At 60.6% G+C, this 436,713-nt stretch carries 481 protein-coding genes, 11 tRNA genes and 1 pseudogene (2 of these 493 running past the window's edge); 224 read left to right on the forward strand and 269 right to left on the reverse strand.

Translation table 11 applies throughout. The annotated features are described in order from the left end of the window. Together V5N12_RS10190 and V5N12_RS10195 are read left to right on the forward strand one after the other, a co-directional pair. On the forward strand, window positions 1–336 hold the 3' end of the coding sequence (locus V5N12_RS10190; RefSeq protein WP_332899060.1) for a sulfatase-like hydrolase/transferase. Its footprint begins 1,020 nt before the window's first position; only the last 336 of its 1,356 coding nucleotides appear in the window; the start codon falls outside the window, past its left edge; it ends in the stop codon at window positions 334–336. Window positions 337–367: 31 nt separating this feature from the next. Further along, window positions 368–1,771: an oligosaccharide flippase family protein gene (locus V5N12_RS10195; protein ID WP_332899061.1), complete on the forward strand. Its 1,404-nt coding sequence runs from the start codon at window positions 368–370 to the stop codon at window positions 1,769–1,771. A 25-nt stretch (window positions 1,772–1,796) separates the two neighbouring features. Here the strand turns inward: V5N12_RS10195 and V5N12_RS10200 are convergent, their stop codons facing one another. Together V5N12_RS10200 and V5N12_RS10205 are read right to left on the reverse strand one after the other, a co-directional pair. After that, window positions 1,797–3,230 carry a sulfatase gene (locus tag V5N12_RS10200; protein WP_332899062.1) on the reverse strand — a complete coding sequence of 478 codons (1,434 nt, stop codon included), beginning with the start codon at window positions 3,228–3,230 and terminating at the stop codon, window positions 1,797–1,799. Between the two features lie 107 nt (window positions 3,231–3,337). Continuing rightward, a complete protein-coding gene (locus tag V5N12_RS10205) occupies window positions 3,338–4,285 on the reverse strand; it encodes a glycosyltransferase family 2 protein (protein WP_332899063.1) in 948 nt (315 codons plus the stop codon). Window positions 4,286–4,474: 189 nt separating this feature from the next. Here V5N12_RS10205 and aglJ point away from each other — a divergent pair, with 189 nt between their 5' ends. Next, window positions 4,475–5,464 (forward strand): S-layer glycoprotein N-glycosyltransferase AglJ, encoded by a 990-nt coding sequence (gene aglJ / locus V5N12_RS10210; protein WP_332899064.1) that lies wholly within the window; start codon window positions 4,475–4,477, stop codon window positions 5,462–5,464. A 32-nt stretch (window positions 5,465–5,496) separates the two neighbouring features. Further along, entirely contained in the window at window positions 5,497–5,706 is a 210-nt protein-coding gene (locus tag V5N12_RS10215; RefSeq protein WP_276247388.1) for a CopG family transcriptional regulator, read from the forward strand. Between the two features lie 6 nt (window positions 5,707–5,712). Here the strand turns inward: V5N12_RS10215 and V5N12_RS10220 are convergent, their stop codons facing one another. Next, window positions 5,713–6,126 carry a hypothetical protein gene (locus V5N12_RS10220; protein WP_332899065.1) on the reverse strand — a complete coding sequence of 138 codons (414 nt, stop codon included), beginning with the start codon at window positions 6,124–6,126 and terminating at the stop codon, window positions 5,713–5,715. Window positions 6,127–6,318: 192 nt separating this feature from the next. On the opposite strand from V5N12_RS10220, the gene V5N12_RS17170 reads away from it, so the two are divergent. Next, on the forward strand, window positions 6,319–6,453 hold the full coding sequence (locus V5N12_RS17170; protein ID WP_442904938.1) for a DUF7503 family protein: 135 nt from the start codon (window positions 6,319–6,321) through the stop codon (window positions 6,451–6,453). Window positions 6,454–6,497: 44 nt separating this feature from the next. Here V5N12_RS17170 and V5N12_RS10225 read toward each other — a convergent pair whose 3' ends face one another. Then, window positions 6,498–8,561 (reverse strand): hypothetical protein, encoded by a 2,064-nt coding sequence (locus V5N12_RS10225; protein ID WP_332899066.1) that lies wholly within the window; start codon window positions 8,559–8,561, stop codon window positions 6,498–6,500. A 187-nt stretch (window positions 8,562–8,748) separates the two neighbouring features. Next, complete coding sequence (locus V5N12_RS10230; RefSeq protein WP_332899067.1) at window positions 8,749–9,432, reverse strand: hypothetical protein; 684 nt, start codon at window positions 9,430–9,432, stop codon at window positions 8,749–8,751. Between the two features lie 87 nt (window positions 9,433–9,519). Between V5N12_RS10230 and V5N12_RS10235 the strand changes: the two genes are divergently transcribed. Next, on the forward strand, window positions 9,520–10,200 hold the full coding sequence (locus V5N12_RS10235; protein WP_332899068.1) for a VOC family protein: 681 nt from the start codon (window positions 9,520–9,522) through the stop codon (window positions 10,198–10,200). Between the two features lie 3 nt (window positions 10,201–10,203). Here the strand turns inward: V5N12_RS10235 and V5N12_RS10240 are convergent, their stop codons facing one another. Both V5N12_RS10240 and V5N12_RS10245 read right to left on the reverse strand, forming a co-directional pair. Continuing rightward, window positions 10,204–10,494 (reverse strand): DUF5779 family protein, encoded by a 291-nt coding sequence (locus V5N12_RS10240; RefSeq protein ID WP_332899069.1) that lies wholly within the window; start codon window positions 10,492–10,494, stop codon window positions 10,204–10,206. Window positions 10,495–10,595: 101 nt separating this feature from the next. Beyond that, on the reverse strand, window positions 10,596–11,048 hold the full coding sequence (locus tag V5N12_RS10245; RefSeq protein WP_442904939.1) for a ferritin-like domain-containing protein: 453 nt from the start codon (window positions 11,046–11,048) through the stop codon (window positions 10,596–10,598). Between the two features lie 351 nt (window positions 11,049–11,399). Here V5N12_RS10245 and V5N12_RS10250 point away from each other — a divergent pair, with 351 nt between their 5' ends. From V5N12_RS10250 to V5N12_RS10290, 9 genes are all read left to right on the forward strand, one after another. Next, window positions 11,400–12,635 carry a LeuA family protein gene (locus tag V5N12_RS10250; RefSeq protein WP_332900090.1) on the forward strand — a complete coding sequence of 412 codons (1,236 nt, stop codon included), beginning with the start codon at window positions 11,400–11,402 and terminating at the stop codon, window positions 12,633–12,635. 320 nt (window positions 12,636–12,955) lie between these two features. Further along, window positions 12,956–14,716, forward strand: a complete 1,761-nt coding sequence (gene ilvB, locus V5N12_RS10255) for a biosynthetic-type acetolactate synthase large subunit (protein ID WP_332899071.1) — start codon at window positions 12,956–12,958, stop codon at window positions 14,714–14,716. Then, window positions 14,713–15,375, forward strand: a complete 663-nt coding sequence (gene ilvN / locus V5N12_RS10260) for an acetolactate synthase small subunit (protein ID WP_332899072.1) — start codon at window positions 14,713–14,715, stop codon at window positions 15,373–15,375. The genes ilvB and ilvN overlap by 4 nt, the downstream gene beginning before the upstream one ends. Then, a complete protein-coding gene (gene ilvC, locus V5N12_RS10265; RefSeq protein ID WP_332899073.1) occupies window positions 15,372–16,421 on the forward strand; it encodes a ketol-acid reductoisomerase in 1,050 nt (349 codons plus the stop codon). The genes ilvN and ilvC overlap by 4 nt, the downstream gene beginning before the upstream one ends. Beyond that, window positions 16,414–16,644, forward strand: a complete 231-nt coding sequence (locus V5N12_RS10270; protein WP_332899074.1) for a hypothetical protein — start codon at window positions 16,414–16,416, stop codon at window positions 16,642–16,644. Before ilvC ends, V5N12_RS10270 begins: the two co-directional genes overlap by 8 nt. Further along, window positions 16,637–18,058, forward strand: a complete 1,422-nt coding sequence (gene leuC / locus V5N12_RS10275) for a 3-isopropylmalate dehydratase large subunit (protein ID WP_332899075.1) — start codon at window positions 16,637–16,639, stop codon at window positions 18,056–18,058. Before V5N12_RS10270 ends, leuC begins: the two co-directional genes overlap by 8 nt. Further along, entirely contained in the window at window positions 18,055–18,666 is a 612-nt protein-coding gene (gene leuD / locus V5N12_RS10280) for a 3-isopropylmalate dehydratase small subunit (RefSeq protein WP_332899076.1), read from the forward strand. Before leuC ends, leuD begins: the two co-directional genes overlap by 4 nt. After that, window positions 18,659–19,639, forward strand: a complete 981-nt coding sequence (locus V5N12_RS10285) for an isocitrate/isopropylmalate dehydrogenase family protein (RefSeq protein ID WP_332899077.1) — start codon at window positions 18,659–18,661, stop codon at window positions 19,637–19,639. Before leuD ends, V5N12_RS10285 begins: the two co-directional genes overlap by 8 nt. A gap of 41 nt (window positions 19,640–19,680) precedes the next feature. Next, a complete protein-coding gene (locus tag V5N12_RS10290) occupies window positions 19,681–19,830 on the forward strand; it encodes a DUF7557 family protein (RefSeq protein ID WP_332899078.1) in 150 nt (49 codons plus the stop codon). Here V5N12_RS10290 and V5N12_RS10295 read toward each other — a convergent pair. The 4 genes from V5N12_RS10295 to V5N12_RS10310 form a co-directional block, all read right to left on the reverse strand. Beyond that, entirely contained in the window at window positions 19,827–20,282 is a 456-nt protein-coding gene (locus V5N12_RS10295; protein ID WP_332899079.1) for a DUF5799 family protein, read from the reverse strand. The two genes, V5N12_RS10290 and V5N12_RS10295, sit on opposite strands and share 4 nt — an antisense overlap. A 41-nt stretch (window positions 20,283–20,323) precedes the next feature. After that, window positions 20,324–20,749, reverse strand: coding sequence for an OsmC family peroxiredoxin (locus V5N12_RS10300; RefSeq protein WP_332899080.1), 426 nt, complete (start codon window positions 20,747–20,749; stop codon window positions 20,324–20,326). A gap of 73 nt (window positions 20,750–20,822) precedes the next feature. Continuing rightward, on the reverse strand, window positions 20,823–21,545 hold the full coding sequence (locus V5N12_RS10305) for a metal-dependent hydrolase (protein WP_332899081.1): 723 nt from the start codon (window positions 21,543–21,545) through the stop codon (window positions 20,823–20,825). A gap of 53 nt (window positions 21,546–21,598) precedes the next feature. Continuing rightward, window positions 21,599–21,793: a hypothetical protein gene (locus V5N12_RS10310; protein WP_332899082.1), complete on the reverse strand. Its 195-nt coding sequence runs from the start codon at window positions 21,791–21,793 to the stop codon at window positions 21,599–21,601. An 83-nt stretch (window positions 21,794–21,876) separates the two neighbouring features. Between V5N12_RS10310 and V5N12_RS10315 the strand changes: the two genes are divergently transcribed. Beyond that, window positions 21,877–22,251 (forward strand): ArsR/SmtB family transcription factor, encoded by a 375-nt coding sequence (locus V5N12_RS10315; protein ID WP_332899083.1) that lies wholly within the window; start codon window positions 21,877–21,879, stop codon window positions 22,249–22,251. After that, on the forward strand, window positions 22,248–22,523 hold the full coding sequence (locus V5N12_RS10320; protein WP_332899084.1) for a DUF7521 family protein: 276 nt from the start codon (window positions 22,248–22,250) through the stop codon (window positions 22,521–22,523). Before V5N12_RS10315 ends, V5N12_RS10320 begins: the two co-directional genes overlap by 4 nt. A 23-nt stretch (window positions 22,524–22,546) precedes the next feature. Here V5N12_RS10320 and V5N12_RS10325 read toward each other — a convergent pair whose 3' ends face one another. Then, window positions 22,547–23,119: a DoxX family protein gene (locus tag V5N12_RS10325; RefSeq protein WP_332899085.1), complete on the reverse strand. Its 573-nt coding sequence runs from the start codon at window positions 23,117–23,119 to the stop codon at window positions 22,547–22,549. A 137-nt stretch (window positions 23,120–23,256) separates the two neighbouring features. Here V5N12_RS10325 and V5N12_RS10330 point away from each other — a divergent pair, with 137 nt between their 5' ends. Then, window positions 23,257–23,991, forward strand: a complete 735-nt coding sequence (locus tag V5N12_RS10330) for a fumarylacetoacetate hydrolase family protein (protein WP_332899086.1) — start codon at window positions 23,257–23,259, stop codon at window positions 23,989–23,991. Here V5N12_RS10330 and V5N12_RS10335 read toward each other — a convergent pair whose 3' ends face one another. Beyond that, window positions 23,992–24,912 (reverse strand): alpha/beta fold hydrolase, encoded by a 921-nt coding sequence (locus V5N12_RS10335; protein WP_332899087.1) that lies wholly within the window; start codon window positions 24,910–24,912, stop codon window positions 23,992–23,994. A 93-nt stretch (window positions 24,913–25,005) separates the two neighbouring features. On the opposite strand from V5N12_RS10335, the gene V5N12_RS10340 reads away from it, so the two are divergent. Both V5N12_RS10340 and V5N12_RS10345 read left to right on the forward strand, forming a co-directional pair. After that, window positions 25,006–25,530, forward strand: coding sequence for a gluconate 2-dehydrogenase subunit 3 family protein (locus tag V5N12_RS10340; protein WP_332899088.1), 525 nt, complete (start codon window positions 25,006–25,008; stop codon window positions 25,528–25,530). Then, window positions 25,527–27,119 carry a GMC family oxidoreductase gene (locus V5N12_RS10345; RefSeq protein WP_332899089.1) on the forward strand — a complete coding sequence of 531 codons (1,593 nt, stop codon included), beginning with the start codon at window positions 25,527–25,529 and terminating at the stop codon, window positions 27,117–27,119. The genes V5N12_RS10340 and V5N12_RS10345 overlap by 4 nt, the downstream gene beginning before the upstream one ends. A gap of 11 nt (window positions 27,120–27,130) precedes the next feature. Here V5N12_RS10345 and V5N12_RS10350 read toward each other — a convergent pair whose 3' ends face one another. Together V5N12_RS10350 and V5N12_RS10355 are read right to left on the reverse strand one after the other, a co-directional pair. Next, the gene (locus V5N12_RS10350; protein WP_332899090.1) at window positions 27,131–27,751 is read right to left on the reverse strand and encodes a hypothetical protein; all 621 of its coding nucleotides are present in this window, start codon (window positions 27,749–27,751) and stop codon (window positions 27,131–27,133) included. A gap of 211 nt (window positions 27,752–27,962) precedes the next feature. Beyond that, complete coding sequence (locus tag V5N12_RS10355; RefSeq protein WP_332899091.1) at window positions 27,963–28,550, reverse strand: hypothetical protein; 588 nt, start codon at window positions 28,548–28,550, stop codon at window positions 27,963–27,965. Between the two features lie 163 nt (window positions 28,551–28,713). Here V5N12_RS10355 and hisC point away from each other — a divergent pair, with 163 nt between their 5' ends. Genes hisC through tpiA form a run of 5 tightly spaced genes read left to right on the forward strand, consistent with a single transcriptional unit; the run spans window position 28,714 to window position 32,179 of the window. Continuing rightward, window positions 28,714–29,787: a histidinol-phosphate transaminase gene (gene hisC / locus V5N12_RS10360; RefSeq protein ID WP_332899092.1), complete on the forward strand. Its 1,074-nt coding sequence runs from the start codon at window positions 28,714–28,716 to the stop codon at window positions 29,785–29,787. Continuing rightward, window positions 29,784–30,293, forward strand: coding sequence for an adenylate kinase family protein (locus V5N12_RS10365; RefSeq protein ID WP_332899093.1), 510 nt, complete (start codon window positions 29,784–29,786; stop codon window positions 30,291–30,293). Before hisC ends, V5N12_RS10365 begins: the two co-directional genes overlap by 4 nt. Next, entirely contained in the window at window positions 30,290–30,895 is a 606-nt protein-coding gene (locus tag V5N12_RS10370) for a CDP-alcohol phosphatidyltransferase family protein (protein WP_332900091.1), read from the forward strand. Before V5N12_RS10365 ends, V5N12_RS10370 begins: the two co-directional genes overlap by 4 nt. A 59-nt stretch (window positions 30,896–30,954) precedes the next feature. Then, complete coding sequence (locus V5N12_RS10375) at window positions 30,955–31,482, forward strand: multiprotein bridging factor aMBF1 (RefSeq protein WP_332899094.1); 528 nt, start codon at window positions 30,955–30,957, stop codon at window positions 31,480–31,482. Between the two features lie 52 nt (window positions 31,483–31,534). After that, a complete protein-coding gene (tpiA, locus tag V5N12_RS10380; RefSeq protein WP_332899095.1) occupies window positions 31,535–32,179 on the forward strand; it encodes a triose-phosphate isomerase in 645 nt (214 codons plus the stop codon). On the opposite strand, the gene V5N12_RS10385 is transcribed toward tpiA, so the two are convergent. Together V5N12_RS10385 and V5N12_RS10390 are read right to left on the reverse strand one after the other, a co-directional pair. After that, the gene (locus tag V5N12_RS10385) at window positions 32,176–33,693 is read right to left on the reverse strand and encodes an ATP-binding protein (protein ID WP_332899096.1); all 1,518 of its coding nucleotides are present in this window, start codon (window positions 33,691–33,693) and stop codon (window positions 32,176–32,178) included. The two genes, tpiA and V5N12_RS10385, sit on opposite strands and share 4 nt — an antisense overlap. Window positions 33,694–33,758: 65 nt before the next feature. Beyond that, window positions 33,759–34,031 (reverse strand): hypothetical protein, encoded by a 273-nt coding sequence (locus V5N12_RS10390; RefSeq protein ID WP_332899097.1) that lies wholly within the window; start codon window positions 34,029–34,031, stop codon window positions 33,759–33,761. Between the two features lie 81 nt (window positions 34,032–34,112). Between V5N12_RS10390 and V5N12_RS10395 the strand changes: the two genes are divergently transcribed. Further along, entirely contained in the window at window positions 34,113–34,931 is an 819-nt protein-coding gene (locus tag V5N12_RS10395) for an aldo/keto reductase (RefSeq protein WP_332899098.1), read from the forward strand. 1 nt (window position 34,932) lies between these two features. Here the strand turns inward: V5N12_RS10395 and dinB are convergent, their stop codons facing one another. Both dinB and V5N12_RS10405 read right to left on the reverse strand, forming a co-directional pair. Next, complete coding sequence (dinB, locus tag V5N12_RS10400) at window positions 34,933–36,189, reverse strand: DNA polymerase IV (RefSeq protein ID WP_332899099.1); 1,257 nt, start codon at window positions 36,187–36,189, stop codon at window positions 34,933–34,935. Between the two features lie 173 nt (window positions 36,190–36,362). After that, window positions 36,363–36,551, reverse strand: a complete 189-nt coding sequence (locus V5N12_RS10405) for a DUF7563 family protein (RefSeq protein ID WP_332899100.1) — start codon at window positions 36,549–36,551, stop codon at window positions 36,363–36,365. 458 nt (window positions 36,552–37,009) lie between these two features. On the opposite strand from V5N12_RS10405, the gene V5N12_RS10410 reads away from it, so the two are divergent. Then, window positions 37,010–37,708, forward strand: coding sequence for a mechanosensitive ion channel family protein (locus V5N12_RS10410; protein ID WP_442904973.1), 699 nt, complete (start codon window positions 37,010–37,012; stop codon window positions 37,706–37,708). 36 nt (window positions 37,709–37,744) lie between these two features. Here V5N12_RS10410 and V5N12_RS10415 read toward each other — a convergent pair whose 3' ends face one another. Beyond that, entirely contained in the window at window positions 37,745–39,346 is a 1,602-nt protein-coding gene (locus V5N12_RS10415; protein WP_332899102.1) for a COG1361 S-layer family protein, read from the reverse strand. A gap of 113 nt (window positions 39,347–39,459) precedes the next feature. Between V5N12_RS10415 and V5N12_RS10420 the strand changes: the two genes are divergently transcribed. The 6 genes from V5N12_RS10420 to V5N12_RS10445 all read left to right on the forward strand — a co-directional run bounded on the left by V5N12_RS10420 (window position 39,460) and on the right by V5N12_RS10445 (window position 44,374). Continuing rightward, complete coding sequence (locus tag V5N12_RS10420; protein ID WP_332899103.1) at window positions 39,460–40,353, forward strand: ABC transporter ATP-binding protein; 894 nt, start codon at window positions 39,460–39,462, stop codon at window positions 40,351–40,353. Then, window positions 40,346–41,146, forward strand: a complete 801-nt coding sequence (locus V5N12_RS10425) for an ABC transporter permease subunit (protein WP_332899104.1) — start codon at window positions 40,346–40,348, stop codon at window positions 41,144–41,146. The genes V5N12_RS10420 and V5N12_RS10425 overlap by 8 nt, the downstream gene beginning before the upstream one ends. A 47-nt stretch (window positions 41,147–41,193) precedes the next feature. Continuing rightward, window positions 41,194–42,165, forward strand: a complete 972-nt coding sequence (locus tag V5N12_RS10430) for an ABC transporter ATP-binding protein (protein WP_332899105.1) — start codon at window positions 41,194–41,196, stop codon at window positions 42,163–42,165. Beyond that, window positions 42,162–42,935, forward strand: a complete 774-nt coding sequence (locus V5N12_RS10435) for an ABC transporter permease (RefSeq protein WP_332899106.1) — start codon at window positions 42,162–42,164, stop codon at window positions 42,933–42,935. The genes V5N12_RS10430 and V5N12_RS10435 overlap by 4 nt, the downstream gene beginning before the upstream one ends. A gap of 413 nt (window positions 42,936–43,348) precedes the next feature. After that, window positions 43,349–44,026, forward strand: coding sequence for a peroxiredoxin-like family protein (locus V5N12_RS10440; RefSeq protein WP_332899107.1), 678 nt, complete (start codon window positions 43,349–43,351; stop codon window positions 44,024–44,026). 60 nt (window positions 44,027–44,086) lie between these two features. Next, a complete protein-coding gene (locus V5N12_RS10445; RefSeq protein WP_332899108.1) occupies window positions 44,087–44,374 on the forward strand; it encodes a hypothetical protein in 288 nt (95 codons plus the stop codon). Window positions 44,375–44,378: 4 nt separating this feature from the next. On the opposite strand, the gene V5N12_RS10450 is transcribed toward V5N12_RS10445, so the two are convergent. Genes V5N12_RS10450 through V5N12_RS10475 form a run of 6 tightly spaced genes read right to left on the reverse strand, consistent with a single transcriptional unit; the run spans window position 44,379 to window position 52,608 of the window. Next, entirely contained in the window at window positions 44,379–46,178 is a 1,800-nt protein-coding gene (locus V5N12_RS10450; protein WP_332899109.1) for an IucA/IucC family protein, read from the reverse strand. Further along, complete coding sequence (locus tag V5N12_RS10455) at window positions 46,175–47,503, reverse strand: lysine N(6)-hydroxylase/L-ornithine N(5)-oxygenase family protein (RefSeq protein WP_332899110.1); 1,329 nt, start codon at window positions 47,501–47,503, stop codon at window positions 46,175–46,177. The genes V5N12_RS10450 and V5N12_RS10455 overlap by 4 nt, the downstream gene beginning before the upstream one ends. Further along, on the reverse strand, window positions 47,500–48,093 hold the full coding sequence (locus V5N12_RS10460) for a GNAT family N-acetyltransferase (RefSeq protein ID WP_332899111.1): 594 nt from the start codon (window positions 48,091–48,093) through the stop codon (window positions 47,500–47,502). The genes V5N12_RS10455 and V5N12_RS10460 overlap by 4 nt, the downstream gene beginning before the upstream one ends. Then, window positions 48,090–49,781, reverse strand: a complete 1,692-nt coding sequence (locus V5N12_RS10465) for an IucA/IucC family protein (RefSeq protein ID WP_442904974.1) — start codon at window positions 49,779–49,781, stop codon at window positions 48,090–48,092. The genes V5N12_RS10460 and V5N12_RS10465 overlap by 4 nt, the downstream gene beginning before the upstream one ends. Window positions 49,782–49,840: 59 nt before the next feature. Next, on the reverse strand, window positions 49,841–51,262 hold the full coding sequence (locus V5N12_RS10470) for a pyridoxal phosphate-dependent decarboxylase family protein (protein WP_332899113.1): 1,422 nt from the start codon (window positions 51,260–51,262) through the stop codon (window positions 49,841–49,843). Next, complete coding sequence (locus V5N12_RS10475; protein ID WP_332899114.1) at window positions 51,259–52,608, reverse strand: diaminobutyrate--2-oxoglutarate transaminase; 1,350 nt, start codon at window positions 52,606–52,608, stop codon at window positions 51,259–51,261. The genes V5N12_RS10470 and V5N12_RS10475 overlap by 4 nt, the downstream gene beginning before the upstream one ends. Before the next feature lie 368 nt (window positions 52,609–52,976). Here V5N12_RS10475 and V5N12_RS10480 point away from each other — a divergent pair, with 368 nt between their 5' ends. From V5N12_RS10480 to V5N12_RS10490, 3 genes are all read left to right on the forward strand, one after another. After that, entirely contained in the window at window positions 52,977–53,678 is a 702-nt protein-coding gene (locus tag V5N12_RS10480; RefSeq protein WP_332899115.1) for a ferritin-like domain-containing protein, read from the forward strand. 109 nt (window positions 53,679–53,787) lie between these two features. Then, window positions 53,788–54,027: a hypothetical protein gene (locus V5N12_RS10485; RefSeq protein ID WP_332899116.1), complete on the forward strand. Its 240-nt coding sequence runs from the start codon at window positions 53,788–53,790 to the stop codon at window positions 54,025–54,027. Between the two features lie 360 nt (window positions 54,028–54,387). Next, a complete protein-coding gene (locus V5N12_RS10490) occupies window positions 54,388–55,521 on the forward strand; it encodes an NAD(P)/FAD-dependent oxidoreductase (RefSeq protein ID WP_332899117.1) in 1,134 nt (377 codons plus the stop codon). A 791-nt stretch (window positions 55,522–56,312) separates the two neighbouring features. On the opposite strand, the gene V5N12_RS10495 is transcribed toward V5N12_RS10490, so the two are convergent. From V5N12_RS10495 to V5N12_RS17175, 6 genes are all read right to left on the reverse strand, one after another. Further along, the gene (locus V5N12_RS10495; protein WP_332899118.1) at window positions 56,313–57,560 is read right to left on the reverse strand and encodes an outer membrane protein assembly factor BamB family protein; all 1,248 of its coding nucleotides are present in this window, start codon (window positions 57,558–57,560) and stop codon (window positions 56,313–56,315) included. Window positions 57,561–58,091: 531 nt separating this feature from the next. Then, window positions 58,092–58,269 (reverse strand) — tRNA-Trp (locus tag V5N12_RS10500). A gap of 129 nt (window positions 58,270–58,398) precedes the next feature. Then, window positions 58,399–58,776 (reverse strand): helix-turn-helix domain-containing protein, encoded by a 378-nt coding sequence (locus V5N12_RS10505; RefSeq protein WP_332899119.1) that lies wholly within the window; start codon window positions 58,774–58,776, stop codon window positions 58,399–58,401. Window positions 58,777–58,902: 126 nt separating this feature from the next. Next, on the reverse strand, window positions 58,903–59,553 hold the full coding sequence (locus V5N12_RS10510; protein WP_332899120.1) for a helix-turn-helix domain-containing protein: 651 nt from the start codon (window positions 59,551–59,553) through the stop codon (window positions 58,903–58,905). A gap of 3 nt (window positions 59,554–59,556) precedes the next feature. Next, window positions 59,557–60,015 carry a pyridoxamine 5'-phosphate oxidase family protein gene (locus V5N12_RS10515; RefSeq protein WP_332899121.1) on the reverse strand — a complete coding sequence of 153 codons (459 nt, stop codon included), beginning with the start codon at window positions 60,013–60,015 and terminating at the stop codon, window positions 59,557–59,559. 126 nt (window positions 60,016–60,141) lie between these two features. Beyond that, window positions 60,142–60,288, reverse strand: coding sequence for a DUF7560 family zinc ribbon protein (locus V5N12_RS17175; protein ID WP_442904975.1), 147 nt, complete (start codon window positions 60,286–60,288; stop codon window positions 60,142–60,144). A gap of 151 nt (window positions 60,289–60,439) precedes the next feature. Between V5N12_RS17175 and V5N12_RS10520 the strand changes: the two genes are divergently transcribed. Further along, window positions 60,440–60,901, forward strand: a complete 462-nt coding sequence (locus tag V5N12_RS10520; RefSeq protein WP_332899122.1) for a hypothetical protein — start codon at window positions 60,440–60,442, stop codon at window positions 60,899–60,901. Here the strand turns inward: V5N12_RS10520 and V5N12_RS10525 are convergent, their stop codons facing one another. The 3 genes from V5N12_RS10525 to V5N12_RS10535 are packed head-to-tail and all read right to left on the reverse strand — an operon-like array spanning window position 60,902 to window position 62,313. Beyond that, window positions 60,902–61,132, reverse strand: coding sequence for a DUF5795 family protein (locus tag V5N12_RS10525; RefSeq protein ID WP_332899123.1), 231 nt, complete (start codon window positions 61,130–61,132; stop codon window positions 60,902–60,904). A 44-nt stretch (window positions 61,133–61,176) separates the two neighbouring features. After that, on the reverse strand, window positions 61,177–62,106 hold the full coding sequence (locus V5N12_RS10530) for a DUF5794 domain-containing protein (protein ID WP_332899124.1): 930 nt from the start codon (window positions 62,104–62,106) through the stop codon (window positions 61,177–61,179). 6 nt (window positions 62,107–62,112) lie between these two features. Beyond that, window positions 62,113–62,313, reverse strand: a complete 201-nt coding sequence (locus V5N12_RS10535; RefSeq protein WP_332899125.1) for a hypothetical protein — start codon at window positions 62,311–62,313, stop codon at window positions 62,113–62,115. A 277-nt stretch (window positions 62,314–62,590) separates the two neighbouring features. On the opposite strand from V5N12_RS10535, the gene guaB reads away from it, so the two are divergent. Then, window positions 62,591–64,084 (forward strand): IMP dehydrogenase, encoded by a 1,494-nt coding sequence (guaB, locus tag V5N12_RS10540; protein ID WP_332899126.1) that lies wholly within the window; start codon window positions 62,591–62,593, stop codon window positions 64,082–64,084. Window positions 64,085–64,117: 33 nt separating this feature from the next. Here guaB and V5N12_RS10545 read toward each other — a convergent pair whose 3' ends face one another. Then, window positions 64,118–64,660 carry a GNAT family N-acetyltransferase gene (locus V5N12_RS10545; RefSeq protein WP_332899127.1) on the reverse strand — a complete coding sequence of 181 codons (543 nt, stop codon included), beginning with the start codon at window positions 64,658–64,660 and terminating at the stop codon, window positions 64,118–64,120. Between the two features lie 93 nt (window positions 64,661–64,753). On the opposite strand from V5N12_RS10545, the gene V5N12_RS10550 reads away from it, so the two are divergent. The 4 genes from V5N12_RS10550 (at window position 64,754) to V5N12_RS10565 (ending at window position 69,076) form a co-directional block, all read left to right on the forward strand. After that, window positions 64,754–65,143, forward strand: coding sequence for a pyridoxamine 5'-phosphate oxidase family protein (locus V5N12_RS10550; RefSeq protein ID WP_332899128.1), 390 nt, complete (start codon window positions 64,754–64,756; stop codon window positions 65,141–65,143). Window positions 65,144–65,200: 57 nt separating this feature from the next. Further along, window positions 65,201–65,953, forward strand: coding sequence for an endonuclease NucS (gene nucS / locus V5N12_RS10555; protein WP_332899129.1), 753 nt, complete (start codon window positions 65,201–65,203; stop codon window positions 65,951–65,953). Between the two features lie 197 nt (window positions 65,954–66,150). After that, complete coding sequence (locus tag V5N12_RS10560) at window positions 66,151–66,855, forward strand: universal stress protein (protein ID WP_332899130.1); 705 nt, start codon at window positions 66,151–66,153, stop codon at window positions 66,853–66,855. 40 nt (window positions 66,856–66,895) lie between these two features. Continuing rightward, on the forward strand, window positions 66,896–69,076 hold the full coding sequence (locus tag V5N12_RS10565) for an amino acid permease (protein WP_332899131.1): 2,181 nt from the start codon (window positions 66,896–66,898) through the stop codon (window positions 69,074–69,076). A 96-nt stretch (window positions 69,077–69,172) separates the two neighbouring features. Here V5N12_RS10565 and V5N12_RS10570 read toward each other — a convergent pair whose 3' ends face one another. Next, complete coding sequence (locus tag V5N12_RS10570) at window positions 69,173–69,376, reverse strand: hypothetical protein (protein WP_332899132.1); 204 nt, start codon at window positions 69,374–69,376, stop codon at window positions 69,173–69,175. A gap of 242 nt (window positions 69,377–69,618) precedes the next feature. Here V5N12_RS10570 and V5N12_RS10575 point away from each other — a divergent pair, with 242 nt between their 5' ends. Both V5N12_RS10575 and V5N12_RS10580 read left to right on the forward strand, forming a co-directional pair. Then, the gene (locus V5N12_RS10575; protein ID WP_332899133.1) at window positions 69,619–70,071 is read left to right on the forward strand and encodes a hypothetical protein; all 453 of its coding nucleotides are present in this window, start codon (window positions 69,619–69,621) and stop codon (window positions 70,069–70,071) included. Window positions 70,072–70,159: 88 nt separating this feature from the next. Next, window positions 70,160–71,248: a hypothetical protein gene (locus tag V5N12_RS10580; RefSeq protein ID WP_332899134.1), complete on the forward strand. Its 1,089-nt coding sequence runs from the start codon at window positions 70,160–70,162 to the stop codon at window positions 71,246–71,248. A 173-nt stretch (window positions 71,249–71,421) separates the two neighbouring features. On the opposite strand, the gene V5N12_RS10585 is transcribed toward V5N12_RS10580, so the two are convergent. Beyond that, window positions 71,422–71,907: a hypothetical protein gene (locus tag V5N12_RS10585; protein ID WP_332899135.1), complete on the reverse strand. Its 486-nt coding sequence runs from the start codon at window positions 71,905–71,907 to the stop codon at window positions 71,422–71,424. A 303-nt stretch (window positions 71,908–72,210) separates the two neighbouring features. Continuing rightward, window positions 72,211–72,284 (reverse strand) — tRNA-Lys (locus V5N12_RS10590). A 216-nt stretch (window positions 72,285–72,500) separates the two neighbouring features. Between V5N12_RS10590 and V5N12_RS10595 the strand changes: the two genes are divergently transcribed. After that, complete coding sequence (locus tag V5N12_RS10595; protein ID WP_332899136.1) at window positions 72,501–73,961, forward strand: DHH family phosphoesterase; 1,461 nt, start codon at window positions 72,501–72,503, stop codon at window positions 73,959–73,961. Here V5N12_RS10595 and V5N12_RS10600 read toward each other — a convergent pair. The 6 genes from V5N12_RS10600 to V5N12_RS10625 form a co-directional block, all read right to left on the reverse strand. Continuing rightward, a complete protein-coding gene (locus V5N12_RS10600) occupies window positions 73,958–74,248 on the reverse strand; it encodes a PRC-barrel domain-containing protein (RefSeq protein WP_332899137.1) in 291 nt (96 codons plus the stop codon). The two genes, V5N12_RS10595 and V5N12_RS10600, sit on opposite strands and share 4 nt — an antisense overlap. A 67-nt stretch (window positions 74,249–74,315) precedes the next feature. Continuing rightward, complete coding sequence (locus V5N12_RS10605) at window positions 74,316–76,487, reverse strand: LUD domain-containing protein (RefSeq protein WP_332899138.1); 2,172 nt, start codon at window positions 76,485–76,487, stop codon at window positions 74,316–74,318. Then, window positions 76,484–76,990, reverse strand: coding sequence for an LUD domain-containing protein (locus V5N12_RS10610; RefSeq protein WP_332899139.1), 507 nt, complete (start codon window positions 76,988–76,990; stop codon window positions 76,484–76,486). Before V5N12_RS10610 ends, V5N12_RS10605 begins: the two co-directional genes overlap by 4 nt. 44 nt (window positions 76,991–77,034) lie before the next feature. Next, on the reverse strand, window positions 77,035–78,138 hold the full coding sequence (locus V5N12_RS10615; protein ID WP_332899140.1) for a pyridoxal phosphate-dependent aminotransferase: 1,104 nt from the start codon (window positions 78,136–78,138) through the stop codon (window positions 77,035–77,037). 358 nt (window positions 78,139–78,496) lie between these two features. After that, on the reverse strand, window positions 78,497–78,808 hold the full coding sequence (gene cutA, locus V5N12_RS10620; RefSeq protein WP_332899141.1) for a divalent-cation tolerance protein CutA: 312 nt from the start codon (window positions 78,806–78,808) through the stop codon (window positions 78,497–78,499). A gap of 20 nt (window positions 78,809–78,828) precedes the next feature. After that, entirely contained in the window at window positions 78,829–79,011 is a 183-nt protein-coding gene (locus V5N12_RS10625; protein ID WP_332899142.1) for an HEWD family protein, read from the reverse strand. 153 nt (window positions 79,012–79,164) lie between these two features. Between V5N12_RS10625 and V5N12_RS10630 the strand changes: the two genes are divergently transcribed. After that, the gene (locus V5N12_RS10630) at window positions 79,165–80,850 is read left to right on the forward strand and encodes a thiamine pyrophosphate-binding protein (protein ID WP_332899143.1); all 1,686 of its coding nucleotides are present in this window, start codon (window positions 79,165–79,167) and stop codon (window positions 80,848–80,850) included. On the opposite strand, the gene V5N12_RS10635 is transcribed toward V5N12_RS10630, so the two are convergent. Then, a complete protein-coding gene (locus tag V5N12_RS10635; RefSeq protein WP_332899144.1) occupies window positions 80,841–83,387 on the reverse strand; it encodes a cation-translocating P-type ATPase in 2,547 nt (848 codons plus the stop codon). The genes V5N12_RS10630 and V5N12_RS10635 overlap by 10 nt on opposite strands. A gap of 85 nt (window positions 83,388–83,472) precedes the next feature. Here V5N12_RS10635 and V5N12_RS10640 point away from each other — a divergent pair, with 85 nt between their 5' ends. Continuing rightward, a complete protein-coding gene (locus tag V5N12_RS10640; RefSeq protein WP_332899145.1) occupies window positions 83,473–84,429 on the forward strand; it encodes an NAD-dependent epimerase/dehydratase family protein in 957 nt (318 codons plus the stop codon). On the opposite strand, the gene V5N12_RS10645 is transcribed toward V5N12_RS10640, so the two are convergent. From V5N12_RS10645 to V5N12_RS10655, 3 genes are read right to left on the reverse strand one after another with little or no spacing between them, the layout of a single operon-like run. Beyond that, on the reverse strand, window positions 84,426–84,785 hold the full coding sequence (locus V5N12_RS10645; protein ID WP_332899146.1) for a cupin domain-containing protein: 360 nt from the start codon (window positions 84,783–84,785) through the stop codon (window positions 84,426–84,428). The genes V5N12_RS10640 and V5N12_RS10645 overlap by 4 nt on opposite strands. Window positions 84,786–84,824: 39 nt before the next feature. Further along, the gene (locus V5N12_RS10650) at window positions 84,825–85,409 is read right to left on the reverse strand and encodes an HD domain-containing protein (RefSeq protein ID WP_332899147.1); all 585 of its coding nucleotides are present in this window, start codon (window positions 85,407–85,409) and stop codon (window positions 84,825–84,827) included. Window positions 85,410–85,411: 2 nt separating this feature from the next. Further along, complete coding sequence (locus V5N12_RS10655) at window positions 85,412–86,134, reverse strand: EthD domain-containing protein (RefSeq protein WP_332899148.1); 723 nt, start codon at window positions 86,132–86,134, stop codon at window positions 85,412–85,414. 112 nt (window positions 86,135–86,246) lie between these two features. On the opposite strand from V5N12_RS10655, the gene V5N12_RS10660 reads away from it, so the two are divergent. Further along, entirely contained in the window at window positions 86,247–87,092 is an 846-nt protein-coding gene (locus V5N12_RS10660) for a DUF7537 family lipoprotein (RefSeq protein WP_332899149.1), read from the forward strand. A gap of 67 nt (window positions 87,093–87,159) precedes the next feature. Beyond that, window positions 87,160–88,434 carry a M24 family metallopeptidase gene (locus V5N12_RS10665; RefSeq protein ID WP_332899150.1) on the forward strand — a complete coding sequence of 425 codons (1,275 nt, stop codon included), beginning with the start codon at window positions 87,160–87,162 and terminating at the stop codon, window positions 88,432–88,434. On the opposite strand, the gene V5N12_RS10670 is transcribed toward V5N12_RS10665, so the two are convergent. Then, window positions 88,431–88,916, reverse strand: coding sequence for a GNAT family N-acetyltransferase (locus V5N12_RS10670; RefSeq protein ID WP_332899151.1), 486 nt, complete (start codon window positions 88,914–88,916; stop codon window positions 88,431–88,433). The two genes, V5N12_RS10665 and V5N12_RS10670, sit on opposite strands and share 4 nt — an antisense overlap. Before the next feature lie 77 nt (window positions 88,917–88,993). Here V5N12_RS10670 and V5N12_RS10675 point away from each other — a divergent pair, with 77 nt between their 5' ends. Then, on the forward strand, window positions 88,994–89,998 hold the full coding sequence (locus V5N12_RS10675; RefSeq protein WP_332899152.1) for an LLM class flavin-dependent oxidoreductase: 1,005 nt from the start codon (window positions 88,994–88,996) through the stop codon (window positions 89,996–89,998). A 40-nt stretch (window positions 89,999–90,038) separates the two neighbouring features. Further along, window positions 90,039–90,596 (forward strand): class I SAM-dependent methyltransferase, encoded by a 558-nt coding sequence (locus V5N12_RS10680; protein ID WP_332899153.1) that lies wholly within the window; start codon window positions 90,039–90,041, stop codon window positions 90,594–90,596. Here the strand turns inward: V5N12_RS10680 and V5N12_RS10685 are convergent. Next, on the reverse strand, window positions 90,593–91,054 hold the full coding sequence (locus V5N12_RS10685; protein ID WP_332899154.1) for a hypothetical protein: 462 nt from the start codon (window positions 91,052–91,054) through the stop codon (window positions 90,593–90,595). The genes V5N12_RS10680 and V5N12_RS10685 overlap by 4 nt on opposite strands. Window positions 91,055–91,093: 39 nt before the next feature. Then, on the reverse strand, window positions 91,094–91,549 hold the full coding sequence (locus tag V5N12_RS10690; RefSeq protein ID WP_332899155.1) for an acyl-CoA thioesterase: 456 nt from the start codon (window positions 91,547–91,549) through the stop codon (window positions 91,094–91,096). A 118-nt stretch (window positions 91,550–91,667) separates the two neighbouring features. Here V5N12_RS10690 and V5N12_RS10695 point away from each other — a divergent pair, with 118 nt between their 5' ends. The 13 genes from V5N12_RS10695 to V5N12_RS10755 all read left to right on the forward strand — a co-directional run bounded on the left by V5N12_RS10695 (window position 91,668) and on the right by V5N12_RS10755 (window position 106,684). Beyond that, window positions 91,668–92,216 (forward strand): ribbon-helix-helix protein, CopG family, encoded by a 549-nt coding sequence (locus V5N12_RS10695; RefSeq protein WP_332899156.1) that lies wholly within the window; start codon window positions 91,668–91,670, stop codon window positions 92,214–92,216. 113 nt (window positions 92,217–92,329) lie between these two features. Beyond that, entirely contained in the window at window positions 92,330–93,691 is a 1,362-nt protein-coding gene (locus tag V5N12_RS10700) for an ABC transporter substrate-binding protein (protein ID WP_332899157.1), read from the forward strand. 66 nt (window positions 93,692–93,757) lie between these two features. Then, a complete protein-coding gene (locus V5N12_RS10705; protein WP_332899158.1) occupies window positions 93,758–95,806 on the forward strand; it encodes a hydantoinase/oxoprolinase family protein in 2,049 nt (682 codons plus the stop codon). Further along, window positions 95,803–97,467 carry a hydantoinase B/oxoprolinase family protein gene (locus V5N12_RS10710; RefSeq protein WP_332899159.1) on the forward strand — a complete coding sequence of 555 codons (1,665 nt, stop codon included), beginning with the start codon at window positions 95,803–95,805 and terminating at the stop codon, window positions 97,465–97,467. The genes V5N12_RS10705 and V5N12_RS10710 overlap by 4 nt, the downstream gene beginning before the upstream one ends. 4 nt (window positions 97,468–97,471) lie before the next feature. After that, the gene (locus tag V5N12_RS10715) at window positions 97,472–98,629 is read left to right on the forward strand and encodes an MFS transporter (RefSeq protein ID WP_332899160.1); all 1,158 of its coding nucleotides are present in this window, start codon (window positions 97,472–97,474) and stop codon (window positions 98,627–98,629) included. A gap of 49 nt (window positions 98,630–98,678) precedes the next feature. Beyond that, window positions 98,679–99,881 carry a branched-chain amino acid ABC transporter permease gene (locus tag V5N12_RS10720; RefSeq protein ID WP_332899161.1) on the forward strand — a complete coding sequence of 401 codons (1,203 nt, stop codon included), beginning with the start codon at window positions 98,679–98,681 and terminating at the stop codon, window positions 99,879–99,881. Then, on the forward strand, window positions 99,881–101,335 hold the full coding sequence (locus V5N12_RS10725) for a branched-chain amino acid ABC transporter permease (protein WP_332899162.1): 1,455 nt from the start codon (window positions 99,881–99,883) through the stop codon (window positions 101,333–101,335). Before V5N12_RS10720 ends, V5N12_RS10725 begins: the two co-directional genes overlap by 1 nt. Next, the gene (locus V5N12_RS10730; protein WP_332899163.1) at window positions 101,328–102,101 is read left to right on the forward strand and encodes an ABC transporter ATP-binding protein; all 774 of its coding nucleotides are present in this window, start codon (window positions 101,328–101,330) and stop codon (window positions 102,099–102,101) included. The genes V5N12_RS10725 and V5N12_RS10730 overlap by 8 nt, the downstream gene beginning before the upstream one ends. Beyond that, a complete protein-coding gene (locus tag V5N12_RS10735) occupies window positions 102,102–102,800 on the forward strand; it encodes an ABC transporter ATP-binding protein (RefSeq protein ID WP_332899164.1) in 699 nt (232 codons plus the stop codon). It abuts the gene before it with no gap. Between the two features lie 48 nt (window positions 102,801–102,848). Further along, on the forward strand, window positions 102,849–104,135 hold the full coding sequence (locus V5N12_RS10740; RefSeq protein WP_332899165.1) for a TraB/GumN family protein: 1,287 nt from the start codon (window positions 102,849–102,851) through the stop codon (window positions 104,133–104,135). Continuing rightward, the gene (locus V5N12_RS10745; RefSeq protein ID WP_332899166.1) at window positions 104,132–104,728 is read left to right on the forward strand and encodes a metalloprotease; all 597 of its coding nucleotides are present in this window, start codon (window positions 104,132–104,134) and stop codon (window positions 104,726–104,728) included. The genes V5N12_RS10740 and V5N12_RS10745 overlap by 4 nt, the downstream gene beginning before the upstream one ends. Before the next feature lie 51 nt (window positions 104,729–104,779). After that, a complete protein-coding gene (gene purM, locus V5N12_RS10750) occupies window positions 104,780–105,763 on the forward strand; it encodes a phosphoribosylformylglycinamidine cyclo-ligase (RefSeq protein ID WP_332899167.1) in 984 nt (327 codons plus the stop codon). Between the two features lie 96 nt (window positions 105,764–105,859). Continuing rightward, window positions 105,860–106,684, forward strand: a complete 825-nt coding sequence (locus V5N12_RS10755; RefSeq protein ID WP_332899168.1) for an alpha/beta fold hydrolase — start codon at window positions 105,860–105,862, stop codon at window positions 106,682–106,684. Here V5N12_RS10755 and V5N12_RS10760 read toward each other — a convergent pair. Continuing rightward, window positions 106,681–107,226 (reverse strand): CBS domain-containing protein, encoded by a 546-nt coding sequence (locus tag V5N12_RS10760; RefSeq protein ID WP_332899169.1) that lies wholly within the window; start codon window positions 107,224–107,226, stop codon window positions 106,681–106,683. The genes V5N12_RS10755 and V5N12_RS10760 overlap by 4 nt on opposite strands. A gap of 74 nt (window positions 107,227–107,300) precedes the next feature. After that, window positions 107,301–107,660 carry a DUF555 domain-containing protein gene (locus tag V5N12_RS10765; protein WP_332899170.1) on the reverse strand — a complete coding sequence of 120 codons (360 nt, stop codon included), beginning with the start codon at window positions 107,658–107,660 and terminating at the stop codon, window positions 107,301–107,303. A gap of 279 nt (window positions 107,661–107,939) precedes the next feature. Here V5N12_RS10765 and V5N12_RS10770 point away from each other — a divergent pair, with 279 nt between their 5' ends. The 3 genes from V5N12_RS10770 (at window position 107,940) to V5N12_RS10780 (ending at window position 109,679) form a co-directional block, all read left to right on the forward strand. Then, window positions 107,940–108,104 carry a hypothetical protein gene (locus V5N12_RS10770; RefSeq protein WP_332899171.1) on the forward strand — a complete coding sequence of 55 codons (165 nt, stop codon included), beginning with the start codon at window positions 107,940–107,942 and terminating at the stop codon, window positions 108,102–108,104. Between the two features lie 138 nt (window positions 108,105–108,242). Further along, a complete protein-coding gene (locus V5N12_RS10775; protein WP_332899172.1) occupies window positions 108,243–108,968 on the forward strand; it encodes a proteasome subunit beta in 726 nt (241 codons plus the stop codon). A 156-nt stretch (window positions 108,969–109,124) separates the two neighbouring features. Then, window positions 109,125–109,679 (forward strand): hypothetical protein, encoded by a 555-nt coding sequence (locus V5N12_RS10780; protein WP_332899173.1) that lies wholly within the window; start codon window positions 109,125–109,127, stop codon window positions 109,677–109,679. Window position 109,680: 1 nt separating this feature from the next. Here the strand turns inward: V5N12_RS10780 and V5N12_RS10785 are convergent, their stop codons facing one another. Beyond that, window positions 109,681–111,231, reverse strand: coding sequence for a hypothetical protein (locus tag V5N12_RS10785; RefSeq protein ID WP_332899174.1), 1,551 nt, complete (start codon window positions 111,229–111,231; stop codon window positions 109,681–109,683). A 64-nt stretch (window positions 111,232–111,295) separates the two neighbouring features. Next, window positions 111,296–113,122, reverse strand: a complete 1,827-nt coding sequence (locus tag V5N12_RS10790) for an SLC13 family permease (RefSeq protein ID WP_332899175.1) — start codon at window positions 113,120–113,122, stop codon at window positions 111,296–111,298. Window positions 113,123–113,208: 86 nt separating this feature from the next. Here V5N12_RS10790 and ligA point away from each other — a divergent pair, with 86 nt between their 5' ends. Together ligA and V5N12_RS10800 are read left to right on the forward strand one after the other, a co-directional pair. Then, window positions 113,209–114,858 carry an ATP-dependent DNA ligase LigA gene (gene ligA, locus V5N12_RS10795; protein WP_332900092.1) on the forward strand — a complete coding sequence of 550 codons (1,650 nt, stop codon included), beginning with the start codon at window positions 113,209–113,211 and terminating at the stop codon, window positions 114,856–114,858. Between the two features lie 36 nt (window positions 114,859–114,894). After that, the gene (locus V5N12_RS10800; RefSeq protein ID WP_332899176.1) at window positions 114,895–115,596 is read left to right on the forward strand and encodes an MBL fold metallo-hydrolase; all 702 of its coding nucleotides are present in this window, start codon (window positions 114,895–114,897) and stop codon (window positions 115,594–115,596) included. A 29-nt stretch (window positions 115,597–115,625) separates the two neighbouring features. Here V5N12_RS10800 and V5N12_RS10805 read toward each other — a convergent pair whose 3' ends face one another. Both V5N12_RS10805 and V5N12_RS10810 read right to left on the reverse strand, forming a co-directional pair. Further along, complete coding sequence (locus V5N12_RS10805; protein WP_332899177.1) at window positions 115,626–116,720, reverse strand: DNA topoisomerase IV subunit A; 1,095 nt, start codon at window positions 116,718–116,720, stop codon at window positions 115,626–115,628. Beyond that, window positions 116,717–119,140: a DNA topoisomerase VI subunit B gene (locus V5N12_RS10810; RefSeq protein ID WP_332899178.1), complete on the reverse strand. Its 2,424-nt coding sequence runs from the start codon at window positions 119,138–119,140 to the stop codon at window positions 116,717–116,719. The genes V5N12_RS10805 and V5N12_RS10810 overlap by 4 nt, the downstream gene beginning before the upstream one ends. A gap of 261 nt (window positions 119,141–119,401) precedes the next feature. Here V5N12_RS10810 and gyrB point away from each other — a divergent pair, with 261 nt between their 5' ends. The 4 genes from gyrB (at window position 119,402) to V5N12_RS10830 (ending at window position 125,773) form a co-directional block, all read left to right on the forward strand. Next, window positions 119,402–121,318, forward strand: a complete 1,917-nt coding sequence (gyrB, locus tag V5N12_RS10815; protein ID WP_332899179.1) for a DNA topoisomerase (ATP-hydrolyzing) subunit B — start codon at window positions 119,402–119,404, stop codon at window positions 121,316–121,318. Further along, window positions 121,319–123,835, forward strand: a complete 2,517-nt coding sequence (gene gyrA / locus V5N12_RS10820) for a DNA gyrase subunit A (RefSeq protein ID WP_332899180.1) — start codon at window positions 121,319–121,321, stop codon at window positions 123,833–123,835. It begins immediately after the preceding gene. Window positions 123,836–123,899: 64 nt separating this feature from the next. Further along, window positions 123,900–125,069: a tryptophan synthase subunit beta gene (trpB, locus tag V5N12_RS10825; protein ID WP_332899181.1), complete on the forward strand. Its 1,170-nt coding sequence runs from the start codon at window positions 123,900–123,902 to the stop codon at window positions 125,067–125,069. Window positions 125,070–125,281: 212 nt separating this feature from the next. Then, window positions 125,282–125,773 (forward strand): helix-turn-helix transcriptional regulator, encoded by a 492-nt coding sequence (locus tag V5N12_RS10830; protein WP_332899182.1) that lies wholly within the window; start codon window positions 125,282–125,284, stop codon window positions 125,771–125,773. Window position 125,774: 1 nt separating this feature from the next. Here the strand turns inward: V5N12_RS10830 and rocF are convergent, their stop codons facing one another. Both rocF and V5N12_RS10840 read right to left on the reverse strand, forming a co-directional pair. Further along, entirely contained in the window at window positions 125,775–126,695 is a 921-nt protein-coding gene (gene rocF / locus V5N12_RS10835; RefSeq protein ID WP_332899183.1) for an arginase, read from the reverse strand. Between the two features lie 39 nt (window positions 126,696–126,734). Then, window positions 126,735–127,652, reverse strand: coding sequence for an NAD-dependent epimerase/dehydratase family protein (locus tag V5N12_RS10840; RefSeq protein WP_332899184.1), 918 nt, complete (start codon window positions 127,650–127,652; stop codon window positions 126,735–126,737). Window positions 127,653–127,819: 167 nt separating this feature from the next. Here V5N12_RS10840 and V5N12_RS10845 point away from each other — a divergent pair, with 167 nt between their 5' ends. The 3 genes from V5N12_RS10845 to V5N12_RS10855 all read left to right on the forward strand — a co-directional run bounded on the left by V5N12_RS10845 (window position 127,820) and on the right by V5N12_RS10855 (window position 130,916). Next, on the forward strand, window positions 127,820–128,353 hold the full coding sequence (locus tag V5N12_RS10845) for an Rrf2 family transcriptional regulator (RefSeq protein WP_332899185.1): 534 nt from the start codon (window positions 127,820–127,822) through the stop codon (window positions 128,351–128,353). A 136-nt stretch (window positions 128,354–128,489) separates the two neighbouring features. Next, entirely contained in the window at window positions 128,490–129,647 is a 1,158-nt protein-coding gene (locus tag V5N12_RS10850) for an NAD(P)/FAD-dependent oxidoreductase (RefSeq protein WP_332899186.1), read from the forward strand. A 270-nt stretch (window positions 129,648–129,917) separates the two neighbouring features. After that, window positions 129,918–130,916 (forward strand): SMP-30/gluconolactonase/LRE family protein, encoded by a 999-nt coding sequence (locus V5N12_RS10855; RefSeq protein ID WP_332899187.1) that lies wholly within the window; start codon window positions 129,918–129,920, stop codon window positions 130,914–130,916. A gap of 24 nt (window positions 130,917–130,940) precedes the next feature. On the opposite strand, the gene V5N12_RS10860 is transcribed toward V5N12_RS10855, so the two are convergent. Beyond that, the gene (locus V5N12_RS10860) at window positions 130,941–131,756 is read right to left on the reverse strand and encodes a nucleoside phosphorylase (protein WP_332899188.1); all 816 of its coding nucleotides are present in this window, start codon (window positions 131,754–131,756) and stop codon (window positions 130,941–130,943) included. Then, window positions 131,756–132,142 carry a cytidine deaminase gene (gene cdd, locus V5N12_RS10865; RefSeq protein ID WP_332899189.1) on the reverse strand — a complete coding sequence of 129 codons (387 nt, stop codon included), beginning with the start codon at window positions 132,140–132,142 and terminating at the stop codon, window positions 131,756–131,758. Before cdd ends, V5N12_RS10860 begins: the two co-directional genes overlap by 1 nt. A 147-nt stretch (window positions 132,143–132,289) precedes the next feature. On the opposite strand from cdd, the gene V5N12_RS10870 reads away from it, so the two are divergent. Continuing rightward, window positions 132,290–133,045, forward strand: coding sequence for an SDR family oxidoreductase (locus tag V5N12_RS10870; RefSeq protein ID WP_332899190.1), 756 nt, complete (start codon window positions 132,290–132,292; stop codon window positions 133,043–133,045). Window positions 133,046–133,061: 16 nt separating this feature from the next. On the opposite strand, the gene V5N12_RS10875 is transcribed toward V5N12_RS10870, so the two are convergent. The 6 genes from V5N12_RS10875 to V5N12_RS10900 form a co-directional block, all read right to left on the reverse strand. Continuing rightward, window positions 133,062–134,135, reverse strand: coding sequence for an ABC transporter permease (locus V5N12_RS10875; protein ID WP_332899191.1), 1,074 nt, complete (start codon window positions 134,133–134,135; stop codon window positions 133,062–133,064). Next, window positions 134,132–135,286, reverse strand: a complete 1,155-nt coding sequence (locus V5N12_RS10880; protein ID WP_442904976.1) for an ABC transporter permease — start codon at window positions 135,284–135,286, stop codon at window positions 134,132–134,134. The genes V5N12_RS10875 and V5N12_RS10880 overlap by 4 nt, the downstream gene beginning before the upstream one ends. Before the next feature lie 29 nt (window positions 135,287–135,315). Then, window positions 135,316–136,863, reverse strand: coding sequence for an ABC transporter ATP-binding protein (locus tag V5N12_RS10885; RefSeq protein ID WP_332899193.1), 1,548 nt, complete (start codon window positions 136,861–136,863; stop codon window positions 135,316–135,318). Window positions 136,864–136,928: 65 nt separating this feature from the next. After that, a complete protein-coding gene (locus tag V5N12_RS10890) occupies window positions 136,929–138,044 on the reverse strand; it encodes a BMP family lipoprotein (protein WP_332899194.1) in 1,116 nt (371 codons plus the stop codon). A gap of 62 nt (window positions 138,045–138,106) precedes the next feature. Next, entirely contained in the window at window positions 138,107–139,459 is a 1,353-nt protein-coding gene (locus tag V5N12_RS10895; protein WP_332899195.1) for a phosphopentomutase/phosphoglucosamine mutase, read from the reverse strand. Between the two features lie 47 nt (window positions 139,460–139,506). Continuing rightward, window positions 139,507–139,968 carry a DUF5793 family protein gene (locus V5N12_RS10900; protein WP_332899196.1) on the reverse strand — a complete coding sequence of 154 codons (462 nt, stop codon included), beginning with the start codon at window positions 139,966–139,968 and terminating at the stop codon, window positions 139,507–139,509. Between the two features lie 96 nt (window positions 139,969–140,064). Here V5N12_RS10900 and V5N12_RS10905 point away from each other — a divergent pair, with 96 nt between their 5' ends. The 4 genes from V5N12_RS10905 to V5N12_RS10920 all read left to right on the forward strand — a co-directional run bounded on the left by V5N12_RS10905 (window position 140,065) and on the right by V5N12_RS10920 (window position 145,069). Further along, on the forward strand, window positions 140,065–140,565 hold the full coding sequence (locus V5N12_RS10905) for a DUF7549 family protein (protein WP_332899197.1): 501 nt from the start codon (window positions 140,065–140,067) through the stop codon (window positions 140,563–140,565). 81 nt (window positions 140,566–140,646) lie between these two features. Further along, on the forward strand, window positions 140,647–142,302 hold the full coding sequence (locus tag V5N12_RS10910; RefSeq protein WP_332899198.1) for a type II/IV secretion system ATPase subunit: 1,656 nt from the start codon (window positions 140,647–140,649) through the stop codon (window positions 142,300–142,302). Continuing rightward, window positions 142,302–144,386 carry a type II secretion system F family protein gene (locus V5N12_RS10915; RefSeq protein ID WP_332899199.1) on the forward strand — a complete coding sequence of 695 codons (2,085 nt, stop codon included), beginning with the start codon at window positions 142,302–142,304 and terminating at the stop codon, window positions 144,384–144,386. The genes V5N12_RS10910 and V5N12_RS10915 overlap by 1 nt, the downstream gene beginning before the upstream one ends. 38 nt (window positions 144,387–144,424) lie before the next feature. Further along, a complete protein-coding gene (locus tag V5N12_RS10920) occupies window positions 144,425–145,069 on the forward strand; it encodes a class I SAM-dependent methyltransferase (RefSeq protein WP_332899200.1) in 645 nt (214 codons plus the stop codon). Here V5N12_RS10920 and V5N12_RS10925 read toward each other — a convergent pair. Continuing rightward, window positions 145,056–145,457 carry a universal stress protein gene (locus V5N12_RS10925; RefSeq protein ID WP_332899201.1) on the reverse strand — a complete coding sequence of 134 codons (402 nt, stop codon included), beginning with the start codon at window positions 145,455–145,457 and terminating at the stop codon, window positions 145,056–145,058. The genes V5N12_RS10920 and V5N12_RS10925 overlap by 14 nt on opposite strands. Window positions 145,458–145,733: 276 nt before the next feature. Here V5N12_RS10925 and V5N12_RS10930 point away from each other — a divergent pair. Further along, a tRNA-Gly gene (locus V5N12_RS10930) sits at window positions 145,734–145,804 on the forward strand. 83 nt (window positions 145,805–145,887) lie between these two features. Here V5N12_RS10930 and V5N12_RS10935 read toward each other — a convergent pair. Then, entirely contained in the window at window positions 145,888–146,907 is a 1,020-nt protein-coding gene (locus tag V5N12_RS10935; protein ID WP_332899202.1) for a hypothetical protein, read from the reverse strand. Further along, window positions 146,900–147,109: a hypothetical protein gene (locus V5N12_RS10940; protein WP_332899203.1), complete on the reverse strand. Its 210-nt coding sequence runs from the start codon at window positions 147,107–147,109 to the stop codon at window positions 146,900–146,902. Before V5N12_RS10940 ends, V5N12_RS10935 begins: the two co-directional genes overlap by 8 nt. 82 nt (window positions 147,110–147,191) lie before the next feature. On the opposite strand from V5N12_RS10940, the gene V5N12_RS10945 reads away from it, so the two are divergent. Beyond that, complete coding sequence (locus V5N12_RS10945; protein WP_332899204.1) at window positions 147,192–147,962, forward strand: PHP domain-containing protein; 771 nt, start codon at window positions 147,192–147,194, stop codon at window positions 147,960–147,962. On the opposite strand, the gene V5N12_RS10950 is transcribed toward V5N12_RS10945, so the two are convergent. From V5N12_RS10950 to V5N12_RS10980, 7 genes are all read right to left on the reverse strand, one after another. Beyond that, on the reverse strand, window positions 147,959–148,339 hold the full coding sequence (locus V5N12_RS10950) for a DUF7522 family protein (RefSeq protein ID WP_332899205.1): 381 nt from the start codon (window positions 148,337–148,339) through the stop codon (window positions 147,959–147,961). The two genes, V5N12_RS10945 and V5N12_RS10950, sit on opposite strands and share 4 nt — an antisense overlap. A 75-nt stretch (window positions 148,340–148,414) precedes the next feature. After that, window positions 148,415–149,068 carry a cyclase family protein gene (locus tag V5N12_RS10955; protein WP_332899206.1) on the reverse strand — a complete coding sequence of 218 codons (654 nt, stop codon included), beginning with the start codon at window positions 149,066–149,068 and terminating at the stop codon, window positions 148,415–148,417. Continuing rightward, a complete protein-coding gene (gene thrC, locus V5N12_RS10960) occupies window positions 149,065–150,240 on the reverse strand; it encodes a threonine synthase (RefSeq protein WP_332899207.1) in 1,176 nt (391 codons plus the stop codon). Before thrC ends, V5N12_RS10955 begins: the two co-directional genes overlap by 4 nt. Window positions 150,241–150,279: 39 nt before the next feature. Beyond that, window positions 150,280–151,044, reverse strand: a complete 765-nt coding sequence (locus V5N12_RS10965) for an ABC transporter permease (protein WP_332899208.1) — start codon at window positions 151,042–151,044, stop codon at window positions 150,280–150,282. Then, on the reverse strand, window positions 151,041–152,012 hold the full coding sequence (locus V5N12_RS10970) for an ABC transporter ATP-binding protein (RefSeq protein WP_332899209.1): 972 nt from the start codon (window positions 152,010–152,012) through the stop codon (window positions 151,041–151,043). Before V5N12_RS10970 ends, V5N12_RS10965 begins: the two co-directional genes overlap by 4 nt. 60 nt (window positions 152,013–152,072) lie before the next feature. Further along, window positions 152,073–152,891, reverse strand: a complete 819-nt coding sequence (locus V5N12_RS10975) for an HD domain-containing protein (RefSeq protein WP_332899210.1) — start codon at window positions 152,889–152,891, stop codon at window positions 152,073–152,075. Between the two features lie 51 nt (window positions 152,892–152,942). Then, window positions 152,943–153,416, reverse strand: coding sequence for a redoxin domain-containing protein (locus V5N12_RS10980; RefSeq protein WP_332899211.1), 474 nt, complete (start codon window positions 153,414–153,416; stop codon window positions 152,943–152,945). Window positions 153,417–153,582: 166 nt separating this feature from the next. Between V5N12_RS10980 and V5N12_RS10985 the strand changes: the two genes are divergently transcribed. Then, window positions 153,583–153,936, forward strand: a complete 354-nt coding sequence (locus V5N12_RS10985) for a Sec-independent protein translocase subunit TatA/TatB (RefSeq protein ID WP_332899212.1) — start codon at window positions 153,583–153,585, stop codon at window positions 153,934–153,936. Between the two features lie 66 nt (window positions 153,937–154,002). Further along, window positions 154,003–154,075: transfer RNA gene (locus V5N12_RS10990), tRNA-Arg, on the forward strand. Window positions 154,076–154,287: 212 nt separating this feature from the next. Here V5N12_RS10990 and V5N12_RS10995 read toward each other — a convergent pair. Together V5N12_RS10995 and V5N12_RS11000 are read right to left on the reverse strand one after the other, a co-directional pair. After that, window positions 154,288–154,788 (reverse strand): cupin domain-containing protein, encoded by a 501-nt coding sequence (locus tag V5N12_RS10995; RefSeq protein WP_332899213.1) that lies wholly within the window; start codon window positions 154,786–154,788, stop codon window positions 154,288–154,290. A gap of 75 nt (window positions 154,789–154,863) precedes the next feature. Then, the gene (locus tag V5N12_RS11000) at window positions 154,864–155,580 is read right to left on the reverse strand and encodes a helix-turn-helix domain-containing protein (protein WP_332899214.1); all 717 of its coding nucleotides are present in this window, start codon (window positions 155,578–155,580) and stop codon (window positions 154,864–154,866) included. A gap of 83 nt (window positions 155,581–155,663) precedes the next feature. On the opposite strand from V5N12_RS11000, the gene V5N12_RS11005 reads away from it, so the two are divergent. Further along, a complete protein-coding gene (locus tag V5N12_RS11005) occupies window positions 155,664–157,193 on the forward strand; it encodes an aldehyde dehydrogenase family protein (protein ID WP_332899215.1) in 1,530 nt (509 codons plus the stop codon). Window positions 157,194–157,287: 94 nt separating this feature from the next. Here the strand turns inward: V5N12_RS11005 and V5N12_RS11010 are convergent, their stop codons facing one another. Beyond that, window positions 157,288–157,746: an ester cyclase gene (locus tag V5N12_RS11010; protein WP_332899216.1), complete on the reverse strand. Its 459-nt coding sequence runs from the start codon at window positions 157,744–157,746 to the stop codon at window positions 157,288–157,290. A 229-nt stretch (window positions 157,747–157,975) separates the two neighbouring features. Here V5N12_RS11010 and V5N12_RS11015 point away from each other — a divergent pair, with 229 nt between their 5' ends. After that, entirely contained in the window at window positions 157,976–158,158 is a 183-nt protein-coding gene (locus V5N12_RS11015) for a hypothetical protein (protein WP_332899217.1), read from the forward strand. Between the two features lie 10 nt (window positions 158,159–158,168). On the opposite strand, the gene V5N12_RS11020 is transcribed toward V5N12_RS11015, so the two are convergent. The 4 genes from V5N12_RS11020 to V5N12_RS11035 all read right to left on the reverse strand — a co-directional run bounded on the left by V5N12_RS11020 (window position 158,169) and on the right by V5N12_RS11035 (window position 161,232). Next, window positions 158,169–159,164 carry an MBL fold metallo-hydrolase gene (locus V5N12_RS11020; protein WP_332899218.1) on the reverse strand — a complete coding sequence of 332 codons (996 nt, stop codon included), beginning with the start codon at window positions 159,162–159,164 and terminating at the stop codon, window positions 158,169–158,171. Between the two features lie 44 nt (window positions 159,165–159,208). Continuing rightward, the gene (locus V5N12_RS11025; protein WP_332899219.1) at window positions 159,209–159,484 is read right to left on the reverse strand and encodes a MoaD/ThiS family protein; all 276 of its coding nucleotides are present in this window, start codon (window positions 159,482–159,484) and stop codon (window positions 159,209–159,211) included. 9 nt (window positions 159,485–159,493) lie between these two features. Next, window positions 159,494–160,534: an NAD(P)/FAD-dependent oxidoreductase gene (locus V5N12_RS11030; RefSeq protein ID WP_332899220.1), complete on the reverse strand. Its 1,041-nt coding sequence runs from the start codon at window positions 160,532–160,534 to the stop codon at window positions 159,494–159,496. 65 nt (window positions 160,535–160,599) lie between these two features. Further along, a complete protein-coding gene (locus V5N12_RS11035) occupies window positions 160,600–161,232 on the reverse strand; it encodes a uracil-DNA glycosylase family protein (RefSeq protein ID WP_332899221.1) in 633 nt (210 codons plus the stop codon). Window positions 161,233–161,354: 122 nt separating this feature from the next. On the opposite strand from V5N12_RS11035, the gene V5N12_RS11040 reads away from it, so the two are divergent. After that, window positions 161,355–162,398, forward strand: coding sequence for a succinylglutamate desuccinylase/aspartoacylase family protein (locus V5N12_RS11040; protein WP_332899222.1), 1,044 nt, complete (start codon window positions 161,355–161,357; stop codon window positions 162,396–162,398). On the opposite strand, the gene V5N12_RS11045 is transcribed toward V5N12_RS11040, so the two are convergent. The 11 genes from V5N12_RS11045 to V5N12_RS11095 all read right to left on the reverse strand — a co-directional run bounded on the left by V5N12_RS11045 (window position 162,395) and on the right by V5N12_RS11095 (window position 173,732). Then, window positions 162,395–164,401: an LVIVD repeat-containing protein gene (locus tag V5N12_RS11045; protein WP_332899223.1), complete on the reverse strand. Its 2,007-nt coding sequence runs from the start codon at window positions 164,399–164,401 to the stop codon at window positions 162,395–162,397. The two genes, V5N12_RS11040 and V5N12_RS11045, sit on opposite strands and share 4 nt — an antisense overlap. Before the next feature lie 142 nt (window positions 164,402–164,543). Next, complete coding sequence (locus tag V5N12_RS11050) at window positions 164,544–167,108, reverse strand: heavy metal translocating P-type ATPase (RefSeq protein WP_332899224.1); 2,565 nt, start codon at window positions 167,106–167,108, stop codon at window positions 164,544–164,546. 272 nt (window positions 167,109–167,380) lie between these two features. After that, window positions 167,381–167,653: a hypothetical protein gene (locus V5N12_RS11055; RefSeq protein WP_332899225.1), complete on the reverse strand. Its 273-nt coding sequence runs from the start codon at window positions 167,651–167,653 to the stop codon at window positions 167,381–167,383. Continuing rightward, the gene (locus V5N12_RS11060) at window positions 167,650–168,648 is read right to left on the reverse strand and encodes a DUF7490 domain-containing protein (RefSeq protein ID WP_332899226.1); all 999 of its coding nucleotides are present in this window, start codon (window positions 168,646–168,648) and stop codon (window positions 167,650–167,652) included. Before V5N12_RS11060 ends, V5N12_RS11055 begins: the two co-directional genes overlap by 4 nt. A gap of 57 nt (window positions 168,649–168,705) precedes the next feature. Continuing rightward, window positions 168,706–169,296: an AsnC family transcriptional regulator gene (locus tag V5N12_RS11065; RefSeq protein WP_332899227.1), complete on the reverse strand. Its 591-nt coding sequence runs from the start codon at window positions 169,294–169,296 to the stop codon at window positions 168,706–168,708. Window positions 169,297–169,337: 41 nt separating this feature from the next. Then, complete coding sequence (locus tag V5N12_RS11070) at window positions 169,338–169,742, reverse strand: cupredoxin domain-containing protein (protein ID WP_332899228.1); 405 nt, start codon at window positions 169,740–169,742, stop codon at window positions 169,338–169,340. 3 nt (window positions 169,743–169,745) lie between these two features. Next, complete coding sequence (locus V5N12_RS11075) at window positions 169,746–170,957, reverse strand: ZIP family metal transporter (protein ID WP_332899229.1); 1,212 nt, start codon at window positions 170,955–170,957, stop codon at window positions 169,746–169,748. After that, window positions 170,958–172,217 carry a multicopper oxidase domain-containing protein gene (locus V5N12_RS11080; protein WP_332899230.1) on the reverse strand — a complete coding sequence of 420 codons (1,260 nt, stop codon included), beginning with the start codon at window positions 172,215–172,217 and terminating at the stop codon, window positions 170,958–170,960. It lies immediately after the preceding gene. After that, window positions 172,218–172,910, reverse strand: coding sequence for a metal-dependent transcriptional regulator (locus V5N12_RS11085; RefSeq protein ID WP_332899231.1), 693 nt, complete (start codon window positions 172,908–172,910; stop codon window positions 172,218–172,220). 102 nt (window positions 172,911–173,012) lie between these two features. Next, a complete protein-coding gene (locus V5N12_RS11090) occupies window positions 173,013–173,579 on the reverse strand; it encodes a peroxidase-related enzyme (protein ID WP_332899232.1) in 567 nt (188 codons plus the stop codon). 24 nt (window positions 173,580–173,603) lie between these two features. Continuing rightward, window positions 173,604–173,732: a hypothetical protein gene (locus V5N12_RS11095; protein WP_332899233.1), complete on the reverse strand. Its 129-nt coding sequence runs from the start codon at window positions 173,730–173,732 to the stop codon at window positions 173,604–173,606. Between the two features lie 70 nt (window positions 173,733–173,802). Here V5N12_RS11095 and V5N12_RS11100 point away from each other — a divergent pair, with 70 nt between their 5' ends. Beyond that, window positions 173,803–174,264 carry a metal-dependent hydrolase gene (locus V5N12_RS11100; protein WP_332899234.1) on the forward strand — a complete coding sequence of 154 codons (462 nt, stop codon included), beginning with the start codon at window positions 173,803–173,805 and terminating at the stop codon, window positions 174,262–174,264. A 42-nt stretch (window positions 174,265–174,306) separates the two neighbouring features. On the opposite strand, the gene V5N12_RS11105 is transcribed toward V5N12_RS11100, so the two are convergent. After that, a complete protein-coding gene (locus tag V5N12_RS11105; protein WP_332899235.1) occupies window positions 174,307–174,558 on the reverse strand; it encodes an MTH865 family protein in 252 nt (83 codons plus the stop codon). 187 nt (window positions 174,559–174,745) lie between these two features. On the opposite strand from V5N12_RS11105, the gene V5N12_RS11110 reads away from it, so the two are divergent. After that, on the forward strand, window positions 174,746–176,518 hold the full coding sequence (locus V5N12_RS11110) for an acyl-CoA dehydrogenase family protein (protein WP_332899236.1): 1,773 nt from the start codon (window positions 174,746–174,748) through the stop codon (window positions 176,516–176,518). Here the strand turns inward: V5N12_RS11110 and V5N12_RS11115 are convergent, their stop codons facing one another. The 5 genes from V5N12_RS11115 to V5N12_RS11135 form a co-directional block, all read right to left on the reverse strand. Further along, complete coding sequence (locus V5N12_RS11115) at window positions 176,519–177,718, reverse strand: MFS transporter (RefSeq protein ID WP_332899237.1); 1,200 nt, start codon at window positions 177,716–177,718, stop codon at window positions 176,519–176,521. It abuts the gene before it with no gap. Between the two features lie 60 nt (window positions 177,719–177,778). Then, a complete protein-coding gene (gene rbcL / locus V5N12_RS11120; RefSeq protein WP_332899238.1) occupies window positions 177,779–179,026 on the reverse strand; it encodes a type III ribulose-bisphosphate carboxylase in 1,248 nt (415 codons plus the stop codon). An 89-nt stretch (window positions 179,027–179,115) separates the two neighbouring features. Continuing rightward, a complete protein-coding gene (locus tag V5N12_RS11125; protein ID WP_332900093.1) occupies window positions 179,116–179,700 on the reverse strand; it encodes a DJ-1/PfpI family protein in 585 nt (194 codons plus the stop codon). A gap of 68 nt (window positions 179,701–179,768) precedes the next feature. Continuing rightward, window positions 179,769–180,548: an HAD-IIA family hydrolase gene (locus tag V5N12_RS11130; RefSeq protein WP_332899239.1), complete on the reverse strand. Its 780-nt coding sequence runs from the start codon at window positions 180,546–180,548 to the stop codon at window positions 179,769–179,771. A gap of 46 nt (window positions 180,549–180,594) precedes the next feature. Further along, window positions 180,595–181,008, reverse strand: a complete 414-nt coding sequence (locus V5N12_RS11135) for a hypothetical protein (RefSeq protein WP_332899240.1) — start codon at window positions 181,006–181,008, stop codon at window positions 180,595–180,597. 107 nt (window positions 181,009–181,115) lie between these two features. Between V5N12_RS11135 and V5N12_RS11140 the strand changes: the two genes are divergently transcribed. Further along, window positions 181,116–181,847 (forward strand): class I SAM-dependent methyltransferase, encoded by a 732-nt coding sequence (locus V5N12_RS11140; protein WP_332899241.1) that lies wholly within the window; start codon window positions 181,116–181,118, stop codon window positions 181,845–181,847. Here V5N12_RS11140 and V5N12_RS11145 read toward each other — a convergent pair whose 3' ends face one another. Both V5N12_RS11145 and V5N12_RS11150 read right to left on the reverse strand, forming a co-directional pair. Further along, window positions 181,848–183,254, reverse strand: coding sequence for a hypothetical protein (locus tag V5N12_RS11145; protein ID WP_332899242.1), 1,407 nt, complete (start codon window positions 183,252–183,254; stop codon window positions 181,848–181,850). Beyond that, window positions 183,251–183,979: an ABC transporter ATP-binding protein gene (locus tag V5N12_RS11150; RefSeq protein ID WP_332899243.1), complete on the reverse strand. Its 729-nt coding sequence runs from the start codon at window positions 183,977–183,979 to the stop codon at window positions 183,251–183,253. The genes V5N12_RS11145 and V5N12_RS11150 overlap by 4 nt, the downstream gene beginning before the upstream one ends. Window positions 183,980–184,153: 174 nt before the next feature. On the opposite strand from V5N12_RS11150, the gene V5N12_RS11155 reads away from it, so the two are divergent. Further along, window positions 184,154–185,821 (forward strand): potassium channel family protein, encoded by a 1,668-nt coding sequence (locus V5N12_RS11155; protein WP_332899244.1) that lies wholly within the window; start codon window positions 184,154–184,156, stop codon window positions 185,819–185,821. On the opposite strand, the gene V5N12_RS11160 is transcribed toward V5N12_RS11155, so the two are convergent. The 3 genes from V5N12_RS11160 to V5N12_RS11170 form a co-directional block, all read right to left on the reverse strand. Next, window positions 185,818–186,390: a DUF998 domain-containing protein gene (locus V5N12_RS11160; protein ID WP_332899245.1), complete on the reverse strand. Its 573-nt coding sequence runs from the start codon at window positions 186,388–186,390 to the stop codon at window positions 185,818–185,820. The genes V5N12_RS11155 and V5N12_RS11160 overlap by 4 nt on opposite strands. Window positions 186,391–186,501: 111 nt before the next feature. Next, entirely contained in the window at window positions 186,502–187,953 is a 1,452-nt protein-coding gene (locus tag V5N12_RS11165) for a PH domain-containing protein (RefSeq protein WP_332899246.1), read from the reverse strand. After that, on the reverse strand, window positions 187,950–188,444 hold the full coding sequence (locus V5N12_RS11170; RefSeq protein WP_332899247.1) for a PH domain-containing protein: 495 nt from the start codon (window positions 188,442–188,444) through the stop codon (window positions 187,950–187,952). Before V5N12_RS11170 ends, V5N12_RS11165 begins: the two co-directional genes overlap by 4 nt. A 164-nt stretch (window positions 188,445–188,608) precedes the next feature. Between V5N12_RS11170 and V5N12_RS11175 the strand changes: the two genes are divergently transcribed. Next, entirely contained in the window at window positions 188,609–189,073 is a 465-nt protein-coding gene (locus V5N12_RS11175; protein ID WP_332899248.1) for a DUF6069 family protein, read from the forward strand. Between the two features lie 36 nt (window positions 189,074–189,109). After that, window positions 189,110–189,757: a helix-turn-helix domain-containing protein gene (locus V5N12_RS11180; protein WP_332899249.1), complete on the forward strand. Its 648-nt coding sequence runs from the start codon at window positions 189,110–189,112 to the stop codon at window positions 189,755–189,757. A gap of 200 nt (window positions 189,758–189,957) precedes the next feature. Here the strand turns inward: V5N12_RS11180 and V5N12_RS11185 are convergent, their stop codons facing one another. From V5N12_RS11185 to V5N12_RS11215, 7 genes are all read right to left on the reverse strand, one after another. Then, complete coding sequence (locus V5N12_RS11185; protein ID WP_332899250.1) at window positions 189,958–190,932, reverse strand: aldo/keto reductase; 975 nt, start codon at window positions 190,930–190,932, stop codon at window positions 189,958–189,960. Window positions 190,933–190,962: 30 nt separating this feature from the next. Continuing rightward, window positions 190,963–192,018, reverse strand: a complete 1,056-nt coding sequence (locus V5N12_RS11190) for an ABC transporter permease (protein ID WP_332899251.1) — start codon at window positions 192,016–192,018, stop codon at window positions 190,963–190,965. Further along, window positions 192,011–193,774 (reverse strand): PrsW family intramembrane metalloprotease, encoded by a 1,764-nt coding sequence (locus tag V5N12_RS11195; protein ID WP_332899252.1) that lies wholly within the window; start codon window positions 193,772–193,774, stop codon window positions 192,011–192,013. Before V5N12_RS11195 ends, V5N12_RS11190 begins: the two co-directional genes overlap by 8 nt. Then, a complete protein-coding gene (locus V5N12_RS11200) occupies window positions 193,771–194,646 on the reverse strand; it encodes an ABC transporter ATP-binding protein (RefSeq protein ID WP_332899253.1) in 876 nt (291 codons plus the stop codon). Before V5N12_RS11200 ends, V5N12_RS11195 begins: the two co-directional genes overlap by 4 nt. A gap of 92 nt (window positions 194,647–194,738) precedes the next feature. Continuing rightward, complete coding sequence (locus V5N12_RS11205; RefSeq protein ID WP_332899254.1) at window positions 194,739–194,972, reverse strand: transcriptional regulator; 234 nt, start codon at window positions 194,970–194,972, stop codon at window positions 194,739–194,741. Between the two features lie 191 nt (window positions 194,973–195,163). Then, window positions 195,164–196,504 (reverse strand): aminotransferase class III-fold pyridoxal phosphate-dependent enzyme, encoded by a 1,341-nt coding sequence (locus tag V5N12_RS11210; protein ID WP_332899255.1) that lies wholly within the window; start codon window positions 196,502–196,504, stop codon window positions 195,164–195,166. A gap of 52 nt (window positions 196,505–196,556) precedes the next feature. Continuing rightward, entirely contained in the window at window positions 196,557–197,831 is a 1,275-nt protein-coding gene (locus V5N12_RS11215) for an MgtC/SapB family protein (RefSeq protein ID WP_332899256.1), read from the reverse strand. An 84-nt stretch (window positions 197,832–197,915) separates the two neighbouring features. Here V5N12_RS11215 and V5N12_RS11220 point away from each other — a divergent pair, with 84 nt between their 5' ends. Then, window positions 197,916–199,073, forward strand: a complete 1,158-nt coding sequence (locus V5N12_RS11220) for an AI-2E family transporter (RefSeq protein ID WP_332899257.1) — start codon at window positions 197,916–197,918, stop codon at window positions 199,071–199,073. A 36-nt stretch (window positions 199,074–199,109) separates the two neighbouring features. Here V5N12_RS11220 and V5N12_RS11225 read toward each other — a convergent pair whose 3' ends face one another. After that, window positions 199,110–199,382 (reverse strand): helix-turn-helix transcriptional regulator, encoded by a 273-nt coding sequence (locus tag V5N12_RS11225; protein ID WP_332899258.1) that lies wholly within the window; start codon window positions 199,380–199,382, stop codon window positions 199,110–199,112. Between the two features lie 244 nt (window positions 199,383–199,626). On the opposite strand from V5N12_RS11225, the gene V5N12_RS11230 reads away from it, so the two are divergent. Beyond that, window positions 199,627–199,908, forward strand: a complete 282-nt coding sequence (locus V5N12_RS11230; protein WP_332899259.1) for an amphi-Trp domain-containing protein — start codon at window positions 199,627–199,629, stop codon at window positions 199,906–199,908. A 156-nt stretch (window positions 199,909–200,064) separates the two neighbouring features. On the opposite strand, the gene V5N12_RS11235 is transcribed toward V5N12_RS11230, so the two are convergent. The 8 genes from V5N12_RS11235 to V5N12_RS11270 form a co-directional block, all read right to left on the reverse strand. Next, window positions 200,065–200,211 (reverse strand): hypothetical protein, encoded by a 147-nt coding sequence (locus V5N12_RS11235; protein ID WP_332899260.1) that lies wholly within the window; start codon window positions 200,209–200,211, stop codon window positions 200,065–200,067. A 38-nt stretch (window positions 200,212–200,249) separates the two neighbouring features. Then, a complete protein-coding gene (locus V5N12_RS11240) occupies window positions 200,250–201,179 on the reverse strand; it encodes a DUF1028 domain-containing protein (RefSeq protein ID WP_332899261.1) in 930 nt (309 codons plus the stop codon). Between the two features lie 38 nt (window positions 201,180–201,217). After that, window positions 201,218–201,613 carry a DUF7528 family protein gene (locus V5N12_RS11245; protein WP_332899262.1) on the reverse strand — a complete coding sequence of 132 codons (396 nt, stop codon included), beginning with the start codon at window positions 201,611–201,613 and terminating at the stop codon, window positions 201,218–201,220. A gap of 159 nt (window positions 201,614–201,772) precedes the next feature. After that, window positions 201,773–202,765 (reverse strand): sulfite exporter TauE/SafE family protein, encoded by a 993-nt coding sequence (locus V5N12_RS11250; protein ID WP_332899263.1) that lies wholly within the window; start codon window positions 202,763–202,765, stop codon window positions 201,773–201,775. Window positions 202,766–202,767: 2 nt separating this feature from the next. Next, window positions 202,768–202,917 carry a DUF7512 family protein gene (locus V5N12_RS11255; RefSeq protein ID WP_332899264.1) on the reverse strand — a complete coding sequence of 50 codons (150 nt, stop codon included), beginning with the start codon at window positions 202,915–202,917 and terminating at the stop codon, window positions 202,768–202,770. A gap of 133 nt (window positions 202,918–203,050) precedes the next feature. Beyond that, entirely contained in the window at window positions 203,051–203,473 is a 423-nt protein-coding gene (locus V5N12_RS11260; RefSeq protein WP_332900094.1) for a YeeE/YedE family protein, read from the reverse strand. A gap of 23 nt (window positions 203,474–203,496) precedes the next feature. Then, window positions 203,497–203,991: a YeeE/YedE family protein gene (locus tag V5N12_RS11265; protein WP_332899265.1), complete on the reverse strand. Its 495-nt coding sequence runs from the start codon at window positions 203,989–203,991 to the stop codon at window positions 203,497–203,499. Window positions 203,992–203,994: 3 nt separating this feature from the next. Next, window positions 203,995–205,185 carry an MBL fold metallo-hydrolase gene (locus V5N12_RS11270; RefSeq protein ID WP_332899266.1) on the reverse strand — a complete coding sequence of 397 codons (1,191 nt, stop codon included), beginning with the start codon at window positions 205,183–205,185 and terminating at the stop codon, window positions 203,995–203,997. 220 nt (window positions 205,186–205,405) lie between these two features. Between V5N12_RS11270 and V5N12_RS11275 the strand changes: the two genes are divergently transcribed. The 5 genes from V5N12_RS11275 to V5N12_RS11295 all read left to right on the forward strand — a co-directional run bounded on the left by V5N12_RS11275 (window position 205,406) and on the right by V5N12_RS11295 (window position 208,112). Further along, the gene (locus V5N12_RS11275) at window positions 205,406–205,663 is read left to right on the forward strand and encodes a sulfurtransferase TusA family protein (protein ID WP_332899267.1); all 258 of its coding nucleotides are present in this window, start codon (window positions 205,406–205,408) and stop codon (window positions 205,661–205,663) included. 2 nt (window positions 205,664–205,665) lie between these two features. Beyond that, window positions 205,666–206,049, forward strand: coding sequence for a DsrE family protein (locus V5N12_RS11280; RefSeq protein ID WP_332899268.1), 384 nt, complete (start codon window positions 205,666–205,668; stop codon window positions 206,047–206,049). 74 nt (window positions 206,050–206,123) lie between these two features. After that, entirely contained in the window at window positions 206,124–207,137 is a 1,014-nt protein-coding gene (locus V5N12_RS11285) for an alcohol dehydrogenase catalytic domain-containing protein (protein ID WP_332899269.1), read from the forward strand. A 43-nt stretch (window positions 207,138–207,180) separates the two neighbouring features. Further along, window positions 207,181–207,357: a hypothetical protein gene (locus tag V5N12_RS11290; RefSeq protein ID WP_332899270.1), complete on the forward strand. Its 177-nt coding sequence runs from the start codon at window positions 207,181–207,183 to the stop codon at window positions 207,355–207,357. Window positions 207,358–207,401: 44 nt separating this feature from the next. Continuing rightward, complete coding sequence (locus V5N12_RS11295) at window positions 207,402–208,112, forward strand: DUF7117 family protein (protein WP_332899271.1); 711 nt, start codon at window positions 207,402–207,404, stop codon at window positions 208,110–208,112. Window positions 208,113–208,120: 8 nt separating this feature from the next. Here V5N12_RS11295 and folD read toward each other — a convergent pair whose 3' ends face one another. From folD to glyA, 4 genes are all read right to left on the reverse strand, one after another. After that, the gene (folD, locus tag V5N12_RS11300; RefSeq protein ID WP_332899272.1) at window positions 208,121–209,014 is read right to left on the reverse strand and encodes a bifunctional methylenetetrahydrofolate dehydrogenase/methenyltetrahydrofolate cyclohydrolase FolD; all 894 of its coding nucleotides are present in this window, start codon (window positions 209,012–209,014) and stop codon (window positions 208,121–208,123) included. Between the two features lie 343 nt (window positions 209,015–209,357). Next, the gene (locus V5N12_RS11305; protein WP_332899273.1) at window positions 209,358–209,567 is read right to left on the reverse strand and encodes a hypothetical protein; all 210 of its coding nucleotides are present in this window, start codon (window positions 209,565–209,567) and stop codon (window positions 209,358–209,360) included. 203 nt (window positions 209,568–209,770) lie between these two features. Then, window positions 209,771–210,088 (reverse strand): hypothetical protein, encoded by a 318-nt coding sequence (locus V5N12_RS11310; RefSeq protein WP_332899274.1) that lies wholly within the window; start codon window positions 210,086–210,088, stop codon window positions 209,771–209,773. A gap of 64 nt (window positions 210,089–210,152) precedes the next feature. Continuing rightward, window positions 210,153–211,400, reverse strand: a complete 1,248-nt coding sequence (glyA, locus tag V5N12_RS11315; RefSeq protein ID WP_332899275.1) for a serine hydroxymethyltransferase — start codon at window positions 211,398–211,400, stop codon at window positions 210,153–210,155. Window positions 211,401–211,494: 94 nt separating this feature from the next. Between glyA and V5N12_RS11320 the strand changes: the two genes are divergently transcribed. The 3 genes from V5N12_RS11320 to V5N12_RS11330 all read left to right on the forward strand — a co-directional run bounded on the left by V5N12_RS11320 (window position 211,495) and on the right by V5N12_RS11330 (window position 216,309). Continuing rightward, the gene (locus tag V5N12_RS11320) at window positions 211,495–213,576 is read left to right on the forward strand and encodes a hypothetical protein (RefSeq protein ID WP_332899276.1); all 2,082 of its coding nucleotides are present in this window, start codon (window positions 211,495–211,497) and stop codon (window positions 213,574–213,576) included. Window positions 213,577–213,746: 170 nt separating this feature from the next. Continuing rightward, on the forward strand, window positions 213,747–214,562 hold the full coding sequence (gene tbsP / locus V5N12_RS11325) for a transcriptional regulator TbsP (protein ID WP_332899277.1): 816 nt from the start codon (window positions 213,747–213,749) through the stop codon (window positions 214,560–214,562). A gap of 46 nt (window positions 214,563–214,608) precedes the next feature. Next, window positions 214,609–216,309: a YcaO-like family protein gene (locus V5N12_RS11330; protein ID WP_332899278.1), complete on the forward strand. Its 1,701-nt coding sequence runs from the start codon at window positions 214,609–214,611 to the stop codon at window positions 216,307–216,309. Window positions 216,310–216,320: 11 nt separating this feature from the next. Here V5N12_RS11330 and V5N12_RS11335 read toward each other — a convergent pair whose 3' ends face one another. Further along, entirely contained in the window at window positions 216,321–217,457 is a 1,137-nt protein-coding gene (locus V5N12_RS11335) for a DUF63 family protein (protein ID WP_332899279.1), read from the reverse strand. A 130-nt stretch (window positions 217,458–217,587) separates the two neighbouring features. Between V5N12_RS11335 and V5N12_RS11340 the strand changes: the two genes are divergently transcribed. After that, a complete protein-coding gene (locus V5N12_RS11340) occupies window positions 217,588–217,854 on the forward strand; it encodes a hypothetical protein (RefSeq protein WP_332899280.1) in 267 nt (88 codons plus the stop codon). A 230-nt stretch (window positions 217,855–218,084) separates the two neighbouring features. On the opposite strand, the gene V5N12_RS11345 is transcribed toward V5N12_RS11340, so the two are convergent. From V5N12_RS11345 to V5N12_RS11380, 8 genes are all read right to left on the reverse strand, one after another. Continuing rightward, a tRNA-Leu gene (locus tag V5N12_RS11345) sits at window positions 218,085–218,169 on the reverse strand. Window positions 218,170–218,218: 49 nt separating this feature from the next. Then, window positions 218,219–218,458, reverse strand: a complete 240-nt coding sequence (locus V5N12_RS11350) for a hypothetical protein (RefSeq protein WP_332899281.1) — start codon at window positions 218,456–218,458, stop codon at window positions 218,219–218,221. 43 nt (window positions 218,459–218,501) lie between these two features. After that, window positions 218,502–219,008, reverse strand: a complete 507-nt coding sequence (locus tag V5N12_RS11355) for a DUF7529 family protein (protein WP_332899282.1) — start codon at window positions 219,006–219,008, stop codon at window positions 218,502–218,504. Beyond that, complete coding sequence (locus tag V5N12_RS11360; protein WP_332899283.1) at window positions 219,008–220,084, reverse strand: ABC transporter ATP-binding protein; 1,077 nt, start codon at window positions 220,082–220,084, stop codon at window positions 219,008–219,010. The genes V5N12_RS11355 and V5N12_RS11360 overlap by 1 nt, the downstream gene beginning before the upstream one ends. Continuing rightward, window positions 220,081–221,277: an ABC transporter ATP-binding protein gene (locus tag V5N12_RS11365; protein ID WP_332899284.1), complete on the reverse strand. Its 1,197-nt coding sequence runs from the start codon at window positions 221,275–221,277 to the stop codon at window positions 220,081–220,083. The genes V5N12_RS11360 and V5N12_RS11365 overlap by 4 nt, the downstream gene beginning before the upstream one ends. Then, the gene (locus tag V5N12_RS11370; protein WP_332899285.1) at window positions 221,274–222,341 is read right to left on the reverse strand and encodes an ABC transporter permease; all 1,068 of its coding nucleotides are present in this window, start codon (window positions 222,339–222,341) and stop codon (window positions 221,274–221,276) included. The genes V5N12_RS11365 and V5N12_RS11370 overlap by 4 nt, the downstream gene beginning before the upstream one ends. A gap of 1 nt (window position 222,342) precedes the next feature. Continuing rightward, window positions 222,343–223,341: an ABC transporter permease gene (locus tag V5N12_RS11375; RefSeq protein WP_332899286.1), complete on the reverse strand. Its 999-nt coding sequence runs from the start codon at window positions 223,339–223,341 to the stop codon at window positions 222,343–222,345. A gap of 5 nt (window positions 223,342–223,346) precedes the next feature. Further along, window positions 223,347–224,966 carry an ABC transporter substrate-binding protein gene (locus V5N12_RS11380; RefSeq protein ID WP_332899287.1) on the reverse strand — a complete coding sequence of 540 codons (1,620 nt, stop codon included), beginning with the start codon at window positions 224,964–224,966 and terminating at the stop codon, window positions 223,347–223,349. A gap of 167 nt (window positions 224,967–225,133) precedes the next feature. Here V5N12_RS11380 and V5N12_RS11385 point away from each other — a divergent pair, with 167 nt between their 5' ends. Continuing rightward, complete coding sequence (locus V5N12_RS11385; RefSeq protein WP_332899288.1) at window positions 225,134–225,931, forward strand: succinylglutamate desuccinylase/aspartoacylase domain-containing protein; 798 nt, start codon at window positions 225,134–225,136, stop codon at window positions 225,929–225,931. Window positions 225,932–226,086: 155 nt separating this feature from the next. Continuing rightward, window positions 226,087–226,875 carry a succinylglutamate desuccinylase/aspartoacylase domain-containing protein gene (locus tag V5N12_RS11390; protein WP_332899289.1) on the forward strand — a complete coding sequence of 263 codons (789 nt, stop codon included), beginning with the start codon at window positions 226,087–226,089 and terminating at the stop codon, window positions 226,873–226,875. On the opposite strand, the gene V5N12_RS11395 is transcribed toward V5N12_RS11390, so the two are convergent. Next, complete coding sequence (locus V5N12_RS11395) at window positions 226,872–228,311, reverse strand: FAD-binding oxidoreductase (RefSeq protein ID WP_332899290.1); 1,440 nt, start codon at window positions 228,309–228,311, stop codon at window positions 226,872–226,874. The two genes, V5N12_RS11390 and V5N12_RS11395, sit on opposite strands and share 4 nt — an antisense overlap. A 143-nt stretch (window positions 228,312–228,454) precedes the next feature. Between V5N12_RS11395 and V5N12_RS11400 the strand changes: the two genes are divergently transcribed. Further along, entirely contained in the window at window positions 228,455–228,694 is a 240-nt protein-coding gene (locus V5N12_RS11400; RefSeq protein ID WP_332899291.1) for a hypothetical protein, read from the forward strand. Between the two features lie 47 nt (window positions 228,695–228,741). Then, window positions 228,742–229,224 carry a DUF309 domain-containing protein gene (locus V5N12_RS11405; protein WP_332899292.1) on the forward strand — a complete coding sequence of 161 codons (483 nt, stop codon included), beginning with the start codon at window positions 228,742–228,744 and terminating at the stop codon, window positions 229,222–229,224. On the opposite strand, the gene V5N12_RS11410 is transcribed toward V5N12_RS11405, so the two are convergent. Both V5N12_RS11410 and V5N12_RS11415 read right to left on the reverse strand, forming a co-directional pair. Further along, a complete protein-coding gene (locus V5N12_RS11410; RefSeq protein ID WP_332899293.1) occupies window positions 229,225–229,674 on the reverse strand; it encodes a UPF0179 family protein in 450 nt (149 codons plus the stop codon). Between the two features lie 25 nt (window positions 229,675–229,699). Beyond that, window positions 229,700–230,095: a DUF5820 family protein gene (locus V5N12_RS11415; RefSeq protein WP_332899294.1), complete on the reverse strand. Its 396-nt coding sequence runs from the start codon at window positions 230,093–230,095 to the stop codon at window positions 229,700–229,702. 541 nt (window positions 230,096–230,636) lie between these two features. On the opposite strand from V5N12_RS11415, the gene V5N12_RS11420 reads away from it, so the two are divergent. From V5N12_RS11420 to V5N12_RS11440, 5 genes are all read left to right on the forward strand, one after another. Then, on the forward strand, window positions 230,637–232,709 hold the full coding sequence (locus V5N12_RS11420; protein ID WP_332899295.1) for a PrkA family serine protein kinase: 2,073 nt from the start codon (window positions 230,637–230,639) through the stop codon (window positions 232,707–232,709). A 7-nt stretch (window positions 232,710–232,716) separates the two neighbouring features. Continuing rightward, complete coding sequence (locus V5N12_RS11425; protein WP_332899296.1) at window positions 232,717–235,002, forward strand: PrkA family serine protein kinase; 2,286 nt, start codon at window positions 232,717–232,719, stop codon at window positions 235,000–235,002. Next, complete coding sequence (locus tag V5N12_RS11430) at window positions 234,993–236,306, forward strand: YeaH/YhbH family protein (protein ID WP_332899297.1); 1,314 nt, start codon at window positions 234,993–234,995, stop codon at window positions 236,304–236,306. The genes V5N12_RS11425 and V5N12_RS11430 overlap by 10 nt, the downstream gene beginning before the upstream one ends. Further along, window positions 236,303–238,294 carry a SpoVR family protein gene (locus tag V5N12_RS11435; RefSeq protein WP_332899298.1) on the forward strand — a complete coding sequence of 664 codons (1,992 nt, stop codon included), beginning with the start codon at window positions 236,303–236,305 and terminating at the stop codon, window positions 238,292–238,294. Before V5N12_RS11430 ends, V5N12_RS11435 begins: the two co-directional genes overlap by 4 nt. A gap of 162 nt (window positions 238,295–238,456) precedes the next feature. Next, window positions 238,457–239,110 (forward strand): helix-turn-helix domain-containing protein, encoded by a 654-nt coding sequence (locus V5N12_RS11440; protein WP_332899299.1) that lies wholly within the window; start codon window positions 238,457–238,459, stop codon window positions 239,108–239,110. Here the strand turns inward: V5N12_RS11440 and V5N12_RS11445 are convergent, their stop codons facing one another. After that, window positions 239,111–241,090, reverse strand: a complete 1,980-nt coding sequence (locus V5N12_RS11445) for an AMP-dependent synthetase/ligase (protein WP_332899300.1) — start codon at window positions 241,088–241,090, stop codon at window positions 239,111–239,113. A 297-nt stretch (window positions 241,091–241,387) separates the two neighbouring features. Here V5N12_RS11445 and V5N12_RS11450 point away from each other — a divergent pair, with 297 nt between their 5' ends. Continuing rightward, a complete protein-coding gene (locus V5N12_RS11450; protein ID WP_332899301.1) occupies window positions 241,388–241,534 on the forward strand; it encodes a hypothetical protein in 147 nt (48 codons plus the stop codon). Window positions 241,535–241,739: 205 nt separating this feature from the next. Here the strand turns inward: V5N12_RS11450 and V5N12_RS11455 are convergent. After that, window positions 241,740–241,814 (reverse strand) — tRNA-Glu (locus tag V5N12_RS11455). A 151-nt stretch (window positions 241,815–241,965) separates the two neighbouring features. Continuing rightward, window positions 241,966–243,933, reverse strand: a complete 1,968-nt coding sequence (locus tag V5N12_RS11460) for a 3-hydroxyacyl-CoA dehydrogenase/enoyl-CoA hydratase family protein (protein ID WP_332899302.1) — start codon at window positions 243,931–243,933, stop codon at window positions 241,966–241,968. A gap of 156 nt (window positions 243,934–244,089) precedes the next feature. Here V5N12_RS11460 and V5N12_RS11465 point away from each other — a divergent pair, with 156 nt between their 5' ends. The 4 genes from V5N12_RS11465 (at window position 244,090) to V5N12_RS11480 (ending at window position 247,200) form a co-directional block, all read left to right on the forward strand. Next, window positions 244,090–245,244, forward strand: coding sequence for an acyl-CoA dehydrogenase family protein (locus V5N12_RS11465; RefSeq protein ID WP_332900095.1), 1,155 nt, complete (start codon window positions 244,090–244,092; stop codon window positions 245,242–245,244). 313 nt (window positions 245,245–245,557) lie between these two features. Further along, window positions 245,558–246,067 (forward strand): serine O-acetyltransferase, encoded by a 510-nt coding sequence (gene cysE / locus V5N12_RS11470; protein ID WP_332899303.1) that lies wholly within the window; start codon window positions 245,558–245,560, stop codon window positions 246,065–246,067. 38 nt (window positions 246,068–246,105) lie between these two features. Next, window positions 246,106–246,672: a DNA-3-methyladenine glycosylase family protein gene (locus V5N12_RS11475; RefSeq protein WP_332899304.1), complete on the forward strand. Its 567-nt coding sequence runs from the start codon at window positions 246,106–246,108 to the stop codon at window positions 246,670–246,672. An 81-nt stretch (window positions 246,673–246,753) separates the two neighbouring features. Continuing rightward, the gene (locus V5N12_RS11480; protein WP_332899305.1) at window positions 246,754–247,200 is read left to right on the forward strand and encodes an NUDIX domain-containing protein; all 447 of its coding nucleotides are present in this window, start codon (window positions 246,754–246,756) and stop codon (window positions 247,198–247,200) included. Here V5N12_RS11480 and V5N12_RS11485 read toward each other — a convergent pair whose 3' ends face one another. Beyond that, window positions 247,201–248,550: a RimK family alpha-L-glutamate ligase gene (locus tag V5N12_RS11485; RefSeq protein ID WP_332899306.1), complete on the reverse strand. Its 1,350-nt coding sequence runs from the start codon at window positions 248,548–248,550 to the stop codon at window positions 247,201–247,203. It lies immediately after the preceding gene. Window positions 248,551–248,638: 88 nt separating this feature from the next. Here V5N12_RS11485 and V5N12_RS11490 point away from each other — a divergent pair, with 88 nt between their 5' ends. The 7 genes from V5N12_RS11490 to V5N12_RS11520 all read left to right on the forward strand — a co-directional run bounded on the left by V5N12_RS11490 (window position 248,639) and on the right by V5N12_RS11520 (window position 255,093). Further along, window positions 248,639–249,682: a succinylglutamate desuccinylase/aspartoacylase family protein gene (locus tag V5N12_RS11490; RefSeq protein WP_332899307.1), complete on the forward strand. Its 1,044-nt coding sequence runs from the start codon at window positions 248,639–248,641 to the stop codon at window positions 249,680–249,682. 79 nt (window positions 249,683–249,761) lie between these two features. Next, on the forward strand, window positions 249,762–250,157 hold the full coding sequence (sdhC, locus tag V5N12_RS11495) for a succinate dehydrogenase, cytochrome b556 subunit (RefSeq protein WP_332899308.1): 396 nt from the start codon (window positions 249,762–249,764) through the stop codon (window positions 250,155–250,157). 1 nt (window position 250,158) lies between these two features. Next, window positions 250,159–250,527 (forward strand): succinate dehydrogenase hydrophobic membrane anchor subunit, encoded by a 369-nt coding sequence (locus tag V5N12_RS11500; protein ID WP_332899309.1) that lies wholly within the window; start codon window positions 250,159–250,161, stop codon window positions 250,525–250,527. Window positions 250,528–250,529: 2 nt separating this feature from the next. Further along, complete coding sequence (locus V5N12_RS11505) at window positions 250,530–251,399, forward strand: succinate dehydrogenase/fumarate reductase iron-sulfur subunit (protein ID WP_332899310.1); 870 nt, start codon at window positions 250,530–250,532, stop codon at window positions 251,397–251,399. Window position 251,400: 1 nt separating this feature from the next. After that, a complete protein-coding gene (locus tag V5N12_RS11510) occupies window positions 251,401–253,230 on the forward strand; it encodes an FAD-binding protein (protein ID WP_332899311.1) in 1,830 nt (609 codons plus the stop codon). Between the two features lie 336 nt (window positions 253,231–253,566). Further along, window positions 253,567–254,751 (forward strand): bifunctional sugar-1-phosphate nucleotidylyltransferase/acetyltransferase, encoded by a 1,185-nt coding sequence (gene glmU / locus V5N12_RS11515; RefSeq protein WP_332899312.1) that lies wholly within the window; start codon window positions 253,567–253,569, stop codon window positions 254,749–254,751. Window positions 254,752–254,904: 153 nt separating this feature from the next. After that, window positions 254,905–255,093, forward strand: coding sequence for a DUF7576 family protein (locus tag V5N12_RS11520; protein ID WP_332899313.1), 189 nt, complete (start codon window positions 254,905–254,907; stop codon window positions 255,091–255,093). A gap of 6 nt (window positions 255,094–255,099) precedes the next feature. Here V5N12_RS11520 and V5N12_RS11525 read toward each other — a convergent pair whose 3' ends face one another. The 3 genes from V5N12_RS11525 to V5N12_RS11535 are packed head-to-tail and all read right to left on the reverse strand — an operon-like array spanning window position 255,100 to window position 258,491. Then, window positions 255,100–256,377, reverse strand: a complete 1,278-nt coding sequence (locus V5N12_RS11525; RefSeq protein WP_332899314.1) for a DUF7405 family protein — start codon at window positions 256,375–256,377, stop codon at window positions 255,100–255,102. Window positions 256,378–256,416: 39 nt separating this feature from the next. Next, window positions 256,417–257,799 (reverse strand): hypothetical protein, encoded by a 1,383-nt coding sequence (locus V5N12_RS11530; protein WP_332899315.1) that lies wholly within the window; start codon window positions 257,797–257,799, stop codon window positions 256,417–256,419. Window positions 257,800–257,843: 44 nt separating this feature from the next. Then, window positions 257,844–258,491, reverse strand: a complete 648-nt coding sequence (locus tag V5N12_RS11535; protein WP_332899316.1) for a hypothetical protein — start codon at window positions 258,489–258,491, stop codon at window positions 257,844–257,846. 104 nt (window positions 258,492–258,595) lie between these two features. On the opposite strand from V5N12_RS11535, the gene V5N12_RS11540 reads away from it, so the two are divergent. After that, window positions 258,596–259,210, forward strand: a complete 615-nt coding sequence (locus tag V5N12_RS11540) for a metal-dependent hydrolase (RefSeq protein WP_332899317.1) — start codon at window positions 258,596–258,598, stop codon at window positions 259,208–259,210. Here the strand turns inward: V5N12_RS11540 and V5N12_RS11545 are convergent, their stop codons facing one another. The 5 genes from V5N12_RS11545 to V5N12_RS11565 all read right to left on the reverse strand — a co-directional run bounded on the left by V5N12_RS11545 (window position 259,211) and on the right by V5N12_RS11565 (window position 261,473). After that, window positions 259,211–259,729 (reverse strand): DsrE family protein, encoded by a 519-nt coding sequence (locus tag V5N12_RS11545; protein ID WP_332899318.1) that lies wholly within the window; start codon window positions 259,727–259,729, stop codon window positions 259,211–259,213. A gap of 14 nt (window positions 259,730–259,743) precedes the next feature. Beyond that, on the reverse strand, window positions 259,744–260,025 hold the full coding sequence (locus V5N12_RS11550) for a PadR family transcriptional regulator (protein WP_332900096.1): 282 nt from the start codon (window positions 260,023–260,025) through the stop codon (window positions 259,744–259,746). Window positions 260,026–260,111: 86 nt separating this feature from the next. Beyond that, on the reverse strand, window positions 260,112–260,453 hold the full coding sequence (locus V5N12_RS11555; protein ID WP_332899319.1) for a DsrE family protein: 342 nt from the start codon (window positions 260,451–260,453) through the stop codon (window positions 260,112–260,114). A gap of 34 nt (window positions 260,454–260,487) precedes the next feature. Then, window positions 260,488–260,682 carry a XapX domain-containing protein gene (locus V5N12_RS11560; RefSeq protein WP_332899320.1) on the reverse strand — a complete coding sequence of 65 codons (195 nt, stop codon included), beginning with the start codon at window positions 260,680–260,682 and terminating at the stop codon, window positions 260,488–260,490. A 41-nt stretch (window positions 260,683–260,723) separates the two neighbouring features. Beyond that, window positions 260,724–261,473, reverse strand: coding sequence for a CPBP family intramembrane glutamic endopeptidase (locus V5N12_RS11565; protein ID WP_332899321.1), 750 nt, complete (start codon window positions 261,471–261,473; stop codon window positions 260,724–260,726). 561 nt (window positions 261,474–262,034) lie between these two features. Between V5N12_RS11565 and V5N12_RS11570 the strand changes: the two genes are divergently transcribed. Then, window positions 262,035–262,202, forward strand: coding sequence for a hypothetical protein (locus tag V5N12_RS11570; protein ID WP_332899322.1), 168 nt, complete (start codon window positions 262,035–262,037; stop codon window positions 262,200–262,202). Window positions 262,203–262,234: 32 nt separating this feature from the next. On the opposite strand, the gene V5N12_RS11575 is transcribed toward V5N12_RS11570, so the two are convergent. The 3 genes from V5N12_RS11575 to V5N12_RS11585 form a co-directional block, all read right to left on the reverse strand. Continuing rightward, window positions 262,235–262,308: transfer RNA gene (locus V5N12_RS11575), tRNA-Thr, on the reverse strand. Window positions 262,309–262,319: 11 nt separating this feature from the next. After that, window positions 262,320–262,802, reverse strand: a complete 483-nt coding sequence (locus tag V5N12_RS11580) for a GNAT family N-acetyltransferase (RefSeq protein ID WP_332899323.1) — start codon at window positions 262,800–262,802, stop codon at window positions 262,320–262,322. After that, window positions 262,802–263,998: a phosphoglycerate kinase gene (locus tag V5N12_RS11585; protein ID WP_332899324.1), complete on the reverse strand. Its 1,197-nt coding sequence runs from the start codon at window positions 263,996–263,998 to the stop codon at window positions 262,802–262,804. The genes V5N12_RS11580 and V5N12_RS11585 overlap by 1 nt, the downstream gene beginning before the upstream one ends. 417 nt (window positions 263,999–264,415) lie before the next feature. On the opposite strand from V5N12_RS11585, the gene V5N12_RS11590 reads away from it, so the two are divergent. From V5N12_RS11590 to V5N12_RS11605, 4 genes are read left to right on the forward strand one after another with little or no spacing between them, the layout of a single operon-like run. Further along, a complete protein-coding gene (locus V5N12_RS11590) occupies window positions 264,416–265,360 on the forward strand; it encodes a branched-chain amino acid ABC transporter permease (RefSeq protein WP_442904977.1) in 945 nt (314 codons plus the stop codon). Between the two features lie 11 nt (window positions 265,361–265,371). After that, a complete protein-coding gene (locus V5N12_RS11595; RefSeq protein WP_442904978.1) occupies window positions 265,372–266,703 on the forward strand; it encodes a branched-chain amino acid ABC transporter permease in 1,332 nt (443 codons plus the stop codon). Further along, complete coding sequence (locus tag V5N12_RS11600; RefSeq protein ID WP_332899327.1) at window positions 266,696–267,517, forward strand: ABC transporter ATP-binding protein; 822 nt, start codon at window positions 266,696–266,698, stop codon at window positions 267,515–267,517. Before V5N12_RS11595 ends, V5N12_RS11600 begins: the two co-directional genes overlap by 8 nt. Continuing rightward, entirely contained in the window at window positions 267,514–268,221 is a 708-nt protein-coding gene (locus tag V5N12_RS11605; RefSeq protein WP_332899328.1) for an ABC transporter ATP-binding protein, read from the forward strand. Before V5N12_RS11600 ends, V5N12_RS11605 begins: the two co-directional genes overlap by 4 nt. A 191-nt stretch (window positions 268,222–268,412) precedes the next feature. Here the strand turns inward: V5N12_RS11605 and V5N12_RS11610 are convergent, their stop codons facing one another. The 4 genes from V5N12_RS11610 to V5N12_RS11625 form a co-directional block, all read right to left on the reverse strand. Continuing rightward, entirely contained in the window at window positions 268,413–269,777 is a 1,365-nt protein-coding gene (locus V5N12_RS11610) for an ABC transporter substrate-binding protein (RefSeq protein ID WP_332899329.1), read from the reverse strand. A gap of 96 nt (window positions 269,778–269,873) precedes the next feature. Continuing rightward, window positions 269,874–270,422: a CBS domain-containing protein gene (locus V5N12_RS11615; RefSeq protein WP_332899330.1), complete on the reverse strand. Its 549-nt coding sequence runs from the start codon at window positions 270,420–270,422 to the stop codon at window positions 269,874–269,876. 75 nt (window positions 270,423–270,497) lie between these two features. Further along, complete coding sequence (locus V5N12_RS11620; protein ID WP_332899331.1) at window positions 270,498–271,268, reverse strand: GTP cyclohydrolase III; 771 nt, start codon at window positions 271,266–271,268, stop codon at window positions 270,498–270,500. 62 nt (window positions 271,269–271,330) lie between these two features. Continuing rightward, entirely contained in the window at window positions 271,331–271,846 is a 516-nt protein-coding gene (locus V5N12_RS11625) for a redoxin domain-containing protein (RefSeq protein WP_332899332.1), read from the reverse strand. Between the two features lie 142 nt (window positions 271,847–271,988). On the opposite strand from V5N12_RS11625, the gene udk reads away from it, so the two are divergent. Next, window positions 271,989–272,648: a uridine kinase gene (gene udk / locus V5N12_RS11630; protein ID WP_332899333.1), complete on the forward strand. Its 660-nt coding sequence runs from the start codon at window positions 271,989–271,991 to the stop codon at window positions 272,646–272,648. Between the two features lies 1 nt (window position 272,649). Here udk and V5N12_RS11635 read toward each other — a convergent pair whose 3' ends face one another. Next, on the reverse strand, window positions 272,650–272,970 hold the full coding sequence (locus V5N12_RS11635) for a DUF5785 family protein (RefSeq protein WP_332899334.1): 321 nt from the start codon (window positions 272,968–272,970) through the stop codon (window positions 272,650–272,652). Between the two features lie 133 nt (window positions 272,971–273,103). Between V5N12_RS11635 and V5N12_RS11640 the strand changes: the two genes are divergently transcribed. Further along, complete coding sequence (locus tag V5N12_RS11640; protein ID WP_332899335.1) at window positions 273,104–273,754, forward strand: helix-turn-helix domain-containing protein; 651 nt, start codon at window positions 273,104–273,106, stop codon at window positions 273,752–273,754. Between the two features lie 43 nt (window positions 273,755–273,797). Next, entirely contained in the window at window positions 273,798–274,574 is a 777-nt protein-coding gene (locus V5N12_RS11645) for an HpcH/HpaI aldolase family protein (protein WP_332899336.1), read from the forward strand. A 9-nt stretch (window positions 274,575–274,583) separates the two neighbouring features. On the opposite strand, the gene V5N12_RS11650 is transcribed toward V5N12_RS11645, so the two are convergent. Next, window positions 274,584–275,888 (reverse strand): RimK family alpha-L-glutamate ligase, encoded by a 1,305-nt coding sequence (locus V5N12_RS11650; protein ID WP_332899337.1) that lies wholly within the window; start codon window positions 275,886–275,888, stop codon window positions 274,584–274,586. Window positions 275,889–276,079: 191 nt separating this feature from the next. On the opposite strand from V5N12_RS11650, the gene V5N12_RS11655 reads away from it, so the two are divergent. Then, on the forward strand, window positions 276,080–276,496 hold the full coding sequence (locus V5N12_RS11655; RefSeq protein ID WP_332899338.1) for an ester cyclase: 417 nt from the start codon (window positions 276,080–276,082) through the stop codon (window positions 276,494–276,496). 403 nt (window positions 276,497–276,899) lie between these two features. On the opposite strand, the gene V5N12_RS11660 is transcribed toward V5N12_RS11655, so the two are convergent. The 3 genes from V5N12_RS11660 to hutH form a co-directional block, all read right to left on the reverse strand. Beyond that, window positions 276,900–276,983, reverse strand: a tRNA-Ser gene (locus V5N12_RS11660). A gap of 44 nt (window positions 276,984–277,027) precedes the next feature. Beyond that, window positions 277,028–277,783, reverse strand: a complete 756-nt coding sequence (locus V5N12_RS11665; RefSeq protein ID WP_332899339.1) for a hypothetical protein — start codon at window positions 277,781–277,783, stop codon at window positions 277,028–277,030. Window positions 277,784–277,843: 60 nt separating this feature from the next. Next, window positions 277,844–279,418 carry a histidine ammonia-lyase gene (gene hutH, locus V5N12_RS11670; RefSeq protein WP_332899340.1) on the reverse strand — a complete coding sequence of 525 codons (1,575 nt, stop codon included), beginning with the start codon at window positions 279,416–279,418 and terminating at the stop codon, window positions 277,844–277,846. 139 nt (window positions 279,419–279,557) lie between these two features. Here hutH and V5N12_RS11675 point away from each other — a divergent pair, with 139 nt between their 5' ends. Then, the gene (locus V5N12_RS11675) at window positions 279,558–279,761 is read left to right on the forward strand and encodes a hypothetical protein (protein WP_332899341.1); all 204 of its coding nucleotides are present in this window, start codon (window positions 279,558–279,560) and stop codon (window positions 279,759–279,761) included. Between the two features lies 1 nt (window position 279,762). Here V5N12_RS11675 and V5N12_RS11680 read toward each other — a convergent pair whose 3' ends face one another. From V5N12_RS11680 to V5N12_RS11690, 3 genes are read right to left on the reverse strand one after another with little or no spacing between them, the layout of a single operon-like run. Then, a complete protein-coding gene (locus V5N12_RS11680) occupies window positions 279,763–280,395 on the reverse strand; it encodes a uracil-DNA glycosylase (RefSeq protein WP_332899342.1) in 633 nt (210 codons plus the stop codon). Next, window positions 280,395–281,549 carry a chorismate synthase gene (gene aroC / locus V5N12_RS11685; protein ID WP_332899343.1) on the reverse strand — a complete coding sequence of 385 codons (1,155 nt, stop codon included), beginning with the start codon at window positions 281,547–281,549 and terminating at the stop codon, window positions 280,395–280,397. Before aroC ends, V5N12_RS11680 begins: the two co-directional genes overlap by 1 nt. A gap of 60 nt (window positions 281,550–281,609) precedes the next feature. Then, complete coding sequence (locus V5N12_RS11690) at window positions 281,610–282,881, reverse strand: alkaline phosphatase family protein (RefSeq protein WP_332899344.1); 1,272 nt, start codon at window positions 282,879–282,881, stop codon at window positions 281,610–281,612. A gap of 264 nt (window positions 282,882–283,145) precedes the next feature. Between V5N12_RS11690 and V5N12_RS11695 the strand changes: the two genes are divergently transcribed. Continuing rightward, the gene (locus tag V5N12_RS11695; RefSeq protein WP_332899345.1) at window positions 283,146–283,391 is read left to right on the forward strand and encodes a hypothetical protein; all 246 of its coding nucleotides are present in this window, start codon (window positions 283,146–283,148) and stop codon (window positions 283,389–283,391) included. A 1-nt stretch (window position 283,392) separates the two neighbouring features. Here V5N12_RS11695 and aroA read toward each other — a convergent pair whose 3' ends face one another. Then, window positions 283,393–284,685 (reverse strand): 3-phosphoshikimate 1-carboxyvinyltransferase, encoded by a 1,293-nt coding sequence (gene aroA, locus V5N12_RS11700; protein ID WP_332899346.1) that lies wholly within the window; start codon window positions 284,683–284,685, stop codon window positions 283,393–283,395. 110 nt (window positions 284,686–284,795) lie between these two features. Here aroA and V5N12_RS11705 point away from each other — a divergent pair, with 110 nt between their 5' ends. After that, window positions 284,796–285,968 carry a M24 family metallopeptidase gene (locus tag V5N12_RS11705; protein WP_332899347.1) on the forward strand — a complete coding sequence of 391 codons (1,173 nt, stop codon included), beginning with the start codon at window positions 284,796–284,798 and terminating at the stop codon, window positions 285,966–285,968. 4 nt (window positions 285,969–285,972) lie between these two features. Here the strand turns inward: V5N12_RS11705 and V5N12_RS11710 are convergent, their stop codons facing one another. Next, entirely contained in the window at window positions 285,973–286,746 is a 774-nt protein-coding gene (locus tag V5N12_RS11710) for a hypothetical protein (protein ID WP_332899348.1), read from the reverse strand. An 89-nt stretch (window positions 286,747–286,835) separates the two neighbouring features. Between V5N12_RS11710 and V5N12_RS11715 the strand changes: the two genes are divergently transcribed. The 3 genes from V5N12_RS11715 to surE are packed head-to-tail and all read left to right on the forward strand — an operon-like array spanning window position 286,836 to window position 289,777. Then, complete coding sequence (locus V5N12_RS11715) at window positions 286,836–287,567, forward strand: prephenate dehydrogenase/arogenate dehydrogenase family protein (protein ID WP_332899349.1); 732 nt, start codon at window positions 286,836–286,838, stop codon at window positions 287,565–287,567. Continuing rightward, window positions 287,564–288,961, forward strand: coding sequence for a small ribosomal subunit Rsm22 family protein (locus V5N12_RS11720; protein ID WP_332899350.1), 1,398 nt, complete (start codon window positions 287,564–287,566; stop codon window positions 288,959–288,961). Before V5N12_RS11715 ends, V5N12_RS11720 begins: the two co-directional genes overlap by 4 nt. A 39-nt stretch (window positions 288,962–289,000) precedes the next feature. Next, on the forward strand, window positions 289,001–289,777 hold the full coding sequence (gene surE / locus V5N12_RS11725; protein ID WP_442904940.1) for a 5'/3'-nucleotidase SurE: 777 nt from the start codon (window positions 289,001–289,003) through the stop codon (window positions 289,775–289,777). 25 nt (window positions 289,778–289,802) lie between these two features. Here surE and V5N12_RS11730 read toward each other — a convergent pair whose 3' ends face one another. After that, the gene (locus V5N12_RS11730) at window positions 289,803–290,246 is read right to left on the reverse strand and encodes an ester cyclase (protein ID WP_332899351.1); all 444 of its coding nucleotides are present in this window, start codon (window positions 290,244–290,246) and stop codon (window positions 289,803–289,805) included. A 138-nt stretch (window positions 290,247–290,384) separates the two neighbouring features. Between V5N12_RS11730 and V5N12_RS11735 the strand changes: the two genes are divergently transcribed. Continuing rightward, the gene (locus tag V5N12_RS11735; RefSeq protein WP_332899352.1) at window positions 290,385–291,191 is read left to right on the forward strand and encodes an aminoglycoside N(3)-acetyltransferase; all 807 of its coding nucleotides are present in this window, start codon (window positions 290,385–290,387) and stop codon (window positions 291,189–291,191) included. Between the two features lie 13 nt (window positions 291,192–291,204). Here the strand turns inward: V5N12_RS11735 and V5N12_RS11740 are convergent, their stop codons facing one another. Both V5N12_RS11740 and V5N12_RS11745 read right to left on the reverse strand, forming a co-directional pair. Next, the gene (locus V5N12_RS11740; protein ID WP_332899353.1) at window positions 291,205–291,630 is read right to left on the reverse strand and encodes a DUF5367 family protein; all 426 of its coding nucleotides are present in this window, start codon (window positions 291,628–291,630) and stop codon (window positions 291,205–291,207) included. Between the two features lie 78 nt (window positions 291,631–291,708). Then, window positions 291,709–292,266: a hypothetical protein gene (locus V5N12_RS11745; protein ID WP_332899354.1), complete on the reverse strand. Its 558-nt coding sequence runs from the start codon at window positions 292,264–292,266 to the stop codon at window positions 291,709–291,711. A gap of 170 nt (window positions 292,267–292,436) precedes the next feature. Here V5N12_RS11745 and V5N12_RS11750 point away from each other — a divergent pair, with 170 nt between their 5' ends. Next, a complete protein-coding gene (locus V5N12_RS11750; RefSeq protein ID WP_332899355.1) occupies window positions 292,437–293,408 on the forward strand; it encodes a hypothetical protein in 972 nt (323 codons plus the stop codon). A gap of 89 nt (window positions 293,409–293,497) precedes the next feature. Next, window positions 293,498–294,178 (forward strand): carbonic anhydrase, encoded by a 681-nt coding sequence (locus V5N12_RS11755; protein ID WP_332899356.1) that lies wholly within the window; start codon window positions 293,498–293,500, stop codon window positions 294,176–294,178. Window positions 294,179–294,209: 31 nt separating this feature from the next. On the opposite strand, the gene V5N12_RS11760 is transcribed toward V5N12_RS11755, so the two are convergent. Further along, window positions 294,210–294,998 carry a 2-oxo acid dehydrogenase subunit E2 gene (locus tag V5N12_RS11760; protein ID WP_332899357.1) on the reverse strand — a complete coding sequence of 263 codons (789 nt, stop codon included), beginning with the start codon at window positions 294,996–294,998 and terminating at the stop codon, window positions 294,210–294,212. Between the two features lie 220 nt (window positions 294,999–295,218). Here V5N12_RS11760 and V5N12_RS11765 point away from each other — a divergent pair, with 220 nt between their 5' ends. After that, a complete protein-coding gene (locus V5N12_RS11765; RefSeq protein ID WP_332899358.1) occupies window positions 295,219–295,398 on the forward strand; it encodes a DUF1059 domain-containing protein in 180 nt (59 codons plus the stop codon). Window positions 295,399–295,474: 76 nt separating this feature from the next. Here V5N12_RS11765 and V5N12_RS11770 read toward each other — a convergent pair whose 3' ends face one another. Continuing rightward, complete coding sequence (locus V5N12_RS11770) at window positions 295,475–297,283, reverse strand: SLC13 family permease (protein ID WP_332900098.1); 1,809 nt, start codon at window positions 297,281–297,283, stop codon at window positions 295,475–295,477. A 205-nt stretch (window positions 297,284–297,488) separates the two neighbouring features. Then, window positions 297,489–297,956, reverse strand: a complete 468-nt coding sequence (locus V5N12_RS11775) for a GNAT family N-acetyltransferase (RefSeq protein ID WP_332899359.1) — start codon at window positions 297,954–297,956, stop codon at window positions 297,489–297,491. A 117-nt stretch (window positions 297,957–298,073) separates the two neighbouring features. Between V5N12_RS11775 and hisH the strand changes: the two genes are divergently transcribed. Continuing rightward, window positions 298,074–298,718 carry an imidazole glycerol phosphate synthase subunit HisH gene (gene hisH / locus V5N12_RS11780; RefSeq protein ID WP_332899360.1) on the forward strand — a complete coding sequence of 215 codons (645 nt, stop codon included), beginning with the start codon at window positions 298,074–298,076 and terminating at the stop codon, window positions 298,716–298,718. A gap of 35 nt (window positions 298,719–298,753) precedes the next feature. Here the strand turns inward: hisH and V5N12_RS11785 are convergent, their stop codons facing one another. Continuing rightward, window positions 298,754–299,422, reverse strand: a complete 669-nt coding sequence (locus V5N12_RS11785; protein WP_332899361.1) for an SdpI family protein — start codon at window positions 299,420–299,422, stop codon at window positions 298,754–298,756. Between the two features lie 186 nt (window positions 299,423–299,608). Between V5N12_RS11785 and V5N12_RS11790 the strand changes: the two genes are divergently transcribed. Then, window positions 299,609–300,814 (forward strand): CBS domain-containing protein, encoded by a 1,206-nt coding sequence (locus tag V5N12_RS11790; RefSeq protein WP_332899362.1) that lies wholly within the window; start codon window positions 299,609–299,611, stop codon window positions 300,812–300,814. 49 nt (window positions 300,815–300,863) lie between these two features. Here the strand turns inward: V5N12_RS11790 and V5N12_RS11795 are convergent, their stop codons facing one another. The 5 genes from V5N12_RS11795 to V5N12_RS11815 all read right to left on the reverse strand — a co-directional run bounded on the left by V5N12_RS11795 (window position 300,864) and on the right by V5N12_RS11815 (window position 303,337). Further along, window positions 300,864–301,292 carry a DUF7539 family protein gene (locus V5N12_RS11795; protein ID WP_332899363.1) on the reverse strand — a complete coding sequence of 143 codons (429 nt, stop codon included), beginning with the start codon at window positions 301,290–301,292 and terminating at the stop codon, window positions 300,864–300,866. 213 nt (window positions 301,293–301,505) lie between these two features. Beyond that, the gene (locus V5N12_RS11800) at window positions 301,506–301,790 is read right to left on the reverse strand and encodes a type II toxin-antitoxin system RelE family toxin (protein WP_332899364.1); all 285 of its coding nucleotides are present in this window, start codon (window positions 301,788–301,790) and stop codon (window positions 301,506–301,508) included. Continuing rightward, window positions 301,783–302,067, reverse strand: a complete 285-nt coding sequence (locus V5N12_RS11805) for a ribbon-helix-helix domain-containing protein (RefSeq protein WP_332899365.1) — start codon at window positions 302,065–302,067, stop codon at window positions 301,783–301,785. The genes V5N12_RS11800 and V5N12_RS11805 overlap by 8 nt, the downstream gene beginning before the upstream one ends. Window positions 302,068–302,228: 161 nt before the next feature. Continuing rightward, a complete protein-coding gene (locus V5N12_RS11810) occupies window positions 302,229–302,534 on the reverse strand; it encodes a chorismate mutase (RefSeq protein ID WP_332899366.1) in 306 nt (101 codons plus the stop codon). Then, window positions 302,492–303,337, reverse strand: coding sequence for a shikimate kinase (locus tag V5N12_RS11815; protein ID WP_332899367.1), 846 nt, complete (start codon window positions 303,335–303,337; stop codon window positions 302,492–302,494). The genes V5N12_RS11810 and V5N12_RS11815 overlap by 43 nt, the downstream gene beginning before the upstream one ends. A gap of 105 nt (window positions 303,338–303,442) precedes the next feature. Here V5N12_RS11815 and V5N12_RS11820 point away from each other — a divergent pair, with 105 nt between their 5' ends. Beyond that, complete coding sequence (locus tag V5N12_RS11820) at window positions 303,443–303,883, forward strand: DUF5796 family protein (protein ID WP_332899368.1); 441 nt, start codon at window positions 303,443–303,445, stop codon at window positions 303,881–303,883. Here V5N12_RS11820 and V5N12_RS11825 read toward each other — a convergent pair whose 3' ends face one another. After that, window positions 303,884–304,018 carry a DUF7128 family protein gene (locus V5N12_RS11825; protein ID WP_332899369.1) on the reverse strand — a complete coding sequence of 45 codons (135 nt, stop codon included), beginning with the start codon at window positions 304,016–304,018 and terminating at the stop codon, window positions 303,884–303,886. A gap of 77 nt (window positions 304,019–304,095) precedes the next feature. Here V5N12_RS11825 and V5N12_RS11830 point away from each other — a divergent pair, with 77 nt between their 5' ends. The 4 genes from V5N12_RS11830 to V5N12_RS11845 all read left to right on the forward strand — a co-directional run bounded on the left by V5N12_RS11830 (window position 304,096) and on the right by V5N12_RS11845 (window position 310,029). After that, on the forward strand, window positions 304,096–306,210 hold the full coding sequence (locus V5N12_RS11830) for an AAA family ATPase (RefSeq protein ID WP_332899370.1): 2,115 nt from the start codon (window positions 304,096–304,098) through the stop codon (window positions 306,208–306,210). Window positions 306,211–306,306: 96 nt separating this feature from the next. Beyond that, window positions 306,307–306,897, forward strand: coding sequence for a response regulator (locus V5N12_RS11835; protein ID WP_332899371.1), 591 nt, complete (start codon window positions 306,307–306,309; stop codon window positions 306,895–306,897). Then, window positions 306,881–307,573 (forward strand): RAD55 family ATPase, encoded by a 693-nt coding sequence (locus V5N12_RS11840; RefSeq protein WP_332899372.1) that lies wholly within the window; start codon window positions 306,881–306,883, stop codon window positions 307,571–307,573. Before V5N12_RS11835 ends, V5N12_RS11840 begins: the two co-directional genes overlap by 17 nt. 26 nt (window positions 307,574–307,599) lie before the next feature. Next, window positions 307,600–310,029, forward strand: a complete 2,430-nt coding sequence (locus tag V5N12_RS11845) for an ATP-dependent DNA helicase (RefSeq protein ID WP_332899373.1) — start codon at window positions 307,600–307,602, stop codon at window positions 310,027–310,029. Window positions 310,030–310,214: 185 nt separating this feature from the next. Here V5N12_RS11845 and V5N12_RS11850 read toward each other — a convergent pair whose 3' ends face one another. The 4 genes from V5N12_RS11850 to V5N12_RS11865 are packed head-to-tail and all read right to left on the reverse strand — an operon-like array spanning window position 310,215 to window position 316,600. Then, the gene (locus V5N12_RS11850; RefSeq protein WP_332899374.1) at window positions 310,215–313,064 is read right to left on the reverse strand and encodes a DEAD/DEAH box helicase; all 2,850 of its coding nucleotides are present in this window, start codon (window positions 313,062–313,064) and stop codon (window positions 310,215–310,217) included. Window positions 313,065–313,107: 43 nt separating this feature from the next. Then, window positions 313,108–313,851, reverse strand: coding sequence for a metallophosphoesterase (locus V5N12_RS11855; protein WP_332899375.1), 744 nt, complete (start codon window positions 313,849–313,851; stop codon window positions 313,108–313,110). Beyond that, window positions 313,851–315,335 carry an RPA family protein gene (locus tag V5N12_RS11860; RefSeq protein ID WP_332899376.1) on the reverse strand — a complete coding sequence of 495 codons (1,485 nt, stop codon included), beginning with the start codon at window positions 315,333–315,335 and terminating at the stop codon, window positions 313,851–313,853. The genes V5N12_RS11855 and V5N12_RS11860 overlap by 1 nt, the downstream gene beginning before the upstream one ends. After that, window positions 315,332–316,600 carry a Single-stranded DNA binding protein gene (locus V5N12_RS11865; protein WP_332899377.1) on the reverse strand — a complete coding sequence of 423 codons (1,269 nt, stop codon included), beginning with the start codon at window positions 316,598–316,600 and terminating at the stop codon, window positions 315,332–315,334. Before V5N12_RS11865 ends, V5N12_RS11860 begins: the two co-directional genes overlap by 4 nt. Window positions 316,601–316,690: 90 nt before the next feature. On the opposite strand from V5N12_RS11865, the gene V5N12_RS11870 reads away from it, so the two are divergent. Beyond that, window positions 316,691–317,359: a 2,5-diamino-6-(ribosylamino)-4(3H)-pyrimidinone 5'-phosphate reductase gene (locus tag V5N12_RS11870; RefSeq protein ID WP_332899378.1), complete on the forward strand. Its 669-nt coding sequence runs from the start codon at window positions 316,691–316,693 to the stop codon at window positions 317,357–317,359. 72 nt (window positions 317,360–317,431) lie between these two features. Here the strand turns inward: V5N12_RS11870 and V5N12_RS11875 are convergent, their stop codons facing one another. Together V5N12_RS11875 and V5N12_RS11880 are read right to left on the reverse strand one after the other, a co-directional pair. Next, the gene (locus V5N12_RS11875) at window positions 317,432–317,722 is read right to left on the reverse strand and encodes a DUF7545 family protein (protein ID WP_332899379.1); all 291 of its coding nucleotides are present in this window, start codon (window positions 317,720–317,722) and stop codon (window positions 317,432–317,434) included. Between the two features lie 120 nt (window positions 317,723–317,842). After that, window positions 317,843–318,904 carry an NAD(P)/FAD-dependent oxidoreductase gene (locus tag V5N12_RS11880; RefSeq protein ID WP_332899380.1) on the reverse strand — a complete coding sequence of 354 codons (1,062 nt, stop codon included), beginning with the start codon at window positions 318,902–318,904 and terminating at the stop codon, window positions 317,843–317,845. A 132-nt stretch (window positions 318,905–319,036) separates the two neighbouring features. Between V5N12_RS11880 and V5N12_RS11885 the strand changes: the two genes are divergently transcribed. The 4 genes from V5N12_RS11885 to V5N12_RS11900 all read left to right on the forward strand — a co-directional run bounded on the left by V5N12_RS11885 (window position 319,037) and on the right by V5N12_RS11900 (window position 321,107). Further along, window positions 319,037–319,321 (forward strand): DUF357 domain-containing protein, encoded by a 285-nt coding sequence (locus V5N12_RS11885; protein ID WP_332899381.1) that lies wholly within the window; start codon window positions 319,037–319,039, stop codon window positions 319,319–319,321. A gap of 95 nt (window positions 319,322–319,416) precedes the next feature. Continuing rightward, window positions 319,417–319,692: an ArsR/SmtB family transcription factor gene (locus tag V5N12_RS11890; RefSeq protein ID WP_332899382.1), complete on the forward strand. Its 276-nt coding sequence runs from the start codon at window positions 319,417–319,419 to the stop codon at window positions 319,690–319,692. 55 nt (window positions 319,693–319,747) lie between these two features. Next, entirely contained in the window at window positions 319,748–320,053 is a 306-nt protein-coding gene (locus tag V5N12_RS11895) for a hypothetical protein (protein WP_332899383.1), read from the forward strand. A gap of 169 nt (window positions 320,054–320,222) precedes the next feature. Then, a complete protein-coding gene (locus V5N12_RS11900; protein WP_332899384.1) occupies window positions 320,223–321,107 on the forward strand; it encodes a cupredoxin domain-containing protein in 885 nt (294 codons plus the stop codon). Between the two features lie 46 nt (window positions 321,108–321,153). On the opposite strand, the gene V5N12_RS11905 is transcribed toward V5N12_RS11900, so the two are convergent. Next, window positions 321,154–321,378 (reverse strand): hypothetical protein, encoded by a 225-nt coding sequence (locus tag V5N12_RS11905; RefSeq protein ID WP_332899385.1) that lies wholly within the window; start codon window positions 321,376–321,378, stop codon window positions 321,154–321,156. 132 nt (window positions 321,379–321,510) lie between these two features. On the opposite strand from V5N12_RS11905, the gene V5N12_RS11910 reads away from it, so the two are divergent. From V5N12_RS11910 to V5N12_RS11925, 4 genes are all read left to right on the forward strand, one after another. Then, entirely contained in the window at window positions 321,511–322,143 is a 633-nt protein-coding gene (locus tag V5N12_RS11910; protein WP_332899386.1) for a phosphoribosyltransferase, read from the forward strand. A 156-nt stretch (window positions 322,144–322,299) separates the two neighbouring features. Next, window positions 322,300–323,274 carry a transcription initiation factor IIB gene (locus tag V5N12_RS11915; protein ID WP_332899387.1) on the forward strand — a complete coding sequence of 325 codons (975 nt, stop codon included), beginning with the start codon at window positions 322,300–322,302 and terminating at the stop codon, window positions 323,272–323,274. 47 nt (window positions 323,275–323,321) lie between these two features. Then, window positions 323,322–323,501, forward strand: a complete 180-nt coding sequence (locus V5N12_RS11920) for a DUF7836 family putative zinc-binding protein (protein WP_332899388.1) — start codon at window positions 323,322–323,324, stop codon at window positions 323,499–323,501. Between the two features lie 232 nt (window positions 323,502–323,733). Then, a complete protein-coding gene (locus V5N12_RS11925; RefSeq protein ID WP_332899389.1) occupies window positions 323,734–323,970 on the forward strand; it encodes a UPF0058 family protein in 237 nt (78 codons plus the stop codon). A gap of 114 nt (window positions 323,971–324,084) precedes the next feature. Here the strand turns inward: V5N12_RS11925 and V5N12_RS11930 are convergent, their stop codons facing one another. Beyond that, window positions 324,085–324,468 (reverse strand): DUF555 domain-containing protein, encoded by a 384-nt coding sequence (locus tag V5N12_RS11930; protein WP_332899390.1) that lies wholly within the window; start codon window positions 324,466–324,468, stop codon window positions 324,085–324,087. Window positions 324,469–324,589: 121 nt separating this feature from the next. Between V5N12_RS11930 and V5N12_RS11935 the strand changes: the two genes are divergently transcribed. Together V5N12_RS11935 and V5N12_RS11940 are read left to right on the forward strand one after the other, a co-directional pair. After that, window positions 324,590–325,495: a DNA-3-methyladenine glycosylase family protein gene (locus V5N12_RS11935; protein WP_332899391.1), complete on the forward strand. Its 906-nt coding sequence runs from the start codon at window positions 324,590–324,592 to the stop codon at window positions 325,493–325,495. A gap of 37 nt (window positions 325,496–325,532) precedes the next feature. Further along, the gene (locus V5N12_RS11940; RefSeq protein ID WP_332899392.1) at window positions 325,533–325,811 is read left to right on the forward strand and encodes an acylphosphatase; all 279 of its coding nucleotides are present in this window, start codon (window positions 325,533–325,535) and stop codon (window positions 325,809–325,811) included. Here V5N12_RS11940 and V5N12_RS11945 read toward each other — a convergent pair. After that, window positions 325,801–326,289, reverse strand: coding sequence for a hypothetical protein (locus tag V5N12_RS11945; protein ID WP_332899393.1), 489 nt, complete (start codon window positions 326,287–326,289; stop codon window positions 325,801–325,803). The genes V5N12_RS11940 and V5N12_RS11945 overlap by 11 nt on opposite strands. Before the next feature lie 78 nt (window positions 326,290–326,367). Here V5N12_RS11945 and V5N12_RS11950 point away from each other — a divergent pair, with 78 nt between their 5' ends. Together V5N12_RS11950 and moaC are read left to right on the forward strand one after the other, a co-directional pair. Beyond that, the gene (locus V5N12_RS11950; RefSeq protein WP_332899394.1) at window positions 326,368–327,804 is read left to right on the forward strand and encodes an NAD(P)H-hydrate dehydratase; all 1,437 of its coding nucleotides are present in this window, start codon (window positions 326,368–326,370) and stop codon (window positions 327,802–327,804) included. Beyond that, entirely contained in the window at window positions 327,788–328,276 is a 489-nt protein-coding gene (gene moaC, locus V5N12_RS11955) for a cyclic pyranopterin monophosphate synthase MoaC (RefSeq protein WP_442904941.1), read from the forward strand. The genes V5N12_RS11950 and moaC overlap by 17 nt, the downstream gene beginning before the upstream one ends. A gap of 28 nt (window positions 328,277–328,304) precedes the next feature. Here moaC and hflX read toward each other — a convergent pair whose 3' ends face one another. Beyond that, window positions 328,305–329,594 carry a GTPase HflX gene (gene hflX / locus V5N12_RS11960; protein WP_332899396.1) on the reverse strand — a complete coding sequence of 430 codons (1,290 nt, stop codon included), beginning with the start codon at window positions 329,592–329,594 and terminating at the stop codon, window positions 328,305–328,307. Between the two features lie 222 nt (window positions 329,595–329,816). Between hflX and V5N12_RS11965 the strand changes: the two genes are divergently transcribed. Then, the gene (locus tag V5N12_RS11965) at window positions 329,817–330,134 is read left to right on the forward strand and encodes an FUN14 domain-containing protein (RefSeq protein WP_332899397.1); all 318 of its coding nucleotides are present in this window, start codon (window positions 329,817–329,819) and stop codon (window positions 330,132–330,134) included. A gap of 32 nt (window positions 330,135–330,166) precedes the next feature. Here the strand turns inward: V5N12_RS11965 and V5N12_RS11970 are convergent, their stop codons facing one another. From V5N12_RS11970 to V5N12_RS12000, 7 genes are all read right to left on the reverse strand, one after another. After that, a complete protein-coding gene (locus tag V5N12_RS11970) occupies window positions 330,167–331,030 on the reverse strand; it encodes a mechanosensitive ion channel family protein (protein WP_332899398.1) in 864 nt (287 codons plus the stop codon). Between the two features lie 49 nt (window positions 331,031–331,079). Beyond that, window positions 331,080–331,805: a ribosome assembly factor SBDS gene (locus V5N12_RS11975; RefSeq protein ID WP_332899399.1), complete on the reverse strand. Its 726-nt coding sequence runs from the start codon at window positions 331,803–331,805 to the stop codon at window positions 331,080–331,082. Window positions 331,806–331,908: 103 nt separating this feature from the next. Further along, window positions 331,909–332,655 (reverse strand): archaeal proteasome endopeptidase complex subunit alpha, encoded by a 747-nt coding sequence (gene psmA / locus V5N12_RS11980; protein WP_332899400.1) that lies wholly within the window; start codon window positions 332,653–332,655, stop codon window positions 331,909–331,911. 6 nt (window positions 332,656–332,661) lie between these two features. Continuing rightward, the gene (locus V5N12_RS11985; protein ID WP_332899401.1) at window positions 332,662–333,141 is read right to left on the reverse strand and encodes an Rpp14/Pop5 family protein; all 480 of its coding nucleotides are present in this window, start codon (window positions 333,139–333,141) and stop codon (window positions 332,662–332,664) included. Next, window positions 333,138–333,845: an RNase P subunit p30 family protein gene (locus tag V5N12_RS11990; protein WP_332900099.1), complete on the reverse strand. Its 708-nt coding sequence runs from the start codon at window positions 333,843–333,845 to the stop codon at window positions 333,138–333,140. Before V5N12_RS11990 ends, V5N12_RS11985 begins: the two co-directional genes overlap by 4 nt. Before the next feature lie 300 nt (window positions 333,846–334,145). After that, on the reverse strand, window positions 334,146–334,562 hold the full coding sequence (locus tag V5N12_RS11995; RefSeq protein ID WP_332899402.1) for an RNA-binding protein: 417 nt from the start codon (window positions 334,560–334,562) through the stop codon (window positions 334,146–334,148). Between the two features lie 34 nt (window positions 334,563–334,596). After that, entirely contained in the window at window positions 334,597–334,782 is a 186-nt protein-coding gene (locus tag V5N12_RS12000; protein WP_332899403.1) for a DUF1918 domain-containing protein, read from the reverse strand. Between the two features lie 431 nt (window positions 334,783–335,213). On the opposite strand from V5N12_RS12000, the gene V5N12_RS12005 reads away from it, so the two are divergent. Both V5N12_RS12005 and V5N12_RS12010 read left to right on the forward strand, forming a co-directional pair. Further along, on the forward strand, window positions 335,214–335,765 hold the full coding sequence (locus tag V5N12_RS12005) for a hypothetical protein (RefSeq protein WP_332899404.1): 552 nt from the start codon (window positions 335,214–335,216) through the stop codon (window positions 335,763–335,765). Window positions 335,766–335,876: 111 nt separating this feature from the next. After that, the gene (locus V5N12_RS12010) at window positions 335,877–336,440 is read left to right on the forward strand and encodes an NUDIX hydrolase (RefSeq protein WP_332899405.1); all 564 of its coding nucleotides are present in this window, start codon (window positions 335,877–335,879) and stop codon (window positions 336,438–336,440) included. On the opposite strand, the gene V5N12_RS12015 is transcribed toward V5N12_RS12010, so the two are convergent. The 3 genes from V5N12_RS12015 to pyrB all read right to left on the reverse strand — a co-directional run bounded on the left by V5N12_RS12015 (window position 336,426) and on the right by pyrB (window position 338,799). Beyond that, window positions 336,426–337,250, reverse strand: coding sequence for a hypothetical protein (locus V5N12_RS12015; RefSeq protein WP_332899406.1), 825 nt, complete (start codon window positions 337,248–337,250; stop codon window positions 336,426–336,428). The two genes, V5N12_RS12010 and V5N12_RS12015, sit on opposite strands and share 15 nt — an antisense overlap. Before the next feature lie 183 nt (window positions 337,251–337,433). Further along, on the reverse strand, window positions 337,434–337,895 hold the full coding sequence (gene pyrI, locus V5N12_RS12020; protein WP_332899407.1) for an aspartate carbamoyltransferase regulatory subunit: 462 nt from the start codon (window positions 337,893–337,895) through the stop codon (window positions 337,434–337,436). Next, a complete protein-coding gene (pyrB, locus tag V5N12_RS12025; RefSeq protein ID WP_332899408.1) occupies window positions 337,888–338,799 on the reverse strand; it encodes an aspartate carbamoyltransferase in 912 nt (303 codons plus the stop codon). Before pyrB ends, pyrI begins: the two co-directional genes overlap by 8 nt. A gap of 55 nt (window positions 338,800–338,854) precedes the next feature. Between pyrB and V5N12_RS12030 the strand changes: the two genes are divergently transcribed. Together V5N12_RS12030 and V5N12_RS12035 are read left to right on the forward strand one after the other, a co-directional pair. After that, complete coding sequence (locus tag V5N12_RS12030; protein ID WP_332899409.1) at window positions 338,855–339,511, forward strand: MinD/ParA family ATP-binding protein; 657 nt, start codon at window positions 338,855–338,857, stop codon at window positions 339,509–339,511. 25 nt (window positions 339,512–339,536) lie between these two features. Continuing rightward, window positions 339,537–340,163: an RAD55 family ATPase gene (locus V5N12_RS12035; protein ID WP_332899410.1), complete on the forward strand. Its 627-nt coding sequence runs from the start codon at window positions 339,537–339,539 to the stop codon at window positions 340,161–340,163. 74 nt (window positions 340,164–340,237) lie between these two features. On the opposite strand, the gene V5N12_RS12040 is transcribed toward V5N12_RS12035, so the two are convergent. Then, entirely contained in the window at window positions 340,238–341,203 is a 966-nt protein-coding gene (locus V5N12_RS12040) for an FKBP-type peptidyl-prolyl cis-trans isomerase (protein WP_332899411.1), read from the reverse strand. A 93-nt stretch (window positions 341,204–341,296) separates the two neighbouring features. On the opposite strand from V5N12_RS12040, the gene cyaB reads away from it, so the two are divergent. The 4 genes from cyaB to V5N12_RS12060 are packed head-to-tail and all read left to right on the forward strand — an operon-like array spanning window position 341,297 to window position 344,842. After that, window positions 341,297–341,842, forward strand: a complete 546-nt coding sequence (gene cyaB / locus V5N12_RS12045; protein WP_332899412.1) for a class IV adenylate cyclase — start codon at window positions 341,297–341,299, stop codon at window positions 341,840–341,842. 59 nt (window positions 341,843–341,901) lie between these two features. Then, on the forward strand, window positions 341,902–343,125 hold the full coding sequence (locus tag V5N12_RS12050; RefSeq protein WP_332899413.1) for a methionine adenosyltransferase: 1,224 nt from the start codon (window positions 341,902–341,904) through the stop codon (window positions 343,123–343,125). 47 nt (window positions 343,126–343,172) lie between these two features. After that, on the forward strand, window positions 343,173–344,366 hold the full coding sequence (locus tag V5N12_RS12055) for a tRNA sulfurtransferase (RefSeq protein WP_332899414.1): 1,194 nt from the start codon (window positions 343,173–343,175) through the stop codon (window positions 344,364–344,366). A 32-nt stretch (window positions 344,367–344,398) separates the two neighbouring features. After that, complete coding sequence (locus V5N12_RS12060) at window positions 344,399–344,842, forward strand: DUF5804 family protein (protein WP_332899415.1); 444 nt, start codon at window positions 344,399–344,401, stop codon at window positions 344,840–344,842. On the opposite strand, the gene V5N12_RS12065 is transcribed toward V5N12_RS12060, so the two are convergent. From V5N12_RS12065 to V5N12_RS12075, 3 genes are all read right to left on the reverse strand, one after another. After that, window positions 344,839–345,783: an alpha/beta hydrolase gene (locus tag V5N12_RS12065; RefSeq protein WP_332899416.1), complete on the reverse strand. Its 945-nt coding sequence runs from the start codon at window positions 345,781–345,783 to the stop codon at window positions 344,839–344,841. The two genes, V5N12_RS12060 and V5N12_RS12065, sit on opposite strands and share 4 nt — an antisense overlap. 42 nt (window positions 345,784–345,825) lie before the next feature. Beyond that, window positions 345,826–346,770, reverse strand: a complete 945-nt coding sequence (locus V5N12_RS12070) for a PLP-dependent cysteine synthase family protein (protein WP_332899417.1) — start codon at window positions 346,768–346,770, stop codon at window positions 345,826–345,828. Window positions 346,771–347,198: 428 nt separating this feature from the next. Then, window positions 347,199–347,981 (reverse strand): hypothetical protein, encoded by a 783-nt coding sequence (locus V5N12_RS12075; RefSeq protein WP_332899418.1) that lies wholly within the window; start codon window positions 347,979–347,981, stop codon window positions 347,199–347,201. Window positions 347,982–348,240: 259 nt separating this feature from the next. On the opposite strand from V5N12_RS12075, the gene V5N12_RS12080 reads away from it, so the two are divergent. Together V5N12_RS12080 and V5N12_RS12085 are read left to right on the forward strand one after the other, a co-directional pair. Next, the gene (locus tag V5N12_RS12080; RefSeq protein WP_332899419.1) at window positions 348,241–349,221 is read left to right on the forward strand and encodes a metallophosphoesterase family protein; all 981 of its coding nucleotides are present in this window, start codon (window positions 348,241–348,243) and stop codon (window positions 349,219–349,221) included. A gap of 49 nt (window positions 349,222–349,270) precedes the next feature. Then, window positions 349,271–349,633 carry a thioredoxin family protein gene (locus V5N12_RS12085; protein ID WP_332899420.1) on the forward strand — a complete coding sequence of 121 codons (363 nt, stop codon included), beginning with the start codon at window positions 349,271–349,273 and terminating at the stop codon, window positions 349,631–349,633. On the opposite strand, the gene V5N12_RS12090 is transcribed toward V5N12_RS12085, so the two are convergent. From V5N12_RS12090 to V5N12_RS12105, 4 genes are read right to left on the reverse strand one after another with little or no spacing between them, the layout of a single operon-like run. Further along, window positions 349,630–350,118 (reverse strand): universal stress protein, encoded by a 489-nt coding sequence (locus tag V5N12_RS12090; RefSeq protein WP_332899421.1) that lies wholly within the window; start codon window positions 350,116–350,118, stop codon window positions 349,630–349,632. The genes V5N12_RS12085 and V5N12_RS12090 overlap by 4 nt on opposite strands. A gap of 42 nt (window positions 350,119–350,160) precedes the next feature. After that, a complete protein-coding gene (locus tag V5N12_RS12095; RefSeq protein ID WP_332899422.1) occupies window positions 350,161–352,272 on the reverse strand; it encodes a thioredoxin domain-containing protein in 2,112 nt (703 codons plus the stop codon). A 49-nt stretch (window positions 352,273–352,321) separates the two neighbouring features. Continuing rightward, window positions 352,322–352,657 (reverse strand): hypothetical protein, encoded by a 336-nt coding sequence (locus V5N12_RS12100; protein ID WP_332899423.1) that lies wholly within the window; start codon window positions 352,655–352,657, stop codon window positions 352,322–352,324. Between the two features lie 32 nt (window positions 352,658–352,689). Further along, window positions 352,690–352,860, reverse strand: a complete 171-nt coding sequence (locus V5N12_RS12105) for a hypothetical protein (protein WP_332899424.1) — start codon at window positions 352,858–352,860, stop codon at window positions 352,690–352,692. 90 nt (window positions 352,861–352,950) lie between these two features. Here V5N12_RS12105 and V5N12_RS12110 point away from each other — a divergent pair, with 90 nt between their 5' ends. Both V5N12_RS12110 and purD read left to right on the forward strand, forming a co-directional pair. After that, the gene (locus V5N12_RS12110; RefSeq protein WP_332899425.1) at window positions 352,951–353,175 is read left to right on the forward strand and encodes a hypothetical protein; all 225 of its coding nucleotides are present in this window, start codon (window positions 352,951–352,953) and stop codon (window positions 353,173–353,175) included. A 70-nt stretch (window positions 353,176–353,245) separates the two neighbouring features. Then, complete coding sequence (gene purD, locus V5N12_RS12115; RefSeq protein ID WP_332899426.1) at window positions 353,246–354,535, forward strand: phosphoribosylamine--glycine ligase; 1,290 nt, start codon at window positions 353,246–353,248, stop codon at window positions 354,533–354,535. A 17-nt stretch (window positions 354,536–354,552) separates the two neighbouring features. Here the strand turns inward: purD and V5N12_RS12120 are convergent, their stop codons facing one another. Further along, window positions 354,553–354,756 carry a hypothetical protein gene (locus tag V5N12_RS12120; RefSeq protein ID WP_332899427.1) on the reverse strand — a complete coding sequence of 68 codons (204 nt, stop codon included), beginning with the start codon at window positions 354,754–354,756 and terminating at the stop codon, window positions 354,553–354,555. Between the two features lie 119 nt (window positions 354,757–354,875). On the opposite strand from V5N12_RS12120, the gene V5N12_RS12125 reads away from it, so the two are divergent. Together V5N12_RS12125 and V5N12_RS12130 are read left to right on the forward strand one after the other, a co-directional pair. After that, window positions 354,876–356,699 carry a DEAD/DEAH box helicase gene (locus V5N12_RS12125; RefSeq protein WP_332899428.1) on the forward strand — a complete coding sequence of 608 codons (1,824 nt, stop codon included), beginning with the start codon at window positions 354,876–354,878 and terminating at the stop codon, window positions 356,697–356,699. A 31-nt stretch (window positions 356,700–356,730) separates the two neighbouring features. After that, complete coding sequence (locus V5N12_RS12130) at window positions 356,731–357,246, forward strand: acyltransferase (protein ID WP_332899429.1); 516 nt, start codon at window positions 356,731–356,733, stop codon at window positions 357,244–357,246. Here V5N12_RS12130 and V5N12_RS12135 read toward each other — a convergent pair. Further along, window positions 357,243–358,025, reverse strand: a complete 783-nt coding sequence (locus V5N12_RS12135) for a mechanosensitive ion channel domain-containing protein (RefSeq protein ID WP_332899430.1) — start codon at window positions 358,023–358,025, stop codon at window positions 357,243–357,245. The genes V5N12_RS12130 and V5N12_RS12135 overlap by 4 nt on opposite strands. 3 nt (window positions 358,026–358,028) lie before the next feature. Further along, complete coding sequence (gene dacZ / locus V5N12_RS12140) at window positions 358,029–358,841, reverse strand: diadenylate cyclase DacZ (protein WP_332899431.1); 813 nt, start codon at window positions 358,839–358,841, stop codon at window positions 358,029–358,031. A 221-nt stretch (window positions 358,842–359,062) separates the two neighbouring features. Between dacZ and V5N12_RS12145 the strand changes: the two genes are divergently transcribed. From V5N12_RS12145 to V5N12_RS12155, 3 genes are all read left to right on the forward strand, one after another. Beyond that, the gene (locus tag V5N12_RS12145) at window positions 359,063–359,368 is read left to right on the forward strand and encodes a hypothetical protein (protein ID WP_332899432.1); all 306 of its coding nucleotides are present in this window, start codon (window positions 359,063–359,065) and stop codon (window positions 359,366–359,368) included. Between the two features lie 142 nt (window positions 359,369–359,510). Then, window positions 359,511–360,545 (forward strand): hypothetical protein, encoded by a 1,035-nt coding sequence (locus V5N12_RS12150; protein WP_332899433.1) that lies wholly within the window; start codon window positions 359,511–359,513, stop codon window positions 360,543–360,545. Between the two features lie 265 nt (window positions 360,546–360,810). After that, window positions 360,811–361,185 carry a PH domain-containing protein gene (locus tag V5N12_RS12155; protein ID WP_332900100.1) on the forward strand — a complete coding sequence of 125 codons (375 nt, stop codon included), beginning with the start codon at window positions 360,811–360,813 and terminating at the stop codon, window positions 361,183–361,185. A gap of 308 nt (window positions 361,186–361,493) precedes the next feature. Here V5N12_RS12155 and V5N12_RS12160 read toward each other — a convergent pair. Next, window positions 361,494–361,577, reverse strand: a tRNA-Leu gene (locus V5N12_RS12160). Between the two features lie 86 nt (window positions 361,578–361,663). On the opposite strand from V5N12_RS12160, the gene V5N12_RS12165 reads away from it, so the two are divergent. Then, the gene (locus V5N12_RS12165; protein ID WP_332899434.1) at window positions 361,664–361,972 is read left to right on the forward strand and encodes a transcription initiation factor IIB family protein; all 309 of its coding nucleotides are present in this window, start codon (window positions 361,664–361,666) and stop codon (window positions 361,970–361,972) included. 1 nt (window position 361,973) lies between these two features. Here V5N12_RS12165 and V5N12_RS12170 read toward each other — a convergent pair whose 3' ends face one another. The 11 genes from V5N12_RS12170 to paaA form a co-directional block, all read right to left on the reverse strand. Continuing rightward, a complete protein-coding gene (locus tag V5N12_RS12170; protein ID WP_332899435.1) occupies window positions 361,974–362,468 on the reverse strand; it encodes a phosphopantetheine adenylyltransferase in 495 nt (164 codons plus the stop codon). 49 nt (window positions 362,469–362,517) lie between these two features. Then, a complete protein-coding gene (locus V5N12_RS12175) occupies window positions 362,518–363,054 on the reverse strand; it encodes a winged helix-turn-helix domain-containing protein (protein WP_332899436.1) in 537 nt (178 codons plus the stop codon). Window positions 363,055–363,101: 47 nt separating this feature from the next. Continuing rightward, window positions 363,102–364,175, reverse strand: coding sequence for a glutamate--cysteine ligase (locus V5N12_RS12180; RefSeq protein WP_332899437.1), 1,074 nt, complete (start codon window positions 364,173–364,175; stop codon window positions 363,102–363,104). A gap of 86 nt (window positions 364,176–364,261) precedes the next feature. Then, entirely contained in the window at window positions 364,262–365,065 is an 804-nt protein-coding gene (locus V5N12_RS12185) for a DUF4397 domain-containing protein (protein WP_332899438.1), read from the reverse strand. A gap of 93 nt (window positions 365,066–365,158) precedes the next feature. Beyond that, on the reverse strand, window positions 365,159–365,785 hold the full coding sequence (locus V5N12_RS12190) for a fibrillarin-like rRNA/tRNA 2'-O-methyltransferase (RefSeq protein ID WP_442904942.1): 627 nt from the start codon (window positions 365,783–365,785) through the stop codon (window positions 365,159–365,161). After that, on the reverse strand, window positions 365,785–366,618 hold the full coding sequence (locus tag V5N12_RS12195; protein ID WP_332899439.1) for an NOP5/NOP56 family protein: 834 nt from the start codon (window positions 366,616–366,618) through the stop codon (window positions 365,785–365,787). Before V5N12_RS12195 ends, V5N12_RS12190 begins: the two co-directional genes overlap by 1 nt. Before the next feature lie 51 nt (window positions 366,619–366,669). Continuing rightward, complete coding sequence (gene paaE / locus V5N12_RS12200; RefSeq protein ID WP_332899440.1) at window positions 366,670–366,837, reverse strand: 1,2-phenylacetyl-CoA epoxidase subunit PaaE; 168 nt, start codon at window positions 366,835–366,837, stop codon at window positions 366,670–366,672. Window positions 366,838–366,839: 2 nt separating this feature from the next. Then, complete coding sequence (paaD, locus tag V5N12_RS12205; protein WP_332899441.1) at window positions 366,840–367,253, reverse strand: 1,2-phenylacetyl-CoA epoxidase subunit PaaD; 414 nt, start codon at window positions 367,251–367,253, stop codon at window positions 366,840–366,842. After that, window positions 367,243–368,085: a 1,2-phenylacetyl-CoA epoxidase subunit PaaC gene (gene paaC / locus V5N12_RS12210; protein ID WP_332899442.1), complete on the reverse strand. Its 843-nt coding sequence runs from the start codon at window positions 368,083–368,085 to the stop codon at window positions 367,243–367,245. The genes paaD and paaC overlap by 11 nt, the downstream gene beginning before the upstream one ends. Further along, the gene (paaB, locus tag V5N12_RS12215) at window positions 368,085–368,402 is read right to left on the reverse strand and encodes a 1,2-phenylacetyl-CoA epoxidase subunit PaaB (protein ID WP_332899443.1); all 318 of its coding nucleotides are present in this window, start codon (window positions 368,400–368,402) and stop codon (window positions 368,085–368,087) included. The genes paaC and paaB overlap by 1 nt, the downstream gene beginning before the upstream one ends. A 1-nt stretch (window position 368,403) precedes the next feature. Continuing rightward, the gene (gene paaA / locus V5N12_RS12220; RefSeq protein ID WP_332899444.1) at window positions 368,404–369,333 is read right to left on the reverse strand and encodes a 1,2-phenylacetyl-CoA epoxidase subunit PaaA; all 930 of its coding nucleotides are present in this window, start codon (window positions 369,331–369,333) and stop codon (window positions 368,404–368,406) included. Between the two features lie 86 nt (window positions 369,334–369,419). Between paaA and V5N12_RS12225 the strand changes: the two genes are divergently transcribed. Beyond that, entirely contained in the window at window positions 369,420–370,076 is a 657-nt protein-coding gene (locus V5N12_RS12225) for a helix-turn-helix domain-containing protein (protein WP_332899445.1), read from the forward strand. Here the strand turns inward: V5N12_RS12225 and V5N12_RS12230 are convergent. The 8 genes from V5N12_RS12230 to paaK all read right to left on the reverse strand — a co-directional run bounded on the left by V5N12_RS12230 (window position 370,073) and on the right by paaK (window position 375,546). Then, window positions 370,073–370,456 carry a PaaI family thioesterase gene (locus tag V5N12_RS12230; RefSeq protein ID WP_332899446.1) on the reverse strand — a complete coding sequence of 128 codons (384 nt, stop codon included), beginning with the start codon at window positions 370,454–370,456 and terminating at the stop codon, window positions 370,073–370,075. The genes V5N12_RS12225 and V5N12_RS12230 overlap by 4 nt on opposite strands. Before the next feature lie 25 nt (window positions 370,457–370,481). Then, entirely contained in the window at window positions 370,482–371,279 is a 798-nt protein-coding gene (locus V5N12_RS12235; RefSeq protein ID WP_332899447.1) for an alpha/beta fold hydrolase, read from the reverse strand. Next, complete coding sequence (locus tag V5N12_RS12240) at window positions 371,276–372,151, reverse strand: amidohydrolase family protein (protein ID WP_332899448.1); 876 nt, start codon at window positions 372,149–372,151, stop codon at window positions 371,276–371,278. The genes V5N12_RS12235 and V5N12_RS12240 overlap by 4 nt, the downstream gene beginning before the upstream one ends. Window positions 372,152–372,191: 40 nt before the next feature. Continuing rightward, on the reverse strand, window positions 372,192–372,635 hold the full coding sequence (locus tag V5N12_RS12245) for an ester cyclase (protein ID WP_332899449.1): 444 nt from the start codon (window positions 372,633–372,635) through the stop codon (window positions 372,192–372,194). A 78-nt stretch (window positions 372,636–372,713) separates the two neighbouring features. After that, window positions 372,714–373,151 carry an ester cyclase gene (locus V5N12_RS12250; protein ID WP_332899450.1) on the reverse strand — a complete coding sequence of 146 codons (438 nt, stop codon included), beginning with the start codon at window positions 373,149–373,151 and terminating at the stop codon, window positions 372,714–372,716. A gap of 88 nt (window positions 373,152–373,239) precedes the next feature. Beyond that, window positions 373,240–373,674, reverse strand: a complete 435-nt coding sequence (locus tag V5N12_RS12255; protein WP_332899451.1) for an ester cyclase — start codon at window positions 373,672–373,674, stop codon at window positions 373,240–373,242. An 89-nt stretch (window positions 373,675–373,763) separates the two neighbouring features. Continuing rightward, the gene (locus V5N12_RS12260) at window positions 373,764–374,225 is read right to left on the reverse strand and encodes a MaoC/PaaZ C-terminal domain-containing protein (RefSeq protein ID WP_332899452.1); all 462 of its coding nucleotides are present in this window, start codon (window positions 374,223–374,225) and stop codon (window positions 373,764–373,766) included. 40 nt (window positions 374,226–374,265) lie between these two features. Beyond that, window positions 374,266–375,546: a phenylacetate--CoA ligase PaaK gene (gene paaK / locus V5N12_RS12265; RefSeq protein ID WP_332899453.1), complete on the reverse strand. Its 1,281-nt coding sequence runs from the start codon at window positions 375,544–375,546 to the stop codon at window positions 374,266–374,268. Window positions 375,547–375,655: 109 nt separating this feature from the next. Here paaK and V5N12_RS12270 point away from each other — a divergent pair, with 109 nt between their 5' ends. The 4 genes from V5N12_RS12270 to V5N12_RS12285 are packed head-to-tail and all read left to right on the forward strand — an operon-like array spanning window position 375,656 to window position 379,946. After that, complete coding sequence (locus V5N12_RS12270) at window positions 375,656–376,828, forward strand: thiolase domain-containing protein (RefSeq protein WP_332899454.1); 1,173 nt, start codon at window positions 375,656–375,658, stop codon at window positions 376,826–376,828. Continuing rightward, window positions 376,825–378,237: a zinc ribbon domain-containing protein gene (locus tag V5N12_RS12275; RefSeq protein WP_332899455.1), complete on the forward strand. Its 1,413-nt coding sequence runs from the start codon at window positions 376,825–376,827 to the stop codon at window positions 378,235–378,237. Before V5N12_RS12270 ends, V5N12_RS12275 begins: the two co-directional genes overlap by 4 nt. Before the next feature lie 24 nt (window positions 378,238–378,261). Further along, on the forward strand, window positions 378,262–379,134 hold the full coding sequence (locus V5N12_RS12280; RefSeq protein ID WP_332899456.1) for a 3-hydroxyacyl-CoA dehydrogenase family protein: 873 nt from the start codon (window positions 378,262–378,264) through the stop codon (window positions 379,132–379,134). Then, on the forward strand, window positions 379,131–379,946 hold the full coding sequence (locus V5N12_RS12285; RefSeq protein ID WP_332899457.1) for an enoyl-CoA hydratase/isomerase family protein: 816 nt from the start codon (window positions 379,131–379,133) through the stop codon (window positions 379,944–379,946). Before V5N12_RS12280 ends, V5N12_RS12285 begins: the two co-directional genes overlap by 4 nt. Here V5N12_RS12285 and V5N12_RS12290 read toward each other — a convergent pair whose 3' ends face one another. Together V5N12_RS12290 and V5N12_RS12295 are read right to left on the reverse strand one after the other, a co-directional pair. After that, entirely contained in the window at window positions 379,947–380,660 is a 714-nt protein-coding gene (locus V5N12_RS12290) for a DUF2270 domain-containing protein (protein ID WP_332899458.1), read from the reverse strand. 34 nt (window positions 380,661–380,694) lie between these two features. Continuing rightward, window positions 380,695–381,810 carry a VIT1/CCC1 family protein gene (locus V5N12_RS12295; protein ID WP_332899459.1) on the reverse strand — a complete coding sequence of 372 codons (1,116 nt, stop codon included), beginning with the start codon at window positions 381,808–381,810 and terminating at the stop codon, window positions 380,695–380,697. A gap of 87 nt (window positions 381,811–381,897) precedes the next feature. On the opposite strand from V5N12_RS12295, the gene V5N12_RS12300 reads away from it, so the two are divergent. From V5N12_RS12300 to V5N12_RS12310, 3 genes are read left to right on the forward strand one after another with little or no spacing between them, the layout of a single operon-like run. Then, window positions 381,898–382,473 carry a DUF2391 family protein gene (locus V5N12_RS12300; RefSeq protein ID WP_332899460.1) on the forward strand — a complete coding sequence of 192 codons (576 nt, stop codon included), beginning with the start codon at window positions 381,898–381,900 and terminating at the stop codon, window positions 382,471–382,473. Between the two features lie 50 nt (window positions 382,474–382,523). Next, window positions 382,524–382,703 carry an HVO_2753 family zinc finger protein gene (locus tag V5N12_RS12305; protein WP_332899461.1) on the forward strand — a complete coding sequence of 60 codons (180 nt, stop codon included), beginning with the start codon at window positions 382,524–382,526 and terminating at the stop codon, window positions 382,701–382,703. Window positions 382,704–382,705: 2 nt separating this feature from the next. Then, window positions 382,706–382,972, forward strand: a complete 267-nt coding sequence (locus V5N12_RS12310) for an elongation factor 1-beta (protein WP_332899462.1) — start codon at window positions 382,706–382,708, stop codon at window positions 382,970–382,972. A 48-nt stretch (window positions 382,973–383,020) separates the two neighbouring features. Here the strand turns inward: V5N12_RS12310 and V5N12_RS12315 are convergent, their stop codons facing one another. Both V5N12_RS12315 and V5N12_RS12320 read right to left on the reverse strand, forming a co-directional pair. Further along, window positions 383,021–383,686 carry an MBL fold metallo-hydrolase gene (locus V5N12_RS12315; RefSeq protein WP_332899463.1) on the reverse strand — a complete coding sequence of 222 codons (666 nt, stop codon included), beginning with the start codon at window positions 383,684–383,686 and terminating at the stop codon, window positions 383,021–383,023. Window positions 383,687–383,716: 30 nt separating this feature from the next. Further along, complete coding sequence (locus V5N12_RS12320; RefSeq protein WP_332899464.1) at window positions 383,717–384,868, reverse strand: cystathionine gamma-synthase; 1,152 nt, start codon at window positions 384,866–384,868, stop codon at window positions 383,717–383,719. Window positions 384,869–384,986: 118 nt separating this feature from the next. Between V5N12_RS12320 and V5N12_RS12325 the strand changes: the two genes are divergently transcribed. The 9 genes from V5N12_RS12325 (at window position 384,987) to V5N12_RS12365 (ending at window position 392,184) form a co-directional block, all read left to right on the forward strand. Next, window positions 384,987–386,057, forward strand: coding sequence for a guanosine monophosphate reductase (locus tag V5N12_RS12325; protein WP_332899465.1), 1,071 nt, complete (start codon window positions 384,987–384,989; stop codon window positions 386,055–386,057). Window positions 386,058–386,121: 64 nt separating this feature from the next. Next, window positions 386,122–386,412 carry a 50S ribosomal protein L21e gene (locus V5N12_RS12330; protein WP_332899466.1) on the forward strand — a complete coding sequence of 97 codons (291 nt, stop codon included), beginning with the start codon at window positions 386,122–386,124 and terminating at the stop codon, window positions 386,410–386,412. Next, window positions 386,409–386,765 (forward strand): RNA polymerase Rpb4 family protein, encoded by a 357-nt coding sequence (locus tag V5N12_RS12335; protein ID WP_332899467.1) that lies wholly within the window; start codon window positions 386,409–386,411, stop codon window positions 386,763–386,765. The genes V5N12_RS12330 and V5N12_RS12335 overlap by 4 nt, the downstream gene beginning before the upstream one ends. 42 nt (window positions 386,766–386,807) lie before the next feature. Next, window positions 386,808–387,377 carry a DUF655 domain-containing protein gene (locus V5N12_RS12340; RefSeq protein ID WP_332899468.1) on the forward strand — a complete coding sequence of 190 codons (570 nt, stop codon included), beginning with the start codon at window positions 386,808–386,810 and terminating at the stop codon, window positions 387,375–387,377. A gap of 40 nt (window positions 387,378–387,417) precedes the next feature. Then, the gene (locus tag V5N12_RS12345; RefSeq protein ID WP_332899469.1) at window positions 387,418–388,305 is read left to right on the forward strand and encodes a 16S ribosomal RNA methyltransferase A; all 888 of its coding nucleotides are present in this window, start codon (window positions 387,418–387,420) and stop codon (window positions 388,303–388,305) included. Further along, window positions 388,302–389,489, forward strand: coding sequence for a mechanosensitive ion channel family protein (locus tag V5N12_RS12350; RefSeq protein WP_332899470.1), 1,188 nt, complete (start codon window positions 388,302–388,304; stop codon window positions 389,487–389,489). Before V5N12_RS12345 ends, V5N12_RS12350 begins: the two co-directional genes overlap by 4 nt. Then, window positions 389,486–390,064, forward strand: a complete 579-nt coding sequence (locus V5N12_RS12355) for a HemK2/MTQ2 family protein methyltransferase (protein WP_332899471.1) — start codon at window positions 389,486–389,488, stop codon at window positions 390,062–390,064. Before V5N12_RS12350 ends, V5N12_RS12355 begins: the two co-directional genes overlap by 4 nt. A 63-nt stretch (window positions 390,065–390,127) precedes the next feature. Beyond that, window positions 390,128–391,129: a 5-methyltetrahydropteroyltriglutamate--homocysteine methyltransferase gene (locus V5N12_RS12360; RefSeq protein ID WP_332899472.1), complete on the forward strand. Its 1,002-nt coding sequence runs from the start codon at window positions 390,128–390,130 to the stop codon at window positions 391,127–391,129. Then, window positions 391,126–392,184, forward strand: coding sequence for a methionine synthase (locus V5N12_RS12365; protein ID WP_332899473.1), 1,059 nt, complete (start codon window positions 391,126–391,128; stop codon window positions 392,182–392,184). Before V5N12_RS12360 ends, V5N12_RS12365 begins: the two co-directional genes overlap by 4 nt. A gap of 6 nt (window positions 392,185–392,190) precedes the next feature. Here the strand turns inward: V5N12_RS12365 and V5N12_RS12370 are convergent, their stop codons facing one another. From V5N12_RS12370 to rpl7ae, 5 genes are all read right to left on the reverse strand, one after another. After that, complete coding sequence (locus V5N12_RS12370; RefSeq protein WP_332899474.1) at window positions 392,191–393,009, reverse strand: class I SAM-dependent methyltransferase; 819 nt, start codon at window positions 393,007–393,009, stop codon at window positions 392,191–392,193. Between the two features lie 516 nt (window positions 393,010–393,525). Next, a complete protein-coding gene (gene ndk / locus V5N12_RS12375) occupies window positions 393,526–393,984 on the reverse strand; it encodes a nucleoside-diphosphate kinase (protein ID WP_332899475.1) in 459 nt (152 codons plus the stop codon). Then, window positions 393,981–394,286: a 50S ribosomal protein L24e gene (locus tag V5N12_RS12380; RefSeq protein ID WP_332899476.1), complete on the reverse strand. Its 306-nt coding sequence runs from the start codon at window positions 394,284–394,286 to the stop codon at window positions 393,981–393,983. Before V5N12_RS12380 ends, ndk begins: the two co-directional genes overlap by 4 nt. After that, window positions 394,286–394,510 carry a 30S ribosomal protein S28e gene (locus V5N12_RS12385; protein WP_332899477.1) on the reverse strand — a complete coding sequence of 75 codons (225 nt, stop codon included), beginning with the start codon at window positions 394,508–394,510 and terminating at the stop codon, window positions 394,286–394,288. The genes V5N12_RS12380 and V5N12_RS12385 overlap by 1 nt, the downstream gene beginning before the upstream one ends. Before the next feature lie 11 nt (window positions 394,511–394,521). After that, entirely contained in the window at window positions 394,522–394,884 is a 363-nt protein-coding gene (gene rpl7ae / locus V5N12_RS12390; protein ID WP_332899478.1) for a 50S ribosomal protein L7Ae, read from the reverse strand. Window positions 394,885–395,163: 279 nt separating this feature from the next. Here rpl7ae and tmcA point away from each other — a divergent pair, with 279 nt between their 5' ends. The 3 genes from tmcA to V5N12_RS12405 are packed head-to-tail and all read left to right on the forward strand — an operon-like array spanning window position 395,164 to window position 398,082. Next, complete coding sequence (gene tmcA / locus V5N12_RS12395; protein ID WP_332899479.1) at window positions 395,164–397,404, forward strand: tRNA(Met) cytidine acetyltransferase TmcA; 2,241 nt, start codon at window positions 395,164–395,166, stop codon at window positions 397,402–397,404. Further along, entirely contained in the window at window positions 397,404–397,877 is a 474-nt protein-coding gene (locus V5N12_RS12400) for a DUF456 family protein (protein ID WP_442904979.1), read from the forward strand. The genes tmcA and V5N12_RS12400 overlap by 1 nt, the downstream gene beginning before the upstream one ends. A 40-nt stretch (window positions 397,878–397,917) precedes the next feature. Then, entirely contained in the window at window positions 397,918–398,082 is a 165-nt protein-coding gene (locus tag V5N12_RS12405; protein ID WP_332899481.1) for a hypothetical protein, read from the forward strand. A gap of 1 nt (window position 398,083) precedes the next feature. On the opposite strand, the gene V5N12_RS12410 is transcribed toward V5N12_RS12405, so the two are convergent. The 5 genes from V5N12_RS12410 to mvk form a co-directional block, all read right to left on the reverse strand. Then, window positions 398,084–399,799, reverse strand: a complete 1,716-nt coding sequence (locus V5N12_RS12410) for a glutamate--tRNA ligase (protein ID WP_332899482.1) — start codon at window positions 399,797–399,799, stop codon at window positions 398,084–398,086. 66 nt (window positions 399,800–399,865) lie between these two features. After that, window positions 399,866–400,906, reverse strand: a complete 1,041-nt coding sequence (gene idsA3 / locus V5N12_RS12415) for a geranylfarnesyl diphosphate synthase (RefSeq protein ID WP_332899483.1) — start codon at window positions 400,904–400,906, stop codon at window positions 399,866–399,868. Next, window positions 400,907–402,253, reverse strand: coding sequence for a ribonuclease J (locus V5N12_RS12420; RefSeq protein ID WP_332899484.1), 1,347 nt, complete (start codon window positions 402,251–402,253; stop codon window positions 400,907–400,909). A 168-nt stretch (window positions 402,254–402,421) separates the two neighbouring features. Beyond that, on the reverse strand, window positions 402,422–403,168 hold the full coding sequence (locus V5N12_RS12425) for an isopentenyl phosphate kinase (RefSeq protein ID WP_332899485.1): 747 nt from the start codon (window positions 403,166–403,168) through the stop codon (window positions 402,422–402,424). Continuing rightward, a complete protein-coding gene (gene mvk, locus V5N12_RS12430) occupies window positions 403,165–404,157 on the reverse strand; it encodes a mevalonate kinase (RefSeq protein ID WP_332899486.1) in 993 nt (330 codons plus the stop codon). The genes V5N12_RS12425 and mvk overlap by 4 nt, the downstream gene beginning before the upstream one ends. 94 nt (window positions 404,158–404,251) lie before the next feature. Between mvk and V5N12_RS12435 the strand changes: the two genes are divergently transcribed. Next, the gene (locus V5N12_RS12435) at window positions 404,252–404,815 is read left to right on the forward strand and encodes an NUDIX hydrolase (RefSeq protein ID WP_332899487.1); all 564 of its coding nucleotides are present in this window, start codon (window positions 404,252–404,254) and stop codon (window positions 404,813–404,815) included. Between the two features lie 18 nt (window positions 404,816–404,833). Here V5N12_RS12435 and rpsB read toward each other — a convergent pair whose 3' ends face one another. The 14 genes from rpsB to moaA form a co-directional block, all read right to left on the reverse strand. Next, window positions 404,834–405,613, reverse strand: a complete 780-nt coding sequence (gene rpsB / locus V5N12_RS12440) for a 30S ribosomal protein S2 (protein WP_332899488.1) — start codon at window positions 405,611–405,613, stop codon at window positions 404,834–404,836. After that, window positions 405,610–406,806 carry a phosphopyruvate hydratase gene (gene eno, locus V5N12_RS12445; protein ID WP_332899489.1) on the reverse strand — a complete coding sequence of 399 codons (1,197 nt, stop codon included), beginning with the start codon at window positions 406,804–406,806 and terminating at the stop codon, window positions 405,610–405,612. Before eno ends, rpsB begins: the two co-directional genes overlap by 4 nt. Then, the gene (locus tag V5N12_RS12450; protein WP_442904943.1) at window positions 406,803–406,979 is read right to left on the reverse strand and encodes a DNA-directed RNA polymerase subunit K; all 177 of its coding nucleotides are present in this window, start codon (window positions 406,977–406,979) and stop codon (window positions 406,803–406,805) included. Before V5N12_RS12450 ends, eno begins: the two co-directional genes overlap by 4 nt. Window positions 406,980–406,984: 5 nt before the next feature. Next, the gene (locus tag V5N12_RS12455; protein ID WP_332899490.1) at window positions 406,985–407,179 is read right to left on the reverse strand and encodes a DNA-directed RNA polymerase subunit N; all 195 of its coding nucleotides are present in this window, start codon (window positions 407,177–407,179) and stop codon (window positions 406,985–406,987) included. Between the two features lie 12 nt (window positions 407,180–407,191). Next, window positions 407,192–407,587, reverse strand: coding sequence for a 30S ribosomal protein S9 (locus tag V5N12_RS12460; RefSeq protein WP_332899491.1), 396 nt, complete (start codon window positions 407,585–407,587; stop codon window positions 407,192–407,194). After that, window positions 407,581–408,018, reverse strand: coding sequence for a 50S ribosomal protein L13 (locus tag V5N12_RS12465; RefSeq protein ID WP_332899492.1), 438 nt, complete (start codon window positions 408,016–408,018; stop codon window positions 407,581–407,583). Before V5N12_RS12465 ends, V5N12_RS12460 begins: the two co-directional genes overlap by 7 nt. After that, complete coding sequence (locus V5N12_RS12470) at window positions 408,015–408,365, reverse strand: 50S ribosomal protein L18e (protein ID WP_332899493.1); 351 nt, start codon at window positions 408,363–408,365, stop codon at window positions 408,015–408,017. The genes V5N12_RS12465 and V5N12_RS12470 overlap by 4 nt, the downstream gene beginning before the upstream one ends. Before the next feature lie 26 nt (window positions 408,366–408,391). Continuing rightward, window positions 408,392–408,476 (reverse strand) — tRNA-Leu (locus V5N12_RS12475). Window positions 408,477–408,596: 120 nt separating this feature from the next. Next, window positions 408,597–409,343 carry a DNA-directed RNA polymerase subunit D gene (locus tag V5N12_RS12480; protein ID WP_332899494.1) on the reverse strand — a complete coding sequence of 249 codons (747 nt, stop codon included), beginning with the start codon at window positions 409,341–409,343 and terminating at the stop codon, window positions 408,597–408,599. Between the two features lie 2 nt (window positions 409,344–409,345). Further along, window positions 409,346–409,732 carry a 30S ribosomal protein S11 gene (locus tag V5N12_RS12485; protein ID WP_332899495.1) on the reverse strand — a complete coding sequence of 129 codons (387 nt, stop codon included), beginning with the start codon at window positions 409,730–409,732 and terminating at the stop codon, window positions 409,346–409,348. Next, the gene (locus V5N12_RS12490) at window positions 409,729–410,259 is read right to left on the reverse strand and encodes a 30S ribosomal protein S4 (protein ID WP_332899496.1); all 531 of its coding nucleotides are present in this window, start codon (window positions 410,257–410,259) and stop codon (window positions 409,729–409,731) included. The genes V5N12_RS12485 and V5N12_RS12490 overlap by 4 nt, the downstream gene beginning before the upstream one ends. Before the next feature lie 3 nt (window positions 410,260–410,262). Further along, window positions 410,263–410,754 carry a 30S ribosomal protein S13 gene (locus tag V5N12_RS12495; RefSeq protein WP_332899497.1) on the reverse strand — a complete coding sequence of 164 codons (492 nt, stop codon included), beginning with the start codon at window positions 410,752–410,754 and terminating at the stop codon, window positions 410,263–410,265. Between the two features lie 69 nt (window positions 410,755–410,823). After that, a tRNA-Ser gene (locus V5N12_RS12500) sits at window positions 410,824–410,908 on the reverse strand. A gap of 228 nt (window positions 410,909–411,136) precedes the next feature. Beyond that, window positions 411,137–412,108: a GTP 3',8-cyclase MoaA gene (gene moaA / locus V5N12_RS12505; protein WP_332899498.1), complete on the reverse strand. Its 972-nt coding sequence runs from the start codon at window positions 412,106–412,108 to the stop codon at window positions 411,137–411,139. A gap of 189 nt (window positions 412,109–412,297) precedes the next feature. Between moaA and V5N12_RS12510 the strand changes: the two genes are divergently transcribed. Then, entirely contained in the window at window positions 412,298–413,335 is a 1,038-nt protein-coding gene (locus V5N12_RS12510) for an Mrp/NBP35 family ATP-binding protein (protein WP_332899499.1), read from the forward strand. A gap of 2 nt (window positions 413,336–413,337) precedes the next feature. Further along, window positions 413,338–413,547 (forward strand): hypothetical protein, encoded by a 210-nt coding sequence (locus tag V5N12_RS12515; RefSeq protein ID WP_332899500.1) that lies wholly within the window; start codon window positions 413,338–413,340, stop codon window positions 413,545–413,547. Here the strand turns inward: V5N12_RS12515 and V5N12_RS12520 are convergent. From V5N12_RS12520 to V5N12_RS17180, 3 genes and pseudogenes are all read right to left on the reverse strand, one after another. After that, window positions 413,544–414,440, reverse strand: coding sequence for a hypothetical protein (locus tag V5N12_RS12520; RefSeq protein WP_332899501.1), 897 nt, complete (start codon window positions 414,438–414,440; stop codon window positions 413,544–413,546). The genes V5N12_RS12515 and V5N12_RS12520 overlap by 4 nt on opposite strands. A 98-nt stretch (window positions 414,441–414,538) precedes the next feature. Beyond that, window positions 414,539–417,520 carry a hypothetical protein gene (locus tag V5N12_RS12525; protein ID WP_332899502.1) on the reverse strand — a complete coding sequence of 994 codons (2,982 nt, stop codon included), beginning with the start codon at window positions 417,518–417,520 and terminating at the stop codon, window positions 414,539–414,541. A gap of 33 nt (window positions 417,521–417,553) precedes the next feature. Then, window positions 417,554–417,889: pseudogene (locus V5N12_RS17180) on the reverse strand (PKD domain-containing protein); the annotation flags it as partial. Between the two features lie 184 nt (window positions 417,890–418,073). Between V5N12_RS17180 and V5N12_RS12530 the strand changes: the two are divergent. From V5N12_RS12530 to V5N12_RS12540, 3 genes are all read left to right on the forward strand, one after another. Further along, a complete protein-coding gene (locus tag V5N12_RS12530) occupies window positions 418,074–418,259 on the forward strand; it encodes a hypothetical protein (RefSeq protein ID WP_332899503.1) in 186 nt (61 codons plus the stop codon). 67 nt (window positions 418,260–418,326) lie between these two features. Continuing rightward, complete coding sequence (locus V5N12_RS12535; RefSeq protein ID WP_332899504.1) at window positions 418,327–418,659, forward strand: NifU family protein; 333 nt, start codon at window positions 418,327–418,329, stop codon at window positions 418,657–418,659. A 32-nt stretch (window positions 418,660–418,691) separates the two neighbouring features. Next, on the forward strand, window positions 418,692–419,633 hold the full coding sequence (locus tag V5N12_RS12540) for a biotin--[acetyl-CoA-carboxylase] ligase (RefSeq protein ID WP_332899505.1): 942 nt from the start codon (window positions 418,692–418,694) through the stop codon (window positions 419,631–419,633). Here V5N12_RS12540 and V5N12_RS12545 read toward each other — a convergent pair. The 3 genes from V5N12_RS12545 to V5N12_RS12555 form a co-directional block, all read right to left on the reverse strand. After that, complete coding sequence (locus V5N12_RS12545; RefSeq protein ID WP_332899506.1) at window positions 419,621–420,061, reverse strand: universal stress protein; 441 nt, start codon at window positions 420,059–420,061, stop codon at window positions 419,621–419,623. The genes V5N12_RS12540 and V5N12_RS12545 overlap by 13 nt on opposite strands. A 149-nt stretch (window positions 420,062–420,210) precedes the next feature. After that, window positions 420,211–421,224: an amidohydrolase family protein gene (locus V5N12_RS12550; RefSeq protein ID WP_332899507.1), complete on the reverse strand. Its 1,014-nt coding sequence runs from the start codon at window positions 421,222–421,224 to the stop codon at window positions 420,211–420,213. Window positions 421,225–421,246: 22 nt separating this feature from the next. After that, window positions 421,247–422,470, reverse strand: a complete 1,224-nt coding sequence (locus V5N12_RS12555; RefSeq protein WP_332899508.1) for an HD domain-containing protein — start codon at window positions 422,468–422,470, stop codon at window positions 421,247–421,249. 158 nt (window positions 422,471–422,628) lie between these two features. Between V5N12_RS12555 and V5N12_RS12560 the strand changes: the two genes are divergently transcribed. From V5N12_RS12560 to asd, 8 genes are all read left to right on the forward strand, one after another. After that, window positions 422,629–424,227 carry a Na+/H+ antiporter NhaC family protein gene (locus V5N12_RS12560; RefSeq protein WP_332899509.1) on the forward strand — a complete coding sequence of 533 codons (1,599 nt, stop codon included), beginning with the start codon at window positions 422,629–422,631 and terminating at the stop codon, window positions 424,225–424,227. Continuing rightward, window positions 424,224–424,457 carry a DUF7513 family protein gene (locus V5N12_RS12565; protein ID WP_332899510.1) on the forward strand — a complete coding sequence of 78 codons (234 nt, stop codon included), beginning with the start codon at window positions 424,224–424,226 and terminating at the stop codon, window positions 424,455–424,457. The genes V5N12_RS12560 and V5N12_RS12565 overlap by 4 nt, the downstream gene beginning before the upstream one ends. A gap of 55 nt (window positions 424,458–424,512) precedes the next feature. Beyond that, window positions 424,513–425,502: a 2-phospho-L-lactate transferase gene (cofD, locus tag V5N12_RS12570; protein ID WP_332899511.1), complete on the forward strand. Its 990-nt coding sequence runs from the start codon at window positions 424,513–424,515 to the stop codon at window positions 425,500–425,502. Next, a complete protein-coding gene (locus tag V5N12_RS12575; RefSeq protein WP_332899512.1) occupies window positions 425,503–426,237 on the forward strand; it encodes a tRNA-dihydrouridine synthase in 735 nt (244 codons plus the stop codon). After that, complete coding sequence (locus tag V5N12_RS12580; RefSeq protein WP_332899513.1) at window positions 426,234–427,064, forward strand: triphosphoribosyl-dephospho-CoA synthase; 831 nt, start codon at window positions 426,234–426,236, stop codon at window positions 427,062–427,064. The genes V5N12_RS12575 and V5N12_RS12580 overlap by 4 nt, the downstream gene beginning before the upstream one ends. Beyond that, a complete protein-coding gene (locus V5N12_RS12585; RefSeq protein ID WP_332899514.1) occupies window positions 427,061–427,624 on the forward strand; it encodes a DUF447 domain-containing protein in 564 nt (187 codons plus the stop codon). The genes V5N12_RS12580 and V5N12_RS12585 overlap by 4 nt, the downstream gene beginning before the upstream one ends. A 41-nt stretch (window positions 427,625–427,665) precedes the next feature. Beyond that, window positions 427,666–427,851, forward strand: a complete 186-nt coding sequence (locus V5N12_RS12590) for a 30S ribosomal protein S17e (RefSeq protein WP_332899515.1) — start codon at window positions 427,666–427,668, stop codon at window positions 427,849–427,851. Window positions 427,852–427,974: 123 nt separating this feature from the next. Beyond that, window positions 427,975–429,009 (forward strand): aspartate-semialdehyde dehydrogenase, encoded by a 1,035-nt coding sequence (gene asd / locus V5N12_RS12595; protein ID WP_332899516.1) that lies wholly within the window; start codon window positions 427,975–427,977, stop codon window positions 429,007–429,009. A gap of 240 nt (window positions 429,010–429,249) precedes the next feature. On the opposite strand, the gene V5N12_RS12600 is transcribed toward asd, so the two are convergent. From V5N12_RS12600 to V5N12_RS12610, 3 genes are all read right to left on the reverse strand, one after another. Then, complete coding sequence (locus V5N12_RS12600; protein WP_332900103.1) at window positions 429,250–430,158, reverse strand: D-2-hydroxyacid dehydrogenase; 909 nt, start codon at window positions 430,156–430,158, stop codon at window positions 429,250–429,252. Window positions 430,159–430,257: 99 nt separating this feature from the next. Beyond that, the gene (locus tag V5N12_RS12605; RefSeq protein WP_332899517.1) at window positions 430,258–431,046 is read right to left on the reverse strand and encodes an enoyl-CoA hydratase/isomerase family protein; all 789 of its coding nucleotides are present in this window, start codon (window positions 431,044–431,046) and stop codon (window positions 430,258–430,260) included. A gap of 41 nt (window positions 431,047–431,087) precedes the next feature. Beyond that, window positions 431,088–431,237, reverse strand: a complete 150-nt coding sequence (locus tag V5N12_RS12610; RefSeq protein WP_332899518.1) for a DUF7563 family protein — start codon at window positions 431,235–431,237, stop codon at window positions 431,088–431,090. Window positions 431,238–431,437: 200 nt separating this feature from the next. Between V5N12_RS12610 and V5N12_RS12615 the strand changes: the two genes are divergently transcribed. From V5N12_RS12615 to V5N12_RS12635, 5 genes are all read left to right on the forward strand, one after another. Further along, window positions 431,438–432,805, forward strand: a complete 1,368-nt coding sequence (locus tag V5N12_RS12615) for an NAD(P)/FAD-dependent oxidoreductase (RefSeq protein WP_332899519.1) — start codon at window positions 431,438–431,440, stop codon at window positions 432,803–432,805. Window positions 432,806–433,166: 361 nt separating this feature from the next. Further along, on the forward strand, window positions 433,167–433,652 hold the full coding sequence (locus V5N12_RS12620) for an Lrp/AsnC family transcriptional regulator (protein ID WP_332899520.1): 486 nt from the start codon (window positions 433,167–433,169) through the stop codon (window positions 433,650–433,652). Between the two features lie 197 nt (window positions 433,653–433,849). Next, window positions 433,850–434,530, forward strand: a complete 681-nt coding sequence (locus V5N12_RS12625) for a PadR family transcriptional regulator (RefSeq protein ID WP_332899521.1) — start codon at window positions 433,850–433,852, stop codon at window positions 434,528–434,530. 166 nt (window positions 434,531–434,696) lie between these two features. Next, window positions 434,697–436,184 (forward strand): proton-conducting transporter transmembrane domain-containing protein, encoded by a 1,488-nt coding sequence (locus V5N12_RS12630; RefSeq protein WP_332899522.1) that lies wholly within the window; start codon window positions 434,697–434,699, stop codon window positions 436,182–436,184. Then, window positions 436,174–436,713 carry the start of a DUF2309 domain-containing protein gene (locus V5N12_RS12635; RefSeq protein WP_332899523.1) on the forward strand. Its footprint extends 1,872 nt past the window's final position, so the window shows 540 of its 2,412 coding nt (coding positions 1–540); it begins with the start codon at window positions 436,174–436,176; its stop codon lies beyond the right edge, outside the window. Before V5N12_RS12630 ends, V5N12_RS12635 begins: the two co-directional genes overlap by 11 nt.

Consider the following 436,713-nt stretch of genomic DNA (forward strand, 5'->3'; position numbering starts at 1 on the left):
CATAGCCTTCAGAGACTCATCAAGGACGATGAATGGAATCGTGTGTCTATCCTCGGCGATTGGGCGAATAGAGACTCCGGAGAAACTGTGTTTTCGTATCGTGATACCACCTGGAAATATATATTGACAAATGACGTTGCAAAACTTTATGATTTGAACACTGATCCCGATGAGCAACAAAATGTCGCCAAAACGTATCCAGATATAATACTAGAGCTACAGCAAAAAATCAATGCTCATAAAAAACACCTCGAATCAACGGCCACAGACATCGAGAGTGTAGAGATGGAGGAGTCAGTGAAACAACGCTTACGAAATCTCGGATATCACGAATGACGGTCAACCAGTTGGCTGTGAGACGGTTACGATGAAAATTGGACAAACTTCGTTTCTCGGTTTTGTTGCGCAGTTCGTTTCGTCAGTCATTGGTTTTATCGGGACAATTTATGTGACGAGAAATCTCGGCGCAGATGTGTTTGGAACGTATGCATTGGTTGTCGCTATTGTTCTCTGGCTTCATGTGATCGGGGAAGCAGGCGTTCTCTCCGCTCTCAAAACATATCTGAGCAGAGACTATGACAAAAATCGGTATTTTTCTGCTGCAGGTGTACTCCTTGCTCTCTCATTTACTACTCTTACCATTCTCGTGCTTGCCGCAGCAAACCTCATAAATCAGTATATTGGGGCTGAATTCGCTTGGACGATCCCAATCCTCCTGTTTTCGGTGCTCACTATGGCATACGTAATGTCAGGATTAGAAGGTGAACATTTGGTTCATATTGCTGGGTTACTGGAGCCAATGCAAATTTCGGTACGGAGTATACTGCACATCTGCGTTGTATTCTTTGGAATTGGCATTACAGGTCTATTAGTTGGCCACGCTATTGGTGGCATGATCGCAAGCATTATTGGGATATATTACATTAGCGCCCGGTTCACATCGCCTGATACTCGAGCTATCTCGGACATCATTTCGTTCGCACGATTTTCATGGTTAGGTACAATCAGCACGCGAACATTCGCCGCAATGGACACCGTTGTCCTCGGATTTTTTGTCTCAACAGGGCTCATCGGACAGTATGAGGTGGCATGGAGCCTCGCGTCATTACTTGCTTTCTTTGGCATTGCAGTCAGCAAAGCAGTCTTTCCTGAAGTAAGCTCTCTTTCAGGCGCGGGAAAACATAACCGGGTGCAAAATATCCTTCACGATGCACTATCGTTTGCTGGCTTTCTCTTAATCCCTGGTTTGGTTGGGAGTGTCGTGATTGGAAGAGGGATTCTTTCGATGTATGGCTCCGAGTTCCCCAACGCCTACACAATCTTGCTCGTTCTCATCTGCGCCCGACTTGTTTACGCATATGGAGAGCAGTTTAGTAGTGCTGCTACCGCGTTGAAACACCCAGAAATTTCTTTTAAAATCAACCTTGTATTCATCAGTTTGAACTGCTCGCTCAATCTTATTCTTGTGTACCTTTATGGCTGGGTGGGCGCGGCAGTAGCAACGTTTTTGTCTGCATTCTCAACGCTCATTCTCGGCTATACCCTCTTCTCGAAAATACTGGATATTTCATTTCCAATTACAGAAATTGGTTATCAACTGCTCGCAGCGACGATTATGGGCAGCGCTTTATACGGGTTAAAATCGTTCTTCGAGACAGATATTTGGTTTACCCTCGGTGCGGTTGTAGTTGGGGCTGGGCTCTATCTTGCTGTGCTCTCTGTACTTTCAGAAAAATTCCGAGTGACAATAGCCCGAAATATTTCGTTATAACGACACTGTTCGATATCTCAGCCGCTCACGCGTATCCAAGCTCCCTGAGCCTATTGAGGGTGGCATCATTGTATTCTTGCTGGCCCTCTCCATCAGTTAATGATTCAGTTTGGACGGACTTAAAACGTGTTTTAACATCTACATCACTAGCGTCAGCCGAAACCTTCCATTTCCCCCATTCTGTCACGTTCCATGTCGCGGCTTCCGAACCTCTCTTCATCACCTTCTGTATCTCGTCGTTGTGTTGTTCGTACACGACTTTGGTAGCGACTTCGAACGGTTTGGTGTCTATCAACTGTTGATACCGATTTGGAATCATGTGCAAATCCCCCGGTGACACGGAAGCATATGCACCGTTTGGTGTCGCAAACGAAGCAGCTGCATCATTCCGAACTGCTCGTACGACAGAAGGAAACGCCGTGAGCGTGCTCAGCTCTCGATTGACACTCCCTGTTGTTTGTTCGGGATACTTAACGACGAGGGGGACATGCAAGAGCTCTTCAGCTGCAAACCGGCCGTGGCCAACGATTCGGTGGGTTGGTGACACTTCACTTTGCTCACCGAACCCTTCACCGTGGTCGCTTGTGATAACAATGAGTGTTTCATCAAAAAGTCCCCGTTGTTTTAATTCGTTTATTAACTGGTTTACTGCTTTGTCTGCATCTCGAATAGAATCGTTGTATAATGGTTCCATGGCTTTTAGGAGCCACCATGGCTGCTGCTCAGCATAAAAATCCCATACGTAATTGTCGATTCGTTCTCGAAGCGAAACAAGCGTCTCGTCTCCCTCTACGAGCTCCGTTGGTTCGTAGGGAGTGTGAGCGTCCATCAAATTAACACAGGCTGCCCATGGTTCTGTCTGTGAATCAACCCACCCAAAGAAAGGTTCTACAAACTCTGTGCCTTTTGAGAGTGTTGTATTAGGAAAAAGCGGGATTTTCGGCCCCACATCTTCTAGTTTCCAATTCACTCCATTTGCAATAGACTTCAGCGGTTTGTCGTGCTTTAAACACGCCTTGAGAAATTCTGCATAGTGTCCAACTCCGTGGTCAATTACAAATTGTACGGGGTTGAGGCCGTCTTTGAATTTTACAGCCCTCCCCGATTCAACGTGGTCGAACCCATTTTTGAGCCCGTGAGTTGTCTCAACCAGAAATGGGTTATCAGAAAACACTCCAGTTGAATACCCATCTTTGGAAAGTTCTTCAAATATTGAATGGCCTGCTCGTAGGCGATTTGTGGTACTTATAACACCATGTGAATGTGCGTGTTCGCCAGTAAAGATGCTCACGTGACTCGGGAGACTCCACGTGGACGGGGCACGAGCCTGGGTGTAGTTGGTTGCGTTGTTAGCAAACGACGAGAGAAACGGTGTAGTGGTGACTGACGAGTTGTTGACTGATGTGTTCGCCGCCCGAACACTATCAAGAACAAGTAATAGAACATTAGGATTGCTCATAGGTTCGTTGGTAATTGGGGTAGCTTTAAGTTGCACATTGATTCAAATACCGTTTTTGTATTACTGATTGGCTACAGCTATTGAGGCGACGCAACGCTGTAGTATTGCTAGGACCCAAGCCGTTCAAGAATCCGCATTATTCGTTGGTGTCCGATAGGAAGCAAAGAGACGGCTAGAAGACTAACTCCCCGAATATCGACAAACCCTTTTTGTATCGAACTGAAAAGGGGGCCTCTTGCCGCACGGTAGTTTCCCGTTCTCAAAAGTCGCTTGCCTAGTTTGTACTCAGATTTCGCTTCGACTGTGCGACGATATGAGTTGAGCTCGGGAAATCTTGAACAAAGGTCTTCGATTATTTCCAGCTCGTCTTCGCAAAGACGGTATACGTCACTGGTTAGAGAGTTCTCTCGCCGATAATAATATGCCAGTGGTTCGTGAATCGCCGCTGGCTGAAATGCCCGAAATAATCTGACCCACATATGCATATCCTCGCCTACTCGAAGCGATTCATCAAAGTTTTCTTGTGAAAAGCACGATTTTCTCGCTACGATTGTAGAACAGGGAACCCCACCTTCTATGAAGAACTCAATATGTGGGTCATCCGAATCGGAGAGAGACAATGAGTTCAATCTGTGGTTGAACCCATCTTTCACAACAATAACATCTGAGTAAACGATATCAGCACCGTCCTGAATCGCAGTTAGTTGCTGAGTCAATTTCGTTGGGAGCCACTCATCGTCAGCATCGAGAAACGCAATGAATTCACCAGTTGCGACAGAGATACCATAATTTCTGGCTGAGGCGATACCGCTTGGCTCCTGATATTTATAAATAATATCCGTTCGTTCGGCGCCAAGCGTAGCGAGACGATCGCTCTGAGAACTATCAATTAAAACAATCTCGATTGGCTCGTACGTTTGGGCGTCAACGCTCTTGAGAGCTCTATCAATAACATCCTCATCGTTGAAATGAGGGATTATCACCGAAACTAGTGGATTTGCTACGCCCCCAGATTTTTCGTCATGGACACTTCCATGGCTCCCATTCGAATTCATTGGTTATTTTGTATAGCTCAATGAGTATAACGGTGAATATTTGTGAAGAGAAAGTACAACGTAAACATAACACGTTAGCAGGCAAGTTGGTCTCAATACGGTAAAAAGACCGAATGTAACTGTCCAACTCCCATATTAGAGCTTAGTGTAGGAGAAGGCTTTTGCAGGCCCGGAAACGACCAAAAAACAATGGAATCCCGCGACGACGTTTGTGTCCTCATCCCGACGCTCAACGAAGCCGCGACCATCGGGTCGGTCGTAGACGGCTTCCACGAGCAGGGATTGACGAACGTCCTCGTCGTGGACGGCCACTCCTCTGATGGGACAAGAGAGATTGCGGCCGACCACGGCGCACGGGTCATCACCCAGTCGGGCAGCGGGAAGGGACAGGCCGTCCGCGAGGCGATTCGGAAGATTTCGGTGCCGTATATTCTGATGGTTGACGGCGACGGCACCTACCGCCCGGAAGATGCAGAAGCCATGCTCGAACCACTGCTGTGGGGCGATGCACAGCACGTCATCGGTGACCGGTTTGCGCACATGGAGACGGATGCGATGTCGCGGGTGAATTCGGTGGGAAATCGCGTCATCAATCGGGCGTTTTCGCTCATTCACGGGCGCAATCTCAGAGACATCCTGAGTGGGTATCGCGCGTTCACTCGCGAGTCGGTCGAAGCGCTTGGCCTCTACGCAGACGGATTTGGTATCGAGACAGAACTCGCCGTCGAGTGCGTCAAACACGGCGTGACGACGACCGTCGTGGATATTCACTACGGCTCGCGTCCGGCGGCGTCTGATACGAACCTTCACCCGCTTCGTGACGGTGGCATCATTTTGATGACGCTGTACAAACTCGCGAAAACCAACAATCCGCTCTTTTACTTCGGGAGTGTGGCGGGGGTGAGCACCGTGATTGGCGTCATCATTGGGCTGTACGTGGGCGTCGAATACGTCACCATCGGGGTCTCTCACGAGGCGATGGCGGTTGTGTCGGCCTTTTTCATCCTCTTCGGGATGCAACTGTTGATGTTCGGCGTGCTTTCAGATTTGATTGTGACGCTCAACCGCGAACAGACGCGGCGACTCGAAGAAATTGCCAGACAGCGTCGTAACCCTGCTGAGCATGGGGAGCCACGGCGCGTCGAGTCGGCGTCGCCCGGCCCGGACGAACGGGCGTAATACCTATTTTTCGTGAACCCCTCGCGCCACACATGACGAAGTACACCTCGGTCTCTATCTCGAAAGAACTCGCTGATAAGGTCGAAGAGACGATTGAAGGAACGAGCTTTTCGAGCACGGGCGACCTCGTTCGCTTCTTGTTGCGGAGTATTGTGGTCCAACACCAGCGAAAAGGCGAGTTGACCGAAGCGGAGTTCGAAGAAGTCACGCGCCAACTGCGTGAGCTTGGCTACCTCAAGTAGCGAAAGTCACGGGAGCGGGTCTTCTGAGGGCGTTGCATCGACGATGGTGAGCGGCTGGACTGTGCCCGTCTCATCGTAGACGCGAATGGCGTCCTCGTCCCACGGTGGTGTCGCAACGAAGACGGGTTGGATGAACTCGATATCAGTGCGTGACTCGTCGAAGCCGTCGGGAGCGGAGATGAATCTGCCCTGTGGCGTTGTCGCTGGGCTGTTCAGGTCGACGCCAAAGACGGCTGAGACTGACGTGCCAGCATCAGCGAGGTAGAAGTGTGAAAACACCGCAGTCTCTGCGGGCAGGTCGAGTGTGTCGGTGAACGATCCGGCGGGAGTAGTACCGAGCGCGAACGTGACAGCCGCTGGTGTCGCCGTCTTCGCGTAGTCGAGGAGGACTGTGAGAAGCCCGTGTGTCGCATAGACCATGGTGGACAGACGCGAGCGTGCGGAATAAGAACACTGCTGCAATCGTGTGCGGTGGCCCAGCTCGCTGTACGTCCCAGCATTGCGTAGAATGGTGTGCGGCCGGTATATCAAAGTTTAAAATTGTTAGCACAGTAATTATATCACATATATTTAAATAATTATATATACAAATTTGCCTTCGTATTGGTTGAAATGTCCGATAAATCAGCTAAGAAATTTCTTGCAAATAATCCGCGAATGATGGGTATTCTCTTTACGATGACGCTCCTGCTAATGCAGGCTGGGAACACCATTGCGGGCGGTGGCTCAACGGTTGTCGGCCCCTGAACCGGCTCGTTCGACTCAACTCCGACTGTTGCGTTTGCCTGCGGTCACTGTTCGAGTGTAATCTCCGAACTCCACGTAAAGGTGCCATCGAGAATGACGGGCACTTCCTCTAATGCGAGGAAGTTTGAAAGTTCCTCACCGCTGAGTGTGAACGTTTTCAACTCCCCAGAACTCAAAAACTGAAGCTCGTTGTTCCCAATGTGTGGCCGATAGAGCGACCCAATCCCGATGTTTCGAGGCGGATACGTGCTAATGCTCACATCGTAGCTGTCGCCCCGAGTCCGAACGTCACAGAGGTAGGGCGTGAGGCTTTCTGCGTGGGCGATATCGACGTTTCCGTCACCGACGACGAGATAGCGACTTCCGACGATGGTCTGATTCGCCGCAATCGTGAGGGCAGCACGGAGCGGAAAGCCACGATTGAGGAGGCGGGCCATCGTGCTGCCGATTCTGTACGCTCCGCTGTCGATGACATCGTCGAGGGTAACGACGCCGCCGACGCTCCCGGCATCGATGAGGTGCATCCCTTGCGTGTACGACCGACAGGCGTTGAGGAGGAAGGCATCGACACCGATTGAATCGAGCGTCCTCGCATCGAGCTTTCCGTCGGTACACTGGAATCCATCGTCGTCGATGTGGCCGATGTAGTGGAGAAAGTCTACGTCCGATGCGAGCGTTTCAGCGAGTTCAGCGACGCTGAGGTTCGACGTGAGCGTGACGTTGTACGGTAGTTCTTCACGCGAGCCGTACACATCGGCGGCGACGGTGTGTTCGTCCACCATGGCCTCGTCGTTGCACACGACCGTGATATCGATGTTCTGGCTGGTCACATCGCGTTGCAACCGGTTGCGATAGGCAGACACCGTCGCCTTGGTCGCCCCCATCGGCACGTCGTCTCCGACCCATGCCTGTTCGAGGGAGTTCGTTGGCTCCGGTTGAACAACCGAAATAGCGTTTCGCTCGCCCTCGGTCGAAGACCGAACGAACTCGTCACGCATGAACTCGTCTATCGCAACCGTCTGTGCCGCCGGTTTCGTCACGCGATTCAGGTTTGGCGTTCGGATGACCGCGAGGTCGTTTACGAGAAACGGTAGAATCTCCACGTTCTCCGGCGTCGGGGCGATGTGCGTCGTCAGCTTCCACTTTGGCAGGTGTGGCTCGATGCGACTGAACGGCTGTTCGAGGTCTGCTTCGAGGTGCTCGCCCACCGACTGGTCGTAGCGGTGCTGTAACTCGAAGGTGAGGCAGTTTTCGACCTGCTCACGTTCGTGCAGGGAAACCTGATAGTAGCCTTCCGTGCGCGTGATGCAGTCTAAGAAGAACTGCTGTTTGAGAATACGCTCTACCTCCCGTTCGAACGCTTTTCCGGTTCCGAGTGGGTGGACGTAGCCAGTTTCAGTGACGATTCTCGCCGTTTCGCCGGGGATGACCCGTGCCCCGAGATAGTAGGCGAGTGGGGCGACGACGTAAATCGAGGCGAGGTCGGGGGGGACTTCGATTGAGACCCCGGTCTCCGGTGGTTCGAGACCGTCTGGAATCGCGAGCTCATCACCGAGTTCAATCGTCGGTGGATGCCCGCGAAGCGTTGGATACGAACGTTCACAGGAAGTCGTTTTGAGCGCAGACCCGAAACACGAAATTGCCTGCATCAGGTCTTGGGGGTCTGCCGTTGTCGTGATGCTGGTTGCGGGGTTGTCATGATACGACCGCGCGCCGACGGTGACGTCGGTGTCACTCCCGAAGTCGAACACCATCTCCGTCGCACCGGTGGTGACCGTAAGCGGTGCTGTCACCTGAATATACAGCTTGATGGGTGCGTGTAAATCGATGCTATACTCGCCAGCCGGGAGTTCGTGAACGGAAAAGTGGTCTGTCTCTGCAACCGTCTGGCCACACTCGTTTCGGATGTACGCTGCGACGACCTGTGGGAAGACGAGTTCGCTCGTTTCGATGGAGACTGCAGTATCGACAGGAAAGGTAAACCGGTCTGTATCCACGGGACTCGGCGTTACCGAACTCTCACTCCGGAGGGTGCACTGTCTGCGTTCAATGGGGTCTGCAATCTGCAAGCCGTGAGTACCCGTGCACGCCTCAATCGTGACGTACATCAGAGACAGCCCTCCCACATTGAATGCCGGCACCCGTGGACGGCATACATATACCCTTCTTACAGAACGATTTACCAAAAAAGTATCGTCGGAAATACGTGTTTACAGTAGCGAGGGTCGTGCTCGCCCGAGAGCGGGCGCATTTTGACCGATTCCTGCCTTCTTGCGTGGGATTTCGACGCCTCGGCTAAAACGGGAGAAAACTCTTGAGAGTTTGCATGTAGAGCTTTGGCGTGCGCTTTATTGACCCCGCGAGCGCATCGCGGAGCGCCCCCGTTGCGTCCGTTGAGATTCCCGGGCCGTGGCCAACGAGAATTCGCTCCGGCGAAAGTCCACGAAACGGGCGGCGTGGTGGGGTCAGACGCATCGCCGGGTGGACGCCCAACCGTTCGTTGCTCGTACAGTAATAGGAGACGGTTCCAAACGCCTCCGGGACGACGAGCGTGCCGGAGTCGGCGTCGTAGAGCGCGCCTTCGTTCCAGAAGGGGTTGTCGTACACTTTCAACAGGGTGTACTCGGTGTCGGCAAGCGCACCTTCGAACAGCGTTGTCGGGGCGTCGAGGTCGTCTGAGATGCCCGCCATCCATCGAGGGAGGTAGACAGAGACGTCGTGTCGGCGCGCAATCGCCGCCGCGTCGCGTTTGTGTCGGTCGAGCAACAGCACCACGCCACCGACGGGGCCGTACTCCGCGATGTGGTCGTCTAACCCCTCGAAGTCAACGGGGTCGACGAGCCAGACACGGCCGGCCGAGACGAGCGCGTGGCTCGCCCGTTGCATCCCCTCTTCTGGATGGGCAATCCAGCCGAAGCCACCATCCCACTCGTCGATTAGTTCCGGTTCGCCCGCCGTGCCGGAGGCTTTCATCGTCATACCACAACTCACGCGCGCAAGCCGGATAAACGACGGGCCTACCCGGTTCGGGAACCGCTTAAGGACAGCCCCGTCGTAGAGGCAGGTATGTTCTCGTCGCTCCGCTGGCTGGCGCTCGAAGTGAAATATCTCGACCCGGCGCTGTCGTTTTACCGCGAGCACCTCGACCTCTCAGTGAGGCATGAACGCGAGTCAGAAGCGGCGCTCGCCGTCGGAGAGACAGACCTGATTCTCCGTGCACCAAGCTCCGTGCCCCGCGGCGGCCTGCACACGCACTACGCGTTCTCGACGCCAGCAGGCGAGTACGACGACTGGTGGAACACCCTCTCCCAACAGTTCGACCTCACTGAGTTCAAGTTTGGCTCGGCAAAGTCGCTCTACTTCTACGACCTCGAAGGCAACTGCGTCGAGATTGGCCAATCAACCGACGAAGGTACGGGCATCACGGGAATTTTCGAAATCGTCCTCGAAGTCGAAGACTTAGACCGGGCGGTGTCGTTTTACACCGACCTCGGCCTCTCCGTCCGCGACCGCGGCGACAACCGACGACGGGTACGCCTCGACGCAGGCCCTTTCGACATCGAACTCTGGGAACCACAGCTTGGGCTTGCAGACGCCCGCGGCGGCGTCCATGTCGACATCGGCGTGACGGCCACAGCTGCGATGACAAAGGTAGACTCCATCACAGAAAAAGCGCTCTCGGTAGAAGAAACAGACACCGGCTATCGCATCCGCGACCCGGACGGCCACTACCTGACGATTGCGTGAGCCTCAGAGTCGTTCGGTGTTGATACCAACACCGGGTGGCGTGACGACGAGGAACTCACGAAAGTGCATGAGTTCGCCCTCTAAGTCCCGGATGTCGCGGGCAAACCCGGCAGCGAGGCTGTTCAGGTCGCCTTCGATGGCGAGAAACAGCGTTTTCCCCTCTTTGACAGCATCTACCCACTCGTCCGGTGGCGTCTGTCCATTTAACACGCCGAGTACAATCTCGCCGCTGCCCTGCCCTTCTTCTTCGAGTTCACTCTCTGCGGCTCGTAAATCGAGGTCGAAATCGCCCATATTGTAGGCTCGAAGGCGGGCGAGAAAAATATACTGTCGGTTGGCTGCGAGGCTGGTCGCACACGACGACGCGCAAAAAATGTCCTCCCGACGGTCGCTGCTTAGTCGTTGCGGTACTCTTTGCGGTAGCCGCGGAACTCCGTGCGGTGGGCCTCTTCGTCCGCGAGAATGGTGACGGCGAGGTCTTCGGTCACCGGGTCGTCTGCTTCCTTTGCGGCCGTGATGAGCTCTCGGTAGGTGTCGATAGCGTCGTTTTCTGCTTCGAGCACACCCTCGATGACCGAGAGCACGTCTGTCGAGTCTTCGGGTGGCTGGAGGCTCTGCTGGCGCGCTTCGAACTCGTAGGAACTCGGCGGTCGCTCGTCGAGTTGCTTCAAGCGCTCTCCGAGCAGGCGCGCGTGGGAGAGTTCCTCTTCTATGTCTACGTCGAGACTTTCTTTGATTTCTGCGGCACGAACCCCATCGAGGATGATGGCGTTCGTGAGGTAGTTCATGACCGTTTCAATCTCATCGGAATATGCGCGACGGAGGAGGCGAGTTACTTCTTCAGACATCACCTGAGACAACGTGCGCGAGCCTCATATTCTCTCGGGCCACATGGGAAATTGCTTCTTCTACCGTGGGCGTACACCCACTCTGTGACCGACCATCCGTCCAGTCAGCACCCGCCCAGAGCGCGCGCACCATTTATTCCGCGAATTAGAATGGAAAAGTTACTTTTTCATGATTATTTAGCGGAGGCGTTGACGGGATAGCATACCACAGTGTATAAGGATGTTTTGAGCATATTGAGGCATCGCAGTCGTGCGGTTTTCAAATTTCGCCGGTTTTTCTCGGAGCTGTCAGCGTGAAAGGATGACCGGTTCGAGCGACACTGTTATATATGCGTTAGATAGTTGGTTGCGATACAATGTCTCACCGACATACCGAGGAAACGTCGTCTCAGACGGCGGGTCGAGTTCTTCGAGGGCACGCTAACTAACACCACTGCCCCCGAGATTGACACGGTACGGATTTTCGACACCACGCTCCGCGATGGGGAGCAGACACCACGCACGTCGTTCTCGTATGAAGACAAACGCGAGATAGCGGCGGCGTTGGACGACATGGGAACCCACGTCATCGAGGCTGGCTTCCCGGTCAACTCGGACGCCGAGTTCGAGGCCGTCCGCGACATCGCAGAGAGCACGCACACCACGACGTGTGGACTGGCGCGGGTCGTCGACAAAGATATCGAAGCTGCACTGGACGCGGGCGTGGAGATGATTCACGTCTTCGCGAGCACCAGTGACATCCAGCTCGAAGACTCCATGCACGCCACTCGCGCGGAGGCAAAACAGCGCTCCGTCGAGGCAGTCAGGCGCGCAAAGGAGGCAGGCGTCACGGTGATGTACTCACCGATGGACGCGACGCGAACGAACCACGACTTCCTCATCGATGTCGTGGAAGCCGTGAGCGACGCGGGAACCGACTGGATTAACATCCCCGACACCTGCGGGGTGGCGACGCCCACGCGGATGGCCAAACTGGTCTCCGACGTGGTCGCACACACGGACGCCTACGTGGACGTCCACGCCCACGACGACTTCGGGCTGGCGACGGCGAACGCCATCGCCGGGTTCGAAGCCGGGGCCCACCAGGCACAGGTGTCAGTAAACGGCATCGGCGAACGCGCCGGGAACGCCGCCTACGAAGAGGTCGTGATGGCCGCAGAGAGTCTGTTCGGCGTCGATACCGGCATCGACACCACGCAGATAATGAAAATCGCGAAAATCGTCGAGGAGTGCAGCGACGTGCCGATTCCGGCGAACAAACCCGTCGTGGGCAAGAACGCCTTCGCCCACGAGAGCGGGATTCACGCCGCGGGCGTCATCGAGAACGCCTCCACGTTCGAGCCGGGCGTCATGACGCCAGAGATGGTCGGTGCAACCCGTGAACTGGTCATGGGGAAGCACACAGGCACTCACTCCGTGAGAAAGCGCCTGCAGGACGAAGGGTTCGACCCAACCGAAGAGCAGGTGCGCGCAGTGACGCGGAAGGTAAAGGACTTCGGCGCGGACAAACAGCAGGTCACCGACGACGTGCTCGCGCGCTTTGCCAAAGAGGTTGGCGTCAAAGAGAAGTCGGAGGTCAAAGCCTGAATTATGACTTCCGGCGTTTTTGCTCGTGACGAGCCTTGCGTGAACGATGCTCGAATGAGCAAGGTTTGCACGACGCACAACAGTTATAATGGGCGCGTCACATACCCGTCTACTAATGCAGACACTCGCCGCTCACACGCAGTCGCAGGCGACGAGCGGTGCTGCGGCTCAGCTCATTATTGTAGGGGTCTAGCTCCCCTACCTACCCCCATCTCCACCGATTTTTGCACTGACCTCAAAGCCACAGCACTTGCGCAAGCACACCCTGCGACCACGACCAAACCGATGACCAACCGACCCACACCAACGGAGGCCCGAACATGAGCGAACGGGCGACCTCCACCTACCCAGATTCGACCGAGGAATCGACCGACGAGAAACCCACACGCCGCCCCGTGACCAACGGCGCACAGTCCGTCGTTCGCGCGCTCGAAAACGCGGGCGTCAAACACCTGTTCGGCGTCCAAGGCGGGGCAATCATGCCCGTCTACGACGCGCTCTACGATTCAGAGATGACGCACGTCACGATGGCCCACGAGCAGTCTGCATCCCACGCCGCAGACGCCTACGGCATCGTGTCTGGTTCACCGGGCGTGTGTCTCGCCACTTCTGGGCCGGGCGCGACGAACCTCGTGACCGGCATCGCGGACGCGAACATGGACTCAGACCCCATGATTGCGCTGACGGGACAGGTTCCGTCGGACATGGTCGGTTCTGATGCGTTCCAAGAAACCGACACCACGGGCGTCACCGCACCAATCACCAAGGCGAACTACTTCGCCTCTGACACGGACACCGTCGGCGACGTGGTGGGCGAAGCGTTCGCCATGGCCGCGAGTGGCCGACAAGGGCCGACCCTCGTCGACCTGCCAAAGGACATCACCAATGCGCCGACCGACCGCGAGCCGGGACCGGGGCGCACGCCATCGACCTACAACCCGCGGACAGACCCCGACCCCGAAGAAGTGTCTGCGGCCGCGAGCGCACTCGCGGGCGCGAAAAAGCCCGTCATCCTCGCCGGTGGCGGCGTCATCAAGGCAAACGCGACCGAGCAACTGCGCGAGTTCGCAATCGAACACGACATCCCCGTCGTCACGACGATGCCTGCCGTTGGCGCGTTCCCCGAAGACCACCCACTCTCGATGGAGATGGCTGGCATGCACGGGACGGGCTACGCGAACATGGCCATCACGCACTGTGACGTGATGCTGGCCGTTGGCACGCGATTTGACGACCGGCTGACCGGTGGTATCGACACGTTCGCTCCGGAAGCCGAAATCATCCACATCGACATCGACCCGGCGGAAGTTTCGAAGAACATCTACGCCGACTATCCGGTCATCGGCGATGCGGGAACGGCGCTCACGCGCCTGTACGACGCGATGGCGAATGAGCCGGATGCAGACGACTGGCGCGAACAGTGCCAGACGTGGAAAGACGAGTACCCGATGGACTACCAGACGCCCGAAGACGAACCGCTCAAACCGCAGTTCGTCGTCGAGGCGTTCGACGCCGTGACCGACGACGACACCATCGTCACCACGGGCGTTGGCCAACACCAGATGTGGGCCGTCCAGTACTGGACGTTCAAACAGCCACGGACGTGGGTGTCTTCCCACGGTCTCGGAACGATGGGCTACGGCCTGCCCGCCGCCATCGGCGCGCGACTGGCCGCCCGCGACGACCAGACCATCATCAGCTTCGAAGGAGACGGATCGTTCCTGATGACCCTCCAGGAGCTGTCGGTGGCCGTCCGTGACCACATGGACATCACCGTCGCCGTCCTCAACAACAAGTACATCGGCATGGTTCGCCAGTGGCAGGACGCCTTCTTCGAAGGCCGCCACTCGGCGTCCGAGTACGGCTGGTGCCCCGAGTTCGACAAGCTCGCAGAAGCCTTTGGCGCGAAGGGCTTCCGCGTCGATGAGTACGACGAGGTCGCAGACACCATCGAGGCCGCGCTGGCCTACGACGGCCCGTCGGTCATCGACTTCCACATCGACCCCGCAGCGAACGTCTATCCGATGGTCGCAAGCGGCGCAGCAAACGGCCGGTTCGCGCTCTCGGAGGACCAACTATGACGCAAGGACTGCAAGGCCCCCGCCCAGAGGAGCGTCCCCACCCAGAGGGACGACGCAACGCACAGGGCGAACGTATCGACCCGGTTCAAGAAGCAAAACAGGAGACCCGACAGGCCACTGTTTCAGCGCTCGTCAAACACGAACCGGGCGTGCTATCGCTCGTTTCCGGGCTGTTCAGCCGCCGCCAGTTCAACATCGAGAGTTTGACCGTTGGGCCGACGACGGTTGACGGCCACGCGCGCATCACGCTGGTTGTCGAGGAAACCGACGCGGGTATCGACCAGATCAAGAAACAACTGGCGAAGTTGAAACCCTCCATCGCGGTTGGCGAACTCGGCACGGACGCCGTTCGCGCGGAACTGGTCTTGCTCAAGGTGCAGGGCCACGAGCCGGACAAGGTTCACGCCATCACGCAGATGTACGAGGGGCAGACGCTCGACGCCGGGCCGCGAACCATCACGGTGCAAATCACGGGTGACCAGCGGAAAATCGACGACGCCGTCGATGCGTTCCGCCAGTTTGGCATCATCGAAATCGCCCGGACGGGTCAGACCGCACTCGCGCGCGGCGACACGCCGACGACGCCGGGTGAATCGCCCGCTGCGTCAGCAGAGAGTACCGCTTCAGAAACGCAAGACAGTTCCAATACACAGCAATGACAGACGAATTTACCACAACCGTATATTACGACGACGACGCAGACGACGCACAGCTCGCAAACAAGACGGTAGCCGTCCTCGGCTACGGTAGCCAGGGCCACGCCCACGCACAGAACCTCGCAGACAGCGGCGTTGACGTGGTCGTTGGCCTCCGCGAGGAGTCCGCATCTCGACAGGCCGCAGAGGCAGACGGACTGCGCGTACGAAATCCAGTGCAAGCCGCAAAAGAGGCAGACATCGTCTCCGTGCTCGTCCCGGACACCGTCCAGCCAGCCGTCTACGAGCAAATCAAAGACGAACTCGAACCGGGTAATACGCTCCAGTTCGCCCACGGGTTCAACATCCACTACAGCCAAATCGAGCCAAGCGAAGGCATCGACGTGACGCTCGTCGCCCCGAAGAGTCCGGGCCACCTCGTCCGCCGCAACTACGAGGCCGGACAGGGCACGCCGGGACTCGTCGCCGTCCACCAGGACAGCACCGGCGAGGCAAAAGAAGAGGCACTCGCCTACGCGAAGGCAATCGGCTGTACGCGCGCCGGGGTCATCGAGACCACCTTCCGCGAGGAAACGGAAACCGACCTGTTCGGCGAGCAGGCCGTCCTCTGTGGCGGTGTCACGAGCCTCGTCAAGCAGGGCTACGAAACGCTCGTTGACGCGGGCTACAGCCCGGAGATGGCCTACTTCGAGTGCTTGAACGAACTCAAGCTCATCGTCGATCTGATGTACGAAGACGGCCTCGGCGGCATGTGGGATTCGGTCTCCGACACCGCGGAGTTCGGCGGACTGACTCGCGGCGACGAAATCGTCGACGAACACGCCCGCGAGCGCATGGAAGACGTCTTAGAGCGCGTCCAGAACGGCACGTTCGCCCGCGAGTGGATCGTCGAGAACCAGGCTGGTCGCCCGAGCTACAACCAACTGCGTGACGCAGAGAAGAACCACGAAATCGAGCACGTCGGCGCACGCCTGCGCGACCTGTTCGCGTGGAGCGGCGAGGAGCAAGAGGACACAAGCGAGAAGAAACGGGTGAAAACCGATGCCTGAAAAGGGCACGATGAAAGACGTGAGCCACACGAACCCCTACACGGGTGAGGCCTTTGGTGACAGCGTCGTGTATCGACGCGGCGTCGTCATCACCGACGGCGGCCACGACCCTGAACGGGAAGGCGAGGCAGATACGATGGAAGACGTAGACCACGAGCCACCGAACGGCGACGGGGCAAACCCCGTCTTCGAGCGCGGCCCAGACGTAGAAGACGATGAGTAACGGAACGCTGTACGACAAGGTGTGGGACCGGCACAAAGTCACGACGCTCCCGAACGGCCAAGACCAGCTGTTCGTGGGCCTCCACCTCATCCACGAGGTGACGAGTCCGCAGGCGTTCGGGATGCTCCGCGAGCGCGACCTCGAAGTCGCCTATCCGGAACGTACCTACGCGACGGTTGACCACATCATTCCGACTGCAGACCAGTCGCGGCCCTACGCCGACGACGCCGCAGAGGAGATGATGAGCGAACTTGAGGAGAACGTCCGCGAGGCCGGTATCCAGTTCGCAGACACGTCCACGGGCAATCAGGGAATTGTCCACGTCATCGGACCAGAGCAGGGCATCACCCAACCCGGCATGACCATTGTGTGTGGCGACAGTCACACCTCGACGCACGGCGCGTTCGGCGCGCTCGCCTTTGGGATTGGCACCTCGCAAATCCGCGACGTGCTCGCCACCCAGACCGTGGCGATGGAGAAAAAGAAGGTGCGGAAAATCGAGGTCACCGGCGAACTCGGTGACAGCGTCACGGCCAAAGACGTCATCCTGACCATCATCAGCAAACTCGGCACCGACGGCGGCGTCGGCTACGTCTACGAGTACGCGGGTGAGGCCATCGAGAGCCTCGACATGGAAGGGCGGATGAGCATCTGCAACATGTCCATCGAGGGCGGTGCGCGTGCGGGCTACGTGAACCCGGACGAAACTACCTACGAGTACCTGCGCGAGACGGACGCCTTCGCGGACGACCCCGAGAAATTCGAGCGGATGAAGACGTACTGGGAGTCCATCACGTCCGACGACGACGCCGAGTACGACGACGTGGTGACAATCGACGGCTCCGAAATCGAGCCGACCGTGACGTGGGGAACCACGCCCGGACAAGGCATCGGCATCAAACAGCCGGTGCCCGCCCCGCAAGACCTGCCTGCCGACAAGCAGGACACCGCACGTATGTCGCAAGAACACATGCGCGTCGAACCCGGCAAGACGATGGAGGGCTACAAAATCGACGTGGCCTTCCTCGGTAGCTGTACCAACGCCCGACTGCCAGACCTCCGTGCGGCGGCGGCCATCGCCAAAGGGCGGCAGGTTCACGAGGACGTTCGCGCTATCGTCGTCCCCGGTAGCCAGCGCGTGAAAGCCGCGGCCGAAGCAGAAGGCCTCGACAAAATCTTCACCGAGGCTGGTTTCGAATGGCGACAGGCTGGCTGTTCGATGTGTCTTGGCATGAACGACGACCAGCTGCAGGGCGACGAAGCCTCTGCCTCCTCGTCGAACCGCAACTTTATCGGCCGACAGGGGAGCAAAGACGGGCGCACCGTCCTGATGAGCCCCGAGATGGTCGTGGCAGCGGCGGTGACCGGCGAGGTCACTGACGTTCGCGAACTGAAGGAGGTGGCCCACGTATGACTGACGTACCGAGCGTCACCGACGCTTCCGGGACGGGCATTCCCATCCGCGGAAACGACATCGACACAGACCAAATCATTCCGGCGCGGTTCATGAAGGTCGTCACCTTCGAAGGGCTTGGCGAGTTCGCCTTTTTCGATAAGCGCTTTGACGAAGACGACAACGAGAAAGACCACCCGTTCAACGAAGCGCAGTATCAGGGTGCCTCGATTCTCGTCGTGAACAGCAACTTCGGCTGTGGCTCCTCGCGCGAACACGCCCCACAGGCGCTCATGCGCTGGGGCATCGACGCCATCATCGGCGAATCCTTCGCAGAGATTTTCGCGGGCAACTGCCTCGCACTCGGCATCCCGACGCTGACCGCAGACCACGACACCGTCTCCGAAATCCAAGACTGGGTCGAAGCGACCCCGGACGAGGAACTCGACGTTGACGTGGCCGCAGAGACCGTGACCTACGGCGGCAAGACCGTCTCCGTCACCGTAGACGACGCCCAGCGTCGGGCGCTCGTCGAAGGCGAGTGGGACACCACGGCGCTGCTCAAATCCAACGCCAAAGCCGTCGCAGAAACCGCAAACGCCCTGCCGTACATGGAGAGCGATGACTGAACAGATTGCCGTGATTCCGGGCGACGGAATCGGCCAGGAAGTCACGCCCGCTGCCGTAGAGGTACTCGACGCGCTCGACCTCGGCTTCGAGTTCGTCTCCGGCGACGCTGGCGACGCAGTCAAAGAAGAAACTGGCGAGGCGCTGCCGCAAGCGACGCGCGATCTCGTCTCAGCCTCGGACGCGACACTATTCGGCGCGGCGGGTGAGACGGCCGCGGACGTGATTCTCCCGCTTCGCAAACAGGTGGAGTCATTCGCAAACGTCCGCCCGGCGACGGCCTACCCCGGCGTCGATGCGCTCAAACCGGACACCGACCTCGTGTTCATCCGCGAGAACACCGAGGGCGTCTACAAGGGCATCGAATCGGAGATTGCCCCCGGCGTGACGACGCTCACCCGCGTCATCACCGAGGAAGCCTCACGCAACATCGCGGAGTTCGGCTTCGACTACGCAGCACAGAACGGCTACGACACGGTCACCATCGCGCACAAAGCGAACGTGATGCGCACGACCGACGGCCTGTTCTTGGAGACCGCAAAGCAAGTCGGCGACGAGCGCGGCGTGGACTACGACACAGCGCTCATGGACGCGCTGGCGATGCACCTCATCCTCCGGCCAGAGGAGTACGGCGTCGTCATCTGTCCGAACCTCGCGGGCGACATGCTCTCTGACCTGTCTGCCGGACTCGTTGGCGGCCTCGGCCTCTTGCCGAGCGCCAACGTCGGTCACGACAACGCGCTGTTCGAGCCGGTTCACGGGAGCGCCCCGGACATCGCAGGCCAAGGAATCGCCAACCCGACGGCGACGATTCTCTCTGGTGCGATGTTGCTCGATCACCTCGGCTACGGCGCGGAAGCCGAACGGGTTCGCAGTGCCGTCGAATCGGTGCTCGAATCCGGTCCGCACACGCCTGACTTAGGCGGCGAGGCGAGCACGGAGGACGTGACGGCGGCAATCGTAGAACGCCTGTAACGCCCCCTGATTTTATCCCCTATGGCGTGCTATTTGCTGGTATGCCCCGCGTGCATTTAGACGAGAAAACGCTCGAACGCTTAGATGGACTTCGTCAGGAAGACGAATCCTACGACGAAATCATCACGGAACTCATCAACATCTACCAAGCAGAAGAGCTGACGCTCCACTACAGCGGCGAAGAACTCTAAGCCTGCTGCGCGGCCACGCGGCGAATTTCCTCCCAGCGACCGTTCTCTTCTAAGTGGCGCTGGAGGGTTTTTGCGTACTCGTTTGCGAGTCGCTCTGCGGCACGAATCTCTTCTTCATCTACTGCCGGGTCAGAACTGCCGAGTCCGAGCGCATTTTTCACCGAGTCCATCATCCCGCCGGACTGTTTTTTCTTCGATGGGCCGCCCACACCGCCTTGCATCTGCTGGCGGATGTTGTCGAGTTCGGGGACGATTTCGGGCACCTTCTCGGTGTTTGCGACGAGTCGTGCGCGCTCTGGGTCGTCTGGATGCTCTATCTCCAAATCGACGGCCATCATGATGAGCCCCCATTCTTGGCGGGTGAGTTGTGATTCGGCGATGCGGTCTGTGAACAGGTTGTCGACCGTCATGCGTGCGCCGACGATGCGGTCTGTCCAAGGGCGCTCTGACATACACACCCCTAAAATAAGCGAACGTATCAGGGTTTCCCCGCTCAGATGAGTCCGGCGTTCATCTCGATGTCGATGGCACCGAGCGCCCGCGAGATGATGCAGTTTTCTTTCGCGCCGGTCGCGATTTCGAGGAACTCGGCTTCGTCCACGTCAGGGGCAGAGCCTTCTACGTCGACGACGATTTTCGTAATCGATTGGGTTCCATCGACTTTTTCTAGGTGAACGTTCGCCGTCGCGGTCACTTTCTCCGGATCGTAGCCCGCACGCTGGAGGTCTGCTGCGACCTGCATTGCAAGACAGGCGGCGTGGGCAGACCCGAGCATCTCCTCGGGGTTCGACTCGCTGCCGTCCTCGAAGCGAGACATGAACGTATAGGGCGCTTCGATGACGCCACTGCCGGTTTTGACTGTTCCTGACCCCTCGCGGAGCGTTCCCTCCCACACGGCCTCGGATGAACGTACTGGCATGGTACGTCAGTTGCATTGGTGACACGACACAATAACTGTGTGTGAACGAATCGCAGAAAAGGAGGAGACGAGATTACTGGGCGGCGAGGTCGAACGTCTCGTCGCCATCCAACACGACGACTTCCGTGCCGCTTCCGGTCGCGGTCACTTCTTTCTTGAAGTCTTTCGGGTCTTGTTCGATTGGCGGGAACGTGTCGTAGTGCATCGGGAAGGCGTAGTCCGCGTCGAGCCAGTCTGCGGCGATGGCCGCCTGCCACGGTCCCATCGTGAAGTGGTCGCCAATCGGGAGCGCCACGGCGTCGGGTTCGAGGTACGGGCCAATCACGTCGCGCATCTCGGTCATCAGGCCGGTGTCGCCCGCGTGGTAAAACGTGTAGCTGTCTTCGTCTGCGACCTGCGTTGGCTTTGTATCGCTGATGATGAACCCACCGGGCATCCCGCCAGAGTCTGTGTACTCGGACATGAGGCCGTTGGTGTGGTCTGCGCGGTGCATCGTGACGAAGGCGTCGCCGCATTCGACGGTGCCGCCGATGTTCATACCAATCGTGTCCTCGTGGCCGAACTCGTCTGCGACGTACGAGGCGAGTTCTGGCGTGGCGACGACGGTCGCGTCGGTGAATGCCCCAGCGTCTGCGATGTGGTCTGCGTGTCCGTGAGTAAGCAGCAGATAGTCCGGAGCTGGAACGTCTTCGGGTGATTTCTCAGTCTTTGGATTGTCGAAAAACGGGTCGATGAGGAGGCTCGTGTCGCCTACGTCCACGTACCACGTTGAGTGTCCGTACCAGGTAAGTTTCATGCCACGTGTGAATAGTGAGCAGAGCCACTTAACGACTGAGGAGGGCGCACGACTCACCGGAAATAGCGCAGATAGTAGCCGGCAGCGAGCGCGGCGACGAGGCCCGCACCGAGCGTGAAGCCGCTGAAAGGGGCATCGGTTGCGACGTGGGTCGCCTCGGTCGTGGCGGCCGCGACATCCGGGGAGACGGTCGTGAGTGCAGCCGCGCTTACGAGCAGGCTGCGTCCCACTAGCGGCGCGATTCGCATAGCCGACTGCTCTCTGGGACGCGACCTAAATGTTCTGCCGCGACGATGCAGTTATCACATGCGAGCGACATGTCCCAAACTGAATGGCGCGAGACGGCTGGCAGCAGACCCACCCAGACGTACAGACGGTTCTCGATACGTTAGACGACGCCGTCTGTCAGTCGCTGCTCAAAGAACTCACGTCCGAAAAGACGGTACAGGAACTCGCAGAAGTAGCAGACGTTCCGCGTTCGACCGCGTATCGGAAAATCAATCAGCTTGAAGCGGCATCGCTCGTAGAGGCATTCGTCGAGGTGCGAACCGACGGCCACCACACCACGCGCTACCGGCTCGATTTCGAAGACGTGACGTTCAGTCTCGATGCGAACCGCGAGTTGACGGTCGCCATCACGCGCCCACCAGACGCCCCAGAAGACCGGTTGGCGTCGCTCTGGAACGAACTGAGGAAAGAAACATGACCGAACTGTTCACCGTCGTCGTTGCGCTCAAAACAATCACACTCGTCCTTGGCGGGCTCATCACCTATTTCGCGTACAAAGCCTACCGTCGGACGAATGCCCCCGCACTGAGAGCACTCACTATTGGCTTTGGAATCGTTACAGCGGGGTCGTTACTCGCTGGTATCGCAGACCAGATACTCGGCGTCGATGCGAGTCTTGTCGCCGTCATCGAAAGTGGGCTGACGGCGGTTGGATTTGCGGTGTTAATGTACGCACTCTACGTCGAGTGAGTGTCGCAGAAAAAGTCGTGTGTTCAGCCGAAGATGTACTGCAGGCGTGGGTAGCGCTCGATGAGCGGTTCGCCACGGAACTCGATGCGTTCTAAGTAGGTGTCGAGGCCGAGGATGCGGCCTGCACCGAAGGCGGCCACGGCGAGGAAGACCAGCATGTACGCGAAGTCGCCGTTGATGACGCCGTGTTCGATGCTCCAGTTACCGAAGTAGAACATGAGCATCATGAACGCGCCGAAGAACGCCGCGAGGCGGGTCAGTGCGCCGACGATGAGTCCGAGACCGATGAGGAGTTCACCCCACGGGACAGCGATCGCGAGGAAATCAACGAACCACTGCGTCTGTCCCATCCAGAGGAACATCCCCTGCAGTGGGTTGCCGTTGGTTGCCGCGACGTTCAGCAGGTAGCCCTGTGCGCCCCAGCCAGCTGCGAGCACCTTGTCGAGGCCTGCGTTCAAGAACGCAACCCCCATCATGAGTCGGAGTGCGAGGACGAACCACGCGCTCAGGCTGTGTGCTTCACCGCGAACCGTGATGCCACCGAGGTGGCTTTCGAACGTATTTACGCCTTCGAGGGTTGGTCGAGTAGTTGCCATTTTTATCACCTTACAAGTACTGCTACGCGAACTGAGAGAATATAAACCAAAGCTGAGTCTCAATCCATGAGAATCGTCCCACTGTGAGCGTTTGCCACAGCACAAACGCTTAACCAACCACAGACACGACCGGACGTATGCGACATGTTCGATTCCGCGACCCGGCAGGGTCGGTACGAACTGGTGAGTGGACCGACGAGGGCATCGTTTTCGCGGGGGAAACCTACGACACCGACGAGGTGGACGTACTCCCACCGTGTGAACCGTCGAAAATCGTCTGTGTCGGGCTCAACTACGCAGACCACGCCGCAGAACAGAACTCTGAGATTCCAGACCGTCCACTGTTGTTTCTCAAACCCCCGAACACGCTCGCTGGCCACGGCGACGAAGTGACGCTCCCGGCGGGTAAAGAGCGCATCGACCACGAAGCAGAACTCGGCGTGGTCATCGGCACGCAGGCGAAAAACGTCGCCGCAGCAGACGCGATGGACTACGTGGCGGGCTTTACGTGTGTAGACGACCTCTCGAACCGCGACGACCAGCGCAAAGAACAGAACTGGATTCGTGGCAAGGCGTTCGACAACGCCGCGCCGGTCGGCCCGGTCGTGGCAACGCCCGACGAAGTACCGGCCGACGCGTCGGTCAAACTCTGGGTCAACGGCGAACTGCGCCAAGAGTCGTCTCGCGCTGAGTTTATCTTCTCGATTCCCGAACTCATCGAGGAGATTACGTCCTACCTGACGCTCGAAGAGGGCGACATCATCTCGACGGGGACGCCAGCGGGCGTCTCGCCGCTCGCAGACGGCGACGTGGTCGAAGTCGAAGTCGAGGGCGTTGGCGTGCTCGAACACGCCGTCCGGATTCCCGAATAGTTACGATACGGAATTGCTGACCGCATCGAATTTTCCGAAAAACGCTTCGAGTTCAGTGGCAACGCGTGCCGGGGCTTCGATTGCGGGCGCATGTCCCACCCCTTCTAGGACGACGAGTGCGGCGTCCGAACCGACGTCAGAAAGGGTGTGGTCTATCATTTGCCGGAGAATGACGCTGTCTTCGGTACCGTACAGGACGAGCATGGGCGCACGGAGGTGCATCCCCTCGCCGGTGCCTTGTTCGACACCGTTATCGACCGACGAGATGTTGAAATGGGCTGTCGCGTAGACGAAGTCGAGAAACCCCTCTTGGGTGAGCATCTCTGCAACGTGGTCGGCTAAGTTGAGGGCGTCCGGGAGTTGCTCGTTGAACACGAGCGTTTGCAGGTAGGCTGTGAGGAACTCGGCGTCGTTCGTCTCGATGGCTTCGAGGACAGGTGCAATCTGGAGGGCGTCTGCGGCGAGTTCGCCACGAGTGGCGAGCGGTTGTTGTGAGATGACGTTGCCCGCGTCGTCTTTTTTCAGGATGGGGTATCCGCGCGTGCTCACCGGAGAAATGAGGGTGTGTGAGCGCACGAGCGACGGCGCTTTGAGTTCTACCTGTAAGCCAATCGCCGCACCGCTTGACCACCCGACGACGTGGACGGGGCCGACGTCCAACGCCGCGAGAAACGCCGCAACATCGTTCGCAAAATCCGCAATCGAATCGACTGGTTCGAGGTACGACGAGCCGCCACAGCCTCTGAGGTCGACCGCGATGAGGTGATAACGCGGATCCAGTTCATCAAAAACGAGCTCCCAATGAATCGAAGACGAGCAGTTCGTATGGATGAACACCACAGGGTCTGTCTCGCCCATGCGCTCACGATAGGCGAGCTGCTCCCCGCTCGGTAGTGTGACCACATGAGTCTCGACAGTCATAGTCGGTTGTAGGAGCAATTACGTATAACGTTGCCGACACAAGTGATGTGGATGACAACGCATAAATTTAGGGTGGCCTAATTCTGCGCCAAGATGAAGCTGACACGTCGAGACGCGCTTGCGTCGCTTGCGAGCGTGGGAATCGTCGTCGGTGGGGGTGCGGCGTTCCTCGCGAGTGATACCGACGGCACCGACGTGTCACGGACGCAGCTTGTCGAAACGATGGCGGCCGTTGCAGAAGTTATCTATCCAACGGACGTGAGTGGGATTCACGCATTTGTTGAGACGTATGTGACGGAGAAAGCAGCCGCCCGACCGGCGTACAGAAGCCACCTCGGACGTGCGGTGGCCGAACTGAACGAGACAGCGGTCGAGTGGTACGACGCCCCGGTTTCGGCGTTGTCGGTCGAAGTCCGAGAACAACTCTTAAAAGAGATGGGGCTTCCCGAAGCCGACCCAAGTTCCGACCCGGACGCGACGACGGCGCGGCGACTTCGCTACTACATCTGGAACGACCTCCAGTACGCGCTCTACGCGTCGCCAACGGGCGGGCGTCTCGTGGGCATCGAGAATCCACAGGGCCACCCCGGCGGCTTGACCTACACAGACCAGCCATGACCCACACCACTGCCTCCCGCACTGACGTGTGCATCGTCGGCGCGGGGCCTGCCGGAGCCTTGCTCGCAGACACGCTTGCAGCGGCTGGCCACGACGTGGTGGTGCTCGAAGCCGGGCCGCGATTCGACCCCGAAGACCGCATCACGCAGATGGAACGCTCGATTCGACCGGGCGACAGCGACCACTCGGTGTGGGAGATGGGTGGTCCGCGCGATGCGTACACATCTTCTGGTGAGAACTTCTACCCGCTCAATCACGCCCGCGTGAAAGGCGTTGGCGGGAGTACGCTCCACTGGCAGGGGATGGTGATGCGCCTCCACGAGTCGGACTTCGCCGCCACCGGGCCGGACGGCGGCGAGTGGCCCATCGATTACGACGAGTTGCGACCCTACTACGCGAGCGCGGAGAAGGAACTGGGGGTCGCTGGTTCAGTGGATAACCCGTTCGCCCCGCCGCGAGACGAGCCGTATCCGATGCCTGCGTTCGCGCCCTCGCACTCGGATTCGATTTTCGCAGAGGCGTGTGAGGCGCTCGAAATCACCACCCATTCGGTGGGGAACGCACGCAACTCAGAGGCGTACGACGGGCGCTCTCAATGCGTAGGCTACGGGACGTGCAATCCCGTGTGTCCGTCGGGCGCGAAGTACTCAGCCGACACCACCATCGAGAAAGCAGAGGCAAAGGGCGTTCGCGTCATTGCTGAAGCCCCCGTCCAACGCCTCGAAACCACCGCATCCGGTGAGCGGGTCGAAGCGGCTGTGTACGCGAAAAACGGGCGGACGTACCGACAGGAAGCCCGCCAGTTCATCCTCGCGGCTGGCGGCGTTGAAATCCCGCGACTGCTCTTGCTGTCCGCTTCGGACGACCACTCGGACGGCCTCGCAAATTCGAGTGGCGCAGTCGGGCGCTACTTCATGGAACACCTATTTGCGGGCATGGGTGGCGTGCTCCCGGGCCGCGAGACACGGCAGAACCACATCGGGTTCAACACGACTGAAAGCCACCAGTTTTACGACACCGACGACCCCGACATCGGCCCTATCAAACTAGAATTCTTGAACTATGCCGGGCCCTCACCCGTCGAGATGGCGATGGATGCAGCCGAGTATGGTGACGAACTGCTCGAAACGCTCCAGGACTCGTACGGCCACGAACTCGGAATCGGGGCGCTCGTTGGCCAAGCGCCGCGCAAAGAGAACTACATCGGCCTCGACACGGCGAAAACCGACGACCACGGCAACCCCGTCCCGGATGTTCACTGGCGGGTTGGCGAGAGAGAACGACGAACTCTCGCCCGCGCAAACGAGATTCAACGCGCCGTCATGGACGAACTTGGCGTGGACATTCGGTGGACGGTCGGGCCGGAAAACACGGGGCCGACGTATCATCACATGGGAACCACGCGAATGGGAACGAACCCCGAAACGAGCGTCGTCGATGCACGCCTTCGCACGCACGACGTGGCGAATCTCACGATTGCTTCAAGCAGCGTGTTCGTCACGGCGGGGGCGATGAATCCGACGCTCACCATCGCAGCGTTGGCATTCCGAGCGGCTGACTTTGTCGACGAATCGTTAAAACAAGCCTAAGGGGGATGGAGTTAGCGCGACCAATCGTAGTCGCTCTCGTCCGAATCACAGGCGCACATCTCACCGTTGTTGTAGGCGTCTAAGACTTTGTAGAGGCACTCGCCGTTCACCATGAGCTTGTCCCATTCGTTGGTGCACTCGTTAGGGAGCGTGATGTAGGTGTCCCAAGTTCGCATGGGTGTGTACTTCGCCGTCCCGAAGTCAGCGAAGCCAGCGGCGTAGAGCCACCGCACGGCTACGCCCGGTACACCGTAGTAACAGCGACCGCCGCCGATACACTTGTCCGCCGTGCCGCGATACCGGATACACGAGTCTTCTGCACCCGCGTACTGGTTGAGCTTCGCCGCGACGAGCGCCTTTGCGAGGATGCGGTTTTTGTCACCGCGGACGGGTTGTTTCAGGAGGTAGTGAATCCAGAACTCCTTTGGTGCGCGTTTGTTGGCGATTTGCAGCACGTCAACCGGCCACGCTTCGGGATGGTTCTTCCAATAGCCCGGCGACCGCGCACAGACTTTCCGTCGGTCTCTGTCACCTCGGGCCGCGGCTGTGCCGGGAATGCCGAGCGACGCCGCCCCCGCGATGAGCGCACCGCGTTTGAGGAGTGTTCGTCGTGAAGTACGTATGTCAGTCATGAGTTTTCACTCGTACGGAAAATCTCTATCAATTGACTTTGTTACATGTCTGTTACCTCAGTTTTGGTTGAACTACCAGTCGGTATGGAGGCCATTTCAGTGTGAACGTTCAGCTTAGGAACTGAATCGAATCGTGCGCCGAGAGGGCCATCGCTCGTAGAACAGTGGTTAGCCTGTCGTGAACCGTAGGTACAGAAAAGAAAACGTGAGCTTAGTCGGCCTTGCACGCACAGAGCATGCCGTTGTTGTAGGCGTCTAAGATGTCGTACAGACATTCGGCGTTCACCTTAACGGTGTCGCGCTCGCCAGTGCACTCGTTGTGGAGCATCACGGGGAGCGTCCAGGTGGTCTGTGGCGTGTAGCCGTTTGCGAATTCTGGGAATCCGGAGGTGATGAGCCACTTGTCTGCCACGCCGGTCACGCCGAAGTAGCAGCGGCCGCCGCCGATACACTTGTCCGCCGTGCCGCGATACCGGATACACGAGTCTTCTGCACCCGCGTACTGGTTGAGCTTCGCCGCGAGCAGCGATTTCGCAAGGATACGGTTTTTATCGCCTTGGACGGGTTGTTTCAGGAGATTTTCGATCCAGTACTCTTTGTCCATCTCGAGGCCACCAATCTTGACCGTCTCGACTGGCCAGGCTTCGGGGTGGTTCTTCCAGTAGCCTGGCGAGCGAGCACACACAACCGTCCCACAGCCTGCTGCGGAAACGGTTCCCGGAATACCAATTGCCGCCGCCCCTGCGATGAGCGCACCGCGCTTGAGTAATGTACGCCGTGATGTTTGCATTTCTGTCATAATGGGTTTCCCCGGAGGGAAAGATGTGGGTTGGGGATATTGTTATCAACAAACAATCTTTGTGAAAGCTCATTTTACCGGGAAGGGGAAGGATGGGCTTACATCGTGACACCGTTCACCCAAGGTGGGTGCGTTTAAGGGCGCACGCCGATAGCAGACAGGTATGCAACCACGGGACCTCTCCTCGCACACCGCCTACCGCGCGGGGCGTGGCATCGAGGAGGTCGCACGCGAATTGGGCCTCGACCCAGCGAATCTGGTAAAACTCTCTTCTAACGAGAACCCACACGGGCCGAGTCCGAAGGCCGCAGCGGCCGTCGAAGCCGCCGCGCCGACCATCCATACCTACCCGAAAACGTCGGCCGCGGACCTGACTGACGCCCTCGCAACAAAGTGGAGCGTCACCGGCGAACAAATCTGGCTCGCAAACGGCGGCGACGGCGCACTCGACTACCTCTGTCGGGCTATGCTCGAACCCGGCGACGAAGTGCTCGTCACGAAACCCGGCTTCGCCTACTACGCGATGAGCGCCCGCTACCACCACGGCGAGGTGAACGAGTACCCACTCAGAAAAGCAGACGACTTCGCCCAAACCGCAGCGGGCGTGCTCGACCACTACGACGGCGAGCGCATCATCTTCCTCACGAGCCCACACAACCCAACCGGCTCGGTCATGGCACTCGATGAGGTGGTGACAGTGGCCCAGGAAACAGCCGAGGAAACCCTCGTCGTCGTCGATGAGGCTTACGGCGAGTTCGCGGAGATGGACAGCGCAATCTCACTGCTCTCTGACCGCGACGATATCGCCGTTCTCCGCACGTTCTCGAAGGCCTACGGAATCGCAGGGCTTCGACTCGGCTACGCCGTTGTCCCCGAAGTGTGGGCCGACGCCTACGCCCGGGTGAACACGCCCTTCGCCGCGAGCGAACTGGCCTGTCGGGCCGGACTCGCCGCGCTCTCTGACGACGAGCACGTCGAGAAATCCGTCGAAACCGCCGCGTGGGCGCGCGAGTACATCTCCGAAAATCTCGACGCAAAGACGTGGGAGAGCGCCGGAAACTTCGTCCTCGCGGACGTCGGTGACGGCTCTGCGGTCACGAAAGCCGCCCAGCGCGAAGGCATCATCGTCCGCGACTGTTCGAGCTTTGGGCTGCCCGAGTGCATCCGCATCACCTGTGGCACTGAGGAGACGACGAAGCGCGCGGTGTCCGTGTTGAACGAGGTGCTCACCGCGTGAGAGTCGTCGTCACCGGCACGCCCGGAACGGGCAAGACGACGGCCACAACCCTCATCGATACCGACCTCGACGTGATTCACCTGAACGACGTGATTCGAGACGAAGACGGCCTCTATAGCGAAGTTGACGAGGAGCGCGACAGCCTCGTCGCCGACTTGGATGCCGTCCGCGAGTGGCTCGGAGACCGGGACGACGCGCTCGTCGATTCCCACCTCGCTCATCACCTGACGGCGGACAAAGTCATCGTGCTTCGCTGTCACCCAGACCAGCTCGAACAGCGCCTGCTTGAGCGCGGCGAAACCGCCCAAAAAGCGCGCGAAAACGCAGAGAGCGAGGCGCTCGACGTAATCCTCTCGGAAGCCGTCAACGAACACGGTCTCGAAGCCGTCTACGAAATCGATACGACTGACCGAACCCCCGAGGCGGTTGCCGCGGCCATCGAAGCCGCCATCGTTGGTGACCGCGCACCGTCTGCGGGCGAAGTGTCCTTCATCGACTATCTATAATGCTCGACAAATTCAGACCCGTCGCAGACCGGCTGCTCGCCCCCTTCGTCACCCTCGCCGCCCGACTCAATCTCACCCCCGACAGCGTGAGCGTCGTGGCGTTCGTGCTTGCGGTCGCCGCCGGTGGCGTCTACTACCTCGCCGGGCAGACGCCCAGCTACTATCTCGTTGGCGCGATACTTGTCTTCTTGAACGGCTGGCTCGATCTCGTCGACGGGGCGCTCGCCCGCGAGTTGAACGTGGCCTCACGCTCCGGTGATCTTCTCGACCACGTCCTCGACCGCTACGCAGACATCGTCGTGATTGCCGGGTTGATGGCAGGGATTGGCGAATACGCCATTGGCTTTGCCGCCATCACGGGCGTGCTCATGACCTCGTATCTCGGAACGCAAGCCCAAGCAGTCGGCTTAGACCGCGTGTACGGCGGCCTCGTCGGGCGGGCAGACCGCCTCGCGCTCATCGGTCTCACGACCCTCGTGGCGACGTTCGTCCAGCAGGTTGGTGGCGTGTCGCTGGTCGTCGCACTCCTTGTGTTCTTCGCGGTCATCGGCCACGTGACGGCACTCCAACGCTTTTATTACTCGATGCGAGCGCTTGCCTAAACCGCCTGCGGGCGGCCATCCGGCGTGCCATTTATACACGCCCCTTGCTAAGTGGGGCTATGGCTCAATGTGAGATGTGCGGAGCCGAGTCTGGTTCGCTCAAGACCGTCAAGGTCGAGGGAGCTGAACTCCAGCTTTGCGACAGCTGTTCGCAGTTCGGGACGGAGGTTCGGACGCAAAAATCTTCTTCCAGTTCGTCCACCAAGTACTCGACCAGCAGCTCCTCTGGGAAGTCGTCTTCGAGCAGCAGCACGTCGAGCTCGTCGAGCGGCTCCTCGACGCGCCGTCGTCGGGATATGTTCGACGACATGGACGAGGTCGCAACCGACTACGACGACCGCATCCGCGAGGCGCGCGAGGAGAAAGGATTGAGTCAAGAAGAACTCGCAAAGAGTCTCAACGAGAAGGCGAGTCTCATCCGCAAACTCGAACGCGGCGACATCCTGCCAAACGACTCCGTCCAGAAGAAACTCGAACGCGCGCTCAACATCAGCCTCTCTGAGAGCGCCGATACGGACTCAGAGTGGGAAGGAAGCGCCTCCACGACCACCACGCTCGGTGACGTGGTAAAACGCAAAGACAAGTAACGCGACTACTTCGTCTCGCAATCTATTTGTCGCCGGGGAATCGCCTCCCGGTATGTTCGTTCTCGTAAACCTGAAAGCCTACCCCTGTGACCCGGTCGCCGTCGCAGAGGCCGCAGCAGCCGTTGCCACAGACACAGACGCCCGTATCGCCGTCGCACCGCAGGCCGCACACCTCTCTGCGGTCGCAGAAACCGGCGTCGAGACGTGGGCACAGCACGTGAGTCCCGTCGAATACGGCAGCGCCACCGGCAGCACGCTCGCAGAAGCTGTCGCAGACGCTGGTGCGCAAGGGACGCTCATCAACCACTCAGAAAAACGCCTCAAACTTGCGGACATCGACGCGAGCGTCCGTGCCGCAGAGCGCGCTGGGTTAGAAACCATCGTCTGTGCGAACAACCCCGCACAGGTCGGTGCCGCGGCCGCCCTCGGCCCCGATTCCGTGGCCGTCGAACCACCGGAACTCATCGGGACGGGAACGCCCGTGAGCAAAGCCGACCCCGACATCGTGACAGGTGCAGTCGAAGCCGCGGCTGCGGTTGACGAGTCGGTCTCCGTCCTCTGTGGCGCGGGCATCTCGACGGGCGAAGACGTCGTTGCCTCGCAAAAACTCGGCGCGGAGGGCGTCCTCCTCGCAAGTGGCGTGGCAAAAGCAGACGACCCGCGCGCCGCCCTCAAAGACCTCGTCTCCGGGCTTTAAGCGCGCTGGAGGTCAGGGAGGAACTGCGATTCGATGACGTCAATAATTTCTTCGAACTCTGCGTCGCTGAGCCGGCCGTCGTGGGCGGCTTCGATGAACTGCGGAACGCTGTAGTCGTAGTGACCTCGCCCGAGGTGGGTGACGACGCCCACCTCTTTGAGCGTCGCGTTGCAGTTGTACGCAATCGTTCGGTCTGCATCTCCACCCGCGGCGACGTAGGCGTCCATCGGCTCTGCCGGGCCGTGCTCGCAGTAGTAGGCGAGCATGCCGCGTTCGATAGTGTCGAGGCCGGCTATCGAGCGACAGAGCTGTTTGACGAGCGGGCGATTCCCACCAATCTGGAGTTCGTCGAAGTCGGGTCCGGAGGGCGGGGTTTCGGGTTCCGGTTCTGGCTCAGGTTCCGGCTCCGGCGCGTCGCGCTCGTAGCTATCGAGCCCGGACTGTTCTGCCTCGCGCATCCGCGAGGGTTGGGTGGTGTCGAGCATCGCCTGGGCGAACTGGTCTGCCATGCGGCTCATGTCGCGGGCGTCTGCGAGTTCGGCTTCAAGTTGCGAGATGTGTTCGTCCTTTTTCTCCAGTTGGGCCGTGAGGCGTTCGACCTCGTCGTCGTGTTGGGCGCGTTTGTCGGTAATCTGCTTCAACTCGGAGACGAGCGAGTCGCTCACCGATTTGAGGTCGGGACGCTCGAAGTCGTCCAAGCCGGGGGTTGCGCCCGCGTCGAACGTCGTCTTTCGCTGGAACTGGACGCGACGAATGCTCTCTGCCCAGTCGGTCATCAAGAACGCCTCGCCGTCGCCCATGTTCTCGATGGCGTTCGCGTACTCCGTGCCGATGACGCGCTGGACGACTTTGGTGTCGTTGCCCCACGTCAGGCGATGCCAGACGAGCCAGTCACACTGGGTGATGAAGTCCTTTTTCACGTCGGCCGGGCGCTGGCTGATGCCGGTGATACCGAGGCCGTGTTTCCGCCCGCGTTTTCCGATTTTGATGAGCATGCGCCCACACTCGTCGAGGCCGGGGCCTTCGGGGAGATACTCGTGGACTTCCTCTACGAGCATCAAGAAGGGCTTTTTCAGCTTCTTTTCCTTGGCGAACAGTTGTTTCGTGACCGCGGTCAGGAGGTCTTTGGCTTCGTCCTCATCGAGATAGCCAGACACGTCAAGAATGATGGGGACGTTGCCTTCGAGGGCGAGCGACGCGATTTTCTCTGCGTGCTCCGGGCCGACCATGATGTCACACTCCTCGTCTGCGCCGACGTGGAGCAACTCGAATTTCTCCTTTAGCCCGTAGTACTCGCCGTCGGTATCGACGATGAGAATGGGAAAGTTATTCGAGAGGAGTTTCTCTGCGACGACGCTCGCCGTGTTCGATTTTCCCGACCCCGATTTACCCGTGATGAAGCCACGACCGGTGAGCACCTCGACGACGGGCAGAGAGACTTCCTCCCCAACGGTGCCCTCGCCCCCCGGACCCTCGCTCACGTCCGCGACTGTGATAGTTTCTACGTCTGCCATGTGCGCGTATCACACTGGTCGCAGGCCTGCCCTATATACTGTTGGCTGTCGGTTCCTGCGAAAATTCAGGCGCGGATAACGAAGTGACTGTTCCCTTGGTCTTCGAGCGTCGCGGGCTCCAACATTCTGACGATGTAGCCCGTTTGGGTCTGGCTCACGTCGCAGTCTGCGTCCACCCGAACGAGGTGCCCGATTAACTGCGCAGACGGTGGTTTCTGCGCTGCGCCACAGTCGTAAATGGTGAGCAGTTCGTCACCGGCCGGTGACTCGTAGACGATGATGTACGCGTGCGGAGCGAGTTCCCAGCGCCCGTCTCCTGCACCCGCGAGCTTGTTCATGCCGAGAGTTCGTGTGCGCGCAGATAAATCACCACTCTCAGTTCCACAAACATTATTTTGTTCGGATATATTGTTGCGTGCATGGATGACGCTGTGAACCGTTCGCCAGTCAACGGAATCCCCGCGCTCGGACTTGGAACGTACAAAAACACCAACTTCGGTTCGTGCGTGGCAAGCGTCAGAAACGCCCTCGATATCGGGTTTCGCCACATCGACACCGCCCAGTACTACGAGAACGAGGCAGCGGTTGGCGAGGGAATCAGGACGTCTCCCGTTTCGCGGGAAGCGGTCTTCCTCGCGTCGAAAGTGTGGTTCGATGACCTCGCCTACGACGACGTGGTTCGGACGGCGCGCGGGAGCCTCGACCGGTTGGGCGTCGACTCACTCGACATGCTGTACGTCCACTGGCCAGCCGAAAGCTACGACCCGGAAGCCACGCTCGCAGCCTTCAGCGACCTCAAACGGGACGGTCTCATCGACAATATCGGCGTGAGCAACTTCACCCCGGAACTGCTCACCGAAGCACGCGAACAGTGTGACGCCCCCATCAAAGCGAACCAAGTCGAGATGCACCCCTTGCTCCAACAAGACGAGTTGCGCGCCTACGCAGAGCGCCACGATATCGCGCTCGTCGCCTACTCGCCACTCATGCAGGGCAACGTAGGCGACGTGCGCGAGGTGTGCGAGGTGGCAGAAAAACACGAGACGACGCCCGAACAGGTCACGCTCGCGTGGCTCCTCGACAAAGGCGTGGTTCCCATCCCGAAAGCGACGAGTCGCGCCCACATCCGAGCCAATTGGGAGAGTCAGTTTTTGGCGTTGGACGACGAGGACATCGCGCACATAGACGGAATTTCAGAGGTAAAGCGGCTTGGCAACCCGGCGTTCGCGCCGTGGTGAGTTAGAAATCGGTCAGCGACTGTTGGCCTTCCCGAGATTGATCACTCACGGGCTGGCTCGATTTTTCTCGTGGTTCGCTTGTCGTCGCCCCGCTCCAGCTATCGAGGCTGGCCTGGTCTTCTGCGGCGAACGAGAGTTTGGAGACGCGAACGCCGAGTTTGCGGGCCGTTTCGCCCTCGAACTCGGTGAGCAACGAGAGCGCCACCGACTCGACGAGGGCCGGGTCTTGAACGGGGCCGGGCAGCGACCGGGCACGCGTGTGGACGTCGAACGGCGGGGTCACCACCTTGATGCCAATGGTCTGGTAGAGCGCGCCTTCGCGGTCTGCGCGCGCGGCGACTGCTTCCGCAAGCCGCGAAACTGTGGTTTGGTGCTCGCTTCCGTCTGCCGTCGGGGGAAAGGCCGATTCCCGTGAGAAACTCTTTGGCTTGCCAACCGGCTCTACGACCCGCGTGTCCCTGCCGTTTGCTCGCTCGTAGAGTTCGCGGCCGCGTTCGCCAAACTGGTCTACGAGGTCGTCGCGGTCTGCGGCGGCGAGGTCGCCCGCAGTTTCGATACCGAGGTCGCGCAGCGAACGGGCCGTGACCGGGCCGATTCCGTGGACGGCCTCGATGGAGAGTGGCGCGAAAAACTCGCGGACGGTTCCCGGCTCAACCACGGTCAGCCCGTCGGGTTTGTCGAAATCGCTTGCGACCTTCGCCGCGCTCATGTTCGGCGCGACGCCGATGCTCGCGGTCACGCCCACCTCGCGTTCGATGCGCTGTTTGATGTAGCGGGCGTATCCTTCTGCGAGCGTCCGGCTCCCATCTGCGGTTTTGTCCCACGCGGTGCGCTCGGTCACGTCGAGATAGGCTTCGTCGATGCTCACCTCCCGGAGGGTGTCCGCGCAGTCGCGGAGGATGGCTTTGACCTCCGCGCTCACGGACTTGTAGAAGTCGAGGTCGACAGACCGGTAGTAGCCGCCTGCCTCGCCGTCGGCTACGGCTTCGATGCGCGGGAGCGTGTCGAGGGCTTTCGAGATGGCTTGGGCGCTCTCGATGCCGAACGCGCGCGCCTCGTAGCTCGCCGTCGCCACCGCGCCAATCGTCTCGCCGGGTTCGTAGCCCATGCCGACGATGACGGGCTTGCCGACCAGCTCGGGCTCGCGCAGGCGCTCACAGGCGGCATAAAAACAGTCCATATCGACGTGCAAGATGATGCGCGCAGGGCCGTCTTCGTCGGGAACCCCCGGCAGCCGGGCACCATCTCGATTGGCCATACGAACAGTACTCAGTGGAGGCGTGTTAAGGTTCCTGAAGCGAGCGCAGACGCTCTGACCCACGCGCTCGACTCACGGGCCGTCGCAGACGCTCTGTGGAATTGGTGGTTGACTCAGCGGTTCACCCAGACCGACGGGCGAGCCGCTTGAGCCAGTTTCAAAAGGTGTCTCGATTACAGGCCGACGTCTTTCCACCGGACGCTGCTCGCGTGTTCGGTGTGGCCGTACGTCGTCCCCGCGTACTTCTCTAAGTCGGTAATCGTCGTACAGTTCAAGCACGCAAACACTTCATCATTGTTGGTCCCGAACACTCTGACAAAGTCTGGCGTAACGAATCCCCCACAGTTTGAACATTGTTTCATGTTAACTTCCCCCTTACAACTTTGAACTGATGGTTGGACTGACTATTAAGTGTATCTATCGTTTACTTTCGTTATTGGGCGACTACTCGATAGAAATGTATGGAACGTTATTTTTTGGCCCCAAATCCATGCCGTTCGGCCATTCTTCTCTTTGTAGAATTCCGTTTTTCAACCCCTGTAGGGTCGTCCGTCGATCATCCATCAAAAATACCGACAGTATGCTTTGATTGACAGTAGATTGCGTGACACTCGCGGGGTGGAGACTTATTTATTTATCTTTACAATTTTGGAGAAGCAAATCAAAAACGTGACCAATAATCGCTATGCTGTAGTCCGGTAAGCTGTTCCTAACTTACGAAACAAATATGCGGTGATAGAAACATTATACTCGTTGGTGTAAAACTGTGAGTGACTTGTTCATCCTTCAAGTGGGAACCATCGGGGATACGCTGACAAACATGCTAAACGAGATGATTGCGTTCGTGCCGAACTTGGTCGGCGCAATTCTCATCTTGCTCATCGGGTGGCTCGTCGCCCGAGGGGCAATGCGGTTAGTCGAGTACGTCTCAGACCGCATCGAACTCGACCGCGTCGTCCTCGCCACGCCGCTCGGTGACATTCTTGGTGGGACAGAAAAAGCAGTCTCCCATTCGTTTGGGCTACTCGCCTACGCATTCGTGTTCGCGCTCGCCGTTCTCGCGGCCGCAGAGGCACTCGCCATTCCACTCCTGTCGCTGTGGATTTCAGAGGCCGTGTCCTACCTGCCGTCGCTGATCGCCGGCTTGCTCATCATCGTCCTCGGCTTCGTCGTCGCTGACTTCATCGGCGACGCCATCCAGCGCACCCGCGCGGCGACCGAGACGATGTACACGAGCTGGTTTGCGACGGGCGTTCGCCTGTTCCTCTACTTCACCGTCGTCGTCATCGGACTCGACACGATGGGCGTCGACGTAGAACTGCTCTACATCCTCGCAACCGCCTTCGCCGGCGGGGTGGCAATCGCGCTCGCCCTCGGTGTTGGTATCGCGGTTGGCTGGGGTGGCAAAGACTACGTCGCTCAGAACATCGCAAGCTGGATGAGTGCCGCACGCGGTGGCATCACGCCCCGCTCTGACGGCCCCATGACCGGCGGCGAAACCCCGGCTGACGACGACTAAAGAACCTCGATTTTCGCGTTTTTAGAAAACTACCGACTAGCGACGGCGATACCACCACACGGCTGCCGCCGCGACGACGACTACCGCGAGGCCAATCGCCTCTATCGGAATCTGCTGTGGAGCACCTTCGACAACTTCTACCGGAACCTGCTGGGTTTCGGTGCGCATCGTGCCGTCTGCTTGTTCGTAGTCGATAGCGAGCGTCACCGCCTTGGTTTTCGGAATCGCATCGTCTGACACTTCGAGGTCGAACGACATGGTGGTCGATTCACCGGCGTCGAGCCGGGAGACGAACGTCGAAGCGTCGGCACTCGAAACGGGTTCTTCTGCGAGCAGTCTGACGTTGACGTTCGTGACAGTCTCCGCTCCGTCGTTCGTGAGGCGGACCACGAGGATACCGTCTGAATCGACTTCGAACGTCGCGTTCACGGGTTCGATGTTGAAGCGGTCTTGTTTCTCGGCCACCGCGACCGAAAGCGAGAACGGGTCGGAGGTTTGTCTCCCCGTAAGCAACTCATATTCGACCGTCGCCGAAAGTCGTCTCATCCCAGTCGTGGCGTTCCCCGTCACCGTAATCGGGAACTCGAACTGGGTGCTTTCGCCGGGTTCGAGCGAACCGACCGGCACCGCAAGGGAGTGGGCGATAAACGGCGGCGAGACGGGTTGGAGGACGACCACCACGTCGTTTGCCGTCGTCAGGCCGGTGTTCGTCACCGTCCCCGTAACCGTCCCAAGGTCGCCGACGCTGAGCGTGCTCGACACGTTGTCGATGGTGAACTGCTGGCCCGTCTGCGGGCGAATCCCAATCGAAAGCGGGCTGGAGAGCCTGCTCAGCCCGTCTTTATCTTTGTATGCCACTTCCACTTCTGCGGCGTAGTCACGCACGAGCGCATCGGAAGTGATGCCGACGCGGGTGGTCACCCGCTTTGTCTCCCCCGGTTGCCACGTCCCGATGAAGCTTTCTGCACTCTGTGCACCGCTTCCGAAGTTGAGTTCGCTGTCCGAAGACTTCACGAGCAGGGTGGCGTCTCTCGCGGTGGCAGTGCCGTCGTTTCTGAGGGTGAGCGTGACCATGCCCGTTTCACCGACCGCGACATCTGATTCAACGTCGAGAACGGTGAAGCGTGACTGGTTTTCGATGACCACAGTCACCATGAGTTCCTGCGTACGGCTGCGCTCTACGAACCGATGTGACCCGTCTGCACGGGTGATAACCTTCGAAGTGTACTCGTATTCCACATCAACCGCGAGGCGGTAGGTTCCCGGCGCGGCATCCTCAGCCACGGTGAGTCGAATCGGATACGGCCCCGCGACGCCCTCAGGAAGCATGCCGACCGGTGTGGTTGCAGTTTTCACGGTGATAGGGCTGTCCTCCGGCGCGGAGACAGACACCGTGGTCTGGCGTGCCGTCTGTACTAGCTGTTCGAACTCGTCGTCACCAGTTATCTGCACCTTCCCGTTGTTGACGAGGTACAGCGACACGGTTCCGGTCATTCCCGGCGCGAGGGTGTTTTCCGGGATAAACGCCGTAAAATCAGGGCGGCCAGCGACGCTCGTATCCTCTTGGAGCCCCTCAACGGGGCCAACACTACAGGCAAGGAGCAAGCAAAAAACACCGATAACCCGCAAAACGTCCATATCTACATGTAAGTTAAGAATATAGATAACTGCTTTTACTATTCTCAGCTCGAATCGTCGCGTCGTGAGAACTCCCCAGCGATGCTATATGTTCGGATAGCTTACCGTCATATGTGACTGCGCTTATCGAAACCGATGGGCTCACCAAGTTCTACGGCGAGGTCCGGGGCATCGAGGATTTGACCTTCTCCGTAGAAGAAGGGGCGATATTCGGCTTTCTCGGGCCGAACGGGGCCGGAAAGAGCACGACCATCAGGACGCTCCTTGGCCTCTTGCACCCGACGGGCGGGGAGGCGCGTCTCCTTGGCTGCGACGTGACCGACACGACCGCGCTCACGGAGGTCAAACAGGAAATCGGCCACATCCCCGGCGACTTCCACTTTTATCGAAACACGACCGGCGAGAAAATGCTAGATTACTTCGCCCGACTCCGTGGCGACGAGCGCCGCGAAGAACTGCTCGAACTGTTTCCCGTGCCCGAAGACCGCAAGGTGAAAGCCTACTCGCGGGGGAATCGCCAAAAACTCGCCATCGTCCAGGCGTTCATGCACAACCCGCGACTTGTCATCATGGACGAGCCAACGTCCGGCCTCGACCCACTCGTCCAAGAGACGTTCTACGACTTTCTGCTGGCAGAACAGGACCAGGGCGTCACGACGTTCTTTTCGACGCACATCCTGAGCGAGGTGCGCAAAATCTGTGAGCGCGTGGCCATCATCCGCGACGGCAAACTCGTCGCGCTCGAAGACATCGACACGCTGCTCGAAAAAAGTGGGAAGGTCGTCCGCGTCTCGCTCGCAGAGGACGTTGCCCCGGAGACGTTCAAGATGCCCGGCATCGCCCGCACCGAGAGAGACGACGACGGCTACCTGCGACTCATCGTCACCGAAAATTTCGATGGGCTCATCGACGCACTCGCAGCGTACACCGTCCAAGATGTGGACATCCGCGAAACCTCCATCGAGGACGTGTTCATGCACTTTTACGACGGTGATGTGGATGCTTGAGATTGCACGTTTCGAAGCACGGCGACGAACCCGGAGCGCCGCGGCGCTGACGATTCTCATCCTCGCGCTCATCGCGCTCACGATTGGGCTGTACCCCTCGATTTCCGACACAGGCGTCGATTTAGACGCGTACTTAGACACCCTCTCGCCGGAACTCCGCCAAAGCTTCGTCGGCAGCGTTACCTCGCTTACGACCATCGACGGCTATCTCGTCTCGCAGTTGTACGTGCTCGTGTGGTTGCTCATCCTCGGCATCTACTTCGCCTACGCTTCCGCGTCGCTCGTCTCCGCGGAAATCGAACACCGCTCTATCGACTTGCTGCTCGTCAATCCCATCTCGCGGACCAGATTCATCGTCGAAAAGTTCCTCGCGCTCCTCCCGGTGAACATCGCGGTAAACGGAATCGCGCTCGTTACCGTTTACTTCGGCGTCCAGTTCGTGGGAGAGTCGCTCCCGCTCGTAGACCTCGTTGCACTCCACGCACTGTTCGTCATCTACCTCGCGGCGTGTTCGGGTCTCGGTCTCGTTGCCTCCGTGATATTCGACGACGTGCGCCGGGCACAGGGCGTCGGCATTGGCCTGCTGTTTGCGACCTACTTCCTCGACTCGCTCACCCGCGGGACAGATTACGAGTGGGCGGGGCAGTTCTCGTTTGCCCGATATCTCGATCCTGCAGACGTGCTCTCGCTCGGGGAAATCGACTGGCTCGGCACGGCGATTCTCCTCGCAGTCACCATCGGTCTCGTGATACTCGCCGCAGAGCTGTTCGAGCGAAAGGACATCAACGGCTGACCCACTCCTCGGAACAATTACATCTGCGCCGAGACTACCTACAGGAAATGGCGACACACGACGAGGGGCCTGCAGTTACCGTGTCAGGACTCTCGAAGGTGTTCGGACGGCGCGGAAACCCACCCGTCACGGCCGTCGATGACGTATCGTTTTCTGTCGAACACGGGAGTGTTGTCGGGCTGCTCGGGCCGAACGGCGCGGGCAAAACGACCACCATCAAAGCCATCCTTGGCCTCTTGACGCCGACTGCCGGGAACATTCAGGTGGGTGGCGTTGACGTACAAACCAACCCACGGGGGGTGTACCGAAACGTGAGCGCCGTCCTCGAAGGCTCGCGCAACATCTACTGGCGACTCTCGCCACGACAGAACGTCGAATTTTTCACCAGTTTACAGGGGATTCACCCGAAAACCGTCCGGGAGGACCACGACGAGGTGTTCGACTGGCTCGGCCTCACGAACAAGGTGGACGACCCGGTCACGAACCTCTCGCGGGGGATGAAACAGAAGACGGCCCTCGCCTGTGCGATTGCGCGGGACACGGACGTGCTGTTTCTCGACGAACCGACGCTCGGCCTCGATGTCGAAACCTCACTCGACTTGCGGCGCGAACTCAGGCGCTTGGCCGAACACGACGGAAAGACCATCCTCATCTCCAGTCACGACATGGACGTGGTCCAAGACGTGTGCGACCGCGTCATCATCATGAACGAGGGGCGCGTCGTCGCAGACGAGCGCATCGACGACCTGATTGCCCTGTTTCGCTCACAGACCTACCGCATCGCAGTGTCCCACGACGAAGCCGCGCTCAGAACCCATCTCCACGAGTTCGAAGTGACCGACTGGGCAGTGCGTGACGGTCACATCGAGTTCGACGTGGTGCTCAGAGACGGCGACCGATTTTACGACCTGATGGACACGCTCCGGGAAGGAGGGGTACGCCTCGACTCGGTCACGGCAATCGAGCCGGATTTAGAAGACGTGTTCCTCACCGTCACCGAAAACGGGGGCATGCAATGAGGCCAACGCTCGTGCTCTTTCGCGGTATCTTCCTAAAATCGATTATTCTCTTGACTCGGTATGCGTTCAACACGGTGAGCGAACTCGTCACCATCTACCTATTTTTCGCGCTCATCTTCTTCGGCGGGCAGGCGTTCATCGGGACGGCGTTTACCGACTCGCTCGAAGGCATCATCGTCGGCTTTTTCGTGTTCACGATTGCGGTCGGTGCCTACTCCTCTGTGTCGTGGGACATCATCCGCGAGGCGCAGTGGGGAACGCTCGAACAGCTCTACATGTCGCCGTTTGGCTTCGGACGGGTAACGACCGTCAAAGTCTGCGTGAACGTCCTCATCAGCTTCCTGTGGGGCGGCGCGATGCTCGCGCTCATGTTGCTCACGACCGGGAAAACGCTCGCCCTCGATCTCGTGACCATCGTCCCACTACTCATCCTCACACTCGCGTCTGCTGTGGGGGTTGGCTTCGTCACCGGCGGACTCGCGCTCTTGTACAAGCGCATCGAGAATCTGTTTGCCATCATCCAGTTCACATTCATTGGCCTGCTCGCAGCCCCTGTCGACACCTACCCGTTCTTGAAATTCCTGCCGCTCGCGCTTGGTGGCGACCTGCTCGGCGCGGCGATGGCCGGAGGCGTGCGCCTGTGGGACCTGCCGACCGGCGACCTGCTGTTGCTCACCGCCAACGCCGTGGGCTACGTCGTGCTTGGCTACGCGATTTTCCAGTACATTAGCAAGAAAGCGCGCGAGAGGGGCGTTTTAGGCCACTACTGAGATTGTCTGATTTTCACGCCAAAGTGCGGCAACTCGTCCACGCACTCTCGCCTCCACATCGACAATTCTGCAGCGAGACAACTCGAAACCCTCGATTTCACCATATATAAGGTCATACATATGCTAATAAGTGTTATTACCACACCAACGAAATGGTTAAGTAACGGACCTATGTTACTGAGTAACACCATGTCAAAACGAAGCCGACGACCGACAATGAAAGATGTTGACCACACACCGCCAGCAGGCGAGTCCGTGACGAACGTGTGGAATCGAGGACGGAAGCCGGAACCAGAGCCAAGCGACTAAGCAGCTACCAGTAGTTCTGAACAGTCTCAGTTTTCAGCCAGTAGAGGCATCATTTTCCGCTCAGCGCGCGTTCTAGAGTCCGTTGAACCCCGACAGTGAGGCAAATGAACAGTGAGTATCAACGAATCGTAGACGACGCAGAACACGAGTGGCGAGCCAGCTTCGACCAGGGGCCAACCCGAACCAGATGGACCATCCTTCCGGTTCAGATTGGCGACCTGGCCCCCGATTTCACCCTCTCTGACCACCAGGGAAACGAGCGCACGCTGAGCGAGTTTTGGACCGGTGGTCCCGCACTTATCCTCTTTTTCCGGCACTTTGGCTGTCGGTGTAGCATGGCTCGCGCCGCCCGCCTGAAAGACGAACTGGCGAGTTATGATGAGGCGGGCGGAACTGTCGTCATCGTGGGGCAAGGCGACCCCGAGCGAGCCGCCGCCTACGCCCGTGACCACGACATCGTCTGTCCGATTCTCTGTGATACCTCGATGCGCGCGTACAGCGAATATGGCCTGCTCGAAGGCCTCCCATCGCAAATTCTCTACGGCTTAGACGAACAGGTTCGCAACCGCGACCCGGCGGCCACAGACACACTCGTTGCAGAACGGAGACGCGAGGGTCGCCCGTTCGTGGACAATTCGTGGCAACTGCCCGGGGAGTTCATCGTCGACGAAGCTGGCATCATTCAACTGGCCTACCGCTATCAGTACTGCGAGGACTTCCCCGACCCGCGCATCCTCGAGACGACGCTTCACTCGCTCACCAACACGGAGAGAGAAGTCTAAGCCCTCCGCGCGCCTATCTTCCTTATTCAGGTGGCGCACGCGCCACCAGCGAAGCCAGCCATGTACGTAGAACTCGAACGAGACGACGCGACGCGCTCACCGGTTGCCGGTGACGAACCACTCGTGCCCGGCGCGACTATGTCGTGTCGCTCGCATCTCGTGACAACCGTGTACCGAAATATCTGGGTCATCACCATCGATTCTATCGAGGAACTCGAAAAACTGATTCCAGAGCCGATTTCGGTGCACCCGGCGGAGCGAAACGGTACCGACGCGAAAGTCGTCATCCACGCGAAGCCGGAACGAACTGAAGAAAAACGCAAGCGTGAGCCGATTCCGGCCGCCTAATCGATTATCGCTCTTGGACGACTTCCCAGAGCGGATTCACCACTTCGCCGTGTTCTGCGGCGTGCGGGCGGCCGCCGTCATCCGCGTAGCCGTCTTGGAGGATGCGATTGCGATTCAGACAGAGCTTCGTGAGCGTCGGCCGCAGGAGGTCGAACAGCTCGAAGCGGTTTTGCAGTTCGGGAAACTGCGCTTGGTAGTCGAGCACCGTCTCACGAACCTGCATCCAAAAGCGCTGTTCTGGATAGTCGTGTTGCTCGGTGAGCACGTTCGAGAGGTAGCGAAGCACGCAGACGAAGAGGCCGGTGAAGATGAACTGCGTCAGCCCTTCCGGTGGCTCAGACCGGAGAATTGCTTTGACCTCCTCGGGGAGCGACTCCAGTTCGGGGAACGGCTGGTCGCTCACGTTCACGTCGTCCACGAAGTCTTTGACCGCGATGCGCGTCGGCACGCCGTCTTCGACGACGAGAATCGTATTCTGCCCGTGGGGCGAAAACACCGTCCCGTAGCGATAGAGGTAGTGGAGCAACGGTGGAAGCATGGCCGAGAACAGTTCGTCCAGCCACGCTTCGACCGAGAGACCGGATTCATCGATGAGCTGTGAGACGAACGGCTCGCCATCAGAGACGTGGAGCAGGGCGGCGAGGGTAATCGGCTGTTCTCCATCGCGCACGAGGTCATCAATGCTCTCGCGCCAGACGACGCCGAGCAGTTCGTCGTACTGGTACGGTGCGCCCTCGATGGCGGTGAAGTCGGGGTGGTCGAAGTTGACGCTTGCCACTTCACCCGGCAAGAGCAACCCACACTCGTCGCGGAGGAACGGGTCGTCGTCGCGGATGCGCGTGACGTACTCGGTGACGAGCGGGGCGACTTCCGTCCGTTCGCCGGGGAGGCCGCGCCAGACGAGCGTGTTGAGAATCCGCATCGGGACCTTGACGTTGTGTTTCTGCTCGTCATCGACGTTCACGAACGTCCGCACCGACTGCATCGGCCGGTAGCGGTCCTCACCCGTTCCGAGCAGGACGATTTCGTCGCGGGCAATCGCGCCGGGGTACAGTTGGGTGATGCTCGAATTCCACTGGTACTCGTGGACCGGGATGAACAGGTAGTCCGCCGGGTCGAGGTTCTTGTCTCTGAGGATATCACAGAACTCGTCGTACTGGTCGCCGAGTTCGGTTTGCACAAATCCATCGTGGTCGAGTCCCGTGACGCCCGAGAAGGTGGCGTGGTCGCGCGACAGCGCCACCCAGTAGAACTGCGTGTTCGCGCCGAGTTCCGGGGCGAATTTGCGGTACTCGTCGTACCCCCAACCAACGCGCCCCTTGTTGTAGGTAATCCACGGATGGCCCGCCATCTCGCCTTCGATTTCGGCATACGAGAGGTCGGTCACGGACGCGGCTCCAAGCCCAGTATCGCGGGCGTAGATGTGCGCGTCGGCCAGTTGCGTGCGCTTGTACTCGCGGATGAGGTGGCCCGCGGTGAGGTCATCAACGCCAATTGTCTCTTGGGCGTCGCGCAGGAAGCGGACGGGGTCGGTCGCTGGCGCGGTGTCGCCGTTCTCGATGCGGACGATGGAATCTGTGTCTACGAGCAGGCTGTCACAGAGTCTATCCTGCCCGGCGAACTCGTAGGTCACCTCTCCGAGTGGGAGGCGATAGCCCGTATCAGTTTTCTCGGGGTCGATAAGGGCTTCGTAGGTGAACTCCGCGAGCATCTTTGCGAGGAGTTCTTTGCCGGTCTGTTCCCACGCCTCCTCGGTGAACGCGCGGTCTTCGAGCGAGACGGTTGCTGGTGGTGTCGTAGTCATTGTGGTGAGGGAGTCTGCGTGCGGTTTGCGAACGATGCGGCGTCGAACGACTGGAAGACGGTGTTCGTGTCCTCTGGATACACTTCCCGGCCGGCGAGCCGGTTCACGATAATCGAGTTGCGGTACGCGCCGAGGCCGAGGTCTGGCGCGCCGATGCCGTGGCTGTGGAGGTCCATGTTCTGGACGAACAGGCTGCCCTCGCCGTCGAAGTCGAGCTGGTAGTCTTTCGAGACGCGGAAGCGCCCCTTTTCGTCGCGGGCGAGAGAGGGTTCGAGCGGCGCGAGAAACACCGGTTCCGGGCGGGTGTAGCCCGTCCCGAGGACGACCACGTCGGCTTCGTACGCGAACGACACGTCCTGTTCGTGCTGGTGGCAGTCGAGGACAAATCTATCTTCGGCTTCCGCGAGTTCACGGATTTCCGTGTTCGCGAGCAGACCAACGTCCGGTTCTGTGCGAATCGACTGCCGATATAATTCGTCGTAGATGTCGGCGCTCGTGTTCTCGTCGATTCCTTTGTACAGCAGGTCTTGGTTCGCCCGCGTCTCGTCTCTGACTTCTGGTGGTAAATCGTGGAAGTACCGCGAGTACTCGGGGGTGAAAAACTGGAGGCCGAGTTTCGAATACTCCATCGGGAAGAAGCCCTGTGAGCGAGTGAACCAGTCGAGGCGCTGGCCGGTGTCGGGACGGTGTTCGAGCAGGTCTAAGAACACCTCGGCGGCGCTCTGGCCGCTTCCGACCACCGCAACGCTCTCTGCGTTGAGACACCGCTCGCGGTTGTCGAGGTAGCCAGCCGTGTGGAACACGTCTGGTGAGTTGACCTGCAACGGTTCGGGCACGTGCGGGCGGGACCCGATACCGACGACGACGTTTTCCGTGAGATAGTGTTCCACATCGCCGGTTTCGGGGTCGATTGTTCGCACGCGGAAGTGGTCGCCCTCCTCGCGGACGCTCGTGACAGCCTGCGAGAACTGTGTGTTCGAGAGCTCGCGCGACACCCACTGGCAGTAGGCGTTGTACTCCCGGCGGGGAATTTGGAACGTCTCGAAGAAGTAGAACTCGTAGAGGCGGTCGCGTTCGCGCAGGTAGTTCAAGAACGAGTAGCGACTCGTCGGGTCCGCGAGCGTGACGAGGTCTGCGAGAAACGGCACTTCGAGGGTCGTCCCCTCGATGAGCATGCCGCCGTGCCACTCGAACTCCTGTTTCTGTTCGATGAACACCACGTCTAAGTCCTCATCAGCGGACTCAACGAGCGCCGCCAGCCCGAGGTTGAACGGCCCGAGGCCGACGCCGAGCACGTCGTAAACATGCTCGTCAGCGTCGCTCATCTGCCCACCCCCGATGCGTCGATGAACGAGTCGCGGGTACACTCCATCAGGAGGGCATTTTTCTCGTCCATCTCGATTTCGCGGATGGCAGAGAAACCAACGCGCTCAAAGACGTGAATCACGGCGTCGTTTCGCACGTCAGGTTCGGTCAGGATGCGATTCGTCTCTGGGTGGGTGAACTGAAACGCGGTCATGGCTCTGAGCAGTGGAATCGCGTAGCCGTTTCCGAGGTACTCGGGCGGGCCAATCAGCAGGTGGATGCCTTGGTCTGTCGGGGCCGGCTCACAGTAGTCCGCGAGGTCGTCGTCTGCGGCCCAGTAGGACTCCCAGTAGCTCATCGGCACGCCGTCGAGACAGCCGATGTAGGGGGTCATGTGGGCTTCTGTCAGCTTTTCTTCGAGGTGCTTCTGGAACGCTGGCAGCGGGTCGTTGAGTTGCCAGTACGGCAGGACGTGGTCGTAGTTGAGCCACGCGTGGAGGCGTTCTATGTCGCCTTTTTCGACCTGCCGAAAGCCGATAGTGCGCGAAATCGACGCGTCGTGTCGCCGGAAGTCGTAAGGTGCGGCGACGACGCCTGTTGGTCCCGTCATTGTTCCACCAACGGATTGTCGATGTCGGTGTACACCGACTGATTTTCGAGCGACCCGACGAGTTCGTCCATGTCGTGGAACCGAGTGAGGAGGTTCGCTTTACACGGCAGCGTCGGCGCTTCGAGCAGGTCAGTCAGCAGCGAGGAGTCGTCGTGGTCGAACGCCCGACAGTGTTCCAGTTCCTCGCGGAGAATCGAGAGCAGGTCGCGCTCGTCGCAGAGTCCCGCACAGCCAAAGGCGTTCACGAGGCCAAAGGCGTTGTTGAGGATGAGGTAGTAGCGAAGGCGCTCGTCCGCCACCTCGTCCGGGCAACAGGTTCCGAGTCGGTCTGCGGCGTTCGGAAGCACCGACTCGACGGCTGCTTGCTTTGATTCAGGCAGGTAGTAGCCCTGATTGTCGCGGTAGTAGAACGTGTCCGGATACCCGGCGTCATCAAGCGCGAGCACCGAGTTCTGCTGGTGGGCTTCGACGCCGAGTCCCTGTTCGAGATAGAGCCAGAGCGCCGGACGCACAGACCGGATGAGGTACTCACAGAACCACTCCTGTGAGACGGCGTCCGTAGAACGCCCCTCACGCTCTGCAATCTCGCGGATGAGCCTCCCTAACCGGGAATCTGTGGCTCCCGTGGGTGCGTCCTGACAGAGCGCGACGAGCGGCGTTACTCGTTCTGGGTCGCCGGGAAACGGGTTCGCTCGCAACACCGTCTCGAAGCCGGATTCACCCTCACCGAGCGTGACCGTGAGTGAGGCAGGGTCTCTGATGACATCGAAATCGGGGAACGTCTGCCTCAGGTCGTCGCCAACCTCCGTGTCTAACAGGTCGGCGACGGCAACGCCACGCGGAAGCTCCTCGCGGGTGTTCGTCCGCAGCGAGTTCGTGATGCGAACCGGCAGCGAAGTTTTCACCATGAACGGCGCATCCGGCGCGTAGAGCGTCCGGACTGAGGTCGTTGGGTAGAACTCGCGGCCGAGCGGGCCGAGAAATTCGATAGCTCCGTCTGTCACCGTTTCCTCGACGGCGGGTTGGCGTTTGAGGTGGGCTGCCTGTCGCGGATGAAGCGGCACGAACACGTCGTCCGTGTCCACAAGGGATTCGTGGCCGGTTGCCGCGAGGTCGGCTTTCACCCACTCGCTCGCGGAGTGAGAGAGGGCCGAGAAGTCCTCGACCAGTTCGGGTGCGACCCGTGCGTAATGGAGTTGGAACGACCCGCGCAACTCCGGCGCAAATGCCGGGTTGTCGCCCATTCCTTGCCGCGATTTTGGCGTCGGGTGCATGAGGTGGCCAAACAGCAGCGACTGCTCGGCCTCGCTGAACGTCGCCGCCGGACTCGTCACGTCGTCGTCGCGTTCGCGGACGAATCGCTCAATAGCCCGCCGCGAGAGCGTCGCGCGGTGGGCAAGTTCGCCGGGGTCGCCGTCGCGGGACAGCGAGAGTTCTTTCACGCAAAGCGCGACAAGCGTGTGTGCGTCAAGTGGCAGAACGTCCGTTGCGCCCTCGTAGAAGAACCCTGCAAAGCAGTGGCGGCCCGTCTCCGATTCGTACGCGAACGGCGCGTAGAGCGTGAGTCCCTGCTGGTCGAGCGAGACGCGGACGACGCGGGCTGCGTCGGTTTCGACGGGAACGGTGTCTGCGTCTTTGACGACGCCTGCACCCGTCTCGCGGAGGTAGCAGTTGAGGAACGCCTGCATCGAGGCGTGGTCTGCAATCGCGCCGGGGTCGCGGACGACCGGCGGTTCGAGGTTGGCGCTCACGCGACCACCTCCGGAGTCGCGGCGGCCTCACAGACGTGCTGGAACAGCGTTTCGAGGTTGCGCCGGGTGATTTTCGGGTTGAGGAGGGTGAACTTGAGATACACGTCGCCGTCAACTTCGGTTCGCGCGAGGACGGCCGTGCCGTCGTCGAAGAGCCGCTCACGGATGGTTTCGTTCAGTTCGTCGGGGTTCGCAGCGCCGGTGTGGCGGAACACAACGGTTGTGAGCTGTGGTTCTGTGGCGAGTTCGAGGTCGGGGGTTGTCCGGACGATGTCGCCCGCCTCCGCCGCCAGCGCAATGGTGTGTTCTGCGAACGACGCGATGGTGTCGCTGCCGAGCGCGCGGAACGTCAGGTACGGTTTGAGCGCGTCGAACCGGCGACTCGTCCGCAGCGACTTTGCGACGAGGTTCGGCGGGCCGTCGCCCTCGGGGTCGAGATAGGCCACGTCGCGGGCGAGGGTCTCGAAGGACCCGGATTCCTTGACGAGGAACGCGCCACAGCCGAGGGGCTGATAGAGTAGTTTGTGGAAATCGACGGAAATCGAGTCGGCGCGGTCGATTCCATCGAGCTTGTGCTTGTGTCGCTCGGAGAAGGCGAGTGCGCCGCCGTAGGCCGCGTCGATGTGGAACCAGAGGTCGTGTTCTACTGTCCGGTCTGCGAGTGCAGCGAGCGGGTCGATTGCGCCGAAGTCAGTCGTGCCCGCCGTGGCGACGAGCGCGATTGGCGTTTCGTCTGTTGTCTCGAAGCTGTCGAGGAGTTCGTCAAGCGCGTTGAGCGCTATGCGGTCGTCTTCGTCGGTCGGCACTTCGACCACGGCTGATTCGCCGAGGCCGAGGATGCGAGCGGCCTGTGTGGCGGTGAAGTGGGCGGCTTCAGAACACAGGATGCGAAAGTCTTCGGCTCCCGTGAGGCCGTCTCGGCGCGGGTCGATACCGCGAGCTTCGAGCGCCACGTCGCGAGCGAGAAGCAGCCCTTGGAGGTTTGATTCCGTGCCACCGCTCGTGAACACGCCATCGCCCTCGGCGAAGCCGAACACCGAACAGAGCCGCTCGACCATGCGTTGTTCGAGCGCGGTCGCCGCGGGCGCTTGGTCAAACGAATCGAGCGACTGGTTGGTCGCGGCGATGAGTGCTTCTGCGGCGATTGCCGGAGCCACCGGCGGACACTGGAGGTGCGCGATGCACGCCGTATCGGTCACGTCAACAGAATCTGCGAGTACCTGCTCGGCTTCGGTGCACGCGGTTGCGAGACCGGAGCCTGACTCGGGAAGCGGGTCGGTGTTCGAAATTTGCGTTTCGAGTTCGTCGTAGGACGCGCCCGTGTACGGCCCGTCGAACTCGGGGAGCGCGTCGATTGCGGCGCGGAGGGCGTCGCCGTAGGCGTCGTGACTGAACAACGTCTCTGGGTCGCGGTTCATGCGGCGGCCTCCTGTTCTTCGATGACCGCGTGGACGGCTTCGGTGAACCGGGCGGCGATTTCGTCTACCTGCCCGCGGGTGACGATGAGTGGTGGGAGGAAACGCGCGGTCGCGGAGTTGATGCCACCGGTTTCGATGACGAGCCCGCGGTCGAGACACGCCTGCTGGACGGCGGCGGCGAGGTCGCCGTCTGGCGGGTGTGGTCCACCTGACTCGTCGGGTTCGACGAACTCAACGCCGAGCATCAGGCCGCGACCACGAACGTCACCGACGCAGTCGTAGCGGAGTAGGTCGCTGAGTGCGTCGTGGAGGCGTGAGCCCATGCGAGCGGCGTGGTCGTCGAGGTCGTTGTCGAGGATGTAGTCGATGGTCGCGCTCCCAGCGGCCATGGCGAGTTGATTCCCGCGGAAGGTTCCGGCGTGCGCACCGGGTTCCCACTGGTCAAGCGATTCGTCGTAGCAGACGACGGCGATGGGAAGGCCGCCGCCGATTGCCTTCGAGAGCGTCACCACGTCGGGGGTGATGTCTGCGGCCTCGAAGGCGAACATCGACCCCGTCCGGCCGAGGCCGGTCTGAATTTCGTCTACGATGAGCGGGATGTTGTGTTCGCGGGTGAGTCGCCTGACTTCGCGCACCCATTCGTGGGGCGCGGGCCGCGACCCGGCCTCGCCTTGGACGACTTCGAGGAACATTCCGGCGGGTTCTGTGAGTCCGGATTTCGGGTCTGCGAGCAGGTTTTCGAGGTAGTCGGCATTTGCGCGCCACTCGGTTTCACCGCCGAGGCCAAACGGCGGGCGGTAGTTCGCGGGGAATGGGAGGTGGTGAACGTACGGCAGCAGGCCGCCGACATCGTCTTTTGCGCCCCGGTCGCCGGTCAGTGAAAGCGCGCCCTGACTCATCCCGTGGTAGCCACCTTGGAACGAGAGCATTCCCTCGTTACCGGTTGCTGTTTTGACGAGTTTCATCGACGCTTCGATGGCGTCGGTTCCGGCCGGGCTACAGAACTGGACTTTGGCGCGTGAGGCAAACTCCGAGGGAAGACTGTCGTAGAGGCTGTCTGCGAACCGCTCTTTCGCGGGCGTGGTCACGTCGAGGGTGTGCATCGGGCTGTCGCGGGCGAGATGGGCTTCGATTGCCTCGGTTACGACGGGATGGTTGTGGCCGAGTGCGAGCGTCCCTGCCCCGGCGAGACAGTCTAAGTACTCGTTGCCGTCCATGTCTTCGATGACGGCTCCCCGCGCCCGCTTGATGGCGAATTTGAGCGAGCGCGGATACGACCGGGCGTTCGACTCGCGCCGTTGTTGCTGGCCCAACAACGCGGAATTCGAACGGTCTGCGTAGGTCATGCTCCCACTCCGCGACCGCGTGTTAGCACAATTACACCTTTTTTCCAATTGAGTTGCATACGAATGTTTAGGCTGGCCTAAACATAGTAAACGCTTCGATTTTTAGGCAGGCCTAAAACTAGGGCCTTTCACGCGAGGGCGTGCGAAAACGGGCTTCATGACGCGAGATTGGGGGAAACCGTCGCCAACACGGGTCGAATGGCGCGAGCGGAAACCCCCCCCTCCCAACAATATCATAATTTTATGGTAGTTCAAACCTTTTTGTGTATTAATTCGGTACGTTTCGCGACATTTGTGTGGAATTTGGGTGAGAGTCTGGCAAATCCCTTTCAAGCAATTCGCCAACGCTTCGAGTGGAGTTAGAGACAATGACTACCAAATCGCCCGAAAACGACTCTGTGTCCGCGCTGCAACAAGCAATCTCCGCGGTGAACGACCGCTTTGCCTCCCGGCGTGACTTCATCACAAAGGGGACCGCAGCCGGTGTGGTCTTACTCGGCATGGGTGGGGGCGCAGTCAGCGCAGCCGGTGCCCAAGAAGACGACGAACCAACCGACGTGGACGTGCTCAACTACGCACTCACGCTCGAACACTTAGAGGACGCCTTCTACCGCGAGGGTATCGAGACGTTCTGCAGCAAGGACTTCAACAGCTGCAAAACGCTGAACGGCTTCAGTGCCCGCGTCCGCGGTGACGTGTACGAAAACATCGTGGACATCGGCGACCACGAATCGACTCACACCGATGTCCTCACTCAGGTCATCACCGACCTCGGCGGCGACCCGGTTCCCGAACTCGAATACGAATTCGGCTTCGAGACCGCAGCCGAGTTCCTCGGTATCGCACAAGTACTCGAAAACACCGGCGTATCCGCCTACGACGGCGCAATAAACCGCATCGAGAACAAAGAACTGGTCACCGCTGGCGCAACCATCGCAACCGTGGAAGCCCGCCACGCTTCGTACCTGAACCTCCTGAACGGGGCAGACCCCTTCCCTGCCGCCTTCGACGAGGCGAAATCCCAAGAGGCAATTCTCGAAGCCGCCGGTGGCTTCATCGTTCAGGAATAACGCGTCGTTCACCCTCCGTTCCATATCTTCGGCTGTTTCGTGCGATTTACCCAACCGATACTGTTAGCTGAATGAAAAATTATTTCCAGATAGTTCCAAAACTAGCCCCATGGCCGGATTCAGTATCCATATCTCGGGGCCGTTTGCGCTCGCTATTGCGCTTATCGGAGCCATCCTGATTTACCGAGACGGAAAGAGGCGTGGGATGGACACCGCCGACATGTGGGCCGTTGGCTTCTTCGTTGGATTCTTCATTCCGCCACTTATCGGCGCGGTCGTCGTTCTCGTGTTCTATTTCCAGAAGCGAAAGCCGAGACGGCGCGTACCGTATGGGATTTCGCCAAAATAGCCATCGGCGGTGTACCCGTTTGATTGGTCGGAGCGTTGCCGAATCGATGAGTGCGAACCCTTATCCCGACACGACGGGTAGGACAGATGCTTCGGCTTCATCACCGAAGAATTGCAGTCTGCAATGATACGCAGATTCGCTAAGTATGGTGGATTTCTCCACCGATACTTCTCACAGCCCCTGAGTGGTGACGCTGTGACGCGAAGAAGCAACCCCCTTATCTACGTTTGAGTCACGTCAATGAATGTTCACAATCGTCGCCGTCAGGCACGGAGAAATCATGGGGAATCGAGAGCAGTTCGGGTTTGCAGCGATACCGCGGGACAAGATTTTAAGTCGAAATACGCGTGAATGATGACGATGGAGCCGATAGTCATCGTTGGTGGAGGTATCATTGGGGCCAGCATTGCCTCCCACCTCAAAGACGACGAGCGCCCGGTGGTGGTCTACGAACAGGACACCGTCGGCTCTGGAACGTCCGGCGACTCGGTTGCGGTCTTCGTCTGGCACCAATCAACGCCCGACCCGCTGAGCCACCGACTCAGAGCACGAGCGTGGGACACCTACGAACCGCTCATCCGCGACGGGACGCTCAGCTTCGAGCAGATTGGCACGCTCGACGTCGCATTCGGAGCCGAAGGCGCAACGATGCGCAAAGAAGTCGCCGCGACACTCGACTCGTTCGGCGTTTCTGCTTCATTTCTGGCCCCCGAAGCGTTGGCCGCACACGGACTCGATCCAGCAGCCGTCGCAGGCGCGCTCTACACGCCCGAGGACGGCTATCTCGACCCCTCGGAGATTATCCAACACTTCCTCAAGGAAGCCAGTTCACAGGGCGTCACTGTCGAGACGAAGACGACCGTCACCGCAATTCGAACCGACGCCGATGGCGTAACCGGCGTCGAAACGGAAAACGGATTTCAGCCAGCCCACGCGGTGATAAACGCCGCTGGCCCGTGGGCACCGGCGGTCAACCGAATGGCCGGCATCTCGCTCCCGCTTCGGCACAACCTCGGCCCGGTCGTCGTCCTCCAAAAAGACGCGCCGTTCACGCTCCCGTTCATCGAATTCGAAGACGGCCTGTACGTCCGGGGCGAAGGCGACAGACAAGCGTTCGCCGGCCAGTTCGGCGCGAGGTACGAGGACGCAGATGAGCTGCAACCAAACGAAGCACGCTCCGTTGCCCACGACTTCTATCTGGACATCGAGGCCCGAATCGAGGACGCGATTCCCCGACTCTCAGGGGTTGAACTCGTAAACGAGTGGGTTGGGATGCGGACGCTGACGCCGGATGGCGTCCCGTTCGTCGGTGAAACTGCAGTTGCAGGTTTCTACGTCGCCTGTGGGATGAACGGGCTTGGAGTTACGCTTGCTCCTGCGGTCGGTGAAGTGCTTGCGGAGATGGTTCGTGGTAGGTCGGTTGCTTCGGAAATTGAGGCGTATCTGCGTCCGGGTCGGGCGGCGGATTTCAGGGAGCCATTGAACGAGAACTAAGGGGAGCGCGTATCTTGGAGCAATTCTGTCTGCTCCCCGAAGTATTTATTCAAGATTGCGTATGGTTCATTGTAATAGCGCGCACTTGGTCCCGGCGTGAGACTCTCAAATTTGCTGGTGGTGGACTCGTATTCCTAAGTGGCTGTACTACTCTCAGCTCTCAGCAGTCCGCCAAACGAGAGGGTACGCCAGCCCCACCAGCATCAGCAGAAGAAATAGCAGACTACGAATGCCCCCCATACGGGACCAATGATAGTACCATCTGTTCGAAGACGCATACGTCAGATTCCGCGCTGGTGTACCTAGTACCCTCTCCGGTGGTTGGTGAGTCTCCTGAATCGCTCAACCTGACCTTCTATAACAAATCAGATACGGAGCTGACATTCAATCCGTTTTCGTGGACAGTGCGATTCAAAGAATCGTCAGGGTGGTCTGAAATTGAACAGCGAAGTTCTGGGAATGGGACGGTGACAGTTGAACCCGGAACCACTGAAGTCTGGACGTTTCAAGAGGTCGTCAGATACATCAATGAATCAGTAATCATCGATTCAGGAACATATACAGCAGAAATCAGCGTTCCAGACCCAACCGGCGATGGCTGGATACCCTGTCTGGCAGTGTTCAGTCTCCAATGAGTTGTTACTGTGACCAGAGGGATTTGAACCTCAGCGACTCAAAACCATGTTCCGACATCAGTACATAGTCCGAAATCCGAAAAATTGGCACTATCGAAATTCCCAGAATTTGATGCGTACGGCGTGCAACCTACAGAGGGTGTATTCAGCAGACTCTCATTCTCCTGTGGCCCCGACCGCGTAAACCGAGCGGTCGGCCACGTCCGAGGTGACGACGGCGGTGTCGTCCCCGAGCGCGGGCGACGAGAGTCGACCCACGCCCGGTGAGACGTGCCACACCGGACAGCCGGTCTGTGGGTCGAACCCAGTCAAACGTGCCCGCTTTCCGGTCTTCGACCTGAACGACGCGACGACGTGCTTGGCGTCAGCCGCGAGGCCGACGAGTCGTCGGTCAGTCGTGGAGTGCGTCCATAGGTCAGTTCCATCGGTCGCATCCAGCGCCCGAAGCACGTCGTTGCGGGCGACGAAGACCCGCCCACCTCCGGCGACGACACGCTCGGAACTTCGCCCATCACGCCAGCGTGTCGTCCCGTCCACTGGGTTGAGCGCCACGGTTCCCTCACGCGAGGCGACGACGACACCCGTGTTGCCCCCGGAGGAAAATACGGCCATGTCCGAGGGAACGGACACCCCTGTCGACCACTGGGCGGCCCCGTCAGCTAGTTCAAAGGCGCGAATCACGTGGTCCTCCGAGGCGGCGACGACGCTCACGTCGAGAGTGACCGGTCGGGTCGTCAGCGGTGCGCGCTCATCCGGAGCGAACCGCTGTTGCCAGCGAACTGACCCATCAGCGGCGTCAAGGGCGACGACGCGGTCGAACTCGTCATCGACCGTCGTGTGCATGGTCGGGTGGTTCGACTCGCCGAAGAGCACAAGTCTATCGGTGGCCGTGGCGGGTGCGGTAAGGTCACCTGTGGGGTCGTGTCGCCACCGCTCGGTCCCATCGGCTTGGGCGAGAGCCGTTACCCTATCGTACTCTGGGAAATAGAGAGTGTCTTCGCCGACCGCCGGTGCGACGTAGAGCATCCCGTCCACTGCCGTACGCCACTGCTCGGTTCCATCGGTAAGGTCGAACGCGCGCAATGTATCGGGCTTGTCACCGCCGACGTAGACAACCCCGTCGGCGACGACTGGGTCGTAGGGACGACTGTCGGTGGTCGTCCGCCAGCGAGGCGTCCTGCTCTCCAGTTCACGACACGGTGATTCCTCGGGTGTCGCCGTCTGCGTGTTTTCGGCGGGCGGTTCTACTGTCGCGGTCTGTGTCGACCTTTGGTCTGTTGTTGTCGTGCCGTCGACCGACGTCGTCGGTTCGTCGCCTGTCGTCGCCGAACAGCCAGCGAAGACGACCGGCCCTGCGACACCGAGTTTCTGGAGGACTTCTCGACGGGAAATATTCGGGGACATAATGTCTGGGAAGTAGAATAAATGTAAATAATTTATGTAACTGAGGACTGTGACGCGTTGGGGCCGAAGCTCCATTATCCAGTGGCCGACTCGCTCCCTCTATTCAGCACGGCCCCGAGAACATATCACCGATTGAGGGTTTCAACAGAGCCGAATAATTCTATTACATTCACCAACCTCTAATAGTTGTAACCAACCGAGGACGCCGCCGGCCAACCAATAATTGGTTGGAATCAAACGGCGAACTTCGACAAAGAGTATAACAAAAGCTCCGCTGTATGTCGATTTGAGTCCGGTAAAAGCGCGAGTGGGGTCGGAGGGATTGTGAACCTCAGTCGCTCGCACTGCTCGCTCCGTGGTTCAAACCCTCCTCAGTCATAATTGCACGCGCCGCTCGGAAGTTAGCGGCGCGAGAAAGTTAGTGGGGTCGGAGGGATTTGAACGTCAGTCACTCCCTACCAGTCGTTCCTTCTTCAAATCCCTCCTCATTGATTACAGCCCGCGCTCAGGAGTTTGAGCGCGGAATAGAAATGGGGTCGGAGGGATTTGAACCCCCGATCGACTGATATCTCCGGTACGCCTCGGTACTCCAGAGGGTCGTCAACGCACCCAATGATCAGTCAGGTGCTCTGTATATCAGTTCTGGAGTGTCGTCACCGTGCGTGTTACCTCTGGAGTCAGTCGCCATGCCGGGCTTGGCCACGACCCCGCGCATCTCTTCGTTGGACAATGCTACCTAAAGTGGTTTCGATTCGGGAACGGAAAAACACGCCGCGTGCGTTGGGTTTGTCCAGCTTTACACAGCCACTCGCTCAGTCGATGGGGTGGCCCGTAGGAGTTAGAATGAGGTGTGCGCGCTCGCGGCCTCACACGGGGAAACCGTGAGTTCGAGGCCGTGGTCGCTCGACACGGAGACGACGATGTTCTCGACCGCACGCACGTACTCACTCGTGTGGTTTCCAGAGAGCGACAGCCGGGTTCGCTCTTCGAGGAGGCCAACGTCGGTGAGCTGGTTGACCTTCCGGTAGGTCGTCGACACGGGGAGGTCACAGGCCGCTGCAATCTCGTGAGCCGAGAGCGCCGAATCCTTCGTTGCCATGAGAACCGCTCGGCACGCCGTGTCGTCGAGCGCCTTGAGCAGTGGTTCGACGTTCTCTTGGGCGACGGTGGTAGATTCGTTCGAGCGACCGGGGGCGAAAGCGAGTGCAGTGGACATAGTGATTCTCTACTCTGTAGGAGGCGCGCTACGGGAACCAATGGACTGCCCGGATAACACGGGTGGTTTATATACTCGGGACGATGGCGAGTGATTCTGGAGCCACTGATTCCCGATGCAGCCCGGCTACCCGTCGTGTTCGAGGAGCTGGTCGAACACTTTCGATTGGGCGGCGGCGAGGTGCTGGGCGAACGTCGACTGGCTGATGTCGAGTGTCGACGCGACCTCGGTCGCGTTTGCCTCTCGTGGCTGGGAAAAATAGCCCATGTCGTAGGCCGTTTGGAGGACTTCGAGTTGTCTCGCGGTCAGCCGACTCCTATCGACGAAGACGTTGTCTTTCGCGGTTCCTTCGGTCGGTGATCGAACGAGCCGTTTGATGTCGATGTCGGGGAATCGGTCGCGGAGTTCGGCGATGACCTCCTGTAACTGGTGAAAATCCGTCGCGTGAAAGACGATGGTGAACGTTCCTTCGTGGGCGAAGTAGCGTTCGATTGGGCAGCCAAACAGACCAAGACACTCACACGGGCAGGTGACCCCCTTGTCGTGGGTGTATCGATAGAGTCGGGTTGGTCCGTACGCAAAGATGGGGTCGATGGCAGCGTCGAGGGTGGGTGGTTCGCCTTGCAACAAAAACTCAGTGACGCTGTGGGTCGATTCGAGCGGCGAGACCGAGGTTGACCGAGAGTAAATCGGGCGGTCGACCTCGGTTGAGAGGTCGGCAATCGGGCACGTTTCGGCGGCGGTGAACGCAACCGTGGCGCGGATTCCCGACAACATTGACTATGCGTTGGCTTCTTGGTCGATTTCGACCCGGCGGCCGCCGATGTCGTCTGGGTCGAGTTCGTACAGTTTAATGTCCAAATTATCCTTGGCCTGTCCCCAGATTTCGAACAGCGGGCGTTTTGCGTTGCCGTACTGGACGATGTGTTCGACGGTCACCTCGTCGGGCGAAATTTCGTGGAGTGTGCCAACGGCGACCGCACTTCGGTACACCGTGTCTTCTTGGTCGTGGATGACGAGTCGAACCATCGGTGCAGAAGAGAGGAATCGGCGTTTTTCGCTCTCTGGAGTCGAGACGAGTCGCATGTAGAACCGCCGGTTAGTGGCGTCGTAGCCGTAGGAAATCGGGATTGCATAGGGGGTATCATCGTCTGCGAGAGAGAGAACGGCTGTTTCGTGAGCGCTCAGAAGAGCATCGGTTTCTGACTCGCTCATCTTGGTCTGCTGGTCAAGAACCATAGTGCCTACTCGTGTATCTTTCCCGAAAGACTGTATAGTTATTGTTGGTGGCGTCCCCCCGCAGTTGCCCATTGTTCACGTGGTGAAACGCCGCCCAGATCGAACGACCCGGGAGATTTGATAGGTTCAGACCGTTGAGAAAGCGCTAGAAGATACCGCGGAACCGCAGATGACGCACCCGTTGTCGATGAGCGCATCGCGCATCGATGCGTTCACAACCAATGATTCTCCGCATTCGGGGCAGGAGAACGTTAGGTCTCGTTCAATACTCATCATTGGTTACTAGTATGCTCGTAAAAGATAAATGGAACCCCTACGGTTCTCACTCACCGAGAATTTCGCTCAGTCTCTCGATTGCAGGCGAGAGAGCCGTCGTGGGTGTGAACCAGCCAACTCTTCTGAACGCACCCCTAACTAGCGCCTAATGCTCGATTGGCGGGCCATCGGTCTCGGCGTTCTCGCACAGGCGGGCTATCTTGGGGTGCTCTACGCCGCGTGGCCACTACGAGGGAAACTCGTCCAGAGTCTCGCGCTCGTCGCGCTCACCGGCGTCCTCGGCGGGGTCATCGCAGGGCGGCTCGCTGACGAACACGGCTTCGACCGAGCGCGCCATGGGTTGTTGAGCGGCCTCGGTGGTGGGGCGGCGTTCGCCGTCTCCTTTTTCTGCATCAAATCGACGCTCGGCCTCGCAGAAGGGGCGTATTGGAGCGTCGGATTCGTCATGGCGACGACCATCCCGTTTCCCGACCTCATGCTCCGCGACGGTGGGCTGTGGCTCGTTGTTGGGTGGAGTCTCCTTGGCGGTGTGGTGATTGCTCTCCTCGGACTGCTCGCGGGTTATCTCGCACCGCCTGCGAGCGAAGAACTCGTGTTTATCAAAGAGTAGTCAGTCGTCGCGGTCGTCTGCGCTCCACTCGCAGTCTTGGCACTTCCACCCGGTGACGAACTCCATTACCGAGGGCATGTAACCGACTTCGAGGACGTTTCCCCCACACTCGGGGCATTCGCGGTCTGCGTCTCGAATCGGTTCTGCATCCATCACATCAGCGCCTTCGATGAGCGCGGCGAGTCGCTTGGGCGTGACCATCCGACCCTCTACGACGCGATTATCAGCCATGAAAAGACACAGGCACGCCGTCCCCTAAGTGTTAGCGCTCTCGGTTAGAGCCACGGGGCACGACTGTCGGGTTCGCCGGGGTAGCCGTAGGCGCCCGAATCGTCTTCTTCGTCGTCGCCACCGTCGGTGACCGCCTGTGCGGCCACTGACTGTTGGCGGGTTGCCGTCGGTTCTGGCGTTGGTTCGGGCATCGGCTCTGGCTCCTCTGCCACCGTCTTCGTCCGCTTTGGAATCGTCGCGTTGTCCGGGTCGAACGCGAGAATGGTCGCGATGCCGAGGACGGCGAGTGCGATTGGTGCGTCGCTCGGAACACCCGGGACGTGCAGGATGGAGAGGGGCAACATCCCGAGGGCGACCGCACTGCCGAAGCGGAAGCGGTCGATGTCGACCACGCCACGCAGCCACGGGCCGAGCAGGGCAATCGAGAGGGCAAAGCCGACGCCGACGCCCGCCGCTGCTGCAGACCGGACGATGAGGTCTGGGTTGAGCGTGAGGGCGAGTTCGAAGCCGGAGACGTCGAGGCTTGCGAGCAGGCCGAGGCCGATGATGACGCCGGGCCGGGGCAGGTACTCGCCAATCGTCGCGCTCGCGGTTTTGGCCGCGATGGCGAGGATGACGAGCGCGGCGAAGCGCTCGAACGTGGCGAGGTTCAGCACGCTTTCGATAGTCGGTGCGAACGCCGCCTCTGCGGCGGCGAGTGCGATGAGTGGCAGCCCGACGATCAGAATCGTCTGTGCCTGTTCGCGCGGGCTTCCGTCCATTTCAGCGAGGATGACCGCGACGGTTGCAGAGCCACCGAAGACGAGAAGTCCGACTTCGAGGATGCCAGTGATGCTGTCGAGTGCGCCAGCGAGAACGAGCGCAGGAAAGATGCCATCGATAAGTGGCAACGCCATGACCGTGACGAGAAGCTTTGCCGCGCCGCCTACCTGCTGCTCTAAGCGAAGTGCGATTGGGTGTTGGGAGCTACTCATTTCGGACTACTGGTGGCCGTCACCTTCGGCCAAACGGCGATAGTGGAGACGATACTGGCGTTCAGCGTGGTCGCGTTTTCGCCAGAGTCCTACCGACGGGAATCCTGCCAGTGTAAAAATGGATTTCATCGCGTTAAAGAGTGTCAGCTTGTCGGAACGGATGTTCTGACTGACCGTACTCCGTGCGATGGGACTGGCAGCGTCCATACGCTCACAACAATAGTTATAGACATAAACGTTGTGTGAGAGACGGTTCCATGGCTCTCGAATATCGAACGTGAATCGTTCTCAAGGCCCGGGAAGCCACACTTGTGTACAGATTTGGTGGACAATTGTCTACACATAGCCGTAAACTATATTGGGTTATGTTGGTCGTTTACCCGCGAAGTGAGGGCGATTTTGGTTCTTATGGACTGTCGTGTCACGTCTCAACATAGAGGGGATATCTCGCAACGTTTTTGAGGAACCCTTTCCGACGGTTTATATGGCGAACGACGTTCCCGAAGACGACCCATTCTCCCAGAAGTTGCGCGTCCCAGAGGCGCTCACATTCGACGACGTACTGCTCAGACCCAAAGAGAGCCGTGTCGAACCCGACGACGCGGACGTGAAGACGCACGTCTCGAAAAACGTCACTATCAACGTGCCCGTGCTCTCTGCGGCGATGGACACTGTCACCGAGAGCGAGCTCGCAACCGCGATGGCTCGACAAGGCGGCATCGGCGTCCTTCACCGAAACATGGACGTCGAGACAATGGTCGAAGAGGTCAACCGTGTCAAAGCCGCAGACGACCTCATCATCCGCGAAGTCGTCACCGCGAGCCCGGACATGACCATCCGCTCTGTCGACCAACTCATGGAACAGCGCGGCATCAGTGGCGCACCCGTCGTCGACGACGACGACAAGGTGCTTGGCATCATCAGCGCGACGGACGTGCGCCCGTACCTCGAAGTCGGTGAAGGTGACGAAGTCCGCGAAGCGATGACCGACGAGGTCATCACCGCGACGGAAGCCGTCACCGCGCGCGAGGCGCTCGAACTCATGTACGAGCACAAAATCGAGCGCGTCCCAATCGTGGACGATGAGAACAAGCTCATCGGCCTCGTGACGATGCAAGGTATCCTCCACCGCCGCGAGTACGACAACGCCGCCCGCGACGAGACGGGCAGTCTCGTGTGTGGGGTCGCAGTTGGCCCGTTCGAACTCGACCGCGCGCAAGCCGCGGACGAAGCCGGTGCGGACGTGCTCTTCATCGACTGCGCCCACGCGCACAACATGAACGTCATCGACAGCGCCCGCGAGATTCAGGAGACGGTCTCCGCGGACGTCGTCGTGGGGAACGTCGGCACGCGCGAAGCAGCCGCCGAAATCGTGGACTTCGCAGACGGCATCAAGGTCGGCATCGGCCCCGGCAGCATCTGTACGACCCGCGTCGTCACGGGTGCCGGGATGCCACAGATTACGGCCATCGCACAGGTCGCAGACGTGGCCTCGAAACACGACGTGCCCGTTATCGCAGACGGCGGGATTCGTTACTCCGGCGACGCCATCAAGGCACTTGCCGCGGGCGCAGACGCCGTGATGCTCGGCTCGTACTTCGCCGGAACCGACGAGGCCCCAGGCCGCGTCATCACGATGAACGGCAAGAAATACAAGCAGTACCGCGGCATGGGCAGCGTCGGTGCGATGCGCTCGGGCGGCGGCGACCGCTACCTCAAAGACGAACCGGAGGACGAAGACGACTACGTCCCAGAGGGCGTCGAGGCCGCAACGCCGTACAAGGGCAGTCTCGCGAGCGAACTCCACCAGCTCGTCGGCGGGATGAAAAGCGGAATGGGGTACGTCGGCGCAGCCACCATTCCTGCGTTCAAAAAACGCGCCGAGTTCGTCCGTATCTCCTCGGCAGGCCAGACCGAAGGCCACCCACACGACGTGATGATTACGGACGAAGCGCCGAACTACAGCCCACAGCAATAAGCCAGCAGGGAGCGTTTTTTCGCGGTTTTTCGACTACTGTGTAGCCACATCGCGCCACTCGGCTTCGAGCAGGCCAAAGTAGTGCGTGTCGTGGTACGCACCATTGATGAACACGTCCTCGCGGTGGACGCCTTCTTCAGTGAAGCCGAGCCGTTTCAGTAGACCCATCGACGCCTCGTTGAAGGAGAATACGGCGGCCTGAACCCGGTGCATCCTGAGCTGGTCGAAGCAGTACTCGATGGTGAGTTCGAGCGCGGCTTTCGCGTAGCCCTCGCCCTGATAGTCGGGGACGAGCCAGTAGGCAACCTCGACCTGTCCCGTCTCGCGGTCGATGGGGTCTAATTCGACGACGCCGACGCGGCGGTCGTTGCTGACGATGAGCAGTTGGAGGCTGTTTTTGTCCGTGCTCATCTCCTCGAAGTACTCGCGCTCTTGGTAACCGTTCGTCGGGAGTTGCTGGCCAACGGGTACCCGCACAGCAGGGTGGTTGACGTTGTCGCGCAGAAAGTCTATGTCTTCCTCTTCGACGGTCGCAAGCGAGACGCGCTTCCCTTCGAGAACGATGGCCCCGGGCATGGTACGAACGACTCCACAGAGGCTGAAAAACTTTCCTTGCACCGACCTACTCCCCGAGAACTGGCTTATGCACGCGCACAGCCTATGAGAGCCATGGTTGTGTCCCCTGCCATCGAAACCCTACTCTCGTCCGGGCGGGCGAGTGCCCACCTTGCAACCTCCCACAACGACCGCCCGCACGTCGCCCCCGTCTGGTACGTCTACGCCGATTCGAAGCTGTACCTGATGACTGGCGGGCGAAAGCTCCGAAACATGAAGGAGAATCCACGCGTCGCCGTGTCCATCGAGAACACGCGCGAGAACTACTGGGCGATCTGCATCCTTGGCTCGGCCCGAATCGTCACCGACCGCGAGAAGGTGGGCGAGATTCGGCGGAAGCTGAACGAGAAATACACGACCGCAGAAACGGATGGCGGCGAGTCGAGTTACGAGTACCGACTGGTCGAAATCGAGATTGGCAGCGCAACGCGAGCCGGTGGGTGAGCGACCACCCGAAATCTTCAGCCTTATTTTTGGGCCGTGAGTTCACTCAGAGAACGCATGCCTCTCTCGCAACTCGAATCTCCCGAACCAGCCGCGGTCGTGGAAGCCGCGAAGGCAGCCGCCCGCGACGGCTCGATGCTCACCGTCGAAGCGCGTTGTGAAGTCACCTACGAGGGTCGAACAAGCGGCTACCTCGCCGCGGGCGACCGCATTCTCGTCGCCAAGCCCGACGGCACGTTCCTCGTCCACCAATCGACGGGTCACAAACCAGTCAATTGGATGCCCGGCGGCGGCAGCGTCTCTGCCCGACTCAGCGACGGCGACGCCGTCCTCCTCGCCCGCCGGACGAACCCGAGCGAGCGCGTCGAAGTCCGCATCGAGGAAACCTACGGCCTCACGCGGTTCGACGCGGTAGACGGCGCGACCTACGAGGATTCAGGGACGGAAGCCGAGATGCACGAGTTCATCAAATCGAACCCGGACACGCTCGGCGCAGACATCCGCATCGTCGAACACGAACGCGAGTCGAAGTACGGCTATATCGACTTCTACGCCGTCGACGATGACGGTGTTCCAGTCGTCATCGAAGTTAAGCGAATCCAAGCGACGCTCAACCACTTCGACCAACTCCAGCGCTACGTCTCGCTCTACGAAGAGACGAACGACGCCGTGCGCGGGATGCTCGTCGCACCGTCTGCCTCAGAGCGCGTAAAGCGGGCGCTCCGAGACAACGGGCTGGAGTTCGTCGCACTGGAGGAGTTTGGGCGCGACGCAAAAGGTGCGACAGAGGCGAAGTTGAGCGATTTTTAATCAAAAGGACGACCGCGGGCAGAGAAAATTAATTCGAAGTATTCGTAATCAGCGGACATGAATACGGGCCGGTGCTCGTGAACGACTATCTCGATACACAGCAGTCAGCGTAGGTCGCGCGTATCTTTTCTGTCTGCTCGCCGCGCAAAATCTCTACGATGAATTGATACTCATTGCGTGTGATAGAGTATCACAATATGGCTCCGATTGACGAACTAACAATTCTTGTCCCGGTCGATGTTTCGGAGTCAGAACTTCCCCCGCTTCAGATTCTCGACCTCCTCAAACCAATCGAGGTTGTACTGCTTGGCTACTTTCCCGTTCCAGACCAAGCAGAACCCGCGCTCATCAAAGACGAGTACGAAGCCGAGGCGGTAACCAAACTGCAAACGCTCGCTCACGGCCGCGACCTGACCGACGTGCTCGTTTTCACGCACGACCGAGCAGCCACTATCGACCGGATCGCCCACCAATACGACTCTGACGCAGTATTAGCAGGTGGTGACACAGCCGTCATCAATCGCATTCTCGTCCCACTCCGTGGTGATGTGAACCTTGACCGCATTGTCTCGGTCGTTGCTGACCTCGCACGAGCATGCGATGCGACGATCACCCTGTTTCACTCGGTCACCGAAGACACGAACCAGAGCCACGGGGAATTCCTCCTTCGTGGGGCGGTCGAGCGACTGACTGACTACGGCATCGACGAAGGGAAAATCGATTGGCGACTCGGAGCGGGCGGCAGTCCACAGGACGAAATCATCGCCCTCTGTGACGAGTACGACATCGTCATTCTCGGCGAGACAGAACCCTCGCTGCGAGAACGCATCATCGGCGACGTGCTCTCGCGGATTATCGACGAAATCGAGATTCCCGCACTCATCGTCCGGGATGTGGAGTAATGACCGCTAGCGTGTTGTGTGAACTGCGTGTGGGTCGGCCATGAGTTCGGGTGGTGGTGAGTTAGAGCGCACCCTCGGCTTCCTTGAAGCGATGACGCTCGGCGGCGGGACGATGATTGGGGCAGGGATTTTCATCCTCCCCGGCATCGCGGCGGAACTCGCCGGGCCTGCGAGTTCGGTATCGTACGCCATCGCTGGCTTTGTCGCGTTGCTCGCGGCGCTCTCGCTCTCGGAACTCGCCACGGGGATGCCGATTGCAGGCGGAAGCTATCACTACGTCAACCGCGCGCTTGGTGGCCTGTTCGGCGCAATCGTCGGGTGGGGGATGTGGACCGGGCTGATGTTCGCGAGCGCCTTCTACATGGTGGGCTTCGGCCAGTATCTGGTCGCACCCATTCCCTTCCTCGATGGTCGAGTTTTCATCATCCTCCTCGGACTCATTGGCTTAGTGTTGCTCATCGGGATCAACTACTACGGGACAGAAGAGTCGAGTTCCTTCCAGAACGTGATGATTGTAGCAGAGACGGCAATCATCATCGTGTTCGTCTCCCTCGGGGTGTTCTTCATCGTCCCGGAAAATCTGGAGCCATTTGCACCAACCGGGCCAAGCGGGATTCTGGCCACGACGGGCATCGTGTTCATCTCGTTTCTCGGCTTCGAAATCATCGCCACCGTCGCAGGTGAAATCAAGAATCCAAGTCGGACGATTCCGCTGTCGATGATACTCTCGGTGGTGCTCGTGACGTTCCTCTACGTCCTCGTCATGCTCGTCAGCACGGGCGTCCTCCCGTTCGAATCGCTCGGGGAGTCGCCCATTCCGGTCTCCGACGTGGCCGCGGTGTACATGGGTTCGATTGGGGCGATTGCCATCGTGTTCGCCGCGATTATCGCCGCGATTTCGAGTTCGAACTCGTCGATTCTCGCCGCCTCGCGCGTCGTCTACGCCATGGGCCGAGATGGACTCGTGACCAACTGGATGAACGTGAGCCACGCGCGCTTCCGGACGCCCCACCGTGCGATTCTCGCAACCGGTGGGCTCACAGCACTCCTCATCCTAATCGGCCTCAGAGTTGACGCCATCATCGCGCTTCTCGCGGAAGCGGCGAGTTTCAGCTTTCTTGTCTCCTACTCGCTCGTTCACCTCGCGCTCATCGTCTTTCGTCGGGCCGACCCTGACGAGTACGACCCCTCGTTCAGGCTTCCATTCCCGCTCTATCCGGTCGTCCCCGTCCTCGGCGTCTTCCTCTCGTTCGTCGTCATCTCACAGATGGCTCCCGTCATCATCTTCATCGGGTCAAGCATCGTCGCGCTCGGCATCGTCTGGTACTTCGTCTACGCCAGAAGCCGTGTCGTGGGCGAGGGACTCATCCGCGAGGCGTTCCGGAGAGCGCCAACCAAGGTGTATCGCGTCGTGGTTCCGGTCGCCAATCCAGCCACACAGCGGGGGCTTCTCAGGCTCGCTGCAGCCAGCGCGCACGCCAACGACGAACGAGGGACGCCCGAACTCGTCGCGGTCAACGTGGTTCAAGTCGAACACCCCTCGCCGTATCAGAACGTCGAATCCGACCGCTTCGACCACCAGCACGAACTACTCGAAGCTGCCCACGAAATCGCCGCGACCGAAGGCGTCCACCTCCGTACCCGAGCGATGGTCGCCCCAACAATCGACATGGCAGTTCTCGACGTGCTCGACGCGGAAAACGCAGACCACCTTCTCCTCGGTTGGGACGGGACGCTTAGAGACGGCGATACGCTGTTTGGCCACACGCTCGATACAATCGTGAAAAATGCTCACTGCCCGACGTCGCTCGTCACCCTCAGAACAGACACGATTGGCTCGCCAGTGGCGCTCGTCGCACCCGGCCCGAACGCCCCGGTCGTCGCCAGACGCGCCGTGGAATTTGCTACTGTCGAGGGAACTACCCCAACCCTGTTGAACGTCCAACGACCCCGAGAAAGCGAAGCAGACGCGATACAGCGCGGTGAGGCACTCATCGCCGAAATTGCGGAGCGAGCGGGCCTCGAACCCGAGGAGTACACTGTCGAAGTCATCGTCAGCGACGACGTCGATGCCGCAATTGTCGGCGCACTCGACCGGTTCGACACCATCTGTGTTGGCTTGTCCCAACGAAACGACGGCGCTCGAATCCCGTTCGGCACGATTACAGAACAGGTGGTTACGCGTGGCGTCGGCAACGTTGCGATGATACGCGGGTCGTGAACAGTCGGAAAACGAAGACATCAGATGAACCGAACCCGCGCCGACGTGCGCGCTGTGATGGAACCTTAATGCCTCGAAATTCGAGGAGCGACGGAGCTACCGATCTGCGTAGTGGCGAATGAGTCCGCACTCCGGGCAGACTGTGACAACAGTTTTGACCTTCTCTTTCACGCCAAGGCCGCCTAGAAAACCCGGCTTCGGTTCGTTCGTCACGAGATAGAGTTTGAAGCCGTCACCGGTCTGCATCTCCATCTCTTCCATCGTGACCCCACAATCCGGACACCGCCGCATGGTCGTCATATCCCGTGTAAAATGTTCGTTGCGTACAATAAATGCGATGTACAATTAGCGGAGAGCATGGCCCACTGTGTGATGGAGAACTAAATAGCCCCAACATAAAAACGATATCAGAGATGAAAATGAATCTCCGAGTCGGATTGTGCATTCTCGGAGTAGGCCTCCTGGGGCTGGCAGTGTTCTTTTCTGAAGGGCGAGATTGGCAGGTTGGCGCAAAAGCAACCGTCGCGGGTATGTTCGGTGTAATGTATCTGTCCATCGGCATCGTCGCACTTCGGACGAGTGACTTTGAAAGCCTCTTGCGGTGGTCTGTGGCGACGCTTCCGGTTGCGTATATGCTATTGTTAGCCTTGACTGCCCTCGCACGATTCCTTGGTTCCGGCACACTCTCACTCTTGGAGTTCACCAGCGCCAGCGTGCTCTGTCTCACCTTTATCTGTTTCCCCGCTGGCCTTGGCTACGTATATGGGCGGGCTACGTCTGGGGCACAAGAGCAATTGGTCGGCGCAGTCGCGGTCGGGAGCCTTCTCGTCGGTTCGCTCCTCGCGGGACTGACATGGACAGAGATCAATCCGTCATCGATGCTCACGCGCATCATGATAGTCGCGTTTATCGGACTCATTCTGGTCCCAATCTGTGGGCTTCCGCCCTACCTGCTTGCAAGATTCGAGTCACGCGTAGAATCAACCACGGAATAGCGAACCTGCTGGTGCTGTGTCCGAAACCACCGATTCGAGTTTCACCGCCACCCAGCCTTTATATTGTTGACAAATCTAGTACATTATTGTGAAGGCTGTGTTCGTTGTCGTGGTATTGCTCATCGCTGGCTGTAGTGCCATCCCTGTCGATAACGCGACGGAAACGATGGCGACCACGGACGCAGTGACGACTGAGACGCAGACGGTGGCGGATTCGACCACAGGGACAGCCCCGACTTCCACACCGGCCACGACGCAGACGACGGTTCAAGCAACCACCACCGAAGCGCCGCCGGTCAACCCGTGGGACAAGAATCCGGTAACAGTGGCCATCGAGAAGCCAGAGGGAGATTCACGCGACTACACCCCATTGGTCGAGGAGGCGCTCGACTACTGGGAGGAAAACAGCCAGCAGTACGCGGATGCAGAAATCGAGTTCGAACTAGTCGAAAATGCGAGCGAGGCTGACCTGATACTCAGAATGTCGCCGTCGATTGGGCAGTGTGGCTCGATATCCTCTGAAGACCTCCTCGGGTGTGCACCTCGATACTCGCCCGACAACGATCTGCCCTCGCCAACGGTCGTCTACATCGCCGCTGGCTTCGTCAACGAGACGACCGTGAAAACAATCAAACACGAAGTCGGTCACACGCTCGGCTTGGGCCACGAGACGCCACCGGCGTTCATGACGGCGTACACGAACGCCACCTCGCTCTCGATTCCGAACGCGACCGAACGCCGGATCCCGTTCGAGGAGTCCACAATCACCGTCTACGTCAACTATTCGAACGTGGACGACGGTATCGACTACGCCTACGAGACGAAAGTCGAGCAAGCGTTTGACTACTACAACAACGGCGCGGAGGGAACCGAACCCGACCACCTTGAGTTGGTCGTCGTGGACACCCGCGAGGAGGCGGACATCGTCATCAACCTGGGCGACGAGCGAGCAGCGCGCTACACCGACATCAGCGTCTTCGGCTACGACACAGACGACGACCCGGCACTCGAATACTACTCAAACGCCACCATCACCGTGACCGGATACAACTCGGGCGACACCGGCTGGATTGTCGGCTATTATCTTGGGTACGCGCTCGGCGCTGAATCGAACGAGGAGTTGGCTCGGCCCTTCCAGGATGGGGAGATAGACGACCCGAACTGGTGGCAGTACTGAATTTCTTGCGTCAGGTGATGGTAACAGAGAGTTCGAGGATGGCCGGTCGAACATCTTAGTGACCGAGTGAATGCTTCGCCGGACGTAATCAAGGCGCACTACGATGAGCCCAAAGATGCCGACGATTTGGCTCGTCGGGAGCAGTTCATGAAGGACCTATAGCATCAGACGCCTCACGCGGTCCATACAACAGAACCGCCAATTATCGCAAGCATAAGGAGAGGCAATGAAATCAACCCGACCGCTGTAACAGATGGGGTGGCCGAAGAGAGAAGCTGATACGGTAAGAGGAGTAGAAACACGAAAAACGCACCCACGTTCAAAGCCATCGCAATGACAGCAATTCTTTTCGCGGTCGCGTTTTCTGGGCGGGAAGATTTCCAAAACTCAACGGCAAAGTCACCGATACCTGAGTCGTATTTGTCACCTCTTCTCGAATTTTGTCTCTTTACCTTCGTTATGTTCTTTTGTTCTGGAAGTTCCCTCCGAATGGCCTCATGGATCTTGTAAGTAATTCCGCCCGTAACGAGGAAGAGAAGGATTCCCGCAAGAATCCACTTAGAATCTGTGATTGTATAGAAATATACTAAATTTGCCGCAGGCCAGAATTGTATTTCTTCTCTTGCTTTTGCGAAAGCCCCGAGCCCCGGATTCTGCATGATTTGAAATCAATTCCATGTTACAATAAACCTACTTGGGCTCTGGAAAACCGCAAGAAGGAGCGCGGCACTGCTACGTCCCGTAATCAACTCATCTTGGAAGATTGACGGCGAATCTTAAAGAAGAGAGCCTCTGCTCGCCAATATTATGCGTTTAGGTTGGAAACGGGCCGGGCGCGATTATGAACCCCAGTCGCTCACTGCGTTCGCTCCTTAGTTCAAATCGCTTGTATCCCGCACACATAATTCAGCTTTTCTGAGCACACGCTCCGCGGTGCTCAGTGGGTAATGAATTATGAGAAGCGGGCCGGGCGCGATTTGAACACGCGACCGTCTGATTAAGAGTCAGACGCTCTGCCTAACTGAGCTACCGGCCCACGCAAATTCACCTAACGGCGGTTGATTAATATAGGTTGTGTTTCGGCAAGCGGCCGTCACGTCGTCGCATGACACCGATTTCGAATTCATCGCCGACAGAGAGATTTGCGTTGGTGTGGAAGTCACGATACGTGACGAACGGTGGGAAGAAGCAAGCCAAATGAGGGACAGAAGGTGGGCAATATAAGTATCGTCCGCGGGATAGTCCGATTACGATGAGTACAGGCATCACGATGGCTTCGATGTCGTCCTACGCGATTCTTGGCTGCGGGAGCGTCGGACACGCCGTCGCAGAGGAGTTGGTTGATGAGGGAAAGGATGTTCTCATCTTAGACCAAGACCCCGGACGCGTCGAGGCCCTGCGTGACCAGGATTTGAACGCGAAAACCGCAGACATCCGCGAAGAAGATGTCATCGCAGACTTAGACGAGACGGACGTTATCTTGATTCTCTCTTCAGATGTGGCCGCAAACCGCGAGGCAGTCGAGAACATCCGCGAGCGCGGCGGTGAGCAGTTCATCGTCGTCCGCGCCTCGGACCCCGTTTCGGCCGACGAACTCACGAAAGCCGGTGCGGACGTGGTCATCAACCCGTCTTCTGTCATTGCGGATTCCGCGCTGCGCGCACTCGAAAGCGGCGAACTCGAATACAAAGCCGAACAGCTCGCAGAGGTCATCGACGACACGGAGTCGAAGATGGCGATTATCACTCACGACAACCCCGGCCCCGACTCCATCGCGAGCGCGGTTGCACTCCAGGCGATTGCGAGCGCCCGCGGCGTCGAATCCGACATCCTCTACGACGGCGAGATTGGCCACCAAGAGAATCGCGCCTTCGTCAACCTCCTCGGCATCGACCTCGTCGCCCGCGACGGCGTCGACTTCGATGACTACGACACTATCGCGCTCGTAGACCACGCGAAAGCCGCGGAGAATGCGGTGGCGGTCGAGGCGGACATCTTCATCGACCATTTCGAACCCGACCCGGACTACGACGCCACGTTCATGGACGTGCGCCCGAACGTCTCTTCGACCTCGACGATTCTCACTAAATACGTCCAAGAGTTCGATTTAACGCTCGGCAAGGAAGTCGCCACGGCACTGCTCTACGGCATTCGTGCAGAGACGCTCGATTTCAAACGCGATACGACACCCGCAGACCTGACCGCCGCGGCGTATCTCTATCCGTTCGCAGACCACGACACGCTCGAACAGGTCGAATCTCCGAGCATGAGCCCCGAAACGCTCGACGTGCTCGCAGAAGCCATCCGCAACCGAGACGTGAAAGGCAGCCACCTCGTCTCGAATGCGGGATTCATCCGCGACCGCGATGCCCTGACCCAAGCCGCCCAACACCTCCTCAACTTAGAGGGCATCACGACGACTGCGGTGTTCGCCTTGGACGACGACACCATCTACCTCGCCGCCCGTTCGAAGGACATCCGCCTGAACATCAGAAACGTCCTCCAAGACGCCTTTGGCGAACTCGGTGAGGCAACGGGTCACTCGACTGACGCCAACGTCTCGATTCCACTCGGCATCTTCACGGGTATCGAAACGACCGAAAGCAACCGCGATACGCTCCTCCAACTCGTCGAGGAAGCCGTCCGCAGAAAGCTCTTTCAGGCGATGGGTGTCGAAGGAAGCAGCAGTAGCGAAAGCGGAAACGGAAATTAAGCCGCGACTTCTTCGTCTTCTTCTGGCTGGCGCAGGCGTTCGACAACGTCGTTGATGAGCACCACGTCGCCTACAGCGCGCACCCAGCGGTACGGAATGATGACTCCCCGGTGTCCGTCGAGCCGGTTTCGGAACAGGTCGGTGTTGAGCTGACTCAGCGCGAGCCCCGTCACAACCTCCTGATCGAGGTCGAGTCGAATATCCTCGACCTCACCCACGAACACCCCGTTGTTGGAGTAGACTTCGCGGCCGACAAGGCTCGTAATTTCTTGCGGCATTGCGTCCATACATTCGAGGTCTGTCCAAGGGGCCTTAACTCTTGGCTGAGCGTCTGACGCAACGCCGCCGCGGGTGTCAGGGCTGTATCAGTTCGATGGGGTGTGGCGGCGACTCGGTTCTGAACGCCGCGAGCTGTTCTTGACACGACGTGCCGCTCGCCACGACGTGGTCTGCGCCCTCGAACTCGCCTGCCAACTGCTCGCCAACGTCCATGCTCACCTCGTAGTACTCGGCCTTGTAGCCGAAACTCCCCGCCATCCCACAGCAGTCCGCAGACGAGGTTTGGACGTCGTAGCCGAGGTCAGCGAGGACGGCTTCCGTATAGACCGCCAACCCGTGCGAGCGTTGCTGACAGTGGCTGTGATAGGAGAGGTCGGTTCCCGAACCAGCAGTGAGGGCGGACGCATCCGCACCGTTTTCGAGAAGGCCGTAGACGTATTCGAACACCTCGTAGCTTGCCTCAGAAATACGCTCGAAGGAGGCGGGTTCGAGGAACTTCTCGTAGTCGTCACGGAACATCGTGAGGTCGCTCGGTTCGATGACCACGATGTCTCGCCCAGCGTCGATGTGCTCTGCCACCTGCCCGTAGACGGTTTTCGCCTGCGAACGGGCGGTTTCGACCATCCCCTGTGACAACGGCGCGCGACCGCTCTCTGCGAGGTCCGGAATCTGCACCCGACAGCCGAGCGCTTCGAGCACGCGAACGGCGGCTTTCCCGCGTGCCGGATTCACGTAGTTCGTGTAGATGTCGGGATAGAGCACCACGTCGCGGTCGTAGTCGGTCACCAGTTCGCGGGCTGCCATCCACTCGCGCAGTGTCTCGCCCGCGAACTCGGGTAGGTCGCGGCGGGCGTCGATGCCTGCGACCGATTCGAGCAGCGTTCGGGCTGGGCCGAACTTCCCCACCCAGTTCGAGACCGGCGCGAATCGACTGCCCAGTTTGAACAGCGTCCCTGCGTTGCCGAACACGCGCTTTTGCAGGTCGAGGCTTCCTGGTTCTTCGTCCGGCGTCAAGCCTTCGACGAGAAAGCCGAGTTCGTCCTGTGGCTTGCCGCGATTCACGCGGTCGCGCACCACCGTGTTCACCCACGGAATGTCGATTTTCACCGGGCAGGTGGGCACGCACTGCGAGCAGCCGGTACAGAGGTCGTTGAACTCTGCTGCGGTGTCGAGTCCGGAAATACCGGCTTCCCAGCCCGTACCGATACCGCCAGTGTACGTCTCCCCTCCGAAGCCGTGACCGCCGACGGCTTGGAAGTTCGCACAAGTGTTCGCACACGCCCCACACCGAATGCAGTAGAGCGTTTCGCGGAGGTCTTCGTCCGCGCGCATCTCGCGGCGGCCGTTGTCGACGAGCACGAGGTGAAAGTCGCGCTCGCCCGTCCCGAACTCGTCTGCCTCGAAATCGATTGTGGGAGTCTCGACCGGCGGGGTGAGCAGCGAGACGTACGACGTGATATCTTGTCCCGTTCCCGTGCGGGCGATGAGTTCGACGAACGGCTGAAGGTCTTCGAGGGTCGGCACGAGTTTTTCGATGCCTGCGACTGCGATGTGGGTGTCCGGGGTCACCGCGGATTTCCGGGCGTTACCCTCGTTCGTGACGATGGCGAGCGTCCCCGACTCTGCGACGATGAAGTTCGCGCCGGTCATGCCCACGTCGGCGTCGAGAATCTTCTCGCCGACGATGTCGCGGGCGAATTTGGTGAGCGCCTGTGGGTCGTCCGGGAGCGGCTCGGCGAGGTCGAAGTGGTCGTTGAACAGCGCGGCGATTTCGCCGGTCGATTTGTGGAGTGCCGGGCCAATCAGGTGACTCGGCGTTTCGTGGGCCAACTGGATGACGAATTCTCCGAGGTCGGTTTCCCACACCTCGTACCCGGCGGCTTCGAGGTGGGCGTTGAGTTCGAGTTCCTCGGTCGTCATCGACTTGCTCTTGACGAGCGACTCTGCGTCCTTCTCGGCCATCACGTCCTCGACGTAGCGGTTCGCCTCTTCTGCGTTCGCTGCGACGTACACCTGCCCGCCGTTGGCTTCGACGGCCTCTGTCACCTCCTCGATGAGGTCGGGAAGGTGCTCGATAGCATCTTCTTTTATGGCTCTCGCTTCCTCCCTGAGTTCCTCGTAGCGGTCGAAGTGCGAGACGTTGTAGTCGGTGAGTTCTGCGAGGCCGCGTGTGTTCGTTCTGACGGCGTCGCCCTCTTCGTCCATGAGTTTTCGCAACGCGGCGGCCTTCTGGCGGCGGGAACTCATTGTTCCTCCACGATGAGGACGTGAATGCTCTCCGGGCCGTGGACGCCGCGAACGAGCGACCCCATGTCGGCGGTTGCACTCGGACCGGTGGCGAGAATTTGGGTGCGCGTGCCCGCCTCGAACTCAGTACCAAGTTGGGCGAACGCCTCGGTCATCCCCGGCGTGATGTCGTCCTCCTCAACGACGATGACGTGACGGGACGGGTAGAGTGAGATGAACTCGTCTGCCTCACTCGTCGTCCGGAGGGTGACGGTTCCGTACTCGGCCACGGCGAGTCCAGCCTGTGAGACACCAGTGTTCGCTGCAAGAATCTCTGTGGGTGTCGGAGACACGGTGACCGAGGCATCGCCGTACGAGAGCGACCCGCGGAGCGCGGTGCCGACGATCGGCGGGTCGAGGAGGCCGGCGAGGTCGGTCGAAAACGTGTCCGGAGACGTTCGCACGACGTCGTCCGCTTTATCGTCGAGTGCGGACTCGAAGCTGCGGACGGTATCGGTACTCATGGCACGAACTGCCACGGCCTGCTAAATGATTGTTCGGGAACCGGTTACAGCGAGTCGAGGAAGTCACCGAACGCCGCGAGTGCGGCTTCCACGTCGGCTGGCGAGCGCGAGGCAGCGATTCGGAACCCTTCCGGAACCCCAAAGAACCTGCCGGGGACGATGAGGATGTCTGCCTCCCACGCGGCTTCAGAGAGTGCGTCGCCATCGAGTTCCTCGTGAAACAGCAGGCCAAACGTACAGCCGGGGCGAATGGTTCCTGTGAGGTCGTCGCGGGCTTCGACGAACGCGCTGAGCTGGGCGTGATTCTCAGTGAGATGTGCTTGGGCACGGTCTCTGAGCTGGCCTGCGTTGTGAAAGGCGCGGCGGGCGAGGGCGACGCTCGGGCCGGCAATCGACGGCACGTACTGCAAGATGTGGTTCGCCCGGTTCACAAACGCCGCATCCGCGATGAGCCAGCCAATGCGGAGTTCGCCAAGGCCGAGGAACTTCGTGAGCGACCCCGTGACGACGATGTTGTCGAGTCCGGCCGCCGTGACGCCGCCAAAGGCGTGGTCTCCCACTGGCGCTTCGACGAATGCACCGTACACTTCATCGACGAGCAAGCGCGCACCCACTTTGGCACAGTCGTCTGCGAGGGCTGCGAGGTCGTTGCGGGAGGTCATGACGCCCGTGGGGTTGTGGCGATTGGTGACCATGACAAGCGCTGTTTCGTCGGTGAGTGCACTGTTGACCCGTTCAGCATCGAGTTGCCAGTCGTTTTCTTCCACCCTGAGAAAGCGGTCGGTTTGGCTGTTGAGCGCCTCTGGTGTCACGACGAGCGGTTCGTAGCCCGGTTTTTCGACGAGGATTCGGTGGTCTGGATCCTCTTCAGCTGTATTTTCGGCTCCAACCGTCGCCGCGACAGCGAGAAAGTTCGCATGCGTCGCCCCGGCGGTGATGAGCACGTTTTCCGGAGAGACACCATAGGCGGCGGCAATCTGTGATTCGAGGGAAACCTCCTCGGAAGGGTTTTCGAGCCCAGAGAGAACCGATGGCGTCACGCGCGTATAGGAGGGCGTGTCCGTGCGAAGGTCGCTCGACCCGAGGTCGTAGGTGGCTGCCTCTGGTCGCCCCGCAATCCAGTCGAGATACGAAATGACAGGGAACATAGTTCTGTTGTATCACGATACGAGTTTAGCTTTCCGCCGTTGGCAATCAACCCCACGCGCAGTGTGCGTGCGATTCAGTGACGAGACAGATAAATGGGGGAAATAATTATATAGAGGCGTTCACTTGGTGAGCAGCTATGCAGGCAGTGAAGTAAATAGGTAAGCCAACAAAGAATCGGTTGCCGGGTGCCTCTGACAAACCGGCAACGTAGACCGGTGGGGTGGCTTTGCCCGGGGCCACCACACTTGGTTTCACTTTCACTGAAAATTCATCTTGCTACCAATGGGTGGCGCTGAATTTTCGAGGGGTTGGGTGGGCTCAGGGGGGACACAATCCCCCTGAGGCCGAACATCACGGCTATTTTGTCGAATCGATGGCGTCGTCACGCCACTCGGCGTATACATCGAGAATCGAAGTTTCGTCAAACCGCTCGATACACGGCACGTCGTAGGGGTGAAGCTCTACAACACGGTTGACGAGCGCGTCGTACTGCTCTGCGGTGGTTTTTGCGAGCAGTGCAACTTCGTCGTCCTCGTGGACAGCGCCCTCCCAACGGTACACCGACCGACACGGCACGAGATTCACGCAGGCTGCGAGCCGGTCTTCGACCAGTGCGTGCGCGATGGAGTCGGCCGCCTCCGACGGTGCGGTGATGTAGACGGTAGGCATCGGTGAGAAAATCGAGTGGCTCAGGCTTCGAACGGATTGTACGTGCCGTTTATATCCCACTCGTGGATGCAGTGGGGCTTGCCGATGCGCTTTTCGCCGTCTATCGTTGCGATTCGCCAGCTTCCGACCGTGTCGTCCCAAACGTCAGCGCGCCCGCACTGGGTACAGGTGCGCTCTCGGGGTGGGACAATCGTTTCAGGCATGCGTGGTAACAGACCACGCGACATAATGAATCCCTCGCCTGCGTCCGGTCTGTCCACCGACCCCACCGAAAGCACAAAGTGGTGTGCGAGCGACCCAACGGCAATGGGTCACACGGCCTGCTCGCTTGCTCACCAATCGACACGGTACCTCGCATGAACACCGCAACCCACCTCTCAGAAACCCTCGTAGAACTGGACGTTGAGTTCGTCTTTGGCTACCCCGGTGGCCGCGTCATCGAACTGTTCTCCGACCTCGGTGACACGCCGATTCAGGTCATCCGCCCGCGCGACGAGCGCGAAGCGAGCGTGATGGCCGAGATGTACGGTCGGCTCACCCGCAAGCCGGGCGTCCTCGCCGGACAGGGGCCGTGGATTGGCAGTCTCGGCGCAATCGGACAGATGGAAGCCCGACTCGGCTCCTCACCGATGGTCGTCCTCACCGAAGCCTCAGAGCGTGGCGAGTATTCGACGCTCGCGCCTTACCAACAGGCACGCGGCGATTACGGCGGGCTCTCGCTGCCCGACATCCTCGGGGCGATAACGAAAGAACACTGGTTCCCTCGCACGCCAGTCGAAACCCTCCGGAGCGTCCACCTCGCGTTCAAACACGCGACGAGTGGACGACCCGGCCCGACGGCGGTCATCCTCGATGGGGGCGCAATCTCGAAGGACGTACCCGAAAATCCGGTACCGCCGCTCTGGGACGCCACCGCACAGACGAAAACGTGGAAGTCTCGGCCAACGGACGCAGACCTCGACCAAGCGGTGGCGGCGCTCGAAGCCGCCGAACGCCCGGTCATCGTCGCCGGAAACGGCATCCACGCCGCGAACGCCTACGACGAACTCGTCACGGTTGCAGACCAGTTCGATTGCGCCGTGGCCACTTCGTATCTCGGGAAATCAACCATCGCAGAAACCCACCCCCGTGCCGCCGGCGTCATCGGCTCGTTCGGCCACGAAGGCGCGAACCAAGTCGTGAGCGAGGCGGACGTGCTGCTCGTGGTTGGCTCACGACTCAATCCTATGGACTCGAACTGGCAGGCCCCGGAGTTCATTCGCCCCGATGAACAAACCATCATCCACGCGGACGCAGACACGCGAAACGCCGGGTGGGTGTACCCCGCAGACGTGGGTCTCATCGGTGACGCAAAGGAGACGCTTGCCGCGCTCGCTACCCGTGGCGAGGCGACTTCGGGGTGGGCGAAAGACCGAGTCGCTGAGGCACAACAGAACTTCACCGCACCGGAATGCGAAGCCAACAGTTCGCCCGTCAAACCACAGCGCGCGGTAAAGGAAATCGAGCGCGTGGTTGACGAGGATACGATTGTCACCGCAGATTCGGGGAACAACCGATTCTGGCTGTTGAACTACCTTCAGACACCTGCGCCGCGAACCTACTTCGGGAGCGGCGGCGTCGGTGGGATGGGCTGGGCAGGTCCCGCCGCCGTGAGCGCAGCGCTTGCGACCGACAAAGACGTGATTGCAGTGGCCGGAGACGGCGGCTTTGCGATGACGATGACCTCCATCGAGACGGCCGTCGAGTACGGTGTTGCACCCACGTACGTCGTGCTCAACGACACGAGCCTCGGCATGGTCCGCGAGATGGACGCCGACATGCCGGGCGTGGAGTTCCAGAACACGGACTTTGTCGCCGTGGCCGACGCGCTCGGCGGGAATGGCATTCGCGCAGAGTCACCCGACGAACTCCGCGCTGGGTTACAAACGGGCAAGGCCGCGGACAGGCCGACGGTCATCGACGTGCGTATCGACCGGTCAGAGCGGATGGCAGACACCCTGCAGTCGTCGTTCTACGCCTCTGTCGGTGGGCTTCACGAGTGAGCGACGACCCGGCGGACGAAGAGCGCGATGAGGACGAAGAGGAAACCGCCGGTCACGCCAACAACTCCGAGGAGCCCCCAGTCACCGAGACTGAGCGGAACCGTGCCGAAATAGCCGCGAAGTGGCGTGTAGACGACAGCAAGTTGGAGCACCAACGAACATGCGACGGCGAGAAACAGCCACCAGTTGATGACCGGCGTGTGACGGAGCCAGCGCACGACGAACAGTTTCACGAATTCGAGCAGGACGAACCCCGTGAACACCATCGTGAGCGCGTAGGGCGTCACCGTCGGCGCGCCGTCGAGGACGACCACCATCAGTCCGAGCATGACGAGGGCGGCCGCCACGCCAGCCCCGCCGACGAAGCCGAGCAGTTCGCGGTCGAGAATGCCACTCGCCCGCTCTCGGGGCTGTCTGTCCATCACATCCTCGCCCGAACTATCGACGCCGAGGGCGAGGGCTGGCAGGCCGTCGGTGAGCAGATTTATCCAGAGCAATTGCACCGCCGGGAGGATGAGATACCCCGCGAGCGAGGCGACGAACACCAACAGTACCTCCGCGAAGTTCGCAGAGAGCAGGTAGGCGACGAACTTCCAGATGTTGTCGAACACGGCCCGGCCGTTTCTGATTGCCGTGCGTATCGTGGCGAAGTTGTCGTCGAGAAGCACGATATCGCTGCTTTGAGCGGCCACGTCCGTCCCTCGAACGCCCATCGCCACGCCCACGTCTGCGCGCTTTAAGGCGGGTGCGTCGTTCACGCCATCGCCGGTCATCGCCACGACGTGCCCCTGTGCTTGTAACGCGGTTAAAATCCGCACCTTGTGGGCGGGCGTCGCCCGGGCGAACACGGTGGTTTCAGACAGGCGTGCGGTGAGTTCGTCGTCGTCCATCGCATCGAGTTCCGTGCCGTCGAGGGAGTCTCCCTGAAGGCCAATCTGTTCGGCGATGACGGTTGCCGTGACGCGGTTGTCACCCGTGATGAGTTTCACGTCGATACCGGCGCGGCGACAGTCAGCGATTGCGGCGACGACTTCGGGTCGGGGTGGGTCGAGCAAGCCCTGTAACCCGACGAACACGAGCGAGTCGTCCGGCTCGTCGCTGGTGCTGTAGGCGAAGCCGAGGACGCGGAGCGCCGCCGTGGCGAAGGCGTCCGTCTGCTCGCGGATTCGCCCACGCATCTCGTCTGTGAGCGGGACGACACCCGCCTCGGTGTGGACGTGCGAACAGTGGTCGAGCACCGGACGCGGTGCGCCTTTGACGTAAGCCACGTCGTCGTGGACGGTCATCATCTGCTGGGTTTCAGCAGAAAACGGGCGTTCTGCAATCCGTGGGTGGTCGGCTCTGACGGCGTCCGGGTCGAGGCCGTACCAGCGCGCAGAGCCGAGCAACGCCTGTTCGGTTGGGTCGCCCACGTCGTCGGTGGCGTCGTTGCAGACGACGCCGATTTCGAACAGGCGACGAAGTCTGTCGTCCGCAGGTGGCTCGTCGTCAAGCGAATAGACGGCGTCTGGCACCCAGACCTGATTCACGACCATCTCGCCTTCGGTGACGGTTCCCGTCTTGTCCGTGCAGATGACATCGACCGTCCCGAGCGCTTCGACCGCCGGGAGTGCTCTGACGAGAGCGTGTTCTGCGGCCATCCGCCGAACGCCGAGGGCGAGTGTGAGCGTCACCACCGCGGGAAGCCCCTCGGGGATAGCGGCCACCGCGAGCGAGACGGCCGCGAGCACGGCTTGCACGGCGTCGGTTCCGGCGACCACGATGAGGATTGGGGCGAGCAGCGCAGAGACGAGGAGAATGCCGATACCAAGGGACTTCCCGAGCGCCGCGAGGTCGCGTTGGAGCGGCGTCAGTGGCGCGGTGGCAGAAGCGAGCGCCCCAGCAATTTCGCCCATCTCGGTGTCCATTCCGGTCGCCACGACGACGGCTTCACCGCGTCCACGGGTGACGGTCGTTCCTCGGTACACCATGTTCGTCCGTTCTGCGAGCGGCGTGTCGCTCGGGAGCGTCTCGACTGACTTCTCGACGGGGAGGCTCTCGCCGGTCAGCGGCGCTTCGTCGCATTCGAGCGTCTGGGCGGCAGAGAGCCGCGCGTCCGCCATCACTGCATCACCCTGCGTGAGAACGAGCACGTCGCCGGGAACGACTTCTGTCGCCGGGATTTTGTACTCGCGGCCGTCTCTGCGGACGGTAGCGGTCGGCGTTGCGAGTTCTCGCAGGGCGAGCAGGCTCTGTTCTGCACGGTAGTCCTGTGCGAACCCGAACGCGCCGTTCGCGGCGACGATGATGCCGATGAGGAGGGCGTCGATAGTGTTTCCAACCGCCGCAGAGAGGAGGGCCGCGACGACGAGCACGCCGATGAGCGGGCTCGAAAACTGGGCTGTGAGTATCGAAAGTGGCCGCCTGCCCTCGGTGTCGATGAGGTCGTTTTCGCCGTGAGAGGCGAGACGGCGGGCAGCCTCGTCGCTCGCCAATCCCTCTCTGCTACTATCGACGGCACCGAACACCTCCTCGACCGTCGAGTCGTGGCTCACCACAGCCTACAGTTCGTCAGACTGATAGATAGGCGTAGCGTCCCTGCCACGACAACGTTTTTCGCATTTCCAACCAACGTTCGTGACAATGGCAGAAACGGTACTCGTCACCGGCGGCACTGGCTTCATCGGCGCATACGTGGCCCAAGACCTCGTCCACGCGGGCCACGACGTGGTCGCGTACGACCTCTCAACCGACAAAACCCGCCTCGACAAACTCGGCGTCGCAGACGATGTGAGGGTGATCCGCGGCGACGTGACCGACCCAACCGCTGTCGTCCGCGCGGTCAAAGAGTCGGGCGCGACGCGCATCATCCACCTCGCCGCCCTCCTCACGACGGCCGCGGAGGCGAACCCGCGCGCCGCGATGGACGTGAACATCCAAGGGACGAACAACGTCTTCGAGGCGGCGCGCACGCTCTCTGACCAAGTAGAGCGCGTCGCGTGGGCCTCAAGCGCCGCCGCCTTCGCCCCGCCGAGCAACTACGGCGAGTGGGTGACCGAGGACGATCTCGTGTATCCTGACACGCTCTACGGCGCGACGAAGGTGTACAACGAACATCAGGCGAAAGTGTATCTCGAAGAGTTCGGCGTCTCGCACGTCGCCCTCCGCCCGACGGTGGCCTACGGCCCCTACCGCGAAACCGGCGGCTCTGCGTTCCTCGCCCAGATGATAGAGCGTCCCGCCCTCGGCAAGTCCTTTTCAGTCGAGTTCGGTGACCAAATCATCGACTGGCAGTACGTCCGCGACATCGCCCAAGCGTTCCGTCTCGCCGCGTTCGCGCCCGACGAAGACCTGACTCAGCGCGTCTACAACGTCCGGGGCGAACTCGCTACGATTCGAGAGGCCGCAGAGGTTGTGAAAAAAGTGATTCCCGAGGCAGACCTCTCTGTCTCTGACGAAGGCGAACTGCCGTGGACGCAGGTGCTCGACATGACCAAAGCCCAGCAAGACCTCGGCTACGACCCTGAATACGACCTCGAAACGGGGATTCGAGAGTACGTGAAAGTGCTCCGCGAGGAGGAAGGGCTGGAACCGCTCTAGTCTACGTTCAACACCACGCCGTCGTCTTTCACGTTCGGTGCGCCGACGATGAACGCCTCGCCCGCCGTCACACAAACGAGTTGGCGGATTTCGTCGGGTGAGACGACCACCACGTCACCCGCCTTCAGTTCATCCACCGTATTTTCGTAACGCATCTCGAATGTCCCGCTCAGAATGTGGTAGAGTTCTTCTTGGGTTTTCTGTCGGTGACGGTTCAGCCGCTGGCCGGGTTCGAACACCCAGACGTTGGGACGCATCTTCTGGGGCCTAAGTTCGTAGCCGACGGCTTTCAGCCGCGGGGAGTCCTCGCCAACGTCCCGCACGTCGATTTCGTCCAGATTCACCTTCGCGTGCATACCTGCATTTCGTCGGCTCACCGCAAAAAATCGCGCCCGCTATTCTTGGGTCTGTGAATACCGTTTGACCCACTCTTTCAAGCTGATTCCCATCGCAGCCTGCGTGATGGCGTTCGAGGACGCCGAGTTCGCGCTTTTGACGAGTTCAGCTTCCATCGTGCGTCGTGGAATCTCACCGATAAAGTGCGGGATGGCGCGTTGGACGGCGAGCGGGACGCCGACCTCGTGGGCGAGGGCGTAGCCCGACATGGAGTGTGGAATGTCCTCGGTGACGTAGGTCGGGTCGGGGTCGGTCAGTTCTTCGTCCACGTGCGTAACGTACTCGTAGCACTTGCCCACGTCGTGGAGCAGGCAGGCGGCGCGAATCACGTCGAAGTCGGGATCTGCGCCGTGGAAGTCGCGCTGGATTTCCGCGCTCTCCACGGCGATTTTCACGACGCCGCGGGTGTGTTCGACGTTGGTCACATCGTGGATGTTCCACGCGTACGGGATGTCCGCGATGTCGCGCCACCCGCCGCGTTCGAGGCCGCGCGCCCACGCTTCGACCACCTTGTCGCGGAGGTCGTCATCGCGGATTTCTGCGAGTTCGGGAAACGCCTCTCTGACCTGTGCTGCGCGGTCCATCGTCAGTGCCCTGACTCGTCTTTCTGTACTGTTTCTGTGCCGATGAAGCGCGGTCGGTCGCCAATCGAGAGGAAGTTGTTCACGTCCTCGCGGGCTTCTTTTGCCTTGCCCTTTGCTGGGTCGTAGTCGCGCGACCCTTCGCTCCCGAGCGCGTCGTGGAGCGCGTCTAAGTCCTCGAAGTAGAGCTCGGCCACGCCGTCGAACTCGGCGTTCTCGGGGTCGGTCGGCAGGATGGTGTCGTACTTGACGACGCCTTCGATTTCACGGGCGATTGGCGTGTGGTTGTTCTGCCAGTGGTCGACGAACGCCTCGTGGCTCATCCCATCCTTGCGGACGAGGAACGCTGAGTGCTTGTAGAGGCCGTCGGTGTCGCCGCCAACGTCGTCTCGTTGGACGACGACCTCGCCGATGAATCGGGGTCTGCGCTGGATGTCGAGGAAGTTGTCCACGTCCTCCCGGGCTTCTTTCGCCTTGCCCATTGCGGGGTTGTAGTCGCGCGACCCTTCGCTCCCGAGCGCGTCGTGGAGCGCATCCAAGTCCTCGAAGTAGAGTTCCGCAAGGCCGTCGAACTCGGCCGCTTCTGGCGTGACCGGGAGCACCGTCGCGTACTTCACGACGCCCTCGATTTCGCGAGCAATCGGGACGTGATTCGTCTGCCAGTAGTCAACGAACGCCTCGTGGGACATGCCCTCCTTTCTGACCAAAAGCGCGACGTGCTTGTACATGCGTCAGCGGATAAACTCGGGTTATCACAATAAACTATGAGGAACGAACTCGAGAATTCAGTCAATTTGGCGGAACTTCTACGGTTAAGCCCTTACCCGTCGAAGATGCTGTATGAACCGTTCAGTATTCGCAACGGTCCTCATGGGGTTGGTGGTAGTTCTTGCAGGATGTTCGGGGGGCGTCACAGACAACACAACGACGACGGCAGGAGCCGGAAACGATGTCACCACGACGACACAGACGACCGCGCTCGGGGAACCGTACACGGCGTCGGGTGACGAACTCGATGCGACGACGCTGGCTGCAGCGCACGAAGCGGCGCTCAAAAACGCGGGCAGTTTCACGAATCAGCTGAACATCTCGGTTGATACGACCAACGGCAGCCTCGACCTCAACGCGACGACGCGGGCGAATCTGAACGACGGGACGGCCAGCCAGACGAACCTGCTCGCGTTCGAGGAGTTCCGCTTTGAGTCGACGGTGTACACCGCAGGGTCGTCCTCCTACGAACGTACGTACTTCCAATCGAACGACTCTGAGTACACCGAGTACCGCCAAGGAAGCGAGCCGTACAGTAACATAGAGGAAGCAGAGCCGGTCGACGTGAACGACGCGATGCAGATTGACATCGTTACCGACACGGTCGACGGCGCAGACTGGACGCAGGTCGGTGTCGAACAGTTCGACGGCGTCTCCGTGACGCGATACGAGGCAAAGGGCGTAGAGAGCTTCAAAGACCTTCGTGAGGACATCGACCCGGCGAGCAACCAGACGATTACGAACGCAGAAGCCGTGTTACTCGTCGATGAGAACGGCATTGCTCGCTTTATCGAGATTCGCTTCGAGGTCGAAGACGACGATGTTTCGGGGACGATTTACCTCATTTCGAAGGTGACCGACGTTGGCTCCACGACGGTCGCAGAACCCGATTGGCTCGACCGCGCGAAACAGAGCTGATCGAATTCGATTTTTCACGAACACAGCGCTGAAAAAGTTCTTCACGGTTGTCGGTGTTTGGTGACGTATGACGCGATATCGTCGAGATTTCATGGAGGGAACCCGCGGCACGCAAGCGGTTGATTGGGAAGCACGCATCGACACCCACCGCCTCCGCGAAGAGCGCCACGCACGAGCGCTCGCACAGCTCAAAGCGGAAGGCCTCGGGAGCATGCTCCTCATCGACGACCCGAACGTCCGGTACGTGACCGGCCTCGCCATGACCGGCGGAAGCGGCGCAGACCACTACACCCTGCTCACCGAAGACGGCTCGGTCGTCCACTGGGACACCGCAGACCACGCGAGCAACCAGCGGTTCAACTGCCCGTGGCTAGATGACATTCGCTACGCCTGCCCGGGCCTCGGCAACGTCCCCCGCGCCTCCGGCAGTCCGTCTGCCCGCAAATTCCTGCTCAACACGATGGCTGAAACCGTCGTTGAGGCGATGGAGGAGTACGGCGTTGCAGACCAGCCCATGGGTATCGACGTGGCGAACGGCGGCCTCGTTTCCGCCTTCGAGGACCACGGCGTACAGGTCGAAGCCGAGAAGTGTTCGCGGGCGATGGAGACGGCGCGAAAGACGAAGACCAAAGACGAAATCGAGTGTTTGCGACAGGTTGCGGCCATCTGTGAGGCAGGCTTCCAGAAAATTAAGGAGGTCGCCCGCCCCGGAATGCGCGAATCTGAGGTGTGGGGCGAGGCCGTCCGCGAACTCTGGCGACACGGTGCGTTCGTCGGCGGGGGCTACCTAACCTCGGGGCCGAACACCTGGCCGAAACATCAGGCGAACACCACAGACCGGATTCTCCGACCCGGCGACCTCGTGTACGCCGACTTCTACAACATCGGCTATCTCGGCTACCGCTCGTGTTACTACCGCACCTTCTCGCTCGGCGAGCCGACGAAAGCGCAAAAAGAGGCCTACGAACTCGCTCGCTCGAACCTGTACGCCGTCCTCGACCGCATCGAACCGGGTGCAACGACCGACGACGTGTGCAAAGGCTTCCCCGACATGGAGGACGAGCACGCCGACTACTACGGTGCGACCGACCACTGGCAGATGACGACCAATCACTGGGCACACGGTCTCGGCCTCCAACTCTACGAAGTGCCGCTCATCTGGCGGGGCATCTCCGAAGACCACCCGATTGAACTGGAAGAAGGGATGACGATGGCCGTCGAAACGCAAGAACCCGCAGACAATCAGGGCGTGCGCTTAGAGGAGATGGTCGTCGTGCGCGAAAATGGCGTCGAAATCCTGAGTCAGTGGCCGGCAGACGAGATTACCGTCATCGACTACTAACGGTGGATGACGTAGACGGCTTCGGGGTAGGCTTTCTCACCGATGTACGTCTCACCTTCGCGTTCGAGGGTGAAGCCGTAATCTTCGTAAAAGGCGTTGCCGAGTCGATTGTCTTTGAGTACCATCGCTCGGACGAGGTCGACGCCACGGTCGAACAGTTCGGTGACCGCACTTTGGAGAAGGGCCGTCCCGACGCCGCTTCGTCTGGCTTCGGGGTGGACATATAGTCGGAGAATGTCGCCCTCGTCGTGATTCCAGAGGGCGTGGACGAACCCCCAGACGGTGTCGTCTTTTTCTGCGACGAGCATGACGGTGTCCGTCCGCGCAATCTCTTTTTTGATGAGGTCGGGATTGTACCAGTCTACGACGCCCTCGCTCGCGGTTTCCCGGCTTAGAATCGTTGGATAGTCACCCTCCCACGACGCCTGCGCAACTGTCAAAATCCCCGTCGCATCCTCCGGCATCGCGGCCCTCACTGACATGCATACTCATAGCACGACAGGTCGATTAGTCTTTTCGTCGAAGCCACATCTATTACGGTCGCTTGCGTGGGTCGCGTATGCAGATTGGTACGGGGCTGTTCACCTGCCAGCATCGCCCTGACGATGACCGCACACTGAGTGACCTCTATCAGGAGATGCTCACGCTCGGGCGCGCCATCGAGGATGCGGGGCTTGCGAGTGCGTGGGTCTCAGAGCACCATTTTACCGACGACGGCTACCTTTCAGGGACGATGCCCGCCCTCGGCGCGCTCGCTGCCACCACCGATTCACTCGAGATTGGGACGTGCATTGCCCTTGCGCCGCTTTACGACTCGGTTCGCCTCGCAGAGGACGCCGCCACCGTCTCCCTGCTCGCAGACGGCCGCCTCTCGCTCGGGATGGCCGTTGGCTACGTAGACGACGAGTTCGACCGCTTTGGCGTGCCGAAAGACGAACGAACCGCCCGCCTCGAAGACGCGATTCACGTCCTCCGGGGCGCGTGGTCGGACGGCCCGCTCGATTTCGACCCGCAGTTTCACGATGCGCCCGCAGACACGCTGGTGACGCCGAAACCAGAGAAAGCGCCGCCAGTATTGCTCGGCGGAAAGGCCAAACCCGCCGTTCGTCGCGCCGCCCGACTTGCGGATGGGTGGATCGCACCCTCCTCGCTCTCCATCGAGGGCGTGAAACTCCGGCAAGACGATATCCACGCCATCCGCGAGAAAGAGGGACTCGACGGCGAGTTCACGACGTATCTGATTCAACACGGCTTTGTCGGAGAATCGAAGGAGGACGCGTGGGAGACGATGAAAGCTGGCTATCTCTACCTCCAGCGAAAGTACGCAGAGTGGGGAAGCGGCGAGACCATCGACGAACTACCCGAAGCGCGCGTCGAGGAGCTCAAGGAACAGGCTATTTTCGGCACGCCAGAGCAAGTCATCGAGCAGCTCGAACCCTATCGCGAGGCGCTTGGCGACGACGTCCACTTCATCTTCCGGACGTACTACCCTGGCATCGGCACCGACGAGATGGTCGCGTGTATCGACCGACTCGGCGACGAGGTCGTCCCACACTTCGCCTGACCTCGGCTACACTTTTCGCGCTGCCGCCCGTAGGCAGGCTATGGGCTTTCACACCTTCAACAAAGACCACGCGGACTTTCTCGATGACCCGATTCGTTATCGCTTTCTCTCGGTTGACGAACTCCTCGCCCACCTCGCACTCGAACGCGAGATGACCGTCGTAGACCTCGGTAGTGGGACGGGATTCTACACCGACCACGTCGCCCCGTACGTCTCGAAGGTGCACGCGGTGGACGTACAGGAGGCGATGCACGACCTGTACCGCGAGAAAGGCGTGCCTGAAAACGTCTCTTTGACCACGGCGGAAATCGGTGACTTGCCCTTTGCAGACGAGTCGCTCGATGCGGCGCTCTCGACGATGACCTATCACGAGTTCGCGGATGAAGCGGCGCTGGCGGAGGTGCGTCGGGTGTTGAAGCCCGGCGGCAAACTGGTCGTCGCAGACTGGTCTGCAAACGGCGAGCACGTCGAAGGGCCGCCGCTCACAGAGCGTTTCTCGCTCGCGGAGGCGAAAACGCAGCTCGAAGTCGCCGGATTCACCATCGACTACGCGAGCGAACGCGTGGAGACGTTCCTGATTGCCGCGACGAAAAACTAGCTGAAGTCGGGGAGGTCTTCTGGCGCTTCGTACTCGGCTTCCCAGTCTACGTACTCTTCTTTCAACACGTCGCTCACGATTTGGCCGAGTTCGGTGAGTCCAGCGTTGATGGCAGAGACGTCACCCCACGAGGTGAGGCCAGGGTGGAGGTTCTGTTCTTTCCAGTTCTCGGGGAGGCCGGGTGCGTGATAGCCAACTCGATTGGCGAAATCGTCCCAGAAGAAATCGAACTCGGAGATGAGCGAGAGGTCTTCGACGACAGTGAACTGGGCTTCGGTCACGTCCGTGTGCTCTGCCCACTCGTTGAACGAGCGCTCCCACGCGCCGTCCACTAAGAACTCCTGTAACTCCTCTCTGCGGTAGTCTTGGGAGCCAAACACCTCCGCGTCCTCGTAGTCGGCAACGTCGGTGTTGGTGACGATGCGGGGGGCCGGTGGGGCGTCGATGTTGAGACTCATAGAAGGCAGTATGTGAGAAGAGCGGATAAAACCGCGTCCCTACGCCGTCCCGTTCATTTCGGCTTCGGCGCTGAGCGCTTCTTCGAGGAGGCGCTCGCCGTCGGTGGTGGCGACGGTAAGTTCCGGCACTTCGGTTGGCACGTGGTGGTCGTCGATGGCGACGTAGACGAAAAACGACTCCGTCGTGAGTTCGGTGTCGCCGGTGAGCGGGTCTTCGCGGTAGGCACGCAGGCGAACCCGAACGCTCGTGCGCCCGGATTTGTAGACATAGGCGCGGATGAGGGCGGTTTCACCGAGTGGAATCGGCCGGTGGAAGTTCACTTGGTCCATGCGCGCGGTGACACAGGTTTCACCGGCAAAGCGCATCGCTGACATCGCACCGACTTCGTCCATCCACTTCATCACGTTGCCACCGTGGGCGATTTCGTAGGTGTTGGTGTGGTTCGGCAAGATGAGTTCACGATTCTCGATATACGTCTCCATGAGCGACGGCATACGTCGGGGTTTTCGCGGGAGGGAAATGAGTCTGCTGTCTCCGCGCCTCGAATCGAACTGGTACGATTCCAGACACGAGTCGTGACCTTTACCGCACTGCGCCTCTGAGTGTGAGTGTATGTCACATGACAGGGTGACAGTTTCGCTCGATACCGACGCACGGGCGGCGCTCGAAGACCTGACGAGCCGCACCGGTGTGGGCCAGAGTGAGATGGTTCGACGTGCGCTCACCTTCTACGCCGCGAACTTCCAAGCCGCAACGACAGAGACGAGTGCGAATCTGCAAGACTACCACAAGATGCTCTCGGGTGGCGAGCACGCGCTGCTCGACATCGACTTCCTCCACTGTTTTCTCGACTATGTCGAAGGAGAAAACGGCGAGCCAGATCCGGAGTTTCTCGCGGATGCGGACAAGGTTTCAGACTACCACGCCCACGAGTACAAAGGCCAGTTCGACAACTTAGGTGACATGCTCGAATGGCTCTCACTCTGTGGCTTTCTCACCGTCAGGCGCAGCGAGGAGAACACCTATCACGTCGTCTATCCGTCAGAACAACTTCGCTGGTTCATGACCCGATTCATCGAACGCAGTTCGGTTCACCTGCCGTTCACCATCGAAACTGAAGAGGGTCTCACAAAGGTGCTGATGACTGAAATTCCGGAGTAGCAGACTGTCTCTGCATAACTTTTCACACCTTCTCACAACTGTTCATACTCAGTGTTGCTACTGTGAGACAGGGTAACAAGAGTCTATATATGGATGGTGGTCTGACTCCGACCATGGCATCGGGTGACAAGTTCGTACGAGAACTCCAGCGTCGGCGGTTCCTGCGCCTCGCAGGACTCGCAGGCGCGACCGGGCTCGCAGGGTGTATCAGTCAAGAAGACGTCCAAGACGACGGCGGCTCCGACGGCGGAGGCGGTGGCGGCGGAACCGAAGAAGGAACCGACGGCGGCTCTGAGACCGACAACGGCGATTCGGGCGACAGCGGTGGCGACAGTTCGTCAGTCGATGTCGGCGTGGTCATCCCGTTCAGCGGTGACCTCTCTGACTTCGGTGGTCCAATGATGAACGCGCTTCGGATGGCCCAAGAGGACATCAACGCGGCGGGCGGCCCGCTCGGGCGCGAGATTGAACTGCACGACGAGGACTCGGGCACCGACTCGACGCAGGGCGTGAACGCGGCGAACAAACTCGTGGATACGAACGGCGTGAGCGCCCTCATCGGGGCGGTGTCGAGTGGAGTCACCATCAGCATCGCAAAGTCGGTGACGGTGCCGAACAACGTGCTCCACATCACGTCGGCGTCGTCCTCACCGAGCATTTCGACCTTAGATGACAACGACCTCGTCTTCCGGACGCGGACGAACGACCGCTTCGTCGCGAAGGTGATGGCGAAAATCATCGAAGATCAAGGCGTCGAGAAAGCCGCGGTCATCTACATCAACAACGACTTCGGCGAGGCACTTGCAGACACGTTCGAATCATCCTTCTCGGGGACGACAACCACGACCATCGGCTACGAATCCGGGCAGTCGTCGTACCAGCAGATTCTCGCAAAGGCGTTCGAAGACGACCCCGGCTTCGTCGCGTTCGCGGGCTACCCCGAGAGCGGGACGACCATGCTCAGCCAGTGGGCAGAGGAAGGCTACGGCGGCAACTGGGTGCTCCACACCAGCCTGCTCTCCGAGGACGTTATCGAGAACGTCGGTGCAGACGTGATGAACGGGATGTACGGCGTCCGCACCCAACCACCGAGCGGTGGCGCGACGGAATCGTTCGTCGCTGATTACAAGGAAGCCTATCCCGACGCGCAGGTGTTCGACCCGTACTCGTGGAACTCCTACGACGCGCTCGTCTCCTACGCGCTCGCCGTCCACAAGGCGGGTACGGACGACGCAGCCGAAGTCAAGAAGGCGATGCGCGAAGTCTCGAACCCCGACGGCGAGGCCGTGAGCTACGGAGAGTTCGGCGGCGGTGTCGAGAAGTTAGACGCCGGGACGGCCATCGACTACAGTGGGCCGAGCGGGAACGTCAACTACGACGACAACGGCGACGTGGCCAGCGACATGGTCATCGTCCAAGTCGAAGATGGCGAGTTCACAAACAAGGACACGATTCCAGCGGACGAACTCGTCTAACCACTCCAACGAACCCATATTTCAGTACATGACCACCACAGCAGTGTCTACAAACGCGGAGGCCCCATGAGCGAGGAACGGCGCATCGGCGTCGATATCGGTGGGACGTTTACGGACATCGTCACCATCCACGACGGCGAGGTGACGGTGAGCAAGACGCCTTCGACGCCCGACTCGCCCGACGAGGGCGTCATCAACGGCCTCAGGAAAGTACGCGAGCGCGACGGCTTCGACGCCGCAGAAATCGGCTTTCTGGCCCACGGAACGACGGTTGCGACCAACGCCGTCTTGGAAGGCGAGTGGGCCGACACCGCCCTCATCACGACCGAAGGCTTTCGCGACGTGCTCGAAATCGGCAGACAGGCCCGCCCCGACATCTACGACTTTCAGGTCGAAAAACCGGTTCCGGTGGTCGAACGCGACCGCCGCTACGAGGTGCGCGAGCGCTTAGACGAACGCGGGAACGTGCTCACGGAACTCGACGAAGCCGAGGTTCGAAGCCTCGCTGCAGAGCTTATCGACGCAGACGTGGATAGCGTGGCAATCAGCCTACTCTACTCGTTCGAGGACGACAGCCACGAGCGCCGCATCCGGGAACTCCTGCGCGAAGAAGGGTTAGACGCTTCCTACTCGCTGTCGAGCGGCGTGTTGCCCGAAATCCGCGAGTACGAGCGCACGCTGACAACGGCACTGAACGGCTCGCTCAAGCCGGTGATGGACCGGTACATCGGGAAACTTGAGGAAAAAGTCGAAGCCGAAGGCGTCGGTGCGGAACTCAAAATCATGCAGTCGAACGGCGGCATCATCACCGCCGACATCGCGCGCGAACGCCCGGTCAACACGCTCCTCTCGGGGCCTGCAGGCGGCGTCCAAGGCGCGACCTACGTCTGTGGCCTCTCCGATGAATCAAACCTCATCACGATGGACATGGGCGGCACCTCGTGTGACGTGTCGCTGGTCGAAGACGGTACGCCGCTCGTCTCGACGGACACGAACATCGGGGAGTACCCCGTCTCTGTACCGACCATCGACATACATACCGTCGGCGCGGGCGGCGGCTCTATCGCGTGGATTGACGCCGGCGGCGCGCTCCGCGTCGGCCCGAAATCCGCGGGCGCAGACCCCGGTCCAATCTGTTATGGACGCGGTGGCACCCAACCGACGATTACCGACGCGAATCTCCTGCTCGGGCGCATCGACCCGAGCGCGTTCCTCTCTGGCGAACTTGACGTGGAACTCGACGACGTGCGTCGCATCGTCAACGACCAAATCGCAGACCCACTCGACATGACGGTCACGGAGGCCGCCCAAGGCATCCTCGACGTTGCGAACGCGAACATGGCGCGGGCGCTCCGCGTCGTGAGCGTCGAACGCGGCTACGACCCCCGCGAGTTCGGCCTCGTCGCCTTCGGCGGCGCAGGGCCACTACACGCCTGCAAACTCGCCGAAGAACTCGACATCCCGAAGGTCATCGTACCCCGGACGGCAGGCGTCCTCTCCGCACTCGGGTTGCTCATCAGCGACATCCTCTACGACTACAGCACCTCGCGCGTGCGGCCGTGGAAGGACATTACGCCAGAGTCACTCGGCGCGCAGTTCGCAGAGTTCGCCGAAAAAGGCGAGAAGCGTCTCGCCGCAGAGGACTTAGACGCAGCCGCGATGCAGTTCGAGCGGACGGTCGACCTGCGCTATGCGGGCCAAGCGTTCGAGTTGTCAGTACCGGTTCCGGACGGCGAATTGGACGAGACGAAACTCTCGACCATCGCGACGCGATTCCACGACCGCCACGAACAGCGCTACGGGCACGCCTACCGAGACGAACCGGTCGAACTCGTCACCATCCGGCTGCGGGCGCGTGGTGTGGTCGAAACGCCAGACCTGCGCCCAACCGATTCGGGCGGCGAGGTCGATGACGCCGTCACATCCGCCCGAGACGTGGCGTTCGAGGGCGAGACGCACGAGACGCTCATCTACGACCGCGCAGACCTCCCAACCGGCGCGAGCTTCGAGGGACCAGCCATCGTGAGCGGCGTCGAGAGTACGGTCGTCATCCACCCCGGCCAGCAGGTGTCGATAGACGACTTCGGCAGCCTGCACGTGGAGGTATCCCAATGAACATCGACTCAGTCACGCTCGAAGTCATCAGAAACGCCTGTATCGCCATCGCAGAGGAGATGAACGCGAACCTGATTCGCACCGGCTACTCGCCGAACATCAAAGAACGCCGTGACTGCTCGTGTGCAATGTTCGACGCGACGGGGGAACTCATCTCCCAAGCCGAAAACATGCCCGTCCACCTCGGCGCGATGCCGTTTTCGGTGGCCGCCGCCATCGACCGCTTCCCGCCGGAAACGCTCTCTGAGGGCGACGCCATCTTACTCAACGACCCGTTCCGCGGCGGGGCGCATCTGCCTGACCTGACGCTCGTGACGCCCGTGTTCGTAGACGGTGATATCGTCGCCTACGCCGCGAACCGCGCGCATCACGCCGACATCGGCGGGGCGCGTGCGGGCAGCGTGGCCGCAGACTCGACGGAAATTTATCAAGAAGGCCTGCGCATTCCACCCGTGAAGCTGTTTGCCAGTGGCGAGGTGAACGACCCGGTGATGGAGATGATTCTCTCGAACGTCCGCACACCGGACGAACGCCGCGGCGACCTCCGAGCACAGGAGGCAGCGAACCAGACGGGCAAACGCCGATTCACCGAATTGGTCGAAAAGTACGGCACAGAAACCTTAGAGACCGCACTCGACGAAATCAAAGACTACTCTGAGCGCCGGATGCGCGCTGAAATTGAGGAGTTGCCCGACGGCACCTACCAGTTCGACGACGTGCTTGATGACGACGGCGCGGGCAACGAGAACCTCCCCGTGGTCGCAGAAGTACAGGTTGATGGCGACTCGGTTCACGTCGATTTCACCGGGACGGCCCCGCAGACCGACGGCCCCGTGAACGCGGTGTTCGCGGTGACGGCGTCTGCGACCTACTACGCCGTCCGCTGTGTGACCGACCCCGACATTCCGCCGAACCACGGCTGTTACCGGCCAATCGACATCCACGCGCCGGAGGGCACGATTGTGAATCCAAAGCTGCCGGCAGCGGTCGTCGGCGGGAACTTAGAAACCTCCCAGCGCGTGACCGACGTGGTGCTCGGCGCGTTCGGCGGACAGGTCCCAGAGCGCGTCGTCGCCGCCTGTCAGGGCACGATGAACAACATCACCTTCGGGGGCACTGACCCCCGCGACGGCTCGCCGTACGCCTTCTACGAGACCCAAGGCGGCGGCTTCGGCGGTCGTACAGGCAAAGACGGCATGGATGGCGTCCACGTCCACATGTCGAACACGATGAACACGCCAATTGAGGTACTGGAGACGGCCTACCCACTGCGGGTGACGCGCTACGAACTGCGCCAAGATTCGGGCGGTGCAGGTGAGTTCCGCGGCGGCCTCGGCCTCCGTCGGGACATTCAGGTGCGCGACCACCGCGCGACGTTCAGCCTGCTCGCAGACCGCCACGTCAACGCCCCTTACGGACTCGCGGGCGGCGAGTCGGGCGGCACCGGCGCAGCCTACCTCACTGACGACGGCGAGGAGACAAAGCTGCCCCAGAAATCGACGCACAACCTCGAACCCGGCCAGACCGTGAGCGTGCGGACGCCGGGTGCGGGTGGCTACGGCACCCCCGAAGACCGCGACCCCGAGGCAATCGCCCGGGACGTGCGGCTCGGCAAGGTGTCTGCCGAATTCGCCCGCGAACACTACGATTTCGAGGACTAGACACATGACCAGCGCACCTGCACGGACGCTCAAGTACGCACCCCATCTCGCAATGGGAACCGTTGGGTACGTGACGTTCGCGTACGCCGCCGTTCCGGACGTGCTCATGGCGAAGTACGACGTGGGGTTTACCGCCGTTGGCTTGCTCATGAGCGCGGCGCTCGTCTCGTTCGTCCTCGTGCAGGTGCCCGCGAGCCACCTCGTCGCCCGGTTTGCGACGACCCGCCTGCTGTTCGGCGCGATGGTGTTTCACGCCGTCTTCGCCGTCGCCCTCGATTTCGCGACGAGCTACGAGACCCTCCTCGTCCTTCGGGCGTGCTGGGGGCTCGCCGGTGGGTTCGTCCTCTCGGTCGGTGCGACGCACATCGCGCGGCTCTACGCTGGCACGTCCGCGACGCGCCACCAGGGCGTGTTCGGTGGGATGCTTACCTTCGGCGGCGCAATCGGCTTCGCCGCCGCCCCCACGCTCATCGAGGTTGGCTTGCTGCACAGCCCGGGCGCGCTGCTTTCCGTACCGGCGCTCGTCGCACTCTGGCGCGAGCGTCACGACGCACAGACGGCCCCCTCAGGGGAGAGGACCCGCGAAACCCTGTCATCCGTCCTCTCCCCGTCGGTCGTCCTCGCGTCACTTTGTTACATTGCGATTATCAGTTCATACATCACGCTCTCTACGTTCATCACGGCGTTCGCTACGGATTTGAACGTCACCGGCCCGCTCAACGTGGTCGTGTTGCTCACGGCGACCGCCGGGCGCATCGCCGGTGGCACCATCGTCTGGCAATGGTCGCTTGGCGACCCGTGGTTTATCGGCGGTGCAACCGCTGTCGCCGCAGTCTGTTTTGGCGCACTCGCCGTCCTCTCGCCGTCCCCGCTCTTGCTCATCTTGCCAGTCGTGGCGATGCTCGCCGTGTCGGTTCCCTTCGGCGCAGTGTTCAACGTCGCCGCCGGAGCGACGCTCTCTGCGGGGACGGCTATCGCGGTCGTCGTCGCTGCGGGCAACGTTGCGGCCCTGATTTTGCCCGCGGTCACGGGCGCGCTCCGCGACGCAACCGGCGAGTACGCGAGTGGATTCGTCCTGCTCGCCGCGCTCAACCTCGTCGCGCTCGTCGCGGCCACTTTGCTCGGCACGAAACAGTTCTCACCCCAGATTCAGCACTCATGATTCGGAACACCACCCACACGGACGCACAGACCGCGGAGGTGGCCCGCTGATGGCATCGGCGGGCCTCCTCGACGCGATTTTACAGGGATTGATTACGGGCACGATTATTGCAGCGGGCGCACTTGGCCTCTCGCTCATCTACTCCATCGCGGAAGTGCCGAACTTCGCCCACGGCGACATGATTACCATCGGCGCGTATCTGACGCTCGCGCTCAACAAACCCGGTGCGGTGCCGTTCGTCCCCGACTTCGGGGGCCTGCCGCTCGTCGCGGCTGGCATCGTCGGCATCACCGTCGCCGGAGGAACTGGCGCGGTGTACGAACTCGCCATCTTCCGCAGGTTCCGGTCGAAAGGCGCAGACCTCATCACGATGGTCATCGTCTCTCTTGGCCTCGCGCTCGTGTTGCGCAACGTCGTGTTGTTCCTTGTCGGTTCGGGGAATATCAACTACAACACCGAACGCGTGACGAACACGAACGTCGAACTCTACCTGACCGGCAACGGCCTCAGCGTCCAGACGGTTCAACGCCAAGCGGGCGACCTCGTCACGCTTGGCGAATGGGGCTACGGCTGGCTCAGCCTCCTCGTCATCGTCGGCGTCGCCATCGCCGCAGGCGTCGCCGTGTATCGCTGGCGCACCGACGACACGGGCTTCGAGACGGTGCACCTCGTCTCGCCGCGAATTCTCGGCGTCGCTGCTGGTGTCGCCACGCTCGCCGTGCTTGCAACCGTGCTGCAAGGCGCACCCCTCGCCATCGACGCGGCGGCGTGGTCTACGAGCGTCGGCGTGAGCATCAAGTACGGCGTCATCCTCGGGCTGACGCTCGTCACGATGGTTGCGATGAACCTCCTGCTCAAGGGAACCCGGACGGGTCGGGCGATGCGCGCGACGGCGGACAACATGGCGCTCGCGGAGATTCGCGGCGTGAACATCGACCGCGTGCAACTCGTTGTGTGGGTCATCGCGGCGCTGCTCACCGCGCTCGCGGGGATTCTGACCGGCTGGTTTGCGAGCAACCTGAACCCGAATATGGGCTTTTCCCTCCTCCTTCCCATCTTCGCCGCCGTCATCATGGGCGGGATCACCTCGCCGTACGGCGCGGTACTCGCCAGTCTCATCATCGGCGTCTCGATGGACGTGGGCGTGTTCTTGCTGCCTGCTGAGTTCGCAACCTACCGGACGGCAATCGCCTTCGTCATCCTCATCGCGGTGTTGCTTGTCAAACCAGAAGGCCTGTGGGGTGATGTCTGATGGCGCTTGCTGATTTCTTCATCAGTCTCATGACGTTCGTCACCATCTACAGCCTCTTCGCGCTGGGGTTGAACGTCAAGTTCGGCTTTACCGGCCTCATCGACTTCGGGCACGTCGCCTACTTCATGATTGGCGCGTACGTCACCGTCTTCCTCGCAATGCCCGCGGGCATCTCATCGACCTACGAAGGACTCTCCGGACTCGGCCTCGCGACCATGTTCGCCGGTGTTCCGGGTGGCGACCTGCTCGGATGGGCACTCGCGCTCGTCCTCGGCATGCTCGCCGCGGCACTCGTCTCGCTGCTCGTCGGGATTCCGACCATCCGGCTGCGCGAAGACTATCTGGCGATTACGGCACTCGGCATTGCGACCATCCTGAACGCCGTGTTCCACAACGAACGCTGGCTGTTCAACGGCGCGTTCGGAATTCGTGAGATCCCCCGCCCGCTTTCCGGAGCATTCCCAATCGGAACGGGAAGCTTCCAGCTCAACCTGCTCATCTTCGGCCTGCCTTCGGTGCTCGCACTCGGCTACGTGGGCTATCGCACGGTGAAGGTCGTCCGACCGCTCTCTGCGCGCGAAGCCACGCTTGGCGTGGGAGCTACGCTCGCACTCGCGGGGAGTCTCATCTTCGTCATCACGACGATGCTCGGACTCGTCGTGAACCTCGGCGTTTTCTCGCTCAACGTGGACAACACCATCGCGTTCCTCTTGCTCGTGGGTGCGGTGGTGCTCGGACGCCAAGCATTGCGCGAAACCGACCACATCGGCTCGCTGCTCGCGCTCGTTTCGGCTATCTTGTTCAGTCTATGGTATCTCGGACAGCCGCTCGTCGAACTCGTCACGGACGGCAACACGAGCGACCTGTTGCTCAACCTGTTCTGGCTCTACGACGCGAACGCCGGAAGCGCGGGCGGACTCGACTACGACCGCTTCTTCTTCCTGTTCACGCTCGTTCTGCTCGTGGGCGCGTACTGGTGGGTACAGCGCACCGTCAACAGCCCGTACGGGCGCGTGCTCCGAGCGGTTCGTGACGACGAGACGGTGCCAGAAGCGCTCGGGAAACCGACCTTCCGCTACAAGATTCAGAGCCTGATGTTCGGCTCTGCGCTCGCCGGAGCCGCCGGTGGGCTGTGGGCCGCGAACATCGGCTTCATCGACCCGACGCAGTTCGCCTCCACGGTGACGTTTTTCGCCTACACCGCGGTCATCATCGGCGGCACCGCGAACAATCGCGGCGTCATCCTCGGGACTGCGGTGTTCTGGGTCATCAACTCGGGGACGCGATTCCTCGATGACTTCTTCCCGAGCGAATACGCCCAGCAACTCGCCGCGCTGCGCCTCATCCTCATCGGGGCGCTGCTCATCGTCATCCTCTATTACCGGCCGGAGGGGATGCTCGGCGAGCAAGACTACGACATCGACCTCGGCCGGGGAGGTGTGAGCGATGACTGACATCCAGAATCCAATCCTCGACATTCAGGGCTTAGAAAAGCACTTCGGCGGGATTACCGCCATCGACGGCCTCGACATGCAAGTTGGTGACGGCATCACCGGCCTCATCGGCCCGAACGGCGCGGGAAAGACGACCTTCTTCAACTGCGTCACGGGCTTTCTCACGCCGAATGCAGGCAGCGTCACCTTCGCGGGGACGGACATCACTGGCAAGCGCCCGTCTGCAATCGCGGACGAGGGGCTGGTTCGGACGTTCCAGATTCCGCGCGAACTGCCGGAGATGACCGTCCGCGAGAATCTCCAACTCGCGCCGAAAGCCCAGAGTGGCGAAAACCTCGCCACGGCGTGGCTTCGCGGCGACTCGTTCGCGGAGGACGAACGCCGCGTCCGTCGGAAGGCGGCGGAGATGGCCGAGTTCTTGGAAATCGACCACGTCCTCGACGCGAAAGCCGGGACGCTTTCGGGCGGGCAGCGAAAACTGCTCGAACTCGCCCGCGTCCTGCTCACCGAGCCGGACATGGTTCTGCTAGACGAACCACTCGCGGGCGTGAATCCGACGCTCGAACGCAAGATTCTCGCGCGTATCCACGACCTCGAAGCGGAGGGGTACAGCTTCCTCTTCATCGAACACGACATCGACATCATCATGGAAACCTGCGAACGCGTCGTCGTCATGCACCAAGGACAGGTGCTCACGGCTGGCGAACCGGCGGCGGTAAAGCACGACGAACGCGTCATCGAGGCCTACCTCGGGGAGGAAGTCTGAATGCTCGAAATCGCGAATCTCGACGCGGGCTACGGCGACCTCCAGATTCTCACCGACGTGGACATGGTGGTCGAAGCCGGCGAGTACGTGACGATTGTCGGGCCGAACGGCGCGGGCAAATCGACCGCGATGAAGTCCGTCTTCGGCCTGACGACGCACATGGGCGGCAGCGTCTCGTTTCGCGACGAACAGATTCAGGGCGTGGACACGCCTGAGATTATCCAGCGGGGGATTGGTTTCGTCCCGCAGTCGGACAACATCTTCCCGACGATGACCGTCCAAGAGAATCTGGAGATGGGCGCGTACATCGACGACAGCGAGACGCAGGCGGCCATCGACGCCGTCTTCGAGCGGTTCCCCATCCTCGAAGAACGCAAACGCCAACGCGCCGGGACGATGTCCGGCGGCCAGCGCCAGATGCTCGCGATGGGCAGTGCGCTGATGCTCGAACCGGATTTGCTGTTGCTCGACGAACCATCCGCCGGGCTTGCCCCGGATTTGGTTGATGAGATGTTCGACAAAATCGACGAAATCAACGAGGCGGGCACCGCGATTCTGATGGTCGAGCAGAACGCGAAAGAGGCGCTGCGCCGGTGTGACCGCGGCTACGTTCTCGTAAACGGTGAGAACGCCTACGACGGGCCGGGCGACGAATTACTGGCAGACGAAGAGGTTCGCCAGCGGTTCCTCGGGGGCTAAGTCGGTGACTCCGACAACGGTAAAAGCCGCGCCCCTGTAACGGAGGTGATGAGTGAGTCCGCGGAGCCGTCCCCCGCAGAAGGCAGCGTGCGCGTCGTGGGGACAGCCCACGTCTCCGCCGACAGCGTTGCCGAAGTAGAGCAGGTCATCGACGACGAACGCCCGGACGTGGTTGCCGTCGAACTCGACGAGGGGCGCTATCGCCAACTCAAAGGCGAGACGCCAGACAACCTCGACGCAAGCGACCTGCTCCACGGCAACACGGTGTTTCAGTTTCTCGCCTACTGGCTGCTTTCGTACATTCAGACCCGGATGGGCGAGCGCTTCGACATCAAGCCCGGCGCGGACATGATGGCGGCGGTCGAAACCGCAGAGTCGTTGGGAATCAACGTCGCGCTGGTCGACCGCGACATCCAAGTGACCATCCAGCGCTTCTGGGCGCGGATGACCTTCTTCGAGAAGCTCAGGATGCTCTGGCAGTTGACCGTCGGCCTCGCCGGATTCGGTGACGAGGCAGAAGACATCGACATGGACGACCTGACCAACGCAGACGTGGTCACCGCGATGATGGCTGAGTTCCGTCGCTTTTCGCCGGGCGGGGCAGAGGCCCTGATTGACGAACGCGACGCCTTCATCGCCCACCGCCTCGTGGCGCTGCGCGAACAGGGCTTCGACGTGGTCGCAATCGTCGGCGCGGGCCACCGCGCAGGGATTCTTGGCTACCTCGAAAACCCGGCAACGCTCCCGCCGATGCAGAGCCTCGTCGGCGTCCAGAAGAAGCGATTTTCGGTGTACAAGGCGTTTGGCTACCTGTTCACGCTCGGCTTTCTCGTGTTCTTCATCCTGCTCGCGATGGCGGGCGCACGCAACGGGTTCCTCCTCTCCCTGTTCGTCGCCTTCTTCCTGATAAACGGGATTTTCTCGTTCACGCTCGCCAAACTCGCCGGTGCCCACTGGTCGAGTGCGACCGTTGGCGGGGCCGTGGCGTGGATGACGAGCGTGAATCCGTTGCTCGCACCGGGTTGGTTCTCGGGCTACGTCGAACTTCGCTACACGAGCGTCAACATCACGGACATCGGCAAACTCAACGACATCCTCTCTGACGAGGACAGTCCGATGGGCGAACTGTGGTCGCGGATGAAAGCCGTCCCACTGTTCCGGCTCATCCTCATCGTGGCGATGACCAACATCGGCAGCATGATTGCGAGCGTGCTGTTCGCCTTCGTCGTCCTGCCGTACATGGCCGCTGACGTCGGCGGTATCGACGGCGTCGCCCGGCTGATGGTACAGGGCGCAGAAAACAGCGCAGACCTCATCTTGAGGCAGTTTACATGAATTTTAGCGCAAAAGAAATCCAAGACCTCGTCGTCGCGTGGATTGCCCTCGGCGTCGCGTTTACGTTCTTCCTCGCCGGGCCAAGTATCGTTCAATCAGCTCAATTGCCGCTCGTCATCGGCGTGAGTATGCTCACCGTCGGCATCGGCTTCCTCCTCCACGAGTTGGCCCACAAGGTGACGGCCATCCGCTTTGGGCAGGTTGCGGAGTTTCGCGCCGACTACGGCATGCTCATGCTCGCCGTCGCGGCCGGACTCGCGGGCTTCCTCTTTGCCGCGCCGGGAGCCGTGTATCACGCCGGACGGAACGTCACCAAGCGCGAAAATGGCCTGATTGCCCTCGCCGGGCCGATCACGAATCTCCTGCTCGCGGCCGTATTCGCGCCGCTCGCGTTCGGCGTGAGCGGTGCGCTTGGCTACGTTGGGCAACTCGGCTTGACCATCAACCTCCTGCTCGCGGGGTTCAATATGCTTCCATTTGGCCCACTCGACGGAAAGAGCGTGTTTCGGTGGAGCAAACTCGTGTTCCTCCTCGTGTTCCTCCCGAGTGCGGCCCTCGCGCTCCTCGCGCTGTTCCGATTCGGCCTCACGTAACGAGGCCGAGGAATCGGAGTCCTTTTTGTTCCATCCAACCCGCTCTCAGGCATGACCGACGAGGACGCAGAGGAACTCACGTACTCGAAGGCGGGCGTGGACATCGACGCGAGCGAACAAGCAACCGCAGCGCTCATCGGCGCTGTTGGCGACCTTTCGGGCGATTACGCGGGCGTCGTCGATATTGGCGACCGCTATCTCGGGCTCGCCACCGACGGTGTGGGGACGAAACTCCTCGTCGCGGAGGAACTTCACGACTACTCCACTATCGGCATCGACTGCATGGCGATGAACGCGAACGACCTCGTCGCCGCGGGCATCGAACCGGTCGCATTTGTCGATTATCTCGCTATCGACGTGCCGAACGACGAGATCGCAGAGCAGGTTGGCAAAGGCCTCGCTGAGGGCGCAAAGCAGGCGGGCGTCGCGCTCGTCGGCGGCGAAACTGCGGTGATGCCAGACGTCATCAAAGGCCTCGACCTCGCGGGGACGTGCGCCGGACTCGCACCGAAAGACGCGATGTTCCCCGGTGAAGCCGAGGTTGGCGATGTGCTCGTTGGCTTCCCGTCTTCTGGGGTTCACTCGAACGGCCTCACCCTCGCGCGGACGGCCGCCACGCGAAATCACAGTTACACCGACCCATTCCCAGGCGACGAGTCGAAGTCCGTGGGCGAAGTACTGCTCACGCCGACGCGGATTTATGCTGACATCCTCCCAGCACTCAGAGAGAACCACACCCACGCCGCAGCCCACGTCACGGGTGGCGGCTGGACGAACCTCACGCGCATGGGCGACCACCACTACGAAATCACGGACGCCTTCGACCCACAGCCGGTGTTCGAGTTCATCCAGCGCGAAGGCAAGGTCGCAGACGAGGAGATGTACCGGACGTTCAACATGGGCACCGGCTTCGTCGTCGCCTGCTCACCGGAGGATGCGGAGAAACTGGTCGCCGCCACCGACGACGGAAAACTTATCGGGCACGTCGAAGCCGGCGACGGTACCGTGTCGATTCGCGGCCTGACGCTCGACTAAGTACTTCACGCACCCCTCCTTTTTTCAGATATGTCTCCCGACGCCTCGCTCCCCTCCTCAAGTTCCCTTACATCCGAGTATCGGGAGGTGAACGGTGTGACACTACACGTCATCACTGCCGGCCCGGAAGACGGCCCACTCGTCGTCCTCCTGCACGGGTTTCCGGATTTCTGGTTCGGCTGGCGCAAACAGATTCCGGCGCTCGTAGAGGCGGGCTTTCGCGTGCTCGTCCCCGACCAGCGCGGCTACAACCTGAGCGACAAACCGGCGGGCGTCCGCGCCTACCGCATCTCGAAACTCGCGGGCGACGTCGTCGCCCTCATCCGGTCTGAAGGCCGTGATTCGGCACACCTCGTTGGCCACGACTGGGGCGGCGGCGTGGCGTGGGATTGTGCGACGCGCTATCCCGCCATGGTAGACCGACTCTGTGTCCTTAACGCACCACACCCACGGGTGTTCGCCACCGCGTTGGCGACGAATCCTCGACAGTTGCTCAGAAGCTGGTACATCTTTTTCTTCTTTATCCCACTGCTTCCGGAGTGGACGCTCGGGAGAAACCGACAGGCAACGCTCGAACTGTTGCTCACCGACAGCTCACGACCCGGCATCTTCCACGAGGGTGTGATGCAGTACTATCACGAGGCGTGGAGCCGAAACGGGGCGCTCAGGTCGATGATACACTGGTATCGGGCGATGCCCCTCGCCGGGCCGCTTCCGCCGAAAACGCCGGTTCGCGCGCCGACGCTCATCTGTTGGGGGACAGACGATACCGCACTGCGGCCGGAGTTGGCGACGCAAAGTTTAGAGTTCTGTGAAGTGGGGCGGCTCAAACGCTTCGAGCGCGCTTCACACTGGGTACACGTAGAAGAGCCAACGAGCGTAAATGAGGCGCTGTGCGCCCATCTCGAAGCAGAAGCTTAGCTGAGGTGGGCAGCGATGTCGGCTTCGGTGATGATGCCGACCATCTGACCGGAGTCGATGACGATGACGGCGTCGTGATGGTTGAGATGGTTGTCGATTTCGTCGAGCGTCGCCTCTGGGGTGACCGTCGTGATGGACTCGCGCATCACTTCAGAAACTGGCAGGTCGCCTGCGTTCTCGGTGTCGCCGGCTTTGCGGATGTCCGAGTTGCTGATGAGGCCAACTGGATAGCCGTCGTGAAGAACGGGTAGCTGAGAGAAGCCAGCCTTCAGCATCTGCTCGATTGCGTTTCTGACGCTGTCGTCCGGAGCGATGCTGATGACGTCTTCGTGCATCAGGTCTTCGGCCCGCAGGATGTCGCCTTCTGCTTCTTGCAGCGCGTTGACGATGCGACGAAGCGTCGAGAGTCGTGGGTCTACATCGCCGCCTTCGATGCGCGCGATGAGCGGTTGGGACACGCCCGCCCGGTTCGCAAGTTCGCTTTGGGTGAGGCCCAGCCCGGTGCGTCGTTCCCGGAGGTCCGCTGGGGTCGGCAGTTCCATACGCAAAATTACTATGGGTTATACGAAAAACCTTCGGTTGGTCTGGCGATGTTGCTGAAAACGTAGAGCGTCGCTTACTGTTCGTCTTCGGTGTCGAGTTCGAACGTCTCGATGACGTTGAGTGGCACGTCACGGAGTGCGCCACCGACTTCGCTCTTTGCGATGCGCTGGGCGTGCTCGGTGCTGTCTGCGTTGAACACCTTCATCTCGAGAAGGAGGCCAACGAGCGCCGTGTTCGCGGCGATGAACGCGGAGTCGAACGGCTCGTCACAGGCGGGACAGCCGGTGACGCCGACTTCGACTTCAACGTAGTCCATGTCCTTCTGGTTCAGTCGCTTCCCTGCTTCGCTGACCGCGACGCCGATTGCGTCGTCGATCTGCTTTACGTCTCTGACCAACCAGGCGGCTTCCATTGCGACCAAATAATCGCTCATACCCCTACTCAGTCGTCGGGGGGTTTGAAGCGTTGTGATTTCTCTGCGACCCGCGCACGCTACCGAAATTATCGCGATAACTTATGCGTAGGAATGGGATTGCTCATTGCGTGCTGATAGAAATTTCGCCATCGACTGTGGATTTTGTTGTATCGAAATCAAGTTTGATTGAATCGACAGCAGGCGCGCCGGTGTGCGGTGATACCACCCCGCATTTTAGTTCCGACGCGTGGGGAATGCTTATATACACCCCCCTCGGCAGCATCAACTGAAGACGAAATGAACCGCCTGTACCGCGCAACGCTGTTGACCCTGTACCAATTGAGTATCTTCGCTGGAATTCTCCTCTTGCCGCTCGCACTCGGTGCGCGTCGTCTCGGCATCCCGATTCCCATCCACCGCGTCATCGCCCGGCTAGACGAAGCGTATGAAGCCGCAAAATAATCGCTGACGACGACGAAGCGACCAACGCAACTCTTTTTAAGCATTCGGGTCGGAAAGCGACCGCCTAAACCCCCAGCCACCGGGTGATTTCACCCTGAAGAGGTGGTTTTATCAGTACTCGGCAACTAGGAACACGCAATGCGAGACCCAACGATTGGCTCTGAGTTCTCTCGGAACCTAAACCGCTTTGCCCCCCAGGATGCAAACCCGTATGCGTCCTCGTTCGCTTCGATTCCTGAGTTCGACGCCAGCAAAATCGACAACGACATGGTCAACTCCACCGGGACGACGACCATTGGCCTCACGACCGAAGATGGCGTCATCATTGCGACCGACATGCGCGCCTCCCTCGGCGGCCGCTTTGTCTCCAACAAAGACGTCCAGAAGGTCGAACAGATTCACCCGACCGCCGCGCTCACGCTCGTTGGCTCCGTCGGCGGCGCACAGATGCTGATTCGCTCCCTGCGCGCGGAAGCCAACCTCTACCAGTCCCGTCGCGGCGAGGAGATGTCCATGAAGGCACTCTCCACCCTCGCGGGTCACATGTGCCGTGGCCTCCCAACGACGCCAATTCTCGGCGGCGTCGACGACGATGGCCACCACGTCTACAGCATCGACCCAGCAGGCGGCGTCATGAAAGACGACTACACGGTCACCGGCTCCGGCCTGACCGTCGCCTACGGGACGCTCGAACGCCTCTACGAACCCGGTCTCTCGAACGAGGAAGCCATCGGCGTGGCCGCCGCGGGCGTGAAGGCAGCCGTCGAACGCGACACCGGCTCCGGTAACGGTGTCTACATCGCAGAGATAACCCACGACGGCGTCGATATCCACGGGCACAAAGACTTCAACGAAGTCTTATAGAGCGTCGCTGTTTTCGCATCAGCGCTGTTTTCTTACATCGTCGGTTCCCTGAGCGGTAGTTCTCACGAGTACAGGGCCTGAGCGACCACGCGAATTATTATCACCACTGCACGCGAATCCCTGTCACGCATCTCGTCGGGTGTCCGAGGCTTGCCAATGGTTAATTTCGATACGACGTTCATCGTGCTGGTCGTGCTCGTTCCGCTCGCAGTAATACTGGGCAGTATCATCCTCCTTTCGTACACCACAACCCAGTTTTTACAAACACGCGCTGCGGTCACCCACGGGTCGCTCGCTGGTGTGCAAGCGAAACTCGACGTCCTCGAAAGCGCCCGCTACATCAACCACGGCATCATCGTGGACGTGCGCGAACGCACCCGGCGGTCGAAAGAGTGGATTTTCACCGGACCGCCAGTCGAAGGAATTCAGGTCGTGGTCGCCGTCCCGGCAGAGAACGAGACCTACACCAGCCTCTGGTTCAAAACGCCCGACAAACTCGATGGCACCTCGAAATTCGAGCGGTTCCTCGCCTACTGCAAGGTACACCCGAGCGAGGTCGAAGAGCTGCTTGGCAAACAGGTTCCAGTTACGCTGAAAGACGGCGAGTGGCAAACGAATTGGATTGCGGCCTCGCGGCGGCGCGAACCGATCGTTTCGTTTTCGCAGGTCGTCTCCCGACTGTTTGGCGAGGAAGAAGAAGACGTGGTTTAGTTCAGATATCTGCCCACTTCGCAAACGTGCCCTCGATGAGCGTGTCTTTTTGCTTTCGCATGTAGGCCCGTTGCATCCCCGAGAGCGCGTCTGCGAACGACTCGCCGCTTTCGACGCGGTCGGTGACTTCGTCGTGTTTCCACTTCGCTGGCGTCATGCGGTGGCGTGCGCGCATCCGAAGCGGCCAGAGATATTTCGCGGCTTCTTCGTCCGAGAGGCCACGCAGTTTCAGGCCGTCTTTTGCGTGGGCAAAGAGGTCTTCGTACAACTCCTCTAGGTTGGTCGTCTCGCGGCCGTCGTTCGTAATCCACCGCATGTCTGCGTCCAGCCCGTCGCGGACGGCCGCATAGAAGTTCTCCTCTGCGAACTGCCAGTCTAAGTCTGCGACAGGGTGTTCGCGCCGCGGCAGGCTCTCCATCAGCCCGGCGAACATTGCTTGGAAGGCAATGGAGTCGCGGACGGTTGGCTGGGCAGGGATGGGACGGAACTCGATGCGGGCGTTCGCCGCAGACCGCGTTGGGCCGCCAAAGACCGGGCGCACCCACCGCCAGTAGGTGCCGTGTTTCATCCGGAAGTGGGCAAACTTGTCGTCGAAGCGGTCTGAGGCGGAGACGGGCATTGGGACGAGCGTCGAATCTTCGACGATGTTGTCGATGGCTTCCTCAACGCTGTCGATGTCGCGGGGGAACCGAACTTTTCCTTCTTCGCCCGTGGCGGGATTGAGCGCGGTCTCGAACACGCTGATGCGATTTTCCATCCACGCATCGTCGAGAATCTGCTCGGCAGTCGCGTCCTCGTCGTAGAGGTCTACCGGGAAGAACGGCGCGTTCACGCCAAGGGCGAGCACCGGCCCGGCGAACCGAAGCGCATAGCGAAAGTGCTGTGGGAGGTCGCGCGCCTGTGCGACCTGATAGTGCGGTTGAATCGACGTGATGAGGCTCTCTGGCATCACCGTATCCGCTTGCAGCGAGACGTGTGGTGCTTCAAGGCGCATCCCGGCGTCAAGGCCGTCTTTCCGGTTCGCCATCGCGTGATAGCGCACCGAGTCGGACATGTTGGTCGCAATCGTGACGTTGCCGTCGCGGATGCTGTTGGTCAGGTACTCGCGCGCCGACTCACCCTCGGGCGGGATGGTCCACATGCCGTCGCTCACGAGCCGCATTCCTTCTGAGCCAACGCACTCTTGGGCCGTCTGGAGGCGCGCGCGAACCTCTGCCTCCTGGGCGGCGAGGCCGTACTGGTTGAGCGGCTGAGGGCTCGTGGACATCTCTGCGTTGTGGAGCCCGAGTTCCTTCTCGAAGCCGATGAATTCGAGCAGGCGTCGGGGGACGCGCATGAGTTCGCCCGCGCCACCGCCGTCGTCGTGGCGACCTTCGGCGTCTGCGACAGCGTAGAATTCGTATTCGAAGCCGATGATGGCCTGCGGGTTGTCGAACGTGCCTGCTGCGACTTCCTCTTTGATGACCGAAGCGTCTTCCTCCACCCGTGTTTGGAACGCCTCTGCGTCGATTTCGAGGACGTCGTTGACCTGCGCAGCGAGGTCTAAGTCCATAGCGGAGGGTGAGAGGGGGACGACATAAAGTCTCTTGGCCACACGGCGGCTTCGCGAAACGGTATCAAACGCCCCACAACGCGACGATGCCGAGTGTCGTCACGACGGTGAGTAACAGTTGGAGCGGCGCGCCGACCCTGATGTAGTCGATAAATCGGTAGCCACCCGGCGAATATACCATCAGATTCGTCTGGTAGCCAACGGGCGTCATGAACGCCGTCGAGGCGGCGAACGTCACCGCGAGCACGAACGCGAACGGTTCGGCCCCGATTCTGAGCGCAGCATCAACGGCGATTGGCATGGTCAACACCACGCTTGCGACGGGCGTAATCACGTCTGCGAGTAAGCCAGTGAGGAGATAGAACAGTCCGAGAACGACAACCGCTGGGAACACCGCACCATACTCGACGATGATGCTCCCGAGGAACGTCGCTCCGCCCGTTTCCTGCATGGCGAGACCGAGCGGGATGATGCCCGCAAGCAGGAAGATGACCTCCCAGTTCACCGAATCGTAGGCTTCTGCGGGGCGAATAACACCAGTCACGACCATCGCCACGACGCCGCCGAGTGCGGCGATGACGATGGGGAGGAGGTTCAACGCAGCCACAGCGATGACGCCGAAGATGATAGAGAGCGCGAGAGCAACCGCCCTGCGGTCGAGTGGTTCCGGTTCGGTGAGGGCGCTCGTGTGAGCGACCTCCGTGATGAGCAATTCGCCGCGCTCTGCTAACAGTTCGAGCGCCGAATCGGTTGCATGGAGCAAGAAGCCATCCCCTTCCTGCAGTGTCGGCCCAGACAGATGGTCGTGGAATATTTCCTCACCGCGCCGGATGGCGAGCACCGTGGCGGCGTAGCGCTCTCTGAGACGGGCGGTTGCGAGGGTTTGGCCAATCAGCGAGGATTCGGCCGGGATGATGGTCTCCACGAGCGTTCCCGGTCCAGCGGGTGGCGCTAGTTCGAGTTCGGTCACCGGCGCTTTTCGTAACACGCGCAGCGACTCACCGGCGGCAAAGGCGCTTATCGCGTTCTCGTCGCCGCGCACGGTGAGGATGTCGCGCACCTCGATTTCTTGGTCGGTTTCCTCTGCGAGAAACAGCCGGTCGCCGCGCGTTATCTGGAGGACGTCAACGTCGTAGACGCGCTGTGAAAGCGAGTCTTCTATCGTCTCCCCGACGAGCGGCGAACTCTGGCTGACGGTGACCTTGACGAGATAATCGGCTAACTCGAACTCGTCGGTGAGGTCCGCGGCGAGGATGCGCTCTGGGAGAAGATACTGGCCAATCGTCATCAGGTAGATGGCGCCGACCAGCAAGATGAGAATGCCGAGCGGCGTGAACTCGAACATCGAAAACGGGTGGTTGATGAGGTCCGCAGAGAGGTCTGAAGCGACGATGTTCGTCGCCGTCCCGATGAGCGTGAGCGTACCCCCGAGCATCGCCGCGTAGGAAAGTGGAATCAAGAGTTTCGACGGTGAGATCCGACTCTGGTCTGCAAGGTCGGTGACCATCGGGATGAACACGGCGACGACGGGCGTGTTGTTGATGATGCCCGCAATCGGCCCGGTGATGCCGATGGTGGCTGCGAGCAGCTTGGTGCGACTTCCCGCCGTGTACTCGCCCACTCGACGGCCGAGGTGGGTGACGATACCGGTCTGTTCGATGCCCGAAGAGAGAATGTACATGGCGACGATGGTGATGGTCGCCGCGTTCGAGAAGCCCGAAATCGCCTCCTGTGGAGAGATTTGCGTCCACGGCTGGAGAATAACCATGGTCACGAGCAACGCAATCGCGGTGATGTCGGCGGGGAGCCGTTCGGTGACGAACAACACCACCGTGACGGCGATGAGGCCGAACACCACGAGCGCACCGGATGACGGCGGCGGGATTGCCATACCCAGTCCTTCTCATGGCAAGACTATTACCATTGCCCCGACCGTCGTTCGGGGCGTTTATTCTCACAGAGGACAACGTCCCGGCAATGGAGTTCGCCGCGTTCGCCGACCGCGCTCGCGCCATCGAAGCCGAGCCGGCAGACCTAGAAATCGTCTCGCTCGTAACGACCCTCTTTGCGGACGCGGGGGACGACTTAGCGACCATCGCCCGATTCATCCAAGGCCGGGTGTTCCCCGCCCACGATTCGACCACGCTCGACATCGGCCCGCGCCTGCTGTACGAGGCACTCGCCCGTGCGGCCGGACAGAACATCTCCGCCGCCTCGGTCGAAGACCGCCTCGCCGAGATGGGTGAGATTGGCGAGGTAGCCGCGAGCTACGACTTCGGCGGCCAACAGGGCCTCGCCGCCTTTGGGACGGGTGGCACGGACGCACTCACCGTCGCTGAGGTGGACGAAGAATTACGCCGCGTCGCCGCCGCAGACGGCTCGGGCAGCCAAGACCGCAAACTCGACATTCTGTTTGGGTTGTTCAATCGCACCGACCCCGACGAAGCCCGGTATCTCGCCCGGCTCGTTCTCTCTGAGATGCGTATCGGCGTGGGAGAAGGAGCCGTCAGAGACGCCATCGCCGGAGCGTTTGCAGTCGATGTCGATGCTGTCGAACGCGCCTTGCAGGTGTCGAACGACTACGGCCTCGTCGCCGTCACCGCCCGCGATGAGGGCGAAGCCGGACTCGCGGAGCTTACCCTCGAAATCGGCCGCCCCGTCCAAGCGATGCTTGCACAGGCCGGAACCGTCACCGACGCTCTTGAATCGTGGGACGAAGCCGCCGTCGAAGTCAAGTACGACGGCGCGCGCGTTCAGATTCATTACGACGGCGAGGCGGTCACCATCTTCTCGCGGAACATGGAGGAGGTGACCGAGCCGTTGCCGGAAGTCGTGGAGTTCGTCCACGAGAATGTCAATGCGCCCGCCATCCTCGACGGCGAGGTTGTCGCAATTGGTGACGACGGCCGCCCGCTCCCATTTCAGGAAGTGCTCAAGCGCTTTCGCCGAAAGCACGACGTGGCCCGTGCCCGCGAGGAAGTCGAACTCTCACTCTACGTCTTCGACTGCCTGCACGCAGCCGGCGACGACCTGTTAGAAGCGCCACTCACAGAACGCCACGCCCGGCTCACCGACCTGCTCGACGTGGGCGTCTCAGAACTCCACGTCACGGGTGACGCAGACGAAATTGCGACTATTGAGGCTGACGCACTCGAAGACGGCCACGAGGGTATCATGCTCAAAAATCCCGGTTCGACGTACTCCCCCGGCCGTCGTGGGAAAAACTGGCTCAAGCGCAAACCCGACGTTGAAACGCTCGACCTCGTCGTTACCGGCGCGGAATGGGGCGAGGGTCGCCGGGCGAAGTTCCTCGGGACGTTCCTTCTCTCTGCCCGCACGGATTCGGGATACGAAACCATTGGAAAAGTGGCGACGGGCATCACCGACGAGGAACTCGCGGAACTAACGACCCTGCTCGAACCGCACATCGAACAGCAGTCGGGCCAAACGGTCGAAATCCATCCCGAAGTCGTGTTCGAAGTCGGTTACGAGGAGATTCAAACCTCTCCCACCTACTCATCCGGATACGCGCTCAGATTCCCGCGTTTCCTCTCAGTGCGTGAAGACAAGACCGTCGATGACGCAGACTCGTTGGAGCGCGTCGAACGGCTTGCCCAAAATCAGTAAGCCACCTTCTTTGCCGTCGATTTCGAACCTTCGGGTATGACCTTCAGATACGACGGCCTGCTCGTCGATTGGCTCGGCTATGCAACGGTACGTCTCGAAGCAGAAGACGGAACGGTCGTCTACTTCGACCCCGGACGCTACGGCGTTTTAGACGACTACGACGCCCAAGACGGTGACGTCGTCTGCGTGACCCACGCCCACCACTATGACTCAGATGGCATCGAGCGCGTGGCGAAAGAAGATGCGACCGTCGTCATCTTCGAGAACATCAACCACCGATTCATCGACCGCGACGTGATGGACGTGAACCGCCTTCCTTACGAAGTGCGGAAAGTGGACGACGAGTCCGATATCGCGGTCGGTGACGTTATCATTCGCTCCTTTGCTGCCTACAACGACCCCGACGGGCCACACGTCCGGGAAAACGGCGAGCCGTACCACAAGGAGGGGATGGGCGTTGGCTATCTCGTCACTCTCTCCGGCATCAACGTGTTCTGGCCGGGCGACACCGACGTGTTGGAGGGGCACGAGCGCCTCGACGTGTCGCTGTTCCTGCCGCCGATTGGCGGGAGTTTCACGATGGACCGCCACGAAGCCGCCGCGCTCGCAGAAGCACTCGACCCTGACCTCGTCTGCCCGATTCACTACAACACGTTCGAGGCACTCGAAACTGACAGCAAAGCGTTCGCTGGTGATGTGGCGTCGCGGGGAGTTCCCGTCGTACTCGATGAACGCTGAACTGAGAACGGAGAAAAACGGAGACCGGCTTAGATGATATCCATCGCAGAGAGGCGCTCTGGCAGGTAGGTGTCGGTCACGAAGTCAAGCCCGCGCGAGGCGAGTGCCTGCTGTTCTGCCTTCTTGTCGATGTCGAGCTGGAGTTCAATTTGCTCGGTCCAATACTCAGATTGGAAGCGTGGGTCTTCGAGTTCGCTTTCGAGCGCGTTGCGGTCTGAGTCGCTGAGCGGGTCGGTCGGCAGGTCGTATTTCACGATATCTTCTGGTTGGATGCCAACGAACTTCGCGTCGGGCGTGGCCAGATATTTAGAGAGGTGAGCGCTCTTAATCGAGCCGTACGCCACCGAACCGAAGATGCGGTACGACCACGGGTCGCCGTCTGTGAACACCACGACGGGCAGGTCGAGTTCGTTGTGCAGGCGCTTGGTGATGCGGCGGGTCGCCCGCGCTGGCTGCCCCTTCAGGTGGACGACGATGACGTTGTACTCCTCGTCGAAGCCGTTTTCGACCAGTCGGTCGCGCATGCCACCGGTCTCCACACAGAGGATGAAGTCCGCGTCGTGGTCTAAGAACTCGATGGTGTCGGGGTTGTTCGGAATCTGGTAGCCGCCTTCGCCAACGTCCTTCTGGCAGTGGATGTCGCGTTCGCCACGGCGGGTCTGTTCGCGGAGGAACAGCGGGCCCATGAGGGTTGCCCCGGATTCTTCGGGGCGCATGTGAAGGTCTTCACGGGTGACGTTCGAGACGATTTCTAAGTCTTCGATGAGCTGGTTCGATTCGTCCTGGCTGGAGAACTGCGCTTCCTCCTCGTTCCACGATTCAGAGAGGTAGTACAACTCACGAAGGGTGGACGAGCGGTCTTCGTCTAGCTGCTGGGCGAGGAAGTCGATAGTGTAGACGGCTTTGAGCAGTTTGCGCGCTCCGCGGACGCTGTTGGCGCTCCGGGTACTCTTTCGGTCGCCGTACACCCAGACACCGAGGTCGTCGTCATAGACGATGTTGCTCTTCGTCCGGGTCGGAATCTGCATCTTCGGGATGTCGCCCCCGGCGAACTGGTCGTAGAACGATGCGGCGAGGTCGATGAGTTGCTCGCGGGCAACGTCGTCGTTTTTACTTGGACTCATGCGTTTACTGTCAGGCGTTCATTCTCGACCCCGCTCACGCTGAGGTCGAACGATGCGTCTTCGTCTGCCACTTTGTATTTAAGCATGGCGTCGTCCCCCGCGCTCACGTCGGCTTCCCACTTGATGAACCACTCGCCGTCCATTTCAACGACGGTCGCGCCCTTCGAGACGCTCTGTGGCTCTGCGGTGACGATGTCGGTGATTTCGAGGCTCGCGTTCACGTTCGAGTGGTTTTCGACCACTACTTCGACCGTGCCGTCCTCGACGTTTCGCTCGACGAGGACGTTGTTCATGATGCGCGCCATCGAGTCGTCGATGACGAGCGGCGGGCGCTTCGTGACCTCTGAGAGCTTCGTCGCCATCTTCGGGAGGATGGATGCGAGAACGTCCTGTTTGCGCTGGCGCTTCTGGAGTGACCGGCGCTTTTTCAAGTAGGATTTGAGTTCGCGCGCGGCCTCGCGGATGGCGAGTTCGATTTCGTCGTGAATCTCCGGGACGTTCGCGAGCGCGTCTTTCGACTCGCTCGTAAACGGCACGTTGGTCGAAGCGACGTGCACCATGATGACGGCGGGCCCTTTCGGCAGGCCGCTGCCACCGGGTTGGTCTAAGCCGTAATTACGCCAGCCAATGGACTTGGTGACCTCGGTGATGGTACACGCCCCCTGCTGGTAGACGAGCGGGACGCGGTTTGCGAAGCGGAGCAGTTCGACCGTCCCCTCTGCGGGCAGGTCGCCGCCGTAGGCGATACCGGCTTCCACGATGAACGGGTCGCCGCCGTGGACATCAGCGTCGCGGGTCGCAGCCGAGTAGAAGTCCGCGTCGAACTCCTTTTTCAGCCCGGCGAGCAGCAGGTCGTCGGTAATCGGTGAGAGACACGTCGTTGGCGGTGCCATGATGTCGGCTTCGCGCATCCCTTCGAGCAGTTCGCTCGCTGTGTCGCGGTTTCCGGCAACTTCCTTGACTGGTGGGAGGTCCTCAGTGACCGTCTTCATGATGCGCCAGAGTGCGTCTACGATGTTGTTTCGCGCCGTCTCTCCGACGGTCGTGTCTTCGCGCTTTTGGGTCTGTTCTGCGGCACGGTCGACGAACGACCGCAGGGTTTTGAGCGTCGCGCGGTCGCGTTCGTTCTCACCGCCGAATTTGTTCGCAATACGCTCTGAAAGGCTGTAAACGACGGCGTCGTCCTTGCGGCTGGTCGTCGCCTCGTCCACGAGCGAGTAGATGTCTGAAACGCGGTTCGCGGTGAGAACTTCCCACGTGGCGGCGACTGCATTCTTGCGGACGGTTTTGCCGAACGTCGGGTCGAACGAGTCCTCAGTTTCGTCTGCCACGTCTGCGACGACACGTTCGAGGTTGGTGTAAGAGACGCGCTCCATCTGTTCGATTCGAGAGGCAACCGTCTCTGCGAAGGATTCGGTTGGTTTCTCGCCTTTGTTGACGACGGCTTCTGCGATGGCCGCTTCGAGCGTCGTGACGTCTGGATTCTCTTCGGTGCCAAGTTGCACCTCCTCGGTCGCACCCGGCGGCGTCCACGCCATCTCGCGGCCGAAGTGGCGGTCGCGGAAGTTCTCTAAGATGCTTTCTGCTGTCTTCTTCCCGACGCGGGTGAACTCCTCTTGGAGGAATCCGGAGACGGAGTGCGACGCCGTCCCATCGAGCATCTTGAGCAGCGTCCCGAGTTCGACGCCGTGTGGGTGAGGCCGAATCTCTTCGGTCTCTGCGGGGAGTTGGTCGGTCGCGCGCTCGAACTTGAACGTCTCCTCCGGTTCGCGCATCTCGATGCGGGCGTGGGGGTTCACGACCGCGGTGTGTTTGATGTAGCTGTGGAGGTTCGCGCGAGCACGCATGTTGGCTTCCATCTCCAACTCGATGCGCGTGCCGTGTGGGCGGTCCCACGTCGTTTCGCGTTCGGCCTGAATCTCCGGTTCGTTCGTGTCGGTGTCGATGATGAGTTCGAAGTATTTTGCTTCGGCACTGCCTTTCGTCCGACTCGTGATTTTCGCGGGTTTCCCGGAGGTGAGCTGTGAGTAAAGGACGGCCGCAGAGATACCGATACCCTGCTGCCCACGGGACTGTTCGCGCTTGTGGAAGCGCGACCCGTAGAGCAGTTTCCCGAACACCTTCGGGATTTGCTCGCCCGTAATGCCAGGCCCGTTGTCCTCGATGATGAGACGATAGTAGTCTCCCACCTCGGCGATTTCTACGTAGATGTCGGGAAGGAGTCCGGCCTCCTCGGTGGCGTCGAGGGCGTTGTCGACAGCCTCCTTTACAGCAGTGACCAGTCCGCGGGCACCGCTGTCGAATCCGAGCATATGCTTGTTCTTCTCGAAGAACTCAGCGATGGAGATCTCGCGCTGGCTTTGAGCCAGCTCTTCTGCGATCCCCTCGCCCTCGCCGAGTGTCGATTGGAACGAGGTCATTGAGTGGTAGATTAACGTGGGGGCATTAAAACGCCCGCGGTAGTAGAGTGAAAGTGAACGTCGTGTCTGAACTGGAACACGTTTTGGGCCTGTCGCTTATTCAGTGCGACTCCCCGTAGAGAGCACCGCCGTCTCAGGCCGTCTCCACCGGGATTAATTCCCTGACAGATTGCGTGCGAAATCGGAGGACGAAACTCACTTTCGCGCCCGCGCGTGCGAGGGGTTTATGACCCCTGCAACCCAAGCGAGAAACAGATTCTAATGTCCGATGAAGGCGAGTATGGCGCTGGCCAGATTCAAGTCCTCGAAGGGCTCGAAGCCGTTCAAAAACGGCCAGCGATGTACATCGGTTCGACAGATGCCCGTGGGTTACACCACCTGGTCTATGAAGTCGTGGATAACTCCATCGACGAAGCGTTGGCCGGGTACTGTGACACCATCGAAGTCACCATCCACGAAGACAACTCGGTGAGCGTCTCAGACGACGGGCGCGGGATTCCGGTCGACACGCACGCGGAGTACGACCGCCCGGCGCTCGAAGTCATCATGACGGTGCTCCACGCGGGTGGGAAGTTCGACAACAAATCCTACCAGGTGTCCGGTGGCCTCCACGGCGTCGGCGTGAGCGTTGTCAACGCGCTCTCACAAGTCCTCGAAGTCGAGGTCAAACGCGACGGGTCGGTCTGGAGCCAGCGCTACGAGCGCGGCAAGCCCGTCACTGACCTCGAAGAGGTTCGTGAGATGAACCCTGATGAGGAGACGGGAACGACCATCCACTTCTGGCCGGACACCGAGATTTTCGAGACGGGCGAGTACAACTACTCGACGCTCGAAAACCGGCTTCGTGAGCTCGCGTTCCTCAACTCCGGGGTCACGATTACGCTCACAGACGAGCGCAAAGACGGCCGTTCTGAGACGTTCATGTTCGAAGGCGGCATCCGCGAGTTCGTCGAGTTCTTAAACGAGACGAAAACCAACCTCCACAACGACGTCATCTACTACGCCGACGAACAGGACGGCATCCACGTCGAAATCGCCGTCCAAGGCACGGAGGAACTCCAGGAGTCCATCCATGCCTTTGCCAACAACATCAACACCCGCGAGGGTGGTACCCACCTCACCGGCTTTAAAACCGCCCTCACGCGCGTCGTCAACGACTACGCGACGAAAAACAACCTCATCTCCGACCTCGACAACAATCTGAAAGGCAGTGACATCCGTGAGGGTATCACCGCCGTCATCAGCGTCAAACACCCCGACCCGCAGTTCGAGGGGCAGACGAAGACGAAACTCGGCAACAGCGAGGTTCGTGGCATCGTCGAAAGCATCACGCACACGCAACTGTCCACGTTCTTCGAGGAGAATCCGGACACGGCACAGGCCATCGTCATGAAGGCCGTCGAAGCCGCGAAAGCCCGGATGGCCGCCAAAAAGGCAGAGGAACTCACCCGCCGCAAGAACGCACTCGGCTCCGGGTCGCTGCCAGGCAAACTCGCTGACTGCCAGACACGCGACCCAAAGAAGTCAGAGCTGTTCGTGGTGGAGGGTGACTCCGCCGGTGGCTCTGCAAAGCAGGGACGCAACCCCGAGTTCCAGGCCATCCTCCCCCTCCGTGGGAAGATTATCAACGTCGAGAAACACCGCTTAGACCGCATCCTTGAGAACAACGAGATTCGCGCGCTGATTACCGCCATCGGGACGGGCATCGGTGACGAGTTCGACATCGAGGACGCACGCTACCACAAAATCGTCATGATGACGGACGCAGACGTGGACGGCGCGCACATTCGGACGCTCTTGCTCACCTTCCTCTACCGGCACATGCGGCCGCTGCTCGAAGCGGGCTATGTGTACGCCGCCCAGCCGCCACTCTATCGCATCCGGTATAAGGGCGAGACGTACGACGTGATGACTGAAGCAGAACGCGAGAAGGTCGTAGAAGAGAAATGCAACGGGAAAGCCGAGAACGTCCAGCGGTTCAAGGGCCTCGGTGAGATGAACCCCGAACAGCTCTGGCAGACGACGATGAACCCGGAGAACCGCATCTTAAAACGCATCACCATTGAAGACGCTGCCGCCGCAGACCGGATGTTCTCCGTGCTGATGGGCGACTCCGTCGGGCCGCGAAAGAAGTTCATCCAAGACCACGCGAAGAACGCCGAATGGGTTGATATCTAAATGAGTTCTGACGTACCTTCTGACGAGCCTGCAGAGATTCACTCGACCGTCCTCATCGAGGACGAGATGGAACAGTCCTACATCGACTACGCGATGAGCGTCATCGTCGGTCGTGCCCTCCCCTCGGTCGAAGACGGCCTGAAACCCGTCCACCGCCGGATTCTGTACGCGATGCACGAGATGGGGCTGTCGAGTGGGTCTAGCCACCGGAAAGCGTCGAGTATCGTTGGCCAGACGATGGGTAACTATCACCCACACGGCGACAGCGCCATCTACGACGCGCTCGCCCGGATGGCCCAAGACTTCTCGCTTCGCTATCCGCTCATCGACGGGCAGGGGAACTTCGGCTCGATAGACGGCGACCCACCGGCCGCGATGCGGTATACGGAAGCGCGGATGAGTTCCATCGCGGAGGAACTGCTCTCCGATATCGAGAAGGACACGGTTGATTTCTCGGGCAACTACGACGACCGCTTGCAGGAACCGGACGTGCTTCCGTCTGCGATTCCGAACCTCCTGCTCAACGGTTCGTCGGGGATTGCTGTGGGGATGTCGACGAACATCCCACCGCACAATCTGGGCGAGGTCATCGACGCAACCGTCGAACTCATCGACAATCCCGAATCGTCTATCCAGGACTTGATGGAGTACGTTGAAGGGCCGGACTTCCCGACCGGCGCAAACATCGTTGGCCGCCAAGGCATCTACAACGCCTACACGACCGGTCGCGGTCGGCTGCGTGTCCGTGCAGAGTTCGAGGTCGAAGAGAACGAGAAAGGCCGCGACCGCATCATCATCACGGAGATTCCGTATCAGGAGAACAAGTCGCGGCTCATCGAGCGGATTGCGGACAACGTAAACGACGGCACGATAGACGGGATTTCAGACCTCCGCGACGAATCCGACCGCGACGGGATTCGCGTTGTCATCGAACTCAAGCACAACGCGAATACGGATATCGTTCGCAACCAACTGCTCGAACACCACTTGGAGTCCACCTTCGGCGTCATCAACCTCGCGCTGGTCGACGGTCAGCCGCGTGTTCTGACGCTCAAAGAGATGCTCGAACACTACGTCGAGCACCGCAAAGATGTCGTCCGGCGGCGCTCTGAGTTCGAACTCAACGAGGCAGAAGAGCGCGCCCACATCTTAGAGGGGCGGTTGATTGCCTTAGAGAACGTCGAGGAAGTCGTCGAAACTATCCGTAATTCGGAAGACCGCGATGCGGCGAAGACCGGGCTTCAAGCGAATTTCGAACTCTCCGAAAAGCAGTCTGAACACATCGTTCGGATGCAACTCGGGAGCCTCACGTCCCTTGAATCACAAGAAATCGAGACGGAGTACGAGGACGTGCTCGAAACCATCGAGCGCCTCGAAACCATCCTCGGTAACGAAGATGAACTGCTCTCGGTCATCAAGGGCGAACTGCTCGACATCAAAGAGAAGTACGACGACGACCGCCGTACTTCGATTGTCGAGGACTACGGCACGGTCACCCACGAAGACCTCATCCCACAGGAAGACGTGCTCGTCGTCATCACCGAAGACGACTACGTCAAACGCATGCCCGTAGACCGCTTCGACGCCCAAGGTCGCGGCGGGAAAGGCATCATCGGGACGAATCTCAAAGAGGGCGACCAGGTATCGAAGGTGTTCATGGCGAACACCCACGACTACCTCCTCGCCTTTACGAATCAGGGGCAGGTCTACCAGCTCAAGACCTACGAGATTCCGGAAGTCGGCCGGACGGCGCGCGGAAAATCCGCCGTGAACCTGCTCAAACTCGACAAGGGCGAGGAGATTACGGCCGTCGTCAACACCGACGACTTCTCAGAAGAGGAGTTCCTCACCTTCGCCACGAAACACGGCTACGTGAAGCGAACCGGTGCGGACAACTTCACCAACATCCTCTCGACGGGGATTCGCGCCATCCGCTTAGAAGACGGCGACGAACTCGTGGACGTGGAGATTACGGACGGTAAATCCGACCTGCTGATTGCGACGGCAGGCGGCATGTCCATCCGTTTCGAGGAGACGGACGCTCGCGCCATGGGCCGCACCGCCCGCGGGGTCAACGGCATCAAGCTCTCGGGTGACGACACTGTCGCTGGCCTCATCGCCGCGGACGAATCGGCAGACCTCCTCACCGTGACCGAAAACGGCTACGGCAAACGCACGCCAATCAGCAAGTACCGCACCCAATCGCGCTACGGGAAGGGGCTCATCGACATCAAGACCAACGAGCGAAACGGCAAGGTGACCGCCATCAAGTCGGTGACCGACGACGACGACGTGGTCGTGATGAGCGACCTCGGCCAGATTATGCGGACGAACGTCGCCGACATCTCGGAGGTCGGCCGCAACACGATGGGCGTTATCGTGATGCGCCTCTCTGACGGTGATAAGGTGGCGAGCGTGGATGTGATTCCACCGCTCGACGCACGCGAGGGCGCGAAAGACGACGAAGAAAACACGGACGCAGACGAGGAAGCGGAAGAAGTGGAAGCCGACGAGTAAGCCCCCGGCAACCGCTGTCGCCGACCATACATTTTTGTGCACTGTTGTACATTGGCTTGCTACCATGCAACACAACTCGGGAGACAATCCCGGCAAATTCGGCACGTTCGGCGGGCGACACGTTCCAGAGCCGCTCGAAGAACCGCTCGCACAACTGGGAGAGGCATTCGACGAGATTGCGAACTCACCAGAGTTCAGAGCCGAGTTTTACGACTTGCTCACGAAGTACGCGGGTCGGGAGACGCCGTTGTACTACGCCGAAAATCTCTCTGCAGAGTACGGCGCGGACATCTACCTCAAACGCGAAGACCTGCTCCACGGCGGGGCGCACAAAATCAACAACGCGCTCGGGCAGGCGTTGCTCGCAAAGAAGGCGGGGAAGACGCGGCTCATCGCGGAGACGGGCGCGGGCCAACACGGCACGGCGACCGCCATGGTCGGGGCGCTGTTCGGCCTCGAAACCGAGATTTACATGGGGAAAAAGGACGTCGAGCGCCAGAAGATGAACGTCTTCCGGATGCGACTCATGGGCGCGACCGTGAACGAGGTCACCCGCGGCGGGTCGGGACTCGCAGACGCCGTCGACGCTGCGCTCGAAGACTTCGCGGGGAATATGGAAGACACGCACTACCTCGTCGGCTCTGCGGTCGGACCCGACCCCTTCCCGCGGATGGTGCGCGAGTTCCAGTCGGTGATTGGCGAAGAAGCCCGCGCCCAGATTCTCGACCAGACGGGGAGCCTGCCGGATGCGGCGGTCGCCTGCGTCGGCGGCGGGTCGAACGCGATTGGACTGTTTCACGCCTTCCGCGATGATGACGTGCAATTCTACGGCGGCGAGGGCGGCGGTGAAGGCGGCGACTCGAAGCGCCACGCCGCGCCGCTCGCTTCGGGGAAAGACGGCGTCATCCACGGGATGGCCACGCGCGTCATCGAAGACGACGTGGAGGTACACTCGGTCTCTGCCGGACTCGACTATCCGGGCGTCGGCCCCGAACACGCCATGTTCCGGGCGGTTGGTCGGTGTGAGTATCGCGCCATCACCGACGACGAAGCCATCGACGCCTTCCGGACGTTGAGCGAGACGGAGGGAATCATTCCGGCACTCGAAAGCAGTCACGCGCTCGCCCTCGCAAAGCAGGTTGCACCAGACCACGATACCATCATCGTCAACCTGAGCGGGCGCGGCGACAAGGATATGGAGCAGGCCGCCTCGCTGCTCGACCTCGGCGCCTGACCGCACTGGTGTCGAAGCGTCGGCGTGCGTAGAAGGGGAGTTGCATTCCCCGCGAAAATACCGCCCGACTGCGTGCGTTTGTCGAAGATTTTTTCGGTGAAACCTATTATTTTTTGTAGTAGTGTTACGACCAGAGTGACAAGGTACCGCCAGTTTATTCAGGCTCCAATAGGCACCCGGTGCCGGTCGCTGGCAGCCGTACCACCCTAACAATGCCACTGGACAAAAACCGATTTAAAGACCTCTGGGGCGACCTCAATGACGTCCTAGAGGAGTTTATCGAAACGCCCGTTGGTGGTCGCAAGCCAGCCGACGAGGAGCCGAATGTACCTGACGAGACGCAAGAATCAACCGATGGCTCACCTGACTCGCCGCTCGACCAGCTTATCTCGAGTGAATCGAAGTCGAAAGCAGACATCGTCCTCGAAACAGGGATGACACCAGAGGAGCTGCTCGTCGAACTGCTCGGGGAGTACGACGGCCAGATGCGCCAACAGCAAGTCGTCAATGCGACGGGCTGGTCTGAAGCCTCGGTGAGTCGCCTGCTCACGAAGATGGAACAGACAGAGCGAATCACCCGCGTGCAGATTGGCAATGAAAAAGTCGTGTATCTCCCCGACCACATCCCCGAGGCGGCCAAACACCCCTTCCAGCGAATCGCAGACGAAGAAACACCCCGAGACAGAACCGTAAACCGGAGCTAAGCTACAAAATCCGCTTCCCGAGGACGCTTGCGGCAAGTTCGGTGGCGAGTTCTGCTGTTTCGTTGTGTTCGTCGAGAATCGGATTCACTTCGACGATTTCGAGCGAGCGCATGAAGTCGGTTGCCTTGTTTTCTGCGGCCACGATTTCGAGTGCCGCGTGTGCCTCGCGGTAGGTGACCCCGCCGCGAACCGGCGTCCCGACGCCGGGTGCTTCGTTCGGGTCGAGCCAGTCCATATCGAGGCTGACGTGGACGCCATCGACGCCATCGCGGGCAATCTCGACGGCATCTTCGACCACGGCTGAGACGCCACGTTCGTCGATATCGGACATCGTGAACGCGGTGATATCGCTTTCGCGGATGGCCGCTCGCTCTGCGTCATCGACGCTTCTGAGGCCGACGATGACGATGTTTTCCTCACTGACGTTCGGAGCGTGTGCCCAGTCTGCGTCAGCAAATTCGTCGCGGCCGAGCACCGCCGCGAGGGGCATCCCGTGGACGTTTCCACTTGGCGAGGTCGAGGGGGTGTTGAAGTCGCCGTGAGCGTCGAACCAGATGACACCGAGGCTCGCATCCCTCGCGGCACCGGCCATCGTTCCAATCGCAATCGAGTGGTCGCCGCCAAGAACAAGTGGGAACTCGCCTGCGGCGAGCGCCGAGGCAACGTTGTCCGCGAGTCGAGTACACACCGTCGCCGTTTCATCGAGATACTTCGCCTTCCCGTGTTTTGGCTCACCGGCCTCCGGGTCGCGCAGGTGGGCGTGTGGGACGGCGATGTCACCCGCATCGTCACAGGCGACATCGATTGTGGCAAGTCGGTCTACGAGGCCCGCGTATCGAATCGCAGAGGGACCCATATCGACGCCACGTCGGTCTGCACCGAGGTCCATGGGAACCCCGATGAGTCGTGCTGTTTGCTGCATACGAACCACTACACGACATGGCCTGAAAAAAGGAGCCGATTACTGGTACTGCGCGCAGACGAGTTCTAGGCCTTCCTCAAAGGAGATCTCGGGTTCCCAGCCGGTCGCCTCGCGCATTTTCGCGCTGTCGGCCATCGTGTCATGGACGTACACGTCCGCAGGGATGGGGTTCTCGATGTACTCTGGTTCAACGCTCGTTCCAAGCACCTCGTTCAATTTCTCGACGAGCGTGTTAGTGGTGTAGCTCTCGCCCGTGCCAAGGTTGTAGATGCCGTCGAGTTCGTGGTCAGCAGCGAGTTCGAGGCCCCGAACGATGTCAGAGACGTGGGTGAAATCCCGGGTTTGGGTGCCGTCACCGTAGATGACCGGCGCGTCGCCGTGAGCGAGGTCGTCTGCGAACTGCGCGATGAGATTCGCGTATTCGCCCTTGTGTGCTTCTGCGCCACCGTAGCCCTGGTACACTGAGAAAAACCGCATACCAGCCATGTGCATGTCGTAGTGGTGGGAGAAGTACTCGCCGTAGCGTTCCCGAGCGAGTTTCGAGGCTTCATAGCCTGTGCGCGCCGAGACCGGCATCGATTCGGGCGAGGGTTCGGTTCGGTTGCCGTAAATCGAAGAGGTCGAAGCGTACACCACGGTGTCACACCCGTCGAGGCGCGCCTGATTTACGGTGTTGACAAATCCTTCGACGTTGACGCGAGCGCCGGTTACCGGGTCGTCTTCGTGCATCGGATACGAGGAGAGTGCCGCGAGGTGGAACACGACGTCCACGTCGGTTGGGAGGTCGTCGTCGAGAACGCTTGCGTCCACGAATTCGACGGCCGAATCGAGGTTCTCTGGCGTCCCAAGATAACAGTCATCGACGGCAATCACGTCGTTGTCGGTGGCGAGGTGATTGGCGAGGTTCGAGCCGATGAATCCGGCTCCACCAGTCACGAGAACACGCATATCGTTCATTACCACAGCTAGATAGATGTGGGTGCAAAGAGGTACCGGAAACGAGACTTCGACGTCAATCTGTCCCGTCGCCTGCCTGCAATTTCTGTCACTTATCTAGGGCGTATTCGGTCGATTTATCACATACTATCCGCCGCCTTTAAGGAAATCTATCACGAAAGACGCCTATGTCATCAATTGAGCTGACCCCGAGCCAGAAACGCATCCTTTCTGCCCTGATTAACCTCCATCGCCAGACCGAGGACGCAGTAAAGGGCGAAGACATCGCGGCGGAAGTCGACCGGAATCCGGGCACAATTCGCAACCAGATGCAGAGCCTGAAAGCCCTTCAGTTGGTCGAAGGTGTCCCCGGCCCGAAAGGCGGCTACAAGCCAACCGCAAACGCCTACGAGGCCCTCGAAATCCAGGACATGGACCAGCCCGCAGAGGTGCCGCTGTTCCACAACGGTGAGTCCGTAGACGGCGCGAACGTCACCCAAATCAACCTTTCGAGCGTCCACCACCCAGAACTCTGTCGCGCAGAGATTTCGCTTCGCGGCTCCATCCGCGAGTTCCACGAAGGCGACGAGGTCATCGTTGGCCCGACGCCCCTCTCGAAACTCGTCATCGAAGGCGTCGTCGACGGCAAAGACGACACGGACAACGTCCTCATCCTGACGATCGACGACATGAAAGCGCCCGTCGGCGAGCCAAAGAAGTAACCTTCCCACTCTCATTTCAGTTTCTTCGCGGCGAGTGGCGACACGCTGCTAATTGGTGGCAATAATCATTGAAATCGGCCGCGGACGGCGTGACGATTCCAAAGCCTTTGTATCTCAGGACTTCGGAGTTGCCACCATGACCGAGAATATCGTGGTGCTCGGCGCGGGCTACGCCGGCGCAGCCGCGATTCAGAGCCTAGAAGCCGAGGTTGATAACGCAGATATCACCTGGATTTCGAAAGAGGACTACCACCTCGTCCTCCACGAAGTCCACCGTTGCATCCGCGACCCGAGCGTCCGGGACAAGATTTCGCTCCCCATCGCGGACATTAAATCCCCAAGCACGCGCTTCATCAAAGCGGCAGTCGAGTCCGTCGATACCGACGACCGCGAAATCGAGCTCGACGATGGCTCGACCGTCGATTACGACTACCTCGTCGTCGGACTCGGCTCGAAGACGGCCTACTACGGGATCCCGGGCTTAGAAGAAAACTCCCTCACGCTCAAAGGCCTCGAGGACGCCCTCGAAATCCACAACCAAGTGAAAGACGCCGCCCGCGAGGCCTCCCGCAACGACCCCGCCAAAATCGTCATCGGCGGCGCTGGGCTGTCGGGCATCCAGACGGCGGGTGAACTCGCGGAGTTCCGCGACATGCACCGCGCCCCACTCGAAATTTACCTCGTCGAGGCGATGGAGGAAATCTTCCCCGGGCAAGACCCAGAAATCCAAGGTGCCCTCCGCAAGCGCCTCCTCGAAGCCGACATCAACATCCTCACGAACGACCCAATCACCGAAGCCGCAGAGGACACCATCTATTTCGACGAGGGAGAACCCCTCGAGTTCGATGTCTTCGTCTGGACCGGCGGCATCACGGGACAGGACGCCCTCGAAGAGGCGAACGTCGAGAAGAACCACAACCGCGTGAACGCAGACGCGACGTTCCAGACCTCGGACGAGCGCGTGTTCGCCCTCGGTGACTCGGCGATCATCGAACAGCTCAACTCAGAGCGCCCTGCCCCGCCAACCGCACAGGCTGCGTGGCAGGCTGGCGGCGTCATCGGCGAGAACGTCGCTCGCGCCATGAACGGGCAGGCGCTTACCTCGTGGAGCTACAAGGACAAGGGAACAGTCGTCTCCGTCGGCGACGACGCCGTTGCCCACAACGTCATGATGGTGCCAATCGGCACGTTCGGCGGCCCTGCGGCAAAAGTGCTGAAGAAGTCTATCGCTACCCGGTGGATTGCTGACGTGACCTCGGTGGGTCGCGCCGTGTCCGCCTGGGGCGACATGTAGAAGTCGGGATTCAGTTTTTCCACTGCTGTCTTCGAGTCACCGAGAGCAGACGCCGGATTTGTAACTCGTTTCAGGACTGTTCACCGTGATTGCGACCGACACCGGCCGAATGTCATCTCCCGTTGTCTGTCTCGATTAACTGCGGATTACAGTGGTGTGTTTGGCATAACAATGGTACAGACTGGCAACCTATAGGATAGGGACTAGAGGCACACAGGAGCTGACGAGCACCTGACACAGCTCTAGAGCCACAACAAAGGGGTGGAAATTATGACAGAACTCATTTCACGAAGAGCAGTTCTCAGAACAATCGGCATGGGCGGCCTCGTTCTCACAATGGGGTCGGCAAAAGCCGGCGAGTGTGGCGGTGTCGAGATATTGTTGAATTTCGACCCGAACAGCGGACAACTCCCAGAGAACCTCGCGGTCGATAGACGGGGAAACAAGTACATCGGCATGTCATCGCTCGGTGAACTCTGGAAAGTTCCCGCCGATAATACAACTGCATCACCGCTTGCGGCATTCGATATTGGCGCAGGATTCGGCGTGCTTGGCGTGACGGTCACTCCACAGGGAACCGCCTTCGTCTGCTTGTTGACCGGCGTTGGTGAGGGCGACGATTCTGCCGATACCCACGGTATCTGGAAAGTGGAGCGGGATGGAACCAGATCCCTCTTTTCCCCCCTTCCGCCAACCACCTTCCCGAACGACCTCATGCCGTTCAGAGACGGATTCCTCGTCACGGATTCGACTGGCGGTGCAGTCTGGTACGTGACCGAGGGGGCCGCCACCCCCTGGGTCACTTCTGAACTGCTCGAAGGAACCGGATCGTTCGGCTTTGGCTTCCCAATCGGCGCAAACGGCATCGTCCGTGGCAAAGACGGAGCGATTTACGTCGGCGTCGCAGAGCGGGGACACATCGTACGGATTCCGGTTAACCAGGATGGGAGTGCAGGAACACCCGAACTATTCGTCGCAGACGACCGGATTTTTGGGTGTGACGGTATCACCACCGACAACCGCGGAAATCTCTACGTCGCGGTTATCGCGCAGAACACGATTGTCCGGGTGAACACAGACAAGTCGATGAAAACGCTGGCGACCGAGTCTGACGGCCTCGATAGTCCTTCAGACGTGGCGTTCGGAACGTCCGGGAATGAACAGAAATCGCTGTTCATCACCAACTTTGCGCTGCTCAACACGGAGAACCCGATGCCGGGACTTGCAACACTTCGCGTGGGGATTCCCGGGCGGCCCGTGAACGGGTGACCGAGCTGAAAATAGCCGATCGCCTTATTCCAGCGGAAGGCCCGGATGCCACTGGTCGGCTCCGGCCTCTTTCGCGGCTTCGTCCATCTTCGCTAAGAGTTTCACCGCGAGCGACGCCGTCTCCGCCGCACGGCCTTCGCCTTCGGTGCGGAACTCTCCTGTTACCCGGTTCGCGTAAACGGTACAGACCGCCCCGGCGCGAAGCCCGTAGATGTTGGCGATGGTCATGATGGCGGAGGCCTCCATCTCGATGTTCTTCACGTTCGCGTCTTTGAGTTCCGCTATCATCTCTTCTGCCCCGCGGGCTTCGAAGCCTTCGAACCCGGCGCGACCTTGCCCGGCGTAGAAGCTGTCTGCGGACATCGTAATTCCCGTGTGGTAATCGTAGCCGAGGCGTTCTGCGGCCGCAATCAAGGCCATGACGACCTGCTGGTCTGCGACGGCAGGGTAGTCCTCGCGGACGTATTCGGAACTCGTGCCTTCTTGGCGGACGCCGCCGGTCGTAATCACGAGGTCGCCAACGTCCATCTCGGGCTGGATTGCGCCACACGAGCCGACGCGGATGAACGTGTCCACGCCGATGCGTGCGAGTTCTTCGACGGCGATGGCGGCAGAGGGACTGCCGATACCCGTAGAGGTGACGCTAATCTCTGCGCCGTCGTAGCTGCCCGTCGCGGTACGATATTCGCGGTGTGCGCCGCGAATCTCGAAGTCGTCCCAGAACTGGGTGATCTTCTCTACGCGGTCTGGGTCGCCGGGAAGGAGCACGGCGTTTGCAACGTCGTCGGAGCCGACGCCGAGGTGGTACTGTACGTCGTCGTTTGGGTCTTCTGCGTCCATTATTTGAGGTGGGATTCGGTGATGGTGTTTGGGAGCAGTTCACCGAGGGTGTACTCGGTCACGTCTTCGCCCTCATCACAGAGCACGGTGAGGTTGGAATCACAGAACTCAGAGAGAGTCTGGCGACACATGCCACAGGGCGTAACGCCGTCGCGTCGCCCGGAACTGACGGCGATGCGGACGAAGTCGCGGTGGCCGTTTTTCACGGCTTCTGCGATGGCGACTTCCTCTGCGTGCAGCGAGTTAGAGTAGTTCGCGTTCTCCAGATTACAGCCGGTGAACACGGTTCCGTCCGCAGTTTCTACGGCCGCACCCACGCGATAGTCGGAGTACGGCACGTGCGCCGCAGACTGAATCTCGCGGGCGGCTTCGATGAGGGCGTCCATGCGCGAACTACGAGGAGGCGGTAAAAATAGCCACCGTGATGGGCTGAAACGTGTCGGGCGCGAAAAGTGATTGAACAGTCAGGAAACCGTGGAAATGAAAGAATATTGATGTACCGTAGTGCCCTCTAGGGGATGGGGTAGAATCCAATGAATGGAATCGAGGGAAAGGTAGCGATTGTTACGGGAGCGAGTTCGGGGATTGGTCGCGCAGCGGCGATGCGGTTTGCCGAAGAAGGCGCGAACGTCGTCGTCGGGGACGTTCTTGAAGACGGCGGGCAAGAGACCGTCGATATGATAACCGACGCGGGCGGCGAGGCGACATTCGTCCGGGTCGAAGTGACCAACGACGCGGACGTGAAGGCGCTCGTCGAGACGACGCTCGATGTGTACGGCGGCCTCGATTTCGCCCACAACAACGCCGGTATCGAAGGCGAGATGTCACAACTCGCAGACACCCCGGACGACGACTGGGCGCGCGTCATCGACGTGAACCTGACCGGCGTCTGGCGCTGCATGAAACACGAGATTCCGGTGATGATTGAACGCGGTGGCGGAGCCATCGTCAACACCTCGTCGGTCGCCGGGCTGATGGCCGCCGGTGGCGGGCCATACGTGGCGAGCAAACACGGTATCATCGGCCTCACGCGGGTTGCGGCCGTCGAATACGCCAAACAGGGGATTCGCGTGAACGCGGTCTGTCCGGGCGTCGTAGACACGCCAATGGTAAGCCGGGCCGCAGAAGACGCGCCGGAACTCATCGACCAGTTCGTCGCCATGCAACCGCTCGGGCGGATGGCAGAGCCAAGCGAAATTGCGAGCGCTGTCGTATTCCTCTGTAGCGACGACGCCTCGTTCATCACGGCGCACCCGCTCCCGGTCGATGGTGGCCTGCTGGCTATCTGAGAAAAGGGGTTTCGCGTTAGTCTTCGCCCGAGTCGTAGTGCTCACCGGCCGCGGCTGGCAGGCGCGTGCGGCCCACGAGCGCGAGAACGACGATGACGAGGACGAACGGAATCATCTGGATGATGGATTTCGGGATGCCGATACCGAGAATCTGCAGGCGGAACTGTAGGGCTTCGAGCGTTGCGAACAACAGCGAAGCAAGGAACGTCCCGACTGGGTTGTAGTTCCCGAACAGGTACGCGGTGATGGCGATGAAGCCACGACCGTTGACGATGGTCGCACCGCCGCCGGTGAACTTTCCGACGAGCACGAGCGAGAGTGCCGCGCCGCCGATGCCGGTGAGTGCTCCGGAGAGCAGGACGCTCCCGTAGCGCACGCGGCGAACGTCGATGCCCGCCGTGTCGAGTGCCTTCGGGTTCTCACCACTTGCACGAATCCACTGCCCGAACGGGGTGTGATAGAGGAAGTACCACGAAGCGGGCACGGCGATGAGCAGCATGTACACCGTCGGGTTCGCGTCGAACAGAATCGGCCCGACAACGGGAATCTGTGAGAGGCCCGGAATCGCAACCGTACTCAGGGTGTTCACGCTCGGGGAGTCGAACTGGCTGAACAGAACTTGGGCGGCGAACGGGCCGAGGCCGAGTGCAATCAGCCAGACGGCGAGGCCCGCGATAATCTGGTCTGCTTCTAAGTCGATGGTGACCACGGCAAACAGCAGGGAGAGCAGGATGCTCGTGAGGACGCCGATGGCGAAGCCGACCCATACCATGGTTTCCGAGGCCGCACCGGGGTCGTTCGTCAGGAGGGCGATGCTCGCCGCGCCCGCGAACGCGGAGACGATGAGCAGGCCTTCGAGGCCGATGTTGATGACGCCCGACTTCTCTGCGAACAGGCCGCCAAGGGCGGCGAAGGCGATTGGAACCGCGGTGCGGAGCGCGGCAGACGCGAGGTTGCCGTCGATGAGGGCAAACACGTCGCCCGCCGTCTCTGGGTCGGTGATGGCAAGCGCGAGGACGGCGACCACTGCGAGGACGCCAGCGCCGAGTGCGACTTTGCCGCGTTTGTCGAGTTGTTGGTATCGGTTCATTGGTCTTCACCGCCGTCGGTTGCGACGGCCGTCTTCGAGCCGACGTTGAATCGCGTGCCGAGCATGCGGAAGAACTCCGGCATGGCGACGAACAGGATGATGAGGCCACGAAGGACGCCCACCAACTGTGAGGGCACGTCAAGGTTGAAGTCGATTGCAACGCGCCCGACTTTGAGCATGCCAAACAGGAACGCCGCAAAGATGGCTCCCACCGGGTTGTTCCCGGCGAGGATGGAGACGGTGATGCCGTCGAACCCGAACGCGGGAGCCGTTGGCATCCAGCGACCGGTCACCATCAGGATGTACACTGCCCCGGCGATGCCGCCGAGCGCGCCCGACAGGCCCATCGAGATGACGGTCATCTTCTTCGCGCTCACGCCGCTGTAGGCGGCCGCGCCTTCCTGTATTCCGCTGATGCGCAGGTCGTAGCCAAACGCCGTGCGTGCGAGGAACCACGTCATCGCGGCGACGAGGGTGAGTGCAATCGCAAGCGCGACGAGCGAGAAGTCACCCGGGAATACCGAGGAGTCGAGCATCGCGTAGTCCGGAATCCGCGCCGTCTGCGTGTTGTTCGTGCTGTTCGGGTCTTTGAACCACGTCGAGACGATGAGCAGCGAGAGAAACGTCGCGACGAAGTTCAACATGATGGTCGTGATGACTTCGTTTGCCTCTGCGTAGGCTTTGAGCGCACCCGGAATCGCGCCGTAGAGGCCGCCGATGAGCGCGCCGACGAACAGCCCGAGTGGAATCAGGATGAGGCCGCCAGCGAGTCCGCCGGGAAGCGACGGGGCGAGCAGCGGGACGGTGATAGCCGTCGCCATCGAACCCATGACGAACTGCCCCTGCGTCCCGATGTTGAACAGGCCTGCGCGGAACGCGAGTGCGACCGACAGTCCGGTGAGCAGGAGAATCGTCGTCTGCTGGAGCGTCTCACCGAACACACCCGCATTCGAGAACGGCCCGGTGAACAGTTCGAGATATACCGAGACGGGGTTGTAACACGAGTAGCCCACGCCCGGGAAGAACAGGACTGGTTGTGAACACTCCGCGACGAACCCGGCGGCGAGCACGACGATGCCGCCGACGAAAATCGACGCGATGAGCGCGGCGATGCTGATGACGATGCGCTCTACCTTCGAGGCGGTCGTCATCCGCGCGACGGCGGCTTCGAACTGCTGTTTCACGAGCCATCACCTCCGTCGAATCCGGCGGGATACTCTCCGGCCATGAGCAAGCCGAGTTCTTCTTCGGTCACGTCTTCGGGGTCTACTATCGCCATAAATTCGCCGTCGTGCATCACCGCAAGCCGGTCTGAGAGCTGGGTGACTTCTTCGAGTTTCGAGGAGACGAGTAAGACAGCAGTGCCCTCGTTTCTGAGGCCGATGAGCTGGTCGTGGATGAACTCAATCGACCCCACGTCCACGCCGCGGGTCGGGTGGGCGGCGACGACGAAGTCGGGATTTCGCTTGAACTCACGGCCGACGATGAACTTCTGTTGGTTCCCGCCCGAGAGCGACTCTGCGGTCGCGCGCTTGTCCGGCGGTCGCACGTCGTACTCGTCGATGATTTCTGCGGCGTGATTCTCGGTGTAGTCCCAGTCGATACGCACGCCGCTCGCAAACGGCGCTGTGTGCTGGTTGCCGAGGGCGGCGTTCTGGATGAGGTCGTAGTCCATGACGACCCCGCTTTCTTGCCGGTCTTCGGGGATGTAGGACATCCCGCGCTCGATGCGCTCTCTGCGTGGGAGGTCGGTGATGGTATTGCCCTGATAGACGATGTCGCCCGTATCAATCGACGACAGCCCGGTGATGGCGTTGATGAGTTCTGACTGGCCGTTGCCGTCAACGCCTGCAATGCCGAACACCTCGCCCGACTTCACTTCGAAGGCTAAGTCGGTGAGTTTCGCCACGCCGCGGTCGTCGCGCACGCTCACCGACTCGACGCCGAGCACCTGCTCGCCGGGGTTTGCGGCCGTTTTATCGACTTCGAGCATGACCTCGCGGCCGACCATCAGCTCTGCGAGTTCTTCACGGCTCGTGGCGTTGGCATCGACGCTGCCGACGTTCTTGCCGTCGCGGAGAACGGTGATGTCGTCTGCGGCTTCCATCGCCTCGCCCAACTTGTGCGAGATGAAGATGATGGTCTTTCCTTGGTCGGTCAGTTCGTCGAACACGGTGAACAACTCCTCGACCTCTTGGGGGGTGAGGACGGCTGTTGGCTCGTCTAGGATGAGGATGTCTGCGCCACGGTAGAGGGCTTTCAGAATCTCGACGCGCTGTTGTTCACCGACGCTCACCGATTCGAGTGGCGCGGTGGGGTTTACGTCGAATCCGTATCTGTCTGCGAGTTCGGTGACTTCTGCGATGGCCTTCTTCCGGTCCATCGACAGGCCGAACCACTTTCGTGGCTCGTTCCCGAGGACGACGTTGTCCGCGACGGTCATCGGGTCGACCAGCATGAAGTGCTGGTGAATCATCCCGATGCCGGTCTTGATGGCGTCGCGGGGGGAGGAAAAGTCGCGGGGGGTGCCGTTTATGTTGACGGTGCCCTCGTTTGGCTTGTACAGTCCGTAGAGGACGTTCATCAGGGTCGTCTTTCCGGCACCGTTCTCACCGAGCAGCGCGTGGACGCTTCCTTGCTCGACGGTCAGGTCGACATTGTCGTTGGCAACTACGCCCGGAAACCGCTTCGTAATCCCGGCTAGTCGTACGGCTGGTGTCTCACTCATTGAAATAGTTCCGCTAGTTTGCCCGAGGCTTCGGCGGGTTCAGGCAAGTATTGAACGGTTTCCGATTACAGTTCGGACGGAACCGTAATCTCGCCGTCTACGATCTGCTGTTTGCTCTCTTCGAGTTTGCTCTTTACGTCCTCAGGGATAGCGCTGCCGAGTTCTTGGCCGTACACTGCCTCGACACCGCCTTCGTCGAGACCGAGGCGGTTTTCGACGCCACCTTCGAAGTTGCCGTTGACGACGGCTTCGACCGACTCGTACACGGCGAGGTCGACGTGCTTGACCATGCTCGCGAGGATGACGTTCTTGTATTCGGCGTTGGATTTCGACTGGTCTGCGTCGACACCCATGGCGAAGCGCCCTTTCTGGCGGGCAGCCTGGAAGACACCGAGGCCGGTGCCACCTGCGGCGTGGTAGACGATGTCCGCGCCGTTTTCGTACATCGTGAGTGCGATTTCCTTGCCCTTTGCGGGGTCGTTGAACGCGCCTGCGTAGGCGGACTGGACTTCGATGCTGTCGTCGTGGTGGGCGACACCTGCTTTGAAGCCAGCGAGGAACTTTTCGATGAGCGGAATCTCGAAGCCACCGACGAAGCCAACGGACTTCTCGTTTGGCTTCGTGGAACTCTCGCCTGCACTGAACTCTTGGGTCGAGAGCAGTGCCGTGAGGTAGCCAATCTGGAACGAGCCTTGGTGCTCTTTGAAGCGGTAGTTTGCGACGTTGCCGAGCATCTCACCGTCTTCGGTCTGGGCGGTTTCGTCGATGAGGACGAAACTCTGGTCTGGGAACTCCTGGGCGTTTGCGACCATGCCGTCTTTCTGGACGAAGCCGACGCCCGTCACGAGGTCGTAGTTCGGGTCTGTCTCCTGGGCAAACCGCTTCTGGAGGTCACCAACCTGTGAGGCTTCCTCTGGCTCCGCGTTCTCGTACTCAACGTTGTACTCTTCTGCGGCTTGTTTGACGCCCTGATGGGCCATGTCGTTGAAGGACTTGTCACCGAGACCGCCGGTGGCGTAGACCATACCCACGTTGACTGGGTCTTCGCCGCCGTCGCCACCGTCGCCGCCGTCGGTGGATTCGCTGTCAGAGGATGAGTTTGTGTTGGTGGTACAACCGGCGAGGCCAGCGACACCGAGGGCACTCGCTGCTTTGAGGAATCGTCTGCGGTCGACAGGCATGTCTCACAAAAGAAACGAAGAACTGTATAAATCGTTCGTTTTAGTTTACAGTATGTGCTAGTTTAGCGCTCCACAACGGCTGTTTTTACAATTTCGATGACTGTGGAAACAAGGGTATCGACGTCCTCACTTTCTGCATACACTCTGACATACGGCTCGGTTCCGCTTGGGCGAACGAGCACCCACGACCCGTCTTCGCGTTCGAGGCGAACGCCGTACTCAGTCGACACAGTGGCGTCGGGGAACGCGGCGGGCAGTGCCGTTTCGAGTTCGGCCATCGCGGCTTCCTTCCGGTCATCGGGGCACTCGGTGCTGACTTTGCGATACGGCCGCTCGGTGACCGGCTCTCTGAGCGCGTTGAGACCGTGGGCAGCGACGAGTCGAGCGAACACCGCGGCGCTCGCGGGCCCGTCAATCCAGCCGCCGAACTGCGTGTGGATGTGTTTCCACGGCTCTGCGGCGAACACGACGCTCGTCCCCTCTGTGCCGGTTTCGAGCGCGGTTTCGATGCCTTCGTGGAGCGCGCCAAGCCGGACGCGTTCGACGCGCCCACCGGCTTCACGGACGCGCTCGTCGATACGCGCAGACGCATTCGGCGTCGTCACGACGACGGGGTCTTCGGCCGTGCTCGTGCGCACGTAGTGTTCTGCGAAGATGGCGACGATGGTGTCTTCGTGAACCACATCGCCATTTCCATCGACGAACACCGAGCGGTCTGCGTCGCCGTCGTGGCCGATGCCGAAGGCGAAATCGCCGTCTGCGAGGAACGCCCGCAGGTCTGCGAGCGTCTCGGGCGTTGGCTTGCTCTCGCGGCCGGGGAAGTGGCCGTCTACGTTGCCGTTCAACGTGACGACGTGCGCGCCGAGTTCGCGGAGCACCTGTGGCGTGGCGAGCGCGGCCATCCCGTTGCCACAGTCGACGACGACTTTGAGACCGTCTAGCGGCGCGCCCATCGTCGTGGCGTACTCACAGACGGCCTTGCGGTAGGCGGAGAGCGGTTCGCTTGTGCTCGCGGCCCCCCACTCGTCCCAGTCGATGGGTGATTGCCCGTCTGCGACGCGCTGTTCGATGCGGCGCTCTGCGTCGCGGTCGTATTCGACGCCGTCACAAAAGAGCTTGAGCCCGTTGTCCTGCGGTGGGTTGTGGCTCGCCGTAATCATCACGCCGTGGCGACCCTGTGCAGCAAACGCAAGCGCTGGGGTCGGCAGTTGTCCGGCGCGATAGACGCTCACACCGGCGCTTTCGAGTCCGGCTTCGAGGGCGGCGGCGAGCGCAGGGCCAGTCTCGCGGCCGTCACGCCCGACGACGAACTCGTCGTGTTCGTCACCGGCGGCTCTACCAACGGCGAGCGCCAGCGACGGCGTTACTCGGTCGCGGGCACTTCCGCGGATACCCGCTGTTCCGAACAGTTCCATACCTCGGATTTTGCTGGCGGCTATTTATTTCCACGTAGTTCGACCCGTCAGAGTTCGACGCCGCTCGGGATGAGGCTGTGTTGGTGGAGCAACTCACCCGTGTGGCTGTAGACGAGGAAGGTCGCCTTCTCGAACGCTACGTCGCCAGCTGGGCCGTCCAGATGGAGTGTGTAGTGTTTTTCGTCGTCTGCGAGGTTCCCATAGCGCCGTGCGACACGGATGAACCGGAGGACATCGCGCGTTTTGAGATTCACTTCTAAGATGAACTCGCCATTGGTTCGATTGGTCACCGCGAGGACGCCTTTGCTGTCGTCTGCCTCGATGGGACGTTTCAGTCGGAACGAAACGTCAACGTCGGCTGCGGCGAGCGGTGTTCCATCGGCTTGGTTGAGCCAGCCGCTGAACTTCTCTCGAGGGCCGGTGTAAGAGATCGAAAGCGTTGGTTGCTGGGGCTCTGAGGTCTCGTCGTCGAGGTTTGTGAAAGACACCCCGAAATAATCGCGCCTCATTGCGTGTGTCAATGTGGCGCATGGGTATGAACGTACCGTTGTGTCAGACGCGCGTCTTGCGGTACTTTTTACTCACTGACAGTGGCGATGTGAGTTATGGCATGGGTCAATAGTGAGTATGCAAACGAACTCGCCGTCTTGGCGACGTGGCTCTCGGCGCTGATGCCGTGGTCGTTTTCTGTCGCGTCTCTCGATTTCGGAACCGTCGTCGTCATCCGGTTTTTGTTCTTCCACATTCAGTACGTCCTCGGCGTCTCGTTTGGCGACCAAGAGCAAATCCTGTTCACCGTCCTCGAACTGCAGACGTTCTACGAAAACGCCCAGACCATCCTCGCCCAGCAGATTTGGTTGGTCGGCGCCGTCGTGTTCGTCCTCGCACTCGCGTTCAGCATCGCGCTGTACCTCGCAGAAGACCGCGTTGCGAACGCGCGCGCAGACCCCGTGCGGGTGCTCGGCGGCCTGTTGTTCCTCACCGGACTCTTGCTCACCGCCGCGACCGTGTTGCTCTATCAGTCCTTTGTCGGCGTCGCCATCCCGCTTGGCGCCCTGTTCTTGCTCGTGTTCGGCGTCACGCTTCTCCGGGTCGAACGCGCCTGAGTTAGGGTCGGATTTATGTAGGTTCCGCCTGTCAGTCATGACAGTAACCGGACGCCCACGAGGGGCAACGGCGGGGATTCCATGGCAAACGAGTTATCATCTGAAACTGACACTCAGGCGCACCACGACGAAGACGCGAGCGTGCTCTCGCAGTTTCAACAGTGGCTTTCGCGCGCATCGAAGATGTTGACCGGCTCTACGCTGAGCCTCACCAACTACGACCCAACCGCAGACGGGCCGCTCGTGACGTTCAGCGGCCTTCCCGGCTGGGAAGAACTCGACCGCTACTGGGTGAACGCCCCCTTCGCCTTCGTCGCCATTCTCTACAGCCCCGAGAAAAACGACCACCGGTATCACGTCGTCGAGCCAGACCTCTCGCCGGTCGAAGCGCGCCTGCTCGAAACCCTCGTAGACGACATTCGTGACCCGTTGCTCTACCGAGATTCGACGGACACCGAACCAGAAGCGGTGTTGAAAGACGAACTCAGAAAGCGCCTAGAGGAGTACGGCGTGACCGTCGAGATGGCGACGTTCTACCGACTGTTCTACTATCTCAACCGGTCGTTTCTCGGCTACGGCAAGCTCGACCCGCTCATGCACGACCCGCACGTAGAGGACATCTCATGTGACGGCTACGACATCCCGCTGTTCATCTACCACGACCAGCAGGACAACATCGAGACCACCATCACCTTCAGTCAGGCGGAACTCGACAACTTCGTCATCCAACTCGCCCAGCGCTCAGGCAAGCACATCTCGATTGGCGCACCCGTCGTCGGGACGACACTCCCTGACGGCAGCCGTGCAGAACTCGTCATGGGCGAGGAAGTGACGCCGCGTGGCTCTGCGTTCACGATTCGTCGCTACGCGACCGACCCGCTCACGCCGATCGACCTCATCAACTACGAGACGTTCACCCTCCGCCAGATGGCGTATCTCTGGCTCGGCATTGAGAGCGGGAAATCACTCATCTTCGCGGGTGGGACGGCGTCCGGGAAGACCACATCGATGAACGCCGTGTCGATGTTCATCCCGCCGCGGGCGAAGGTGTTGACCATCGAAGACACCCACGAACTCACGCTGTATCACGACAACTGGCTTTCTTCGGTCACCCGCGAGCGCCTCGACGAAGCCGCGGACATCACGATGTACGACCTGCTGCGCTCTGCGCTGCGCCACCGCCCCGAGTACATCATCGTCGGTGAGGTGCGCGGCGAGGAAGCGATGACGCTGTTTCAGGCGATGAACACGGGCCACACCACCTACTCGACGATGCACGCAGACAGCGTCCAGACGGCCATCAACCGCCTCGAAAACGAACCCATCAACGTCCCGCGCCAGATGGTGCAGTCGCTCGATATCCTCTGTATTCAGTCGCTCGTTCGCGTCGAGGGCGAACGCTCACGGCGCAATCGGACGATTGCGGAAATAGAGGGCATCAACCAGCGAACCGGCGAACTCGACTACGCGACTGCCTACACCTGGGACGCGAGCACGGACACCGTCTCAGAAGGGACGAGCACCGTGTTAGACGAAATTCGCGACGAGCGTGGCTGGTCGCAGAGCCGACTGCTAAATGAGGTGCGCGACCGTCGTCGATTCCTCGAATATCTGCGGGAAGAAGGGGTGAACGACTACCGCCAGTTCACGGCAATGGTGAACGAATACTATGCCGATAAGGACGCTGTGATGGCGCAGGTTGACGCACACCGCGCACAGAGACCCTCTGCAGAATAATGGCTCCAGTCCCTCTTTCCGTACTTCCGCTGGTCTTCGTCGCCATTATCGCGGTGCTCCTCGCTGCCACCCCGTACAGCACCCGTGTCAATCGGATGTTTACGCGTCTCGCGCTCGCTTCGTTCGGAAACGCCGTCGAGCGAGCGCCGGCGCGTCTGACACGGCGGCGGACGCTCCAGCGCGCACACATCGACGTCCCGTACCGAGTGTACGCGGCGAAATCGCTCCTCTACAGTGCCATCGCGGCGGTTGGTGCGGCGATTGTTGGCGTCTACGTCGCCACCTCGCTGCTCATCGTGGCCGGGCTTTGGAACGATCAACTCGTCGGACAGCTGCCTGCGCTCGCCGCGCTCGGGCGGCTTCCGGGGGCACAGATTCCCGCACTGCGCCGGTTTCTGTTCTTATTCGTCACGAGCACCAGCAGCGGGCTCGTCGCCGCAATCGTCACCTTCCGGCTCCGCTGGGGTGTTCCGAAAGCGCACGCCGATGGGCGCGAACGCCGGATTGATGCAAGCCTCGCGCGGACGGTGGCGTTCATGTACGCCCTGTCGCGTGGCGGGATGGCCTTCCCGAAAATCATGCGGGCACTCCGTGACAACAGCGCTGTCTACGGCGAGTCGGCAACAGAGTTCGCCGTCGCCGTCAGGGACATGGACTTGCTCGGGGCGGACATCATCACTGCCATTCAACGTGTCTCGCGACGAACTCCGAGTCGAGAACTGAAGACCTTCCTCGAAAACCTCTCAAGCAACCTCCAGAGCGGCCAGAGCGTCTCTGTGTTCCTCCGAGAGGAGTACGACCGCCGCAAGCAAGAAGCGGAGGTTCGCCAAGCATCGTTCCTCGAACTGCTCGGGGCGTTCGCGGAAGGCTACGTCTCGCTGCTCGTCGTCGGGCCGCTGTTTTTCATCACGGTGTTGCTCATCATCGGTCTCGTGAGCGGCGGGACGTTGGTTGCGCTCCAAGTCGTCGTCTATCTCGTGGTTCCGATGGCGACGCTCGCGTTCATCGTCTTTCTCGACCGCTATACGAATCCAGCAGGCGGCTTTACACAGAAGCGAACTTCGGTGTCCTCGCCGCTCGCCGTCACGGGGGTTCGCACCACCGACGCACCGGATGCGGCGCGTGCGCTCCCCGACGGCGGCTACGCGACGGATACAGAGCGAGACGTGCTCGCGCAGTTAACGTTGTACGAACACTTTCGCTCCGTCGCACAGGTGCTCGAACGCCCAGTTCAGACGCTGCTCACTCGACCGTTCGTGTTGCTCTACGTGACCGCGCCACTCGGCGCGCTCTGGGTGATGGTTCATGCGTGGCCCGCCTTCGTCCGCGGGACGGCGTCGGTTCTGGCGCTCGACGACGTGCTCGTCCAGAGCGTCCTGTTCGTCACAGCAACGTTCGCGGTGGTGTGGGAGATTCACGCCCACCGACGCGACACCATCGAAGCCGCGATTCCAGAGTTGTTCGAACGCCTCGCGAGCCTCAACGAAGCGGGCATGTCGGTCGTGGGTGGCATCGACAACATCCGGAACAGCGACCTTGGGGCGCTCGATGCAGAGATGGAACGTATCTGGAAGGACATCAGGTTTGGTTCGGACGTTGAGACGGCGCTCCACCGCTTCGACAAGCGCGTTCGCGCCCCGGGCGTTGCCCGCGCAGTGACACTCATCACGAACGCAATCCGGGCGAGCGGCGACATCGCACCCGTGCTCAGAATCGCCGCAGACGAGTCGCGCTCGCTCCAGCAACTGAGAGAAAAGCGCGAACAGGAGATGGTTGTCTACCTCATCATCACCTACATCTCGTTTTTCGTCTTCCTCATCATCGTCTACGTGATGGTGAACGTATTCATCCCGAGCATTCCGTCGGGTGAACTCGTCGAATCGACGGGACTGACGGGGCAGGTTGCGGGAATCACCGACGCAGAGAAACTCCAGTACACGACGATTTTCTTCCACGCGGCGCTCATTCAGGGCTTTTTCTCTGGGCTCGTGGGCGGACAGATGAGCGAAGGGACGATTCGCGCGGGCGCAAAACACGCAACGATAATGTTGTTCATCGCCTACGGGATGTTCCTGCTCGTCTGAGACAGAACTGCAAAGACCACTGGGCAAGTTGTCCGGGTATGGACCGGTCACGACAGGCGGTCAAGGACACCTACGACCGCATTGCGGCACACTTCTCGAAAACCCGGGAATACGCGTGGCCAGAGGTCGAATCGTTCCTCGACAGCCAGCCCGCCGCACGGACGGCACTCGACGTTGGCTGTGGCAACGGCAGACACACCGAACTCCTCGCAAGAAAGGCAGACAGAGCCGTTGGCCTCGACGCGAGCACAGGCCTCCTCAGCGAAGCCCGGCAGCGTGCTACGGCGCGTGAGTTCGAAGCTGCGTTCGTCGCCGGTGACGCCGCCTCACTCCCGTTCACCGCAGACAGTATCGACCTCGCTGTCTACGTGGCGACGCTCCACCACCTGCCCGAACGCGAGTTGCGGCGGGCAAGCCTCGACGAACTGGCTCGCGTGCTCACGCCGGGCAGTCGCGCGCTCGTAAGCGCGTGGTCAACCGCCCACGACAGCTTCGACCACGAGGGCGACGAGGGGTTCGACACGATGGTCGATTGGACGCTTCCCGGCGGGGAAACCGTCCCGCGCTTCTATCACATCTACGCGCCAGCGGAGTTCGAAGCCGACCTCGCGGCGAGTCGCCTGCGCGTCGTGAAAAACGAGATTTCGAGCGGGAACTGCTATGCGGTCGTCACGCCGGAATAACCGTCACCGGGATGGGTGCGTGTTGGACGATGGTCTCTGAGGTGCTCCCGAGCAAGAAGTCTTCGAGCCGTCCTCGCTCGCCGTGACGACCGATGATGACCTGGTCGTAGTCGCCGTCTTCGAGCAGCGAGACGATGTGCTCGCCAATCTTGACGGAGGCCTTTGGCGAGTCAAGCCCGAGGCTCGTGATGAGTTCTGGCTCCGTGTCGATGCCCACAGCGTCGAGTTTCTCGGTGGCTTTTTCGAGGAGCGCCTCGCTCGCGTCGGTCTCGTAGTCGGTGATGTGAACGACGTGGAGGCTAACCCCACCCATGTTGTAGAGGTCGATTGCGTAATCCAGAGCGGCGAAGCTACAGTCAGACCCGTCGATGGGAACCAGTACGCGCATACCCCTCAATGACCGCCGGGCTACAAAAGACTCGTGCCGAGAAAAAGAAACACCCTTAACGGGGCACGGTTTACACCTATTTGCGACACACGATTACCACGTCTGGCCTGGGCGGGTCGGACACGGTGTGGAGTATCATATCGTCGCGTGCTCGGGTTCTTCTGACCCGATTGCGCGGACTTTCGTGTGGAGACGAAAGCAACACTGCTCGCACAAACGATGTGCGCCGGTGTCTCGCGGAACGAAGTGACGCGAGGCTCGGCGCGAACGAAGTGAGCGCCGGTGGTCTAACGGCATGACTTTGGCCTTCCAAGCCAACGATCCGGGTTCAATTCCCGGCCGGCGCACTCCCTGCGGTCGTTTTCTGGACGAAATTCGAACAACATTGCAGTGTGCAGTCTCATCTTGTCAAATTCTCCCTCTCAGTGAGTTACCGCTGTGATTCGCGCAAAATCAACGGCCCAATCGCAAGCGTCCGTTTTGCGACCGTGGCAATGCGGAAGATGTAGGAGGTAAACAGTAAGAACGGAATCACCGCAATCGTGAAGGCGGCGCTCACGACCCAGGTGATGTTCGGGACGCCGAGCGTGCTGCCGGGAAATGACGATGCACCGACGAAGGTGAGCATCAGCCCGGAGATGATGAGCGCGGGGATGGCGGCGAAGAGGATGTACCGCGAGAGGTCAACGAGTGCCCACTGGAAGTAGAGCGTCTTGATGTGTTCGCGCGTCGGGCCGAACATTGCGATAGCGTTGCTGAGTTCTGAGAACGCGGCGCGTTCTGCGTCTGAGAGGTCGGCTTCGTACTTGTCGGTGAGCCGGTCTATCTGGTAGATTTTCCACGAGTAGTTGAAATCGAGGGCGGCGAACAGCACGCTGAACGAGCCAAAGCGGCTGTCGTCGAGCTTTTGTGACACCGTCTCTGCGTTCCCACGGATGCTTTCGACGAACTCGTTGATTTCTGCTTGCAGCTCGTCGTTGTCGTTGGTTTCGATGACGCGATAGAGGCCGGTTGCCCGGCGTTCGCTCTCGTCTACGAGCGCCTGGAGGAGTGCGGAGGGGTCTGCGGGGGCGACCGTCCCGAGCAGTTCGCGCACGTAGGTTCGAAAGTCGAGCGCGTCGCTCATGCGCGCTCGTTGGTCGCCAACCGGGCCGTTTTCCTGCGAGAGGACGAGTTGGCTAATAGAGACGACGAGCGTCGTGCCGGTGACGACGAGGCCGAGCAGCGTCGAGAAAATCGTCTCGATGGTGTCCGTTTGCTTCACTTCTGTTTGTAACGACGGATCGATGAGCGTGCTCACTACGATGAACGAGGCGAACACGGCTGCGGCGAGCGTGCCCATGACGACGAAGCGGTTTGCGCCCATGAGCAGCCAGATTTTGAGGGCGCTCTCATCTGCGCGCTCGCGCATCGTGTCTTCGGTGCCGATGTCCGAGTCGCCATCACTCATCCGCCGTCCCCGCAGAGCGCGGACGTTTGAGTACCAGAAACTTCGTGCCACCGCCGACGTAGTCGATGGTGTCGGTAAGCTCCCACCCGTCAGCCCCGAGTTCGTCTAAGATGTCTCCGGGGTCTCTCGCCTCCTTTCGCGTTGGCTCGCGGTCCGGTCGAACCGTCAGATACTCCCACTCACCGACAGGCTCGTCGCTCATACTGTGAGGCCCACTTGAGATATTGTAAGCATGGTGGCCACCACACAGTTATCCCGAATGACTGGAAACACTGTAGTACGCAATGCTCCACGATTATCACGTCCACTCGAACTACTCTGACGGGCGCTTTCTTTTCCAGATGTTGCAGGTCGCAGAGCAAGCCGGATTGAAGGGGGTCGGGTTTGCAGACCACTGTAACGTCTCTGAGCGCGAACGGATGCAGGATTTAAAGCACCTGCTTGGCTTCAACTTAGACCAGACGTACGACCGGCGGTTGCGTGCAATCGAGAGCCTCAACGACCGCTTTGACGTCGAGATTTACAACGCAGTCGAGATGGACTATGACCCGCGCGATGCGGCTGCGATTCGCGCGTTTTTCAACGAAACTGAGTTTGACTACACCATCGGGAGCGTCCACCACTTGGAAGACGTAAACGTCCACGTCGAGAGCTATTTCGGGAAGAAATCCGAGGCAGCGCGCAAAGCGCTCGTCGATGAGTACTTCCAAAAGCTCGTCACCCTCGCAGAATCAGAGCTGTTCGACATCGCGGCGCACGTCGATTTACTCGAACGCAACCCCGCCTTCCGTGGGATGGGGACGGACGAACACTACCACGCCGCAGCACGGGCGTTCAAACGCTCCCGGACGGTGCCCGAGATTAACGCCGGGCGGGTGCTCACGGACTACGGGAAGTTCCACCCGGTTCCCCGCTTCCTCGAAGTGTTCTGCGAACACGAGGTGCGCTTTACCGTCGGCAGCGACTCACACCGGCCAGAAGAGCTTGGCCCGCGGGTGAAGAAGTTACGCAACTATCTCGAAGAAGAAGACCTCTCGCCGGTCTATATCGTTTAAGCCTCGCCGAGGACTTTGCGGATGGCGGTTGCGACGTTGTCGAACGCCTGAATCGTGAGGCCGTCGGTCGTGGCGAACACGCCTTCGCGGTCGGTCGTCACGCGGAGCAAAAAGCCGTTTTCAAAGGTGCGAATCGTGTACTTGTAGTCACCGAGTTCAGAGCCGCGGTAGGCTTCACGCGTCGTCTTGAAACTCCGCCACTCGTTGCCGATGAAGCCCGTGAGGTCTGCGTCCTGTTCTAAATCGTCCCGGAGGTAGAGTTGGTCAAAGTCGTCGCGTGTGAAGTAGGTCACCGACCGGAGGCTGTCGCCCATCGCGGTTCGGCAGGTTCGGACGATGACGTCGGCCGTGTCTGGGGAAAGCAGCGTGTTCTGCATTGGCTATATCATCATGATTTACCCATATAAATACGGTGGTCGGCGTGCTCCCTTGCCGCCGTCTGTCGAATCCTGTCAATCGAAGCGGGCCACCGCCCGGACTGGTGCCCCGTCTGCGTCAGCGAGCGAGAGCGGGAACGCATCGAGGTGAAACCGGTCTAGCACACGGCTGAGGTTGCACAAATTTTCCACGATGAGACAATCGTGGCCGAGCAGCGCGTGGTGGGCCGGGCTGTCGGTAGGCTCGCCTGCAGCCTCGTTCGGGCTCGGTGTTGGGTCGGGGCTGAAGGCGTCGATACCGACGTGCAGATTGTGGTCAGCACACCACTCCGCGACGGCGACATCGAGATACGGATGGTCGAGATAGGCGTCAGTCCCCCAGTGAGTATCCCAGCCCGTGTGGAACACGAGCATGTCGACGTCAGCGACGGCGGTCGCTGTGGGTACCTCTGCGAGCCGAATGCGGTCACGAGCGCCGAGGTGGCGACAATCGATGCGCATGGCCTCGAACGAGAACGTCGAGATGGGGAAGTCATCGAGCGTGTTGCCGTGTTCTTCGGTGTGACTCGGCGCGTCGATGTGGGTTCCGGTGTGACTCCCGAACGAGAGCCCAGTGACGCGATAGCCGTCGATTTGGTAGATGGCGTGGCCGCGAAACGTCACCGGCGGGTCGCCCGGATACACGGGCATTCCGTCCGCAACCGGGTGGGTGAGGTCGATGGTGGTCATGCGTCACTGAGTATCGCAGCGAGGTGTTCGTCCAGCTTCGCAAGCGGGACGGACGGCGCGTCTGTCGCCGCCGCACTGAGTTCCTTGAACCCGGTGCCGGTGAGGATGAGCGCGACGCGGTCGGTGGCGGCCACGTCACCGCTCGCCGCGAGTTGTCTGAGTCCCGCGAGTGCAACCGCAGACGACGGTTCGACGCACAGCCCTGCTTCGGTGGCGAGCTTCCGCGTTGCTTCGTGGATGGCATCTTCTGGCACCGAGACGACTGCGCCGTCGGTCTCGGCTGCGGCGGCGAGTACGCGATTACCACTCGGCGGGTTCGCATTCGCAATTGAGTAGGCTGCGGTCGGTTCGGGGTCGATTGGGCGGACCTCGTGTCCCTCGCGGAAGGCGGCGGCTATTGGGTCGCAGTTCGCCGCCTGCACGAAGTAGAGGCGCGGCAGGCTGTCGATGAGTCGTGCGTCCCTGAGTTCGCGGAGGGCCTTCCAGACGCCGCTTGCCTGCCCGCCGCTGCTCACGGGGAGACAGATTGCATCGGGGACGCCGTCGAACTGTTCTATGAGTTCGAGCGCGACCGTCTTCTGCCCGGCGACGCGCAGGGGCACGTCCGAGTTGACGAACTCGATGTCGAACGTGGCACCCAGTTCGAGGCTGTCGAAGTAGAGTTGCCCGTAGTCTCCGTCGACGCGGACGATGTCAGGGCCATATTGAGAGATTGCGGCGAGACGCGCAGCAGAGATGTCGTCGGGGACGAGAACAACACAGGGACGGTCTGCAGCCGCGGCGTGTGCGGCCGTGCTCATCGCCATATTCCCGTGGGAAACGGTGCCGACGGCGGTCGCTCCGCGTGCTTCGGCCGCCGCCACGGCAACGGCACTCCCGCGGTCTTTGAACGTCCCGGTCGGATTCTCGGCTTCGTCTTTCACCCACAGCGTACAGCCTGCGTAGTCGTCGAGTCGCGGGGTTCTGAGAAGTGGCGTGTTTCCCGCCGCCCATCCCAACCCCTCGGTCGGGGCGACGGGGAGGAGTGACGCATAGCGCCAGACGCCGTGTACGGTCCCAGTCGGCCACTCGAAGTCTGTGGCGTCTCCGTCGAACCAAACTGGCTCGCCGCAGTCACAACGAATGCGCGTCGCGTCGAACACATCGCCGCAGGAATAACAGCGTGTTTGCATTACCAACTGGTACGCGAACCACCAGCATAGGGGTTGGCCTCAGTCGGCGAGACCGTACCCGTGTTTGAACAGTGCAATATCGAGGGCAAGCACGGCGACGGTCGCACCCGTGAGCACCGCGAGCGCAAGGTTCGGGTCAACGTCGTAGTAGTCAAGGAAGCCGTATCGAACCCCACTCACCATGTACACCATCGGATTTGCGAGCGAAATGGTGTACCACGGCTCCGGGAGGGCGTCTAAAGCGTAGAAGATGCCGCCGAAGAACACGAGCGGGCGGATGATGAACTGGTTCATCACGGTGAGGTAGTCGAAGTCGCGCGCCCAGAGGCCACCTGCGACGCCGAGGCTCGCGAACAGCGACGGGATGACGACCATGAACGCGACGAGATAGAGCGGGTGCTCGATGCCGACGGGCGTGAAGAACGCTCCAACGACGGAGATGATGATGCCGATAATGACGCCGCGAAGCGCACTGGAGGCGACGTAGGCGAACACCATCTGCGGGTAGCTCATCGGTGAGGTGAGCGTTTCATGGATGTACTCGTTCCACCTGCCGTGGAAGATGGAGAACGAGGCGTTCTCGAACGCATTCGAGATGGTGCCAAGCACGACGAGGCCCGGCAGGATGAACAGGACGTAGGAGAAGTCGCCAGTCGGGCCGATACGCTCGCCGAGGATGACGCCGAACACCGAGAAGTAGAGCACGTTCGTGATGAGTGGCGGCATGAACGTGTTTCGTGGGCGACGGACGTAGCGGAGAATCTCTCGGCGCACGAGCGTCAGAAAGCCAGTGAATCGACTCATCGCGGTGCCTCCTGTTTTGCGCCCGCCGGTGGACGGTCGCCGTTGGTGGATTCTTGGCCGTTCGTGAGCGAGACGAACACCTCTTCAAGCGACGTGCGCGAAATGTCCAAGTCCACGACCTCGTGACCCGCGTCGTCGAGCGCGAGGAGGACGTCGGGGGCGACGCTGCCCGCGCGGTGGGCGCGGACGACGACTCGTCCCTGTTTCAACTCGACCGACTCAACGCCATCGACGGCCACATCGGGGGCGGTTTTCGGCGGGTCACGGAGCGTGATGGTGATGTTGTCTACGCCCTGGTCCATGAGGTCGTCGGGGCTTGCGACGGTCACTTTCTTCCCCTCGTTCATGATGGCGACGCGGTCACAGAGGCGTTCTGCTTCCTCGATGTAGTGGGTGGTGAGCAAGATCGTCGTCCCCTCCTCGTTCATCTCGGTGATGATGTTCCAGAGGTCACGCCGGAGTTGCACGTCCACGCCGGCGGTGGGTTCGTCGAGAATCAGGAGGTCTGGTTCGGTGACGATAGCGCGTGCGAGGAGGAGTCTGCGCTTCATCCCACCAGAGAGCCAGTCGAAGCGCGTGTCGCGCTTGTCGTAGATGCCGACTTTCTTGAGCGCGGCGTCCGCGCGTCGGGAGGCTTCTTCCGTGCCAATGCCGTGGTAACCTGCTTTGTGCATCAGGACTTCCTTGATGGGGAAAAAGCGGTCTACGTTGAACTCCTGTGGCGCGACGCCGATTGCATCGCGGGCTTGCTGGTAGTCGGCTTCTACGTCGTAGCCGAACACGCTGGCTTCGCCGCCGGATTTGCGGACGAGACCGGTGAGAATGGAGATGAACGTCGTTTTCCCCGCGCCGTTTGGTCCGAGGAGGCCGAAAAACTCGCCTTCTTCGACGGCGAGGTCGAGTCCCTGCAACGCGTCTACGTCGCCGTAGGACTTTCGTAAGTTGTCTGTCTCAATCGCGAGAACCATCTACTGATAGAAAATGGCTGGGCACAGTTAACCCGCACTACTCGGGTTGGGCTTGCCGCCTTAGAGTTCAATGCGTTCGACGATTTGGTCGCCGTCGGTGTGCGTGTTCAGCGCGACGATGCGGATGTAGTCTTCTAAGCCAGAGCCACGGAGTTTCGCCTTGAGAAGGTTGTCCACTTGGTACACCCCGGCCGCGTTGGTCATCTCGATTTCGACGGTGACGGCCGTCTCGTCGCCTTCTTGGAGCGTGACTTTTCGAATCGCCTGACTGGAGACGGTGTTGATACCGCGTCCACCACTCTCGTACGGAATGCGCGAGCGACCGTGTTCCATGTCGAGGGCGTCTGCGACGCGGATGACGCCCGCTTCGACCGTGAGCGGGTCTTCGACCGTGTGGTGACAGAGAATTGCGTGTAGAACCTCTGCCTTCACTTTCACCTGCTCGGTGATGCTGTCGTAGAACTGGGGGAGAATCCGGTCGAGAATGTCAGAGGCGAGGGGAATCGAGTAGTAGACGTGATCGTCGCGGTGGACGATGTGCCCGATGTCGTGGAGCGTTGCGGCGAACGCGATAATCACCGATTCGTCTTCTTCAGCGAGGCCTTGGTCGCCAGCACCGTTGAACGAGATGCCCCCGCGCTTCAACAGGTCATAGAGAGTGAGCGCGCGGTCGCGGACGATTTCGATGTGCTTTGCGCCGTGGTCATTGTATCGCTTTCGCGCGACCGCGTTCACGTTCTGAGCTTTGAGCAACGCCTGAATCTCTTCGTCGTTATCGATAAAGGAAAGGACCCGGTGCAGCTTCTCGTCGGGGAACGAGTGGGCTGCATCCCGGTCGTACGATAGGATGTTACTCTCGCCATCTTGAAGTTCACTCATGGCTTACTGAATGCGACGGAGCGAGAAAAAAACCTCGGGCGAGTGTGGGATTTACGCGTCGGCTGCAGCCTGCGCGACTTCTTCGTAGTTTGGTTCGACGCCGGGGTCGTCGGTGACCCACGAGTAGGTGACTTCACCGTCTGCGTTGATGACGAACACGGAGCGCTTTGCGACGCCGTAGACGCCGAGGGCGTCGAAGTCCATCTCAACGTCGAACGCCTCGATGATGTCGCGGTTCAGGTCGGAGATGAGGCCGAAGTTGAGGTCGTTCTGGGCGCGGAACTCGTTGAGCGTAAACGGCGTGTCGCGGCTGACGCCGAACACGTCTGCGCCGACATCCTCGAACTTGCTGAGGTTGTCGCGGAACGTGCACATCTCGTTGGTACAGACGCTCGTGAACGCGCCCGGGAAGAATGCGAGCACGAGTGGGCCATCGTCGAGTTCGGCTTCGAGGTCGAACTCCTCGATGTCGCCGTTTGCTACCGGTGCGTTGAAGTCTGGTGCGTCGTCGCCAGTGTTGACCATTGCGTCTGGGCGTTACGGAGACAGTCAAAAGACGTTTGCGCTCTCGGCCAATCGGCACGCTACAGTCGGTCAATCACGGGAGGGCTGCCGATTACCCCACCTTTGGGAGGGTCTTGCCGGATGAGCAAAAAGCCTATATTAAACAGTAGGCAACGATGGGGTAGAGATGCTCGACACAATCACTCCGCTGTTCCCGGGAATCCCGGGCGGGCCGGAACTGCTCGTTATTCTGTTCATCGCCATCCTCCTGTTTGGCGCAAACAAGATTCCAAAGCTCGCTCGCTCCACCGGGCAAGCGATGGGTGAGTTCCAGAAAGGCCGCGAAGAAGTCGAAGGCGAACTCGAAGAGATGCGCAAGAAGGGCAAAGAAGGCCCAACCGACGCTGAAGAGGCTAGCGCGGACACCACGGATGCCGACGCGGACAAAGCAGAGACGCAGGCTGCCGCTGACGAAGCCCAGCCCACCATCGGCGCAGACGACGACGAAGAAGACGACGTCGAAGCCGAGAAAGAGAAGTAAAAGGATAACCGTTTTTCTCCCCCGCCCTCGACCTATTAGCGGACGCGCTGCGTCTGTGCATTTTGAGGGCGTGTGGCCTAGTGGATAGGGCGAGAGGTTCCTAACCTCTCGATCGCGGGTTCGACCCCCGTCACGCCCGTCAACTTCTGCGAACCTTAGTGAGCAGTAGTGACGGCAATAGGCGGTCGAACGCTTGAGCGACCGAAGGGAGCGAGAGAAGTTCAAATCCCGTCGCGCCCGCTTCCACCTCGTTAGCACTCGGTCTCGCGGGCGCGACGACGTTCGCAAAAGCGGAGCTTTTGCTCACTCCCGCCGCGCCCTTCTGCGGCTCAATTTATTAGAAAACCTTCGTTACTCAGACCGCTCTACCGTAAACGTCGTCCCGCACTCGGTGCAGTCGAATTTGAAGCCACCGGTGTCGGTCACCGTCAGGCCGTGTCCGGTTTTTTCCTCGCACTCCCGGCAGTAGGTGAGCGATTCGATTTCGTCCCAGTCGTGCACCTTGCCGGGTGCGCCGAAGGCGAAGCCGACGACCGTCTCGTCGTCTTCGTTGCTTCCCTGCTGGAACTCGCCGGGGGCGAATCGGATGGCTTCACCCGCTTCGACGGTGACGGTTTCGCGCTCTTCTTCAACCAGCGTCTCGAAGGTCGCAGCTCCCTCTTGGACGTAGAACACCTCTTCTTGGTCGTGATGGGTGTGTAAGCCGCCGGAGAACGACTCGCCAGATTCGAGTTCGAAGTAGTTCATGGCGAAGTCCTCGGTGCCGAGCGCTCTCGAAACGGGGCGGCGGACGCTGTGGACGTTCATCGGGTTGGTCAGAATGTCCACGTCCTCGATGGTGACTTTCTTCATAATCGCATCTTTCTATCTGTCACCTAAAAGCGTGTGGCCGGAGGGGGTGAGACAGAATTGGGCGTTCTGCTAGAGTTACGGGTCGAGCAGTTTCGCTTCAGCCTTCCGGAGGTGTTCTAAGAACGTCGTCTTCGACACGTCGAGTTCTGCGGCCAGTTCGCGTGTGGAGACGCCGCGGGGCCACTGGTAGTAGCCGCGGTCACGTGCCAGATTAAACGCCTCGCGCTGGCTTGCGGTGAGCGTGTCTGTGCGCTTTTTGCGCTCTGCGTCTGCCGGTGGCGATGCAGAGATGCGCGAGACGGACACCTCAGCGCCTGCGTCTTTGCGGACGCCGTCGAGTTGGGCTTCGATTTCGTTGCGCTCGCCCGCGAAGACGACCTGCCAGTACTCACGTCCGTCTTCGATGCGCACGGGTGCGCTGTGGACGAAGCCGTATTTCAACAGCGTCGGGCACACCATGTCTTGGGGTTTGTACTCCACGAAGAACTCGCGGGCGACGTTGCCCGGGGCGCTTGCCGAGGTCTGTTTCCCGAATCGTTCTTGGAGTTCGTGTACGTCGCCTGCGTGTGGCGAGTCGTGGATAGTTTCGAGCAACTCCTCGACTTGGTCAAGGGTGTCACCAAAGGCGGTGAACAGTCCGTTTACGACGGTGTCGGTCGTTTTTGGCGAGCTGTAGACCGCGTGGCCAAGCACCCCACCACCCACCTGCTCGGTCGATTCAATCGCCCAGCAGTTCGGGTGCCAGAGATTGAGGGTCAACCGAGTCCCCGCGTGCTGTCTGGTCTGGCTCATTAGCAAGGCAAACGAGAAGAACACACTTGTACCCTTCCATGGACGGGTCGGGTTATACCGCCGTTTCGACCCTAAATTGAGCCATGGCACAAGAGACGAACGTCTTTCAGCATTACATCAACGGTGAGTGGACTGATGGCGAAGGTGACGACACTTTCGTCAGCAAAAACCCGGCGACAGGAGAGGTGCTCGGTGAATTCCGCCGCGGCACCGAAGCCGACGTCGAGTCGGCCGTAGACATCGCAGAAGACTCCTTCGAGGAGTGGCGAAACCTCTCACACATCGACCGCGCAGAGTACCTCTGGGACATCTACCACGAGCTGCGAGAGCGCACCGACGAACTTGCAGAAATTGTCACCAAAGAGTGCGGGAAGGAAATCTCCGAGGGACGCGCCGACGTGGTCGAAGCCTACCATATGGTCGAGTGGGCCGCCGCTGACGCTCGCCACCCGAAAGGCGACGTGATTCCGTCCGAAATCCCGAGCAAAGACGCCTACATGCGCCGCAAGCCACGCGGCGTCATCGGCTGCATCACGCCGTGGAACTTCCCCGTCGCCATCCCGTTCTGGCACATGGCCGTCGCGCTCGTCGAAGGGAACACCGTCGTGTGGAAGCCCGCAGAGCAGACGCCGTGGTGCGGGCAGATCATCGCAGAGATGTTCGAGGACGCAGGCATCCCCGATGGCGTGTTCAACATGATTCAGGGCTTCGGCGACGCTGGCGCAGCCATCGTTGACGACCCAGCAATCGACACCGTTCTCTTCACCGGCTCCGCGGAAGTCGGCCACGAAATCGCCTCTAAGGTCGGCGGCGAACCCGGCAAACTCGTCGCCGCAGAGATGGGTGGGAAGAACAACATCGTCATCACCGAGAAAGCAGACTTAGACATCGCCGTTCACTCGGCGCTCATGTCCTCGTTTAAGACAACCGGCCAGCGCTGTGTCTCTTCAGAGCGTCTCGTCGTCCACGAGGAAGTCTACGACGAGTTCAAAGAGCGCTTTGTCGAACTCGCAGAGCAGGTGTCTGTCGGGAACCCACTCGACGAAAACACCTTCATGGGGCCGCTCATCGAGGACGGCCACAAAGAGAAGGTGCGCTCCTACGCGGAACTCGCCCGCAAAGAGGGCGTGAACGTGCTCGTAGACCGCACGGAACTCGACGCAGACGAGATTCCAGACGGCCACGAAGACGGCCACTGGGTTGGCCCGTTCGTCTACGAGGCAGACCCCTACGAGCCGCTTCGCTGCACCCACGAGGAAGTGTTCGGCCCACACGTCGCCCTCCTCAAGTACTCCGGTGACATCGAAGAAGCCGTCGAGATTCAGAACGACACGGATTACGGTCTCGCTGGCGCAATCATCTCAGAGGACTACCGCCAAATCAACTACTTCCGCGACCACGCAGAGGTCGGCCTCGCCTACGGGAACCTCCCGTGCATCGGCGCAGAAGTCCACCTCCCGTTCGGCGGCGTCAAAAAGTCGGGCAACGGCTACCCATCCGCGCGTGAAATCATCGAAGCCGTGACCGAGCGCACCGCGTGGACGCTCAACAACTCGAAGGAAATCCGCATGGCACAGGGCCTTTCGGCGGACATCAAGACTCAGGACGACTAAACAGTTAGCACTCGCTTTTTCTTTATTTTCTCTCGCGCCGCGCACTCTGAAGGTGTTCCTCGAAAAATTTGACGTGTCCTCGGAGCGTCTCCGGTTACAGGTCGATCGCGCCGACTTGGCTGAGGAAGCTTACGAGGTCTGACTCGCTCCACCGTTCGACGAGTTTGCCGTCGTCGAAGCGGTAGAGTCCGAACGTCGAGATCCGAACCGGTTTCCCAGTCGGTTCGACGCCCATGAACATTCCGTCGTGAGTGCCAACGACGTCGAATCGAACCAACACGCGGTCGTCTTCTGCGAGCATGTCGTGGATGTCGAAGTGAACGTCAGAGAAGCCCCTCGTCACCGCTTCGGTGTGCTTTCTGAAGAGGTCTATGCCACGTTCTTCTCCCGGTGTCAATTCGTCTCGTGAGACTGGCGTGTGATTGACGACGTCCGCAGCGACGAGATCGGTTAGATTCTCGATTCGTCCATCGGTATGGTTCTCGACTGCTTCTAAGTACTCACGGGCGAGTCGTTTGTTCTGTTCTGTGATTTGGCCACTTGTTGTTGCCATAGTTCCACCCCATGTATAGATACGAAACGCGAGGAGATAAACAGGGATTCAGAGTGTCAACAAACTGGAATCGGATGGTTCGTGGCAAACGTTGAGTTCAACATGAACATTTATGATAGTTGGGTTCAGAAGGACAGATGATGATACTTCATCACCTCGCAGTACGCGCAGCATGGAAAGCCACCACCCGACCGACACGCTATCAAACAAATCGTAATCCACCCTCGACATGAGCACGAACTCGAAGACATACACCTTCCCCGGCGACAAGTGGGCCTCGCCCACAGAACCGACACCAGAACCGACCGAACCTGCCTGGACACAGGCACAGCGAACCTTCTCTACGACGTGCAGAAGCCGCCTGCGCAACCTCGTTGACGCAGAAAATCAGAGTCAGCTCTCAACCAAGTAAGGAAATTCGATTAGGCCAGCTCGACGGCTGGGAACAGCTCGTCTAACGCTGGCTCGGAATCGACTATTTCGTACCCATCGTCGGAATTTTCTACCACGCCGTCCGCTTCCAGATGTGAGAGGTGTGCGTACGCCTCGCCCGGGCCGTGGAGGATGTGAATCGAGTGCAGGTCACCGAACAGGTGTGCACTCACCGTCCATGCGTCTGCAGGGCCGTGGTCGCGGAGCACGGCGAGCACTTTCTCCGTGCGTTCGCGGTGGTGGTCGATGATGTACTTCGCGCGAGCCGCCGGGTCGTCGATGCGCTGGCGGTGGCCGGGCCACGCAACGGTGTAGTCTGCAGCCACGATGCCCGTCAGCGTGTCGAGATATTTTTGGAGCGGTTTTTCGACGCGCACGTCCGCCCCGCCGACGTTCGGCGTGTATTTCGGGAGGAGTGCGTCACCGGAGAGCAGTTCGTTGCCCTCGCCGCGGTCGACGACGAACCCACACTGACCTTCCGTGTGTCCAGGCATGTGGACCGCCTCGAACGTCAGGTCGCCGACTTCGAAGCGGTCGCCTGCCTCAAATCGCGTGACGGTTGGCGCGCCGTCGGACATCGTTTCGACGCCTTCGAGATACGGGATGAGTTCGTCTTGTTTGTCGTTGGGCATCCCCCACTCGTTCAACTTCGCCTTCTGGGTCGCAAACAGCGACTCCCACGCGGAAACGTCGCGTTCGATGAGGTCTGCGTCGTCGTGGTGGGCGTAAATTGTCGCGTCGCTTTGCTCTTGGATGAATCCCGCCAGTCCACTGTGGTCGCCGTGAAAGTGGGTCAGGAACACGGTTTCGATGTCCGCAAACGAGAGGTCTTCGGAGGCGAGTGCCGACTGAAGTTGGTCGCGTACTTCTTCGACCGCAACGCCCGCGTCTACGAGCGTGACCGGGGTGTTCGGGTCATCTGCGCCGAAGAGGTACACGCTGTTTTCCCCCTCGAACACCGTACACTCGAGTTGAATCTGCTTCACACTCATTCTCACGGCGCGGCACACATGACTGTTTCTGGTGGATGCTAACACCCAAGCGCTGGCTTGACCGTGAGTTCGGCATCCGACTGAATCACCGTGTCTGGCCCCTGTAACTCCTGTATCGCCGTTCCGTTCACGGCCACTTCGACGTGTCCACGAAGCTGCCCGTTCGACCGAAACCACAGCGGCTGAATCGCGGGATGTGTCTCTGCGATTTCAGCGAGCAGGTCCAACACGGTCGTCTCTCCTGTCACCAAAACGGTGAGCGAAGCCTCGCCTATCGCGTCTGCGTAGGTCGAACCGAGGTGAACCGTGACCATCTGCGTGCCTCAGTCGTCTGCGGCCGCTTCGCCCGCGTCGTGTTTCGCGGCTGCTTCACGAAGTTTTTCGGAGATGGCGGGCGCTTCGGAGAGGTCGATTTCGCCGCCTGCGGCCTCGATTTCGTCGAGCGACATCGGGAATTTGCGGGCGCTGTAGTGGATGGAAATGCCGGCTTTTGCGCCTTCACCGAGCGCGACGGGAATCTGGTTGTGGCCCGGCGTCACGTCGCCAACGGCGTAGACACCCTCGACGTTCGTCTTGCCGTGGTCGTCCACCGAAATCGTTCCGTCGTCAGTGAGTTCGACGCCGAGTGAGGTGGCGAGGTCGGTGTTGTACTCGGAGCCGTACATCGGAAAGCCGCCCTTGTACTCGCGGCGCGTGCCGTCTTCGAAGACGAAGCCGCCGAGCCACGATGGGTCGTCCTCGTCCTGGAATTTCGACTTGATTTCGTCTTCAATGATGGTGACGGGGTGGGCGCGCAGGAGTTCGTCCGTTTCGGCAGACCATGTGGGTTCCTCGCCACGCAGCAGCAGGTCCACGCGGTCGGTGAAATTGAGCATGATCATCGCCACGTAGGCGGCGCTGTTCGAGTGGCCCATTACGTACACCGGCTCGTCGACGAACATGTAGGCATCACAGTGCAGACAGTAGTGCAGCCCTCGGCCCGTGCGTGGGAGCGGCGGGTCTGGGCGCTTGTCGGTGAAGCCGGTCGCCAACACGAGATAGTCAGAGTAGACGGAGACGTTCCCAGCCTCGACGAGGTAGCGTCGCGGCCCGTCGTCGGTTGCTGAAATCGAGGTGACGGTGTCGCGGAAGTAGTCCGTGCCGTACCCTTCTAACTGTTCGACGGCGGTTTGGAGAAACTCGTTGCCGGACACGTCTTCGGTGATGCCGATGACGTTGTGGGTCTCCATCATCATCGCCGCGCGGCCGCCGCCGCGGTTGATGACCGCCGTATCGTGGGACAGGCGGGTCGTATACAGTGCGGCAGTCAGTCCGGCGGGACCACCGCCGACAACGGTTACATCGTATTCGGGCGTCTCACTCATGGCTCTGCATACAGGCGGGAGCCTCATAAGACGCTGGTAACCAGGCAGTAAGGGCGAGAACCGAGTTAACCAATCATTGTTGCCACGCCCTTCGTCTGGCGGTAATCGGAGTTCAACAACGCGCGCAGGTTGGTTTCGAGCATTTCTGCGTCGCCGTCGTCCCATTCTGTTGGCTCGCGAATCGGAACCACGAGAAAGCCACCCCCGCGGATGTCGGTCCCGTGAAGCGCGGCCATGTCGAAGTCGAGGTGGCGCTCCTGGGTAGTGTACTCGCGAACGACGTGGCGCGTGGCTTGCTCACCTACCGGCATCAAGATGTGGCCGTTGATGGCGCGCAGTTCGGCGTCGAAGAAGCGTTCGAGCGCAGCGTACTGTTTTTCCGTCGGTGTGTTCCCGGCTTCGACGGCGCACATGTGGATGTACGACGCGTACAGGTTGTCGGGTGTTGGCTCGGCTGCGTAGGCCGCATCGAGAAAGCCAAGCTCGTGGAAAATCGGTTGGAGGCGTTCGCCGGCCACGCTTTCGGTGAAGGGAACACCCGTCTCCGTTCCGCCGTGGACGCCCGGGTGGTCACCGATGAGGTGGAAGTCGGCGTTTACGTCACCGTAGCCGAACGCCGTCTGCCCGGCGGTGGCCTCGTACTCTGCGGGCGTGCGCATGCCAAAGGGGTTGCGCGTTCGGTCGGTAATCTTCTGCACGCCACTCGATAGCGCATTCGCGGATAAAACGCCAACGGTCGAGAGAGGTTCCCTGTGCCGATTTTTCACGATTTTTCACGAGCAGGGGGAATGTACTTGGGGGTCACGCGAGACAGTCAAGTATGGCCGAATTTTCGAACGCCTTTCATTACAACGGAGAAACCGTCGGCCCGGGAGAAGTGAAAACCCTCCGCCACGGTATCAGCGAGACGTATCTTGGCGACCCGGTCGAAATTCCAGTCACCATCATCAACGGCCGCCATCCCGGTCCGTCGGTGTTCCTCACCGCCGCCATCCACGGCGACGAACTGAACGGCGTCAAAGTCGTCCAAGAAGTCGCCTCACGGTACAGTCCAAACGAACTCCACGGAACCCTCGTCTGTGTCCACGTCGTGAACATCCCCGGCTACCTCGCCCAGCAGCGCTATATCCCGATTTACGACCTCGATTTGAACCGGTCGTTCCCGGGAGGCGAACGGTCGAACACCGCAGAACGCATGGCGAACTCCCTGTTTACGACGTTCATCAAACAGTGCGATTTCGGCCTCGATTTCCACACCTCGACGCGCAATCGGACGACCATGTTCCACGTTCGCGCCGATATGAACAACCCCGAGGTGGCCCGACTCGCACGCTCCTTCGGGGCGAACGTCATCCTTGGCGGCGGTGGCGACGGCGGCTCGCTTCGCGGTGCGGCGACGAGCGCGGGCACGCCGACCATCACCATCGAGATGGGACAGGCCCATCGCTTTCAACGGCGGCTCATCAAGCGGGCACTCGACGGCGTCGAGAGCGTCCTCGCGGAGTACGAACTGCTCCCCGACCGCGCGATTCACTGGCCGGGCTGGATAAAGGTGATAGATGACAGCAGCGACAAACGCTGGCTCAGAGCCGACGTAGGCGGCCTCGTCGAAATGCACCACGGACGGCGCGAACTGGTGTACGAAGGCGAGGTGATAGCAACCATCAGCGATCACTTCAGAGACGAGGTACACGAGGTGACCGCACCGTTTACGGGCTTACTCGTTGGCTTGCTCCAGAACCCAGTCGCCGCACCCGGCCACCCGCTCTGTCACCTCGTCTCGGTTGACGACCGCACGCTCGAAGTCATCGAGTCAGAGCAAGACCGAATCCAGCGGAGAAACGCCGTGCTCGAAGGCTTTTAATCGAACAGCCCGCGAACCGTGTTCAACACTCTTTCGCGTTGGTGATAGAACACGCCCGCCGTGCCGCCAATCGTCCCGAGCGTGAGCGTGTTCGTGTCCACGCCGCCCACGGTGTTCACGTCCGTCGTGGCTTCGATTTCGTGCCACGTTTCGCCGCCATCGTGGCTGAACTCAACCGGGCCGAACGTGTACTCGCCAGTGGCTTCCGCTCCCGATGGCGCTTCTGCGAAGTAGTTTCGCACACCGTCTGCTTCACTTACCGGCGTCGTGAACTCGACCATGCGCGCGCCGCCTTCGAGGTAAGTGGTGTGTGCGTCGCCGTCCACGACCGACCACGACTCGGGGAGCCGGTCACGGACGAGGACGGATTCCGCTGCGTACTCAACGGTAAGCGTGACGTGGTTGGTCTGGCCGGCTGTGAACACGGAGCCGTCATCAGAACGTGAGAGGGCGACAACCGGCGTTGCGCCACTGATGGGGATGGCAGCGTTGTAGATGGCGTGGACGCCCTGATTGATGTCCGAGGCGAAGGTGACGCCGTTGCTCTCGTCTGCACCCCAGATATTCGGCGTGGTGGCGTTTAGGCCGCCGAGCATGGAGTCCTCTGGCACATCGTACTGTGGGCGCGACCAGCCGTCTTCTCTGAGCGTCCAGGTTTCTGGGTCGATGCGGAGATAGCGCATTCCGCCATGATAGTGAGCCTGATGCACCCAGAACGCCTCTTCTCCCGTCTCCGGGTCAACGTGTTTTTCGACAGTCGAGTTGTGGGGACTCAGCGCGAAGTTGTCGAACGAGATGTCGTCTACGCCCTCGATTTCGGTCGCGTTCTGCCACGTCCAGTTGTCGAGTTCCGGCATGGCAGTCGTACCAGCCTCCTCGTAGATGCCGTCTGCATCCACCAGAAACACCGTACCGGTGCTTTCCGGGTTGGTTTTGCCTTCGACGCCCTCGTCGTAGTCGCCGGAGGGTTCTTCGTGGCTTGCGATACAGACGCGCTTTCCGTCCACGAGGTCGGGTGCGGGTGTGGCGAAGTGTGACTGCCGCATCTCGAATTTCCCGATGCGCGAAATACTGGTCGGGTCGCTCACGTCGAGAACTTGGAGCCCCGCGTCCCAGTAGGAGAGGTACGCCGTCGGTGTGCCCGTCTTCGGGTCGTCTTGGACTTCGACGTCGTGGCAGTAGAAGAAAGGAAACGGAGCGGCGTCCGTGTTCGGCTCCTCAGGAACTGTCCACCGATTCACGAGTTCGAGCAGGCCAGTGTCGCGGTGGAACTCGAAGACGTACAGCCCGGCGTCGCCCGCGTATTCGATGTCCTTACACGCGAAGACGTAGTCTGCGCCGCCGATGCGGTGGTGAAACAGGTTGTGTATCCCCGTCGAGAAGGCGTCGAACGTGCCGACGACCGTCGGATTTCCTTTGTCGGTGATATCTACGGCGATGAGGCCGCCGGTGTTCGTCCCCGAGGTGCTGTCGGCGTCAGAATCCGTGCTCGTCGTCACTTCGTTGTACAGCGCCGAGATGGGTTGCGTGCCGAGGAACAGGTAGTTGCCGTCGGCAGAGCCTTTCACGTCCATGATAGCCGTCCCCGCACTCTGGTTGCCGAAAAACGAGAGGACGGTCATCTCCGCCTGTTCTACGTCGGCCAGGGTTTCCGCGCGGTTGTAGTCGCTAATATCAACGATGGCGACCCCGCGGCCATCCGTCTCGTCGCGCGAGGAAAATAGCGAGACGAAGGCGTAATCGCCGTGAGTGCGTATCTCGGTGACGCCACCGTAGTGGGGGTTCTCTGGCCGTCCTGCCGTGGACTCGCTGCCAATACCGCCGAGGCTGTGATACCCGACGTTCGTCACGTTGTCGCTCGATCTACCGACGGTTTCCGGCTTGTACGGGTCGTATTCTGCACGCCCGGCCGCGAGTCCAGAGACGGTGGCGACGCCGAGTGCACCAGCGGTGGCCTGCAAAATCTGTCTGCGTGTGGGTTTCCCGAGTGGAGCGGGTGGCATGGTAACTCAATCCAAACAGTATCAGTAAGAATAGATTTTGGCAGAACCATCAAAATGTTCGGACAGGTGACAGCTAAAAACCGACGTGTGTGGGCACATCGCGCCCAGTCTCGTACATCACTGCACAGAATCAGACAGCATCCTACCGGAACTTCCCGAACAGCTTGTAGTCGTGGTCGGGCGTGTAGCGCCGGAACGCGAGACTGTTTGCGAGCACCGAGACGCTCGAAAACGCCATCGCAACCGCCGCGAGCACGGGTTGCAGCAGGCCAAGCGACGCGAGGGGAATCATCGCGGTGTTGTAGCCGAGCGCCCAGAACAGATTCTGCTTGATTTTCTGGAGCGTCCCTTCGGAGATACGAATCGCCTTGAGTACGTCCGCCGGGTCGTCGCGCATGAGCGTCACGTCCGCGGCTTCGATGGCCACGTCCGTCCCGCTGCCGAGGGCCGTCCCGACGTAGGCGGCGGCGAGCGCGGGAGCGTCGTTCACGCCGTCACCGACCATCATGGCCCTATTGCCCTCAGCTTGAATCGATTCCACCGCGTCGGCTTTGTCCTCGGGAAGCACTTCAGCGCGGACGTTTGCGGGATCGATGCCGACTTGCTCTGCCACCGCGCGGGCGGTGCGCTCGTTGTCACCCGTGATGAGCAACACCGAGAGACCGCGTTCGCGGAGCGCGGTGACGGCCGCAGCCGCATTCTCCTTGATGGTGTCTGCGGTGGCGACAACGCCGATGAGCGTTCCGTCAAGGGCGACGAGCATGGCGGTTTTCCCCTCGCGTTCGAGGCGTTCTAACGTCTCTTCTGCTGGCGCAGGGTCGATGCCGTTGTCGGCCATGAGCTTGCGGTTGCCGATGAACACGGTTCCCTGACTCACCTCGGCGCGGACGCCGTGGCCGGGGACGTTCTCGAACGATTCGGGGGAATCGAGGTTGAGGTCGCGTTCGCTGGCTCCCGCTACGATGGCTTCAGCGAGCGGGTGCTCGCTGCCGGATTCTGCGCTTGCGGCGACCGACAGGACGAACGCCTCGTCACTGAGTTGCGACTGCATCTGTCCGCCGTCTGCGGAGGTGAGCGCGACGATGTCAGTGAGGCACATCTCGCCTTTCGTCAGGGTACCGGTTTTGTCGAAAACGACGGTGTCCACGTCGCGGACGCGCTCTAAGATGTCGCCGCCTTTGAACAGCACGCCGTTTCGCGCGCCAATCGTCGTCCCGACCATCGTGGCCGCGGGCGTGGCGAGGCCGAGGGCGCACGGACAGGCGATGAGGACGGCCGAGGCGAACACGATGACCGCGAACTCGAAGACTGAAACGCCGCCGCCCACCACCTGCGGGCCGCCTTCGATGAGCCCCCAGAGCGGCAGGCTCCCGACGAGCCCGGCGAGGGCTTCGGGGAAGGCGAACCAAATGATGCTCCAGAACAGCGCGTTTGCGATGACCGCGGGGACGAAGTAGGCGCTGATGCGGTCTGCGAGGTTCTGAATCTCGGGCTGGCGGCTCTGGGCGTCCGAGACGAGGGCGACGATTTGCTGGATTGCCGTTTCCTCGCCGACTTTCGTGGCTTCCACCACCAGCACGCCGTTTTCGTTGATGGTGGAGCCAACCACTTCGTCGCCTTCGGCCTTTTCGACCGGGACGGACTCGCCGGTCACCATCGACTCGTCAACCGCGCTCTCACCCGAGACGACGACGCCGTCGGTCGGAATCTTCTCACCGGGGCGCACCTTCATCCGGTCGCCGACTTCCACGTCTTCGAGTGGGACTTCGCGTTCGTTGCCCGCGTCGTCTACGAGCGTCGCGGTGTCGGCTTCGAGTTCGAGCAGTTCGCGGAGCGCGTCGCCTGCTTGCCCTTTCGAACGGGCTTCGAGGTAGTTACCGAGCGTGATGAACACGAGGATGAACGCGGCGGTGTCGAAATAGACGGCTCCGCCAATGAACCCGAGCAGGACGGCAACCGAGTAGAAGTACGCCGTCGACGAGCCAAGCGCGATGAGCACGTCCATGTTCGCCGTCCGATTTTTCACGAGCGCGGTGTACGAGTTCTCGTAGAACTCCTTGCCGAGGACGTACTGAATGGGCGTGGCGAAGAGAAAGCCAACCCACCCAATCGGGAGGCCGAGGACGGTTCCGGGGAGAATGTTCGGCGCAAAGAGGTGGGCAAGGAGCATCCCGAGAAGCGGGACAGAAAGCACTGCCCCGAACAGCACCAACTTTCGCTGGCGGTCGATTTCTGCGTGGCGAGCGGCGTCACGGCGCTCGCGCTCTGACCCGGTGTCGCCCGTGTCGTCGCGGACGGGTGTGTAGCCCGCATCCTCGATGGCATCGTAGAGCTGTGACCGCGTGACCTGCGCCGGGTTGTACTCGACACGAGCCTCGTCAGTGGCGAAGTTGGCTTCGACGTTGATAACGCCGGGAACCCGCATGAGCGCGTCTTCGTTGGTCGAGGCGCAGTTGGCACACGTCATGTCCGTGATGCCAATCGTAACCGACTCGCGGGCCGCCTCGTAGCCCGCGTCCTCGATGGCGTCGTAAAGTTCCATGAGTTCCACTCGTTCGGGGTCGAACTCGACTGTCCCCTCGTCCGTGGCGTAGTTGATACTCGCCTCGGTGACGCCGTCTAGCTTCGTGACGGCCGTTTCGATGGTTTTCGAGCAGTTCGCACAACTCATCCCCGTGATGGCGAACTGAACCCGCTGGGTAGTCATTGAAAACTACTACGCACTATAGCTTGAAGCGGTTTGTCCCTCAGAACCCAAAATAATTCGAATCCAGTACATTGGATTCGAAGGTGAATTCGGATAAGCAGGCACGAAACTAAACGGGCAACTGCGAAGTTCCCCTGAGACAACAGCCCACAATGCCTCGACACAGAATTACGGATGAGGTGCCGTGACTGGAGTCGAAGATGCCGAACTGACTGCGCCTCTCGCCACGGTCGAGGACGCGGGTTACGAAGCGTCAGCGTAAGAAGAGAGAACTACGCGTTTTTGCGAAGGCGGGTGACGATGAGCGAGATGCCAATCCCGGTGAGCAGGAGAATGATGAGGTTGAACACCGCCTGAAACACCGGTTGGTAGTCGCGGGCCACCCAAATCGAGATGATGCGCCCGACGCTGAAGTAAAACTGGAGCGTCGCAATCGCCGCGAGCAGGGCGAGGCCAACGAGCGCACCCCAGTAGAGGTAGGTCGGCAGGTCATCTACGGCGGCGGTGCGAACAGCGGTCGTCGGTGATTGGTCTGAGTCACTCATTTGTGGGTTCCTCGTTTGATTAGCGTGAGCGTTGCGATGGCCACGAGCGTGGCGAGAATGCCGAAGCCGGGGCCGGATTCTTCGGTTGTCGGTGTGTCAGTTGGGTTCGGGCCGGACGGTGAATCTGTCACGAAATCACCCGACTGAAGGCCCGTATCACGTTGGGTCGTGTTCACGGACACCGTCTCGTTCGGATTCAAATTCGCCACCGAGCGAGTGTTGCCAACAATGACGCCGTCTTTCCAGAGCGTTGCGTCTAAGTAGTAGTTGTAGCCATCTGGAACGTCGAGAGTGACAGTCGGTTTCGCGGTGCGGCCGGGAGCGATTTCACCGACTTGCACGGACGCTTCGTCGGCGACGATGTTCGAATCTGCCTGTCGCGCCGTCACGAGCAGCCGGAGGTCGTCGTCCGCCACGTCGCCAGTGTTCGTCAGGTACGTAGAAACGTTGAGCGTCGCGCGGTTCTCGGAGACCGACTGAATGCGGTATTCGAGCGACGGGCGGTTTGGGAACTCGTGGAACTGTGTCGCGGAGCGTGCGTAGGTGGGCGTCAGCGTCTCAACGCCGCGAATCTCCTTCGTGCCGCGTTCGATACGTCGGTCGTTGACGTAGGCGATGGACTCGATGCGGTAGCCGCCGTTTCGCGCGACGGTGAGCGAGCCAACCGCAGAAACCTCCTTTTCTGACTCGATAGTGCCGACATCGAGCGTCGTTTCCGTTTCGACGAGTCCCGTATCGAGGTCGATGGCGCGCAACAGGATGGTCACATTGTCGGAGGGGCCACCACGGTGGCTGAGGCGGGTATCAACGGAGAGGGTGGCTGAGCCGCCGGTGACGTTGGTGGAGGTAATCGTCATCTCTTCTAAGCCGAGACGGCCCGCTGGTTCCCGGTCTAGCTCCGGATCTGCGAGTGTTCCGGGGACGAAAAATGCCGTGAGCGCGGCGACGATAACGAGAATCCCCACGCATCCGGCGAGCAGGACTTCCTTTCGCATACGGAACGATCAAGCAATTAACACATAAGCTTTGTGTGGCTGACAGCTTTGGGTGGTTCAGACGCCCTGCTTCAGTTCCTCGTAGCGGTCAGTAAAGCGCGCCTCACACGATGAGCAACAGAAATGGTAGCGATCGCCGTCGAGGACGACAGACGTTCCTTCGGCAGTGACCGTGTTGCCACACTCTGCACACTCGGGGGCGAAGGCGGCCTCGCCCACGGCGGGTTGCCACGACACGTCAGAAAGGAGGTCTACGGAGTACGATTGGATGTCGTCAAGAGCGATGGCCTCAGCGAGCAGTGCTTCGACGTTCGCCTCACCGAGGTGGCCCTGGAAGACGACGTGTCCCTCGGCCGTCGTGAACACGTGTTCGACACCATCGATGCCGAGCACGCCGGATTTGACGCGCTCTGTGGCTCCGGGCCTGACGCTGAGGTCAACCAGCATTGGAAGCCCCTCGCTGAGCCGCGAGCGGTCGAGTGAGACGGTGAAGCGTTTGATGAGGCCGAGGTCTTGGAGTCGCTCGACGCGGTCTGCAACCGTTGGCGGGGAGCGGTCTACCTCTTCTGCGATATCGCTGTAGGGGCGGCGGGCGTCTTCGACCAGCAGGCGCAAAATCGTGCGGTCGATGTCGTCGAGCGAGGTCATGATTCAGTTCACGCGAACCACGAAAAAACCAGTTTCGGCGGTTATTCGACCGAAATCGTCCCTTTCATTCCCGTTCCCTCGTGGGGGATACAGAAGTAGTCGTACCGACCCGGCACCTCGAAGGTGTGGGTGTACGTGTCGCCGGGTTCGATGAGGCCGCCGTTTACGTCTTTGCGCGCGGCCGTTTCGCTCTCGAAATCGCCGCTTGCGAAGTAGGCGGCGTCGTCCGGAATTTTCTGTTCGTAGGCCGTGACGGTGTGTCCGACTTCGCTGTCGTTGTCGAAGGTGACGGTCGTTCCTGCATCCACGGTGAGCGTTTTCGGGGTGAATTTGAAGTCTTTCATCCCGACGGTGTCGCCACGTGTGTCCCCACCGCTGCCGGTACACCCGGCGAGGGCAGTGGCAATCGTTGCGCCTGCGATCGTGAGGAAGTCGCGCCGTTCCATCTATTAGAGCACCACCAGCAAGTCAGTCGCATACATAACTACGAGTCCCGCGAGGAACCCGAGCAAGTTAAGCGAACTGCCTAGCTGGCCGTTGCGCGAAATGAGGCCGCCAATCTCCCAGACGACCTGCAAGATTGCGCCCACGCCAATGGCGAGGAACAGCGCCCCAAGCGTTGGCGAGAAGGCGAAACTGCCAATCCAACCGCCAAAGATGACGGGGATGCCAGCGAGTGCGCCCATCGCCATGAAGTGACCGAGCGACGGCCGCGACCCGCGCGTCACGGGGGCGACGACTGCGGGGCCTTCGGTCACGTTGTGGAGCATGAAGCCAACCACGAGGAACGCGCCGAGCGAGACCCGCCCGATGGCGAACGCGCTCCCGATGGCGAGGCCTTCTGCGAGGTTGTGCAGGCCAATGCCGAGCGCGACCATGTAGGCAATCCAGAGCCCAGACGGCGTGCCCGTGCCCGAGGACTTCCACTTCGTCACCGCTTGGACGATGAGGAGCGCGCCTAGGATGCCAAGGACGACGAGGAGTTGCCCCTCGAACGCCCCGGGAACCTGCTCTGCTATCTCGAACGCCTCGAAGCCCGCGTCGAACGCGAGGAAGACGAGAATCCCCACCGAGAAGGCGAGGATGGCGTGGAGCGCCCGGTCGCTCATCGACTGCATGAACGGGAACCAGAGCATGCCGAGTGCGACGGGGATGACCCCGACGAACAGGCCGATGATGGCGAGCGTCCAGAGGACGTCACCGCTCACGCCCGGACTCTGTTCGGGGGCGACGATGGTGTGGTGGATGGTCGTCCCGTCGTTCAAGACGAGCGCTGTTTCCAAGTCCCACCCGGGATTCCAGTGGTACGGTATCACCACTTGCGCAGATTCGCGTGCCCCGATAGTCCGCACTTCTTCGCCACCTTGCATCACCTGATGATTCCAGTAGGCGTCACCGACGAGCACCTGCGAGATGGTCACGTCCTCAGGACCGTTGTTCACCACGTGTAACACGATGGTGTCGTCGTTCGGAATCGTGTGATGGGTGACGGTTACGTCGGGAAGCGGCGCGCCGGAGCCTTGGAGGCCCGCGAACGGCGTCGCCACGAAGAAGCCCGCGATGACGAGTGCGAGCAGTGCAATCGGGAGGATTGCAGCTACCCAGCGTGGCAGGCCAAACGGCTTGTTGACGGTGTTGGTTCCACCGTCGCTTCTCGCCATTTAGACCACCTCGAAGAAGCTCATCCAACCAAGTTCAGCGAACTCAGACTGGTGGGCGTGGAACATGTACAAGCCGGGTTCGTGGTCCGAGTAGTCGATTTCCAGAATCCCGCGCTGTGCCTGACACTGCATCACCGTGTCCACCGTCTTCAGGGTGGGCGTGAGCATCGTCCCGTGGTCGTAGTAGTCGAAGAAGTTCGAGTGGGTGTGGAACGAGTTGATGGCGTCGAACTCGATGGCGTTTACGAGGTAAACGCGCTGGAGCTGTTGGCCATCGACCTGAATCGGGCGCTTCGTTTCGCCCGGCTCCCAGTTCCCCTTCCCGTCGGTATCGCCAACGCCGTAGGCGAACGCGCGGGTGTTCGCGGCGTACACCTCGTTGTCGCCGTCGAAGTTGGTGTCGAAGCCGTTCATGACCATCACCATCTCGTTTACGTCTTCGCCTTCATCGTACTCGTGATTCCGGCTTTCTGCTTTCGTGACGAGTTGGGAAACGAGGTCGTCGGTCATCGGCCCGTCGTAGTTGATGTAATCGCGTGGATTTTCCCGCACCCGTTCTGGGTCGGGGTCGACGATGATGACGCCGTAGAGGCCGCGGTGGATGTGCTCTTTGAGCGGCAGTGAGTGGCAGTGGTAAAACTGCACGCCACACGGCTGGGCTTTCCAGCGGTAGGTGTACGATTCGCCCGTGTCGAGGACACCCGGCCCGTTCGTGGGGATGCCGTCCATCGCCGGATTGATGTTCTTTACGTGTGGGTGGATGGTGTGGGCGTGGCGGCCAAGGTTCGTGAACTCAACTTCGATGATGTCGCCTTCCGTGACGCGAAGCGTCGGTCCCGGAACCTGTCCGTTGTAGGACCACGCGGAGAACGTGATACCGGGGGCGATTTCGATTTCGATGTCCACGGCGTTCAACTCGAAGCGACGAATCCGCTGGTCACCCTCCATGTAGACCTCTTGGGTGACGTTCTCCTGTCCATCGTAGCCCGTGTTGAACTGATAGAGGTATTCGTGGGGGTCGAACTGGTTGCCCGAATACTCGCCAACGGCCCCGAAATTCCCGTGGTGGCTGTCGCCACCACCGTGGTCGCCGTCTGCTGACGCGCCACCGCTGAACCCGGCGATACCCGCCGCACCGGCGAGTCCGAGTCCGCCGAGAACCGTTCGTCTATCAATCGATTCACCCTTGAGCGCGCCGACGAGGCGTTCTTCTAACGTCTTCGTCATCGCACCCGCCGTCTTGTAGTCGTGGGATGGCATTCACGCCACCTCGGTTGCACTTTCTGACATTGAATCACGGTCACTGACGCGGATGACGTCCGCGATGCGCTCTGAGAGCGCGACTTCGTCGCCGTCGGGGAGGCGAACCGTCACCAGTCCGATTGGCGCGACTTCGACCACATCGACCGGTGTACCGGGCAGAATCCCGGCGTCTGCGAGATATTCCAACTCGGCGGCGTTCCCGTCGCGCACTCGTTTGATGACGACGGAGTCACCAGCTTCCCGCTCCGACAGCGCGGTTCCCATGATGTCCTCGATTGGGTCGAGGTTCGCGTTCGGAATGGGCGCGCCGTGGGGGTCGACCGTCGGGTTGTCGAGCATCTCGGCAACCCGGCGCTCGAACTCTTCGCTGATGTGGTGTTCTAAGCGGTCGGCTTCGTTGTGGACTTCCGCCCAGTCGTAGCCGAGGTGTTCTGCAAGGTACGTTTCGAGCAGGCGGTGGTGGCGGAGCACTTCGAGGGCGACCGTCTCGCCTTCTGGGGTGAGGCGGACGCCTTTGTACTCCTCACGTTCGACGAGCTCGCGCGTCTCAAGCTTCTTTGCCATGCTCGTGACCGTGGGCGGTTTGACACCCAGAGCCTCTGCAATCGCGGAGGTTGAGATGGGGCCATCGGTCTCCCGCTGGAGACTGTAGATGACCTTTAGATAATCCTCCATTTTGGCGCTCAACATAGGTTTGTTTAGATGCGTCTAAACTAAATATGTGTCGGAGATATATTTTGGTTTGGTATCTACTCGTTGCGCGTGAAACAACAGAAAATCGACGGCTATTGCCTACCGCCCCATCGTGTGGAACTCGTCGTTCGGGCGCATATCTGCGAAATGTGCCATCCGATTCGAGAGGTTGAAAAACGCCGTGACGCTCCCGATGTCCCAGATAGCCCTCTCAGAAAATCCGGCGTCGCGAAGTTTTTCGAAATCGGTTTCGTCGATTTCGGCCTGTCGCTCGGTGAGCTTCACCGCCACGTCGAGCATGGCCATATGCTTGTCCGAAATCTCTGCGTTTCGATAGTTCGAGGCGACTTGGTCTGCGAGGAGGGGTTGGTCGCTGAACAGCCGCAACAGCGCGCCGTGGGCGACGATGCAGTAGTAACAATCGTTTGCGCCGCTCGCGGCGACGATTATCATCTCAATCTCTTCGCGGGTGAGGTCGGTGTCAGAAACGAGCGCGTCGTAGTAGGCGAAAAACGCCCGGAAGTGCGATGGGCGGTAGGCGTAGGCCATGAACACGTTCGGCGTGAAACCGGCCTTATCGGTCTCTTCTTCGATGCGCTCTCTGAGGTCTGCTGGCAGGTCATCGAGGTCGGGCACCGGAAACCGCGTCATGGGTTCTTGTGGCATAAGTTACATGCCACTCGCCCGCGCTTAGCCCTTCCCCCGGACGCGGGTGAGCGCGAGCAGCGCGCCGTAGACGAGCAGCCCACAGGCGAACAGCGCGGCGGCAATCGCAAAGGGACCAAACGTTGCGACAATCGGGTCGATGAGACCGGCCATGGGAGACCTAACGGCCGGAGCGACAAAGCCAGCCCGGAAGTTTATCTGTGAGAACGCAAATACGCCGGGTATGTACGCGACTGGCCACTACGGCGCGGCACTCCTCGTCTACGCGCCCCTCGGCGTCGCGCTGGCGCTGAGTGGACAGTTCGAACTCGCCGTCCTCGGCGGGGCGGGGATGCTTGCCCTCGCCACGCTCCCCGACATCGACATCAGAACGCCACTCGTCCCACACCGCGGCCCGACCCACACCGTACTGTTCGCCCTCCTCGTCGGCGCGGGACTCGGCTGGGTGACCCTTCGGCTCACGAATCCCACGCTCGCCACCTTCGGGTTTCTCGTTGGCACCCTCTCTATCACCTCCCACCTGCTCGCAGACTGGATTACGCCAATGGGCATCAAACCGTTCTGGCCGCTCTCGCGGCGCAGCTACTCGCTGGGTCTGACGACGGCAAAAAATCCCGTGGCGAACTACCTGCTGTTCGGCCTCGGCGTGTTCGTCACGGTGGTCGCGCTGCTGGTCATACTTTAAGAATTGGTGGACGGGTCACCGACTGAACGCGAGTCTGTCCGGTTAGATGTAGTCGTTCGCTTCGAGCTGTTCTAAGATGTCGTCGACGAAGGCTTCTGGGCTGTCGTATGGGAAGTCGCCGCCGCTGATTTTCGTGTTGAGCTCCATCGCCGTCATGGAGAAGTCACCGGACTCGAACTTCGTCGCCGGGCCGTTCGGGAGTGCTGGAACGAGGTCCATCGGGCTGGAGATTGGGTAGTTTGCACCTTCGAAGGCGTCAATCATCTGCTGGCGAAGTTCTGCTTTGTCAGCCATAACAAGCTATCACTGGCCCTCCGCAATGAAAAAACATTCGAGAACACCAGTTTTACCCGTTGTTTGGAGTTGTTTTCGCCGTCGAACACACCCGACGACGGGCGATATTGTTTCAGTCATTGTAGTGTTGAAACAACGCTCTGAACGGGCACAATGATTTTTGGTAACACATCGAGAAGCCTCACGCATGTCACAGGAACCCGTTGACTACTCCCAGTTCGAGGAAGGTCGCCACCTGAACTACTGGGAGGGAGACGAAACCGTCCAATTCGAGGCCCGACGAACGTATCCAGCCGACGAGTTTGCGTGGGCGGAATCGCGACTCAGCGAGTTTGGCCACGTCGTCGGCCACACCATCGCGGACAACGCAGACCTCATTGACAAACACGGCCCGGAGCTTCGAACCTACTCGAAACACGGCGAGGTGATAAACGAAGTCGACTATCACCCAAAGCAAACAGAGAACGAACGCCTCGCCTACGAGGCGGGCATCGTCGCAGATTCCTTCGAGGCTCCCGAGGGTCGTACTTCTCCGCTCTGTCTTACGCACAACCTGACGATGGACCTGCTGCTCTCGTATGCAGACCCCGGCTTCACCTGTCCGGTGGCGATGACCGCGGGCGTCGCGCTCGTGCTCCAGAAGTTCGGAGACGGCACGACCGAACAGTTCTACGAGGGACTCACGAGCAAGAACCACGACACCCTCAAAGAGGGGGCGATGTTCCTCACCGAAAAGCAGGGTGGGAGCGACGTGGGCGCAAACGAAACCATCGCCGAGAAGGCAGCAGACGGCACCTACCGGCTCACCGGCGAGAAGTGGTTCTGCTCGAACATCGACGCGCAAGCCACGCTCGCGCTCGCCCGCAGGCCAGACGCGCCCGAAGGCACGAAAGGCCTCTCGCTGTTTCTCGTCCCTCATCGCCTCGACAACGGCGACCTGAATGCCGCCATCTACCGACGCCTGAAAGACAAACTGGGAACCACCAGCGTGCCCACGGGCGAAGTCGAGTTCCACGGCGCGACCGGCTACCTCGTCGGCAAACCCGAACAGGGCTTCCGATACATGACCGAGATGCTCAATTTAGAACGCCTCTCGAACGCCTTTGCGTCGGTGGGCGTGATGGGGCGGTGTCTCCTCGAAAGCAAGATTCACGCCGCAAACCGCGAGGCGTTCGGGAAGCCCATCGACGAGTACCCGCTCATGCGCCGCGACCTCGTGGACATGGCCGTCGAGTACGAAGCTGCCGCCGCGTTTTCGTTTGAGGCCGCCCGCCAACTCGACATCCGAGAGCGAACCGACGGCGAGAACGCAGAAGCCGCGTTCAAAGCCATGCGCGTCCTTGTCCCGATTGCGAAGTACAAAACCGGGCGCATGGCCGTCGATACCGCGTCTTACGCCTGCGAGATACTCGGCGGCAACGGCTACGTCGAAGAGTTCGTCACCCCGCGACTGCTCCGGGACGCGCAAGTGCTCCCTATCTGGGAGGGCACCTCGAACATCCTCTCGCTCGACGTGATCCGAGGCATGGCCCGCGAACAGTCCCACGAGGGCGTGATTGCGCTCATAAATGGGTGGCTCGACAGTGTCGAACACACCCATCTCGAATCGCTCAAAGCCACCGTCGAGAGCGAGGTTGCGTCGCTCAATGCGGCGTTCGCCACTCTCGCCAAAGAAGACGAAGAGTACGCCCAACTGCACGCGAAGAAACTCGCAGACTACATCTTCGACGTGGTGACCGCCGCGCTCCTGCTTGCGGAGGCGCAGTCACAACTCGACGCGGAAGACAATGCGCGAAAATCCCTCGTCGCCCAGCGCTTCATTGAAACCCGGTTCGACACCCGCGAGGCGCGCGGAATCACCTCGGGCAGTCGCTTTGCGGTCGAACAGTTCGATGCCATCGTCAGATATGCCACAGTCGAACCCGACACGCTCGTCGAGTCGACGCCCGCAGACGACTAATCAGGTCGAAAGCGTCGCGCCCGCACCCAGAATTATCACGCCGCCGACGGTCAACAAGATGAGTCCGGGGACGAACGAATCGGTCGCCGTTTCGAGCGAGCCAATCAGGAACGGGCCGAGGAAGCCACCGATTTCTCCAACCGTGAACACGAGGCCGACTGCCGTCCCCGTGAGTTCCGGGCCGACGCCATCTAACTCGACAGGAATTGAGCGCACGAGTGGCGAGAGCGCGCCAATACCGACACCGATGACGAGCGCGCCCGCAACCGCCGCCGTGCCACCGAGGCCGGGAACCCACATCCCGAGCGTGCCAACCGTCGTGACCGCCCCGATACCGAACACGATTGTTCGATTGGAAAGCCGCGAGACGAACACCGGGATGGCGAGCGCGCCGAGAATCTGTGCGCCGACCATCCCGCTCGTAATCGTCGCCGCGAGCGTGGGCGCAATGCCGCGATATTCGAGAATCGTCGCGAGCCAGCCCTGAATCCCGTGGAGGATGAACAGGTACATCGTCCCGATGACGATGACGCTCAGCATGCCCGGCGTGGTGAGTACCGCGCGAACGTTGGTGCGCGCAGAGTCGTGTTCGTCAGCAGGAGGTGCGTCGAGGTCAGCGCCGCTCGTCCCACGAGTGACGAGAAACCAACCGAGTGAAAAAAGGATGCAGGTGACGCCACCCCAGAAGAACACGGGTCGCCAGCCGCCGAGTGCCGGGCCGAGGACGCCGCGGCCGAGCGAGAACGCCGCCGCGACGCCGAGGTACGAGCCAATCATGTAGGCCGAAGACGCGACCCCGACGCGCTCTGCGGTGTAGAGTTTCGAGACGAGTTTCGGAAGGCCAAACGTGATGCCTGTCCCGCCAAGGCCAAGCAACAGCGTCGGGAGCAACAGCGTCCAGAAGTCAGTCGCGTAGCCCCGGAAAATCTGGGCGACGCCGAAAATCAGGAGCGCGAAACCGACGCTCCGGCGCGGGCCGATTCGGTCTACGATGACGCCGCTCATCACCGAGAGGGGAATGTAGGACAGCGGAATCGCACCCGCCAGAAAGCCGGCTTCGGCCGACGTGAGCGAGAGCTCGGTCGAAATCGGGACGAGGAATGCGGGCAGTGAAAACCAAACGAACATCAACGCGAGATACGCGAGACTCCCGAGCGCGAGGAGGACAGTAGCGCGCCGCGAAGCCAGTGACTGTGCCATCGATACCCACACGTCGGGGTCGTGCCTAATCAAACAGCGGGTGGCGGCAGGTCCGACGGCTTACCGTGGCGTTTGGGTGCCCCACTTGTCGAGGGCGATTTTCAGTTCGGGGTGGGTTTCTGCGTACTCAGCGAGCGGGATGCCCTCCATCGAGGCATCGACCGATTGGCGGAACGCCTTCGCGCCCGCGGCGGTGCCGTCGGGGTGTCCGTGGATACCCCCACCGGCCTGGATGATTAGGTTCGAGCCGAGGCGGTTGATGAGTTCGTCTATGATACCGGGGTGCAACCCGCCGGAGGCGACTGGCAACACGTCTTTCATCCCGTAGAGGTCTGACTGGAGCCAGTCGTTGATGCCCGCCGTATCTTCGTTTTCGAGTTTTCCCAAATCCGCGGTTCCAGTGTGGATGTGGTCAACGCCGACCAGCCGCGAGATTTGGGCGATGACGCGCATCGAGACGCCTTGGTCTGGGTGGCGGTCGAACGCGGCGTGCATCGCGCGGTGGGCGTGGATGGCGAGGCCCAAGTCCTCACAGCGACGGCGCACGGTCTGGACGCTCGCCCAACCCGCGGTCACGACATCGACCATGACGAACTTGCCGCCGTGGTCTGCGACGAACTCGGCGCGCCGGAGCATCTCGTCGGTCTCCGCGGTGATGTTCACGAGGTAGTCTTTGCGCTCGCCGGTCTCCTCCTGGGCTTTGTCGCGGAGTTCGAGCGACCGGGCAACGCGTTCTTCGAACGGGTTGAACGCTTGGTCGGTGAGGTTCTCGTCGTCTTTCAGCAAATCGACGCCGCCTAGCCACGCGTCGTAGCCGATTTGGGCGTGCGACTCGGTGTGCAGACCGACTTTCGGCTTCGGGACGGTCGCCGTCACGGGACGGCCGTGCGCCGACAGGAGTTCCGTGGCGACCGACGAGCCGAACTGCGGGCCGGGGAAGCCTTCGACGAGGGCTTCCGGCCACTCACAGTCTTCGAGGCGGATGGAGTCGACTGCCTTCATCCCCATGATGTTCCCCGCGATACACGAGAGAATCTGGGGCATGTTCCCCGGTTCGAACAGCGCTTCGGGATAGGCGACGCGAACGGTGTTTCCTGAGAGGTCAAAGGCGGTGGCACTGAGTTCGGTCACACCGGCTTCGACCTGCAACTCGGCCCACGTCCCGTTCGAACTCTCGGAGGCGACCCGCGCGGCGGCGTCCTCCATGCTCATCCCCTCGCCGGGGTGGAGCCGGAACGTGCAGACAAGGTCTGTCTCTACGGGTTCGTAGTCGAGGTCGAGGAAATCTGAATACTCAATCCCTGTCATACCGATTACATTCGACGGCCGAGTGTATAGCGTTTGTTGCGACTCAGTCGCGTTATTTTGACGCCCTACAATGCGAAAAATTGAGTGGGTTAGTCGTCTGCGGCCGCCGGCTCTTTGTGCTCGATGGTCGTTCCGAGCACGTCTAAGAACTGCGCGAGCCACTCTTGGTGGTCTGGCCACGCCTGGCCCGTGACGAGGTTTCCGTCGGTCGTCACGCGGTCTTCCCACTGCCCGCCCGCGGCGAGTACGTCGGGTTTCACCGCTGGGTACGACGTGCAGTGTTTCCCCGAAAGCACGTCCGCGGCGGCGAGAATCTGCGGGCCGTGACAGAGCGCGGCGATTGGTTTGTTCGCCGTGGCGAAGTGCCGGACGATGTCGAGCACTTCCTCGTTCAGCCGCAGATACTCAGGCGCTCGCCCGCCGGGAATGACGAGCGCGTTGTAGTCTGCCGGGTCAATGTCCGCAAACGTCGCGTTCAACGTGAAGTTGTGACCGGGCTTTTCGGTGTAGGTCTGGTCGCCTTCGAAGTCGTGGATGGCCGTCTTCACGGTGTCACCGTCTGCCTTCTCCGGGCAGACCACGTGCACCTCATGGCCCACCATCTGGAGGGCTTGGAACGGAACCATCACTTCGTAGTCTTCGACAAAATCGCCGGTGAGTTCGAGGATTTTCATGTGTTCCACCGTGCACCCCTCTGTGCACACCTACTCCATGTGCATTGTTCCCAATAAACGTGGCCGACTCAGAACACTTCGTCGATGTCCGCGAGTGAGTCGATGACGTAATCGGGTTCGACCGCCACCGCATCGCGGTTTTCGGCGGTCGTCACGCCCGAGCGCACGAGCACCGTCGTCATCCCCACGCGAGCGCCCATGGTGATGTCCGTGTGGAGGCTGTCGCCGATGACGAGACACTCGTCGGGTTCGACGCCAAGCCGCGAGAGTGCCAATTCTGCGGCCTCTTCTGAAGGTTTGCCGAGGACGTGGTCAACCGAGCGCTCTGCGACGCCTTCGATGGCGTGAATGATGGCTCCAGAGCCGGGAATCAGCCGTCCGTCACCGATGGGAACCCGCCGGTCTGGGTCGGTGCCGATGAACGCCGCACCGTCCTGAATCGCCCAGAGTGCCTTGGTGAGCTTTCGGTAGTCGAACTCCTTGTCCCACGACCCGACCAGTACGTCGGCTGCGTGCGGGTCGTCGGTGAGCGTCAATCCGGCGGCTTCCAGTTGCGAGATGAGTCCAGCGTCACCGATGACGAACACTTCGCCGTCTGCGTAGTTCGAGACGAGGTACGACGCGGTGACGGTCGCAGAGGAGGCGATTTCGGCTTCGGAAACCGAGAGCCCGTGGCCAGCCAGTCGCGCTTCGTACTCCGCGGGCGATTTGGTCGGGTTGTTCGAGAAAAAAAGGAGGTTCAGGTCGGCGTGACGGAGGCGGTCGATACCGCGGTCTGCGCCGGGAATCAGCTGTTTCCCTCGGTACACCGTTCCGTCCAAATCTACGACGGCTCCGCGATAGGTCATTACCCGTCGTAGGCACGCCGAGTGATTAACTCCAAGGGTCGAACCATCAGTCGAACCAACAGCGCGCGTGCAGGTCTTTTTCTAGCATAAACGAGTCCGCCCGGTAGAACAGCGTAGCGTACTCTTTTACGAACGCATCCGAAGTCGGCCCGGAGTAGATGACGCCTTCGAGGACGACCTGAGAATCGGGTTCTGTGGGAGCGATGACGCGGCCGTGGGCGGACAGCATGCCTTCGCGTTCGGGAACCGCCTCGGCGTAGCGTTCCATGAATTCGACCATTTTCGCCATCGTTGGCGACCGTCCGCTTCGTGCGTCGGGATGCATGTATCCACCGGCAAGCAGCGCGCGTGCGTCTGCGGGCGAAAGCCCCTCGAATTTCACCTCAGGGCCAGTCACACTCCAGTCGATTTCGTGGCCGAACACGATGCGTTCGCGGCCAGCGTCAGTCACGAGGTTCACACCGCTGGTTGGGCGCGGGGGCAAATGGCGGTTTCGCGGGTGCCCAAATCTAAATAATCTCTCCATGCCAACACAGGCCCATGCGAGGGGCAGACTCAAAGCAGGATGTGGCAACAGCATTTGGTCGAGCCAGCACGGGGTATCGCGACAGTCCGGTCCATCGCGGCGGCCGTGACCTCAGCTTGCTGAGCGAGTGGGCGAGCGAGGCAACCCTCGCGCTCGACATCGCAACCGGTGCGGGCCACACCGCAAACGCGCTCATGCGCACCGGCGTCGAAGAGGTGCTCGTGCTCGACCTCACCCGCGAGATGGTGGAGATGGCCCAGTCGTCGTTTCCGCTGCTCCGCGGTGTCGTGGGCGACGCAGAGGCGCTGCCGTTTGCCGACAATACGTTCGACGCTGTTTCCTGTCGTATCGCTGCCCATCACTTCCCCGACCCCGCGACGTTCGTTTCAGAGGTCGCCCGCATCCTCGCCCCGGGCGGCGTGTTCGTCCTCGAAGACAACGTCGCCCCCGAAGACGAAGCTCTCGCAGAATTCTTGAACACCGTCGAAGCCATCCGCGACCCAACGCACGTCGAAAGCTACCCAGAACAGACGTGGCGCGACTGGCTCTCCGCTGCTGGATTCGTCGTCGAAGAAACCGCATGGGTGCGTCGTACCATCGAATTCGATAGCTGGGTTGACCGGATGAACGTCCCAGAAGACCGCCTCTCAGAGCTCCAAGAACTCTTTGACAAAGCCCCGAACGCCGCGCGGCGCTACTTCGACATCTGGTATGCAGAGAACGGCGTGGCGTCGTTCACGACGCCGAAACTGCTCGTCCGCGCTCGTCTCTAACTAATTTTCTTGGCGCAGGCGGCGCTCCCAGCGTGGCCCGGCACGATTGAGAAGCACCCAGCCGCCGCCAGCCGCGAGTATGGCGAGTCCCACCGAGCCACCGGTCGTGACAAGCGGCGAGACGCTGTGAGCGAGCGAGGCGACGAGCAACGGGACGGCGACGAGCGCGATGGCGACGCCGAACAGCACGAATCGCGGCGTATCGAACAAGAGGTCGTTCGGAGCGAGGCCGGTGAGCCACGCCGACACGCCGAAGACGTAGACCGAAACGAGCGGGAAGATGACAAAGCCAGAGGCGACGCTCGTCACGTTGAACGCAAGCTCAGCGCCGACGAGGAACGCGAGCGAGACGGGAATCGTGAGGATGAGGAAGGCGTAGAACTTCGCGCGAAACACCCGCGAAAACGTAATCGGATAGTGGAGATACTCGCTCGCGTCGTCGAATTGAGTCACCCAAGCGTAGGTGGTGAACGACCCAAGCCCGAGGAGCGTCCCGAGGGCGATTCCCGCCCCCGGACGGATGGCGGTAGCCTCTGCGACTTTGTCGAGTAAGAAGGCGGTCGTCCCGAAGATGATGGCCGCGGAGATGACCACCTTCCAGAACGACCCACTGGAGCGTCCCACGTCGGTAATCGCCCGTGAGACGAGGTGCGGGTCGCGTCCCGGCAACCGGGTTTTCAACCCGGCGAGCCGAGAGGAGGGTGTTCGGTGGGCGCGTTCGGTGCGCGGTTTGAACAGCGCGAGGCCGATAGCACCAAGCGCGAGGAGGATGAGACAGCCGAATCCGGCGCTCACAAGCGTCGCCTGCTCTGGAAGGCCGAGCGTGAAGAGTGCGTAAATCGGGTTCCGAACCAGTACGATGAGCGCGCCCGCGCCGACGAGGAATGCGAGGAGAACGGATTTCCCGCGCGTCGACACTGCCGCGGCGGCAAATGAGAGCGCGACGCCGACGCCGAACGCTTCTGCGACGGTCACCCACAGCAGAAGGATGCGCAGGGGTGACTGGCCCGCCTGTAGCGCGAACGGCGCGTACGCGAGCACGACAGGGGTGATGTACAGGAAGATGTAGTACACGAGGTCTTTTGCGAGAAACGTGGCGAGCAAGCGGCGTTGTGAGAGCGGGAGGGTGCGTGCAGAAAAGACGAGTAAGGTGATGTCACCAAGCAAATTTTCGAGCGCATCGCGGCCAACGAAGCCAATCGTCCCGACCTGTAGTCCAAGGAAGAACACGATGATGTGGAGGCCAAGCGCGAGGCTCTCGACGCTGGTGCCGGTGAGCGTCAAAAACCAGTAGCTCACCCCGCAGATGAGTCCGATGAACAGCGGAAACAGGGCGAATCGCCCGGAGCCGAACAACCGGCTATGGAGCCGCCACTCCTCTCTCAGCATTCGGTAGAACAGGCTCATTGTAGCGCCTCTGCCTTTGCTGCGTCCACCTCAGAGAGAAAGTAGTCGAGCAGCCCCGTGCCGCTTTTGAGCGTTCGTGGGTCACACTCTGCGGCGAGTTCCCCCTCCGTGAGGATGCCCACGTCCGTACAGATTTCCTCTGCCACGCTGATGAAATGCGTCGAGAGAAACAGCGTGTTGCCCACGTCGCAGTAATCGACGAACAGCCGTTTGACGCGCTCTTGCATGATTGGGTCTAAGTTCACGAGCGGTTCGTCGATGAACACGACCTGTGGGTCGTGGACGAACGCTTGGGCGAGCATGACGCGCTGGCGTTCGCCCTCAGAGAGGTCTGTCGAAAGCGTATCGAGGCGGTCTTCGAAGCCGAGGCGGTCGGCCCAGCGCGCGATTTGGTACTCCGGGTCGTCTAAGTTGCGCACCTCCGAGACGAAGGTCAGGTATTCTCGTGGCGTCATGAAACTCGGCGGGTCTTCGCGTTCGGGGAGAATACCGACGTTCTCGCGTACCGCTACGGGGTCTGCGACGGGGTCGATGTCGAGAACGCGCGCACTCCCGGATGTGGGGACGAGCTGGCCGGTGAGAATAGAGAGCGTCGTGGTCTTCCCGGAGCCGTTTGGGCCGAGCAGGCCGTAGAGCGAGCCGTGTTCGACGGAGAGTGAGAGGTCTCTGAGTGCCGCAAAGCCGTCGTACTCCTTCGTAAGCGAGGTGGTTTCGATGGCGGGCATTACTGGCGACATGAACGCCGCTGAACATAACTATACTGTCGGGACCGAATCATGTATTTCGGTTGGGGAAGGGCGGTCGTGGTTTGGCTGCCGTGCACACCGAACACAGACAGTATCAAAACGCCGTTTGTGACCCGAATTGTTTTACGCCACTCCGCGCGAAACAAGAGACAGATGGTATTTCGGCGCGTCGTCAGTTCGAACCTGTTCAGCAGAGAGAGCGGCCGCCGTAGACTCTTCATCGTCTATCTCCTCACCTTTCTCGGCGTTCTCATCGCGTTCACCGTGACCTACAACACGGGAATGCGCGTCCTCGAAAACGACCCGCAACCCATTTCGGATTCGCTCGTCGTGGTCGTAGAGACGTTCACGACGACCGGCTACGGCGAAGACGCGCCGTGGCAGACGCTTCCGATGAAGGCACTCGTCGTGTTCATGCAGTTTACGGGCATCTTCTTCGTGTTTCTCGCCTTGCCCCTGTTCGTCGTGCCGTGGATCGAAACCCGCCTTTCGATGCGCGCGCCGAATTCGGTCGAGGAACTGGCAGATCACGTCATTATCTGTGGTTACACGCCACGCGGCGAGACGCTGATTGCCGAACTCAAACACCGCGACATTCCGTCAGTGGTCATCGCGGCAAACCGCGAGGAGGCAAACGTGCTCTACGAAAACGGCGTCCCGGTCATCTACGGCGACCCCGAGACGAACGAAACGCTCAAAGCCGCGAACATCGCCAAAGCGCGCGCCATCGTCGCAGACGAAGATGACGAGACGAACGCGAGCATCGCGCTCACGGCGAAAGACGTCTGTGACACGCGCGTCATCACGTTCGTCGAAACCCACGATGCCGCCCGCTACCACCGCTATGCCGGTGCCGACTTCGTTTTCTCACCGCGCCGACTCGTCGGTGAAAGCCTGGCGAACAAGGTGACGACGACGCTCAGCACAGAACTCAGGGACACGGTCGAAATCGCAGATGATTTCGAGATTGTCGAGTTCTCGGTGCAAGAAAACAGCCCGCTCGACGGCGTCTCCATTAGACAGAGTCAGATTGCAGAGAAAACCGGTGCGAACATCATCGGCGCGTGGCTCTCCGGTGAGTTCGTCAGTCCGCCGCCGCCAGAGACGGTCATCGACGAACACACCATGTTGCTCGTCGCGGGTCACGGAGACCAACTCGAACAGGTCAAAGGCCTCACGCTCTCTGAAACCCGTCAACACCGCCGCGGGGCGGTCGTCATCATTGGCTACGGCGAAGTCGGGACGGAAGTCGCCCGCGCGCTCGATGCGGCGGGCCACCCGCACACGGTGGTCGATATCGTCGAGAAAGACGGCGTCGATATCGTCGGTGACGCCACGGACGAAGAGACGCTGCAACGGGCGAACATCGGAGAAGCAAGCGCGGTGATTCTGGCCCTTCCAGACGACACCGTCTCCGTGTTCTGTCTGCTCATCTTGCGCGAGCACTTCCCCGACATCGAAATCTTAGCCCGCGCAGAGGAGACCGACAGCGTGCGGAAGATGTACCGTGCTGGTGCAGATTACGTCCTCGGGCTTGCCACCGTGAGTGGTCGGATGCTCGCATCGACCATCTTAGAAGAGGAGGTGATGACGTTCGACAAGCAAATCGAAATCGTTCGCATGAGCGCACAGAATCTCGCAGGCCAGACGATAGCAGAGGCAGACATCCGCCAGCGCACGGGGTGTACCATCATCGCCGTCGAGCGAAACGGCAGCGTGCTCACCGAGGTTGGGCCATCGTTCGTCATCCAGCGAGACGACGAACTCATCGTGACCGGGCTTGACGAAGACATCAATCAGTTCTCTTCGCTCGCAGGCTAGGGCAGTAGCCGACGGGCGGTAAACACCAGCCAGAGGGCGAACACGCACGCGCCGATGAACTCGGGGACCGCAAGCCCGCCGCGCGTCAGCGGGCCTTGGGCGACCCAGACCAGCCACGTCATGATGTTTGCGATGCCGAGCCAGATGCTTACCAATCCGCGTCGCGGCGTGCCTGCGAGCACCGACCCGGAGCCGTGAATCCAGAGGGCGAGCGTCGTGAACAGATAAAACGAGAGCGCTGCGGGGAAGTGGTAGGTCGTTCCCATCGGAAACACGCCGACGAGAAACAGGCCAGCCAGCGCGAGTGAGAGAAGGAGGACGCCGACGTGCTGGAGGCGGTGTACACTCCTGCGAAAGGCCACGACGAGAAATGGGATGGCAAGGAGACTCCCGAGCATCAAGCCACCGTTGAACAGCCACGCGGTTTCTGCGCCCATCGCACCGAGATTAGAGAGCGCGCTGCCCGACCACGTAAACGTCGGAGAGATGAGCGTGCCGAGTAGAATGGCTCCGAGGGTAACCGTGGGAGCAAGAACTCCTGCTAAGCCGCCGACTCGCTCTGTTTGCATACGTATTCGAGATAACGATTCGAGAAAAAGCTGCTGGTGTCAACCGGTGTAGATGTCCGTTTCTGGGTTTCCCGGCGCCTTCGACGGGCTTCGACTCCTCGGATTCGGCGATTAGCGGACTGACCGCCGCGCTACGAGCGACTGGTGGAGGCGGTCTGCGACCGTCTCTCTGAGTGTCATCGCCGTCTGTTCGTCGATATCCACAGCCCGCGCGTTCGCGCCCATGATGCTTCGCCCGCCCGCGGTATCGACGCTCAACGTGGCAAGGTCGCGTCGGCGCTGGAAAATCGTCTCGCTGGTCGCCACCGTCTGGACACGGTAGTATGGGACGATTTTCGTGGTGCGCACCCAGAACCCGGCGCGCGTTATCACGTAGTCGTCGGTGAGTGCGTAGCCCAGATTCTTCCACTGGTAGTGCGCCGCGACGGGAGTAAGGACGACGCCCACGAGTGGCACCCACCACGCGATGTCGAAGGCGAAAAACTGCACAGCGGCGTACAATAGCCCGGTCGCCACGAGGAGCACGAGCGTGTAGCGCACCGCATAGCGTTCGCGGGCGCGTTTTGGCGGGCGTTCGAAGCTGGGCGTGCCGAACGGTTCGATGGTCTGTGCGAGCGAGTAAACGCGCTCGGTGGGGGCGAGTGGAATCGCCGCCTCGGAGCCCCCGCCTGCGCCCTGGCCGGGTGCGTAGCCTGCCGTCTCGACGCCGAGACTCGCGTGCGAGACGAACCGCTGGAGGACGTTTTCGCGTATCGTGAGCGCCTGTACCTTATCGAGCGGAATCGTGCCGTTGTACCGCTGGAGGAGCCCGCGCTCGTAGCGCAGGTCGCCGTTCGCCCGCGTGAGGCGAAACCCGTAGTAGTTGGCAACCGCCGCTGCGCCGCTCGTCACGACGGAGAGGAGAATGAGCGCGACGACCCCGAGTGGGGCGGCGAGGATGAAGCCGGTAACCGGGTCCGTGAGGACGAAGCGCGACACAGTCGGCGCGACGACCGGAACTGCGAGACTGAGCAGCGGGACGAAGCGTAAATCGAGCGAGACGAACGCGAGCAGCGCAAGCTCTCGGGATGTAATTTCGTAGAGCAGCGCCGTTTCCTCGGGTGGTTCGTCTTCGGCCGCCTCACCGCGCTTGAGTCGGGCAACGTCGTCTACGAGCCTGCTGGCTGCGGCCGTGGTTACGTACTGGAGGGTTGCTTCGGTCGAACTCCCGCCGGCGGTTTCGACGCGCACCTCCGCGATGTCGAGCGCGCGCTGGAACAGATTTTGGTGGACATCGACGTTCTGGATGCGCCGAAGGGGGATTTCGCGGTTCGTCCGCGAGAGCACGCCAGAGGTAATATCGAGTGAGTCTGCGGTGAGCGTGTACTCGAATCGCTGGTAGTAGCGCACCTGATACCCGACGAGGAGCCCACCGCCGAGCACCAACAGGCCACCGAGCGTGGCGAGGCCAACGTCCATGCCGAACATCGACGCAGAGCCAAAGCCAGCGAAGATGAGCACCCACACGAGTCCACCGGCGAACCGCGCGAGGCGGTAGGGAATCGAAACGGGGCTGAGTTTCATACAGCGTCCTCGGGTTCTGCGTCGATGGCGAGTTCTTTGAGCTGGTCTTGGAGGCTATCTGCGCCGTCGGGGGTGAGGCCGGGAATCGTCACGTCCGCCCCGCGCGACCCGGCGGTGTACACCACGGCGGTTGCGAGGCCCACGAGGCGTTCGAGTGGGCCGCGCCGGGCGTCTACGTGCTGGACGCGGACGAACGGTACCACCGTGTTCACGCGGGTGAACACGCCGCGTTCTAAGTAGAGATAGTCGTCGTACAGCGCAAAGCGCCAGCGCCGGTAGCGCGCAACCGCGAGGAGGCTGCCAACGAGCGCGAGAACGACGAACACCCCACCACCGAGCAAGAGAGCTTGCGGCGAAAAGCCGTTTACAAACGTCGCGGCAGCGACAGCGACACCGCCGAAAAAGAGGGCACCGACGAGTGCCTGTCCAATCCAGAGCACCTGAACGCGCCCGTGGAGGCGGTGAAGCGTTCGACCAGTGTCAGATTCCATTGGTGCTGTGTGGGCCGCCACGGGTGATAAACGTGTGTCCGAGAGCGGTTCACACGCGCGAGCAGTCAGCACATGCCTGTCTCGAATCGGGCGGCCGTAAACCGCCGGTGGGTGCGGGCGCGTGGAGGACAACACTGAAATTCGTTCGTGCCTATTGATAGCGTATGGCATTGGGGGCTGAGTCACCGGAAGCGCGTGTCACCTATGCGCGGGTAGACTACCTCTTTCGTATCGGCATCGTCGTCGTCGGCGTCGCCGTCGTCGCGACGACGGTTGTACGAGGGGTCGCGGGGATGTTCGGCGTCATCCCGGCGTCGTTTGCCCCGCTCTCGTGGTCGCAGGTGACTGGCGTGAGCGTCGTTGGCTCTGCCGGTGGCGTGTTCGCCTATGCGCTACTCGACCGCTATACGGCCCACCCGCGACGGAATTTCATCACCGTCGCGGCAGTGATACTCCTGCTTTCGACCGCGCCGTTGTGGATTGCCGGCCGGATGACGGGGGCCACCATAGAGAGCGTTCTCGTGCTCGCACTGTTACACCTCGTCGTCGCGGTCGTGACGGTGGGGTTGCTCGTCCGAATGGACCGCGGAATCGGGCGTGTCAACCCAGCAACTGCAGACGATTCCTGAGAAAGTTATTTTCTGTATCCGCGCGATATACCTCCTGTGAGTGTTATTGCCGAGTTTACCATCCCGGCGTCAGAATTTAATCTCGGGCGAGTGTTGCACACCGACGAATCGATACAAATCGACCTCGAACGGGTCGTCCCCACCTCAGAGGAGATTATGCCCTTCTTCTGGGCGTCTGGCGGTGATTTAGCCGCGTTCGAACAGTCCGTCAGAGACAGTCCGATTGTCAAAGAGCTAACGCGACTCGATGAGGTTGATGGCTCGGTGTTGTATCGCGTCGAGTGGACCGAGTCGATCGAGAGTCTGGTATACGGCATCGCAGAGTCACAGGCCACGATTCTGAAAGCCCACGGCAACGAACGCTGGGTGTTCCATCTCCGCTTTGGCGACCACGCACACCTCTCTCAGTTCCACGACTACTGTATCGAACACGACATCACGTTCGACCTGACCAGAGTGTACACCCTTGCAGAGACCGAAGACGCCTTCGAGTTCGGACTGACGCCCGAACAGCGCGAAACGCTCACCCTCGCCCTCAACCACGGCTACTTCGACGTTCCCCGTGAATCGACGCTCGCAGACATTGCAACACAGTTAGACATCACCCAGCAGGCGGTCTCAGAACGGGTTCGACGCGGGACGAAATCAGTCCTCACAGCGGTGTTGTTAGAAGAGCGTACATAAAGTCCCTGAAATAACAAGCAACGCTAGGATAGTCCCTGCCTCAAACCTACAACTGTCGGGTACCGCCGTGGCCACTTGTGCCACACTTGGGGTAGCGTACACCCGACGGATTTGGGGAAAAGGGGCCGCTGTCCGGGGGTCTCCGGGGTCTCAAGCCGCGGAGACCCGCGCCTAACCTCTCGGCGCTGGACTTTTACTGCCTATTCGTGTCCGGCAACCCGCACCGGTTGGTACGGTTCTTCTAAGTAGTCCATGTCACTTTCTGACAGCGAAATGTCGAGCGCAGCGACGGCTTGTTCTAAGTGTTCGATGCTCGTCGTCCCGATAATCGGCGCGTCAACCCACTCTTTGTGTAACAACCACGCGAGTGAGAGCTGTGCCATCGTGACGCCCTTCTCTGCTGCGACCTCCTCTACGCGCTCGTTGATGGTGCGGCCACCGCCTTCGAGATAAGGGTGGATGCGCGCATACCGGTCTGATTTCCCGCGCGTGGTGCTTTCGCGTTCCCGGTGTGGGCGGGCGAGGTAGCCCCGGGCGAGCGGACTCCACGGAATCACGCCGACGTTCTTCTTCTCACAGAGCGGGAGCATCTCGCGTTCCTCCTCGCGATAGAGCAGGTTGTAGTGGTTTTGCATCGTCACGAAGCGTTCGAGGCCGAGTGCTTCGCTCGTGTGCAGTGACTCTGCGAACTGATGGGTCCACATCGAACTCGCGCCGATGTACCGGACTTTCTCCCGGCGGACCGCATCCGACAGCGCAGAAAGCGTCACGTCGATTGGCGTGTTGTAGTCCCAGCGATGGGTCTGATAGAGGTCGATGGTGTCCATCCCGAGCCGGTCTAAACTCGCGTTCAACTCCTGTTCGATACCCTTTCGCGAGAGGCCACTCGAATTGCGGTTTTCGTCGTCCATCTCGAAAAAGACCTTCGTGGCGACGACGTTCTCTTCGCGGCGGCCTTCGAGAGCGTTGCCGAGGATGCGCTCTGATTCACCGACCGAGTACATGTTCGCCGTGTCGAAAAAGTTGATACCCAAGTCGATTGCACGCTCGATGATGGGGAGGCTTTCGTCCTCTTCTAACACCCAGTCACGCCACTTCGGGGTGCCGAAACTCATACAGCCAAGACACAGCCGACTGACCTCCATACCCGTCGAGCCGAGGGTGGTATACTCCATGCCAACAGCACACAGACCAGAACCAAAAAGCTACAGTTGGTCTTTGCCCGTTCGGCGCGCGAACTCGCGGAGCAAGCCGAGACAGAGCGCACCGACGACGAGTGCGCCAGCCACGCTGATAAAGGAGATGGGAGCCGCGCTGTCGATGGCGAGGCGTGCAATCGTCGATGACGGGTGCTCGGGGAGGAACACCAGACTGGCGAAGAACAACAGCAAGCCAGTCGAATACGCAAGCTGCGACCGTTGGCGGTCGCCAAAGAACAGCGCAATGCCAGCCCCACCGCTCACGACCACCAGCGTGAGCGCGGTGACGAACACGAGCAGCAACCCGACATCGGAAATCGAGATGCCGTTTACCGTGAGCAACACCAGCCATAGGGCCACCTGCGCGGGCGCAAGGACGACGGCGGCAAACAACTTGCCATCGACAATATCGACCAACGTAATGGGGGCAACCCGCAGGAGTTCGAAGGTTCCGCGCTCGCGCTCTTCGGTGATGGAGTCGACGACGAGCGACCCGCTGATGAACACCGGCAACAGACAGAGCAGTGGGAGTAAGATGGTATAGGTAAAGCCGAAGTACGGACTCGCAGACACCTCTGGCGGGAGGTTCACTGGCGTCGCCGAAAGCTCATTCTGACGCGCGACCCGCTCATCGCGTTCGAGCGCTTCGAGTACCTCACGAACCTGTGTGACGATGAGCGTCGTGCGCAGACTGCCTTTCGGCACGACTGTTTCGACCCCGATGCGGTCGTCATCGCGCTGATTCGCAAGTAAGAGCGCATCGACACCCCCGTTCTCGAAGGCGCGTTCGGCTTGGTCGCGGCTCTCGAAAAAGCGCGCCCGGCTTCCGCGTACCGACCGCACGGCATCTTCGACCGACTCGCTTGCATCGCCTGCGACGCCGACGGTGACGATTTGGCCGTCAGAGACGCTGCCGGGGTCGTACAGCGAGACGAGTCCGACCACCAGAAACGACGAGAACGCCGCGATGAACAACTGGATGAGCAGTGCGAGGACGATGGTTTTCTCGCTCGTTATCGCGCCCAACTCCCGGCGCGTGATGGCGAGGCGTGGGTCACCCAAACTGCGTCACCACCGTGAGGTTGTACATCGTGTGGACGAAGATAGCCACCCCGAGGGCGACCGCGTAGGAACGCGCGCCACGCGCGGCCCCTATCGCGGAGATGGTCGCCGTCACGACGTGGAGCGCGAGCGGAGCGAGCAAGAGTCCGAGCAGCGCAAGGCCGCTCATATCGACGCCCGTGAAGGCGACGCTTCCCAACTGAAGTTCGGGAAGGCCGACGATTTGGCTGATGAGCGTGAGCTTTTCAGCGAGGAAAAAGCCGAGTCCCGAGAGTCCGCCGAGTACGAGTGCGAGCGAGAATCGGCGGTCGAACTTCGCCGTCTCGAAGCCGGCGTAGATGTGGATGCTCTTTGCAAGTTCTTCGACGAGCGCAATCAACACCAGCAACACCGGTATCGAGAACGACATCGGAAGCGCGAACAGCGTCGCAATCGCCATCAGTTCCGCAACGAACACGAACGGGATGAACAGGATTGAAAGAAATGCGATACTCCGCCGGCCGCGGATGCGACTCGAAATCGCGTCGAGCGCCTTCAGGTGGACCGCCCGCTGGGTGAACATGTCCTCCTCGCGGTAGACGCCGACACCGAGGGTGAACAGAACCCCCGCGGTGAGGTAGAGCGGGAGCGTCGCAAAGGCGTACTCGCCCGCGGTGATGGCTTCAGACTGTAGGTCGCGCACAACGAGCGTGAGCGGCGAGATGAGCGCAATCGCGTTCAGGTCGGTGAAGATGGCTGGTACGAAGGCGTAGGTCGTGAGAAACACGCTGATGGCGACCGTCACGAAGGTGAGTTCCTTGAACGATCGGGCGAACATCCCCGCGAGGAACGTCGACGCGAGGAACACGAGCGCGAGCGGGATGACGGCGGTAATCGAGACGAGGCCGCCGCCGATCGCGAGCGCGATGACCGTCGTGATAGTCAGGGCCGCGGCGAAGTAGGGGAGCGTCTTTCCGGCAACGATGTCGTAGCGAGACACTGGCGCGACGAGCAATAGCACGCCCCGGCGGTTGATGCGCTCTTTGAGAATCGAGCCACCGTAGGCCTGTATCACGAAGTTCATCGGGAGGACGAACAGGAACGCGAGTGCCAGCGACTCGAAGGGGAACGGCGGCGCGATGTCGCTCGGTGTGTCGCCCGTACCGCCGCCGAACAGCGCGTCGCTCACGGACTGGTCGTTCTGTGGAATGGGCGTCGTCGCACCCCCAGCGCCGCCAGTTCCGTCTCCTGCTTCGGTTCCCTGTCCGGGTGACTCTCCGCCCGCCGGTTGGTCTGCTGTCGTTGGTTGAGATTGCCCCACGTCGCCCGGCACGACCACCTCACCCCCGCCGCGGTTGGCGTAGGTGATGGAAACCGCGACCGGGAACGCCGCAGATTGGTTTTGCTCTGCTGCCATAACGCGGTCATTGTAGCGTCCGACGGCGCGTCTGAGTTCTGCGAACGCGGCGCGACCTTTCGGGGTGGGACTCACCCGAAAACCCCCGTCTTCGATGGTGATTTCAACCTCTGTAGACCCCGGTTCGCGGATGTCGAACGTCGGATCTGCGGCGACGGGGCCGTAGTACGGACTCGACTCATCGACGCTCACACGGTAAATCCCGCGGTCTAAGGCGACGCCGTGGCCGACAGCGGCCGCAGAGACGACGCCGAGGAGGGCAATCGCAACGACGCCCGCGACGAGGGTTTTCCGGTCGATGCCCCCGGCCCCTTTGGTCACCTCCCAGCGGGCAATGCGTAGAATCTTCCGCGGGTTCACGCCGTCGTCGCTCCTTTCGCAAGGTCGAGGAAGATGTCTTCGAGACTCGGTTCGTCGGTTCTGAGGTCAACCACGTCGCCGCCTGCGGCCTGTGCCGCGTCTCGAATCGCGTCCACCTCGGCCATGCTCTCGACGACAACTTTGTGTCTGTCGCCATCGGGCGTCGTTTCGCGCAGCGGAACCGAAGTGAACACGTGGTAGGCCGTCCGGCCGTGCGTTTCTCGAATCTCCCCGACGGTTCCGCGCGCCACAATCTCCCCCTTGTTCATGATGACGAGGTGGTCACAGATGCTTTCGACGTGAAAGAGATTGTGCGCGCTGAAGACGACGGTCTTGCCCTGCGCGCTCAGGTCGCGGGTGAATTCGAGCACGTAGTTCGTCGTGAGCGGGTCTAAGCCGCTCGCGGGTTCGTCGTAGATGAGGACGTCCGGGTCGTTTACGAGCGACCGCGCGATGGCAACCTTCCGGCGCATCCCTTTCGACATATCACCGAGCCGCCGGTCGCGGTAGGCGAGGTCTAAGGCGTCTAAGGTGTCTTCGATGCGCTCGTCGGCCACGTCGCGGGGCACATCGTAGAGGTCTGCGAAAAAGCGGAGATAAGAGTTGGGTGTCATCTCCTCGTAGAGCGGCGACTCTTCTGGGAGGTAGCCAAGTCGCGTCCGCATCTCCGGGTCGTCTGCGGGCAGGCCCGCGACGGTTGCCGTGCCGTTCGTCGGCGTGAGGAGTCCGGCGAGCATCTTGAGCGTCGTCGTTTTCCCCGCCCCGTTTGGCCCGATGATGCCAAACACGTCACCGGGTTCGACAGAAAAGCTGCTGTCAGAGACGGCGACGAATCCGCTGTACTCTTTCCTGAGATTTCGAACCCGTATCATTCATTCGAACTGTACGAACGCAAAGACAATGTAGTTTTGCTACAGGAAAAACACCCGAAAAACACGTGCCAGACCGCGAACTGCGCCGCTAGTTATCGTACGACCATCATGTCAGAGACGTAGTGGAGATCCTCGCCAATCTCCTGTCCCTCACAGTCCTCTGTCGGACATCGATAGTACCACCCATCTCGTGTCGCCCGTCGTTCTGCAAATCGCTCACCACACTGCGAGCAGAACAACTGCGCGTCAGAGCAGTTGTCCTGGTGGAGCTGTAAGTCCAGTTTGCTGGTGAACGCCCGTTTGCAGTTTCGGCACGTGTGAACCATGCCTTACCCATACGCCTGCGAGGTAATAGAAACTCCGTTCTGTAATTCGACACAGTATGTCTAGCCCTAACATACGCTAGTTTCAGCACACTCAACGGGTGTACGTCGGAAACGCAGATTTCTTCAAAACCAACATATCACAGAAAATAAGATTTTACCGGGGTCGTGAATACGCCGTTCCTACCGCGACGTTAAGCTGCGTTGATAGCTTCGAGCAGGAGGTCTGCGCCGAGCGCCATCTCGCGCTCGGTCACGTCGAGTGGCGGCAGGAGCCGAACCGTCTTGTACCCACAGCCGAGGATGAGCAAGCCACGCTTCAACGCTTCGTTAATTACCGCATCGCGGCGCTCGCGCGAATCGAGCTCGACGGCGAGCATCAACCCGAGTCCGCGCACGTCGACAACCTTCTCGTTTTCCGCGTCAGCGAACTGTTCTTTCAACTGTTCACCGCGCGCTGTGGCGTTTGAAAGCAGGTCGTACTGCTCGATGGCGTCGAGAGTAAGCGTGCCTTGCATCGCCCCGAGGATGTCACCTGCCCCCCACGTCGATGAAATGCGACCTTTCTCTGCCGGGAACACGTCCGAACGCGAAACGGTCGCGCCGACGCGAAGCCCCTTCGCGCAGGTGATGACGTCTGGCGTGATTGGGTAGTGGTCAGAGGCCCACAGTTTCCCGGTGCGACCGATTCCCGACTGAATCTCGTCTGCGATGAGCGTGATGTTGTACTCCGCACAGACGTCCGCAATCTCCTGCATGAACGCGTCGCTCGGGATGTTGTACCCACCCTCACCCTGGACGGGTTCCATGATGAGGTAGGCGACTTCTTCGGGGTTGATGTGCCCCTTCTTCGGGTGCAGGCGCTTTCGCAGGGTTGAGGTGTTTTCTACGAAAAAGCCACAGTCACACGAGTCGGGCGTACAGGTTCGGTCCGAACAGAACGGCGCGTCGTGAATCCCTGCAATCTCGGGGTAGTGGCGGCGATACACCTCTTTCGAGCGGTTGAGCGAGAGCGCGCCGAGGGTGCGGCCGTGGAACGCGCCTTGGAACGTGAGGCCGTACTTCGCGCCGCCGCTGTTGTCATAGCAGATTTTGATGGCGTTTTCGACGGCTTCGGCACCGCTGTTCGAGAGGAACACGGTGTCCATGTCGTAGTGGGCGGTGATGTCGGTGAGCCGGTCCATCAGGACGGCTGGGCCGGGGATTTGTGGGTCGTCAGGGGTGCCTGCGCCGGCAACGTAGAAATCTTGGCCCGCAATCTTCATCGGGTCGACGAGGTCGAACCGTTCGAGTTTCTCCATGAGTTTCGGGTTGTTGTACCCGAGGGGGGCAGCCCCGACGTGGCTCGTGAAATCCATGAGCACGTTGCCGTCAACGTCGGTACAAAACGGCCCTTCCGCGTCCGCAGTGATATCCCATACAAAATCGTAGACATAGGTGCTCGGCGCCGCGGTTTGCTGGTGGTATGACACCCATTTCTGGGCGCGTTTTCCGGGCAACTCACGGACCTGTGGTCGAGCAGTCTCTCGGTCCATGCACAAACTGTGCTACAAAGCGTGATAAACTTGGTTGCGATACCGGCGAAATTTAGAAGGTGACGAGCAGGGTCATCACGGTCGCCGCGACGAGCAACACCGCGCTCCAGATACCAACGCGCAACGCGAATTTGCGGCTGGGCCCAAAGGCAACGAGCGCTGCTTTCACGAGGATGCTTGAGGCCGTTGCGATGAGAATACCGACGATTGCCGTGTCGTAGGACAGTCCCCCGGTTCGGTAGAGCACGACCGTCGAAGTGGTGACCCCCGCACTCGACACGAGCCCCGAGAGGACTGCGGTGACATAAAAGCCAATCGTGCCGAACTGGGCTTCCGCGAGGCCGCCTGCGACGATGATGACGAGGAACATCGCGCCGAAGCCGAGGGCGTTTCTGAGCGAGAAGGGGTTGTCGAGTTTCATCTCGACTTTCTGCGACCAGTCTGCGGTGTACGCCGCGACGAGCAGGCTACAGAGGATGACCGCACCGAGCGGGGCGGCCGCACCCACCAGAACGCGGTCTGTAGATAGCGTAAACCCGATTGCGATGAGCAGGTTGCGAAGCGCCATCGCTGCATCCGCGAGGAGGATGGCAGCAACCGCATACGAGGTGGCGTCGGGGCGCTGGCGGACGTGGTCCATCATCGTCCCGACGACGGCGGTCGAAGACGCAAGCCCACCGAAAAAGCCCGTGACCGCAATTCCGCGGCCGCCGTAGCTCTTGACGATGGCGTAGTTCGCGATGCCAATTCCGGCGACTGTGACGACCATGAGCCAGACGACTTGTGGCTCTGCGGCGATGCGAATCCCGTTCAGGTCGAAACCAATCGGTTCACTCGGGAGCAGCGGAAAGATGACGAACGCGAGGATGGCGAACTCCGTGGTCGAACGCACCTCTTCACGCGACAGCCCCCATGCGAAACTGTGCAACTCGCGTTTCAACACGAGCAACAGCGACGAAAGCATAGCCACCGCCACGCCCTCGATGATGAGGCCGCTTGCGACGAGCGAGCCGACGCCGTACGCGACGAGCATCGACGTGGAAGTCGTAAGCGAAAGCCCCTTCTCTTCGTCTTTCAGCCCCTGGAACGCAAGGAGGACGCCTTGGACGATGATGAGCAGGCCACCCACCACGAGCAGTAGGTCGGTGTCGAGAATCGTGAACACCGCGGCGAGCAGGCTCGTAAGCGAAAACGTGCGAATCCCCGCCGACTTCTGCGACCACTCACGTTCGAGACCAAGAAAGAGACCGAGCGCTCCGGCGAGCGCGATGCGAACCACCGTGCTATCGAGTGGTGCGAGTGCAAGTTGGGCAACGAAATCAGTCACTTCGGTAGCATTCTCTGCCGGGTGCTAAAAATCTCCGCTCTGGCCCCACGAACGTTTATCCACCACGCACACAAACCGAAGGACATGGTTGGTACGGACATGGACCGCTCGCGCTTTGGCTGGTGGGCTATCGGAGCGGTTCTCGGGATTGCCCTGCTGTTTGTCTTTTACTCGTTTATCGGCACGTTCGTCTTTGGCGTGTTCATCTACTACGCGACGCGGCCCATCTACGACCGGATCAAAACGCGCATCTACCCCCGCTCGCTCGCCGCCTTTGTTGCGTTGTTCACCCTTGCCCTTCCGGTGCTGGTGTTGCTTGCGTACTCCATCGCAATCGCGCTCCAAGAGTTGAGCACCGTACAGAACACGGTCGAACTCGGCCCGATTTCGTCTGCCGTCCAGCCGTATCTCGACGTCTCGACCATCGTCGATGACCCCGTCTCGTATCTCGAAACCGACACCGGCATCGAAACGCTCCGAGAGATTCTGGATCAGGGACTCAACTACACGGGGTTCATCGGCAATCTCCTCTTACACCTGTTCGTCATGATTGCCCTCGCGTTCTACCTCCTACGCGACGGCCACAAGATTACTCGGTGGTTCCAGAGCCGCTTCGGTGACGAACGCGGCGTGCTCGAAGCGTACCTGAAAAACGTCGATGAGGACTTTCACAACATCTTCTTCGGGAACATCCTGAACGCGGTGTTGACCGCGATTATCGCCGTGCTCTCGTATTCGGTGCTCGACTTCATGAGCCCACCCGGTCTCTCCGTTCCCTACGCCGCACTCATTGGCTTGCTCGCGGGCGTGGCGAGTCTCATTCCCGTCGTTGGCATGAAACTCGTCTACTTCCCCGTGACCGCGTATCTCGGAATCGTGACCGTGCTCTCCGAGGAGCCACAGTTCTGGTTCGTCATCGTGTTTGCCGCCGTTTCGTTCATCATCGTCGATACGCTCCCTGACTTCGTGCTCCGGCCCTACGTCTCGGGGCGAAATCTCCACGTCGGTGCCGTGATGTTCGCCTACATCTTCGGGCCACTGTTGTTCGGGTGGTACGGCATCTTCCTCGGCCCAATCTTGCTCGTGCTCCTCGTCCACTTTGCACGGATAATTCTCCCAGAGCTCATCGTGGGCACACAGATTCAGCCGTATGCAGTCGACCCGACGTATCTCACAGAGCCACCGGAGCAGGCGGCCTCTGTGGATGCGACGACCGACGGTGGCGAGCCGTCGGCTGAGTAAACCTGATTGGGAGAAACGCAGAGACCAGAATACGGTTTATTCGATGTAGCGCGCTTCCCAATCGTTGCGCGCTTCGATTTCGCGGCGGCCGCGTCGCGTGAGCGTGTAGAAGTTCGTCCGTCGGTCGCGCTGTCCCTTTTCGACGAGGCCCTTGTCGACAAGGGTGTCGAGATTTGGGTAGAGCCGCCCGTGGTGAATCTCTTTTTCGTAGTACTCTTCGAGTTCTTCTTTGATAGCGAGCCCGTGAGGGTCTTCGCTCCCAGCGATGACGTAGAGGAGGTCTCGCTGGAATCCTGTCAAGTCGTACATCTTTGCTTTCAATCAGACATATTAACCCGAATAGGATAAACATATCGGGCGATAAAAACGTGGATGGGCGGTTATCTTTCTTGTACTTTGCCACAAATATAGAAACTATTTAATTCTTGATGCGTGGGACAAAAGGTGTGAATTTGATACTGACAGTCTGAACTGAATGTTACTGGGCGTGGTGGGAAACAGTTAGTGGGCGGAGCCTCGCTACTTATCTGACTGGCTCTCGTAGGAGAGAGGGATGCCAGAAGAAGTGTTATTCAAGTCAGAGCAGTCACAGACACGCGCCGAGGTTGCGACCTACCTGCGCACGATTGCAGACAAGCTCGATGCAGGAGACGAGGTCACCCTCGTGTCCGGGGGCGAATCGGTCAGTATGAACCCGCCCGCGCGGGTCACCTTCGAGGTGAAAGCAGAGCGCGAAACCTCACGAGGCGGGAAAAAGGGCGAACTCAGTTTGGAGTTAGAACTCGAATGGGACGAAGGTGCAAGCGACGAAGACACGTCGCTCTCAATCTCGTAGAGATCATCAAAAGGTAAGCAACGCCTGAGGGAGCGGCCCCCAGGCATGCTTGCCGCCCTGAATTGGTCCCCGCTGACGCTTCGGCCCTCCAATCGAAGCGTCAACTGGATAAATTCCAGTATGATACATAAAAGTACCGAATGCGGTGGGAACAGCCTATATATACTCCTCTTCTAACACCCAGCCGAGCGCGCGCTTATAGTAGGTGAACATCTGTTTGACTCCCTTGTGATTCATGTCCTCGTCGTCGAGTTCTTCGGCGAGAAATTCGTACTGGGCGCGAATTTCCTCTTCAGAGCGCATACGATTCGCTACACACGCGGGGCAAAAGTACCTGTTCCCTACACTCGGTCGAGCCGTGAAAGGCCGTGCCAGAGCGCGTTCACGAGTCGTTTCTCGCCCGACCCACTCGCCGCGTCCCACCCGCGGGCGAGAGCGTCTTCGATGACCGCGAGGTTGTGGTTCTCGAAGTTGTTGAGGCCACGAAACTGTTCGAGGGCCTCGCGTTCGTCTGCGCCGAACGCCTCGTCCGGCGTACCGTCGTAGAGTCCCATCGCCGCGAGCGTCTCTGAAACCTCCTGTGCCGTCTTGCCAGCTAGCTCGCGGGTCTCCTCGGGGGCGGCGCGCGAGAGCAGCGTGATGTCGTAGAGCCGAAACACGCGCTCCAGTTCGTCAATTGGGGTTTCGTGGTCGTCGACGCGCACGTCCACCCAGCGGTCGTTCCCGCCGTCGTAGCCGCCCTCGGGCTTTGCGATGTACATCGCCGCGCTCTGCTCGCCGCGCTTGTCGCCGCCCGCGTCATTTCCAGCGTGGAGCGCCGCCAGCAGTTTTTCGGGCAGCCCACCTGTCGTCTCCTCGAAGGCGGCTGCCATCGCCGTCAGCGTCTCCTCGCTCACGAGGATGTTGCCCTGGACGGAGTAGTTCTCACCCTGAATGTCGCCCGCATAGTCGAAACACTCGTCGCCCGTAAAGGCCGCGACGGAGCCGTCTTGGCCGATGACGCCAACCTGTCGAGATGCCGCTTCGTCGTCTGCGGCGGTGAGTTGCTCGATGACGGCTTCCGCGGACTCACCGTCGCGGAGCAGTGCCAATCCCTCCGGCCCGTAGGCGACGTTTGCAAAGCTCTGGGTTGCAATTGCCCCGGCATCGGCGCTCACGAACGGGACGACGGAGCCGACGCTGATGAACTTCGAGTGGACGGCGACCCCGACGGCGTCAGTGTCGGGGTCGCGCGCAACGATTGAGAAGGTGGCAGGTCGTGGTTGTGGCATACCGAAGTCACAACTGGCAGGCGCAAAAGCGTTCGGCGCTAGCCGACTTTTCGCGCCGTGAGCGGCTGTCTGCATTCGAGTCGGCAGTCGAACGCCGGATGCTCCACGAAGTGACGCAGTAGCATGTGGCGGCGGCCACCGGTCAGCCCCGACCGACTCAGGTCGTCGGCGGTGAACGCCTCGGGGAGGCGGTCGTAGAGTCGTTGCAGTTCTCGAAAGTCCTCGAACACCTTGCTGTGACCCGCAGACGTCGCACCGCGTCGGGCGACGACGTAGGAACCGTCTTCGCGGTACGTTCCGGACGTGTAGACGTACTCGCGGGTTTCGGTAAGTGCGTCTCTGAGCGCGTCGCGCAGGCGGGTGGCGGTCGCTCTCGAAAGAACGGTCGTTTCGTCGTTTACGTGCAGGACGGTACCCTCGGGTGTGCTCGTCACAGAAACAGTTTCATCGCCGGAGAATTTCTCGACCAGTCGCCTCGCGGCGACTTCGAGTATCCTCTGGCACGTCGGAGGTGAGTGTCTCACTCGACATTGTACGCCGTCGTACGCTGCCAGCCGGGATAAACGGTGGCGGTCAGGCAGCTAGAAGTGTCGTTAGTCGGCGAGGCTCTCTGCCCGACTTTCCTGTCTGATGTTCACCGCAGCGCGGTACAGAATCGCCCCGCTCACGAGAATTGCCGCGCCGAAGATGAGCGCCATGCTCACCGTCGAGAGCAGGTCGATGGCGTACACTGTACCAAGTTTCTTGCTCGCAACGGCGAGTGCGCCTGCGAGCAACATGGCGGCGAAGTAGCCCTTGATGGCGTCTTCGTCCACCACGTCAGTTGCGGCCGCGCCGACACGCGCACCGAGCGCGCTCCCGGCGAGGAGCGTGGTCACGACGGGGAGGGAGACCGCGCCTTCCTGTGCGTAGCGGAACGCACCGAACGCCCCGGAGATGGTGATTTGGAACACGTCGGTGCCGACCGCGACTGCCGCCGGGACGCCGAGACCGTACATCATCGCGGGCATGAGGAGGAACCCGCCACCGACGCCGAGGAATCCCGAGAGGATACCGATGGCGAAGGCGATGGTCAGGCCGACCCAGATGGACACCTCGATGTCGCCTTTGAGTGTGATGACTGGTGGGAGTCGGACGCGGCGCAGTGCCCGGAGAATGGCCGAGTTGTCTTCGCCGTCGCCGTCGTCTGCGGTGCGGGCGTCTCTGAGGACGAACAGCCCGACCGTGGCGAGCAAGACGACGTAGGCGACGCTCACAACCGTGTCTGCGAGCCCCGCGGCTTCAAGGACGAGCACGAGACGCTTGCCCACCTCGATGCCCGCGGTCATGCCAACGACGAACATCGCGCCGAGTTTGTAGTCAACTTGTCCGAGGTCGCGGTGTCTGAGCGCGGCGATAATCGAGGTACCGAACACGAACGCGAGGCCGCTGCCGACCGCGACTTTCGCCGGATAGCCCATCACCAGCAAGGCAGGCGTGACGAGGAACGACCCGCCCATCCCAAAGAAGCCAAACAGGATGCCAATGAGCAGACCAAAGCCGACGAACAACGCGGCGAGGCCGAGGCTCAAACCGAGAATTGACACACTCAGTCACCCTGTACGGTTTCGTTGAGCGTCGGCCCGGCGAGGCTCGTGAGGGTGCCGTAGCCGACGTAGAGCACCAACGCCTCGCTCAGGACGAAGCCAACGGTTGCGGCTGCCTGCGCGGTTGCCGGGAGGGTTTCGATGCCGAACATCAGCTCCACCCCCCGAAGCGAGTGCGGTGTGTGGTGGGTCGAATCATGCGGGTTAGGGTGTGCGGTGAGTTCATCGTGGTAGTTGTTTCGATTTTGGGATTTATGTACAATACTGTTTCTCAAATTTTTTTGCCTATGTGGGTGCTGAATCGGCGCGTCGAACCGCCTTCCAGTAGCTCTGTGCGTACGCGCCAACGAACATTCCGCCGATGGCGAGGAGCACGGGATAGTTTCCAATGCCGAGGCTGGCGTAGCCCGCGCCCGGGCAGATGCCGGAGAGGCCCCAGCCGACGCCGAAGACGGCCCCGCCGACAAGCACGTCGCGGTCTAAGTCCTTGACTCGCGGCGTGTACTCGCGGCCCGTGAGCGGTGCGTTTTGCAGGAAGCGCGTGCCCACGATAACCGCCAGTCCGGAGACGACTGCGGCCCCGCCCATCACGAACAGCAGGCCGAAGTCCTCGAACTGGAGGAAATCAAGGACGACTTCCGGTTTCGCCATCTGGCTGAGCGCGAGGCCGAAGCCGAAGATGAGCCCGCCACCGAAGATGACGGGCATGAACAGCGGGTGGCGTTCGTCGCTCACGGCGACACCCCCACTGCTTGCACGAGGTGTGCAATTCCGGCGGCGACCAGCAGGAAGACGGCGACGTTCGTGAGCGAGGTACGGGAGCGCGAGCCAATCCCACAGACGCCGTGGCCAGAGGTACAGCCCTTCCCGAGGCGGGTGCCGATGCCGATGAGCACGCCGCCGACGAGGAGCCGCCACCACTGAACGTCCGTCACCCAGATACCGTCCTGAAAGGCGAGGGCGTACACGCCCGCGCCGAGGACGATGCCGAGGGTGAACACGACGCGCCAGTCGCGCGACTCGCGGTAGGAAAAGCGGTTCAACGGTGCTAAGTCTGAGACGTACGACAGCGACGATTCTAAGAACGTACTCGCTCCAGCGTGGATGCCGGTGGCGAGGTAGATGGTTGCGACGCCGACACCGATGAGCACGCCGCCGAGGGCGTACGGAAGGATGCCTCTCGGGAACAGCGCGCTCAGGTCTAACGCAAGCTGAAGCGGGTACATGGGTTAGTTGCTCGTGAGTGCGTCTTGGCTGGCCGCACAGTTATTTGGCCCGAGTTCGAGCGCGAACGCCTCGGCGTCGTCTACGTCCTCGACACCGAGGTTTGCGGCGATGATGTCCTCGTAGTTGGCCGGACGCGGTGGCATGTCAGAGAGGATGAACGAAACGAACTCGTCGCGCGCCATCGAGAGCGCGTCCATCGACGTTTCGAGGGCACCGAGGCGGGCGGTGTACGTCCCGTCTGCTGCCTGCGTCGCCGCGTCGCTGAAGTGGGCCGGAGCCACGAGCGAGTCCGGGTCACGAGTGAGGATGCGGTCTGCGAGCGAGTCGTAGAGCAGTTTTGCTGCGTCTTCTGCGCCCTCCGCACCGTCTTCTAAGTCGGGGCGGGCGACGCTTTCGGTGAACAGCGTGTCACCGGTGAACAGCACGTCACCGACCTCGTAGGACGTCATCCCCGAGGTGTGACCGGGTGTGTGGATGGCGTCGATGGTCACGTCGCCAACCATGAGTTCGTCGCCATCTTCGACGGTTTCGTAGGCGTCGTCGTACTCGACGCCGCGGTCTGCGGCGGCCGCTGGAATCACAGCGGTTGCGCCGGTCTCGCGTGCAAGCGTGCGAACGCCCGAGATGTGGTCTGCGTGGATGTGGGTGTCGACAGCGTACTTCAGCTCAGCGCCCATCGCGCGGGCGTCTGCGACGTACTCGTCTGCGAACGCGCGAAGTGGGTCGATGACCGCAGCTTCGTCGCCCGAGACGACGAGGTAGGCGAGACAGCCGCTTGACGGCCGCTGGTACTGCGCAATCGTCGCATCCGTCTCGGTGTCGAGTTCCGTGTAGTCGTAAATCGAGGCCCATCCGTTCATGCCAGATTCGAGGTGGGAGACGGTGAAGCCACGCGCTTTGAGCAGGGAAGCGATGTACTCGCTCGACCCGCCTTTGGCACAGAGCACGACGATTTCTTGGTCGTCTGGGAGGCCTTCGTACAGACTGTCGTCGTCTTCGTCCATCAGGAACTCGAAGTAGGGCACGTTCTCGGTTTCGACGGTCTCGCCGTCGATGTGCCACTGGTCGAACTCCTCGGTCGCACGCACGTCGAGGATGAATACGGATTCTCCGTCGTCGATACGCTCTTTCAGGGTTTCCGGACGGACGGCATCGATGTCTTCGTCCGTCGTTGGGAACGCGTTGTTTGCCATCTGTGTAGCCGTCCCTATCAGGTGCATCCTCAAAAGTGTTTGGACGGTTGTTCTCATTTTGTGCAAAACCGTTTGTTGGGTGTGTGGGTTGGATAACTGGTTTAATCGGCTACTATTGACCGAATAATGCGTTCTTGGCTACATGGCCGACACCGACATGCTTTTCACAATCGCCACAATATTGCACAAACACAGCAAGACAAATGCACGGTGATACACCATGACTCAGGAATTAGACGTGACAGAAACCCTCGACGCTCGGGGGATGAACTGCCCGATGCCCGTGATGCAGACGAAACAGGCGAGCGATGACTTAGCGGAGACGGCGATTCTCGAAGTGCTCGCAACCGACCCCGGCTCGATGAGCGACATCAAAGGCTGGGCCAACGGCGCACCCGGCGTCGAGCTGGTCACCCAGCACAAAGACGACTCGGAAGAACAGACCGTCTACAAACACTACATCCGCAAAACCGAATAACAATGGATAAAATTGGCATCATCGTTTCCGACGACAGCCCGAAGAACCTCGCAATGGCAATGAACCTCGGCCACACGGCCCTGACGACCGAAACGGAGGTCATGATTTACTTCACGTTCGATGGCCTGACCCACCTGCTGGAAGGCGACAAGGACGTCTCCGAGATTCAGCCCCTCCTCGACCAGGGCATGCCGAACCCCTACGACATGCTCCCGATGTTCGTAGACCAAGGCGGTGACCTCGCAACCACCGTCGCGTGTACGACCACCCTCGACATGCTCCAGTGGGACCGGGACGCAATCGACGAAGCGGTCACCACCCAGTTCGCCGGCGCTGCGACGTTCCTCGAAGTGATGGACGACGCAGACCAGGTGTTCAGCTTCTAACCGCCTCGTTTTTTTCGCCCCCGCCGATTGACCCTTCCCGTATTGCTTTAGGCTCGCCTCCACATGCTCTGTGCATGCGCGTCGCAGCATTCACCGAACTCACCGGCCCGGAGGGCGTGGGCATCGTCGAGCAACCGAACCCAGAACCCGGCCCGGGCGAAGCCGTCATTGACGTCGAAGCGTGCGCCATCAACCGCCACGACCTGTGGATTTTAGAAGGCGATTCAGCGATGGTCGCCACCGACGACCTCCCGTTCGTGAGTGGCCTCGACGTGGCAGGCGTCGTCCGCGAAATCGGGGTTGGCGTCGAGAATATCGCACCCGGCGACCGTGTCGTCCTCTGCCCGAACGAAACGTGTGGCACCTGTCGGTTCTGCAGAGAAGGTCCGGAAAACCTCTGTGAGTCATACTCGCTCTACCACGGCGGCCTCGCAGAGCAGGCGCTCGTGACCGCAGACCGACTCGTACCACTCCCTGACAACGTGGAAACCACCACAGCCGCGGCGATTCCAACGGCGTACATGACCGCCTTCCGCATGCTCAAGCGTGCGGAAGTCGGCCCCGGCGACCTCGTGTTCGTCCCCGGCGCGACCGGCGGCGTCGGCGTCGCAACCGTCCAACTTGCCTCGATTTTCGGCGCGCGAACCGTCGGCACCTCCTCGTCCGACTCGAAGCTAGCCCAGCTCAACGCCCTCGGTCTCGACCACGCGATTCAGGGCACCGACCCTGACGAACTCGCTGCGGCAGTCGAAGCGATTGGCACGCCAGACGCCGTCATCAACCACCTCGGCGGTGCGTACACCAAACTCGGCCTCGGACTGCTCCGGCGCGGGGGTCGCATGGTCATCTGCGGCCGGACGGCAGGCAACACCTCGGAAATCAACATCCCCGACCTGTTTCTCGGCCACAAGCGCGTCATCGGGAGCACGATGGGAACCCAAGGCGACCTCGAATCGCTCCTCTCGCTGGTCGCCTCCGGCGACCTCGAACCAGAGATTGACGAAACCTACCCCCTCGAAGAGACGGGGGCGGCGTTCGCGTCAATGCAAGAGCGCGATGCGGTCGGGAAACTCGTCGTCACCAACTGACCGCGCCAGAACTGTTTAGGCCGCGAGTCAAGAAACAGCGACTATGGGCCCTGGAAACTCCGCGTTACGCATCGTCGGGCTGCTCGCGTTCGCCGTCGGACTCGTTGGCTTTCTCGTCTACGGCTGGCGTTTCGACGCCGGTGGCGACCCGCTTGCGACGACCCTCGGCGTTGGCGCAGCGCTGCTCGCTATTCTCGTGACGCTGCGCCGTCGGCTGTAAACGTTCCACCGAAGTTTTGAGCACTGCCACCCAACATTCCGCTAATGAAAATTCGAGGCGAGCGCGAGTGCAAGCAGTGTGGCACCCAGTGGTCGTACTACGAGACCGGCGGCGTCGAATGCCCGTCGTGTGGCAGTCTCGAAAGTGTGGGGGTCTCCGAGGCGAAACAACACACCGCAACGCCCGACGCCCTCAACCTCACGGAGGCACGCGACCTCGCCTCTCGCGACGACCTCCGGGCGGCCGCCCGAACCGCGAAAGACGCCTGTCGGCGCTACGTCCACCGCTACGGCTTCATCAGCGGCGGCGACCTGATCGAACTGTCTCCGACCTACCTCGCCGCGGTCGAACTGCGCCACGTCGCGGACATCGTCGGCCGGGCGATGAGTCTCACTGACCCAGAAGAATTCTACTTCGTCTCGCTGCTGCGCGGTGCAGACACGGGCGAGCGTCCCGACCCAAGCGACGTCCCCGCGTCGCTCGCAGACGCTCGCGGCCTTGCCTACGCCGAAGCCGTGATGGCCTATCGCCGCGACCTCGACACCTACTTAGACGACCACCCAGACCAACCGGCGAGACAGGTGCTCGCGTCACTCACCGAACACGTAAAACGGGTGCGTGCACTCGAAGGCGACATCGAACCTACGGAGGCAGAGCGACTCGTTTCGATTGCCCAGGAACTCGGGACGTATCTGCGCGACGGCGACGAATCGGCACTCGCGACGGCACAAAGCCGTCTTGCTTCGATAGAATAAGTGGGCTTCTACGGCAGGTCAACCGCGACGTCGGCGTCGAGACTCGCGCTCTTGACCGTGTTGTAGAGCAACATCGCAATCGTCATCGGCCCGACGCCGCCGGGGACGGGCGTGATGGCGGCGGCCTTCTCCTTCGCGCTCTCGAACTCCACGTCGCCGACGAGTTTGTAGCCCTTTTCGGTGTCTGCATCGACGCGGTTCACACCAACGTCGATGACGGTGACGCCTTCTTTGAGCATCGAGCCGTCGATGAGTTCCGGGACGCCAACTGCAGCGATGACGATGTCCGCCTGCTTCGTCTTCGCGGCGAGGTCAGCAGTTCGAGAGTGACACACCGTTACCGTCGCGTTCCCACCGTCGGTTTTCTGGATGAGCAGGTTCGCAAGTGGCTTGCCAACGATGTCAGAGCGGCCAACGATGACCACGTCTTTGCCCTCCGGGTCAACGTCCGTGGCTTCGAGCAGCTTCTGGACGCCGTGGGGCGTACACGGCTTGAACAGTGGGTCACCAGCGACGAGGCGGCCGATGTTCTCAGGGTGGAAGCCGTCTACGTCCTTTGCGGGGTCGATGCGACGGATGACCTCGCGTTTGTCGACGTGGTCAGGAACTGGCAACTGGACGAGAATGCCGTGGACCTCGGGGTCTGCGTTCAGGTCGTCGATGGTCGCATAGAGCTCTTCTGCGGGGGCCTCCGGGTCTATTTCGATGTGGATACCGTTGATGCCGACTTCTTCGCAGGCACGCTGTTTCATCGACACATAGGTTTCGCTCGCGCCATCGTCGCTCATCAGAACGGTTGCGAGGCCGGGAGTCACGTCCGCGTCTGCGAGCGTCTCGATGCTCGCGGCGAGGTCTGCTCGAATCTCCGCGGCGACGGCTTTCCCGTCGATGATAGTCGTCATTACCGAAACGGCGGGTGGCGACCCACATTAATGCTCGGATTTGTGCCTATATTCGCACTGTTCCGATAAGAAATACGCACGAACGTGTACAGTTTACGCCTCTGACCACGCTCTGAGTTCGGGTTAAAGCCCAGTGACTCGGCTCTCGGTCACGTCGTCTCGCTCCCTGTACTCGGCGTGCATCTTGTACGCCGCAGCGACGAGGTCAATCGAGTGTCATCGTCCGTCGAAGTTCGGTTGAGGAGGCCAATACCGAGCGCATCGGTGGCGTCAATTCGCTCACAGAGCACGTGGAGGAATTTGAACATGCAGGAAAATTGCGAGTACGTAGCGTACAGACTCGTTATTCGTCGAACGGCTGTAACTCTGCACCCTGCTGGACGGCTTCCGTCTCACCTGTTTCGAGTGTCACAATCATGGCCTGTCCGCCGTAGCCGTGAATCTGGTCGTGGCCCCGGGCGACGACGCGCGACACGCCTGCTGGAATCTCGATGGGTCCAGATCGGGTAAACTCCTGTGTCCCGTGCGCGTGGAGGAGTTCGCGTCTCCCCAACTGCTCGCCGTCAAGAGTTTCGACCTGCCACCAGTTTGTGTACCCTTCTTTGCCGTCGTGGTGGTAGGTTCAGCGTCCGCACCGCCATCGCTCGTACAGCCTGCGAGCAAGAGGATGCCCCCGGAAAGGAGTGCAAGGATGCGGCGTCGTGAAAAGGGACTCATGCGTGTGCATACGCAACCAGCCGCCGTTACCGTGACGGCTCAGTAGTCGCCGGGGCGACGGCGGAGGAATTCGAGGTCGTAGGCACGGGCGAACTCGCGGACTAAGCGCTGGCCAATGACGACGGCGACAAGAAACAGCGCAAATCCCACAGCGAGAACGGGTTCTGAGAACAACCCAAGCACGTCACCGACGCCGACCCCCTCGCTGTTTGCGAGGGCGCTCAGCCCGTCCGGATTCCGGACAAGCAGGAACAGGAACATGAAAATCACTTCGACGAACACCAGTTCCGTAATCAGGCTGAGGCCGACGATGTTTCCCATGCGAATCTGTCGGTCACCAATGCTCCCCACGGCCATAGGTAAACTACGAGAGTGGAGTCGATAAGCCTGCGCGAACAGTCAGAAAATAGAGAACGTCGAATTATTCGTAGAGCGGGAACTGCGCACAGAGGTCTGCGACTTCGCCTGCGGCTTCTGCTTTCACCTCGTCGTCGTCGTAGTTGTCGACGACTTTGGCGATGATGTCCCCCACCTTGCGCGTGGCTTCCTCGTCAAAGCCGCGCGTCGTGAGCAGTGGCGTCCCGGCGCGGATGCCACTCGGGTTGAACGGCGAGCGCGTCTCGCCCGGCACGGTGTTCTTGTTGAGGATGATACCGACTTCTTCGAGCGCCTCCTCTGCGTCGCCGCCGGTCGTGTCCGGATGAGACGGGCGCAGGTCGATGAGCAGGAGGTGGTTGTCCGTCCCACCGGAAACGAGCGAGAGGCCGTGGTCTTTGAGCGTCTCGCCGAGCACTTTGGCGTTTTTGACGGTCTGGGCGGCGTACTCTTTGAACTCCGGTTGGAGGGCCTCTTTGAAGCCAACGGCCTTGCCCGCGATGTTGTGCATCAGGGGGCCGCCCTGCGTGCCGGGGAACACGGCCGAGTTGATGGCCTTCTTGTGTTCTTCGCCGGTCATGATGATGCCACCGCGCCCCGCGCGGATGGTCTTGTGCGTCGAACCCGTGACGAAGTCAGCGATGCCAACGGGCGAGGGGTGTTCGCCTGCGGCGACGAGGCCCGTGATGTGGGCGATGTCCGCGAGGTGGTAGGCGTCAACTTCGTCTGCGGCTTCCTGAATCTTCTCCCACTCGACGACGCGTGGGTAGGCGGAGTACCCGGAGACGATGATGTCCGGGTCGAACGCCTTTGCTTTCTCCATGATGCCGTCGTAATCGAGATAGCCGGTTTCTGCATCGACTTCGTACTGCTCTACCTCGTAGAGTTTCCCCGTGAAGTTCGCCGGGTGGCCGTGGGAGAGGTGGCCGCCGTGAGAGAGTTCAAGAGAGAGAATCTTGTCGCCGGGTTCGAGCATGGCGATGTAGACGCCCATGTTCGCTTGCGTCCCGCTGTGTGGCTGGACGTTGACGTGTTCTGCGCCCCAGAGCTCTTTCGCGCGGTCGATTGCGAGCTGTTCGACGACGTCTGCGTACTCACAGCCAGCGTAGTAGCGCGCGCCGGGATAACCCTCTGCGTACTTGTTCGTGAGCGCACTACCCTGTGCTTCGAGTACGGCCTCTGAAACGTGGTTCTCAGAGGCAATCATTTCGAGCGTCGAACGCTGGCGCTCTACCTCATTTGTGAGTGCGTTTGCGACCTCTGGGTCAACTTCGCGAACCTGGTCGTAATCCATTGTATGAAAAGCTGAATCGCCTCGCTCAATAAGTGTACCTCTGTGTACGCAAGGCCAACACACCTATACTACTAGAGGGTGAACTAAACGGTCAATGTTGCGCTGGGACCTGACTGCGTCCGGAGTGCGTCTCAGCAACGGTTCCACGTCAGTTTCATTCGTCGCTCCTGACTGGCAACCAACGGCGGTGAGCCACGCCCTTCCACGACACGTAAACGCCGTGACAGCCGGGACGGTATCCCGGCTCCAACTCCCGGCAGCAACCGGACGGCTCACCACTGCGGACGGCACACCACGCTCCGTCTCTGCTGGTCAGTCACTCGGCGCTGGCACCCACTACCTCACGGTCGGAATAGAAACCTCTCGAACGGCGATGCGCACGGACGGCTGCGGGACGAAACAACTCGCGCGCACGACCGAAGCGGCGCTCGAAACCACGATTGCGTTCGACGGGCCAGCGAGGATTCGCCCGCTCGGCACCGACCTCTGCATCGACTTCGACCAACAAACGACGGTCACCGTGGGCGTCTCCCACGAACACACGATTCCGGAACACACCATCACCGTCACGCCCACGCCCGAAGGCATTGCGACCGCACTCTCTCACCTCGCTGCGGGGATGGCGACCACCGGTCCCGAACGCTCGCATCCGGCGTGGCGACACCACCCGCCGCTGGTCGAGATTGGGTCGCAAATCGACGTGCCGGCCGCCATCCAATCGCACACGCCACAGACGGGAATCGAGGTGAAACTCCCGCCCGATACCGAGTATCTGTACGTCGTCGCGCCGCTTGCGTACTATCTTGGCGCGCAGGTGACAGTCGAGAATCGGACAACGCCAGTGCTCGTCGCACCAGACGCGGACGTAGACTATGCGTTTAGTTCGCTTCCGGCGTTCCAACACGAGGTGGCAAGCCTCGTGCGTCGCTGCTTCTTCGTTGACTGTCTCCTGCGCGATGACACCGAGCAGCTGCCACCACACCACAGTTCGCTGCTCACAGAGTGGGGACTCTCATCGAACGAGCTCTCGGAAGCGCCACCGGCGACACGACTCGCGGCCACGCTGTCGATTCCCCACGAAGCGATTGCGCCCCACCTCCCCGAGTGGTATCTCGCAACGTACGTCGACGCAGACCCGACACACGTCCGGTCGTTCCCGTTCTTGCTCGACAGCATGAGCCTCGTCTATCTTCCAGCGGCGTCTGCGTTCGACGGCAAAGAGCTGATTCGCCGGTCGCTCGACGACTTCTACCGCGCAGGGCCGCAGGCCGCTTCAGTGGACGTGTTGATGCCGCAACTCCAGTCGGGCTATCTCCACGGCTGGCTCGCCTCTGGAACGCCAATCGACGTGTTCAAACTCAGCCACGCGGCCTACGAAAATCGCCTCAAATACGGCCACCGCGACGGCGAGTCGCTCACCGTCGATGTCGTGTTGAACGATGACGAGATGGAAGCAGAACACGACGAAGTGGCCGCGATATACCGCGAACGCGCCGTAGACTTGCCCATCGACCTCACCGTCCACAACTCGCTCAAGTGTACGGAGCTTGCGGCGGTGTTCGAAGCACCCACCGACTTCGTTCACTACATTGGCCACTGCGACGTAGACGGGCTTCGCTGCCCGGACGGCAACCTCTCGATTGCGACGTTAGACGAGATACAGGCACGAACCTTCTTCCTCAACGCGTGTGGGTCGTACCACGAAGGCGTTTCACTCGTAGAGAAGGGGAGCGTCGCGGGTGCGGTGACGCTCACGAAGGTGTTGAACGACCAAGCAGCAACCGTCGGGACGGCGTTTGCACGACTGCTCATCAACGGCTACGACTTCGAGCGGGCGATGCAGTTGGCGCGACGCAGAATCATGATGGGCAAAGACTACGCCGTCGTCGGTGACGGAACCTACGTGCTTTCTGCGGCAGAGGAGCGAACGCCTGCCGTGGTCTGGATAGAAAAGCGCGGCGACCGGTTCGATGTAACCTACGAGGCACACGCCGCGTGGGCGAACGGCGCAACCTACCCGAATCCGCGTGATGCAGCGGAGACGAACTTCTACGGGTCGAAACCGACGTATTCACTGTCGAAAGCCGAGCTACAGGCGTTTCTCGAATCGCACGACCTGCCCGTCATCTTCGACGGCGATTTCACGTGGACGACAGACCTTATAGAAAAATTGTAAGTGAGAATTTTCGATAATTGTTCAGAACCGTGGTGAATATCGTTGAACTAAGGCGTTCGTGGGCAACTATTGTACCTTCTCTCAGAAGACGTTAATGTTGATTTGCTGATTTCAATGCAAAAGTAACGGTAAAATTAAATACTAATGGGGTCTTTTATACACGTACAGTCATGAGTTCAAATTTACTGGAACCGGACATTGAAGGTATCCTTCGGGCTACCCTCGAGAACGCTTCGGGGGACGTTCTTGTGGTAAACCCATCGGACGAAACGGTAGAGGAGCTCGTAAGCGTCCTTGCAGAGCTTTCCGACGCACCGTCGGTACAGGTACTCGCGGACGATAGCGTCCTCAAAGACGTCATGGCAGACTTCATCGTCGCCTCAACCGCAGCAGACCTCATCGAAGCAGAAACGCTCGCGCTCCACACCGTCGAGAGCCGACCGGAGAACTCGCTTCTCATCACCGAAGACAGCGTCGTCGCCGTCGTCGCCGCTGGTGACCGCGTCGCTGGTCTCTCGACTGACGACGATGCGTTCATCAAGAGCGCAAACGAGATGTACGCAGACCTCTGGGCGGAGACGGACGCCTTCACGCTCCGTACGCCGCCGATTTCCCGCGTGCGCTCGTCGCTCTCTGAAGACCTCGGTTCGACCGTTGGTTCTGACTTCGAGGGCGTGCTCTCGTCGCTCGAAACCGCCCGTGGAGACGGCGATGGCCTCGACGAAGTGACCATCAGCTTGCTCGTCGCGGCGAAAAACGAAGCGCTCCTCTACGACATCAGCAAGTGGGGCGAAGACGTGGGCATCGCCTCGAAGGCGACGTTCTCGCGCACGAAGACCAAACTCGAAGACATGGGCCTCATCACCACCGAGAAGGTGCCAATCGACGTGGGTCGCCCACGCCTCCGGCTCATGCTCGGCGACGAGCGCCTGCGCGGTGCGAAGCCAGACCAGCTGGCTTCGGTCGCCCAGAGTATCTTAAACTGAGCCACGAGACCCAGTCTTTTACCTGCTTTATTGCGAACCGTGAGTAATGACTCTCGGACTCGTCGGTGACGGGCCTGCTATTTCTGCAATCGAAGCCGCACTCTCGGACGTTTCGATGGCTGCTGAACCAATCGCGGCGAGCGACCTCGATGACGTAGCGTTTGGCGTCGTCGTCGGAGACGTTGGCGACGCCGTGTTCCGCGAAGCGAACGACGCCGCACTCGCTGGCGACACAACGTGGCTTGCCATCGAACGCGGCGGACTCGGCGGGCACGTACTATCAATCGACGCCGGAATTTCGGGATTCGCGCCGACGACCGGCTGTTTTGACTGTCTTAGCGGTCGCGTCGAAGCCAACCTCGAAGCGGACGCCGAACGCGCTGACCCCGACCCGACTACGATGCGTGTCGCGGGCGCGCTCGCCGGCCGAGAACTCGCCAAACTCGCCGCTGGCGGCGGGTCGTCACTGCTCGGTGGCGTTCTCGAACTTCCGCACGCGACCCGCGAATTCCTTCCCCTACCGGGCTGTCGCTGTGAGCGCGGAGCGAAAAAACACCTCTCGACTGAGTACGTCGAACGCGAGTTAGACGACTCGCTCGCCCGCGCAGAGCGGGCCATCGACAACCGGATTGGCATCATCCACGAAGTCGGTGAGGCGTCGTCGTTTCCCGTGCCCTACTACATCGCCCGCGGCGGCGATACCGCAGGGTTCAGCGATGCGACCGCCGCACAACAGGCCGCGGGCGTCGCCATCGACTGGAACGAGGCACTCATGAAAGCCGCAGGCGAGGCGCTCGAACGCTACTGCGCGGGCATCTACCGAACGAGCGAGTTTACACAGGGCCAACCGTCGGGGATGCCAAACGCGGTCAAACCGAGCGAGTTCGTCCTGCCGTGGGACGCCGCCGACGACGCACAGATTCCGTGGGTCGAAGGCGAACGCCTCGCCGGTGGCGACCCGGCGTATCTCCCCGCTGAATTCGTCCACTTCCCGCCACCGACCCAACAGCACAAACCAGCGATTACGACAGGCCTCGGCCTCGGAAACTCGCTGCCAGAGGCCCTCCTTTCTGGGCTCTACGAAGTCCTCGAACGCGACGCGACGATGCTCGCCTGGTACTCTTCGTTCGAGCCGCTGAAACTCGACATCGAAGACGACACGTTCGACACGCTCGTCCGCCGCGCCCGCTCTGAAGATCTCGAAGTGACGGCGCTGCTCGTCACCCAAGACGTGGACGTGCCGGTCGTCGCGGTTGCGGTGCATCGAGAAGGTGATTGGCCGCGGTTTGCGATGGGGTCAGGGGCCGACTGTGACGCTGTTTCTGCCGCTACGTCCGCGCTCGCAGAAGCGCTCCAGAACTGGACGGAACTCGGGTCGATGGGCACCGACGCGGCGATGCAAGCGGGCGCGTGGATTGGTCACTACGCGTCGTTCCCGGACGCTGTTCAAGGATTCGTGAACGTGGACGCGTCGGTCTCTGCGCAGGCCGTGTCCGTGGACGTGGCTCCGGCAAACGAGTTGCCGACGGTCGTCGAGCGTGCTGAGTCAGCCGGGATGGATGTGTACGCTGCCCGACTCACGACGCGCGACGTGGAGGAACTCGGTTTCGAGGCGACTCGCGTGTTGATTCCACAAGCCCAACCGCTGTTCATGGACGAACCATACTTCGGAACGCGGGCAGAGACGGTTCCGAAAGAACTCGGTTTCGAGGCGGAACTCGACCGAGAACCGCATCCGTATCCGTAAAAATGCGCCTTTTAGATGCCGAACGTCGCGCGCAGCATGTCGCGCGTCCCCGGCCCAAGGCCGACGGCGAGAATCGCAATGAGGAGCAAGATGGCATACCGCGGACTCTCATCGAAGATACTCTCGTCAAACACCCAGACAACGGCGACGGCGGCGATGATTTTCACGACGAGGAACGGCCACGAGGTGCCGATGACGGCGGCTATCGACTCGGGGAGAATCCCGTCGGTGAAGTTGATGATGAAGCGGTTGACCGGGTGCTTTGCGCTGTAGTAAAACGGTAAGCCAATCTCGACGGCCCAGTCTGCGGCGAGGACGTTTGCGACGCCGTCTACGGCGTGGCCCCAGATGATGACGAGGCCGATGGTTCCTGTGCCTCTGTTGATTTCAGGGGCGTACACATCGACCAGTTTCCACGTGCCGTAGGCGATGACCGTCGCCAAGCCGAGGGTAAGAATCGTCATCTGCGGGAAGAAGCTCACGTAGTTTTCGGTGAACGCGAGCAGCGTCAGGTAGCCTACCGTGCCGAGGAGAAGTACGCCACCGAGGGCAAACAGCGGATTCCGATAGGTCTCTACCGACCCGTTTCGCTCCAAGCCAACGCTCACGACGATGGCCGCGAGCGTGATGAAAAAGACGGTGAAGTAGATGAACGGGCTGATGATAAACGCGCTCCACGGGAACGGAATCGCTGGGTCGAACCCGCTTCGCATGGCGGCGATACCGGCGTCTTCGACGACACGCAGTGCCCCGCCGAAGAACATGAACGGGAACAGAGCGAAAAACAGCTCGCGGTCTCTGCCGATGCCGAGGCCTCGAAGCAGGAAGATGAGGCCAACGAGCATGAGCAGGAGGATGACGGCGTAGCCAATCTCCGAGACGGCAGTATAGCCGGGGTAGGCGACGAAGCCACTCGCGGCAGAACAGGCAGACGCGCTATCAAGCAGCGTCGTCTCACCGCCAGACCGAACCGCACAGAACGCCCCGTTTCCGTCTGCGACGACCGGCCCCCAGAAGTAGTGCCAGAGGAACCCGTCCCAGACCGTCCGCGGGAAGGCGAGCGACCCACCCACGAGCGCGACGGTGAGGGCGATGATGGCCGCCCACCACGCACGCACGGGGTCGATTCGCTCCGAAAGCATATCCATGGGCAACACACCGAAGGCCGAAGGTTTTACAGTTCCGGTCGTGTGCGATTGCGCTGCACAACGCAGCAGGTGATTGCAGCGGCCGACCGAAGTGTCAACCCTTAATCCACCCGCGCCTCTCTGTGCTCGCATGAACCCCATCGCAAAGCGCATCTACAACATCGCACCCGACCCAGTCAAACTCACCTTCGAAGACGGCACGACCGTTTCGCTCGCCATGCGAAGCGCCGAGTTCTTCCAAGAGGAGTTTCAGGGCGAAGGCACCGCGATGGACGACGACACGGCCTATCGTCTCATCACCGACGGCCCGAACAACGAATCGCTCATCGCTGGCCGAAAAGTCGAGGGTGGATGGGAAAATGCGGGAAAAGTGACCAAGGCAGAACCGGTCGAGTAGGCACTCAGAGTGGGATTATTGGAGAATGTTGCGAGGGCAAGATGCTCTCATCTTGCCGCACTCATGTTCGTACTCGGTGGCCATGCCGAGCGGGTGCGAGTCTGGGAGCCACTTTTTCAGGCACACAGTGACGGGACAGGATTTGAACGCCAGTCGCAACAAAGTTGCTCCTTTGTTCATATCCGTCCGTTCTGCTCGCACGGCGCTGCGTGTTTGCAGCGCCTATCGAGTGCGAGGGACAGGATTTGAACCCGTGAACTCCTACGAGAGCGGAGCTTGAATCCGCCGCCGTTGGCCAGGCTTGGCTACCCTCGCACGCATACTGGAATCGACTGCCGGTGAGGTAAAAGGTTCCGAAACCCGCTCACTCGGAACTCGACTGCGACCGGCTGATGGCGAACAAGAACCCAGAGAGAAACAGCAGCTCGTTGCCCGAGTAGATGTTGAGAACGGGTTCGATGAGCGTGAAAAACGACTGGGGTGCGGCGAACCCGAGAATCGCCAACAGCAGTGCGATAATCGCCGCGATTCCGGCGAACATGCGAGTGACCGTCCCGCTCACGAATCCGACGATGAAAATGAAAATCGCTTCGAGGAGTGCCATGCCCGTACTAACGGGACCCTCGGCCTTTACCTTCGCGTTCGCGCTACTCGCCCCAAATCGAGTCGGGGAAGAAGGCTTCCGGGTCGTGTAGCTCGACCGAAACCGCCACATCGCGCTGGAGGCGGTTCAAATTGAGCGTGAGCGACGAGTCGATGCGCTCGCGCAGCTGCGTGCCCTTCTCGTGGGGGTAGTAACCCGGCACGAGCAGCGCTTTCTTGTGTGAGGCATCCCGCAACACCGCGAGGAAGAAGACGGCGTCGGCTTCGGCGCGGTACACCTCCGATTCTTCGACGGTGTTGTCTTCGGTGAATTTGACGGCTTCTAAGTACTCGTCGTCCGCGACGAGAATGTCGAAGCCGGGAAGTTCCATATCAGGGAACACCTGTCCCGGATTCACCGTGACGACGCTCCAGCCGCTGTCGCGGTACTGCTTTGCGGTGGCTTCCATATCCGAGATGAGGGTGTCCCAGTACTCCGTGACGGCACCCGGCGCTTCGGCCTGCACAGACGGATTGTGCTCGAAGTCAGCCGGCTCCTCGTTATCCGTCATTAGTCGTCCTCCGATTGCATCGGCGCGTCAACCTCGCTCGATTCGTACGCATCAGTGTGTGGAAGCGGGTCTGCATCCCAATATGCGTGCTGGTCGTCGAGTCTGACACACGCTGCGGTGTGGTCCAGTCCAGCCGGATAGTCCGCGGGCGGTGAGTTCTTACACGCCTCACGCGCGTACGGACAGCGTGTGTGGAACCGACACCCAACGGGCGGATTGCGGGGCGAGGGCACGTCGCCCGGAAGCGCGTCCACGCGCCGGCCGAACTCGCTCGTCTTCGCCCGCGGCACGCTCTGGAGAAGCGCCTCGGTGTAGGGATGTTTCGGGTCTTCGAAGATCTGGTCGACCGGCCCCGTTTCGACGATTTTCCCGAGGTACATCACCGCAACGCGGTCTGAGATGTGGCGCACCACCGAGAGGTCGTGGGCGACGAACAGGTAGGTCAACCCGTACTCCTCCTGTAAGTCTTCGAGTAGATTCAACACCTGCGCTTGGACGCTCACGTCGAGCGCCGAGACGGGTTCGTCTAACACGATGAGTTCGGGTTCGAGTGCGAGCGCGCGGGCGATGCCGATACGCTGGCGCTGGCCGCCTGAGAACTCGTGTGGGTAGCGGTCGATTTGGTCGGCAGAGAGGCCGACGCGGTCGAGCAGGTTCTTCGCCTTCGCTCGGCGTTCTTCGCGGTCTGCGAGGTCGTGGATGACGAGCGGTTCGGTGATGATTTCACCGGCGGTCATCCGCGGGTCGAGGCTCGAAAACGGGTCTTGGAAGACGATTTGCGCCCGTCGCCGGAACGCGCGAAGTTGCTCGTCGTCCATCTCGAAGATGTTCTCGCCGTCGAATTTGACGCGCCCGCCAGTCGCCTCGCGCAGGCGAAGCAGGGTTTCGCTGGTCGTGGACTTCCCACAGCCAGACTCCCCAACGAGGCCGAGCGTTTCGCCTTTGCGAACCTCGAAGGAGATGTTGTCCACTGCCTTCACGCTCTGGGGGTCGCGCCCGAGCATGCGGTCTACGAACGTGTCCTGTTCGAAGTAGTATTTCTCCAGGTCTTCGACTTCGAGAATTGCCTTACTCATCGGTCACCACCTCCCTCGAAGTAGCCTTCGGGAAGGGCTTCTTGCTCGTTGTACGACTGCTCTGTGAGCACACAGCGCGCTTCGTGGGCGTCGTCGCCCGACACCGCACGCATCGGCTGGCGTCCGAGGCAGTCGTGCATCGCGTACGGACACCGGTCTGCGAAGTAACACCGGTCTTCCATCTCCTGGTCTACGAGACTCGGCACGTTGCCTTCGATTGGCTGGAGTCGTGGAGCGGGGTCTTCTAAGTCCGGAATCGACCCGAGGAGCCCTTGCGTGTAGGGGTGCGTTGGGTCGTCGAACACGGCTTCGAGCGACCCACGTTCAACGATTTCACCGGCGTACATGACGCCGACGCGGTCACACATCCGTGCCACGACGCCGAGGTCGTGGGTAATCAGCACGATGCTCATGCCACGGTCTTCCTGAATATCGCGCAGCAGATTCAGAATCTGTGCCTGAATCGTCACGTCGAGCGCCGTGGTTGGCTCGTCTGCAATCAGCACGTCCGGTTCGCCTGCAAGCGCCTGGGCGACCATCGCCCGCTGGAGCATCCCGCCGGAGAACTGGTGGGGGTACTCATCTGCGCGCTCTTCGGGGTCTGGAATCCCGACCTGTTCGAGCAGGTCGATGGCTCGTGCGTGGCTCTCCTCGCTCGTGTAATCCCGGGTTGGAATCACGGCATCGAGCAGGAGATTCGAGAGCCCATAGCCTTGCGTCCGCGAGCGCGTTCGGCGCGGGTTCGCCTTCGCTCGCTGTTGGACCTCGACGGCTTCTGCAATCTGCTCGCCCACGGTGAGCGACGGATTGAAGCTGCTCATCGGGTCTTGGAAGATCATGCTGAACTTCGGGCCGCGAAGCGACTGGCGGACGCCTCTCGGCAGTTGCCGGAGGTCGACGTAGTCGCCATCGACGGCTGCTGGGTTCTTCTCGCGGAACTCTTCTGCGAGTTCCGGATACCGGAACCAGACGTGGCCGCCCGTGACCCGACCCGGCGAATCGACGAGGTCGATGACCGAGAGTGCGGTCACGGATTTGCCACTGCCGGACTCACCGACGATGCCGAGAATCTCGTTTTCCTTGACGTCGAACGAGACCTTCTCGACGGCGTTTACCTGCCCTTCCTCGGTGAAAAAGCGGGTCGTGAGGTCTTCGACACGGAGGACATCACGCCGCATGAACGACGCCGTCATACGCCACCCTCCCCTTCGATACCGGGGTCGAGGGCGTCTCTGAGCCAGTCACCGACGAGGTTGAGCCCGATGACGGTGAGCACGATGGCGAGGCCCGGAATCGCGGCAATCCACCACGCGGTGGTCTGGTAGTCACGTCCGTTGGCGATGTCGAAGCCCCACGAGACGTTCGCGCCCGAGAAGCCGAGGAACGACAGCGCGCTTTCGAGCAGGATGATGGCGGCCACCTGAATCGTCGCAAGGACGAGAATTGGCGTGGCCGCGTTCGGGAGCACATGGCGCGTCAGGATGTAGGAATCCTTGCCACCCATCGACCGTGCAGCCTTGATGTAGGACTCCTCGCGCAGGCTGAGTGCCTCACCGCGGGCGACCCGTGCGAACCAGACCCAGTTTACGAGCGCGACGACGACGATAATTGTCCCCGGCAAGATAATTGTCGAGGGCATCGGCGCAGTCGAGAGGCCAACAAGCCCACGGAACGCCTCCGCAAACCCAGTCACGACGAGGGGGTCTGGCAGTCTCAGTTGGGCTTGCCCAGCAACGCCCACGAGGGCGATTGCGAGCACGAGCGACGGGAACGCGAGCATAATGTCTGCACTGCGCATCAGCGCGTCGTCAATCAGTCCGCGGTAATACCCCGCAGACAGACCGACGACGACGCCGATGAGCGTCGCGAGCGACGTACCGAAAATCCCGACGAGAATCGAGGTTCGCGCTCCATAAATGACCCGCGAGAGAATGTCGCGGCCGTTGCCGTCGGTGCCAAAGGGATGAGCGAGCGTCGCGTTCTCGTAGACGACTTGGGTTTCGGTTGCGACCTGGCCGTCTTCGATGACGACGCGGCCGTCTTCCATTTTGGTCACTTCCTTTTCCTCTGCGGTGGAGAAGCCAAGCGGAGGCAGTCGCGCGTCCTCTAACGACTGGTCGCCCGGGTGGTACGGCGCGATAAGTGGGGCGAGAATCGCCATCAGGAGGATGAACGCGACGATACCAATCCCCACCTTTGCGAGGAAGTTGCGATTCAGTTCGCGTTTGAGATTTCTGCGCGTACGTGGAGAGAGCATGTTAATCGAACCCCACTCTCGGGTTGATGTAGGCGTAGAGTGTGTCTACGACGATGTTCACGAGGACGAACCCAACGCCCACGACGATGAGCGACCCCTGAATCACCGGCCAGTCACGGCGGCTGATAGAGTCGATAATCAGCGTCCCAAGCCCGGGCCAGTTGAACACCTGTTCGGTGATGACGGCACCACCGATGAGCGTCCCCAACTGGAGGCCAATGACCGTGATGACCGGGATGAGTGTGTTACGGAGGACGTGCTTATAGCGCACGAGCGACTCGGGGAGTCCCTTCGCCCGCGAGGCGCGAACGTAGGTTTTCCCGAGTTGGTCGAGCATGCCGCTTCTGGTCAGGCGGGTGATGAGCGCCGTGAAGTACGTCCCGAGGGTAATCGCTGGGAGCGTGATGTGGCTGAGCCAGTTTACGAGGCCGTCAGTGGCCGCAGACAGCTGTCCGGAAGCGAGCATCGAAAACACCATGCTGAGGCCGACCGGCCGTCGGCTCGTCGGGAAGACGTTGAACTGGACGGCGAGGAGGATGATGAGCATGACCCCGAGCCAGAAGTTCGGTGTGCTGATTCCCACGAGCGAGAAAATCGTCGCCCCGTAGTCTGCTGGCTGGTGGCGACGGGTCGCGCTGATAACGCCGAGTGGGATGGCGATAATCACCGCCACAATCGTCGCCGCAATCGCGAGTTCCAGCGTGGCTGGCAATCTGGCGAGCACCCGCGTGAACACCGGCGTGTTCGACACCAACGACGTGCCGAAATCACCGAACGGAACGCCAGCTAAGAAGTCAAGATACTGGATGTGTAGTGGCTGGTTGAGGCCTAAATCCTCGATGACGCGCGCCCTCGTCGCCGGGTCGACGTCCGGTGGAAGTAACACGTTTGCCGGGTCGCCCGGCGAAACCAATCGGAGGGCGAACACGACAGTGATCACTCCCCAGATAACCAACACCCCCTGTAACACCCGCTTTAAGAGAAAACGTCCAAGGCCCATTTGGACTAGTTCTTGGTAATCGCGTAGGCGTCGATACGTTCGTCAGCGCGGGCCTCCCAGTTGAGGGCACTGTTCACACCGTAGACGCTGTACTGTTGGTTGAGATACACCCACGGTGCCTCCTCGTTGCACACGGCGTTTGCTTCCATGAGCGTCTGTGCGCGCGTCTCGCCGGACTCGTTGCCCGCGCGATTGAGCAGTTCGTCGAGTCGTTCGTTGCTGAACGTGGTGAGCGCACCGTCGCTTTTCAGGAGTGCCGTCATCACGAGGCCGCCATCGAAGGTTGCCTCACCCCAGCCGATGAGGTACCACGGTGGCTTGTCTTCGATGTTGCCCGTGAGCAGTTCGTCTACGAGCGACCCGAAGTCGCGCTGGCGAACCGTGACCGACACGTTTGGCAGGTCGTTGACGAAGCCAGCGACCGCCTCTGCGATTTCTAAGTCTTTCAGGTAGCGGCCAACCGGCGTCTGGAGTTCGAGTTCGACGCCTGCGTGGCCCGACTGCTCGACCAGTTCTGCAGCCCGCTCAGGATCGTAGTCGTAAGAAGGCAGGTCCGGGTTGTAGCCAACGAACTCCGGCAGGGTTGGCTGATTGGTCTCCGCCGCGAAGCCGCCGAGGACGTTCTGGTTGATGCTTTCTACGTCAACCGCGTAGTTGAGCGCCTGACGGAACTCTTTGCTCGAAAACGGCTCGACGTCGTAGCGAAGCGCGTTGAAAATGACGCGCGTACTCGGCGCGGCCGCGATGGTGGCATTGTCAGAGTCGTTTACGCGCTGGACCTCTTGGGGTGGCACGTTCACGACGATGTCCGATTCGCCTGCGAGCAGTTGGTTTACGCGCGTACTCGACTCCGCTGCGCCGCGGAACGTGACCGACGCCGCGGGGGCGGGGTCTTGCCAATAGTCGTCGTAGCGCGCGAGGACGACTTCTTCGTCTTCGGTGTACGAGTCGAGCATGAACGGGCCAGTGCCGTTCATGTCACCTGCGATGTCCGCCTGCTCGCGGGCTTCGACCCACGACTTTTGCATGATGTCGCAGTAGGTCGCAAACTCGGAGAAGACGATTGGGTTGAGGCCGTCGCTCGTGACCTTCACTGCACCGTCCATCGCTTCTGCGCCGGTGACGCCCGCGAGCTGGTCTGACTGCGGGCTCGCAAAGCCAACGTCGTCGTTTACGATGCGGTTGATGCTGAAGGCAACGTCCTCTGCGGTCAGTGAGTCCCCGTTGTGGAACGTGACTTCGTCGCGCAGTTGGAACATGACGGCATTCTCGCCATCGACGCGACTCCACTCGGTCGCGAGCGATTCGAGAATCTTCCCGTCCGCGTCGCGCGTGAGGACGCCCTCATATACGTGGAGCATGACGACTTCGGTCGGCGTTTCGCGGTGGTCGTGTGGGTCGAGGCCGGAGGGCAGCGACCCTTGGGTAATCGTGAGGTCGAAGTCCGCTTCGCCGCCTGCACTCGTCCCACCGCTCGTGGTTGTGGTCTCACCGCCAGACGTGGTCGCTTCCGTGGTTTCTCCATCGCCCGTATCGCCACCGGTACAGCCAGCGAGTGCTACACTCGCCGCTGCGCCGCCCGAAAGCTTGAGGAACGTCCGCCGATCTACGGTATTTGATGGCATGGCTCTAAGATTACAAATAGGGACTAATAAAGGACACTATCAGATTTCGGATATATGTCGACAGTTTTTCACGTGAAACCTTATTCCTGCAGTCGGATTTTTGGAGAGAAGTGAAAGCAGTACTTGTTATATCTTTTGCCGCAATACGTAATGCCATCTGCTAAAATATGCGTGTGCACACACTCGGTTCGGGCGACCCGGAGTTTGCGGTTGTCGCGTGCCTTCACGGAGACGAACTGTGCGGAAAGAACGCCATCGAACGCTTTCTCGCGGCGGAGTTCCCCGTCAAAAAACCGCTCAAACTCGTCATCGCAAACGAGGAAGCCATCGAGGAGGGCGAGCGCTTCATCGATGAAGACCTGAACCGGGCGTTCCCGGGTCATGAAAACGCAGCGTCCCACGAAGACCGGCTCGCCGCCGCCGTCCTCGACGAACTCGACGGCCTGCAGGTTCTCGACCTCCACGCGACGGTGTCGTTCCCCGAACCGTTCGTGTTCTATCACCGGTTAACGCCGCGAACGAGACAGCTCTTACAGGCCACCGGCCTCAGCCGGGCGGTGAACATCAGCCACGTCGGCGGCGGGCTCATCAACCACGTCGATGGCGTCGCCGTCGAATGCGGACTGAAAGGGAGCGAGGAAGCAAGCGACCATGCGTACGACGTACTGGTAAACTTCCTCGCCTCCTACGGCATCATCGACCACGAGCACGTAGGTTCCGACCCCGACGTGTACCGCGTGACGGAGGTCGTTCCGGGTGCAGGCTACGAATTCTTAGGTGTGAATTTCGAGGAGGTCGAGGCAGGCGAGGTGTACGCGACCAAAGAGGGGGAACCCGAAAAAGTCGCAGACCAGCCGTTTTTCCCGGTGTTGATGTCCACGGGCGGGTACGACCACCTGATAGGGTTTGCCGCCCAGCACCTCGGTATGCTTTCGTCGCTCGAAGACCAGCCAGACGAAGATTGAGTTGGTTCCGAATCGAACGTTCCCATTCGTTGCCGGTACGTGGGGTTTTCGCAGTTCTGTTCGTGTGGCTCCCGCGTGAACCTGTGACCTGTCCACGCATCCACGGCGACTGATGAATCGTATCGCTTTTAGGTAGATAGGCGATTGTTTCGCCAATGATAGTCGAACAGTTGGGGGAGGGCGACCCCACAATCGCCGTCGTTGCAGGTATCCACGGCGACGAACCCTGCGGCGTCCGAGCAGTCGAGCGATTGCTCGAAGAGCAACCGCACGTCCGCCAGCCGGTCAAACTCGTCATCGCAAACGAAGAAGCCCTCGAAGCCGGCGTCCGCTTTCTCGATGAAGACCTGAACCGAACGTTCCCCGGCGACCCAGACGGCGACACTCACGAATCGCGCCTCGCGGCGATGCTCGCAGACGAACTCGACTCCTGTCTTACGTTCTCGCTTCACTCCACGAAGTCGCACGCAGAGCCGTTCGCCATCTTCGACGACATGACCGAGTACATCAAAGACATCATGCCGCGGCTTCCCATCTCGGCTGTCGTCGAGACGGGCAACTACGTCGAAGGCCGACTGTTCACGAGCGTCGATACCATCGAAGTCGAGTGTGGCCTTCAGGGCACGCGTGACGCCGCGGAGAACGCAGACCGCCTCACGCGGGCGTTCCTGACGGCGACGGGTGTGCTGCCGGGTGACGCCCCGGAAAAACCGGTGCCCCACTTCCGACTGCAGGACAAAATCCCGAAAGGCCCCGCAGAGGAGTACGAAGTGTTCGTCGAGAACTTCGAGCCAGTCGAGGCGGGAAAAGCGTTCGCGGCGGCCGACGGCGAAGTCGAAGTGGCGCGAGAAGCGTTCTATCCAGTGTTGCTCTCCGCGACGGGCTACAGAAACGTGTTCGGCTATACGGCCGACTACTTAGGCGAGTTGCGCGCAGACGTTTAGTCGTCGGCCGACGCGCCGCGCGGGACGATGTTCTGATTCAGTTTGAACAGGTTCGTCGGGTCGTACGTCGTTTTTATCTCGACCAGTCGGTCGTAGTTCTCGCCAAAGAGGAGGTCTCCGGGCGCTTCGTCGAAGCCGGGGAAGTTGCCGTACGCGCCAGCGACGCCCTTGAACTGGCGGAGGTCGCTGATTCCAGTTCTCCCCCACGCGACGTTGTCGTCGTCCATCGAGGGGTCCTCCCAGTTCGCCTCGTAGGTGACCATGTACGGCGCGTTGCGGTTGGCAAAGGCCGTCTCGTCTGGGTCGCGGTCAGCAATCGCGCCGCCGAGGTGCCAGATGTCTACCGTCGAGAGCGCCGACGGTGACTCGCCGTGGGTGCGGACGATGTGGTCGATAACCTCATCGCTGAGGTCGTCTACATAGACGGACTTCCAGTAGTAGCGCAAGCCATCGGGGTAGTCCTCGTCAAGGAGGGATTGTAACGCCACATACGGGAGCGTGTCGCTGAAATCGACAATCGGGTCTGCGAGCGTCTTGAGTTGGGTGAACTCGGCGTCTGCATCGGCGACAGAGCCGTCGAACGCACCGAACAGAATCACGGCCGGTTCGCCCCACGCCGCCTCTGGGAACTCGTCTAATTCGGGCACCGCGTAGGTGAACGCGATCGTGTTCGCGTCGCGCGACGCCGTTTTCGTGTATTCGCGGTAGGCTTTCAGCACGGAAACCGCGTCGTCGCCGTGATACCAGATGAACAGCGTTGGCAGCTCCGGGCCGACTTCGTACAGCCGGAACTCGAAGGACGTGACGATGCCGAAGTTGCCGCCACCGCCGCGAATCGCCCAGAACAGGTCGTCGTTCTGGTCTACAGTCGCCGTCCGCACCTGCCCGTCTGCGGTGACGATTTCCGCGGAGACGATGTTGTCACACGCGAGGCCGTATTTCCGCCGGAGATGGCCAAGCCCGCCGTTCAGCGAGAGTCCCGCCACGCCAGTCGCAGAGACGACGCCGAGCGGTGTGGCGAGGCCGAACAGTTGCGTCTCGCGGTCTACCTGCCCGAGGGTTGCACCCCCTTGGACGCGAACCGTCCGCGCCTCGTGATCTACGAACACGCCGGTCATAGGCGAGAGGTCGATGACCAACCCGTCGTCTGCGCTCGCGTAGCCCGCAACGTTGTGCCCGCCGCCGCGCACCGCGACCGAGAGGTCGTGTTCGCGCGCGAGAGCGACGGCTTCTACCACGTCAGCCGTCCCGGTACACTGTGCGATGATGGCCGGTCGTTTGTCGATGACGCCGTTCCAGAGCGCCCGCGTCTCGTCGTATGCGGGGTCACCGGGGGTGATGACTGGTCCGGCGAACCGCGCTTCGAACGCCTGAATCGCGTCGTCCGTAAGTTCGACAGGCGTTGCTCCGTCAGTTGTCCGCCCCACCTTTGCCATACCCTCTATTCGTCAAGATAGAAAATAGCCTTCAACGAAGGTTTTCAGGACACTCAGGCGGGAGTGAGTGTTCGGACGATGGGGGGGACGCCGAGTGTCAATTAGTAGACAGCCTTAAGCGCCCTGCCTGTGAAAATTACACGATGATAACTGTGTTAAAAGAACTACTCTTTCGAGACGAGACGTTCTGGATAGCACTTGCACTGTGGGCGATTGGGGTTTTCGTCGGAGACGTGTTCTTTGTCGGGTCTCGGTCTATAGGAGAACTACTCACCGGTGTTGGGTTACTGCTCATCACACTCCGGCTCCTCATCGGTTCGGGAGTTATCCTCCACAGAAGCTACCGCGCCGGGAAGACTGGTTACGAAGAGAGTCTGGAGTAACTGTACAGACCGACAGGAACACACGGGTGGAGTGGTTAGTACCGAATATGGACGACCACACCCGCGACCCCTCCGTGAAACCGCCGCGTGGAAACCCCACCGGCTGGCGCGCAGACGGCCAGTGGGAACACGCCACGCTGCGGCGCGCTGTCGTCCACGGGGTGCGCCTCTACAACTCCGGAGAGTTCCACGAGAGCCACGACTGTTTCGAAGACGAGTGGTACAACTACGGCGCGGGAAAGACCGAGAGCAAGTTTTTACACGGGATGGTACAGGTCGCCGCGGGTGCGTACAAGCACTTCGACTTCGAGGACGACGCGGGCATGCGCTCGCTGTTTACGACCTCGCTTCAGTATCTCCAGGGCGTCCCACACGACTACTACGGCGTGGACGTACTCGACGTGCGCACCGTGTTGACGAACGCGCTCACCGACCCGACGGTGCTCCACGGCTGGCAGATTCGACTCGACGACGCACTACCGACGGCGAGAGAAGAAGACTTCGCGTACGCGCAAGCGCTCGAACACTGATTACTCGCCTTCGGGGGCGAGTTTCACGAGCGTCAAGTCGCGGTCTAACATGCAGTAGTCGTGGGGTGGCTCCCCGACGATTTCTTCGATTTGGTACTCCGTATCGAAATTTGCACCCATCGGGACGCAGTACTCGTGGCTCGGGCACTCGGTGTACGGACACGGCCCGGGAAGGGTGGCTTTACTCCCGGCGTACGCGCCGCGGGCGGCGACGTTCGCGTAGACGGAGACGGCTTCGACTTCCACGGCTTTGACGCCGGCGTCGTGGACCGCACAGTCGAGCGTCTGGGCGTTTTCGCGGATACCGGTCACCTGATAGCGCGTCCCTTCCGTGAGATTGAGACATTGATTGCGGTAGGGACACCCCTCGCAGGCACTCGATTCACCTTGGTAGATGAACTCCGTGCCGACTTCCGCGAGCCGCGAACCGATGAGCGAGACCTTCGGCATAAACTGGGCTACGCCTGCGGGGTTGTTAAGCCTCGCGCCCCGTCAGCTCGTCCAGTTTGTCGAGGTAGTCCTCGCGGGGCACCTGATACAGACTCCGGTAGTCGTACTCGCCCGCGGCGAACCGTTCTGTGAGCGCGAGTACGCCCGCGACGGCATCTTCGCGGGTGTCGAACGATTCTGCGGTTCGGCTCACGTCCGGTTCGAGGTACAGCGTGATGTACCACGGGTCGTCGGGGCGCAGTTGGTGTTCGATGCCGGGACGACGATTGCGGCGACCCTGGGTTAGATACAACGTTGGCAGGCACACGGGTGGGAAATCTTGAGTGTTGAACACGTCGGGACGGAAGGCGAGAACGATGCGCCCCTCTTCCTCTTCAGACCAGACCTCCCAGCCAGCGGGGAGTGACTCGAACGAACTCATAGTGGGAAATACCGGTGCCCGGGCAAAGAGTTGGGCGGTCTCTGAACCTGCGCGCGCAAAACCTCCTTATAAACTATTTGAATTAGTCGCCAGATTCCAGTCGGTTATAACACAACAAAATGCCCATGTATCCTCCTTTCAAGCCTCGATTAACCCGAACGTACAGTGAAAAAACGGGGTAGTGAGCGAATAGTTATATTGGTGGAGCACTCAAAGAATAAATAGTATCGGTGAGTTCGCTTACCGTACTGCCTGCTGTCTGGCCAGACGTACGCCGATTCGTGTTGTTACTCGCCATCCCAGAACGGGATTCGTTGCGTCTGCTGGATGGTACTAGTTCACACATGGCACACGACAACATCCGGTTCGACTCACTCCTTTGGAGTTTCCGCGGCGGACTAGCCGCCGGACGAAGAGGGTACTTTCTGCGAGCGGTCGCTTTCGCCATGGAGCGGGCTCGCTGCGTGTACCACACCCTGAGTCGAGAGATGCTGTCGGTCCCCGCCACGAGCACATCGAGGCGGCAATGGTCCGTGATAAAATGACAGGTGACATCGACACGTTAGAAATATTGAGCGAGGAGTACCGTGAGTCCATTCCGGACGATTTCCGCGAGACGCGGACGTTCACATGGTACTTACAGGAGGTCCTTGACCACCCTCGCATCGCCCGCAACGCACACCAGCGCGTCGCCGACATGTTCGACTTCTACGGCACAGAATACAACGAAGATGCCGGAATCGTCGAATACAAGCTGGCGACCGAAGACCCGCTCCACGAGGGTGAAAACACCTTCTTTGGCCGGGTCATCCACGAAGCGATCCACGAGTTCGTCAACAAGGTGAAAAGTGGTGCCCGCGGCCTCGGCCCGGAAAAACGCATCAAGCTGCTGCTTGGCCCCGTCGGGTCGGGGAAATCCGACTTCGACCGGCAGGTTCGCCACTACTACGAAGACTACACCATGCGCGAAGAAGGCCGCATGTACACCTTCCAGTGGACGAACCTCTGTGACATCATCGACGACCAAGACCCGGCAGACGACCACGTCCGTTCGCCGATGAACCAAGACCCGCTCGTGTTGTTGCCACAGGCCCAGCGCGACCAGATTTTAGCACAGATAAACGAGAATCTGGACGCGCCGTACACCATCCGCAACGAACAGGCGCTCGACCCGGCGAGCGAGTTCTACATGGACCGGTTGCTCGAAAACTACGACGACAACCTCCAGACGGTGCTCGAAAACCACGTCGAAATCGTCCGCCTCGTCGCGAATGAGAACAAACGCCAGTGCATCGAGACGTTCGAGCCAAAGGACAAGAAAAACCAGGACGAAACCGAGCTGACCGGCGACGTCAACTACTCGAAAATCGCCATCTACGGCGAGTCCGACCCACGTGCGTTCGACTACTCTGGGGCGTTCTGTAACGCGAACCGAGGTATCTTCTCGGGTGAAGAGTTGCTGAAACTCCAACGCGAGTTCCTCTACGACTTCCTGCACGCAACCCAAGAACAGACCATCAAGCCCAAAAACAACCCGCGGATGGACATCGACCAGGTCATCGTTGGCAGGACGAACATGCCCGAATACCGCGAGAAGAAGGGCGATGAGAAGATGGAGGCGTTCAACGACCGCACCAAACGCATCGACTTCCCGTACGTCCTCCAGTACGAAGAGGAGGCGAAAATCTACGGTAAGATGCTGCGCAACGCGGACGTGCCGGACGTGCACGTCGAACCGCACACCCTGGAGATGGCGGGACTGTTCGCCGTCCTCACGCGCATCGAGCAACCCTCGACCGAGCACGTAGACTTACTGCAGAAGGCGAAAGCATACAACGGTGAGACCGACGATATCGACGACGTTGACGTAAAGAAACTGCAAGACGAGGCTGCCACCTCCGCCGACATCGGTGAGGGGATGGACGGCATCTCGCCGCGGTTCATCGGCGACGAAATCGCAGAGACCATCATGGACTCTATGCACCGTGGCCGCCAGTTCCTCGCGCCGCTCACCATGTTCAATCACTTAGAGACGAACTTGGAGAATCACGGCTCGATTCCAGAAGAGAACTTAGAGCGCTACCACCGCTACCTCGAGATGGTGCGCGAAGAGTACAAAGAACGCGCCATCGAAGACGTGCGCCACGCGCTCGCCTACGACCTGGACGAAATCCAGCGACAGGGCGAGAAGTACATGGACCACGTCATGGCGTACATCGACGACGATACCGTGGAAGACGAGATTACGGGCCGCGAGTCCGGCCCAGACGAGAAGTTCCTCCGCTCGGTTGAAGAAAAACTCGACATTCCCGAAGACCGCAAAGACGACTTCCGTCAGGAAGTGTCGAACTGGGTCTCGCGCCGGGCGCGCGAAGGGACGAGTTTCAGCCCGCAGGACAACGAACGGCTCCGCCGGGCGTTAGAACGCAAGCTGTGGGAAGACAAAAAGCACAACATCAACTTCTCGGCGCTGGTTTCCGCTGGGGAACTGGACGACGAGGAGCGCAACGCCTGGATCGACGCGCTCGTAGACCAGGGCTACTCGCTCGAAGGGGCGAAAGAAGTCCTCGAATTCGCTGGCGCAGAGGTCGCAAAGGCGGAGATGGAGGAGTGATGATGCCGTGAGCAATGGAACCGAATACATCGCCGCGGCGAACGAGGCCCTTCGGGAAGCCTACGAACAGCCGATGTCTCTGGCTGAGTACGTAGACATTATCCTCGAAAATCCGCGGTTGGCGAGCCACGCGACCAAGTACCTCCTCGAAGCAATCGAGAGCGCAGGGACGCGCACGGTGGTCGAAAACGGCGAGGAGAAACAGCGTTACTGTTTCTTCGACGACCCCTCACACGACGGCGAACACGCGATTCTTGGTAACACGGAATCGCTCAACGCCTTCGTCGACGACCTTCGGTCGATTGCGGCCAGACGGGGCAAAGATGAGAAAATCATCTGGCTCCACGGCCCGACGGCGACTGGTAAGTCAGAACTCAAACGCTGTCTGATAAACGGGTTGCAGGCCTACTCGATGACCGAGGAGGGCCGGCGGTACACCGTCGAGTGGAACATTAGTTCAGCGAACACCTCCGGTGGACTCACCTACGGTGACGAAATCGAACTCGCGGAAGACGACTGGTACGAGAGTCCAGTGCAGGTACACCCGCTCACGGTCTTCCCGCGTGATGTTCGCGCGGAGTTACTGAAAGAACTCAACGCCCGGCCGGGCGATCACATCGACGTGGTCGTCGAAGGCCGACTCGACCCATTCTGCCGCGAGGCGTACAACTTCCTAGAGGAGAAGTACCGCCGCGAAGGCAAACACGACCTCTTCAGCGCAATCACGGACCCAAAACACCTGCGCGTGAAGAACTACGTCGTGGACATCGGACACGGCGTTGGCGTGCTCCACTCAGAAGACGACGGGACGCCCAAAGAGCGGCTCGTCGGCTCGTGGATGGCCGGGATGCTCCGCGAACTCGACTCGCGCGGGCGCAAGAATCCACAGGCGTTCAGCTACGACGGCGTGCTCTCACAGGGAAACAGCGTCATCACGGTGGTCGAAGACGCCGCGCAGCACGCAGACTTACTCCAGCGGCTGCTCAACGTTCCCGACGAGTCGCAGGTAAAACTCGATAAGGGCATCGGGATGGACATCGACACGCAGTTGGTCATCATCTCGAACCCCGACTTAGAGGCGCGACTCAACCAGCACGCAGAGCGCAACGACCAAGACCCGCTGAAGGCGCTCAAACGCCGCCTCGACAAACACGAGTTTGGCTACCTGACGAACCTGAGTCTGGAAGCCGAACTCGTCCACCGCGAGGTGACGAACGAACGCCAAGTGTGGACCTTCAAAGAGTACGATGAGGTCGGCGCACTCATCCGACAACCGGTGCGCCTCCAGGTGCGTGGCGGTGACCGCGACACGGTCGTCGAAAAAGAGCTCGCACCCCACGCCATCGAGGCGGCGGCGCTCTACAGCGTCGTCACCCGCCTCGACAACGAAGACCTGCCTGCGGGCTTGACCCTCGTGGACAAGGCGCTGTTGTTCGACCAGGGCTACCTCCAAGAGGGCGACGAGCGCCGAGACATCGACGACTTCGAATTCGACCCGGACAGCCATGACGGCGAGCGCGGGATTCCTGTCACCTTCACCCGCGACATCATCGCAGACCTGCTCAACCACGAGCAAGACCGCTATCATGCGACGCTCCCGGTCGAACACGTCATCATGCCGCGCGACCTGCTGAACGCGATGGCGAAAGGCCTCGCAGAGGCCCCGGTGTTCTCCGCTGGCGAGCGCGCCGAGTTTGAAAACCGCGTCGTGACCGTGAAAAAGCACATCTTCGACCAGCAAGAACAGGACGTGCTCCAGGCGATAATGCGCGAAAAGCGCGTGGACGAAGCCACCGTCGAGGAGTACATCGAACACGTCTACGCGTGGGCGAACGACGAGCAGATTGTGAACGCTCGCGGCGAGTCGGTCGACCCCGACCCGCTCAAGATGAAGATCTTCGAGACCGAGCACCTCGGACGGTTCGACGGTGAGGACTACCGGTCGAACAGCCCAACCGCACCGGTCGAAGACTTCCGCCGCGAGAAAATCATCACGGCGTTAAACCGCCACGCGTGGCAAAATCGCGACGAAGATTTCCACGTCCGGGACGTGAACTTGAAAGAAATCCCCATCATCAAGACCGTGCTCGAAATGCACGACTGGGACGATGTCAAGCGGATTTACCCGGACTTCAACCCTCGGCAGTGGGACGACCCGGCAACGGGGACGGAGACGACGGCGGTGAAAGCCCGCACCATCGCAAACATGGTCGAACTGTTCGACTACTCTGAGGCCTCTGCGGAGCTCACGAGCCGTCATGTCATGAAAGAGGTGGTACACAAATGGGACTGAGAGACGACGTTGAACGCTACCGCGAGGTTGGCGAAGAACGCCGCCAGGACTTAGCCGAGTTCATCCAGTACGGCGACCTCGGCCGAAGCCTGCCCCACGAAGTGAAAATCCCCATCAAAATCGTGGATTTGCCCGGCTTCGAATACGACCGCAGAGACCGCGGTGGCGTCGGACAGGGCCAGGGCGGTACCCCCGACGTGGGAGCGCCCGTTGGCCAGCCACAGCCACAACCCGGCGACGGCGAAGACGGCAAGCCCGGCGGCGAGGGCGGCGACCACGAGTACTACGAGATGGACCCCGAGGAGTTCGCCCAAGAGTTGGACGAAACCCTCGGGCTTGACCTCGAACCGAAGGGCAAGGAAATCGTAGAGGAGATAGAGGGTGATTACACGGACATCACCCGCACCGGCCCCTCCAGCACGCTCGACTTCGAGCGGATGTTCAAAGAGGGTCTGAAACGGAAACTCGCCTTCGACTTCGACCACGACTACGTCACCGAGGCGCTGAAGGTCGATGGCTGGGGTCCAGAGGAGGTCTTCGAGTGGGCGCGCGCCCAGCACATGCCCGTCTCGCGGGCGTGGCTCGACGACCGGTATTCGGACATTCCAGAAGCAGACCGCGCGACGTGGCCGTCGATAGCGGAGATGGAGGAGAACGTCGAACAGACGACCTCCATCGAGCGCATCCGCCGCGACGGCATCCGGCACCTGCCGTTCCGCCGCGAAGACGAGCGCTACCGCTATCCGGAAATCGTCGAAACCCGCGAGAAGAACGTCGTCGTGGTGAACATCCGCGACGTGTCCGGGTCGATGCGCGAGACCAAACGCGAACTCGTCGAACGCGTGTTCACGCCGCTCGATTGGTATCTGCAGGGCAAATACGACACCGCCGAGTTCGTCTACATCGCCCACGACGCAGAGGCGTGGCAGGTCGAACGCCCCGAGTTCTTCGGGATTCGTTCCGGCGGCGGGACGAAGATTTCCTCAGCCTACCAACTCGCCAAAGTCATCCTCGATGAGGAGTACCCGTGGGCCGAGTGGAACCGGTATGTGTTCGCGGCGGGCGACAGCGAGAACTCCTCGAACGACACCGAAGAGCGCGTCATCCCGCTGATGGAGGAAATCGACGCGAACCTCCACGCATACGTGGAGACCCAGCCGTCAGGAAACGCCATCAATGCGACCCACGCAGAGGAAGTCGAGCGCCACTTCAAAGAGAGCGATAACGTGGCGGTGGCCTACGTCACCAGCCCCGAAGACGTGTTAGACGCAATTTACACCATCTTGAGCACGGAGGAAGCATGACCGGAGACGACTACGAAAATCGAAAAGTTGCCGCACAGCTAGAAGAGCCGGTGCGCGAAGCGAACGCGCTCGCGCGCAAACTCGGCCTCGAACCCTACCCGGTCAACTACTGGATTATCGACTACGACGAGATGAACGCGCTCATCGCCTACGATGGGTTCCAGACGCGCTACCCCCACTGGCGCTGGGGGATGAAGTACGAACAGCAACAGAAACAGACGCAGTTCCTCGGCGGCAAGGCCTTCGAGATTGTCAACAACGACAACCCCTCGAACGCGTTCTTGCAGGTGTCGAACTCGATGGCAGACCAGAAGGCCGTCATCACACACGTCGAAGCCCACGCCGACTTCTTCCGCAACAACCGCTGGTTCCGACTCTTTGCGGAGACACAACCGAACGCAGCGGCGATGCTCGCCCGCCACGCAGAAACCATCGGCGAGTACATGGCAGACCCAGAAATCGACCGCTCTGAGGTCGAAGCGTGGATCGACTCGATTCTCTGCCTTGAGGACAACATCGACCAACACCGGCCGTTCCGGTCTGCCTCCTATCGCGCCTCGCGGCTCCCGGACGAAGAGGACATCGACGAGCGCCTGAAGAGCCTCAACATCTCCGAAGAGGTGTTGCGCGAGGTGTTCGACGAGGAGTGGCTCGAAGCCCGCCGGAAGGGTGATGAGACGCCGACGTTCCCGCCGGAACCGGAAAAAGACATCCTCGCGTTCCTCTGGAGCTACGGCAAGCAGTTCGACAAAGAGAACGGCAAGGCCCGCGACATGGAAGAGTGGCAACGAGACGTGCTCGAAATCCTCCGGCGCGAATCCTACTACTTCGCCCCCCAGAAGATGACGAAAATCATGAACGAAGGATGGGCCGCCTACTGGGAGTCAATGATGATGGGCGAAGAGCACTTTGCGGGTGCAGACGAGTTCATCAGCTACGCAGACCATCAGGCGAAGGTGCTCGGGTCGCCCGGCCTGAACCCGTACAAACTCGGGAAAGAACTCTGGGAGTACATAGAGAACACGACCAACCGCGCGATGGTGGCAGAGCGCCTGCTTCGCATCGACGGCGTGACGTGGCGGAACTTCCACGATGTCATCGACTTCGACGCGGTGATGGAGTCGCTGCAACCGGATGCGATGGTCGATTCCATCCGCCCGGAGACGCTCTCGAATCTCAACCCCGACGACCCGCGTATCGACGCCGAGGCGCTCGCCCTCGCCAAAGACGGCGAGATTGACGTCGAAGCCTACCCGTGGAAGGTGCTCACCTTCGAAGGACTCGCAGAGCGCCACTTCTCGCTGGTCAAACACCAGAATCAGGGGTTCATAAAGCGCATCACCCAAGAGGAACTCGAACGCCTCACGCGCTACATGTTCGACGACAGCCAGTACGCCGACGTTGGCGAGGCACTCTCAGACCTCGACTTTACGAAAGGCTGGGATCGGATGGCAGAAATCCGCGAGAGCCACAACGACGTGACGTTCTTAGACGAGTTCCTCACCCAGGAGTTCGTGGATGAAAATCACTACTTCACCTACGAGTACGTCCAGACGACCCGCGACTTCCGCGTGACGAGCGTGGACTACCGCGACGTGAAGAAGAAACTCATGTTGCAGTTCACCAACTTCGGGCGGCCAACGATACTGGTGCTCGACGGGAACTACAACAACCGCAACGAGCTGTTGCTCGGCCACCGCTACAACGGCGTCATGCTCGACTTAGAGCAGGCGACGCAGGTGTTAGAGCGCGTCTTCGACCTCTGGGGTCGGCCCGTCTCGCTCAAGACGATTATCAAAGAGGTCGATGACCACGCCATTGAGGTAGCGCGCCGCCGCGACCGCGAACCGGAGCCAGAAGAGCGCGGCAAGCTCATCCGCTACGACGGCGAGACGGTGAGTGTCGAAGACCTGCCGTGGGAAGAGGTCGAAGCCATCGCCGCAGACGACGTGGACTACGACACGAAGCCAAAAGAGTGGCTGGCCTGACCACTCGATACACCCGTTTTCCGTGGTTGGCCGTTCCACAACGAATAATTAGGAAGGTTGTGAAGCAGGTACTGAACTGTCTCGTGTCCCCGAGCCACGAGCGCACTCCCACCACCCAGTAGTGATAGTGATGACCCACCCCTGTCCAACCCGAGCCCCACAATGAGGTATTTCGATTTCACGCTGACCCCCGAAGACGGAGCCATCCATCCAGTCGATAAGGCAATCGCCCAACTGCCCGAGGTCACCCGTGATGCGCTGATGCACGTCGATTCGCTTGGCGATGGCACCGGCGTCCTTCTGTACCGTCTCACTGGCGACCCGGCACCTCTCATCGACCAACTCGCCGACGAAGCGGCGGTTTTGAACTACGAGCTGCTCGACACGAACGAGGACGAGTTCCACATCTACTTCCACGTCGTCCCCGGCGAGCCCGCAGGGACGTTGATGAAACTCGCCCAGAAGTACGCCCTCATCATCGACACGCCACTCGAATTCACGGGCAATGGCGGGCTGCGAACGACGGTGGTCGGCATCCACGACATGCTCAGACAGGCGCTCGAAGAGATACCTGACTCGATTCGGATTTCGATCGAACAGGTCGGGCGCTACAGTCCGGACGGACAGAACATCCTGTCTGCGCTCACCGACCGACAACTCGAAGTGTTCCAAACAGCGGTCGAGAAGGGCTACTACGAAATCCCACGACGCGCGACGCACAAAGATATCGCAGACGAGTTGGGCTGTGCGCCGAGTACGGTCGATGAACACCTGAGAAAAGCCGAGTCGCGCGTGCTCACGTCGTTGGTTCAGTGATTACGGGGACTTCGATTGCTTCATCTGCTCTTTGCCGTAGATACTGACGAGTTCATCCTCGTAGCGGTCGAGGATGTTGCGACGCTTCATCTTCATTGACGGGGTGAGCAGGTCGTTTTCTGCCGTCCACTCGACAGGGACGAGTTCGAACTGCTTGATTTGCTCAGACTTGCTGAACTGTGCGTTTTTCTCGTCGATGTCTGCTTGCACCCACTCTTTGACGCGCGGATGGTCACACAGTTCGGCTCTCGACTCGGGCAGGTCGATACCTTCGCGGGTTGCCCACGCGCGGAGGCTCTCGAAGTTCGGGACGACGAGCGCGGCGACGAACTTCTGGTCGTCGCCAAGGACCATGATTTGCTCGATGCGCGGACTCGTCGCAAACGCATCTTCGATTGGGCCGGGGGCGATGTTTTTCCCCGTCGAGAGCACGAACAGTTGTTTCAGTCGGTCGTGGTAGATGAGGTAGTCGTCCGGCCCTCGTTCGACGAGGTCCCCCGTACGGAACCAGCCGTCTTGGGTGAACGCAGCGGCGGTGGCTTCCGAGTTCATCCAGTAGCCAGACGAGACGTTCGGCCCCTTCACGAGGAGTTCCCCGATTTCCCCGCTCGCCTGCTCGCGTTGGTCGGCTGCGACGGCGGCCGTGTCGAACTTGATAGATACCTCCGTGAGTGGGATGCCGAGGGTGCCCGGGCGCGGGTCTTCAGGTGGGTTTACCGTCAACACGGGCGCGGTTTCTGTCAGACCGTAGCCTTCGAGGATGGGGAGTCCCATGCCGTTGAATAGTTCTGCAAGTTCCTTCGAGAGGCTGCCACCGCCGGAGATGAACATCTCGATGTTCCCCCCGAGTTGGTTTTTGACCGTCGAGAAGACGAGGCGGTCTGCGATGGCGTACTTGATGGAGAGCAGCGTGTCTGGGTTCTCCGCCTGATAATGCTCTCGGCCAATGTCGATAGCCCAGTTGAAGATGCGCTCTTTGATCGGTGACTCGCTCGCTTGCTCGCGCATCGAGTCGAAGATGCGTTCGTAAACGCGCGGGACGCTCGTCGCCGTTGTGGGGCGGACAATTGCAATGTCTTCACCCACGGTGTCAGAGCTTTCTGCGTAGGCAACAGTGCCTCCAGAGGCAAACATGACGAAATGACCTGCGGTTCGCTCAAAGACGTGCGCGAGCGGGAGAAATGAGAGGGCGGTCGTATCGGTGTCGATGGTCGGGACGGACGGGTCACGGTCTGGTCGCGGGCCGAACCGTCGGTGGATTTGGTTTACGTTCGCGCGGAAGTTGCCGTGGGTGAGGCGGACGCCCTTTGGCTTGCCAGTGGTGCCGGAGGTGTAGATGAGGCTTGCGAGGTCGTCGAGAGAGCGGTTTGCGAGCCACTCCTCGTAGGCGTCTAGGTCGAACGTCGCTTTGCCGCGGTCGTGAACCTCTGCGAGCGTGAAGATGTCCTCGCGGTCGTAGGAGGCGTCGAACTCGTCCATCACGACGATGAAGTCGAGTTTGAGGCCGTCTTCCACCTCAAGCACGCGGTCGAGCAGTTCTGCATTTTCGACAACCACGCCGCGAGCGCCGGGGTCTGAGAGCAGATACTCGACTTGTGCGGGGGCAGACTCGGTGTACACCGTCGTCACGACACACCCGGCGGCGAGGAGGGCGAAGTCAGTCTGTGCCCACTCCATGCGCGTGTTTGCGAAGATGCCGACGCGCGTGTCGTCTTCGACGCCGAGGTCGCGAAAGCCCGCGGCGAGGTTGTGGACGACGTCGCGCATCTCGGCGTAGGTGAGCGCGGCGTACTGCCCATCCGGTGCTTCTGGAAGGATGTCTGGCGTCAGCGAGCGGTTGTAGATGCCGCCTTTGTACAGCTGGGCGTCGTGGGCGGCGTTGCGTTCCGCGGTCGCCTCGAACAGCCGCGAGATTGTGTCATCACCGATTACCTCGTCGCTGTACTCCCGCTCTGCCGTGAGCCACTCGGCTGTCGTCATACTCCTGTCATTGAAGTCACGGATTGTAACTGCTTCCCCTTTTATTGACTGCTTTATTTATTCCACTGCACACCGAAATCTGGTCGCACACCAGTCACGGCAGGCGAATGCATGTCCGCCCGGCCCACCAGCAATTTCCGCGTGCCAACCGGCGGCAACCACCGGCAACCGTTGGTCGATACGGGCGCGAACCCGCCAGAAATAATGTGCATATTATCCGAACTGTCCTGTCCAATTTACTGAATCTACAATTAACAATGATTAAGTTTATCTACTGAGGCGTAGACTTTTCGGTTGATGACTGCACGACAGTACACCGACGGTGAAAACACCGGCGCGCCACTCGTTCCACTCGTTCAACAACCCCGCCGCATCAAGACTGATGGTGGGCAAAAAGACCAGCGCGCGTACTTAGAAGAGATGGTCTGGAGCCACTACATCTGACGGTTCTGCGACAGGGTGGGGAAACTAAATTTTTCTGATAGCAATGTTCGTGAGCAAGTGCTTCGCGTTTGCGAACCATGAGAGTCAGTAACTCACAACCGTTTGAACACGGTCGCAAACAAGTTGCTCCCTGCTCAAATCCCTTCCTCCGCATTCTGTACTCGCAACTACCTCGCTATCGCTCGATAGTTTGCTTCGAGAGAAATGCTCCGTCAGGGATTTGAACCCTGGTCATCGGCTCGAAAGGCCGAAATGATTGGCCGGACTACACCAACGGAGCTTACTTCGTTCCGTGTGACCACGGACCGCTTTCATTCGGTCAGACAGTGGAGCTCATCCACCTGCTGTCGACCGGTTTCCCCTGCTTCGTCAGGGTACATTACTGCGTTTTGCGGAGAAAAGTTTAAACGTTCCGTTCCGTCTCCGCTATGTTATTTGCCCGCAAACTCTGGGTCGCGCTTTTCCATAAACGCGGAGATACCCTCCATGAGGTCGTCAGTCGCCATCAAGTGACCAAACGCGTTCGATTCGAGGGCGAGACCGGCGTCGATGTTCTCCCAGCCACGGAGCATCGCTTCTTTCGTCATCGACTGTGAGATTGGCGGGCCACCGGCCAGCTTCGCGGCCAGTTCGTGAGCACGCTCCTCGAACTCGTCGTTCGGGACGACTTCGTTTAGCACGTTGTAATCGTACATCGTCTCCGCGTCGAAGCGCTCTGCGGTGAAGATAATCTCCTTTGCGCGGCTCATCCCGATAAGGCGCTGGAGACGCTGGGTGCCGCCCCAGCCCGGCAGGAGGCCGAGGCTGTGTTCTGGCAAGCCAAGCTCCGAGCGCTCTGAGGCGATGCGCAGGTCTGCGCACATCGAGAGTTCGAACCCGCCGCCGAGGGCGAAGCCGTCGATGGCTGCGAGCACGGGCATCGAACAGGATTCGAATTTGCCGAAGGTTTCCTGGCCTTTCTTCGAGAGGTCGATGGCGTCGAGTGGGTCTGCGCTCCCGGCCATCGAGGTGACGTCTGCACCGGCCGAGAAGGCGCGTCCGCCCTTACCAGTGATAAGGATTGCGCGGACCTCGTCGTCGTCTTCGAGGAGGTCGATTGCATTCGAGAGGTCGTCGAGCATCTCCTCGTTGACCGTGTTCATGCGTGCCTCGCGCGAGAGGATGATGTGACCGACCATGTCGCCGGGGTACTCGATTTCGATGGCCGAGAACTCGACTTCGTCGTCGTCGCCACCGGCGTAGAAGCCGCCAGCCTCTGCACTCTCGCGGAGGCCGTCAGAGACTTCGTAGCGTGCGGCGCCCGTTTCTTCGTGAAGGTCATCAAGGGTTTCGACGAGAACGGAGAGGCCGACTTCGTCTGCCATCTTCGCCGGGCCAGTTGGGTAGCCGCCGCCGAGCATCACAGCTTCGTCGATGTCCTTCGCCGGGGCGACGTCGTTGCCGACGAGGTTGCCGACTTCGTTCGCCATCACGGCGAGTAGGCGGTGTTCGACGTCTTCGCGGCCTTTGTCGGTCGGAATGGTCGCGCCGTCGCCATCTTCGTAGTCGTAGAAGCCTTTGCCGACCTTCTTGCCGTAGTGTTCTGCTTCGACCGTCTCCTTGAGCAGTGGGCACGGTGCGTAGGCCTCGCCGAGCACCTCGTGCATGTAGTCTAAGACGTGGTAGGTCACGTCGTTGCCGACCTGGTCACCGAGTTCGAACGCGCCCATCGGCAGACCGAGTTCGAACTTGACGGTCGAATCGACTTCTTCCATCGTCGCCGTCCCGTCTTCGACGACCCAGCACGCCTCGTTCATCAGCGGGACGAGGATGCGGTTGACGATGAAGCCGGGACTGTCCTTGCGCACGCGGACTGGTGTCTTACCGAAGGACTCTGCGAGTTCTTCTGTCAGGGCGAGGGTGTCTTCGCTCGTGTACGCGCCCGTGATGACTTCGACGAGCGCCATGCGGACGGGCGGGTTGAAAAAGTGCATCCCACAGAATCGCTCCGGACGGTCGGTGACTTCCGAGAGTTCGGTAATCGAAAGCGAGGAAGTGTTGGTTGCGAAGATGGCGTGGTCGGGAGCGTACTCCTCGACTTCTGCGTACACCTCTTTTTTAATGTCCATCTTCTCGGGGACGACTTCGATGACGAAGTCGGCGTTCGAAACGGCTTCTTCGACGTCAACGAGCGGCGTGATGCGGTCTAAGGCGTCGCTTGCTTCCTCATCAGAGAGCTGGTCTTTCTCTGCGAGTTTCTGGAGCGACCACTCGATGTTGTCGTAGCCGTTCTGGACGAACTCCTCTTTGATGTCGCGGAGGTTCACGTCGTAGCCAGCGAGGGCGGCCAGTTCTGCGATGCCGTGACCCATGTTCCCAGCACCGAGAACCGCGATCGTGTTGATGTCATCAAGTTCCATGGTGTATCTGGTCATACATCCACGGCACAGAGGTTTCAACGTTTTCCTTGTGCGATTTTGAAACGCGCGTTGAGTTTATCTACAGGCCTGAAAAACGCTAATTCAGTTTGAAATCGGTTACAAGGAATTAAGTATGCTATGGCCATTCACACCCCCATGGAGTTTGGCTTTACCGACGAGCAAAAACAGATCCGAGAAGAGATTCGGCGCTTTGCCGAAAACGAGGTGAAACCCGTCGCGACGGAGTACGACGTCGAAGAAAAATACCCCCACAAAATCATCGAGAAGGCAGGCGACATGGGCCTGCTCGGCGCGAACATCCCAATCGAGTACGGCGGCGCTGGCTACTCGACGCTCGAACTCGCCATCATCATTGAAGAACTGTTCGCCGCAGACCCCGGCATCGGCCTCTGTCTCACCTCCACCGGCTTCGGCGGCGAGGCCATCATGGAGTTTGGTACGGACGAACAGAAAGAGGAGTACCTTCCCGGCATCGCAAGCGGCGACGCCATCATGGGCGCGGCCATCTCCGAACCCGACACCGGCTCTGACGTGTCTTCTGTCTCCACGAAAGCCGAGAAAGACGGCGACGAGTGGGTGATTAACGGCAACAAGATGTGGATTACGAACGGATCTGTTGGGGATTTCTTCGTCGTCCTCTGTAAGACCGACCCCGAAGCCGAAGGCCGCTACAACGGCTTCTCGCAGATTATCGTCGAATCCGACCGCGACGGCTTCGAGGCTGACAAAATCACAGGGAAACTCGGTATCCGTGCGAGCGACACCGCAGAACTCATCTTCGACAACGTCCGCGTGCCAGAGGAGAACCTCGTTGGCACCCGCGGGATGGGTTTCCTCCAGCAGATGCAGTTCTTCGACGAGACCCGCACCGGCGTGGCCGCACAGGGCGTCGGCATCGCCAGAGGGGCCTCAGAGCGCGCGCTCGAATACGCCAAAGAACGCGAGCAGTTCGGTCGACCAATCGGGGACTTCCAAGCCATCCAGCACAAGCTCTCTGATATGTACACGCGCACCGAAGCCGCCCGCAACCTCACTTACAAGTCCGCGTGGTCGGTCGACAACGAAGACGGCCTGCTCACGAAACTCGCCTCGATGGCCAAGGAGTACTCCTCGCGCGTGGCCGTCGACGTCGCAAACGAAGCCGTCCAGATTCACGGCGGCGCAGGCTACGTCAACGACTTCGACGTCGAACGCTTCTACCGCGACGCGAAGATCACCCAGATTTACGAGGGAACCACGGAAATCCAGAAGAACATCATCGCTCGCGAACTGTTGGGTAAAGGCTTCTAACGAAACTTTTTGAGAGCGCGGCATAAAGCCGCGCTCGAAAAACTTTCATGAAAAAGGTTGCGAGCGCGTCCGCGCTCGCTTTTCTGCATAGTCACTCCTTCCGCAACCGCCCTGCACCGCGACGCGTTGGCCCATCCGAACTGCAAACCCTCTTTAAACCCCCCGTGTTACACGCAGGTAGCTATGGTCGTCACCACCCGTGACCTGCGACCGGTGTTGCCTGCTCACCAGCAGTCGCTCCCTGCTGGCTGTTGTTGCTGAACGACTCATTTCTACGCGCGTCGCAGCCGACCACTCTCTCCAACCCCAATCAATGTTCAGCAGACTCTACGAAGACATCCACACCGCAATCGAAAACGACCCGGCCGCAAAGAGCACCGCGGAGGCGCTCACCTACCCCGGCGTCCACGCACTGTTGTTTCACCGACTCGCACACGCACTGCACACCCGCGGGTTTCGCGTGACCGCACGAATCATCTCGCAGTTCGCCCGCTTTCTCACCGGCATCGAAATCCACCCCGGCGCGACCATCGGGCGGCGACTGTTCATCGACCACGGCATGGGCGTCGTCATCGGTGAAACCGCCGTAATCGGTGACGACGTGGTAATGTTCCACGGCGTGACGCTCGGCGGCACCTCCTCCAATCCGAAAAAGCGCCACCCGACCATCGGGAACGACGTGCTACTCGGCGCGAACGCGACGCTGCTCGGCCCCATCGAAGTCGGTGACGGCGCACAGGTCGGCGCGGGGGGCGTCGTCCTCTCTGACGTTGCACCCGGAACAACCGTCGTGGGCGTCCCCGCAGCGCCGGTGGAGGAATAGCGGAAACCGCTTTTTGTATTCGACTCCTTGCCTGCACTGTGACCGACGCATACGCGCATCTGCGAACCGACCCGACACTCGCCGCACTGATTGACGAACACGGTGAGATTCCCGTAGAGCGGGCGGACGACCCCTTTGCCCGACTCGTGACGGCGATTATCAACCAACAGCTCTCGGTACAGTCTGCTGCCGCCATCCGCGAGCGGCTGTTCGACCGCTACGAAATCACCCCAGACGGCATCCGCGCGGCCGACGAGGCGGGACTCCGTGAGTGTGGCCTGTCTAGTCAGAAGATCCGCTACGTCCGCAACATCGCCGCCCACTTCGAAGACGGCGTCTCCCACGACTACTTCGCGCCGATGAGCGACGAAGAAGTCATCGAGGATTTGACCGAAATCACCGGCGTCGGCGTCTGGACGGCGAAGATGTTCCTCATGTCCGTCCTCGCCCGCGAAGACGTGTTCCCGGTCGAAGATTTGGGAATCAGAAACGGGATGACCAAACTCTACGACCTTGAAGACGAACAGGCGATGGTCGAAAAGGCAGACGACTGGCGACCGTATCGCAGCTACGCGAGTCGGTACGTCTGGCGAGCCATCGACTGACGACGCCTGCGTATTTTGTGCCCACCGCTCATGTGCGAGCCATGAGGAACGGTTTTACGCGGGCCTTCCTTGAGGGCGTACATGTCCATCAGAACCGCCGCCCGCGCCGTCATTGTCGAGGATGGGCGGCTCCTCGTCACCGAAAATGAAAGCGACACCGACCGCTGGTATCTGACGCCCGGTGGCGGCCAGCACGCAGGTGAAACGCTCCACGAAACCCTCCGCCGTGAAGTGCGCGAAGAAGTCGGCATTGAGGTGTCAGTCGGGCCGTTGCTCGCCGTCCAAGAGTTCATTCCCGAAAACCACGGCCGACCGGACGGCCAACAGCAGACGAACTTTCTGTTCCGGTGTGAGCGCACCGGCGGCACGGTCGAATCTGTAAACGACGACGACCCGTACCAGATTGGCTGTACGTGGCTCCGCATCACCGACCTCGACACGGAGGCGTTCTTCCCGAAGGGACTCACGCCGCTGTTGAAAGCAGAAGAAATGGAGAAAATGCCGATCTATCTGGGCGAGACGCGGTAGTTACTCTTCTATATCCTGTTCTTCTTCCTCGTCTTCGGAGAAGTCCTCCTCTGCGAGGCGGCGCACGTCGACGTGGTAGTGCTTGAGGATGTCTCGACCGAGGAGCAGCGGGTAGTCCATGTGGCTGCGGTCTTCGATGCTCGCGGTAACGGTGTGTTGGGTGCCGCCAATCCCGACGACGAGGTCCACCACTGGGCGAGAACGTCCGGATTTCAGGCTGCCGGATTTGACGCGGACGATGTTCTTGATTGGGCCAGTCCCGATTTCGGCGGCGAGTTGGGCATCAATCGAGGTGCGCTTTGCGCCCGTGTCGGATTTGGCGAGGATGGTTTGGCTGCCACGCGTCCCCGAAACGAGCACTTCCTCGGTGTAGCCAACGACGAGCGGCTCGGATGGCGCTTTCTGGGCACGGCGCGGTTTGCAGGCTGGCACGGAGTCGTCGAGCGTCGCGGAGAGTTCGCGGACGCGTTCGCGGTCGACGTCGCCGCCCGCGGCCTCGATGGCGAGCTGTGCGATGTACGGCGCGGCGCTGCGGCCGGTCGCCTCGTACAGGCCTTTGAACCCGGCGGTTGGGTTGACTTCGAGGACGTACCAGCCGTCTTCGCCTTCGACGATGTCCACACCGGCGTAATCGAGGCCGATGATCTCCTTGGATTTGAGCGCCATTTCGCGCACCTCGTCGGGGAGGCCCTGACTCGCGTCTTCAACGTCGCCGCCGAGGGCGACGTTCGTCCGCCAGTCGTCCTCTGGCGCGTAGCGGTTCATCGCGCCGATGATCTCGTCACCGACGACGTAGACGCGCAGGTCGCGGTGGCGTTCGCCGTCGCGCTCGATGAGCTTCTGGAGGAACGCTTGGCGGGTGCCGACTTTCGGATTGACGGGGTCGTTCAGGTCGACGCGCCACGTCCCACCGCCGTGGGTGCCAATGGCCGTCTTGTACACGGCTTCCTCACCGAAGCGGTCGCGCCCGGCGTTCAGGTTGTCGCTCGACAGCGCGAGGAGGGCGTCAGGAACCGAGACACCGTTCGAGGAGAGCGCGGAGGCGGCGGCGAACTTGTGCATCGCCGTCATCGTCGCCATTGGGGTGTTGAGCATCGGTCGAAGCTTCTCGAAGGTCATGGCGAGGCCGAGGCGCTCTGCCGGTTGTTCGACGTTCGAGAGAAGCAGACGGTTTGCGATGATGTCCACGTCCGGTTTGAACGAAATTTCTCCGTTTATGATGTCAACTTGCGTGTTTTCATCACGCAGCCACTCAGTTTCGTAGCCAAGGTCGTCAACAGCGTTGAGAATTGCTTTTGTCTCTTTGCTGTTATGCGTACTCAAGACGCCTACAGTGATGTCGCCGGTCATTACCCACTCTTCTTCGTCCCCTTCAAAAGTAGTGTCGGTGTTCGTCTCACGGTGAATCCTTTTTATACTCCCCGGCCTGAGTCAAGATATGTCAAACGCGGCACCGCCGTTTACATTCGACGGCGGTCGGGTCGACCCCGGCGAGACGCGAAACTTTCGGTACACTGTGAGCGAGACCTATCTCGGAGACCCGGTACGCATTCCGGTAACAATTGTCAACGGTGAGCATCCCGGCCCGACGGCGTTCGTCGGGGCCGCCGCTCACGGTGATGAGTTAAACGGCATCGAAGTCGTCCGCGAGGTCGCCCACGAGTGGGACCACTCGAATCTCCACGGCACGATCGTCTGTATCCCGGTGATGAACGTCCCCGCGTTCATCGCCCAACAGCGTTATCTCCCCATCTACGACCGTGACCTGAATCGCTCGTTCCCGGGCAACGACTACGGCACGAGCGCGAAACGGATGGCCAATCGCATCTTCAAGAACTTCATCGAGCCGTGTGACTTCGCGCTCGACTTTCACACCTCGACGCGCGGGCGGACGAACATGCTCCACGTCCGTGGCGACATGAGCAACGACAAGGTATCTCGCCTGTCGCGGGCGTTCGCGTCGAACGTCATTCTCTCCGGGTCGGCACCAGACGGCTCGCTGCGCGGGGAAGCCACCCGCTACGGCGTGCCGTGTATCACCATCGAAATGGGCGAGGCCCACCGCTTCCAGCGCGAGCTCATCGACCGCGCGCTCGAAGGCGTCGAGAGCGTCTTTGCAGAGTACGGCATGCGCCCGACCAAATCCGTTCACTGGCCCGGTTGGCGGACGATTATCGAGGACACGAGCGAGAAGACGTGGCTGCGCGCGGACGCCGGCGGCCTCGTCGATATGCACTACGAGCGTGGCGCGCTCGTTTACGAAGGCGACCGCATCTGTAAGATTACGAATCCGTTCAAAACCGACACCTCGGAGATTGAAGCGCCGTTTACGGGTCTGCTCGTCGGCGTGCTCGAAAATCCGCTCGTGTACCCCGGTAATCCGATTTGCCACCTCGTGAAATTGGACGAAACCACCCAGCGCGCGCTCGAACGCGAGCAGACGGCAGCGATGAAGGCCGTCCACGAGAGCGAGCAGTCCTAACCACCGTTTTCACATCTCGCCCACTCCGCCGGGTTAGTAACTTCTATACACCCGTAGTCCCACGCTCCGAGTAGGTACCATGAGTCAGTCTTACAACCGTGGCCTCATCGAGGACTTCGGCCGCTGGCGGGAGTTCTCCGCCGGGATGTGGGCTTGGATTTTCCACAAGTTCACCGGCTGGGTTCTTATTGGCTATCTCTTCACGCACATTGCCGTGTTGAGCACTGCAACCGCCAGCGACCCCGCTTTGTACACCCAGACACTCCAGGGATTGGAGAGCCTGATGCTCGTCCGATTCCTTGAGGTTGGGTTGCTCGCGGTGGCCGTGTTCCACATCCTCAATGGCCTCAGATTGCTGTTCGTTGACATCGGCGTCGGTCTCGAAGCCGAGGACAAGAGTTTCTACGCATCGCTCATCCTGACCGGTGCAATCGTCGTCGCAAGCGTGCCGACGTTCATGCACGGGGTGTTCTAAGATGGCAGAACGATACTCCTCGTTCGAGTACGGTGGCACCCGCTGGCTGCTCCAGCGCCTGACGGCCGCCTTCCTCGTCGTCGTGCTTGCCTTCCACTTCATGCTTCTGCACTTTGCGAATCTCCCGTCTGAGATTACGATCGCTCAGACCGCCCAGCGGATGCAGCAACCGGGCTACTTCGTCACGATGGTGCTGTTCCTCGTGACGGCGACGTTCCACGGCGTGAATGGCGTCTACAACGCGCTCGTGAATCAGGGCCTGCAGGGCACCCAGAAAACTGTCGTGAAGTACGTCCTCATCGTCGCCGGACTCGCGCTGACCGCACAGGGCGTCCGCGTGGCAATTGCAATGACCGGGGTGAGTCTCTAACTATGAGCACGCAAATTCCCGAAACTGAATCCGAATCAGAAGAGCTAGCACAGTCCACCGAGCCAGAGCACCAACAGCGGCGCATGGCCGAGAAACGCGAACGACGGGCCGAACGCGAGGCAGAGGCGGAAGCCGACGCCGCCGCGTACGACGAGACCATCCACCTCAAGGTGTTCCGCTACGACCCGGAAGTCGAAGGCAAGAAAGAACCGCGCTTCGACGACTTCCACGTCCCGTTCAAACAGGGAATGACGGTGCTCGACGCGCTCATGCAGGCGCGCGACCTTTTCGACTCCAGTCTCACGTTCCGTCACTCGTGTCGTCAGGCCATCTGTGGCTCCGACGCGATGTTCGTAAACGGGAAACAGCGCCTCTGTTGTAAGACCCAAATTTCGGATCTTTCTGAACCGGTTCGCGTCGAACCGCTCCCCCACCAAGAGGTCGTCAAAGACCTCGTCGTGGACATGGAGCACTTCTACGACCAGATGGAGTCGGTCGAACCCTACTTCCAGACGAACGACCTGCCCGCTGGCGAAGAACAGCGCCAAACGCGCGAGAACCGCGAGAAGGTCAAGATGTCCACGCGCTGTATCTGGTGTGGCGCGTGTATGTCCTCGTGTAACATCGCCGCAGGCGACAACGAGTACCTCGGCCCGGCCGCGCTCAACAAGGCCTACCGCTTTGCGATGGACGAGCGCGAGGGCGAAGACATGAAACAGCATCGCCTCCAGATTATCGAACAAGAACACGGCGTCTGGCGCTGTCAGACCCAGTTCTCCTGTACGAACGTCTGTCCGAAAGACATCCCGCTCACCGAGCACATTCAGGAACTCAAGCGAGAAGCGGTCAAGAACAATCTGAAATTCTGGTAACATGCACGAACACGACGTAATTGTGGTCGGCGCAGGCGGCGCGGGGCTCCGCGCGGCCGTGGCGGCCCACGAAGAAGGTGCGGACGTGGCAATGGTCACGAAGCTCCACCCGGTTCGTAGTCACACGGGTGCTGCAGAAGGTGGCATCAACGCCGCCCTCCGCGAGGGCGACTCCTGGGAAAGCCACGCCTACGACACGATGAAGGGGTCTGACTTCCTCGGCGACGCCCCGGCAATCGAAACGCTCTGTCAGACCTCGCCCGACGAGGTCATCCAACTCGAACACTGGGGCATGCCGTTTTCCCGCGAGGAAGACGGGCGCGTCTCCCAGCGACCGTTCGGTGGGCTGTCGTTCCCACGGACGACGTACGCCGGTGCCGAAACCGGCCACCACCTGCTCCACACGATGTACGAGCAGGTCGTCAAACGGGGCATTACGGTGTACGACGAGTGGTACGTCTCCCGACTCGCGGTGACCGACCACGACGACCCCGAAGACCGCACGTGTCACGGTGTCGTCGCAATCGACATCCAGTCCGGTCGCGTCGAGGGCTTCAAAGCGAACAACGGCGTCATCATCGCAACCGGTGGCCCCGGACAGGCCTTTGACCACACGACCAACGCCGTCTCCTGTACCGGTGACGGTCCGGCGATGGCCTACCGCGCAGGCGTCCCGCTCGAGGACATGGAGTTCATCCAGTTCCACCCGACCACGCTGCCATCGACGGGGGTCCTCATCTCCGAAGGTGTCCGCGGTGAAGGCGGAATTCTCTACAACGCCAACGGTGAACGCCTCATGTTCGAGTACGGCTACGCGAACAACGACGGCGAACTCGCCAGCCGTGACGTGGTGGCGCGTGCTGAGTTGACGGAAGTCAACGAAGGCCGCGGCATCGAAGACGAGTACGTTCACCTCGACATGCGCCACCTCGGCGACGAGCGCATTATCGACCGCCTCGAAAACATCCTCCACCTCGCGGCTGACTTCGAGGGTGTAGACGGCCTCGAACGGCCAATGCCCGTCAAACCCGGTCAACACTACGCGATGGGCGGCATCGAGACCGACGAAAACGGCCAGACCTGTATCTCCGGCCTCTACGCCGCAGGCGAGTGTGCCTGTGTGAGCGTCCACGGCGCGAACCGCCTCGGCGGGAACGCCCTGCCAGAACTCATCGTGTACGGGGCCCGTGCTGGCCGCCACGCGGCCGGGAAAGACCTCGGCGAAGCGCAGATTCAGACCGGCCCGTCCGCCAAATCCGAAGATGGTGACATCGGGAGCCCGGTTCCGCTCGGTGCCGTTGACACGCCCGACGAAGACGTCGCCGCAGACGGTGCGGCCGTCGATGTCGAGACGGTCATCTCGAAGGCAGTCGAAGCCGAAAACGCCCGCATCGAGCGGCTGATGACCAAAGACGAGGGGCTTCAGCACGCAGAGATTCGCCACAAGCTCCAGAAGGCAATGACGCGCAACGTCAACGTCTTCCGCACCGAAGACGGCCTGAAGCAGGCGCTTCGAGACATCCGCGAGGCGCGCGAGGCCTACGAGGACGTGTACGTCGCAGACCCAAGTCGGACGTTCAACACCGACCTCATCCACACCATCGAGACGCAGAACCTCATCGACGTCGCAGAAACCATCACGGCCGGTGCGCTCGCCCGCACCGAGTTCCGTGGCGCACACTGGCGCGCAGAGCACCAAGAACGCAAAGACGACGAGTGGATCAAACACACGCTCATGGCGTGGAACGACGGCAGCCCGGAACTCTACTACAAGCCGGTCATCTTAGAAGGCGAAGAGAAGACCTACGAGCCGAAAGTGCGCTCCTACTGAGCGAATCATTTCTTTCTCAGTTTTCACCGAACGAGAGTGGCGACGCGACCACCAATACGACCGCTCCAACGTCCACTCCCATCGACGCAATCACCTACACGTCCACACGACCACGGCACAGTCCACGTTCGGTGCGGGGGCGGGGCGGGTGCGGGGCGGTCTGCTGAGGCGGGGCGGTTCAGAGTTGTCGGCTACCGCGGAGTCAATGTTATCGAATACGAGTTGGTGAGAAAACGACACACGATAACCCTCAACGAACTAAACACTCGATACGGCCTGTGAAACTGCCCCACGGTGGCCGATAGTTCTTTTGTGCAGTATCCAAACTCTCAGTCAATGCAAGCAGTCATTCTTGCCGCCGGAGAGGGGACGCGGATGCGACCGCTCACCACCTCCACCCCGAAACCGATGTTGCCGGTAGGCGACCGACCGCTCTCAGCACACACCGCAGACGCCGCCGTCGAGGCGGGTGCGGACGAGCTCATCTTCGTCGTCGGCTACGAGGCCGAAGCCGTCCGCGCGTACTATGGCGACGAGTACCGGGGTGTCCCGGTCAGTTTTGCGGTTCAAGAAGAACAAAACGGCACCGCAGACGCCGTTCGAGCAGCCCAAAAGCACATCGACGGCGACTTCACCGTCCTCAACGGCGACAACCTCTACGACAAGGAGGGCATCAAGAAACTCTTCTCAGAGGCTCCCGCAATCGCCGCCTTCCGCGTCCCAGAGCCGTCTAACTACGGCGTGCTCTCGACCGACGACGGCCGCGTGACCGAGATTGTTGAGAAACCAGAGAACCCACCGACTGACCTCGCAAACGCTGGGTCGTACGCGTTCCCCGCTGAAGCCCGTGACTGGCTCGATGACGTCGAACTCTCAGAGCGCGGCGAGTACGAGATTACGGACGTGGTCGCCCGTGTCATCGAGAGCTACGACGTGACGCCGGTCGAAGTCACGCGCTGGCTCGACGTGGGCCGCCCGTGGGAACTGCTCGAAGCAAACGAGTGGAAACTCGGCGAACTCGAACGAGACATCCGTGGCGAGGTTCACGAGGACGCAGACCTGCGCGGCGCTGTCGTCGTCGAGGAGGGCGCGGTCGTCGAACCCGGCGTCGTCGTCGAAGGGCCGGTGCTCATCAAATCCGGCGCGCACGTTGGGCCAAACGCATACATCCGCGGGGCGACGCTCATCAGCGAAAACTGCCACGTCGGCCAGAGCGTCGAAATCAAAAACAGCGTCGTGATGCACGACACGAACGTCCCGCACCTGAACTACCTCGGTGACAGCCTGCTTGCACCGGACGTGAACCTCGGGGCGGGCACGAAGGTCGCGAACCTCCGCCACGACGACGCGGACGTGAAGATGACAGTCAAAGGCGAGCGCACCTCGACGGGGCGTCGCAAGTTCGGCATCGTCGCCGGAGACGGCGCGAAAACCGCCATCAACACGAGTCTCAACGCCGGTGTCGTCCTCTCGCCGGGGGCAACGACCACGCCCGGCGAGTCCGTACTCCGCGACCGCTGAATCTGTCTGTCCACCGCCACCGTTCTCCGCCGCTTTTTCTGATTCACGCAACCATGACAGTGCAGAACAATCATGGATGATAATCGAAGAATCGACAGACAGCACTGCCGTAACGGGTGCTTCTAAGTAGTCGTGCTACGATGACTCACTCATATGGTTGACCCAACATCAGACCTCGGTGAGGACGTGACCGAGGAAACCGCCCCACGGTGTGCGACCTGTGGGACAAGTATCATGAACGATCCAGACCACCGGGTGCTCACGTGGATCGAAGACAGCGAGGTCCAGTCTCGCCACTTCTGCAACGACCGGTGTCGTGAGAAGTGGGACCCAGAACAATAGGCGCGCTCAGGGCGCTGGGGTGGGCAGCGCACGGTGGGCGCGCGGTGGGAGCAAGTAGTTCGCGCGGTGTTTGACGAACATATATTCGAGGATGCCGTTGTTCACTTTCTGTTTGATAGCGGGGCTTTCTTTGACCTGCTTTTCGCCGTTCATCGCCTCTCTCGTCTTCTCGAAGTCACCGATTCCTCGGTGGAGCGAGACGAAGTGGACGCCAGCCTCGCCACCATCGGTCGAATCAAAGTCGCGGCGAAGAATGATTGGCTTGCCGTTCTCGCGGACGCTTGCCATCTTCTGTGAGTGGCCAATGCGGCCGTACGTGCGGGCGTCTTCGTCGATGCGGTCTGCACACTCGCCGTCGACCTGCGAGTCCGTCCCGAGGTTGTGGCCCGCGCCTTCGACGAGGCCCTCTTCTGCGTGGAACGGACAGAACATCTCTGCGACGCGCTCTTCTCGATTCTGTTCGACGTACCAGTCGTCGAGGCGCAGCCGGATGCGCGAGACGTGCTGGGTCGTCCCACCGGCAAACGGCCCGTCTTGAATCGTCACGCGGTCTTCTGTGGCCTGATTGTCTGAAAATCCGGACATGAAGCCCATGAACAGCGGTGAGTCTTCGGGAACCGGGTCGCCGTCTGGAATCCCGTCTACGTCCTGATTCGCGGCTGGGATGCCTTCGCCAACGAAGCCGGTGCGTCGCTCGGCTTTTTCGAAAGTCCCCTCGAAGCTTGCGGCCATCTCGTGGCCGTTCAGCGTGTCCTGTTTGCCCATTATCGCCTCTTCTGCGGCGAGGACGACGTGGCCGTAGTCGCTTGCGAGGTGGATGATGGCGTCGTAGTCTTCGAGTTCCGGTTCCTCGAACGACGACAGCGCCTTCGGGTGTGGGAGGTCGACCGAGTCGGGGAGGGACTCGTCGAAGCGGTCGAAGTACGCAGGCGAGTAGCTCATCGTGAACAGAAGGCCGTTGTGGCTCCGTTCGTAGGCGTGTTCGAGGCTCTGGAGGGTTTTTTCGACGGTTTCACGCTCGTCTGGGGTCGGCGTGTCGCCCGTGTAGTTAAAGGGGAGGAGGAGGTGGTGTTTCGGGGCCATGACATTGCCCACGTCACTGGTCATGAGCGAATCGTTCCACGCGTGCTGGCGGGTTGGATACGACGAGAGGTCATCGGGACCACTTGGCACGTCGGGGTTCCCTTCGCGGTCGAGGCAGGCTGATACTGCGGCGGCACCGCCAATTGCGACGGCGCTTTTTACGAACGCTCGACGCGATATGCCACGGGTTTTGCGGGCCATCTCGATACGGTTGGGAACGCGCAGAAAAATGTGTTCTGCTTAGCCCGTTACGACGGGGCGCGAGATAATCCAGAGCGAGAGCATGGTGTAGCCAACCATCAGCGCGACGAGCGGAACGTGCGCTCGCTGGGCCAGCGTCGGCGTCTCGTAACGGCGAATCGCAACGCCGTGGGCGGCGACGACGGCGACGACGTGGCCCACAACGATGAGCAGCACTTGCGACCCCCAGAAGATGGGGAGTGACAGCCAGTCAGTAAGCGAGATGGCGGGTGCAGGCCCAGCCGTGACTCCGGCGAGGGTGAGTGCGACGAACTGGCCCGTGTTGTCGAGGACAAACGGGTAGACGTGGGCGAGTTCGTACGCCACCGCAATCGGGAGAATGGTCGGGGCAAACACGAGGGCGGCGGCGCGCCACTCATTGCGGCTACCTGCCCGCGTGATGAGTATCACGATGAGCGCGTAGCTTGCGAGAAAGCCGAGAAAGCCAGCCACGAACAGGAGGATGTTGACGGCTCCACCGAGGTTGAGAGCCCCCCGAAGCCCGGTCGAGAGCGACTGGAACTCCGGCGTGCTCGTAAAGCCGTCGAAGCTAACGGTGTACACCGTGGCGATGATGAATGCCGCGATGCTCAGGTCGCCCGCCGCGTCGAGGCAGCCAGCCCACGGGCGACGGCTGTCGATGTGGATTTCGCCGGTCTCTGTGCGCGAACATCGAACCGGTGAAACCCGGCCAAACAAGCGGTAGAGAACGGCGAAGAAGTCCGCGCGCTCGAACCAGGTGTCACCGAAATAGACCCCACCGAGCACCATCACCAACGTGTAGCCGAGGACGAACGTGGCCGTCGCCTGCGGGTCTCGTGGAATCGGCGTCAGATTCTCGAAGATGCCGACGACGAGCAAGAATCCCACGACTGCGGGCCAATGGGCGAGTCGCGCTGGATACCTCGCGAGACGAAGGTCGCTCCCTTCGAGGCGGGAGAGTCCTCGATAGAGCGTGCGCCACGGCGAGAGCACGCGCCACGGACTTCCGACGAGCACCGAGACGATGGCGACGCCTTTGAGCCAGACCCACCAGCTAAAGACCGTCGCGGGATTCTCTGCCCCGGCTTGCTTTCCAAAGAGCCCCCAGAACACGGCGAGCACGACGAGGGCGAAAAAACCGACTCGACCAGCCAGTGTGAGGCTGCGGGAAAGCTTCGCCGAGAGCGTCGTGAGACGGGTTGGCGAGGCTGCCGTTGGCTGGTGGGCTGAGATACCAAGCCAGACAGCCGTGACTGCCACGGTGACGCCCGCGCCGGCAAACAGGAGTGTGAGCGGAAGCGGTGCTTCGAAACGCGACCCGCCAACTTCGTGCGCACTCACGACGCCGCTCGTAAGGAGGACAAAGAGGGTGGAGAGCAGCGCGCGCCGAAGGCGGGACATATGCTCTGTTCACCGGTTCGAACCAAAGAAGGTAGCGAATCAACTCATCTCCGGCTCACGTCGCGCACACGAGCGCGGGCAGCCGCGACGGTGTCCGCGAAATCTGCGAGCGTGCGGGTGCCAAAAATGGCGACGAGTGTCGCGCCAACGAGGTCGAACAGGAGGTCGACGATGGTGTCTTCGAGGCTGTACTGAATGAGCAGCGGGCCAAAGCCGTAGCTGTCTGCAAGGCTGTGCATCGTAAATTCGAGCACTTCCCAGAAGACGCCAAAGCCGAGCGTGAACACCAGAATATAGACGAACAAGAACGGCTGTGGGAATGAAACAACGTCGTGGTGTTTGTCGAAGACGCGAGCGGTTGTGTAGCCAACCCCCGCGACAATCGTCGCAGAGAGCGTGTGGGTGACGTGGTCCCACCACCAGACGGTAGAGTAGAGCCCGACCATCCCAACGGCGTGGAGGAGGACGGCGAGCGTAATCCACAGCGTGAGCGCTGGGTGCAGCGGAATTCGGTAGTCGCGTTCGAGGAGCGCGGGAAGGAACGTAATCGCAAGCGCGATGAGCGCGTTGACGATGATGCTGACGTTCCGGTTGACCACGCCAACGACGAACACAACGACAATGGCGAGTTGCATGAGGTGGCCAACCTGCCGTTGCTGGCGCGGAGATACGTGCAACTGTGCAATCGTCATCACTGTATTATACGCGGGGGAGGGGTAAAATCACCCACATAGTGCTACATGGTGACATATCGACAGCATACCTATATACGCTGGGTGGCCTACAAAACTTGCAAATGATGGCAACGACCCACGCGCTTGTGGGCGCGATGGTGGCCGCTGTCACGCTGTTTCTCGCACCTGAGTACACACCAGTTGCAGTCACGGCGGGCATCGCTGGTGGTGTGTTCCCGGACTTAGACCTGTACTGGGGACACAGACAGACCCTGCATTACCCGGTGTACTTCTCGATTGCGGCAGTCGGTGCCACAATCGGTGCCGCGTATGCGCCTTCGATATGGACGGTTGCACTCGCGTTCTTCCTGCTCGCCGCCGCACTCCACTCGGTGATGGACATCTTCGGTGGCGGCCTCGAACTCAAGCCGTGGCAAGGCGGCTCGGACCGCGCGGTGTACAACCACTTCCACGGCGTGTGGCTGGTTCCGCGGCGGTGGGTTCGCTACGATGGTGCGCCAGAAGACCTGCTCCTCGCAGGCGTGATGGGCCTCCCAGCGCTCTGGCTCTACGACGGTGTCATAGACCACGTCATCCTCGGCGCACTCGTCGTCTCGATTGGCTACGCGCTCGTGAGAAAACAGATGGTGTATCTGGCAGAGCGCCTCATCCCGCAGGTGCCAGACCAGTACTTAGACCGCGTCCCAGAGCGATTTATTCGGGACTTTTCGCGGTAGTTAGGCGACCTTGATGTAGGCGTAGCCCATCGCTTGCAGTCGGGTGAACTCGCCAACCCCGGAAGGCACGATTTTGACACCCTCTAAGAGATCGTCTTCTGCGATACCGATGGCGTCCATCGAGTTCTGACACGCACAAAACGTGACGTTCTGCTCGGTTCTGAGCTGTGAGATACGGTCTGGATAGTCAGAACCCTCGCTCGTGAGGGAGTTGACGGCGTGGCTGTTCGCCACGAGGACGATGTCGTCTACATCAACGGTCTCGTCAGCCCGAAGGTTTGCAAGGTTGTTGAGGGCTTTTCGCTCGTTCTCTGCGCCATCGCTCTGGAGGTGGAAGACGGTGCTCATGTCAAGGGGTTCTTCGGTCTCGGTTGTCTCTGTGGCTTCGGCTGTCTGCTGATCGGTGGTCGCGTCAGTCGTCTCGCTGTCTGTGGGTTCATCGGTAGCTGACTCTCCACTGCTGGTACAGCCTGCGAGAAACAGCACGCCTGCCGCGGTTACAAAGTGTCTGCGTTCCATTCGGGGGTGAGTGCTTACTCAGAAGGGTTTACGTACTGCGCTTTCCACTGCTCGCGCTCTTCGAACGCACGTCGGCCCTTCTCGCTCAGATCATAGTAGTTCGTCCGGCGGTCGAGTTCGCCCTTCTCTACGAAGCCCTTGTCGACGAGGGTGTCGAGGTTCGGGTAGAGCCGTCCGTGGTGAATCTCCTTTTCGTAGTAGGCTTCTACCTCTTCTTTGATGGCGAGGCCGTGGGGTTTGTCGTGACCGCTGATGACGTACAGGAGGTCTCGCTGGAATCCCGTCAAGTCGTTCATTGGCATAGAAATATGTCTCCGAGCTATCCACATTATTATGTGCCGTCTAAGAGATTCTTTCTCGATGTCTAAGGTGTCTATCGGTTTCACGGCGTCTTTATATAGGCGTAGCCAGCCGCCTGCAATCGCGTGAGTTCGCCGCCGCCAGAGGGAACCACCTCGGCGGCCGGGTGGAGGGCTTTTGCAGTCAGTGCGCGACTCTTGAGCGAGTTCGAACAGACGCGAAACGAGACGCCGCGTTCGTGAAGGGCGGTGATTCGGGCGGCGTGGGTTCCGCCGTCTCTGAGAAGAAAGACCCCGTCGCCGTTGGTGACGAGGACGACTGCCGTATCCGGGACGGTGGTGTCTGCGAGTATGTTTTCGATGTTCGAAAGGACGGTTCCATACGCGGCTTCGCCACCGACGGAGAAATGAAATGCCGTGTTCATACCTCCTCTCACGTCGGCTGGCGGCTTTGCTGTTTCAGAGGCCAAGCGCAGCGAGCAAGTCGAACCCGACGTCGACCTGTTCGATGAGCTTAAAGCCGAGATAGATGCCGAGGATGCCCGCAATTCCGGCGAGGTTCGGTGGGGCGGGGATTGGAATCTGTAAAAAGCTAAACAGCGCACCGGTCGCAAAGCCGGTTGCGAGTGCAAGCATGACGATTACGGTGTCCATATCTGTCGTCTGTGGCCCACCACCTTCAGATGGCTGATTTCTTACAGCGCCCCAATTTGTCCCATCTGGATGGAGACGTACAGCAGCGAGAACAGCGTGGCGTTGTAGAGGCCGTGAATCAGCGAGGGAACCACGATATTCCCGGTTCGCTCGTAGGCCGCACCGAAGACGAGCGCCGGGAAGAACAGGATGGCGATGCTCACGAGTCGGCCGCTCGTGCCACCGGTGAGAGCGACGAAGTGGATTGCGGCGAACACCGCACTCGCCAAGATGACGCCCGGAACGGGGCCAAGCACGCGCCGGATGGTGCCCTGTACGATGCCCCGAAAGAGGAGTTCTTCGCCGGGGCCGATGAGGAGGAACGAGGCGGGAATCAACACCAACAGGACTTCCGGATTCTGGATGCCAAGCTCTGCGGCCTGGTTTGAGGAGGTTTGGACGCCAGTGAAAAAGACGAACAGACCTGCGAGGATGATGGCGGCGATGGCGGTAATGTAGCCCCCGACGACCCAGCCGAGGTCTCTGAGCGTTGGTATCCGCGCGCCGATGAACGACGTTGGCAGGTCACGCAGTCGCAGATAGACGAGCGCAACGCCACCGAAGGCGATTCCTTGGGTCATCACGAGCGAGATGACGATGAGGTGGGTCGCAGAAAGTTCGAATCCCGCCAAAGACAGGAAGACAATCGTGCCAAGTGAGAGGGCAACACCAGTCACAAGCCCGACGGCCGCGACGACGAGGGCAAGCGCCACCGTCACCACCGGGCGAGTCTGCTGTGTCGGAGCGGTCATACTAGCGTAAGGTGACAGACTCACAAAACGGTTCGGTCGCGAAGACACGCAAAAAGCGGTTTAGGGGGTGGGATTTCGTATCCCGGCAGTCCACTGCGAACGGGGGGTATGGGGGATGAGCGCGGTGAACCGATTCGCTTTCCAACAATATCTTCGCAACCAGATTGACCACTGCAGTGGTAATAACAATATCGTCAGACGTAGGGCGAATTTACTAGCAAAAAACGCAGCGTACGAGTGAAATACTATCTACATTAAACTGCTGATATTCATCCATATCGACTCGTAACTCTGGGAGATACATTAAGTGGTAGATGGTAACAATTAACACGATAGACTGTGATGGTTCGGGCAGAGGGGCTGGAGTGAAATGAAGTGTGAAAACTGCAAAACCGTCGGCGATTGGCTTGGAGCGAACACCTCATGGGAACCGGTCGGGCACGAACCGGCCGCACACCCACTGTACGAGTGCAACGAATGCGGAAATCAACAGTGGGCGAAATAGTTCACACGGCCCACCGCACAACTAGATTCTTTACCATTGACCGTGATAGTTACAGTATGGCAGTATCAGTAGTTATCACCCTCACCGTGATTTCGCTCGTCGTCATGACGCTCGCGTTCCTCGCCGGCCGCTACCTTATCGGTCGCATCATGGCTCCGGACATCGATGTAGACCTCCTCGAAGAACCAGTCGTAGAAGAACAAGTCGGTCGCGGTGCCGTGTGAGCGTCCGCTCTGGAGTGAAGCACCGAAAACCAAGCCAGGATCGGGATTCGAACCCGAGGAGTCTCGATTACAAGTCGAGTGCATGAACCGCCCATGCTCTCCTGGCGCACTCTGTGCTTATTCCTTCTCCTTTGAGTGATTATCGCTTTCGATGTGCTTCTCCAATTCGACCCGATGTAGGGTGTAGCCGTGGCGCTCGTAGAATCTGAGTGCGTCTTCGTTTGCGGCCATCACATCGAGGGCGATGGTCTCTGCACCGGCGTCTCGTAACTGCTCCTCCGCGGCGGCGAGGAGCGTCGAGCCAATGCCCTGCCCGCGGAAGGCCGGTTCGACGTAGATGTTCATCACGAGACCGCGGGACACGTCTTGCTGGTAGACCCCGGCTTCCACGTCGAACATGATGAAACCGACGATGGAACCCGCTTCGCGCGCGACGATGAGTTTGTCTGCGACGACGAAGCGAGAGAGTGCCTCGCGGATGACGTCTCTGTTCGCATCGGCAAACAGGTGTGATCCGAACGCGCGCTGGCCGGTCGCGAGTTCCACCCAGAGGTCTGCAAGCGTATCGACCGCCTCTGGTTCCGGAACTCCAAGTTCCATCAGGTGCGCAGAACCTCGATGGCGGGGAGTGACTCGCCGGTGAGCATCTTGAGCGCCGCGCCGCCGCCCGTGCTGACGTGGGTAAAGCCCTCGATGCCGAGACGTCTAAGCGCCGCGGCGGTGTCGCCACCGCCGACGATGCTGTTTTTGGCTTTCGTCGCCGCGTTGTAGAGCCCTTTCGTGCCGACCGCGAACTGTTCCATCTCGAAGACGCCCGCCGGGCCGTTCAGAATCACGGTGCCAGCGTTCGCCATAATGTCGCCGTAGAGGTCGACCGTCCGCGAGCCGATGTCGAGGGCCGGTTCGTCGGGGGCGGCCGGAAGGTCTGCAATCGGAATCTCTGCGCGCTCGCCGTTTCGCTCGACGGCTACGTCTCGGGGGAGGATGATTTTGTCGCCGTAGGCGTCGAGCAGGCGACCCGCGCGGTCTACTTCGTCCCAGTAGCCCTCATCTAAGATGAACTCGGAGCTTGCCTTGCCGAGTTCGACGCCCTTTGCGATGAGAAACACGTTTCCGACGACCCCCGTCGTGAGCACGGTGTCCGCGAGCCCGCGTTCTAAGACGCTCTCTGCGACGTCGATGGAGTCGTTTACCTTCGCGCCGCCAACGGCGTAGACCCGCGGTGTGGGTGCGCTCTCGATGTCGCCGAGCACGTCGATTTCCCGCTCCATGACCCGTCCGGCGTAGGCGGGAAGACGGGTTGGGAAGCCAACGAGCGAGGGCTGTGAGCGGTGGGCAGCGGCGAACGCGTCGTTCACGTAGGCGTCGAGGACGGGAACGAGACGGTCGACGAGTGCGGTCTGCCCGGCGACCTCGGGGTCGAACTCCATGTACTCCTCGCTGTAAAAACGGGTGTTCTCTAAGAGGACAGCTTCGCCATTTTCGAGCGCGCCGATGGCGTCGCGCGCTTCTTTCGAGAAGTTACCATCGCAGTACGAGACGGGAAAATCGAGAAGTTCGTCGAGACGGTCGGCGTGGGGAGAGAGCCCGGAAAAGGAAGAGCCACCCGGCCGACCCTGGTGGGCGAGGATGGCGACACGCCCGCCCCGAGAGAGGAGTTCTGAGAGTGTGTCTACGTGCGCGAGGATGCGTGCATCGTCTGCGAGCGAGCCATCGTCGGCAAGTGGGCTGTTGACGTCGACGCGCACCCCAATCGTGGTTCCGTCCACGGAGAGGTCGTCGAGGGTCGGAATCATTAGCCACGACTGGGTTGCGCCGTCACAAATTCCTTTCTGCTCTGGGCGGTGGGCTGACGGGTGCGCGCATCTCCGTCACGAACGTTCATGGACGTTTTCCAAACCAATGAATCGCACAACCCATATGAATATTACACCGCACATGGTCACCTGTCTCCAAAGTTGACCATAAATCTGTCAAAATACCCGGCCGAAGTAAGAAAGGTTTATTGATGATTCAAGACCCGGTATCCATGTGGAGCGTTCTCAATGGGTATAGCAGAAACTTACACGCGTGGGCGGCGGTTTGTCATAGAGCAACCGCTCGCGCTCCTGGTAGGATTCGTCGTTGTCTTGATGATCATCGACTTGTTTGATGGTCTCTCGACAGGTCGAATCCAATTTTCGCGGGTAGGGACGCTTGTATGGGACGGTCTCATGCAGGGTCTCGTCATCGGGCTTGCCGGTATCGGCCTCTCGATGACGTATAGTATTTTGAACTTCGCAAACTTCGCACACGGCGACTACATCACGAGCGGGGCGTTCGCTGGCTGGGCGACGACGTATCTCGTCGCCGGGCTTGGCCGCGCTGACGTCGGCTCGCTGTTGCTCGTCGGTGCGAGTGGCTCTGTGTTCGGTGGTCAACTCGGTATTGGCATCACCGAAACGCCACTCGCCATCATCCTCGGAATGATTGTGGCGGGTGTGGCGGCAGTCGCGCTGTCGCTGTTTATCGACCGCTTCGTCTACCGGCCGATGCGGGCAGAAGAAGGCATTGCCCTGCTCATCACGAGCATCGGGGTCGCCTTCGCCATTCGCTACCTCATCCTGTTCGTCTTCGGCTCTGACGTGCGCGGAACGACAGACGCAGGCGGCGTCCCGGAGGTCGCCCCGTACTTCGTCGACGGCGGGGTCAGAATCAGCATGCACGACATCACGTTGGTCGTTGCGAGCGTCGGGTTGATGCTCGGCGTCCACCTCCTTCTCCAGCGCTCGAAGCTCGGAAAGGCGATGCGTGCGATGGCTGACAATAAAGACCTCGCGCGGATTACTGGTATTCCAACCGAAGAAGTCATTCGGGCAACCTGGATTATCGGTGGCGCACTCACCGGCGTGTCTGGCTACATGTTCATCCTCTGGAAGGGAACGATTAGCTTCAACGACGGCTGGTTGCTCCTCTTGCTTATCTTCGCCGCGGTCATCCTCGGCGGGATTGGCTCGGTGTACGGTGCAATTGCCGGTGGCCTCGTTATTGGCCTCGCGGCCTCCGTGTCCGTCATCTGGATTCCCTCGGAGTTCGCCCGGGCATCCGCGTTCATCGTGATGATTCTTATCTTGCTGTTCAAGCCAAGTGGGCTGTTCAGCGGGAGGGCAACCGCATGAGCGCAAAAGAGATGCTCGAAAACGAGCGCTCTGCACTTGCAGAGCTCTGGGAGCGCGACATCGTCAAAGTCGCCGCCGTGTTAGGCGCACTCTATTTCGCCTACATCATCGCCGGGTTGTTGCTCGGCTTCGAGGTTCGCGGACAGATTAACGCCGTTGCACAGCTCACGTTCTACATCGGCGTCTTCTCGCTGTTGGCGCTCGCGCTCAACCTCCACTGGGGGTACACGGGCCTGTTCAACATCGGGATTGCCGGCTTCATGGCCGTCGGAATTTACACGATGGCGATGGTCTCGAAACCAATAGCCGCAGAGGGCGGTGCGGCCTCGGTGGGCGGCCTCGGGCTCCCCATCTGGGTTGGCATCCTCGCCGGGATGGCCGCAGCGGCGTTGCTCGGCTTCATCGTGGCGTTACCCGCGTTGAAGTTGCGCGCCGACTATCTCGCAATCGTGACGATTGCCTTCTCTGAAATCGTCAGATTCGGCTACCTCTCTGGAACCTTCCAGAACATCACGCTGTTTGGCTACGAAACCGGGACGGGCGGCGGTAGTGGACTCATCCTCAACTTCAAAGACCCACTCCAAGCCCTGCTCGAAACGCTGTTCCTCTGGGATGCGTATCTCGGCGTCGTGAGCGCGTTTACAGTTGTCGTGCCGGAGAATCCAAAGCCAGTGGTCGACGGCCTCGCCTACGGCGTGCTGTTGCTCGTCTTCGTCGGGCTGTTTTACTGGCTGCTCCAGCGCACCGGTGAATCGCCGTTCGGACGCGTCCTCAAGGCAATTCGTGAAGACGAAGACGCCGCGAACGCACTCGGGAAGAACACGAACCGGTTTAAAATCAAGTCCTTCATGCTCGGCTGTGCGCTGATGGGGCTTGGCGGCATCCTCTGGCTGATGAGTACGGGTGCAGTGACGCCCAACTTCTTCCTGCCACGCATCACGTTCTACGTGTGGATTGCCCTCATCATCGGCGGGGCTGGCTCTAACACCGGGAGCGTCCTCGGTGGTGCCGTGTTCGCCGCGGTGTTGTTCCAGGGGCCACTCTACGTGAAGAACCTGCTCGATGCCGCACTCGACATTCCATCGCGCGGGCCGCCCGACTTCGGGCAAGCGATTGGCCCGCTGTTTTCGAGCCTCGACCCGATGCCGTTCATCGTCTATACGCTGAACAGCATCAACACGCTGCAGCTCGTGTTCATGGGAATCGTGCTCATCTGGCTGATGCACAACCGCCCAGAAGGCATGCTCGGCCACCGCAAGGAGATTGCGGCGAGCATCGACCTCGGGCGACCTGAGACGACCAAGAAGCCAACGGCAACCGACGGCGGTGAGACCAATGAGTGATACAGAACAGGTAGCGGAGTCAACGGCCAGTGGCCCAGACCTCACCGAATATCCCCTCGAAGTCGAAGGACTCTACAAGTCCTTCGGTGGGATTCAGGCAGTAAACGGTGCGACGTTCAAAGTCGAACGTGGCACCATGACCGGCCTCATCGGACCGAACGGGGCGGGGAAGTCCACCACATTCAACCTCATCATGGGGACGCACAAGCCCGACGCGGGCACGGTGCAGTTCAACGGCCACGACATCACGGGCCACCCGGCCCACGAGATTGCGAACAGTGGTCTCGTGCGCACGTTCCAGATTGCGCGTGAGCTCGCGGACATGACCGTCTTAGAGAACATGATGCTCGCCCCGAAACACCAGAAGGGTGAGGCGCTCTGGCGGTCGGTCGTCCCGTTCGCCCGCAACGACGTGGTCATGCAAGAACACGAACTGCTCGACCGCGCGTGGGGCATGCTCGAATTCTTCGAAATCGACCACCTCGCAGAGGAGTACGCGGGGAACCTCTCTGGGGGCCAACGCAAGCTGCTCGAATTGGCACGCGCGTTACTCACCGACCCCGACATGCTCCTGCTCGACGAGCCGTTCGCGGGCGTGAACCCGTCGCTCGAAAAACGGCTGTTGAAACACATCCACGAACTGCGCGAGCAAGGCTATACGTTCTTGATTGTCGAACACGACATCGACCTCATCATGAACAACACCTCGCACGTCATCGTGATGCACCAAGGAAAGGTGCTTACCGAAGGCCCACCGGAGCAGGTCAAGGCAAACGAGGACGTCATCGAAGCCTACCTCGGAGGGACGGTATGAGCCTGCTCGAAGTCCGTAACTTAGACGCCGGCTACGGTGAGGACTTACAGATTCTCACCGACGTGGACATGGACGTCGGCGAGAGCGAGTACGTGACGATTGTCGGGCCGAACGGCGCGGGCAAATCGACCATGATGAAGTCCGTCTTCGGACTGACCACGCACATGGGCGGCACCGTGGAGTTCAACGGCGAGGAAATCTCCGGGCTGAACCCCGAGGATATCATCCACAAGGGAATCGGCTACGTCCCCCAGAACGACAACATCTTCCCGACGCTCACGGTTCAAGAGAATCTGGAGATGGGCGCGTACATTCTCGATGAACTGCCACAAGACGCGCTTAACGCGGTCTACGAGCGCTTCCCAATCCTCAGAGAGCGCAAAGACCAAAAGGCCGGGACGATGTCTGGCGGCCAGCGCCAGATGCTCGCGATGGGTCGGGCGCTCATGCTCGAACCCGAACTCCTCCTCCTCGACGAGCCATCCGCCGGGCTTGCGCCCGACCTCGTGATGGAGATGTTCGACAAAATCGACGAAATCAACGAGGCGGGCACGGCCATCATGATGGTCGAGCAGAACGCGAAAGAGGCGCTGCGCCGGTGTGACCGCGGCTACGTCCTCGCAAACGGCAAAAACCGCTTCATGGACACTGGTGAGGCGCTCCTCGGCGACGAGGAAGTGCGCCAAGAGTTCCTCGGCGGGTAAGCGCGAGTTCGGCTTTTCATTTTTTCAGTACTTACCGAAAGCGAACGCCAAGAGGTCGACGTTTTCCGACGTAATGGGTTCCCTGCTCATCACCTGCTGGATTGGATGACACCAGCACCATCGAACCGGTCGATACTGAAGAGACCGAGCCAACGGCTCACACCGCAGGTGCCAAAAGAAAAAGTGTAGATTTACTGGCCGAGGGCTTGTTCGACGACCGACGTGTACGAGGACTCGCCGATGTTGAACGCGACCTTGTTCGTGACGGTGCCGCCGAACTCGCTTTCGAACACTTCCGAGAAGCGGTCGGACAGTTGCTGGCCGTAGTCGTTGTTGACGAACAGCGTTGCAGCTGACGAACCACCGAGGCGCTCTGAGGCGACCTGCGCCATGACGCGACCCTGTAGGAAGTCGGATGGAGCCGTCCGGAAGATGTAGTCGTCGTCATCCAAGTTTGAGACGGACAATGCCGTCGAGGATGGCGAACAGCCAACGACCTTGTTCGGGATGAACACCTGCTGGGAGACAGGCACGTTGACACCCGACGAAGCCGAGCCACACACGGCGGGGTAGCCTGCGTTGACGAGCGACTGTGCGGCTGCGACACCGGAGTCAGGCGACGTCTGCGTGTCTTGAACCTGTGCATCGACGGTAATGTTGATGCCAGCGTCGTTGACCTGCAGTGCGGGCAGGCGGGCAGCATTAATCATTGGCTGACCAACTGCGGCGAGGTCACCGGTCTCCGGCAGGAGGATTCCGACCTTTACTTCGCGGCTGTCGCTGCCGGGTGCGGAGTCGGCCATCGGGCCGGAGCCGTCTGGGTTCTCGCTCTCGAAGTTCTGGGTGTCCTGTGCGGGCGAACTCTGGTTCGCACGGTCGAACGTCCAGACGTCGTAGGCTGCGGATGCCGGGTCACCCTTGTCGTCGAAGTTGACCGCGGAGGACGCACCCTGATAGTTGATGTCGTCACCGGCCGCGGCGGCTTCGACGGCATCAACGAAGTTCTCCGGACCGAACTCTTCGCCGGATGGGTTTGCGATGCGACGGAGCTGGTCGCGGATGTCCGTCCCGCTGTTCGCGCCTGCTGCGGCGTTTGCGAGGATAAGAACGGCCACCGAGTCGTACGACTGGGAGGTGAACACGGATGGTGCTGCGCCGAACTCCTCTTGGAACAGCGAGTCGAACGCTTCCTGGTTTGGCCCGCCTGCTGCGGGGGCCGTCCCGGTCACGTTCGCCATGTCGTTACCGACCTGGTCTGGGAGGGTGTTCGAGCGAAGGCCATCAGGTACCAGAATCTGTTCGCTCCCGTCGCTCAGATTGTAGTAGTCACGGAACAGCTGGATACCCGACTCTGGGTAGCCAATCACGGTGATGACGTCTGGGGAACCGTCCCCGCCACCGCCGCCACCGCCGCTGGTCGTGGTGGTACCGCCACCGCCGCCGCTCGTAGTCGTCGTCTCCTCTCCGTCCGGACTGCCGATACAACCGGCCAGTCCAGCAATCCCTGCTGCGCCAAGTCCCTTAAGGAATCTCCGGCGCTCGTTATTTGGTGCCATACAACTCGGTCTATTGGTCGTGAAGTTTATAAAACTACCCTTGAATATGTGACTCCCTGCCGCGGTTTTGCTTTATTGTCGAAATAAAAACGATGGTCAAATGTCACGACAATCGGGGCAAACAAGCTGCCCGTTTACGTTCGCCAAATCTCTGGTTAGCGACCCACAGACCTCACAGATACTCTGATTCGAATACTCGGTATCCAGTGGGTCCGCATCGGAGAGGTTCGGTTCTGCGTCGGTTTCGTCACCCGAACCGAGGTGTCCAAGAACCGACGCGGTAACCAAGTCACCTTCGGTAACGATTCCGATAGGTTCGGCCCCTTCGAGAACGATGAGACGGCCAGCGTTCCCCCGCGTGAGCATGCTCGCAGCTTCCTCTACGGGCAAATCATCAGAGACGGTGACGATACCGGGGTGCATCACGTCAGAGACGGTCGCCGAACTCGGGTCTTTGCCGTTGAGAAACAGACCAAGCATATCGCCTTCGGTGACGAGTCCAACGACCTCTTGGCCGCGGAGAACCACAGCACAGCCCTGTCCTTCGTCGCGGATGAGCTGAGCCGTGTTGACGGCCAAATCGGACTCGCTCACCCCGACAAATTCACGAGTCATCACATCGCGAATCGTGACGGTATCTTCCATATGAGAATGTTTCACACACTGGGGCTAAAAGCTACCTCCAGCACGCTTAAGCATACGCCCGCCGTATGTGAGTAATTACGCGTTTTCGAAGTCGAATTCGACCGCAGAGCCGGTGGCTCTGCACGTTTCGAGCGCGTGTTTTGCGGCCATGCCCGCATCCTGTGGCGACCGGGCTCTGCCGACGCCGACTTTGAGTTCGACGTTCACCGCGTCGCGCACGTGGTCGATGGCGTCTTGATACGCGGCTTCGTCCATGTCGGGGCAGACGGCGATGATGTTGTCGCCGCCGACGAAAAACGAGAGCGCGCCGTTTTCTTCGCGCATGTAGCGCATCAACTCGGCGTACCCCTGTTCGATGTTGATGAACGTGTCAAACTCGTTCAACTGGTCTGTGTACTGGCCCGTCGCGTCGTTCACGTCGAAGTGGGCGAGTTGGACGTCTTCTGCGGTGCGAAACTGCTCGTCGATGGTTCGCCCGCGCAGAATCTCTTTCCGTGTTTTGTCCTGTGCGCTCCCCGCGTCTTGAAGCTGGCTGGTCGCGTCTTCGAGCGCCTGAATCGGTGATTGCCCGGTTGCCACGCTGAGGCTCACGGTCACGGGATAGCGGTTGCGGACGGACTCTTGAATCCGTGCGTGGTCTTCGACCGAGAGGCCGTTGGTCACCGCAATCATGTTGTCAAAGCGGCTGAAGAAGATGTAGCCATCGCGATTGCCAAACAGTTGGGAAAGGTCTGCATACAGCCGCGATTGGAGCGTCTGGAGGTCAACTTCACGGCGTGGTTCGGGCGTGACCGTCCATGGCCCGTAGTTATCAATTTGAATCAGAGTTACCTGCGTATTCGTCACGGTTGGTCGGCCCTACGAAGTCCGCGCGTATCTTTCTTTTCGATGCGGATTTTGACGGAGGGTTACGGAATGTCGTCTGCGGTGAGCGTCTCGTGAAACGAAACGATTTCGAGAAGTGCCTCGTTTATCGCAGTCAGTTCCGGTTGGTTGTAGGCGTCGTCTGTCGCCCACGAGTACTGAATCGTACCGGCACTATCGATGAGGAACACCGCACGCTTGAGGACATTTTTGTGGCCTTCCCACTCGTCGTAACAGACGTTGTACTTCGAGGCGACGGAACCGTCTGTATCAGAGAGGAGCGGGAAGCCAATATCGTACTCTTCTGAGAACTGCGCATGGGAGTAGACAGAGTCAGTCGAGATTGCCCACACTTGGAGGTTTTCAGTATACGAAAACCACTCTGCGTCGCGGATGCTACACAGTTCAGTCGTACAAATCGGGCTGAAGTCGAACGGGTAAAACAACAGCAGGATTATCGACCCATCAGCCGTGTAGTCCGTGAGGCTGAATGTCGTTTGTGCATCGTCCTCGACACCGACCAGCGAGAAAGATGGTGCCTGTGCCCCCATTTGTAGCATAGAAACACAATCGCAGCAATCATGTAAATAATCGGTCCTTTTCCACCCTCCTCGTGTGCGGTGGTGGGTATTCGCACAGCGTTGGGGGGTCTACGACCGAAATCCGCAGATTAAAACTGCCGGGCACCCGACTCCGGAAACAATGATTCCTTCGTTCGTCATCGGCATCGCAGGCGGCACCGGTGCCGGAAAGACGACTGTCGCCCGCGAGCTCACCGAAGGGGCGGGCGATTCAGTCACCCGCATCCCGCTCGACAACTACTACAAAGACCTCTCACACCTCGACATGGACGAACGCGCCGAGGTCAATTACGACCACCCAAACGCCTTCGAGTGGGAACTCGTTCGCGAGCACATGGGGGCGCTCATGGAGGGCCAACACGTCGAGATGCCCCAGTACGATTTTACGATTCACAACCGCCGTGAGGAACGCATCACCGTCCAGCCAACGGACGTCATCGTCTTGGAAGGCATCTTCTCGCTGTATGACGAGCAGTTAAACGACATGATGGACCTCCGCGTGTACGTCGAGACGGACGCAGACGTTCGCATCCTTCGGCGCATCCGCCGCGATGTCATCGACCGCGGGCGCGACTTAGACGGCGTCATCCAACAGTATTTGAACACGGTCAAACCAATGCACGAGCAGTTCGTCGAACCAACGAAAAAACACGCAGATCTCATCATTCCTGAGGGTGCAAACCGCGTGGCGGTGAACCTGCTCGCGGATAAGGTGCACGCAGAAATCAACGGGACGGCGACGGAGTTGCGCGAGGCATCGAGCCCCGGTCGGCCAGAATAGCTTACGCCTTTTGCTTGTCGGGGTTTTCGACGTTCGTATCGTAGTCCCAGAAGCCACCTCGACGCATGCCACGTCCGACGGCTTTGTGGAACTCGACGAAGTCAGCGAAGTTCTCCTCGGGGACGTGTTCGAAGATGTCCGCGACGCTTACGACGCGCTGGTAGTTGATGCGAATTGGGTGGTCGCCGTACTGCGCTACGTAGTCAGCTTTGGCGAGCGGGAAGTCTTCGTCTTCGTTGATTTTCTTGGCAAGGATTGCGTGGCCGTATTTACGCATGCCCTCGCTGCCTTCCTCACCGTCTGGGTCGTGGGGCCAGTCCATGCGTTGTGACAGTTCCCGACTCTCAAAAGGGTTTATGTTCCGGCGGTGGGCGGACGTTTGGAGGGGTTTGTCAGAATGGTAAATAGAACCGTGACGGGAGTCTGTAGCAGTGCCCCCAGCATGACGTGTCCCCATGAAATACCTCAATTTCACCCTCGCACCGACCGAACGCGCGCTGCACCCACTCGATGAAACAATCGGGTGTCACCCCCACGTCACCCGAGAAGCGCTCTTGCACGTCGATTTACTCGCAGATGGCCTGCACATTCTTCTCTACCGCCTTCGCGGCGACGCAGACTCGTTCACGGCGATGCTCGCCGTTCACCCGGACGTCCGCTCCTACGAACTGGTCGACGTAGACGGCGAGCGGTTCCACATCTACATCCAGGTCGAGGCCGACGAGGTCGGCGGTGAACTCGTCTCACTGGTTGACGACCACGCTCTCATCATCGACGGCCCGCTCGAATTCACCGCGAAGGGCCTTCGCGTGACCGTGGTTGGAACCCACGACAAACTCAGGGACGCCCTCGCCTCGATGCCCGAAGCGATAGACATTTCCATCGAACAAGCGGGCGACTACGCACCCGACCGCGAAGACGTTCTGTCACCGCTCACGGCCCGGCAGCTCGAAGTGTTCGAGGCAGCCGTCGAGTCTGGCTACTACGACGTGCCACGCAGAGCAACGCACAAGGAACTCGCAAAGAACCTCGATTGTGCGCCGAGCACGGTCGATGAACACCTCCGCAAAGCCGAGGCACACGTCGTTTCCGGACTGCTCGGCTGACATGGACTGGCACATTTTAGTCGTTCCCCCGAGAGCATTCTGTATGACCGCTGACCTTCGGGCCGCGTTCCAAGCCCGCGAACCAGTGTGTGGCAGTTGGATTTCACTCGCAGACCCCGCCGTCGCAGAAGCTACGGCAAGTCTCGATTATGATTTCCTGCTCATCGACACCGAACACGCACCCCACTCGGTTGAGACCGTCACCGACCTCGTCCGTGGTGTCGATGCCGCACCGGGCGACACCGCACCGTTCGTCCGCGCAGCGTGGAACGACCCCGTTCGTATCAAGCGCCTGCTCGACGTCGGCGTCTCTGGCATCATGGTTCCGATGCTCGAAAGCCACGCCGACGCCGAAGCGTTCGTGAGCGCGACGCGCTATCCCCCTGAGGGTGAACGCGGCATCGCCGCAAGCCGCGCCGCACAGTACGGCCTCGACTTCGAGGAGTACGTCGCCCGCGCGAACGACGAACTCGTGACGATTGGACAAATCGAGACTCGCGCCGGGCTCGATGCCGTAGAAGAGATTGCGACCGTCTCCGGCCTCGACGCGCTGTTCATCGGCCCCGCAGACCTCTCTGGCGCACTCTCAGTGTTCGGGGAATGGGAAAGCGACGAACTCCACGAGGCGATGGAGTCGGTGCTTTCGACCGCCCACGCCCACGACGTGCCGGTTGGCACGCTTGCGAGCACGAACGACCAAATCGACAACTGGCTCTCACTCGGCTTTGATTACCTCATCGCGGGCATCGACGTGAGCCATATGCTCGCCGGAAGCGTGGCCGCAAAAGAGCGCTTTGACAACGCGATGGCAGAGCGGTAGAACGAACGACTACGACCCGACATCCACCTGATAGTCTTTCAGGATGTCGCGGCCGATAATGACCGGGTAGCTCATGTGGCTCCGGTCTTCGACGCTCGCCATGAGCGTGTGCGTCCGCCCGTCGATATCGATTGTGATGTCCACGACGGGGCGTGTTTTCCCCGACTTGTTGCTTCCCGAAACGATGCGCGTGCGGTCGGTGATTGGCCCCGCCCCAATCTCTGCGGCCAACGAGATGTCGATACTCGTCCGCGTCGCGCCCGTGTCTGACTTTGCGGTGACGGTTTTCGCGCCCGACGTGCCGTAGACGGTCACGTCTTTCGTATAGCCAATAACCGGACGCTCTGCGGGCAAATTCTCGACCGCCTCCTCGGTGATGAACGCCGGCGTCGAGTCGTCGAGGTCGGTCGCCAGTTCCGCGACGAGTTCTGGCTCGACCTCGCCACCTGCTCGCTCGATAGCGAGTGCAGCGATGTACGGTGCGGGGCTGATGCCCGTCGCCCCGAACAGACCTTTGAATCCCGCGGTCGGATTCACTTCGAGGACGTACCAGCCGTCGTCGCCGCAGATGAGGTCGATACCGGCGTAGTCGAGGCCAATAACCTCGGTGGCTCGCAGCGCAATGTCTCTGACTTCGGCTGGCAGGTCGGCGGTTGCATCTTCTGTGTCCCCGCCAAGGGCGACGTTCGTCCGCCAATCCCCGTCAGGCGCATGGCGCGTCATCGCCGCGATAACCTCGTCGCCGACCACGTACACCCGGAGGTCGCGGTGGCGGTCTGCATCGACTTCGATGAACTCCTGTAAGAACGCCCAACGATTGCCGACCTGGGGCGAGAGTAACTCGTCCGACGAAACCTTCCACGTCCATCCGCCGTGCGTCCCGATGGCGGTCTTGTACACCGCCTCCTCGTCGAACTCACCACGCGCTTCGTTCAACCGACCCGGGTCGAGCGCGAGCAGTTGGTCTGGAACGGGAATCCCCGCTTCGGAAAGGCGCACCGCCGTCGAGTACTTGTGCATCGCCGTGAGCACCCTCGTCGGGTCGTTGAGCACCGGAACGAGCCCTTTTACCGTGTCTGCAAGACAGAGCGCCTCGGTGGCGTAGTCGGCTTTAGAGAGCAACAAGCGGTTGATGACAATATCAACGGCCGGATCGAGCGTCGCCTGCCCTTCTCGAATTCGAACCTCGATGTTGTCGCGCCGGAGCCACTCCGGGTCGTGGCCCAATGCTTCGATGGCGTTGAGAATCGCCTTCGTCTCTTTCGAGGTATGGAGGCTCAACACGCCAATTCGGAGCCGTCCGGCTTTCGTCATGGCTTGATTTAGAAACTCACGACACTTGAATCAATCTCCGAAACGATATTAAGCGCGCTCCGGGTGACTGGCGTGGCGGTCGTTCGGAGACGTTACCAGAGAACCGTACGGAAAACCTGTGAAAACTTCTATTCCCTCAACAGGCGTATTCAGCGCTAGTCATGTCCGCGCTGTGGACTGACCGATAGATAATGAGCTCAATTGCACAACGGACTCCCGAGAGTCTGGCTCAGCGCGACCTCCAGATTTGGAACGACGGTGACGTGGATCAGCTAGACGAGATTTATTCAACCGACGCGATGTTCGTTGATGCGTTCGGAAAAGACCACGAAATCGACTCGTGGAAAGCATACCTACTGCTGATTAGAACCGCTTTCCCAGACCTCCACGTTCGCGTCATGGAATCCATCACCGAAGGCGACATGGTGGTAACACGGTTTGTGATTGGCGGGACAATGGAGGGTGAGTACCGCGGCTTCAAGCCGACAGGACGGCCGTTCGAAATTCACGGACTCATCTCCCATCGTATCGAGGATGAGGAAATCGTCGAAGCATGGAACGCAATAAACTCGCTGGCAATACTCGAACAAGTCGGCGTGTGGGAGTAACTGTCCAGCCGTCGGTCGAATCCCGCGGTTCACGCTTTTCACGCTCACCGAGTGCAGAGCGAACGCTTCGCGTCGCTCTGTGGAGGTGTTCGCGGTAAAAGGCGGTGAGAATGGGAGTGCGCAAACGCTTCGCGTTTGCGCGCCTCGGGGCGGCTCTTCCGCCCCGTAGTTTGAACCACGGTCGCAACTTTGTTGCGACCTGATTCAAATCCATTCGAACAAGTCCTTCGCGGCGCGTTCATGCGCCGCGCAATGACGGTGAAAATGGATTTGAACTTCAGTCATTTCGCTCGCTGGCGCTCGCTCCACTCCTTACTTCAAATTCCGCGATTCACGCTTTGCTCCTCACGGAGTGGCGAGCACACGCTACGCGGTGCTCGCCGGTGATGTTCGTCGCAAAAGGCGGTGAGAATGGGATTTGAACCCATGAAGCCTTGCGGCTACCAGTTTTCAAGACTGGCGCATTTGGCCACTCTGCCATCTCACCAACAGTCCGTCATACCGCGTCATCCGATTAAGGCCTGTCGCTTTTCAGTCGCGCGAGAGAACGAGGTCGCCGTCCTCTGCAACGACCGTCAGGCCGATGTCATCAAAGAAGGCCGCAGCATGTCGAGGATAGATGCGCCCGGCCTTCTTTCGCGCGTTGATGAGCGTGAGCGCCGTCACGAGGTCTGAAGCCGTCTCCACCACGGGGAGGTTCGGCAGGAAATCGACCTCAAAGCCAGCGTCCAGCCCGCGGTCGGTGAGCGTCTCGACCGCCGGTTGAGTGTACGCCGCCTCGAAGTTGATAGGGTCGTCAAACCCTGCGTAGTAGACTCGCCCGTCAGTGGATGGGCCGAGAATCACGGGATGGCGGCGGAGTTTCATCGCCCCGTTGTCGATTTCCTTGCGCGTGAGGAACATTGCGGTGGGTTCAACCGCTGCCGCAGTCTGGACGTCTTCGCGGTCGAGCAGGTGGGTGAGCGTGTTCCCGACGCGCCCGGAGAACGTTTGCCCGACTTGCACCTCGAATCGAGCGTCTGCAGGCGAGTTGAGACACTCGTCTGCGATGTCGCGGAGTTCCGACTCGACCGACTGCGCCGTCTGGTGTTCCTCCGGCAAATCCTCGTCTGCGCGGTAGTTCACGAGCAACTCGCCGCCGCTGTTCTCGACGGCGCGAAGCACGTCTTTCAGCATGGCAGCGTAGAGGTCTGCGGTCTCTTCTTCGCTGAGTGGCGTCGTCGCTGCCAGCTCAGTGAGCACGAGTCCCGGTCGCGGTGGGTCTGCGAGAACGGCAACCGTCGTCATGGAAAAACCTGCGTCCGGCGAACCCTTGAACCCGCCGCTTGGCGCTCCGTAGCTACGGGGTCATTCTAACGGCTCAGAAAGCGCCACGGCGAGGGCGTCGTCCAGCACACCGGCTTTGAGCAGGTCATCGACGGCGGCCATGTCGATGTGGAGTTCTCGGTCGTCGGTGAGCGGGGAGACGACGTCTCGAATCACATCGTAGGCGGCGGCGGTGCCGACGCCGTGGGCGAGGTCGTCTTCGATGAACTCCGCGGCCTGTGCGCCACAGAGCAGCTCGACGGCGAGGACCATCCGCGCGTTTTCGAGCGTTTTTCGGGCGTTGTGGGCCGCCTGCGCGCTCATGCTCACGTGGTCTTCTTGGTTGCCGCTCACAGGCGTGTTGTCCGCAGAGGCGCGACCGAATGAGCGACACTCGTTGAGCAGCGAGGCGGCGGTGTACTGGGCAATCATCAGCCCCGAGCGCAGGCCGCTATGTTCGGTCAGGAACGGCGGCAGGTAGTCCTCTTGGATGTTCGGATTCACCATGCGGTCGGTGCGCCGCTCGCTGATTGCGGCGAGTTCGGTGAGCGCGTTTGCGACGTAATCGAGCCGGAGTGCGAGGACTTCGCCGTGGAAGTTCCCACCCGAGAGCACGGCCGCAGATTCCGTGCCGCTGGCCCGTGAATCCACTTGCCCACCGGGGAAGATGAGCGGGTTGTCGGTCGCGCTGTTGAGTTCGATTCCCACTGTCTCTCGAAGGTGGCGGACGGCCTCGCGGACTGCGCCGTGGACCTGCGGGAGACACCGAATCGAGTAGGCGTCCTGCACGCGGTCGCAGTTGCGGTGGGATTCGACAATTTCTGACTCCGCAGTCAGGCGTTTTACGTTCCGCGCAGACGCCGCCTGTCCGGGGTGTGGGCGCACCGCAGAGAGCGCCGGGTCGCACGAGGCGGTGGTTCCCATCGTCACTTCCGTGGTGAGTGCCCCCGCCGTGTCAGCAGCGCGGAGCAACGATTCTGCGTCCACGACGAGCAACGCGCCGAGGCCGACGGTAAGCTGCGTTCCGTTGATGAGCGCGAGGCCTTCTTTCGACGCGAGCGTGAGCGGTTCGAGGCCGACACGGGCGAGTGCCTCAGCCCCGCTCAGCCGTTCGCCATCGACGTGTGCTTCGCCCTCGCCGAGGAGCACGAGCGCCATGTGCGCGAGGGGGGCGAGGTCACCACTCGCGCCGAGACTCCCGCGCGATTTCACGATGGGGTGGACACCTTCGTTCAGCATCGTCACGAGGTGGTCGAGGACGATTTCTCGGATGCCAGAGAAGCCTTTCACGAGCGCGTTGATGCGCGTGAGCATCATCGCTCGTACCTCCTCTCGGCTGAGTTCGCGGCCCGCACCCGCGGCGTGACTCCGAATGAGATTGGTCTGGAGTTGTTCGATGTCCTCGCGCGGGATGCGTTCGTTCACGAGTTGGCCAAAGCCGGTGTTCACGCCGTAGACTGCGTCTCCGGCATCGACCACGTCGGCAACCCGCTCGCGGGCGGCGCGGACGGCCTCACGAGCCTCGTCGGAGACGACGACTGAGACATCCTCGCGGGCCACGCGCGCGACGGCCTCCGGCGTTAGCGAGGCTCCATCGAGCGTAATCGGGTCGCTCATCGCGTTCCACCTACACAGAGAGATTCGCCATGCATAGTGTGAGAATCACGACAGACCGTGAAGTCGTTTTCGAGGCATTTGAGAGCGGAGAAAACAGAAAGCCCGCACAGTTATGTGCTCGCCGCGCGCGAGTTCGCACATGACGTGGCAACAGTGGCTCGTTCGACTCGTCCTCTTTTTGACTGGACTGTTCTTGCTCGGCGCGCTCGTCAGCCTCGGCCTCAACGGCGAACTCACAAATCCGGCCGCGCTCGTGACGCTCGGCCTCGTCGGCGGGAGCGTCCTCGCCGTCATCGTGGTTGCACGAAAATCCGCGGCGTGGCTCGCCAATCCGTACTGGTGACTCAGCGCCCGCGTCGGCCTTTCGTCTGGCGGTAGTCGCGGCCCATCTCAGCCGAGAGGTGTTCGACGAACGCTTCGTACTCGTCGTCGTCCATGTTTTCAGGAGCGAGCATCGGAATCAACTCGAAGCCCCGCCCGCGGAGGGTCGTGGCGTGACACGCTTCGATGTCGAGGTCGTCGGGCTTTTTCGTCGTGTACTCGAAGGCGAGCGCCGAGAGCGCTTCTTGGCCGACGGGGATGATGAGTTGGGGGTTTATCATCCGCAATTCTGCGGTCAGATAGCCGTCACAGGCCATGCGCTCTGTGTCAGTCGGCCCGCGCTCGGGGTGGCGACACCGGGTGACGTAGGTGAGAAAGACGTTTTCGAGCGACGGTTCGGTGGTGTCCGCGGGTGAGTCGCTGAAGCCAACGCGTCCGAGGAGTTCTTGGACGCGCTCGCCGTCTGCGTCGCCGGTAAAGGGGATACCCGTCTCGTCTGCGCCTGCGCTTGGCTGGCCGCCGACGAAAACGAACTCAGCGGACACGTCGCCGTAGCCATGAACCACGTTCGTCCGGGTCTCACAGAGCGCGTCGCAGTTCGCGCACGCCTCGTCCATGTTGAACGGGTTCTGGAGGTTGTCGGGGTTCGCCGCCATCACTCGATGTTTGCCGGGTTGCGTGGGTGGTAGTCGGTGTCGTATTCGCCGACCTTCCCGTCGAGGCGGTCTGGGTTCATGCGCCCGGAGAGCAGCATGTAATCGAGAATCGTGAGCGCGAGCATCGCTTCGACCACGGGCACGCCGCGCGGTGGCAGGACGGGGTCGTGGCGGCCGATGACCTTCTCCTGTTTCTCCTCGCCGGTCTCCCAGTCAACCGTCGTCTGGGTTTTCGGGATGGACGTTGGCGCGTGGAGCGTCACCTCGCCGTAGATTGGCTGGCCGGTCGTGATGCCGCCTTGAATCCCGCCGTGGTCGTTGCCGACAGGCGTTGGGTCGCCGTTCTCGTCGAACATCCAATCTTCGTTGCGTTCGAACCCAGTGTAGGTTCGCGCCTCGCGCCCGAGGCCGAATTCGAAGGCAGAAGCGGCCGGGACGGCCATCATTGCTTGGCCAAGACGGGCGGAGAACGAATCGAAGCGCGGTGCGCCGAGGCCGCGTGGCACGCCCTGAGCCTCAAAGTAGACGCTGCCGCCGATGGAGTCGCCTTCTTCTTGGTACTTGTTGATGAGGTCGCGCATCTCGGCTGCGGTTTCGGGATGCGCACAGCGCACCTCGTTTTCTTCTGCGTGTTCGAGCATCTCCTCGAAACTTACGTCGGGCGAAACAACGTCGCCGATTTGGTTGACGTGGGCTTTCACCTGAATGTCTTGGGTGGCGAGAAGCTTCTTCGCAATCGCGCCCGCGGCAACCCAGTTGACTGTCTCACGAGCAGATGAGCGCCCGCCGCCGCCCCAATTGCGCGTGCCGAACTTCGCAGAGTAGGTGAAATCGCCGTGGCTCGGGCGTGGTGCGGTGATGAAGGGCTCGTACTTCCCCGAGCGAGCGTCTTTGTTCTGAATCGTCATCCCGATGGGCGTGCCGGTAGTGTAGCCGTCTTGGACGCCGCTGTGGATTTTCACTTCATCGGGTTCGCCGCGGCTCGTCGTAATCATCGACTGGCCGGGTTTGCGGCGGTCTAAGTCGCCTTGAATGTCTTCTTCAACCAATTCCAGCCCGGCAGGACACCCGGAGACGGTGACCCCCATCGCGTCGCCGTGGCTCTCGCCGTAGGTGGTGACGCGGAAGAGTCGACCGAATTCGTTACCGTTCATTGCAGGCCACTCAGGTGGCCGCACATTTAGTGTTTTCAGGACGTGGCGCAAAGTTGCCGCTTACTGGAGGTCGGAAAGACGGCAAATCGCAAACGGGCAGAGCATTTCGTCGGGGGTCAGCCCGCCGTGTGAGCCGATTTGGTCAAGTTCACCGTCGTCGTACCAGACGAGTTTGTTGCGCGGAACGGCCACGAGGTCGGGGGCGTGGGCTTCGAAGTGCGCCGACGGGTCGCGGTCGCCGAACAACCCACGCGCCGTGTACTCCTCGCGGTCGAACGTCAGCATGTCCAGTTTGGCTTCGAGCAGTTCTCGCAACGATTCGACGTGCCTCTCACGGACGTGGAACTGGAGGTTGCGCCCGCTGCCGACCGCGGGGATTGGTTCGCCGTCGGGGCCGCGTTTCAGGTGCTCTCCGAGTCCGTCGATAGTGTCGAGGTCAACGTTCGTCTCGGGGTCTGTATCGAGATGGCCGTGGTCTGCGGTGACGACGAGGAGCGTGTTTGCTGCCACCTCGGGAGCCACGCGTTCGACGAGTTCGCGCTGGATGTGTCCCGTGACTTTCGAGACCATCTTCTCGTACTCGGGCGACTTTGTGCCGTGCTGGTGAGAAACCCCATCGACGTGCGGAACGTAGGCGTAGGTGTAACTCGGTCCAGCCGCCGATTCGAGCGTTTTGCGGACGAGCCGACCCATGTGCGCGAGGTCGCCGTACCCCGACACGTCCGCGCCAGCCATGGCGAGTTTCGAGTGTTCAGACCGAGAGATGCGCTCTGGCATTACCACGGTCGGCGTGACGCCAACCTCGCGGGCACGTTCGTACACCGTCTGTTCGGGCGGCGAGAAGAGGAACCGACCATCAAGCCCGTCGAATTTCTCGGGGGCGTACTCGCCGTCGAGGGTCGAAAACGGGAGCGTCAGAAGCACCTCTGAAAGTTCCTCGTAGTACTGAAACCAGCCGAGTAGGCCGTGTTCGACCGGCTGGGTGCCCGTCGAAACGGTCGTTATGGCGGCCGAGGTTTCGGAGGGATAGGTGGAAGTGAGCGGCGTCACCGTCCCCTGCTCGGTGAGACTATCGAGAAAGCCGTGTTTGTGCTGGTCGCGCGCCCACTGTTCGTAGCCGAAACCGTCGACGAGCACCACGACGACGTTCTCCACGTCCGTCTCGACACCCGCGAACACGTCGTTCGGGAGGGTACGATGCGTCGGCGCGTCAAAGAGTGAAAGAATCGTATTCGGGACGTTCGCAAAGGAGTAGTCTGCGTAGTCCGGAAACAGAAAACCGTCTCCCAAGAACCGGTCGCGGAGGTCGGCGGCAACGTCGTCCTGTCGCATTGACACCACGTGGACGAGGGAGCGAAAAGAGGATTCCGGTTAGGCAGAAAACATTTCACGTGCCGGTGAGAAGACTGGTCAATGATATGTAGAATTTTTGTTGTGTTCCTCCTTGTCGCGTGTGCTGGCTGTCTTGGCGGGACACCGGCCACAGACCTAAACGGATCTGAGACGAGCGTTCAGCACGAAACTCCATCAACTACAGCGATAGTTGAAAACCCGAAAGACCGTGCACGTGAGGCGGAAGAGAGACGGGTTCGGGCCATGTTGCAAAATGCGTCGAACGTTTCGGGAACCGTCCCCGGCTACGCCGACCCGACGGTGGCGGTTGTGAATCGAACCGAAGCGGGCATCACGGTTGAGGTCACGATGACCTACTCTTATGAGTACAGTTGTGGGTCAAAAGCCGGTCACGCCGACAATCTCCGGACGCGGACGAAGTACCTTGTGACAGAATCAGAGACGCACGTTAAAACGATTCATCGAGACGTGAACCTGCTGTGCGACTGACTTAGCCGATTTTCTGGTCTACGCGCGCACCCAAGTCGTACAGCACGTCGAAGAAGTTGGGGAACGACACGTCAACGTGTTCTGCGCCTTTGATTTTCGTCGTTCCCTCCGCGGTGAGGCCCGCCACGGCGAGGGCCATGATGATGCGGTGGTCGTTCTTTCCCTCGACGACCGCCCCCGACAAGTCCGACTCACCGCCGCGGATGATGAGTTCGTCCTGGCGCTCGGTGACGGATGCGCCCAGTTTCGTGAGTTCTTCTGCCATCGCGCTCACGCGGTCGGTCTCCTTGAAGCGGACGTGCTCGCAGTTGGTGATTCGGGTTTCGCCGTCTGCGACCGCGCCGAGCGTGGCGATGGTGGGCAGGAGGTCGGGCGTGTCACCCACGTCGAATTCGATGCCCGAGAGGTCGGATTTTCTGACTGTGATGATGCCGTCGTCGTCGTCCCATTCGATGTCTGCGCCCATGCCGAGGAGCACGTCTACGATGGCGCTGTCGCCCTGTGCGCTCGGGTGTGCGCCCGTGACGATGAGTTCGTCTTCGGCGGCGAGTGCGCCCGCGGCGAGCAGGTAGGACATAGACGAGAAGTCCCCGGGGACGTGGTACTCGCCATCTTCGGGTTCGTAGGTCTGACCGCCCGCGACCGCGAAGCCATCGGGTGTGGGTTCTGCATCGATGCCGAACGCGGCGAGCACTTCGAGCGTGATATCGACATACGGTGCGCTCTTGAGGTCGGTTTCTAAATGGACGCCGATGCCCTGTTCGGTGGTCCCACCGGCCATCAAGAGCGCGGTGATGTACTGCGAGGACACGTCGCCGGGAATGGAGACCTCACCGCCCGCGAGTGGGCCGCGAATCGCGAGCGGGGCCTGCCCGTTGTCGCGGGTGCTTTCGGCTCGCGCGCCGAGTTCGGTGAGCGCGGAGAGAAGCGGGCCCTGTGGCCGAGAGCGGAGCGAGCGGTCGCCCGTGAGTACGGTGATGCCGTCTGCGAGCGCGGCGGTGGCCGTCACGAGGCGCATCGTCGTCCCGCTGTTGGCGCAGTCGATGATATCGCCGGGTGTGCCCGGTTTGCCGCCGAAGCCGGACACGTCGAGACCGCCGTCGATTTCTTCGACGCTACCGCCGAAGGCTTCGACCGCGCGGATGGTCGCCTTCGTGTCGGCGCTCATGAGCGGGTCGTAGATGAGCGCGCCGTCGGCGTAGCCCGCGGCGAGGATGGCGCGGTGGGAGTAACTCTTCGACGGCGGAGCCTTTGCTCGCCCGGCAACGGTCGAGTTCGAGATGTCAACGTCCATGGGTGGGTAGATGGGACGACCCGGTATCAGGATACCGGACACGGAGAGGTCTGCCAGCCGCCACGGGGTCGCCCCGGTAGGATTTTAGCCATCGCTCACCCAGCGTGAGTATGCAACCGGACTTTGCCGACCTCGACGCCGCCCTCGCAGAATCGGGGGCCGATGGCTTTCTTATCTACGCCGCAAGCGACGACTCGAATCAGCGCTACCTCTCCGGATTCGACGCGCCAGACCCGTTTCTCACGCTCTACGACGGCGAGGTGCACCTGTTCGTCTCGCCGCTCGAATACGGCCGGGCGAAAAAAGAAAGCGGCGCGGCCACCCTCGCCCGCGGGAGTGAGTTCGGTTACGGTGACCTTGTAGACGAATATGGCCCGACAGAGGCGGCCCACCGCGTCTGGACGAAGTTCCTCGACTCCCACGACGTCTCCTCCGTGCTTGTCCCCACCGACTTCCCGCTCGGCCACGGCGACGGCCTCCGCGAACAGGGTATCGAGGTCACCGCGGACGACGATGACGTGCTCCGCGACATTCGCGCCGTCAAACTCCCCCAAGAAATCGCCCACATCCGCGCCGCCCAGAAGGCGAACGAACAGGCGATGCAAACCGCAGAGACGCTCATCAGCGAGTCAACCGTCGAAGACGGCGTCCTCCACTACGAGGGCGAGCCGCTCACCTCAGAGCGCGTCCGCCAAGAAATCGAGCTGACCCTCCTGCGCTACGGCTGTGCGTTAGACGAAACCATCGTTGCCTGCGGTGCGGACGCCGCAGATCCCCACGACCGCGGCAGTGGCCCACTTCTCGCAAACGAGTCCATCATCATCGACATCTTCCCACGCGACAAGGAGAGCAAATACTTCGCGGACATGACCCGGACGTTCGTCAAAGGGACGCCGAGCGACGAACTCCAAGAATGGTACGACATCACCGATGAAGCACTCGAAGCGGCCCTCAACGCCGTGAAACCGGGCGCAACCGGCAAAGACGTCCACGACGTGGTCTGTGACATCTACGAGGAAGCGGGCTACCCGACGCTTCGGGCAGATGAGACGACAGAAGTCGGGTTCATCCACTCGACGGGCCACGGGGTTGGCCTCGACATCCACGAGATGCCGTCGATTAGCCCGCGCGGTGAGGAACTCAAACCCGGCCACATCATCACCATCGAGCCGGGCCTGTACGATCCCGACGTCGGTGGCGTGCGCATCGAGGACATCATCGTCGTCACCGAAGACGGCTACGAGAATCTGACCGACTACCCGAAGACGTTCGTCCTCCCGTAATCGACTATCTCTCGGTCTGATTTGCGACCCACGCGGGTTCGCGAACTGTCCGCGGCTCGTTCAGAAAGACGGAGTATCTGAGCCTCGTTCTGGTGTATGTCGAGGATTCGCCGACACTGCGCCCAGCGATGTAGATGTCTATCTTGTGGACGATTCCCTGTTGATCGACGAAAATCTGTCCCGATGCGGCTGTGATGCGCCAATCGTCCGCGGTGTCTGCCGGGTCAGTGAGGTTGTACACGATAAGTGTCGTCCCGTCCCGGCGAATCACATCTGCTGCCGTGTAGTTGCCGAGTTCGAGCGCCGCTTCCAGATACTGCGTGCTTCGTTCGATGCCTCGCTCGTGTACTTCACGTGGCGTCACCCATCCCAAAGGTTCGGTTCGGTAAGTTGGCGGCTCCGTTCCGAATTTATAGTACACGCCTGTGCTGTCGATGTATGTCTCGTCTGTTTGGCCGCCTGCCTTCTCCCACTGATAAACGACTAAACCCTCGCGGTCACTTTCCAGGTACTTCGCACTTGTCCACGTGTTCTCGGCATTCGAGTTGGTGATGAAATCCGTCATTGTGAACGTGGTTCCATCGAGCCCGGATTTGGTGCTGTTCACGAGCTGTGACCGGTTGGTGAATCCCTGGGCTGTGGTTCCTTTCGGGAACGTGACCGTTTCGAGGGTCGGTTCTTTTTCACCGCCTACTATCGAGGAGAACGGGTCGTCGGTACAGCCAGCAAAACCGACGCAAATGAGGATGAGAAAGAACGCAAATGTTCTCGAAGGCATAATTCAACTATTCTAATATGTATTAAATAGCTTGCTCCGAACTCGGGGAAACGAACCCCTTTTTGCCCCCGCCCGGATACGTCGCAGACATGGAACTGCTGGTCGTCGGTGCGGGCGCGATGGGACGCTGGTTTGCAGAGAGCGTCGCCGACGAATGCGAGCTGGCCTTCACGGATGCCGACCCCGCGGCCGCCGAGCGAGCGGCCGACGAAATCGGTGGCAGGGCCGTCTCACTCGATACCGACGACCACTTCGACGCCGTCTGCGTTGCGGTCCCCATCTCCGTCGTCGAACAGGCCATCGCCGCACATGCAGACAAGGCAACGCGAGCACTCCTCGATCTGAGCGGCGTGATGGACGCGCCGCTCACCGCGATGGCGACTCACGCCCCCGACATAGAGCACTTCAGTCTCCACCCGCTGTTCGGGCCGGATAACGCTCCCGGGACGATTGCCGTCGCCTCTGCCAACGCGGGGCCGGTCACCGCCCGACTCAGAAAGGCTCTCGAAGCCGCGGGCAACACGCTGTTCGAGACGACCGCAGAAGAACACGACACGGCCATGGAGACGGTGCAGGCGAAAACGCACGCCGCCATCCTCGCGTTCGCCCTTGCCGCAGACGACGTGCCCGACGAATTTCACACGCCCATCTCAGAAGGCTTGTTCGACCTTGTCGAGCAAGTCACCTCGGGGACGCCGCGAGTGTACGCAGAGATTCAAGAAACCTTTGCGGGCGCAGAGGAAGTCGCAGCCGCCGCCCGAAAACTCGCAGACGCAGACGCAGAAACCGTAGAACGCCTCTATCGCGAGTCACGACGATGAAACAGGAACAACGCACGCAAATCGTAGAGAACGCAAAGTATCTTCGCGCCGTCAGACCAATCGACCCCGACGAAATTTTCGAATACGTCGATGGCGAACCACACCCCGCAGTTGTCCGGCAGGTGCTCCGAGAACATTCCGTCGAACTCGGCATCGTCGAGGCCGAAGACGGCACGTTCGTCCCCGCTTCTGACGAGCCGATTTCGACCACGTTCCACGGCGTGAAGGCGTTCCCGCCCGAACACTCAGCGCGACTAGAGGAGTTCATCGTGAACCGCTTCGGCGCGGGTTGGCCCGATGGTGAGGGCGGTGACGTGCTCCGCTACAACATCCGGAAGCTGAAAGAGGACTACTTCGCCCAGAACCCGGTCGAATACGACGAGGACGCCGCGCTCGGCTACGCCGTGTACCATCTCCCTGACTACTACGCGACGGCACAGTACGTGTTCGCAGATATGCTCCGACACGGCTTGCTGAGCGAGCACACCCGGATTCTCGACGTGGGCGCGGGGGCGGGCGGCCCGGCGCTCGGCATCCACGACCTGTTCCCCGACGACGCGCTCGTGGACTATCATGCGCTCGAACCGAGTGCGGGCGCAGACGTGTTCGAACACATGCTCGCAGAAACGCGCGACACCTTCAGAACCGAACTCCACCGCGAGACTGCAGAGGCGTTCGAGCCGAGTGAAACCTACGACATCGTTCTGTTCTCGAACGTCTTGAGCGAACTCGACGACCCCGTTTCAGTGGTCAAGAAGTACGCCAAACACCTCGCAGACGACGGCTCGATTGTCGCCATCGCGCCCGCCGATAGAAACACGAGCATCGGCCTGCGCGAAGTCGAGCGCACGGTCGAAGACGGCCTGTCGGTATGGGGGCCAGCGGTTCGCATCTGGCCCAGCTTCGCGCCCGCAGACGAGGGCTGGTCGTTCGACGTGCAACCAGACCTCGAAATTCCGGCCTTCCAGCAGAAACTCGACGAGGCGGGCGGTGACTACGGCGAGTTCATCAACGAAGACGTCCAGTACTCCTGGACCGTCCTGCGCAAAGACGATAAACAGCGCCTCGACATCGAGCCGAACATCAGCCTGTTCGCGCGGATGAACGAGATGGAAAAGCACGTCACCAAACGCATCGACGTGCTCGCCGTCAAACTGAGTCATTCGCTGTCGGCGGGCGATGCCCACCAACTCTACAAGATTGGCGACGGCTCTGAGCAAATCGACCACTACGCGGTGCGCACCCAGAAGACGACGACGAACGCCGCGCTCGAAGACGCCGAGTACGGTGACCTCCTCATCTTCGAGAACGTCCTTGTGCTCTGGAACGACGACGAGGAGGCGTACAACCTCGTCGTGGACGGTAAGACGACGGTCGACGCGATGCCCGCCTGAGGGCGGGGTGTTTTTGCGGCAGGCGACCGCATGAGGAGTATGAGCATGGAGATTCTGTTGACCAACGACGACGGCATCGACAGCACCGGATTTCGCGTGCTGTACGATGCCCTCTCTGCGGTGGGGTCGGTGACGGCCGTCGCCCCCAAAGAAGACCAGAGTGCTGTGGGGCGCAAGATGTCGCGGGAGGTGCGCATCCACAACCACGAACTCGGCTACGCAATCGAGGGCACGCCAGCCGACTGCGTCGTCGCGGGAGTGCAGTCACTCACCCCCGACCCCGACCTCGTCGTCGCTGGAATTAATCGCGGCGCGAACCTCGGTGAGTACGTCCTCGGGCGCTCTGGCACGGTGAGCGCCGCCGTCGAAGCCGCCTTCTTTGGCATCCCCGCAATCGCCGTTTCGCTCTACATTCCCGGCGGGTGGAAGGCCTTTAAGAAGCACCAAGAGACAGGCGATTCCTACCGCGAGGCCGTCCGAGCGACCGAATATCTCACGACTCACGCGCTCAACGCGGGCGTGTTCGACCACGCGGACTATCTCAACGTGAACGCGCCGATGCCCGGCGAGGAACCGGCAGACATGGAAATCACTCGGCCGTCGCACGTCTACCAGATGGACGCAGAACAGAACGGCGAGACCGTGACGCTCCACGACCGCATCTGGGAGAAGATGGCAGCAGGCGACATCCCCGACCCACGCGGGAGCGACCGTCGGGCAGTCGTGGACGGACGTATCAGTGTCTCGCCGCTCACGGCACCCCACACGACCGAACACCACGAGGCGCTTGACGCACTGGCTGAAACGTACCTGTAGTCGCAAAAAGCCGTCTGAGACGGTGTTAGCTCGTCGGAATCTGCACACCAATCTGGCCGAGAAGGGCCGTCATACTCGCGCCATCTGTCATTTCAACAACCCGCCCGTCTTTGATTTTCCAGAAGCTGAATCCATCGACGGCAATATCATTGCCGGTTGGCTCGTAGCCGCGAAACTGTCCGGTGTGCGTGCCGGTTATCGTCCACCACGCGAACACCACATCACCCTCTGCGGCCAGCTCGTTTACCGTGACGGTTGCGTCCGGGAACCCCTCGTCCCACTCACGGTGAATCGCTTTGATGTCATCGAGTGTGACGAGTGGCGTCGAATCGCCCATCCGCTGAGTTCCGATTTTCACGTCGGGGGCGTACAATTCATCGAGTACGTCGAGTTTGTCTTCGTTCCATACCTCGGTCATCTCGCGTTGAACCAGCGCTTTGTTCGCGCTGAGAACGTCTGTCGTTGCCATGAGTCACCTCTTTCAGCTCACACGAGCCGAAGAGTGTATTGGTGGGAAACGGAGAAGACTGTTGAGCAACCGTCCGAGAATTGAGAATTTTCGGACGCAGAAACAAACACTGAAGGCACGCCTTGGTGACGAGTTCGTATGTCCGAATCTGACGCCATCGAGATGGTCGAGTCACCCGCGACCGTCTCGTCGCTTGCTGCGGATTTTCGCGCCCTCGGTATCGAGGCCGGTGACACGCTACTCGTCCACTCGTCGCTGAGTTCACTCGGATGGGTCGTTGGCGGGCCAACCGCCGTCATCGACGCGCTCCAGGAAGTGCTCACAGAACGGGGCACGCTCGTCATGCCGTCGTTCACCTCACAGTACTCGAATCCAGAACACTGGGAAGCACCGCCGGTTCCAGACCACTGGGTCAAAATCATCAACGAGGAGATGCCGCCGTTCCGGCCGGAAAGCACCCCAACGCGCGGCATGGGCGCAATCGGGGAGTGTTTCCGGAACTACGCTGGCGTCCACAGGAGCGCCCACCCAATCAACTCCTTTGCGGCGTGGGGTGCGGGGGTGTCCACGATAATTTCCGACCACGAGTTCGACTACGGCCTCGGCGAAGGGTCGCCGCTCGCGCGCATCTACGACCGCGGCGGGAAAATCCTCCTCCTCGGCGTCGGCCACGCGAACAACACGTCGCTCCATCTCGGCGAATACCCTGCGAGCTTCGAGAAAGAAATCATCACTGAGCGCGCGCCCGTCGAGCGGGACGGCGAACGCGTCGTCGTCGAGTTCGAGGACATCGAAACGGACACGAGCGACTTCGAGGAACTCGGTGCCGATTTCGAGGCGGAAGTCGGCGTCACCGAAGGCACGGTCGCCGCCGCGGACGTGAAACTCATCGACCAACAAGCGATTGTCGACTATGCGGTCGAGTGGTTCGAAGCACACCGGTAGGTTCCAAACGAGGCTACGCTCGCCTGACGAATACACTCAGGAGCACGGACGCATAGGCGAGCAACAGCATTCCGCCGAAATACGGCGCGGACGCAGACACCATGTTCGGGAACACGGCCTCGAATTTGGCCATGACAACGGTGTCGAGGACCATCCCGGGTAACACGAGGGCAATCGCCGCCGGCAGGCGTGCCGCTCCCGACACGCGCCGCCAGCGATAGAACACGAGCGCGAGGCCAAGCATCGCCGGGACGGTTACGACGTACAACGCGCCGATGACGAGCGGCGCGTTTGGATGCAAGAGAAATTGCCCGGCGACTCTGAACGCGAGGGTGGCGACGAGCCAGACGCTGAATCCGAGCAAGAAAAAAGCCTGCATCGTCGGTGTCGTGAGCGACGGCGTGCGTTCGACACCGTCGGCTGCGGTTCCAGTTGCCATAGCAAACCTACGCTGGCTTAGTCTATCAAGTGGCTGGTGAGAGCTGCAGGTTTGTGGCGGCTTACCTCTGCCACCCCACTACTCGGTTCGGTTCTGAAACAGTCGGGCGAACACGAGCAAGAAAAGCAGGTGAACGACTATCCCGACGAGCACGTATCCGACCCAGAGCGGGTCGTCCGAGACGCCCGCGACGTAGGCTTTGACCGGCCAGTACGTGGGGGACACACCGGCGAGCAACTGGAGTGGCTCCGGGACAAGGGCGATAACGAGTGCGGGGCCGAGGAGAACTAGGTTCAACAATTTGCTGATGGCGATGCCTTCGATTGTGTTCGACGCGAGGCTGCCGAAGGTGAACGCAAGCACCGGTCCGCCGAGGGCAGCGACTGCGGCAACCCCGAGAACGACGAGCGGTGGTGCGGGAACCAGCCCGACGACGACGAGCGCGGGCAGTGTCGCTCCAAGGCTCAGCGCGTATGCCGTCCCGGCGCGATACAGGAGGTAGCCGCGAGCCGAAAGGGGGCTAGTGCGGTAGGCTGCGAGCACGCCCTGCTCGCGGTCTTCGAGGACGAACATCCCCGCGACGAAACCGTAGATTGCGGGGCGTGCTGTCGAGAAGGGTACACCACGGCCACACACGAACCCGAAGACAGTCCGTGACCAGCGCGCCCACGTCGGCAAGAAGGATTATACGGCTTTCTCGCCAATAGAAAGGGAAGTTCATGGGGAGGGGGCCAAACGAGGGTGAGCGAGGACACAACACGTCTGCCGTACAGTCGAAGTCAGCGACGACCACACAACGACGCACCGTGCGCCAGTGGGTGTTTCTGTACGGGAATCGCCGATGGATTGCACTGTTTCTCTCCGCGCTGATTTTCTGCTTCCTTCTTGGAGTTGGGGCGATTTGGGAGTTCGAGATGGAGCGGCTAGTGGTCGAAACCCGTGCCGTCCAGACGCTGTTCAATACGCTGCTCGGTGGCGTGATTCTGTTCGTTTCGGTCGTCCTTTCGATTAACACGGCCGCTCTGTCACAGGAGTTCGGCACGCTGCAGGTCAAACAGGCACAGATTGTCGATTCGATTGCCTTCCAAATCGAACTCGAAGAACTCGCCCAAGTCGGCGTGAGTCCGGCTGGAATCGGGTCGTTTTTCTCGTTTATCGTTCGCGCACTGCGCACCGAAACCTCCCACCTCAAAGAGAGTGCATCGAAACTCGAAGACGAACAACTGCAAGCGGAGTTGCTCGCGTTGGTCGAGGGCGTCGAAGGAGAGCTGACGCGCATCGAAGATCGCCTCGCATCTGAAAATCGACGACTCTCGACGGTGCTCCTCGCCGGGCTCGATTACGATTACGCCAACCACATCAACCAGGCTCGAAAGCTTGAGGCCACTGTCGAAGGGACACTGAGCGACGACGACCTCAAGCCGCTCAAAAATCTCTCTCAGAGTCTCGTGTTGTTCGCCTCCGGTCGAGAGTACTTCAAAACAGTCTATTTCAAACGCGAGTTGCGAAATCTATCGAGCAACCTGCTCGTCCTCTCGCTCCCGGTCATCGTCTTTACGGCCTACGTGCTACTCGCAATCGACGCCGGATTGTTCCCCCAAGCCACCGTCCTCGGCATCGAGCCGCGATTTCTCTACGTCAGCCTCGCGTTCGTCGTCGCGCTCTCGCCGTACGTCCTCTTGAGTTCGTACATGCTGCGTATCGTCACCGTCTCGAAACACTCGCTCGAATCGACCGGCTTTACGCTCAACGACGAGGAACTTCGACTCCGCCCATAACGATGCTAGACGGCTGAATCCGTCGCGTGTCCGTTGTACAGTTGAAAATCACCAAGAGTTATTTTTACCGTGGCGAACTGGTATAGCCAATGCATTCGGCGTTCATCGAACTACTACAAAACAATTTGGAGCACGCAACCGAGTTCCAGAACCGGTTCGACCACGTCCAAGACGCCCAACACCCGGCCGCCGTCACGGTGTGTTGTTCTGATTCGCGCGTCCTCCAAGACCACATCTGGGGCAACGACGAACCCGGCCAGATCTTCACCTGCGGGAACATTGGCAACCGCGTCGTTCAACAGACAGACGCCGGTGAAGTCGTCTCCGGCGACGTGCTCTATCCGGTCGAACACACTGGGACAGACATCATCGTCGTCGTCGGCCACACCGGGTGTGGTGCCGTGACGGCGACCTACGACGCACTCACCGGCGAAATCTCTGAACCGGCAGGTATCGAACACTGTTTGTCGCTGTTAAAGCCACACCTCGAATCCGGCGTGGACGCCCTGCCAGACGACGTGAGTCGAACCGAGGCTGTCAACCGGCTGGTCGAATACAACGTCGACCGGCAAATCGCGTTCCTCGACGCGAACGAGACGATTCCCGACGACGTGGATATCGTCGGCGTCGTCTACGACTTCCAAGACGTGTACTCAGACCGTCGTGGGGAAGTCCACGTCATCAACGTAAACGGCGAGATGAACGTCGAAACCCTGCGCGAGGCCCACCCGGCCATCGACGCGCGGATTCGTCGGCTCTGGGAGTACTGAGCCGCCTGTCTACGGAGTCGACGGGGAACGGTTATTCGGCTATCGTGTCGAGTCCGTGGGCCGATTCGACCAATTCTTTTAGGTGGGTGAGAAAGCGCGCGGCTGGCGCGCCATCAACGACATCGTGGTCGAACGTTGCGGTGACCGAGAGATAGTCTCGAATCTCGATATCGCCGTCTTTGACGCCGGGTTTTGTCGAAATTCCCCCAAGCGTTAGCTGGAGTGGGTAGTTCGTCGGCGTGATTCCCCACCCACCGCCAGCACCGAACATTCCCACAGCCGAGACGCCGACCGTTCCGGCGAGTTGCTTCCATCGACGGGGAGCGAGGCGTGGAAGCCGGTAAATCTGCCGTCTGAGCACGCCGGGTAATCGGAAAAAGAGCGGCGCGAACTGGGAAAATTGTGGCACGTCAGAAGTCGTCTGTGCGCGTCGAATCTCTCGGTGAATGGAGTGAAGCGACCGCCGATTCGCCGTCCGGATGACGTGGGGCACACCGATTTGTTCGCCGGATACGGTCGTCTCAACGATGACCATCACGTCAACGTCGTCGAACCGCACGACACGACCCAACGCGTCCCGATACGCCTGAACGTGTGGCTGAGCGTCGATTGCTTGTGCCAGACAGAACACGATGAAGGCAGTGAAAGAAAGCCGCTCTCCAGTTGCGTGCTCCAACTCGTCAATGCGGGTTCTCGCGTCGGTCACGTCGAATTCGACGAGGCCGTGAATATCGCTGCGTCGTCCGGCCATCCGCATGGAGTCCACCGTCGCCCGGCGTCGCAGAGAGAACGGTTCGACTCTCTCACCCCTCGTATCCATAGCTAGAGGAGGATTGCAAACGCGATAGCGTTTCGTAACCACCGTCGGTGCGTTCCGTCTTCGACTGGCAAGCGGGGCGCGAAAGTGCGCGTTGTTGCCCAAACGCGAGAGCGTTCAGCGACACTCAGGAAAACGGTCTGGTAACAAAATCTCTAAGAATTTTTATTCTCTCCCCAGTCGTCTAGTACGTCGCCCTCTCAGTGAGAGGGCGGGAACAACGATGACGCTAGAAGTTGCGTGTGACACAGCCGTCAATGGCTGTTTATTCATGATGCGAACGGAAGATTCCGATAAAGACCGCCTCTTGAAAGTCACCCAAGAGCACGTCAAAGAACAGCACGGAAAGGAGTTCTCGCTCGAAGAAATCGAGAGCAGGTACGTAAAGATCGTTTCAGTCTGAGACCTGCGACGAGATTTTTTGTTTGATTCGTGACCCGTCAAGCGTACCCACAGGGCCCGACGCCAGCCACCTTCGCTTAGACCCGGACGCCCCAGAAAAAGGCGATGCCGAGCACCGTGACAATCGAGAGGAGCAACTGGAGGGGCGCGCCGACGCGGATGAAGTCGGAGAACGTGTAGCCGCCGGGCCCGTAGACGAACAGGTTGGTCTGGTAGCCTACAGGCGTCATGAACGCCGTTGAGGCCGCGAACGTCACCGCGAGCACGAACGCGAAGGCATTTGCGCCGATCGACTGGGCGGCGCTCGCCGCGACGGGAATCATGAGCACCACACTCGCGTTGTTGCTGATGACGCTCGTCAACAGCCCGGTTGCCAGATACAGTACCCAGAGCACGCCAATGGCGGGCAGGAACGTCGCAGTAGAGGCGACAGCGTTGCCGAGAAGCGCGGCCGCGCCGGTCTGCTGGAGGGCGATGCCGAGTGGAATCACGCCCGCGAGCAGGAAGATGACGTTCCACTCGACGGATTTGTAGAGTTCGTTCGGTTTGAGGACGCCGCTCAAAATCATCGCCACCACACCGCCGAGTGCGGAGACGACGATGGGAAAGATGTTGAGTGCGGGGAGCGCCACGACGCCCGCGACGATGGCGACGGCGAACGGGATTTTCTCGCTGCGATAGGTCACGTTCTCGAACTCGTGGGCGACGATGAAATCCTCGTTTTCGACTAGGCGGGTGAGGCTATCGGGTGGCGCTTGCACGAGGAGCGTGTCACCCACGCGAATGCGAATCTCCTCGAATCGGTCTCGGACGACTTTCCCCCGGCTTCTGAAAGCGAGGACGTTCGCGTCGTAGCGCTGGCGAAATGTCGAACTGGAGAGGTTTTCGCCGACGAGGAATGATCCCGATGGGATGACGACTTCGACGAGCACCGGCTCTTCCTCGCCGGGATGCAGGTCGTCTTCGGTTCGCGGCCCACCAGCGAACTGGACGCCCTCTGCGTCCATGAGCTGTTCGAGCGTCTCGCGGTTCGTCCTGACGCGGAGGGTGTCGTTTTCGTGAATCTCCTTGCGGGCGAGGGGCTCTGAGAACTGCTCGCCGTAGCGAATCAACTGGAGCACGTCGATGTCGAGTTCGTCGCCACCGAGCGCTTCTTCGACCGTCTTGCCGATCAGCGAGGAATTGGCCGGGACGACGACGTCTGCGAGGTACTCTTGGAGGGCGTATTCTTCGACCAAGTCCTCCTCTGCAGGCACGCGTTTTGGAATCAGCCAGACGCCCACCGTCATGAGATAGAGCGTCCCGACCGCGAACACGACGATACCGAGTTTGGTGAACTCGAACATGCCGAAAGCGTGCAACCCGCTTTCGGGGGCTTCTGCGCCAAGTTGGGCCACGATGTCACTCGCCAGAATGTTCGTAGACGTGCCGATGAGGGTCAACGTCCCGCCGAACATCGACGCGAACGAAAGCGGCATGAGCAGTTTTGAGGGGGAGGTTTTCCCCTTGTGGGCGAGGTCAGCGATGACGGGAACCAAGATTGCGACGACGGGCGTGTTGTTCACGAACCCAGAAATCGGCCCGGTGACGCCGATGGTGGCGGCGAGTTGTTTTCGCTGGTCGGTGCCCGCAAACGAGGCCATCTTCCGGCCGAGGAGTTGGACGATACCGGTACGGTTGATGCCTGTGCTCAAGATGAGCATGGCGAGGACGGTGATGGTGGCCGGACTCGAAAACCCCGAAATTCCTTCCTGTGCAGACACCTGCGTCCACGGTTCGAGCACCATCAACAGCACCATCACGATGATGGCGGTGACGTCGATGGGGAACCACTCGGTTGCAAACAAAAAGAGCGCGAGCGCAATGAGAGCGAAGACGACGAGCATTTCACCCGTCACTGGCGTCGAGGCTACCGCGGCCACGGCCAGCGCGGGCGCCAAGAGAGACATACCTAACCGAAGGGATAACAAGGGAAAAACGCTGGTATCCGCGCCGGCCCCAGACCAGTCTGGTCGTACGCACAGAGGGTTCTTGGCCCCTCCCGGGCGGTGACGTGTGGCGGGTGGCGAAGCGAGGGAGGGCAGTGCGCGGCTACTCGATGGATTGGACGAACGTCACCTGCTTTTCTTCGAAGCCCGTGTTCGTGTAAAACCGTCGCGCATCAACGTTGTGCCACTCACAGGAGACCTTGAGGTGGTCGCAGTCGACCACACGCGCCAGTTCTTTCACCTTCTCTACGACGCGCGTGCCATGACCACGATTTTGGAAGGCGTCTTTGATGTAGAGGTTCACAATCATGAGATAGCGCGAGTACTGGCGCGAGGAGTGTTCGCCGTTGCGGAGGGTGACGAAGCCAATGGTTTCCCCCTGTATCTCGACGAGGTAGTTGGTGATGTCGTCGCGTTCTAACTGGTTTCTGAACCCGTCTGCTGGAACCTCGGCTTGGCTGTCGTAGACCAGTTCGTTGAACCGAGAATACGGCTCGTTGTCGGTAGCGAGTGCGTACCAGTACTCGATGAGTGTGGGAATATCGGCTTCGGTGGCTTCGCGTAACTCCATCTGTCGTGTGCTCGCAGTGTCAGCGCAGCTATCTATCTTTTTCCCTGGCGGCGTTTCACAGCCGAGAAATTCACCCGGAGGTCAACAGATAAACCCCACCATCTCAAATCCTCGCGTGTGAACGTCACCATTATCGACTACGGCGTCGGTAACCTCCGCAGTCTCAGGCGCGGCCTCGAATGGGCCGACGCGACCGTGACCGTCTCCGACGACCCCGACGCAATCGCCACGGCGGACGCGCTCGTGCTCCCCGGCGTCGGGGCGTTTGGCGAGTGCGTTCGGAACTCGAAGCCGTTTCACGACGTGCTCATAGACGCTGCAGCAGACACGCCGATTCTTGGCATCTGCGTCGGACTCCAACTCATGTTCACCGAGAGCACCGAGGGCGTACCAGACGGCGAAACCATCGACGGCCTCGACCTGATTCCCGGCCGCGTCGAACGCCTGCCGAGCGACGAGGTGAAAGTCCCCCACATGGGCTGGAACGAACTCACCGTCGAACGCGACCACCCGCTTGTCTCGGGGGTTGAGGACGGTGATTACGCCTACTTCGTCCACTCCTACGGCTCTTCCGTCGCAGTCCACACCGTCGCCTCCTGTGACTACGGCTTCGACTTCGCTGCCATCGCCGCAAACGAGGCGGGGAACGTCATGGGAACCCAGTTCCACCCCGAAAAAAGCGGCGAGACGGGACTCACCGTGCTCAAAAACTTCGTGGACTATGCAGCGCAGTATCGAGAAGAATCGCTCGCCGCAGAGTGACCAAGTGCTCGATTTTTCAGAGAGTCCCTAGCCACTCAAAGGCTGTCAGTAGACGAGTCAGCACTCCGCTCTAACTGCTCGTAGAGATAGTACGAATACCCCACCGTAATCGCGCTCGTCACCAGCGCGGGCACGAGCATGAAGTAGAGGGCGTACTCGCCAAAGAGCAGGCCGACCAGCGAGATGATGGCGGTGAGCTTGAACAGGCGACCGGCCAGCGCGTGGGTACGGTTCCACACCACTTCGCTGCTGAGCGTCCACGGCGTGCGGACGCCAACGAACCAGTTGCGTTCTGCATGACCGAGCAGGATACCGATGTAGTAAAACAGGAAGGCAACCGCTGCGAGGATGAACAGCGTGAAGTCGAACGCGTAGCCGAGGTTGAACGCGATGACGCCGACGTGGACAAGAGCGATGAATCCCGTGATGATGACGACCAGCCAGTCGTAGTAGGGACGGAACGACTGGATGTTCTCGCGGCGAGGGTCAATGCGCGGAATAGCAGCGAAAAGCCCGAGCAAGAGCGCGGCGAGAACAGGCGTGAACGCGAGCGCAACCGGCTTCGACATCGTATCGTTTGGCACTCCCGCAGCGTCCCAGTGCGTGACGAGCCGGTCGGGGAGCGACGGTGCCGCGACGACACTAATGAGTGCAGAAAGCACGACGAACCCCACCGCAATCGCAAACCGCTGCCTCGTATTCATGGTAATTGATACGACTGGAGGGGTAATGAACGAAGAGGCTAGCCCTGAAAGGGCAGACGAGTTACCCGTGTGTGAAATATCGCAGGACAGCGGTGACCTGTAGCACACAGACTAGAACCAGTTCGTGTCTGTGGGGTGAGACAGACATAACCGTCGAAGGGCCCTACTTGTATCAGGAGTTACAAAATGGATATTTCTGAGATTGTTTCCACGAAGTTCACCGAGTTCGACGTTGGAACACCGCTTTCGAAAGTAGCCGGCGCGTTCGAGAATCAAGAACTTAACGCAGTCATCGTGACGGATGGTGACGCTTATCAGGGAATCGTCAGCCGCCGACAGCTCGCCGCGTCGTCAAACCAGCCCTCTGCAAAGGTCGGCTCGCAGGTACAACACGTCCCAGCCGTCGATCGCACTGAGGACGTCCGCGAAGTCGCGCGACTCATGATCGGGAGTGAGGCAAAAACACTCCCCGTGCTCGATGATACCCGCATCTACGGTGTCGTGACAGCAGATGCGGTGTTGGAGGCTGTGCGGCCGTTTCTTGACGCCGTAACGGTCGCTGATGCCTACACGGAAGCGTTGATCAGTGCATCCCCCGAGACGACCATCGGGAAAGCCCTCAACATCTTACGAGAAGCGCGTATTGACCACCTCCCAATCGTAGACGATACCGTGCTCGTGGGAATCGTGAGTCTCTACGATGTCATCGACTTCACGACACGGGGCGGGAATAAGAGTCAGGGCGGCTCGTCGGGGTCGTTTGGCGGTCGCAGCGGGAGCGAGAGTCATGGCGGCTTTGGCGCGCGTGGCGGAAGCAGTGACCGGATGCTCGATTTGCCGGTGGAAAATTTGATGTCGGATGTGGTCGTAACGGTTCGGCGAAGCGCACCGCTCGATGAGGTGGTCGAAACGATGTTCGAACAGGGGATTTCCTCGCTCGTCGTCATAGCCGAGGACACTGACGAACCGGTCGGTATCATCACGAAAACGGACGTCATTGAGGCACTCACGTGGGAGCAAGACGACCGACGAGCCGTGCAGGTGTTCGGGCTTGACCTGCTCGAAGACATGGACTACGACGACGTTTCCGCGTTAATCGAGAATTTGACAGCGAACTATAGCGATATGCGTGTGATTAAGGCCAGTATCGAGCTACAGGAGCACAAAGAACAGAGTCGCGGGATGCCGTTGGTGTTAGCCCGGATTCGACTGGTTACAAACCGTGGCTACTTCACAGCTGATGGAGAGGGCTACGGAGCCACTCACGCGCTCCGACTTGCGGCGAACGCGGTTGAACGCCAAGTTCTCAAAGGGAAGACCTACGCTCAATCGAAAAAACATCCAGACGCAGACGAGCAACACCACCTCTACGGCTGGTGGCTCGGCGGATGAGCCGCGTTTTTTCGCAACGGGTTCGGACGCGGTGCCATAAAACGTCGCGTCAGTGCTGTGTTTGTTGAATGAACTCGTCGAGTTGTTCTTCGATGAGTGTGGCAACGCGCTCACTATAGCGCCAGAGTGCTGCGTTGAGTCGTTCTTCAGTCTGGTCGTCGATCCCATCAATCCCCTGCAGCACAGAGTCTTTGGTAATCTGTGGATGATAGACGCAAACAACGCCAATCGAACGGTCTGAACTCGCGGTTCCAGCCGTGTGGATTCCGTACTCGTCAGTGCCCCACACGCCATCACCACCGTGTCGCTCCAACGCAGAATCGAGCGCATCAAGCAGCCGTACATCGTCGGAGGAGAGCAGTGGCGTCTCACCGGAGAACAGTTCAGTGTAGGCCTGCGTCCGGGCACTGTTTCGCCACTGCTCTAAGTGAGAACGCGCTCTAAGTACGAGCTGTCTCTCGTCTGGAAATTCGGCCATACATCTAGAACGACCGCGGGTCGAATCAACGTTCGTACTCTGACGGTGAGTCTGGCAATGGTTGCCGCCCACTGAGGATGACGTGGTCGATACGGCACTGAAACTGAGCTTCGGTCTCGATTGGCTCAGCGATTTTCGCGCTGCTCTACTTTGTTCAGGTCTCGGAGTGACATTACAGATTCTGCGTATCTTGCTGCTATCTACCGAGAGTAGTCAATCGTCGTCTGCAGTGTACGCGCCGCCGCGACGTTTGATTCGGGCGACTATCATCCGCTGTTCGTTCCGACGGAAGGTCACGGCCAGACGGAACTCACCAACTCGAACTTTCTTGTGTGGGCTGTTCTGAAGCGGTTCGCCGTAGTCCGGTGGGTCACGCCACGGCGACTCGACGATTTCGTCCAGTTTGTCGAGAATTCGGTCTTGCTCATGTGGAGCGAGTGCAGCGAGGTCGTCCTGCGCTTTTGGTGTGAGTTCCCACGTCCAGTCGCCGTCACTCATCGCCGTCCGTTCCGAACTGTTCGCGGGCCTCCTCGGCGCTCATGGTTCGTCCGTCACGGATGTCCTCTTCCGCTTGGAGGAGTGCGACGAGTTCGTCTCGGTCGAACGTCGGGAACTCCGTTGCATCGCGCAGCGTGTACCGAATGAACTCACTCCGACTGTTGAAGCCACGCCCCTGCCACGTGTCGTCTATCTCGTCGAGAAACGATTGCGTGACCTTGAAATTCACCGTGACGATTTCATCGTCGTCGCCGGCATTCGTGGTTGCTTTAGACATACGTACGTATTACGTGCGTCTTACCAAAGCAGTTTCGGCGAACTAAGAAGGCCGCGTACAAGCGAGACACTCTCCACTGAATCGCGGTTCATCCCTTCACGAGGCACGGTATCTTCCAAGCGTTTCGACCGACTTTCGACAATAAACAGATGTCCCGTTAGCTACCGATTCTCGCGCTGCTCTACCTTGTTCAACTCGATGAGCAACCGGAAAATCGCTTTCACGAGGTTCGCGTCTACCTCGAAGCGCTCTGCGTTCTTCCCGGCGCGCTCCATCACTTTGTCCTCTTGGGCCTCGTCGGTGGTCGGTAGGTCGAGTTCGGCTTTGACCTTTGCAATCGTGTCTGCGACGTAGGTGCGCCGGGCGATGAGTTCGACCAACTCGCGGTCGATGTCTTCGATTTCCTGGCGGTGTTCGTCGAGCGTCACTTCTGTGTCGCGCCGTGATTCTGTGTTGTCGTTAGCCATGTGTGTCCGTCTCGGTTGCTCCAGCGGTCTTCGAGTTGTTCCAGTGTCTCTCGGTTGCCAATCGCCGTAAAGCTCGGCCCCGTCCCCGACAGCGAGACGCCCCGCGAGAGGGGCATCGCTTCGACCATCGGGTCGGTGGGGAAGTCGAGGGCGGCGCAGAAGGCGAGGCCGTTTACCGTCATCGCGCGTTCGTAGTCGCCTGCGAGCGCGAGGTCAGCCACCAGTTCAGCCATCGGGGCGATTTGCTTGCATCGGGCAACGTCTGCGTCCGCGCTGAACGATTGTTCGTCGGGCGTCCAGACGAGCACGTCCCACGTAACTTCTTCGCGGTGGAGGAGTTCGTCGCGGGTGTTGTCGGTGACGGTGACGCCGCCGAGCATGCTCGCGCTCGCGTCGTCGAACGCGCCGGTGACGGTGACGCCCACGTCGCGGGCGGCGGTGACGCCGATGCGCGCGGCGTCTGCTCTGTCGATGTCGGTGTCGAGGGCGGCGAGAGTGGCGAGCACCGTCGCGTTCGCGGCGGCGCTCGAACTCTTCAGTCCAGAGGCCATCGGTACGTCGCTCTCGGTGCGGACGTGGCCGCCTTCGCCGTTTCCGTACTCGGCGGTGACGAGTTCGACACATCTCTCGATGAGTCGCGTGTCCGCGTCCGGTGCGCCGTCCACCTCGCCGGCCACGCCCGCCTCGTCTTCGAGGCTGACGTGTGCGGTGGTGTAGCGGTCGATGGCGAACGCCGCGCCCGTCCCCGTTGCGAGTGCGTTGAGGATAGTTCCTGCGGCGGGTGCCGCTGCCGTGCCCTCCATGATACAGGTTCTCCTCCCCTACCCGCCTACTTACGCGTGGCGGTTGACGCGGATTTAGCCGCCTGACAACGCCGGGTTTTTGGCGCGTAGGGCAGTACGGATTGTATGAGCCTGCGCAACGACATCTCGCCCGAAACGCTCGGTATCGAACTCACCGAGGGGGGCATCGTCGTCCACTACACCGACGGCAGAGAGGTGTTCTACAACGGGATTCCAGCGAAAGTCGAGGGGACGGTCAAAACCGCACCGGCCAAAGACGTTCACATCCTCGTCACCGACCCGACGGAGACCGAAGGTGTCGTCGTCTACGTGAACGACCGAAACACGGCAGACGAGATCCTCGAATCGACGGGCGTCGGGCGCGTCCTTCTGGCGGAGGGCGAAGAGACCACTATCTTCCCCGGTGTGACCATCCGCGACGCCGGTGGCTTTCGCGTCGAAGTCGACGCAGACCCAGAGACGGTTCGCGGTCGCGTATTCGTCTTTGAAGAGGACGACATGGGCGAACGCTCGTTCGAAATCGTGGCCCCACCCACGGACGACTGATTACTGGATATAGTCGACTTCGTCACCCTCGCAGTTTTCCTCGTGTTGGCGCGCGTCTTCTTCGACATCGAACATGAGACCGCAGTGGTCACACTCGTACCAGGTCATGTTGTCGCGCTCGGTCGTAGAGACCATAGGTATGAACTGTCGTGTGTCGATAAATTCGTTTCTCCGAGCGAACGGTAAAGAGCGCGGGGGAGAAAGGGGGTAGTATGAGTTCGGGTGTGCGAGACGAGGGCCTCACGCTCACGGTGCAGAGTGCCGAAAAACGCGATGCGGGACGGGGTGTCGCGCGCCTCCCCGAAGCCGCTCGCCGGCGACTCGGCGTCCTGAGTGGCGACACCGTCATCATCGAAGGAACCGCTGTGACCGTCGTAAAGGTGTGGCCCGCGGGCGCGGGACTATCGAAGAAAGCGGTCAGAATCGACGCCGACACCCGCGCGAACGCCGGCGTCAACATCGGCGACGAGGTGCACGTCCGAAAAGTCGACGTGGCCGATGCCACGATGGTCGAAATCACGCCCGACCGCGAGTTTGCTGACGACGATGAAGCGACAAGAGCCATCCGCGACGCGCTCGTAGACCGCCCGCTCACCGCAGGCGAACAGCTTCACGTCCCCCGACTCGGCAACGGATCGCTCGCCGTGACGCGAACCCAACCCGACGGAATGGTACGCGTGACGGGCCAGACGCGCCTCGTCTTGCTCGAATCGGGTTCGGCCGCGTCGAAGCCGGCTGCAAAAGCCGTCAATAAAGACGATTCGGGCGTCAACTACGAAGACATCGGCGGCTTAGACGACGAGTTAGAGCAGGTCAGAGAGATGATCGAGTTGCCGCTCGCCGAGCCGGAGCTGTTCACCCAGTTAGGCATCGACCCGCCGAAGGGCGTCTTGCTCTACGGGCCGCCCGGCACCGGAAAAACGCTCATCGCCAAAGCGGTGGCAAACGAGGTGAACGCCCACTTCACGGTGATTTCCGGCCCGGAAATCGTCTCGAAGTACAAGGGTGAATCAGAGGAAAAACTGCGCGAAGCGTTCGAGACGGCAACCGCGAACGCCCCGGCCATCATCTTCATCGACGAAATCGACTCGATTGCGGGCACCCGTGACGACGACGCCGACATGGAAACCCGCGTCGTCGCCCAGTTGCTCACGTTACTCGATGGGCTCGAAGACCGCGGTCAGGTCGTCGTCATCGGCGCGACCAACCGCGTCGACGCCATCGACGCCGCGCTGCGCCGCGGCGGGCGGTTCGACCGCGAAATCGAAATTGGCGTCCCCGGCATTGAGGGTCGCCGTGAGATTCTCGACGTCCACACGCGCGGGATGCCCCTCGCAGACGACGTGGAGGTTTCACTACTCGCAAAGCGCACCCACGGCTTCGTCGGCGCGGATTTGAAAACGCTCGCCACGGAGGCGGCGATGCACGCGCTTCGTCGCCGGGAAGACGGAACGCCACTCACCGTCTCGCGCGCCGACTTCGAGGCTGCGCTCGCGGTGGTTGACCCGTCTGCGATGCGCGAATACGTCGCAGAGACGCCGAACGTGGACTTCAGCGCGGTTGGCGGGCTTGAAGACGCAAAGCAGACGTTAGAGGAGGCGGTCATCTGGCCGCTCGAATACGGCGCGCTGTTCGAGGCGGCGAACACCGATCCGCCCTCCGGTGTGCTGTTGTACGGCCCACCGGGAACCGGAAAGACGCTGCTCGCTCGCGCGCTCGCCGGAGAGAGCGAGGTAAACTTCATCCGCGTCGCCGGGCCGGAACTGCTCGACCGCTATGTGGGTGAGTCGGAGAAAGCCGTCCGCAAGGTGTTCGACCGGGCACGACAGGCCGCCCCTGCAATCATCTTCTTCGACGAAATCGACGCCATTGCCGCGCGCAGAGACGACAGCCACGAAGTGACCGAGCGGGTCGTTTCCCAACTGCTCACCGAAATGGACGGCGTCGTCGATAACCCGAATCTGATGGTGCTCGCGGCGACGAACCGCCGCGACGTGCTTGACCCCGCGCTCGTTCGCGCAGGTCGCCTTGAGACGCACATCGAAGTGCCTGCACCCGACGAGGCAGCCCGCCGGGCGATTCTTGCGGTACACCTCGCGGGCAAGCCGCTTGCAGCCGACGTCGATGCCGACACATTGGCCACGGACACCCGTGGTTACTCGGGTGCAGACTTGCGGTCGGTGGTTCGGCAGGCCGCGATGTACGCGATTCGAGAGTTCGCCGCAGAAATCGGCCCGGAAGCCGCGACCAGCCGGGCAGCCGAGTTAGTGATTCGCGAATCCCACTTCGCACAGGCTCTAGAGCAAGTAGAACCCTCGTTGACCTGAGCAGAGGACTGTTACGGCTCCGTTTTGCCTGTTTAAGATGACAGTAATAAAAACAGTAATGCTTTGACAGTGGGGACGAACGTTAAAATAGAACTGATGGGTGACGAAGATAGGCCAGTCATTCTCGTTGTCGAAGACGAAGCTGACGTGGCAGAAACGTACGAGATTTGGCTCAGTGGCAAGTACGACGTAACCGTGGCACAAAACGGTCGTGAAGCGCTTGCAGCCATCACCGAAGCGGTTGATGTCGTCCTCTTAGACCGGATGATGCCGGGGCTTTCCGGAGACGGGGTGCTTTCGACTATCCGTGAACGCAACCTCAACTGTCGCGTGGCGATGGTGACCGCCGTAGAGCCGGATTTCGACATCATCGATATGGGATTCGACGCCTATCTCAGCAAGCCAGTAAGCAAAGCCCAGTTGCACGACACCGTCGATAGTCTTGTAGAGCGGGCGACCTACTCTGCGCTCCTACAGGAATACTACGCGCTCGCAGAGACGAAAGCGGCACTGATGACCGGGAAGCGTATCGAAGAACTCGAACAAAACGACGCATACAACGAACTCGAAGCCAAACTAGCGGACGTGAAAGCCCGGCTGAATGAAACGCAGGGTGGTTTCACGGACGAGACGTCGTTCATCAGCGCACTTCGGGATTTGGGGGGTACGAATGGAGACCAATCGTAACTCGGACACTGACCAAGCAGGCTACGAGCTGGAGGGAATTCTCCCCGAGGAGACACTCCAGGTCTCACCGGGTACGAACATTCTGATAGCCGGGCCGCCGATGAGCGGGAAGCAAGATCTCGCCTTATCTATCCTCGCACAGGGGGCCACAGACGGAGAAGGCAGCGTCATCGTCTCGACAGACCGCAGTGCTGACTCCATTAACGAAGAGTTCACAAAGCGGGTTCCGAATCTCAATCACGACTCGTTTGGTATCGTGGAGTCGCGCGAGTCGGGTGGTACTGCGAAAGAAGAGTTCGTCCACTCGGTGGCCTCACCGGGCGACCTGACCGGCATCGGTATCGGCATCTCGCAGTTCATGCAGCGATTCAACCAGTCTGGCATCACGCAAACGAGGCTCGCCCTCGACTCCATCTCGACGCTACTGTCCTACGTCGAAGTGCGGACAGTGTTCAAGTTCTGCCATGTGCTCACCGCCCGACTCGAAGCGGTTGGCTATCTCGGCGTGTTCACCCTCGATACCGGCGCACACGACGAACAGGCCGTAAACACCATCAAACAGGTGTTCGACGGCATGATAGAACTCCGGGAGAGCGACGCCGGCATCGAGATGCGCGTGGTTGGACTCGGCGGCAAGCGCACGAAGTGGACGGCGTACGAACCCAATCACTCTTAGGCGATGGCGCGCTACCTCGCAGTCGAATGAGTGACCAGCCGGGGGTGGCAGAAGTTGACGACGCAGACTGGCGCGACTACTTCGGCTTCGACACCCCCTACGACCAGCAGGCGAAGGTCATAGAGCGCACCATCCGGACGGCAAAGGGGAAGGGCTACTTCGTCTTCGAAGGCCCGTGTGGCACGGGCAAGACGATGGCCGCGCTCACAGCCGCGTCGTATCTCATCCGCGAAACAGACCTCTACGACCGCGTGGTCGTCGTCACGCCGGTCAAACAGCAACTCGCGCAGTTCGTCGCCGATATGCGTGCGCTTAACGACGGCCGCGACGACCCGCTTTCTGCGGTTGCCCTCGACAGCAAGGGTGACCTCTGTCCCTACGAGCGCGAAGGAATTTTCCCCGACGATGCGAGCGTCCACGACCGGTGTGAAGACTTGAGAGACCACACCAGTTCGCTCGTGAAGCTCAACGACGGCGAGAAAGGCGGCCTCCCGAAAGAAAGCGCCATCCCGGGTGTCCGTGAGGACGCAGAGAAGTGGTGGGACCCCGCCCGCGCAGAGAAGCTCGCTGCCGCCGCGAGACAGGACGCAGACACGTGGCAATCGCTCAACACGGCCACGCTCGAAACGGCCGGAGCCAAATCGCCGTATCCGACCCACCAGCCAACCGCGCCCGACGAAGTGCTCGATACCGACACCGGCAACGGCCCACTCTACTGTCCATTCGAGGCCGACTGGTACGCCCGTGATAAGGGGTCTCCCGTCGGCTTCGAACACGGCGAAAACGGCGTCGTAACCATCTCTGAACTCCTGCCCCAGTCGGTCGAACACGGCACCTGTCCCCACCGCGTGATGCAGGTCTTACTTGGGAACGCAGAGGTCGTCATCGGGAACTACATGCACCTGTTCGACGGCCAGACGCGGGTGCTCACCGACGCCATATTGGACGAGAACACGTTCGTCATCGTGGACGAGGCCCACCGCGTCGAAGAGCGCGTCAGAGACATCCTTTCTGACCGTGTTGGCCTCCACTCGCTGCGCCGGGCGCGCGGCGATTTGCAGATGCTCACCAAACACGCGAGCAAGACGCGCGAGCACAAAATGGAGGTGAACGAAGCCCTCGGGACCTACGAGCTGTCGCTCGACCACGTCCACCGCGCCATCGAGTTTTATAACGCCGTCATGGACTGGATGGACGAGCGCATCACCGCCTATCTCGACCAAGAATTCGACGACTGGCACCGGTTGATTCAGTACGACGAGTTCCCTGAAGAAGACATCGAGATTCCGCTCAGACCGCCCGAAAGCGAGGAGATAGACGCCCTCTCGACGTGGGCCAAAGCGGAGGGCTACGGCGAACGCCTCTGGCAGGCGATGGGGCCACTTGGCGTGGCCGTCGACGCCGTCCTCGAAGAAATCGAGCCAAACCGGAGCACGGTCTGCGGTGCGGTTGGCACGCTCATGACCAACTGGTGGGAGAACAGTCGAGCCACCTATTTCCGCGAACTCGTACTCGAATACTCGCCAAAGGAACTCGGCGAGACGGCGAACGTCTGGGAACGGGCGTTCACGCCCGCGCTCACCATGTACAACTGTCTCCCGTCGGAAGAGTGCCGAGAGATATTCAACACCGTCGGCGGCGGCGTGCTGATGAGCGCGACGCTTGAGCCGCTCGACGTTTTCCAGGAGGTGGTTGGCCTCGCTGACTTCGACCCCGAGCGGCCGGTCGATGCCCACACCTTCGACCTGCGCTTCCCACCCGAAAACCGCGCGACATGGGGCGTCGACCTGACGCCCTTTACCGCGCGAAATCGTGGGTCGCCAACCGCAGGCGAAGACAACGCAGTGCGCGAAGAGTACGCCTACGCGCTGCGCGAACTCGCCCGCAGTCCCGGGAACGTCCTCATCTGCATGCCGAACTACCGGGAAGCGACGTGGGCGGCAAGCCGGCTGCGTGAGGAGGTCTCAAAGCCAGTGCTCGTGGACGAAAGCTCCTCGAACGAGGACACAGAGGCGCTCAAACAGACCTTCTTCGATGGCGGCGAGAAGGTGCTCGTGACGAGCACGCGGGGAACACTCACCGAAGGTGTCGATTACGACGGCGACAAACTCGCCACCTGCGCGGTCGTGGGCGTCCCGCTCGTGAACACGCGCTCACCCAGGGTTCGGGCGGTTCGCTTCGCCTACGCGGAAGCCTTCGGCTCGGAGAATGCCTTCACCTACGCGCTTACGGTTCCGGCGGTTCGTCGCACGCGCCAGGCGCTCGGTCGCGTGATTCGTGGCCCGGACGAACGCGGCGTGCGTGCGCTTATCGACCAGCGGTACTGTGAGACGACGAGACGCGATGACGTTCGTGCGTGTCTGTCTGCAGAAGAGCGCACTGAACAGGTACGAATGACCCCGATGTTCCTGTCCGCGCAGATTGAACAATTTTGGAACAAAGTGGGAGATTCGTGAACAAACCGATACCTTAGTATATAATCACGTTAATTATGTACTATGTGGGATGGACACACCCCTGACACTGAGCAACAGCGCTGTTGCCCAACCTGCAACCGGCCCGTCACTGGAACCGTCATCAGCGGGCCCGAGAACGCTGCGTTCCGTCCGTGTGGCCATCATATCCATCCGGTGAAACTCGACTAATCCCAGAACGATTTGGTGCGGGCGTACTGGCGTTCTTGTCCCAGAATATCGCGATAGAACTCGTCTTCGTTTTCTCGTAACTTGCCGATGATACGCGCTGCGTTGTGCGGGCCGACGCCCCGGGCGGCGAGCGCGATGATGGCTTGCTTGCCGTGGCTCTGGACGAGGCTCGCAGACCGATAGGCTCGACGGGTCATCTTCTCTTGGTCGTCGTCCTTCTCGCGTGCTTTGACCGCCGAAACAACTTCGTCGGCCCACGGATTGAGCGCGGCAATCCGACTCGATTCGCACAGGGGACACTGTGGCTGGTCGGGGATTCTCCGCACCTTTTGTGTGCGTTCCCATTCCTGACAGTGGAGACAAAAGAGCAGCAGCTGGTCTTCCTGAATGCGTTCTTTCACCGTCTGGATGACGCTCGCATCCGCATTTTCGGGCGCGAGCAGTTCCCGACCAGACGAGCGCCCGTCTATGCCAATCGCCGTTCGGCCGCCGACGGTGACGAGCTCGATGTCGCCCGACTGCATCCGCGAGAGCACCTCGGCCGCCCGTCCCACGTCCAAATCCTCGTGGAGGATTTCGCGCACGGCTTCGTCGTACACGGGGGTTTCATCCAGTGCGGCGAGCAGGCGGCCGAGGCCGAACTGACGGCGCGAATCGCCCTGCCAACTCTGGAGCGAGCCGAACTTCGCTGCGACCTGTGCGAGCTTGAACTTGAGCGCGTCTGCGTTTTTCAGGCTCAACTCGATGAGTGGTTGGAGGTGGTCAGGGTCGGTCGATTCGAGCACCTCAACCACCGTACGCGCCGTCACGTCGCGGGGCACTTCGAGTTCGATGCGGTAGGGGTCTACGTCGAGGCCGACCGACGAACCAGTGCGCTGGCCAATCAATGCAGACAGGACGCGCCCGAGCGTTTCGTTCACCTTGTGGCCGAAACAGGCGTTGACGACCAGCGTCCGACCCTGGAATTCGATGACGACACGGTCGTCCGTCGGCACGGGATGGTCCTGTTCTCGCTGTCGGGAGAGCGGCTTGAGCGCTTCTTCGATGGTTCTGCGGTCTGCGGGGTAGCGTTTGCCGAGGAAGCGCGCGACGGCTTCGCGGTCGTCGTTTCCCTCTAACTGGCTGGCGGCGACTTCCCGAACCTCACCGACCTCTTGGGCAACCTCGAACGGCACTGGAATCTCGCTTCCCGTCCATGACGGCACTTCGCCGGAGGGGTCTTCGATGGGGGTCACCTGCACGCGTTGTTCTTCCTCGTCGATTTCGGTGATGCGCCACATCTCGCCGCGCTGGATGAACACCTCACCCGGCCCGGCGAAGTTCACGACGAAGCGCTCGTCTAGCGTGCCGACCTGCCGCCCACTCGCCATGTCGTACACCTCGAACGTCTCCTCGTCGGGAATCATCGAGAGGTTCGCGTAGAAGTACCGCCACGTTCCCCCACCCTTCGAGAGCAGGTCTTTCTCCTCGTCCAACCAGAGGATGCGATTGTGCGAGAGTTCTTTTATGACTTCCTTGAACTGCCCTTCGGTGAGGTCGGCAAACGGGTAGGCGCGCGTCACGATTTCGTAGGTTTTGCGTCCCGAGATGTCACCAAAGTCCATCACGACGCCTGCAATCTGGTTTGCGACGGTGTCGAGGCTCCCATGATGAATGTTCGTCTCCTCGACGTCGTTCACCCCGGCCCGGCGGGCGATGACCATCGCCTCGAAGGTGTCGTCCGGGCGGGTCGTGATGATGGTTCCGTGGGAGGTCGCATCCCGTCGGTGTCCGGCCCGGCCGACGCGCTGGAGCATCCGCGAAACCTCGCGCGGGCTCGAATACTGGATGACGTGGTCAACCCGCCCCACGTCGATACCGAGTTCCATCGAGGAAGTACAGAGTAGTGCGTCTATTTCACCGGCTTTGAACTGGTCTTCGACCTCCACGCGAGCGTCTCTGGAGAGCGACCCGTGGTGGACGCCGATGTTCAAGTCGAGTTCGTTGAAGCGTGAGCCAAGCGCTTCTGCGGTCTGGCGCGTGTTCACGAAGATGAGCGTCGATTCGTGGCCGTCCACGAGGTCACGGATGGCCCGAACGTGGCTTGCGATGTCGGCTTCGGTCATCAGCCGTCCCGCGAGTCGGTCGTCTTCGGCCGTGATTGCTGGCTCGAACACGGTCAAATCAACGCGACTGCCCACGTCCACTTCGACGATAGCACACCCGCGGTCGCCGGTCAGGAATTTTCCCACTTCTCGGGGGTCGCCCACAGTCGCAGAGAGGCCGATTCGTTGAAATGGCCCGGCGAGTTCGCGCAGGCGCTCTAAGCCAATCGTCAACTGTGCGCCGCGCTTCGAAGCCGCGAGTTCGTGTACCTCGTCTACGACGACGTGCGACACGTCGGAGAGGGCCTGGCGGAGCTTTTTCCCCGTCAGCATCGCCTGGAGCGTCTCCGGCGTCGTCACGAGCACGTCCGGCGGGTCGTTCGCTTGCTTGGTTCGCTGGTACTGCGTGGTGTCGCCGTGGCGCACGTCCACCGTGACATCTAACGTGTCGCCCCACCAGTCGAGGCGGCTGCGCATGTCGCGGTTCAGCGCACGAAGCGGCGTGATGTAGAGTGCGGAGATTCCGGCGCGCTCCTCGGTCGATTTGGCGACGATGGCGTCGAACACCGGAAGCATGGCCGTTTCCGTTTTTCCCGTTCCGGTCGGCGCGATGACGAGCGCGTCGCGGCCGGAGGCGAGCGGCGGGATGGCGCGACGCTGGGGGGCGGTGGGCGTCGAAAATCCGCGCGCAGAAAGCGCCGTGCGCACCGACTCACCGAGATACGTAAACGCGTCCGCACCCGCGACCTCACCGTCTGACATTGTGGCTGGGTAACGGCCAGAGGAGGTTAAACCGCGCGGCCAGTCAGATGGTCGAATAGTCTCCGAGGCGCGTGCCGTCGAGGAGGTACGCCTCGCCGTCACGGAGGCCGTCGGGCAAAAACGGCGAGAGAAAGCCATCTTTCTGCGCGTTCACCCACGTCCCACCGACGAGGTCGTTGAAGGCAGGGAACACGACGAATGGCGCGCCGCCGTCGAACGCCCGGCCGTGGAACTCGGCAAAAGGTTCGGGGTTGACCGTCCCGCGAAGCCAGACGCGTTCGGTTCGCCCGCCACCGACTTCGTCGGTGAGGTTCACCTGCGGGTGTTCGTGTGCGGTACAGAGAACGTCGGCTTCCAACACGTCCGGCGAGGGCCACGTGTGCCCGTGAGCGAAGCCAACGTCACCGATGCGGATGCCGTGGGCGGGTGTCACCTCGATACCCTCGATGTGTTCTTCGATGTCGCCGTCGTGGTTGCCCTTCACGACGGTCACGGGACAGTCGAGGGCCGAAAGCAAGTCGTGAATCTCGGCGATTTCTTCGTCTGGGCCAGCGCCGATGGCGTTGCCGAAATCCCCCAAAATGATGACGCGGTCTGCGGCCGTTTCTGCTTTCAATTCGAGGAGTCGGTCGCGGCGCTCGCCCGCCTTGCTCGGGACGGACACCCCATCCCAGCGAAGGGCGACTTCGAGGCCCGCGTGGTAGTCGGCCACGACGAGCGCGCGACTCCCGGAGAGGTCGGCTATCGCCGCCGCCTGTCCGGGAATCGGCTCGACCGAACTCACCATCAGATTGCGGTGAGCGTCGATTCGTCGGGTTCGTAACACTGCCCGTCCATCAGCGCGTCCTGAATCGCGTCTTCGACGGCCTCGACGGAGACGCCGTGTTCATCGATCACGGCGGCGATGATGGCTTCGCGGTCTGCGCCGTCGCCGTCATCTAAGTCGCGCATCGCGGTCAAGACGGCGTCTTCTAAGTCTACGTCTGCGTCGTCAGCCGCCGAATCGTCGTCGGTCTCTGCTTCGGGTTCTGGCTCAGCCACTTCCTCTACGTCTTCTGGCTCTGGAACCTCGATACCGGCTTCACCTGCTGGACCTACTTCTGAGCCGGTCGAGAACTCGGTGCCGAACTCCTCTTCGACCTCCTTTCGCTCCTCGTCGTCCATCTCGTACATCTCGTCGAACTCACCGGGTTCGAAGTCTTCGAGGTCATCGTCTTCCTCGAAGTCGCCGAGTTCGTCGTCCACGTCGTCTGCGGGTTCTGCCTGTTGGGTCGCCGTCGCGTCGGCTGCGTCCACGGGTTCTGCTTCGGGGACGGTTCCCGTCGCGTCTTCCTCCGGTGGCTCGGTGTCGATTTCCGGTTCTGATTCCACAACCTGTTCTTCGACTTCTGGCTCGCTGTCTTCGACGACCGCTTCGTCTGTTTCGACCGTCTCAGATTCCGCTTCGGCCGTCGGTTCGGGTTCCGTATCCTCGGCATCGAGTTCGGCTTCGACTTCGGCTTCCACGGATTCGATACCCTCGTCGGCCGCGTCAGTCACCGTTTCGACCGCCTCGAACGAGGCGACGCGAGTTGGCGATTCCGGCCCGGCCATCGACGGAACGGCGTCGAACGACGGCACCGAATCGCGGTCGCCCGTGACCACTTCGAGCGCCTGCGTTGCGAGCGTCTCCATCGCCGCGAGATAGGCAGTCGTCGTGCCGTAGTGCTCGATTGCCTTCGGGATACCCGCGGCGAGACTCTCGCTTACGCCCTGGGCCGCGAGTTGCGCGGAGAGGTCGTCGCCGCGCGCGTCGAGCGCGAGTGCGCCTGCGAAGGTTTCGATGCGCTCTAAGGTGCGCTCTGCGGTCGTGACCGTCCACCGCTCGCGAGTTTCTGCATCGACTTCGCTGATGCTCTCAGGGCGGATTGAGGTGTAGACGCGGTCTGAGTCCGCTGGCTCGAACGTGCGCGCCTTGCCCGTCACGGCGACGAACGTCGGCACGGAGGCGTTTTCTAAGAACGTGAGCGCTTCTGGCTGATACTGCCCTGCGTACACGACGAATGCGCCGGTCGGGTCGACGATGCGGGCGCGAAGCTGGTCTTCGTTCACCGTATCGACTTCCGTGAGGACGCCCACGGCGAACATCCGGTTGACGCGCGCGCCGGTCGGCGTGACGACGTAGTTCGGGGCGCGCTCTTCGTCCGACTCCGAGTAGGACATGGATGCGGCGTCGAATTCCGCGGCAAACAGGCGGTGGGCGACTTCGCGGCCCACAGGAGTTGCGCTCATGCGTCCACCCCCGAGAGCACGGCCGTCGCACGCGCGGCCGGGTCGTCGTCGGATTTGCGGAACGATGTCGCATCGAGGTTCGCGCCGTAGTCATCGACGCTCAGACTGCCCCGAACCACGAACTCGCCGCCCACGACGTTCTCGCGGATGGCGTCCGCGACGACCTCTTGGTCCATCGCCTCGCGGGCGGCGTCGAGGGCATCTTCGAGCGATCCGCCGTACACCTGTTCGGTGAGGTCGCGGTCTAAGATGACGGTGAGCGCGCCGGTGCCGTCGTCGAGAATCGCCTTTACGCGCAGGTCGTCGTACCCGTCTACCTGCCCGTGCGAGCGACACTGGCCCTTCTGGGTGACGCGATTGCACTCCGGACACCGCTGGATGAGGCCGGAGCCATCGCGCACCGACAGCAGGTTGCCAACAATTTCTACGTCGAACAGCCCACCCATCCCGACGGCTTCGTCGATGCGCTTTCGCGGCGCATCGTCGCTCACTTCGAGGTCTGTGTCGAGGGCTTCGACGGCCGAGAACTCCGAGATGTTGACCGACGGAATCCCACGGAATTCGCGGACGTACGCGCCGGTGATGCGGACGGACGCGCCCGCTTCGAGTTCCCCGTGTGGGTTCCAGTCGGTAAACGGCAAGCGACCGGAATCGTCAGCGAGGACGCCAGAGAGGATGGTCGTCTCGCCGTCGCGGCCGCTGATGGTTTTTTCCTCCACTTCGCTGACCACGGCATCGACGTTGACGCCGCGGTCGCCGGGTTTGAGATCGGTGAGTGGCTTGTCGCCACCCACTGAGAACGGTACCTCGATGGCTTTTGCCGGGTCAACTGAGGAACTGTCCCCGAGGTTGAGTTCGGGATTCCCCTCCCACTCGCGGACGCCGGCGTTCGTGACGGTGACGGTGTCACCAGCTTCGAGGCCGAAGTCGTGCCAGTCGGTGTAGGAAATCTTCCCCGTCTCGTCTGCGAGTTCCCCCTCGTGGATGAGGTGGTCCTCGTTCTGGTAGCGAATCGAGCGCTTGCCCACGGTGAGCACTTTGGCCGTCACCGTGACGTTGGAACTGTCCGTTCCGATGTCCGCGATGGAGACGGTTTCGGGCGTGGGCGCGCCACCCCCGCCACCGCCGTACTTTCGGCGGACGCTCTGTTTCGCTTCTTCCAGTGGAACGCTGTACTGGACGAGGTTTTCTAAGTCGCGTTTGACCTCCGCTTTGTCTGCGCCGAGAGCGGAGGCAAGCTCTTCGGCGGTGTCTTCGAGACTCATCACCAAACCTTCGTGCGGATTCCATAAAAAGCGTTCGTGGGAGCCACCCCTACCGAAAGCTGTTTTCACGCGTCTGACCTATCATCTCCCATGCGCGTCGTCGTCAATGCAGCCATGAGCGTGGATGGAAAGCTCTCACACCGCCGCCGAAAGCAGGTGGTCATCAGCGGCGACGCCGATTTCGACCGCATGGACGCCATTCGTGCGGAAAACGATGCCATCATGGTCGGGGCGGGAACCGTCGTCGCAGACGACCCGAGCCTGACCGTCGATGACGAGACACGCCGCGCGGCACGCAAAGCCCGCGGCGTCCCCGAAAATCCGGCTCGCATCATCGCAGACTCCCACGCCCGCTGTCCACGAGACGCCCAGATTTTCGACGAGCGCGCCCACACCTACCTGCTCGTGAGCGAAGCGGCCCACCCTACGCGAATCCGCAAACTCGAACGCAAGGGCGTCACCATCATCACCGCAGGCGAAGAGCGCGTCAATCTCACGAGCGCCTTCGACGCCCTCGCAGACCACGGCATCGAGTCGATAATGGTCGAAGGCGGCGGCGAACTCATCTTCTCGCTGTTCGAAGAAGGCCTCGTAGACGAACTCACCGTGTTCGTCGGTTCGATGATTATCGGCGGCCGCGAAGCCCCGACGCTCGCAGACGGCGAAGGATTCGTCGCTGGCTTCCCGAAACTGGAGTTGACGAACGTTGAACGGATGGACGACGGCGTCGTGCTGAGTTACGTCCCAGCGAAAAAGTGAGGGCCTTGGTGAACTTTCTTCGCCACTCGCGGCGCTCTCGACCGGTGAAAAGCGAGAGAGTGTGAAGACGAGTTAGTGGTCGTGACCGGTCATCTCGGCGAACGTCATGCCAAAGCGCTCTTCGAAGGTTTCGAGGACGCTCTCTTCGATGGCTTCTACGTCTGCGTCGAACTCGCCCTGTGCGTGGTGGACGAGGGCGTGAGCGCGCTGGGCGAAGCCGATGAGAACGACGTCTGCGACGGTTTCTGCGGTGGACTCCTCTTCTGAGAGCAGGGAAAGCAGTTCGGTTGGGAGTTCGACTTCGTCGGTCGAACCGTCCGAGGATTCGATGCTGAACGTGGCTGTCTCTACGGAATCAGACATGGGATTCACTTTGCGCGTGGACGTAAAGGGTCTGTGGAATCTGTGCTTCGTGCGTGCACACGCGGTGCGGTGGCTCGTGGGGTTGGAAAACAGAGAGAAGCTGCGAGAGAAATCGAGCGCTTAGTCGTCGGATTCGGGGGCGGCGACCTGTTCTTTAGCGCGGTTCTCGCGGTCTAACTCCTCTAAGTAGTCGTCTGCGTCGATGGCGGCCTGACAGCCCATGCCGCCTGCGGTGATGGCCTGCTGGTAGTGGAAGTCCACCACGTCGCCCGCGCCGAAGAGGCCGGGCACGTCCGTTGCGGTCTGGTGTGCGCCTTTGCCGTCTTTCGTGATGAGGTAGCCAGCGTCGTCCATCTTCGCGCCCGTGCCTTCGAGGTAGGCCGTGTTCGGCGTGTGGCCGATGGCGAGGAACACCGCACCCGTCTCGAAGTCGAATTTTTCAGTAGCGGGGTCGTCGAGTTTCTCGGAGGGGTGGCCCTCGGGGTGACGAATCATCGTGACGTGGCTCACGCCGTCTTCTGGCGAGCCGTGGATTTCCGTGACCTCGGTGTTGCGGAGGATTTCGATTTCGCCTGCTTCGACCTGTTCGTTGACGCGGTCGATCCAGTAGTCCTCGGCGCGGAACTCCTCGCGGCGGTGGACGAGGTAGACTTTCGAGGCGAACTTCGTGAGGAAGGAGGCTTCCTCCATCGCGGCGTCGCCGCCGCCGATGACGACCATTTCCTGGTCGCGGAAGAACGCACCGTCACAGGTCGCACACGTCGAGACGCCGTAGCCCATGAGGTCGTCCTCGCCGGGGATGCCGAGCGTTCGGGCGCTCGCACCGGAGGCGGCGATGAAGGCGTCTGCGGTGATGACGTCGCCCGAGGTGAGTTCGATGCGGAACGGGCGCTCCGAGGCGTCGACCGATTTGACGACGCGGTTTTTCACGGTCGCGCCAAAGCGCTTTGCCTGTGCTTTCATGTTGTTCACGAGTTCAGGCCCGCTGATGCCCTCGGGGAAGCCAGGGTAGTTGTCCACCTCGGTGGTCAAGGTGAGTTGGCCACCCGGCTCTGTGCCTTCGAGAACGAGCGGTTCGTTGTTCGACCGAGCCGCATAAATGGCCGCGGTGAGCCCCGCGATGCCGGAACCGGCAATCACGAGTCGGTGGTGCTCAACCTCGGCTGCGTCGCCTTTTGTCATGTGCACAAATTGACCGTGGACAAGTATTTACCTTGCGCTGTCTTGCGCAGTCAGCACGATTTCGTCCGGGTGTTCGGGCACAGATCTGCCGTCGGTGCCAAGGCCCATATTCGTCCCCGACAACGGGGTTCTATGGCCGCTGATTTAGCAGAGAAGACCGACCGCTACGAACGACTGCTGGCCGAGGCCTTAGACGCCGCAGAAGACGTGAATCCGCCGAACACGCCACTCGGGGAGTCAGCCGCCGAGTACCGCGAGATGGGCCAATCGTATCTCGACGACGGCCGACACTTCAAGGCAAATGACGACCTCGTGAACGCCCTCGCGTCGTTCTCCTACGGCCACGGCTGGATGGACGCGGGTGCGCGCATTGGGCTGTTCAAGGTTCCCGACGAGGGGCATCTGTTCACTGTCTGACCGCGTGTCAAAGGAGGTGGAAGTGACCGACGGCGTGAATCTGACACCCTCCTCTGTCGATGGGCTTACATGGTGTGGGTGAGAGATGCAGAACAATGGAGGCCGTCCTCTGGTACGTGTTGACTGGTACCCGAGGCGGAGCCAACCGCGTTCGCCTGCTCAAGACGCTGAATCAGCAACCGCGGAACGCAAACCAACTAGCCGAAGACTTAGCCCTCAACTACAAGACGGTCAGACACCACCTCGATGTTCTCATGGATAACAACATTGTGACGACGAGCGGCGATGAGTACGGAGCGATTTATCTCCCCAGTGAGAACGCTCGCCATCACTGGGATACGATAGAGCAAATCATAGCGCAGGTGGAGTGATTATGGTCGAATTTGGGCTAGTCGTTATATGTGACAGTAAGGTAGGTGGAGGTAGATGAGTATCTGGGTCACGGTCGCACAGGGCGCAACTGCACTAAACGTCCTCCTCCTCGCAGGACTCGGCTACGTGTGGGGTCGTAACTATCTGCAGTTCCGCTCTAAACACACAATCGGTCTATTCATCTTCTCGCTGTTCTTGCTCGCTCAGAACGCGCTCACGCTCTACTACTACCTCATCGACCCCGACCTCTCTGCGTGGTACGCCTCTGCAGTGCCCGAAATCGTCTGGCAGGCGATGATGCTGCTCGCGGTGTTGCAGTTCATTGGCCTCCTGTTTCTCTCGTGGACAGCGTGGGACTGACAGGAACTGAACAATCGCCACACGGAGAACTACCAGCGCGGTGACGCACACGAGTTTTCATGGGTTAAAAGCGGATTTCAGTACCACCTCCACCAGTTCGTCTCCAGTATGTGGTATGTTACCTTGGCCACCGGATAATAACGACCCTTCACGGAAACATCAAGTCGCCATGTCACGAGACACCGGCGAGAATTCGAGGTACAGCCTGCCAACGCGACGAACCGTCCTTCGGACGCTCGGCGTGGGAACCGCGGTGGCGGCGCTCGGTGGGGTCGCCGCTGGGGAAACAGGGGACGGGACGCAGACAAGTGCGAGGGGTGGGACACAGTCAACATTCCAAGCCGACAACGACTGTCCGCCGTGCATCGACGACCTGATGGGGTACGCGTCGTTGACGTCCGAACTCGACCTCCCAGAGACGCTCATGCCCCAACACACAGTTGAACTGCGGCTTGACGACGCGGACGTGTTGTTCCCCGAAGAGGGGGATAGTGACGAGCAGACGGACGGAGAGGCCGAAGGCTTCCCTGATTTCTATTTTGACCCGGTCGGCCTCGCCATCAGTGTCGGCGACATCATCGAGTTCCCGAACGCCTCTGCTGACCTCCACACGGTGACGGCAATCCACCCACGATTTTTCGGCCTGCCACGGCGGATTCCCGAGGGAGCCGCACCCTTCTCCTCGCCCCCAGTCATGAGCGGGGAGAATTGGATTTATCAGTTCACGGAGCCGGGTGTGTACGACATCATGTGCCTCCCGCATTTCGATCTTGGAATGGTGATGCGCGTCGTCGTCACCGGGGATGGCTGTGAGCAGCCCAAAGCACCTGCCGGAAGCGAACAACTGCCGCTGCCGGTGGCCGCCGTGCTCGACGCAGAGAAACTCACGCCACAGAACATCATCGACAACGGTCCCATCGCGTGGGAAGACCTCAAAGGAGAGATTCCCACGTTCAATCCTGATGAGCTGTTCGCAGAGGGGGGCGAAGGCGGCTCAGAAACTGACGGAGAGGCAAATCCAGACGGCGAAGAAACGGGAACCGAAACCAGCTGAGCGAACTGAAGTGACGCAGCACGTTCTACACTTTTTCACTGGCGGGTCACCCGGCCGCAAGGCTGCTGAGAACTGCCAAGCTGCCGACGAGTATCATCCCGATGCCGAGAACTCGTGTCAACAGGACGTTCCATTCTGCAGGTTCGACTCGGTCGAGCGGTGTCGTGCTGCCGATTGCGTCCAACTGCTCGCCAAGCCGCGCGAGTCGAGAGGGCCACAGCGCCGCCGGGAGTCCCCCAAGCAGGAAGAAGATACCGACGGGGTTAATCATGCGTTTTCTCAACCCGAGTCGTTCGATAAATAGTTTCTGTCGAGGGAGACTGTGTGATGCGTGGCGTGTTTCGGTGCAACCCATTCGCTAGTCCAGACGGGGTTTAAGCCGCGTGCGCGCCTATTTTCATTGATGTACCGAAATCGAACTGACGCGGGCGAGAAACTCGCGGCGGTCGTCGATGCCCACGACGTGGTGGCGGACATCGTCCTTGCGATTCCACGGGGTGGGGTGCCCATTGGCAAAATCGTCGCAGATTTCCTCGCCGTGCCACTCGACATTATCGTCGCGCGAAAGCTCGGTGCGCCCGACAACCCGGAGCTCGCCGTTGGCGCGGTCGCAGCAGACGGGAGCGTCTGGCGAAACGAACCGCTCATCCAGACACTCGGTGTGTCTGAAGAGTACCTCAAAGAGACGATTGCCCGCGAACACGAAACCGCTCAAGCGAAGGCAAAACGGTATCGGGGGGAGCGCACGCCCCCCGACTTGACGGATAAGCGCGTCGTCATCGTTGACGATGGGCTGGCGACCGGGGCGACGGCGCTCGCCTGCGTACGGCTGGCGAAGGCAGCGGGCGCGAGCCGCGTGGTTCTCGCGGTGCCCGTTGCGTCTGAATCGGGTGCAGAGCGGCTCATGAGCGAGGCTGATGAGGTGATTTGTGAGATGACGCCCGCGTACTTCAGCGCTGTGGGACAGTTTTATGAAGATTTCGGTCAGGTGAGCGACGAAGCGGCGATGGCGGCCCTCGCCACTTACGAGCGGTAAATCGGTTGTATATGGGTTGTGTCGTGTGGTTTTGGCCCGCATCATTTTGCGAAACATTTATAAACTTTACGCACTAACTATACGTAAGGTCAACACCCGGCTTTTTAGGGTTTCGTACCCCCGGCAGACACCCGCCCTGGCCCAATGGAGACGCTAATGAGTGACACAACAATCAGGACATACACCGGCGAACAGCCACAGGAGAAGCAGAAGAATCGAATCGTCGATGAAACCGAAGTGTGCCCAGAGTGCAGCGGTCCGCTCATGTCGGACACGGAACACGGCGAGACGGTCTGTCGCGACTGTGGCCTCGTCGTAGAGGAAGCAGAAATCGACCGCGGCCCGGAGTGGCGCGCGTTCAACGCGAGCGAGAAGGACTCGAAGTCCCGTGTCGGTGCACCGACGACGAAGATGATGCACGACAAGGGACTTTCGACCAACATCGACTGGCGCGACAAGGACGCCTACGGCAAATCCCTCGGTGCCCGCCAGCGCGCGAAGATGCAGCGCCTTCGCACCTGGAACGAACGGTTCCGCACGCGCGACAGCAAGGAACGCAACTTGAAGCAGGCGCTCGGTGAAATCGACCGCATGTCTTCGGCACTCGGCCTGCCGAGCACGGTTCGTGAGACGGCGTCGGTCATCTACCGGCGCGCGCTCTCTGAGAACCTCTTACCGGGTCGTTCCATCGAAGGCGTCGCCACGGCGTCGGTGTACGCCGCTGCCCGACAGGCGGGCATGCCCCGCAGTCTCGACGAGATTGCGACGGTATCGCGCGTCGATAAGATGGAACTCACGCGCACCTACCGCTACATCGTCCGCCAGCTCAACTTAGAGATAAAGCCCGCAGACCCAGAGAGCTACGTCCCACGCTTTGCGTCTGACTTAGACCTCTCTGATGAGGCAGAGCGCACCGCCCGTGACCTGCTTCGCAACGCGAAAGAACAGGGTATCATCAGTGGGAAGTCGCCGGTCGGCCTCGCGGCCGCCGCCGTCTACGCCGCCGCGCTGCTCTCGAACGAGAAAGTGACCCAGAGTCAGGTCTCTGACGTAGCAAACATTAGCGAAGTCACCATCCGCAACCGCTACAAAGAACTGCTCGAAGCCAACGGGAACTACCTCCCCGTATAAGTCAGGCAACAAAGCTTTTCATTGCAGCCTGCGAACAGTGTGCACACATGGTGGAAGCATATGTTCGTCTACTCTGTCCTGAGTGCGGCAAAGATTGGGAATCGACGCCGGGTGACCTTCCGCCCTTGAAAACCACCTTCCATTGTCCGAACTGTCACGCAAGTCGAATGCTTTCTGAGTTTATGCGTACCGAACACGACCTCGACACGGTCAAGCAGTTCGAGTAGACGACGCCACTCGCAGTCCCGGCTTTTTTCAGAGACCCACGCCCGAATCGTCAGTCACGCGGAGTATACTGTGAGATATATAGTCAATGTGTGCAGAATAGACCAGTCAACTGAAAGATACGTCGGCGTGAAATTCCGGCGAATACTGTCGATACAGCCCTTCTAATCCGGTACGTATGCTAACGAGACTCAAGATAGTAATATAACCCTCCGCTTGTAAGAGGCTGTTGTTATGAAGAAGCAGGAGCTCATCCACCTGCACGGCCTCCTCTCGGAGGTATGCAACCACTACGAAGCAGAGTACGAAATCACAATTGAACACGAGGAATACGAGGCACTTGGGGTACGGCCAACCTCTATCCATAAATCTAAAACGGACCACAAAGCCGCAGTCTTTGCACTCGCAGACGGTATCACCGCAGAAATGACCGAGGCGGAATCCGAGAAGATCTCCGCCACGGCCGATTAATCGCGTCGCGACCGACGCAGTCTCTCTGTCGCCACATTAACGAAAAGTGGCGACGCTCACAGAGCAGTATCGTGCAAAAACTCCTCGCAGCCGCCGTCGGCTCTTATCGACGACCTATTCGGCGTTGAGCGTCGCGCCTGTATCCGCATCGTCCTCACCTTCGCCAAGAATGCGAACGTCAATCACGTCGAGAGGGATATTGTGGAGGCGCTGACCAATCTCTTTGCGCGCGATGCGCGCGGCGTGTTCTTCGCGTTCGACGTTGAACACGGTCATTTCGAGTTCGAGCGCGACGAGGCTCTCGTCTGCGCTCAAGAATGCGGGGTCTAACTGCTCGTGGCAGTGGGGACAGACGCGCTCACCCATGTTGATTTCGACGTAGTTCAAGTCGGGGTTGAGCATCTCGCCCGTCTTCGAGATGGCAATTCGAACCGCTTCGTCCGGCGTGCCGACGTCGTACACCGGGACTGCGGCTTCGACGACAACTCTGCAGTCCATGGACTATTATTCAGCGGCCTCCCGTAAGAAGGTTAGGCCAAATCAGCATACGTCGCCTTTGTGACCTGTTTGTCATGTTGAAAGCGAAAGCACAAACCGCACCCACTCCTCTACGGTGGTAATGGAATCGGGCACCCTCGCACTTGCCAACCTCACGGGAGAATTTGACCTCCAATCGACGGTCGAAAGCGGCCAGTCGTATCTCTGGCGGCGCGAAGATGGCCGGATGTACGAACAAACCCCAGCCTACGGCGGCGACGCGTGGTACTACACCGTCCTCCCGCGCGACGGCGACCCGGCGGTCGTGCGCGTCCGCCAGAAAGACGACCACCTTGAGTGGGAGTCGCAGTTCGACGCAGAAGCCACCCTCGTCCACCTCCTCCGACTGGACGACGACCTGCCCGCGATTTTCGACGCGATTCCCGACGACCCCCTCGTGTCCGCCGCCTACGACGCCTACAAAGGAATGCGACTCGTCCGCGACCCGCCGTTTCAGACGCTCATCTCGTTTATCTGCTCTGCGCAGATGCGCGTCTCGCGTATCCACGACATGCAACTCGGCCTCGCGCGCACCTACGGCGAGAAATTCGAATTCGACGGGAAAACCTACCACGCATTCCCGACGCCCGAGGCGCTCGCACAAGCAAGCGAAGCAGAACTGCGCGACCTAAACCTCGGCTATCGCGCACCCTACGTCAAGCGGTCTGCCGAACTCGTTGCAGCAGGCGAGGCTGCCCCCGAAGACGCCGTTGGACTGGAGTACGAAGCCGCCCGTGACGAACTGAAAACGTTCGTCGGCGTTGGCGACAAAGTCGCAGATTGCATCCTCCTGTTCTCGCTTGGCTACCTGGAAGCCGTCCCACTCGATACGTGGATTCAATCGGCCATCGCAGACCACTATCCCCACTGCGAGAGGGGGAACTACCGCGATACGTCACGGGCCATCCGCGCGCAGTTCGGCAGGAAATACGCAGGCTACGCCCAGACGTACGTGTTCCACTACCTCAGAACCGGCGGCGAGGCGTAGGGAGAACACTTATTCACGGTTTTGCAGAATGGTTCCTATGACCGAACGAGTGCGCGCACACGTCTTCGTGAGCGGGAAGGTACAGGGCGTCTACTACCGCGCGAACACCCGCGACAAGGCACAGGAACTCGGTGTCTCCGGGTGGGTGAAAAATCTGGCAGACGGCCGCGTCGAAGCCGTGTTCGAGGGCGACGAAAGCGAAGTAGACGCACTCATCGAGTGGTGTCACACGGGCAGTCCGGCCGCGGACGTAACCAGTGTCGAAGCGGAATACAAGTCTCCAGAGAACGTCTCAGGCTTCGAAATCAAGCGGTAAGCCGGTACGCTGCCAACCACGGCGGTTCGTCCGTGTGGTTCCACACAGCCCACTCCTTGTCGTTCGCGTAGTAGGTTCGGTAGGCGTCTACGAGGTCGTCCCGAAAGTAGTCTTCTGGCATGCACTGTGGCGGTTCGGTCGCACCGCGGGCGGGTATCGCAATCGCGTCGCGGTCGATTCGCCCGAGCATCTGCCAACTCGCGTGTGGCTCGTCGTGGTCGAATCGCTCGACGAATTCCGCGTTCAGCGCACCTGCAAACTCATAGAGGCGAAGCCAGTTCTCCCGCGAGTGGGCCGCCCACTTCACGACGGGATGGCCGGTATGGGTTGGTTGATACAGGAACGCCTCGTCGTGACCGTGTTCACGGAGGGCAGTCGAGAGGATTTGGGCGGCTTCGAGCAGCATCTTGTTCACGTGTTGGTCACCGTGGTAGCGCGCCGCCTGTCGCGGATTTTCGTCTAGCCAGAAGACGTTCACAACTGGATGGAAGGGGTGGAGGAAAATGACTGCACCGGCCCCCGCACGTTTAACCCACCCCGGAAACAACTCCCTGCCATGATTTCGAGCGACCGAATGGCCGCCGTAGACGAGAATGCGGCGGCCCTCGGAGTGCCGCAAAAGCAGTTGATGGAGTCGAGTGGCAACGCCGTCGCTCGCGTCGTCCGCGACCTCGTCTCACCTGGTGCGACCGTCGCCATCGTCGCCGGGCGCGGGAACAACGGGGGTGACGCCTTCGTCGCCGCGCGGTTTCTCGACGAATTTGACGTGACCGTTCACCTGCTCGGGCGCGAGGAGTCCATTTCGACCGACATCGCCCGCGAGAACTGGGACGCGCTCAAAGAAGCTGAGTACGATACCCGCGGGGTTCGCGATTCGACGGCGCTCGACCTCGGCACCCCCGACCTCATCGTAGACGGGATGCTCGGAACCGGCGTCACCGGCGAGTTGCGCGAACCCGAGAAAACGGCCGCCGAAGCCATCAACGCCTCGGGTGCACTCGTGGTGTCCGTGGACGTGCCGACGGGAATGGACGCAGACACGGGTTCCTCAGCCGGAATCGCCGTCGGCGCAGACCACGTCGTCACCTTCCACGACATGAAACCGGGCCTCGAAAACCTCCCGAACGTCACCGTCGCGGACATCGGAATTCCCGCCGCCGCAGAGCTGTTCGTCGGCCCCGGCGACCTTCGCGCACTCACCCGGAAATCCGAGAGCCACAAGGGCGACCACGGCCGCGTGCTCATCGTCGGCGGCGGCCCGTACACCGGCGCACCGGCGCTTTCCGGGCAGGCCGCACTTCGCGCTGGCGCAGACCTCGTGCGCGTCGCCTGTCCGAAGTCGGTTGCCCGCGAGATACAGGGCTACAGCGAGAACCTGATTCTCCGGCCGTTCGACGGCGACCGACTCGAACCGAGCCACGTAGAGTCCCTGCTCGACCTCGCCACAGGCCACGACACGGTGGTGTTCGGCCCCGGCCTCGGGAGCGCGGACGAAACGCTCGACGCGGTAGAAGAGTTCCTCAAAGCCTTCGACGGAACTGCGGTCGTGGACGCAGATGCGCTGCAGGTGGTTCCGACAATCGAAACGAACGCGACGCTCATCTGTACGCCTCATCAGGGCGAACTCAAAAAGATGGGCGGGGAAACCGACACGGACTGGCACGGTCGGAAAGAGTTGGTTGAGGACTTCGCTGGAAAGCTCGGCCACACACTGCTCGTGAAAGGAGCCTACGACGTGATTTCGGACGGCGAGACGACGCGCGTCAATCGGACTGGTAATCCCGGCATGACCGTCGGCGGGACGGGCGACGTGCTCGCGGGTGCGACTGGCGCGCTCGCGGCGACACAGGAACCGACACAGGCAGCAGCCATCGCCGCCTACGCGACGGGACGCGCTGGTGATTTGGTGGTCGAGCAACGAGGGTACGGTATGATGGCAACCGATTTGCTTTCGACGCTGCCGGTCGCGCTCTGGGGTGAGCGCCGTGAGTGACGACCTGACGCACACGACGGAGTCGGGCGACGTGCAGATGGTCGACGTGGGCAAGAAACCCGACACCGCCCGCCGCGCCGTCGCACAGGGCGACATCCACCTCAAACCAACGACCATCAACGCCATCCGCGAGAGCGAGATAGGCAAAGGCGACGTGCTCGCAACCGCCCGCGTCGGCGCGATTCAAGCTGTCAAGCACACGTGGGAGACCATCCCGATGTGCCACCAGATTCCGATTACGAACGTAGACACCGAGTTCGAGATTGGTGAGGAGAAAATCACGCTCACCGTGGCCGTCGAAACCACCGGGAAGACGGGCTGTGAGATGGAAGCGTTAGAGGGGGTTACGACCGGTTTGAACGTCATCTGGGACATGGTGAAAGCCGTCGAGAAAGACGAAAACGGGCAGTATCCGGCGACGGAGATCTCGAACGTGCGCGTGCTCGATAAGGAAAAGCAGACGCTCGACTGACCGGAAAGCACTTCGAAAATTCGACTACTCAGGCTGATTCTGCGAGCGGCAACTCACCGGCTTTCGACCGCGATTTCTCGACGATAGCGGGTCGGGCTTCGAAGTCCACGATGACTTGGTCGCCGTAGTCCACGTCGTTGACGCGGGCGTTGTCGTGAATCCACGAGACGAGGCTCATCGTCTCGTCGGTCATCGGGAGGACGAGTCGTTCGTGTTCGAACGGTGGGAGCGCGCGCTCGATGCGGTCTCTGAGCGCGTCCATATTCAGATTTTCTTTCGCGCTGATGACCACGGGGTCGGGGGCGAGCGCGGAGAGCGCCTCGATTTTCTCGGCAATCTCGGCGTCGTCAACCGCGTCGGCCTTGTTCAGGACTGTCACGATGGGCGCTTCGTTGCGCTCGTACAGCGTGTCGTGGCAGGTGACGAGTTTCTCGCGGATGTTCTCGACCGGCTCTGAAACGTCCACGACGAGGAGGACGAGGTCTGCGTGGTACACCGCGTCCAGCGTGGATTTAAACGATTCGACCAGCCAGTGAGGGAGGTTGGTGATGAACCCAACCGTGTCCGTGACGAGGACGTTTCGCTCCATGTCGGCGCGGCGGGTCGTCGTCCCGAGCGTGGTGAACAGGCGGTCTTCTGACTCGGCGGTGGCCTCGATATCCGGGTGGAGATCTTCGTTTTCGTCTACGTCCACGTCGCGGGCGAGTTGGCGCAGGAGTGTGGACTTCCCGGCGTTCGTGTACCCGGCGAGCGCGACGAGGTCGAAGCCCGTCTCGCGGCGGTGTTCGCGGCGCTGTTCTTCGCGGCGTTCGATGCGCGTGAGTTCGTCCCGAAGGCGGGCAATCTGGGATTTGATGTCGCGTTCGCGGTTTTGGTCGTACTCACCAAGCCCCATGAACCCCGGGCGCTCATCGCGCTTTGCGAGGCTGGCTTTCGCCTCCGCACGCGGGAGTTCGTACCGGAGGTTTGCGAGTTCAACTTGGAGCTGTGCCTTGCGCGTGCGGGCACGCTGGCCGAAGATTTCGAGGACGAGTTTGAAGCGGTCTACGACCTCGACGCCCTCGGGCAGGCGTTTGCCGAGGTTGAACACCTGATACGGCCCGAGTCGGTTGTCGAAAATAACGATGCCTGCGCCCGTCTCTGCGACGAGCGCGGCGAGTTCGTCTGCTTTCCCCTCCCCGATGTGGAGGGCGGAGTCTGCTTCACGCGTTTGCGTGAGCGTCGCAGCGACGGTGTAGCCTGCCGCTGCTGCGAGGTCGCAGATCTCTCCAACATCGGCACTCCCCCTGTCGACACGTTTGACGATAACGGCCTTCATAGCAGTTCCTCGCCAGCAGTGGCGGGGAGTGAAACACCCATTTCGACACGGCACGCCACCGTGTCGCGGTCTGTCTTATTGACGGCAGCCCACCTCCGCGACGCTACTGACGTTCATGGCCGTCAGTATGCGCCCGCACATCTTCAATGTCACGGCGTGACACTCTGGTTGAGGGGTGAATTTAGGACAAAAGTCTTAACAGTTACGTGCGGAGTGTACGCTATGGTGGATATCAACCTCCAACAACTCGGCATCGAAGCCGGGGGTGGGGCACTCATCGGGGCGATTATTGGCTTTGCTGCGAAGAAAGTAGCAAAACTCATCGCCGTCATTATTGGTCTCGAACTCGCGCTGTTCAAGTTCTTAGAGTCGCGCCAGATTCTCACCGTCGATTGGGAGAAACTGACTGCTGGATTCATCAAAGCCGGCGAAGAAGCGACCTCTGCGACGCCCCCCTCGTGGATTACGACGATTTTAGAAACGCTCTCGGTGGGTGCAGGGTTCACCGCTGGCTTCCTGCTTGGCTTCCGCAGAGGATAGTTTCTGCATTCGATTTTTTCGGTGGATAAGGGTTAGAGCGACTGCTCTACTCGAACCGCTCCCGAAAGTTCCTGCCCAGTCGGTGGTGAAAGCGTCAGCCCCGCCTCGACGAACCGGCGCTTTAACTGACGTCTGAAATCGGAGCGCACCGTCGAAATGTTGCTCCCCGCGGGGTCGTCTACCCAGAACTCTGCTTGGACGGTTATCGCGTTCGGCCCGAGTTCCATGATGCGCGAGGTAGGTGCAGGCTCTTCCATTGCGAGGTCTTGGTTCGCCGCGACCTGCCTGATTTCGAGGAGCGCGCGCTCTGTATCCTCGTCGTAGGGGAGATACGCCTGTTCGGTCACGCGAAACGTGTCGCGCCCGAACGGCCGAGTGAGCGCATTGGTCGTGAGTTCCGTGTTGGGGACGGTGATGGTCTCGTTGTTCGGGGAGCGAATCCGCGTCACCCGGAAGTCAACGGCTTCGACGGTCCCCTCTCCGCCAGACCACGAAATCCAGTCGCCAACGTTGAAATCCCGGTCGGCAACGAGGAACATGCCGCTGATGAGCGACCCGAACACCTCCTGCCCGGAGATGCCAAGGAGAAACGTAAGCGCGGCGATGACGACGGCAGAGCCGGTGAGAACGTTACCATAGCCCCCGACGACGATGCCCGCAAGCGTCGCTAACAACGCAAACGCGACACGGAGATACGTTTCTGCTGCCGTCTCAATCGTGGGATTGTTGCGGTTGCGCGCCCGAACCACCCGAAGCGCGAGCGGGATAAGCAAAAAATGGCCAACGAGGTACACGGCAAGCGCCCCGCTCAGAAACCAGAACACCTCGGTGAGAACCTCTTGATACGCAGAGAGCGACTCGGGGAGGTTCACCTGCAACAGGAATTGTCCGACCATGTCCGTGCATCGAGACGAACGGGGAAAAAAGCGACCGCCGAAAAATCACTTATCGCGTTTTGATGTCGTCTTCGTCTTTGATGATTTGGGTCTCTGCTTCGCCGCTCGACAGCTCGTTTACGAGGCTATAAAACTCGTTTTGCAGTCCGGCGGGGAAGGTGATGACACCGACCCACGACCCGTCGTTTTGCCACTCTTCTCGCTCTAAGTCGCCGAACTTGCGGATGCGCGCCTGTGCGCTGCCTGCGTACTGAGCTGGGATTCTCGCCGCGATGGTTACCGTGTCGAAGCGAATCGGGATGACGGGCCGAAGCGCATCGAGGGCGTCATCGACCTGTTCTTCGACGCGCTCCATCGGGTCTACCTTGAACCCCGCCTGTTCGAGCGCCGCCTCGATGCGGTCTGGCGGGTGGGGGGCATTGTCCATCTGTGGGTTGATGGCGTTTCTTGCGATGGTCGCCACCAACTGCTTGCGCTTTTGTTCTTGCATCTCGCGGCGCTGATCTGCGGTAATCTGAATCTCGCCGCGTTTGATGACCTCCGGGATAATTTCCATCGGGTCTGTCGTCCCGAACACCTTCTCTAAGTCCTCCTCTGCGGGGCGGTCACCGCGTGAGGCGTCTTCGAACACGTCGTCTGCGGCGATGACGTCCTCTAAGTCGCCTTTGAACTCGTCTCGTTTGATGGCCAGTGCAGCGTCCGGGTCAACGAGAACCTCAAATCGCGCACCGTGTGATTCGAGTCGGGCCGTGACGGCCTCGTCAAGTGAAATCATGGTACAAGATAGTACAGCACGGGTAAAGGGTGTTGTCCTCGGTTGGGCGAAAATTGGCCGAGCGCAACGGCTCGCTGGTGGGGAAAACGAAAGAACGGCGCGATTATTCGTCGTCCGACTCGGTGTCGAGCAGGTCGAGTTCCGTGAGGTAGGATTCGACGGACTCGTCGTCTAATTCGGCAAAGTCCTCGTCTAAGGAGATGGTGGCGACACCGATTCCTTCTGGGCGAAGTTTGCCGTCGTTGACCTCTGCAAGTGCCCGGAGGGCGAGTCCGACACCGGCGTCTAAGTCGAGTTCATCGGAGTAGTTCGCTTCGAGGTAGTCTTGAATCTCGCCGCGGTCTGCGCCGACGGCGAGCGCCTTCCACTCGTACGGCGTCCCGGATGGGTCCGTTTCGTAGAGGCGTGGGCGGCCGTTTTCGATGCCACCGATGATGAGCGCGACACCGAATGGGCGCGCGCCACCGACCTGCGTGTACTGCTGGATGTGGTCGGTGACTTCCTTCGTGAGCGTCTCGACGCCGATTGGCTCGCCGTAGCGCAGTTGGTTTATCTGCGCCTGACGGCGGGCGAAGTCGATGAGCTGGCGCGCGTCTGCGACGTGCCCGGCGCTCGCGATGCCGATGTGGTCGTCGGCCTTGTGAATCTTTTCGACGCTAGTGCGCTCCATGAGCGGCGAGCGAATGCGCTTGTCAACTGCGAGCACGATGCCGTCCGTCGTCCGGACACCGATGCTCGCGGTTCCTCGCTTGACTGCCTCACGGGCGTACTCGACCTGGTAGAGGCGTCCGTCCGGGGAGAAAATCGTAATTCCGCGGTCGTAGGCCTGTTGTTGGGCTTGTCCCTGCATGTAGTATCACTCGAGATCGAGTTCTGCCGCCCCCACAAACGCGCCATCTTGCCGCACGTCGAACCGGGAACCCCGTTCGACGGCGGTTACATCTGCGCCTGCAAAGACGACTTTTCTCTGTGTCGGTTTTACCCTTCGGCGACCTATATACTTTTCTTCACAAGCACGCACCGTCCCGCTGATTCCGGCGACGGAAACGCCAACGGTGTCGCCGTCTATTTCGTGGACGCACGCGAGGGCCGCACGCGCTCGGTCTTCCTCGCCGCGGCGCGTCCGGACGATGGCGTGTCCATCCCCGTCTGCGAACGAAAACCGGATGACCTTCATGTCGAGGGTCGCCGCCCCCGGGTCGCCGTGGAGGTTCTGGGTGGCGTACCAGACGTGTCGCTGGAAGCTTCGGCGGTTGAAACTCGTCTCTGGCCACGCTTCGAGGTGGACCGCAAGATACCGCCACCGGGGGCGGATGTGCTTCGGGAGGTGCTTCATTCTGAGACCTCCTTGTAGCGCCCACGAGTCACGCCGGGTTCGATAAAGGACTCGTCCATCACCTCGCGGTTGTGCGCCGCGATGGTACCCCACTCTTCGAGCCCGGCTTTCATCTGGGCTTTCGAGAAGCCAATCGTCTCACCGAGGGCGACGAGGTCGCGCGGGGCGCGCAGGGCTAAGTGACTCTGTGGGTCGCCGCTCACCACGTACGGCACGTCGTAGTACTCGACGAGTTCGCGGAGTTTACGCAGGTTCTGGAGCGCTTGGACTCGGGGGCCGCCGTGGCGACGGAGCACGTCTCCGAAGTTGAACTCGATGCGGACGTTGTTGCGCGCTGCAGCTTTTGCGAGGACGTGGTTCAGGTCGCCGCGCCCGGCCATCGGGTGGGCAAGCACGTCCACGCGCTCTTGCTCGCACGCAAAGCGGTTTACCTTCGTGTTCCCGCCGTGGACGACGAGCATCGTCTTTTTTGGCCGGTAGTTGCCGACGTGGCCGCTGGCCTGTGCGGGATTGTCGGCGCGAATCTCGATGGCGTCCACGACGTCGATGCCGGTTGCGTCGCTGAGCGACTCGCTGTCGAACTCGGCTGGGCCGTCCCCGTGATTCCGGACGACGATTCCGTCGTACCCATACGACTTCGCCGTCGCCGCGAATCTGGCCACGGTGCTGTCGCCGTCGGGGTGTGCGTGGACTGCTTCGTACATGAGCATCGAGCGGTGTCACTCTCGACTTTCCCGTCACCGAAAATAAAAGGCGCGACCCGGCCGCCGACTCAGTGTGTCGAAAAGCCGTCGATTACGCCGCCACAATCCGGACACGAAACCATCTCAGACCCGGTTGTTTTTCGCCCACCGCCAGTTCTCGTCGATACTCGGCTACCAGTCCCGTTCAATTCAGAGTTACAGTACGGACACGCTTGCATTCAATTGACGCCTCTTTCTCACACACACGGGGTGCCCCCATAAACATTGGTACTAGATAACACAGGACATGTTTTTCGGGCGTCAGATAGCGTCTCTGACGATTTCGACTGCCTTCGCTTTTTTTGCGGGATACGCTTCGACCTTCCCCCGTAGCGAGAGCCCCTCACCGAGCTGTGCGATGCCTTTGAACGCCGCCTGCTTGTCGAGGTGGATGAAAAACGAGCAGTTGTCGTCTACGCGCTGATCGATTTCTGCACGCACTTTGTCTATGTTTTCGAGTTCAGCGAGCTTGTCGAGCACCACCCGCACGTCGTCTGCCTTTTCGACGCGGGCAGAGAAGATGACGATGCGGTCGCCGTGGTGGCCTTTCGTCTCCATGCGTTCGAGTTCGAATTCCTCGGGGAGGAATGCCCGAATAGCCTCTATAACACGCTTTTCGTCCTCGGTCGCGTAGCAAAATGTGCGGAGGTCGATGTAGTGAAACGGAACCTTCGACATGGGCAGGCTTCGTGCCCGGTCGGTAAAAAGCGTCTTACTCGTCTTCGAGCCGTTCGAGTGAATCCTCGGAGAGACCCTGCTCTTGACCCTCGTCGAACATCACAGTGTACGTAGCGCCACCGAACATGTTTTCGATAACTTGGCTAATCGTACCTGATTGGCCGTCATACTCACTGTGCTTGTCGTGCAGGATAACTTGGTCTCCTTCGTCAAAGCTCATAGTCATCCTTGCAGCGACCCGGCTAAAAGTGTCGTGGTTCAGGTCTGTTTTGATGGCTCTCGGTGCGAGCAGCGCTCCAAGACGACAGGGCACGACAGTGAATAGCCTCGCGGCCATTCCCGCCCCACGTAACGGACGAAGTACATGGTGAGAATCCCCCCGAACGGAGCGTGTGCCCGGAGTAGGCCAGTCAGATATGAAATATTAGTTGAGAGTAGAGGCGATAGAATTTATCAAGAATCACTACTAAAATGTACGGCGACCAAGAGTATAAACGACTGTAGCACAAAATCGAAAACTGTGATGAGGAATACATTGTGAGCAACGACTGGGAGCACGTGCAATATGTCTCCAACTCAGCACACAGGACGGACGTTATGTGCCATTTATTTGATAGGGGGCCTGCACAACCCTCCGAAATTGCGACAAGCGTGTCCCGACCGCTCCCACACATCTCTCGTAGTATCGCAGAACTCAGAGACCGAGACCTCATCGATCTGCTCGTTCCTGAAGACACACTGAAAGGACGGCTGTACGGGCTTACCCCAACTGGACGGGACGTCGTCTGGGATGTGTTCCGCAGAACCGAGGACATCAGCTTCACAACCGTCACCCGCGACGCATTTCCATACGACGACCTGCTCTCATTTCTCATCGACCACGCGGGCACTGCGCTCCGCGGCGTCGTCGCCTACACGCGCGAATCCGTCACGATGTACGTCCACACCCCAGCAACGGTGAGCCGGACAGAGTCGGCGGTGGCTGAGACGCTCCGCGACGTGGCGACGGACGTTCTCGCAGAGAATCCCAACCGGCTCAGCGACAAACTCGGCTCGCTCACCTACGCCGTCCAAGGGTTCGACACGCAGACCATCTTGCAACTCCCCTTCACCGACAACCAACAAGTGCTCGTGTCGTTCGATTCGTCGGTCACGCTGTCGCTGCCGGCTATGGCACGCACCTGTCGCGCACAGCTCGCCTGAACTGGTCGAACATTTATTGCAGTGGCGACGCGAACAAACGGTAATGACTGCCACGATTTGCGCTCTCCCCTCTGCGTTTCATGCGATAACTACCCGGCCGACGTGGCGCAGATGACGCCCGTAGACGACCTCTGGTTTCTCGCCTCAGAAGCTGACCAAGCCGCAGCACAGGCCTACCACCGACTCGCGGAGTCACACGACGAGTACACCGAACACACCCGAACGCACCACGTCTCGCGAAACCGGTTTCGGACGCTCGCCCGGCGAATCAACGAGACCGGTGCTCCCTACGGCGCACACACCATCGTCTACCAGTCGTGTGGGAAACTCCTCCTCTGTCGCCACGAAGGCGTCGACATGTGGGTGCTCCCCGGCGGCGGCGTAGACCCCGGTGAATCGTTCCACGAAGCCGCCCACCGCGAACTAGCAGAGGAAGCCGGTGTCGAAGCCACCTACGACGGGCTTGCGCTCCTCACGCGCATCCACCTTCGCTGTGGAAGCCACGAAACGTGGGGCGTCCTGCCGGTGTTCGCCGCGAGTGCGGACACAACAGAGCCACAGGTACGCGACCCGGATAACGAAATCTCGACCGCAGAATGGTTCGACCGCTTGCCCCCCGACACGCGCGACCGCGACGACCTTCTCACGTGGCGCGAACGCTCACTGTCCGTGTGACACGCCGTCTCTGTCTTCTGCTTTCATCCGCCTGAGCGCCGCCACCGCGTTCGAGGCGTCGTAGCCGAAGTAGACGTTGTTCGCGTAGGCATCTGCCACATCCGTCGCGTGGATGAGGTTGTCGATGTCCACGTCAACCGCGTAGAGTTCGACGCTAAAGGGCGTCGTGAGCAGGTCGAGGAAGCCGGTGACGATGATTTCGAGCCAGTAGGTCGTCGTGTAGGCCATGTCGTAGAGCGGGATGACGAACTCGTCTACGTGTTCTGCGAGTGCGTCGAGGTCGAGTCCCGCCCGTCGGTAGAGGTGACCGGGGTAGGGGTCTGGATACAGCGTCAGATACACCTTGCCCGGAATCCTCGCGGCGGCCTCGGCAACGAACTCGGTGATGACCGACGCACGCCACTCGTTTCGGTCGTCGTACTCGCTCTCGTCGAACAGGCGATTACACCGCTCACAGCGACAGTAGCCCTCGCGCGGGAAGCCCACGTCGTCTAAGCGCACGTCCTCGTTCTGTTCGACACAGTCGTCGATGATTTCGAGCAGTCCGGCGCGATACTGCTCGTTGGTCGGGCAGATGTACGCCCAGTCGAAATACGGTTGGTCGCGGGTGGCGAGGTCGCCGGCTTCGTTCACCGGAACGAGGTCGGGATTGCCGTTTGCAGCCGCGTTGTCGCCGAAACACGAGACCATGTTGATGGCGTTCGGGAGCGGGGCGGCGGCCCGTCCGGTAACGTCTTTCACCTCATAGAACCCGCGGTCGAACTCGGTCAACTCGACCTCTGATGCGTTGCGTGTGACGACGCCGAACATACGAGCGGCTAGTCCGGTACAGGGGTAAGTGATTCGAAAACGGTGGGCGACTACTTCTTTGCGACGAGTTTGACGAGCAGTGCAACGGCGATGAGGGCGAACAGGAATTTGAATTTTCGGGCCATGACAGTACGTTCGTTCGCCCAGAGTAAAATTGTTCGGGCGACGGCCGCACTCGCCGCGTTAGTCGTCGCTGATGTGTTCTGCGATGTTGTCCCGGACGATGGTCTCACAGTAGTCACAGCGAACCGCGTCGTCGAGGACGGTAAAGCGCGTTTGAACCGGTTCGCGCTCGTTGGTGATACACGACGGGTTCGGGCATTCGAGAACGCCCTGTACGGAGTCCGGACGTTCGACGCGGTGTTTGCGTTGCACCTCGTAGTCGCGAATGATGTTGATGCTTGCCATCGGCGCGATGAGCGAGATGACATCCACTTCGTCTTGACTCAGCTCGCGACTTTCGACTTTCACGATGTCCTTGCGGCCGAGACGGTCTGACGGGACGTTCATCCCGACGCTCACGGCTTCGCCCGTCGAGCCGTCGATGCCGAGGATGGCGAGCACGTTCAGCGCCTGTCCCCCGGGGATGTGGTCGATGACGGTGCCGCTTTTAATCTTGCTGACGCGAAGTTCGTGGTCACTCATTGTCTAACATCATGTCGAGCAGCGCCATGCGGACAGGAATCCCGTTGTGGGCCTGCTCGAAGTAGTTTGCAAAGTCTGTTCCATCAACGTCGGCCGCAATCTCGTCAACCCGGGGCAGCGGATGCATGACGATGAGGTCGTCGCTCGCCGCTTCGAGGAGTTCGGCGTCGATTTGGTACTGTCCGGCGACGGCGCGATACTCGCTCTCGTCGGGGAACCGTTCGCGCTGGATGCGCGTGACGTAGAGCACGTCCAAACTCGGGAGAATCTCGTCTAACTCAGTGTGCTCTTTGACGTTCGCTCCAGCTTCGTGGAGGTCGTAGCGCACCCGACGCGGGAGTTTCAGGCTGTCGGGGCTGATGAAGTGCTGGCTCGCATCGACCTGCGTAAGCGCGTTTGCGAGCGAGTGGACGGTTCGCCCGTATTTGAGGTCGCCCATGATGCCCACGGTCAAATCGTCGAAGCCGACGTTCTTGCGGATGGTGTAGAGGTCGAGCAGCGTCTGGGTGGGGTGCTGGCCCGCGCCATCTCCGGCGTTTACGAGCGGCACGTCCACGTACTCTGCGGCCATGGTCGCAGAGCCCTGACTCGGGTGGCGAAGCACGATGCCATCTGCGTAGCCCTCGATGACGCGAACGGTGTCTGCGAGGGTTTCACCCTTCTTGACGCTTGAGGCTTCGACCGAGCCCATGTCGATAACGTCGCCTCCGAGGCGCTTCATCGCCGTCTCGAAACTGAGGCGCGTCCGGGTACTGGGTTCGTAAAAAAGCAGTGCGAGGAGTTTGTCGGTGTGTCGGTCGGCGAACGCCGCCGGGTTTTCATCGATTTCGGCGGCATGGTCAAGGACGGCGTCGATGTCCGCCCGCGACAGTTGTTTCGCGCTGACGAGCTGGTCGGTCCACATCGTTTAGAGGGCAGACGCCAGCACTCTTGAAACTCCCGACACTTGCCGAAGGTTCATGTGTCATGCCGGGACCACCGACGCCATGCTCGCCGTCGCCGGAGGCAAAGGAGGCTGTGGAAAGACAACGACAACGCTCGGGCTCGCGGGTGCGCTCGCTCGCGCCGAGTGCGAGGTGGTCGCCGTGGACGCAGACCGCGCGATGCCAAATCTCCACGAGCTGGCGGGCGTGCCCCGCGACCCCGGCCTTCCGGCGCTCGACACCGCGTCGCTCGAAGCGGCGGGTCACGCCTACCCCGATAATCCTCGTGTCAGAATCGTCCCCGCTGGCGAACCGACGGCTGACTGTTCGCTCCCACAGGCACTCATGAACCTTCCCGACACGCACCACACACTCATCGACTGCCCTGCAGGAGCCGGGCCTGCTGCGGCCGCGCCGCTTCGCATCGCAGACCGAACGCTGCTCGTCTCAACGCCCAACCCGGCGAGCCTCTGCAATGCGGTGAAAACGGCGGCGATGGCGCGGGCGCTTTCGGCCCCGCCGATTGGTGTCATACTCACACGCTGTGAGACACCCCCCGCAGGCATTGGCCGGCTCTTTGACTGTACAGTACTCGGGTGTATCAGTCTCCCATCTGATAAGATATTCGAGAACCGCCAGACTGTAGCGGAGTTCGATACACTTCTTGGGCGAGGAGTCCTGGGGAACATTTAATTCGATAGGGTCGCTACACGAACGTATGTCGAAGCGTCTGCCAACAGGAATCGACGTGCTCGACCGGAAGCTCGGCGGGGGCATTCCGGCAGGGAGCATCGTCGCGCTGACCGCGCCACCGGCGAGTCAGGCAGAGCTGTTCCTGTACGAGCTAACCGCCGGACGGCGGACGCTGTATCTCACCCTCGACCGAACCGAGCAGTCGGTCGCAGACAGCATCGTGGCCAGTTCTGCGCGCACCGGCAAGCCCACCATTCGCTACGTCTCCGGCGACGCGCCGCTCGACCGCGCAGCCCAGATGGTGAAAAGCCTGCCAGAAGAATCGAACCTCATCATTGACCCCATCAACATCTTAGAAGAACAGGAAGCCCCGCGCTACCGAAACTTCCTGAATGAGTTGCAAAACCACATCTACAACACGGGTGGACTCGCCGTCGTCCACGGGCTTGAGGGGCGAAACGTGCCCGCGCTGCGAGACACGACCGAGCACATGGTGGACGTGATTTTCCAGCTCGAAACGAAGGTTCAGGGCGACCAAATCGTGAACAAGCTCGCCGTACCGAAGTTTCGCGGTGGGGCCGCACTCCCCGAAACTATCAAACTCCAGCTTTCAGAGCGCGTCGCTATCGACACCAGCCGCGACATCGCATAAGGCCGGGTTCTCTGTTTGAGGCAAGGTGACACAGCCGCGGCTCACCGGCTGGAAAATGGAAAAACGCGAGTGACTTATTCTTCGTCTAAGTCTTCGACGAGCTCTTCTGCGTCGATGTCGGCGTCTTCGAGCGCAGCTTCTAAGTCAGCGTCGCCTGCGCCGCCCATACCGCCCATCATACCGCCCATGCCGCCCATCATGCCACCGGAGCCGTCGATGGTCTCCTGGATGATGACACGGTCTAAGTCGAGGCGGTCCATGATCTGCTGGGCAATCTGCTGTTTCTGGAACATCCACTGCTGGTTGAACGCGAGCTGTGGCGTGGACTCGATGTAGAGGGTTTCCTTTTCGACGGTTTCGAGTTCCGTCTCAGGCTCTGCGTCCTCGTCGTCCTCATCGGACTCAACGACGACTTCCTCTTCGACTTCGTCCGTCTGAATCCAGAGGTTCAGGTCGGCGTCGAGGTACATGCCGAGCAGCCCCTGTGCCTGCTCCTCGCGGTCTTCGACAACGTCGAGCACTTCGTACTCGTACTCGATGTCCTCGCCTGCGAGTGGGTGGTTGAAGTCGACGCGTGCGCGCCCGCCGATGATGGTCTCGACGTGACCGTGCTGGCCGTCGATGTCGACGTGCCCACCGGGGTAGCGGTCGTCTTCGGGGATTTTCGAGGCCGCGACGGTGCGGACTTCGGACTCGTCGTACTCGCCGAAGGCTTCTGCGGCGGGGACGGTCACTTTGCCGGAGTCACCGACTTCGCCGCCGATGATTGCCTCTTCGACTGCGGCGAAGATGTGGCCCGCGCCGAGGACGATGGTGCGTGGGGCGAACTCGCCCTGGTCTGCGACGCCCTCTTCCTCTGCGATTTCCTCGTCGGTTGTGTCGACGAGCTGGCCGTTTTCGACGGTTCGGGCGGTGTAGGCGAGTTTGATGAAATCTCCGTCTTGGAGTCCGCCTTCCTCAGCCTCAGCCTCCTCCGCTTCGACTTCTTCTTCGACGTCTTCCGGTTGCTCGGCCTCCTCGGCCTGAGGTTCTTCACTCATACGTCAACGGACAGTCGTTGCACCCTTAAGAATCACGTTTCTCGCGCCCGACGGATACCCACGTTTTTTGGCGGGGAACCCCTGTCTCAGCCCATGTACGAGGTCGAAGTCAAAGTTCGGGCGGCCCACGACGCCGTCCGCGAGAAACTCGCCACACTCGACGCGACGCCACTCCGCACTGTCACCCAGACGGACACGTACTACAACGCACCCGACCGAGATTTCGCTGAGACCGACGAGGCCCTTCGCATCCGCCGAGAGCAGACTGACGATACTACCGTGGTGAAAGTGACCTACAAAGGCCCGCTCGTCGAAGCACAGTCGAAGACGCGAGAAGAGGCAGAAACGGTGGTCGAAGACGGCGAAACCATGCATCGCATCCTCACCGGTCTCGGCTACGACGCGACCGCGACCGTCGAAAAGCGCCGACAGTTTTTCGCAGTGGATGGCTACACCGTCACCCTCGATGACGTAACCGGCCTCGGGGAGTACGTCGAAGTCGAGACGGAAGTCCAAGATGACATCGAACCGGCCCGCAAAGGAGCCTACGAACTCCTGGAGAAACTCGACCTCGACCCAGAAACGCAGATTCGCACGTCGTATCTCGGTTTGTTGCTCGAAGAGAATTACCATGAGTAATTATTCACCGCGCTGAGGTTTTCGGAAGTTATAGAAACGCCCAAACAGAAGGAAGGCCAATGACAGTACGCAATATTCGCGTCGAGCCGATTGACCGACGCGCGGTCGAAGACCAGGAGGTCGAAATTGTCGAGCGAAAGGGCATCGGCCACCCCGATTCTATCTGTGACGGCGTCGCCGAGGCGGTTTGTCAGGCGCTCGCCAACGAGTACTTAGAACGCGTCGGGAAGGTGCTTCACTACAACACCGACGAGACGCAACTCGTGGCAGGGAACTCAGAGCCAAAATACGGGGGAGGGGAGGTCATGAACCCCATCTATCTGCTGATCGTAGGCCGTGCGACCAAGGAGTACGAAGACAAAGAGAACGACGAAATAATCCATATCCCAACCGAGAAAATCGCCCTCGGTGCAGCCCGCGACTATCTCTCTGCGCACTTCCCCGAAATCGATGTTGGCACGGACATCATCGTGGACGTAAAACTCGGTGAAGGCTCCGGTGACCTCCAATCTGTGTTCGGCGAGGAGGATGCAACCATCCCGATGGCTAACGACACCTCCTTCGGCGTCGGCCACGCACCCCTCTCTGAGACCGAGACCATCGTCTTAGAGACCGAACGTCACTTAAACGGCGTCTACGGCGCAGACCACCCCGAACTCGGCCAAGACATCAAGGTGATGGGCAAGCGCGAGGACGACCACATCGACATCACCGTCGCCGCCGCGATGGTGGACAAATATCTCTCCGGCTTAGACGACTACATCGAAGCGGTCGATAACGTCCGTGCGTACGTCACCGAACTCGCAAGCGAGTACACGGACCGCTCGGTCGAGGTGTACGTGAACACGGCTGACAACTACGAGAAGGAGTCAGTCTACCTCACCGTCACCGGCACGTCCGCCGAGATGGGCGACGACGGCTCTGTTGGCCGCGGCAATCGCGCCAACGGCCTCATCACGCCAAATCGCTCGATGTCGATGGAGGCAACCTCCGGGAAGAATCCGGTGAACCACATCGGGAAAATCTACAACCTCCTCAGCACGCAGATTGCAGAGGCCGTCGTCGCAGAGGTGCCCGGCATCCGCGACATGCGCATCCGCCTGCTGTCCCAGATTGGCCAGCCAATCGACCAACCACACGTCGCAGACGCCCGTCTGGTCACCGAGGAAGGCGTCGAACTCGAAACCATCGAAGACGACGTGAGTGAAATCATCGACCACCACCTCGCCAACGTGACCGACATCACGCGGCAGGTCATCGACGGCGAGCTGTCGACGTTCTGAGTTCTGAAGGCGATAGGCGTTTATTCGCCCACCAATCAATTTCTGCTATGAATCCACCGGGAGCGGACACGGTTCTCGTCAGGTACGGCGATATGGGGGTAAAAAGTCCGCAGGTGCTCGGTCGCATGGAGCAGATGCTCTGTGACAACATCCAAGCACTGCTCGATGACCGAGACATTGTGGGGACGGTACGAAAAGAGCACTCTCGGCTCTTCATCGACACCACGGAAGCCGCGGTGGACGACGCCACCGACGCCGCGTGCGACGCCTTTGGTGTGGTATCTGCAAGCCCCGTCACCATCACCGACCCGACGATGGACGCGATGGAAGCGGCCGTCGTGGAAGCCTCGCGTGAGGTCTACACCGGCGGTGCGTTCGCCGTGAGCGCCCGCCGAGCCGGTGAGAAACACGAACACCCCTTCTCCTCTGAAGATATCGAACGACAGATTGGGGCGACGGTCTGGGAAGCCACCGAAGACCGCTTCGAGCCGGAAGTTGACTTAGAACAGCCCGACTGCGAACTGTTCGTCGAGTGTCGCACAGACCACGCCTACGTCTACGTCGAAAAGCGCGCTGGGCCGGGTGGCCTCCCGCTTGGCACCCAAGACCCCGTCGTTGCGCTCATTTCTGGCGGGATTGACTCACCCGTCGCGGCGTGGGAACTCATGAAACGCGGCTGCCCCATCATTCCCGTCTACTTCGACTTCGAGGAGTTTGGCGGCGTAGACCACCAAGCGCGCGTCATCGAAGCCGTCGAGACGCTCGCGCGCTACGCGCCGAATTTCGACATGCGCCTGCGGATGGTTCCCGCCGGGAAGGTCGCCCGACTGCTCGTAGACGAACTCGACAACACGCGCATGCTCTCGCTTCGCCGGTTCATGTTCATGGTCGCAGAGCACGTCGCCCGCGAGGAACACGCCGTGGGCATCGTCACGGGCGAGGCAATCGGCCAGAAATCGAGTCAGACCGGCGCGAACCTCATGACCACGACGGCGGCGACGAGCCTTCCCGTCTACCGCCCGCTCGTCACCATGGACAAGCCAGAAATCGTCGAACGCGCGAAAGTACTCGGCACGTTCCACACCGCGAACATCCAAGCTGGGTGCAATCGCGTCGCGCCAAACCGTCCGGAGACTCGCGCGAGCCTCGCACAGGTCGAATCTGCAGAGCCTGCAAACCTTCCGGAACTGGCCATCGAAGCCGCGAAGTCGGCAAAGCGCGTCTATCCGCAAACAGCGTAATCGCTTTACGCCGCCGTCAATTCGTGTTCGGTATGACGCAGGTGTGTATCGTCGGGTCGCCGGAGGTCGAGCTTCGGTACGAACTGCTGTCGCGGGACACCGCCCGCGAGGCACTCTCGACGTACCGACTGCACAAACCCTACGCCAACTCGATTGCTATCGATACGATTTCTCTTGGCGCGGCCGTCTCGTTGATGAACGACTTGAACTGGTATCTCGTCCGCTTTGCCCAGTTGACGCTCGTAAACGAGCCGAGCGTCGCCGAGGACGAGTGGCTCTCGCGGAAACTCGCCCGCGCCATCCGCGACGGAGCCGTCAGTCGCGAGCAGTCTGCCGCGTTCGTCCACATCTACGGCGTGAAAGACGGCCAACTCACCGAACCGCTCGCCGTCGAACGCGACGGCACGCTCCCGGACTACGACCTAGCTGAGGTAGAAGAAACCGTCATCGTGCGCGTCACCGAAGCCGAATTTTAACGCAACCGCTCTCGAATCGCCGCCGACACCGTCTCGAATGCGTCGGCCGCCCGGTCTACGTCGTCTGCGAGGCTCAAAAAGCCGTGACACAGCGACGGTTCGTGATGGTGAGCGACATCAATATCTGCCTTGGTCAATTGGGCTGCATACGCAAAGCCGTCGTCGCGAAGCGGGTCGTGGCCGCCCGTGACGATGACTGCGGGCGCGAGGTTGTCAACTTCTGCGATTGCGAGCGGCGCGACAAATGGGTGAAAGGCGTCGACCGGAGTCCTGAGATAGTGGTCGAAGTAGTGGCGCACGTCGGCGGTTTTGAGCAGCGGCCCGTCCGCGTTCTCGACGTATGAGCCATGGTCGAACTGGGCACTGAGAATCGGGTAGAGCAGGGCGTGGACGGCGATGTCGTGGCCGTCTTCTCGCGCCCAGCGCACGACGGCGGCGGCGAGGTTGCCGCCCGAACTGGAGCCAACGACGCCGACGCGTGTCGGGTCGCCGCCGAGCGTGTGTCCGAACGCGTTTGCCCACTCGAAGGCGGCGTAGGCGTCTTCTAACCCCGCGGGAAACGGGTGTTCAGGCGCGAGGCGGTAGTCCACAGAAACGACGAGTGCGCCGACGCGGGCGGCGAGATTCCGACACAGGTCGTCGGCCGAATCGAGCGTTCCCATCGCCCAAAGCCCGCCGTGGTAGAAGACGAGAATCGGTGGGGTTTCTGCGGCCGTGTTGGGGTGGTAGGCGCGAATCGGAATCGAACCACTCCCGTCTCGTCGGTCGATACCGAACGCCTCGATGCGCGCGACTTCGGGGCCGCCACCCGCAGAGAACAGGTCGTCTTCGAGTTGGCGAGCGGCGTCGACGGAGAGCGCGTGCCACGGCGGGATGCCCATCGCGTCGATATCTGCGAGCACCTCGACCAGTTGTGAATCGAGGGCGGTTCGTCTGGACATGCGCGAACCGACAAAGGGTGACAGTGTAAACGTGACGGCAGGTTAGTCGAACAGGCCCGTAGAGAGGTAGCGTTCGCCGCTGTCGGGGAACACGGTGATGACGAGCGGACAGTCTGCGTCCGGCGTGCCACCGTCGGTCGCGGCCTCGCAGTCAGTCTCAGGGGTTGCAAGGCGTGTTGCCACCTGACGGGCGGCGATTGCTGCCGCGCCGGACGATTGCCCCACGAGAATCCCCTCCTCGCGGGCGAGTCTGCGACACTCGACTTCTGCGTCCGCGAGCGGAACGGTCACGACGTCGTCTAAGAGGTCTACGTCGAGCAGGTCGCTCACGAATCCCGGCCCCATGCCCTGATAGTCGTCGCGGCCCGGTTTGCCCGTCGAGAGGACGGCGTTTTTCTCGGGTTCGACGGCGATGACTTCCATCTCCGGGAATTCCTCTCGGAGGCGGGTTGCGGTGCCGGTGATGGTGCCGCCCGTTCCAACGGCGGCGACGAAGGCGTCTACGGTGCGGTCGCCAATGTCCTCCAAGATTTCTGCTGCGGTCATCCGGTAGTGGGCGTCCGGGTTGGCTTCGTTCTCGAACTGACCGAGTTGGACGTAGCCGTTCTGCTCGGTGAGTTGGTCTGCCCGGTCGCGGGCGTCGGTCATCTCGCCTTCGACGAGTTCGAGGTTCGCGCCGTAGGCTTTCATGAGTTGGCGGCGCTCTTTCGACTTCGAGGCGGGCATGACGATGGTGAGGTCGTAACCGAGCGCAGCACACGCGAGGGCGATACCGATGCCGGTGTTGCCGCTCGTCGGTTCGACGATGTGCGAGTCGGCGTCGAGTACACCGGCCGCTTCTGCGGCTCGAATCATCGAGATGGCCGGTCGGTCTTTCGCGGAGCCACCGGGATTGAACGACTCCAGCTTGGCCGCGATAATCGAGCCCGGGGGGGAGTGAATGCGAACGAGCGGCGTCCCGACAGTATCGAGAATACTGTCCTTCATTGCTCCCACCTACGGAACGGGCGCTTATACCGGTGATGGACTCGGCCAACATGACTGTCCGTTCGTGACGGCGTGTGGCCGTTCATGCACAGAAGCTCACCGTTTTCACCATCCTTAATGCATTTGTAATGAGATTTTACCGACGTATTATCCCCCAGATAATAATGCGGGTCTACCGAATAGGCATAGCTGTCCACGTTAGTTGACGGCATCCGCTCACCGGTCGACTAACGGGACGTAGCAGACGGCACAGAGACAAATCGGCTTCGCCACAGGGAGTTCCCTGTCGCGTAGCAAGGGACGGTAGCACACCCGCATCGTCATCACATCCGTGCCACCACCCTTCCTGCAGACGGTGTCGCTTCCGGAGAGCCGAGTCTCACCCGTCTCTTTTCGCGCCAGGTATGCTTGGGGCCTCCACGCCGTGCTCAATCGAGCGACACCGCCGCTGGCGCTTCCGACTGGGGCACCGCCCGGCGAAGCTGCGAGAGGAGGAACGCGAGATACACCCGCTCTGCATCTGCCACCCCAGCGAGGCTGACGACGGGATTCACGTCAACGACCACCGGGAGTGGCCCGTCGAGTACGTCTACTTCGAACAGCGAAAGGCCGGTGAGCGCCGCGATGCGGTCAGTTAACGCGACGAGTTGCGGCGTTGGGTCGAGTTCGCGGTGAACCACGCCGCGTCCGGCTCCGAGTTCGACCACCCGTATCGCCGCACCGAGGCGATACACCTTCAGGTGGCGCGTCTCCGGAAGGTACTGTTGGACGAGCCGCGCGCCTACAAACGCAGGTGCTTCCTCGAAGAACACGTCGTGGTCATGGGCGGCCACATCCGTCTCATGGCGGGTTTTGACGATGACCGGCGGCGTGAGAGACACGTCGCTTGCGCGACCGTACTCGTAGGCGGGAACCGAAATTCCGCCCTGACTGAGCACGTCGAGGGTCGCCACGCGGTCGCTCGTGAGTGCGACGCCGACCGGCGGGTTCAACGTTGGAATGCCCGCGAGTGCCGCGCGGTGTAAGTCACGCAGCGAGGCGGCTCTGCGCTTTGCGAGGTGATAGAGGTCGAAGCCGCGTGCGTCGAGGTCAGTGTGCTCGGTCGTTGGGTCGAGAAGCGTGACCGTGACGTGGTCTGCGAGCGCCCGGAACACCCGCTGTTTCGTCTGGTTTCCACCTGCCTCCCAGTACGAAATCCCAACATGCGTCACAACGCTCTCTGTAATACGGTGAGCGGCTTAGCGTTTTTTTGAGCGCGCACTGACTGTCCAAAATCGAGATACATACAGCTATTGTGTCAGCAATAGATTTTGGCGAGCTATCGGAGAACATCGACCGAATCCGGCTCGTGAGGGGCGAAAAACCACGTGAAGGCTCCACGGGTCTCATCAGCTAGGGGAGAGGATTGTGCTATCAAGCAACACGATAGGAACGCTTATTCTCCCCGCATCTAACTCACGGGCAAGCCGCATGACCAGCCGGGAACTCCCCCAGCAATCCAGTCGGCAGCCGTCCGCCCACACCCACGCCGACGCAGGCCCGCTGTTCGCCCGCTTCGCCCGTCCACGTACCGACACGCAGACCACGCTCGCGATTATCTCTGACGTCCACCTCTCAACTCGTGAGTCCGGCAGTTGGAAGGTGTATCACCGCACCGAACAACGCCTGCAAACCGCCATTTCCGATATCAACGCCCGCGAGGTAGACGGCGTCGTGTTCACCGGCGACCTGACCGAAAACGGTGAACAAGGGGATTTCGAGCGTGTCGCAGCGCTGTTCGCCGACATCGACGCGCCCGCCGTCGCCGTCCCCGGCAATCACGACGTGCCAAAGGATTTTGACCAGCACGAGGTTGCCACCCTCGACTGGTTTGCAGAAACGTTCACGCCCGGTGGCCTGCCCTTCCGAACGCGCATCGGTGGTGTAGACGTGATTGGCCTCGACTCTGCGACTGGCCCGAACGAGTCGCTTTCTGCCACCCACAAGGGCCAGATTTCGGCCGCGCAGATTGCGTGGCTCGACGAGGTGCTCGACGAAGCGATTTGCCCGCTCGTCGTCATGCACCACAATCTCCCCGGCATGCTCGAGTTGACCGGCGGCGTCTCGTGGCGATCGTCGTTCCCGATGCTCGACTACGACCCGCTCGTCGAAGTGCTCGAAGCCCACGACGTGTCGCTCACGCTCTCAGGGCACTTGCACATCCCCGCAGTCGCCCAAACCGAGCGCATCAACGAGCTCATCTGCCCCGCACTCTCCTCGTATCCACAGGGCTACCTGTTGCTCACCGTCGACGAGCTGGGCACGACCGTCCGATACGTGCCCGTCGCGGACGGTGCTGGGGCGGCGGAGGCGTACATGCTCGCCCAAGATTACTCAGACCGGAGTAAGGCGGTCGCAGAGCTCACCCAGTTCCACTTAGAATCGCTGCCCCTACACGACGAGTTCGTCTGAAGTTGCACTGAGCGCGTTTGTTAAGTGAATCCACTTCGTAGCCGGGCCCATGGAAACGATGTCACCGAATCCCGTCTGGGACGCAGAATCCTATCCCTCGACCGTCGAGACGTTCGCTGCGCTCGGCGACGAACTCACGATTCGCGTCTGGGGCGGCGATTGGTGTGGCGACTGTCGCAACCAGCTCCCTGACTTCGCCGCCGCGATGGCCGCCGCGGGCGTCCCCGAGGAGAACATCCACGAGTACCCGGTGGACAACGACAAAAACGGCGAACTCACCGAAGAGTACGGTATCGAGTACATCCCGACTATCGTCGTAGAGCGCGACGGCGAAGAAGTCGCCCGCTTCGTCGAACAGGAACCACAGCCAGCCGCCGTCTACCTCGCAGACCGCCTGCAGGAGACGCTTTAGTCCACCTGATAAAAGTCCGATTTCTCCCGCAGCCGCTCGATTTTCGTCGGCCCGTGGGATCGTACGATGACGACATCGTACAGTTGGTCTGCAGAGACCATGCTTCCGACGCTCGACAGACTTGAGACGAGCCGCCCGGCGTTCTCACTCCCGATGAACACCATCGACGCCTTCTCGTTTTTCGCGATACGGCGCAGGGAGAGCGCAATCGTTCCCGACGTGGCGAACCGCCCAACGGTCTCGTGTCGGAAATCCGCACTCGGCGCAATCTTGGTGACCTGTTTGTGAAGGTTAGAGACGATGGCCTCTACGTCGAACTCGTCGCCAGATTCGACCCACCCGTGGTCTTTGGCGTAGGAGAAATCATCCTGCGGAATGATGCTCACCGCGACCACGCGCTCGTTCAAATCGTTGCCAAACTCCGTTGCTCGAATCAGGGCGGCCGCTGCAAGCTTCGAGCCATCAAACGGGACGACAAACGTCATTACTGACACGTTGGGTCGAATCAACAAAACTCCATGGGAGAATTAGGCGTTCGGTTGAAGCTGTTCAGCCCACGACAGCGCCTCGTCTATGTCCGTCTGCGGCGGCGAACAGGTGAACGACCGACAGACGTAGACGGTCGGTTCGCCGTCCTGTTGGGTGCGCGCTGCCCAGATTGGTGGCACTTCTTCGACGCCCAATTCAGCCAGCCACGCCTCCAGTGCTGCGTCCGCGGCCGGCCGCTGGGAGAGAATGAGACTTGGGACGTACGTCCGAGCAAGGCGCTCGCGCCACGCTTCCGGGAGCGAATCAGCCACGACGGTCACTTCAAGGTCGCCCGTGGCAAGGCGGTCTGCGGCGAGTGCGAGCGTGCCGTACTGGAGCGGATTCGCCTGAATCTTCGCCGCGTGGGTTTCGACGACGCGCTCTGCCTTCTCGGCGAACTCTTCGTCCGGCGCGAAGTGGGCGAGCGACTGGAACAAGTCGAGGGCGACGCCCACGCTTGACGGCGTGGACTGGTCACCGAGTTCCTGTGGGCGGGTGACGAGCGCTTCGCCCGATTCAGGGGTGAAATAGAGTGTCCCGCGCTCGTCGTCCCAGAACTCGCGGTCGATGGCGCGAGCCAGCTTGAGGGCGAAGGCGAGGTGTGCTACGTCGCCCGTCGTCTGATAGAGGTCGAACGCGCCGCGTCCGAGGAAGGCGTAGTCCTCAAGGTAGCCGTCACCTTTCACGTCGCCGTCTTTGAATCGCCGCGAGAGCGTCTGGGTTTCCTCATCCCAGAGATGGCGGCGGACGAACGCGAGCGCGCGTTCTGCGGTGTCTGCGTACTCGTCTTCCAGAACGAGGCCTCCCTGCGCGAACGCGGAAATCATCATCCCGTTCCAACTGGCAAGCACCTTCTCGTCGCGGGCGGGGCGAACACGCTCGGTGCGCGCTTCGAACACCTGCTCGCGGGCGAGGTCGATTTGCTCCTCGACTTCCTCCTCGCTCAGGTCGTACTTTTCTGCGATGTCTTCGATGCTCTTTGCGAGGCCGAGAACGGTGGTTCCCTCGAAGTTGCCGCGTTTCGTAACGCCGAAGCGGTCGATGAAGATGTTCGCCGCCTGCTCGTCTGCGACGGCCTCGCGGATTTGCGCGCTCGTCCAGACGTAGAACTTGCCTTCCTCGCCCTCGCTTTGGGCGTCTAAGGTGCTGAAGAAGCCGCCTTCGTCGTGGGTGAGTTCGCGCGAAACGAACGCGAACGTCTCGCGCACCACATCGGCATAGCGTTCGTTTCCGGTCACCTGATAGCCCGAGAGCAAGGCGCGAGAAATCTCTGCGTTGTCATAGAGCATCTTCTCGAAGTGGGGAACTGTCCACGTCTGGTCGACGACGTACCGGTGGAAGCCGCCGCCCGCGTGGTCGTAGAGTCCACCCGAAATCATAGCATCCAAATTTTCGAGCGCGACTTCGCGGTACGCGTCGCGGCCGGTTCGGCCGTAGGCGCGAAAGAGCAGGTCGAGGCGCGTGGTCTGGGGGAACTTCGGGCCACTGGACCCGAAGCCGCCGTACTCGCGGTCGGCACTTCTGAGGGCGGCGTTCGCGGCTGAGTCGAGGAGGTCAGAACCGGGAGCCTCGCCGGGCTGGTCTGGCACGTCTTCGAGTTCGTCGGTGAGCGCCGCCGTCCACTGCGTCGCCCGGTTCTCGATTTCCTCGCGGTCGTGTTCCCACGAGTGGGCGATGTTGTCGAGCAAGTCGAGAAAGCCCGGCATCTGGCCGCGCGGCTCTTTCGGGAAGTACGTCCCGACGTAGAACGGTTTGCCCTGCGGAGTGAGCCAGACGGAGAGCGGCCACCCGCCGTGGGCGGTCACGAGCTGGCCGATGGTCTGGTAGATGCGGTCTAAGTCCGGGCGCTCCTCGCGGTCAACTTTGATGGGCACGAACTTTTCGTTCATGAGTTCGGCCACGGCCTCGTCCTCGAAGCTCTCTTCTTCCATGACGTGACACCAGTGGCACGCCGAGTAGCCAATCGAGAGGAAGATAGGCACGTCTCGCTCGCGGGCGGCGTCTAAGGCGTCGTCGTCCCACGGCTGCCAGTTCACGGGATTGTCCGCGTGCTGTCGGAGGTAGGGGCTTTCCTCTTCCGACAACCGGTTGGGTCCGGTGGGGTTGTCCATAGTTGACGTACTGACTCTGGACACGTAAAAGGTCGAAGTTAGGGTCGGTTCAGACGAGGTGATACTGCCCAATGCGTCGTCGCCGATTGAGGAGATACACTGCAGACAGGAGCATCGTCATCATTGGCAGGGCGGCCAGATAGTAGAGTGTGGTTGGTGACCAGCCGAACTCTTCTGCCATCACGCGTTTTTGGAACTGGAACGCGTAGAAAAATGGGATTGCAAGAAGTATTGGAAGCGGAATAGCCACCACGAGTGCAGACTGGACCATGTCTGGAATCGGGAGGAAGATGGCTCCAATCCAGAGCAGTAGGAAGACGTGGAGGGAGAGGGCTGTCGTCGCGTGGGCGACGATTATCCACTCTGAAAGCCGGGCTCGATTCATTGTATAATCAGTAGCAAAATGACAGTAAATACCTACGCGGTTTCAGTTTGGTGTTTCCCGCTTGCCTGCGCTTTCCCGCGATAATAGAGCCAGAACAGGACGGCGAGCGTTATCGGAAAGAAAACGATGGCGACGAGCGCCAACCCCGGAACGAGTAGAAACAGCACGAACCACTTCCACGAAATGAATGTGTCACGAGGCATACGACCCAGTTCAACCAATGGCCGTAACAAGATTGTGGCGAATGTTCTGAAACCTGATACAGTTATCTCAGTGAAGCGGTTTGAACACGTATGCACCGGAATGCACAACCAAACGTCAGTTGGCTTCTCACACACGCAAAATACATCGCCGCCATCATCTTCGTGGGCTATTTCGCCGCGCTCATCGTGGGAGAACTGTTCTCATTCATCCCACTGCTTCGCGGCTTCGGTTCCACGATCGCGGGCACGCTCCAGTATACGGGTATCGTCACGGCCGTCCTGTACGTCCTCGCGGTGAATCGAACCGGAAGATGATACACGTTCGTGGATAGTTCTCGTGTCCTGAAGAGCAACCTTTACACTCCTATGCGCAGGGTATTCGGATATGACCGAGACCATCCTGCTTGTCGGTGGCGGCGGCCGCGAGCACGCCATCGCCCGCGCCCTTGCGCCCGACGTGAACCTCTACGCCTGTGCGAGCAACCGCAACCCCGGCATCGCGCGACTCGCAGACGGGTTCGAGTCGCTCTCTGAGACCGACCCGGAGGCTATCGTCGCCTACGCCGAGGAGGTTGGCGCAACCATCGCCGTTGTCGGCCCCGAGGCTCCCCTCGCGGCAGGCGTCGCAGACGCACTCGACGAGGCGGGCATCTACGCCTTTGGCCCGCACGCAGAAGAAGCGCGCATCGAGACGGACAAGGCGTTCCAGCGCCGGTTCATGCGCGATGCGGGGATTCCTGGCTGTCCCGACTTCGAGACGTTCGACGACGACGAGGAAGCCTGCGCGTACATCGACGACTACGACGGCGACCTCGTGGTCAAGCCCGCGGGTCTCACCGGCGGCAAGGGCGTCGTCGTCATGGGCGACCAAGTCGACGCCGAGGGTGCAAAGCAGTACATCCGAGAAAACGACTACGACAGAATCGTCTTAGAGGAACGCCTCATCGGCGAGGAGTTCACAGTACAAGCGTTCGTCGCAAACGGCGAGTTCCGCGCCACACCCGCCGTCCAAGACCACAAGCGCGCCTACGAGGGCGACGAAGGACCGAACACCGGCGGCATGGGAAGCTACTCCGATGCGACATGGGCGCTCCCGTTCATGACCGAAGCCGACTACGACGCGGCGCTCGACATCCTCGACGCGACGGTGTCTGCCTTAGATGGGTACAAGGGCATCCTCTACGGCCAGTTCATGCTCACGACCGAAGGGCCGAAGGTCATCGAGTTCAACGCGCGCTTTGGCGACCCAGAGGCGATGAACACCCTGCCCGTCCTCGAAACCAAATTCTCTGAAATTCTTACCGCCGCCCGAGATGGCGATGAGCTGCCGGAACTCGCCTTCGCCGCACAGGCGACGGTGTGCAAATACGCGGTTCCAGACGGCTACCCCGAGAACCCGACGGCGGGAGCCAAAGTCGAAGTCGACGAAGAGAGCGCCGGAGACGCGCTGCTCTACTACGCGAGCGTCGACGAGCGCGACGACGGCATCTACACGACTACCTCGCGTTCGTTCGCCCTCGTCGGCGTCGCGGACACGATTGCCGAAGCCGAGAAAATCGCAGAGGACGCGCTTGCCGTCGCCGGTGAAGACGGCCTGCACATCCGCCACGACATCGGGAAGGCAGACCTCGTCCAGCGCCGCATCGACCACATGCAGGAACTGCGCGGCCAGTAGGCCGGACACACCCCCACTCACTCATTTCTGCGGATGAGCGCGTCTGCGGCGAGTATCGAGAGTTCTGAAAAGAGCACCAGCGCCACTGCGGCAATCCAGAGGTCGTCTACCGTCCCCACGTCGAGGCCGACGATTTCCGGCCCCGAAAGGGTAACGCTGACGCCATCCAGCGCGACGGAGCCGTCGAATTTCCGGCGGAGGCCGTCGGCACGGAGTGACACCACCCGAGAGTCGATAGAGAAAATACGCGTGCGACGGCGAAAAGCATTGAGGAGCTGAACAGTTCACCGTCAGCGAAAACGCACGGGGCTTTTGGTCGTCCCCGCCCTTCTGCGTGGTAGTGACCGATTCAGCGGACTCTCTCGACGCCCTCGATATAGACGAGTTCTATGACGTACTCGAAGACCGGGGCCGCCCGGTCGTCACCGCGAGCGAAGTTGCCAGATGGCTCGATATCACGCAAGCGCAGGCGAGCGACGCCCTCGCCACGCTTACTGGAGACGGGCGCGTCGAATCGCTCGACGTCGAAACCGACCCCATCGTCTGGTATCCCCGTGATTGGAAGGAGACGACCAACCGCGAGCGCGTCGTCCTGTTCCCGAAACGCCGCGAAGTCGTCGTTGACCACCCCTCGCAGTTCACCCGCGCTCAGCTCACGCAGTTCTCCCACCTCGTCGAAACCAATCGGACGGGCGGCTACGTCTACAAACTCCGCGAGGAGGACATCTGGCAGGCCCCCTACGACAGCTTAGACGACCTGCTTCGAACCATGCGCCAGGCGTTCGGCGAGCGCTCGCCGCACTTAGAGGAGTGGGTCGAAAGCCAGTGGGAGCGTGCCCGGAAGTTCCGGCTGTACACCCACGCAGACGGCTACGTCGTCCTCGAAGCAGGCAGTGCAGACTTACTCGGCAACGTCGCCCTCCCGAAGCTCACGAACGGCGAGATTCGCGCTCGCATCTCAGACGAGGAGGCGTGGGTCGCGAGCGATTCGACGGCTTCGGTCAAACGCACGCTCTACGAGGCGGGCTATCCGGTGCAGGACGAACGCACCTTAGAGGAGGGAGACGCGCTTCCCCACGACCTCCACTTGCAGTTGCGCGACTACCAGAAAACGTGGGTCACGCGCTTTCTGGAAGCTAAATCCGGCGTGCTCGTCGGGCCGCCGGGAAGCGGGAAGACCATCGCCGCGCTCGGCGTGATGGCCGCCGTGGAAGGTGAGACGCTGATTCTCGTGCCGGGGCGCGAACTCGCCGCCCAGTGGCGCGACGAAATCCTGCTCCACACCACGCTCGAACCCGACCAAGTCGGCGAGTATCACGGCGGGAAAAAAGAAATTCGGCCCGTCACTATCGCCACCTACCAGACGGCGGGGATGGACCGCCACCGCATGCTGTTCGACGAGCGTCGCTGGGGGCTCATCGTCTACGACGAAGTCCACCACATCCCGAGTCCAATCCACCGCCGGAGTGCAGATTTGCAAACTCGCCACCGACTCGGTCTCTCTGCGACGCCCATCCGCGAAGACGACAAGCAACAGGAGATTTTCACGCTCATCGGGCCGCCAATCGGCACCGACTGGGGAGCGTTGTTCGAGGCGGGCTACGTCGCAGAGCCGGAGGTGGAGATTCGCTACGTGCCGTTCGTGGACGAACTCGGTGTGAACGAGTACGGCAGCGCGGAGGGGCACGAAAAGCGCATGGTTGCCGCCTCGAATCCCGCGAAAGTCGCGGAGGTGCGGGCGATTCTTGGCGAGCATCCCGGCGAAAAGGCACTCATCTTCGTCGAATACTTAGAACAGGGCCGCCAGTTGAGCGAGGAACTCAACATCCCGTTCGTGAGCGGCGAGACCCCGCACGCAGAGCGCAGACGGCTGTTCTCGCAGTTCAACACCGGCCCGCGCGACGCGCTCATCGTCTCGCGGATTGGCGACGAGGGCATCGACCTGCCGGAGGCGTCGGTGGCCATCGCCGCCTCCGGCCTCGGTGGGTCTCGCAGGCAGGGTGCCCAGCGCGCCGGACGCACCATGCGCCCGATGGGCAACTCCCGGATGTACGTGCTCGCGACGCGGGGCACCGCAGAGGAGGATTTCGCCCGCCAGCGCATGCGCCATCTTGCAGCAAAAGGCGTCCGCATCGTCGAAGCTGAGTCGAGCGCGTGGGGGTAAGTTCAAATTCACCACGGCCGAACTGTTCTGCGTGACTGACGACCCGCCGCCTTCGCGCCACGACCGCATCACGCGCCACCCGACTCCGGGCACGCAGAACTCGCTTCGTCACTGGACGAGCGCCCGCAACCCGCTTCGCGTGTCGCTCAACTACGCCGTCATCGTCCTCGCGCGCATCTCGCCGAGCCTCCGGCTCAAAAACTGGCTCTTGGGCGCGATTGGTGTCACCATCGGGACTGGTGTTTCATGGGGCTTAGAATCGACGCCGGACGTGTTTTGGCCCGACCTGATTACGGTCGATGACCACGCCATCATCGGCTACAACGCCACGATTCTCTGCCACGAGTTTCTTCAACACGAGTACCGCACGGGCGAGGTACACATCGGCAAACGCGCGATGATTGGCGCGGGCGCAATCGTCCTCCCGGGCGTAACCATCGGCGACGGCGCGCAGGTGGCGGCGAACTCACTCGTGACGCGCGACGTGCCTGCCGGGGCGACGGTCGCAGGTGTCCCGGCAACAGAAATGTCCGCAGACGACAGTTAGGTTCGAATCCGAACGATGCCCGAGTCGAAGACGTGGGCGTTTGGTATGATGTACTCTTCTCCGTCGCTTTCGATGTGCGTGACGAACACGTCCACCTCTTGGACGATGCCGCGTCGGTCGCCAATCGCAATCTCGTCGCCAATGCCGTAGGGCTGGTTGAGCAGGAGATAGATGCCCGCCGCACTCGACGTGAGCAGGTCGCGGAAGGCAAGCCCGCCGAGGAACACGACGCCGAACACGTACACGCCGAGCAAGATGAGCAGCGCGCCCGTCGCAACGCCAATCTGGCCGAGCGCAATGAGCACGGCGATGTAGATGATGCTGTAGCGGACGATCTTCGGGATGATGTTCACTTCGGGGAGTTTGATGCTCCGAAGGCGCTCGCTCACGACGAGTTCTGCCTTATCAGAGATGATGAGTCCGAGAATGATGGCGAGCGCAGCGATGAACAGCCGCGGCATGAACGCCGTGAGCTGCCCGAAGAAGAACTCCGTGCTCAGCCCCGCAATGCGAAGGGCGAGCAACGCGGCAAGCAGAGCGATAAACAGCCCAGTGAGTTGGGCGAGGAGCGATACCGTTGAGGTTCCGATGCCACGCGCGGTTCGCTCAAAGGGCGTCCCCTCGACTGCTTGGGGCACACCAGAGGAGATAAGCAGTCGCCGCAAGGCGCGGCTCACCACGTAGCCGAGCAAGAGCCCGCCAATCAAGACAAACAGCGCGACGAAGAATCGAAACTCCTGGGTGAGCAACTGTTCGAGTTGGGAGATTATCTCCACCATGGCTCAGTACTCCTCGGGGTCGAGTTCCAGGATGAGTTCGCCGCCTTTGAATGCCCGAACCAGCCCGTCGCTCTCGCTCAACACGATACAGATGGCGTTCGTGTCGCGGGTGGTCGCCGCCGCCGCCATGTGGCGCGCCCCAAGCCCTTTGGGGATGTCCACACCCTCAGCAGAGGGTTCGAGGTAGCGGTAGGCAGAGACGATTTTTCCCGCATCGGAGATGACGAACGCGCCGTCGAGACGGGAGAACTCCTTGAGCATGACGTTCACGATGGGGTCGCCGACGTGGACGTGCGATTTCTCGAACGGGTTGTACGAAAGCGGCCGGGACTTGTTCATCACCTTGCCCGCGTCGCCAACGACGAACAGCGCGCCCACTGGCTTGCCCTTCTGTCCTTTCTTCCCGAGTTCGATGGCGACTTCGAGCACGTCGCGGATGACCGCTGGCTCTGCCCGCGAGTTCATAAAGAGGTCGTAGATGCCCGTGTGGGTGAACTCGCTCGCGCGAACCCGCGTGAGCGAGTCGATGTCCTCGTCGAACATCTTCGTCGCACAGAGCAGGTCGTCGCCGTCGTCGATGAGGTCGTTCTCGATGGCACCCTCGATGCCGTAGCGGATGCGCGCGGCAACGTCGTCGAACTCAAGCGGAAGTTCCACAAATTCGGCCGCAGAGACCGTGTTTTCGGGGGAGATAACCACGACTGAAACGTCATCAACCTCTGCGAAACGCCCGTAGTACGACGCGCTTGGGGAGAACAACAAGATTGCATCGACATCGGACACAATCGGCCCAAGGAGGTCGTGGATTTCACTCATTAGTTCTATCCACTCGTGAAGCCGACAAAAAGGTTTGTGGCGCCCGGATGCGGTTTCGTGGCACGACCTGCATTACAGTTAGCACTCTCTCCCGTGAAACGAACGCACCGCCCACTCAAACCGGAGACGGCCACGCCCACTTCGTGTCAGCACTCACACCCAACGCCCGTGATTTTGCGTGTGACCGAACACTTAACCCCACCAAGACCCATTACTGGGCAATGCGAACACCCCGCACAGCAACGCCCTGGTGGGGACTGCGAGTCGCGCTCGTGGTTCTCATCCCTATCGCAGCCCTCGTCTGGTATTTTGCCGGGCTGCAACCCCTGTTCTGGTGGGTCCTCGTCCCCTTTTTCCTCGGCGTCGCGGGCATCCGCATCGGGACTGCACTCCAACGTGACCGAGACGCTCGCGCCGTAGACGGCACCGGCAAAGAGCAACTCCGATTCTCGAAAACGAATCAGGCAGAACCTATTGCGGAGGTCGAGACGGAGCGGCTTGCGGATGGTGGGCGACCGAAGGAGTAGGGTGGTTTTCTAGCGGTAGACAATTGTTGGTTTTCCCATCTCAATTACAACTTTCGTGCGGAGAAGCAGAGCATCTAACCAGTTCACGGATTCGAAAAGTTGTTGACACAACATTTATTGAATAGTCAAAATATCCTCAGGTATGTCAGCTATTTTGAGTCGGAGGGATTTCATTTCAAATGGAGTCGGTTGCGCTACTGGAGCAGCGGTTCTCTCTGGAAGTGCTTCTGCTGCGGACGATACCGCGATTCTCTCCGCCACGGTTGTTGCCCACAACGGAAATCCAGTTGCGAATAGAAAGATTGCGGTGAGTGGCCAAGGTGGTCTTGATTACCACGAAACAGATTCAGATGGTATTTTAGAAGCTGAGGTGGCCTCAAACCAGCGGTATAAACTGGGCCTCTACAAGTCAGGGAGTGGACAACTTCACGCGCCCGAACTGAATGGTGTGCCACATATTGAAGGGCTCGGATACCATTCAGTTGGGTCAGGCCGTACAGATATTGGGACATTAAAAGTGCCTGAGGCGTATCTAGTCGACGTTCGAGTTCTCGATAGCGATGGGAATCCAGTAGCAAATGCAGAACCCGACTTCCGCGATGACAGTGGCTTTGGCGGATCTGCATATCTCCTTAGCACAAATAAAGAAGGATATCTGGTGATTAGGAACGCTGATTTTACAGGAATTGAGGCAACTGGAATCGTGGAATTTACGGTGACAATTCCCGGCGACACTGATGGAGAAGCCAATAAACAGTATTCAGATTCTTTCAACATTACAGAACCATCAACAATACGTGTAAAGGAAGGTGAGGGAATGACCATCCATTCAGGAACTAATAATGAAAACAGTGCTAAGACCACACCCACACCAACCTCATCTCCGACGTCTACGGAAACAACCATAGCAGAAAAAACTTCAACAAAGACAGCAGCCCCAAATTCGGCTCCAGCGCCAACAACACAATCAGCGTCAACAACTAGTGCTGGTACGGAAACGACAGTGGAGAAAGCAGTTTCTTCCACGACAACCGAAACTTCACATCAACGTGGGTTTTTCAAGAACGGTGAAAACGTCGAAGATGCAGCCTTTCTCACAGATCCGTTGTTCATGACAGTCGGTGGGTTTGCCCTCTCCGTGGTGGGGATTGTCTATCAGCTGATTAGGGGGAAGTAAGATGGCACGAGGAAAGCCAGTACTTTGGAGTGCTTTACTGGGCCTCCCGTTTATTATCGCCGGAGCATGGTTCTACTTATTACAGAGTGACTACCCGCCTACTGTTGGTATGCCGTTTGGCGTTTTTGGTCTCATTATCTTAGCGATAGGATTGTACATCCACTATGTTGCAACCCCAGAGAAACCACGGTTACAAGATGGGGAACAAATAATCACGCGACGACATCCCACACAGCGGGTGGCACTTGTGAAGATTGCAATCGGGATGCCGCTGTTAATCACAACAGTCTATCTCCTCTACTTTACAAATATCCCTTACGTATACCCCACGATAACGTTCGTTCTTGGCCTGTTTACATTCTCAACCGGCCTACATACCTATTGGACGAATACACTAACGAACTACTACGTAACCAACAATCGCGTTATCCATGAGTATCGATTCATATCGCTTGCGCGTCATGAAATCCCATTGTCGAAAATTAGAGGTGTCCAAGAACGCAAATCTGTCACTGAATCGCTGGTCGGTCTTGGTAACGTTCGTGTTGCAAGTGGTGGGGGGAGTTCGCTTGAAATCCGAATGCGGAATATGCATGACTCAGAGTCGTTTGCCGATGAGATTCGAAACGTGATGTCATGAGTCAGTGAGTTTGGCGAGCGGTAACACTGTCGCGGATGTTGTTCTGCGAGAAGTGCGTGGGACCCGATTTGAACCGGAGCAAGACGTTCCTGCTCGGGCCTGCGGCCCTGCGCTGGCTGCGACTTGCAGGGCTCAAATCGGCTCATTAAGCAATTGCTGCTCACCAATTTGTTCGCAGCAAAATGCGTGGGACCCGATTTGAACCGGAGCAAGACGTGCTCGCTCACTTCATTCGCTGTGCGCGACTTGCAGGATTCAAATCGTCTCGTTCGATTGTCGTCGCTCGCCAGATTGCTCGCGACAGAAAATGCGTGGGACCCGATTTGAACGGGCGGACCTCTACAGGACAGCGTCCTAAGCGCTGCGCCGTTTCCTGGCTTGGCTACCCACGCGCGTCTCGTGATTCCGCGCATTCAACAAAATACTTGTCGCTCTCGGGTGGCGAGGGCTTATCACCGATGGCGGCCAAGCCTGCGTCGTGTATCGAGCCCGCGACCAAGTCGAAAACAAGGAGTGGCTCGCCCAACTCGAACAGGCCGCAGACCGCCTCTCGCTCGGGACGGAGGCGCGTTCGCGCGCCCAAGACCTCTTTCTCTCGACCGTCCCCGAAAAGGACCGCTCGAAACCGGCGGTGATTGCGGCGAGTCTGTATGCGGGTGCGCTCATCGCGGGCGACGAACGCTCACAGGGTGACGTTGCAGATGCTGTCGGGGTCGCACGGCTCACGATTCAACAGCGTTGGAAAGGGTTGTTAGAAGAAGCGGGCTTGCGGCCGCCGGGCTGGTAGCTTACTGTTCGCGCTCTGCGGGTCGGCCGTCGCGTTCTGGCGTCAGGTTGCCGTGTTGGTCGATTTCACCGCGGACGATGCGCGTGCTCGAAATCACGTTCTCGTCTTTTGCATAGACGCGGTCTACGACCTCGATTTTCAGGGGGTCGATTCCGCGCTCTTCGCGGATCTCGTTGACGAGTTCGCCCCCACGTTGGGTCTCCGTCGAGACGATGAGGATGTCGAACTGGGGTTCGGTTGCGATGCCGGTTGGCTCTTCGAGCGTGCGAATCTCCCACTCGCGACCGTACTCTTTGGCGAAGCGTCGGAGTTCGGCTTCAAGGTCGGCTTTTCGCTCCTCGTACGGCCGTACGTACCGGTCTTCCTTGCGCGTCTGTGGCGCAAGCTCGTCGCTCGTGAGACCAACAGTCACGTCACCCAGTTCGAAGGCTCGTTTGAGCAGCTTCCGGTGCCCGTCATGAACCGGATCGAACGTCCCGCCCAGCGCGACTTTCATAGTCCACTCATCGACCGCCGCTGGCTTAGTGGCTTCGACTCAGTGTATGTCACTCGTCGTTCGCTTCCTCGACGGTGATGGTGACGGGTTCTGTCGCCGTGTTCAGGTCGCGCTTCCCGAGATAGCAATCGAGGTTGAACACCGTGTTGAGCTCGTCTTGTACCTGCTCTGCGAGCGTTGTGACGAGTTCGCTCGGAGGCATGGCGGTGTACTCGTAGGGGTTGTTCCCAGCCCCGGAGTTCTTGCGTTTTCTGCGCTCTAAAATGCCCTCGCTGTGGAGTTCTGCGAGCGCTTCTCGAACCGTACTCGGATAGAGCCCAGTTCCGGCGGCAATCTCGTCGCTCGTCCCCCACGGACGCTGGCGAAGATAGACGTAAATGCGCGCCCGGGTTTCCGTATCGAGCACCCACGATAGGAGTTCGACGATGCGTTCGTCGAACTGGTCTACCGCACGGTCTGCTTCATCTTCCAGCCGTGCCCGATGCTGTTCGAGTTTCTCTCGTGGCCGCCCCCGACCACCGGCCGACGCAGAATCCTGGTCGGCCTCACCCTCCTTTGAACTATCTGGTGAGTTATCAGCAGCCATACGTCCTCTCAAGCGGGACAAAGCGATTGCCGGGTAAAAACCCTTGGCTACAGTCTGAGAGCGTCACAGAGGGCGTCCATCCCTTCTTCTGCAAGCACTCTGCGCTGGAATTCTGCGCCGCTTTCGCTCTCGTACAGCTCTTTGATTCCCGCGATGTCGAGGCGGTCGCACTCTTCGTCGACAATCTCGCCGAGCGTGCTCGTTCCCTGTCGGTCTTTGTCGATAAACGACGCGTCGTGGCCGTAGCGAAGCGCCCGCCACTTGTTCTCATCGAGGAGTTCCCGGCGGTGTTTAAATCCGGTTTCGCCGTCATCGTAGCGTTCGCCCAACTCCTCGACCAGCGCCGCCGTGTACTCGACAAACGCGAGCACGCGGTCGGGGTCTCGCTGTCCGTCGGGCGTCCGCACTTCGAGCGTGCCGTAGGCCGTGTGTGGGCGCACGTCGTACCAGAGTTCGCCGCGGTCGTTTATCGACCCCTGATTCACCATCATGTGCTCGAAGCGGAGGAAATCCTCGTAGTCCTCGAAATCGGTCGGCATCCCCGTGTTTGGCAGGTTCTCGAAAATCTTCGCGCGGGCAGACGACAGCCCCGTATCGAACCCGTTCCAGAACGGCGAGTTCGCAGAGAGTGCGAGCATCACCGGGAGATGCCAGCGAATCTCGTTCGCAATCCAGACGGCTTTATCCGCGTCATCGACGCCGACGTGGACGTGCAGCCCCGCCGTCGTGTTACGGTGTTGTGGGTACTGGATGCGGTCGAGTTGCGCTTTGTAGCGCGACTTTTCTGCGTGTTCGAGTTCGCGCCACTTCGCCGCCGGGTGGAGGCCCGCCGCCGCAATGCCGAAACCATGCGTCTCGGCGTGGCTGACGAGTGCCTCGCGGATGGCAAGCAGATTCTCACGCGCGTCAGCGAGGCGTTCGATTATCGGCGTCTGTGTCTCGATGGTGCACTTAAACAGTTCGTGGTCGATGCGGTTTTGGAGAAGCTCGGGTGGCGTAGACTCGTAGACGAGTTCGTCAGTGCCCGAGGTCGGACGGCCTGCGTCATCGATGACGAAAAACTCCTCTTCGATTCCGAGCGTCCCGGTCTGCGTGAAATTCTCGGCAGAGCCCGTATCCATCGTATCCGGGTACGGCCGCGGCAACTTAAACAGTTCTGGCTTTGCCCACCGTGATTACCGGCCAGCTTCAAAAGGTCGCAACCTGTTCAGTCGGCGGTTTCGTCACGCTCGCGGCGGTCGTCTTGATACCGACGGAGCCACCGACGAGCCGGTCGACTGCGTGGGCGGCGAGCGTCGCGGTCTACGGCGATGACGAGGTCGAATGGGTTGGCTGCGGGTTCGTCGTCGGGCGTCAGATACCCCAGTGCGAACACGGTGTACACGTCACCGGGGTCAAGGGTTACGGGGAACGTGCCGACGACCGGGCCGTCGTTCCCGGGTGTATCGGCGCGAATCTGGACGTCATACCCGCCAGCGGGGGCTTCGATGTACTCGGTCACACCGCCGAACGCAGGCCCATCGAAGAGAGTCAAGGCTCCATCCGCGACCGTCACGTCGACGGCAGGTGCGTCAGGCGACGCGTGCACCACACGAACCCGAGCGTTCTTCCCGCGAACACGGCGCAGCGTATCGGTGAGGATGAGCGGTCGGAACGTCCCTTCGGTGAGTTCACCGATTGCGGCGATGGTGTAGGCGTTGCGTTCGACCGTCACATCACCACTGAAGGCGACGGTCGATTCGTCGCCTGCTGCGGTAATCGTCACGGTGTACGTCCCGACCGGGAGCGGGAGGTAGTCACTAACGGCTTTGAACGGCACGTCGGCGAGGACGCGTTGCTCGTTTACGTACACGTCTACGTTTGGTGCGTCGGGCGACGCGTGGACGACACGGACGAGTGCCCACTGCTTGCGGTCTGCGGCGGCGGTTCCGGCGAAGGCGGCGCTGCCGATCGAAGCGGTCGTCCCAACGAGGGCGAGCGATTTCAGGACTGCGCGGCGAGAGGTTTGCATAATTCGACTCCTCGTCACAAGGAACGTCGGGTAAACAAATATCGGCGACCCCCAACTGGTTCGGAACGGTGGCCCAGTCGTCTGGTTATCTGGTCACTTCGGCGTCGCAACCACGCCGAGGTGGTCGTCGTGGAACGGCGTGAGTCGCGCGGTTTCGACGATGTCGTAGCCGTCTGCCAACTCAGCGAGCACGTCATCGAACACGTCGCCGGGGTCGCGCGTCACGTCTTCACTGCGCGCCTTGATGGCGATGAGCGCCCGTCCGTCGTCTGCGAGAAACTGCTTGTTTCGGAGGGCAACCGTTGCCTGTCCGCGAGTCGCAACGTCTTGGATGAGCACGTCGAGATTCGACTCGACGACGTGGGCGTAAGTTTCCGGTTTGCGGGCGTCTTTGAGCAGCGGAAACAGGTTGCTGCGGTCGCGGGCGACGCCCACGAGGTCGCGGACCGGGCGCGGGGCGAACTCAATGGCGTAGGTCGGCCCTGAGAAATCTGCAACGTGGCTCACCGTCGTCCCGCTCGCCGCGCCGAGATACAGCACTTTTTCGCCGCCAGCAAGGCCAACGTCCATCTCCGTTTCGAGCATCGCGCCGAGTTTCGAGCGATTCGCGTCCCACAGCCGCCAGCCTTCGCTCACTGGTTCGCCGTACACCGCCTGCCCCTGCGTCGCAAGCCGCTCTTGCCCGTCAAACGTGCGCCGAGAGACGCCGTCTGGCAACATCAGTTCTCACCTCGCGCCTGAATGGTCGCAATGCGCTCATCGAGTTCTGTTTTCAACTCGGGACGCAGGTCGCCCGCGTAGTGGTCGATACGCGCCGCAATCGAGAGCTTCCCGGCAAGGGCGCGAGACGCAGACCCTCTATCCTCTCGGCGCGTGTGACGAATCGCCGGGTGCATGAAGATGATGCCGTGTTTCGGCGAGGAGGCTTGGCCCTTTAGGTGGGCGAACAGCGCGTCCTCTGCGCCGAGCACCTGCACCGTCCCGCTCGGCTTCTTTGCGAGCGTGTCGAGACCGCCGGCGAGCGCGATGAGTCGCGCCGCGAGCACCGGCTCGGCCAGATTCGAGAGGTTCGGCGCGATGAGCGGCGTCGTCTCCTCGACGAACTGCTTGAGTGCGTCGGCTTCGTCGTCGAGTTCGGCACACCGCGTCGCAAGCGAGATGAGTTGCTCGTCCGCGGCGTCTTCTGGCTCACGGGTGGCGAGGTCGCGGGCGTACTCCACACCCGTCCCAGCGTCTGCAAAGCGGCTGCCAGCCCACTCTGCGACGCGTTCGGCCAGTTCGTTCGCCATCCGACGCGAGTCGTCCATAGCGCGTACCGCGTGAATCAACTGCTTGTCGGTCGCCCGCTCTTTCTCCACGACTTCCTTGCGGGCTGCCTCGACGGTCGCTGCGTGGAGGCGCTCGTAGTACACGTCTTCGTCAGCAACAAATCCGGCGGCAACGGCCTCGGAAGGCCAGTCGGCAGGCGCGTCGGCTGCCCCCTCGATAATCCGCGCGACGGCCGCGGCGGTGTCGTCGGAATCGACGCCGACGAACCATCCGTTTTCAGTCATACCTGTCGGTAGCGAGTGGGATGTGGTTAAAAGGCGCGCTCTGCGGGCCGACTACCCGAACTTCTCGAACGGCTGGTCACAGCCGTTGCAGTAGTGCATCGACCGGCAGAGTCCCGGCCCCTTCGGGTGGTCGCGCACCGTGTTCTCTGAGCCACAGTACGGGCAGACTGCGGGCGATTCGTCGGGGCTCGTCGTGACGCTCGGGTCGTTGAACCGCATGATTAGATGGACAGCCCGAACTCGCGCAGGGCCTCCTTCCCCGGTTCGGTGACCATCTCGACCGTCCACGGCGGACTCCAGACGAGGTCTAACTCCATGCTGTCGATGCCTTCGACGGCGGCGACGGCCTCTTCGATGTCCGTCGTGAGCATCTCGCGGGCCGGACAGCCGGTGTAGGTGAGCGTCATCTTCACGTCTGCGTGGCCGTCTTCGACGCTGACGCCGTAGATGAGCCCCAAATCAACGATGCTGACCGGCATCTCCGGGTCTTCGATGGCGTAGAGGGTGTCCCAGACGCGGCGTTCGACACCCGTTGTGCCCTCGCCGGTCGCAGGCAGGCCCTCGCGTTCGGGGCCGTGGACGTAGTCGGTGTGCGAACACGGTGTGGCGGTGTTTTCGGTTGGGTTACTTGACATCGTCAGGGTCCTTAAGCAGCTTCGTCGGGGTACTCAGCCCGAGCGTGCGGTAGGTGTGGGTGAACTCCTCGTAAAGGGGCTCCCAGTCTGCGGTGTGGTCGCCGTGGCGGCCGGTTTCCGCAGGCAGTTCCGGTAGCTCATCCTCGGCTTCCGGTACGGAGAGACCGAGCGACGAGAGGAACGGCAGGGTGATTTCGAGCCAGCGGGCGCGCAGGTCGGCGAGCGGTTCGATACGGATGCCAAGTTCCACGATGTCGGCTTCGTGTTCGCTTGGCTCGAACAGCGTGAGCGCGTACGGGAACAGGCGGTCGAACGCCTGCTGGACTTTCTCCCGGCCCGGCTCGTCGTCACAGAGGCGTTCGAGCCAGTTCTGGCCGTGTTCTAAGTGGTAGCGCTCTTCCATCTGCACCTTCTCGACGCGGTCGCGCAGGCGCGGGTACGCAGAGCCGTGAATCGATTCGAGGTGGAGTTTCTCGTAGGTGTCGAACAGATACCCACGCAGAATGCTGTCCGCCCAGTCGCCCTCGATAATCGGGAGTTCGACCAGCGTCGAGTGGCGGAAGTCGCTCGGAGGTCGCTCCCAGATGAGTTCCGGCTCTTCTGCGCCGAAATCTTCGAGCAGGTCGTACCAGAGACGGGCGTGGCCGTACTCGTCCTGTGCGATGTTCGCAATGGCGAGGTCGGATTCGAGCGTCGGCGCGCGAACCTGCCACTCGGTGTAGCGTTCTGCAAGGACGAACTCGTCGTCGGCCATCCGGAAGATGACCTCGGAGACGGCCTGTTGTTGGTCTGCGTCTAACTCCGCCGGACCGGGGAGTTCGGAGAGCGCCATTAGTTTTCCCTCCGTTGGCGTTCGGCCTCGATTTGCTCTTTCTCCGAGTCTTCGATTTCCTTTGCGAAACTCGCGTCCGTGTTGAACGTCATCGCCCAGCGGTACAGCTTGTCCGTCGTACCGCCGAACGAGGCTTCCTCTGCGTCAACTTCGCCGATTTCGTCTTTCGGGACGACCCACAGGCTGTGGGTCGGGCGACGGCGGGCGTGTTGCACCTGTGCGAACATGAGCGCCATCTCGCGGTCTGGCGCGTGGACGTTGCCACAGTGGGTGTGGTAGCCGCCCTGTTTTTCCTGTCTGAAAACTTCCCAAATCATGTCAGTCAGCCGCCTGTGGGGTTGGGCCGGTGTTTTCGAGCGATTCGGTCACCCACTCGACGGCGTCTTGGGCCGCCTTGCGGGTGTTGATTTGCCCGAGGCCGGGTTCGTACTCGTTTTTCGCAATCTGGAAGAACTCGTCCCAGTCTAAATCCTCCTCGATGACTTCGTAGCTCCCCGTCTCCTCGTCGAAGTTGATGCGTGGGTACTCGGGGATTTCGAGGCCGTAGCGCTCTGCTTTCGGGATGTAGACGGTGAGGAACTCGTTTCTGAGTTCGTCGTTCGACTTGCGCTTTAAGCCCACCTTCGATGCGAAGTCGTGGTGGACGCTCTTGTCGTTGGTCGGGCCGAAGAACTGGATGATGCGCGGCCACCACTCCTCGAACGCGTCTTGCACTAACTCTTGGTGCTTTTTCGGCCCGGTGCCGAGTTCGCGGAGGATGTGCTCGCCGTGTTTGATGTGGAAGCCTTCTTCGAAGCAAATCTTGTCCATTGCGTGGGCGTACGGCTCCCAACTCGTGTCCTTGAGCGTCGCCTGTCGGCGCATCGCGGCTCCGTCAACGAAGAAGCCAATCATCGGCACTTCCCACCAGTTTTTCATCGGGTAGTGAAAGCAGTTCAGGAACTTGCCTTTCCCATTGGCAAGTTCATCGAGCATCTGCTCGCGCGTCTTCACGCCGAGGGACTCTGCGGCGCGATAGAGCAGTTGACCGTGGCCGATTTCGTCCTGCACCTTCGCGCTGAAGGCGAGTTTGCGGTCGAGGCTCGGTGCTTGGCGGATAAACGGGCGTTCTAAATACGCGCCCATTATCTCAGAGTTCGCGTGGAACTGAATCATCCTCGTCGCCGCCTCGCGGTATTCTTGGGGCAGGTCGTCTTTCGGGCTGAACGCCCGCGGACCTGCTCGCTCGAACACAGTATCGAGATCCATGATGGAAAATAATAACAGACGATACCGGATACTCGTTACCCCGTTCATGACAGGGCTTTAAATATTGTGGCGGTCAATATCTCCGCATGATTGCCGAGTGCCTCGTCGTGGAGTTTCGCGTAACAGGGGACAATTGTCCGCTCGCAGACGCGTCGCGAGAGGCCGGGACGACTCTCGTCGCCCGCCCACCCCAGCTCAGAGCCGACGGGAACGTCCTCCTCCGCTTCAGCGCCCCGACCGACGACGTCGCCCCGATTCTCGACGCAGACGAACGGGTGCGTTATCTCCACATGTCCCACACGGAGGGTCGCTACAACTTTCGCTGCCTCGCAAAACAGCGCTGCGTCGTCCACGACCTGACGAACGCGGGCCTGCTCGTCGAATCGCTCCAGTACCACCGCGGAACCGAGCGCCACACCGGCGCGGTTGTCGGCCGCGACGTGCTCCAAGGGGTTCTCGACACGGTGGCTGCACGAAACGCGGAGGCCGGGGCCGACGCCGTCGGCGTCACACTCGAACGCATCTACCCACTCGGCACAGACGACGAGACGACCGTCGCCCAGCAGTGGGACATCACGCCAGCCCAAGAAGAAGCGCTCCGGACGGCCGTCGAAATGGGCTACTTCGAAGTGCCGCGAAAAGTCGACGCCGCGGCGGTCGCGGCGGCGCTCGACATCAGTAAATCGTCGTTCTTAGAACGCCTTCATCGTGGCGAGCGCGGCCTGTTCTCGCAGGTGTTCTAGCCCGTTTTATACACGCCGCGGACGCTTGCGACTTCGTTTCCGCCTTCGTCCGTGACCATCACGTCCACCACGCCGACAGAGGAGCCACAGCGCACCACGTCGGCTTCGGCGTAGAGGTCGCCCGTCCCGGCTTTCAGGTAGTCGATACGCATGTCGATTGTTGGGACTGGCTGGTCTACGAGCGAGACGAGTGCCGCACCACCGACGGTGTCCGCGAGCGTGAACGCCACGCCGCCGTGGGCCATCAGCTTCTCCGCGTTCCACGAGAGTTCTTTGCGCATCTCGATGTGGCCTTCGGCGTGGCCGTCTTCGGCTTCGGTGACTTCAACACCGAGGAAATCAGCAAACGGCATCCCTTCGAAGAAGGCTTCTACGTCCATAGTCCGGCAGACGCCCGCGGGGTGGTTAAAACTGTGCCCCGCGGCTGAGAAAGCGGTTGATTGGCCGGTCGAAGGCGGCGGCGTGGTGGATGACCGCCTCGTGGCCAATTTCTGGTAATATCTGTAGCTCGCCGTGGAGTGCCGTGGCTGTCTCGCGAAAGTCTCGCTCTGTGAAGAAGGGGTCCCTCGTCCCGCCAATCGTCAGCGTCGGCACGTCGATTTCGGGAAGTATGTCTGTCGCGTCGTGGGCGAGACACGCCTCCGCCGCACCGATGAAGTCTCTGGGTGTTTCCGGCCCACGCGTCACGAGGTCGAAGCCGCGTGCTCCCAGTGAGAAGCCGCGTCTGAGCAGCCCCGTCGCCACGGCATTGACGGCCTCGCGGTAGATGAGATTCCACTGGCTGGCCCGCCCCCAGTCGCGCCACCGGGCGATGGTCTCGTGGCCTGCGTCGCTGAGTTTCGCCGCAGACAGGCCGAGTATCGCACCGGTCACGAGGTCGGGGCGGGCGGCGGCGAGATGCTGGACGATGAACCCACCCATCGAGAGCCCCATGACCGCCGCTGGCCCGGTTTCTTCGAGCACGGCTGCGTAGCCCGCGGCCATCTCGGCGGTCGATTGGGTTTCGACACCCACCGGCCGCGAGACCATTGAAACCGTGTGGGTGTCGGCATAGCGCTTGCAGTAGGCGGCGACGATGCGGGCGAACCAGAACGTCTCGGTCACGCGCATGAGTGGGTCGTTCAGCCCCGGGATGATGAGGAGCCTATCTGACCCCGCTCCGACCGTGACCGCCGGATGTCCGGCGAGCGTTTCTTTTCTCACAAGTCGAGGAACGCTTCAGCGTTCTCCCAGAGGAGTTTTCGCTGCACGTCCTCGGGGTAATCCGTGTACTCCCTGAAGTTGTCGAGCCACTTTTTCGGGCCAATCATCGGGTAGTCGGTGCCGAACATCGTCTTGTCCTTGAGCAGGGTTCCGGCGTAGTGGAGCCACTCGTCGTCGATGTACTTCGGCAGCCAGCCCGAGAAATCCATGTAGACGTTCCCCTTCTGCTGGCAGATGGCGAGCTGCTCGCGCTCCCACGGGAACGCCGGGTGCGCGATGAGAATCTGCAGGTCGGGATGCGTCGCGGCCACGTCGTCTATGAGCATCGGGTTGCCGTACTTGATTCTGAGACCGCGACCGCCGGGGCTGCCCGCGCCGAGCGTGGAGTTGCCGCCGTGGAAGATGACGGGCACACCGAGGTCTTCGATGGTGTCCCAGAGCGGTTCGTGTTCAGGGTCACTCGGTGAGAACCCTTGAGCGATTTGCTGGAACTTGAAGCCTGAGAGGCCGAGGTCGTTCACGGCGCGCTCTGCTTCCTCGACGCAGTCGTCTTTGAGTGGGTCAACACTGCCAAAGCCGATGATGAAGTCAGCAAATTCGTCGCGGACGCCTGCGACGTAATCGTTCGTGACGGGCGGGTTGCCCGTGTTCGTCTCCGCGTCCCACCCGACGAGGACGACTTTCTTCACGCCGGCGGCGTAGTACTCTTCGCGCATCCCTTCGTAGGTGTCAAACTCCATTTCCGCGCCGAACTTTTTGGCGGCATCGCGCATCATCTCGCCGCCAGCGTCCTCTAAAAACTCCTTCGCCGGCTGGTGGGCGTGCATGTCGATGGCGCGCGGTTCGCCGTCTGCGAGAACATCTCCGGGCATACCTCGTGAATTATTCCCACACGGTGAAAAAGGGATACCGTCAGTCGGCGAGTTCGTCCGGAACGACACCGACCTGTCGCATCATGCCGAGCATGTCCCATTGTGGGAAGCCCTCGACGATTTTGCCGTTCTTTACGCGGTGTTCGACAATACCGTCGATGCTTACGGACTTGCCCGTTGCGTCCATGTCACCGAACGGTCCCGTCTGCGTGCCGGTCATGGTGAGTCGCGTGACGACGTGGTCGTCGTCTGCGAGTTGGTCGTGGATGGTCATGTTCACGTCCGGGAACGCCGTCGTGAACTCGGTGAGCAGCTTTCTGAACTCCCTGCGGCCGTGGAGTTCGCGCCCGCTCTCTGCGTCGTGATGCGTGTACGTTTCCGCAAACAGATCGTCGATCAGGTCGAAGTTCTTCTCGCTCAGCACCTCTTCAAAAAATCGGCGTGCAAGCTGTTTGTTCTCTGTTGTTGGTGATTGGATTGCCATGTGTGCCACCCACTAGAAAGAGGCTGTCTGTGAGCAAGTCCCTTGCTTGAATGTCAGAAAAAATAGCGTGATTCGGGCTTATTCGCCGGGTTTCGGTGCGGCACCGAGTTGTTGCATCAGGCCAAGCAGGTCTGAGTGAACCCACGACTCTGCAATCTTGCCGTCCTCGAACCGGTACAGCGTCATCCCGTCGATTTGGGCCTTCTTGTTCGTCGGAGCGACGCCGAGGAACGCACCCTCGTGGGTCCCTTTGTACGTGTAGTTCACGGCGAGTTTGTCGCCTTCAGCGACGACGCGGTTGAGGTCGGCGGTGAAGTTCGGGAACCCCGCGAACACGTCCTCCCAGTTTTTCCGTAGTCCGTCGATACCGGTTTCGTCGGGGCGAGCGTCCGCATAGTGCGTGACACAGTCGTCGGTATAGTAGTTCGAAATGTCATCGAGCTTCTTGTCGTTCATCACGTCGACGGCCATGTTCAGAACGAGGTCTTTCATCTGTTTTACATCTTGGACGGCCATTTTCAATCCCTCAGTACTGTATCAGCTGGCGAGAAGAAATCTGTATGTAGAACGGCTGAAAACGAGGAATTTCCGGGAATTGGGACAACTATTCTTGGCGTGGGATGAGTTCGAGCTGTTGCATCAGGCCAAGGAAGTCGGCGTTCGTCCACGTTTCTGCGACTTTGTCACCCTCCATCCGGTTGATGACGATGCCCGAAATTTTGGCCGAACGGTTGGTCGCGTCCATCCCCATGAACTCGCCGTCGTGGGTTCCTTCGTAGGTGTATCGCGTGACGACTTTGTCACCCTCGACAATTTGGTCTTCGATGATTGCTTTGAGGTCGGAGAATGACTCGTGAAACATCTGTAAATATGCTTTGAACGCCTCGCGACCCTTGACGTCTTCCGGTGACGATGTCTCGTGGATGATTATGTCGTCGGTCACCAGTTCGTCCAGTAGGTCGTAGTTGCGCCCGTTGAACACTTCGTCGTTAAATCGAACGACGCGCGACTTCGCATCTCGTGGTGATAGTTTTGCCATGGGTTTGCACCATATATCACTACGGTGATGAAGGAGAAAGCAGTATCCGAATGGGCTTTTTCCAAAGAGTGACAGAAAGATAGGACAGTTCAGTCGCGGCGCTTGAACATGAATTTCATGTCGCCCTGGAAGACGACCGTCCCGTCCTGATTGGTGGTCGTCGCGTCGATGACCACGAGGCCCGCGTCGTCGCGGCTCTCGAACTCGCGTTTTTCGGTGACTTCGAACTCAGCAGAGAGCGTGTCGCCGATGAAAACGGGATTCGGGACGTCCATGTAATTCATGCCGAGGAAGGCGATGACGGTGCGCTCTACGAAGCCACATCGCTGAACGAGGCCGGTGGTCACGATGAACGTCATCGGACCGTGGCCGATGCGCTTGCCAAAGGGACCGTCTTTCGAGTACTCTTTGTTCGTGTGGAGTTCCGTCCAGTCGCCCGCGAACGCAGAGTGATTGACGAAATCCGCTTCGGTGATGGTTCGCCCGACGCTCTCGAAGGTTTTCCCCACTTCCATGTCCTCGAAGAAGTGTGGTTCGTAACTGTATGGCACATGCTGCCTTCACCGAAAGATGAGAAAAAATTACCGGGAATTACGTGCGGTGGTCGAACACGCGCTGTACCTTCCCCACCGTCGTCCGCTCGATTGTGCCCGGTTCGACGACGTGCAGCGCTGAGAGTTTCACGCCCAGCTTCGAATTCAATTTCTTTCGAATCCGCTCTGTGAGACCCGCGACGTCCACCACATCTGCGTGGTGTTCGACCGTCAGTTCCATCGTATCGAGCGCACCCTCGCGGCGCAAGTCGATGCGGTAGTGGGGTGCGACTTCTGCAAACTCAAGCATCGCTTCCTCGATTTGGCTGGGATAGACGTTCACCCCGCGGACGATGAGCAAGTCATCGGCGCGCCCAGTCACGTTGTCCATCCGGACGTGGGTGCGCCCACAGTCGCACGTGTCGTAGTTGAGCGAGGTGATGTCGCCGGTTCGATAGCGCAAGATAGGCATCGCGTCTTTCGCAAGTGTCGTGAGCACGAGTTCGCCTTCCTCGCCTTCTGGCAGCACCTCACCGGTTTCGGGGTCGATAATTTCGGGATAGAAGAAATCTTCCCAGACGTGAAGGCCGTTTTGCACTTCTGCACACTCGATGGAGACGCCCGGGCCGACGATTTCTGAGAGCCCGTACACGTCGATTGCGGTCACGTCGAGCGCCTCCTCAATCTCCTCGCGCATCGGGTCGGTGAAGGGTTCTGCGCCGATGATGACCGTCGAAAGCGGGAGGTCGTGGGGGTCTACGCCGCGCGCTTCGATGGCTTCTGCGAGGTAGAGACAGTAGGACGGAGTACACGAGAGGACGGTGCTCCCCAAATCTTCGAGGAAGTCGATTTGCCGGTCGGTGTTCCCGCCGCCGATGGGGATGACCGTCGCGCCGAGTTCCTCTGCCCCGTCGTGGAAGCCGAGGCCGCCAGTAAACAGGCCGTAGCCGTAGGCGTTCTGGACGGTATCCGTGGCGGAAACGCCCGCGGCGACGAGCGACCGGGCCATCGCCTCGCGCCAGACCTTGAGGTCGTCGCGCGTGTAGGCGACGATTTTCGGCTTGCCCGTGGTTCCAGACGAGGCGTGCAGCCGGACGATTTCCTCGCGTGGGACGGCGAACAGTTTGTCCGGGTAGTTGTCGCGCAGGTCTTCTTTCGTGGTGAACGGCAGTTTCTCGATGTCGTCGATGGAGTCGATGTCTTCCGGGGAGACGCCCACCTCCTCGAACGCCTGTGCGTAGTACGGGACGGTGGCCGCCTGTGTGACCATCCGCTGTAGCCGTTCCGTTTGCACCGTCCGAAGCTCCTCGCGGGTCGCCGTCTCCACATCGCCGTGCATACGTTCGAGGTTTGCCAGCACCCCACAAATCTATTCTGTCGGACAATCCTACACGTTTCTGCACGGCGAAGCCAACAGAGTATACCTTGCGTGCCACGAACGGGGGAGTATGCGCGACGCGTATCTCGTGGGCGCGGCCCAGTCCGATTTCGGATCGTTCCCCGACGAATCCTATCGCTCGTTGTTCGAGCAGGCGTACACTGCGACGCTTTCGAGCGTCCCTCACGGCATCGACCCCGACGACATCGACGAAGCCGTCATCGGCACACTCGGTGTTGGTGGCCGCCAGATTGGGCTTCCCGGCCCCGCCGTCACCGAACACGTCGGGCTGTCGGGGATTCCCTGCACCCGCGTCGAAAACGCCTGTGCGGCCTCCGGCTACGCCGTCCGACAGGCCGTCCAAGCCGTCAAAAGCGGGATGGCAGACGTCGTCCTCGCCGGTGGCGTCGAGGTCATGACCGACCTCTCGAGCGACGCCACTCGCTGGTGGCTCGGCGTTTCTGGGGAAACCGAGTGGGAGCGTCTCTCCGGAACCACCTTTGCGGGCGTCTACGCACAGATGGCGAGTTCACACATGAAAAAGTACGGTACGACCACAGAGCACCTCTCGCATGTCGCCGTAAAAAACCACCGTAACGGGGCGAAAAACCCGCACGCACAGCTCAGATTCGAGTGCTCGCTCGAAGACGCGATGAACGCACCGACCGTCGCAGACCCGCTCACGCTGTATCACTGCTGTCCGACGACCGACGGCGCGGCCTGCGCGCTCATCGTGAGCGAAGACCTGGTGGAGGAATACACGGACGACCCCATCCGCGTCGCGGGCGTGGGTGCAGGTTCGGACAAAGTCGGGCTGTTCCAGCGCGACACCTATTCGGGCGTCCCGGCCTCACAGCGCGCTGCTGAACAGGCCTACGAGATGGCCGGCGTTGGCCCCGATGACATCGACTTCGCGGAGGTGCACGACTGCTTTTCGATTGCCGAACTCATGGCCTACGAAGACCTCGGTTTTTGCGAGCCGGGCGAGGCTGGCCCCTACGTCACCTCGGGGGGGACCGACTACGGCGGCGACGTGGTCGTAAACGCTTCGGGCGGACTCAAGAGCAAGGGCCATCCAATCGGCGCGACCGGCGCGGGACAGGTCGCAGAGGCGTTCACCCAACTCTCGGGCCACGCGGGCGACCGACAGGTCGCTGACGCCCGCTACGGGCTGACGCACAACGTCGGCGGAAGCGGCGGCGCGGCCGTCGTTCACATCTTCGAAACGAAGGAGCAGCCATGAGCGGCCCGCGCATCACCGCCGTCGGTGCGTACGCGCCGCGCTTCAGGATTGCTGGCAGCGAATTTGCACAGGAGTGGAGTCGCGGCCCCGCGGGAATCACCGAAAAGTCGGTGCCCGACGCAGACGAGGACGCGCTGACGATGGCCGTCGAAGCCGGCAAACGCGCCCTCGCCGCCGCAGGCTGCGCGGGTGCGGACGTTGCGCATCTCGGGTTCGCTTCTTCGACGCCTCCTGCCGAGGAAGAAGACCTGACCGCGCGACTCGGGTCGATGCTCGGCGTCGAAGAGTCCACCCCACGCCAGCAGTTCGGCGGGAGTACGAGGGCGGGAGTACAGGCGCTCCTTTCCGGTGTAGAGATAGGACCGTGGAACGACAGCGTCGGCCTCGTCATCGCAAGCGACTGCCCACGCGGCCACCCATCAGACGCCCACGAACACGCCGCCGGCGCGGGTGCTGTGGCGTTCGTCCTCGGAGAGAAAGGTGCGGAGGTCGTGAGCCAAGCCGAGTTCACGACACCGTATCCCGGAACTCGATTCCGCGAACGCGGGAGCGAGTACGTCGATGGCCTCGGCGTGACCGGCTACGACCGCGAGGCGTACACGGAGACAGTTCGCGGTGCAGTCGAGCAGGTGTACGTCGGTGATATCGATGCCGCGTGTCTGCAGGCTCCAGACGGAAAGTTGCCGTATCGGGCGGCGAAGGCGCTCGATATCGACACCGAACTCGTTCAGGCGGGAACCACCGTCCACGACCTCGGTGACACGGGCGCGGCGAGCGTCCCGCTCGGTCTCGCAAAAGCACTTGACGCTGGTTGCGAGCGCGTCCTCGGCGTGGGATATGGAGCCGGCGGCGGTGCGTCCGCGTTCGTCGTGGACGGCGAGGGCGTAAAGACGAACCTCGCGCTCTCGGGCGACGCGGAACTCACGTACGCCGAGCATCTCCGCCGCCGGGGCGACCTGACGGGTGATTCGCCCGCGGGTGGGGGCGCGTACGTCTCCATGCCCGCGTGGCACCAGTCGCTCCCACAGCGCCACCGACTCGTTGCAGGCGAATGTGCCGAATGTGGTGCGCTTGCCTTCCCGCCGGAAGGAGCCTGTGACAAGTGCGGGAACTTAGGGACGTTCGAGGATGTGCAGTTGTCGGGCACGGGCACCGTCGAAGCCGTGACGCGAATCGGGCAGGGCGGCGCGCCACCGGAGTTCGCCGTCCAGCAGGCCCAGAGCGGCGATTTCGGCATCACAATCGTCGCCTTCGAGTACGGCGGCAAGACGGTGAGCGCCCCAGCGCAGGTGGCGTTTGGGAATCCGTCGGTGGGCGATGAAGTGACGGCAATAATTCGCCGCATCTACACCCAAGAGGGCGTCACCCGCTACGGATTTAAGGTCAGATCGACAGACGATAACCATTAACTCGGTTCGCGTTCGCGTGTCGATATGCACGTCACCGTACTCGGTGCTGGAACCATGGGCCACGGCATCGCGCAAGTGAGCGCGATGGCCGGCCACGATGTATTTCTTCGAGATATTGACGAGAGCGTTTTGAGCGAGGCGCGCAACGCTGTAGAGCGCAACCTGCAAGGAGGAGTTGACCGCGAGAAACTCACCGAAGCCGAAATGGACGCCGCCCTCGCTCGGCTCACGACGACGACCGACCTCCGAGAAGCCGCAGGCGAGGCTGACCTCATCGTAGAAGCCGTCCCCGAGCGCCTTGACCTCAAACAGCAGGTGTTTTCGGATGTCGAAGCCGTCGCCCCCGACGATGCCATCCTCGCCACCAACACCTCCTCGCTTTCGGTGACGGAGATTGCGAGCGAACTCAGTTCGCCCCACCGGGCCATCGGCCTCCACTTTTTCAATCCGGTCCACATCATGGCCCTCGTCGAAGTCGTCCTCGCAGAGCAAACCGACGACGCCACCGAAGCGGCCGCGGTCGAGTTCGTTGAGGGTATCGAAAAGACGCCAATCGTCGTCACGGACTCGCCCGGCTTTGCCTCCTCACGGCTCGGCGTCACCATCGGCGTCGAAGCCATGCGGATGTACGAAGAGGGCGTCGCGAGCGCCGCCGATATTGACGAGGCGATGACGCTTGGCTACAACCACCCGATGGGGCCGCTCGAACTCACCGACTTGGTGGGCTTAGACGTACGCCTCGACATTCTCGAATACCTGCGCGAAGAACTAGGCGAGCGATTCCGCCCGCCACAGGTGCTGAAACGCAAGGTTCGCGCCGGACACCTCGGGCGGAAATCCGGGCAGGGCTTCTACGAGTGGGACGAGGGCGAAAACGTCGGGGAGGTCGAGCGATGAGCGACCTTGAATCAGTCGCCGCAGACTGCTCGCTCGTCCACCTCGACGTGGGAAGCGACCGCGAGTACGTCGCCACCGTCACCATCGACCGCCCGGACGCGCGAAACGCGCTCAATTCGCAGGTTCGCGTGGAGTTGAAACGCATCTTTTCTGCGCTCGAAGACGCAGACGAGGTACGCGTCATCGTCCTCACGGGGGCAGACGAGGCGAAGGCGTTCGTCGCGGGCGCAGACGTGGGCGAACTGCGCGAGCGGACGACGCTCGAACAGCGCAAAGTCAGCCGACGCCCGCGCATCTACGAAGTGGTCGATGACCTCCCAATGCCGGTCATCGCGCGCATCAACGGCCACGCCCTCGGCGGCGGGTGTGAACTCGCACAGGCCTGTGACGTGCGCATCGCCTACGAGAAGGCGAAGTTGGGACAGCCCGAAATCAACCTCGGCATCATCCCCGGCGGCGGCGGCACCCAGCGCCTGACGCGACTCGTGGGTGAGGGTCACGCCATGCGCCTGATTCTCTCCGGCGAACTGATTTCGGCCGAGGAAGCAGCAGACATCGGCCTCGTAGACGAGGTGTACGGCGACGACGGCTTCGACGAGCGCGTCTACGACCTCGCGGCGAAGATGGCCGACAAAAGTCCCGTTGCACTCGAATTCGCCAAGGACGCGGTCAAAGCGGCCTCGCGCATGGAGTTAGAACAGGGCATTGCCTACGAATCTGAGCTGTTCACCCAATTGTTTGCGACCGAGGACAAACAGGAAGGCATGGACGCCTTCTTCGAGAAGCGCGACGCCGAGTGGACGGGCAAATAATCAGGCTTTCCAGTCGTCTTGGGCCTGCTCGTCCGACTGGAGTTCACCTTTTGCGTGACGTTCGCGCGGCCAGAACGTGATGCCAGTGATTGTCGCATAAAACAGGCTGACAGCTCCTGCGACGACGGTTCCGGGGAGGCGACCGATGCTCGCCCGCTGGAGCAAGCCCATGTCGGTCGCGTCGAAGACGGCGAGGTGGATGACCCACGCGAGCAAGAGGACGATGAACAGCGGAAAGTAGATGCGGCGACTTCTGCGGGCGACCGCCTCTGCGAGCGGCGTTTTGACGGTCGGCGTCCGCAGGTCGCGGCTCAAGAGTTTGCGCCAGCCACGCTGTTCTGCACCCTCCGGGTCGAGGGCGTTTGCGAACACGTTCTCCTCTAACAGCCGAACCCGCGAGCGCCACACGTCATAGATGCGATAGCGTCTCGCCTCGAAAACGAGAAACAGCGCCACCATCGCCATCCCGACGAGGATGACGTAGTGTGGGCGGGTTTCGGCCGAAAAGGCCCACGTGAGCAACGTCGCGGTGAGCACGACCGCCCAGTTCGTGGTGCGGTCGAGGCGGGTGCGCCACGCGTTTGCCCGCCCAACCTCGCCCCGGTAGACGTGCCCTATCAGCGAGAGGAAGTCGCTGCGGTCGGTCGCCGCCTCGCCAGCGACCTCCCGTCCTTCGCGCGCCTCGGGGTCGAAGTCGTCGTCCGAACTGGTCATTCAGAGACGATGTTCGTATTTCTTGATAAAACCACTAGCCCACGAGCGTCACACCGATGAGCGACCCGACGCCGTAGGTGAGTGCCGCTGCGGCAAGCCCAATCAACACCTGTCGGCCCCCCGAGTAGAGCAGACTGCGGCCGGTGAGGAGCGTGATGGCCGCGCCAATGCCGAACAGCGCAATGGCGCTGAGTGCGAGACTCGTAATGACGGCTGTCATGCCAGTCAGAACTGCAAACGGCGCGACGGGGACGATTGCGCCGAGCGCGAAGAGGACGAACGACGTACCCGCTGCTTCCCACGCCGACCCGCCGAGTTCCTCCGGGTTGATGCCGAGTTCTTCGCGCGTAAGGGTGTCAAGGGCCGTCTGTTCGTCTGCGAGGAGGCGTGCAGCCAGCTCTCGGGACTGCGGTTCTGTCAGCCCTTTCGCTTGGTAGATGAGTGCGAGTTCTTCTGCTTCCTCTGCTGGCGTCTCGCTGAGTTCTTCGGCTTCGATGGCTATCTGCCGTTGATAGAGTTCTCTCGAACTCTGGACCGAGAGCCATTCGCCCATCGCCATCGACCCGGCTCCAGCGAGCAGCCCGGCGAGACCGGTAATGAGGATGGCAGACCCAGAGAGCGCAGCCCCCGCGACGCCCATCACGAGACTCAGATTCGAGACGAGCCCGTCGTTCGCGCCGAGGACCGCCGCGCGGAGCGCGTTCCCGCTCGCAGAGCGATGACGGCCTTCGAGGCGAGCGAGGACGCTTCCCTCAACGCCCGCCGTCGAGTCGATTGTGCGGAGCAACGCGGCGTGCGACCGCTCGTCGGCTGGCAGCGACGTACCGGTCACCTCCGGTTGGCTGAGATAGCCCACGTGACCGGCGCGTTCTGTCGCGGTGAGCGTGGGGAGAATCGCCTGTGCACCGAATCGCCGGGCCAGCCACGAGAGTGTGCGAGCACGCCACGACGGCCGCGCGTCGGGAAGCGTTCCACCAGCTTCGCGAAGCCGGTCGGCCCAAAACTCGGCGTGTTTCGTTTCCGTCGCTGCGAGTTTCAGATAAACTTCAGCGAGTTGGGGTTGCGATTCGGTTTCAGCGAGCGTCCGATAGAGCGACGCACTGTCGATTTCGTCCTGCCAGTTCGCCTGATACCTGGCGGTGTCTCCCATCTCCACCATACAGACTCGTACGGGTGCTGTCAACTTAGCCAGCACCCTCACGGGCAGAGTTTTACGCGCGGCGCGGGACGAACGTCTATGGACAGCCGCGCAAATGGGTCGCGTGACGACCGCTCTACGCTCGCAGACCTGGCCCAGCAGTTCGACCGCCTCGAATCGACGGTCGATGATGAGGCCCGCGAGCAGGTGCGAGAAGCGCGGGCGATTGCGATGGAGGCGAGTCAAACCACCGCGTCTGTGTTCGGGAACACCATCAAGGGGTTCGACCGCGCAGACGCCGCAGAGGCCTTTGTCGGGGCGATTATTTTCGGGATTCCGATGTTCGTAGAGAGCGGCACGCTCGAAGCGGGCGCGTTCATCGCGACGCATCCGAGCTACCTGCTTGCGACGATTGGGATTGCCATCAGTATCGTGATTGGCCTGCTCTACGTCGCAGACATCCAAGACGTGCGGATTACGAACCCGATTTTGGGCGTGTTCCCGCGGCGGCTCGTCGGCGTCGTCGCCATCTCGTTCGGGGCGTCCGTGTTGATGATGAGCGCGTGGGGGCGCGTCTCGTGGGACGACTCGTGGCTCGCGCTCTGTCAGGTGAGCGTGGCGTTCGTCCCGATGGCCATCGGTGCGGCGCTTGGTGACATTCTCCCGGGGAGTTGAGTCCAACTCCGTTTGATAACGGTTAAAAGCCGCGAGACGGAAGAGGGGGTATGAGCGGGAGTCAACAAGTTTCTGCACGGAAGTGCGTTTCGTGTGGAATCAACATTTCCGGCACCAACGCCGCCGCATTCGACTGTCCAGACTGCGGCCAGCAGATTTACCGCTGTGCGAAGTGCCGAAAGCAGAGCAACCTCTATGAGTGTCCTGACTGCGGATTCACCGGTCCATAATCATGGGAAAAGTAGCCGCCAAGATGAAAGTCATGCCGAACAGCCCTGAAATCGACCTGGACGACCTCCAGGACCGCCTTGAGCAGTCCCTGCCTGAAGGCGCAAAAATCAACGGCTTCGAGCGCGACAACGTCGCATTCGGCCTCATCGCCCTCCTGCCAACCGTCATCGTCCCGGACGGTGCTGGTGGCACGGAAGCAGTCGAGGAAGCCTTCATCGAAGTCGACGGCGTCGAATCTGTCTCCGTCGAAAACGTCGGCCGCATTTAAGCCGACACCCGTTTTTACCGCACGCTACCCCGTGAGCGACGCCGCTGCTCAGCGGAGCGAGGCGAGAATTTCTTTGATGCGTGGCGTGCCTTGAGGCACCGTCCCGCCGTGATAGCAGTGGGTGGTCGTCACGTCGAACGAGGCGAGTTTTTCGACCGACTCGGTGGCCGTCTGCATGTCCGGGGTGAACTCCGGTCTCGGCCCGACGAGTCCGTCTACGGCGTTGAGCGCATCGCCCGAGATGAGCGTGTACGTCGTGGGGAAATACAGCGAGCAGTGGCCCGGTGAGTGGCCGGGCGTCGAGACGACCTGCATCGGCCCGACTGTGGTTCTGAAACTCACCCCATCGACGAGTTCGACGTCCACGGGAACCGGGTCGGGCACCCAGTTTCCCTTCTCCGGCGGCTTTTTGCCTTCGAGGTAGGGAGCCTCCCGGCCGTGTGTGCAGACGAGGGCGTCGGTTCGACTGACGAGGCGTGCCAATCCGGCGGCGTGGTCTGCGTCGTGGTGGGTGATGATGATGACGGAGATGTCGTCGATGCCGTAGCCAAGGCTGTTGAGGTGGGCTTCGATGTCGCCGTGAGCATCAGGAACCGCTGTATCGACGAGAATGAGGCCGTGGTCGGTTTCGACGGCGACGGGATGAATCTCGATATCGTGGTCGCCAAACGGCACCGAAAGGGAGATGGGGTGTATCGCGTCGGGAAGCACCATACCCCCCGTACGTCGGCAGATGAGGTAAAGTTACAGCGCGGCGTCGAACGCCTGCTGGAGGTCTGCTTTCAGGTCGTCTACGTGCTCGATGCCGACGCTCACGCGGATGAGGCCGTCGGTGAGGCCCGCCGCGAGGCGCTCTTCTTTCGGGATGGCCGCGTGGGTCATCGCTGCTGGCTGTTCGATGAGGCTCTCGACGCCGCCGAGGCTCTCTGCGAGCGTGAACACGTCCGTCTCGCTCACGACCGTACTCGCCTGTTCTAACGTGCCGTCGAACTCGAAGGAAAGCATCCCACCGAAGTCGTCCATCTGCGCTGCGGCGAGGTCGTGTTGTGGGTGGGATTCGAGGCCGGGGTAGTAGACTTTGGAGACGGCGTCATGGTCTGCGAGCCATTCGGCGAGGTCGCGGGCGTTGTCGCAGTGACGGTCCATGCGAACGGGGAGCGTCTTGGTGCCCCGGAGCACGAGGAAACAGCCGAACGGACCGGGCGTCGCGCCGACGGAGTTCTGGTAGAAGCCAATCTCCTCGTCCAGCTCCTCGTCGTCGGTGATGAGCGCGCCGCCGATGACGTCTGAGTGGCCGCCGAGGTACTTCGTGAGCGAGTGGGCGACGATGTCCGCGCCGTGGTCGAGCGGGCGCTGGAGGTACGGCGTGGCGAAGGTGTTGTCCACCGTACAGAGCGCGTCGTGGTCGTGGGCGATGTCTGCGAGCGCGCCGATGTCGTTTACGTTCATCAGCGGGTTGGTCGGCGTTTCAACCCAGACGAGGGCCGTCTCGTCGCGCATGGCGTCGCGGACGGCGTCGTGATCGGTCGTGTCCACGAAGTCGAAGTCGAGGCCGTACTTCTCGTACACCTGCGTGAAGATGCGGTGTGTACCCCCATACACGTCGTTGCCGGCGACGACGTGGTCGCCCGAGTCGAGCAGGTTAAGGACGGTGTTTATCGCGCCCATCCCCGAGGAGAAACAGCGGCCGTACGCGCCGTTTTCGAGCGCGGCGAGGTTTGCTTCTAAGTCCGTGCGGGTGGGGTTGCCCGTGCGCGAATACTCGTAGCCACGGTGGTCGCCGGGGCCGTCTTGGACGTAGGTCGAATTGGCGTGAATTGGCGTCATCAGCGCGCCTGTCTCCTCGTCGGGAACCTGTCCGGCGTGGATGGCGCGGGTTTCTATGTGTTCGTCCATGCGCGCCACGTGGGGAGCCTGCGGGTTACGTCTACCGTTCTCGTGTGCGACCTTTTTTAGGGGATGAGATTCACCACGCTTAAGTTCGGGAACAGGCTGGTGTCGAAGGGTTCAACCAATGGAAATCAGAACGGGACTCTCTTATGGCGACGTGCTCCTCGTGCCACAGCGGTCTCCAGTGGACAGCCGGAGCGACGTCGATCTCTCGACGCACCTCACGCCGAATCTGGAACTCGACACGCCGCTCGTCAGCGCGGCGATGGACACCGTGACGGAAGCCGAACTGGCAATCGCCCTCTCCGAACTCGGCGGGCTCGGCACCATCCATCGCTTCCTGAGCATCGAAGAACAGGCTGCACAGGTGCGCGCCGTCAAAGACGCAGGCGAGCGCGTGGCCGCCGCCGTCGGCATCAACGAAGACTATCTCGAACGCACGGAAGCGTGTCTGATGGCGGGTGCAGACTGCATCATGATGGACGTCGCCCACGGCCACATGGAGGCGTGTCTCGACGCCGCAGCGCGCATCGACTGGGAGTACGACGCCGAACTCGTCGTCGGCAACGTCGTGACCGCAGCGGCAGTGCGCGACCTCTACGAGGCGGGCGCAGACGGCGTGAAAGTCGGCGTCGGGCCGGGCTCACACTGCACGACGCGAAAAGTTGCGGGCGCGGGCAAACCACAGCTCACGGCCATCGACGACTGCGCCGAAGTCGCCGCAGAACTCGGCGTTCCCATCTGCGCAGACGGCGGCGTGCGCACCTCCGGCGACGCCGCGAAGGCGCTCATGGCCGGGGCTGACACCGTCATGATGGGCAGTTTCTTCGCCGGAACCGACGAAGCGCCGGGTTCGATTGTCTCCCACGGAAACGAGCAGTTCAAGCGTACCCGTGGGATGGCGAGTTCGGCCGCCGCAGAGGCGCGGACGGACAAAGAGAGCAACCCGTCGGCGGACGAAGGCGTCGATGGGCTGACGCCGTACAAAGGCGCGCTCGCGCCACTCGTCAGCGAGTTCCTCGCGGGCGTTTGCTCTGGCGTGAGCTACTGTGGCGGCCACACACTCACAGAGGCGCGCGAGAAGGCCGAGTTCATCCGCGTCGCCCAGAGCGCCCATGAGCGCGAGGGAGCCCACGGGGTAGCTCTCGACGTGGAACCGGCAGACGAACCGGCCCCCGTCCCCCCGATGCAGTAGCGCCGTCGGACGGAACGGGAACGCACGTTTTATTAGTCCGACCGATTAAGATTGGCCCACGACTATGCCGAACTCCCACGGGCCCCTAAGCCACACCCGGAACAAGCTTTCGAACAAACCACGAGAGCGCGGCACCTCGCCGCCACAGCGCTCGGTCCAGCAGTTCGAGGCTGGCGAGAAGGTGCACATGCACATCGACCCATCCGTCCCGAAGGGTCGCTTCCACCCACGCTTCAACGGCCAGACTGGCGAAATCATCGAACAGCAGGGCCGCGCGTACAAAATCGCAATCAATGACGGTGGAAAGCGGAAGACCATCATCGCGAAGCCCGCTCACCTCCGCCGTCAGAAATGACCATCTTCAAAGAAAAGCTCGACGAGGAGTATCTCACCATCTCCGAGGCGAAAGAACTCCTCGCCGACATCGAGATGGAGCGCGCCGCGGACGAAGAGCGTGAGATGCGCTACGAACTCGCGCGTGCAATCGAGCACGTAAACCGCTTTGCCGTGCTTTCGGCAGACGACGCGAACGAACTCGTCGCAGAGCTCTCCGAACTCGAAAAGGTCGCAGAGCCAACGGCGTACAAAATCGCAGACCTCCTGCCACGCGACCGCGACGAACTGCGCGCCATCTACGCCCAAGAGCGGTTCGCGCTCTCGGGTGACGAACTCGACGAAATCCTCAACATCGTCTCGAAATACGTCTAAGTGGCGACTATTTAAGTTCGCCACCGTCGTACGGTTTTTCATATGAGCGATACCGAGAGCGGTGATGTCACGACAGCCGTTATCCTCGACTACCTTCCACACGGGAAGAGTGGCGACGACCGCCCGAGCTATCAGAAGCCGGCAATCGCGTACGCGCTCACCGAGGCGACGTTTGCCCTCGTTGAATGCACCCTCGCGGAGGGTGCAGACCTAAACATCGGTGACCGCATCACCACCAAACCAAAAGACGAGCAAGTGGAGACGGTTGAGCACGTCGACTACGACGACCTCTCGGGGGCTGCCCGCGCGGAACTCGAATATGTGGTTCGCGATATCGTCGAGAACAACGAACAGCGCTTCGTGGACTTCTACAACGATGCGCAACCTATCTCGCTGCGCCTCCACCAACTCAACTTGCTGCCCGGCATCGGGAAGAAACTGCGCAACAACATTCTCGAACAACGCAAGCGCGGCCCGTTCGAGAGCTTCGAAGAACTCGAAGAGCGCGTAAAGGGCCTGCACAAGCCAAAGGAAGTGCTCGTCGAACGCATCTTAGAGGAACTTCACGACGACGACCTGAAGTACAAGGCGTTCGTCCGCCGAGAGAACTGAAGGCTTTAGATACGGGCGGCCGCCTACTCGCCAACAACCAATGACGAACTCAGATGGGAGCGAACCGACGCGCGCCGAACAGACAGGTCATCGACAGGCGCGTGCACTCATCAAGCGAGCGGGCGTCCGCGCGGATACGAACCAAGACCAGCACTTTCTCGTAGACGACAGAGTTCTCGACAGACTACCGAGCCACGCGACCGATGCAGGTATCGACTGCTCGCACGTCCTCGAAATCGGCCCCGGTGCGGGCGTGCTCACCGACCGATTGCTCTCGGTGGCAGACAAGGTGACGGCCGTCGAACGCGACAAACGCTTTGCTGAGTTCCTGCGCCGTGAGTTCGCAGCCGAAATCGAGTCGGGCAAACTCACCCTCATCGAAGGCGACGCCCTTGAGGTGGAACTCCCCTCTGACGTGACGGCGTCTATCTCGAATCTCCCCTACAGCGTCTCCAGTGAGCTGTCCTTTCGCTTGCTCCCGCGGGACATCCCCCTCATCTTGATGTTCCAAAAGGAGTTCGCAGCGCGGATGGCCGCAGACCCAGCGACCGACGAGTACGGGCGACTGTCGGTGACCGCGGGCCACTACGCCGACATCGAAGTCGTCGAATCGGTGCCCAAATCCGCCTTCTCGCCGCCGCCACAGGTCGAGAGCGCCATCGTTCGAACGATGCCGCGAACCCCTGAGTACGAGGTGCCAGACGACGAGTTCTTCTTGAACTTCGTGACCGCGGTGTTCACCCAGCGACGCAAGACGATGCGCAATGCGGTGCGAAACACCGCCCACATCTCGCACCTCGGTGACCCGAAAGCCGTCGTCGCGGCGGCCGACGAGGAGCTGATGAGCATGCGCGCGGGCAAGGTCACCCCGGCACAGTTCGCGGAACTTGCGATGCTCGCCTACGAGGTGGGTAACCCCGACGTATGAGCTTTCACACCCCGTTTCTCGCCTGGCTCGAATCGCTGTTTTTGACTCCCGAGTCGAAAGTCGCCGGGACAGTTGCCGTCGTCGTTGGGCTAGTCGTCGGTGGAATGGTGTTGCGAAAAGCTGGGGACCTGCTCAAAGACCGCTTTGGGTCGTGGCAGGTCGAAGTCGCCCAGATTACCGTTGGTGGCGCGCTCATGACCGGGTCGGTGCTCATCTTGGTCATCATCTGGGGGGCTACCAGTCAGGTCATTTCCGCGCTCGCCGTGCTCAAACTCTCCGGCGAGGATAGCGTGTTGGTGCTGTTTACCGCCATCTTGTTCATCACGGCGGTTGCGCTCATGCGGGCGCTCAAGCACCTCGTCGACCGGTTCGTCGACGAACACGACGCCGTCACCGACCACCAGCGCCAGATGGCCAACCGGACGATGCAGGTCATCATCTTCTGTCTCGCGTCGCTCGTGGCGCTCTCGCTGTGGGGCATCAACATCCAGAACCTCCTGCTCGGTGCTGGCTTCCTCGGCCTCGTGCTCGGGCTTGCCGCCCGCCAGACGCTCGGCTCTGCGCTCGCGGGCTTCGTCTTGCTGTTCAGCCGCCCCTTCGAAGTGCGCGACTGGGTGGAGATTGGCGACCATGAGGGTATCGTCACCGATATCACCATCGTCAACACGCGCATCCGGACGTTCGACGACGAATATCTCATCATCCCGAACGACCAGGTGACGGGCAACGAAGTCGTGAACAAATCGCGTCGCGGCCGCCTGCGGGTCACCTTGGATGTGGGCGTCGATTACGAAGTGGACGTAGACCGCGCCGTCGAAATCGCCACCGACGCGATGAGCGGCCTCGACGAGATTCGCTCGGTGCCAAGCGCCCACGCCGTGCTCAGGGCGTTCGGTGACTCTGCGATTATCCTCGAATTACGGTTTTGGATAGACAACCCCACCGCGCGCAAGAAGTGGGACGCCCAGACCGCGGTCATCAGTGCCGTAAAGCGTGCTTTCGACGACGCGGGCGTCAAAATTCCGTTCCCACAGCGCGAACTCATGGGTCGCTCTGAGGCGGGCGGGCTGCGCGTCAGCGACGAAGCGCCACCGACGACGGGCGTTGCAGAATCGGCGGCCGAAGCGGAGGCCGACGGTGGCGCGGAGGAGGGGAACGAAGATGACACGGAGGAAGCGCAATGACAGACCTCGCAGAACGCCGTGGCGTCGAGACGGAGGTGTACCAGCCAGCCGAAGACTCACGCCTTCTCGCGGAAGCGGCGGTGGCACAGGTCACGCCCGACGACCGAGTACTCGAAGTCGGCACGGGCTCTGGCTACGTCGCCGCCACCATCGAACAGGAAGTCGGCGCGCACGTCGTTGGCTGTGACCTGAACCCGCATGCGTGCGAGCAGGCGCGCGAGCGCGGCATCGAGGCGGCGCGGATGAACCTGACCGACGGCTTCCGCGATGGCGCGTTCGACGTGGTGGTGTTCAACCCACCGTATCTGCCGACCGCCCCCGACGAGGCGGGCGACGACTGGATGGAAGTCGCGCTGTCTGGCGGCGAGGACGGCCGCGCGGTCATCGACCCGTTTCTCGAATCGGTGGGTCGTGTGCTCGCGCCGGACGGCTACGTCCTGTTGCTCGTGAGCACGCTCACGAACCTCGAAGCGGTGCGCAACACGGCCGCTGGCGTCGGCTTTTCAGCGAAAACCGTGCGCGAAGAATCCTATCCGTTCGAGCGGCTGACCGTCGAACGTCTCGACCGCCAGTAATTACTCAAAGTAATTTGTCGAAGTAGTAAATATTAAACAGCAGCATATCTTTTAGCCGAGTGAATGACAGAGTTCGTCGCTACAACACCGGGGCTCTTCCCGCTGCCCGACTGGGCGAAAGATGAGCTATCAGACCTGAAAGGTCACCAGAAAGAAGACCTCGTCTCGGGGAACGAAGGCCCTGAAATCACGGCCGTAATCGACCGTGCCCGCACCGCCGTCGTCGAAGACCAGCAGAACGCCGGACTCGACCGCACCGTCGAAGGCCAGCTTCGGTGGGACGACATGCTCGCCCATCCACTCGCCGTCCACGAAAACGTCGAAACCCACGGCATCGTCCGCTATTACGACAACAACAACTTCTACCGCGACCCCGTCGTGACCGGCGACCTCACCTTCAGCGGTGACGTTGCGAAGGAACTTGAGGCGACCGCAGAGCAAGCAGACAACCTGCAAGCGGTGCTTCCCGGCCCGTACTCGCTCTGTGATCTCGCAACCAACGAGTACTACGAAGACGACGCGGCGTTCTTAGACGCCGTCGCAGACTTCCTCGCTGGCGAAGTCGAGGCGTTCCCGGAGACGGAGACGCTCTACCTGCTCGAACCGTCGCTCGTGACGAACGCGCCGGGAGACGGCGTTGATGAGCACGCGAGCGAAGCGATTGACGCCGTGGCAAGCGCGACCGACGCAGAGGTCGTCGTTCACACTCACTACGGCGCGCTCACCGAGAAAGTCCACGCCCACTTACTCGACGCCGACATCGACGCGGTTGGCTACGACTTCATCGCGAATCACGAGGAGAACCTCTACAACATCAACGAGTACGGCACGAAATCGGCGATTTCGCTGGGACTCCTCAACGGGCAGAACACCCTCGTCGAAACGCCGGAGAAAATCAACGAGCGCGTTGACTGGGTGCTCGACAACACCCCTGCCGCCTCGTTCGACACCGTGTACATGACACCAAACACAGAGCTGTTCTACCTGCCGGTGAACAAATACCAAGAAAAGCTCGCCGCCCTCGGCGAGGCGACTGCCCTGCGCGCGGAGGTGACCACGGCATGACTCGTGAACAGTTCCGTCCCGCAGACCACCCGAACGAACACTTCATCCTGACGACGGTCGTCGGGAGCTACCCGAAGCCAAAGTGGTTAGACCGCGTTCGCACCCTCTACCACGACGAGAACGCAGACTTCGACGACGATGACTGGGAGGAGGCGACCAACGACGCCTCTCGCCTCATCACCCAAGAGCACGAACGCGCCGGTATCGACGTGGTCGTAGACGGCGAGATGCGCCGCACCGAGATGGTCGAGTACTTCGCCCACCGCATCGAGGGCTACGAGTTCAACGGCCCCGTCAAGGTGTGGGGACACAACTACTTCGACAAGCCAAGCGTCGTCTCCGAAGTCGAATACGACGAGACGTGGCTGGTCGAGGAGTACAAATACACCGCGAGCGTCGCAGACCACCCGGTCAAGGTGCCAATCACGGGGCCGTACACGCTCGCAAACTGGTCGTTCAACGAAGCCTACGAGGACGAAGAAGCGCTCTCTTACGACCTCGCAGACCTCGTGAACGAGGAAATCGAGAAGCTGGTCGAAGCAGGCGCACGCTACATCCAAATCGACGAGCCCGCGCTCGCAACGACGCCGGACGACCACGCCATCGTCGGAGAATGTCTCGAACGCATCGTCGCCGACATCCCCGAAGACGTGCGCATCGGCCTCCACGTCTGTTACGGCGACTACTCGCGCATCTACCCCGAGATTCTCGACTATCCCGTCGACGAGTTCGACTTAGAACTCGCAAACGGCGACTACGAGCAGCTTGACGTGTTCAAGTCCGCAGAGTTCACGAAAGACCTCGCCCTCGGCGTAACCGACGCCCACGTCGCGGAAGTCGAGAGCGTCGAACAGATTAAAGCAAACATCAAGAAGGGCCTCGAAGTCGTGCCACCGGAACAGCTCGTCGTCAGCCCCGACTGCGGGCTGAAGCTGCTGCCTCGCGAGGTCGCCTACGGCAAGATGGCGAACATGGTGACCGCGGCCCGCGAAATTGAAGCCGAACTGGACTCGGGCGAACTCGAACTCGACTGGGAACCGGTCAAAGCCGACTAACGCCCGCTAATTTTTCTCCGATTTGGTTGCTTTGAGCGAGAAGGTGAACGGCAGGTCTATCTCCAGTCCGGGAACGTACCACCAGCCGTCGTCTGCTTGCTCCATCGATTCGAACATTTTGAACGTGCCGAAGGGGTGTTCGTGGACGAACTCGATATCGAGTCCGGCCGAGAGCAGCGCGTTGAGGATGTCGCTCATGCTGTGATACCACTGGTAGGTCGTCGGGTGGTCGAACGACGCATCTGGGGCGGCATAGGACCCGTCCGCGTCGTAGCGCTTTGGCAGGTCGTCGTGGAAATACGGAAATTCGAACTGTGCCGTGCCGTCTGCGGAGAGCGCGGAGAGTGTGCCCATGTACGGATGGGCCTCCGCGATGTAGAACGTGCCGCCGGGTTCGAGAAACTGCTCGATGAGTTCGGCCCACGCGCCGAGGTCAGAGAGCCAACAGAGCACCCCGTAGGAGGTGAACACGATGTCGAATCGTTCGTCGAGATGGTTCTCAAGGTCGTAGATGTCTGCGGCGATGAACTCGGCGTCGAGGCCCGTTTCGTCGCGCAGTTCGCGAGCTTTTTCGATGGCTTGGGTGGAATAATCGACGCCCGTCACAGACGCGCCTTCGCGCGCCCACGAGAGCGAATCGAGGCCGAAATGACACTGGAGATGGAGCATCGTTTTCCCCGAAACGTCTCCGAGCTCCTCGTGTTCGAGCGACTGGAGCGACGACCCACCGGCAAGAAACCCCTCGACGTCATAAAAGTCCGTAGCAGGGTGCAACGCGGCGCGTTCCTCCCAATTTTTCCGATTTTCGGTGTGGAACTCGTCCATACTAAAGCAGTCAGCTGGAACGCTGTTATCGGTTCTGTCTCGAACGAGTTCCCGACAGACACAAAATACCGTGATTCACCCGGACGGTGCCTCTGTGGCAATTTCCGTCTCTTTCCCTCCCCCGTCCCCTCGTTTCAGAGCGTCCGCCCGTCCCCCCGAACGGCGGAGCGCCATTGTGTCGCCGTCGCGTGTTGTATCACGATGGCGAGGCAGATTTGTCGCTGCCTAGCCCCCAACAGGACACAACTACAAATTGGACTGGAGTCGGCATAAAGATATCTTTTTTGGTAAGTCTTTTTAAAATTGGTAAAGTAATTCAATAGTCTTGAAAACATGCCTCCAGAGGCTTCTGCACGGACGTTCGGCAGCTGGCTGAGAAAATATGCATGTGTCTAGAGGGGTCTTGCGCGCGCTCAGGAGTTTCCAGAGAATACAGTGGGAGGGAAAGCACAGCCGGGCGAGGTGCGGAGACAGCCGTGGCTCGGCGGCGGTGAAAATGGAAAAGCCCGAACTGGCTTACTCGTACAGCCAGCCTTCGTTGATGCGCTCGTAGTCGACGAGTTCGTCCTCGTCGAAGAACAGCGCGATTTCGCGTTCGTTTGCGCCCTCGTCCTCGTGGTCCGAGCCGTGGATGACGTTGCGGCCAAGGTCAAGGCCGAAGTCACCGCGGATGGTGCCCGGAGCAGAGTCGGCGGGGTCAGTTTCGCCCATCATGCCGCGAACCTGCCGCGTCGCGTCCTGTCCTTCCCAGACCATTGCGAAGACTGGGCCGGAGGTGATGAACTCGACAAGCCCGGAGAAGAAGGGCTTGCCCTCGTGCTCGCCGTAGTGCTCGTGGGCGAGCTCCTCGTCGATCTGCATGAACTTGCCCGCGACGAGCTTCAGTCCGCGGTCTTCGAAGCGAGAGACGATCTCGCCGATGAGGCCGCGCTGGACGCCGTCAGGCTTGACCATCACGAAGGTGCGTTCGCTCATTCTTCAGTTTCCTCGTCTTCTGCCTCTGCGGCTTCGAGGTCGGGTGCAGCGTCCTCGGCTGCTTCCGCTTTTTTGGCGTCTGAAGCGGCTGCTGCTTTCTCGCTGGCGCGCTTGTTGACGCCGCTCTGGCGGCGCCCTTCTTCGGTCCAGCGAACGTCGCGAGCTTCACGACCGAGTTCGGCGTTCTTCTCGCACTTCGATGAGCAGTAGTTTACGGTACGTCCGTCGGTGAAGACGAACATCGTCCCCGTGCCGGGTTCGATGTCGTCGCCACAGTAATCACAGTCTCGCGTGCGAACCATTATTGGCCTCCAATGGAGTCAGCTTCACGAGCCGTTTCGCGCAGTTGCAGGATGTCGCCCTCGCGGACGGGACCAAGGACGTTTCGGGTAATGATACGGCCCTTGTTCGAGCCCTGCTGGATGCGGCACTTGACCTGCATCGCCTCGCCGTGCATCCCGGTCTTGCCGACGACCTCGATGACTTCGGCGGGGGTGGCTCCGTCAGTATTCTCTTCAGCACTCATCAACGGTCACCTCAGCGGAGGTCCTCAAGCTTTCCGGCGATGTCCTCGACCTGGTCGGCAGCCTCACCGGCGTCGGTGATGGCCGCGGCCGCACTGCCGACTTCGAGACCGGCCGCGTGGCCGACATCGTCTTGCGTCTCGACGAAGAGGAATGGAATCCCCTTCTCGTCCGAAAGCTCTGGGAGGTGCATAACAATCTCCTCAGGCTGGACGTCTTCTGCGATGAAGACGAGTTGCGCGTTGCCGCGCTCGACAGCTTTCGTGGTCTCGTTCGTTCCTTTCTTTACAGCTCCCGTATCCCGCGCGACTTCGAGCGCCTCAAGGGCAGACTCTTGGAGGTCGGCGGGTACATCGAAATCGACGTACACTGGCATAGTATGTTCACCTCCTGTACGTGGGCTCGCGCTCCCCTGCCGTAAGGGTCCTGATACTGAGGCTGTACACGTGTGAAAGTGCTCGACCAGTCCGCGTCGGTCGAGGGCTTTCACAGCCGTACAGCCTCAGTATAAATGGCTAGGAGCATCATCAACCCCGTACAGGCTGTAACGCTCAGTAGAGAGCCCCACCATAAAAGCGCTTTCAAAGCAAACACGCCATGCGACGGTAAGACACGCACAGAAACGCCCTTTTTCTCAGGGACATTTTGACACAATATGGAACAGCTCGTGGCCGCCCTCCGCGCCGAAGCCAGCCGTGCAAACGAGCGCCGGCTGCTCGTCCTCACTGGCGAGCGCGACGCCACGGTCACCGCCGCCGACCGCGCACTCAGCGAAGCTAATATCTCCCGCGACGAGACGACGTTTCTCAGCCACCACAACGATCTCGCCTGCGAGCGCGTCGCCCCCAAACGCGCTGGCTCCCTTCTCGGAACCACGCGAACCGCCGTCGTCGTAGACGCCCACGACGCCTTCCGCCCGAACGCCCTCGGGCGCTCCGTGGGCGCAGTCTCAGGCGGTGGCCTCGTGCTCTTGCTCACTCCGCCGCTCGATGAATGGCCGGACCGACGAGACACCTTCGACGATGGACTCGCCGTCCCGCCGTTCAGCCGCGATGAGGTCACGGGGAACTTCAGAACCCGGACGGTCGAGTTACTCCGGACACATCCCGGCGTCGCCATCTACGACGCGGCTACGGACACCGTCGAAAAAGACGGCTTGACCGACCCGCTTCCTGCCCGACACCGCAACGCACCAGCACCGCCGAACGTTCACGCCTTTCCCACGGAAGCCTACACCCGCTGTCTGACCGACGACCAAGCAACGGCTCTTCGCGCCTTCGAACGCCTCACCGAACCCGACACCGCACTTGTGGTCGAAGCCGACCGCGGCAGGGGGAAGTCAAGCGCCGCCGGACTCGCCGCCGGGTCGCTCGCCCACGCGGGCGAAGACGTGCTCGTCACCGCCCGGGGGTACGAAAGCGCAGCCGAGGTGTTCGCCCGAGCGCACGAACTGCTCGACACACTCGGCTCCCTTGAGACGGTGAACCATCCGGACAACCCGTCGCTACTCACGACGACCACGGGCGGTCGTGTGCGATTTGCAAAACCGGCAGACGCGACCGACCTGCCAGAAGCCCCGGACGTGGTCATCGTAGACGAAGCCGCCGCGCTCCCCGTGCGTGTCCTCGAACGGTTCCTTGACGCCTCTCGCGTAGCGTTCACCACGACCGTCCACGGCTATGAAGGCGCAGGTCGCGGGTTCTCAGTCAGGTTCCGCGATCGACTCGACAAATCTACCCACGACGTGACCGACGTGCACCTCGACGAACCCATCCGGTACGCGCCGGGCGACCCGGTCGAAATCTGGGCATTTCGCACCCTGTTGCTCGACGCACGCCCCGCGGTCGAACCGCTCGTTGAGCATGCGACCCCAGAGACGGTCGCCTATGAAGCCTACACAGGCGACGAACTCGGACAAAACGAACACCTTCTGCGCGAAGTGTTCGGCCTGCTCGTCTTCGCCCACTACCGAACCGAACCTGACGACCTCGCGCGCCTCCTCGACGCGCCGAACCTCACCCTCCGGGTGTTGACCCACGAGGGGCACGTCGCCTGCGTCGCCCTGCTTGCCCGCGAGGGGAAGCTACCCAAAACCCTCCGCGCCGAGATGTACGACGGCGGCAGAGTCCGTGGAAACATGCTTCCCGACGTGCTCACGAGTCAGGTGCGTGACGAAGACGCAGGAATCACTGCTGGTCTGCGTGTGATGCGGATTGCGACCCACCCGGCCGTTCGCTCGCGGGGGCTTGGCTCACACCTACTCAAGGCGATTCGAACCGAGTTCGAAGCCGACCTCGACTGGCTCGGCGTCGGCTACGGCGCGACGCCGGACCTCATCGACTTCTGGCACGAAAACGGCTATCACACCGTGTACCTCTCGACCGGGCGCAACGACGCGAGCGGCGAGCACTCTGCGGTAATGGTCTGTCCCCTTTCTGCGGCCGGTCACGACCTCCACGACCGACACGTCCGGTGGTTCGTAGAGCGCACCAGAGACATGCTGTCTGACGTACTCTCGGAACTCGACCCGGACGTGGTTCGGGCGGCGGTTCGCGCGACGGAGGCGAACATCGACCTCACCCTCTCAGACCGCGAGTGGCGACTGCTCGCGGGCGCGGCCTTCGGCCCCGGTATATCCGAAGTCGCACCCGCCGCAGTGCGGAAACTGGCGATGAAACACCTCACAGACCCGGCTGATGTCTCGCTGCTCACCGCCCGCCAAGAACGGCTACTCGTGCGCAAGGTGTTGCAAGCGACCCACTGGCGAACCGTGACCGAGGAGTTCGGCTTTCACTCGCCCGCCCACGCGATGCGTGAGTTGAGCGCGACGCTCCGCCCGCTCGTCTCCGTCTACGGGTCACCAGCCGCGCAACTCGAACGGCGGCGATTCGAATGATTGACACCGTCATCCTCCTCGCCTTTGGGTTGCTCGTCCTCGGAGTCGTCGGGAGCGTCGTCCCCCTCCTGCCCGGCGCGCCCACCTCGCTCGCGGGGGTCTATCTCTACTGGTGGCACTCGGGCTACGCAGAACCCGGCGTGCTCGCGCTCATCGGGTTGACCGTCCTTGGCCTCACCGCGATGACCTTCGACTACCTCGGCGGGGCGGTGGCCGCCAAAGCGAGTGGTGCGTCATGGAAAGTCTCCGCGCTCGCCGGTCTCGTTGGCTTCGCGCTCCTGTTCGTCCTCGGCCCGCTCGGGATTTTCCTGGGCGTCGCGGGAACGGTGTTCGCCTTCGAATACCGCAAACACGAAGATGTAGACCAGAGCGCGTGGGCGGCGGTGTACACGACCATTGGCATCCTCGCCTCTGCGGTGATGCAGGTGTTGCTCACCGCGTCGATGCTCGTCGCGTTCATTCTCGTTATCTGACGCGCGGAAGAATTGTTACCATGGCCCACTAATGGCCGGCATGCGACACTGTGACGAGTCCGGCTGCCACGAGCGCGCGGCCGTCCGCCTCCACATCCCGTGGGCCGATAGAAAAGACGTCTGTACGGCACACGCCCGAGCGCTGGTCCAGCAAGATGGGGTCGTCGCAGAGCCGCTTCCGGGCGCGGAGAAACACTGGGTGTAGCTCAGGGGTGGGTGTAGTAGACGACCGAGTCGTCGTCACCGTGGGAATCGACGCGGACGAAGCCGATGCGCTCGAACTGAATCACGTCGTCTACAGCCGTCGCTTTGAAGTCGGGTTCTGCGTGGCCGGACACGTCGCCGTCCATCGTCCGCATCGTGACGGGCACGTTCGCGTCAGCGGAGACCCAGTGGATGACGTCGACACCCTCTTCGCGCACCGCAGAGAGGTCGTTGCCGAGGTATTCGAGCGCGTCGCGGGTGTGCTGGAACAGGCCAAGCCCCTTGAGCCAGACGCGCTCTCCGTTCGCGGGCACGTCGTCGGCTTCGATGAGAACTGCGCCGTTGACCGGGATGGCACGTTTCCCACGGTCTTCGTGGTCGGGGTGGAGCGGCGGATGGCCGACTTCGGGCGCGCCGACGACGGGGAGTTCCTGTCCGTCGCGGACGAGGAAGTAGCGGTTCGCCGCGTCGTCTACGAGCGCGCGGTTGTTCGCGTAAATCGAACTCATGGCGAGGTCGACGTTGCTCGTAGAGGTGCCGAGTTGAATCATCGCGTCGGTGATTGCTTCCCCACGAATCCCACGACGGCGGACGCTTTTCAGGGTCGGCGCGCGCGGGTCGTCCCAGCCGTCGAGTTTGCCATCCGCGATGAGTTGCTTGATAGTCGAGGTGGACATCTTCACGTCGTATTCGTCAATCTGGACGTGCCCCCAGTGGATGACCTCGGGGTACTCCCAGCCGAAGTAGTCGTAGACGAACTGCTGGCGCTTTGCGGAGTCTTGGAGGTCGATGCCGCGGATGATGTGCGTGACGCCCGTGAGGTGGTCGTCGATGCCAGATTGGAAGTCGAGCATCGGCCAGCAACGGTAGTCTGCGGCTTCCTCGCGTGGGTGGGGCGTATCGACCATGCGGAACGCGACGAAGTCGCGCAGGGCAGGGTTCTTGTGTTCGATGTCCGTCTTCACGCGGAGCACCATCTCGCCGGCGCTTAACTCGCCTTCGACCATCTGCTCGAACTCTTCTTCGGTGGTCGCTACGTCCTTGTCGCGGTGGGGACACGGCTTGCCCGCGTTCTTCAGTTCAGAGAACGCCTCGCCGGAGCACGAACAGGTGTAGGCACCGCCCATCTCGATGAGGTCGCGGGCGTGGTCGTAGTAGATAGGCACCCGGTCTGAGGCGCGCATCACGTCGTCCGGCTCGAAGCCGAGGTATTCAATGTCCTCCAAAATTGCGTCGTAGGCGTCCATGTCCGGGCGCTTCGTCTCGGGGTCGGTGTCGTCGAATCGGCAGACAAACCAGCCGTCGTACAGCTCTTTGTACGTCCCGATGACCGCGGGCATGCGCGCGTGGCCAAGGTGCCACGGCCCGTTCGGATTCGGCGCGGTGCGCATTCGAATCTCGTCGTAGTCCTCGGCGTTCGGCAGGTCGGGAAGCACCCGGTCGTCGGCTTCGTCTTCTGCGTCGAGTTCTTCGAGCCACTCGGGGGCGAGGACGGCGAGGCGCTCGCGTTTCTCTTCCGTTGAGGCGCTGTTCACTTTCGCTACGATTGGGCCGATGATGCCCGGAATGTCGCCACCGTGCGGGCGAAACTCGGGGTTCTCACCCATGAGCGGCCCCATGATGGCACCCACGTCGGCGTCGCTCTCGTGTTTGACGGCGTTGATGAGCGCGTGTTTCTCGGCCTCCTCTTCGATTTGCTCGCGGAGATCCTTGTCCATTGGGTGAGCGTTCGCTGTGGCGCGTCAAAACTACGTTGAAACCGCGCCGAAAAATCGGGGCGCGGTTCAGTAGCCGCGGTCGATGAGGTAGTCCGCGATGTCGAGCAACAGGTCGTGGGCTTCGTTGTCCGGAAGCACGTCGAGGCGGGCTTTCCCGTCTGCGACGAGTCGCTCTGCCGTTTCGCGGGCGTAGTCGATAGAGCCGGACGCTTCGAGTTTCTCGACGGCGGCGTCGATTTCCGCCTCTGAGACGCCCTCGACCGAGTCCGTGGTGACGAGCGAATCGACGTCCACGCCCTGTTGACGGGCGTGGAGCGTGATAATCGTCTGCTTGTTCTCAACGAGGTCGCTGCCGCGCTGTTTGCCGAGTTTCTCACTTGGAACGGTGAGGTCGAGCAAGTCGTCTTGAATCTGGAAGGCGCGGCCAACGTCGAGTCCGTAGCCGTAGAGCGCTTCGACGGTCTCGTCGTCTGCGCCGAGCAGGATAGCCGGGATGGCCGTTGCGGCGGCGTAGAGCACTGCCGTCTTCTGCTCTGCCATCTCCAGATACTCCTCGGGGAGCACGTCCGTCCGCGTCTCAAAGGCCACGTCGAGGGCTTGACCCTCGCAAATCTTGGTGCAGGTCGTCGCGAGCATCGAGAGCGCGCGCACAGACCGGTCTGCGGGCGCGCCGGTCTCGAGCATGAACTCGAACGCCTTCGAGTAGAGCGTGTCGCCCGCGAGAATTGCGGTCTCTAAGTCGTAGGCGCGGTGGACCGCGGGGGCACCCCGGCGCAGGTCGTCGTCGTCCATGATGTCGTCGTGAATCAGCGTAAACGACTGGATGACTTCGATGCTGACGGCCGCCGCCATCAGGTCGATGGTGACGCCGTTTAACGTCGGGAACTCGCGGTAGTCCGTCTGTTCCGGACTCACGTCTACGAGTGCCTCACCGACCAGCAACAGCATGGCCGGGCGCAGTCGCTTGCCACCGGCATCGAGCAGATGGCGCGACGCCTTATAGAGGCGTTCGGGGCTGGTGACCGGCAGGTCCTCGCCGATGGCCTCGTTGACGAGGTCGCGGCGGGCGGCGAGTGCGTCTGTAACTGCCATGTTCCGCATGTCCATTTACTCGACCAGCTGGATGATGTTCCCGTTTCGCGTGACGTGCAGGTCACGGCCCATCGTGTAGCCCTCGTTTTCGGCGAGGTCGACGTACGGCGCGAAGCCTTTCATGTCCTGGTGGGCCGGGATGACGTGCTGTGGCTGGAGCGTGCGGAGCATCTCGTAAAGTCCCTCCTGGGACATGTGCCCGGAAACGTGGACGTCGTCGTAGATGCGTGCGCCCTGCATGCGCAGGAGCTTCTCAGACTGGTATCGCTGGCCTTCGTTGGTCGGCTCCGGGATGACGCGCGCGGAGAAGACGACCTTGTCGCCTTCTTCCAATTCGTACGGCGTCTCGCCGCGGCCCATACGCGTGAGCATGGCGCGTGGCTCGCCCTGATGGCCGGTCACGATAGGCAGGAAGTTCTCCTTGCCCTCTTTCATGATGCGTTTGAACGTGCGGTCGACCGACTTGCGGTGACCGTACATCCCGAGGTCGTCCGGGAAGTCGACGAAGTTGAGGCGCTCTGCGGTACCCGAGTACTTCTCCATCGAGCGACCGAGGAGGACTGGCTGGCGGCCGATGTCCTCTGCGAATTCGACGAGCGACTTCACACGCGCGACGTGCGAGGAGAACGTGGTTGCGACGATGCCGCCGTCGTAGTCCTCCATGCTGTGGATGACGTCTTTGAGGTGTTTGCGTGCGACGGACTCGCTCGGTGTGCGGCCCTTGCGTCCGGCGTTCGTACAGTCTTCGATGTACGCGAGGACGCCGTTTTCGGAGTTGGCAATCTCGCGGAACCGCTTCATGTCGATTGGGTCGCCAAGCACCGGCGTGTGGTCCATCCGCTTGTCGAGGCCGTAGACAACCGCGCCCTCCGGGGTGTGGAGCACGGGGTTGATGGCGTCGATGATGGAGTGGGTGACGTTGACGAATTCGAGTTCGACTTCCTCGGAGATGGACATCGTCTCACCGGGGTCCATCTTGATGAGGTCGTTTTGGACACCGAACTTCTCTTCGCCCTCGATTTGCTGTTTGACGAGTTCGATGGTGAACGGCGTCGCAACGATTGGGGCGTTGTAGCGGTGGGCGAGCTTGCTGATTGCGCCGATGTGGTCAAGGTGACCGTGGGTCGGGACAATCGCTTTGACGTCGCCCTCAAGGTCGCTCATGACACGGTCGTCCGGGATGGCACCCATGTCGATGAGGTCTAAGCTGTGCATTCGTTCGGTCTCGACGTTGTCGTGAATCAGGACCTGTGAAAGGTTGAGGCCCATGTCGAAGATTACAACGTCGTCACCTGCGCGGACGGCAGTCATCTGCCGACCGACTTCTTCATAGCCGCCTATCGTAGCAATTTCAATTTCCATGGTTATAGCTCCGAGCGGAGCCCTCCAACCAGACGGTTCTGCATGAGCCTCCGGCGGGTCCCCGCCGAACGCCCACAACCGCACGAGGTGGACGGCTTGCTGTCTCGGTTACGGAACGGTACGAACTCGGGTCTTAAAAAGGACGTGGAATGGTGGGCGACTCCGAGCTTAGTTGCCCTGGCCGTCGATTCGGGTGCCCGGTGACTTGCCTGCGAGAAACGCCGCGAGGTCATCGAGGCCGAAGATGTCTGCGGGTGCGCCGAGGGTGAGCAGTTCGCGAACCTTCCCGGCCATCCCACCTGAGACGTCCGTCGCATCACTCTCACCGAGTGCTTGCGCGACCGACTCGAATGACGTGATTTCGGGGATGACATTGTTCTCCGCATCAAGCACGCCCGGCACCGCAGAACAGAGCCCAACGCGGTCTGCATCGAGCGACTGGGCGAGTGCCGTCACGATTTCGTCGCCGCTCACGACGGTCACACCCTTACCTTCGTGGGCGATGACGTCGCCGTGGAGTACGGGGACAAACCCCTCTGCGAGCAGCGTTTCGACGGCCGTCGTCCCGAGCGTGAGTGCCCCGGCAGCGTCCCGCGATGCCGTCGACAGCGTGTGGACCGGCACGGCGGGCACGCCCGCTTCGTTCAGTCGGTGGACGACGACTTCGTTCAGGCGCTTCATCGCCTCGTGGATGTCGAGGACGGCGTCCGGGTCGTGGGTGCCGTCGGTGGTCGAAACGTCGTACTTGTTCGCGTGATGGTGGCCAAAGCTCCCGCCACCGTGGACGAGGACGAGCCGCGAGATGTCGGCGTCTGCGAGCATCCCGACTGCCTTTCCGAGGCGCGGTTCGTGGATTTTCTCGACGCCTTCTTTCTCGGTGATGATACTGCCGCCGAGTTTAAGCACCGTCGTCATGGTTCCTCCACACGCACGCCCTCGGTGTCGAGTTCGGCGCGGAAGGCATCTTCACAGCCCATGGTAAAGCGAAGCGCCGTCGCCGTCGCGTCCGTTTCGTCGAGTGCGACGATACAGCCACCGCCACCCGCGCCCGTGAGTTTTGCACCGAGCGCATCGGCGTCACGCGCCGCCCACACCATCGTATCGAGCGAACGCGAGGAGACGCCGAGGGCTTCGAGCAGTCCGTGATTGAAGTTCATGAGTCGGCCGAGTTCCTCGATATTGCCGTCTGCCAGCGCCTGCTCGCCGTGACGGACGATGTCGCCGATGGCAGAAACGGTGTTCGCAGCGAAGTCGTACTCTTCGCGGAGTTTGCGAACGCCTGCGACGAGCACGCCCGTGTCACCCGCGCCGCCGTCGTAGCCGATGACGAACGGGAGGTTGTCGGGTGCGTCGATGGTTCGACAGTCGTCGCCTTCGACGCGCACCGCCCCGCCCATCGCGGAGCAGAACGTGTCCGCGCGCGACGCCTGCCCGTCTTGGACGTCGAGTTCGACCTGATAGGCGCGGTCTGCGAGCTGTTCGTTGGTAAGTTCGACGCCGAGTTCGCGGGTGGCGGCGTCGATGGCCGCGACGACCACGGCGGCAGATGAGCCAAGCCCCGCACCGAGCGGAATCGCACTTTCGATGGTGATGTCGAAGCCAGCGTCTGGCTGGTTCGCCGCGTCTCGCGCCTGTGAGACAGCACCGTCGATGTAGCCCATCGCAGCGCGAACGAGGCCGCTTGGCACGTCCACGTCGGGTGCGCCGCCCGCGTCACCGCTGTACTCGACGGTGAACCCGTCGAGGGTGAGGTCGGCTGCCTGCACGCGAAGGCGGCCGTCATCACGGGCGTCTACGGTGACTCGCGCGCGGCGTTCGATAGCACAAGGGACGGCCGGTTCCCCGTACACGACGGCGTGCTCACCAAAGAGATAGACCTTGCCTGGAGCACTTGAAACGGTCATTACCCATTCGAGGGTTCGAGGGATAACAGTAGTTGCGAATTTACCCGTCACGCATCCTCACATTTCAATAGTGATGACCGCAATCCCTGCAGATATGTCACTCACCGCGCGAATGCGTCGCCACGTAGAGGAGACGATTCGCCGGTTCGACGCGGCCTACGGCACCTACGAAATCGTCGAAAAGGCCGCAACGTGGCCTACCGGACGCTACGACGGCGCCGCCGCCCACTTCGAGGAGACCGGCGACCTCGGCGGGGCGGGCGTCTGGCTCTCGAACCGCGACGGCGAAGTGCTCCTCATCCGGCGGGTTGGCGAAGCCGCGTGGACCGCGCCGGGCGGCTACATCAACCCCGACGAATCCTACGAAGAAACCGCACGCCGTGAAGTGCGCGAAGAGACGAGCGTCGAGTGTTTGCTCACCGGACTCAACCAGGTGCACGTCACGACCGTCACCGACGAGGCGGACCCCTCCCGACCGGAGCTGTTCAACCTCTCTGTGGTGTTCGACGGCCAGCACCTCTCGGGGTCACCAGAGCCGGACGCAGACGAAGTCGAAGCGGCGCGCTGGTGGGACGTGCTCCCAGACCAGCTTCAGCATCCAGAACTCCACCAACTGCCGCTCCCCGAGCGAACGCCGTCGCTCACGGACGATGAATAAGAAACGAAAAAGGGCGGCTTAAATCTCGCTCTCGAAGTCGTCGAGGGCGTAGGACGGCTCTGCGCCGCGGCGGTCGAGCGTCTCGTTGGCAAGCAGCCAGTAGACGACCGACAGCGCTTTGCGACCCTTGTTGTTCGTTGGGACGACGAGGTCTACGTTGCTGGTCGAGTTGTTGGAGTCGCACATGGCGATGACCGGAATCCCAACGGTGATGGCCTCTTTTACGGCCTGACTGTCACCAATCGGGTCGGTCACCACGACGACGTCCGGCTCGATGTAGCCTGCGTAGTCGGGGTTGGTCAGTGTTCCGGGGATGAAGCGGCCCGTGCGGGCACGTGCGCCGACGGCGTCGGCAAACTTCTCTGCCGGGAAGCGACCGTACTGGCGACTCGAGGTCACCAGAATCTGTTCTGGGTTGTAGCCCGCAAGGAAGTCCGCAGCGGTGCGGATGCGCTCGTCTGTTTTCGAGATGTCAAGGACGTACAGACCGTCGTCACGGACGCGGTGGATGAACCGCTCCATGTACTTGGTCTTCTGCTGAGTACCGATGTGGACACCAGCGGCGAGGTAATCCTCGACCGGGATGAGGAGGTCTGCCTCCTCCTGGTTGTCCATCACGTCCTCGTCAAGCACGGGGCTCTCTTCTTCGGCCTCGGTGGCCGGCTCTTCTTCGTCATCTGCCTCTCGGACGTCCGTGTCGGGGTCGACCTCGGGTTCCGCACCGGCCTCGCCGGTCGGCTCCTGGTCGATCTCCTCCTCGGCCGCCTCGAGGCCTTCTTCTTGTTCGTTATCGCTCATGCGTTTGCCTCGATTCGGATGAGTTCGTTGAGTTTTGCAGTGCGCTCGCCGCCTACGGCACCCGTCTTGATGAACGGGGCGTCGGTCGCGACAGCGAGGTGTGCGATCGTCGTGTCCTCTGTCTCACCACTGCGGTGGGAGATGACCGGGTCGTACCCGTTTCGGACGGCGAGTTCAACGGCGTCGAACGCGTCACTCAGCGTGCCAATCTGGTTTGGCTTGATGAGGATGCTGTTCGCCGCGCCCATGTCGATGCCGTCTGCGAGTCGCTCGGTGTTGGTGACGAACAGGTCGTCACCACAGATGAGCGTCCGGTCGCCAACGGTCTCGGTGAGCGCTTTGAAGCCGTCAAAGTCGTTCTCGTCGAGGGGGTCCTCGACGTACACGAGGTCGTAGTCAGTGACGAGGGAGGCGATGTAGTCTACTTGTTCGTCAGGCGTGCGCGTGACGTCTCCGTAGTGGTACTCGCCGTCTTCGAACAACTCGGATGCGGCCACGTCGAGGCCGAATCGAATCTCGAAGCCAACGTCGTCTTCGACCGCGTCTGTTGCTTCGGCCATGATGTCGAACGCTTCGGCGTCGTCAATCGATGGTGCCCATGCGCCTTCATCGCCTTTCGCTGCCGCAACGCCACGGGCGTCGAGCAGTTCTTTGACCGTGTCGTGAACTGCCGCGTTCGCGAACACCGCGTCCTCGACGCTCGGTGCGCCGACGGGGGCTGAAAGGAACTCCTGGATGTACGTCGCGTCGGTGGCGTGTTCGCCGCCGCCGATGACGTTGCCGAGGGGGACGGGGAACGTGTTCCCGCGGAACGTTCCACCGAGGTGCTGATAGAGGGGCGCGCCGAGCAGATCGGCGGCCGCCTTCGCCGCGGCCATCGAAATGGCGACGGCGCTGTTTGCACCCAACTCGGAGAAGTTGTCCGTGCCGTCTGCGGCGCGCAGGGCTGCGTCAACGCTGCGCTGGTCGCCTGCGTACACCTTCCCGACGAGTCGGGGGATGGCGTGTTCTCGGGCGGCCGCGATGGCCTCTTCGACAGGGAGTTCAATGGCTTCGAATTCGCCCGTACTCGCGCCACTTGGGGCTGCTGCACGGCCGAATCCACCGCTTTCGGTGCGCACGTCTGCTTCGACCGTCGGGTTGCCCCGCGAGTCGAGAATCGCGCGTAAGTGAACCTCGGAGATGAGCGTCACTGCTTTGCACCTCGGTTGACGGTAAACGGCAGGACACCGGCGTCGAACTCCTCGGCTGCGATGAGAATCGGTTGGGATTCGTCCGTCTCAATGAGGACGGGCGCGCCGTACGACACCTGCAGGGCGCGTGCCCCGAGGATGCGTGCTTTTTCGTACCGGCTGTATCGTTGCATGGATATCACTGGTATGGGGCGACGACATCGACGAGGTCGCGGTGCGACACTAGCATGCGCCGACAGCAGAATCGGTCCAGCCCGAGGTCGTCGAGTACTTGTTCGGGGTCTTCATCGCCATCTAAGGCGCGTGCTTCGAATTCTTCCCAGTGTTCGCCGACAACTTTGCCGCACGTGAAACACCGGACTGGTATCATCATGGCGTGGTCACCTCAGCGGTAGGACTTCTGGTAACGGGCACGAGCACCGGGCCCGCCCCACTTCTTTGGTTCAGACTGGCGAACGTCGTTCACCAGCAGGGAACGGTCGAACTCCATGAACGCGTCGCGGAGTTCGGCGTCCGCAGAGTGCTCAACCAGTCCACGCGCGATGGCGGTGCGGACTGCGTCGGCCTGTCCGACGACGCCGCCGCCTTGCACGTGCACTTCGATGTCGACTGAGTCGCGCAGGCCTTCGGAGATGCGGAACGGCTCCAGCATCTTGAGGCGGGCGAGTTCCGGTTCGACCAGTTCGACTGGCTGGGAATTGATACGCACGCGACCTTCGCCTGCTTTGACCGTTGCACGGGCGATGGCCGTCTTCTTCTTACCACTCGTATTCGTTACCATGTGACGTTGGCCCCCAGTTTTTCGCTCACTTCGCCCAGTTGGACAAAGCGGATGTTCGATAAGCGGTCGATCGACGTGCCTTCAAGGACTTCGCCGTCGTCGTCGTACGGGTTACCCACGTAGACGCGGACGGATTCGAGCGCCTCACGGCCACGCTGCGTTTTGTATGGCAGCATGCCGCGGATGGCGCGCTTGAAGATCATGTCGGGACGCTTTGGGTAGTATGGGCCCTGGTCAGAGCCGATCTCGGCACGCTTCTCGTAGACCGAGAAGATGTCGTCTTTGCTGCCGGTGATGATGGTTTCTTCTGCGTTCACCACGGCAACGCGCTCGCCGTCTAAGGCGAGCTGGGCGACCTGACTGGCCACCCGACCCATGATGCAGTCGCGGGCGTCGACGATGACGTCGACGTCGAATTCGGCTGCGCTCATTGAATCACCCGAATGTTCGTTCCGTTGGGGTTCTGTTCAAGGATCTGTTCCAGCTTAACTGGCTCACCGACTTGCTTGATCTTCGTCTCTGCTGACGACGAGAAGTCGACTGCAGCGACGGTGACCGACTTTTGAAGGACGCCACTGCCGAGCACCTTTCCAGGTACAACGACGGTTTCGTCCTCTTTGGCGTACCGCTCGATACGGCCCAGGTTGACCTCTGCGTGGTTACGCCGGGGCTTTTCGAGTCGGTCAGCAACATCGCTCCAGATGTCGGCACCCGAATCACGGGCGGTCGACTTCAGGTCGGCGATGAGACTGGCGAGCCTCGGATTCGTCTTACTCATAATATCGCTCCTGGTGGAAAACTGAGTGCAGGGGGCAGGATTTGAACCTGCGGACTCCTACGAGACAGCGCCCTGAACGCTGCGCCGTTGGCCTGACTTGGCTACCCCTGCTCGCATGCATGTGTTTTGGGTTGGCCTTCAAACCTGTTTCGATTGCACACCCGGTCCTGCCGGTGGTTTTGTTGGCAGGCGTCCGGGACTGAATGTGGTTTGAAGGGATCATTGGTCTGCTTACAGTTGGACTGCTTCTTCGAGTTCTGCGGCGCGGTCACCGAGACTATCGGCGGCGGCGAGGACGAGGTCTGCGACGGTGAACGACCCGTCAGTTTCGACGTCGAACACGAACGCGTTCGGCACGTCGGTGACTTCGACTTCCTTGCCGGGATACCGCTTCGAGAGGTCGTGGTCGAACTCTTCGGTGCCGACCAGTTCTCCGTCTTCTTCGATTACACCACGAAGGATGTTCGGTTCGTCATCCTCAAACTCACCTGCGTCACCGACGACCTCGACACGCTGGAGGTGTCGGTAGCCAACGGCCACCCCACCTTGGAACTTCGCGTGGGATTTGCCGGTGTCGAGAACCGCGTCGGCCTCGAATTCGAGACGCTGGCTCTCTTTGAGTTCGACGATGGGGACGTTCTGGTCTGCGGGCTGGACGAGGTCGTCCGCCGAGACGAGGTCGCCCGAGTACGCCGTAGCCGGCCCTTTCACGTCGAGACTCAGGGTGACGGTGTCACCGAGCTCGAACTCGCCGATGGGCGAGGTGAGCGGGACGAGACCCAGTCGCAGGGCGATCATCTCGTCGAACATCACACTCGAGTTCTCGATGAACCGAACCGTGTCGATCGACAGCGTGGGCACGTCCGTAATCATCGCGCGGCGGATGCCGTTTGCGAATGCCGGGGTGACCCCACGGACGAGGAATCGCGACCTGCGATCCGTGTAGTCGATGAACTCCACTTCGTAGTCGACAGCCATTGTTAGAACCCGCTGTTCTTAGGAGCACGAGTGCCGTCGTGCGGAATTGGCGTGACGTCTTCGATGCGGCCGATTTCGAGTCCGGCACGGGCGAGCGCGCGAATCGTCGCCTGTGCGCCGGGGCCTGGGTTCTTCTGAAGGTTGCCACCGGGGCCACGCACACGGATGTGCAGGCCAGTGATACCAGCGGCGTGGATCTCCTCTGCGACCGTTTCAGCCATCTGCATCGCCGCGTACGGGGATGCTTCGTCACGGTTCTGCTTGACTACGGTACCACCGGACGATTTGACGATCGTCTCGGCGCCCGTCTGGTCGGTGACCGTGATGATGGTGTTGTTGAACGATGCGTAAACGTGGGCAATGCCCCATTTTTCTTCTTCAGAACTCATTGTTGGTCCTCCGAACGCTCAGGGTGCAGGTCGTCTGCGAGTGGGCTGGTCTCGTCGAAAGCGACCGAATCCTCATCTGCGACGGATACCTTCGCAGAGGGAGTGGTAACACGGCTGCCGGCGACGGTGACGTGACCGTGGACGATGAACTGGCGTGCCTGCTTTGGCGTGTGACCGAGGCCTTTGCGGTAGGCGACCGTCTGGAGACGGCGTTCGAGCACGTCGTTCACGTCGAGACTCAGGACGTCGTCAAGGCTGTCGTCCTCGGAGAGGATGCCGATGCGCTTGAGACGGGCGAGGAACTGGGAACCGCGCTCGGTTGCGAGTTCCGTGTCGCCTTGCGTCTGCCCGAGCAGTTCGCGGGCTTCGCGGCGGTAGTTACGCAGTTCCGACTGCGCCTTCCAGAGTTCTTCTTTGTTCTTCAGGCCGTAACGACCGGCGAGCCCGTGCTCTTCGGCGATGCGCTCGCCCTGGAACGGGTGGTTCGGGGTTTCGTAGAACTTCGTGTTCTGTCCGGGAAGCGACATTTATTACTCCTCCTCCTGTTTGATGGCTTCGATGTTGACACCGATGGTTCCCTCCGAGCGTCCGGTGGACTTGGTGCGCTGGCCACGAACTTTCTGTCCGCGCTTGTGGCGTGCGCCCTTGTAGGAGTTGATCATCTTCATCCGGTTGATGTCACGCGTTCGCGTGAGGTTTACGTCGTTACCGGTGATGTGTTTCGTCTCGCCCGTGTAGAAGTCGCTTTGACGATTCGTGAGCCACACTGGCACTTCGTCAGCGTACTCTTCTACGAGGGAGACTATCGATTCAATCTCGTCGTCCTCGAGGCGGCCGAACGTTTCACGTCGGTCGATGTCGGCTTTTTTCGCGATGATGCGGGCCGTCCGTCGGCCAATGCCGTTCATCTCGCTCAGTGCACGCTCGATGCTCTTCGTACCATCGAGGTCTGTCTGTCCGATACGAACGAAGTATCTGATGTCCTCTTGTTCTTCGTCCGTGTTGGGTTCTTCTGCACTCATTGTTGCTGAATGGTTGATGAAGCAACTTCGTTGCTTCGGTCGAAAGTGTCCGTTATTGGACGTTCGAGACGTCGTGGCGGGGATTCGAACCCCGGAGGCTTGACGCCACAGAGTTAGCAACCCTGCGCCTTGGGCCAGACTTGGCTACCACGACCTGCGCTCAGTATCTTCGCCCAGTTGGACTCGGGGCACATGCCCCTACAGCTATTCGCTTACACTGGTACAAATCCGGTTAGGGTACTTAAACACAACGAAAGCAACCCGCCTGCCCGTCATGCTGTCTCACGGCAAACGGGGGTGAAAAAAGCTAGACAGTCTTCGAATAGTTGCGTATTAGAACAGTCACGAATACAGAGAGAAACCGCTGTGGACAGACTGTAACTCAGACGCCGACCGTCTTCTCGGGGAGGTACTTCTCGTTTACCACCCACTCGCCGTCTTCTTCGATGAGATACTCACCGTAGTACGGAACGCGATTCGCCACGACCTCGCGGAACGCCGCGCGAATCTCGTCTTTCGTCATGTCGCCCATCGGCCGGAGGTCGTCGTTGCGGTTGAGACAGCCCTTTAGATACCCTTCGTGCGTTACGCGCACGCGATGGCAGTTCGCACAGAAGCTCTTGTTCCCGACTGGGTCGACGATTTCGACCATGCCCTTCCCGATGTAGTAGCGCTTTCTGCCGTGCATGTTCCGGCGTTCGATATGATCTGCTTGGTCTGCGAGCCAGTCGTGAACCCGCCCGATGTCGATTGCCCACTCGTCGTGGCCGGTCAACTCCGGCATGTACTCGATGAGCTGGAGTTGCAAGCCTTCGTTTTCGGCAACGTGGTCTACCATCTCCGGGACGTAGCCCGCCGTCTGCTTGAACACGACCATGTTCAGTTTCACGGGGTCGAGTCCCGCGTCAAGCGCCGCTTGCACGCCTTCGAGCACGCGGTCGTAGGCCCCACTTTTCGTAATCTCTGCGAACTCTTTGGGGTCGAGCGCATCTTGGGAGACGTTCACCCGCGCAAGCCCAGCTTCTTTGAGCGCCTCCGCCCGGCCCGGCAAGAACGTCCCGTTCGTCGTCAGCGACACCTCCATCGAGTCGGGCGTCCGCCGAATAATTTCCTCTAAATCTTCGCGCAACATCGGCTCGCCGCCCGTGAACTTGACTTTTCCGACGCCAAACTCTTCGACGACCTCCAGAAATCGAACCACGTCGTCTGCGCTCATCTCGTTTTCTTGCGGGTCCATCGGCCCGCGCGTGTCCCCAAGCCCCTCGTTGTGACAGTAGACACAATCAAAATTACACCGGTCGGTGAGCGAAATCCGCACGCCGGTCACCTCGCGGCCAAAATCGTCCGTGAGCATATGACACACTTCTCGTGCGTCCGCATAAGTTGGCGGGACAAAACACCCCCAAAGTAACCAAAATTGCTTACGGGTTCCGGCAATCCGCAACGAGACCCCGTTGCAATCGAGCGTCAGTCTGCCGACGAAGTCCGTCGTCGGTCTGGGCCTTCACAAGCCTTATCGCCCCGTCACGATGTACGTGCGACCATGGACAAAGCGGACATCCTCGACCTCCTGCGACGGGTAGACGACCCCGACCTCGGTGACGACATCGTCTCGCTGAACCTCGTAAACGAGGTCACCATCGACGCAGACGACACCGTCCACATCTCACTCGCGCTCGGTGCACCCTACTCGCCGAACGAAACACAGATTGCCGCTCGCGTACGCGAAGTACTCTCAAAAGAGGGCATCGAGCCGGAACTCACCGCAGACGTAGACCGTGGCATCACCGCAGACGAAAGTATCCTCCCGAACGTCAAGAACATCATCGCCGTCGCCTCGGGCAAAGGTGGCGTCGGAAAATCTACGGTCGCGGTGAACTTGGCCGCTGGCCTCTCCCAAATGGGCGCGCGCGTCGGTCTCTTCGACGCAGACGTCTACGGCCCAAACGTCCCGCGGATGGTCGGCTCAGACGAACGCCCGAAGGCAACCGCCGAGGAGAAAATCGTCCCGCCCGAGAAATTCGGGATGAAGCTGATGAGCATGGCCTTCCTCACCGGCCAAGACGACCCCGTCATCTGGCGCGGCCCGATGGTCCACAAGCTCCTCACCCAACTCTGGGAAGACGTCGAATGGGGCCACCTCGACTACATGATTATCGACCTCCCACCCGGGACTGGCGACACCCAACTCACCCTCCTCCAAACCGTCCCCGTCACAGGCGCAGTCATCGTCACGACCCCACAGGAAGTCGCCCTCGACGACGCCCGGAAAGCCCTCCGCATGTTCGGCAAGCACCAAACGCCCGTCCTCGGCATCGTCGAGAACATGAGCTCTTTCCGTTGTCCAGACTGTGGCAGCGACCACTCCATCTTCGGTGAAGGCGGCGGCGAGCGCTTCGCAGAGGAAGTCGAGATGCCGTTCCTCGGAAAAATTCCCCTCGACCCGCGCGTCCGCACGGGCGGTGACGAAGGCAAACCCGTCGTGATGGACGAAGACTCAGCGACCGGCGACGCATTCAGGCAATTCACGGAGAATACTGCCACGAACGTCGGGATTCTACTCCGCCGACGGATGCAATAACCATGGTCGAGAAGGACACCGAGCGAATGGACACACTCCGCGAAATCGCAGACGACGTGCGCGATGGGTCGGACGAGGCCGACAAGATTTCCGCGCTGCTGTACCGCATCAGCGACCTCTACGACCCCGACGAGGAGACCACACCACAGGACATCTACCTCAACATGAAGTTCATCCTGCAAGTGGTCGAGCGCGGCACGTTAGAGCGTTAGAGCAGACGTTTGAGGACACCGACACCGACGAGCAACGCACCGACGAGGTACGCCAGTGGAATGTCATAAAAGGCCTGTCCACCACTCGCCTGCATCGCCAAACTCTGCTGGTCTGACTCATTCTCATAAGTGTACGGATCCGACGCCCACGGTGGCATGCCCGGCTCGTACGATTCGTTCCACATGCTGGTGTTTTCGCCAGCTTGCCCGACGAAACCTACCTGATCGTAGGCGGTGGATTCATCAGACATATTCTCATCGTAGAGACGTGCTTCGCCTTTGATGACAGAGCCGCGCTCGTCAAGGAGTTCTACTTTGATTGTTTTATTGCCGTAAGGGCCAGGAGACGCAAGATAGAAGCTACCATCAGTCCCAGTTGTGTGAACCAGTAAGCTGGCACCATAGAGTTGATTTCCAGGGTTCTCAATAGTCACATAAGCTACTGATGAGGGCTCCCCATCGATCGTTCCATTAGCAATTCGAACATTCGTGATTTGTGGCGATGGGATTCCAGGTGAGTTGGTTGAATTGATGGGATAATTCAGATAGAAATCCGTCGCGTTCTCGTATGTTGCGAACGTGATTTTGTGCCGGTCTTCGTGAACATGGAAGCCCTGAGTTACGTTCCAGGTATTTGACCATGTTTCTCCTGGTGAAAGAGTGAAAGATGTAGTACCAATACGTCGATCATCAACTCGAACCGCAGTTCCAGTATCGATTGTTTTTGATTTTGGATTGGTCGCTTCAACTGATAGAACTCGAGATGTTTCGTTAAATTTAACAGAGTAAATAATTCCGGAGTATGACGTTACTTCTCGATCTACCGTAGCATTATCTTCAAGAACAGAACTAGACACGTTATTCGGTTGTGCGCCACTTACGAGAGGAGTCATACAAACAAAGAGAGCCAACAATAGAGCCAGTCGACGTTGCATCCTTATCGATGATGTATTTGGTATTACTTATTTAATTAACGTTCTAAATTCAAATATTATACACAATACCGAGCTGTTCCAGATTGTGCATGGCAATATTCTGTCGAACCACCATTTACCAACGAATCGATTATTTCTTGCTTTGAATTTGCGCCGTCGCCACGATATGTTAGCGTCGAATCTTGTGTGACTACCCTTGTTCTCTCACCCGTCTTCGAACTACGATATTCGACGACGTGGTCGTTTGTGACAGTGGCAGTAGTCTCGATGACCGTTGTTTCGTCACTGTAGTGGTCGTACCACGCATCCGTTACGCCGATTTGCTTTGTCATTATCCACTCGGTCGTTGGCTCAGTGTTGCCAATGCGATATTCATCAGAGAGCTTTGAAAGCGACTTTGCAGTCGCTGGATTAGTTGTTGTTTTGTACTGTCGCCACTCGTACTGCGCCGGTTGTGACAGAACGGTGCGCTCAGCAATGTACGACGTTGTTGTCTCCTGATGCTGCTCTTGGTAGTGGTACTTGTACTGCGTTTCGTACTCTGCAGAGTCGATTTTCTGTCTCCGTGTATCTCCGGTGAAATCGTCGCCCCACGAACGTTTGCTGGTCGACCAGTAGGTATCTGTTTCCTCTTCGGTGTATGTGTACCGCTCACGAGACGGGAGGCAAATACCATAGCCGATACAGTTCGAGACAGTTCGATATCCAGTGTGTTCAACAGTGTACTCGTGCTCGTACTCTTTGAGAAGCCTGTAGTCTGCATCGTCCACTTTGACCTGGCGGGTATCGCCAGTGAACTCGCCGTGCCCGCTCCGGCTATCTCGCCACTCCGTTTCAATTGTCGTCCAGCGTTCGGTGTGGCTCCTCGTTCCTTCCGCATGCCAGCGTGGGTTTGACCCAAGGAACACGTCTCGATATCGCCGGGTTCCGAACGACTCCATCTGTGTCGTGTATTTCGCTTCCTGAACCTTTTCCAAGTGCTCGATTGTATACTCAGTTCCCGTATTTGACGCTCGTTTTACCGTGTAGCCATCAGCGAGACGGGCAGCACGAGAACTTTCTGAGCGTGCTATTACTTGCCGAATCCGTGGTTTTTGGACGTGATACGAGACGTTTGAGACAGAGATGTTTGTTGGGTAGATTCGTGAGATGTAGAGAGTGTTCACCTCGGGAATCTTCGCCGTGGATTGGACACGGTCTGGGTTTGCTTCGTTGTAAATTACGATTTCTGGCTGTGCTCCATTTGTTAGCTCAGACGCCGGAATTTCGATAACACCCGTTCGCAATTCTGAATCCAACTCATCCGTGTCGTATGTCCCATTCGCAGCGGCTTTTTGTGGGTCGTATACTTTCCGCTCCCATGAAACAACGGTCGCGTCCGCTCCAACTACGTCAACCCCAAGCGAAACATCGTACGTGCTCTTGGTGAATTTGAACGGTACAGATACAATTCTGAATTTTACCGTCTCATTTGGCAAGTAGGGTCCAGTCGAGATCTGTTCTATTTTACCAACTTCTGGTGAGAAGTAATCGTGGAAGTTGTATGAGCGTGATGCGGTATTATCTAACTGGTCAAGTACTGTGATTTTCGCAAGTTTGAATGAATCAAACTTCGCTGTAGAGTTATCCGCTGTGATTGGGACTGCACCTTGAGACCACGTATAGCGCAGATCTGATCCGTCAGGATCGAATGAATTGCTGGCGTCAACGATGATCCCCCACTCAGGCTTATAGAAGCCAGTGCCGTCATAAATAACCTCAATACGAAGTTCTGGATCGCTTGGGGTTACTTCAAGCTCATTCGAGAGAGAACTGCTGGAAATTTGCGAATCCGAACTCCACGTGGACACAGACCATTTTTGTTTTATGCTAAATGTACCTGGGTGAGGTGCCGCCCAATACGAATGAATTGTGAGGACATCAGTTTGTGGATCATAGTCGCGAATCCGGTGATACTCACTTTGTTGTAATTCAAACTGTTCTGCATCAGCTTTTTGCTTTGGCGACACATCAAAATTGTCCGGGTCGACGCCGTTCAGATCCACTTTCAGAACGTGATGTGCCGCGTAGCGACTGGCATTGATTCGAGTATGGTACGAATCGACTGGTGTATTCACAAACTCGCTACTGAGAACGACCGGTTTTCCGACTGGTGCGACGACTTGTGACGTAGTCGAAATTTGTCCCCTCGAATCCACAGCTCTGACGGTCACGGTTTGATTCTGCTGTGACGTCACGCGCTCGCTGAATCGAAGGTCGAGATGTGCCCCACTGTTTGGGTTGGCCTGGCTGATTGCTTGCAGCGAGGTCGAATCCACTTGCGCGCCATCGACAAACACGGACACTGATTCGATGTTTCCGTATGCGTCCGAACCGGAGGCGAGTCCAGTAATCGACCCAAATCGTTGTAACTGAGAGAGTGTGACGGTTGGCTTTGGGTCTGCGACGACTTGCGTTGTCGAATCTTCGAAGCGGGCGATGTTCTCAGAGCCATCGGTGTAGGTGACGATTGCGAAAATAGAGTGATCTCCTGGCGTCCACGTCATATTCTGCGTTATGCCGGTGGCGACGACAGTACCGTCTTTGTACCAGGACACGCTGTCGACCGCGTTTGCAGTGCCGGTCAACGAAATCGAATAGGAGCCACGAAGCGGGCGAGCACCAAGAACGGTCTGCGGGCCAGAAATCGTAGGATTACGACCAGCCGCGAGTGACGGAGGTGGTGTGTTCGTTCCGTCTTCGTCACCGGTGTTTCCACCGCCCGACGAGGGTAGCGACGTTGTTTGAGTGTTCCATGTATCTGATGCGGTCAACCCATCTTTGTCGTAGACGGTCGCACGTACGGTGTGAGAGCCAACCGTTCCAAACGTCGTCGAGAGTGAGTCTGTTGGCTGGTCAGCAGAAATCGAGCGGTTCGCAACGACTCGACCATCCACCGTCCAGATGATGCGGGAAAGCGGTGCCCCGCCACGCGAGATGGTCGCGCGGGTTGTGACAGCGGTTCCAGCTTCGACAGTAGGTACGCCAGCGAGCGTCACGTTTGGCGGGCTTCCGGTCTCCACGGTGATATACAGAGTGTCTGTCCTACTTTCGCCCGCATCGTCGGTGACGGTGACTGAGACGGTGTACTCGCCAGTCTGTGCGGGGCGAAATTTCGTGCGTGCACAAGAGCGACAGCGTGGAGAGAGGCGCGTTCCGTTCGGGGCGTGAATTTCCCACTCGTAGGCAGTAAGCCGGCCGTCGGGGTCGCGCGACCCAGTTGCGTCGAGATGAACGACGGTTCCGCGCGAAACGGTTTGGTCCAGCCCAGCCTCCGCGAGTGGGGCTTCGTTCGCAGGTGAGAGCGCAACGACCGGTGAAACGAGCGACAAAACGACCACGAAAGCGAGAACGGGTGAGCGTATCATGTCTGAATTGTCAGAAATTACATACTCTATTGTTTATAAAATTTAACATTCGTATATTTTTTAATTTACAGAGTGGAGACCAATTCTTGCGCCGGTTTCCGAAAAAAGGGATGAATGCAAGTTACGCAATGAAGTCGCAGAGATATTCCGCTCATTTTTACCCACCCGTCTCTACCGGTGAGGTATGTCTATCTACCGCGGTATTCTCCTCCGGGCGTTCGTCGCGGGCGTCATCGCGTTCGCGTTGGCGACGGCAATCGGGATGCTCACGAAAGATTTTGCGGCGAGTTTCCCGAGTGGACTCGGCGTTGGGGTTGGTGTCGCTCTCTCGATTGCCCTGACCGGCCTCTGGTTAGCCCGCAGCGGGTGATAAATCGGGTAAAACGGGCGGTTCACCGGGGCGAAACGCTATATCTGCAGACTCCCTTCGTTCAGCCATGAGCACAGAGACGCAAGCGACAGAAGAGGACGTGCGAGAGCGCATCCGGCTGTTCATGATGCGAAACTTCCCGCAGATTCAGATGCACGGCGGGAGTGCGGCGATTCAGGACTTAGACCTCGAAAACGGTGAGGTCTCCATCTCGCTCGGCGGCGCGTGCAGCGGCTGTGGCATCTCACCGATGACGGTACAGGCGCTCAAACACCGCCTCGTCGCAGAGATTCCAGAAATCAACGCCGTCCACGCCTACACTGGTATGGACAGCACCCCGAGCATGCCGTCGTTCTCTGGCAGCGAGGACGACGAGAACCGCCCACAAGCCCCCTTCTAAACGATTTTCTACTCCCCGGCTAAACACCGGGTATGAACGATACGAGAGCGCGCGTGTTGGCTGCGCTCGCAGACGGGTCGCGATCCGGGCCTGCACTCGCGGACGAGCTGGGTATTTCGCGGGCGGCGGTCTGGAAACACGTCGAAGCGCTCCGCGAGGCCGGATTCGAAATCGAGAGCGATGGTGAGGGATATGTCCTCGCCTCCGTGCCCGAGTACGGTGGCCCCGCCGTTGAGTTTGGTCTCGACGCCCCCTACAGCATCGAGTATCACGAGTCGATTGGGAGTACGAACAGCCGTGCGCGTGAACTGGCCAAAGAAGGCGCAGAGAACGTCGTCGTACTTGCAGACGAGCAAACCGGAAGCCGAGGTCGCCTGAATCGTGACTGGCAAGCGCCCGCCGGTGGCGTCTGGATGAGCCTCGTGCTCCGCCCAGAACTCCCCACGTCCCACGCGCCATTGTTGACGCTCGCCGCTGCCGTCGCAGTCACAAAAGTCGCCCGAGAGGCAGGCGTCGAAGCCGTCATCAAGTGGCCGAATGACGTGCTTGTCTCGACCGCAGAGGGCGAGAAGAAGCTCTGTGGCATCCTCACCGAGATGGCGGGCGAGGCAGACCGCGTCTCGTGGGTCGTTGTCGGCATCGGCATCAACGCAAATTTGGCAGCAGACGAGATTCCAGAGACAGCGACGAGCCTCCAGATAGAAGGAGGGGAAGTGAATCGTCGAATCGTCGTCCAACGCGTGCTTGAGGAGTTCACTGACCTCGCGGCGGATACGGACGCTATCCTGCCTGCGTGGCGCGAATATGCCCTCACCCTTGGTCAGTACGTCCGCGTCGAGACACCGAATGGCGACGTACTCGGTGAAGCCGTCGATGTCGAGTTCCCGGGAACGCTCGTGCTAAAAACCGACGACGGCACTGTGCGGATTTCGGCGGGCGAATGCGAGCACCTCCGGCCGGTTCAGTCGCGTTGAGAGGAGACACGAACGGTCAACACGGGAATATCGGAGGTTCTTACGACTTTCTCTGCGACGCTCCCGAGGAGCAAGCGGTCGATGCCACCCCGGCCGTGGGTACCCATGAAAATCAGGTCACAGTCTTCGGTTTTCGCGTAGCGGACGATTTCTTTACTCGGTGACCCTTCGAGGAGGACGCGTTTTACCGGAACCCGGCCGTCGATGAGCTCTTCCAGTCTGTTGAGTGCGGTGTCGCCTTCGTTCGAGAGCATTTCGTTCACACCGTCCCAGGAGGTTTCCATCGGGAGATTGGCGAAACTCGCCGTGTTGATGACGTAGACGGCGTGAATCGTCGCATCGTGAACCTGTGCGAGTTCGACGACCTGTTCGACGACGCTGTCGATGCCGTCAGAGCCGTCCGTTGGAACGAGAATGCGCTCGTACATCGTGTTAGTCGATAACACATTCAGCCCGACGACTCTTAACTGTTGTAGCGACGGTGCCGGTTGAGACTCCGTAATATGTACTAACTAAAACATATATTGGTGTGTTCGAGATATTGTCAGAAAAACTGTTCTCTGAGAGGAAGGTATCGTTAGAGATAGACGGCTTTCACGTCGCTCGCGCCAGCCCGTCGGACGACGGCTCTAACAACTTCTTTTGCACCAGTAAGGTTGTCCGAATCACCGTCTAACACCTGCAGCTTTGCTGGTCTGCCTGCTTCGAGGACGCCGTAGTCGAGCCCGGCGATTTCAGCGCCGTTGACGGTCGCCATTTTGAGCACGTCCGTGGCCGACACGTCCGCGAGTTTCGCGGTAAACTCCATCTCGCGGAACATCGAGGGGCTGTTGAGCATCACGTTGTCCGTACCAAGGGCGACCGTCGTCCGGTTGCACCACTCCGAGATTGGGGGGATACCAACGTTCGTGACAAGGTTCGACCGCGGGCAGACGACAATCGGGATGTTGTTGTCTTCGACCCGTTCGAAGTGAATCTGTTGGGGGTGTACCATGTGCACCAGAAAGTCTGGGTCTAAGTCGAGCGCCGGGTTGATGTCGAGTTCGTCACGCTCGCCCGCGTGGATGCCGAACAGTTTGCCCGCTTCCCGCGTGGCAGTTCGTTCGCTCCCAAATTCGGCGTCTCTCGCGCCGCTTGCGCCGTAACCATCGCTCGCTTCCATCGCCGCAATCTCTTCGCGGCCGAGGATGACGGGTTCGACTGGCTGGCCGTCTGCGGCTTCTCTAAGCACTTCGACGCCTTCGGTGCCGCCTTCGCGGAACTCGATGAACGCCGCGGTGCCGGTCTGTTGCATGAACGAAATCGACCGGCGCATCGCGGAGACCATTTCTGACCGGTCTGCCGCCCGGAGCAATCGGTGTTTCAAGCCGTCTGGTGGCGCGACGAGCTCGTCGAGCGAGAGGCCGCCGCCTGCTTCTTTGGCAATCGAGTCGCCGATGTGCGTGTGGGCGTTTACGAACGCCGGGAGGATGATATTAGTTGAATCAGTTGATTCTTCTTCAATAGCAGCGATTTCGCCGTCTTCGACGACGAGGCGTCCTTCGATGGGGTCGAACGACCGCCCGCGGAGAATTGTCCCTGTGAGTTCCATAGACGAGTGATTCTGGCCCATCTTATTCAAACTCGTCAAGTCGCGCGTGGATGCCGTGGCGTACGTCTTGGACGAGCGCGCCGTCGATGTCGAGACCGAGTTCTCGGACGGCAGCGTTGCCGACGCGCTCTGCGACCGACGCTGGGGCGTAGACCCCGAATCGCCACTGGTCGCGCTGGGCGGTTTCGAGCGCGCCGACGAGCGTCGATTGCTGGTCAAGCGGGCGGATTTCACCGTTCACGATGACGCGCGTCGAGGACTCTTTCATCGTCGGCCGGGAGGGGATGTCGAGGAGCACTTCGTCTACGTCCACCTCGGCCTGTACCGCAATTTCCGTCTCCCACTCGTGGATTTGCTCGCGGCTTGCGTCGATGACGTCGTCGCCAACGTCGCGCATCTCCGCCCAGATGCCGCGTTTGTAGAGGTCGCGGTAGCTAAGGCGGTCGGCGAAGCCCTGTGTTCCGTCGAAGGTGCGGAGCGCGACGATAAGGTCGTGGTCGTCCATCCGGCGAAGCCGTTCCGGGGTGACGACGTCGTTTTCGAGCAGGTGTTCGGTCGCGCGTCGGAGCATCGTCTTCCCGATGCGGGCGACGTGGTGGTTGTAGACGGTTGGGTTCATCAGCGCCCGCGCGAGCAGCAGGCTCTCTGCGGTCTGGACGTTCCCCTCTGCCAGCACAAGTTCGCCGTCAACGAAACGGAGTTCCCGGACGAGGCGACCGTGGTCGATTGTCCCGTAGGGGACGCCCGTGTGGTGGGCGTCGCGCAGGAGGTAATCCATCCGGTCTACGTCGAGTTCGCCCGAGACGAGTTGCCCGAGTTCACCATCGCCCGCGACGAGGTCTGCGACCTTCTCCGGGTCGAGGTCGTGGGCGCGGAGGATATCGCCCACCGTCCCCGTGTCGAGCAGCTCGTGAACATCGTCGTGGTACTTGCCCGTGTGGTGTTCGATGATGGTCTCGATGTTGTGCGAAAACGGCGTGTGGCCAACGTCGTGGAGCAGAGCGGCCGCTCTGACGCGTTCTGCCTGTCTGCCTTCGACGCGGAGGTGGCGCAAGGCTTGGGTGGCGAGGTGATAGACGCCGAGGCTGTGTTCGAATCGTGAGTGGTTCGCAGAGGGGTACACCAGCCCTGCAGTGCCCAACTGCTTTACGTGGCGAAGGCGCTGGACTTCCGGGGTGTCGAGTAAGTCCTGGGCAACGCCGCCGACCTCGATGTGGTCGTGGACGCTGTCCTTTATATGCTTCATACGCCCCCGTTCGGCGGCTTGGTACAAAACATCGCGGCCGGAGCGAAGGCATGTAATCCGACCACCCGTGAGGCGTGTAACCACGCACCATTCAATTCACTGAAACAAGGCAGAAAAAATAGGAAGAATGTTAACGACAGACTGGTTAGCCCGGCTTGATGCCTACTGACAAACAAGCCGGGTCTGACGAGCTTGATGAGACCCTCCGCCAAGAGTTGGCAGAGGGTGCATCAGCCCGGTCGGGTCCTGCCTTAGAGTTCTACGGAGGGAAGTGGATGAGTGCCCTCCCGATTGGATTGTTCATCGTGTGGGCCATTTTCCAGAGTGGCCTCCTCGGAATCGGTGACACGACAGGACTGTCGATTGGGATGCTTGTCTCCCTGACCGTCGGGATGCTGTTCGTCAAAGGTGACTGGAAAGAGTACGCAAACACCATCTTCGAGGGGATGACCCGCCGCGTCGCCGCGACCGCCATCGTCGCGTGGCTCTGGGCCGGGATGTTCGCCCAGACGCTCCAAGACGGCGGCTTCGTGGACGGCCTCGTGTGGGCCGCCCAAGTCGTCCCCGTCTCCGATGCGCTCTTACCGCAACTGTTCCCCGCCGTGACGTTCGTCCTCGCCGCGTTGCTCGCAACCGGTATCGGGACGGGCTACGGGACGACCATCGCCTTCACGGGCCTGTTCTTCCCCGCTGGCCTCCTGCTCGGGGCGAACCCCGTGCTCCTGTTCGGCGCAATCCTCTCCGGTGCGGTGTTCGGGGACAACCTCGCACCCGTGAGCGACACGACCATCGTGAGCGCTGTCACCCAAGACTCCGACATCGGCGGCGTCGTCGCCTCACGGTTCAAGTACGCCTTCGTGGCCGCCGCGCTGGCGTTCACCGCGTACATCATCATGGGGCTGTCGATGCCCGGAATCGACATCGGGCAGAACTCCCAACAACTGCTCGAAGCCCAGAGCAACCCGCTTGGCCTCGTCCACCTCATCTCGATGGGCGTCGTCATCGTGACGGCCATCAATGGTCGCCACATCGTCGAAGCCATCTCGTGGGGGATTTTCACGGCCATCGCCGCGAGCCTCGCGCTCGGGCTTGCCTCGGTCCAAGACGTCCTCGTGTTCAACGCGCCCGAAGGCGCACCGTTCGCCGCCTCCCTCAGCGGCCTGCCGTTCGTCCAAGTCGTCGAAGAGGGGACGGGCGTCGCCGGGAGTCTCGTCACTGGGGCCTCCGGGTTCTTCCCGCTCATCGTCCTGACGCTGCTCATCGTCGCCGGTGCGCAGGTCATGATTCGCGGGGGCGGCTTCGAAGCGCTCCAGAACCTCCTGCTCAACTCCGTCGCCACGAACGTCCGGCGCGCGGAGACGACGATGGTGCTCGGCACGGCCTCCGTGAACGCGATGATTACCATCAACACCGCAGCCGAAATCGCCATCGCGCCGTACATCTCGCGCATGGGTGAGAAGTTCAACATCAACGGCTACCGTCGGGCGAACATCCTAGACGCGAACACCTCCGCACTCGGTTACATCTTCCCGTGGGCCGGTGGCGTCCTCGTTGGGGTGACCCAGATGGAGCAACTCGCCGCAAACAATGGTGAGTTCGCGTGGTTCACCACCGACATGATTGTAAACGCCATCGACGTGGTGCCGTTCGTCTTCCACGGTTGGTTCCTCGTCGGCGTGTTCCTGCTCGCCGCGCTCACCGGCTACGGCCGGGAATACATCCCAGACCGTGAATCGAAGGAGGTGGCTCGCGTATGAGCTTCCTCGCAGACCTCTTTCGAACCTCAACGCCCGCCTTCGACCCCGGCGACGAGTTCTCGGTGTTCATCACGAGCTACGACGGCCGCGGTGCCGTAGCTCGCGTTGGCGACACCCACCTGTTCGTCGAGGGTGCGACCGAAGCGCACGTAGACGAAAAAGTGCGCGTCCGCGTTACCTCGTTCGACGAAAGCGCATACGAAGGCGAAGCCGAACTGCTCGACAACTAGTTTCTCCCGCCTTTCGAGGGGAGTGTTTAACCCACCGGACAGTCACCACTCAGGCATGGTTACGTTTCTCGCAGGCGGCACGGGAACCCCCAAACTTCTCTCGGGTTCCGATGCCGTCTTTTCACCCGCCGACACCACCGTCATCGGCAACACCGGCGACGACGTGGAACTCGGCGGCCTCCTCGTCTGTCCGGACGTAGACACCGTCCTCTTCTCACGGGGCGGCGTCCTCGATACCGACCAATGGTGGGGCATCAAAAACGACACCGAGGAGACGAATCGGGCGCTCCACGACCTCGCAGAAGACGCCGGATTCTCGCCGGGGCCACGCTACCTGCCCGCCGACAAGCAAACTGCAGGCAGACGACTCTCCCGCTGGCGACGGTTTTCGGGCGTCGGTGAGTTCATGACCATCGGTGACCGCGACCGTGCGGTCCACATCACGCGCACGAGCCTCCTTGATGAAGGCCACTCGCTCACCGAAGTCACACAGACGCTCGCAGACGCCTTCGACGTAGACCTCACGCTCCTGCCGATGAGCGACGACCCCGTGGCGAGTATCATTCAGACACCAACCGGTGAGATGCACTTTCAGGAGTTCTGGGTCGGTAAACGCGCCGAGCCGGAAATCGAGCGCGTGGAGTTCCGCGGAGCCGAAAACGCCCAAGCAACGCCCGCCGTCCTCTCAGCCCTCTCTGACCCCGTCGTCATCGGGCCGTCGAACCCCATCACCAGCATCGGGCCGATGCTCGCCATCCCCGAAATCCGTGACGCGCTCGCAGAGACCACCGTCGTCGCGGTCTCGCCGTTCATCGAAGAGACGGTGTTCTCGGGGCCTGCGGGCGACCTCATGGCAGCCTCAGGGTTCGACCCGAGTACGGCGGGCGTCGCAGAAGCCTACCCGTTCGCGGATGCGTTCGTCCTCGATTCTGCGGATGGCACAAATCTCGACCGGCCGACCGTGAAAACCGATACGCGCATGGACACACAAGCGGACGCCGCCCGCGTCGCAGAGGCCGTCGCCGCCGCACTGGAGGTGGCCTGAATGTTCGAGCCGCGCGTCGCCCTCGCCAGCCTCTCGGGAGAATCCGACGCTGCGTGGGCTCGAAAGGGGTCTGCCTACGCCGGGGCCGCCTTCCTCGGCGGCGTGTCGCTAGACGAACAGACGCGAGACGCCGCCAGAAAACTCGTCGCCCGCGACCGAACCGAGTTTCTCCCGGACGACCCGCTCGCGTTCATCCACGGCGAACTGGCCGCACTCAGCGACGCGGCGCTCGTGGCGGGGGTGAACGTCCGCACCGTGACGACCGACCCGCTCCGCGAGGCTGCAGAACTGTGTGTCGCCCACGACGCCATCCTCGAATTGAACGCTCATTGCCGACAGGCCGAGATGTGCGCGGTTGGTGCGGGCGAAACACTCCTCGCAGATACGGATCGACTCTGTGCGTACGTGAAAGTGGCCGCAGAAACGGGTGCGACGGTGAGCGTGAAGGTGCGCGCCGAAGTCGAAGGCGTCGACCTCAGCGAAACGGCAGCGCGGGTCGAAGCCGCCGGAGCCGACATTATCCACGTCGATGCGATGGATTCTGAAGCGGTCATCGCGGAGGTGGCCAAATCAGGCTTGTTCATCATCGCCAACAACGGCGTGCGCGGTACCGAAACCGTCAGAGAGTATTTCGCCTACGGCGCTGACGCCGTGAGCGTCGGGCGGGCGAGCGACAATCCGACGGTTATGGCGCGGGTGCGTCGCGCAGCCGACCAGTTCGGAGGTGCGCGATGAGAACACCCGCACAGAACGCCGAGCTCGCCTTGCTCCTCGAAGTAGCGAGTACGCCAAAGCCGGGCAACGTCGACCGCCATCGCGACCACGATGACCTGCGCTTCGAGCACTTTCTGGCAGGGGCTGTCGGCGCACAGAACGGGCTCCAACTGGCCGCAGAAGGCGAGCCAATCGGCCATGCCTTCGAACGCGCGGTGTCGGGCATGGCGGAACAACGCGGCGGCAACACCCAGTTCGGGGCGTTGCTCTTGCTCATCCCGCTCGTGCAGGCTTCGACCGGTGAGTTCTCGTCGGAGGCGACCCAGCGCCTCGTGAGAGAGACCACGATTGCGGACGCAGCGAACTTCTATCGCGCGTTCGAGCACGTTCCCGTGTTCGTGAGCGACCCGCCCGAACACGCAGACGACCTCGACGTGCGCCGGGGGTCGAAGGCGATTCCGACGCTCGAAGCCCGTGACATCACGCTCTTCGACGTGATGGAGATGAGCGCCGACGGCGACGGCGTCGCCCGCGAGTGGACAACGGGCTTCGAACGGTCTTTCGCGGGCGCAGAACGGCTCCGACGACTTTCGGGGCCGGTCACCGACCGCGCCGCGACCCTGTTTCTCGAACTGCTCGCCGCCGAACCCGACACGTTCGTCGAAAAACACCACGGGCCGGAGGTGGCGGCGGAGGTGAGCGAACGCGCCCAAGCCTACCTGCGGCGGAAAGCAGACCCTGAGAAACTCGCAGACCAGTTCGTCAAAGAGGGCATCAATCCAGGGACGACCGCCGATATCGTGGCCGCGTCGCTGTTCATCGCGCTCGAACGAGGCCTGCAGGTATGACGTGGCCGGTCGAACTGCGCGGCGTGACCGAATCGCTCGTGACGACGCGCGGGCCGAACGAGAAGTGGAACGTCGCCGCGCTCGGCCTCCACGCCGGGTCGCCGGTGACCGCGCGCACCTACGGTCGAACGCGCACGTGGCGCAACTTCCACGAAGAAGGCGAGGGCTACGTCCAGTTTCCGACCGACCCCGTGGACTTCGTCGATGGCGCGCTCTCGGTGTACGAAGTGGGTGACCCGGTTCTCGAAAGCGCCGCGGCGTGGGCACGCGTCGAAGTCGAGCAGGTGGATTCAACAGAGCAAGGGAACATCACCGTCGAAACGTGGACGCTGACGCCCGTCGAATCCGCGGTCGTCGCCGAATCGGTGCCGACCATCAATCGCGGGTTCAATGCCGTTATCGAGGCGACAGTGGCGGCTTCACGCCTCGACGTGCCCGAATACGACACCGAGACGCTCAGCGCGCGACTCGACTATCTGGCCGACGTGGTGGCTGCGTGCGGTGGGCCACGGGAACATGAGGCACTCAATCGGCTGCAATCGTACGTTTCGTGGGAGTGAGAACGAACGTTTTTAGTCGCTGAACGGGGAACCAGACGGTAATGGCAATCAAACCCGCCTACGTCAAGAAGACCGGTCACCGACTGATGGAGCAGTACCCAGACGCCTTCAACACGGACTTCGAGCACAACAAGGACACCGTCGAGGAACTCACCAACATCGAGTCAAAGAGCGTCCGAAACCGTATCGCTGGGTACGTCACGCGCAAAATCAAGACCGCCGCATAAGCCGTTCTCATCTCTCCGCGTTTTCGCCGTAGAGCGACTGCTGTAACTCGCCTGACAGCCGCGCGAGTGTAACACATGCAGGTTCCACAATTGTTTTGAATAGGCCTCTCTCTACGTCAGGTGATGACTGTCAAGGTAGGTATTCTCGGAGCCACCGGTGCCGTAGGGCAACGACTTATCCAGCTCTTAGAACCGCACGACCAGTTCGAAATCGCCGCACTCACCGCCAGTGAGACGAGTGCAGGCCGGACGTACCGCGACGCCGCTAAGTGGCGTGTGAACACCCCCATCCCCGAGTCGATCGCAGACCTCACCGTCTCCGATACGACGCCTGACGACGTGCCGGACGACGTCGACCTCCTGTTTTCGTCGCTTCCCTCGTCGGTCGGCGCGGCCGTCGAAGAAGGCTTCGCAGAAGCGGGCTACGTCGTCTCCTCTAACTCCTCTAACTGGCGGATGGCCGCAGACGTGCCGCTCATCATCCCCGAAGTGAACGCAGACCACCTCGGCCTGCTCGAAGTCCAACAGGACAATCGCGGCTGGAACGGCGCAATCGTGAAGAATCCGAACTGTTCGACGATTACGTTCACGCCAACGCTTGCGGCGCTCACTGACTTCGGCTTAGAGCGTGTCCACGTTGCGACCTTGCAAGCCGTCTCGGGTGCGGGCTACGACGGCGTCACCTCGATGGAAATCATCGACAACGCCATCCCGCACATCGGCGGCGAAGAGGAGAAGTTAGAGACCGAATCGCGCCGCCTGCTCGGCGAGTTCGACGGCGCGGAAGTCATCCTCCACGACGTGGAGGTCTCTGCTTCGTGCAATCGGATTCCGACGCTCGACGGCCACTTAGAGAACGTCTGGGTCGAAACGGCAGACGAACTGACTCCCGAGGCCGCAGCGAAGGCGATGACCGAGTACCCCGGACTCGACCTCCCGCTGTCGCCCGACCCGTTCATCCACGTCTTCGAGGACGCAGAACGCCCACAGCCGCGCCTCGACCGCGACCTTGGCGACGGCATGAGCGTCTCCGTTGGTGGCCTCGAAGAATCCACGTTCGGCCTGCAGTACAACTGCCTCGCCCACAACACCATCCGTGGGGCTGCAGGCGCGAGCGTGCTGAACGGCGAACTTCTTCTTGACAGAGACTATCTCTGAAAGAAAGACGGGCGTTCCGTGTTCATGTCTTGACCCACGTTCACGCCGTGAACGTTGAACAGTGAATGAGTATATCGTCTGTTCGACTGTAATAGAAACTGCATCCGATTGCAATTGGGGGATTGTGGCCGGATTGCACTGCACGTGTATCGCGGTTTCCAGATTTCAGAAGGGGTAGGGAGCCGGGTTCAGTGTCTCTAGCAACACAGGACATCGGAGAAACCTTGGGGGAGGTCTGCTCTAGATGACCTGATTTTCGAGGCTGCCAACTCCAACGTCGGATAATCGATTGAGATTCCGTGCCACAATTGCAGCAACCCGCTCGTAGTAAACTGGTGTATACCCCGAGTTATGCGGGGTGATAAGCACGTTCGAAAAGCCCCAGAGCGGATGGTTTTCGGGCAACGGCTCCGGGTCGGTCACGTCGAGTGCCGCCCCACGGAGTTTGCCGAGGCGAATGGCGCGAACCATCGCATCCGTATCCACGACAGGCCCGCGAGCGACGTTCACTAACACCGCCTCCGGTGGGAGCGTTGCGAACGCCTCTCGGTCTACGAGCCCGCGCGTCTCGTCGGTGAGCGGACAGGCGAGCACGAGATACTCCGTCCGCGCGAGCGCCTCGTGGAGGTCGTCGAAGCCAAACACCTCGTCGGTCGGGCCACCTTTTTCGGGCGTGTAGCGAATCCCGAGCGTCTCGACGCCAAAGCCCTGCAGTCGTTCGACGACCGCCTGTCCAATCGCGCCGAGGCCGACGATGGTGACCGTCGAGCCATTCAGCTCACGGGTTTTGTAGTGGCGCCATTCGCGTTTCTGCTGGCGACGCCAGCCTTCGGGGAAGCGCCGTGCGAACGCGAGCATCGACGCGACGACGTGTTCTCCCATATTCGGGCCGTGAACCCCCGAGGCCGTCGTGACCGCGATGTCTCGTGCCTCGAGTGTGTCGAGTGGCAAGTGGTTGTATCCGGCGAAGACACAGGCGAACAGTTCTACGTCTTCTGCGGCATCGAGCAGGTCGTCGTCGATGACGCCGCCGGTCACAACCGTGGCGTGTTTGATGAGTTCTCGCTCTTCTGCGGGCGTTTTCGCCAGCGCGATGTCGGCGTCGGGGAGCTGCGCGCGAAGGGCGTCTGCGTACTGTTCTACGGGCATCCCGTGGACGCACCGGCGAAGCACCAGCACGTCGGGTGAGCGGGTCAGTGTGACCACCGTGCTTGCATGCCTCGTGATTTTCGCCCCCTCGTATTACGATTACCGACCGACGAACTCGGCGGGCGATTTCTCGAAGAAAGCGTCGTGGCCGCGCGCGAAGTCCGCTGAGTTCGCAAGCCCCGAGATACGCTCCAATTCTGACGTGAGCTGTTCTGAAAGCGTATTGTCGAAGCTCTCGTGGAGCAGCGCGCGGGTCTCTGCGTAGGCCGCCGTCGGGCCGCTCGCGATGCCCGCAGCGAGGTCTGTAAGGTGGGCGTCGAACTCGTCGTCTGCGACCTGTTCGGTTGCGAGCCCAAGCGAGACGGCTTCCTCGCTGCCGACGGGTTCGTCGCGCAGGGTCAGCCGCTGGGCTTCTCTGAGGCCGACGAGTCGCGGGAGGAAGTAGGTCGAGCCGCCGTCACCGGAGAGGCCGATACGCGGATACGCAAACTCGAAACGCGCGGACTCCGCGGCGAGGACGATGTCGCCACAGAGGGCCAGCCCGAGGCCGCCACCGGCGACCACGCCGTTTACGCCCGTGACGACGGGCATCGGCGCGTTCACGAGCGCGGTCACAATCGCGTGGAGGTCGGTGGCGAGGTGACGGAGTCGTTTCTCGTCGCTTTCGTCGCCAGAAAGCGTCCCGAGGTCTGCGCCGGTGCAGTAAGTGCCGCTGGTTCCCGTGATGACGAGACAGCGCATGTCGTCGCGGGTGACGGCGTCGTAGGTGGCTTCACGCAACTCGGCTGCCATCTGGCGGTCGAGTGCGTTGTGTGCGGCTGGGCGGGCTAAGCGAATTGTGCAAACTGCACCGTCGTCTTCGACGGTGACGAATTCGAACTCGGACATGGCAAAGAGAGCGGCCGCCAGCCTCAAAACTGTGCCGTCACTCAGTCCGCACGCTGCCGGTTTGGGCCACCGTCTTGGAGGGCGTTTCGTGTCGAACAGTCGAGACAGGATCGCACTTCATTGGCGTTGTTTCCGAAGACGCGGGCGAAGTCGAGCGAGACGAACTCGCCACAGGTGTTACATTCTGGCATCGACAATCACGAGTGGTAGCGAGACCCACAGGCAATATTGTTATCCGGGAGGTAAGTACTGAAATGATTGCAATTAGGACAGTCATTACTGGTGAAATAGTCGGCAACAGTCCGGAAGTGACGGTGCTGCAAGGAGGTTTTCGTCACACGCGACGGGGCAAAGGGTCAGGAATTTAACCCCGCCATGCGCGGGTATTGGTATGAAGCGAGTTGACGTTGCGATCGTCGGCGGGGGGCCTGCTGGCTCCTCGGCCGCAAAGGCGGCGGCCGAACGAGGTGCCGAGGCCATCGTTTTAGAGAAGGGGGTACCCCGTGCAGACCGCGAGCAACTCGGCCCGGATTCGACCGACGCCGCGGGGATGCTCGACTACTGGATTGACCTGATGGACATGGAGCCCTCGGAGTTTCCCGAAGACGTTATTCTCTCTCGTCTCGACGGCGCGCAGTTCATGGGCCCGACCGAGAAGTTCACGCTCCAGAAAACCGGGATTCCCGCGAAGTACGATGGCTTCGGATTCTGTTTCCACCGCGCTCGATTCGACGACTGGCTCCGCGCCGAAGCCGAAGAAGCCGGTGCCGAATATCGCGTGAAAGCCGCCGTCCGAAACGTCGAAACGACGCTCGCCGGTGGCCCGAAACACACGCTCACCCTGCGCGACGGCTCCGAAATCGAAGCCGAGTATCTCGTGCTCGCAGACGGGCCACAGCGACAGGTCACGATGAACACCGTAGACCAGTTCATGCCCGCCGGTCGCTCCGTGGCCGACTACCTCGGCCCGAACAAAGCAAACCACATCGCGTATCAGGAACACCGTGAGTTCCCCGAGGAGTTAGTCGAGAACAACCTCATCAAGTTCTGGTGGGGCCTCATCCCCGGCCACACGGCGTATCCTTGGGTGTTCCCGAACGACGGCAACGTCCAGCGCGTCGGCCTCACCATGCCGATTGGCATGAACTTAGAAGATGTGCAGTACCCCCATGAGTACAAACTGCTGCGCCACGACGACACGCAGATTCCACCAGGGCGCGTCTACCTCCGTCGCCTGCTCGAAATGCTCTACGGCGACGAGTACGACATTGAAGACGACTTCCCGCTCGTAGAAGACCGTGGGAAGAACAAGGGAACGGAAGCCTACCCAATCTCTTCGACGCGCCCCATCGACTCGCCCGTGGCCGCGAACATCGCCGTCACCGGCGGCGCGATGGGCGGGACGTCTCACTTCCACGAGGGTGGCGACCACGTTGCCGTCCGCACCGGCAAACTCGCCGGGGCGATGGCCGCAAGCGGAACCCTCAACTCCTACAACACGGCGTGGAAGCGCGCGCTCGGGAGCGAGATTCTGCGGAGCATTGCGATGGCAGACTACGTTGCCGACTTCACGCCGCGCGATTGGGACAAGACGTTCGGCACGCTCGACCGCATCTTAGACCGCGGCGGCTACACCACCTCACAAGCGCTCTCCTCGGGCGTCGCCGGGATGAAACTCGCCGCGAAGTACCGCAAAATCAAGTTTGGCTACCGGAACCACTCGTACGTCCAGATTCGAGAAGACGAGTACACGGCGTAAAAAGGGTTTAAACCGGCAGCCCGCTAACTACCTTCTGCGTGCCATTAGTCCCCGCCTGAGCGTACCTGTTCAGGGTGCAATGACTGTGCGGCGAACCCAGGCACGCGACATACGGAGAATCCGCCAGTTGGCGGCGCCTGACACGAGGGTTTCCCGGTTGACGCGGCACGCCGCCTCGGGATGATACCGGCCGTTAGTGTCTCGGGCGACACTCCTCACACGACGAGTCTCTACCATCACCCGAGTATACACAGTTCTGGAACGGGATTCAATACGTTTAGCCATCGACACAGGTAAGAACATCCGGTGAGTGCCCGTGCAACGTACAAACCTAAAGTGCCTTTGCCACTGATACACGCGTATGGTCGAAGAAGCGATTGATGACGTTGATAGGGCGATCTTGTATGCACTGCAGGAAGACGCCCGAAATATGTCGTCCGGAGATATCGCGGAGCGCACCGGAACCTCAGACAGCACCGTTCGCAAGCGGATCAATCGGCTCGAATCCGACCGGGTAATCAAAGGATACAGCGCCAGCGTCGATTACCAGAAGTCAGGCTATCCACTCCGAATGTTGCTCTATTGCACCGCCTCGATACCGCAGCGTGGTGAGTGCATCCCCGAAATTCTCGGGATTGATGGCGTCGTTTCGGTTCAGGAGTTGGTCACCGGTGAACAGAACCTCCTCGTTACTGCCGTTGGCGAGTCCGATAGCGATATCACGCAAGTGGCACAGAAACTTCTCGATATGGGGCTCACCATCGCCGACGAGGTTCTCGTACGAAGCCACGAGACGACCCCATTCGGCAAGTTTTCTCCCGAGGATCAAACGGAGACTGATCGATAATCCAAACGTGTTTGCTTTCGAACACGGTCGGACACCGGACAACCGCTCGTACGGGTCGGCAGTGTCTGCGTAACGATTCGGTTTATTGATACGGTATTATGAACACTTCGGTAATTATTTGACCTCTATCGGGCAATCCGGTTGCACGGCCTAATGCCTCACATAGTTGAGCCGGAACAGTGGAGGACAATCTGTCGATGAACGATGGCAATCTCGAATCCGTCGTTGAGTCGGTTCAAGACTGGGTCGATTCTGAGAGAGACTGGACAGACGGTTCGAGTTCACGCACGGCACTCGTCATTTCGTGTTCGATGGAAGGTTGGAACCCCCAGGAACCACTGTGGCCGGTTGACGCCGCTTGGAACCTCATCAAGGTGCAAACCCTCGGAAACCAGGCCTGGAGGAGACACGAGGGCGAAATGGTTCTAGATGGTAATATCGAACATCTCAGAACTCAGTACGACGTTGGGGCAGTCCTCGTCGTTGGACACACGAAGTGTACGGTTCTCGAAGACGCACACGAGGAGTGGGTTGCGCCTGCGTCAAAGTCTCCCGCAGGGATCAAAGCACGATTAGATCCCCTTCGCTCGATCGTCAGAGATGGGTTCAAAGAGGGAACCATTACAGAATCAACGCCGCTTCGGACGGTACGGTGTCGACTCGTCGAATTCAACGTCCACCGACAGGTTCAGTTCCTTCGTCAAGCACTCCCTCGGTCGATCACGGTAGCTGGCTACGTTCACGACCAAGACGGAGTATACGGCTCGTTTCCAGATAACTGGTATCTGGTTGCGCTCGACGGAAAAATCGAACCGCAGACTATCCGAACTCAACTCCCCGAAGACACGACGGTTCACGTTGCGAGTCTGTTGCGCTGAACGCCCACATCCGCCACATATCGTTCCAGTATTGAGAGTTTGTCGAACAGTTTGTGAAAATCAGAGTTTTTATTAACCAATACGTTCTCAGGGTGGATAACAACGATAGTCTCGGTCTGCCGAATTCTACACGGCTGCCGGGATGGGTCGCAAAATAATCAGATCGATGTCAGGACATAACTCGAAGAAGACGGTCGGAACGCTCCCGGACACGACGGTGAAATCACCGTACGTGCCCGTCGCACTGACGTGGCTCGTGTGGACACTGTTCGCCGCGAGTATCGTGGTTCTCGCCACGCGAATTCAGTTCGGTGGCACCTGGTCGATCCCCGGCGTGGTCGCCATCGACGGACTGACAGTCCTGATGTGGGTTGTCGTCACTTTCTTCAGCGGTGTCGTCCACAGCTACTCGCGCCGGTACATGGCTGGCAGCACCCACGAGACGCGGTTTTTCAGCACCGTATTCGGTTTCACGCTAGTCGTGATGGGGCTCGTCGCGGCAGACCATATCGCACTGTTCGGACTCCTCTGGCTGTCGATGGGGTTGTTGATGGCGAAGCTCGTCGGTACCGTCCGCGGCTGGACGCAGGCACAGGCGGCCAAGAGGGTCGCCCGCAGATACTTCCTCGCCAGCAGCGTGCTCCTCGGGGTCGCGCTGACTGCGTTGTGGTGGTTGACTGGCGCGACCACGATTTCCGGAATCGAAGCGGCCGCCGAAACGCTCGGAGGACCGGTGTGGCTCGTCGCAGCGAGCGCGCTCGTCCTCGCGGCGATGATTCAGTCAGCGCTCGTCCCGTTCCACAACTGGTTGCTCTCTTCGATGACCGCACCGACCCCAGCCTCGGCACTGATGCACGCCGGATTCGTCAACGCAGGTGGCATTCTGCTGACTCGTTTCGCGCCGGTCATCACTGTCGACGCCGGGCTCATGTTCGCGGTGGTCGCAATCGGCGGCGCCAGTGCAATCGGCGGGAGGCTGCTGAAATCGGTTCAAACGGACGTCAAATCTAAGCTCGGCTGTTCGACGGTCGGGCAGATGGGGTTCATGATCATGCAGGCTGGTCTCGGCTTTTTCGGAGCCGCCATCACCCACCTCATTCTGCACGGCTTCTACAAGGCCTACCAATTTCTCAGCGCTGGCGAGCGGGTCGAACACACCAGCCCGGATGCACGGCCGTCACGCACGACAGCCCGTTTGACGAGTGTCATTGATGTCATCGTGACGCTGGTGACCGGGCTCGCCGGTGGTGTGTTGTTCGCCATGTTTACTGGAAAGGGACAGCACGTCGACAGTGGCCTCCTCTTGACGTTTTTCGTGGTGTTCACCACGCTACACGCGTCCCGGAGCGCAATCGAGCAGACCGCACTTCCGACGACGGTTCGCTACGGGGCCGTTCCGTTGGTTTTCTTCCCCGCCATCATCATCTATGCCTTCGTCTACGAGAGCGTCTCGATGCTTCTTGAAATCGGGCCGGTGACGACCGAACTGACGCTCCTCCACGGTATCATCGTCGTCGTCTTCGTCGGCGTCTACATCGGCATCGAGACCGGCATCCACGAGAACAGCCAACGTCTCTACGTCGCACTACTGAACGCCAGCCAACCGTCGTCGGATACCGTGTTGACCACAACGGAGGACTACAATGAATACTGAACCCACCCTCGAAGAGAAAATCGACAAGGCAGCGGCCACGGTCGGCTCGCTTTGGCCGATCCACTCGTTCGTGACGTCGAACCCGCTGTCAGGGTTCGAGAACCAACCGTTCGGCGAGGCAGTCGCGCAGGCAGCTGACCTACTGGGCGGTCGTGGCTATCCCACCCCTGCGACGTTTCAGAAGGCCCTAGAACGCGACCAGATAGACCCCGAGATACTCGATGCGAAACTTGATTCGGCTGGCTACGTGGAGGACCCTGAAGTGCTGCTCGACCGTCTGGCCGACTCGACCACCAGTAGCGACGGTGAAACGGACACCGCCACCGACCACGTCAATCAGGTCCTGACCAAGTGGTTGTCGACGTTCCTCGACGAAGGAAGTGCCTACTGGTCGATGCCGAACCGCGAAGCGGGGTTCTACACCGCGTTCCGCGAAATCGCCCGGTACGACACCGAGATTCCCGACGAGGGGGTCGTCGCTGACCTGCCCGAAACGCCGACCGAAGCCATCGAAGCCGTGTTGGATCCC

The sequence above is a fragment of the Haladaptatus sp. CMSO5 genome (assembly GCF_036689885.1).
Lineage (GTDB): Archaea > Halobacteriota > Halobacteria > Halobacteriales > Halococcaceae > QDMS2.

Excerpts from the sequence above, each read along its gene's own strand:
- gyrA (WP_332899180.1), top strand. The coding sequence starts at position 121,319 with ATGAGTTCTGACGTACCTTCTGACGAGCCTGCAGAGATTCACTCGACC.
- V5N12_RS10585 (WP_332899135.1), bottom strand. The coding sequence starts at position 71,907 with ATGCAGAATCCGGGGCTCGGGGCTTTCGCAAAAGCAAGAGAAGAAATA.
- cofD (WP_332899511.1), top strand. The coding sequence starts at position 424,513 with ATGGTTACGTTTCTCGCAGGCGGCACGGGAACCCCCAAACTTCTCTCG.
- V5N12_RS10685 (WP_332899154.1), bottom strand. The coding sequence starts at position 91,054 with ATGAGTCTCAACATCGACGCCCCACCGGCCCCCCGCATCGTCACCAAC.
- V5N12_RS10215 (WP_276247388.1), top strand. The coding sequence starts at position 5,497 with ATGACGAAGTACACCTCGGTCTCTATCTCGAAAGAACTCGCTGATAAG.
- V5N12_RS11290 (WP_332899270.1), top strand. The coding sequence starts at position 207,181 with ATGGGCCCTGGAAACTCCGCGTTACGCATCGTCGGGCTGCTCGCGTTC.
- V5N12_RS11240 (WP_332899261.1), bottom strand. The coding sequence starts at position 201,179 with ATGCCACAACCACGACCTGCCACCTTCTCAATCGTTGCGCGCGACCCC.
- V5N12_RS11080 (WP_332899230.1), bottom strand. The coding sequence starts at position 172,217 with ATGCCATCCCACGACTACAAGACGGCGGGTGCGATGACGAAGACGTTA.
- V5N12_RS11840 (WP_332899372.1), top strand. The coding sequence starts at position 306,881 with ATGGAGACCAATCGTAACTCGGACACTGACCAAGCAGGCTACGAGCTG.
- V5N12_RS12230 (WP_332899446.1), bottom strand. The coding sequence starts at position 370,456 with ATGGACGTAGAAGCCTTCTTCGAAGGGATGCCGTTTGCTGATTTCCTC.
- V5N12_RS12540 (WP_332899505.1), top strand. The coding sequence starts at position 418,692 with ATGAACGATACGAGAGCGCGCGTGTTGGCTGCGCTCGCAGACGGGTCG.
- paaC (WP_332899442.1), bottom strand. The coding sequence starts at position 368,085 with ATGGCGCTCTCCGAACTCCCCGGTCCGGCGGAGTTAGACGCAGACCAA.
- V5N12_RS11790 (WP_332899362.1), top strand. The coding sequence starts at position 299,609 with ATGGATATTTCTGAGATTGTTTCCACGAAGTTCACCGAGTTCGACGTT.
- V5N12_RS11055 (WP_332899225.1), bottom strand. The coding sequence starts at position 167,653 with ATGAGTGACTCAGACCAATCACCGACGACCGCTGTTCGCACCGCCGCC.
- V5N12_RS11895 (WP_332899383.1), top strand. The coding sequence starts at position 319,748 with ATGAGTATCTGGGTCACGGTCGCACAGGGCGCAACTGCACTAAACGTC.
- V5N12_RS10235 (WP_332899068.1), top strand. The coding sequence starts at position 9,520 with ATGTTCTCGTCGCTCCGCTGGCTGGCGCTCGAAGTGAAATATCTCGAC.
- V5N12_RS11480 (WP_332899305.1), top strand. The coding sequence starts at position 246,754 with ATGTCCATCAGAACCGCCGCCCGCGCCGTCATTGTCGAGGATGGGCGG.
- V5N12_RS11580 (WP_332899323.1), bottom strand. The coding sequence starts at position 262,802 with ATGGAACTTGGAGTTCCGGAACCAGAGGCGGTCGATACGCTTGCAGAC.
- V5N12_RS10705 (WP_332899158.1), top strand. The coding sequence starts at position 93,758 with ATGAGCGAGGAACGGCGCATCGGCGTCGATATCGGTGGGACGTTTACG.
- V5N12_RS12555 (WP_332899508.1), bottom strand. The coding sequence starts at position 422,470 with ATGAAGCATATAAAGGACAGCGTCCACGACCACATCGAGGTCGGCGGC.
- V5N12_RS12605 (WP_332899517.1), bottom strand. The coding sequence starts at position 431,046 with ATGTCCGAGTTCGAATTCGTCACCGTCGAAGACGACGGTGCAGTTTGC.
- V5N12_RS11510 (WP_332899311.1), top strand. The coding sequence starts at position 251,401 with ATGCACGAACACGACGTAATTGTGGTCGGCGCAGGCGGCGCGGGGCTC.
- V5N12_RS10790 (WP_332899175.1), bottom strand. The coding sequence starts at position 113,122 with ATGGCAATCCCGCCGCCGTCATCCGGTGCGCTCGTGGTGTTCGGCCTC.
- V5N12_RS11825 (WP_332899369.1), bottom strand. The coding sequence starts at position 304,018 with ATGGTCTCTACGACCGAGCGCGACAACATGACCTGGTACGAGTGTGAC.
- V5N12_RS11535 (WP_332899316.1), bottom strand. The coding sequence starts at position 258,491 with ATGACGATTGCACAGTTGCACGTATCTCCGCGCCAGCAACGGCAGGTT.
- V5N12_RS10295 (WP_332899079.1), bottom strand. The coding sequence starts at position 20,282 with ATGTCAGAGCGCCCTTGGACAGACCGCATCGTCGGCGCACGCATGACG.
- V5N12_RS10415 (WP_332899102.1), bottom strand. The coding sequence starts at position 39,346 with ATGGACGTTTTGCGGGTTATCGGTGTTTTTTGCTTGCTCCTTGCCTGT.
- rpl7ae (WP_332899478.1), bottom strand. The coding sequence starts at position 394,884 with ATGCCAGTGTACGTCGATTTCGATGTACCCGCCGACCTCCAAGAGTCT.
- V5N12_RS12340 (WP_332899468.1), top strand. The coding sequence starts at position 386,808 with ATGAGCGATACCGAGAGCGGTGATGTCACGACAGCCGTTATCCTCGAC.
- V5N12_RS10455 (WP_332899110.1), bottom strand. The coding sequence starts at position 47,503 with ATGAGCGACGCTGACGAGCATGTTTACGACGTGCTCGGCGTCGGCCTC.
- V5N12_RS10515 (WP_332899121.1), bottom strand. The coding sequence starts at position 60,015 with ATGGTTCTTGACCAGCAGACCAAGATGAGCGAGTCAGAAACCGATGCT.
- V5N12_RS12055 (WP_332899414.1), top strand. The coding sequence starts at position 343,173 with ATGAATCCACCGGGAGCGGACACGGTTCTCGTCAGGTACGGCGATATG.
- V5N12_RS10435 (WP_332899106.1), top strand. The coding sequence starts at position 42,162 with ATGAGGCCAACGCTCGTGCTCTTTCGCGGTATCTTCCTAAAATCGATT.
- V5N12_RS10870 (WP_332899190.1), top strand. The coding sequence starts at position 132,290 with ATGAATGGAATCGAGGGAAAGGTAGCGATTGTTACGGGAGCGAGTTCG.
- V5N12_RS10595 (WP_332899136.1), top strand. The coding sequence starts at position 72,501 with ATGAGTACAGGCATCACGATGGCTTCGATGTCGTCCTACGCGATTCTT.
- V5N12_RS12305 (WP_332899461.1), top strand. The coding sequence starts at position 382,524 with ATGAGCGGGAGTCAACAAGTTTCTGCACGGAAGTGCGTTTCGTGTGGA.
- V5N12_RS11590 (WP_442904977.1), top strand. The coding sequence starts at position 264,416 with ATGCAGGGTCTCGTCATCGGGCTTGCCGGTATCGGCCTCTCGATGACG.
- V5N12_RS12515 (WP_332899500.1), top strand. The coding sequence starts at position 413,338 with ATGGTCGAGAAGGACACCGAGCGAATGGACACACTCCGCGAAATCGCA.
- folD (WP_332899272.1), bottom strand. The coding sequence starts at position 209,014 with ATGACGACTATCATCGACGGGAAAGCCGTCGCCGCGGAGATTCGAGCA.
- V5N12_RS11950 (WP_332899394.1), top strand. The coding sequence starts at position 326,368 with ATGATTTCGAGCGACCGAATGGCCGCCGTAGACGAGAATGCGGCGGCC.
- V5N12_RS12485 (WP_332899495.1), bottom strand. The coding sequence starts at position 409,732 with ATGAGTTCTGAAGAAGAAAAATGGGGCATTGCCCACGTTTACGCATCG.
- V5N12_RS11130 (WP_332899239.1), bottom strand. The coding sequence starts at position 180,548 with ATGACCTATCGCGGAGCCGTCGTAGATTTGGACGGAACGGTGTACCGA.
- V5N12_RS10525 (WP_332899123.1), bottom strand. The coding sequence starts at position 61,132 with ATGGCTGATAATCGCGTCGTAGAGGGTCGGATGGTCACGCCCAAGCGA.
- V5N12_RS11995 (WP_332899402.1), bottom strand. The coding sequence starts at position 334,562 with ATGTCGAAGGTTCCGTTTCACTACATCGACCTCCGCACATTTTGCTAC.
- V5N12_RS11375 (WP_332899286.1), bottom strand. The coding sequence starts at position 223,341 with ATGGGCCTTGGACGTTTTCTCTTAAAGCGGGTGTTACAGGGGGTGTTG.
- V5N12_RS11680 (WP_332899342.1), bottom strand. The coding sequence starts at position 280,395 with ATGGCGGCGAACCCCGACAACCTCCAGAACCCGTTCAACATGGACGAG.
- V5N12_RS12250 (WP_332899450.1), bottom strand. The coding sequence starts at position 373,151 with ATGGCCGTCCAAGATGTAAAACAGATGAAAGACCTCGTTCTGAACATG.
- V5N12_RS11405 (WP_332899292.1), top strand. The coding sequence starts at position 228,742 with ATGGACGACCACACCCGCGACCCCTCCGTGAAACCGCCGCGTGGAAAC.
- ilvN (WP_332899072.1), top strand. The coding sequence starts at position 14,713 with ATGACGCAAGGACTGCAAGGCCCCCGCCCAGAGGAGCGTCCCCACCCA.
- V5N12_RS11890 (WP_332899382.1), top strand. The coding sequence starts at position 319,417 with ATGGAGGCCGTCCTCTGGTACGTGTTGACTGGTACCCGAGGCGGAGCC.
- V5N12_RS11715 (WP_332899349.1), top strand. The coding sequence starts at position 286,836 with ATGGAACTGCTGGTCGTCGGTGCGGGCGCGATGGGACGCTGGTTTGCA.
- V5N12_RS10895 (WP_332899195.1), bottom strand. The coding sequence starts at position 139,459 with ATGGAACTGTTCGGAACAGCGGGTATCCGCGGAAGTGCCCGCGACCGA.
- V5N12_RS11330 (WP_332899278.1), top strand. The coding sequence starts at position 214,609 with ATGACTCTCGGACTCGTCGGTGACGGGCCTGCTATTTCTGCAATCGAA.
- V5N12_RS11355 (WP_332899282.1), bottom strand. The coding sequence starts at position 219,008 with ATGACGGATAACGAGGAGCCGGCTGACTTCGAGCACAATCCGTCTGTG.
- V5N12_RS11795 (WP_332899363.1), bottom strand. The coding sequence starts at position 301,292 with ATGGCCGAATTTCCAGACGAGAGACAGCTCGTACTTAGAGCGCGTTCT.
- V5N12_RS11280 (WP_332899268.1), top strand. The coding sequence starts at position 205,666 with ATGGATAAAATTGGCATCATCGTTTCCGACGACAGCCCGAAGAACCTC.
- V5N12_RS11850 (WP_332899374.1), bottom strand. The coding sequence starts at position 313,064 with ATGTCAGACGGTGAGGTCGCGGGTGCGGACGCGTTTACGTATCTCGGT.
- V5N12_RS12460 (WP_332899491.1), bottom strand. The coding sequence starts at position 407,587 with ATGGTAACGAATACGAGTGGTAAGAAGAAGACGGCCATCGCCCGTGCA.
- V5N12_RS11900 (WP_332899384.1), top strand. The coding sequence starts at position 320,223 with ATGTCACGAGACACCGGCGAGAATTCGAGGTACAGCCTGCCAACGCGA.
- V5N12_RS10605 (WP_332899138.1), bottom strand. The coding sequence starts at position 76,487 with ATGAGTTCCCGCCGCCAGAAGGCCGCCGCGTTGCGAAAACTCATGGAC.
- V5N12_RS10740 (WP_332899165.1), top strand. The coding sequence starts at position 102,849 with ATGAGTGAGTCCGCGGAGCCGTCCCCCGCAGAAGGCAGCGTGCGCGTC.
- thrC (WP_332899207.1), bottom strand. The coding sequence starts at position 150,240 with ATGCAAACACGCTGTTATTCCTGCGGCGATGTGTTCGACGCGACGCGC.
- V5N12_RS11465 (WP_332900095.1), top strand. The coding sequence starts at position 244,090 with ATGGAGTTTGGCTTTACCGACGAGCAAAAACAGATCCGAGAAGAGATT.
- V5N12_RS11075 (WP_332899229.1), bottom strand. The coding sequence starts at position 170,957 with ATGGCGAGAAGCGACGGTGGAACCAACACCGTCAACAAGCCGTTTGGC.
- V5N12_RS11860 (WP_332899376.1), bottom strand. The coding sequence starts at position 315,335 with ATGAGCGCAACTCCTGTGGGCCGCGAAGTCGCCCACCGCCTGTTTGCC.
- dacZ (WP_332899431.1), bottom strand. The coding sequence starts at position 358,841 with ATGAGTGAAATCCACGACCTCCTTGGGCCGATTGTGTCCGATGTCGAT.
- V5N12_RS11255 (WP_332899264.1), bottom strand. The coding sequence starts at position 202,917 with ATGTTCGGCATCGAAACCCTCCCGGCAACCGCGCAGGCAGCCGCAACC.
- V5N12_RS11485 (WP_332899306.1), bottom strand. The coding sequence starts at position 248,550 with ATGACCGGCGACATCACTGTAGGCGTCTTGAGTACGCATAACAGCAAA.
- V5N12_RS10335 (WP_332899087.1), bottom strand. The coding sequence starts at position 24,912 with ATGACTGTCGAGACTCATGTGGTCACACTACCGAGCGGGGAGCAGCTC.
- V5N12_RS11835 (WP_332899371.1), top strand. The coding sequence starts at position 306,307 with ATGGGTGACGAAGATAGGCCAGTCATTCTCGTTGTCGAAGACGAAGCT.
- V5N12_RS12495 (WP_332899497.1), bottom strand. The coding sequence starts at position 410,754 with ATGAGTGCAGAAGAACCCAACACGGACGAAGAACAAGAGGACATCAGA.
- cutA (WP_332899141.1), bottom strand. The coding sequence starts at position 78,808 with ATGCCTACCGTCTACATCACCGCACCGTCGGAGGCGGCCGACTCCATC.
- V5N12_RS17175 (WP_442904975.1), bottom strand. The coding sequence starts at position 60,288 with ATGAGTATTGAACGAGACCTAACGTTCTCCTGCCCCGAATGCGGAGAA.
- V5N12_RS10660 (WP_332899149.1), top strand. The coding sequence starts at position 86,247 with ATGAACCGTTCAGTATTCGCAACGGTCCTCATGGGGTTGGTGGTAGTT.
- V5N12_RS12145 (WP_332899432.1), top strand. The coding sequence starts at position 359,063 with ATGCGAACACCCCGCACAGCAACGCCCTGGTGGGGACTGCGAGTCGCG.
- V5N12_RS11000 (WP_332899214.1), bottom strand. The coding sequence starts at position 155,580 with ATGAGCCAGACCAGACAGCACGCGGGGACTCGGTTGACCCTCAATCTC.
- V5N12_RS11310 (WP_332899274.1), bottom strand. The coding sequence starts at position 210,088 with ATGGCCGTGGGGAGCATTGGTGACCGACAGATTCGCATGGGAAACATC.
- V5N12_RS11440 (WP_332899299.1), top strand. The coding sequence starts at position 238,457 with ATGAGGTATTTCGATTTCACGCTGACCCCCGAAGACGGAGCCATCCAT.
- V5N12_RS10395 (WP_332899098.1), top strand. The coding sequence starts at position 34,113 with ATGGATGACGCTGTGAACCGTTCGCCAGTCAACGGAATCCCCGCGCTC.
- V5N12_RS10700 (WP_332899157.1), top strand. The coding sequence starts at position 92,330 with ATGGCATCGGGTGACAAGTTCGTACGAGAACTCCAGCGTCGGCGGTTC.
- V5N12_RS10885 (WP_332899193.1), bottom strand. The coding sequence starts at position 136,863 with ATGAGTGAGACACCAGCCGTACGACTAGCCGGGATTACGAAGCGGTTT.
- V5N12_RS12065 (WP_332899416.1), bottom strand. The coding sequence starts at position 345,783 with ATGTCCAGACGAACCGCCCTCGATTCACAACTGGTCGAGGTGCTCGCA.
- rocF (WP_332899183.1), bottom strand. The coding sequence starts at position 126,695 with ATGCAGCAAACAGCACGACTCATCGGGGTTCCCATGGACCTCGGTGCA.
- asd (WP_332899516.1), top strand. The coding sequence starts at position 427,975 with ATGACTGTCAAGGTAGGTATTCTCGGAGCCACCGGTGCCGTAGGGCAA.
- leuC (WP_332899075.1), top strand. The coding sequence starts at position 16,637 with ATGAGTAACGGAACGCTGTACGACAAGGTGTGGGACCGGCACAAAGTC.
- V5N12_RS12545 (WP_332899506.1), bottom strand. The coding sequence starts at position 420,061 with ATGTACGAGCGCATTCTCGTTCCAACGGACGGCTCTGACGGCATCGAC.
- V5N12_RS11910 (WP_332899386.1), top strand. The coding sequence starts at position 321,511 with ATGTACCGAAATCGAACTGACGCGGGCGAGAAACTCGCGGCGGTCGTC.
- V5N12_RS12300 (WP_332899460.1), top strand. The coding sequence starts at position 381,898 with ATGGACAGCCGCGCAAATGGGTCGCGTGACGACCGCTCTACGCTCGCA.
- V5N12_RS12105 (WP_332899424.1), bottom strand. The coding sequence starts at position 352,860 with ATGCCTCGTGACACATTCATTTCGTGGAAGTGGTTCGTGCTGTTTCTA.
- V5N12_RS11675 (WP_332899341.1), top strand. The coding sequence starts at position 279,558 with ATGACGTGGCAACAGTGGCTCGTTCGACTCGTCCTCTTTTTGACTGGA.
- V5N12_RS11090 (WP_332899232.1), bottom strand. The coding sequence starts at position 173,579 with ATGCCACAAGAACCCATGACGCGGTTTCCGGTGCCCGACCTCGATGAC.
- V5N12_RS12080 (WP_332899419.1), top strand. The coding sequence starts at position 348,241 with ATGACCAGCCGGGAACTCCCCCAGCAATCCAGTCGGCAGCCGTCCGCC.
- V5N12_RS10695 (WP_332899156.1), top strand. The coding sequence starts at position 91,668 with ATGTCACATGACAGGGTGACAGTTTCGCTCGATACCGACGCACGGGCG.
- V5N12_RS10810 (WP_332899178.1), bottom strand. The coding sequence starts at position 119,140 with ATGACCTCGTTCCAATCGACACTCGGCGAGGGCGAGGGGATCGCAGAA.
- V5N12_RS11650 (WP_332899337.1), bottom strand. The coding sequence starts at position 275,888 with ATGACGAAAGCCGGACGGCTCCGAATTGGCGTGTTGAGCCTCCATACC.
- V5N12_RS11285 (WP_332899269.1), top strand. The coding sequence starts at position 206,124 with ATGCGCGTCGCAGCATTCACCGAACTCACCGGCCCGGAGGGCGTGGGC.
- V5N12_RS10905 (WP_332899197.1), top strand. The coding sequence starts at position 140,065 with ATGGCATGGGTCAATAGTGAGTATGCAAACGAACTCGCCGTCTTGGCG.
- V5N12_RS11295 (WP_332899271.1), top strand. The coding sequence starts at position 207,402 with ATGAAAATTCGAGGCGAGCGCGAGTGCAAGCAGTGTGGCACCCAGTGG.
- V5N12_RS11690 (WP_332899344.1), bottom strand. The coding sequence starts at position 282,881 with ATGCGACAGGACGACGTTGCCGCCGACCTCCGCGACCGGTTCTTGGGA.
- aroA (WP_332899346.1), bottom strand. The coding sequence starts at position 284,685 with ATGGACGTTGACATCTCGAACTCGACCGTTGCCGGGCGAGCAAAGGCT.
- V5N12_RS11070 (WP_332899228.1), bottom strand. The coding sequence starts at position 169,742 with ATGGAACGGCGCGACTTCCTCACGATCGCAGGCGCAACGATTGCCACT.
- V5N12_RS11970 (WP_332899398.1), bottom strand. The coding sequence starts at position 331,030 with ATGGTCGGACAATTCCTGTTGCAGGTGAACCTCCCCGAGTCGCTCTCT.
- V5N12_RS10760 (WP_332899169.1), bottom strand. The coding sequence starts at position 107,226 with ATGGAACTGCCGACCCCAGCGGACCTCCGGGAACGACGCACCGGGCTG.
- ndk (WP_332899475.1), bottom strand. The coding sequence starts at position 393,984 with ATGAGCGAACGCACCTTCGTGATGGTCAAGCCTGACGGCGTCCAGCGC.
- V5N12_RS10200 (WP_332899062.1), bottom strand. The coding sequence starts at position 3,230 with ATGAGCAATCCTAATGTTCTATTACTTGTTCTTGATAGTGTTCGGGCG.
- V5N12_RS11275 (WP_332899267.1), top strand. The coding sequence starts at position 205,406 with ATGACTCAGGAATTAGACGTGACAGAAACCCTCGACGCTCGGGGGATG.
- V5N12_RS11810 (WP_332899366.1), bottom strand. The coding sequence starts at position 302,534 with ATGGCTAACGACAACACAGAATCACGGCGCGACACAGAAGTGACGCTC.
- cyaB (WP_332899412.1), top strand. The coding sequence starts at position 341,297 with ATGTACGAGGTCGAAGTCAAAGTTCGGGCGGCCCACGACGCCGTCCGC.
- V5N12_RS11905 (WP_332899385.1), bottom strand. The coding sequence starts at position 321,378 with ATGATTAACCCCGTCGGTATCTTCTTCCTGCTTGGGGGACTCCCGGCG.
- V5N12_RS11460 (WP_332899302.1), bottom strand. The coding sequence starts at position 243,933 with ATGGAACTTGATGACATCAACACGATCGCGGTTCTCGGTGCTGGGAAC.
- V5N12_RS11450 (WP_332899301.1), top strand. The coding sequence starts at position 241,388 with ATGACTGCACGACAGTACACCGACGGTGAAAACACCGGCGCGCCACTC.
- V5N12_RS12370 (WP_332899474.1), bottom strand. The coding sequence starts at position 393,009 with ATGGACGAGTTCCACACCGAAAATCGGAAAAATTGGGAGGAACGCGCC.
- V5N12_RS10220 (WP_332899065.1), bottom strand. The coding sequence starts at position 6,126 with ATGGTCTATGCGACACACGGGCTTCTCACAGTCCTCCTCGACTACGCG.
- V5N12_RS11340 (WP_332899280.1), top strand. The coding sequence starts at position 217,588 with ATGAACCCCATCGCAAAGCGCATCTACAACATCGCACCCGACCCAGTC.
- V5N12_RS11645 (WP_332899336.1), top strand. The coding sequence starts at position 273,798 with ATGACCGCTGACCTTCGGGCCGCGTTCCAAGCCCGCGAACCAGTGTGT.
- V5N12_RS10305 (WP_332899081.1), bottom strand. The coding sequence starts at position 21,545 with ATGAAACTTACCTGGTACGGACACTCAACGTGGTACGTGGACGTAGGC.
- V5N12_RS10225 (WP_332899066.1), bottom strand. The coding sequence starts at position 8,561 with ATGTACGTCACGATTGAGGCGTGCACGGGTACTCACGGCTTGCAGATT.
- V5N12_RS12270 (WP_332899454.1), top strand. The coding sequence starts at position 375,656 with ATGCGCGACGCGTATCTCGTGGGCGCGGCCCAGTCCGATTTCGGATCG.
- V5N12_RS10315 (WP_332899083.1), top strand. The coding sequence starts at position 21,877 with ATGGCGCGAGACGGCTGGCAGCAGACCCACCCAGACGTACAGACGGTT.
- V5N12_RS10650 (WP_332899147.1), bottom strand. The coding sequence starts at position 85,409 with ATGGACCGCGCAGCACAGGTCAGAGAGGCGTTTCCCGAACTCGCAGAA.
- V5N12_RS11230 (WP_332899259.1), top strand. The coding sequence starts at position 199,627 with ATGCCAGAAGAAGTGTTATTCAAGTCAGAGCAGTCACAGACACGCGCC.
- V5N12_RS12310 (WP_332899462.1), top strand. The coding sequence starts at position 382,706 with ATGGGAAAAGTAGCCGCCAAGATGAAAGTCATGCCGAACAGCCCTGAA.
- V5N12_RS11365 (WP_332899284.1), bottom strand. The coding sequence starts at position 221,277 with ATGACGGCGTCGTTCATGCGGCGTGATGTCCTCCGTGTCGAAGACCTC.
- V5N12_RS11805 (WP_332899365.1), bottom strand. The coding sequence starts at position 302,067 with ATGTCTAAAGCAACCACGAATGCCGGCGACGACGATGAAATCGTCACG.
- V5N12_RS11065 (WP_332899227.1), bottom strand. The coding sequence starts at position 169,296 with ATGACCTCGCTCGACGACATCGACCGCACGATTTTGCGCCTGCTGGTC.
- V5N12_RS11415 (WP_332899294.1), bottom strand. The coding sequence starts at position 230,095 with ATGAGTTCGTTCGAGTCACTCCCCGCTGGCTGGGAGGTCTGGTCTGAA.
- V5N12_RS11720 (WP_332899350.1), top strand. The coding sequence starts at position 287,564 with ATGAAACAGGAACAACGCACGCAAATCGTAGAGAACGCAAAGTATCTT.
- V5N12_RS12580 (WP_332899513.1), top strand. The coding sequence starts at position 426,234 with ATGAGAACACCCGCACAGAACGCCGAGCTCGCCTTGCTCCTCGAAGTA.
- V5N12_RS10765 (WP_332899170.1), bottom strand. The coding sequence starts at position 107,660 with ATGAGCGATTATTTGGTCGCAATGGAAGCCGCCTGGTTGGTCAGAGAC.
- V5N12_RS11595 (WP_442904978.1), top strand. The coding sequence starts at position 265,372 with ATGCTCGAAAACGAGCGCTCTGCACTTGCAGAGCTCTGGGAGCGCGAC.
- V5N12_RS10910 (WP_332899198.1), top strand. The coding sequence starts at position 140,647 with ATGGCAAACGAGTTATCATCTGAAACTGACACTCAGGCGCACCACGAC.
- V5N12_RS10880 (WP_442904976.1), bottom strand. The coding sequence starts at position 135,286 with ATGACGACCGCCTCGAAGGTAGAGCGCATCGTCATCAGCATCGCCGCG.
- V5N12_RS10485 (WP_332899116.1), top strand. The coding sequence starts at position 53,788 with ATGGCCGGATTCAGTATCCATATCTCGGGGCCGTTTGCGCTCGCTATT.
- V5N12_RS10445 (WP_332899108.1), top strand. The coding sequence starts at position 44,087 with ATGTACGTAGAACTCGAACGAGACGACGCGACGCGCTCACCGGTTGCC.
- udk (WP_332899333.1), top strand. The coding sequence starts at position 271,989 with ATGATTCCTTCGTTCGTCATCGGCATCGCAGGCGGCACCGGTGCCGGA.
- V5N12_RS12435 (WP_332899487.1), top strand. The coding sequence starts at position 404,252 with ATGTCACTCACCGCGCGAATGCGTCGCCACGTAGAGGAGACGATTCGC.
- V5N12_RS12610 (WP_332899518.1), bottom strand. The coding sequence starts at position 431,237 with ATGCCAGAATGTAACACCTGTGGCGAGTTCGTCTCGCTCGACTTCGCC.
- V5N12_RS10520 (WP_332899122.1), top strand. The coding sequence starts at position 60,440 with ATGCTCGATTGGCGGGCCATCGGTCTCGGCGTTCTCGCACAGGCGGGC.
- V5N12_RS10775 (WP_332899172.1), top strand. The coding sequence starts at position 108,243 with ATGCGAGACCCAACGATTGGCTCTGAGTTCTCTCGGAACCTAAACCGC.
- tbsP (WP_332899277.1), top strand. The coding sequence starts at position 213,747 with ATGAGTTCAAATTTACTGGAACCGGACATTGAAGGTATCCTTCGGGCT.
- V5N12_RS12335 (WP_332899467.1), top strand. The coding sequence starts at position 386,409 with ATGACCATCTTCAAAGAAAAGCTCGACGAGGAGTATCTCACCATCTCC.
- V5N12_RS11350 (WP_332899281.1), bottom strand. The coding sequence starts at position 218,458 with ATGGCACTCCTCGAAGCGATTTTCATTTTCATCGTCGGATTCGTGAGC.
- V5N12_RS10665 (WP_332899150.1), top strand. The coding sequence starts at position 87,160 with ATGACGCGATATCGTCGAGATTTCATGGAGGGAACCCGCGGCACGCAA.
- V5N12_RS10655 (WP_332899148.1), bottom strand. The coding sequence starts at position 86,134 with ATGTACAAGCACGTCGCGCTTTTGGTCAGAAAGGAGGGCATGTCCCAC.
- V5N12_RS11380 (WP_332899287.1), bottom strand. The coding sequence starts at position 224,966 with ATGCCATCAAATACCGTAGATCGGCGGACGTTCCTCAAGCTTTCGGGC.
- V5N12_RS12285 (WP_332899457.1), top strand. The coding sequence starts at position 379,131 with ATGAGCGACCTTGAATCAGTCGCCGCAGACTGCTCGCTCGTCCACCTC.
- V5N12_RS10690 (WP_332899155.1), bottom strand. The coding sequence starts at position 91,549 with ATGCCGTCGCTCATGGAGACGTATATCGAGAATCGTGAACTCATCTTG.
- V5N12_RS10505 (WP_332899119.1), bottom strand. The coding sequence starts at position 58,776 with ATGTCCACTGCACTCGCTTTCGCCCCCGGTCGCTCGAACGAATCTACC.
- V5N12_RS12385 (WP_332899477.1), bottom strand. The coding sequence starts at position 394,510 with ATGAGTGCTGAAGAGAATACTGACGGAGCCACCCCCGCCGAAGTCATC.
- moaA (WP_332899498.1), bottom strand. The coding sequence starts at position 412,108 with ATGCTCACGGACGATTTTGGCCGCGAGGTGACCGGCGTGCGGATTTCG.
- V5N12_RS11045 (WP_332899223.1), bottom strand. The coding sequence starts at position 164,401 with ATGCCACCCGCTCCACTCGGGAAACCCACACGCAGACAGATTTTGCAG.
- V5N12_RS10495 (WP_332899118.1), bottom strand. The coding sequence starts at position 57,560 with ATGTCCCCGAATATTTCCCGTCGAGAAGTCCTCCAGAAACTCGGTGTC.
- V5N12_RS10510 (WP_332899120.1), bottom strand. The coding sequence starts at position 59,553 with ATGTTGTCGGGAATCCGCGCCACGGTTGCGTTCACCGCCGCCGAAACG.
- V5N12_RS10860 (WP_332899188.1), bottom strand. The coding sequence starts at position 131,756 with ATGGACGCAGAAGACCCAAACGACGACGTACAGTACCACCTCGGCGTC.
- V5N12_RS11740 (WP_332899353.1), bottom strand. The coding sequence starts at position 291,630 with ATGGCAACTGGAACCGCAGCCGACGGTGTCGAACGCACGCCGTCGCTC.
- V5N12_RS10805 (WP_332899177.1), bottom strand. The coding sequence starts at position 116,720 with ATGAGTCCAAGTAAAAACGACGACGTTGCCCGCGAGCAACTCATCGAC.
- idsA3 (WP_332899483.1), bottom strand. The coding sequence starts at position 400,906 with ATGGACATGCGGAACATGGCAGTTACAGACGCACTCGCCGCCCGCCGC.
- V5N12_RS12420 (WP_332899484.1), bottom strand. The coding sequence starts at position 402,253 with ATGGAAATTGAAATTGCTACGATAGGCGGCTATGAAGAAGTCGGTCGG.
- V5N12_RS11435 (WP_332899298.1), top strand. The coding sequence starts at position 236,303 with ATGACCGGAGACGACTACGAAAATCGAAAAGTTGCCGCACAGCTAGAA.
- V5N12_RS12100 (WP_332899423.1), bottom strand. The coding sequence starts at position 352,657 with ATGAATCGAGCCCGGCTTTCAGAGTGGATAATCGTCGCCCACGCGACG.
- V5N12_RS12190 (WP_442904942.1), bottom strand. The coding sequence starts at position 365,785 with ATGTTGCCAGACGGCGTCTCTCGGCGCACGTTTGACGGGCAAGAGCGG.
- V5N12_RS12405 (WP_332899481.1), top strand. The coding sequence starts at position 397,918 with ATGCGACACTGTGACGAGTCCGGCTGCCACGAGCGCGCGGCCGTCCGC.
- V5N12_RS10450 (WP_332899109.1), bottom strand. The coding sequence starts at position 46,178 with ATGACTACGACACCACCAGCAACCGTCTCGCTCGAAGACCGCGCGTTC.
- V5N12_RS11875 (WP_332899379.1), bottom strand. The coding sequence starts at position 317,722 with ATGTCTGATTCCGTAGAGACAGCCACGTTCAGCATCGAATCCTCGGAC.
- psmA (WP_332899400.1), bottom strand. The coding sequence starts at position 332,655 with ATGCAGGGACAAGCCCAACAACAGGCCTACGACCGCGGAATTACGATT.
- V5N12_RS10230 (WP_332899067.1), bottom strand. The coding sequence starts at position 9,432 with ATGACGATGAAAGCCTCCGGCACGGCGGGCGAACCGGAACTAATCGAC.
- V5N12_RS11820 (WP_332899368.1), top strand. The coding sequence starts at position 303,443 with ATGAGCCTGCGCAACGACATCTCGCCCGAAACGCTCGGTATCGAACTC.
- V5N12_RS12615 (WP_332899519.1), top strand. The coding sequence starts at position 431,438 with ATGAAGCGAGTTGACGTTGCGATCGTCGGCGGGGGGCCTGCTGGCTCC.
- V5N12_RS11635 (WP_332899334.1), bottom strand. The coding sequence starts at position 272,970 with ATGGACTGGCCCCACGACCCAGACGGTGAGGAAGGCAGCGAGGGCATG.
- V5N12_RS11400 (WP_332899291.1), top strand. The coding sequence starts at position 228,455 with ATGATAACTGTGTTAAAAGAACTACTCTTTCGAGACGAGACGTTCTGG.
- V5N12_RS10300 (WP_332899080.1), bottom strand. The coding sequence starts at position 20,749 with ATGCCAGTACGTTCATCCGAGGCCGTGTGGGAGGGAACGCTCCGCGAG.
- V5N12_RS11550 (WP_332900096.1), bottom strand. The coding sequence starts at position 260,025 with ATGAACGACTTGACGGGATTCCAGCGAGACCTCCTGTACGTCATCAGC.
- V5N12_RS12090 (WP_332899421.1), bottom strand. The coding sequence starts at position 350,118 with ATGACGTTTGTCGTCCCGTTTGATGGCTCGAAGCTTGCAGCGGCCGCC.
- V5N12_RS12565 (WP_332899510.1), top strand. The coding sequence starts at position 424,224 with ATGAGCTTCCTCGCAGACCTCTTTCGAACCTCAACGCCCGCCTTCGAC.
- V5N12_RS10350 (WP_332899090.1), bottom strand. The coding sequence starts at position 27,751 with ATGACTGACATACGTACTTCACGACGAACACTCCTCAAACGCGGTGCG.
- V5N12_RS11155 (WP_332899244.1), top strand. The coding sequence starts at position 184,154 with ATGGTATTTCGGCGCGTCGTCAGTTCGAACCTGTTCAGCAGAGAGAGC.
- V5N12_RS12380 (WP_332899476.1), bottom strand. The coding sequence starts at position 394,286 with ATGGTTCGCACGCGAGACTGTGATTACTGTGGCGACGACATCGAACCC.
- ilvB (WP_332899071.1), top strand. The coding sequence starts at position 12,956 with ATGAGCGAACGGGCGACCTCCACCTACCCAGATTCGACCGAGGAATCG.
- V5N12_RS11545 (WP_332899318.1), bottom strand. The coding sequence starts at position 259,729 with ATGGAACGCAGACACTTTGTAACCGCGGCAGGCGTGCTGTTTCTCGCA.
- V5N12_RS11395 (WP_332899290.1), bottom strand. The coding sequence starts at position 228,311 with ATGGCAAAGGTGGGGCGGACAACTGACGGAGCAACGCCTGTCGAACTT.
- V5N12_RS10845 (WP_332899185.1), top strand. The coding sequence starts at position 127,820 with ATGTCATCAATTGAGCTGACCCCGAGCCAGAAACGCATCCTTTCTGCC.
- V5N12_RS11530 (WP_332899315.1), bottom strand. The coding sequence starts at position 257,799 with ATGTCCCGCCTTCGGCGCGCGCTGCTCTCCACCCTCTTTGTCCTCCTT.
- V5N12_RS12050 (WP_332899413.1), top strand. The coding sequence starts at position 341,902 with ATGACAGTACGCAATATTCGCGTCGAGCCGATTGACCGACGCGCGGTC.
- V5N12_RS12185 (WP_332899438.1), bottom strand. The coding sequence starts at position 365,065 with ATGCAAACCTCTCGCCGCGCAGTCCTGAAATCGCTCGCCCTCGTTGGG.
- V5N12_RS11260 (WP_332900094.1), bottom strand. The coding sequence starts at position 203,473 with ATGCCCGTCATCTTCGGTGGCGGGCTCATCTTCGGCTTCGGCCTCGCG.
- V5N12_RS11525 (WP_332899314.1), bottom strand. The coding sequence starts at position 256,377 with ATGGCCCGCAAAACCCGTGGCATATCGCGTCGAGCGTTCGTAAAAAGC.
- V5N12_RS12480 (WP_332899494.1), bottom strand. The coding sequence starts at position 409,343 with ATGGCTGTCGACTACGAAGTGGAGTTCATCGACTACACGGATCGCAGG.
- V5N12_RS10735 (WP_332899164.1), top strand. The coding sequence starts at position 102,102 with ATGCTCGAAATCGCGAATCTCGACGCGGGCTACGGCGACCTCCAGATT.
- V5N12_RS10900 (WP_332899196.1), bottom strand. The coding sequence starts at position 139,968 with ATGAGGCGCGATTATTTCGGGGTGTCTTTCACAAACCTCGACGACGAG.
- V5N12_RS10570 (WP_332899132.1), bottom strand. The coding sequence starts at position 69,376 with ATGACGACCATGCGGCGGTGTCCGGATTGTGGGGTCACGATGGAAGAG.
- V5N12_RS12275 (WP_332899455.1), top strand. The coding sequence starts at position 376,825 with ATGAGCGGCCCGCGCATCACCGCCGTCGGTGCGTACGCGCCGCGCTTC.
- V5N12_RS12295 (WP_332899459.1), bottom strand. The coding sequence starts at position 381,810 with ATGGGAGACACCGCCAGGTATCAGGCGAACTGGCAGGACGAAATCGAC.
- V5N12_RS10935 (WP_332899202.1), bottom strand. The coding sequence starts at position 146,907 with ATGAGTGATGGCGACTCGGACATCGGCACCGAAGACACGATGCGCGAG.
- V5N12_RS10715 (WP_332899160.1), top strand. The coding sequence starts at position 97,472 with ATGACCAGCGCACCTGCACGGACGCTCAAGTACGCACCCCATCTCGCA.
- V5N12_RS11385 (WP_332899288.1), top strand. The coding sequence starts at position 225,134 with ATGCGTGTGCACACACTCGGTTCGGGCGACCCGGAGTTTGCGGTTGTC.
- tmcA (WP_332899479.1), top strand. The coding sequence starts at position 395,164 with ATGGAACAGCTCGTGGCCGCCCTCCGCGCCGAAGCCAGCCGTGCAAAC.
- V5N12_RS12590 (WP_332899515.1), top strand. The coding sequence starts at position 427,666 with ATGGCAATCAAACCCGCCTACGTCAAGAAGACCGGTCACCGACTGATG.
- V5N12_RS11335 (WP_332899279.1), bottom strand. The coding sequence starts at position 217,457 with ATGGATATGCTTTCGGAGCGAATCGACCCCGTGCGTGCGTGGTGGGCG.
- V5N12_RS11185 (WP_332899250.1), bottom strand. The coding sequence starts at position 190,932 with ATGGAGTATACCACCCTCGGCTCGACGGGTATGGAGGTCAGTCGGCTG.
- V5N12_RS11565 (WP_332899321.1), bottom strand. The coding sequence starts at position 261,473 with ATGACCGCTCCGACACAGCAGACTCGCCCGGTGGTGACGGTGGCGCTT.
- V5N12_RS12490 (WP_332899496.1), bottom strand. The coding sequence starts at position 410,259 with ATGTCGCTTCCCGGACAGAACACGAAGTTCTACGAAACCCCGAACCAC.
- V5N12_RS12095 (WP_332899422.1), bottom strand. The coding sequence starts at position 352,272 with ATGGACAACCCCACCGGACCCAACCGGTTGTCGGAAGAGGAAAGCCCC.
- V5N12_RS12600 (WP_332900103.1), bottom strand. The coding sequence starts at position 430,158 with ATGCCCGTAGAACAGTACGCAGACGCCCTTCGCGCGCAGCTCCCCGAC.
- V5N12_RS10240 (WP_332899069.1), bottom strand. The coding sequence starts at position 10,494 with ATGGGCGATTTCGACCTCGATTTACGAGCCGCAGAGAGTGAACTCGAA.
- V5N12_RS10875 (WP_332899191.1), bottom strand. The coding sequence starts at position 134,135 with ATGAACCGATACCAACAACTCGACAAACGCGGCAAAGTCGCACTCGGC.
- V5N12_RS12560 (WP_332899509.1), top strand. The coding sequence starts at position 422,629 with ATGCCTACTGACAAACAAGCCGGGTCTGACGAGCTTGATGAGACCCTC.
- V5N12_RS12530 (WP_332899503.1), top strand. The coding sequence starts at position 418,074 with ATGTCTATCTACCGCGGTATTCTCCTCCGGGCGTTCGTCGCGGGCGTC.
- V5N12_RS10460 (WP_332899111.1), bottom strand. The coding sequence starts at position 48,093 with ATGACGGGACCAACAGGCGTCGTCGCCGCACCTTACGACTTCCGGCGA.
- V5N12_RS12290 (WP_332899458.1), bottom strand. The coding sequence starts at position 380,660 with ATGACCAGTTCGGACGACGACTTCGACCCCGAGGCGCGCGAAGGACGG.
- V5N12_RS10675 (WP_332899152.1), top strand. The coding sequence starts at position 88,994 with ATGCAGATTGGTACGGGGCTGTTCACCTGCCAGCATCGCCCTGACGAT.
- V5N12_RS11015 (WP_332899217.1), top strand. The coding sequence starts at position 157,976 with ATGAGCACGAACTCGAAGACATACACCTTCCCCGGCGACAAGTGGGCC.
- V5N12_RS12520 (WP_332899501.1), bottom strand. The coding sequence starts at position 414,440 with ATGACTCCTCTCGTAAGTGGCGCACAACCGAATAACGTGTCTAGTTCT.
- V5N12_RS10645 (WP_332899146.1), bottom strand. The coding sequence starts at position 84,785 with ATGCACGCGAAGGTGAATCTGGACGAAATCGACGTGCGGGACGTTGGC.
- V5N12_RS12550 (WP_332899507.1), bottom strand. The coding sequence starts at position 421,224 with ATGGAACTCACAGGGACAATTCTCCGCGGGCGGTCGTTCGACCCCATC.
- V5N12_RS10325 (WP_332899085.1), bottom strand. The coding sequence starts at position 23,119 with ATGGCAACTACTCGACCAACCCTCGAAGGCGTAAATACGTTCGAAAGC.
- V5N12_RS11830 (WP_332899370.1), top strand. The coding sequence starts at position 304,096 with ATGAGTTCGGGTGTGCGAGACGAGGGCCTCACGCTCACGGTGCAGAGT.
- V5N12_RS10925 (WP_332899201.1), bottom strand. The coding sequence starts at position 145,457 with ATGCGCGTACTGGTTCCCATCGACGGGTCTGACTGTAGCTTCGCCGCT.
- V5N12_RS11885 (WP_332899381.1), top strand. The coding sequence starts at position 319,037 with ATGGCCGCTGATTTAGCAGAGAAGACCGACCGCTACGAACGACTGCTG.
- tpiA (WP_332899095.1), top strand. The coding sequence starts at position 31,535 with ATGTTCGTTCTCGTAAACCTGAAAGCCTACCCCTGTGACCCGGTCGCC.
- V5N12_RS10830 (WP_332899182.1), top strand. The coding sequence starts at position 125,282 with ATGCCACTGGACAAAAACCGATTTAAAGACCTCTGGGGCGACCTCAAT.
- V5N12_RS10770 (WP_332899171.1), top strand. The coding sequence starts at position 107,940 with ATGAACCGCCTGTACCGCGCAACGCTGTTGACCCTGTACCAATTGAGT.
- glyA (WP_332899275.1), bottom strand. The coding sequence starts at position 211,400 with ATGGATTACGACCAGGTTCGCGAAGTTGACCCAGAGGTCGCAAACGCA.
- V5N12_RS12070 (WP_332899417.1), bottom strand. The coding sequence starts at position 346,770 with ATGAAGGACAGTATTCTCGATACTGTCGGGACGCCGCTCGTTCGCATT.
- V5N12_RS10290 (WP_332899078.1), top strand. The coding sequence starts at position 19,681 with ATGCCCCGCGTGCATTTAGACGAGAAAACGCTCGAACGCTTAGATGGA.
- V5N12_RS12575 (WP_332899512.1), top strand. The coding sequence starts at position 425,503 with ATGTTCGAGCCGCGCGTCGCCCTCGCCAGCCTCTCGGGAGAATCCGAC.
- V5N12_RS11755 (WP_332899356.1), top strand. The coding sequence starts at position 293,498 with ATGCATTCGGCGTTCATCGAACTACTACAAAACAATTTGGAGCACGCA.
- V5N12_RS11865 (WP_332899377.1), bottom strand. The coding sequence starts at position 316,600 with ATGAGTCTCGAAGACACCGCCGAAGAGCTTGCCTCCGCTCTCGGCGCA.
- purD (WP_332899426.1), top strand. The coding sequence starts at position 353,246 with ATGACCGAGACCATCCTGCTTGTCGGTGGCGGCGGCCGCGAGCACGCC.
- V5N12_RS11025 (WP_332899219.1), bottom strand. The coding sequence starts at position 159,484 with ATGGTCACGGTTCACCTCGGTTCGACCTACGCAGACGCGATAGGCGAG.
- hflX (WP_332899396.1), bottom strand. The coding sequence starts at position 329,594 with ATGAAGGCCGTTATCGTCAAACGTGTCGACAGGGGGAGTGCCGATGTT.
- V5N12_RS12625 (WP_332899521.1), top strand. The coding sequence starts at position 433,850 with ATGAACGATGGCAATCTCGAATCCGTCGTTGAGTCGGTTCAAGACTGG.
- paaB (WP_332899443.1), bottom strand. The coding sequence starts at position 368,402 with ATGATTTGGGAAGTTTTCAGACAGGAAAAACAGGGCGGCTACCACACC.
- V5N12_RS11655 (WP_332899338.1), top strand. The coding sequence starts at position 276,080 with ATGAGCTCAATTGCACAACGGACTCCCGAGAGTCTGGCTCAGCGCGAC.
- V5N12_RS11165 (WP_332899246.1), bottom strand. The coding sequence starts at position 187,953 with ATGAAACTCAGCCCCGTTTCGATTCCCTACCGCCTCGCGCGGTTCGCC.
- V5N12_RS10630 (WP_332899143.1), top strand. The coding sequence starts at position 79,165 with ATGAACACCGCAACCCACCTCTCAGAAACCCTCGTAGAACTGGACGTT.
- V5N12_RS12425 (WP_332899485.1), bottom strand. The coding sequence starts at position 403,168 with ATGACGACGGTGCTTAAACTCGGCGGCAGTATCATCACCGAGAAAGAA.
- V5N12_RS10920 (WP_332899200.1), top strand. The coding sequence starts at position 144,425 with ATGGACCGGTCACGACAGGCGGTCAAGGACACCTACGACCGCATTGCG.
- V5N12_RS10995 (WP_332899213.1), bottom strand. The coding sequence starts at position 154,788 with ATGAAGAAAGTCACCATCGAGGACGTGGACATTCTGACCAACCCGATG.
- V5N12_RS11775 (WP_332899359.1), bottom strand. The coding sequence starts at position 297,956 with ATGGAGTTACGCGAAGCCACCGAAGCCGATATTCCCACACTCATCGAG.
- V5N12_RS11085 (WP_332899231.1), bottom strand. The coding sequence starts at position 172,910 with ATGTTGAGCGCCAAAATGGAGGATTATCTAAAGGTCATCTACAGTCTC.
- V5N12_RS12180 (WP_332899437.1), bottom strand. The coding sequence starts at position 364,175 with ATGGATACGGGCTCTGCCGAGAATTTCACGCAGACCGGGACGCTCGGA.
- V5N12_RS10330 (WP_332899086.1), top strand. The coding sequence starts at position 23,257 with ATGCGACATGTTCGATTCCGCGACCCGGCAGGGTCGGTACGAACTGGT.
- V5N12_RS12240 (WP_332899448.1), bottom strand. The coding sequence starts at position 372,151 with ATGCCCGGAGATGTTCTCGCAGACGGCGAACCGCGCGCCATCGACATG.
- V5N12_RS10640 (WP_332899145.1), top strand. The coding sequence starts at position 83,473 with ATGGCAGAAACGGTACTCGTCACCGGCGGCACTGGCTTCATCGGCGCA.
- V5N12_RS11220 (WP_332899257.1), top strand. The coding sequence starts at position 197,916 with ATGGTTGGTACGGACATGGACCGCTCGCGCTTTGGCTGGTGGGCTATC.
- V5N12_RS11175 (WP_332899248.1), top strand. The coding sequence starts at position 188,609 with ATGGCATTGGGGGCTGAGTCACCGGAAGCGCGTGTCACCTATGCGCGG.
- V5N12_RS10780 (WP_332899173.1), top strand. The coding sequence starts at position 109,125 with ATGGTTAATTTCGATACGACGTTCATCGTGCTGGTCGTGCTCGTTCCG.
- paaD (WP_332899441.1), bottom strand. The coding sequence starts at position 367,253 with ATGTCAAGTAACCCAACCGAAAACACCGCCACACCGTGTTCGCACACC.
- V5N12_RS11095 (WP_332899233.1), bottom strand. The coding sequence starts at position 173,732 with ATGGCCGGTCTCATCGACCCGATTGTCGCAACGTTTGGTCCCTTTGCG.
- V5N12_RS10530 (WP_332899124.1), bottom strand. The coding sequence starts at position 62,106 with ATGAGTAGCTCCCAACACCCAATCGCACTTCGCTTAGAGCAGCAGGTA.
- hutH (WP_332899340.1), bottom strand. The coding sequence starts at position 279,418 with ATGAGCGACCCGATTACGCTCGATGGAGCCTCGCTAACGCCGGAGGCC.
- V5N12_RS11265 (WP_332899265.1), bottom strand. The coding sequence starts at position 203,991 with ATGTACCCGCTTCAGCTTGCGTTAGACCTGAGCGCGCTGTTCCCGAGA.
- V5N12_RS10205 (WP_332899063.1), bottom strand. The coding sequence starts at position 4,285 with ATGAATTCGAATGGGAGCCATGGAAGTGTCCATGACGAAAAATCTGGG.
- V5N12_RS11235 (WP_332899260.1), bottom strand. The coding sequence starts at position 200,211 with ATGCGCTCTGAAGAGGAAATTCGCGCCCAGTACGAATTTCTCGCCGAA.
- V5N12_RS10840 (WP_332899184.1), bottom strand. The coding sequence starts at position 127,652 with ATGAACGATATGCGTGTTCTCGTGACTGGTGGAGCCGGATTCATCGGC.
- V5N12_RS11920 (WP_332899388.1), top strand. The coding sequence starts at position 323,322 with ATGGTGGAAGCATATGTTCGTCTACTCTGTCCTGAGTGCGGCAAAGAT.
- V5N12_RS12585 (WP_332899514.1), top strand. The coding sequence starts at position 427,061 with ATGACGTGGCCGGTCGAACTGCGCGGCGTGACCGAATCGCTCGTGACG.
- V5N12_RS11505 (WP_332899310.1), top strand. The coding sequence starts at position 250,530 with ATGAGCACGCAAATTCCCGAAACTGAATCCGAATCAGAAGAGCTAGCA.
- V5N12_RS10385 (WP_332899096.1), bottom strand. The coding sequence starts at position 33,693 with ATGGCAGACGTAGAAACTATCACAGTCGCGGACGTGAGCGAGGGTCCG.
- V5N12_RS10440 (WP_332899107.1), top strand. The coding sequence starts at position 43,349 with ATGAACAGTGAGTATCAACGAATCGTAGACGACGCAGAACACGAGTGG.
- V5N12_RS10430 (WP_332899105.1), top strand. The coding sequence starts at position 41,194 with ATGGCGACACACGACGAGGGGCCTGCAGTTACCGTGTCAGGACTCTCG.
- V5N12_RS11520 (WP_332899313.1), top strand. The coding sequence starts at position 254,905 with ATGGTTGACCCAACATCAGACCTCGGTGAGGACGTGACCGAGGAAACC.
- V5N12_RS10340 (WP_332899088.1), top strand. The coding sequence starts at position 25,006 with ATGAAGCTGACACGTCGAGACGCGCTTGCGTCGCTTGCGAGCGTGGGA.
- V5N12_RS11370 (WP_332899285.1), bottom strand. The coding sequence starts at position 222,341 with ATGCTCTCTCCACGTACGCGCAGAAATCTCAAACGCGAACTGAATCGC.
- V5N12_RS11150 (WP_332899243.1), bottom strand. The coding sequence starts at position 183,979 with ATGCCCGCCATCGAAACCACCTCGCTTACGAAGGAGTACGACGGCTTT.
- V5N12_RS10410 (WP_442904973.1), top strand. The coding sequence starts at position 37,010 with ATGCTAAACGAGATGATTGCGTTCGTGCCGAACTTGGTCGGCGCAATT.
- V5N12_RS12035 (WP_332899410.1), top strand. The coding sequence starts at position 339,537 with ATGTCGAAGCGTCTGCCAACAGGAATCGACGTGCTCGACCGGAAGCTC.
- V5N12_RS11930 (WP_332899390.1), bottom strand. The coding sequence starts at position 324,468 with ATGGACTGCAGAGTTGTCGTCGAAGCCGCAGTCCCGGTGTACGACGTC.
- V5N12_RS11110 (WP_332899236.1), top strand. The coding sequence starts at position 174,746 with ATGTCACAGGAACCCGTTGACTACTCCCAGTTCGAGGAAGGTCGCCAC.
- V5N12_RS11605 (WP_332899328.1), top strand. The coding sequence starts at position 267,514 with ATGAGCCTGCTCGAAGTCCGTAACTTAGACGCCGGCTACGGTGAGGAC.
- ligA (WP_332900092.1), top strand. The coding sequence starts at position 113,209 with ATGGAGTTCGCCGCGTTCGCCGACCGCGCTCGCGCCATCGAAGCCGAG.
- V5N12_RS10195 (WP_332899061.1), top strand. The coding sequence starts at position 368 with ATGAAAATTGGACAAACTTCGTTTCTCGGTTTTGTTGCGCAGTTCGTT.
- V5N12_RS11625 (WP_332899332.1), bottom strand. The coding sequence starts at position 271,846 with ATGCTACAAATGGGGGCACAGGCACCATCTTTCTCGCTGGTCGGTGTC.
- V5N12_RS11940 (WP_332899392.1), top strand. The coding sequence starts at position 325,533 with ATGACCGAACGAGTGCGCGCACACGTCTTCGTGAGCGGGAAGGTACAG.
- V5N12_RS12535 (WP_332899504.1), top strand. The coding sequence starts at position 418,327 with ATGAGCACAGAGACGCAAGCGACAGAAGAGGACGTGCGAGAGCGCATC.
- V5N12_RS10720 (WP_332899161.1), top strand. The coding sequence starts at position 98,679 with ATGGCATCGGCGGGCCTCCTCGACGCGATTTTACAGGGATTGATTACG.
- V5N12_RS12470 (WP_332899493.1), bottom strand. The coding sequence starts at position 408,365 with ATGAGTAAGACGAATCCGAGGCTCGCCAGTCTCATCGCCGACCTGAAG.
- V5N12_RS10475 (WP_332899114.1), bottom strand. The coding sequence starts at position 52,608 with ATGACCTACGCAGACCGTTCGAATTCCGCGTTGTTGGGCCAGCAACAA.
- V5N12_RS11555 (WP_332899319.1), bottom strand. The coding sequence starts at position 260,453 with ATGAACACGGCATTTCATTTCTCCGTCGGTGGCGAAGCCGCGTATGGA.
- V5N12_RS11610 (WP_332899329.1), bottom strand. The coding sequence starts at position 269,777 with ATGGCACCAAATAACGAGCGCCGGAGATTCCTTAAGGGACTTGGCGCA.
- V5N12_RS12620 (WP_332899520.1), top strand. The coding sequence starts at position 433,167 with ATGGTCGAAGAAGCGATTGATGACGTTGATAGGGCGATCTTGTATGCA.
- V5N12_RS11735 (WP_332899352.1), top strand. The coding sequence starts at position 290,385 with ATGTCCGAATCTGACGCCATCGAGATGGTCGAGTCACCCGCGACCGTC.
- V5N12_RS12030 (WP_332899409.1), top strand. The coding sequence starts at position 338,855 with ATGTGTCATGCCGGGACCACCGACGCCATGCTCGCCGTCGCCGGAGGC.
- V5N12_RS10565 (WP_332899131.1), top strand. The coding sequence starts at position 66,896 with ATGAGTTCGGGTGGTGGTGAGTTAGAGCGCACCCTCGGCTTCCTTGAA.
- V5N12_RS12000 (WP_332899403.1), bottom strand. The coding sequence starts at position 334,782 with ATGAGCTTTGACGAAGGAGACCAAGTTATCCTGCACGACAAGCACAGT.
- V5N12_RS11640 (WP_332899335.1), top strand. The coding sequence starts at position 273,104 with ATGAAATACCTCAATTTCACCCTCGCACCGACCGAACGCGCGCTGCAC.
- V5N12_RS11770 (WP_332900098.1), bottom strand. The coding sequence starts at position 297,283 with ATGCTCGTCGTCTTCGCTCTCATTGCGCTCGCGCTCTTTTTGTTTGCA.
- paaK (WP_332899453.1), bottom strand. The coding sequence starts at position 375,546 with ATGCACGGCGATGTGGAGACGGCGACCCGCGAGGAGCTTCGGACGGTG.
- V5N12_RS10545 (WP_332899127.1), bottom strand. The coding sequence starts at position 64,660 with ATGCCCGGGGCCATCGTTCTCGAAGGGAAGCGCGTCTCGCTTGCGACC.
- V5N12_RS10980 (WP_332899211.1), bottom strand. The coding sequence starts at position 153,416 with ATGGTCAACACTGGCGACGACGCACCAGACTTCAACGCACCGGTAGCA.
- V5N12_RS10245 (WP_442904939.1), bottom strand. The coding sequence starts at position 11,048 with ATGTCTGAAGAAGTAACTCGCCTCCTCCGTCGCGCATATTCCGATGAG.
- V5N12_RS10560 (WP_332899130.1), top strand. The coding sequence starts at position 66,151 with ATGGCTCCGATTGACGAACTAACAATTCTTGTCCCGGTCGATGTTTCG.
- paaE (WP_332899440.1), bottom strand. The coding sequence starts at position 366,837 with ATGCGGTTCAACGACCCGAGCGTCACGACGAGCCCCGACGAATCGCCC.
- V5N12_RS11785 (WP_332899361.1), bottom strand. The coding sequence starts at position 299,422 with ATGAATACGAGGCAGCGGTTTGCGATTGCGGTGGGGTTCGTCGTGCTT.
- V5N12_RS11585 (WP_332899324.1), bottom strand. The coding sequence starts at position 263,998 with ATGATTCCGACCCTCGACGACCTCTCCGTGGACGGAACCACGATTGGG.
- V5N12_RS12465 (WP_332899492.1), bottom strand. The coding sequence starts at position 408,018 with ATGAGCGCAGCCGAATTCGACGTCGACGTCATCGTCGACGCCCGCGAC.
- V5N12_RS11200 (WP_332899253.1), bottom strand. The coding sequence starts at position 194,646 with ATGATACGGGTTCGAAATCTCAGGAAAGAGTACAGCGGATTCGTCGCC.
- V5N12_RS11050 (WP_332899224.1), bottom strand. The coding sequence starts at position 167,108 with ATGACTACCCAGCGGGTTCAGTTCGCCATCACGGGGATGAGTTGTGCG.
- V5N12_RS10730 (WP_332899163.1), top strand. The coding sequence starts at position 101,328 with ATGACTGACATCCAGAATCCAATCCTCGACATTCAGGGCTTAGAAAAG.
- V5N12_RS12345 (WP_332899469.1), top strand. The coding sequence starts at position 387,418 with ATGACGAACTCAGATGGGAGCGAACCGACGCGCGCCGAACAGACAGGT.
- leuD (WP_332899076.1), top strand. The coding sequence starts at position 18,055 with ATGACTGACGTACCGAGCGTCACCGACGCTTCCGGGACGGGCATTCCC.
- V5N12_RS10945 (WP_332899204.1), top strand. The coding sequence starts at position 147,192 with ATGCTCCACGATTATCACGTCCACTCGAACTACTCTGACGGGCGCTTT.
- V5N12_RS11360 (WP_332899283.1), bottom strand. The coding sequence starts at position 220,084 with ATGAGTAAGGCAATTCTCGAAGTCGAAGACCTGGAGAAATACTACTTC.
- V5N12_RS12155 (WP_332900100.1), top strand. The coding sequence starts at position 360,811 with ATGCCGCTGTTAATCACAACAGTCTATCTCCTCTACTTTACAAATATC.
- V5N12_RS11695 (WP_332899345.1), top strand. The coding sequence starts at position 283,146 with ATGTTGCAAAATGCGTCGAACGTTTCGGGAACCGTCCCCGGCTACGCC.
- V5N12_RS11145 (WP_332899242.1), bottom strand. The coding sequence starts at position 183,254 with ATGAGCCTGTTCTACCGAATGCTGAGAGAGGAGTGGCGGCTCCATAGC.
- V5N12_RS11935 (WP_332899391.1), top strand. The coding sequence starts at position 324,590 with ATGGAATCGGGCACCCTCGCACTTGCCAACCTCACGGGAGAATTTGAC.
- V5N12_RS12365 (WP_332899473.1), top strand. The coding sequence starts at position 391,126 with ATGACTCGTGAACAGTTCCGTCCCGCAGACCACCCGAACGAACACTTC.
- V5N12_RS12060 (WP_332899415.1), top strand. The coding sequence starts at position 344,399 with ATGACGCAGGTGTGTATCGTCGGGTCGCCGGAGGTCGAGCTTCGGTAC.
- V5N12_RS12455 (WP_332899490.1), bottom strand. The coding sequence starts at position 407,179 with ATGATGATACCAGTCCGGTGTTTCACGTGCGGCAAAGTTGTCGGCGAA.
- V5N12_RS12350 (WP_332899470.1), top strand. The coding sequence starts at position 388,302 with ATGAGCTTTCACACCCCGTTTCTCGCCTGGCTCGAATCGCTGTTTTTG.
- V5N12_RS12360 (WP_332899472.1), top strand. The coding sequence starts at position 390,128 with ATGACAGAGTTCGTCGCTACAACACCGGGGCTCTTCCCGCTGCCCGAC.
- V5N12_RS12040 (WP_332899411.1), bottom strand. The coding sequence starts at position 341,203 with ATGAGTGAAGAACCTCAGGCCGAGGAGGCCGAGCAACCGGAAGACGTC.
- ilvC (WP_332899073.1), top strand. The coding sequence starts at position 15,372 with ATGACAGACGAATTTACCACAACCGTATATTACGACGACGACGCAGAC.
- V5N12_RS11270 (WP_332899266.1), bottom strand. The coding sequence starts at position 205,185 with ATGGCAAACAACGCGTTCCCAACGACGGACGAAGACATCGATGCCGTC.
- V5N12_RS10550 (WP_332899128.1), top strand. The coding sequence starts at position 64,754 with ATGGTTGTGTCCCCTGCCATCGAAACCCTACTCTCGTCCGGGCGGGCG.
- V5N12_RS12410 (WP_332899482.1), bottom strand. The coding sequence starts at position 399,799 with ATGGACAAGGATCTCCGCGAGCAAATCGAAGAGGAGGCCGAGAAACAC.
- V5N12_RS11880 (WP_332899380.1), bottom strand. The coding sequence starts at position 318,904 with ATGACAAAAGGCGACGCAGCCGAGGTTGAGCACCACCGACTCGTGATT.
- V5N12_RS11800 (WP_332899364.1), bottom strand. The coding sequence starts at position 301,790 with ATGAGTGACGGCGACTGGACGTGGGAACTCACACCAAAAGCGCAGGAC.
- V5N12_RS11030 (WP_332899220.1), bottom strand. The coding sequence starts at position 160,534 with ATGAGTGAGACGCCCGAATACGATGTAACCGTTGTCGGCGGTGGTCCC.
- V5N12_RS12630 (WP_332899522.1), top strand. The coding sequence starts at position 434,697 with ATGTCAGGACATAACTCGAAGAAGACGGTCGGAACGCTCCCGGACACG.
- cysE (WP_332899303.1), top strand. The coding sequence starts at position 245,558 with ATGTTCAGCAGACTCTACGAAGACATCCACACCGCAATCGAAAACGAC.
- V5N12_RS10850 (WP_332899186.1), top strand. The coding sequence starts at position 128,490 with ATGACCGAGAATATCGTGGTGCTCGGCGCGGGCTACGCCGGCGCAGCC.
- V5N12_RS11060 (WP_332899226.1), bottom strand. The coding sequence starts at position 168,648 with ATGCGAAAGGAAGTCCTGCTCGCCGGATGCGTGGGGATTCTCGTTATC.
- V5N12_RS10940 (WP_332899203.1), bottom strand. The coding sequence starts at position 147,109 with ATGAGCGACGAGCCTGTCGGTGAGTGGGAGTATCTGACGGTTCGACCG.
- V5N12_RS12450 (WP_442904943.1), bottom strand. The coding sequence starts at position 406,979 with ATGCAACGATACAGCCGGTACGAAAAAGCACGCATCCTCGGGGCACGC.
- V5N12_RS12085 (WP_332899420.1), top strand. The coding sequence starts at position 349,271 with ATGGAAACGATGTCACCGAATCCCGTCTGGGACGCAGAATCCTATCCC.
- V5N12_RS12245 (WP_332899449.1), bottom strand. The coding sequence starts at position 372,635 with ATGGCAATCCAATCACCAACAACAGAGAACAAACAGCTTGCACGCCGA.
- V5N12_RS11665 (WP_332899339.1), bottom strand. The coding sequence starts at position 277,783 with ATGACGACGGTTGCCGTTCTCGCAGACCCACCGCGACCGGGACTCGTG.
- V5N12_RS10310 (WP_332899082.1), bottom strand. The coding sequence starts at position 21,793 with ATGCGAATCGCGCCGCTAGTGGGACGCAGCCTGCTCGTAAGCGCGGCT.
- V5N12_RS10425 (WP_332899104.1), top strand. The coding sequence starts at position 40,346 with ATGCTTGAGATTGCACGTTTCGAAGCACGGCGACGAACCCGGAGCGCC.
- V5N12_RS11615 (WP_332899330.1), bottom strand. The coding sequence starts at position 270,422 with ATGGAAGATACCGTCACGATTCGCGATGTGATGACTCGTGAATTTGTC.
- V5N12_RS11925 (WP_332899389.1), top strand. The coding sequence starts at position 323,734 with ATGAAGAAGCAGGAGCTCATCCACCTGCACGGCCTCCTCTCGGAGGTA.
- V5N12_RS10890 (WP_332899194.1), bottom strand. The coding sequence starts at position 138,044 with ATGCCTGTCGACCGCAGACGATTCCTCAAAGCAGCGAGTGCCCTCGGT.
- V5N12_RS12315 (WP_332899463.1), bottom strand. The coding sequence starts at position 383,686 with ATGGTGCTTCCCGACGCGATACACCCCATCTCCCTTTCGGTGCCGTTT.
- V5N12_RS11420 (WP_332899295.1), top strand. The coding sequence starts at position 230,637 with ATGACAGGTGACATCGACACGTTAGAAATATTGAGCGAGGAGTACCGT.
- V5N12_RS11500 (WP_332899309.1), top strand. The coding sequence starts at position 250,159 with ATGGCAGAACGATACTCCTCGTTCGAGTACGGTGGCACCCGCTGGCTG.
- V5N12_RS12225 (WP_332899445.1), top strand. The coding sequence starts at position 369,420 with ATGATTGCCGAGTGCCTCGTCGTGGAGTTTCGCGTAACAGGGGACAAT.
- V5N12_RS10610 (WP_332899139.1), bottom strand. The coding sequence starts at position 76,990 with ATGAGTACCGATACCGTCCGCAGCTTCGAGTCCGCACTCGACGATAAA.
- V5N12_RS11765 (WP_332899358.1), top strand. The coding sequence starts at position 295,219 with ATGACGCTAGAAGTTGCGTGTGACACAGCCGTCAATGGCTGTTTATTC.
- V5N12_RS10975 (WP_332899210.1), bottom strand. The coding sequence starts at position 152,891 with ATGAGTGAACTTCAAGATGGCGAGAGTAACATCCTATCGTACGACCGG.
- V5N12_RS10745 (WP_332899166.1), top strand. The coding sequence starts at position 104,132 with ATGAATTTTAGCGCAAAAGAAATCCAAGACCTCGTCGTCGCGTGGATT.
- V5N12_RS11540 (WP_332899317.1), top strand. The coding sequence starts at position 258,596 with ATGATGGCAACGACCCACGCGCTTGTGGGCGCGATGGTGGCCGCTGTC.
- V5N12_RS12170 (WP_332899435.1), bottom strand. The coding sequence starts at position 362,468 with ATGAAAGTCGCGCTGGGCGGGACGTTCGATCCGGTTCATGACGGGCAC.
- V5N12_RS12135 (WP_332899430.1), bottom strand. The coding sequence starts at position 358,025 with ATGGTGGAGATAATCTCCCAACTCGAACAGTTGCTCACCCAGGAGTTT.
- V5N12_RS11430 (WP_332899297.1), top strand. The coding sequence starts at position 234,993 with ATGGGACTGAGAGACGACGTTGAACGCTACCGCGAGGTTGGCGAAGAA.
- V5N12_RS11815 (WP_332899367.1), bottom strand. The coding sequence starts at position 303,337 with ATGGAGGGCACGGCAGCGGCACCCGCCGCAGGAACTATCCTCAACGCA.
- V5N12_RS11845 (WP_332899373.1), top strand. The coding sequence starts at position 307,600 with ATGAGTGACCAGCCGGGGGTGGCAGAAGTTGACGACGCAGACTGGCGC.
- V5N12_RS12355 (WP_332899471.1), top strand. The coding sequence starts at position 389,486 with ATGACAGACCTCGCAGAACGCCGTGGCGTCGAGACGGAGGTGTACCAG.
- V5N12_RS11410 (WP_332899293.1), bottom strand. The coding sequence starts at position 229,674 with ATGCCGAAGGTCTCGCTCATCGGTTCGCGGCTCGCGGAAGTCGGCACG.
- cdd (WP_332899189.1), bottom strand. The coding sequence starts at position 132,142 with ATGGACGCCCTCATCGAAGCCGCCCGCGAGATTCAGTCTGCGGCGCAC.
- V5N12_RS11985 (WP_332899401.1), bottom strand. The coding sequence starts at position 333,141 with ATGAAGCACCTCCCGAAGCACATCCGCCCCCGGTGGCGGTATCTTGCG.
- pyrB (WP_332899408.1), bottom strand. The coding sequence starts at position 338,799 with ATGTGGACCGACCAGCTCGTCAGCGCGAAACAACTGTCGCGGGCGGAC.
- V5N12_RS10470 (WP_332899113.1), bottom strand. The coding sequence starts at position 51,262 with ATGAACCGCGACCCAGAGACGTTGTTCAGTCACGACGCCTACGGCGAC.
- V5N12_RS11600 (WP_332899327.1), top strand. The coding sequence starts at position 266,696 with ATGAGTGATACAGAACAGGTAGCGGAGTCAACGGCCAGTGGCCCAGAC.
- V5N12_RS12195 (WP_332899439.1), bottom strand. The coding sequence starts at position 366,618 with ATGACTGAAAACGGATGGTTCGTCGGCGTCGATTCCGACGACACCGCC.
- V5N12_RS10800 (WP_332899176.1), top strand. The coding sequence starts at position 114,895 with ATGACCTTCAGATACGACGGCCTGCTCGTCGATTGGCTCGGCTATGCA.
- V5N12_RS10985 (WP_332899212.1), top strand. The coding sequence starts at position 153,583 with ATGCTCGACACAATCACTCCGCTGTTCCCGGGAATCCCGGGCGGGCCG.
- V5N12_RS10855 (WP_332899187.1), top strand. The coding sequence starts at position 129,918 with ATGACAGAACTCATTTCACGAAGAGCAGTTCTCAGAACAATCGGCATG.
- V5N12_RS11490 (WP_332899307.1), top strand. The coding sequence starts at position 248,639 with ATGTCAAACGCGGCACCGCCGTTTACATTCGACGGCGGTCGGGTCGAC.
- V5N12_RS10270 (WP_332899074.1), top strand. The coding sequence starts at position 16,414 with ATGCCTGAAAAGGGCACGATGAAAGACGTGAGCCACACGAACCCCTAC.
- V5N12_RS17170 (WP_442904938.1), top strand. The coding sequence starts at position 6,319 with ATGTCCGATAAATCAGCTAAGAAATTTCTTGCAAATAATCCGCGAATG.
- surE (WP_442904940.1), top strand. The coding sequence starts at position 289,001 with ATGAGCATGGAGATTCTGTTGACCAACGACGACGGCATCGACAGCACC.
- V5N12_RS12110 (WP_332899425.1), top strand. The coding sequence starts at position 352,951 with ATGCACCGGAATGCACAACCAAACGTCAGTTGGCTTCTCACACACGCA.
- V5N12_RS11225 (WP_332899258.1), bottom strand. The coding sequence starts at position 199,382 with ATGTACGACTTGACAGGATTCCAGCGAGACCTCCTCTACGTCATCGCT.
- gyrB (WP_332899179.1), top strand. The coding sequence starts at position 119,402 with ATGTCCGATGAAGGCGAGTATGGCGCTGGCCAGATTCAAGTCCTCGAA.
- V5N12_RS11005 (WP_332899215.1), top strand. The coding sequence starts at position 155,664 with ATGGCACAAGAGACGAACGTCTTTCAGCATTACATCAACGGTGAGTGG.
- V5N12_RS11320 (WP_332899276.1), top strand. The coding sequence starts at position 211,495 with ATGTTGCGCTGGGACCTGACTGCGTCCGGAGTGCGTCTCAGCAACGGT.
- V5N12_RS10615 (WP_332899140.1), bottom strand. The coding sequence starts at position 78,138 with ATGTTCCCTGTCATTTCGTATCTCGACTGGATTGCGGGGCGACCAGAG.
- V5N12_RS11560 (WP_332899320.1), bottom strand. The coding sequence starts at position 260,682 with ATGGACACCGTAATCGTCATGCTTGCACTCGCAACCGGCTTTGCGACC.
- V5N12_RS11705 (WP_332899347.1), top strand. The coding sequence starts at position 284,796 with ATGCAACCGGACTTTGCCGACCTCGACGCCGCCCTCGCAGAATCGGGG.
- pyrI (WP_332899407.1), bottom strand. The coding sequence starts at position 337,895 with ATGAGTGACCACGAACTTCGCGTCAGCAAGATTAAAAGCGGCACCGTC.
- purM (WP_332899167.1), top strand. The coding sequence starts at position 104,780 with ATGACCGACGAGGACGCAGAGGAACTCACGTACTCGAAGGCGGGCGTG.
- aroC (WP_332899343.1), bottom strand. The coding sequence starts at position 281,549 with ATGAACGGTAACGAATTCGGTCGACTCTTCCGCGTCACCACCTACGGC.
- V5N12_RS10390 (WP_332899097.1), bottom strand. The coding sequence starts at position 34,031 with ATGAACAAGCTCGCGGGTGCAGGAGACGGGCGCTGGGAACTCGCTCCG.
- V5N12_RS11160 (WP_332899245.1), bottom strand. The coding sequence starts at position 186,390 with ATGCAAACAGAGCGAGTCGGCGGCTTAGCAGGAGTTCTTGCTCCCACG.
- paaA (WP_332899444.1), bottom strand. The coding sequence starts at position 369,333 with ATGGATCTCGATACTGTGTTCGAGCGAGCAGGTCCGCGGGCGTTCAGC.
- V5N12_RS10970 (WP_332899209.1), bottom strand. The coding sequence starts at position 152,012 with ATGGTTCTCGCGATTGAGACAGACAACTTACGAAAGTCCTACGGCGAC.
- rbcL (WP_332899238.1), bottom strand. The coding sequence starts at position 179,026 with ATGACAGGGATTGAGTATTCAGATTTCCTCGACCTCGACTACGAACCC.
- V5N12_RS11170 (WP_332899247.1), bottom strand. The coding sequence starts at position 188,444 with ATGGAATCTGACACTGGTCGAACGCTTCACCGCCTCCACGGGCGCGTT.
- V5N12_RS11105 (WP_332899235.1), bottom strand. The coding sequence starts at position 174,558 with ATGGCTGACAAAGCAGAACTTCGCCAGCAGATGATTGACGCCTTCGAA.
- V5N12_RS10355 (WP_332899091.1), bottom strand. The coding sequence starts at position 28,550 with ATGACAGAAATGCAAACATCACGGCGTACATTACTCAAGCGCGGTGCG.
- V5N12_RS11125 (WP_332900093.1), bottom strand. The coding sequence starts at position 179,700 with ATGAAAATCCTCGAACTCACCGGCGATTTTGTCGAAGACTACGAAGTG.
- V5N12_RS11915 (WP_332899387.1), top strand. The coding sequence starts at position 322,300 with ATGAGTGACACAACAATCAGGACATACACCGGCGAACAGCCACAGGAG.
- V5N12_RS10285 (WP_332899077.1), top strand. The coding sequence starts at position 18,659 with ATGACTGAACAGATTGCCGTGATTCCGGGCGACGGAATCGGCCAGGAA.
- V5N12_RS11855 (WP_332899375.1), bottom strand. The coding sequence starts at position 313,851 with ATGGTGAGTTCGGTCGAGCCGATTCCCGGACAGGCGGCGGCGATAGCC.
- V5N12_RS10710 (WP_332899159.1), top strand. The coding sequence starts at position 95,803 with ATGAACATCGACTCAGTCACGCTCGAAGTCATCAGAAACGCCTGTATC.
- V5N12_RS12325 (WP_332899465.1), top strand. The coding sequence starts at position 384,987 with ATGGAAATCAGAACGGGACTCTCTTATGGCGACGTGCTCCTCGTGCCA.
- V5N12_RS10535 (WP_332899125.1), bottom strand. The coding sequence starts at position 62,313 with ATGGACGCTGCCAGTCCCATCGCACGGAGTACGGTCAGTCAGAACATC.
- guaB (WP_332899126.1), top strand. The coding sequence starts at position 62,591 with ATGGCGAACGACGTTCCCGAAGACGACCCATTCTCCCAGAAGTTGCGC.
- V5N12_RS12510 (WP_332899499.1), top strand. The coding sequence starts at position 412,298 with ATGGACAAAGCGGACATCCTCGACCTCCTGCGACGGGTAGACGACCCC.
- V5N12_RS10465 (WP_442904974.1), bottom strand. The coding sequence starts at position 49,781 with ATGCAGGCGTTCCTCAACTGCTACCTCCGCGAGACGGGTGCAGGCGTC.
- V5N12_RS11100 (WP_332899234.1), top strand. The coding sequence starts at position 173,803 with ATGTACGCGACTGGCCACTACGGCGCGGCACTCCTCGTCTACGCGCCC.
- V5N12_RS12255 (WP_332899451.1), bottom strand. The coding sequence starts at position 373,674 with ATGGCAAAACTATCACCACGAGATGCGAAGTCGCGCGTCGTTCGATTT.
- V5N12_RS12320 (WP_332899464.1), bottom strand. The coding sequence starts at position 384,868 with ATGGACGAACACATAGAAACCCGCGCCATCCACGCCGGACAGGTTCCC.
- V5N12_RS11710 (WP_332899348.1), bottom strand. The coding sequence starts at position 286,746 with ATGCCTTCGAGAACATTTGCGTTCTTTCTCATCCTCATTTGCGTCGGT.
- dinB (WP_332899099.1), bottom strand. The coding sequence starts at position 36,189 with ATGGCCAATCGAGATGGTGCCCGGCTGCCGGGGGTTCCCGACGAAGAC.
- V5N12_RS12175 (WP_332899436.1), bottom strand. The coding sequence starts at position 363,054 with ATGGCTGCTGATAACTCACCAGATAGTTCAAAGGAGGGTGAGGCCGAC.
- V5N12_RS10480 (WP_332899115.1), top strand. The coding sequence starts at position 52,977 with ATGACTACCAAATCGCCCGAAAACGACTCTGTGTCCGCGCTGCAACAA.
- V5N12_RS12015 (WP_332899406.1), bottom strand. The coding sequence starts at position 337,250 with ATGTTCGGCGTCGTCACACGCAACGCATCAGAGGTCGAGTTGACCGAG.
- V5N12_RS11990 (WP_332900099.1), bottom strand. The coding sequence starts at position 333,845 with ATGTACGAAGCAGTCCACGCACACCCCGACGGCGACAGCACCGTGGCC.
- V5N12_RS11975 (WP_332899399.1), bottom strand. The coding sequence starts at position 331,805 with ATGATTTCACTTGACGAGGCCGTCACGGCCCGACTCGAATCACACGGT.
- V5N12_RS10625 (WP_332899142.1), bottom strand. The coding sequence starts at position 79,011 with ATGCCTGAAACGATTGTCCCACCCCGAGAGCGCACCTGTACCCAGTGC.
- aglJ (WP_332899064.1), top strand. The coding sequence starts at position 4,475 with ATGGAATCCCGCGACGACGTTTGTGTCCTCATCCCGACGCTCAACGAA.
- V5N12_RS10575 (WP_332899133.1), top strand. The coding sequence starts at position 69,619 with ATGTATCTGTCCATCGGCATCGTCGCACTTCGGACGAGTGACTTTGAA.
- nucS (WP_332899129.1), top strand. The coding sequence starts at position 65,201 with ATGCCTCTCTCGCAACTCGAATCTCCCGAACCAGCCGCGGTCGTGGAA.
- V5N12_RS10680 (WP_332899153.1), top strand. The coding sequence starts at position 90,039 with ATGGGCTTTCACACCTTCAACAAAGACCACGCGGACTTTCTCGATGAC.
- V5N12_RS11390 (WP_332899289.1), top strand. The coding sequence starts at position 226,087 with ATGATAGTCGAACAGTTGGGGGAGGGCGACCCCACAATCGCCGTCGTT.
- V5N12_RS11010 (WP_332899216.1), bottom strand. The coding sequence starts at position 157,746 with ATGGCAACAACAAGTGGCCAAATCACAGAACAGAACAAACGACTCGCC.
- V5N12_RS10950 (WP_332899205.1), bottom strand. The coding sequence starts at position 148,339 with ATGCAGAACACGCTGCTTTCCCCAGACACGGCCGACGTCATCGTCCGA.
- V5N12_RS11870 (WP_332899378.1), top strand. The coding sequence starts at position 316,691 with ATGCGCGTCGTCGTCAATGCAGCCATGAGCGTGGATGGAAAGCTCTCA.
- V5N12_RS10785 (WP_332899174.1), bottom strand. The coding sequence starts at position 111,231 with ATGGACTTAGACCTCGCTGCGCAGGTCAACGACGTCCTCGAAATCGAC.
- V5N12_RS11445 (WP_332899300.1), bottom strand. The coding sequence starts at position 241,090 with ATGACGACAGCCGAGTGGCTCACGGCAGAGCGGGAGTACAGCGACGAG.
- V5N12_RS10670 (WP_332899151.1), bottom strand. The coding sequence starts at position 88,916 with ATGTCAGTGAGGGCCGCGATGCCGGAGGATGCGACGGGGATTTTGACA.
- V5N12_RS10345 (WP_332899089.1), top strand. The coding sequence starts at position 25,527 with ATGACCCACACCACTGCCTCCCGCACTGACGTGTGCATCGTCGGCGCG.
- hisC (WP_332899092.1), top strand. The coding sequence starts at position 28,714 with ATGCAACCACGGGACCTCTCCTCGCACACCGCCTACCGCGCGGGGCGT.
- V5N12_RS11570 (WP_332899322.1), top strand. The coding sequence starts at position 262,035 with ATGGCAGTATCAGTAGTTATCACCCTCACCGTGATTTCGCTCGTCGTC.
- V5N12_RS11760 (WP_332899357.1), bottom strand. The coding sequence starts at position 294,998 with ATGGATACGAGGGGTGAGAGAGTCGAACCGTTCTCTCTGCGACGCCGG.
- V5N12_RS10600 (WP_332899137.1), bottom strand. The coding sequence starts at position 74,248 with ATGGACGCAATGCCGCAAGAAATTACGAGCCTTGTCGGCCGCGAAGTC.
- V5N12_RS11210 (WP_332899255.1), bottom strand. The coding sequence starts at position 196,504 with ATGGACCGAGAGACTGCTCGACCACAGGTCCGTGAGTTGCCCGGAAAA.
- V5N12_RS10405 (WP_332899100.1), bottom strand. The coding sequence starts at position 36,551 with ATGAAACAATGTTCAAACTGTGGGGGATTCGTTACGCCAGACTTTGTC.
- sdhC (WP_332899308.1), top strand. The coding sequence starts at position 249,762 with ATGAGTCAGTCTTACAACCGTGGCCTCATCGAGGACTTCGGCCGCTGG.
- rpsB (WP_332899488.1), bottom strand. The coding sequence starts at position 405,613 with ATGAGCGATAACGAACAAGAAGAAGGCCTCGAGGCGGCCGAGGAGGAG.
- V5N12_RS11965 (WP_332899397.1), top strand. The coding sequence starts at position 329,817 with ATGGTGGATATCAACCTCCAACAACTCGGCATCGAAGCCGGGGGTGGG.
- glmU (WP_332899312.1), top strand. The coding sequence starts at position 253,567 with ATGCAAGCAGTCATTCTTGCCGCCGGAGAGGGGACGCGGATGCGACCG.
- trpB (WP_332899181.1), top strand. The coding sequence starts at position 123,900 with ATGCAACACAACTCGGGAGACAATCCCGGCAAATTCGGCACGTTCGGC.
- V5N12_RS12150 (WP_332899433.1), top strand. The coding sequence starts at position 359,511 with ATGTCAGCTATTTTGAGTCGGAGGGATTTCATTTCAAATGGAGTCGGT.
- V5N12_RS10725 (WP_332899162.1), top strand. The coding sequence starts at position 99,881 with ATGGCGCTTGCTGATTTCTTCATCAGTCTCATGACGTTCGTCACCATC.
- V5N12_RS11115 (WP_332899237.1), bottom strand. The coding sequence starts at position 177,718 with ATGGCACAGTCACTGGCTTCGCGGCGCGCTACTGTCCTCCTCGCGCTC.
- V5N12_RS12010 (WP_332899405.1), top strand. The coding sequence starts at position 335,877 with ATGACGCCCGTAGACGACCTCTGGTTTCTCGCCTCAGAAGCTGACCAA.
- mvk (WP_332899486.1), bottom strand. The coding sequence starts at position 404,157 with ATGACCGTTTCAAGTGCTCCAGGCAAGGTCTATCTCTTTGGTGAGCAC.
- V5N12_RS10955 (WP_332899206.1), bottom strand. The coding sequence starts at position 149,068 with ATGACCACCATCGACCTCACCCACCCGGTTGCGGACGGAATGCCCGTG.
- V5N12_RS11730 (WP_332899351.1), bottom strand. The coding sequence starts at position 290,246 with ATGGCAACGACAGACGTTCTCAGCGCGAACAAAGCGCTGGTTCAACGC.
- V5N12_RS11205 (WP_332899254.1), bottom strand. The coding sequence starts at position 194,972 with ATGGTTCACACGTGCCGAAACTGCAAACGGGCGTTCACCAGCAAACTG.
- V5N12_RS10915 (WP_332899199.1), top strand. The coding sequence starts at position 142,302 with ATGGCTCCAGTCCCTCTTTCCGTACTTCCGCTGGTCTTCGTCGCCATT.
- V5N12_RS10320 (WP_332899084.1), top strand. The coding sequence starts at position 22,248 with ATGACCGAACTGTTCACCGTCGTCGTTGCGCTCAAAACAATCACACTC.
- V5N12_RS10490 (WP_332899117.1), top strand. The coding sequence starts at position 54,388 with ATGGAGCCGATAGTCATCGTTGGTGGAGGTATCATTGGGGCCAGCATT.
- V5N12_RS10965 (WP_332899208.1), bottom strand. The coding sequence starts at position 151,044 with ATGAGTCGATTCACTGGCTTTCTGACGCTCGTGCGCCGAGAGATTCTC.
- V5N12_RS11040 (WP_332899222.1), top strand. The coding sequence starts at position 161,355 with ATGGCCGAATTTTCGAACGCCTTTCATTACAACGGAGAAACCGTCGGC.
- V5N12_RS12280 (WP_332899456.1), top strand. The coding sequence starts at position 378,262 with ATGCACGTCACCGTACTCGGTGCTGGAACCATGGGCCACGGCATCGCG.
- V5N12_RS12330 (WP_332899466.1), top strand. The coding sequence starts at position 386,122 with ATGCCGAACTCCCACGGGCCCCTAAGCCACACCCGGAACAAGCTTTCG.
- V5N12_RS10375 (WP_332899094.1), top strand. The coding sequence starts at position 30,955 with ATGGCTCAATGTGAGATGTGCGGAGCCGAGTCTGGTTCGCTCAAGACC.